Origin of the sequence: Pseudomonas sp. KBS0707, assembly GCF_005937945.2 — a bacterium.
GTDB lineage: Bacteria > Pseudomonadota > Gammaproteobacteria > Pseudomonadales > Pseudomonadaceae > Aquipseudomonas > Aquipseudomonas amygdali.
Genome location: NZ_CP041754.1, coordinates 3,617,672 through 4,079,044, shown reverse-complemented (window position 1 = coordinate 4,079,044; position 461,373 = coordinate 3,617,672). Strand labels below are relative to the sequence as shown.

Here is a 461,373-nt window from a genome sequence, read left to right as displayed (position 1 = left end):
TGCCTTCTTTTTTTGTCGGGCTGCGCTATTCACTGGGTATCTCCTGGCTGGCGCTGGTGTTTGTCGAACAAATCAACACCACCGCGGGAATCGGCTTTCTGGCCAGCGATGCCCGCGACTTCATGCGCACTGATGTGATCGTTATCTGCCTGTTGATCTATAGCGTCCTGGGCCTGGTGATCGACGGCATCATTCGCACGCTGGAGCGCTATGCGCTGGCCTGGCGACCGACCTTCGTGAGGAATTGAGCATGGCGACCCTTGAGTTGCGTAACACTTCATCAGTCACGCCCCCGGTTCAGTTGCGTAACGTGGTTCGCCAGTTTGGCCCACAACGGGTGATTGACGGGCTGGACCTGGACATTGCCGCGGGCGAGTTTGTCGCTTTGCTGGGTGCCAGTGGCTCCGGCAAGACCACCTTGCTGCGCACTCTGGCCGGGCTGGACGACATCGACAGTGGCGAGCTGCGTGTGCCGGTGGCACGTGCCGCGGTGTTTCAGGAACCGCGGCTGATGCCGTGGAAAAGCGCCTGGAAAAACGTGGTTCTCGGCCTGCGCATCAACGATGCCAAGGCTCGGGCTGAAGCAGCATTGACCGAAGTCGGTCTGGCCCATCGGCTGAATGCCTTTCCGGCCACATTATCCGGTGGTGAGGCGCAACGTGTAGCGTTGGCGCGCGGCCTGGTCCGTGAGCCGAAACTGCTGTTGCTCGACGAGCCTTTCGCCGCCCTCGATGCTTTGACCCGCATTCGCATGCACCAGTTGATCATCGACCTGTGGCGCAAGCACACCCCGGCGGTGCTGCTGGTAACGCACGATGTCGATGAGGCGATCCTGCTCGCTGACCGGGTCATCGTTCTGGCCGACGGTAAACTTGCCGATGACATCCGCGTTGACCTGCCACGCCAACGTGACAGCGGGCAGGCCGGGTTTCAGTCAATTCGTAGCCGCTTGCTGGGTTTGCTGGGCGTGAAGACTCAGGCTGCCGATACTGCAACGCAGGAGCCTGCCCGCGACGTGACGCTCAGCGCATTGCGTCGTTTCGCCAATGCTCGTTGATCCTGCGCAGGGTGCGTATCATGGGCGTCTGAATTTCTGGAGGGGACGTCCATGTCTGCCGAAAAGCCCGAAGTCATCATCACCTATTGCATTCAATGCCAGTGGCTATTGCGCGCCGCCTGGCTCGCCCAGGAGCTGTTGAGCACGTTCAGTGACGACCTGGGCAAGGTCTCGTTGCAGCCGGGCACCGGTGGTGTGTTTCGCATTACCTGCGATGGCGTGCAACTCTGGGAACGCAAGGCCGACGGCGGCTTTCCCGAGGCCAAGGTGCTCAAGCAGCGGCTCCGCGACCAGATCGACCCGGCCCGTGATCTGGGCCACAACGACCGTCATACTCCCGCCAGTCCTCAGTAATACAGGCCATTGTCACGACATCGCCACGCACGTGTCACATTCGGTTAACCGGCATGCTCCACTCTCTTGGAAACCCTGCCGGAGGTCATCCCATGACCAGTGCTCAGCTCGCCACACCCAGCCGCAAACAACGCGTGAGCACCTTGTGGATTTCCGACGTTCACCTGGGCACGCGCGATTGCCAGGCCGAGCACTTGTCCGCGTTTCTCAAGCGCTATCAGGCTGACAAGGTGTATCTGGTGGGCGATATCATCGACGGCTGGAAGCTGCGCGGCGGCATGTACTGGCCGCAGGCGCATACCAACGTGATCCGTCGGCTGCTGACCATGAGCAAGCGCGGCACCGAAGTCATTTATGTCACGGGCAACCACGACGAATTCCTGCGTCGTTACTCCAAATTGGTTCTGGGCAACATCCAGCTGGTGGACGAAGCCGAGCACGTGACGGCCGAAGGTCGTCGTCTTCTGGTCATCCACGGCGATCAGTTCGACGTGATCACCCGTTATCACCGCTGGCTGGCCTTTCTCGGCGATTCGGCCTATGAGTTCACCCTGACCCTCAACCGCTGGCTGAACCATTGGCGCGCCAAGTACGGCTATGGTTACTGGTCGCTGTCGGCTTACCTGAAGCACAAGGTCAAGAGTGCGGTGAATTTCATCAGCGATTTCGAGGAAGCCATCGCCCACGAATGCGTGAAGCGCGGCCTGGATGGCGTGGTCTGCGGGCACATCCATCATGCGGAAATCCGCCAGGTGGGCGGCGTGGAATACCTCAATTGCGGCGACTGGGTTGAATCCTGTACCGCCCTGATCGAACACCTGGACGGCACTATCGAACTGTTTCGTCTGGCGGACGCGCACTTGAAAGCAAGCCAGCCGGTGGTTCAGGAGCCGGTCAGCGAAACGGTTGCCTGATTCAACCGGCTAGAACGACACCTTGCCCAACAGCATATCGCGGTACATGACGAAATCGCCGAGCAGGCTGTAGAACGGATGCCTGAACGTGGCCGGCCGGTTTTTCTCGAAGAAGAAATGCCCGGCCCAGGCAAAACCGTAACCCGCGACGGGTAACAACCACAACAACCCCCAGCGACCGCTGCCCACACCGAACGCCAGCAGGATTATCACCAATGAGGTGCCCACAAAGTGCAGGCGCCGACTGGTACTGCTGCTGTGCTCGGCGAGGTAGAAAGGATAGAACTCGGCAAAGCTTGAGAAACGCTTGATGTTATCCACGGCGCGCACCCTCGTATTGGCTCTTCTTGTTATACACAAATTTAGCCGACTGTCGTGCCGATGTGGAGCGTGGGCACGATGGACGTGACTAGCTTGCTGATGTTTACGACTATCGTGCCAATGCTCCGCGTCGACATAAGGCATTACCACGCTGAGCGTGGGAACGAGAATCTGAGCCGAACCTCAATCCACCTGACATCACAGAACCGCCGTGCAGCGCGGAGCACTTCTCGACCCGTCAGCAAAAACGCAACAAAACATGGCACAGTTGCCCTGAAAAATGGCACATTGGCGCGCCTTGGTACGCGTGACACATCTTGTAATCATCCGTCCGGGGAACCTGAAAACCTTTTTACGGATGAATACCCATGGCGACCAGCGCTCAGCCCGTGACGGCGAAGGCCTCGACCCCCCCTCAAGCCAGCCCGCTGGTGATGCGCATTATTGGTGCCGTTGCCCTTGCTCACCTGATCAACGACCTGATTCAGGCCATTCTTCCGTCGATCTACCCGATGCTCAAGGCCAGCTACAACTTGAGCTTCACCCAGATCGGCCTGATTACCCTGACGTTTCAGATCACAGCATCGCTGCTGCAGCCCTGGGTCGGTTATTACACTGACCGCCATCCTAACCCCCTGGTACTGCCTGTAGGGTCGATCTGTACGCTGTCGGCATTGTGATGATGTCGATGGTGGGCAGTTTTCCATTGATTCTGCTGGCTGCCGCCTTGATCGGCATCGGTTCTTCGACATTCCACCCGGAAGCCTCGCGTATCGCGCGACTGGCTTCCGGTGGTCGTTATGGGCTCGCGCAGTCGACCTTTCAGGTGGGCGGCAACACCGGCTCCGCGTTCGGGCCATTGCTGGCGGCGGCGATCATCATCCCGTTCGGCCAGGGCAACGTGGCCTGGATCGGCTTGTTCGCATTGTTCTCGCTGGGTTTGCTGTATGCGATAAGCCGCTGGTATCGCGCGCACCTCAACCTGTTCAAACTCAAGGCAGGTCAGGCGGCCACTCATGGACTGTCCAGAAAACGCGTGATTGCCTCACTGGCAGTGCTGGCATTTCTGGTGTTTTCCAAGTTCTTCTACATGACCAGCCTGACCAGCTATTTCACCTTCTACCTGATCGAGAAATTTGACCTGTCAGTCGCCAGTTCGCAGTTGCACTTGTTTCTGTTTCTGGGCGCAGTGGCGGCAGGGACCTTTTTCGGCGGTCCGATCGGCGACCGCATTGGCCGCAAGGCCGTGATCTGGTTTTCGATCCTTGGCGCTGCACCGTTCACCCTGGCCCTGCCTTATGCAGACCTGTTCTGGACCAGCGTGCTCAGCGTGATCATTGGCTTTGTACTGGCGTCGGCTTTTTCCGCCATCGTGGTCTACGCCCAGGAGCTTGTACCTGGCAACGTGGGCATGATTGCCGGGCTTTTCTTTGGCCTGATGTTCGGCTTCGGCGGCATTGGCGCAGCCTTGCTCGGCTATCTGGCTGACAGCCACGGCATTCTGTTCGTCTACACGTTGTGCTCATACCTGCCGCTGCTTGGCATCCTCGCCATTCTTCTACCCCGGACCAAATAATGCTGATAGCAACGCTGATCTTCCTGTTCACCATTACGCTGGTCATCTGGCAGCCCAAAGGCCTGAGCGTAGGCTGGAGTGCGGTACTCGGGGCGGTTCTGGCGTTGCTGACAGGGGTTGTGCACCTCAGCGACATCGCTGTGGTGTGGGGCATCATCTGGAATGCCACGGCGACGTTCATTTCGCTGATCATTATCACGCTGTTACTGGATGAGGCGGGTTTCTTTGCCTGGGCCGCGCTGCATGTGGCGCGCTGGGGCAAGGGTAAGGGACGTCGTCTGTTCGCCCTGTTCGTGCTGTTCGGTGCGCTGGTATCAGCCTTGTTCGCCAACGACGGTGCCGTGCTGATTCTCACGCCTATCGTCATTGCCATGATGCTGGCGTTGCGCTTCTCCGCTGCGTCGACCCTGGCGTTCGTCATGGCGGCCGGCTTCATTGCCGATACGGCCAGCCTGCCGTTGGTGGTATCGAACCTGGTGAACATCGTTTCGGCGGATTACTTCAAGATCGGTTTCAACCGTTACGCAGCCGTCATGGTGCCGGTGAACCTGGCCAGTGTCGCCGCCACTCTGGCCGTGTTGATGTGGTATTTCCGTCGGGATATTCCCAGCGAGTTCGAGCCCGAACATCTGGACAAGCCCGAAACGGCTATCCATGACCGCGCTACGTTTCTGGCCGGTTGGGCCGTACTGCTGATTTTGTTGGTGGGCTGTTTCGCTCTTGAGCCGCTGGGCATCCCGATCAGTGCGATTTCGTCGGTCTGCGCGTTGCTGCTGCTCGCCATTGCCGCCAAAGGGCATACGATCAAGACGCGCAAGGTGATGAAAGAAGCACCGTGGCACATCGTGGTGTTTTCGCTGGGTATGTATCTGGTGGTTTATGGTCTGCGCAACGCCGGACTCACCGGTTATCTGGCCAGTCTGCTGGACTGGTTTGCCGGCTATGGCATCTGGGGCGCAGCGATGGGCACCGGCGTCATGACGGCGTTTCTGTCTTCGATCATGAACAACATGCCCACCGTGCTCATCGGGCTGCTGTCCATTGATGCAAGCCATGCCAGCGGGGCCATTCAGGAAGCGATGATCTACGCCAACGTGATCGGCAGTGACCTGGGGCCAAAAATTACCCCGATCGGCAGTCTGGCGACGCTGCTCTGGCTGCATGTGCTGGAGCGCAAGGGGATCACCATCAGTTGGGGCTACTACTTCAAGGTCGGCATCGTACTGACCGTGCCGGTGTTGCTGATTACACTGGCTGCGCTGGCACTTCGATTGAGTTGAGCAGGTGGCTGGTGTCGGCCAGATTCGGCCACATGTCCGACACCAGAAACAAGCGCTCGGCTTCTTCCCAGTTGCCCTCGGTATTCTCTTTCAGGCGCACCAGCAATTGCGCCGGAGCCAGCGGGTCGAGTTCGGCCAGCCAGTCGCGCAGTTGCTGATCGCTCCACGCATCGTGGTAAAGCGCTGGTGCCAGCCAGGCATGACGCGGCAGGGGCTGCCAGCGTCCGGGGCTGCTCTGCGCCACAAACGGTTTCCAGTCACGTTGATGCAACCAGCGGCCCTTGAGATGCTGCGGGTGAACACCTGCGGGCGATTCGCATGAGCCTGGCCACGGATACAGCAGATAACCGCCCAGCCACAACTGCGCGCTGAAGGCCTCGACACCCAGCGCTGCCAGGGCGGCGCGGCTTTCCGGACGTGCAGACATCGGCAACTGATGCTGGCTCAGGTGGGCAAGCTTGCGGTCCAGCCGATCCTGGCAGCCAGGCCCCAGCCAGCTGGCCGGGTCGCGGCCGTCTCCGTCCTGCGGCCCTAGGTAGAGCTTGATTGCCAGTTCGACGTGATGCACGCCTTCACGATCACGCAGCAGCATGTCCAGTTCGCCCAGCGTCTGGCTGCCGAGCCGGATCGGCAGGTTGGCGGCAATGATCTCCACCCCCGGCGCGTGCTGCACCGCGAACTGCCAGAGCCGTTCGTAATAGCGGCCCAGCCGGCGTGTGGTTGCCAGCGCCAGCCAGTCTTCCAGCGGGCGACTGTCACGGTCGAGTTGCCAGAGAAAGTCCGCCAGTCGCTGCGGGTCCTGTACCCAGTCACTGCCGGCCAGCGGATGACGCTGTGGCCACGGCGCGACTTCCAGCATGGGCGGCGCGAGGATCACCCAGGCAAGGTCGCGCACTTCGGAGTGCCGTAGTTGGCGGGGGAGGTCGATCAGGCTTGGGAATAGGGTCATGTGCCGAGGATAGCGTGAGTTGAGGTTCAGGTGAGCTGATTGTGAAGGCGAAAAGATGCGGTGCTATTCAACGGGCCTGGCCAGTCCGAGAAAATCAGGGTCTTCACCACCGGGGCAGGGCGAGAATCGCTTGACGTCGATTGCCCCCTTGACGTTCAGGTCGATGCGGCCGTTGGCATCTATGAAGATTGTAGTCTCTGGCCATTGCGGATCTATGTTTACGCAACCGCTGATTCCTGCGTTGTCCCACCATTGGAAATACATGAAGAAATCTTTTTTTTGAAATATATGGCCGCTGTTCCCAGTTGCTCCGCCAGGCCTTATGCCACCTCTGCTTATGCGGTGATCGGTAATCCATGTATAGCTAAGCTTTCCGTCTGCCTTGTCTGAGTAATAGACGCTTACGTAGGGCGTAGCGAAATCCCATAGTGCGAGGATGAGAAAGGTCGCCGTTAACTTCGGCCAGCGGGCTATGGCGTGTATCAGGATTTTTCGTTTCATGCAGTGCCCTCGTTTTCAGTCGCGCTGAAGCATGAGTGCACTCTTACTCCTTTACCCCAACTGCTCTTGGGTATCTGTGGTTCATCTCGTCAGCAATGTAGCGGGTCAGTTCTTCCATTTGATCCGGGTGGTTGCAGGCTGGCGCTATGGCCGTGTTGGAAGTTGCAGATGAGAACAGTGCTTCAGCCGCTTTGGCTTTCTCCTGCAACCCAGGGTCGTTCACAAGCTGATTCAGCTTCGGTTCGTCCAGCGTGCCGTCCTTGCGAAGGATGCCGAGCCTGGAGAAATCGATGGCTGGGCCAGCGGCATCGCCGAAGTCGGAGCCGCCACCCACATCGGGGCTGCCGGAAATGATCGTTCCGCCGTGGCTGGTCGGGCTGCCCAGGTGGGCCATCGGACGACCGGTGATGAGGATTGAGGGAAAGCCGGTGACGATCACCGCGCCGCAGCCGCACATATCGCCTACTCTGGCAGCGGACATGCCGTTGATCAGGGTGTCGGAGGAGGCTGTGACAATCGGGGTGCAACCGTGGCCCGGCAACGGGCAGAGGTGCATGTCGCCCTGGCGGCCTGAGGGAATCATGTGTCGTCCTTAGGTGTATTGAAAACGGACGAAGCTAATGAACATCTTCTGTGGGGTATGTAAGGCAAATCCGGTTTTTTTGCGGGAATTCGCTCATTCGTTCAGAGCCAATCTGCTGATTGAAGCGCTTCGTGATGAGGCGTTTCGCTTGATCTTTACGTGCCGGTTTGCTGCTACCGGGCCGTTTCGCCCATAATCGCTGTTTTAAGTCGTCTCGAAACCGCAGCAGGAGCCTCATGGAGCAATTTCGCAATATCGGCATCATCGGTCGCCTGGGCAGTGTTCAGGTGCTCGATACCGTTCGCCGACTCAAGAGATTCCTGCTGGACCGCCACCTGCACGTCATTCTTGAAGAGACGATTGCCGAAGTCCTGCCCGGTCATGGCCTGCAAACCTCGTCGCGCAAGATGCTCGGTGAAGTCTGTGACATGGTCATCGTGGTCGGTGGCGATGGCAGCCTGTTAGGGGCAGCACGGGCACTGGCCAGGCACAACGTTCCGGTGCTGGGTATCAACCGCGGCAGCCTGGGTTTTCTGACCGACATTCGTCCTGACGAGCTGGAGGTCAAATGCGCTGAAGTGCTCGACGGGCACTATCTGGTCGAAAACCGCTTCCTGCTTCAGGCCGAAGTGCGCCGCCACGGTGAGGCCATTGGTCAGGGCGATGCGCTCAACGACGTTGTGCTTCACCCCGGCAAATCCACGCGCATGATCGAGTTCGAGATCTATATAGATGGTCAGTTTGTGTGCAGTCAGAAGGCCGATGGCCTTATCGTCGCCACGCCGACCGGATCGACAGCCTATGCGCTGTCGGCGGGCGGGCCGATCATGCATCCCAAGCTCGACGCCATCGTCATCGTGCCGATGTACCCGCACACCTTGTCCGGGCGGCCCATCGTGGTCGACGGCAACAGCGAGCTGAAAATCGTGGTGTCCAAGGACATGACCATTTATCCGCAAGTGTCCTGCGATGGCCAGAATCACTTTACCTGCGCACCGGGTGACACCATCACGGTCAGCAAGAAACCGCAGAAGCTGCGTCTGATTCACCCGCTGGATCACAATTATTATGAAGTCTGCCGCACCAAGCTCGGCTGGGGCAGCAAGCTCGGCGGCGGGGGCGATTAATGCTCGATCCGGCGCGTGGCTACGATCTGATCGGTGACGTGCACGGGTGCGCCCATACCCTGGAGCACTTGCTGGAGCTTCTCGGCTACCGTCTGCAGGCTGGCGTCTGGCGTCACCCTGAGCGCGTTGCAATTTTCCTCGGCGACATCATCGACCGTGGCCCGCGTATTCGCGAGTCGCTGCATATCGTCCGCGATATGGTTCAGGCCGGTCATGCCCTGTGCATCATGGGCAATCATGAGTTCAACGCGCTGGGCTGGATGACGCCAGCCTTGCCGGAAAGCGGTCATGAGTTCATGCGTGAGCACACCCCGCGCCATGCCCGGCTGATCGGCGAAACCCTGGCGCAGTTCGAGCGCTACCCGGATGAATGGAGCGAGTTCGTCAACTGGTTCTATGAGCTGCCGCTGTACATGGACGCCGGTCGCTTCAGGGTGGTGCATGCCTGCTGGGATGCGACTCTGATCGATCCGTTGCGCGGCCTGCATGGCACCGGCTGTATCGACAAGCATTTTGTCCAGGCCTCGGCAGTGCCCGGCAGCTTCGCCAGCAATGTCTTCAACCGTCTGCTGCGCGGCACCGACATGCGTTTGCCGCACGGTCTTACCCTGACCGGCGGCGACGGGCTGACCCGCGAGTTCTTTCGTACCAAGTTCTGGGAAGATGACCCGCAGACCTATGGCGACGTGGTATTTCAGCCCGACGCGCTGCCTGAAGGCGTAGCCAAGACCCCGCTGTCCACGTCCGAAAAAAACGCATTGCTGCGTTACGGTATCAATGAGCCGCTGCTGTTTGTCGGTCACTACTGGCGCAGCGGCGTCCCCGCGCCTATCCGGCCTAATCTGGCCTGTCTGGATTACAGCGCCGTGCTCTACGGCAAGCTGGTCGCCTATCGGCTGGACCAGGAAACACAGATCGACCCGGACAAATTCGTCTGGGTCGACGTGCAGCGTCCCGAGGTTTCAGAATGAGTGCTGTTGCAGTCCTGCGGTTGCCGTTGACCACCAACCTGAGCGGGTTTGTCAGCCTGTTGCAGCGCTTGCGGATTCCCCACAGGGTCAGCGAAGAGTCTGGCGAGCAGGTGCTTTGGGTGCCGGATGCGCCGCAACTGGCCGATGAGGTGCGCGACTTGTACACACGCTTCCCTGAAGGGGACGAGCATTTTCAACTGGCGCAAGACGCCCCAAACGTGACGTACAAGCCGCCGGGCCTGATCGAGCAGCTACGCAACAGCCCGGTAACGGCCTTGGTGTTGCTGGTCACCCTGCTGGTGGCGGGCATGACGCTGCTGGGCGACAACCTCGAAGTCATCCGCTGGCTGACCTTTCAGGATTTCCGGATCAGTGGCGAGTACGCGACGTTTCTGCCGTTGTCCGACAGTCTGGCCGCCGGGCAATGGTGGCGGATTGTCTCACCGATGCTGATTCACTTCGGCATCCTGCACCTGGCCATGAACGGCATGTGGTTCTGGGAACTGGGCAGGCGCATCGAAATTCGTCAGGGCAGTCTGTCTTTATTGCTGCTCACGCTGCTGTTTTCAGCTGTTTCAAATTACGTGCAATACCTGTTCAGTGGCCCAAGCCTGTTTGGCGGACTGTCCGGCGTGCTGTATGGCCTGCTCGGGCATTGCTGGATTTTCCAGATGCTGGCGCCCAACCCGGTCTATCGCCTGCCGCGCGGGGTATTGATCATGATGCTCATCTGGCTGGCGCTATGCCTGTCCGGCCTGGTGAGCATGCTCGGTTTCGGCGAGATCGCCAACGGCGCGCATGTCGGCGGTCTGATCATCGGTTGTGCTACCGGCCTGATCGGCGGTGCGATTGCGCGCCGCAAGTCGTAAAATTACCCGCTATTTTCTGGAGTGCGCCATGTCGTCTTTTATAGAAATGATCGAAAACATCACCCCGGATATCTACGAAAGCCTGAAGCTGGCCGTGGAAATCGGCAAATGGTCCGATGGCCGCAAGCTTACTCAGGAACAGCGTGAGCTGTCGTTGCAGGCGCTGATCGCCTGGGAAGTGCAGAACCTGCCGGAAGACCAGCGCACTGGCTACATGGGGCCGCAGGAATGCGCCTCCAAATCAGCGCCAGTGCCCAATATCCTGTTCAAATCGGATGCTATTCATTGATCGAAATTGGTCGCGGAGCAGTCAACAAAATGTCGGCGCGTCAGGATGATGCGTCATGTGTGCAATACGCTTTTCGCCTGGGCGAGACCGAGATTGCGGTCAACCCGCTGATCGGCAAGACGCTGCGTCTGGAGTTTCTTGGTGCCATTCATTGCAGTCATTGCGGGCGCAAGACCAAGTCCAGCTACAGCCAGGGCTACTGCTACCCGTGCATGCTCAAGCTGGCGCAATGCGACATGTGCATCATGAGCCCGGAAAAATGCCATCACGATCAGGGCACCTGTCGCGATCCGGCATGGGGCGAACAGTTCTGCATGACCGATCACATCGTCTACCTGGCCAATTCGTCAGGCGTGAAGGTCGGTATTACCCGGTCCACGCAGTTGCCGACCCGCTGGCTGGATCAGGGCGCAAGTCAGGCGTTGCCGATTCTGCGTGTGGCCACCCGTCAGCAGTCAGGCTTTGTCGAAGACTTGCTGCGCAGTCAGGTGGCTGACCGTACCAACTGGCGTGCGCTGCTCAAAGGTGATGCCCAGCCGGTCGATCTCAAGGCCATTCGCCAGGAATTGTTCGACAGTTGCGGCGCGGGCCTGCTGGGATTGCAAGAACGATTCGGTCTGCAAGCCATCCAATTGCTACATGACGCCGAGCCTGTCGAGTTTCGTTACCCGGTCGAGGCGTATCCGACCAAGATTGTCAGCTTCAATCTGGACAAGAACCCGATTGCCGAAGGCACGCTGCTGGGGATCAAGGGCCAATACCTGATTTTCGATACCGGCGTGATCAATATTCGCAAGTACACGGCCTATCAACTGGCCGTGCATCAGTAGAAGGATTCCAGCATGCGCACCGAGCAACCGAAAATGATTTACCTGAAGGACTATCAGGCTCCCGAGTACCTCATCGATGAGACGAACCTGACCTTCGAACTGTTCGACGACCACTCGCTGGTCCATGCCCAACTGGTCATGCGCCGCAACCCCGAGCGCGGCGCAGGCCTGCCGCCGCTGGTGCTGGACGGTCAGCATCTGGAACTGGTCTCGGTCAAACTGAGCGATGTGGAGCTGAGCGCTGCGGATTATCAACTGACAGAAGATCACCTGACGCTGCATCCGCAAGCCGAAAGCTTCACGGTCGACAGCACCGTGCGCATCCATCCGGAATCCAACACCGCGCTGGAAGGGCTGTACAAGTCCAGCGGCATGTTCTGCACCCAGTGCGAGGCCGAAGGCTTCCGCAAGATCACCTACTACCTCGACCGCCCCGACGTGATGAGCAAGTTCACTACCACGCTCAGCGCCGACAAGCAGAATTTCCCTATTCTGCTCTCCAACGGCAATCCGATTGCCAGTGGTGAAGAAGAGGGCGGACGGCACTGGGCGACGTGGGAAGACCCGTTCATGAAGCCGGCTTACCTGTTCGCGCTGGTGGCCGGTGATCTGTGGTGCATCGAAGACACCTTTACCACCATGAGCCAGCGGGAAGTGACCCTGCGCATCTATGTCGAGCCAGAAAACGTCGACAAGTGCCAGCACGCCATGACCAGCCTGAAGAAATCCATGCGCTGGGATGAAGAAACCTACGGTCGTGAGTATGACCTGGACATCTTCATGATTGTCGCGGTCAACGACTTCAACATGGGCGCGATGGAGAACAAGGGCCTCAACATCTTCAACTCCAGTGCCGTACTGGCACGTGCCGAGACTGCGACCGATGCCGCGCATCAGCGGGTCGAAGCGATCGTTGCCCACGAATACTTCCACAACTGGTCGGGTAACCGCGTGACCTGCCGTGACTGGTTCCAGCTGTCGCTCAAGGAAGGCTTCACGGTGTACCGCGACGCCGGTTTCTCGGCGGACATGAACTCGGCCACGGTCAAGCGTATTCAGGACGTTGCTTACCTGCGAACTCACCAGTTTGCCGAAGACGCAGGCCCGATGGCCCACGCAGTGCGTCCGGACAGCTTCATCGAAATCTCCAACTTCTACACCCTGACCGTTTACGAAAAGGGTTCGGAAGTGGTTGGCATGCTCCACACCCTGCTGGGCGCCGAAGGCTTCCGCAAGGGCAGTGATCTGTATTTTGAACGTCATGACGGCCAGGCCGTGACCTGCGACGACTTCATCAAGGCCATGGAAGACGCCAACGGCGTCGACCTGACCCAGTTCAAGCGCTGGTACAGCCAGGCGGGTACGCCGCGTCTGGCGGTCAGCGAGTCGTATGACGCTGCTGCGAAAACCTACAGCCTGACTTTCCGGCAGAGCTGCCCAAGCACACCAGGCCAGCCTGGCGATCAGAAACAGCCGTTTGTGATTCCGGTCGAACTGGGGCTGCTGGACAGCAAAGGCGGCGAGATTGCTCTGCGTCTGGCGGACGAAACCGCAGCTTCCAGCACCACGCGAGTGCTCTCGGTTACCGGGTCCGAGCAGACCTTCACCTTCGTTGACGTTGCCGAAAAGCCACTGCCGTCACTGCTGCGCGGTTTCTCTGCGCCGGTCAAGCTGAGCTTTCCGTATGACCGTGATCAACTGATGTTCCTGATGCAACACGACAGCGACGGTTTCAACCGCTGGGATGCCGGTCAGCAACTGTCGGTTCAGGTTTTGCAGGAGCTGATCGGTCAGCACCAGCAAGGTCAGGCACTGGTCATGGACCAGCGTTTGATCACTGCGCTGGGCACCGTGCTGGCGGATGAGCGTCTGGATCAGGCGATGGTCGCAGAAATGCTCTCGTTGCCGGGTGAGGCTTATCTCGCCGAGATCAGCGAGGTGGCGGATGTCGATGCCATTCACGCCGCTCGCGAATTTGCTCGCCAACAACTGGCCGATGGCCTGTTTGACAGTCTGCTGACACGCTACAAGGCCAACCGCGAGGTATCCAGGGCCACGCCATACGTCGCCGAGTCCACGCATTTCGCCCGTCGCGCGCTGCAGAACATTGCGCTGTCGTACCTGATGCTTAGCGGCAAACCTGAAGTACTGGCGGCGACCATCGACCAGTTCGATACCAGTGACAACATGACCGAACGCCTGACTGCGCTGGCGGTGCTGGTCAATTCGCCGTTTACGGCCGAGCGCGACAAAGCGCTCGCCGTGTTCGCCGAGAACTTCAAGAGCAACGCGCTGGTCATGGATCAATGGTTCAGCGTACAGGCGGCCAGCACTCAGCCGGGCGGCCTGCAACGCGTGCAGGAACTGATGAAGCATCCTGCATTCAGCATCAAGAACCCGAACAAGGTCCGCGCCCTGATCGGTGCATTTGCCGGGCAGAACCTGATCAATTTCCACGCGGCAGATGGCTCCGGCTATCGCTTCCTCGCGGATCTGGTCATTGAGCTGAATGCCCTGAACCCGCAGATCGCCTCCCGCCAATTGGCACCACTGACCCGCTGGCGCAAATACGACAGCGCCCGTCAGGCGCTGATGAAGGCCGAGCTGGAGCGTATCCTCGCCTCCGGCAAACTGTCGGCGGACGTGTATGAAGTGGTCAGCAAAAGCCTGGCTGAATAAGGGTTGCCCAGTGCCTGACAGGCACTTGTAAGAAAGGCGCTGTCCGCTGATGCGGACAGCGCTTTTTTTTGGAGTGTGCGTCGCCGTGCGTTGTTTTGACTATCGTGCCAATGCTCCGCTTTGGCATGCATCGGGTGACGCTTCGCGTCACAAATCTGCAGTCTGGCGCGGTATCAGGCGCAAAGGAGTCTCAGGCTTTGGTGCTGCCTGTATCTAGGGCCTGATTGAGTGATACACCATGGCTGGAACGAGAATTTTTGGTGTTCATAAAAATCTCACATGTGATGCGTATCTATCTTCAAAAACATCTGATACGTTGCTCACCTGATCCACGGCCAGCAGCAAGGGGGGAAGCGCCAATGCCTCGTAAAACCCAGGGCGATAACGCAGCGGTCCCGGCCAAGGCTTCGAAGAGCTCCACCGATTACATGCGTGAAATGCGTCTGCGACTCAAAGAGGCGGGGCTGGTCAAGCGGGAATTCTGGATCCGGCCCGAGAACGTCGATGCCCTGCGTGGCATTGAAAAAGCCTTAAGACAGCCCTTTTTGGGCGACAGAATAAAACTGGAGGATTTCATGACCGAGAATACCCACTGGACCATCAGCTCTCTGCAGAAGGCACTTTGCGAACTGGAGCTGGTGACGAATGGAAAGATCGAGCTCGATGTAACCGAGGGTGATGCCTCGGGCATCAGGCTGACCATGGCCGAGTATGGCGATCTGCCGATTTATATCGCGGTGGAAGGCGAGCAGATTCTGGCTGACGCGACCTTGATCGAGGTGAACAAGATCAAGAACGTGCAGGCGTTCAACGATGTCGTCCTGCGCAGCCGCGATCTGTTTCCGCTGTCATCGGTCGGTATCGAAAAGCTGGGTGACGGTCAGGAAGTCTACTGCCTGTTTGGCGCGTTGAGCGCAGCATCGTCGCTTACAGTAGTCGTGCAGGAAATCCTTACCCTCGCGGACAACGTGATCCGTGCGGCCGATGCTTTTGAAGATCATTTCATCTACTGAACAGCGCTGTCAGGCGGAGACTATTCATGACTACGAGTATCTGGAAAAAACTGGTGACCGCCGTTCGTGGTGGCGCTTCCGAAGTGGGCGAGTCGATTGCCGATGCCAATGCCATCCGCATTCTGGATCAGGAAATTCGTGACGCCGACAATGCGCTGGTCAAGGCCCGCGACGGGCTGATTACCATCAAGGCCAAGCACAAGCTCTCGGCACAGCGTCTTGAAGAACACGCCACCAGCATCGCCAACTGGGAAGGCCGCGCCATGCAGGCTCTGAACAAGGGTGAAGAAGCGCTGGCTGTGGAGTGCGCGAACAAGATCGCCGAGATCGAGGCCCTGCGTGATCAGGAGCAGGAACTGGCCGATCAGTTCAACAAGCAGGTCAGCCTGCTGCAAGAACAGGTGGTCAAGGCCGAATCGCGAATCAAGAGCCTCAAGCAGCAGGTCGAGATGGCCAAGGCCCGTGAAACCGTGCAAAAAGCTCGCGTTGCAACGGCCACTGCAACCGGTGGTGCCAGCGGCGCAGTCGAAACCGCAGTAGGCTCGCTGGCGCGTCTCAAGCAACGTCAGGATGAACAGGACGCCAAGCTCGAAGCGGCCGAAGAACTGGCCAGCCAGTCCAGCGGCAGCGATCTGGAGCGTCGTCTGCAGGATGCAGGTATTGGTGCCAAAAGTGGCGGTGCGCAAGATGTGCTGGCACGTCTGAAAGCCAAAAACCAGACGCCGGCTCAGTAAGCGACGCCACAGGGCAGACGAGGGTGGTGAATGGAGTTTTCCAAACGACTCAAGGTCATCCTCGCCCTGGCAGCAGTTATGATTGCGGTGCAAGTGCTGAACTCGATCACCGGCAACGGCCTGATTCATTTCGGTATCATTCCGCGCAATGCGACCGGGTTGCGCGGCATTGTGTTTGCGCCTTTTCTGCACGGTTCGATTCAGCACTTGCTCAGCAACCTGCTGCCGTTCATTGTGCTGAGCTGGCTGGTCGCCACCGAGGGTGTCAGGCGTTATGCGTGGGTCGCCGGGCTGGTCTGTCTGCTGGGCGGGCTGCTGGTCTGGAGCTTCGGTCGCAGCAATATCCACGTCGGTGCGAGCGGTCTGATTTTTGGTTTGTGGGCTTACCTGCTCGCGCGGGCATGGTATCAGCGCAGTATCGCCAGCGTGCTGGTCGCGCTGTTGGTACTGGCGGGCTACAGCGGACTGGTTTTCGGCTTTGTCCCGGTAGCTGGCATATCGTTTGAATCACATATTGCCGGCGCACTGGCGGGTATTTGTGTAGCGTGGCTGATGCATTCCAAGGCATTGCTGGCGCAGAAGTGAGCCAGTCTTTTGAACAGTGTGTTTATTCCGGTTAAAGACATGTCCATACCGGCTCCAGTCGACTTCAAGGGAACTGCACTATGAGTTGGTTCAAACGTGCCATGGGGCTGGAAGCACCCAAGGCATCAGGTCGTGATGGCGTGCAATCCGTCAACACGGTCAGCCCGTTAGGGTTGGCGTCCGGTCGCATGTTGTGTCTGGACAGCTCGTTGAAGCTGTTGCTCGACGGGCATTCGCAAGTGGTTGTTTCAGGCGATGAAAAGGTCTGGGCCGTGGGGCGCGTAGATCTGGGCCAGTCGATGGCGTTGCATCGCTTCTACCTGGATAACGAGGACTATTTCCTGCAGGTGGTCAGCAACGGCCTCAATCCGGAAGACGTGCAGGACATCATTCTGTTCGGTTACTACAGCGCCGAGCCGATCACCAGCAAGGATGAGTTGCTGCGCCTGACCGGTCCTTCGTCGAAGATCGGCCTGCCCACCTACGAACACGATGGCGAGGTATTCGAACGGCAATGGGGCACGTCGCCCGGCCAGACCGAGCTGACGCCGCTGGATGAGGATATTGTCAGCCCTGATGCTGCGTATCGCGTCAAACACCTGAGCATGCTGTACGCCCGCGAAACGGGGCTGATCAACCGCCGCGAGTTTCTGCTGTTTTCCGTCGAGGAAGACGAAGAGGGCAGCATTACCCTCACCACGGCCGTTGGCATAACGCTGCAATCCACTGATATCAACGTTCTTTGACAAGGAAATCTTCATGATCGACGCGCTGCGTATGTCGCTCAATGCCCCTGCCGTGATTGGCTTCATCATGTACATTCTGGTAGCGGCCATTCTGTTCGCCCTGTTCCAGTTCATCTACAGCAGGATCACGCCGCACAAGGAATTTGCGCTGATCCGCGAGAACAACAGTGCTGCCGCGTTGGCGTTGGGTGGTTCGCTGATCGGTTTCGCACTGCCAGCCAGCAACATCATCAGTTACAGCATCAGCATTCTGGATGTGATCGTCTGGGTGGTGATTGCAGCCGTTGTGCAACTGCTGGCGTTCGGTGTTACCAGCCTGGTGCTCAAGGGCCTGTCGACACGTATTGCCAAGGGCGAAATGGCTGCCGCCATTTACTCGGCCAGCGTCGCAATCAGCGTGGGTCTTCTCAACGCAGCCTGCATGACCCCTTCGGTCTGACGGCAGCCTTGAACAAGGAGACTCACGATGAGACGCAGTTCAGTAAAGCTGGTACTTGCCAGCACGCTTCCGCTGGCCCTTGCCGGGTGTGGCCCGTCGGAAGACAAGGATACTTTCAACGCGCAGGCCAACTTCAGTTCGGTGCAGGAGTGCGTTGATGCCAAAGTGCCGGTAAATGTCTGTTCGGATGCCTACATGCAGGCGCTGTCCGACCATCGCCGCATAGCGCCGACCTATGATGACAAGGCGTCTTGCGACGCGGACTTTGTACCGGATTATTGCCAGGTCACTTCGGATGGCAAGTACATGCCGAAACTCGGCGGCTTTGAGCTGGGTTTTTCCGGGCGTGTGCCCAAAGAGGCGCTGGACCGGGCCAATCAGGAAGTCGCCCAGTCCGCTCCCGCAGGCATGAGCGGCACCACCGGGCTGATGGCCGGTCTGCTGATAGGTAATCTGCTCAGCAATGGCTTAGGCAACAATCGCTATTACTCGCAACCTATCTACCAGACGCGCGATGACCGCGGCGGTTACTACAGCTCGTCCTTGCCAAGTCAGATTGATCGCGGCAAAACCTTTGGCCGTTCGACCCAGGCGCAATCCAGTCCGGATCGCAGCTATGGCAAGAGCACGCTGGGGCGTAACCTGGGCAGTTCGGGCTCCGGCTCGTCCTCTGTGTCGTCGACTATCTCGCGCGGCGGATTCGGCAGCCAGGCCTCGGCACGCAGTGGCTGGGGCGGCAAGAGCAGCGGTGGCAGCAGCAGTTTCGGAGGCTGACGGTCCGGGCCATGAAAAAGATCAGTATCGAGGAACGCCCGGACTGGCGCGCAACGGCGGAACGTGAAGGGTTCAACTTTCACACCATCGACGGCGAGCGCTATTGGGATGAGCGCGGGTATTATCTGTTCACCGAGCAGCAGATTACCCGCGACCTTGAAGTGCCTACCCAGGAACTTCACCAGATGTGTCTGGACGCAGTAGCGCGGGTGGTGGACAGCGAAGAGTTGTTGCACCGCCTGGCGATTCCGGAAGCGTTCTTTGATGTGATCCGCGCGTCATGGAAACAGGGGCATCCACACCTTTACGGGCGCTTCGACTTTGCCTACGACGGCACGGGCCCGGCAAAGATGTACGAAATCAATGCTGATACGCCCACCAGTCTGATGGAGGCAGGTGCGTTCCAGTTGCTTTGGCTGGACGAGCAGATGGCGCGCGGTGTTCTGCCCGCGCATGCCAGCCAGTTCAATTCGATTGCCGAGGATCTTGTTCGGGCGTTTGCCGAGTTTCCGGGGGCGAGCCCGTTCTACTTTTCGGCGATGTCCGGCTCTGTCGAGGACCGTGGTACTACCGACTTTCTGCGGCGCATGGCTGCGCACGTGGGCATTGATGCCCGGCATATCGATATCGAGGACATCGGGCTCAGTGCCGAGGGGCGTTTTGTCGACCTGGACGGACGCTGGATCGAGCGGCTGTTCAAGCTTCACGCCTGGGAACATATCTTTCACGAGGAGTTTGGCCAGCACGTTCCAGCCAGTGGCACTCAGTTCGTTGAACCTGCCTGGAAGTCGATTCTCAGCAACAAGGGAATTCTGCCGTTGTTGTGGCAGTTCAATGAGGGCCATCCGAACCTGCTGCCTTCGCGCGTCGATCAGGACCCGAGCAGACCGGTTCCCAAGGGCTGGGTACGCAAACCCTACTTTTCCCGTGAAGGTGCCAACATTGAAATGCGCACGCCTGGCGATCAGGTGATTTCAGTCGATGGGCCTTACACTGATGCGCCTTATATTTTGCAGGCGTACTCGCCGCTGCCGCGATTCGGTGACAGCTACACGCTGATCGGCTCCTGGGTCATCGGCGACCTTGCCTCCGGAATCGGCATTCGCGAAGACGACAGTCTGATCACCAAGGACACCAGCCGGTTCCTGCCCCACGTGGTCATCGACTGAACGCTGCTTATTCTCAATAAGTGTTACTTGTCCAATACACGTAACCCCCTCGCTGTTACCGAATGTTTATAGAATCCGCAATGACCGGCATCAAGCGGTTACTATTTTGATGCTATGTCTGACAATCAAACAGGCTGTGCTCGTGTTTTTAATTCTGGCGATACAGAAGGTCCGTTAATGAACTGATCTGTACCGGCTCTCTATGTTGATCTGTATGTTGACGCTTATTGGTATTCGCGTTGCATTACTGCGGACAACTCTGGGTGCCTGCTGTGTCGGTCATCTTGTAAAGTATCGTAAGTTTAGGAAGTTTCCTACAGACTCTTGCCTGACCTCCTCAGTGTTCGCGGGATCAATAATTACATTGACGGGTTCATCCGTTTAATAAGTCTTTATGAACGGGCGGTAAGTTTATTCGTCTCTCACGACACCTCGTATACATCGCAAATACTATCGGCCTGAGTTCGGACACTTGTCCCGGACAGGCCACGCAAGGAGAGCCCACATGCTCATGAAACAACTGCCGGGGTTCGCGCTGGCGATGCTGCTCGCGCTCAACACCAGTCTGGCAGCTGACGCTACGCTGCTCGGAAACCGCCTGACACCGCTGGGAGGCGAGGTGGCGGGTAACGCAGCAGGGACCATCCCGCCATGGCGCGGCGGAATCACTCGGCCTCCGCCTGGATACAAGGGCTCAGGTACGCGGCATGTCGACCCGTATGCCGCAGACAAGCCCTTGTTCACTATTACGCACGCCAATATGCAGCACTATCGCAGCTACCTGACACCTGGGCAGGTGGCGATGTTCGAAACCTGGCCTGATAGTTATCAGATGCCGATATACACCACCCGACGTTCCGGGTCGGCACCGCAATGGGTGTACGATAATACACGGCATAATGCACAAAACGCCCGGTTGATCGGTGGCGGTAACGGTTTTATCGATGCCTATGGCGGCATTCCATTTCCTTTTCCGGAAAAGGGTATTCAGGCTGTGTGGAATCATATTGCCCGCTATCGCGGTCATTACGTGGTGCGAGGGACTTCGGAGGTCGCCATACAGCGTGACGGCAGTTTCAAATTAAACACCTCGCGTCAGAAAGTGCTGTTCCGCTTTTATGACCCCGCGGGCAGTTTTGCCAGTCTGGATAATGTGCTGTTTTATTACCTGTCGTTTATCCAGTGCCCGACCCGCATGGCCGGTTCCGCCGTGCTGGTCCATGAAACACTTGATCAGGTGCAGGAGCCTCGGCAAGCATGGGCTTACAGTGCTGCGCAACGTCGGGTAAGACGGGCACCGAGTCTGGCTTACGATATGCCGATCCCGGCCTCCGAGGGGTTGCGTTCCGCAGATGATACCGACATGTTCAATGGTTCGCCGGACCGTTACGAGTGGACGTTGCTGGGCAAACGCGAAATTTATATTCCTTACAACAACTACCGGATATCCAGCCCTGATATTACCTACCGACAGTTATTGCAGGTCGGCCACCTCAACCCGGCTTATACACGCCATGAGTTGCATCGTGTATGGGTGGTGGAGGGCAGGCTCAAACCTACCGCGCGGCACGTCTACTCCCGGCGCACGCTGTACCTGGATGAAGACAGCTGGCAGGCCGCAGTTGTCGATCAATATGACGGCAGAGGGCAATTGTGGCGGGTCTCCATGGCGTACCTGAAAAACTATTACGAGCTACCGACCACCTGGTCTGCACTGGACGTTTTCCATGACTTGCAGGCACGCCGTTACCACGTACAGAACCTGGACAATCAGGAGCCCGGCACCAGTGATTTCTCCCAGCCTGTGCCCAGCGTAAATGCCTTCAAACCCGCCGCATTGCGTCGCCGGGGTATTCACTGACAGGCGTCTGGGGAAGCTGCGCGATTAACCATCGTGATGATCCATCAATCACATTCGTGCGCTTAACAAAAGATAACGACATGTCGATTGTCAGGCATTTGCAAAGCTGCCTAGGATGAACGGTCTTCCACACAGGTAAAGCCGGACGGCTGTGGACGTCCGGGTCAATACGAGTCGGTTGATACCCGCAGTCGATAGCAGCCACCTGATAATAATAAGAGCGGAGAAGTTCATGCGTGCCCCTTTCCATCGACGCATCCGGTTATACGCGGGCCTGCCCCTGGCGATTTTTACTTCATGTTCTTTTGCCGTCTCTGCAACGGCCGGGTCCGACTCTGCATCGACATCAGTCGCTGCTGCAGACAAGGCTGTTTATGCTGTCGAATCGGCCAGAGCCTCACGCGGTTTGTTGCTGGACGTCGCCCATGCCGGCGCACGGCTGGTCGTGGTGGGTGACCATGGGCATATTCTGTTCTCCGATGATCAAGGCAAGACCTGGAGCCAGGCTCGCGTGCCGACCCGCCAGCTGTTGACGGCTGTGTTTTTCGTGGATGAACAGCATGGCTGGGCGGTGGGTCATGACGCACAGATACTGGCCAGTAACGATGGTGGCAAGAGCTGGAGCAAGCAGTTCGAGGACTTGAAGCGCGAGGCGCCGCTGCTGGACATCTGGTTCAAGGACCTCGACACCGGTTTTGCCGTGGGCGCTTACGGTGCGCTGTTGAGCACCGTTGATGGCGGTCAGCATTGGGAAGATGTCAGCGAGCGGCTGGACAACGAAGACCAGTATCACCTGAACAGCATTGCTCAGGTCAAAGACGCAGGCCTGTTCATTGTCGGCGAGGCGGGCAGCATGTTTCGCTCAAGTGACCAGGGGCAGACCTGGGAGAAACTCGAAGGCCCCTATCAAGGCTCGCTATTCGGCGTGATCGGCACGGCTCAGCCTTCTACGCTGCTGGCTTATGGTTTGCGCGGCAATCTGTTTCGTTCCAGCGATTTTGGTGACAGCTGGCAGCCTATAGAACTGAAGGGCGCACGCGGCCCGGTCGAGTTCGGTCTGGCCAGCGCCACATTGCTGGCCGATGGTTCGCTGGTGCTGGTCGGTAACGGCGGTAGCGTCATGCGCAGCAATGATGATGGCGAAACGTTCGAGGTGTTCAATCGGCCCGATCGCATCTCGCTGGCCGGGGTCACCGGCAACCCTCAAGGCAATCTGATTCTGGTAGGACAAGGCGGCGTGCGCGTCACCTCGCCGACGGGCGCCGATACGACCCAACAATAAGACCTTTCAGGGCGGGGACATTCCGGCATGAGCACTGTTCAACACACGCAACACTCGGACGAAAAGGCAACCTTCCTTGAACGCCTGATTTTCAATCATCGCCCTGCGGTGATTATCCTTTGTCTGCTGGCGAGTATTTTTCTGTTCTGGCAGGCCACGCAGGTTCGGCCTTCCACCAGTTTCGAAAAAATGATCCCCCTGTCTCATCCGTTCATTCAGAACATGATGAAGCACCGCAACGATCTGGCGAACCTGGGCAATACCGTGCGCATCTCTGTCGAGGCGGTGGATGGCGATATTTTCTCCAAAGAGTACATGGAGACCCTGCGCCAGATCAGTGACGAGGTGTTTTACATTCCCGGTGTGGACCGCTCCGGTCTCAAATCGCTCTGGAGCCCCAGCGTGCGCTGGACCGAAGTGACGGAAGAGGGGTTTGCAGGGGGCGAAGTCATACCGCAGAGTTACAACGGCTCGGACGCCAGTCTGGATCAGTTACGCAACAACGTGCTCAAGTCCGGGCAGGTCGGGCGACTGGTCGCCAACGATTTCAGGTCGAGCATCATTGAGGTTCCGCTGCAGGAGTCTTACCCGGATCCGGCAGACCAGGGCACTTTGCTGGCGCTGGACTACCAGCAATTCTCTCATCAGCTTGAAGAGAAGATCCGCGACAAATACCAGGCACAAAACCCCCATATCAAGATTCATATCGTCGGTTTCGCCAAGAAAGTCGGCGACTTGATTGACGGTCTGTTCATGGTGGTGATGTTCTTTGGCATCGCGTTTCTGATCACTCTGGTATTGCTGATCTGGTTCACCCGTTGTATCCGCAGTACCGTGGCGGTTCTGAGCACCACGCTCATTGCGGTGATCTGGCAACTGGGGCTGATGCACGTCGTCGGCTTCGGTATTGACCCGTATTCGATGCTGGTGCCGTTTCTGATTTTTGCTATCGGCATCTCTCACGGCGTGCAGAAAATCAACGGTATCGCCCTGCAATCCAGCGAGGCCGAAAACGCTCTGACTGCTGCGCGTCGCACGTTTCGTCAGCTGTTTCTGCCGGGCATGATCGCCATTCTGGCTGATGCCGTCGGGTTCATCACGTTGCTGATCATCGACATCGGCGTGATCCGCGAACTGGCCATCGGCGCGTCCATAGGCGTTGCGGTGATCGTGTTCACCAATCTGATTCTGTTGCCCGTGGCCATTTCCTACGTGGGTATCAGCAAACGGGCGGTGAGCCGTAGCAAGCAGGATGCGGTCTGCGAGCATCCTTTTTGGCGACTGCTGTCGAACTTTGCCAGTGCCAAAGTCGCGCCGGTGTCGATTGTGTTGGCGTTGCTGGCCTTCGGTGGCGGGCTCTGGTACAGCCAGAACCTGAAGATCGGTGATCTGGACCAGGGCGCCCCTGAGCTGCGCCCCGACTCGCGCTATAACAAGGACAACGCGTTCATCATTAATCACTACTCGACCAGTTCCGATGTGCTGGTGGTCATGGTCAAGACAGCCCCCGAGGGCTGCTCGGCGTATTCGACTATGTCAGCGATCAACGAACTGGCCTGGAAGATGGAAAACACCCAAGGCGTGCAGTCAGCCATTTCGCTGGTGACCGTTTCCAAGCAGGTCATCAAGGGCATGAACGAGGGCAACCTGAAGTGGGAAAGCCTGTCGCGCAACAAAGACGTGCTGAACAACTCCATCGCCCGCGCTGATGGTTTGTACAACACCGACTGTTCCCTGGCCTCGCTACTGGTATTCCTCAACGACCATAAAGCCGAAACCCTGGACCGTGCCGTACATGCCGTCCAGGACTTCGCCAAAGGGAACGACACGCCGGACCTGCAGTTCCTGCTGGCCGCAGGCAATGCCGGGATCGAGGCCGCGACCAACGAGGTCATCAAGCAGTCCGAGCTGGTCATTCTGGTGCTGGTCTACCTCTGCGTGGCAGCCATGTGCATGATCACTTTCCGCTCATGGGCCGCGACCCTGTGCATCGTCCTGCCGCTGGTGCTGACCTCGGTGCTGGGCAACGCGCTGATGGCGTTCATGGGCATCGGCGTCAAGGTCGCGACCCTGCCGGTTGTGGCGCTGGGAGTGGGGATTGGTGTCGATTACGGCATCTACATCTACAGCCGCCTGGAAAGCTTCCTGCGCGCCGGTCTGCCGTTGCAGCAAGCCTATTACGAAACCCTGAAGTCCACCGGCAAGGCCGTGCTGTTTACTGGCCTTTGCCTGGCCATTGGTGTGTGCACCTGGATCTTCTCGGCAATCAAGTTTCAGGCCGACATGGGCCTAATGCTGACCTTCATGCTGCTGTGGAACATGTTCGGCGCACTGTGGCTGCTGCCCGCGCTGGCACGGTTTCTGATCAAGCCGGAGAAGATGGCGGGGAAAGTGGGCAATTCATTTTTCGCATTAAGGCTGTGGCGGCCTTTAACTCCGGGTCCTTTTAACTATCGTGCCAATGCTCCGGCGTTGGCATGCAGTTCGTGACGCTCTGCGTCATTAATTCGTATCGCGTCTCTTACTTGGGACAGGATGCAGAGCGTCCGGAGCGTTGGAACGATCATTTAAAAACGTCCAGCATCGTGATGCTCTCGTTATTGAGGGCTTACTGGAGTAGGGCGGTCACCCAGACAATCAGGGAGATTGGGGCCAATTGAGATCATTCCAGCCGATACCTCACCCGATCCGTCCCCCCAGTCCAGCGGTCCACTCGCTGACGCCAGATCGTAAACCTCTGTCTCTGAAATCAACTCGCCAGTGCGATGATCATAGAGCCGAAAAAACGCAGGGTACTCCCACCAGGGTAGCCACCTTCTTGGCACCTCACTATCTGGGTGTGGCATCGAATGAAACATCATCGGGAGAACCCAGAGTGGTTTGAACAGCTCCACTCCGTAACAGCCTCCAGGGCTTATGTCAGGCTCGCCAGAGCGTTCCGCTAACCCTTTTTCCAACCACTCGGAGGCAGTCCAGAGACTGCCTGCGATGGTTATGTAGGTCAGAAAAAATACCCAGCGTCCCGATGCCGCTTTCATTGAGGCTTTACGCGAGTAGGGCGATCACCCATGCAATCAGGGAGATTGGGGCCGATAGGGATCAGACCTGAATAAATGAAACCCGAGCCTTCTCCCCAGTCCATTCCCCATGCCCCGGATTCACGATCATAAATCTCTGTCTCTAAAATAAGTTTTCCATTTCGATGATCGTAAAGTTTGTAAAAACCGGGACTACCCCACCAAGGAAACCATTTTGGCGATCCAGCTCCGTTAAAGTCCGGTTGTGGGTGGAATATGTTAGGCAGCACCCAAAAGGGTTTGAAAGCTTCCAATCGATAGCAACCGCCGGGACTGATTAGTGGAGAACCTGATCTTTTGGCTAGCGCTTTTTCCCACCATTCGGAGGCCGCCCAGAGACTACCAGCTATAAAAATATATGTTAAAATAAACATTATTCGCTTCGGTGGTATTTTCAAGGACGCACACCTAGATCGATGGTTTGATCAAGTTTTTTTCACAGTATATCCGAATAAATGAAAAAATCTCCGCCGTTACTTACAGTGCTTCTGTATTCGCGGAAATGGCTATTTGTAATTGCAGCGAAAGGCCCGTCCTTCATCCTGATTATTAATTTTCCTTGTGGTGTCATGGCGATAACTGTCTCTGTTTTCGTCAGGGCACGATCCTCTGTCCATGTGCCCAGGTATTGCGATCCATTAAAGTCATAGTGGTCTCGAATATAAAATCCTATCTGATCTATATGAAAGTAATTATGTGCATTTTGTGTGGGGGGTATCTATCTTGCTAAAGGCTTTTCCCGTTACGCCTGTTTTTAATGTCGCCAACCCTAAGAGGGTGTAGACAAAATCATGTAGTGAGTCGGCGCGCGAGTATTCGAGCCTCGGCCAACCAAACCCATGCCTCGCTTACCGCAAAAAGGCGATCATGATGCATGATCAGTCGCCGAGCTCTCTCATTCCAGGCATGAGTTCGCTCCACTACCCATCGCTTGGGCATGACCACAAATCCAGTCTGAACAGGCTCCACGGAAAATAGATCGCCTTGTTCAGAGTGCCATTGCCCTGTTCTTCTGTTATTCGGGCCACGGATCACTTGAACATCGATAGCGTGCAGTTGATGGGTGCGCTGTGCCCATTTTCCTGCGTACGCACTATCAACAAAAAGCGTGCTCAGTGACGGATATTTTTCCTTCGAGTACGCCACCGCATCATCCGCCGCGTCACGATCCTGCACGCTTGCAGCACTGATACTGACAGCCAGCAGCAGGCCCAATGTATCGACAATCAGACTTCGTTTACGCCCCTTCACTTTTTTGCCTGCGTCGTAGCCGCTGTCACCGCCTTGAGGAGAACTGCGGGTCGACTGTGAATCCAGGATCGCTGCTGACGGGCTGTCAGCGCGTTCTTCCCGCTCACGCCATTGAGCTCGCAAGCGATCATGCATTTGCTCGAACTTGCCTTGAGCGCTCCACCGGCGGAACGTTTTGTAGACATTGTCCCAATGAGGAAAATCGCGGGGTAGCATTCGCCATGAGCACCCCGTGCGTACGACATAGCAACAGGCTTCCAGCAACGTGCGCCGAGAGTGAAGCGGTGGCACTCCTCGTCCGCCCTGGCTTTCAAACAGGTCGGCGACCAGTGCCCACTCGGTATCTGTCAAGCAACTCGGATATAGCTGCTCCGGCAGTTGGCGGCGGTGGGTTTCATTGTAGCCATAGGCTTTATTAGGTTCAGGTGACTGAAAACTTCCCTTGGCCCGCTGCTTTACACGCGTAATCCCTGCCATTTTCAACGCTTTTGCAAAGGTGTCGGGATGCGCAGTGATACCGGTTTCGGCGAAGAATACGAGCGCCAATTCGGCCTGGCTGGAATAGGGCTGTGCATGAGCGAGTTTCACCAGCACGGGATAGTGCTCGGCGGCAATCGAGCGAGGACGTCCGGTTTTAGGCATGGCTTGAGGGCTATTCAGACAAGGGAGTGAAAGTTTAATTTATTTTGTCTACACCCTCTAAGGAAACTCTGAAAAAGACTTCCTAATTTGGCAAAATCTCCGGACACCAGTCGCCGAGCTTTTCGATGATGAAACAGATGACCTTCGCCGACGCCGAGTATGCCGGCAAGCGCAAGCAGACCCGTAAGGAATTGTTCCTGATCGAGATGGATCAGGTGGTGCCCTGGAAAGGTTTGATTGCCCTGATTGAGCCCTATTATCCAAAAGGAGAAGGTGGCCGGCCCGCCTACCCACTGATGGCGATGCTGCGTGTTCATCTGATGCAGAACTGGTTCGGCTACAGCGATCCGGCGATGGAAGAAGCGCTGTATGAGACGACTATCCTGCGTCAGTTTTCAGGCCTGAGCCTGGAGCGAATTCCAGACGAAACCACCATTCTCAACTTCCGTCGTCTGCTGGAAAAGCACGAGTTGGCGACCGGGATTCTCGGCGTAATTAATGGTTATCTGGGCGACCGTGGCTTGTCGTTGCGTCAAGGCACCATCGTCGATGCCACGCTGATTCACGCACCCAGTTCGACCAAGAACAAGGATGGCAAACGCGATCCTGAGATGCATCAAACCAAGAAAGGTAACCAGTACTATTTCGGCGCTAAGGCTCACATCGGCGCCGACGACGAGTCAGGCCTGGTGCACAGCGTGGTAGTAACAGCGGCCAATGTGGCAGACGTCACGCAGGTTGCCAAACTGCTGCACGGCGAGGAAAACGTAGTCTGCGCCGACGCAGGTTACACCGGGGTCGAGAAGCGCGAAGAACACGCTGGGCGCAAGGTCATTTGGCAGATTGCCGCCCGCCACAGCACTTACAAAAAGCACGGAAAACGCAGTATTTTGTACAAGGCGATCCGCAAAATCGAGAAGGCCAAGGCCCAGGTTCGCGCCAAGGTCGAGCATCCGTTTCGGGTCATCAAACGCCAGTTTGGCTATGAAAAAGTGCGCTTTCGGGGCTTGGCCAAGAACACCGCGCAGATGGTGACGTTGTTCGCCCTGTCAAACCTGTGGATGGCCCGTCGACATTTGTTGGCGAGCGCAGGAGAGGTGCGCGTGTAATGCAGGAAATGGTTACCGCAAAAGGCTTTGCAGCGGCCGAAAGAGCTAAAAAGCGAAGATAATTGAGCAAATTTCGACATGCATCGTTTTTTGAAAAGTGCTGAGGATTCGGTAGCCGGAAAACATCCGGCTACTTCAGACCTTCCCTAATGCACCGTACATGTCGTCTAATGTATTCCATGCGCTACCGAATCTTATGAAGTTTACTTGAGATAAGGAGTCCATCTGCAATGCGGTCATGGTTGTTGATCCTAGTTGAAATACCCCCGTGCCTCTCCAGCCCGCATTTTCAAGCAGCTTGTTCAAACGAGCTATGGCGTTGACCGTAGTCAGAAGCAACTCAGCCTCCTCAACAGCCTGCCTGCATCGCTCAAACTGCATTGCCCATTCCATCTTCACGATGCTTTCATCGCACTGCGCGGGAGACAGGCTCATTGGGTCAGGCTGTGTTTCCTGCACCTTCCACTCCTCCGGCATCTCCCACGCGGGACTGTCAAACCATCGCTGCATCAGCGCCGCTGCCGTGTTCCAACCCATGTTGCGCATGGCTCCGGGTATGCGGGAGAGGGCCAGGCTTTGGATGATGACTTCTTTGGCCGGGGTGTCTGTCGGGGCGTAGGTGTGTGAGGCTCCTTGGGGCAAGGCGAAGTAAGTGTCGGGCCCCAAGGCGTTGGTACGCTGGAAATCGTTCAGAGACATTGAGGTTACTCCATGACCGGCCAAGGGGCGGTGGTTGCGAGTTGCAGTGCGATGACAGCCGAGACTGTCAGAAATTTTGTGTTCGGGCATAACATGTAGCTAGAGGTGCATGTATGCCGACCAAAAAGAAGTCCGCCAATGCAACAGCGAGGGAGTTGCCCTCGATTCCCCAAGAGCTGATCGAGCAGTTTGTTAAAGGCCCGATGAGCGCCGAAGCCATTCAAGACGCGTCCATGGCGTTCAAGAAGGCTCTGATCGAGCGTGCGCTAGGCGCCGAGCTGGGTCACCACCTTGGTTATCCTCAGGGCGCGGAGCGCCCTGAGGAGTCGACCAATCAGCGCAATGGCAAAAGCAGCAAGACGGTTCTGACCGACGACGGGCCGCTTCGCCTGGATATCCCCAGAGACCGCGATGGTAGCTTCGCCCCGATCCTGATTCCCAAGCACGAACGCCGTTTTACAGGCTTCGACGACAAGATAATTGCCATGTACGCCCGGGGCATGACGGTGCGTGAGATCCGCGCTTTTCTATCTGAGCAGTATGGAACTGACGTGTCCCATGACTTCATCAGCTCAGTCACCGATGCGGTCATGGAAGAGGTGGGCGCTTGGCAGCAACGACCCTTGGAACCGATGTATCCGGTGATCTTCTTCGATGCGTTACGGGTCAAAATCCGGGACGAGGGGTTAGTGTGCAACAAGGCTATTTATCTGGCGCTGGGGGTATTACCTGATGGCACGCGCGACATTCTGGGTATATGGATCGAGAGCACCGAGGGTGCCAAGTTTTGGATGAAGGTGTTCAACGACCTCAAGACTCGTGGCGTTGAAGATGTTCTGATCGCCGTCACGGATGGCCTCAAAGGAATACCGGAGGCGTTGGGGGCGGTTTTTCCTGCCACGACGCTGCAAACCTGCATCGTGCATCTGATCCGCAACAGCTTGGACTATGCCGCTTGGGATAAACGTCGGGCACTGGCCAAAGCACTCAAGCCGATCTACCAGGCGATCAATGCCGATGTGGCTGAGCAAGAGCTTAACGCCTTTGAAGCGGGCCCCTGGGGCAAGCAGTATCCGACTGTAGTTGCTGCATGGCGTCGCGCCTGGGATCGGGTTATACCGTTTTTTGTTTTTCCGGCGGGCATTCGCAAAGTGGTTTACACGACCAATGCCATCGAGAGCATCAATGCCCAGTTACGCAAGATCATCAAGACTCGAGGGCACTTCCCGACCGATGAGGCTGCGACGAAACTGATATGGCTTGGGTTGCGCAACATCACCGCCAACTGGGGTCATGCGGCACACGACTGGAAAGTGGCAATGAATCAATTTGCGATCCTGTACGGAGACCGATTTACCAGACCGAGCTGGTAAAACAAGGGCCTGCCTGACGGCAGGCCCTAACCAGCCCGAACACAAAAAAACTGATACTCCCACAGCCGGGCTTTTATGGCTGCGGCTGTAGCCTTGCAGGTCAAGCGCGCCAACGCAGGTGCAGCGTTGGTCTTGCATCACCACATAGCCCAGATGACCCAGGCTGGAACGCTTTTGATTGAACAGACGAAAACGTTCGTCGCACATGATTGACTCTCGCTGGCCCACCAGCGAATTAACTGAATGCACAACCCGATCCACCACACTTTCGCTGGCCGCCTCCTGATCATTACCAACCGAATGATCGGGCGCAGACTGCACAACACTCGACTGCCTCTCAACCCGAAAGAAACTTTGTTGCCTGGATATCAACCGAGCCCCGCAACTGGTCAGGTCGCCTTCCAGTGCGATGATGTTTCCTTCGATATGAAAGTTGTTTTCTTCTCCGATGATTTTGCTGGCACCATGCAGTGGGCAGATGACGTCACAGCCCCTGTGCGCCACGGGGAAACCATTGATGCGCTTTGTTTGATCGCCGTTGATAACAGACCCTCCGTGGTCTGTTGTATCGCCCTGAACGATAGCCAGAAGTTTCATGCAATGCTCCTTGCACACTTTTTTATCAGCTGCACGAGTCTCTGACGTCTGATAGGTTTAATCGACGTTTATGAACAGGCGCAGCGTTTTAATTAATAGGCAGGGAGAGATATCATTACCTTGTGTTTTCGGAAATGGCGGAGCGTCATTTGCGATAATTAAGGACTGAGCTTACGCTGGGCTTATAACGCTCTTACAAATAGTCTGGATATTTCCCACAGAAATAGAACATTCAGAGGCGGGTACCAGCAATAAGGAGGATTCGCCCTATTTGATCAATAAACACGGCGAATACACAGGCTCAACGAGTTATCGACTCGGTCGAGCCAATCAACCGCCACCCAGCACCACACTCAGCGCATTGCGCGCATCGTCCAGTTGCACCAGCGAAGCGTGGCGTGCGCCCAGTGCGTCGCGGTTCTGGATGGCGGTGAGGATGGCTTTGTGGCGGGGCATGGCCAGTTCGTGCAGGTTGGGGCGTTTGTTGGAATATTTGAGCGCTTCACGCAACGCCAGCGACAGCATGTTGCACAAGTGCGCCAGCAAGTCGTTATGGGTGGCATCGGCTATGCGGCTGTGGAAGTCGAGATCGGGTTGCAGCAGGTCTTCCGGGGTCGGTGCGGCCTCCATGCGCAGGTAGGCTTCGTGAATCGACTCGATTTCTGCGTCCGTGGCATGTTGCGCAGCCAGTGCTGCAACAGCCGGTTCGATGACTGCGCGCACACTGGTCAGCAGGTTGAAGAATTCATTCTGCGGCGAACTTTGCATCACCCAGTGCAGCACATCCGGGTCCAGCAGGTGCCATTCGCGTCGGGCCTTGACCACCGTGCCGACACGCGGTCGCGAGTAGACCAGCCCCTTGGCGACCAGAACCCGTGTGGCTTCGCGCAGTACCGGGCGGCTGACGGCGTACTCTTCACAGAGCAGCGCTTCGGCAGGCAGCTTTTCGTCAGGCTTGAAACGGCCGGATACGATTTGCATGCCCAGTTCCTGGACAATGCGCGCGTGCATGCTTTTTCGGTCGGAAGGCTTTCGATAATCCATGAGAGCGCAATTGGGTCCTGGCAGTGATTGCTGGGCATCATACCATCGCACAACAGTGACGGCGGTCGCCAGAACAAGGGACCGCCGCTTCTTTTAGTGCGAGTGGCGAGGCACTTCTGAACCTCTGCAACCGACCAGAAAGTCGAAGTCACAGCCTTGATCCGCCTGCATCACACGGTCCACATACAGTTGGCGATAGCCACCGAGTAACAGCTGCTGCGGTGCCTGCCAATCGGCGAGGCGTGCGGCCAGTTCGGCTTCCGGGATGTCCAGATGCAGACGTCCGCCAGCGCAGTCCAGCTCGATCCAGTCACCTTCCTTGACCACCGCCAGCGGACCGCCGGCTGCGGCTTCCGGTGCCACATGCAAAACCACTGTGCCGTAGGCCGTGCCGCTCATACGTGCATCGGAAATACGCACCATGTCAGTCACGCCCTGCGCCAGCAGCTTGGCCGGAAGGCCCATGTTGCCGACCTCGGCCATGCCGGGATAACCCTTGGGGCCACAGTTCTTGAGGACCATGACCGACGTGGCGTCGATGTCCAGATCCGGATCGTTGATCCGCGCCTTGTACATTTCAAGGTTCTCGAACACCACCGCCCGGCCCCGATGCTGCATCAGTGCTGGCGTGGCGGCAGACGGTTTGAGCACTGCGCCGAGGGGGGCGAGGTTGCCGCGCAATACGCAGATACCGCCATCGGCGCGAATCGGATTGTCCAGCGCACGGATTACTTGGTCCTCGCCATAGATCGGTGAATTGCAGGTGTTTTCGCCGATGCTTTTACCATTGACCGTAAGTGCGTCCGGGTTGGGCAGCAAATTGGCTTCGTTCATGCGCCGCAGCACGGCAGGCAGGCCACCGGCGTAGTAAAACTCTTCCATCAGGAAGCGCCCTGAGGGTTGCAGGTCGACGATGGTCGGCATACCGCGGCCCATGCGCGACCAGTCGTCCAGGTCCAGGTCGACGCCGATGCGCCCGGCAATCGCCTTCAGGTGAATAACGGCGTTGGTTGAACCGCCGATGGCCGCATTGACCCGGATGGCGTTTTCGAATGCGGCCTTGGTGAGAATCTTTGACAGGCGCAGGTCTTCACGAACCATGTCCACTGCACGCATGCCGGACATGTGGGCCAGCACGTAACGCCGCGAATCCACTGCAGGAATGGCGGCGTTGTGTGGCAATGAAGTGCCCAGCGCTTCGGCCATGCAGGCCATGGTCGAGGCCGTGCCCATTGTGTTGCAGGTGCCTGCCGAGCGAGACATGCCGGCTTCGGCAGAGAGAAACTCATCGAGGCTGATGGTCCCGGCCTTGTAGGACTCATGCATCTGCCAGACGATGGTGCCGGCACCGATGTCCTTGCCCTGATGCTTGCCGTTGAGCATCGGTCCGCCCGTCACGACGATGGCGGGGATGTCGCAACTGGCGGCACCCATCAGCAGGGCAGGCGTGGTTTTGTCACAGCCAGTCAGCAGCACGACGCCATCGATGGGGTTGCCGCGAATCGCTTCTTCAACGTCCATGCTCGCCAGGTTGCGAGTGAACATTGCGGTAGGGCGCAGGTTGGATTCGCCGTTGGAAAACACCGGAAACTCGACCGGCCAGCCGCCTGCTTCGATCACGCCACGTTTGACGTGTTCGGCGATCTGCCGGAAATGCGCGTTGCAGGGGGTCAACTCCGACCAGGTATTGCAAATGCCGATGATCGGTTTGCCCTGGAACTGATGGTCGGCAATACCCTGATTCTTCATCCAGCTACGGTACATGAAGCCATTCTTGTCAGCGGTGCCAAACCACTGGGCAGAACGGAGGGTCGGTTTTTTATCGGAGTCAGACATGATCGGCTCTCTTATTGTAAAACTTAATGGCGATGCTGCTGGCTAAGGTAAGCCTAAAAAACGCGTATTGGAAGAGTTGTCAGTTCAAATAGTATTACTATATAGTCAATCGTAGACGAGGGATCATCCTGGCATATGTGCAGCTTCATTCGGCACCCAGGCACAGAGGTGATCCCCGCAGGTTCCATAACAAAAACAATGGGAGACCGCCTACATGAGCCAGGAACTGCGGCTTATACGCCGCATTACGTTCAAACTGATTCCATTTCTTATCCTGCTTTACCTGATCGCTTATGTGGACCGCTCTGCCGTGGGCTTTGCCAAGCTGCACATGGGCGCCGACATCGGTATCGGCGACGCGGCCTACGGGCTGGGTGCCGGGCTGTTTTTCATCGGCTACTTCCTGTTTGAAATCCCCAGCAACCTGATGCTCGAGCGTTTTGGCGCACGCCGCTGGTTCGCACGAATCATGATCACCTGGGGCGCAATCACCATCGGCATGGCCTTCGTACAAGGGCCACACAGCTTCTATGTGATGCGTTTTCTGCTCGGTGCTGCCGAGGCGGGCTTCTTTCCCGGTGTGCTGTACTACATCACCCAGTGGTTTCCGGTGCGCCATCGCGGCAAGATCCTTGGCCTTTTCATCCTCTCGCAACCCATCGCCATGATGATCACCGGGCCGGTGTCCGGTGGTTTGCTGGGCATGGACGGCATACTCGGCCTGCATGGCTGGCAATGGCTGTTCATCGTCATCGGCACGCCAGCGATTCTGCTGACCTGGCCGGTGCTGCGCTGGTTGCCGGACGGTCCGCAACAGGTCAAATGGATGGACCAGACCGAGAAAGACTGGCTGACCGGTGAGCTGAAAAAGGACCTGGAAGAATACGGCCAGACCCGCCACGGCAATCCGTTGCACGCCTTGAAAGACAAGCGTGTGTTGCTTCTCGCGCTGTTCTATCTGCCAGTGACCTTAAGTATCTACGGTCTGGGCCTGTGGCTGCCGACGCTGATCAAACAGTTCGGTGGCAGTGATCTGACCACCGGCTTTGTGTCTTCGGTGCCGTACATTTTCGGCATCATTGGCCTGCTGATCGTGCCGCGCAGTTCCGACCGTCTCAACGACCGTTACGGGCATCTGGCCGTGCTGTATGTGTTGGGGGCCATCGGCCTGTTCTGCAGTGCCTGGCTGACCCTGCCGGTGGCGCAGCTGGCTGCACTGTGCGTCGTGGCGTTTGCGCTGTTCTCCTGCACGGCGGTGTTCTGGACATTGCCAGGGCGGTTCTTTGCCGGTGCCAGTGCCGCAGCCGGTATCGCGCTGATCAATTCGGTCGGCAACCTGGGCGGCTACATCGGGCCGTTCGTGATCGGTGCGTTGAAGGAAATCACCGGCAGCCTGGCATCGGGCCTCTATTTTCTGTCGGGCGTCATGGTCTTCGGGCTGCTGCTGACCGGCATCGTCTATCACGTGCTGGAGCGCAAGCATGTGCTGCCAGTGTCCGACTTCGCGGCGAGTGCCAAGGCGAGATAGGTTTTCAGCGGCCCATTATCTGGAAGGAGAATTTCATGCGGTTAGTACAGTTTGAATTGAGCGACGGTCAGCGCCGGGTCGGTCTGGTCGACGGTGATCAGGTACGTGAGGTCCAGGGTGTCGAAAGTGTTCGCGAGCTGGCGCTGGCGGCAATCGAGGCGGGTTCGGCTCTGGCGCACCAGGTCGAGCAGCGTGGCGTTGGCGAGACGCACGACTATTCGCAGTTGCTTGAGGAGTTGCGGATCCTGCCGCCGCTCGACCATCCTGATCCGGCGCACCTGCTGGTCAGCGGCACCGGGCTGACCCATCTGGGCAGTGCGTCGGCACGCGACAAGATGCACCAGCAGTCCGGAGACGAAGCTTCGATGACCGACACCATGCGTATTTTCAAATGGGGCGTCGAAGGCGGCAAGCCGGCTGCGGGGCAGGCCGGTGTTCAGCCAGAGTGGTTCTACAAGGGTGATGGCAGCATTGTCGTGCGCCCCGGACATTCGTTTTCGCTGCCGCCCTTTGCCGAAGATGGCGGGGAAGAGCCCGAGCTGAGCGGCCTGTATGTGATCGGTCATGACCGCAAGCCTTATCGTCTGGGCTTCGCCATTGGTAATGAATACTCCGACCATGTCATGGAACGTCGCAACTACCTGTATCTGGCGCATTCGAAACTGCGCGCCTGTTCGTTCGGGCCGGAGTTGCGCGTGGGCGACTTGCCGCAAAGCCTGTCGGGCACCAGTCGGGTCTGGCGCGACGGCAAGGTGCTGTGGGAAAAAGAGTTCCTCAGTGGCGAAGCGAACATGTGCCACAGCCTGGAAAACCTTGAATACCACCACTTCAAGTACGCACAGTTCCTCAGGCCCGGTGACGTGCATGTGCATTTCTTCGGCACCGCGACCCTGTCGTTTGCCGATGGCGTGCGCACCCAGCCGGGCGATCGTTTCGAGATCAGTCAGGCCGAGTTCGGCCAGCCGCTGGTCAACGGTTTGGCACCGAGCGAGCCGGTGTTTCAGCCGGGCGGGATCGGCAAGCTGTAAGCGCAGTTCCTGTTTGATTGCTCACCGTGCCAGCGCTCGGCGCTGGTACGGCTCTACTTGCGCTCCGACTGTATCTACGCCTGCCTTTTGCCCTATCATTCGCGCTTTTGCTGGCCGGATGAATTTCATGACTACCACACCCACCACACTGCTTGCCGCCCTTGAAGCCACTACCATGCTGGAAATCGACGGTCTGCACGCTTGGGATTTCTCTCTGGGCGATGAACTGAACGTCGAATGCATGGACGGCCGCGAGCGCAAGGTATGGCGCTTCAGCAAAGCCCAAGTCGACGCCGCGACCTTTGATGAATCCCTGCAAAGCTGGGTGATCAATGACGGCAATGCCGATCACCGGATCATCTGCCTGGATGCCTTTACACCCTCCGATGAAGATGATTCCGCGCAGGATTGAGTAAATGCGGGCTGGCGCTGTCATAGACCCGACAGTGCCGTAACAGGCATCAATAATTTCGACAAAAAGGGATGCCCCCATGCCCCATAAATTTCTGCCGTGGCTGGCGATTGCCAGTGCCATGAGCGCGTTTACCCTGCAGGCCCAAGCCATGCCCGATACTGAATTGCTGATAGGTTCCTACACACAAGGCAAGAGTGAAGGGATCTATCGTTTTGCCTTCAACAGCGAAACCGGGATGATCGATGCCAAGCCGCTGCAAGTGGTCAAAACCGAAAACCCCTCGTGGCTGACAGTGTCCAGAGACCAGCGTTATCTGTTCGCGGTCAATGAAAACGGCCCAGGGCAAAAAGATGTGGTCGGTAAGGTCAGCAGCTTTGCAATCGACCCGAAAACCCGTCAGATCACGCCGATCAATCAGGTTCAAAGCCGCGGTGAAGAACCGACGCACTCCAGCCTGAGTTATGACGGCCGCTACCTGTTCGTTGCCAACTACGCAGTAAACCCTGAACCGGGCGGCGCGCTGACCGTGGTGCCAGTGGGCAAGGACGGTACGTTGAGCGAGGCCGTTCAGGTCTTGCCGCTGGGGCCCGGAAGCAAGGTCAACAGTGAGCGGCAGATGTCGTCACATGTGCACCTGGCCGTGCCGACCCCGGATGACAAGTACGTAGTGAGCGCTGACTTGGGCGCTGACAAGCTGTTTGTGTATCGCTACGACGCGAGCCAGGCCAAGCCACTGCAGCCAGCCAAGGAGCCGACCGTGCAATTGCCGGATGGCTCCGGACCACGTCACACCCTGTTCAGTGCTGATGGCAAGCATGCCTGGCTGGTGCTGGAAATGACGGCGCAGGTCGCGGTGTTTGACTACCATGACGGCGTCTTCAAGCAGACCCAACTGGTCGACATGAAGAACAAGGGCGTGGAAGAGAAAAACGGTGGTGGCGCCTTGCACACTTCACCGGATGGCAAGTTTCTGTACGTGACCAATCGGGGTGACGCGAATCAGGTCGTGGTATTCCGTATCGATCAGGCCAGCGGCAAGCTGGAAGAAATTCAGCGCCGTTCCCTGGAAGGCAAGGAGCCACGCGAGTTCGCCTTTGACCCGACTGGCAAGTACATGCTGTTCGCCAATCAGAAGAGCAACCAGATCATGACCGTGCGCCGTGATCCGCAGAGCGGGAAGATCGGTGAAACTGTGCAGAAATTTGATGCAGATTCACCTTCTTATCTGCGTTTTCTGACTGACAAGTAAGCCTTTCCAGCTCCAGCCCTCTAGATACAAGGGCTGGAGCCGTTATCATTCTTGATGATATGGGTTAGTGCTACAAAAGATTTCTGCTGAACCACCCTCGGGCGTAAGTTTGAGTCACGGCCAAGACGGCTAACACTTCAAGCAAACGCTAACCGGATAACGAGGGGTGACCGACATGAATTTCAATCTTTTCTCCATCATTGCTGCATCGGCTGTTTCCGCAAGCGTTGCGCTTCCAGCCAGTGCCAGTGTCGATGTAACTGACAAAAAAGCCCACGCTGCTCAGACCTACACCTCGAAATATCTGCAACAGAGCGCTAATTTCTACGCAGCGCTGGATCACAAATCCGCTCAATGATTCATCAGCCGTCACGCTTTCGCGAGCATGTTCGCCAACACAGGTCCCTGCGACTTACTGCCCACTGCGCGGCAGACCATGCACGGAATGTCAGGCGAGCCTGTTCGCGAAAGCATTGACGGCGATGGCGTATTCAAGACCGGACGCAGAGCGTCCAAAACGGCATGCGACGCGGAGCGCCGCACGATAGTTGAAAGCGTCCAGAGCTACGGCACGATAGTTGAGATTATCGTTCCGCACGCTCCAGCGTGGGAATGCCGTTCGTGACGCTCCGCGTCACAGGTCTTTCAGTTACCCACCTCGATTGTGCTCAACCCATTCCCCTGACGACGCACTTTGATCTGCACCGGAATCCGCTCATGCATTTCCTGTACGTGGGAGATCACGCCGACCTTGCGACCCTGTGCCTGCAAGCCGTCCAGTGCGTCCATCGCCAGTTGCAGCGATTCCGGGTCGAGGCTGCCGAAGCCCTCGTCGATGAACAGCGATTCGATACGCAGCGTGCTGGAGGCCATCGACGCCAGTCCCAGCGCCAACGCCAGCGAAACCAGGAAGGTTTCGCCACCCGACAGCGAGTGGACCGAACGTAGTTCGTCGCCCATTTCGGTGTCCATGACCAGCAGGCCGAGCATGCTGCCGCCGCGTTTCAGGCGGTAGCGGCGCACCAGTTGCCGGAGCTGCGCATTGGCGTGATGGACCAGCAGGTCAAGGTTGTAGGCTTGGGCGATCTTGCGGAATTTGTCGCCTTCGGCCGAGCCGATCAGCGATGCCAGGCGTGCCCAGCGCAGGTATTCGTCATTGGCATCGTTGATGCGCGCCTGCAACTCGCTGTTGGCGTTGCGACGGCGCTGATCTTCGCTGAGTTCGGCACGCAGGTCGGCGCATTGCTGCTCGCCGAGCGCGGACTGTTCATGGGCCTGTTGCAGCGCTGCCGCCAGTTGCGTGCTGTCGCTAAGGTCGCTGTGTTGCGCCTGATGCTGTTGCAGGCGCTGATCGCGCTCCTGCAGCAATACTTTTGCCTGCTCCAGCGCTTTGTCGGTAGCGTTCAGTTGCAGACGCAGTTGCTCGACATGCGCGTCATCGTAAGTCAGCAGCGTGTCGAGCGCGGTATCGTCCAGCTCGGGATGCTGGCCGCGCCATTCGCTGATCTGCACATCAAGTTCAGCCAGTTCCTGCTGCAAGGATTGCTGTTGTTGCTGGGCGGACTTGAGTTCGGCAGCCAGCTGGATCAACTGGCTTTGAATCTGCTGCAGAGCCTCGGCGGCCGAGCTTTCGGTTTGCCTGGCTTGCTCGATGGCGTTTTCCAGCGCCTGTTGCCAGTGCTCGGCAGTCGCATGCTCGCCCAGCAAGCCGGTCAGTGCCTGCTGGCTGGCCTGTTGCTGCTCGCCTAGCCGGGCGACTTCCTGCGCCAGTTCGGTCTGGCGGTGCAGGCGAGTCTGCTGCTCGATCTGTTGCTTTTCGATCTTCTGCTGGCGCTCGCTCTGCTCCTGTTGCTCTTCGTGTTGCTGTTCAAGTTGATCCAGACGCTGAGTCACCTGCTGCTCAAGCTGCATCACTGTCGCCGATGCATCGCTGCGCAGCCCTTCAAGCACGTGTGGCGAGACCAGCGGCGTGAATGCGCTCAGTTCTTCGTCCAGCCGCTGCCTGTCGACGTCCAGCTGCTTGAGCTGCTCGGCAACATGGCTCGCCGCAGTCTGACTGGCTTCTGTGGCTGCCTGAAGTTGCTTCTGCAAGCGGGCGGCGTCTTTATGCAGGGTCAGCAACGCTTCCTGGCGTTGCTCGTCACGGGTGATGACTTCGCTCAGGTTATTCAATTGCTGGCTCAACCAGCTGTCACGCTTGCCTGGGTCGTGGTCGAGCAATTGAGCCGCGAGGGGATGAGATTCCAAATCCGGTGCCAGGGCTTGATGACGCAGGGTGAGCTGCTCGTGTTGGCGAAGCAGCTCTTTCTGGCGGGCGATCACGCCGCCAACCTGCTCGCGCAATTGGTTGCGCTGTTCGGTCAGCTGGTCCACCGCCTTCTGCGCACTGGCCTGCTCGTTGTCGTCATGCTGCGTGAGGCTTTCCAGTAACGCTTCCGGCTGATGCCAAGGGTGTTCGATGCTGCCGCAGACCGGGCAGGGCTGGTCGTCCTGCAGCTGGACGCGTAATTCCTCGACGCTGGCGCTGCGGGCCAGGCGTTGACGTTCCAGCAGTTGCCGGGTAACGGTCAGGGTCTGTTCGGCGACGGTCAGTTCATCACGAACGCGAATGCCTTCGCTGTTGAGCTGTTCGCGTTGCTGCTGAGCGCTTTGCTGTTGCTGCGCCAGATCGGCCAGTTGCCGGTCTACGTCCTGCTGGCTAGTCCACAGACGAGCCAGGTCTTCGAACGCGCGTTGCTGCTTGCGATTATCCTGCAGCAGGCTGCCGAGAATCTGTACCTGTTCGGTGACCGCATCCACTTCGCAATCGGCTTCGCGGTACAGCAATTCCAGCGCGTTGCGTTGCTCGGTCAACTGTTGATCGGCCGTGCTGGCACGTTGCTGCAGTGCAGGCAGTTCACTCTGTCCGTGCTTGAGGCGGTTGGCGATCAGCGTGAGGGATTTCAGCCGGTCGCGCCAGGCGCTCCAGGCCTGAGCCAGGGGGGCCAGTTCGCTGCTGTGCTCCAGCTGCCCGGCAATACGTTCAAGGCGCTGCGAAACCAGTTGCTGCTGGTCGAGCAAAATGTGCAGGCTGGCCTGACCCTCAGTACAAAGCTGCCCGGTTTGCAGATGCAAGTCAGACACCTTGGCCAGTTCCTGAGCCAGGTGGTTAAGCGTGTTCTGTGTGTCAAAAGCCTGCTGCAACAGTGGCTTGGCGCTGCTGTGGTTTTGCTGGGCCTCCAGCAGACTGGCCTGCGCCTGGGTGCGGCGGGTCTCCAGTTGTCGCTGCTGATCTTGCAGCGAAGCCTGCTGTTGCTGATGCTGAAGAATCTGTTCCGCCAGCGGGTTGAGCTGGGCGTTCAACGTGACTCGACGCGCGAAACGGTGGCGTTGCGGGCCCAGGCGTTCCAGTTGGCCAAGGGTCTGACGTGCACCGCTCTGGTCGTCCCAGGCCTGTTGAGCACGGGTGATCGCCTCCTGGGCGGCAAGCTGTTCGTCGCGCAGGCGGTGTAGCTCGATCAGCCACTGCTGTTTGATTTCCAGTTGCCTTTGCTGTGCCTGGTGCGCCTTGAGCTGCTGCTGTGCGTCGTTGAGGCGTTGCTCCAGTTCGGCCAGCAGCTCCGGAGCCAGCGGGACGATGTTGCTGGCTTGGGCGGTAAGGGTTTTAAGCGCTTCCTCGGCCTCTTTGCTCTTGCTGTAGGCGCGCCTCCCGAGCTGGCTGTAGATGGCGGTATTGGTCAGCTTCTCCAGCAGTTCGCTGCGTTCCTTATCGTCGGCCTTGAGGAAGGCGCTGAACTCGCTCTGGGCAAGCATCACGGCACGGGTGAACTGCTCGAAGTTGAGCCCCAGACGGTGCTCGATCAGTTGCTCGAATTCACGCTTGCTCTGGTTGCTGAGCACCTGTTCGCTGTCCAGGTCGGTCAGGATCTGGCGACTGGCCTGCAGCTTTTTGGTCGCGTTGTCGCGTGCGCGGTTGGTTTCCCAGCGGGCGCGATAACGGCGCTGATCGATGCCGATAAAGTCCACTTCTGCGTAACCGCTGCCCGTGCCACGCCGCAGCAGGGTGCGCGGGTCGCTGGTGGTGATGTCGCCGTCGATGTCCGGGACCTTGGACTGCCCGATATTACTCAGCCGCGGAATCGCTCCGAACAGCGCCAGGCACAAGGCGTCGAGCAGGGTGCTTTTACCTGCGCCGGTCGGGCCGGTAATGGCGAACAGACCGGCGCTGGCCAGCGGCTCGGCAGTGAAATCGATTTCAAACGGCCCGGCCAGCGAGGCAAGGTTTTTCAGGCGAATGGCAAGGATTTTCATGTCTGTTCGCTCTCCTGCTGGACTTCACGCAGCAGCGTGGCGAAATCGGTCAGCGTCTGTTCGTCGACCTCGCTGCCGAAGTTGTCCTGCCAGGCACGGCTGAACAATTCCTGAGGCGTGAGCTGGTCCAGCTCGATCAGGGCGGCTTCACCCTCGTTGCCTTCGGCACTGCCTTTACCGGCGTATTCAGCACCGATGCGCACCAACCGCACGGCTTTGCCTTGCAGCGCGGTTTCGATCTGGTTGCGCAGGTCCGGTTGCGGTTCATCCAGGCGTACCCGCACTTCCAGCCACGGCTGGCGGTCCGGGTCGGCGAGCAGGTCGATGTCCGACAGTGCCTTGAGCTGTATCAGCAAATCGGCCAAGGGCGCAGGCCCCAGGCGTTGCAGGTTCACAGCACGGGGGATCAGGCACGGCTGGACGCTGGTCAGCGTTTCGCCGTCGCAGTTGATCTCGAGAATCTGGTGCTGGTAGCCGATTTCCGAGAATGACAGTGGAATCGGCGAACCGCTGTAGCGAATGCGCTCTTCGCCGTTGACTCGTTGCGGCTTGTGCAAATGGCCCAGCGCGACATAGGTGATGCTCGGTCCGAACAGACTGGCGGGCAGGGCTTCGGCGTTGCCGATGATCAGGCTGCGCTCGGAGTCTTCCGAGACCGAACCGCCCGCCATGTGCGCGTGGCTGATGGCGATCAGTGCCTGACCTGGCTGGCGCTTGAGGTTGGCTGCTTCGATCAGCAGCTCATGAACCCGACCAATACCGCGCAGGTAGTCGTCACCCAGCGTCGGGCCGGTGACTTCGGCAGGGCGCAGGAAGGGCAGCGCCAGGCACCAGGCTTTGACTTTGCCTTCTGCGTCCGGCAACGGCAGTAGCAGGCGTTCGGCATCCAGCACACCGTCGTCCAGCCACATCACCCTGCCCAGTGCGTGAGTACGCAAGCGGCGCATCAACGGTGCGGGGAGTTCGATACGCGAGCCGGAGTCATGGTTGCCTGCGATCATCACGATGGTCAGCAGCGGCTGCCGTTCATGGGCGTTGACGATGAAGTCGTACAGGCGTTCCTGCGCTTTGACCGGCGGGTTGACGGTGTCGAAGATGTCGCCCGCGATCAACAGTACATCAGGTTTTCGTTCGGCCAGACGGGCCAGCAGCCAGGTCAGAAAGCAGGCGTGTTCGAAATCCCGCTCCTGACCGTGCAGGTTCTGACCCAGATGCCAGTCAGAGGTGTGAAACAGACGCATTGGTTTACCTTGTCGTGTAGAGGTGTTGCCTGAGCTGCATCCTCACTTGGGATACAACGGTGGCAACCCGGCATCGCCTGCCGGGTCCTTGATATGTTCGGCGGCAGGCAGCTTGCGCACGGCGCGCCAGAGGTCTTCACCCAGCCACAGCTTGCCGGTTTCGCTATAAAGCGCGCCGTTCAGACCGTCCAGTGCATCGGACAGCGGCACGAAACGCGCGGCCATTTCGGCCAGGGTTTCCGGCTGCTGGCGTGCCCACGCGTCGAGTGCCTGACGGGTGCCTTGAGGGTCGTTGGCCAGGCAGGCGCGTTTGAGGTCATCCAGGACGGTACGCGGGCTGGGCCCGGTCTGCACGGCCCGGGCGATTGCCGGCTGCCCGCGGGCCCGCCACCACAGGGCGAAACCGTAAAAGGTGGTGCAGGCCAGCAATAGCGTGCTCAGTTGCCACGGCCAGACCGGCGGGCCGATCACCGTCACGCCGCTCATGTCGTTGTTCACCGGCGTGTCCACTGCCAGGCCGGGGTTGCTGCTGATCTGCAGGGTACGTGCGGCCAGGCTGGTGTGTTCCAGGTGATCTTCACGGGTATTCCACCAGGTCACTTCAACCGCAGGCAGGTCGATTGCCCCGGCGCGGGTTGGCACCAGTGCCTCGCGTTCTTCACGGGTACCGATCAGGCCGCGTTCGCTGGGCAGGTTGCGCAGCTGTGGCTGATCCGGATAACGCCGCAGGCCGGGCACTTCGGTGGGCGGCAAGGGTGGCAGTTGCGCACCGGCCAGGCCTTCGGCCTTGAGTATGAGGGTGCGGGTCAGTGAATCGCCGACCTGAGTGGTGCCGGGCTCCGGGCTCCAGTTTTCTTCAAGGCTGATACTGCGCGCCGGCAACCAGGCGACATCAGCCGGGTAGTCGGCGGGTTTGGGTTTGACGGTCAACGGCACTTCGGCGGACTTGACCCGTACCGATCGACCTGGTTGCGGGCCGAACGGGTTGGCCTCCTGGCCTTGCGAGCCTTCGGCAGACGTCTGCACCAGCGTAGCGCTGAACACTTGTGCCGGTATCTTCAGCACGCCGCTTTGCTGCGGATAGATCGCGTAGCGTGTTTCGATCACGCCATGACGCACACCATTGATCAGCTTTTCGTAGGTGCGCGAATCACCCAGTTTTTCGACCCGTGCGTCCAGTACTTGCAAAGTGCTCAGGCTGCTGTCGTCGAACAGCGACACCGAGTGGTAGACGCGCAGGGTCAGCACGGTCTGGGCCTGAACATAGACGCTGTCCTGATCAAGGCTCGCTTCGATGAAGATCGACGCCAGATGGCTGCCTGGGTCCTGGGGCTCGCTTTGCAGAACCTGTAGCGTCAGTGGCTGGCTTTTCAGCTCACCCAGTTGCAACGACGGGATCAACACGCTGCCGGTCTCGCGAGGCAGCAGGGTAACAATCCAGCGAGTGGTGGCCTGACTGCTGCCGTCCAGGGTTTTCAGGCTGTTGAGCTGACGCGTATCGCGCACCTCGAAGCTGCTCTCCAAAGCGCTCATGTCCGGCTTGCCAAACTGGGTGACATCGTCGGTTTCCAGCGTCAACTCGACAGTTTCCCCGGCGTTCAGGCGCGTGCGGTCGACGCTGGCGGTCAGTTGCGCAGCCTGCAATGACAAGCTGATCAGGCTCAGCAGCAGGCCGATCAATAAGGTGTACACGCGACTCATCGGGTCTTTTCCTGATGTTGCTGTTCGTAGCGAAATTTGCGCCGCAGCAGTTCGCCCGGATCATCCGGAATCTGCCTCAGCCACTGTTCCAGTTCCTGACGCCGCTCGCCGGTAATAGGGGTGTCTGCGGCCTGGAGCGGTGGGCGGGTAGTTTGCTCGTCGTCCGCCGATTCGCCTGAGGTGGCCTGACCGCTGACGTCTGGCGGCAGGCTCTCGCTGGCACCGGGCTGATCCGAGCGGGACGGGTTCTGATCGGCTGGCGATGCACTGCTGTTGGGGTCCTGTGACGCTTGCTGGCCTTCTTCGCCCTGATCGGCCTTGTTCTGTTCATCCTCGGCAGGCTTCTGGACATCGGCCTTGTCCAGCAGGCTTTGTACCAGCGCCCGGTTGGTTTGTGCAGCGGGAAACTCCGGCTGGCGGTCCAGGGCCTGTTCGTAGGCATCCAGTGCTGCCGCCAGTTCGCCGCTGCGCGCCAGGGCATTGCCGCGATTGTAATGGTCGGCGGCGCTGTTGCCTTCGGCAAACTGCTGGGCGGCGCTGACGTAGTCTTCCGCCTGGTAAAAGGCCACGCCCTTCCAGCGCGGGTCTTCGAAGCGTTGTGCGGCCTCGGCTGGCCGATGCTGTTCCAGTAGCCGCTGGCCCTGTTGATCGGGACGCAGCCACAGGTCCTGAAACTCGAACGCCTGGCTGTTTTGCGGAAACATGAACAGTAGCGGCAGACAGAACAGCCAGCCGCGCCGACCAGCCAGGGCTGCGATCAACAATAGGGGGAGCAGGAACCAGTGGCCCTGATCGGCCCAGGTATCGAGTTGCACGACCTGCCCGTCGCTGCTCATGTGCTGGGGGCTGGCCAGCAGGCCAAGGCTGCGCAAATCTTCTTCATCGCCTCGTGCCTGACGATAGCTGCCGCCGACCTGATCGGCGAATTCGTTGAGGCTGTTGCTGTCCAGGCGCGACACCAGAATGGCGCCCTGATCGTCCTTGAGTAGGCTGCCGTTTTCCTGCATGACCGGCGCGCCGTCAGCCGTGCCGATGCCAAGGATCAGCAACGGCGGCGATTGCCCGCGCAACGCCGTACGGATGCCCTGACGTTCCTGTTCGCTAAGTGAAGAGGTGATCAGCAGAATTCGCCCTTGGCCCAGTGCACCCTGTTTCAGCAGGTGCAGGGCTTTCTGGACCGCCAGATCGGCACGCTGGCCGGTCATGGGCATGATCGACGGCCTGATGGCTTCCAGCAGGTTATGGCTGGTGACCAGGTCATCGGACAGCGGCACCAGCGTGTGCGCGCTGCCCGCATAGACGACGATGGCGGTCTGCGCATCGCTGCGCTTTTGCAACAGGTCCAGCAGTTTGCGTTTCGCCTGTTCCAGGCGGGTGGGCGCAGTGTCGGTGGCGAGCATCTGCGGGGTGAGTTCAAGTATCACCACCAGCGGATCGACCGGTTTCTGGCTGATCTGTTCGACGCGTTGCCAACTGGGGCCCAGCAACGCGAAAAGCGCCAGCAGCCATGCCAGCCCGAGTGCGACCCACGGCAGTTTGCTGTTGCTGCCGCGCCCACCGTTGAGCAGGACGGCATGAAAGTGGGTCGGCAGAAGCATTTGCCAGCGTCCGGCGCGTTTCTGCCGATGCCAGAGTCGCCAGATCAACAGTGCCAGCAGCGGCAGGATCAGCAGCCACTCGGGGCGAAACCAGTGCGGCCACAGAGAGGCGATCATCGCGACCTCCAGAGGCTTTTGACGCGCTCACGCCAGTTGACGGAACGCACGACAGTCAGCAGGCGTTGCAGCGCATTGTTTGGCCACAGTTCACGCAGCACCAGCAGTACGCTCAACAGCAGGGCTGTCGCCAGCGGCCATTGATAAAGCGTCTGCGCCGGACGTGCCTGGGTGGGTTGCTGGGCAACCGGCTCCAGGCTGTCCAGGGTGGCGCGAATCTTTTCCAATTGGTCGCCGTCGCGAGCACGGAAATACTGGCCGCCACTGAGACTGGCGATTTCCTTGAGCGTCGGCTCGTCCAGATCAAGGCTCGGATTGAGGCCGAGGACGCTTTGTAGCGCGTCCTTGTCGGGGTCCGCGCCAATACCGATAGGGTAGATTTTTACGCCTTCTTCGGCAGCCAGCCGCGCGGCAGTGATCGGATCGATCTGACCGGCGTTATTGGCACCGTCGGTGACCAGCACCAGCACGCGGCTGGTGGCCGGGCGCAAGCGCAGGCGTTTCAGGCCCAGACCGATAGCATCGCCAAGCGCAGTGTTCTTGCCTGCAATACCGATTTTTGCCTCGTCAAGCCAGACCCTTACAGTGCGCCGGTCATAGGTGAGCGGTGCCTGGACAAAAGCCTGAGTGCCAAACAGGATCAAACCAACCCGGTCGCCCTTGCGGCCCTCGAGAAAGTCACCGAGCAACTGTTGCACCAGCACCAGTCGGCTGACTTCATCGCTTTTCCACTGCATGTCCGGGTAGTCCATGGAACCGGACACGTCGACCGCCACCAGCAGGTCGCGCCCGCTGGCAGCCACTGGCAGTGGCTCGCCCAGCCATTGCGGTCGCGCGGTGGCAATCAACAGCAACAGCCAGATCAGCAGAAAGGGCGCACGCTGTCTCCAGACCGGCAGATTGGCCTTGGCGCGGCGTCCACTCAGCTCTTCGAGTTCACTGAGAAAACTGACCTTTAGCGCCGGCTCGCCGCTGTCGGCCATGGGCAGCAGGGCGCGCATCAGCCACGGCAGCGGCAGCAGGGCAAAAACCCAGGGCCAGACGAACTCAAACATGTTTGCGGATCCAGGTATCAACCGCCTGGGTCAGCCCGGTGATGGCCTTGTCGTCCAGCTTGCACTCGGGTTTGTAGGCACCTTCGACCAGAATCATCCAGCGCGTCAGGCCTGCCGCCGGGCAGCGGTTGTCGAGGAACGCCAGCCATTTTCGGCCGTTCAGCGTGTGGCTCTGGCTGTGCGGATAATGGTTGCGGCACAGGCGTTTGAGCAGGCCGTTGATCTGCTGCAGCCAGGCACCTGCCGGGGCGCCATCGTAGGGCTTGGGCAAGCTGGCGAGTTCCGCCAGGGCGGCGAGGCGAACCGGGTCCAGCGGTTGTTCGCTGCGAACCTTGCGCGCCTTGACTGGCAGCAGTACACGCAAACGCCACAGGCCCCAGCCTGCTGCCGGGATCAGCAACAACAGCAGCCACCACCCTGGGGCAAGCGGCCAAAAGCCGACGGCCTCGGGAGCAATCAGCGGCTCGAGCTGATCAAGCGGATTCATTTGCGCTTCACCGGACGCTTTGCGTTGAGGTATTCGCGCAATTGTTCAACGAGTTCCGCCTGGGTGCTCAAGGGCATGAGCAATACCCGCAGTTTCTGCGCGAGCAATTCCCAGCGCGCAGAGCGGTCTTCGCCCTGCTGCCGGTAGGCGCGGCGCAGTTCGGGGTTGAGGGTATCGAGTTCCAGCTGCGCGCCGCGTTCGGCAAAGCGCAGCAGGCCCGCAGCGGGCAGCGCGCGGTCCAGTGGGTCGGACAATGGCAGCAACAGCAGGTCGCTGTGGCGTGACAGCAGGCTCAACTGTTGTTCGGCAGCATCGGAAAGGGCGCGTTCGTCGCACAACACGATGACCAGGCTGCCAGGGCGCAGCACTTCCCGGGCGCGACGCAGCGCAGTGCCGAAGGCATCGCGGTCTGCCGGGATCTCGGTGTGCAGTGACTGATTGACCCGCACCAGTCGGTTGAGCAACTGCAACAGGCTTTGTTTGCTGCGTCGGGGCTTGATCTCGTAGTGCTCGTTATCGCCGAACACCAGCCCGCCGACCCTGTCGTTGTGTTCCAGCGCTGCCCAGCCGATCAGCGCGGCAGCCTGGGCCGCGAGTACCGACTTGAACATCAGGCCGGAGCCGAAGAACAGTCGACGGCTTTGCTCCACCAGAATGAAAATCGGCCGCTCGCGTTCTTCGTGGAACAGCTTGGTGTGCGGCTCCTGAGTGCGTGCGGTCACGCGCCAGTCAATGCTGCGCACGTCGTCACCAGCCTGATAGACCCGCACCTGATCGAAATCCACGCCGCGCCCACGCAGTTTGGAGTGGTGCAGGCCGATCAACGGGCTGCGTTGGCTGGGCGTGGAGAACAGCTGCACTTCCCGCACCCGATGACGCATTTCGATCAGCTCGCTGAGGCTGACGCGGACGCCCGGCTGGGGAATCAGGTAGGGTTGCATGGGCTCAGGCGACGGCCACGACGTCGAGGATGCGCTGAATCACGCGATCCTGATCGATACCGGCAGCTTCGGCTTCGAACGACAGGATGATCCGGTGGCGCAATACATCGAACAGCACTGCCTGAATGTCTTCGGGGCTGACGAAGTCACGTCCGGCCAGCCAGGCATGTGCGCGGGCGCAGCGGTCCAGCGAAATGGAACCACGCGGGCTGGCACCGTAGGCAATCCACTCGGCCAGCTCCGGGTCGAACTTGGCCGGGGTCCGGGTGGCCATGACCAGTTGTACCAGGTACTCCTCGACCGCATCGGCCATGTACAGGCCGAGAATTTCCTTGCGTGCGGCAAAGATCGCCTGCTGGCTGACACGGCGTTCCGGCTTGGTTTCGCCATTCAGGGCTTCGCCACGCGCCTGTTGCAGGATCTTGCGTTCGACGGCGGCATCCGGGAAACCGATCTTGACGTGCATCAGAAAGCGATCGAGCTGGGCTTCGGGCAACGGGTAAGTGCCTTCCTGCTCAATGGGGTTCTGGGTGGCCATGACCAGAAACAGCGGTGACAGGTCGTAGGTGCTGCGGCCCACGCTCACCTGGCGTTCGGCCATGGCTTCGAGCAGCGCTGACTGAACCTTGGCCGGCGCACGGTTGATTTCGTCGGCCAGTACCAGATTGTGGAAGATCGGCCCTTGCTGGAATACGAAACTGCCGGTTTCCGGGCGATAGATTTCCGTACCGGTGATGTCGGCAGGCAGCAGGTCGGGGGTGAACTGAATGCGGTGGAACTGTGCTTCGATGCCTTCTGCCAGTTCCTTGATGGCCTTGGTCTTGGCCAGGCCGGGTGCGCCTTCGACCAGCATGTGACCGTCGGCAAGCAGGGCGATGAGCAGGCGTTCGATCAGCTTTTCCTGGCCAAGGATCTGCGTTGAAAGAAAGGTTCGCAGCGCAATCAGCGCTTCACGATGTTCCATCGGTGACGGTTCCTGGCAGGGTAATCAGCTGTGTCTGGTGACTGCTGAGCTGGGGGCGATACTTTAATCCATCCAGGCAGGTATCGACTAACGACTACCGCGTTTTTTATTGCATTTAGAGACGCATACGTCATTTAACTGGGAATTGCCCTACATGTTCTGCGTATGGGCTTGTAGGACGACAGGGTCAGGCCGTCGAATGCGGCAGGGTTAGAGCCGATAGAATTCAGCTGCGTTATCCCACAACGCCTGACGGGCGCCGCCTTCACCCAATGCGTCGATCAGCAATTCGATATCGTCAGGCTGGAAAGGGCGGGGCGCTCGCGTGGAGGGCAGGTCGGTGCCGAACATCAACGCATTCGGATTGGCGGCATGGATATCCCTGAGTGCTTCGCGCACCGGGAAGTCAACGCGTCCAAAACCACAGGCCTTGACCCGCACACCGCGCTCGGCAAGACGCAGCACCACGGGCAATCCTTCGGCGCTCAATCCCAGGTGATCGATGCTGATCGCTGGCAACTTCAGCAGACGGGTTTCTATTTCCGCCAGTTCTCGGGAGTCGATGTACAGCTCCGAATGCCAGCCTGCGCGTTCACGCACCCGCACGGCCAGTGCTTCCAGCTGGTCGAGCTGCTCCGAGCCGCCACGCTTGAGGTTGAAACGCAGGGCGCGCACGCCTGCGGCATTGAGGGTGTCCAGTTCAGTATCGGTGACACTGGCGGGCAGTTGAGTGACACCGACGAAGCCCGGCCCCAGCAAGCGCAGCGCTTGAAGTAAATAACCCTGATCAAAGCCCTGAAAGGACCCGGACACCACCGCGCCGCCCTGAACGCCCAGCGGCTGGACCGTCGCAAGGTAGTCTCCGACGCCGAACGGGTCCGGCAGGTAGCCGTTATTGGCGATCAGCGGGAATTGCGGGTCGATGATATGGCAGTGGGCGTCGAAAATGCGGTTCATGACGGGCTCCTGTACGGCGAAGTACTCACTCTAGCGGTTTTGCCCGTTAACTGATCGTGCTGGTGTACTCGCCCACGTTTTCAAGAATGATCTGTAACGTGTGGTGAACATCCTGCAGCTCGGCTGCGTCGGTGCCGTGCAGAATTTCATACTGGTGGTGGCCATCGAGCTGCTTCGCGTCCTCCGGGGTGATTTCCACCAACAGGCGCTCGGCACTGAAGCTGACTTTCAGGCTGGACACATTCAGTGACTTTTCATCGCTGACAGTGATTTCCACTTCGTTCTCGTCCGGGAAGCGGGTCAGGGAAAACAGCATGCCGTTCTCTGCGTGGCAGCAAAGCAGCGCCATGTCGTCGTATTCGTCGTCGCACGGGCCAGCGATGAGGCTGGCGGTCTTGATTTGCATGATGGGGCTCCGGGTCTTGGCAACTGAGGCGTGAGGGGGATTTTGCCAGTCCCGAGTAAATTTTGTCGGGGATGTTTGGCACCATCGTGCGGATTTTAACGCGACCTGATGACCGAATATGTCGCAGCCTCGTAAGCAGCACGCCGTCAGCTCTCGTTAAGCTGCATGGCAGACGAGTGGTGTACGGTGTCGGATGCGCTCAGCTTTTTTTATTCCCGCATTCAAATGTGACTACCCTGACACAGCGCGCGTTAGTACTTTAGCTTTACACTCGATCAGGTTATGCCCACGCAAGTGAATGTAAGGGCACACCGGTCGCAACACCTTCTTCAAGCCTCCCCAATAAAAGCCAAAGCGGAGTACCACAGATGGCGTTCTTCACCGCAGCCAGCAAGGCCGACTTCCAGCATCAACTGCAAGCGGCACTGGCTCAGCACATCAGCGAACAGGCACTGCCACAAGTGGCGCTGTTTGCCGAGCAATTCTTCGGCATCATTTCCCTCGACGAACTCACCCAGCGGCGTCTGTCCGACCTGGCAGGCTGCACCTTGTCCGCATGGCGCCTGCTGGAGCGTTTCGAACACGCTCACCCGCAGGTCCGGGTCTACAACCCTGATTACGAGCGCCACGGCTGGCAGTCGACTCATACTGCCGTTGAAGTGCTGCATCACGACCTGCCGTTTCTGGTCGACTCCGTGCGTACCGAGCTGAACCGTCGCGGTTACAGCATCCACACCCTGCAGACCACCGTACTGAGCGTGCGTCGCGGCGCTGCTGGCGAACTGTTGGAGTTGCTGCCCAAGGGCACCACCGGCGAGGACGTGCTGCAGGAATCGCTGATGTACCTGGAGATCGACCGCTGCGCCAACGTCAGCGAGTTGAATGTGCTGGCTCGCGAGCTGGAGCAGGTGCTGGGCGAGGTACGTGCTGCCGTCGAAGACTTCGGGCCGATGAAAGCGCGTCTGCATGAGCTGCTGGCCAGTATCGATGCCAACGAATCCAATACCGACGTCGAAGAGAAGGCCGAGATCAAGGTCTTCCTGCAATGGCTGGTGGATAACCACTTCACCTTTCTGGGTTATGAAGAGTTTGAAGTACGCAACGACGCCGAAGGCGGCCAGTTGGTGTATGACGAGTCGTCTTTCCTGGGGCTGACCCGACTGTTACGCCCCGGTCTGACCCGCGAAGAGCTGCACATCGAAGACTACGCAGTGAAATACCTGCAAGAGCCGGTGCTGCTGTCGTTTGCCAAGGCTGCGCATCCAAGCCGCGTACACCGTCCGGCCTATCCGGATTACGTGTCGATCCGGCAGATAGACGCCTCGGGCAAGGTCATCAAGGAATGTCGCTTCATGGGCCTGTACACCTCGTCGGTGTATGGCGAGAGCGTACGGCAGATCCCGTACATCCGTCGCAAGGTCGCAGAAGTCGAGCGCCGTTCCGGTTTCGACGCCAAGGCGCACCTGGGCAAGGAGCTGGCGCAGGTCGTCGAAGTGCTGCCCCGTGACGACTTGTTCCAGACGCCGGTGGACGAGTTGTTCACCACGGTCATGTCCATCGTGCAGATTCAGGAGCGCAACAAGATTCGCGTGTTCCTGCGCAAGGACCCATATGGCCGTTTCTGCTACTGCCTGGCTTATGTGCCGCGCGACGTGTACTCAACCGAAGTGCGCCAGAAGATCCAGCAGGTATTGATGGATCGCCTGAAAGCCAGCGATTGCGAGTTCTGGACGTTCTTCTCTGAATCCGTGCTGGCGCGTGTGCAGTTGATCCTGCGGGTCGATCCGAAGGTCAATCTGGACATCGACGTCGCCCAGCTGGAAAACGAAGTCATTCAGGCCTGCCGCTCGTGGAAAGACGACTACGCCAGTCTGGTGGTCGAGAGCTTTGGCGAGGCCCACGGCACTAACGTGCTGGCCGATTTCCCGAAAGGTTTCCCGGCCGGCTACCGCGAGCGCTTTGCTGCGCATTCGGCGGTGGTCGACATGCAGCACGTGCTGAGCCTGAGCGAAACCAATCCGCTGGTGATGAGCTTCTATCAGCCACTGGCTGGTGGCTGCCAGCAATTGCATTGCAAGCTGTATCACGCCGACACACCGCTGGCACTGTCCGATGTGTTGCCGATTCTTGAAAACCTCGGTCTGCGTGTGCTGGGCGAGTTCCCGTATCGCCTGCACCACGCCAATGGTCGCGAATTCTGGATTCATGACTTCGCCTTTACCTATGGCGAAGGTCTGAACCTCGATATTCAGCAGCTCAATGACACCTTGCAGGATGCGTTCGTGCATATCGTGCGCGGCGACGCCGAAAACGATGCGTTCAACCGTCTGGTGCTGACTGCCGGTCTGCCTTGGCGCGACGTGGCGCTGCTGCGTGCCTATGCGCGCTATCTGAAGCAGATTCGTCTGGGCTTCGATCTGGGCTACATTGCCAGCACGCTGAACAACCACACCGACATTGCCCGCGAGCTGACGCGTCTGTTCAAGACCCGTTTCTACCTGGCGCGCAAGCTGGGTTCCGACGATCTGGATGACAAGCAGCTGCGTCTGGAACAGGCGATTCTGACTGCCCTGGACGACGTTCAGGTGCTCAACGAAGACCGCATCCTGCGTCGTTATCTGGACCTGATCAAGGCGACCCTGCGGACCAACTTCTATCAGGCTGATGCCAACGGGCAGAGCAAGGGCTATTTCAGCTTCAAGTTCAACCCGCGTCTGATCCCCGAATTGCCAAAGCCGGTGCCCAAGTTTGAAATTTTCGTCTACTCGCCGCGTGTCGAAGGCGTGCACCTGCGCTTCGGCAACGTGGCGCGTGGCGGCCTGCGCTGGTCTGATCGCGAAGAAGACTTCCGTACCGAAGTGCTGGGCCTGGTAAAAGCCCAGCAGGTGAAGAACTCTGTCATCGTGCCGGTCGGCGCGAAGGGCGGTTTTGTGCCGCGCCGTCTGCCGACCACTGGCAACCGTGATGAGGTGCAGGCTGAAGCGATTGCCTGCTACCGCATCTTCATCTCGGGGCTGCTGGACATCACCGACAACCTCAAGGAAGGCGTGCTGGTACCGCCGGTCAATGTGGTGCGTCATGACGACGATGACCCGTATCTGGTAGTCGCAGCCGACAAGGGCACCGCTACCTTTTCCGACATCGCCAACGGCATCGCCATCGACTACGGCTTCTGGCTGGGTGACGCGTTCGCGTCCGGTGGTTCGGCCGGTTATGACCACAAGAAGATGGGCATCACCGCCAAGGGCGCTTGGGTAGGCGTGCAGCGTCACTTCCGTGAGCGCGACATCAATGCCCAGCAGGACAGCATCAGTGTGATCGGCATCGGCGACATGGCCGGTGATGTGTTCGGCAACGGCTTGCTGATGTCCGACAAGCTGCAACTGGTTGCCGCATTCAACCACCTGCACATTTTCATCGATCCGAATCCGGACCCGGCCAGCAGCTTTGTCGAGCGCCAGCGCCTGTTCAATCTGCCGCGCTCGTCCTGGACCGACTACGACACCAGCATCATGTCCGCTGGCGGCGGGATCTTCCCGCGCAGTCTCAAGAGCATCGCCATTACCGAACAGATGAAGGCGCGCTTCGACATCAAGGCTGACAAGCTGACCCCGACCGAATTGCTCCACGCGCTGCTCAAGGCTCCGGTCGATCTGTTGTGGAACGGCGGTATCGGCACCTACGTCAAGTCCAGCGAGGAATCGCACGCCGACGTTGGCGACAAGGCCAACGATGCGCTGCGCGTCGATGGCAACGAGCTGCGCTGCAAGGTGGTGGGCGAGGGCGGCAACCTGGGCATGACCCAGCTGGGCCGTGTCGAGTTCGGCCTCAATGGCGGCGCGACCAACACCGACTTCATCGACAACGCCGGTGGTGTGGACTGCTCCGACCACGAGGTGAACATCAAGATCCTGCTCAACGAGGTGGTGCAGGCCGGTGACATGACCGAGAAGCAGCGCAACCAGCTGCTCGAAAGCATGACCGACGAAGTGGGCCACCTGGTGCTGGGTAACAACTACAAGCAGACTCAGGCACTGTCGCTGGCAGCACGCCGTGCTTACGAGCGGATTGCTGAATACAAGCGTCTGATGAATGACCTGGAGGCCCGTGGCAAGCTCGACCGCGCCATTGAGTTCCTGCCTGCTGAAGAGCAGATCGCCGAGCGGGTGGCGGCCAAACAGGGCTTGAGCCGTGCCGAACTGTCGGTATTGATCTCCTACAGCAAGATCGACCTCAAGGAAGCGTTGCTGGAATCCCGAGTGCCGGATGACGATTATCTGGCGCGCGATATGGAAACTGCATTCCCGCCGTCGCTGGGTGCCAGATTTTCAACGGCCATGCGCAGTCATCGTCTGAAACGCGAAATCGTCAGCACCCAGATTGCCAACGATCTGGTCAACCACATGGGCATCACCTTCGTGCAGCGGCTCAAGGAGTCGACCGGCATGAGTGCTGCGGCTGTGGCTGGTGCTTACGTGATTGTGCGCGACATCTTCCACCTGCCGCACTGGTTCCGCCAGATCGAAGCGCTGGACTACAAGGTTTCCGCCGAGATCCAGCTGGCGCTGATGGATGAACTGATGCGTCTTGGGCGTCGTGCAACGCGCTGGTTCCTGCGCAGTCGTCGCAACGAGCTGGATGCCGGCCGTGACGTGGCACACTTCGGTCCGCACCTCGCCGCACTGGGCCTCAAGCTTGACGAGTTGCTGGAAGACGGGCCTACCCGCGAGATATGGCAGACGCGTTATCAGGCTTATGTCGAAGCCGGTGTGCCGGAACTGCTGGCGCGTATGGTGGCGGGTACGACGCACCTGTACACGCTGCTGCCGATCATCGAAGCCTCCGACGTGACCGGGCAGAACGCTGCCGACGTGGCCAAGGCGTACTTTGCCGTGGGCAGTGCGCTGGACATCACTTGGTACTTGCAACAGATCAGCAGCCTGCCGGTGGAAAACAACTGGCAGGCCCTGGCGCGTGAAGCGTTCCGTGACGATGTCGACTGGCAACAGCGGGCGATCACCGTGTCGGTCCTGCAAATGGCTGACGGTCCTTCGGAAATCGATGCGCGTCTGGCCCTGTGGCTGGAGCAGCACTCGCTGATGGTCGAGCGCTGGCGTGCCATGCTGGTCGAGCTTCGTGCGGCAAGCGGCAGGGATTACGCCATGTACGCCGTTGCCAACCGTGAGCTGCTGGACTTGGCCATGAGTGGGCAGGCCCTGACGGTCTGACCGCTGTCGTAGCAAGGCCGTAAGCAAAAAAACCGCATCGAAAGATGCGGTTTTTTTGTGCGTGGTTACAGGCTTCAGGCTGTCGATCAAGCCGCTGACAGATGCTCGTACAGAATCGTCGCGCCGACGATGATCAATACGATGCCGCCGACGATTTCAGCGCGCTTGCCGACCATGGTGCCGAGCACTCGGCCCAACATCACGCCGATGGTGACCATTACCGTGGTTGCCAAGCCAATCGCCAGGGCGGCAATCACGATATTGACGTCGACAAATGCCAGACCTACGCCGACCGCCAGTGCATCGATGCTGGTGGCGAATGCGGTGACGGCGAGAATCCAGAACGAGTGCTGGCCGGGTTTTTCCTGCTCTTCATCGTCATCGTGTTTGATGCCGTTGTAGATCATGTGCAGGCCCAGCACCAGCAACAAGGTGAAGGCGATCCAGTGGTCCCAGCTTTCAGCAAAGCGGGCGGCGACCTGGCCGATACCCCAACCGATCACCGGGGTGATGGTCTCGATAGCGCCGAATATCAAACCGGTACGCAACGCTTCGATAAAGCGCGGTTTATGCAGGCTTGCTCCTTTACCAAGGGCCGCAGCAAAAGCGTCCGTGGACATGGCAAGCGCGAGAAAGAGGAGGGAAATCGGGTTCACGGTTATATCCAGTCGGGCTATGAGTCAACGACGCAACCACACGCCCGACTTTAGGCATGGATGCATCGTTGGTCTCGCCAACCGGAAGGTGTCCGCACCACGGCATGCAGCCGAGAATGTTGATGCGAACGCTCAGTGACCGGAGTCAAGAGCAGGCTACTCCCCAACAAGGGCCGCCACTATAGCCATCCGAATGTGAAAAATATATGTACGGGGATGATTCAAACCAAAAAAACCCCATCACGAGGATGGGGTTCTTTTAACGCCTGCTTTCGTGCTTACACTTGAACGGCCGGGATGTTGGCGTTCGCAGCAGCTTCACGGAACTCGGCGATCTGATCGAAGCTCAGGTAGCGGTACACGTCCGCTGCCATGGTGTCGATCTGGTTGGCGTAGCCCATGTACTCTTCGACGGTCGGCAGGCGACCCAGAATCGAAGCAACGGACGCCAGCTCGGCGGAGGCCAGGTAGACGTTCGCGCCGTCACCCAGACGGTTCGGAAAGTTACGGGTCGACGTCGACACTACAGTCGAGTTCGGTTCCACGCGTGCCTGGTTACCCATGCACAGCGAGCAGCCCGGCATTTCCATACGCGCGCCAGCCTTACCGTAGATGCCGTAGTAGCCTTCTTCGGTCAGTTGGTGAGCGTCCATCTTGGTCGGCGGCGACAGCCACAGACGCGTTGGCAGCTGGCCCTTGACCTGATCCAGCAACTTGCCCGCAGCGCGGAAGTGGCCGATGTTGGTCATGCAGGAGCCGATGAACACTTCGTCGATCTTCTCGCCCTGTACCGAAGACAGCAGGCGGGCATCGTCCGGGTCGTTCGGCGCGCAGAGCACAGGCTCTTTGACGTCGGCCAGATCGATTTCGATGATTTCGGCGTACTCGGCGTCCTTGTCTGCTTCCAGCAGCTCCGGGTTGGCAACCCAGGCTTCCATCGCCTGAGCACGACGCTCCAGGGTGCGCGGATCACCGTAACCCTGTTCGATCATCCAGCGCAGCAGGGTGATGTTCGAATTCAGGTATTCAATGATCGGCTCTTTCGCCAGCTTGATGGTGCAACCGGCAGCCGAACGCTCGGCAGAGGCGTCGGACAGCTCGAAAGCCTGCTCGATGCTCAGGTTGTCGAGGCCTTCGATTTCCAGGATGCGGCCGGAGAATGCGTTCTTCTTGCCTTTCTTCTCTACGGTCAGCAGGCCAGCCTGAATGGCGTAGTAAGGAATGGCGTGAACCAGGTCGCGCAGGGTGATGCCGGGTTGCATCTTGCCCTTGAAGCGAACCAGGATCGACTCAGGCATGTCCAGCGGCATGACGCCGGTGGCAGCGGCAAACGCCACCAGACCGGAACCGGCCGGGAAGGAGATACCGATCGGGAAGCGGGTGTGCGAGTCGCCACCGGTGCCGACGGTGTCCGGCAGCAGCATGCGGTTCAGCCAGCTGTGGATGATGCCGTCGCCCGGACGCAGGGAAACGCCGCCGCGGGTCATGATGAAGTCAGGCAGCGTGTGGTGCGTCTTGACGTCGATAGGCTTTGGATAGGCTGCAGTGTGGCAGAACGACTGCATGACCAGGTCGGTCGAGAAGCCCAGGCATGCCAGGTCTTTCAGCTCGTCGCGGGTCATCGGGCCAGTGGTGTCCTGGGAACCGACGGTGGTCATCTTCGGCTCGCAGTAGGTGCCAGGACGAACGCCTGCAACGCCGCACGCCTTGCCGACCATCTTCTGCGCCAGGGTGTAACCCTTGGTGCTTTCGGCTGGCTGGTCAGGGGTCTTGAACAGGTCGAACTCAGGCAGGCCCAGTTCGGCGCGCGCCTTGCTGGTCAGGCCGCGACCGATGATCAGCGGAATACGACCGCCTGCGCGAACTTCGTCGAGCAGCACCGGGGTCTTCATTTCGAAGGTGGTAATGACTTCGTCGCTGTCGTGCTTGCACACCTTGCCGGCGTACGGGTAGACGTCGATCACGTCACCCATGTTGATGTTCGAGACATCGAATTCGATTGGCAGGGCGCCAGCATCTTCCATGGTGTTGTAGAAGATCGGGGCAATCTTGCTGCCGAAGCAGAAACCACCGGCACGCTTGTTCGGCACGTAAGGAACGTCGTCGCCGAAGAACCACAGTACCGAGTTGGTTGCCGATTTACGCGAGGAACCGGTACCGACCACGTCGCCGACGTAGGCAATAGGGAAACCCTGACCGCGCATTTCTTCGATCTGTTTCATCGGGCCGATAGAGCCCTGAACGTCTGGAACGATGCCGTCACGGGCCATTTTCAACATGGCAAGGGCGTGCAACGGGATATCCGGACGGGACCAGGCATCAGGTGCCGGGGACAGGTCATCGGTGTTGGTTTCGCCGGTGACCTTGAAGACGCGCAGGCTGATCTTGTCGGCCAGCGTCGGACGCTTCTTGAACCACTCGCCGTCAGCCCAGGACTGCAGGACAGCCTTGGCGTGAACGTTGCCGTTTTTGGCTTTTTCGGCCACGTCGTGGAAGGCATCGAACATCAGCAGGGTGTGCTTGAGCTGTTCGGCGGCGACCGGCGCGAGGGTGGCGTCGTCGAGCAGTTCAACCAGAGTGACGATGTTGTAGCCGCCCTGCATGGTGCCCAACAGTTCGGTTGCACGTTTTTTGTCGATCAGGGGAGAAGTGGCTTCGCCCTTGGCCAGGGCAGACAGGAAACCGGCCTTGACGTAAGCGGCTTCGTCAACGCCTGGCGGAACGCGGTTGGTGATCAGATCGACAAGGAAAGCTTCTTCGCCAGCCGGGGGATTCTTCAGCAGCTCGACCAGGCCTGCAGTTTGTTCGGCGTTAAGCGGCTGGGGCACGATGCCCTGGGCGGCACGCTCTTCGATGTGTTTACGGTAGGCTTCAAGCACAGTATTAACCCTCATCAGTGGTCCCAAATGGGTGTCCGGGACGCTCATCCAGAAATCGTCCGTACCCACGCAAGGCTTATTGAGCCTTGTTGGCAGGGTGTCGGCGATTCCTAACAGAAGCTGTTTTCAAAGTTTTACGCCTGCAGAACGGGGGAAGTGACGGTCGACACGGCCATTCTTGATGAGGGAATGGCCTGTCGACGCCGCAATGCGGGGTTAACCTGACTGTGCTCGTGACGCTTTGAAAACAGCTTCCAACGGACATTGGCGCCTTAAAAGGCTCGCTGATTCTACGCCAAAACTTCGCTAAAGGTAAGTTAGCCCCTACATCTTCGGGGGTGAACTTGCTTAGACAAAGGGCTAACATGAGCCCCTGTTTCGCCTTCCCCTGTCCTGCCTGACATGCCTGATTACATTATCAAAACCCCCTGCGTCGGCCTTTGCTCCACTGTTTACGGGGACCTGGTGTGCCGTGGCTGCAAGCGGTTCCACCACGAGGTCATCCACTGGAACGGCTATAACGAGGATGAAAAAAGAGCGGTATGGCTGCGTCTGGAACAATTGCTGGTCCAGGTGATGACTGCCAAGCTTGAAGTCTTCGATGCCGACAAGCTGCGCGCGCAGCTCACCCAGCGCAAGATCCGTTTCGTGCCGCACCAGTCCGAGTATTGCTGGGCCTACCAGTTGATCGCGCGCGGCGCACGGGTCATTAGTCAGGTTGAGGCCTACGGCTTTGTGCTGCTGCCGGAGTTTCGTGACTGGACGCTGCCGGAATTGCGCGATGCGATCGATCGCGAGTTTTTCCTGCTGTCCGAGGCGCATTATCAGCGTTACATCGCACCGGGCTTTCTGCGCGATGCGTTCGGGGCCTGATCAGGCAGACGTCCTTCACTGCATGCATTTGTATCGCGAGGCATCGTCGCTCCTCGTATAATGCCGGGCTTTGTCTCTCTGTCATTCTGTGAGCTTATGTACCCGATCCCCGAAATCGAAGCCTTCCTGCTTTGCCGCACCCCCGACAGTTGGGTTCAGGCCGCGTTGCGCAACCTGGATATCTTGCTGATCGACCATGCGAACAATGAGAAGAAGGCGGCCGGGGCTGCGTTTCAGTTCATGTTTCAGTACAACGACAAGTTCGACCTGTTGAGCAAGATGTCGCGTCTGGCTCGGGAAGAGCTGCGCCATTTCGAGCAAGTGATCAGCATCATCAGAAAGCGCCAGATCCCTATGGCCAACATCAGCTCGGCGCGTTATGCCGGAGCGCTGCGCAAACTTGTGCGCAATCACAATCCTTACCGACTGACCGACGCGCTGATCGTCGGTGCCATTGTCGAGGCCCGTTCCTGTGAGCGCTTCGCTGCGCTGGTGCCTCACCTGGACGAAGAACTGGCCAAATTCTACGGCGGCCTGCTGAAATCCGAAGCGCGGCATTTTCAGGATTATCTCAAGCTGGCTTACAGCTACGGCGACAAGGCTGATGTCGATGCCAAGATCGAGGAAATCCGTCTGGCCGAGCGTGAGCTGATAGAAAGCCCTGACGAAGAGTTTCGCTTTCACAGTGGTGTGCCCGTCGCCGCCTGATTCCCCGCGCGCACCTTCAAAAACGACCGCCTTGCCAGCGGTCGTTTTTTTATGGGTATTTAGTAAGCAAGCTAATAAATGCTTTGACAACGGCTGCCTAGGCAGTAATATTTTGCAATCACTGCCTAGGCAGCTATCTGGATGATTTCTTGAAACATTTCAGCCCCGACAATTTCGATTCCAGCCTGATCGGGCTGCTGGTCGGTCGTACCAATGCGCTCAAAGACCGCATGCTCGACAAGTACCTGCTGCCTTATGACGTGACGTTCGCGCAGTTCAAGGTGCTGATCATCATTGCCCAGTTCTCGACCGACACCCCTGTGGAATTGTGTCGTCACCTGTCGCTGGACAGCGGTTCGATGACCCGCATGCTCGATCGTCTGGAGCAGAAAGGGCTGGTTGTGCGCCAGCGGTCAGCGACTGATCGTCGCCAGGTGCGCCTGGCGCTGACGGAGCAGGGGCAGGCGCTCTCTGACCTGCTGCCGCAGATTGGTGCGGACGCCATGAATGACACCTTTGCCGCGCTCGACAGTGATGAGGTCGAGACCCTGACAAGGATTCTCACCAAGGTACTGGCGGCCGCCGATGACCACATCACCCTGACTCGTCTGAGCTTCAACCCCAAAGCTAAAAGCTGAGCGGCAGACCTGTCGGCAGGCGTGCGCCTGCCGCTCGTTCCTGTCTCGCCGCTTCGCTGATAAAAAGGTAACTGCCATGGCCACTGCCGCCACTGAAAACACATCTGCCCCGTCCTCACAGCAAACGCCGAAGCCCGGCAAGCGCAAGTTCCTGCTGATCGGGCTCGCCGTCATCGTCGTGATTCTTGGTTTGGCCATCTGGGCCTGGTACGAGTTTTACGGCCAATGGAGCGAAGAGACCGACGACGCCTACGTGAATGGCAATGTGGTCGAAATCACCCTGTTGGTTACCGGAACCGTTATCAGCATTGGTGCCGACGACGGGGATCTGGTGCACGAAGGGCAGGTGTTGCTCAAATTCGACCCGAGCGATGCCGAAGTTTCGCTGCAAAGCGCCGAGGCCAATCTGGGTAAGGTTGTGCGTCAGGTGCGTGGTTTGTACAGCAATGTCGATGGCATGAAGGCACAACTGGCTGCGCAGCGCACCGCCGTGCAGACCGCTCAGGAGAACTACAACCGTCGGCGCAGTCTGGCTGCGGGCGGGGCGATTTCCCAGGAAGAGCTGTCGCATTCCAGAGACAGCCTGACCAGCGCGCAAAGTGAGTTGAACAACATTCAGCAGCAGTTGAGCACCAGCGTGGCGCTGGTCGATGACACAGTTGTTTCTTCACATCCCGACGTCAAGGCTGCTGCCTCCCAGTTGCGTCAGGCCTTTCTGGCCAATGCACGCAGTACGCTGGTAGCGCCGGTCACCGGTTATGTGGCCAAGCGCAGCGTGCAACTGGGCCAGCGCATCCAGCCGGGCACCGCGACCATGGCTGTGATCCCGCTGGATCAGTTGTGGATCGATGCCAACTTCAAGGAAACCCAACTGGGCAAGATGCGCATCGGTCAACCGGTGGAGATCAGCTCCGACCTGTATGGCAGCGATGTGAAGTACAGCGGCACCATCGACAGCCTGGGCGCAGGCACCGGCAGTGCCTTTGCGCTGTTGCCGGCACAGAACGCGACGGGTAACTGGATCAAGATCGTCCAGCGTGTGCCGGTCCGTGTACATATCAACCCTGAAGAGCTGGCGAAGCATCCGTTGCGCATCGGTCTGTCGACCACTGTCGAGGTCAATCTGCATGACCAGAGCGGTCCGGTGCTGGCGCAACAGCCGCGCAAGCAGGCCGCTTTCAGCACTCAGGTTTACGCCGCGCAGCTGGCCGACGCTGATGCGTTGATTGCCCGTCTGATTCACGAGAACAGTGCTTCCAGTGGCAAGACTGCCGTTCAGCGCTGAACCGCCAATCCGTGAACCCCGGCCACTTGGCCGGGGTGTCGCACTCGTCTTCAGGGATTTGCGATGAGCAACAACGCCCCCGCTTCTTTTACCCCGCCAAGCCTGTTGCTGTGCACCATCGGTCTGTCGCTGGCGACCTTCATGCAGGTGCTCGATACCACGATTGCCAACGTGGCGTTGCCGACCATCGCCGGCAACCTGGGGGTCAGCTCCGAGCAGAGTACCTGGGTGATTACCTCGTTCGCAGTCAGCAACGCGATTGCCTTGCCGCTGACCGGCTGGCTCAGTCGCCGCTTTGGTGAGGTGAAGCTGTTTCTGTGGGCAACCATTCTGTTCGTGATGGCGTCGTTTTTGTGTGGCATTTCCCAGTCCATGCCGGAACTGGTGGGGTTCCGGGCGTTGCAGGGCATGGTGGCCGGTCCTCTGTATCCGATGAGCCAGACATTGCTGATCGCCGTATATCCTCCGGCGAAAAGGGGCATGGCGCTGGCATTGCTGGCGATGGTGACGGTGGTTGCGCCTATCGCCGGGCCGATCCTCGGTGGCTGGATCACTGACAGTTACAGTTGGCCGTGGATTTTCTTTATCAACATCCCCATCGGCCTGTTCGCGGTGCTGGTGGTGCGTTCGCAGATGACTAAAAGGTTGGTCAGCACTGCTCATCAACCGCTGGATTACATCGGCTTGCTGGCCTTGATTGTCGGTGTCGGCGCGTTGCAGATAGTGCTCGACAAGGGCAATGATCTGGACTGGTTCGAGTCGAACTTCATCATCTTCGGTTCGCTGATTTCGCTGGTGGCGCTGGTCTTCTTCGTGATTTGGGAAATGACCGACAAGCACCCGATCGTCAACCTGCGGCTGTTTGCTTACCGCAATTTCCGTATCGGTACGCTGGTCATGATCGGCGGCTATTCAGGCTTCTTCGGTATCAACCTGATTCTGCCGCAGTGGTTGCAGACCCAGATGGGCTACACCGCGACCTGGGCGGGGCTGGCCGTCGCGCCGATTGGTATCCTGCCGGTGCTGATGTCGCCCTTTGTCGGCAAGTACGCGCACAAGTTCGACTTGCGTCTGCTGGCCGGGCTGGCGTTTCTGGCGATGGGGCTGAGCTGTTTCATGCGTGCCGGCTTCAATACCGACGTGGACTTCGAGCATGTGGCAATGGTGCAGTTGTTCATGGGCATCGGTGTGGCGCTGTTCTTTATGCCCACCCTGAGCATTCTGTTGTCCGACCTGCCGCCCAATCAGATTGCCGATGGCTCTGGGCTGGCAACCTTCCTGCGCACCCTGGGTGGCAGCTTTGCGGCGTCGCTGACCACCTGGATCTGGATTCGTCGCGCCAACCAGCATCATGCTTACCTGAGTGAAAACATCAGCACCTTCGACCCGACAACCCGGCACGCCCTCGACAGCCTGGGCGGCGCGAGCCCGCAGGCCTACGCCCAGCTGGAACGCACCCTCAACGCGCAGGCCTACATGATGTCCACGGTGGACTACTTCTACCTGCTGGGCTGGGTATTTGCGGGGCTGATTCTGCTGGTCTGGCTGGCCAAACCGCCGTTTGGTGCCAAGGCGGGGCCAGCGGCGGGGGGCGGGCACTAGTTGCTTATGCGCCTGGCTGAACCGTGCCTTGGCCAAATTGCCCCAAGGCGCTTTTCAACCGCGATGGCATTGACGATGCTGAGTGCGACTGCATTACTGCGCGGAGCGTGGGAACGATAAATCAAATGCCGTCTTCGCGAATAAGCGAAGCGTCGTCCGGTCCGCTCCTGCGCCCAGCCAGACCTCAATGCCGCCAGAACGCCGGCACACACAGCACCAGCACGGTAATGATCTCCAGGCGGCCGAGCAGCATGCCGCCGGAGAGAATCCACTTGGCAGCATCGGGCAAGGTAGAGAAGTTGCCCGCAGGCCCAATCACCTCGCCCAGCCCCGGCCCTACACCGGATACGGTGCTGGCAGCCCCGGTCAGTGCGGTCATCCAGTCCAGCCCGAGCAGCGACAACATCAATGCGATCAGGCAGATGGTTATGGTGAAGAAAAACGAAAAGGTCAGAATCGAGCGAACTATTTCGTCGTCCAGTCGATGGCCGTTGTATTTCTGCTTCATCACCGCGCGTGGGTGAATCAGTTGATTAAGGTTGGTCTTGAGCAGGATATAGGCGACCTGAAAGCGGAAGATCTTCACCCCGCCCGCCGTCGAGCCCGAACAGCCGCCGATGAAACCCAGATAGAAGAACAGCATCAGCGAGAAGTTGCCCCACAGGCTGTAGTCACCGAGTGCAAAACCGGTAGTTGTCACCACCGACGTCACGTTAAGGGCCACATGACGCAGCGCCTCGGTCCACGGCAGGTCGGTGGTGTTGGCGTACCAGACAGTCATTACCAGCCAGGTGACCAACAGCAGCCCGATCAGCCCCTGCACCTGCTCATCCTTGATCAACGCCTTGCGATTACCGCGCAGGGTCGCGACATAAAGGGTAAAGGGCAGGCTGCCGAGGATCATCACCACAATCGCGACCCAATGCACCGCAGGCTGCGGCCACTTGGCCAGCGACAGGTCGGAGGTGGAGAACCCGCCCGTGGAAATGGCCGACATCGCATGGTTGATCGCATCGAACAGGCTCATGCCCGCCGCCCAGAAGGCCAGGCTGCCCAGCGCGGTAAAACCGACGTAGGCCAGCACAATGAACTTGGCCACCATGTGCGAGCGGGGCATGACCTTTTCCGAGCGATCCGACGATTCGGTCTGGAACAGGCGCATGCCACCAATGCGCAGCAACGGCAGAATCGCCACGGCCATACCGATAAAGCCGATACCGCCAAGCCAGTGCAGCATCGAACGCCAGATCAGAATACCCGGTGACATGCTGTCCAGATGGCTGAGTACGGTCGAGCCGGTGGCGGTGATGCCTGACATGCTTTCAAAGAACGAATCGGTGTAACTGATGTGCTGGGTCAGCAGAAAGGGCAGGGCGGCGAAAATGCACACCACGATCCAGCTGGAGACGGTCAGCATGTACATGTCCCGCGGGCGCAACTGGACGTTGTCGGGGCGTCCGGGCACCACCAGCGCCAGGCCGGCGATAAAGGTGATGGCGCTGGCCCACAGAAACTCGCGCAGGTCCTCGAAACGGTCGTAGATGACCAGCGTAGCCATAGGCACGATCATGGCGACAGCCAGGGTGATCAGGAAGATGCCGATAATGAAACCGATGATGCGAAAGGTCGGCAACGACATGAATGGCTCGGGCGGGTGTGAGGGAAGGCGCCATTCTACCCGCGCTTGAAGGCATGTAAACCAGTGCAGCCAGGGGCAGGGTTCGACAGAGTGGGTAAGGAATTGTCCGTCGCACTCGTTATTGACGGTAAACAGGCTCTAGAATGCTCGATCACTTTTCAAGGAGACCGCCCATGCAGGCGCTCTACGTTTTGCTCAATCGCGTATCGGTTCCGCGACTGGTCGACCCGGCCCCGGATGCTGCGCAGCGGGAAATCATGTTCGGTGCGGCGCTGCGCTCACCGGATCATGGACAGCTCAAGCCTTATCGTTTCCTGACCGTCGAAGGCCCGGCGCGTGAGCGCATGGGCGAGCTGCTGGTGGAAGCGCTGCAGCAAAGTAGCGGTGAGATTACCCCGCAGGCGCTGGAAAAGGCCCGTCTGGGACCGTTGCGCGCACCCTTGGTCGTGGTGGTGATCGCTCGCTTGCAAGACCATTTCAAGGTTCCGCACTCGGAACAGCGGATCACCGCCGGATGCGCCGCACATGGCGTGTTGTTGGCAGCGTATGCACTGGGTATCGGTGCGGTCTGGAGGACTGGCGAGCTGTCCTATGCGCCGCAGGTGGCCAAGGGCTTCGGCCTTGAAGCCGGCGAAGAAGTGCTCGGCTTTCTGTACCTGGGCACCCCGCTGAACCCGCCGCGCGAAGCGCCGAAAGTCGATGTGGGCGGGTTTGTCAGCGAGTGGCAGGGCTGATCAGACAGACGATAAACTGAGCGGCTCTCTGGGCAGGTCCAGCGTGGCGATAAACCCGCCTTCCGGGTGATTGCCCAGCATCAGGGTGCCGCCATGTCGCTCCGCTGCGCGTTTGGCGATCGCCAGCCCCAGGCCGTGACCGGGCGTGGTCTGGCCGGGGGCGCGGTAAAACGGCTCGCCCAGTTGTGCCAGATGCTCGTCGGCAACCCCCGGGCCATGATCGCGGACGCTCAAACGGACGTGATCGCCGACCTGAGTTGCCTGCAGATCGATGCGCTGACCGGAGGGGTTGAAGCGCAGCGCGTTGCGCAGCAGGTTGTCCAGCGCACGTTCAATCATGTCCGGCCAGCCTTTGAACTGCAGGTTGTCCTGCACCTCGACGCGAATGTTCTGGTCGATACCGTCCAGTTGGGTGTCGTTCTTCAGGCGCTGCAGCAGCGCTTCGAGGTCGACAGGCTCAGGGCCGCGAAGCTCGGCGTCGAGGCGCGCCAGGGCCAGGATCTCGCTGATCAGCGCCTCCAGCCGGTCACACTCACGACCCAACCGTGGCCAGAGCTTTTCACGCTCGGCAGGCTCCGCACGTTCAGCCAGCGCCAGGGCGATGCGCAATCGGGCCAGCGGTGAGCGCAATTCATGAGACACATCGCGCAGCAACTGACGCTGACTGCCAATCAGGCTTTGCAGGCGCGCGCCCATGCGGTTGAAGTCCTTGGCCAGTACGCCGAATTCGTCACGCCGATTGGCCAGTTGGCCGAGGCTGTGCTGTTGATAGCTGGTCTGCCCCAGATCATGCACTGCACCGCGCAGGCGACTCAGCGGTCGTGTAATCGACAGCGTCACGAACAGGCTGAACAGGGTCAGCACCACCAGCGCAATGCCCAGCGCGCTCAGCGGCCACATCAGACTCTGACGGTGCCATTCGTCGAGCTCCGGGTGCGGAACGCGGTAGATGAACAGGTAGGTTTCGCCGGTCTTCGGGCTGCTGTACTCGGTGGCCAGACGGCGCCAGGGCAGTTTGCGGCCCTGACCCTCGTCGGCCTGCTGTCGAGCTTCCAGCGCGGCTGCGCGTGGCGGGAAAGTGCCACGCACCATAGGCTCACCGCTGTCGCTGAGCACTTGTGTGTCGATACGATTGCGACGTTTGATGTCCTGAAGAAATTCCTGAGCGTTATCCGCGCCCTTGTCCTCGAAGCGTTGCGTCCACTGCTCGGGCAACGAGTTGAGCACCGGGTGACGACTGAGGATCCACGCATCCTGATTGAGCATGTGCCCCATGAGCACCGACAGGCCGCCTACCAGAGCGATGGCCAACCAGAAGCTGGCCAGGATTCGCCAGAACAATGAACGCACGGGATTTCCTCGGTCTCAGTAAAAAAGCCCGGCATGCGCGTGCATGCCGGGTTGTGTTCAGCTCATCGGGCCGCGAGGCCTGATGATTACAGCGTTTTTGCTGCTTTTGCCGCTTTCCAGGCCTTGAACTCGGCCCATTCGGCGCGACGCTCATCTTCTTTCTTCTTGATTTCGTCAAACAGCTTCTGCTGGTCAGGCCTCAGCAGTGCACGAACTTCGCTGTCGGTCTTGGAGCGTTTGGCTTCGATTTCGTCGTGCATTGCTTTCTGGTCGGCAGCAGGCATTTTTTCCAGGTAGCTTTGAGTGATTTCGCGGCGCTCGTGCCGTTGCTCGCGCATCAAGCGTTCGATCTGCTGACGCTGTTCACGTGTCAGGTCCAGCTCAGCCATCGGTCCCATCGGGCCAGGGCCGCGATCCATACGTGGGCCAGGGCCGCGGTCATCGCGATCCATGTGCATGGCAGATGCGTCAGCATCCGGGCCACCGGCAGGTGGCGCTGGTGGTGCGGCCATGGCAATGGTCGGCAGGGCAGTGGCGAACATCAAAGCGATCAGGGTCTTGCGCATGGTGTATCTCCTTGTCTCTAGTGCGGCTCGATGCCGATGAGCCCAGTTTAGGGAGATCAAGGTCAAGCGCAGTCAGCGCTTGGTAAAGCTTGTGTAAGGGGGCAGTTGCTTACAAAGCATAATAATAGCCGCGGCTGCGCAGGGCGACGATGCGTGGACGACCGTCAGCGTGAGGGCCGATTTTCTTGCGCAGGTTGCTGACGTGCATGTCCAGGCTGCGGTCGTAGAGCGTCAGTTTGCGGCCCAGCGCCAGTTGCGCCAGCTCTTGCTTGTCCAGTGGTTCGCCGGGCTGGCGCATCAGTGCTTCAAGCAGACGGCTTTCGGAGACGGTGAGGGTCAGTTCCTTTTCGTCGACACTGACCACGCCGCGCATCGGGCTGAAGGTCAGGTCACCCAGTTCCAGTTGCGTAGACGACGCCACCGGGTGACTGCGACGCAGCACGGCGCGCAGTCGGGCGGTGAGCTCACGCGGGTCGCAGGGTTTTGCCAGGTAGTCATCAGCGCCCAGTTCAAGGCCCAGAATGCGGTCCAGCGGTTCGCCGCGTGCCGAGAGCATGACCACCGGCAGGTCCGGGTGGTCATTGCGCAATTGCTTGAGCAGTTCCAGGCCGCTGCCATCAGGCAGCATTACGTCCAGCACCACGGCCGTCGGAGCTGCATCGGCCAGAGCCTGACGCGCACTGGCCCCGTCGTGACAGGCGCGCACCTGAAAGCCTTCCTGGCTCAGCCAACTGCTTAGCAGTTCGCACAGCTCCTGATCATCATCAATTAGTAACAGCTCGCTCATGACTCACTCAATTTAGCCACTGCCGACGTTGCCTACGCCAACCGCTGACCAATATACCGCACAGAAGGGCGAACATCGCAACGCCACCGCCTGCGACGAACCATTGTTGTTGCTCGGTCAGCAAGCGAGGAGGCGCTGCCGACAGTGCTTCTTTGAGCTGCAACTTGAGCTTTTGGTTCTCCTGGCGCAAACGTGTCAACAAGGCGTTGTCGCGTTCCGGATCGACGTTTTGCAACTGCCGTGTCAGCTCGTCGCGCTGACGCTCGCTGTCCTTGAGCCGCAACTGAAGGTCGGCAATCTGATTGGCGGGGCTGGGCAGGTGCAAAGGCTGCACTGCGCCGCTCTCATTGACCGTCTCGGCGTTCACCTGAAACCCCGTCGCCATCAAAACTGCCAACAGACACCACGTACCTGAACGCATCTGAACTCCCTTTTACCGAGCCGTATAAATTCGCACATTGAGCAGGGTATCGGCAGGGTGTCAGGAAGGATGAGCAAGGGGCGGGGTTCAACACGGCTATGCCTCGGTTGAGGCAGAGCCGTAAGGGGGTCAGAGGAGGTGATCAGGGCAGGACGAGCTTGAATGGCTTGACCACGACATTGGCATAGACGCCTGCCGCAACATATGGATCGGCTTCGGCCCACGCCTTGGCGGCGCTTTGCGATTCAAACTCGGCCACGATCAGGCTGCCGCTGAAACCGGCAGCACCCGGGTCGTTGCTGTCGACTGCCGGGTGTGGGCCGGCCAGCACCAGACGGCCTTCATCCTTGAGCGCGTTTAGGCGCTCAAGGTGTGCCGGGCGCACGCTGAGGCGTTTTTCCAGCGAGTTTTCGACGTCGGTGGCGATGATTGCGTAGAGCATGTCAGTCCTCGGATTTGGTCGTATTGGGTGCGGTGTCGTGCAGATGGCGTGACAGGTATATCCCCTGGCCGACCAGGAAGATCAGGGTCATGCCCAGGCTGCCGAATACTTTGAAGTCGACCCAGAATTCCTGATAGGTGAAGGCCACGTACAGGTTGGCCGCGCCGCAGAACAGGAAGAATACGATCCAGGCGATGTTGAGCCGGGTCCAGATCGCCGCTGGCAGGGTCAATGCGTGGCCCATGATGCGCTGGATAATCGGGCGGTCACCGATGAAATGACTGCCGGCGAAAGCCACGGCAAATAGCCAGTTGACCACCGGGGCTTTCCATTTCAGGAAGGTTTCGCTGTGGAAGGCCAGTGTCAGACTGCCAAACACCAGACAGGCGACCAGTGTGAGCCACTGGCTTTTTTCCAGCTTGCGCTGTTTGAGGTAAAGAATGCCGTAGACCACCACCGAACTGATGATCAGCATCGCCGTTGCGCTGAAAATGCCGCCTACCATATAGGTATTGCCGAGGATATCCACGGCACGCGGCTCGGTTTTGTAAACGATGAAAAACAGGAGCAGCGGGATGAAGTCGATGAATTGTTTCACAATGGCAGCCAGAAGCAGGATGTGGCGGCATAATAACAAACATCAATGAACACGAAAGCACCACTATGAATGTTGACCTGCACTGCCACAGCACCGCTTCCGACGGGGCGCTCTCGCCCACGGCACTGGTTGCCCGTGCTCATGAAAACGGCGTGCGCGTCCTTTCGCTGACCGACCACGACACCCTCGAAGGGCTTGAAGAAGCCCGCGCGGCAGCGCATTCATTGGGCATGCAGCTGGTCAACGGGGTGGAGCTGTCCTGCACCTGGGGCGGTGCGACCATCCATATTCTGGGCTATGGATTCGATACCCAGGCCCCGGCGCTGACTGAAGCTATCAGCCGTTTGCATGAGGGACGCTGGCTGCGTGCTGAAGAAATCAGCCGCAAATTGGCGATCAAAGGTATGCCTGGCGCGCTGGAAGGCGCTCGCGCGATCCAGCAGGAGCTGGGTGACAGCGGTAATGCGCCTGCGCGTCCACACTTTGCTGACTTCATGGTGCGCGCAGGTTTCGTCAAGGACCGCGCCGAGGCGTTTCGCAAATGGCTGGGTGCTGGCAAACTGGGCGATGTGAAGCAGCACTGGCCAACGCTGGAAGAAACCGTCGCCACCTTGCGGGCATCGGGTGCATGGGTCAGCCTCGCGCATCCTTCACATTATGACTTTACTCGCAGTAAACGGCGTAAACTGGTCGGCGATTTCGTCCAGGCCGGTGGGCACGCCATAGAAGTGGTCAATGGCATGCAGCCTGCCGATCAGGTTGGGACCCTTGCCATCCTTGCACGCGAGTTCGGTCTGCTGGTTACTGCCGGCAGCGACTTCCACGGTCCTGGCAACTGGGGCGAGATCGGCACTTATCGTCCCGTGCCTGAAGATCTACCGCCTTTGTGGTGCAGATTCAAACATGAACAGCCTACTGCCGCCGTCTGAACAGGAAGTTACCGTGAGTCAATTTTTCCAGGTCCATCCGGAAAACCCGCAGCCGCGCCTGATCAAACAGGCCGCGGAAATCATAAAAGCCGGCGGGCTGGTGGTGTACCCGACAGATTCGTCCTATGCGCTGGGTTGCCAGATCGGTGACAAGAGCGCCATCGAGCGTATCCGCCGTCTGCGTCAGCTGGACGACAAGCACAACTTCACCCTGATGTGCTGCGACCTGTCGCAACTGGGGCTTTTTGCCAAGGTCGACACCGGCGCTTTCCGCGCACTCAAGGCGCACACGCCGGGGCCGTACACCTTTATTCTCAACGCCACCCGCGAGGTGCCGCGCCTGGTGCTGCACCCCAAGCGCCGCACCATCGGCCTGCGCGTGCCGAGCCACCCCATTGCCCAGGCCTTGCTCGAGCAATTGGGCGAGCCGCTGATGAGCGTCAGCCTGATCATGCCGGGTGACACTGTGCCGCTCAGCGATCCCTACGAGATGCGCCAGATTCTCGAGCATCAGGTGGACCTGATCATTGATGGCGGGATCGGCGGTATTTCGGCGTCCACAGTCATCAACCTGGCTGGCGGAGAGCCAGAAGTGGTTCGGGTTGGCTGCGGTGATCCAACGCTGTTCGGTGAACGCGCTTAATGACCGTCGTCGAGTCCGTCGACAGCCAGGCAGACGCCCAGCAGGAGCTGCCGTTCGCGCTGGTCTACGGGCGTGCGGTCACGCAGATGCCGCTGGACCTGTACATCCCGCCCGATGCGCTTGAGGTCTTTCTTGAAGCGTTCGAGGGGCCGCTCGACCTGCTGCTGTACCTGATCCGCAAACAGAACATCGACATCCTCGATATTCCCGTGGCCGAGATCACCAAGCAGTACATGGGTTACGTCGAGTTGATGAAAACCGTGCGCCTGGAGCTGGCGGCCGAATACCTGGTCATGGCCGCCATGCTGGCTGAGATCAAGTCGCGCATGCTGCTGCCGCGCTCGGCGGAAGTCGAAGAGGAAGAAGGCGACCCGCGCGCCGAGCTGATTCGCCGCCTGCAGGAATACGAGCGCTTCAAGGCCGCTGCTGAAGGCATAGATGGCTTGAGCCGGGTCGGCCGCGATGTCATCGTGCCGAAACTGGACGCCCCCGAAGCCCGTGCGCGCAAGTTGCTGCCGGATGTCAGTCTTGAAGAAGTGCTGATGTCGATGGCCGAAGTGCTGCACCGCGGCGACATGTTCGAAAGCCATCAGGTCAGCCGCGAGGCGCTGTCGACGCGTGAGCGCATGAGCGACGTGCTGGAACGTCTCAAGGGCAGCGGTTTTGTACCGTTCGCCGAGCTGTTTACCGCAGAAGAAGGGCGTTTGGGTGTGGTCGTGACATTTATGGCGGTGCTGGAGCTGGTCAAGGAATCCCTTGTCGAGCTGGTCCAAAACGAGCCCTTTGCGGTGATCCATGTCCGGGCGCGAGCCGAGTAGAGCAAGAACACACCCATGAACCTCAACGAACCGCGTGAACTGGCCCCGTTGCTTGAAGCCTTTCTGCTGGCCTCCGGAAAGCCGCAGACACTGGAGCGGCTGTATGAGCTGTTCGAAGAGGGCGAGCGTCCCGAACCGCCGATTTTCAAAAAAGCGCTGGAGGTGCTGCGTAAGTCTTGCGAGGGGCGTGCTTTCGAACTCAAGGAAGTCGCCTCGGGGTATCGCCTGCAGATTCGTGACCGGTTCTCCCCTTGGGTCGGACGGTTGTGGGAAGAACGGCCGCAGCGTTACTCCCGCGCCATGCTGGAAACCCTGGCTTTGATCGCTTATCGCCAGCCGATCACGCGGGGCGAAATTGAAGACGTGCGCGGTGTTGCGGTGAACAGCCACATCGTCAAGACCCTGCTGGAACGCGAGTGGATTCGGGTGGTGGGCTATCGTGACGTGCCCGGTAAGCCGGCGATGTTTGCCACCACCAAGGGTTTTCTGGATCACTTCAACCTCAAAAGCCTGGACGAGCTGCCGCCGCTGGCCGACCTGCGCGAGATGGAAACCGAGCCGGTCCTGGATTTCGAAGACGCCCCCGTACCCGCGCACCTGCAGGCCCTGGCCGACGCCAGCCTCGATCCGGAAGCGGAACCCGAAGCACCTCGCGACGAAACCAGCTTCCGCAGCCTGCTGGTGGAACTGGATTCGATGGAGCAGGGCCTCAAGACCGACTTCGACGACCTGCTGCGGGCGGAGCCAGAGCCTGAAGACGACAAAGGCGACGATGGGGTCTGATTGACTATCGCTCCCACGCTGAAGCGTTCAGCGTGATACACAAGTCTCGTGGGAGCGAGCTTGCTCGCGAAGGCGATGGTGCAGGCTCGCTATTTTCGGATTCTGTAAGGGCCCTTTCGCGAGCAAGCTCGCTCCCACAAGACCTGTATGTAGCCATGAGCGCTCTGCGTCCTCTTGATACCTCGTCCTGGAGCGTGCAGCGCACTTCGGTCGAATTCATACGCCTGACCAGAGTCACATACGATATCCCCCGCCATGAGAACCGCTGCCCATGAGTTCGACCAAGAACCCCTGCATCAGCCTGTGCAAGTTCGATGATGACATCTGCCTGGGCTGTGGCCGCAGCAAGCGTGAAATCAAGGCCTGGAAGAAACTCGACAAGGATGACAAGCGCACGGTACTCGAGGAGTCTGCCAAGCGGCTGGCGAAGCTCAAGACCGCCGGTCGTAAAAAGAAGAAGTGATTCGGGCATTTGCCACTGACGCTGGATGCGTAAACCGGCGCAGGGGCGTATGATGGCAGACCCTCGGCGATCAAGTGTCGCCCGGGCTTTCAAGTATTTCGCCCTGCCGCTATCCACAGCGTGCCGGGCACAGGTCTTGCCGGTTCTCGGCCAGCCCTGATTCGACACACCGGGAGGTGCCCAGATGAGTGAAAAAGACAAGCAGGACAGCCAGGAAATCGGACCCGCAGGCGAAAAGCTGCAGAAGGTTCTGGCGCGCATTGGCGTGGGTTCACGCCGTGACGTAGAAGCCTGGATTACCCAAGGCCGCATCAAGGTCAATGGCAAGGACGCGACCCTCGGTCAACGCGTCGACCTGCATGACGCCATCAGTGTCGATGGTCGCGTCATCAAGCGCGAAGAAGCAGCCGAAACGGTTCGCCGCGTGATCATGTACAACAAGCCCGATGGCGAAATCTGCACCCGTGACGACCCTGAAGGTCGTCCGACCGTGTTCGATCGTCTGCCGCGCCCGAAAGAGGGTCGCTGGATCAACATCGGCCGTCTCGACATCAACACCACCGGTCTGCTGATGTTCACCACTGACGGTGAGCTCGCCAACCGTCTGATGCACCCATCGTTTGAAATGGACCGCGAATATGCGGTTCGTGTACGTGGCGAAGTCGATGACGACATGCTGCTGCGCCTCAAGAATGGTGTGATTCTTGAAGACGGTCCGGCACGTTTCACCGATATCCAGCAGGCACCGGGCGGCGAAGGCTTTAACCACTGGTATCACTGCGTGGTAATGGAAGGTCGTAATCGTGAAGTGCGCCGTCTCTGGGAATCCCAGGGGCTGGTGGTCAGCCGTCTGAAGCGCGTGCGTTACGGGCCGGTGTTCCTCAACTCCGACCTGCCGATGGGCCGCTGGCGCGAAATGAGCCAGTACGAAGTCGACATTCTGGCTGCCGAAGTCGGTCTGCAACCTGTGGCCCAGCCGCAGATGAATGCCAAGACCAAAGACAAGATGGAGCGTCTGCAGCGTCAATCGTCGCGCCCTCTGGGCAAAGGCGAGCGCGTTCGCACCTTGCGTCCGGCTGCTGGCGCTCCGGCGACTGGCGACCGCGCACCGCGTCAGCCGCAAATTACCGGCAGCGAACGTGATCGTCCGCGTGGCGGCGACTCCACGCAGCGTCCTTCGCCGCGCAAGGACTCGGGCAAGCCCGGTTCGCGTGCACCGCGTCCGGCAGACAACAGCCGTGGCACACCGGTCGCCGAGCGTCCGAGCGAGATGAATAAGCGCCCGGCCAAGCCTGGGCCAAAGCGTGTCGGCATCAAGCTGGTCAACGACGATGCGCCGTCAGGCAAGCGTCGCGGTCCACCGGCAGGTTCGGGTCAGCGTCCTGGCTTCGGTCGTCGCAAGCCTGAGTGATCCTGTGGTGTGAATGAATGGCATCGCCAGCCCCCAGGGCTGGCGTTGTCGTTTTTGGCGATGTGAAAAACCTTGTCATACAGCCCCGCTGCATTCATTTCTCTGTTTCAAACCTCAACCTGGATGCAGGTGTACAATGCCGCGCTTTTTTCTGTGAATCATTGCTGCTCAATACTTCGGATCACCCGTCCGGGGTGCTGCAATTCTGTTGCGTCACAAGCGCGGCAGGTCCTTTTCGGTCACAGAACAAGAACAATCAGGTAGCTATCGAATGAGTGAAACAACTGCACCCTCGGGTGAATTGAAGCGCGGTCTGAAGAATCGGCACATTCAGCTGATTGCTCTGGGCGGCGCTATCGGCACTGGCTTGTTTCTCGGGTCGGCGGGCGTGCTGAAATCGGCCGGGCCTTCGATGATTCTCGGTTATGCGATTTGTGGCTTCATCGCTTTCATGATCATGCGCCAGCTTGGCGAGATGATCGTCGAAGAACCCGTCGCCGGGTCGTTCAGCCATTTTGCCCACAATTATTGGGGCGGTTTCGCCGGGTTCCTGTCCGGCTGGAATTGCTGGCTGCTGTACATCCTGGTCGGTATGTCGGAGCTGACTGCTGTCGGCAAGTACATTCATTACTGGCTGCCGGACATCCCGAGCTGGGTTTCAGCGGCTGCGTTCTTCATTCTCATCAATGCCATCAACCTGACCAACGTCAAGGTGTTCGGCGAGACCGAGTTCTGGTTCGCGATCATCAAGGTGGTGGCGATTATCGGCATGATCGCGCTGGGCAGTTACATGCTGGTCAGTGGCAGTGGCGGCCCGCAGGCGTCGGTCAGCAACCTCTGGGAGCATGGCGGATTTTTTCCCAATGGTGTCGGCGGGCTGGTCATGGCGCTGGCAATCATCATGTTCTCGTTCGGCGGTCTGGAAATGCTCGGCTTCACTGCTGCCGAGGCCGAACAGCCGAAGACCGTGATCCCCAAGGCGATCAATCAGGTCATCTACCGCATCCTGATTTTCTACATCGGCGCACTGGTGGTGCTGTTGTCGCTGACACCCTGGGACAGCCTGCTGGCCAGCCTCAATGCCTCGGGTGACTCCTATAGCGGCAGCCCGTTCGTGCAGGTGTTCTCGATGCTGGGTAGCGATGCGGCGGCGCATATCCTGAACTTCGTGGTACTGACTGCAGCGCTGTCGGTCTATAACAGCGGCACTTATTGCAACAGCCGCATGTTGGTAGGCATGGCTGAGCAGGGCGATGCGCCCAGGGCGCTGGCGCAGGTCGACAGGCGCGGGGTGCCGGTCAAGGCTATCTTTGCGTCTGCCGCGGTGACCGTAGTGGCGGTTCTGCTCAATTACTTCGTGCCGCAGCAGGCGCTGGAGCTGTTGATGTCGCTGGTAGTGGCCACCCTGGTCATCAACTGGGCGATGATCAGCTATTCGCATCTGAAATTCCGCCAGCACATGAACCGCACCGCCCAAGTGCCGTTGTTCAAGGCGCTGTGGTATCCCTACGGTAACTACGTGTGTCTGGCGTTTGTGCTGTTTATCCTCGGCATCATGCTGATGATTCCCGGCATCCAGATATCGGTTTATGCGATACCGGTCTGGCTGGCGGTCATGTGGGTGTGTTATCGAGCCAAGAACAGGCGTAGCGTTGTCATGAATGCCGAGACTGGCAAATAACCGTGCCTGGAGCAGAAAAGAAGATGCCCCGATGCTGGTGATTTCCAACAATGTCCATCTGCCGGACGCCGAGATCGAGCTGACGGCCATTCGCGCCCAGGGCGCGGGCGGTCAGAACGTCAACAAGGTCTCCAGCGCCGTGCATTTGCGTTTCGACATCAACGCCTCGTCGCTGCCGCCGTTCTACAAGGAGCGGCTGCTGGCGTTGAGTGACAGTCGCATCACCAGCGATGGTGTGATCGTGCTCAAGGCCCAGCAATACCGCACTCAGGAACAGAACCGCGCCGACGCGTTATTGCGCTTGAGCGAACTGATCGTCAACGCCGCCAAAGTCGAAAAGAAACGCCGCCCGACACGGCCGACCCTGGGTTCCAAGACCCGCCGCCTGGAGTCCAAGAGCAAACGCGGCTCGATCAAGGCCGGACGCGGGAAAGTGGATTTCTGAGTACGGCTGGCCCTTCAAGATCGGACGCAGAGCGTCCAGAACGGCGTTACCACGCGGGAGCGTGGGAACGATCAGCCCGAATATCGTGCGACGCTCTGCGTCGCATGCCTTTCCGGACGCTCTGCGTCCTCTCGGCGACGCAGAGCGTCGAGACCTGCATTCCCACGCTGGAGCGTGCGGAACGATAATCCCAACTATCGTGCGTCGCTCCGCGTCGCATGCCGTTTTGGATCGTGGGAACGATGACCGGAACAGATCATCACTGGCGTACCACCTGCGTCTGCTTGTACAGATAGACGCTTAACGCCAGCCCGGTAAGTGACGCCAGCGCCGCAAACAGGAAGATCGAGACAAAGCCGAAGCCTGCGGCAATCGCGCCTGCCAGTGGGCCGGTGATGCCCAGGGACAGGTCGATGAACAGCGAATAAGCGCCGACCGCAGCGCCCCGGCTGGAGGCAGGGACGAGATTGACGGCTTCCACGCCCAGTGCGGGAAACACCAGCGAGAACCCGAAACCGGTCAACGCCGCGCCAGCCAGTGCCAGCTCCGGAGTGGGGGCCATCCACAGCAGCAACAACCCCAGGCTTTCCACTGACAGGCAGACAATCGCTACCCGAAAGCCGCCCAGACGATTGATCAGGTTGCCGAACAGCAGGCGCGCCGCGATGAAGCTGCCACCGAACAGCGTCAGGCACAGCGCCGCATTCGGCCAGTGGTTGCTCGCGTAATACAGGGTGATAAAGGTGGCGATGGTGCCGAAGCCGATGCCGCCCAGCGCCAGGCCCATGCCGTGTGGAAACACTCGCCCCAGTACGTGCATGAAGGGCAGCCGTTCACCTGGCACAATCGGTGCGGCCTGCTTGTGCCAGGTGAGGTACAGGCCCAGTGCGCAAAGCAGCATGATGCTGACACCTACTGTCCACAACCCGAGTGAGTCAACCATCCAGACACCCAGCGGTGCGCCGATGGCCAGAGCGCCGTAGCTGGCGATACCGTTCCAGGAGATCACTTTGGCAGTGTTCTGCGCGCCGACCCGGCCGATGCCCCAGCCAATCGAGCCCGAACCTACCAGACTTTCCGCGCTGCCGAGAATCACCCGGCCAATCAGCAGAATCACCAGGCTCGCCATCGGCCAGCTATCCAGCCAGACCGGCACCAGCATGAACACACCGCTCAGTCCGCAGCCGGTCAGGCCGATCTGCACGGCTTTCTTGCTGCCTAGATTGTCGATGATACGGCTCGCCCATGGTCGACTGATCAATGTCGCCAGGTACTGCACGCTGATCACCAGGCCTGCGATAACCGCGCCGAAGCCTAAATCGCTGTGGACGTAGCCTGGCAGTACGGCAAGCGGAATACCGATATTCAGGTAGCCGATAAACGTGAACATCACAATGGAAATGACGGTTTGGGTAACAGCCATAGGGGTTTGCGGCGTGGTTTGCTGTGGCTCGGGCATGGGGCAGGCTTTCATTCTGTGCGGGTATGGCGTTCGAGCGGGCAGGGAAAAACCCTTAGCAAGCTCTCGAAGTGCTTATCATACCGACGCATCGCGTCATGCAGGTGCAACGAAGTGAAATAAACGGCGAATGGAGGATTATTTGTTTGCCGGGGCTACAAGCTGTGTGGTCACGAGGGCGGCCAAGGCGTTTTCCTGAGTACCGAAACGGGCGAGCAGGGCGCTCTGTTTTTCCGGGCTGAGGCGTGACCAGATTTCGATCATTTTCTCGGCGGTGCCAATCAGGGCATTGGCTTGCGTTTCAGTGAAGTCGCTCATAAAAATCTGCTGTTTGCCTGTTACTGGTTTTCCAGGCGTATTGAAAATCGGCAGAACCGTTTTTCGATACGCCTGAAAACAATCGCCTTCAGTCTTTGCTTCCGGCTTTCTGGCTGTCTTGAGCCGAGGGTGCTGCTTTCATTGCGACAGGTTGACCAAGCTCCTGTTGAGCCAGGGTCGACTGTTGTGGTTCCTGTTGGCCTGGTGGGAAGTTAGGGATTTCATGCATCGTCGTCGCTCCTCGCAAGGGGTTGCAGATAGAACCGTGCTTTAAAAAAGCCTGCGCAGGATACCCCACTGAAAATGACAATCAGGATATTTTTTTATCCTCATTGGCCCGTCAGCGAAACAAAATCGCATTTTCACTGTCCGGGCCCATGCGTTGCGAGTCGCTGCACGCTTTGGTTTTACTGCGTTATGACTGCATCAGGGCGCAATAGCCCTTATGGACTTTCTCGCCAAAATTATTTGCGGCCTTCGGCGCCACTGGCCACTCCATCGGTGCGTGCGGCCATGATGAAGTCGTTGCGGTGCAGGCCTTTGATCGAGTGGCTCCACCAGGTCACCGTCACTTTGCCCCATTCGGTCAGCAGGCCTGGATGGTGGCCTTCAGCCTCGGCAATCTCGCCGACCGCGTTGGTGAACGCCAAAGCGAATTTGAAGTTCTTGAACAGGAATACTTTTTCCAGCTGCATGACGCCGTCGCGCACTTCAATGTTCCAGTCGGGGATCTGCTTGAGCAGTTCCGGCAGCTCGGCTTCGCTGACTTGTGGGGCGTCTGCTCGGCAGGCTTCGCAATGGGCTTGATTCAAGGTACTCATAAACAGGGTTTCCTTTTCAGATACCTGGCCGCGTTTCAGGCCGCGTGGCTTTTGGTTTTAGGTGGGAATTTCGGGGCGTGCAAGCCCAACTGCATGCCCTGTTCTACCAGCGCCATGATGTCTTCCTGCGCCAGGTCGAACAGGCGCTTGAGGCTTGGCAGAACAAAATACAGCGGTTGCAGAATGTCGATGCGGTACGGCGTGCGCATCGCTTCAAGCGGGTCGAATAGCTGGTGTTCGGGAGCCGGCGACAGGCTGTACACCGCTTCCTTGGGCGAAGAAAGAATACCGCCGCCGTAGATTTTGCGCCCCTGTGGTGTATCGACCAGACCAAATTCGATGGTCATCCAGTACAGCCGGGCCAGATACACACGTTGTTCCTTGCTCGCGCTCAGGCCGAGTTTGCCGTAGGTATGAGTAAATTCGGCAAACCAAGGATTGGTCAGCAGCGGGCAGTGACCAAAGATTTCGTGAAAGATGTCCGGCTCCTGAAGATAATCCAGTTCTTCCTCGGTGCGAATAAACGTCGCCACCGGGAAGCGCTTGCTGGCCAGTAGTTCAAAGAACGTCTGGAACGGGATCAGCGCTGGCACTCGCTCAACCTGCCAGCCGGTGGTTGCACCCAGCACCTTGTTGATTTCACCCAGCTGTGGAATACGCTCATGGGGCAGGCCCAGTTGCTCGATACCGTCCAGATACTCCTGGCAGGCCCGACCTTGAATGATCGTCATCTGCCGGGTAATCAGGGTGTTCCATACCGCATGTTCGGCCGCTGTGTAATCAATGAAGCCCGAAGCGTCCGGCTCGCGTGCCACGTAAAGCGTCTGGGCCATGCTGATGTCCTCGAAAGGCTGCTCTTGTGAACGTATTTTTGTAAAAGCCTGCCTGCAGGAATAACCCGTTTTCGACGATGGGTCTGCCTGTGAAAGCCGTCGCGCTGCCATTCTGCAGCCTAACTTCGTAACGAAAACTTTACGAATAATTCCTGTGGACCAGGAATTCAGCAGATTGGTCTCTCGCGAAGCGTGCGTCTGTAACGTATTGTTGACGGAAAACTTTGCCACTCTCTAAAAAAACCATGCTCACAGGGGCGAATGAATCATGCGCATCAAGGTGCATTGCCAGAACCGGATCGGCATTCTTCGCGACATTCTCGATCTGTTGGTGGCCTACGGCGTCAACGTGGCGCGTGGTGAAGTGGGGGGCGAGCATGGCGACGCTATCTATCTGCATTGCCCGAACCTGATCAATCTGCAGTTTCAGGCCCTGCGCCCGAAGTTTGAGGCGATCACCGGTGTATTCGGCGTCAAGCGCGTCGGGCTGATGCCCAGCGAGCGTCGGCACATGGAGCTCAATGCCTTGCTCGGCGCGCTGGAGTTCCCTGTGCTGTCCATCGATATGGTCGGTGCAATCGTCGCAGCCAATCGTGCAGCCGCGCAGTTGCTGGGCGTGCGGGTCGATGAAGTGCCGGGGATGCCGCTTTCGCGCTATGCGGAGGATTTCGACCTGCCTGAGCTGGTGCGGGCCAGCCAGTCGCGGATCAATGGTCTGCGGGTCAAGGTGCGCGGCGATGTGTTTCTCGCCGACATCGCCCCGTTGCAATCGGAGCACGATGACAGCGAAGCCATGGCCGGGGCTGTATTGACCCTGCACCGCGCTGATCGGGTTGGTGAGCGCATCTACAATGTGCGCAAACAGGAGTTACGCGGCATCTTTCAGAGTTCGAAGGTCATGGCTGCGGTGGTCCGCGAGGCGCGGCGCATGGCACCACTGGATGCACCGCTGCTGATCGAGGGCGAAACCGGCACCGGCAAGGAATTGCTCGCCCGTGCCTGCCACCTTGCCAGCCCGCGTGGCCAGTCACCGCTGATGGCGCTCAACTGTGCCGGGCTGTCGGAGTCCATGGCCGAGATTGAGCTGTTCGGCTACGACCCCGGTGCGTTCGAGGGCGCGCGAGCGGAAGGCCGGCTCGGGTTGCTGGAGCTGACAGCAGGTGGCACGCTGTTCCTTGATGGTGTGGGTGAGCTGAGTGCGCGCATGCAGGCCAAGCTGCTGCGTTTCATTCAGGACGGCAGCTTTCGCCGGGTCGGCAGCGACGAGGACATGTTTCTCGATGTGCGTGTGATGTGTTCGACCCAGGTTGAACTGTCGGAGCTATGCGCCCAAGGGGTCTTCAGGCAGGACCTTTATCATCGCCTCAATGTGCTGTCGCTGCACATACCGCCGTTGCGCGATTGTCTGGACGGTCTTGAGCCGCTGGTGGAGCACTTTCTGGATCACGCCAGCCGCCAGATCGGCTGCCCGTTACCAGGCATTGCGCCGGCTGCCATCAAGCGCCTGAGTCAGTACCACTGGCCCGGCAATGTAAGGCAATTGGAAAATGTATTGTTTCAGGCTGTATCGCTGTGTGACGGCAGCAAGGTACAGGCCGAGCATATTCGTTTGCCGGATTACGGTGTGCGGCCAGGGCTGAGTGACGTGTCTCTGGAAGGGGGGCTGGACGCTATTATCGGGCGTTTCGAAAAATCGGTGCTGGAACATTTATATGCGCAATATCCCAGCAGTCGCCAATTGGGCAAACGCCTGGGGGTGTCACATACAACCATTGCCAACAAGTTGCGTGGCTATGAGTTGGGGCGTGAGTCAGGCCGGCACGCAGCCGATCAACAATCCGCTGATTGACCGCCCGGCAATCAACGCTCGTGTATACGCCCCGCAATCAATATCTGCGAGGCGTCGAGCACGGGTCGCAATAGCGAAAAGCATCAACCGTTACTGCAGCCGTTGCCCATCACCTGGTAGCTCATGGTGTGCCTTGCGCCTTGCGAGTCTTCATAGACCATGCGCGCCGGGACCACTTCGCAGACATTGGGGATCTCGCTGATGGAAATAACCCGGGCGATATCCAGATGAGTGCCATACGTGTATTGCTCGACACGGGCTTGCTGGGCAGCAACTTTGGTCTGCGATTCTTCGGCCATGGCGAAGCTGCTGACACCGCACAGTGCCAATGTCACTAATAAAGCTTTCATTGTGTTTTACCTTTTTGAAAGTGAGCGCGTCCGCATCACGTTTTTAGCGTCATGTACGAACTCTGTTTGATATCAAGAAGCGGGCTGCGTGGGGGCAGCTGATAGTTGCCGTGTTGGCGAGATGAATTCTAGGCCTGTTGCATGGCGACATATATAAAGACTTTGGATAAGCGCTTTTATCAAAACGGTAATAATCCCGGGGGGCGCTTGACGCTCCGGTCCTGCCGGTAATACCAACGTCGAATGGCCCCACCGGGTGGGGCGGGATACAACGGGTGCATAAAACAACAACTATCCACCGAGGTAACCAAGATGAGTGCAGCTTCCCTGTACCCCGTCCGCCCAGAAGTCGCAGCGACTACGCTGACGGATGAAGCGACCTACAAGGCCATGTACCAGCAGTCGGTGGTCAACCCTGATGGTTTCTGGCGTGAACAGGCTCAGCGCCTCGACTGGATCAAACCTTTCAGTGTGGTCAAGCAAACCTCGTTCGACGACCATCGGGTCGATATCAAATGGTTCGCCGACGGTACGCTGAACGTTGCCTATAACTGCCTGGATCGCCATCTGGCAGAGCGCGGCGACACGATTGCGATCATCTGGGAAGGCGATAACCCTTCCGAGCACCGCGAAATCACCTACCGCGAGCTACACGCCGAAGTCTGCAAGTTTGCCAACGCACTGCGCGGCCAGGACGTGCACCGTGGTGACGTCGTCACTATCTATATGCCGATGATCCCCGAGGCTGTGGTCGCCATGCTGGCGTGCGCCCGGATCGGTGCGATTCACTCGGTGGTATTCGGCGGTTTCTCGCCGGAAGCACTGGCTGGCCGGATCATCGATTGCAGCTCCAAAGTGGTCATTACTGCGGATGAAGGCCTGCGCGGTGGCAAGAAGACTGCGCTCAAGGCGAATGTCGACCGTGCGCTGACCAATCCGGAAACCAGCAGCGTGCAGAAGGTCATCGTCTGCAAACGTACCGGTGGCGAAATCGAGTGGAACCGTCATCGTGACATCTGGTACCACTCGCTTCTGGAAGTGGCCTCCAGCACCTGCGCGCCAAAAGAGATGGGGGCCGAAGAGTCGCTGTTCATCCTCTACACTTCGGGCTCGACCGGCAAACCCAAGGGTGTGTTGCACACCACCGCAGGTTATCTGCTTTATGCGGCGCTGACCCACGAGCGTGTGTTTGACTACAAGCCGGGCGAAATCTACTGGTGCACCGCCGACGTCGGCTGGGTCACCGGGCACAGCTACATTGTCTATGGCCCCTTGGCCAATGGTGCAACCACGCTGCTGTTTGAAGGTGTGCCGAACTACCCGGACATCACGCGTGTGTCGAAAATCATCGACAAGCACAAGGTCAATATCCTCTACACCGCGCCGACCGCGATCCGCGCCATGATGGCCGAGGGCACCAAGTCCGTTGAAGGTGCCGACGGGTCCAGTCTGCGTCTGTTGGGTTCGGTGGGCGAGCCGATCAACCCTGAAGCCTGGGGCTGGTACTACAACACGGTCGGCAAGCAGAACTGCCCGATTGTCGATACCTGGTGGCAGACCGAAACCGGCGGCATCCTGATCAGCCCGTTGCCAGGCGCGACCGCCCTGAAGCCGGGCTCGGCGACACGTCCATTCTTCGGCGTGATTCCGGCGCTGGTGGACAACCTGGGCAACCTCATCGAGGGCGCGGCCGAAGGCAATCTGGTGATTCTCGATTCCTGGCCGGGTCAGTCACGCTCGCTGTATGGCGATCACGACCGTTTCGTCGACACCTACTTCAAGACCTTCCGTGGCATGTACTTCACCGGTGACGGTGCCCGTCGCGATGAGGACGGCTATTACTGGATCACCGGGCGCGTAGATGATGTGCTCAACGTTTCCGGCCATCGCATGGGCACCGCAGAGATTGAAAGCGCGATGGTTGCGCACCCGAAAGTCGCCGAAGCCGCAGTGGTCGGTGTGCCGCATGACTTGAAAGGGCAGGGCATCTACGTCTACGTGACCCTCAACGGTGGCGAAGAACCGAGCGATGCTCTGCGCACTGAGTTGCGCAACTGGGTGCGCAAGGAAATCGGTCCGATTGCTTCGCCTGATTTCATCCAGTGGGCGCCTGGATTGCCGAAGACTCGTTCGGGGAAGATCATGCGCCGTATCCTGCGCAAGATTGCCACCGCTGAGTACGATGCGCTGGGTGACATCTCGACGCTGGCCGATCCGGGTGTGGTGCAGCACCTGATTGACACGCACAAGACCATGAACGCTGCCTGACCGCTCATTGACTGAGCGCGCCTCGTCCGGTTAACGCCGGCGGGGCGCTTTTGTTTGTGCAGCCCGGTATCGGAAACGAGATATATATCGGTTTGTTACGGGTTTACACGGCGTTGTCGGACGGTGCTTCATTGTGGGACGTTCTCTGGCTTTCTTGTAGGAAGCTGCGACGCATCAGGGCGTTTCATTCGCCATATGGAACGCTGGGCTTGCCGGATTAGAAGGGTTTGCCAATAATGGGCGCGCTTTTTGCTGTTATGACAGGTTTAGCTGGTTCTGCTGGATCAGCAGAAATATGCTTCGTCAATAGCTGGTAGTGGGTTTTTCATTGCATCTGTAACTAGTTGTCGCATTGAAGAAATATCGACTTCGAGCCTGTCGTTAAAATGCCCGTCATTCGCCGAAGGTCCGTGAGCCACCAGTGCGGTGTCACGCCCCCGGCGTCGCTCTCCCCCCGAGATTGTCCTTTCGCACATTGGGCGCTTGCTCACTTTGCCACTTGTCGTGCTTTACCGATGGAGTCCTGGAAATGAAGAAGCTCATGCTTATTGGCGCGATGGCGTTGTCCGTGCTCGCCCAGCCGATCTTTGCTGATGAAAAACCGCTGAAAATCGGCATCGAAGCGGCTTACCCTCCGTTCGCTTCCAAGGCTCCGGATGGCAGCATCGTCGGTTTTGACTACGACATCGGCAATGCGCTGTGTGAAGAAATGAAGGTCAAGTGCACCTGGGTCGAGCAGGAATTCGACGGTCTTATCCCGGCACTGAAAGTGCGCAAGATCGACGCGATCCTTTCGTCCATGTCGATCACCGACGACCGCAAGAAGTCTGTGGATTTCACCGGCAAGTACTACAATTCCCCGGCCCGTCTGGTCATGAAAGACGGCACCGTGATCAGCGACAGCCTGGCGGAACTCAAGGGCAAGAAAATCGGCGTGCAGCGCGGTTCGATCCATGAGCGTTTCGCCCGTGAAGTTCTTGCTCCCAAGGGTGTGGAAGTGACGCCGTACGGTTCGCAGAACGAAATCTACCTGGACATCGGTGCGGGTCGTCTGGACGGCACCATCGCCGACGCCACCCTGCTGCAGGACGGTTTCCTGAAGACCGACGCAGGCAAGGGTTACGCGTTCACAGGTCCATCGTTTACCGACCCGAAATACTTCGGTGACGGCATCGGCATCGCCGTGCGCAAGGGTGACAAGGCCAACCTTGAGCGCCTGAATGCCGCCATTGCAGCCATCCGTGCCAACGGCAAGTACAAAGCGATTCAGGACAAATATTTCGACTTCGATATCTACGGCAAGTAAGTCGTCATACCGATCCTGATCAATGGCGCAAACAGAATTGCCTGGCTTGCGCCATTTTTATTCCACGTTTGAGGACCGCATATCATGTTGAAAGGTTACGGAGCTGTCATCCTCGAAGGTGCCTGGCTGACGTTGCAGCTGGCCCTGTCGTCGATGGCTCTGGCGATCGTTCTCGGTCTGATCGGCGTGGCGCTTCGTCTGTCGCCGGTACGCTGGATTGCCTGGCTGGGCGATCTATATAGCACGGTAATTCGCGGCATTCCCGATCTGGTCCTGATATTGCTGATTTTCTACGGCGGTCAGGACCTGCTCAACCGCGTTGCGCCGCTGCTGGGTTTTGATGACTACATCGATCTTGACCCCTTGCTGGCCGGGATCTGCACTCTGGGCTTCATTTTTGGTGCCTATCTCTCGGAAACCTTTCGCGGTGCGTTCATGGCCATCCCCAAGGGGCAGGCCGAAGCAGGCATGGCGTATGGCCTGAGCAGCGGCAAGGTGTTCTTCCGCATTCTGGTGCCGCAGATGATTCGTCTGGCCATCCCCGGTTTCACCAATAACTGGCTGGTCCTGACCAAGGCCACTGCACTGATTTCCGTGGTCGGACTGCAGGACATGATGTTCAAGGCCAAGCAGGCGGCCGATGCCACCCGCGAGCCTTTCACCTTCTTTCTGGCGGTTGCGGCGATGTACCTGGTGATTACCAGTGTTTCGCTGCTCGCCTTGCGTTACCTCGAAAAACGCTACTCGGTAGGCGTGAGGGCGGCTGACCTATGATCTTTGACTACAACGTGATCTGGGACAGCCTGCCGCTGTACTTCGGCGGTTTGCTGACCACCCTGAAACTGCTGGCGATTTCGCTCGCATTCGGGCTGCTCGCGGCGTTGCCGCTGGGCCTGATGCGGGTCTCGAAAAACCCTTGGGTCAATATGCCGGCCTGGCTGTACACCTATGTGATCCGCGGCACGCCGATGCTGGTCCAGCTGTTCCTGATCTATTACGGGCTGGCCCAGTTCGACGCGGTGCGCGAAAGCTTTTTATGGCCTTGGCTGTCCAGTGCTACGTTCTGTGCCTGTCTGGCGTTCACTATCAATACCAGCGCCTATACGGCCGAGATCATTGCCGGCAGCCTCAAGGCTACGCCGGCCGGTGAAATCGAGGCTGCGCGGGCCATGGGCATGTCGAAGGCCAAAATGTATCGGCGCATTCTGCTGCCCTCGGCCTTGCGCCGGGCGCTGCCGCAGTACAGCAACGAGGTCATCATGATGCTGCAGACGACCAGTCTGGCCTCCATCGTGACCCTGATCGACATCACCGGCGCTGCCCGCACGGTCAACGCGCAGTTCTACCTGCCGTTCGAGGCTTACGTTACCGCAGGCGTTTTCTATCTGTGCCTGACATTCATTCTGGTGCGGCTGTTCAAAATTGCCGAACGCCGCTGGCTGGGCTATCTGGCCCCACGGAAGGTCTGAAATGCAAAGAATCGATCATGTATTGCCGTGGAGCACCCTCGGCACCGAACGCACGCTGAGTGTCTTTCGCTTCGGCACTGGCGAGCGAAAAGCCTACATTCAGGCCAGTCTGCACGCAGACGAACTGCCCGGCATGCGCACCGCCTGGGAGTTGAAGAAACGCCTGACCGAGCTGGAACAGCAAGGCGCGCTCAAGGGCGTCGTCGAGCTGGTGCCGGTGGCCAACCCGCTGGGGCTGGGGCAGTTACTGCAAGGTGCGCACCAGGGGCGTTTCGAGTTCGGCAGCGGCAAGAATTTCAACCGTGACTTCACCGAGCTGAGCGAGCCGGTCACCGAGTTGCTGGAAGGCCAGTTGGGCGATGACCCGCGCGCCAATACCCAATTGATTCGTCAGGCGATGATGACTGCACTTGAAGGCTTGCCTGCCGCGCAATCGGAGTTGCAAGGCATGCAGCGCATCCTGCTCAAGCATGCCTGCATCGCTGATGTGGTGCTGGATCTGCATTGCGATGCCGATGCCGCGCTGCACATGTACGCCTTGCCACAGCACTGGCCGCAATGGCGCTCGCTGTCGGCGCACCTGAATATTCAGGTGGCACTGCTGGCCGAGGATTCCGGTGGCAGTTCCTTCGATGAAGCCTGTTCGCTGCCGTGGTTGCGTCTGTCACGGACCTTCCCGCAGGCGCAGATCCCGCTGGCGTGTCTGGCGACCACTATCGAGCTGGGTGGTCAGGCCGACACCGGCAAGCCTCAGGCGCAAGCGCACGCCGAAGGCATTCTGGCGTTTCTGGCCGAACAGGGTTTTATCAGCGGTGACTGGCCGCAGCCGGCACATCAAGCCTGCGAAGGTCTGCCATTCGAAGGTACCGAATTGCTCTATGCGCCGCATCCTGGCGTGGTGACATTCCTGCGTGCCGCAGGCGATAAAGTCGAAATCGGCGATGCGCTGTTCGAAGTCATCGACCCGCTGTCCGATCAGGTCAGTACCATTTGTGCGAATACTGCCGGGGTGCTGTTTGCCATCGAGCGGCTTCGTTACGCTCAACCAGGTTTCTGGCTGGCCAAAGTGGCGGGGCGCACCGCGCTGCGTCATGGACGTCTGCTCAGTGATTGACCGTTCTGTGGGAACCCAAAGCATGAACAAACTGGAAGTGCAGGACCTGCACAAGCGCTATGGCAGTCACGAAGTGATCAAGGGTGTGTCCCTGACCGCCAAAGCTGGCGATGTCATCAGCATCATCGGCTCCAGCGGCTCGGGCAAAAGCACCTTTCTGCGCTGCATCAACCTGCTCGAACAGCCCCATGCCGGCAAGATCCTGCTCAACAACGAAGAGTTGAAGCTGGTGCCGAACAAGGACGGCGGTCTGAAAGCTGCCGACGCCAGACAGTTGCAGCGCATGCGCTCACGTCTGTCGATGGTGTTCCAGCACTTCAACCTGTGGTCGCACATGACGGCGCTGCAGAACATCATCGAAGCGCCGGTTCATGTTCTGGGCGTGTCGAAAAAGGAAGCGCTGGAAAAAGCCGAGCACTACCTGGCCAAGGTCGGCGTGTCCCATCGTAAGGACGCTTATCCAGGACACATGTCCGGTGGCGAGCAGCAGCGTGTGGCCATTGCCCGCGCGCTGGCGATGGAACCTGAGGTGATGCTGTTCGACGAGCCTACCTCGGCGCTCGACCCTGAACTGGTTGGCGATGTGCTCAAGGTCATGCAGGGGCTGGCTCAGGAAGGCCGGACCATGGTGGTGGTGACTCACGAAATGGGCTTTGCCCGGGAAGTCTCCAACCAGCTGGTTTTCCTGCACCAGGGTGTGGTTCTGGAGCGTGGTGACCCGCGCGAGGTACTGGCCAACCCGCAGACCGAGCGTCTGCAGCAGTTCCTGTCCGGCAGCCTCAAGTGACGATCGGCATCGCATGGCGATGCCTTTTTACGGCAGAACAGGGCATGCTGCGCGACGCGCGACATGACCTGGATGTTCCAGATCGAGCCATCTTCTGACGCTCGGCTTTTGCGGCAATACGTATCGGATGTCCCAATGACTGCCCATCGAATAGGTTTTCTCGTCTGGCCTGGCACCAAAGCCCTGACTCTGGCACTTGCCGAGGAAGCCTTGCGTGTCGCTCAGCGCGTTCATCCTGAAGTGGTCTACGAATTGTCGTTTCTACAGGCCGAGGCAGGGGAGCCGACAGCGGTTGCCGGAGCCTGGCAATTGCCGGGCGAGCCCTGGACCGGGCGACTGGACGGTTTTCAGAAGCTGTTTCTGCTCGCTGATGAGCCTCCGGCAGCCGTGGCCCCGGCGCTGGGCAGCGCGCTCAAGCAACTGGTGCGTGCCGGCTGTTCGATTGGCGGGCTGTCGGCGGGCGTTTATCCGCTCGCGCAACTGGGCCTGCTGGACGGCTATCGCGCTGCCGTGCACTGGCGCTGGCAGGACGACTTCGCCGAGCGCTTCCCCAAGGTCATCGCCACCAGCCATTTGTTCGATTGGGACCGGGATCGCCTGACTGCCTGCGGTGGCATGTCGGTGCTCGACCTGCTGCTGGCGGTGCTGTCTCGCGATCATGGCGCGGAACTGGCAGGGGCGGTTTCCGAAGAACTGGTTGTCGAACGCATTCGCGAAGGCGGCGAGCGTCAGCGCATTCCGTTGCAGAACCGTCTGGGCTCCAGCCATCCAAAGCTGACCCAGGCTGTACTGTTGATGGAAGCCAACATCGAAGAGCCGTTGACCACTGACGAAATCGCCCAGCACGTGTGTGTGTCGCGCCGTCAGCTGGAGCGAATCTTCAAGCAGTACCTCAACCGTGTACCCAGTCAGTATTACCTGGAGCTGCGCCTGAACAAGGCGCGTCAGATGTTGATGCAGACCAGCAAGTCGATCATTCAGATCGGTCTTTCGTGCGGTTTTTCCTCGGGGCCGCACTTCTCCAGCGCCTACCGCAACTTCTTCGGTGCCACGCCGCGTGAAGACCGCAACCAGCGACGCAGCAGCAGCCCGTTCGAACTTTCGCTGGTGCCTGCCGAACGCGGTTGATTGTCTTGTCACGATAGAAGTGCTGCCGCGACAGCTCTGGTCCAGACAGGCCGGCCTCAATCCGTTTAAACTGCGCCTTTGTGACGCAATATGTCGCATTGCCGAAAACCTTGAAAAAACCCGGTTTTGCGCTGTAACAAGTTGTCGCCTGGCGGCAAGGCCGAACACAATTCAGTCCTTACAATCTTCCCATCGCTCGCCAGTTTCAGGCAGGCGTTCCTCATCAGGAGACTCCGATGTCCGTTGAGCATGCTGCGGTGCAACGCGCCGATTTCGACCAGGTAATGGTCCCCAATTACGCCCCGGCCGGGTTCATTCCCGTGCGCGGTGCGGGTTCCCGGGTCTGGGATCAGGCGGGGCGCGAACTGGTGGATTTCTCGGGCGGGATCGCCGTCAACGTATTGGGCCACTGCCATCCGGCGCTGGTCGGTGCCTTGACCGAGCAGGCCAATAATCTCTGGCATGTGTCCAACGTCTTCACCAACGAGCCAACCCTGCGTCTGGCCAAAAAGCTGGTGGATTCGACCTTCGCCGAGCGCGTGTTCTTCTGTAACTCGGGTGCTGAAGCCAACGAGGCGGCCTTCAAGCTGGCGCGCCGAGTGGCGCACGACCTGCACGGTCCTGAAAAGTACGAAATCATTTCGGCGGTAAACAGTTTCCACGGGCGCACCCTGTTTACCGTCAGCGTCGGTGGCCAGCCGAAATACTCCGATGGTTTCGGGCCGAAAATCACCGGCATCAGCCACGTGCCTTATAACGACCTTGAAGCGTTGAAAGCGGCTGTTACCGACAAGACCTGCGCTGTGGTGCTGGAGCCGATTCAGGGTGAAGGCGGCGTGTTGCCGGGCCAGCTGGAATACCTTCAAGGCGCGCGCAAGCTGTGTGACGAGCACAACGCGTTGCTGGTATTCGATGAAGTGCAGAGCGGCATGGGCCGTAGCGGTCATCTGTTCGCCTACATGCATTACGGCGTGACCCCGGACATCCTTTCCAGCGCTAAAAGCATCGGTGGCGGCTTCCCCCTGGCGGCCATGCTGACCACTGAAAAACTTGCCAAACACTTTGCGGTCGGCGTTCACGGCACCACGTATGGCGGCAACCCACTGGCCTGCGCGGTCGGTGAAGCGGTGATTGATGTCGTCAATACGCCTGAAGTGCTGGCTGGCGTGCAGCGCAAGCATCAGCAATTCAAGACCCGCCTGGAGAGCATCGGCCAGCAATATGGCGTGTTCACCGAAGTGCGCGGCCTGGGCCTGTTGATCGGCTGCGTGCTGTCCGACGCCTGGAAAGGCAAGGCCAAGGACATTTTCAACGCCGCTGAAGCCCAGGATCTGATGATTCTGCAGGCCGGTCCCGACGTGATCCGTTTCGCGCCGAGCCTGGTGATTGAAGACGCAGACATCGAAGAAGGCCTGAACCGCTTCGAACGTGCCATCGCCAAGCTGACTTCCTGATTCATCCGCTTTATCCCGGTGTCTGCCTGATCGGCAAACACCGGACATTTTCCTGTGCTGTGCGGCATGATGCCGTGTGGTGCTTTTACCAGTGCCGGTCGTAAATGCCGGTCGATCTACAAGGAGTGGCACCATGCTGGTGATGCGCCCTGCGCAAATGGCTGATCTGGCCGAGGTTCAACGCCTCGCTGCCGACAGCCCTATCGGTGTCACGTCCTTGCCCGACGATGCTGGCCGCCTGACCGACAAGATCGGCTCGTCGGAGGCATCATTCGCCGCCGAGGTCAGCTTCAACGGCGAAGAAACCTACTTCTTCGTGCTCGAAGACAGCGAAAGCGGCAAGCTGGTGGGCTGCTCGGGCATTGTTGCTTCGGCGGGCTACTCTGAGCCGTTTTACAGTTTTCGCAACGAAACCTTCGTGCATGCTTCCCGCGAACTGAAGATCCATAACAAGATCCATGTTCTGTCCCAGTGTCACGACCTGACCGGTAACAGCCTGCTGACCAGTTTCTACGTGGTCCCGGAGCTGGTCGGCACGGCATGGTCGGAGCTCAATTCGCGCGGCCGTCTGCTGTTTGTCGCCAGTCACCCCGAGCGCTTTGCCGATTCGGTGGTCACCGAGATCGTCGGTTACAGCGACGAACAGGGAGATTCGCCGTTCTGGGATGCCATCGGGCGCAACTTCTTCGATCTCAACTACGCCGCTGCCGAGCGCCTGTGCGGGCTGAAAAGCCGGACTTTCCTCGCCGAGCTGATGCCGCATTACCCGATCTACGTGCCATTGCTGCCTGACGCTGCGCAGGAGGCCATGGGCCAGGTGCATCCGCGTGCGCAGATCACCTTCGACATCCTGATGCGCGAAGGCTTTGAAACCGACCATTACATCGACATCTTCGACGGTGGCCCGACCCTGCATGCCAAGGTATCCGGAATCCGGTCCATCGCGCAGAGCCGTCTGGTGCCGGTCAAGGTCGAAACCGCGCAAAGCAGCGATGTCGGCACAGGCGGGCGTCTTTATCTGGTTGCCAACGGCCTGTTGCAGGATTACCGCGCGGTGCTCCTGGAACTGGACTGGGCACCTGGCAGACCGGTGGTGCTGAGCCTGCAGGCCGCCGAAGCACTGGGCGTTGGTGAAGGTGCCAGTGTGCGGATCGTCGCGGTCTGAGCCAGACGTTCGATAGCCGATTAGCGAGTTTCAAGGCTCTCGATGAGCCGCTGAGGAGATAACATGATCGTTCGTCCTGTACGCAGCAGTGACCTGCCTGCGCTGATTGAGCTGGCGCGCAGCACCGGTGCCGGTCTGACGACCCTGCCCGCCAATGAGCAGCGTCTCGCGCACCGGGTAGGCTGGGCTGAAAAGACCTTTCGCGGAGAAGCCGAGCGCGGCGATGCCGACTATCTGTTCGTGCTTGAAGATGACGATGGTCGGGTGGTCGGTATCTCTGCCATCGCCGGGGCGGTCGGCCTGCGCGAGCCCTGGTACAACTATCGGGTCGGCCTCACGGTCAGTGCGTCGCAGGAACTGAACATCTACCGGGAAATCCCGACCCTGTTCCTGGCCAACGACCTGACCGGCAATTCCGAGCTGTGCTCGCTGTTCCTGCACAGCGATTCACGCAATGGCCTCAATGGCCGCCTGCTGTCCAAGGCGCGCATGCTGTTCATCGCCGAATTTCCGAAGCTGTTCGGTAACAAGATCATTGCCGAGATGCGTGGCATGTCCGACGAGAATGGCCGGTCGCCGTTCTGGGAAAGTCTGGGTCGGCATTTCTTCAAGATGGAATTCAGCCAGGCCGATTACCTGACCGGTGTTGGCAACAAGGCATTCATTGCCGAGTTGATGCCCAAATTTCCGCTTTATAGCTGCTTTCTTTCCGAAGACGCACGCAATGTGATCGGCCGCGTGCATGCCGACACCGAGCCTGCGCTGACCATGCTCAAGGGCGAAGGGTTCTCGTATCAGGGTTACGTCGACATCTTCGATGCGGGACCTGCCATCGAGTGCGAGACCGGCAAGATTCGCGCAATCAAGGACAGCCAGGCGCTGGTACTGGCCATCGGCACGCCAGGTGACGATGCGCCACAGTTTCTGATTTACAACCGCAAGCGTGAAGACTGCCGCATTACGGTAGGCGCTGCGCGTTTCGCCGCTGGCACGCTGGTGGTTGCGCCACAAACCGCCAAGCGGCTGCGCATGAGTGCAGGCGACAACGTGCGCGCCGTGCCTTTGTCTGCGGCGCGGGAGGGCGTTTGATGAGTACCCTCTACATTGCAGGTGCATGGCAGGCCGGGCAGGGCGAGCTGTTCCATTCGTTGAACCCGGTGAGCCAGCAAACGCTCTGGTCCGGGCAGGCTGCTACGCCAGAACAAGTCGATTACGCAGTGCAGGCTGCGCGTCAGGCATTTCCCGGCTGGGCGCAGCGCTCTCTGGATCAGCGCATTGCTGTGCTGGAGGCCTTTGCTGCCAGCCTCAAGGGCCGCGCTGACGAACTGGCGCATTGCATCGGTGAAGAAACCGGCAAGCCTTTGTGGGAGTCGGCGACCGAAGTAACCAGCATGGTCAACAAGATTGCCATCTCAGTGCAGAGCTATCGCGAACGAACCGGCGAAAAGAGCGGGCCGCTGGGCGACGCCACGGCAGTATTGCGCCATAAGCCACATGGTGTGGTCGCGGTGTTCGGGCCGTACAACTTTCCTGGTCATCTGCCTAACGGGCACATCGTTCCGGCCTTGCTGGCGGGCAATACGGTAGTGTTCAAGCCCAGCGAACTGACGCCGAAAGTCGCCGAACTGACCGTCAAGTGCTGGATCGAAGCCGGGTTGCCTGCCGGTGTTCTCAACCTGCTGCAAGGCGGGCGCGAAACCGGTATCGCACTGGCTGCCAACCCAGGCATCGACGGGCTGTTCTTCACCGGCTCAAGCCGCACCGGTGATGCGCTGCACCAACAGTTCGCCGGGCGTCCCGACAAAATTCTCGCGTTGGAAATGGGCGGTAACAATCCACTGATCGTTGATCAGGTTCAGGACATCGAGGCAGCGGTTTACAACATCATTCAGTCGGCGTTCATTTCTGCAGGCCAGCGCTGCACGTGCGCGCGTCGCCTGTTGGTGCCCGAGGGCGACTGGGGCGATGCCTTGCTGGCGCGGCTGGTTGCCGTCAGCGCGACTATCGAGGTGGGGGCGTTCGATCAGCAGCCGTCTCCGTTCATGGGCTCGGTCATTTCACTGGAGGCCGCACACGCCTTGCTCGACGCGCAGCGCAACCTGCTCGCCAACGGCGCAGTGACCTTGCTGGAAATGCGTCAGCCGCAGGCCGGAGCAGCGCTGCTGACGCCGGGCATTATCAATGTCAGCGCGGTCGCCGAGCGGCCTGACGAAGAGCTGTTCGGCCCGCTGTTGCAGGTTATCCGCTACGCCGGTTTCGACGCCGCCATCGCCGAAGCCAACGCCACTCGCTATGGCCTGGCGGCAGGCTTGCTCTCTGACTCCGAAGCGCGCTATCAGCAGTTCTGGCTGCACAGCCGCGCCGGGATCGTCAACTGGAACAAACAGCTGACCGGCGCCGCCAGCAGCGCACCGTTCGGCGGGGTCGGCGCCTCGGGCAACCACCGCGCCAGCGCTTATTACGCAGCCGACTATTGCGCCTATCCGGTGGCTTCGCTGGAGGCGGGCAGCCTGACCCTGCCGTCGACACTGACCCCCGGCATCAGGCTGAGCTGACAGGGTGCGCACGATTGCTTATAAAAACAGATCCACGGAGCCTTGCCGATGAAGTCCTGTGAAGTGAATTTTGACGGTCTGGTCGGGCCAACCCACAACTACGGCGGGTTGTCCTACGGTAATGTCGCCTCCCAGAGTAACAGCCAGCAATGCGCGAACCCGCGTGAAGCAGCGCTGCAAGGCCTGGCGAAAATGAAAGCGCTGATGGACCTAGGCTTTACCCAGGGCGTGCTGGCACCGCAGGAACGCCCTGATGTGGCCGGTTTGCGGCAGCTGGGTTTCATCGGCAGCGATGAACAGGTGATTGAAAAAGCCGCCCGTCAGGATATGCCATTGCTGGTTGCCAGTTGCTCGGCATCGAGCATGTGGGTGGCCAACGCGGCGACGGTCAGCCCCAGTGCCGACACCGCAGATGGGCGCGTGCATTTCACGGCAGCCAACCTCAACTGCAAATACCATCGCAGCATCGAGCACCCGACCACCAGCCGCGTGCTGGGGGCAATGTTTGCCGATGCAAAGCACTTTGCCCATCATCCTGCGTTGCCACCAGTCGCGCAGTTCGGCGACGAAGGCGCGGCCAACCACACCCGTTTCTGTCAGGACTACGGCCAGCCCGGCGTGGAGTTTTTCGTTTTTGGCCGCAGTGCGTTCGATACCCGCTACCCGGCACCGCAAAAGTATCCGGCCCGCCAGACCCTGGAAGCGTCACGAGCTGTTGCGCGTTTGCATGGCTTGAGCGAGGGCGGTGTGGTTTATGCTCAGCAAAACCCGGCTGTCATCGATCAGGGTGTATTTCATAACGATGTGATCGCGGTCGGCAACGGTGAGGTGCTGTTCTATCACGAGGATGCATTCCTCAACACCGAGCCAATGCTTAATGAGCTGCGCGACAAACTCGGCCGTGTCGGCGGGCAGTTGCGGGCGATTTGTGTGCCGCGTGCCGAGGTCTCGGTGCAGGATGCGGTGCGCTCTTATCTGTTCAATAGCCAGTTGTTGTCACGCCCGGACGGCTCAATGCTGCTGATCGTGCCGCAGGAGTGTCAGGCCAATGCGAGCGTCTGGGCTTATCTGCAGCGGTTGATTGCCGATGACAGCCCGGTTGCCCAGGTCAAAGTGTTCGACCTTAAGCAAAGCATGCAGAACGGCGGCGGCCCTGCCTGCCTGCGACTGCGTGTAGCGCTCAAGGAAACCGAGCTGGCTGCGGTGAACCCTGGCGTGATCATGACCGCGCCGCTGTACGACACGCTGACGCAATGGGTCGACAGGCACTACCGTGATCGCATGAGTGAAAACGATCTGGCCGATCCCCGATTGCTCATCCAATGCCGTACGGCATTGGATGAGCTGACGCAAATCCTTAAACTGGGTGCCGTCTATCCGTTTCAACTGAATTGAAACACCCTGCGCGCCGGGCAAATGTCTGGCGCATGATTTCTTTATCTAGAGCATTCCGACTATGAGCGACGCCCTGCAACTGATCCTTGAAGACACCGATGGCACCCAGCTGGAAACCTCTTGCACCCGCGTTGCCATTATCTGGCAGGGCAAGGAGCTGTGGATTCAGCAGGATGGCCGTGGCCAATTGCTGATCGGTGTTGATGTCGAAGAAGACGATACCGAGTACGCCAACCTGCTGCTGCGCCCGTTGGCAACCAACCTGGTCAGCCTGCAACTGGAAATGGAACCGGCCGACGCAGGTGCCGACGAAGACGGTCACGTTCACGGTCCTGACTGCAACCACTAAGGAAGTTGCCCTATGCTCGCCCTCGGCAAATTGCTTGAACTGACCCTGGCTGGACGTGAGCCAGCGGAAAAGACTCAACTGACCGTCGAAGGCGTGCGAATGCGATGGATGGGCGAGGGGGCTCTGGAGGTCCGCCCGCCGCAGGTCCGTGACAATGGCACGGACCTGCTGCTCTCTGCCGGTATTCATGGCAACGAGACTGCACCCATCGAGCTGCTGGATGAACTGATCCGCAGCATCGCGCGCGGCGACCTTAAGCCGCGCGCACGTATTCTGTTTCTGTTTGGCAATCCCGACGCCATGCGGCGCGGTACCCGGTTTGTCGAGCAGGACGTAAATCGGCTGTTCAACGGTCGTCACGAGCAAAGTGGCGGTGCAGAAGCCCTGCGTGCCTGCGAGCTGGAGCACTTGGCCGCCAGCTTTTTCAGCCTGCCGGATCGCTACCGCCTGCATTACGACCTGCACACTGCCATTCGCGGTTCGAAGATCGAGCAGTTCGCGCTGTACCCGTGGAAAGAAGGCCGTCAGCACTCGCGTCTCGAACTGGCCCGGCTGCGTGCTGCGGGGATGAGTGCGGTGTTGTTGCAGAACAAGCCGTCCATTGTGTTCAGTGCCTATACCTACGATCAGCTGGGTGCCGAGGCCTTCACTCTGGAACTGGGCAAGGCCCGGCCGTTCGGCCAGAACCAGCAGGTCAATCTTGCGCCGCTGCGTCTGCGTCTGGAGCAGATCATCGAAGGCCGCGAGCCCGAGCTGGATGAAAATCTTGAGGAGTTGCAGCTGTTCAGCGTGGCACGCGAAGTCATCAAGCGCACCGATGCATTCACGTTCAACCTCGCCGATGCTGTAGAAAACTTCTCACCGCTGGAAAAGGGCTATGTGCTGGCCGAAGACGCGGGCGGTTCACGCTGGGTGGTAGAGGAGGATGGCGCGAGAATCATCTTCCCCAACCCGAAGGTCAAAAACGGCCTGCGGGCGGGGATTCTGATTGTGCCGACTGATGCGGGTAGCCTTGGCTGATCGCTGGGCACCCTCAAGACCGGACGCAGAGCGTTCAGGACGGCATTCCCACGCTGGAGCGTGAGGAACGATAGGTGTCCGGGAGAACACCTACCGATGCTTCGTCTTAGCAGGCCGCTTTCTGCTGTGCGTCCAGACGGCGCAGGCTGCGTACCTTGTTCAAGGTGTCAGCGCAGGTTTTGGCCGCTTCTTCGCCTTTGTGCGAGAAGTGATCAAAGAAGAACTTCTGATGTTCTTCGCCCGCATGGAAGTGGTGCGGTGTCAGGACCACGGAAAACACCGGTACTTCGGTTTCCAGCTGGACCTGCATCAGCGCGCTGACCACTGACTGCGCAACGAATTCATGGCGATAGATGCCGCCGTCCACTACCAGTGCAGCGCCGACGATGCCAGCGTAACGGCCGGTATTGGCCAGCAGTTTTGCATGCAGCGGAATTTCGAAGGCACCGCCCACTTCAAAGATGTCGATGTCACTTTCCGCATAGCCATGATTGGCCATCTCGGCGATAAAACCTTTACGGCTTTGATCGACGATATCCTTGTGCCAGCAGGCCTGGATGAAGGCGACGCGTTCGTTCGGGTGGCTTTTGCTTTTGCTGTCGATTGCAGTAGGTTGCACGTGTTCTGACTCCTGTTTATGGAAAAAACAGGGCGTTTGGATCGAAAGGGATTCAAGTCGCGTAGGAAAGCCTCCTGAACGATGTCGTTCATGATGAGGTTTTGCAGACGTTCTTGCTGACACCAATCCCGCTCTCTCTTCATCCGGACTATGACCGTCGGCCCCGGAATCACACCGGGTCTGCTGACCTTGCCGATCGCCAGCCAAAGCTGCGACCCCCAAGCGCTCGCGGGCTAGACGCATTGCGCGCCATTACCGCCGGTGGGGAATTGCACCCCGCCCTGAGAACGTTGCCGGCACTTTACGTGGCCGGTGCAGGATTTTTATCACAGTTCGCCGGATCATGCATGGACACTTTCGTACGGTGCACCTACCTTTTTCTTATAAGGGCGCAGAGTATCGAGAGTGACGACGCTTGATTATCATGTGCTGTGGCCTCAGTAATGCCTTGTTGCAAGCCAAAGGTTGCATGCATTATCGATCTTCAACTTCAGGGAGTTTTTTTCGTGACTGTCATCGATCTGCGCAGCGACACAGTGACTCTGCCTACGCCCGGTATGCGGGATGCCATGGCGCGTGCGCCCGTCGGCGATGACGTCTATGGTGAGGACCCCACCGTCAACCTGCTCGAAGCGACGCTCGCCGAGCGCCTCGGGTTTGATGCCGCGCTGTTTGTCCCGTCAGGCACCATGAGCAATCTGCTGGCACTGATGGCGCACTGTGAGCGTGGCGATGAATACATCGTTGGCCAGCAGGCCCACACGTATAAGTACGAAGGCGGCGGTGCAGCCGTGCTGGGTTCCATCCAGCCACAGCCACTGGAGGTGCAGGCCGATGGCTCCCTTGACCTGCAGCAGGTGCTCGACGCCATCAAACCCGATGACTTTCACTTCGCCCGCACACGCCTGCTGGCCCTGGAAAACACCATGCAGGGCAAGGTGCTACCGTTGGAATACCTGGCCGCCGCACGCACACTGACGCTGGAAAAAGGCCTCGCCCTTCATCTGGACGGCGCACGGCTGTATAACGCATCGGTCAGGCTGGGCGTCGATGTCCGCGAGATTACCCGGCACTTCGATTCGGTATCGGTGTGCCTTTCCAAGGGCCTGGGCGCACCGATCGGCTCGGTGCTGTGCGGATCGCAGCCGTTGATCGCCAGAGCGCGTCGCTTGCGCAAGATGCTCGGTGGCGGCATGCGTCAGGCCGGAGGGCTGGCTGCCGCAGGGCTCTACGCGCTGGATCATCAGGTCGAGCGGCTGGCGGATGACCATGCCAATGCTGCGTTTCTGGCCGAAGGCCTGAGCGGGCTCGGCTACGCTGTCGAGCCGGTGCAGACCAACATGGTCTACGTGCAGATTGGTGAGCGCGCTGCAGCACTCAAGGCGTTCTGCGCCGAGCGTGGCATCGTGCTCACAGCCGCAGCGCGGCTGCGCATGGTGACCCATCTGAATGTGTCGCGTGCGCAGGTTGAACAGGTCATCGCTGCATTTGCAGCCTTTGAACACTCATGAGATCACGATAATCCAGTTACTTGTTTCTATCGCACAAACACACTGTACCGAGGGCGCAACGCCTATATAATGCGGCCCTTTGCCGTCGCTACGTCATTTGACGTTTTGCACTTGCCTCTGGCCGCAGTCTCCGTGGAAGAACCTATGAAAAGCGCAGAAATCCGTGAAGCCTTCCTTGGCTTCTTCGAAGAGCAAGGCCACACCCGTGTTGCTTCAAGCTCCTTGATTCCGGGCAATGACCCAACCCTGCTGTTCACTAACGCAGGCATGAACCAGTTCAAGGATTGCTTCCTGGGCCAGGAAAAACGCGCCTACACCCGCGCCGTTACCAGTCAGAAATGCGTGCGTGCCGGTGGCAAGCACAACGACCTGGAAAACGTCGGCTATACCGCTCGTCACCACACTTTTTTCGAAATGCTGGGCAACTTCAGCTTCGGTGACTATTTCAAGCGTGATGCCATTACCTACGCCTGGACCTTCCTGACCTCCGAGAAATGGCTGAACCTGCCCAAGGAAAAGCTTTGGGTCACGGTCTACGCGACCGACGACGAAGCCTACGACATCTGGACCAAAGAGATCGGCGTGCCTGCCGAGCGCATGGTTCGTATCGGCGACAACAAAGGCGCGCCTTACGCCTCCGATAACTTCTGGACGATGGGCGATACCGGGCCATGCGGTCCTTGCAGCGAGATTTTCTTCGATCACGGCCCGGAAATCTGGGGCGGCCCGCCAGGCTCGCCGGAAGAAGACGGTGACCGTTACATCGAAATCTGGAACAACGTATTCATGCAGTTCAACCGTACGGCTGATGGCGTGTTGCACCCGCTGCCGGCGCCCTCGGTCGATACCGGTATGGGGCTTGAACGTGTCAGTGCCGTTCTGCAACACGTACATTCCAACTATGAAATCGACCTGTTCCAGAGCCTGCTGGCTGCGTCGGCCAAGGCCATTGGTTGCAGCAATGACAACCAGGCTTCGCTGAAGGTCGTGGCGGACCACATCCGCTCGTGCGGTTTCCTGATCGCGGACGGCGTGCTGCCTTCCAACGAAGGTCGTGGCTATGTGCTGCGCCGCATCATTCGGCGCGCCTGCCGTCACGGCAACAAGCTGGGTGCCAAAGGCAGTTTCTTCTACCAGATCGTTGCTGCGCTGGTGGCCGAAATGGGCTCTGCGTTCCCTGAGCTGGTGCAACAGCAGTCGCATATCGAGCGCGTGCTGAAAGGTGAAGAGGAACAGTTCGCCAAGACCCTTGAACAGGGTCTGAAAATTCTCGAACAGGATCTGGCTGACCTCAAGGGCACCGTGGTGCCGGGTGAAGTCGTGTTCAAGCTGTATGACACCTACGGTTTCCCGATGGACCTGACGGGTGACATCGCCCGCGAGCGCAATCTGACCCTGGACGAAGCCGGCTTCGAGCGTGAAATGGACGCCCAGCGCGTGCGCGCCCGTTCAGCCAGCTCGTTTGGCATGGACTACAACAGCCTGGTCAAGGTCGACGTCGCCACGCAGTTCACCGGTTACTCTGCAACGACTGGCAGCGCCAGCGTTGTGGCGCTGTATAAAGAAGGTCAGTCGGTCACTCACCTGAATGAAGGCGAAGAGGGCGTGGTGATTCTCGACACTACCCCGTTCTATGCCGAATCGGGCGGTCAGATCGGCGACAGTGGTTTCCTGCATGCCGGTGATGTGCGTTTTGATGTCAGTGACACCACCAAGACTGGCGGTGCGTTCCTGCACCACGGTGTTGTGGCCTCCGGCAGCCTGAGCGTCGGCGCACAGGTTGAAACACAGGTGGCCGATGAAGTTCGCGATGCAACCAAATTGAACCATTCGGCCACTCACTTGCTGCACGCCGCATTGCGTCAGGTGCTGGGTGAGCATGTTCAGCAGAAAGGCTCGCTGGTCGACAGTCAGCGCCTGCGCTTTGACTTCAGCCATTTCGAGGCGATCAAGCCCGAGCAACTGCGTGCGCTGGAAGATATAGTCAACGCCGAGATTCGCAAGAACACCGAGGTAATGACCGAAGAAACCGATATCGACACGGCGAAGAAGAAGGGCGCCATGGCGCTGTTCGGCGAAAAGTACGGCGACAGTGTTCGCGTACTGAGCATGGGCGGCGAGTTTTCCGTCGAGCTGTGTGGTGGCATTCACGCCAGCCGCACCGGTGACATCGCGCTGTTCAAGATCGTCAGTGAAGGCGGTGTCGCTGCAGGTGTGCGGCGTATCGAGGCGGTTACCGGTGCTGCTGCGCTGGCCTGGCTGAATGCGGCCGAAGATCAACTCAAGGAAGCCGCGACGCTGGTCAAAGGCAACCGCGACAACCTGCTGGACAAGCTGACGGCTGTGCTTGAGCGCAACCGTCTGCTGGAAAAACAACTGGAACAACTGCAAGCCAAGGCAGCCAGTGCCGCCGGCGACGACCTGTCGGCTGCCGCGCTGGATGTCAAAGGGGTCAAGGTTCTGGCTACGCGCCTGGATGGCCAGGACGGCAAGGCGCTGCTGGCGCTTGTCGACCAGTTGAAGAACAAGCTCGGCCGCGCAGTGATCCTGCTCGGCAGTGTTCATGAGGACAAGGTTGTCTTGGTCGCAGGCGTGACCAAGGACCTGACTGGCCAACTCAAAGCCGGTGATTTGATGAAGCAGGCGGCTGCCGCTGTCGGTGGTAAAGGCGGTGGGCGTCCTGATATGGCTCAAGGCGGTGGTGTCGATGCCGGTGCGCTGGACTCAGCGCTGGCACTGGCCGTTCCTTTTGTAGAGCAGGGTATCTGAGTCGAGTCTGCAGGCCTGTCGATTGCCGACAGGCCTTGCAAGGTTTGAATGGGTTAATGGGTGCTCTTAACGGGTTCTGAGGCGGCTTTGAGATGGCTTTAATCGTACAGAAATTTGGCGGCACCTCGGTGGGCTCTGTAGAGCGCATCGAGCAGGTGGCCGACAAGGTCAAGAAATTCCGTGAGGCTGGAGACGACCTTGTGGTCGTGCTGTCGGCCATGAGCGGCGAAACCAACCGTTTGATCGAGCTGGCCAGGCAGATCAGTGATCAGCCGGTTCCCCGTGAACTGGACGTGATCGTTTCCACTGGCGAGCAGGTCACCATCGCGCTGCTGGCGATGGCGCTGATGAAGCGTGGCGTGCCTGCGGTGTCCTACACCGGCAATCAGGTCCGTATCCTTACCGACAGCGCGCATAACAAGGCGCGCATCCTGCAGATCGACGACCAGAAGATCCGCTCCGACCTGAAAGCCGGTCGTGTGGTGGTGGTCGCCGGCTTCCAGGGCGTCGATGAGCACGGCAACATCACCACCCTCGGCCGTGGTGGCTCGGACACTACCGGTGTTGCGCTGGCCGCAGCGCTGAAAGCTGACGAGTGCCAGATCTACACTGACGTCGATGGTGTGTACACCACCGACCCGCGTGTCGTGTCGCAGGCTCAGCGCCTCGACAAGATCACCTTCGAAGAGATGCTGGAAATGGCCAGCCTCGGGTCCAAGGTGCTGCAGATCCGAGCGGTCGAGTTCGCCGGCAAATACAACGTCCCGCTGCGCGTTTTGCACAGCTTCAAAGAGGGGCCGGGCACCCTCATTACAATCGATGAAGAGGAATCCATGGAACAGCCGATCATTTCCGGCATCGCCTTCAACCGCGATGAAGCCAAGCTGACCATCCGTGGTGTGCCAGACACCCCCGGCGTAGCGTTCAAGATTCTCGGCCCGATCAGCGCGGCCAATATCGAAGTCGACATGATCGTGCAGAATGTTTCGCACGATAACACCACCGATTTCACCTTCACGATCCATCGCAACGACTATCAGGCGGCCTTGCAGGTGCTTGAGTCCACCGCACGTGAGATCAGCGCTCGTGAAGTGTTCGGCGATACCAAGATCGCCAAGGTGTCCATTGTCGGTGTCGGCATGCGCTCGCATGCAGGCGTTGCCAGCCGTATGTTTGAAGCATTGGCCAAGGAAAGTATCAATATACAGATGATCTCCACGTCGGAAATCAAGGTTTCCGTGGTCATCGAAGAGAAGTATCTGGAGTTGGCTGTGCGCGCGTTGCACACGGCTTTTGAGCTGGATGCTCCGCGGCAGGGTGAGTGATCCTGTCGTCGAAGGGCGCGGTCTGACCGCGTCTTTCGGGTGCTGCGCAGAAAGGCTATGGTTTTCTTTGCGTTAGTCGATACACAGGTAAGGGTTGTGGCCTTGTGCTACAGGTCGATGCCTACTGGTTTGCAGACTGTTGTCCCTGAATAAAGGCGTAAGGAGAAAAGTATGCTGATTCTGACTCGTCGGTGCGCGGAAAGCCTGATCATTGGAGACTGTCAGAAATTTTGTGTTCGGGCATAACATGTAGCTAGAGGTGCATGTATGCCGACCAAAAAGAAGTCCGCCAATGCAACAGCGAGGGAGTTGCCCTCGATTCCCCAAGAGCTGATCGAGCAGTTTGTTAAAGGCCCGATGAGCGCCGAAGCCATTCAAGACGCGTCCATGGCGTTCAAGAAGGCTCTGATCGAGCGTGCGCTAGGCGCCGAGCTGGGTCACCACCTTGGTTATCCTCAGGGCGCGGAGCGCCCTGAGGAGTCGACCAATCAGCGCAATGGCAAAAGCAGCAAGACGGTTCTGACCGACGACGGGCCGCTTCGCCTGGATATCCCCAGAGACCGCGATGGTAGCTTCGCCCCGATCCTGATTCCCAAGCACGAACGACGTTTTACAGGCTTCGACGACAAGATAATTGCCATGTACGCCCGGGGCATGACGGTGCGTGAGATCCGCGCTTTTCTATCTGAGCAGTATGGAACTGACGTGTCCCATGACTTCATCAGCTCAGTCACCGATGCGGTCATGGAAGAGGTGGGCGCTTGGCAGCAACGACCCTTGGAACCGATGTATCCGGTGATCTTCTTCGATGCGTTACGGGTCAAAATCCGGGACGAGGGGTTAGTGTGCAACAAGGCTATTTATCTGGCGCTGGGGGTATTACCTGATGGCACGCGCGACATTCTGGGTATATGGATCGAGAGCACCGAGGGTGCCAAGTTTTGGATGAAGGTGTTCAACGACCTCAAGACTCGTGGCGTTGAAGATGTTCTGATCGCCGTCACGGATGGCCTCAAAGGAATACCGGAGGCGTTGGGGGCGGTTTTTCCTGCCACGACGCTGCAAACCTGCATCGTGCATCTGATCCGCAACAGCTTGGACTATGCCGCTTGGGATAAACGTCGGGCACTGGCCAAAGCACTCAAGCCGATCTACCAGGCGATCAATGCCGATGTGGCTGAGCAAGAGCTTAACGCCTTTGAAGCGGGCCCCTGGGGCAAGCAGTATCCGACTGTAGTTGCTGCATGGCGTCGCGCCTGGGATCGGGTTATACCGTTTTTTGTTTTTCCGGCGGGCATTCGCAAAGTGGTTTACACGACCAATGCCATCGAGAGCATCAATGCCCAGTTACGCAAGATCATCAAGACTCGAGGGCACTTCCCGACCGATGAGGCTGCGACGAAACTGATATGGCTTGGGTTGCGCAACATCACCGCCAACTGGGGTCATGCGGCACACGACTGGAAAGTGGCAATGAATCAATTTGCGATCCTGTACGGAGACCGATTTACCAGACCGAGCTGGTAAAACAAGGGCCTGCCTGACGGCAGGCCCTAACCAGCCCGAACACAAAAAAACTGATACTCCCGATCATTGGTGACGGTGAGATTACCGTGACCGTGCTCGGAGTGAAGGGTAATCAGGTGCGTATTGGTGTCAATGCGCCCAAGGAAGTCGCTGTCCATCGTGAAGAGATTTACCTTCGCATCAAGAAAGAGAAGGACGAAGAACCAAGCCATTAATTTTTATTGAATTTTTGGTTTGCAAACGGGGAAAAGGGTGGTTATTATACGCCCCGTGTTGCGGAGAGCTGGCCGAGTGGCCGAAGGCGCTCCCCTGCTAAGGGAGTACACCTCAAAAGGGTGTCGGGGGTTCGAATCCCCCGTTCTCCGCCATTATTTATGTAGTGCGTAAGATTGGGCTTGATCGGTAAGTTGTTGAATTTACTAGAAAAAGTGCTTGACTAAACAATATTACGACCTATAATGCGCGGCACCAACACATGCACTCGTAGCTCAGCTGGATAGAGTACTCGGCTACGAACCGAGCGGTCACAGGTTCGAATCCTGTCGAGTGCACCATTTAAAGTTGTTTGAAGAGTTGTAAGCAATTACAAGGTTTCCGATAACTGGCTTCAACCAGAGGTGATCTGGTCTAAAAACACCAATGCACTCGTAGCTCAGCTGGATAGAGTACTCGGCTACGAACCGAGCGGTCACAGGTTCGAATCCTGTCGAGTGCACCATACAACGAAAAGCCCACATCGAAAGATGTGGGCTTTTTGCTTTCTAGCGTTTTCCTTTAACGCATCCGTTCCCGTCGAATGTCACATTGTTGCTGCGGCCCTTTTTCTGGTTGTACACGTAATGCAATTCGCCATTACGGTTGGTGATTTTGTCCGGACGCCCCAGCAGGCTCTCGACATCACGCATAGTCATGCCGGGAGGTGTGCGCTGGTTGATGATAGCTGCCCGACGCTGTTCGGCGCTCAGGCGGTTGCCGCAACCATCATCGCGCGTGCCGACCACGACCAGTTCCTGGCTCGCGGGCTTCTTGCGTGTTGGCGCTGAAAGGTTTGCGGGCGGGAGTAACCCGATGTTGGTTCCCGGTGGCGCATTGAAGGCCCTTTGCATGCTGGTGCTGTGACCTTCGGGGCAGCCGAGAGTGGTGAACATGATTTTTCCGGAAGCGTCTTCGCAGCGATGAACAGTGCTGGCGGTCGCCGGTGCAGGAGCGCAGAGTAGAGCGCTCCACAGGGATAGATGAACGGCTGTGCGCATGCTCAAGTCCTCCATGACAGGGTGTCGTGCAAGCCTAGCCGCAGCCTCTGGAGGCGGCGAGCAGGTTTTCTTGGCTGAATGTGACGTTGAGGCCGGGCCAGCTCACAGAGTTTTACAGGTTTGTGCTGCAAACGGTTGTTATAGGTCGAATTTCTCGCATGCGCTTCTCTAAAAGCGGTGTATCATTGCGCCCGTCAGCTCCGCCGGGGCTTGTGGAACACCTCCATGGACTTACCCAGTCGTTACTCAATAATGTTTTTCAACAATCATGAATTAATTGATTGATCTCCCGGCGTGCTCCGCTGCTGGGAGTGGAGTTCGCCTATGACCGAAAGAGAAGTAAAAAAAACGCAGGAAAGCTTGCAGGATCGCCTGGCTCAGGTTGTCGATCTGCTGCAGCGCCAGCGTATTGTTGAAGACCTGACCCATCGTCAGGAAGGTCAGCATCAGGACCGTGTAGAAAACCTGGTTCACCGGCAGAACCTCGTCGAGTTGCAACGCAAGCTCGAAGACCTTCACTCTGCCGACGTCGCTTATATCCTCGAAGCCCTGCCTCTGGAAGATCGTCTGACCGTATGGCAGCTGGTCAAGGCTGAGCGCGATGGCGACATTCTTCTTGAAGTATCCGATTCCGTTCGTGAAACCCTGATCGCCGACATGGATGATCACGAGTTGCTCGCGGCGGCACGGGACATGGACGCCGACGAACTGGCTGACCTTGCTCCCGAGTTGCCCCGTGATGTCGTTCACGAGCTTATGGAGGCACTGGATTCACAACAGCGTGAGCGTGTCCGTTCGGCTTTGTCCTATGACGAGGATCAGGTCGGTGCGCTGATGGACTTCGAGATGGTGACGATCCGTGAGGACGTCAGCCTTGAAGTCGTACTGCGCTACCTGCGCAGGTTGAAAGAGCTGCCGGGCCACACCGACAAACTGTTTGTGGTCGACTCCGAAGGCGTGCTCAAGGGCGTGCTGCCGATCAAGCGCCTGCTGGTCAATGATCCGGAGAAGCAGGTTGGCGAAGTCATGGCCAACGACCCGGTCAGCTTTCACCCGGAAGACGATGCCTACGATGCGGCACAGGCCTTCGAGCGTTACGACCTTATCTCTACGCCGGTGGTGGACAAGAACGGCAAGCTGATCGGCCGTCTGACCATCGATGAAATGGTCGACCTGATTCGTGAGGAGAGCGAAAGCGAAGTTCTCAACATGGCGGGTCTGCGCGAAGAAGAAGATATTTTCGCTTCGGTATGGCGTTCCCTGCGCAACCGTTGGGCCTGGCTGGCAGTCAATCTGGTGACGGCATTCCTGGCTTCGCGCGTGATCGGCCTGTTCGAAGGCTCCATCGAGAAGCTGGTGGCGCTCGCTGCGCTGATGCCTATCGTGGCCGGGATTGGTGGCAACTCAGGTAATCAGACCATCACCATGATCGTGCGCGCGATGGCGCTGGATCAGGTCAATACCGGTAATACCGCCCGCTTGCTGCGCAAGGAATTGGCTGTCGGCTTGATCAATGGTTTGCTCTGGGGCGGGGTGATCGGCGTGGTTGCCTACATGCTGTACGGCAGTTGGTCGCTAGGCGTGGTCATGACCGCAGCCATGACGCTCAATCTGCTGCTGGCGGCGCTGATGGGCGTTTCCATCCCTATGGCGCTGGCGCGCCTGGGGCGAGACCCTGCCATGGGGGCAAGCGTCATGATTACGGCGATGACCGACAGCGGCGGTTTCTTCATCTTCCTGGGGTTGGCGACGATCTTTCTGCTCTAAGCTTTCTGTTTCAAGATAGGCTCTTAAAATAAAAAAACCGCCATGATCAGGCGGTTTTTTTATGCCCTGACGAAGTCTTCGGCTTGCCATGTACTGCCACTAGGCCTACGACTACTAACGAAAAAGGCTACAACGAAAAAGGCCAGCTTTCGCTGGCCTTTGTCTGTTACACCAAGTCTCAGGACTCTTCGGAAGCGAGTTCCGTGTCATGAGCAATCAGCGAAACAAGTGCATTCTGTTGACGATGTGAAAGCTGACGAAAACGTTGCAGCAGCTCGCGTTCGTGCAAGGACAGCTCAGGACTGTCAAGACGCAGGCTTGGTTCATCACCAAGTGCGCCTTCCTGAATCAGGCTTTGTTCGAGACGAGCAATGATTTCCGAGTTCATGCTGCGGTGATGATTCTTGGCTACCTCTTGCACGCGATTACGCATGCCGTCTGGTAGGCGAACGACGAACTTGTCAGCCGTGCGGCTGGAATAAGTAGCCTGTTTCATAGGGCTCATATATTTAACCGGTTAGTTCAGGGGAAGCGGTTCTAGCAAGTGGCCGCAAGATTGTCATCGTGAGACAGTCATTTTGGCCAAATGTTCAACCGGGGTTCCAAGGGGCCGACATCATGCCGTAATACGTCGAATCCTTGGCGTCAATTCTGTGACAAATATTGACTCAGGTGGCGGCGTTTGGCCAGCACCAATTATCAGAAATGCGAGCAAATTTGCAAAGTCCTCGCATTTGCCCCTGAATAACCGGGCACGTCACCGAGCTTCTTTTTGCCATCATGGCCATTTGACTCTGAGAGTAGGTCGGAATTCAGCGCAAACGAAGCTACCCGACCAAGGGTTGCGAGGGCGGGGCGAAAGGAGGATTTGGAGGATATGAGCGCGGTGCTCGGCGCGATAAGCGGGTTGAGCGAGAGGGTTTTGAGCTTTTGGTGCTATGCCTTTTAGATTAGCGAAGCACAGGGTCAAATTTGATACGACGGCCGAGAAAAAGCGCTACTACAAAAAGACTGGCGAACACGCCTGCAGCGATGTTGGCAGCGATGCTCAGGGTGTGCGCTTGAACAGGGAGCAACAGGTCAACGATCACAGCCATAATCGCCAGGACCAGAAATGACAACGCGGATTTTGACATGGCTACTCTCTCTATAAAAAATGGCTGGTTCAAACGCTCTCAGAAAATCCAGCGCTGCTCGGCGCGTGGCATCTGAAGTGAATCATCATCGTCATTGGCCAATACCGCTGCGCTAGCAATGCGGTCAGTCATGATGGCCAACTGAGGCGCATGGCTGATCTGGTGATGGACAGGAGCAGGTGCGTTGACCTGCGTGTCACTGGCACCTGAGTCATGAAAATGAAATGCCACCAGAGCCACCAGAGCTGCCGCATTCAACACTGAGAGAGTCTTGTTCATTTTCCAGTACCTATGCCCGACCGTTTGGGAGGAGATGTGTTCACTGATACTGATAATGCAGTCTGCATGCCAATCAGAAAATGATAAAAATTCCTTTTAAATCAATGACATATGAATTAAAAAAAGTCGGGTGCAGTGCGTTTTGCAATGATGGCTTTTTGGGGGATTGCAAATTGCATGATCGGTTTATTCAGCCGTGTTTCGGGGCGACATCGGCTACAGCCCTGAAGGGCAATGACGACATGACAAAAGCGGCACATGCCGCTAAGATGCACGCCGTCCTCGCTGGCACCGATCGGTGTGCTGGCACGCAGTGTCTCAGTAGCTCAATTGGATAGAGCATCCCCCTCCTAAGGGGAAGGTTGGCAGTTCGAACCTGCCCTGGGACACCATAATTATCAAGTGGTTAGCGAGACTTGGTGTTAGCTTTTTCGATTATCCTTGTCGCTAGTCCCCACTTTGGTCCCCACTTCTCTGCACGTTCATTATCGAGAGATCCACCAAGGAACCATGGTTGTTTTGGTCGATTTCCGAAACTGGTGCTAGCTCGTTCTCACTTTCTTTGAATTCCATTCCAATTGAAAAGTCATTTGCGCTGCAGTTGATCTCGATACGTCGGAATTGGCCGGCACGTTTGAGCCGCCCATGTAGGGGCGGCTGACAGAGATAAACCCTTACAGGTCATGTGTGCTTGTGCCCAAATCCCCGAGGCTGAAGAAACATTTTTTCTAGGTCATTTGGGCCAACATCGGAAGCGTCCTTCACCTGCAACGATCTCTTAAGCAGATAGATTCCGTCGATGAATTGCGGTGGTTGCCCAGGCACCATTACAACTGGCATTAAGAGATAAGCACCAGCCTTCTTGTAGTCGTCCAAAAACCTTGTGAGGTTGACGTCATCAGCAGGTTCCATGGTCAGGGAGCGCGACGCCAGCATCGCAACTTGTAGATCCCCTTGATCCCTCGGGATCTTTGAGGTGATGACCATTCCGTAATGCGTCGGATGCTCGATGGAAAACCGGCGAACAATGCCTACGTGGATTTCCTCCTCCTTGTCTACTGTCCCGAATCGCTCTCGCCACCGCTCAAATATTTTTACGGCCGCATCCCTATCCTTAAACATTATCGCAATGAAGGGCGGCGCCATGGGATTAACCACTCCATAAGCTATGTGTAGTGGTCAACTGATCAAAGGCTTCGCACAGCAACTCAACCGATTCACGGGCACTGAGCTGATCAATCAGCGCATGCGCTCGTGCTCTTCCGACATCAAGAGCGCGGTAGCCTTTTTTAAAATGGATTTCTCCCGCTCAAGACGGGCAATCCGGGCTTCCAGCTCCTGAATTTTCTGCTGCTCGGGCGTCAGGGCTTTGCTCTGTGGAGTGACACCGTTGCGCTCCTGTTGAAGCTGGTTAACCCAGCGACGCAGTGCGGACTCGACAACTCCCAGCGAGCGAGAGGCCTCAATGTGGCTATAGCCTTGATCGAGCACGAGGCCTGCGGCCTCGCGTTTGAATTCAGCGGAAAAGGTACGGCGTTGTTTGGTCATCAGACACCTCTATCTGGCGAGCATTCTCGCCTAAATGGGTGTCCGGTTTCATTAGACCACTACAATGCCACACTAAATCCAGCCGAAAAATACGGGCCGCCCGGAATCTTGGTATGCCGCTATGGAACTAAACCCATAATATCGACCACACATATTATATGTGTCATCTACGAATGGGAAAAACATATGAAAACACATTTTGATCGATGGGTGGATGCTCTGATAGCGCGTTACAAGCTACCTACGCCACCCGGAAAGCAGTTCGAGGATGAGGTTTATCGCTTTATGGTCAACGACGATATTCCCGTTAAGATTTATGGGGAACGTGACGGTTGTATTTATTTACATAGCACTCTTGGTGCGTATCAAGATAAGTACGAAGGATTTAGTCGTGAGCTACTTCAAGCTAATGACTTTAGCCTAAAAAAACCCTGCCTGATATTAGGTCTTGATAATCAATATAATCTGATTTTGCATGCTCGGCTGTTGCCAGCGGACATCGAAGGCGCACAGGGGATCGCAAGTTTTGAGCACTTTATCGATAGCAGTAGCGCAATAAAAAACCACTTCAATCTTAAGTGAGGAATCTTCCATGGGCATATGTGCATCATCCAGTCGCAACCAATATAGTCCAGCAGTATCTAATACCTGTTCACCTCAGCATGTCGCGTCGCACGGAAACCTAGCCAGCAGCGGCGGAAATCGTATTACGTCTGTAGACCAGCTAAACTCTACTGAGCGTAAACGGTTTTTAGAACGGCAAGATCCTATGCGCATGTTTAATTTCAAAAAAGATACGCCGGTTTACCGAACGATGTCACCTGAGTTTCTTGTCGACGGCAGGGTAAGCGGTAACCCCATTTCAAGGACATGGGTTCGTGATCATGAGAGTCTGAGGCCAAATCCAAATGGCGGCTTCCCTGAAGGGACCTCAAATGCGTATTGGCCAGTTATTCGTGAGGCTCGTGACCTAGGCCCCTCATTGAACGTAATGACAGGTGGGCCTTCATATAGTCGCGATGGGGATATCAATGTTCGGATGCGGCTAGGTGATTTTATTGATCGAGGCGGGAAAGTTTATCTTGATAATTCTGCTGCCGGGGGAGATAGACAAAAAACGATCCCGTTAGTCATCACTCTACCTGAAGGACAAAGCGTGCCAGCTGAAAAGATTGTAAGCGCCTCATGAACCCCACATTCCAAGCCGGCAATTGAAGCTTGATGCTGTGCTCCCGATTCTTTTCAGGAGCCAGCACCTCATGATGCGACCCGACGCCAAAGTCGAAAAAGTGTACCTCTACCCCACGCCGGTGGACTTTCGAAAGTCCATCGACGGCCTTGCCGCACTGGTTGAGCTGGATATCAAAGTCGCCGTGTTCGACCCCGTGCTTTCTGTTTTTCTGAATCGCTACCGTAACCGGGTGAAAATCCTTTATCGGGAGCGCAACGGCTTCTGCCTTTGGCTCAAGCGTTTGGAGTCCGAGCGGTTCAAAACCTCTCCCGATGAGACGGACGAGGCCATCGTGCTGACGGTCCAGGAACTGAACTGGTTACTTGTAGCGGCTTGCAATCGAAAACCCGCTGGCTCGCGTTTATGAGCCTTTGCTGGCTCACATTAGTTGCGATTATCCGTAGCTGCTGGCTCGGATTATGTGCGACTCAGCTCATGGTATTTGCGACCAGCTCAAATTATCGATCAACCGGCTCACGCTATCTGCAACTGATGAGGTGTTTAGAAACTCGCGGTTTGCCTTTATAACTGGACGTTGAAATATGTGCTCAGTTCTTGGATGCGAGTCGTGGTGCTTGGCGATTAGCCCGTAGAAAGCATGCGAACCGTCCAACAAACCCTCGTTTGATGGACGTGCTAGCCGGTGCTGGTTCAGTTGCAGCTAATGTGAGCCGGAAACGATGGAATGCAAGTCGATGCGGCTGAATGCAAGCTCGCTCGCAATTAATCTGAGCCGAAAAAGGCGCTGAATGCGAGCACTGCTGTTTTCGATTGCAAGCCGCTACAATTAATTACGCCGAGAATTCCGGTCGCCAACTCGTGCTTTTCCAGCAGACGACGGAAGTTGAGAATGGTGGTTTCGTCTGGAAGGTGATCCTTCTCGATCACATCATAGCGCGCCAGTGCTCAGTCTTGTTTTACCGTAAAGAATTAATTACCGCTGCCGAGAACATTACAGGTGAGCAGGTTACAACCCGGCTCACATGATGAGCAGCAAGCCACATGCGCTTTGACTGTAGTGACAGAGAAGCCTTGCAATGCTGAAAAAACTACTGGGTGCCTTGCGCACCCTGATGTCCGTGCCCTCCGATAATCCTCGGCTGCTGCAAGCTCAATACATCGCATTGTCCCGACAACTGCCGCTGATGTACTTCGTGCTGTTGGTCAACACCTGGGCGCTTGCCGTTACCCATTGGGCAACTGCCCCGATGTGGCTGACGTTGCTGGTACCGACAGTCCTCACCATCGGGTGCGGCATTCGCGCGCGCAAATGGCTGCTTACGGTAAACCAGACGCCGCCAGCTTCAAGTAAGATTCTGGCGACGCTGCGCGGCACCAATAGGCTGGTGGGTATCATCTCCGCCGCATTTGCGGCATGGTCTTTGTCGATGTACCCCTATGGCGATGCCTATACCCAGGCGCAAGTGGCGTTTTTCATGGGTATCACCGTGATTGTGTGCATTTTCTGCATGATGCATTTGCAATCTGCCGCCTTGATTACCGCAGTGATCGTCAACACAGCGTTCGTTATTTTCTTCGCCTCAACACACAACATCACGTTTATCGCCACGGCGGCAAGTATCGTGCTGGTATCAATCGGCATGCTGATCATTCTTCGCCATCAGTACCGCGCCTTCACCAGCCTGGTGAACGCCCAGTTCAAGACTGAACAACTGAGCAACGCGAACCTGTTGTTGGCCAATCGGGACAGCCTGACCGGCCTACCTAATCGTCGGCATTTTTTCCAGACACTGGATACGGCGATGAACGAGGCACTGCTACAGCGGAGCGGGCTAGCGGTGGGTGTGCTGGATCTGGACGGGTTCAAGCCTGTCAACGACCTGTATGGCCATAGTGTCGGTGACCGGCTGCTGATGCTGGTCGCTGAACGGCTGATCAGCGCTGTCAGCGATACCGTGCAGGTATCGCGGCTGGGCGGTGACGAGTTTGCACTGCTCGTCAAGGGCGACATCAGTGACGAAGCGTTGCTGATGTTTGGCAAGCACATTTGCACGTTGATACATGAAGGTTTCGAACTCTCGGAAATACCGATCCAGATCGGCGCGACCCTGGGTTTCGCGACGTTTCCGGCTACCGCCGACAATGCCGCCCAACTGTATGAATATGCAGATTACGCCCTTTATCAAGGGAAGAACCACAACCCCGGGTCCACTTGCCTGTTTTCGGCCAGTCACCGTGAACAACTTAATGCCGATGGCGTAACCGAGCAGGCATTGCGTCGGGCGAACCTGGAGACGGAGTTTCACGTCTTGTTTCAGCCGATCATTGAAAGCTGTACACGCGAAACAGTGGCTTTCGAGGCGCTGGCACGCTGGAACAGTCCAGAACTCGGCGCGGTATCGCCTGCGCATTTCATTCCAATTGCTGAGCGGATCGGCATGATCAACGAGCTGACCGCCCCTTTGTTGACGCAGGCACTACAGCGAGCATTGTCCTGGCCGTCGCCGATCAAGCTGTCGTTCAATTTGTCGGCCCATGACTGCGCGACTTGGGAAAGCGTCAAGAAAATTGTCGAGATAATAGAGAACAGTGGTTTTGACGCCTCACGACTTGATCTGGAAATCACTGAAACGGCCGTCATGCAGGACATTGGGCAGGTTCAACAGGCGATTGCCCAGTTTCGCCAGCTAGGTTGCGGTATCTCCCTTGACGATTTTGGCACCGGTTACTCCAGTCTCAGTCAGTTGCACGCCCTAGCGCTGACCAAACTAGCAGCGCTAGACCCTCGAACAGTCCGCAGGTACCGCCTACTTCGACGGCTCCAGCCGGGCGTGAGATGCTTTTGCTACGGTCCACTGAGTTGTCGCGCCGAACAAGAGAGCGGCTCGAGCAGAGCTTTTCGACAGCGGAGGAAGACAAGCAGCAGGCTACTAGCATCGTTCAACGTGGCAGAATGGGGGTCAGGTCAGGGGCTGGTCTTCATCGGTTAGAAATACTTACTCACCAATCTGTGGAACGCGGCTGTTCATCGTCCAAGGCCTTGAGTAGTTCAGATGACGACGTGTCCTCTGCTGAGTCCTCTGAGGCGGATATCGACGCAGTATTTAACTATAGAATTGCAGCGTTGAATAATGCGAACGCTAGTCAATCTTGTATGGGCTTGGCAATCCAATGGCTGCGATTGCGTGATGAGGGGGAGGCGAGTTACAGAGTGGAGGCGCTGGATCTTGACCATGCTTCAGACATCCAGAACCAATACGAAAATGCAGCAGGTTCAGTGAGCGGGTCGCGGGAGCAGCGAGAAGCAGGTCGAATATCGGCGCGCAAAACCCTTTTGCGAAGTCAAGATTTGCAGCCTGTAGGTGAACCCTCGGTATTTCATGCGGATCGGCAATCGACCTCATTGCAAAAATTGCGCGCCATGGTAGCGCCCGCTTGATCAGCTTGTGCTTTGAAAACAATGGAAAGCGTGTAAGGCATGCCATCACTGCTTCCAGCTCCGAAGGCAGTGTGAACCTCTTTGATCCAAACTATGGCGAGTTCTCTACCACTTTACCGGAGTTGCCTTCGATGTTCCAGAATCTAATGACTAGATACCGGACACCGCCCAAGCGCTGATCGACAAGACCAGTCAGCTACTGCCACGCATCAAAATCACCGAGCTGCTGATGGACGTGGACGAGTGGACGGGATTTACCCGTCACTTTACCCACCTGAAGGATAGGGCTCTAGCCAAGGATAAAACCCTGCTACTGTCCGCAATCCTCGGCGATGCAATCAACATCGGACTGACCAAAATGGCCGATTCGAGTCCGGGCATGACTTACGCTAAGTTGTCGTGGCTGCAAGCCTGGCACATCCGCGACGAAACCTACGCGACGGCACTTGCCGAACTGGTCAACAGCCAGTTCAGTCATTCCTTCGCTGCCAACTGGGGAGACGGCACCACCTCATCGTCCGATGGCCAGCGCTTCCGCGCAAGCGGTCGAGGCGAAAGCACCGGGCACGTCAACCCGAAGTACGGCAACGAACCGGGGCGGTTGTTCTATACCCACATCTCCGATCAGTACGCACCGTTCAGCACTCGTGTGGTAAATGTCGGTGTTCGCGATTCAACCTATGTGCTCGATGGATTGCTGTATCACGAGTCAGATCTGCGGATCGAGGAGCACTACACTGATACTGCGGGCTTTACCGATCACGTGTTCGCCCTGATGCACCTGCTGGGCTTTCGTTTTGCCCGCGCATCCGCGACCTTGGAGAAACCAAGCTGTATGTGCCACAGAGCGTGCAGGACTACCCGACACTGCGCCCAATGATCGGCGGCACGCTGAACATCAAGCACGTTCGCGCTCACTGGGACGAGATCCTGCGTCTGGCCGCTTCGATCAAACAGGGCACCATCACCGCCTCGTTGATGTTGCGCAAACTGGGCAGTTACCCACGCCAGAACGGACTAGCCGTGGCTCTGCGGGAGTTGGGCCGGATCGAGCGCACGCTGTTTATCCTGGACTGGCTGCAAAGTGTCGAGCTGCGCCGCCGTGTGCATGCAGGCCTAAACAAAGGCGAGGCGCGCAACGCCTTGGCCAGGGCGGTGTTCTTCAATCGCCTCGGTGAAATCAGGGATCGGAGCTTCGAGCAGCAGCGCTATCGGGCCAGCGGATTGAACCTGGTGACCGTCGCCATCGTGCTGTGGAACACGGTCTACCTGGAGCGGGCCACCCAAGGGCTGACTGACGCCGGAAAGCCGGTGAATACCGATCTGTATCAGTACCTGTCGCCGTTGGGCTGGGAGCACATCAACCTGACCGGCGATTACGTTTGGCGGCAGAGCCGCAAGCTGGAAGACGGTAAATTCAGGCCGTTACGACAGCTCGGAAAACCTTAGCGAATGAAAGGGACTTCCCCGTCCCAAGGGCGCGGCGAAAGTCGCGAATCGGCATCGAAGTGCCATGATGAAGTGTCAAACCTGCATCAAAACCACAGGAGGGGAAGTCCATGCCAATTATTACCGTGGGAATCGATCTAGCCAAGGCCGTATTCGCCGTTCACGGCATCGATGAGGCTGGTAAAGCCACCTTGGTGAAGCCCAAGGTTGCGCGGGATCAACTGGTGCCATTGATCGCCCAGTTGCCCCCGTGCTTGATTGGTATGGAGGCTTGCTCAGGCGCTCATCATTGGGCGAGGGTGTTCGCCGAGCACGGCCATACGGTCAAGTTGATGGCTCCTAAACTCGTTTCGCCTTATCGAATGTCGGGTAAGCGCGGCAAGAACGATGCCGCAGATGCGGCCGCGATCTGTGAGGCAGTGACCCGACCCAGCATGCGGTTTGTCCCTGTTAAAGACGAGCATCAGCAGGCCACTCTTTGCCTTCATCGAACCCGCCAGGGATTCATCGAAGAACGCACCTCTACGTACAACCGACTGCGCGGATTACTTTCTGAATTCGGCGTGGTCCTGCCACAAAGCCCAGAGCGATTGAGAAAAGAGATTGGTCCCTGTCTGGACACCTTGCCTGGCTGGGCAAGACGGTGCATGAGTGAACTGTTGGAGCACACCAGCCATATCGAGGATCGGCTGGTGGAACTTGATCGAGCCATCAATCAGATCGCTCGCGAAGATGATCGTAGCCGTAGGCTGCTGCAATTGCGTGGGGTTGGCTCGACCACTGCAAGTGCTTTAGTGGCCAGTATTGGAGATGGGCACGACTTCAGAAACGGACGCCAAGTGGCTGCCTGGCTCGGTTTGACGCCAGGCCAATACAGTAGCGGCGGCAAGCAGCGCCTGGGGAGTATCACCAAAGCCGGGGATGCCTATTTACGCAGTCTACTGGTGCTTGGAGCTCGATCTGTCATGGCCAACCTGGGCGATAAGCAAGACCCTCTCAGTCGCTGGATCCGCAACCTCATAGAGCGACGGGGTTACTGGCGTGCGGCCGTGGCGATTGCCGCCAAGAATGCGAGGATGGCCTGGGCCGTTCTGCATTACGGCGACACGTTCAAGCCTGAACAGGCAGAACCAACGGGCGCGTAAACACCAGAGGTCATGACTGATCACCTTGTAAGGCGTTAGGGCGAGGATCATGAGCGGATAAAAGGATCAATGTGCACTGCCGTCGTTGATGTGAAGCGGGTTGGACCTGCGTGGGGGATACCTGAAAAATCGTATGGGAAATTCAGTCCCGGTTAGCGAACGAGGCCCTCACGTGCGTCTTTCATCAGGGTCCGAGCGATCAGCTCAAGATGACCGTTTGTAGTACCGCAGTCCTTCACCTTCTTACGTCGATCCGGCATATGCAGCTGAGTCAAACAGCAACTATTGGGCTTGTGCTCAATGGGGAAGCCCTTGTAGTACGATTTTTTCCGTTTTCTCTATTCGCCCCAAATGGAATGCGAGCCGACGCGGCTGAATGCAAGCTCGCTTGCAAATAATGTGAGCCCGACGGCTCCGTCAGTCGCAGTTAATCTGAGCCGAAAAGCGCATTGATTGCGAGCACGGCGTTTTTCAAATGCAAGCCGTTACAGAGAGGTCGCCTATCGCCCCTGATTAGGGGCTGAGGGAATGATCATCGCGATGAAAACCTTACAACTGAAACTTGCTTGTTGCCGCTGATGCAGAATTGACCATGCTACCGAAATTTCGCTGACCCAAGCTTCTATTTCGTAAAGCTTTAGTAGGTCTGACTTTCGGCTAAATACTTATGGGGCAACGCCATGTCGGCAGATAGGTCAATTCTGCATCAGCGATAACAGTTAGTGTGCAACAAGGCTATTTATCTGGCGCTGGGGGTATTACCTGATGGCACGCGCGACATTCTGGGTATATGGATCGAGAGCACCGAGGGTGCCAAGTTTTGGATGAAGGTGTTCAACGACCTCAAGACTCGTGGCGTTGAAGATGTTCTGATCGCCGTCACGGATGGCCTCAAAGGAATACCGGAGGCGTTGGGGGCGGTTTTTCCTGCCACGACGCTGCAAACCTGCATCGTGCATCTGATCCGCAACAGCTTGGACTATGCCGCTTGGGATAAACGTCGGGCACTGGCCAAAGCACTCAAGCCGATCTACCAGGCGATCAATGCCGATGTGGCTGAGCAAGAGCTTAACGCCTTTGAAGCGGGCCCCTGGGGCAAGCAGTATCCGACTGTAGTTGCTGCATGGCGTCGCGCCTGGGATCGGGTTATACCGTTTTTTGTTTTTCCGGCGGGCATTCGCAAAGTGGTTTACACGACCAATGCCATCGAGAGCATCAATGCCCAGTTACGCAAGATCATCAAGACTCGAGGGCACTTCCCGACCGATGAGGCTGCGACGAAACTGATATGGCTTGGGTTGCGCAACATCACCGCCAACTGGGGTCATGCGGCACACGACTGGAAAGTGGCAATGAATCAATTTGCGATCCTGTACGGAGACCGATTTACCAGACCGAGCTGGTAAAACAAGGGCCTGCCTGACGGCAGGCCCTAACCAGCCCGAACACAAAAAAACTGATACTCCCCGGCTACCTTTCTCCTGAATCTAAATTTACCTCTATCCGTGAAGCGGTAGGCCAGACGCTTGCCCACGACCTGCCATGGTTAGCACCAAAGGTGCCACAGGTCTTAATCGATCACTGGATGAATAATTTTCCAACCGCCACAGTACAGATGCCTGGCGCTCTAGGTTTGATTCTAGAGCTAGAAAGCAAGGATATTAAGGTTGGTGTTATTTCTAACGGTGCTGAAAGGTCGCGCAGGCAAACCATAGCCGCATTGCCCTTCGCCGAATCGGTTAGCACGGTAATTAGCTCGGAAGCGTTTGGGATGGCTAAGCCAGCGTCCGATATTTTCCGAGCAGGGGCCGCACAGCTGGGTTTTCCTCCCGAACAGTGTTGGTTTGTAGGCGACCATCCCATAAATGACTACCAAGGTGCAAAAGCAGCGGGAATGTACGCCGTGTGGTTTCAAGGGTTTCATTCATGGCCCGAAGGCATTATGCCAGCGAAGTCTTCTATAACTTCGCTAGACGAACTACCCAATCTAATCTCACAATGGTTCCCTGGATTGGACGCTAAGTTATGTGTCCGCCCTAAGCTCTGGCGGGTTGTCACCAGATGCAATTGCTGACGTTCGCAACTGCTTGCTCATCAAGCTCGAAAGGCCCGACTGCTGCGGTCAGCAGGTCTAAGCGTACGGGGAGTACGCCTTGCGCAGATCAGCTAGGCATCCAGTGATGCGGCAACAGTTGGTCGATTTCACTGGCCTTCTGCGTCGGCAACCGCGTCAGTAAATCCTTGAGATACGCAAACGGATCATGTCCGTTCATTCGTGCAGACTGGATCAAACTCATGATTGCTGCCGCCCGTTTGCCGCTGCGTAAGCGTCTAGTAAAGGCATCTGGCCCGCTAGATTATCCTCTGCCTTCGGTTCTTATGATGTACTACACGCCCCCTGCACTACGAATGCTCGATGACCTTGGACAATAACTCCATGACAGGACTAATCAGGTCTGCGGTCTCAAGCGCTCCATACTGGAAGAAAATGCCCAGATACGACAGTGCGCGAAGGGTGCTTGCAACCTCAGGACCGCCAACCTGGCCGAAGGCCATGCGCGCCTTTGCCATCAGTCATACGGTTCACTTCAGCGACCAGATCCTGCTCCAGCGCTGCAATGACGTGCACAGCGCCGGTTTGCAGAAGTATGTGGCAGCCGCCTGAACGGAGGTGAGTCCTGCTGGCCGCCTCATCCGCTCCGCTCCAGCCCTGAAGTATCACGGGTTCTCTTCTGGCGTCTCTTTCCCGGAGCCCTCATTGATCAACACCATGCTCTGCGGCGCAGACAGCGCTACACCCAGCTCCCTCAGACGCCCCAGGACCGTAAACAACAGGTCGCTCCGTGCGCCACCCACCGAACGCGGGCTGTTTACGTAGCCGCTGGCGCTGATGATCAAACCGGTATTGGTCAGGTCTTTGAAGGTGACTGAAGGTGCAGGCGTGTCGAGTATCGCTTCATGCTCGGTAAAGGCCTGCAACAGCAGCTCGCGTATTTGCAGAACATCTGTTTCCAGGGGCAGGGTAAGCGTGATTCCTACTACCCCCAACGCGTTGCCCATGGTGACGTTGCGCACGTTTTGCGTGATGAACTGCGAGTTCGGCACGATCACTGTCGAGCGGTCGCCCATCTGGATTTCGGTCGCGCGGACGTTGATCCGGCGAATATCGCCTTCGACCCCTGCCAGGCTTACCCAGTCGCCGACTTTGACCGGACGCTCGGTCAGCAGAATCAGGCCGGAGATGAAGTTCTGCACAATGGCTTGCAGGCCGAAACCTATCCCCACCGACAGCGCACTGACCACCCAGGTCAAATTGGTCAGGCTGATCTTGAGCGTGGACATCACCACGGCCACCACCAGCACAAAGCCGATGTAGCCGATCAAGGTCACCAGCGAGGCCTGCATGCCCGCGTCCATGTTGGTCTCGGGCAGAAGGCGTTCTCCGAACCACTCCTTGAGTACCCGCACGCCCAGCAGGCCGACGACCAGGCAAATCAGTGCCATCAGAATATCGCTGGGGACGATGTTCAGGTTGCCCAGGGATTTGGACGTGACGTCCATTTGAGTGAAACTTGCGAGCAGGTCGCCCGGGCTGGAACCCGAAGGCAGGAAAGCCAGCAGCAATGCGGTAAGCAACAGCAGGGTACGGCCTATGCCTGCCAGTACCGTGCTTGCCTGGGCTTGGTGACGGGCGGACAAGCCCAGCGCCGAACCCAACGCCATGCCGCCAGGTTGTTTGGGCGACAGAAGGGTCTCGCAGATGTCACCGAAGCAGGCGATCAGCAGATAAGCAGTGGACGCCACCACGCTCACCCAAAGCAGTTTCACCGCCAGAAAGTACGCCAGCGTCAGGTAGCCGCTCAGCAACGCCAGCAAGCTCAGGCCGACCCATACCGCAACGATAAAGGGAAGCAGTCCGACGAAGCCTGCTGGCCGCTCCAGCTCGAAGCGTCGGCGGGTTCGGCGGTAGCGCACCAGAGCGTAGAAAAACACCAGCGAAACCGCCAGCGCTGTCAGGCCATTGACCGCTACCGTCAGGGCCAGGCTGCTGGCTATGACACTGTTGATGCGCTCCTGCGTGCCGATGATCATGAGTGCCAGCGCCAGGGCTGGCGGGAAGCGGCCCAGTGCCGTGGCGATCTGGTCAGGGATTTGCGGCAGACGCCATGAGGCGTGTGCCCGCATCAACAACGCGCGGCCCAGTCCGACGATGAAAGCGCAGAAAGTGATCAGCGTCTGCACCTGATCGAGCAGGTTGACCACGTCGTTGCTGAGCACCGCATTGCGCACGATTCCCCAGCGCAACAAGGAAGTGGCAACGGTAATGGTGAGAATGGTCGATAGCCCTACAGCCAGTGCCAGGGCGCTGCGGCGCAGGCGGCCTTCGGGTAGCCAGCGAATCATCGACCAGATCAGCAAGCGCTCCAGCAGGCGGCGAACAACGACCCATACGAACAGCGCGGCGACTACGATGCTGATGAATTGCACACGGTTTTCCGGTGCCAGCGTGCTGCTGAGCACTTGGCGGACATCCACCAGAAGTCTGTTCAAGCGTCCCAGGTCGTCATCGGTAGGACGAATCAGCGTGGACCAGAACGCCGAGCTGAGCGGGCTCGCTGTCCGCGTGCTGATCTGCGAATCGAAAAGGCTGCGGCGCAGATTGAATATCTGCGTAGCCAGGTCACGGGCTGACTGGCTTAACGTGTTGGTTTGGCGTTCATCATTGACCAGCGCGTTTTTCTGAGTGGTCAATGTCTTGCGCTGACTGGTCAGACTTGGCGCCTCGTCCGGTTGCGCCGGCCCGAGAATGTTGAGCTGATCATTCAGGTGTTCGATGTCGACAGCTTGTCGGGCAGTCAGATTGTCGGCTTGTTTCTGGACCTGCAAAGCGGCCTGCCGCAGGCTTGAAAGCAGGTCATCGTTGGCACTGCCCGTCACTTTTTGACGGATCTGATCCAGTTGTTCGCTCAAGTCATCCAGGCTCGGTGCATCCACTGCGGGGGATGCGCTACTGGTGCTATCGGTTTGAGGCGCCGGGCTATTCTGGGCCAGGGCTGGCAAGGTCACGCACAGCAAAAGCAAGGCGAGCAGCCCAGTATGAAAACGGTTCAGCGAAGCGTGCTGCATTATTTTCCCTTCTTTGCACTAAGCGGCCTGGCAAGACCTGTGTATTTCAGGCACGGGCCTTGTCTGTCTTGAGCTGCACTCACGAGTCTCTGGAGCGCAGCCAATAGAATATCAAGGACTTCGCGTTTGAGCGCTGAAAACACGGGCCAGCGAAAATAGGGCGCTACGGTCATCAACCTAACAAATGTTAGGTAGGGTATTGACTGGGCTCGGGAGTGTGCTACGGTCTATCTACCTAACAGTTGTTAGGTAGATGCCCACTCCATTTCACAGGCCCGACCATGACCTCCAGATTGCGACTTTTCACATCTCCTTCGGCTTTTCCAAACCCCCAGCGCCTGCGCCTGTTCATCCACGAAAAAGGCATTGCCGATCAGTTCGATGAGACTATTTACGACATGACCCCCGGCGGAGAGCAGCGTGGCTGGCGTCATCTCAATATGAACCCTTGGGGAGAAACGCCCACCCTTGAACTGGCAGACGGCAGCTTCATTTCCGAGACCGCCGCTATCGCTCGCTATCTGGATCAGTCTTATCCGGGCCGCAAGATCATGGGGGAAGGCGCTCTGGAACAAGGCCTTGATAACATGTGGGATAACCGGATCTGGGTGCATATTCTCTACCGGATCGTTGCCGCGTTTCATGTATTGCACACCGGGCTCGGCTTCAAACTTGAACTGACGAAGAACGAAGCATGGGGCGAGCACTGCCGCAAAGAGGCGCTGACACACGCCGCATTGGTCAACCGTCATCTTTCCGATGGCCGCGAGTGGCTGTTGGGCGGCGAGGCGCCGACTTTCGCGGATATCACCCTTGCAACCGCCATTGCCTTCTCCAAGTTTCCGGTCAACGCCACGCCGCTGGATGAGCGTTTCGAGTTCCTGGACTTGTACTGGAAGCGCTGGCAGAAACGCCCGGGTTTCCAGGCCGCCTATGCTGATCGCAGCAGCGGTATACCCGAACTGGACTCGCCGGCCGAGTGACCGACCTGTTGCGCGCGCACATTATCGTCGGGACCGTCATTGCATGGCGTCCTCGACTTCCCCGTGCCTCGCACAACCGTTCTACCTGACAACAGTCAGGTTTTTGAATTAGCATGCGCCCGTTTGCAGAAACCTGTCCGAAGCACAAGGCACCACGATGACCATCAACGCACGAGAGGCCATTCTGCTTGCCGCGAGAAACATCGCTCAGTCTCAGGGTTATAACGGCCTGAACTTTCGCGATCTGGCGGCTCAGGTTGGAATCAAACCAGCCAGTATTTACTACCACTTTCCAAGCAAGGCTGACCTGGGTGTGGCGGTTGCCAGGCGCTACTGGCAGGACGGTGCTGCTGCTCTTGAGGCTATTTCTGAAGAAACACCAGACCCTGTCGAAGCGCTGCACCGTTTCCCGGAAATTTTCCGCCGCTCGCTAGAGGCTGAAAACCGCCTTTGTCTGGGCAGTTTTATCGGCGCTGAAACCGATAAATTGCCGCCAGAGATGACTCAGGAAATTCAGCTTTTTGCCCAGGTCAATATTGCCTGGCTGAGCAAGCTTCTGGTGGCGGCGAATGTTTGTATGCCAGCGGCCAGCGAGGTGCGGGCGCAGGCGATTTTTTCGGCTGTGGCGGGCGCTCAACTCATTGCGAGAAGCCGGTCAGACATTGCCCTTTTTGATACGCTGATCAATACCTATCGTGCCTGCGGGCCGCTGCCGGCTTAAGTAGATGCTGATCAAGCGGGATCAGGATTGCCAGCCAGTTGACCTGTTGCTGACGCCGCTGAACCTGTAAGCGCGCAGACACTATGGAACGCCAGACCTCGAATCACCCGACGGCAAGGGGTGCACTAATGTTTCTAAGCCTTGAAGTTCGCAGCTACAAGACGCAAAGCCCTCAGCACTGCCACGACCATACTCAATTGGTACTGCCGATTCGTGGCCGAATGGAAATTGACGTGGACGGTCGCGGTGGCTTTATTGATCAGTCACTTGCCGCGCTGGTAAAGCCTGGTTCGCGGCACTCGCAGGACACTCACGTCGACAGCCGTTTTCTGGTGCTGGACTGCGCACCGACGACGCTGGAGACAATCCAGATGGGGCGTCTGGCCGAGAAAATATATGTGCCTGTTTCGCCCGCGACCCGTCGCCTTATCGAATTCGCCGAGCTGATCGGTAACCAGCAACTGGCCATTGCTGCCTCACAGCTGGGCCCTCTGCTTCTGTCGTCCCTTGGCTCGGACACCTGCTGTTTTTCGTCCCCGATAGAGCAGTTGATAGCCCGTCTGCGAGCAAATCCTGGGGCACATTGGAGCAATCAGGCCATGGCCCAAGTCGCAAACATGAGCATGAGCCAGCTGCACCAGCGATTCCGGCAATTATTCGCTATGAGTCCTCAAGCCTGGCTGACTGAACTACGCATACAGGAGGCTAAACGGTGGTTGCGTGGCACCTCGCTGCCGATAGCCGAGATTGCCTTGCGTGCGGGCTTTTCCGATCAGGCATCGCTGACGCGCACCATGCAGCGTTTGAGCGCTACGACCCCGGCGGTTTATCGTAAAGCGCAAAAACAGTCCGGGTAAAAAATTCCGCAGTTACCGACAAGACCCTCCAGGCCCGACGCTCCAGACTTCATGCTTTAGGCGTTGGAGCGCAGGTGAAATGTTTGCTGATCGATCATTGCCCAAGGGCATTGTTTATGGCGTTTGCGCCGGTCTGTGCTGGGGCGTGATTTTCCTGGGCCCGCAGCTGACTCCAGGTTTGAGCGGTGTGCAGTTCGCGGTCATAAGATTTCTCTGCTACGGCGCAATTTCTGCGGTCCTGCTGATGCTGCGTTGGCGGCGTGTTTGCGCCAGTCTCACCCTGGCCGACTGGAAGTCACTCTTCTGGCTTAGCCTGATCGGCAACCTCATCTACTATTCGCTAGTGGGCACAGGCGTGCAGTTGGTCGGCATCGCCACAACGTCGTTGATTGTCGGACTTATTCCGGTGCTCGTAACCCTGGCAGGTCGTCATGACGCAAATGCCGTTTCTCTACGCAAGCTCTTCCCCTCACTGTGCTGCGCAGTGGGGGGCGTTGTGCTTATCAGTTGGCACGCGCTGATCAATGACCAAAGGCCCGATACAGCGGCAAATATTGTCGGGATTTTATGCGCGTCAGGTGCGTTGCTGACGTGGAGCTGGTTTGCGGTGAGCAATGCCCGGCGGCTGGTGCAGGTCACCAACGTCTCCGCGCATGACTGGGCGTTGCTTATGGGGGTCATGACGGGCGCTCAATCACTGCTTTTGGCAGCGCCGGTCCTGGGTTCTCAAGTGGGCACCTATGGTATTTCCGAATGGCTGCATTTTCTCGTGGTGGCCGGTGGCGTTGCGCTTTTGTCATCGGTGGTGGGTGGTGCCTGCTGGAATCAGGCGAGCCGACTTCTGTCCTTGGCACTCAGCGGGCAAGTGCTCGTGATTGAAACGCTGGCGGCGCTCGTCTTCGGTTTTTTATGGGAGCGCCGGCTACCCGACGGCTATGAGCTGGCGGCCATTGCCTTGCTGGTCAGCGGTGTGGTCTGGTGTCTGAATTGTCATCGTACGCCCCTGCATTCCCCGGCTGTCCAGCTCAAGCACCGCCCCTGAAGTGACCGCCTCACCTGCATTTCAAACCGGCAAACGAAGCTCCTTGCGCAGGCTCTTGTCAAACACCCCGGCAGGTGCAAAGCGACGCAGCATGCTGATTTGTCGGGCTGTCTTGCCGGCAGTGTAGCGCCGCTTGGGGAGTACATCGCTCGCCGCTTTAAGCACTACAGCCGCCACCACTTCCGGCAAATCGGCTTTCGGCATTACATCGGCGAGCAACGCCTTGAATCCTGCTCGGGCCTGATCGTATTCCTTCAATAACCGGTCCGGCTCAAGGCCGTTTTGATCGAAGACGGTTCGTACAAAAGCCGGCTCAAGGCCGTTTTGATCGAAGACGGTTCGTACAAAAGCCGGCTCAATGACCGAGACGCGAATATTGAAGGCGCGCACTTCGTGATCCAGAGATTCCGAGTAACCTTCCAGCGCATGCTTGACCGCCGAATAATGCGAAGAGTAGGGCGCGGGTATCAAGCCCAGAATCGAACCGATATTGATAATGCGCCCTTGGCCACGTTCGCGCATCGACGGTAATACCGCATTGGTCATGCGGATGACGCCGAACAGATTGACGTCGAACAACGCCTGCACCTGGGGTATCGAGAATTCCTCGGAGCCGCCTATCAGGCCAATACCTGCATTGTTGACCAGCAGGTCGATCCGCCCGGTCTGCGCAAGTACGCTGGAAACGAGCGCGCTGACCGAGTCATCGTCAGTTACGTCACAAGTACGCATGGATACCTGCGTTGCACTTTCGCCAATCTTGCGGCTGGTGCCGAATACGGTATAGCCCGAGCGCACCAGCGCCTCGGCCGTTGCGCGGCCGATACCGGATGATGCACCGGTGACAATGGCCGTTTTTCCGGAAGATGTGCTCATGTAATGCTCCAGTGTTCAAAAGGCTGGGGGCCGACAAGTTGCTTATGTGGGGAATTGAAAACGCGGGTCACCGACACTTACCTGATCTTCACAACTACTTTGCCTTTGGCACGCCCCCGGGCCAGGTACTCAAGTCCTTCTTTGGCCTGCTCAAGCGCAAAGACCCTGTCAATGACGGGTTTGATTTGCCCGCTTTCAAGTAACACGGCAATCTTCTCGAGTTGAGCCCCCTGCGGGCGTACGAACAGGAACGAGTAGGTCACGTGGTGTTTTTTCGCACGGCGCCTGATTGAGTGGCTCATCAGCCCGAAGAGGAAAGTGAAGAAGGCATTCATCCGGCGTGCCTTGGCGAACGCCTTATCCAGTGGCCCGACGAGGGATACGATCAAACCTCCTGACTTGAGGATGCCGACGGCTTTTTTAATCGTGTCTCCTCGCGTTGTACCCAGCACCAGGTCGTAGTCGCGCAATACTTGCTCGAATGCCTGCTTTTTATAGTCCACCACTTCATGTGCACCCAGGCTGCGCACCAGCTCTACATTGCCGGTACTGGTGGTCGTGGCGACGTTGGCCCCCAGGTGTTTAGCCAGTTGAATAGCGAAGGTGCCGATGCCTCCAGCCCCGGCAGGTATGAATACCTTCTGGCCGGGTTGAAGATTGGCGCGTTCTTTCAAGGCTTGCCAGGATGTAAGCCCGACCATTGGAATAGAGGCCGCTTGTACGAAATCCAGATTCGCCGGTTTAAGTGCAGCAGCGCGCTCAGGAACGGCTGCAAATTCGGCGATGCTACCTTTGCCGAGGTCAAAGATACTGGCGAATATGGCGTCACCCGCCTTGAAGCGGGTGACGGCTTTGCCTACCGCGATGACCACGCCGGAAAGATCGCTGCCCATAATGGCGGGTAATTCGTACTTGAGGACGGCCTTGAACGTGCCCGTGGTAATCATGTTGTCGATCGGGTTCAACCCGGCCGCGTGAACTTCCACTAACAGTTCATCAGGCTTGATGGTCGGCAGAGGTACATGCGTTATCGCAATTTCAGGCGACTTGCCATAGCTTTCGAAGGTAAGTGTTTTCATGACGCTAGGTTTCCAGGGTCGTCTGACAGTGATGGGTTGTTTTTAAAAACGATGTGCAGTTGAAGTTCGAACGCTTTATGCAAGGAACTCCAGAGCCGTTGAGACGAAGTCGGCGTGATACTGAAAGACGCAACCGTGGCCTGCGTCTTGATAAACCACCAGTTGCGCCTGCGGGAGACGTTGGCTCATATCGCGACTCAACTCGCTTGCGACCATGACGTCGCTGTCCCCGACGACGATAAGTACAGGCACCCGCAGGCGTGCAAGATCCTGCGCGGGTTGTTTGCCCCAGGCTTTGATTGCTTTGAGTTGGCGAAGCAGCAAGCGGGGCGTTGGCGGCTTGTCGCGGTCGACCGTACGTTCTTTCACCCTGCTCAGATAGTTTCTGGCAGCGCGTCGGCCATTGAGCGTGGAGGTGAAAAACATATCGACCTTGGGGTCTCGCAGCCTCAGCAAGCCTTTGAGAATAAGTGGCCAGGACAGCGCACCTATGCGCTCGATACCGTGTCCGCCTGCCGGTCCGGTGCCTGCCAGAATAACTTTGCGTACCAGATCGGGTGCTTTCAATGCCAGGTCCTGGGCCACGAAACCGCCCATTGAAAAGCCAATCAGATCCACTTGTCTGTAGCCCATTGCCCGCACAAGCTCGAGGGTGTCCCGAGCCATCTCGCCTATCGTCAGCGGCGCGGTGCCGGTCGATAAACCAGCCCCGCGATAGTCGATGGCGATAACGTGATGTCGGGTGGCAAGACCATCAACAATGCGCGGGTCGAAATCGTCCAGTACCGCGCCCCAGTAGTTGAGCAACAAGAGCGGCACGCCACCACGCAAACCTGACTCGCGATAGGCGAAGGCAATGCCTGCGACTGTTGCGATTTTATTAGGCGCCTGGACAAACGACTGCGCCGAATGAGTCTGCAGATTTGAGCTACTCATGATGGGTACTACCCTGGTTTCAGGCTTTGGTCAGATAGCGCTCTGCGGCGTTCGCCTGTCGAATGTCCGACAGCAACCCTTGCCGCGCGCCATCAAGCGCGTCCCAACGACCTGCAACGTGCAGTGGCGGAATGGTCACCAGTTCGCGACGATCGAAGCCCACCAGCGCTGCATCGACCAGTTCTTCAACGTCCATCACCTCGGGGAGGGTGTTGAGGTCGATCCCGGCGCGCTCCCAGATTTCGGTGCGGGTAGCTGTCGGCAGGACCGCCTGGATGTACACGCCCTTGGGTGCCAGTTCCAGGTTCAAGCCTTGAGACAGGAACAGCACATAAGCCTTGGTGGCACCGTAAACGGTCATGCCGAGCTCTGGCGCCAAGCCCACCACCGACCCGAGGTTGACGATTGAACCGGTACCGGACTGCGCGAAGCGAGGGGCCACTGCGGCAGCGAGTCGCGTCAGCGCAACAATGTTGAGGGCGACAAGCTTTTCAATGGCCTCAGCGCTCTGCTCAATGAACCCGCCGGACTGAGCAATACCTGCGTTATTGATAAGGACGCCGATCCGGGCATCGTCGCGCAGGCGAGTTTCAAGCGTTGTGAGGTCGGCAGAGTTGGTCAGGTCGGCCTGAAGCACTTCGACAGCTACGTCATTTTCTTCACTCAGCCTTGCTGCCAGAGCATCGAGGCGTGGCTTGTCACGTGCGACAAGCACCAGGTTGTGGCCGCGACGGGCAAATCGCTCGGCATAAATGGCACCAATACCGCTGGAAGCGCCAGTGATGAGAACAGTGGGGAGAGTAGTCATTGGTGATGTCCTGACAAGTAATGCGATGAGGGCAGCCAGGCGTTTGCGCCTGCGATTGTCGGTCACCCGGCAGGGCCTTCGACGCTGACGCTGAAAGGCCCTGCCAATTGATCCTTGGCGTTATGATTACGATCAAAATCTAAAATGTCAACGTATTGATGTTGGTCGACATCAAAATATGGCGAGGTCGTGTGCGCCTGCATTCATAGGCGAGAGGGGCGAAGAGAAATCTCGCGCGCAGGCGCTTTGGCCGCTCGGGAGATGCGGCGCAGAGGGCGTTTCAGAGGGCGAAGTGGGCGTATAGGCCCGGGCGCTTTTGCGGGGCGCGGAGCGCTATGGTGTAAGCAAAAAAGACGCCATCGGTTTGAGTATCGATTCGGCCGAGACTACAGAGAGTTCATCTAGCTTTCTGTCGATCGCCAATGAGGCATACCCATGCGCAGTGCTCCAGGCGAGGAAGGTGCGTTGCTCAAGCACTGTCGAGTCTGGTTCTGCACAGTTTTTTGCGACCCACGCCGTACGTATCGACTGACGAAGCAGTTGCAGCGTGGCTTCGCCTGAAGTGAGCAATCTGGGTAATGTGCGGTTGACCCCGCCCATTCCGAACATCAACCGGAAATGCTGCGGGTAGTTTTTAGCGAAATTGACATAGCCTATCCCACAGCCCAGCACACAGTCGCCAAGGTCCCGCTGCGCGGCATGGATAGCGTCGACCATCCGTTCATAACCATCGGCCACCACCTCTGCCATCAGGTTTTCCAGAGAGCCGAAATGGTGCGCAGGTGCGGCGTGTGAAACGTTCGCCCGTCTTGCGCATTCACGCAGTGAGAGTCCTCGCATGCCTGCTTCCCCTACGATGTCCCAGGCCGCCTGCCGCAAGACGGTCGGCAAGTTGCCATGGTGGTAAGTACGCGGGGTATCTGAGGTCGACATACGAAGCTCCCTGTCATGAAATAAAAGTTATATAGCCATCGTACAGCCTATCTTGTCAGTGACAAGATAGGCTGCTCTAATTGCTCCAGGTCTTATGGCTGGTGCGGAGAATACCGATGAGCAAACTTACCAACAGGCTTCGATTATTGACGCTGCGGGGCACCTTCATGCTTGCCAGCCGTATTCTACCTGGCCCCACCGGAAGATACCTTGCCCGACGTTTCGTTACACCCCAGGCCGCAGGACGTGCCGAGGCTGCGGCTGCGCTGAGCGCATCGGCGGATGTGCAAACGGGTACTCTGGAACTGAACGGGATCAAGATCTGCACCTATGTGTGGGGAGATCCTTCCAGTCAACCTTATGTGTTGTTCTCCCATGGGTGGTCAAGCTACGCGATGCGTTTTGTCGGCTGGGTGCCGTTGTTACGATCGATGGGCTATGCGGTGGTTGGTTTTGATCAGCCTGCCCATGGATTAAGCTCTGGCGATATCAGCCACATGCCGCAGTTTGTGGAAGTGCTTCAGCAGGTAGGACGCCATTTCGGAAAGCCTGCGGCCGTGATCGCTCATTCGTTGGGCGCTTCGTCAATCATTTTCGCTCAGGAAGAGCAGTGGCGTCCCGACCGGTTTGTGTTGATTGCGCCGTTCCTGGCCCCGGCTGACAACGCGCTTCATCAGTTTGAAACTTTTGGTATCGCGCACAAGGTTTTCGCACCTTTTGAAGGATACTTGCATGCGCTGAGCGGCCGCCGCTTCGCGGATTACGACGCTTCTGCGCGACTGCAGTTGCTTGATCGTCCAGCGCTTATTATTCATGACCGCCGAGATCGCGAAACCCCGTGGGAAAAGGGTGCCCGGTTCGCAAAGCTATGGCCCGGAGCACGTCTTTTTACCACGGAAGGGCTGGGCCATAACCGGCTGATTGATCACCCCTCCGTTACTGCTGAAGTGATGGAGTTTCTGAAGCCGGATAGTCACTTGCCAACGCCGATTGAACCATGACCTGGCTGGAGACGCGGGTCGTGGTTCCTGAAGCTGGAGGTCACTGTGAGCAATCATCATTTTTCCGATGAGCTGGCCGTGCTGGAGATCGTTGACAGCGCCCATTTTTTCCGCCCTGGAAAGATGACGTCTGGTCAGCTGTACCTGAGTTTGATTCGTCTCCAGCCAGCGGTTCCGGCAATAGGGGAATTCATGGAGATGATTGATCATCTCGTGAAAGAAGGCCTGTTGATTTCAGGTGCCGTATTGCCCTGCGACGCTTCGTTTCCCTATGTGCAGCATATTATTTTCGGTCTTACCGAGGTGGGCAAGGCTGTAGTGCAAGCAACAAAGTCTGAGATCGAAAGCGTCAACAGTTGAGTGCATGCCCTCAGCCCGAAGCCCTTCCGCATACATGCTTCTTAAAGCCGTCGTGCAAACGTTCCGTGCGCAATGCTTGCAGATTGTCGACCTTCAAAACTACATTAGCGGGGTTGAGGGCATTACGACATCAGTCGATAAAAACAGGAAGCCCAGACTTCCGCGCCCTTGAGAATGACAACTTCTTTCCCTCTGTTTTTTGCACGACGATTGTGCGATGGCTGCCGCCTACGGTAACTCATTGAAGCAGAAAGAAAATGATCGAACCCGAACGAATTGTGACCCTGTCCCGTGAAGTGGAATCTCTGGCAACTCGTGGCGTCAGCGATATACAACTGATCACCCGCCAGACTCGATTGCTGGCAATAAACGCGCTGATCGAAGCGGCGCATGCAGGTAAAGCCGGTCGGGGTTTTGCGGTGGTGGCCGAGGAGGTGAAGAATATCTCCGAGCAGATTTCAAAGATTGCCAGCGGTCTGACTCAAGACCTGCAAGCATCGGTCAATGAACTGACCGAACTTGGTAAGGGCATGTGTTTTGATGTGCGAGGACAACGGCTGGCAGACCTCGCACTGAACCTGATCGAAATCATTGATCGCAATCTATATGAGCGCACGTGCGATGTTCGCTGGTGGGCGACCGATGCATCGCTGGTTGATGTACTGATGACCCCAACTGCGCAGAGTCGCGCACACTCCAGTGAGCGCCTCGGCGTCATTCTGGACAGTTATACGGTGTATCTGGACATCTGGGTTGCCGATACAACCGGCTGCGTGATTGCGTCCGGTCGGCCCGATACCTTCGACAAGGTTATCGGTGCGAATGTAAATGAGGCGACCTGGTTCAAGCAGGCGGTGCGGCACTCGTCTGGCGATCAATACTTTGCCGGTGAAGTCGCTGTGGAGCCCTTGCTCAACGGCTCGCAAACCTGTGCGTTCAGTGCAGCCGTGCGCAGTAACGCTGGCAAACACTCACCTGTGATCGGCGTCATCGGGATTTTCTTTGACTGGAAGAATCAGTCGGACTCGGTGATCAATGGCGTGCGTCTGAGTGATGAAGAGCGCACCCGCACCCGAGTGATGATGGTCGATGCCAGCCACAGGATAATTGCCAGTTCCGCCCCCCAAAGCCCGTTGGGCCACAGTATCGACTTGCAGACCAGAGCGGGGCAGGCCACCGGTTACAGCACACTGCCCAACAATAGCATTCAAGGGTATTCAATGACCCCGGGCTTTGAGACTTATCCCGGCATGGGGTGGCTGGGGGTGATTGAACAGCAGTTGCCTTAGTTGCGCGTGCTTCCTGGCAGTCGGGATGTAGAGCCGCTGCCAGAAATTCTCTGGCAGCGGCTTGAGCGTTATATACGGAAGCTACCCACCAGCTGCGTCAAGCGGGTGGATTGCTGTTCAAGGTCAGTGCAGGCGCGCAGGGTAGCGTTCAAGTTCTCCACGCCTTGCTGGTTCAGGGTATTGATCTCTGTGATATCCACATTGATCGCTTCCACAACGGCAGTTTGTTCTTCGGTCGCCGTGGCAACCGAATGGTTCATGCCGTCGATTTCGCCAATGCGTTCGGTAACGTGTTCAAGGCTTGCAACGGCCTTGTTGGCAATGCCGACCGTTTCAACACTTTCACGCTGGCTTTCGTTCATGAGCGCAACAGCCTCGCGAGCGCCCGATTGCATCTGCCCGATCATCTCTTGCACCTGGCTCGCCGATTCTTGCGTTCGGTGGGCCAGGCTGCGTACTTCGTCGGCCACCACGGCAAAACCTCGGCCGGCTTCACCCGCGCGTGCCGCCTCGATGGCTGCGTTAAGGGCCAGCAGGTTGGTCTGTTGAGAGATACCGGTAATCACTTCCAGTATCTGGCCGATGTTGGCGGTTTTTGTATTGAGCGTTTCAATCTGTTCACTTGCGTTGCTGATGCGCTTTGACAGGCGGCTCATGGCCGCGATGTTCTGCCCGACCACGTCCTGACCGTCCGAGGCCAGCGTGCGTGCATCGCTTGAATGGCCAGAGGCGCGCGCGGCGTTCTGGGCAATCTCCTGGGTTGCAGCGCCCAGCTCATTGATGGCTGCGGCCACGCTGTTGGTACGGTTGGACTGCTGATCGGAATTGAGCATCGACGAGTTGGAGGCATTCACTACCGGCTGGGCAACTTCATTGAGCTGTACCGTGGAGGAGGCTACTTCACGCATCGAGTCGTGGATTCGTTCTACAAAGAGGTTGAAGCCGTTGCCCAGATACCCGAACTCGTCTTCGCTCTGAATCGTCAAGCGTTTGGTCAGATCACCTTCGCCGGCAGCGATATCGTGCATGGCGCGGCCCATCAGGTTGAGCGGCCGCATCAGTACGCTCAGAAGCATTCCCAGCAGAAGGATGATCAGCACCACCGCAATGACAGTCGCCACGATGGCCGAGTTTCTGAACTCGCCCAGTGATGCATAGGCGATCTCTTTGTCCATCGCCACGCCCACATACCAGTTGACGGAAGGCAGCCCGTCTACATGGGCAAACGTAAGAATCTGAGCTTTTCCGGCATGCTCGCTTTCGCTCAGGTCCTGGGACAATTTCGGCGTATTCGCCGGGTAGACTTCTGCCAGCGTTTTCATTACCAGCGAAGTGTCCGGGTGGACCAGAATGCGGCCATTCGCATCGACCAGAAACGCGTAGCCGTCGCCATGAAGGCGCAGCGAACTGATCATTTTCACCAGTATTTCCAGGCTCAGATCACCGCCAATGACCCCGGATACACCCGATGCACTTTTGACCGGTGTGGCAAGGGTCACGATCAACCCTTTGGTCACAGCATCCAGATACGGTTCGGTGAGGATCGTCTTGCCTGCGCGCACGGCATCGACATACCACGGCCGGGTCCTGGGGTCATAGTCGGCCGGCATGTCATCAGGAGGCTGAGTGACGAAAGAACCATTGCTCTTACCCTGGTAAATACTCATGAAGGTGGCGATAAGTGTGGGTTGGCCGAGGGCAAGATTCTGCGCGTCGGTTGATTGCGGCGAAGACGCATTTTCCGCCAGGTTCTCTACCAGAAGAATTCGCCCTGAAAGCCAGTTGCGGATGTTGCCTGCGGTGCTGTCACCCGTCTGATTCAGGTTCTCCTTCAATTGCAGACGCAGGGCGTTGCGTTGCAGATAGTCGTTGTAAAACGTGAACAGGGTGAATGCGGCGATCACTACGAGAGACGCCGCCAACAGGATTTTATGGCTGAATTTTAGCGATTTTGTCATGCCGATAAGGGCCTTTAGAGGGGGAGTGCCGAGAGGTGAAGTACAGCGAAAGCAATAGCGGTTTATCGGCGGGCGCGCCGATTAAAATGAATGCTGGTTATCATATAAATGCTTCGCGGAGCGTCTATCACAGCGCCTCAGGGGCAAGGCCAGGCCTAATCCGATGATCAAGCGGGGCGGTGAATAGTAATGAATGAGGTTTGCCGCTGTATCGAAGGCGTTTACTTAGTCGATCGTTGTGCTTCTGACACTTCATACCACTGCGCATATGGCGTGTTTTCCACATTGCACCGATTGAAATCCCTGGCCCCGTCAGTCCACCAGACGTCGCCGCGCTCCCCAAGTGCAACCTTGGCCTGGTGAACCCCGGCCCGGGCGGCTTTCAGTGCATCTGAATCCGCGCTTGCCTTGGCTGCCTTGACCTCGCGCCGGGCAGCCATCAACTCATTCACTAATAGCTGACGAACCTCTTCGCTCAGGGACGGATTGGAACATCGCCAGAGTTGTCCCTTGACCACAAAATACCGGCCATCGGGTGTCGTAGGGTGCACGCTATCAATAGCAGCGAGTGGCTGCATCCGCGCCGATCAGGCCTGTCACTCGCCCGGCGAGCGCATCCAGCCCGAACGGCTTGGTCAAAACTTGTGTGCAGGGCCGCAGGTGGCAGTCGTCCAGCACTGAAGTCTTGGCGTAGCCAGTGATAAACAGGGTCGGCAGCCCCGGTCGGCAGTCGCCCGCAGCGTCAGCCATTTCCCGGCCGTTCATGCCGCCCGGCAAACCGATGTCACTGATGAGCAGGTCGATGCGGGTATCTGACTGCAGGATCTGCAAACCTGACTGAGCGTCGCCTGCTTCCAGGCAGTTGTAGCCCAGGCCGGTGATCACCTCGGCGACAAGCATTCTGACCGACGGCTCGTCATCAACGATCAGAACGGTTTCGCCGGTGTGGTGCGCTGGCTCTTCGGTTATTTCGGGCTCGGCAGCGCGTGGAGCATTTTCAGCAATATGGCGTGGCAGGTGCATGACCACGCTGGTGCCCTGACCTTCAACCGACTCGACGCGGATCTGACCGCCGGACTGGCGCACAAAACCGTAGACCATCGACAGGCCCAGGCCGGTCCCGGCGCCAATGGGTTTGGTGGTGAAGAACGGTTCAAACGCCTTGGCGACGGTGTCCGGGCTCATCCCCATGCCAGTATCTGTGACGCGGATGCTCAAGTGCTCGCCGGCAGGAATGCCGTGATCAGGGTCGGTACATTCTTCAATGGACGCATTGGCTGTTTCGATGACGATGCGCCCGCCACTGGGCATTGCATCACGGGCGTTCAGGCACAGGTTCAGCAACGAACTTTCCAACTGGGCATGATCGATCAGTGCAGGCCACAAGTCATCGTGGGCGACGACTTTTATATCTATCTCCGGGCCGACCGTGCGTGCAATAAGTTCTTCCATGTCCTGAATCAACACGTTGACGTTGGTGACTCTCGGGGACAGGTTCTGACGCCGCGAAAACGCCAACAGCCGGTGAGTCAGCGAAGCCGCGCGCCGTACTGCGCCCTGAGCGACCGACACGTACCGGTCTACATCACCGACACGGCCTTGAGCCAGTCGTTTGGTGATCAGTTCAAGGCTGCCGGAAATGCCGGCCAGCAGGTTGTTGAAGTCATGTGCGATGCCGCCTGTCAGTTGTCCGACGGCGTCCATCTTCTGGGAATGGCGCAAGGCGTCTTCGATCTGCTCACGTTCGAAAACGGCTTGTTCGATGCGCTGTTCGAGTGTCTGATTGAGTTCTCTGACCGCTTCTTCGGCTTTTTTTCTGGCGGTGACATCAACAGACGAGCCGATCAGACCGATCACCTCGCCGTTTTCATCGAGCAAGGGCGCTTTGGTCGAGAGCCACGTCGCTGCAGAGCCGTCAGGCAGGTTGACCTGTTCTTCGATCTGTTCGCTGACATTGTTCTGCATGATCCGGCGGTCGGTTTCCATGAGCACCCGTGCCTGTTGCTGATCATCCAGAAACTCCAGGTCCGTCTTGCCGATGAAAAACTCGGGCGGCTTGCCGATCAGTTCAGCGGTGCCACGATTGGCGACCAGCATGCGACCTTCGAGATCCTTGGCGTAGACAACGCCCGGAACGGCAGCCGTGAATATCCTCAGCAATTCGTTGAGCCGGTCGCGCTCGTCTTCAGCTATGCGACGGCTGTCTATATCAAGCAATACGCCCGGACTGCGAACAGGCTTGCCGCGACTATCACGCTCGATTTTTCCGCTGGCTTCAACCCAGCGATAAAGGCCGTCTTTATGCAGAACCCGGTATTCGCATCGGTAGGTTTCGCTGTTCTGAAGCGCGTCCTCGATTGACTTGTCGACTCTGGCCGAATCGTCGGGATGAATGGAGGCTATCACCAGCTCCAGTGGCAAGCCTTTGGCGCACAGCTTCGGGCACAAGCCGAAGGTCCGGGCAAAACGCTCATCGCCGGTCAACTGATCGGCAATGATGTCCCACACCCAAGTGCCGACAACTGCCCCTGAATCAAGGGCGAGTTGTAGCTGCTCGACCGCTTCCTGCTCTGAAGGCGGGAGTGGCTGGGGGGCGAATGGCATGCCGCCGGAAACATCATTGCTCATCACTATCGACCCACTTGAACGCCTGGTTCACAAAGACTCAGTCATAGGGCAGCGCAGCGGCCTGAAAGTTGTACAAATTTTATTCTATTTTGTGCCCCAGGCCTTACAGGCGATCAGTGACACTTCATCATTCCATGGGTTTGGCCTGAGAGTGATATTAAATTAATATCATCTGATAAGTGCAGTATTTTCTACGGAGGCAGTCTGGGCAGTGCTTTCAGGTCATATCGGGCTTGCCGAGCCAGCTGAAAGCGCTGATTTCGCGAGGCGACCGGTGTTTGTGTAACGTGCAGGCGCTGGTCCCGGTCAGGTGCCAGCGCCTCTACAGCAGCTCTTAGTTCTGGCCGACAGGCGCAGGCAGGTTGGCAGTCTGCACGGGCGACCAGCGGGTCATCACATAAAACAGCGCGCCACCCAGGATGCACCCGGTGAACCACGCAAAGTTGGCAATGGGCTTGAACCACTCGACAAAGGTAAAGCACAGGCCCACCAGCGCCGTCAGCACTAGCGCTTTGACCGCAATCCAGTTCACGCCATTGGTGTACCAGTAACGACCGCTTGGCGTGTCATTGAACAGGGCGTCGACATCAATCTGCTGCTTCTTGATCAGGTAGTAATCCACCAGCAGGATGCCGAACAGTGGGCCGATGCAGGCCGCGAGCACGTCCAGGGTGTAATGAATCACTTCAGGGTTGTTGAACAGGTTCCAGGGCGTGATGAAGATCGAAGCTACGGCAGCAATCATGCCGCCTGCACGCCAGCTGATGCGGCTGGGGGCCACGTTGGCAAAGTCGAAGGCCGGGGAAACGAAGTTGGCGACGATGTTGATGCCGACAGTGGCGGTCACGAAAGTAAATGCGCCGAGCAGCACGGCGGTGGTGTTATCGATACGCGCTACGGTGGCAATAGGGTCGTGGATCATTTCACCGAAAATCGGCAGCGTGCCCGAGACAATCACCACCGTCACCAGCGAGAACGCCAGAAAGTTCACCGGCAAGCCCCAGAAATTGCCGCGGCGCACGTCGGCCATGCTGCGGCAATAGCGGCTGAAATCACCGAAGTTCAGCGTCGGGCCGGAGAAGTATGAGACCACCAGCGCGATGGCCATGACCACCTGCCCGAACGCCGCCCAGCCGGATAACTCTTTTTCAGCCAGGGTGAAACTGATGTTATCCCAACCGGCGCGCCAGACAATCCAGCCTGCCAGCGCGAACATCACCGCGTAAACGGCAGGACCGGCCCAGTCGATGAAGCGTCTGATCGATTCCATGCCGGTCCAGAACACAGCAGCCTGGACCACCCACAACGCCAGAAAACCGAACCAGCCAAGCCACGACAACCCGAGAAAGGTCAGGTTCTGATACGCAGCCAGTTCCGGGAAGAAGCGTAGAACCACGATCACCAGTGCGCTGGACGCCAGATAGGTTTGAATGCCGTACCACGCCACTGCAATCAGCCCGCGGATGATTGCAGGAATGTTGGCACCGAATACCCCGAAGGCCAGGCGGCAGATGACCGGGTAGGGCACGGCGGCTTGCTGGCTGGGTTTGGCGACCAGATTGGCAATCACCTGAATGATGCAGATGCCCACCAGCAGCGCAATCAACACTTGCCAGCTGGCCAGGCCGAGCGCGAAGAGGCTGGCGGCGAAAACGTAACCGCCGACGCTGTGCACGTCGCTCATCCAGAACGCCAGAATGTTGTACCAGGTCCACTTCTGCGGCACCGGCCCCAGATCATGGTTGTGCAGGCGCGGGCTGTATCCGGCCGGGCGTTGGTCTGTCATAGCGTTACTCCCTCGATGGATCGTGGCGGGATCGGGGTACGATCGATGATATTTTTGTATATGATCGTGTACGCAAAAGATGTGCCATACGTTTTTTCATAGGCAAAAAGTCAATGCGCGCTATGCCAGCTGGCGTTCCAGTCCAGAAAAGTCAGCACAGTGGGCACGTCCGTCATAGCGTTTAAAGCGCACACTAACGGAGCGCAATGGCCCATTTTCGGTGCTATTTTGCAGGCTGCCCAGCCCAGAGGCGTTGCTTGGCGGCTTAGATAGCGCTATTCATCAAGTGGTACATCGGGCACTATTCCTGTATACGATCTGTACCGAAAAAGTGATCTGAAACCATGACTCGAACTGCCAGCGCTCCCTTGTTCCTGACGCCCGCTGCCGATGAAAAAGGCCGCGACGAGCAAATTTATCAGCACGTACTGGAAGCAATCGTCGAGCACCGGCTTGCGCCAGGCACGCGTTTGCCCGAGGACGCATTGGCTGAAGTGTTCGAGATCAGCCGGACCGGCATTCGCAAGGTCTTGCAGCGTCTGGCCCTGGAACGGCTGGTGACCTTGCGTCCCAAGCGCGGCGCAGAGGTCGCGCAACCGTCGGCGCAGGAAGCGCAGGATGTGCTGGGTGCCAGGCAGTTGATCGAACCCGCGCTGATGGCCGATATCGCCGCACGGGCAGGCGGTCAGCGTCTGGAATCACTGCGTGCGCTCTGTGAACAGGAACATGAGGCGCAACACGCCGGGCGTCACAGCGAAGCTATTCAGTTGTCGGCCAGATTTCATGTGCAATTGAGCGCGTTGGCGGGCAATCAGGTATTGACCGAGCAAGTCGCGCAGCTCACTACGCGTTCTTCGCTGATCGTGGCGGTGTACGGTTCGCGGCGCAGCGTCGGCTGTGAGTGTGGTCAGCACGTTGACTTGCTGACCTTGCTCGAAGCCGGGCAGGGTGAGCAGGCCCGCGAGTGGATGGCCGAGCATCTGCGCCGTATCCGCGCCAGCCTGAATGTAGATGCACCGGTGAGCGAGACAGTAGATTTTCATAGCATTTTCAAACGGCGCTGAAGGAGTTCCGGTGCGTATTCAAGTGATCAACCCCAACACCAGCGAAGCCATGACCCACAAGATTGGCCTCGCGGCGCAAGCCATTGCACGCCCCGGTACGCAGATTCTTGCGTGCAGTCCCGATGATGGCCCGGTGTCTATCGAAGGCCATTTTGACGAAGCGATAGCGACCCTTGGCGTGCTGGAAGAGATACGCAAAGGCCGTGAGCAACAGGTCGACGCGCACATCATCGCCTGTTTCGGCGATCCTGGTCTGCTGGCAGCCCGCGAGTACGCCAGCGCACCTGTGATCGGCATTGCCGAAGCGGCTTTCCACATGGCCAGTCTGATTTCCACCCGCTTCGCAGTGGTCACCACGCTGACCCGAACGCGGATCATCGCCGAGCACCTGTTGCAGCGCTATGGCTTCAGCGAACTGTGTACCTCGGTACGTTGTATCGACCTACCCGTACTGGCGCTGGAAGAGAGCGGGCCCGAACTGATCGAGTGCATGGCCGAACAGGCTCGCCGGGCACGTGATGAAGAGGGGGCAGGTGCCATTGTACTGGGCTGCGGCGGGATGGCGGATTTGGGCAGGCAATTGAGTGAAGCGATTGGTCTGCCGGTGATCGACGGCGTGGCGGCGGCGGTGAAACTGGCAGAGTCGCTGGTGGACCTTGGGCTGAGTACCAGCAAGCACGGCGACCTGGCCGACCCCATCGGCAAACCGTTCAAAGGGCGATTTGCCTACCTGAGCCGATAAAATGTGCGTCCGCAAATGCACTGACACACGCTTTGTGTGATGCTCCGCGGCACAAAGATCGTACGCAGAGCGTCCAGAACGACATCCCCACGCTGGAGCGTAGGGAACGATAGTCTCAACGACCACTATCTTCTGGACGCTCCGCATTCTCTAGCGACGGAGCGTGTGGCGATCGCTCCCACGCTCCGCGTGGTAGCGCACTTCTGGACGCTCTGCGTCCGATCTTGAGCACCAAGGGTGCGCCTCACATGGCTGGCACGCCACCCGCAACCAGCTCTTCTGTCGTGGCGTCTGGCACCACAATGGTGTTGTTGCCCGGAGTCAGAATCACCTTGCGGCAATCCTCTTCCTTCTTGTCGAACAGCTTGTAACCTTTCGCAGCATCTTCCAGCGACATGCGGTGGGTGATGATGGCTTCCGGTTCGAGTCGTCCGGCTTCGATGTGCTCGAGCAGTTCAAGCATGAAGCGATGGACATGGGTCTGGCCCATCTTGAACGTCAGGCCCTTGTCGAACGCATCGCCGAACATGAAACCGTGGATAAACCCTGCGTAAACGCCCGGTACGCTCACTACGCCGCCACGCCTTACCGCTGCGATGCACTGACGCAATGCCTTGCCACTGCTGCCTTCCAGTTTCAGCGTGGCCAGAATGGTTTCGGTGGTGCTGCCCTTGGCTTCGAAACCGACTGCATCGACCACACCGTCCACGCCGCGCATGCCAGCTGTCTGACGGATGATGGTGTCGGCCGGGTCATCGTCGTCATCGAAATTGATCGGGATCACGCCATAGGTTTTCTGCGCGTAGGCCAGGCGATACGGATGGTGATCGACCATGAATATCTTCTCGGCGCCGAGCATTCTCGCGCATGCGGCGCTCATCAGACCCACTGGACCAGCGCCATAGATGGCAACGCTCGAACCTTGGCCGATGCCCGCATTGGTTACCGCCTGCCAGGCAGTGGGCAAGATGTCGGAAAGGAATAGAACCTTCTCGTCAGCCAGTGTGCCCGGCACTTTGAACGGGCCGACATTGGCCTTTGGCACGCGCACGTACTCAGCCTGACCGCCGGGAATGCCGCCATACAGATGACTGAAACCGAACAGTGCTGCCCCTGGCGGAATGGACTTTTTGTTGATGATCGCGCCGCGCCCGGTGTTGGTGGTTTCACAGGCTGCGAACAGGTCGATGTTGCAGAAAAAGCAGCTGCCGCAAGCAATCACAAAAGGGATCACTACACGATCACCTTTCTGCACAGCGGTGACCGCCGGGCCAGTCTCTTCGACAATGCCCATGAACTCATGGCCGAATATGTCGCCGTGTTCCACCGTGGGTATCTTGCCGCGATACAAGTGCAGATCAGAGCCGCAGATTGCGGTCGCGGTGACTTTCAAAATGATGTCGTCAGCTTCTTGTATTTCCGGGTCCGGCACTGTGTCGACCTTCACACTGTTCGCGCCGTGGTAAGTCAAAGCTCTCATGATTAATCCTCGATGGCAGCAGAAGTTCTGATCCGTACTGAAGATGAACCATGAGGATTTTGTTGGTTCAGCGCGATTGGTCGAAGCGGGACTAACGGTAGGTCAATTGCGAAACGCCGTCATGTCCCGCAACAGCATGCCCATCAGGCGGTTGGCACCGACGCTGAGCTGCCGACCCAGACGGCTGATCAAATGCGTCTGCGGGCTGCTGAACACCTCATGCTGCAAGGGCAGGGCGCGCAGTTTTCCGGCCTTTATCTCCTCCTCCACAACAAAGGTCGGCAACAGCGTGACGCCACCCTGCATGGCGAAATGCTTGAGCATGGCGAAGGTGCTGCAGGTCAGTGTCGGCTGCACTGTAATACCCAGTTGATGTTCGGCCTGCAGAAGAATCTGGCGAATACCATAAGACACAGCAGGCAGCGCGACACGGTAGTGTTCCAGTGCCCGCAGCTCTATCGGAGCCTGCTCTTGCGTCAGCGGATGATCGGGTGCGGTGATCACGCACACTGGCTTGCGTTGATGGGCGTGAGAGCGGATTTTCGGGTCGGCAGCGGGTTTGAAGACCAGGCCGATATGCGCTTCGTCCTCCACCACCTGGCGAATCACCTCGTTGCTGCCACAAACGTTCACGAGCAGTTCGATGCGCGGGTACAGCTCGGAAAACCGGGCCAGCGGCTGGGCGAGGCTTTCAAGAAAACCTTCTCCGGATACCAATGTCACCGAGCCGCTGTGCAGGCCCTTCAGCGCCTGGATCGAATCCAGCAGGACCTCCTGCTGCGTCAGTCGCTGGCGGTAGTAGGCCAGCACCTTGTCGCCTGCTTCAGTGGGTTTGACCCCTCGGCGATGGCGCTCGAGCAATGGCGAGCCGAGCTCCTGTTCCAGTTGCGCGATCTGGCGGCTGACCGCCGAGGGCGCGACGTTGAGGAAGTCGGCGGCAGCCCTGACGCTGCCCAGCCGCACGGCTTCGAAGAAATACAGGATGCGTCGATCTTGCACCAGGCTCATAAGGCTCCTGTAGAGACTCTGTGTTGCGCTAAAGGCAACATAAATTCGATTTGAGGATTATTGCTGAGAGGTGAGAGCGCTGTCCATACTCGGATCATCAGCACATTGCTCGCCGACAAGGCTCGCAGCGTCGTTCTCGAATTCGTACAAAACCTTTGACCGGGATGCAGACATGACTTTGAAAGCAGGTGTGATCGGATTGGGCAACATGGGCGGCGGCATGGCTGCCACGCTGGCGGGCAAGGGCTTTGATGTCAGCGGCTTCGACCTGTCGCAGGCTGCGCTGGCCCAGGCTGAAAGCAAAGGCGTCAAGCCGGTTGCCGACCGCAAACAACTGATTCAAGGCGTGGATATTCTGATCCTGTCGCTGCCCAAGGCCGAGCATGTGGAGTCGGTGTGTCTCGGTGCGGGCGGTATCAGCGAGTTCGGTCGCAAGGGCTTGATCGTGGTCGATACCACCACATCAACACCGGAAATGAGCCGTAAGGTCGCCGCCGAACTGGCCAAAACCGGCATTGCCTTTATCGATGCACCTGTCTCGGGCGGCCCGAAAGGCGCAGCTACCGGCACCATGTCGATGGTCATCGGCGCTGAAGATGCCGATCTTGCGCGCGCCATGCCGATTTTGGAAGGAATGAGCGGCACACGCGTGCACGTCGGCCAGTGCGGCGCAGGCAATGTGGCCAAGATCGCCAACAACATGCTCGCCGCCTGCCACCTGATCAGCACTGCCGAAGCCGTGGCTATGGCTGCGCGTGCAGGTGTCGATCCGGAAAAACTTCTGCAGGGCCTGAATGCCGGTTCCGGACGCAGCGGTGCCACGCAAGTGATGTTCCCGACCTGGGTACTCAACAAGGCCTATGACTCGGGTTTTACCATGGGCCTGATGCGCAAGGACGTCGGCCTGGCCAGCGATCTGGCGGACAGCCTCGACATGGACCTGCCGCTGTCGCGCGTCGTCGCGCAATTGTGGCAGGCCAGCAGTGAAACCCTGGCGGACAACGAAGACTTCTGCGCCATCGTGCAACGCACCGATGGCAAACTTTACGGTCATGGAGAATAAGCGATGAGCACTGCAAAAATTCTTGAACTGATGCGTCCTTACTGGGGCGATCGCAGTGTCATTGCCAGCTACGTCGGCGGCCAGTTCATTGAAGGCCACGGCGCGCCGGTTGAAGTGCGCAATGCCCATGACGACAGCCTGTTGCTGAGCTTTCCGGACGCTGACGAGTCGTTGGTCGACATCGCCGACAAGGCGGCCAAGGCTGCGCAGCAGCAATGGTGGGCGCTGACCGCTCAGGCGCGCGGTCGCGCCATGTATCAGGTAGGCAATCTGATTCGTGAAGAACTGGAAAATCTTGCGCAGATCGAATCCCTGACCGCCAACAAGCCGATCCGCGATGCCCGCGTTGAAGTGCTCAAGGTAGCCGAAATGTTCGAGTATTACGCCGGCTGGGCAGACAAGCTGCATGGCGAAATCATCCCGGTGCCGACCACCCACCTCAACTACGTGACCTACGAACCGCTGGGCACGGTGTTGCAGATCACCCCGTGGAACGCGCCGATCTTCACCTGCGGCTGGCAGATCGCCCCGGCGATTGCGGCGGGTAACGCAGTCATCCTCAAACCGTCGGAACTGACACCGCTGAGCTCTTTGATGGTCGGTGTGCTGATTGAGCGCGCGGGCGTACCGAAAGGGCTGGTCAACGTGATTGCCGGTTTCGGCCATTCCATCGGCCAGGCGTTCATTGCCAAGGCTGACATCCGCAAAGTGGTGTTCGTCGGCTCGCCAGCGACCGGTCGGCATATCGCCGTGGCTGCGGCGCAGCGCTGTATTCCCGCGGTGCTGGAGCTGGGTGGCAAGTCAGCCAACATCGTATTCGACGATGCGGATCTGGAAGTGGCCTTGCGTGGCGCTCAGGCGGCGATTTTCTCCGGTGCCGGGCAAAGTTGTGTCTCCGGCTCACGGCTGTTGGTGCAGGAATCGATTTTCGAGAAGTTCACCAACGCGCTGGCGGTGGCGGCGACTCAGTTCAAGGTCGGCGACCCCGGCGACCCGGACACCCAGATCGGCCCGATCAACAATGCCAAGCAGTACAACCATGTGAAGAGCATGGTCGAGCGCGCATTGAAAGACGGCGCAAGACTGGTTGGCGAGCAGGCTGATCCGATCCCGAACAAGCCGGGTTATTACGTCAACCCGACGGTGTTGGCGGGCACCAACGAGCTGAATTGTGCGCAGGAAGAAATCTTCGGCCCGGTGGTGGTAGCGATTCCGTTCAAGGATGAAGAAGACGCGATCCGCATCGCCAACGACAGCCGTTTCGGTCTGGCCGGTGGCGTCTGGACCCGTGATGTCGGGCGCGCCCATCGCGTTGCCAGACAGGTGCGTGCCGGGACGTTCTGGGTCAACGGCTACAAGACTATCCACGTCAGCTCGCCGTTTGGCGGCTATGGTGAAAGTGGTTATGGCCGTTCTTCGGGTCTGGATGCGCTGCGCGAGTACAGCGAAGTGAAAAGCGTCTGGGTCGAAACCGCCGCCAAGCCTGCCGCCAGTTTTGGCTACGGCGCGAGTCTGGAGTAAGTACATGCCTATTTCAAAGACACTGATCGACGAAGCAACTGTCTGGCGCCGCACGATCCACGCTGCGCCGGAGCTGGGGTTTCAGGAGCTGAAAACCTCGGACAAGGTGGCTGATCTGCTGAGTAGCTTCGGCATTCAGGTGCACCGCGGTCTGGGCGGTACTGGCGTGGTCGGCACCCTGCGCAATGGCGACGGCCCGACTATCGGCATTCGCGCCGACATGGACGCCCTGCCTATTCAGGAGCTGGGCGACAGCGTGCACAAGTCGGCCCATAAGGGCTGCATGCATGCCTGCGGACACGATGGCCATACGGCAATTCTGCTGGCCACCGCCCGGCACCTGTCGGAAACCCGCCGGTTTGCCGGCACGGTGCATTTTGTCTTTCAGCCTGCCGAGGAAAACCTCGGCGGCGCGCAACGGATGATCGAAGACGGTCTGTTCGAGCGCTTTCCGATGGAAGCGATCTACGGTTTGCACAACTGGCCGGGCGTGCCTGCTGGCAAGGTGGTCATCAATCCAGGGCCGATGATGGCATCGCTGGACACCTTCGAAATCACCCTGACTGGCAAGGGCAGCCATGCGGCCATGCCGGACAAGGGCAATGACCCGATTGTGGCGGCTGCCGAACTGGTGCTCGGGCTGCAGACCATCGTTTCCCGTCGTCTGTCGCCACTGGATTCTGCGGTGGTCAGCATCACTCAGTTCAACGCCGGTGAAGCCATCAACGTCATTCCGGAAACCGCTGTTTTGCGCGGCACGGTGCGTTGTCTGCAAACGCCGGTGCGCGAGAAGGTTCAGCAGCTGATTGGCGAGTTCGTCGAGCGTTTGCCGACGGCCTTCGGGGTGCGTGGCGAACTGGTCTACAACGTGGGTTATCCGGTGACTGAAAACCACGTCGATGCTGCTGCTACGATCCGCCGCGCAGCGGTCGCCGCGGTGGGGGAGAACAACGTGCAGTGGGGCTGCAACCCGTCGATGGCCTCCGAAGACTTCGCCTTCATGCTGCATGCCTGCCCGGGTGCGTACATCTGGATGGGCGTCGATGGCGAGAAACCGTCGGCGGCGTTGCATAACCCGTATTACGACTTCAACGACCAGGTGATCGAACCGGGTGTGGCGGTCTGGACATCGCTGGTGGAGCAGTGTCTGCCGCTGAGTTGAATGGCTTGCATACTATGCCGTAGGAGTGAGCTTGCTCACGAAGGCAATGGTCCAGACGCCCTTTTTATGGGGTTGTCCGGCTTCTTCGTGAGCAAGTTTACTCCCACCGGGAACGGACTCCTTCAAGGTGCCGCGAGCAACTCCACTGCAATACCGGATATGTCCGGCAGGCAGGTCAGCAGGTGGTCGCGCAGTTCCAGTACTCGCTGGCGCTTGAAGCTGTCCTGCAGCCAGACCAGGTAATAGGCATCTCCGGTGCCAACCGCCGAGTTGAACGGCAGAAAGACCTGACCTTCGTTCAGGTCATCAGCGACCAGAAACAGATCGCCAATCGACACACCGTGACCTCTGACCGCAGCGGTAATGCCCTGATCAAGCGTGTCGAACACCTTGCCTTTGCTCAACGTCACTTGACCGGAGAGGTCCATCCGGTTCAGCCAGCGCCGCCAGTCGCGGCGGTCGCTGGATGGATGGATAAGTTCAGCGGCCTGAAGCCTCTCTGTTCCCCACGGCTGGTCGCCTAACGTGTCTGCCGAGCAGATCGGAATCAGCCATTCATCGAACAGCTTGCAGGTTTCCACCTCGGCACCAAAGTTGCCATTGCCCAGCAGAATCGCGCAGTCGAAAGGCTCCGAATAGAAGTCCACGCTATCAAAGTCCATCCACACGCTGGAGAGCTGCACCGGCAGGGCGGGTGCAGGCTTTTTAAAGGACTCCAGCGCATGCAGCAGCCAGCGCATGGTCAGGGTGAACGGTGATTTGAGACGCAGATTCGCGCCCTGACCCCGGAATGGCTGGCAGGCGTCCTCGATAATCCGGAAGCCGATCTTGAGTTGACTGGACAGCCGCCGGCCCTCGTCACTGAGCGAAAGGCGCGGGCCATTGCGCTCGAACAATCGACAGCCAAGGGTTTCTTCCAGGGTACGAATATGACGACTGATGGCACTCTGGGTAAGGGATAGTTCCTGCGCAGCACGCGTAAATGAACATGATCGAGCCGCGACTTCAAAGGCTCTCAGCGCGTAAAGAGGCGGTATACGTTCAGTCATGTGATAACTAACCATGATTATTTGTCATAGTAGGTTACACCTTTTTCCATTTTTCCGCGCACGCGTCTCCGGTCAGAATCGCCGGCTCGTCCACTGTCGTAAAAATCAAACAATAAGGCGGTGTTCTTATCTGCTGCGTGCGTGAGGGAATATGCTGCCCAAGTCCGAAAAGCTGTTACGCCAATCTGTTGTAAGACATTTGCTGGAAAGTGACACCGCCCTGGAAATGGGCTGGAGGGTTCAGGCTTACAGGCAGTTCGAGCAGGTGCTGAGTGACAAGGGCTTTCCTTGTCTGTTTGGCCGCCGTGCCAACAAGTCCGGAAGCTGTCTGCTGCTGTTCATCCCCTGTGAGAATGAGCAACAAGCGCTACGTGACGGCATGGAAGCGTACGTAAAGTTCGTTAATGACACGCCACTTGAAGATCGCCTGTTCAACCCGCTGATTGTCATTTTCGAGAAAACCGATTTCAACACCTTGGCCGAAGAGCAGGCCTATGCGTGGGCCACCTTGCAGCATTTACATGATGGTGACCGAACGCCCTGGCCGGCCAAAGCCTGCACAGACCCTGAAGTGTTCGAGTGGACCTATCACTCGATGTTCATCAACATGAGCTTTCCCCGTCACAGCGCGATGAAAAGCCGTTCGCTGGGTGGGCACATTGTGTTTGTGGTCAACCCTCGGGAGAACTTTGACGAGGTGGCAAGCGCCGAGACGGAAAGTGGTCGCAAGGTCAGGGAAAAGATTCGCCAGCGAATCGCCGATTAAAACAACGGCGTGGTACCCGACACGCTGGGTTTTTTCGGCGACCGTAGCAGCCTGGAATGGAAGCAATACCAACTGTATGAAGAAGGCGGGCTTTCACTGTCCCGTTGTCCTCTGCATATCAAAGTCGACAAGACTGACCATTTGAACGAGCGTTGAGTACCCATGGATATATCGTTGCTGCTGATCTACATGTTCAGCGTCTTCATGCTGATCATCACCCCTGGTCCGGTGGTGGCACTGATCGTCAATACCAGCCTGGCGTGCGGGCCGAAACGCGCGATGCTGACGGCGCTGGGCACCAACTGGGCATCACTGGTGTTGGTGTTGGTCGCGGCATTGATTCTGACGGGAACGCTGTCGGTGAGCGTAAGCATGCTCAACTGGATCAGCCTGGTGGGCTGTTTCTTCATCGCCTATCTGTCGATGCAGGCGCTGGAGCAGGCATTGCGTTACGCCCCGACGCCGCCTGAAGCAGCGCCAGCGCCGTTGCCTGCGCGTAGCAGGCACAGCGGGCTGGTGACCGGTTTTCTGGTGGGGATTTCCAATCCGAAGGACATCATCTTCTTCGTCTCGTTTTTCCCGCAGTTCATTCACGTCACCGAATCGTTCAAGGGCAGCATTGCCTTGTTGTCGTTGCTGTGGATCATCATTGACCTGTCGATCCTGTTTGCCTACATCTTCCTGATGCGTCAGAAGCTGGCCTTGAAGTACAAGCGCAAGATCGAAGTCGCCTCCAGCGTGACCTTGCTGCTGATCGCGCTGGGCGGAATCTTCTATTCGGGCTCGGCACTGTTGAATCAGTAAACGCCTGAGCCGATCAGCACTCGATCAGATTGACTGCCAGCCCGCCGCGTGAAGTTTCCTTGTATTTATCGTGCATGTCCGCGCCGGTATCGCGCATGGTGCGGATGGCGTGGTCCAGCGAGATGAAGTGCTCGCCGTCGCCGCGCAGCGCCATTTGTGCAGCGTTGATTGCTTTCACGGCAGCAATCGCGTTGCGCTCGATGCAAGGGATTTGCACCAGCCCGCCAACCGGGTCGCAGGTCAGTCCCAGGTTGTGTTCCAGACCAATTTCGGCCGCGTTTTCCACCTGTTCGGGCGTGGCACCGAGAATTTCCGCCAGGCCAGCGGCGGCCATTGCGCAGGCCGATCCTACTTCGCCCTGACAACCCACTTCGGCACCGGAAATGGACGCGTTCTTCTTGCACAGAATGCCGACCGCAGCAGCGCTCAGGAAGAAACGCACCACGTCGTCATCATTGGCCGTAGGCTTGAACTTCATGAAGTAATGCAGCACCGCAGGCACGATACCCGCCGCGCCGTTGGTGGGCGCGGTCACCATGCGCCCGCCCGCGGCGTTTTCCTCGTTGACCGCCAGGGCGAACAGGTTGACCCACTCCATGGCGCTCAGGGTCGAGCCGATCACGTTCGGGTTATCGAGGTTCTGCAGGCTCTGATGCAGGCGGTAGGCGCGACGGCGCACGTTCAACCCGCCGGGCAGGATGCCGGTTTCAAGCAGGCCCTTGTCGACGCAGGCGCGCATCGCGGCCCAGATCACCATTATTTTCTCGCGAATTTCTTCTTCGCTGCGCCAGACCTTCTCGTTGGCCATCATCAGTTCGGAAATGCTCATGCCGTGGGTCTTGCACAGCTTCAGCAGCTGCGCGCCACTGAAAAAATCGTAGGGCAGAACAGTAGTGTCGTTGTCCAGCACGCCGCTGGCTGCCTGTTCGGCATCGATCACAAAGCCGCCACCCACCGAATAGTAGGTTTGCTCGTAAACTTCACCAGTCTTCCCATAGGAGCACAGCGTCATGCCGTTGGGGTGATAGGGCAGGTTTTCATTGAGCAGGCACATGTCCCGCTCCCAGACGAAGGTGATGGCCTGCTCGCCCGCCAGCATCAACTGGTTATCGGCACGCAGCGCGTCGATGCGCTGGTTGACCTGGCCAGGGTCGATCTGGTCCGGCCATTCGCCCATCAAGCCCATGACTGTTGCGCGATCGCTGCCGTGTCCGATGCTGGTGGCCGACAGAGAGCCGTACAATCGCACCTCGATCCGTTCTACGCTGTGCAACCGGTTCTGGTTGCGCAGCTCGGTCACGAACAGTGCCCCGGCGCGCATTGGCCCGACGGTGTGAGAACTGGACGGCCCGATGCCGATTTTGAACATGTCGAAGACGCTGATAGCCATCACGAAGGTCCTTCAGGTGAGATGATGCACGGGAATTTGGTATTCCCCTTTTTCTGTTACTCATCTTTGGCTTCGGCTGTCGAAACGACAAACGATTGTTGCTATGCAACGCTTTAGCGGAACTCTTCAATGAGCAGAATCTTCAACGCACAGATGCACGCCTGGTTACAGGTGTTCGCCTGCGCAGCCCGACATCTTTCCTTCACCCGGTGCGCCGAAGAGCTGCACGTCACTCCCGGCGCGATCAGCCAGCAGATGCGCCAGCTTGAAGAGCGCCTGGGCTTCGCGCTGTTTCACCGGGTCGGGCGCGGGCTGGAGCTGACCGCCGAAGGCCAGCGTCTGGCGGTGGTCGCCAACGAGGTGCAGAGCCGTATCAGTGAAGAGCTGCGTCTGCTGTATTCCGGGCGCATCGGCGGGGTATTCAAGTTGCGCTGCATCCCCTCATTCCTCAGCAAATGGCTGATGCCGCGCCTGCCACGCTTGCAGGAAGCGTTTCCGGACATCCAGTTGCGGATCATCGCCGAAGACAGCAGCGGGTCGTTGCGCGATGACGATTTCGATCTGGCCATCGACCTGAACGACGGCAGCTATCCGGGGCTGTCGACCACGCCGTTGCTGGAAGAAGAGCTGTTTGCGGTCTGTTCGCCAAGCCTGCTGGTGGGCAAGCCGCCACTCGACACGCCCAGCCAACTGGTGCACTTTCCGTTGCTGCATGACATCACCGCCTGGCGAGGCAGCTATGAATACGCTGAGTGGGAGTTTTATCTGACCGCCATCGGCGCTGATGGTATCGACGTGCGCCGTGGTCACACCTTCAACCGCAACCACCTGACCATCGACGCCGCGCGCATGGGCATGGGCGTGGCCATTGCCCGCAAGGCGCTGATTACTGACGAACTGGAGCAAGGCTTGTTGATCGTGCCGTTTGGGCATCCGATCAAGGCCAGGAAGAAATACGTCTTGGCCTATCGTGAGGGTGCGCTCTCTACTCCGGCACGCCGCGCCGTGCATGACTGGCTGGTGAACGAAGCAGTGATCTAGTCCGCTCCAGAATCAATGAAACATCTCTGCAATCAGCACGGCGCCGATAAAGGTACCGAAGTTGGCCAGGAACGATACCAGCACGATTCGCCAGCCCAGACGGCGGAAGGCTGGCAGGTCCTTGGCAATCGACAGGCCGGCAAAGGTCAGCATCGGGGTAATGACCGCCAGCATGTTGATCGAACTGGTCATCCGGGCAATCTCGGCCGCCCAGGGGCAGGCCGGTGAAGTCAGGAACATCGCCACCAGCGACACCATGCACACTGCCGGGATCTTGCGACGGATCAGGTTGCACAGCGCTTCGCCGACGAAGGCACAGAAAATCATGATGCCCATGCCGGTGAAGGCATCGGCTGACAGGGTCTTGTAGCCGACATAGTTGGCAATCAGCGCCAGTGCACCGGCTGCCAGCCACGCACTGATCTTGCCCGCCCAGCCCAGTTCCGGAACTTCCAGTGACACATCGCTGTGGCGCAGGCCTTCATCAGTCATGGACGCCTTGGTGGTGCGGCCGATCAGCGGCTCCAGCACCCGATAGCCCCACACTGCCAGTGGCAGGGAGATAAACAGGGTGAAATAAGTACCGATGGTGGTGTTGATCAGGTTTGATGCCGCCGCCAGCGTCATGACCTCCTTGGCGACTTCCGGCGTTTGCTGCGCGGCAATTGCACCGGCTGCAGCAGCCATCATGCTGCCCGAGCCGATGCCCGAGCCCATTGCCAGCGAATTGGGATGGAAGACCCCCAGGCTGGCGATAAAGCCGGCAACGATGGCAATGAACAGCGCACCGAACAGGGTGCCGGTCAGGTACTCGGCCAGTACGCCGCGGCCTTCCGGGGAGTCCATGCCGTAGCGCTCGCCGATGATTGCCAGACTGGGCTCGCGGCCAACCGAGAACGTCGCGCCGATTGCCTCACGCTTGATGCCCAGCAGCAGCGCGACCGGCAGGCCGAGCACCACGGTGCCGACAAAGTGACCAAACTCCTGAAACACCAGCGCCCATCCCGAGGCGAACACTACCGGCAGCGATCCGCCGACGACGAGACCGAGTTTGGCAATGAAAATCAGCAGGGCGGGTTGCAGGATCGAGGCCGAGCGCAGCTGGATGCCGTGATCGATACCGATGCTGCCTGGCAGGCGGCGACTGGCGATACCCACCATCGCGCCCAGCAACAGCGCCCATACCATCGGTAGCAGCACCACCTTGCCTGGGCCCAGAGGGATACTGATGGCACCGATCATCTCGGCAATGATCAGGATAACGGCGGCCCAGAGATACAGCTTCACCGTCGATGAAACGGCCTGATTGTCGCCCGACACTGCAGCGTGTGAGTTTTGCATGATGATCCCCTTGCCTGCTGAATGGCCTTTTTCAGGCCTTATCAATCGTTATTCTGTTTTTCAGGTCGGCGCGATGAGGCGCCAGGGCAGCGTTGGAAAGTCCATGAAGTCATGGAGGCCGTTATCCGGCCGAGTATTTTTATGAGGTCTGAACGTGATCCGGACCCAGGCTGCTTCGAGCCTTTGCAAGGGGATTACAGGGTGCGTTATTTGAAGGGATGAGCCTTTGAATACGGCACTTTGCTGTCCACACGCAATCGCAGTATGCATAGCGCGAGGTTGCACACCAATATTGCGAATTTTATTTATCGTTGCGTTAAACAGAACACAGAAAGGGCTACACGGCCCTTGAAAGTGACTATCGTGCGACGCTCCGAGCCGCATGCCGTTCCGGACGCTCCGCGTCCTCTTTTTGCGACGCTGAGCGTCGCGAACTGCATTCCCACGCTGGAGCGTAGGGAACGATAACCTCAACTATCGTGCGACACTGCATTCCACTGGAGCGTGAGGAACGATAATTTTACCGACTGAGCCGGCCTCTTCGCGAGCAACGTATTGCATTCAAGATCAGATCAGCCCAGTGCTTTCAGCCCCAACGCCTTGGCGCATTCCTCGAGCGAACGCTGCTGGGTGTCGGCGTACAGCGCCAGTTCATCAAGTGTGCTGCGCCCCAGTGCCCGCTCAAAATCCTGCTGATTCGAATTCGTCGTGTAATGCGCCTGCGCGTTGTCGCCCAGGTTGGACTGGAAGATGCCTGCCGCACTGACTGGCAGAAAGTCTTCATACACCAGCGGCTCGAAACGCACATGACCTGCTTCCACAAGCTGCTCCAGGCTGCAGGATGCACGCTCGGCAATGCCTGATTCAGTCGGAAAATAGCGAAAGTAGGCCAGCCCCTGCGTGCGCATTTCATCATGATTGTCCGGAAAGGCCTGAAATGCCTTTTCCAGCAATTCTGCATAGCGCACGGCGTTGGCTTCGTTGGGAAACTCACCCAGTTCGTCGCGAGCTTCGTTCAACAGCCGGTCATACAGCGCGCGACCTTTGGGCGTCAGGGCTGCGCCGCGCTGTTCGATCTCGCCGAAGCGTGCCGAATGACTGCCCGACTGACTGCCCCCCTGACCAATGAACGTAATGGGTTCTTCAAGCGCCTTGAAGCTGGTCTGGCGCAACAAAATCGGACACTGGCGACGCGGTGGCCCTTCAACCACGGCCTTGGGCGTGATGCCTTTGCCGGGCATGCCGCTTTGCACCGCATCGATATCCAGTGTGCGCGGGGTGAGGTGATTGATGTGCGGGCCACGAAACGCCACCACATCGGCGATCAGGCGATGCTGGACGTTGAGCTTCTGGTACTCGTCAAGCGAGACCGTCGCCGTGTTATGCCAGCGAAAGGTTTCCAGCGCCTGCTGAATGAACTCGGCAGCGTCGGGCTCGCTCAACCCGCCGTCTGTCTCATGCTTGTCGATCAACGCCAGGGCACCGGGCGTGAAGATTCTGCGCTTGGCCAGCACCTGACTGGCAAACTCGCGCAGGCTGTCACTCTCGATCAGTTCCAGGCGCAGCAGTGAGGTGAAAACCCGAAACGGGCTGACCTGCAACGCCTGTTCATGCACGGCACGAAACGCTGTGGAGTGAACCGGCACACCGGCTTCGGTCAGGTCGTAATAACCGACCGGCTGCATGCCCATCACCGCAAACAGGCGGGCGAGGGTGGCCAGTTCCTCAGCCGTACCGACGCGGATCGCGCCGTGGCGTTCCATGTCCAGCCGCTGGATCTCGCCGGTCTGGCGCAGGCTGTTCAGCACCTGGCTGTCGCGGCTCATGACCTGCGCATTGACCTCGCTGACCAGCGCCATCAGCGTGCCGTACAGCGGCACTTCGTGCTGGTACATCTGCGACATGGCGCGAGAAAAGCCCGCGCGGATCTGGTCCGGGTCGGCAAAGCGTGCAGTGCTCATCAGGATGGTTTCTCCGTACGTGTTCAAGCCAGCGCTGCCAGGCAACGCTCGAAAATATCCAGCCCTTCGTGCAGAACATCGGGCTCGATGGTCAGCGGGATCAGCAGGCGGATGATGTGCCGCGACTTGCCGCTGGGCATCAACAACAGGCCAGCGTCCCTCGCTGAGGCCAATAGGTCGGCAAGCTGCCGGGTCCCGGGCTCGCCATCCGCTGTGATCAGTTCGATGCCGCGCATGCAGCCCACGCCGGTCAGCCTGCCCAGGTACGGCGACAGCTTGCCTGCCTGCCAGGCGTTGTAGCGCGAGACAATGGCGTTTTCCTGCTGTTCACCCCAGGTGGATAAATTGGCATCAGTCATTTGTGCCAGCGAGGCCAGGCCCGCAGCGCAGCCAATCGGGTTGCCGGAATAGGTGCCGCCGAGCCAGGTTGTTGAGCAAATGCTTGCGACCGACCACGGCGCCCAGCGGAATGCCGCCTGCGATGCTTTTGCCCAGCAGAATAAGGTCCGGCTCGATGCCCAGGCGGCTGAACGCAAAGCGCTGCCCGGTACGGCCGAAACCGGACTGAATTTCGTCGGCGATCAACACGATGCCATGTTCATCGCAGAACGCTCGCAGCGCCTGAGCAAAATCCGCCTCCATGTCCAGAAAGCCGCCTTCACCCTGCACCGGTTCAAAGATGATGCAGGCGACATCGTTGACATCGATCTCTACGCTGAGCAGTCGCTCCAGTGCCTTTAGCACCTGCTCGGTGGTCACGCCGTTGTCCTTGCTGGGAAACGGAATGTGAAACACCGGGCCGGGCAGCACGCCGACTTTCTGTTTATAGGGCGCCACCTTGCCATTGAGGTTCAGGGTTGCCAGTGTTCGGCCATGAAAGCCGCCATCGAAGGCAATCACAGCCGTGCGGCCCGTCGCGCCACGTACGATCTTCAAGGCGTTTTCCGCCGCTTCCGCACCGCTGTTGGTGAGCATGCCGCTGAGCGGGTAACTCACCGGTACGAACTCCGTCAGTTGCCGCATGAAGCGGATATACGGATCGTGAGGCGTAGCGTTGAAGCAATAGTGGGTCAGCTTTGCCGCCTGATCCTGAATGGCCGTGACCACCTGAGGGTTGCAATGCCCCAGATTGAGCACGCCGATACCGCCGACAAAGTCGATGTAGCGCTTGCCGGTGGTGTCCCATACTTCGGCATTGCGGCCGTGGGACAACGTCATGCTGTGGACAAACGAAATGGATTCGCTGATGTGTTGCTCATCGGCCTGGACCTGACTCCGGGGGATCATGATGGCCTTATCCAAACAAACATCGGGCAACGCTCGCAAACGAAATAAAATCACCGGGTCATTCCAATAATTCCCGATGTCGCGGCTTTCGTTGCTGTTAATGGCAGGCAGTTCATTCCTAAAAGGAATCATGTTTTTCAAAAACGTCGTTTGTGGGCCAGCCCCGAGTGGATCAATACTGGGTTCATCAGTGATTTCCACCGTTTCCATGACAGGAGAATCAACATGGTTGCCGAGTTATTAGCACGTCTGGGCGTGGCGAACAGTGCCCACACACAAGGGGACTATCCGGTTTACACCCCGATTGATGGCAGCCGGATTGCCTCGGTTACGCTTGAAGGCAAGGAGCAGGTCGTGGCGCGTATCGACAGCGCCCACAATGCGTTTCTGAAGTGGCGCACAGTACCGGCACCGCGGCGTGGCGAGCTGGTGCGGATCTTTGGTGAAGTGCTGCGCGAACACAAGGCTGACCTGGGCGAACTGGTGTCGGTCGAAGCAGGCAAGATCACTCAGGAAGGCCTGGGTGAAGTCCAGGAAATGATCGACATCTGCGACTTCGCCGTCGGCCTGTCGCGCCAACTATATGGCCTGACCATCGCCTCCGAACGTCCCGGCCACCACATGCGTGAAGCCTGGCACCCGCTGGGCGTGGTCGGTGTGATCAGCGCGTTCAACTTCCCGGTTGCAGTCTGGGCCTGGAACACCACGCTGGCGCTGGTCTGCGGCAACCCGGTGATCTGGAAGCCTTCGGAAAAGACTCCGCTGACGGCTTTGGCCTGCCAGGCACTGTTCGACAAGGCGCTAAAGATTTTCGGCGACGCGCCCGCAGCGCTCGCGCAGTTGGTGATCGGTGATCGTGACGCCGGTGAAGCGCTGGTCGATGACCCGCGCGTGCCACTGATCAGCGCCACCGGCAGCACCCGTATGGGCCGCGAAGTCGGTCCGCGTGTTGCTGCCCGTTTCGGGCGCAGCATCCTGGAACTGGGCGGCAACAACGCGATGATTCTGGCCCCCAGCGCCGATTTGGACCTGGCCGTGCGCGGCATTCTGTTCAGCGCCGTGGGCACTGCCGGTCAGCGCTGCACCACGCTGCGTCGTCTGATTGTGCATCGCTCAATCAAGGACGAAGTGGTTTCCCGGGTTAAAGCTGCCTACGCCAAGGTGCGTGTCGGTGATCCTCGTGAAGGTAATCTGATCGGTCCGCTGATTGACCAGCAAGCATTTTCGGCCATGCAGAGTGCGCTGACCAAGGCCCGTGACGAGGGCGGTCAGGTGTTCGGTGGCGAGCGTCAGTTGCAGGACCAATACCCGAACGGCTATTACGTCACACCGGCCATCGCCGAAATGCCGGAGCAGAGCGAAGTGGTGCGTCACGAAACCTTCGCGCCGATTCTCTATGTGCTGGCTTACGACGACTTCGAAGAGGCCTTGCGCCTGAACAACGAAGTGCCGCAGGGCCTGTCGTCGTGCATTTTCACTACCGACCTGCGTGAGGCCGAGGCTTTCCAGAGTGCCGCGGGCAGCGATTGCGGTATTGCCAACGTCAATATCGGCACCAGCGGTGCGGAAATCGGCGGGGCATTTGGTGGCGAGAAGGAAACCGGTGGGGGGCGCGAGTCCGGCTCCGATTCGTGGCGCGCCTACATGCGCCGGCAGACTAATACCGTCAACTACTCCCGCGAGTTGCCGCTGGCTCAGGGCATCGTTTTCGACTGATGTGAACCGGGCGCTTATTGCCGACATTGCTGGAGTTTTTCGATGGTGCAGTTTGCTGAAGGCTGTCTGTGGGAACAATTGACTCCGCAACGACCGGTCAGTCCGGCCTTGATTGGGGAACGAAGCGCCGACGTGTGCATCATCGGTGCAGGTTTCACCGGTTTGTCGGCGGCGTTGCGGTTGCTGGAAGGCGGCAAATCGGTGTGCGTGGTCGAAGCTCATCAGGTCGGCCATGGCGGCTCCGGGCGCAACGTCGGTCTGGTGAATGCAGGCACCTGGGTGGCACCCGACGAACTGGACAAGGTATTGGGCAGTGTCGAGGCCAGCCGCCTCAATAGCGCATTGGGCGCGGCTCCGGCGCTGGTGTTTTCGACTATCGACAAGTACCGCATCGAGTGTCAGGACACTCGCACCGGCAACCTGCACATGGCCCACAATGCAAAAGGACTGGCTGATCTGCGCAGCCGTGCCGAGCAGTGGCAGCGGCGCGGTGCCAGGGTCGAACTGCTGACCGGAAAACCCTGTGAAGACGCCTGTGGCACCGACAAGGTCAGCGGTGCGTTGCTCGATCACCGTGCCGGTACGGTGAACCCGATGGCGTATGTGTCAGGCATGGCGCTCAATGTTGTGGCGCTGGGCGGTCAGTTGTTTGGCGAGTCTCCCGTCAACGGGCTGCAACGCACTGCCGATGGCTGGAAAGTGTCCACCGCCGCGGGCAGTGTGCGCGCCGAGAAGGTCATCATTGCGTCCAACGCCTACACCGAAGGTGAGTGGACCGACGTCAAGGATCACATCTTCGCAGGCTACTACTATCAGGTCGCTTCACAGCCGCTCAGCGGCAGCGAGCAGGCGGGCATTCTAAGTGGCGGGCAGGGTTCCTGGGACACGCGCACGGTGCTCAGCAGTATTCGTCGCGATGCCCACGGGCGACTGGTGCTGGGCAGCCTTGGCAACGCTGGCAATTATCCGCTGTGGTTTATTCGTCAGTGGGCTGATCGCATCCAGCAGCACTACTTTCCCCAGTTGGGTCGGGTTGAGTGGCAGAGCACCTGGACTGGCCGCATCGGTTTCACGCCCGACCATTTGCTGCGTCTGTTCGAGCCTGCGCCCGGCTTGCTGGCCGCGACCGGTTTCAATGGCCGCGGCGTAACCACCGGAACGCTGGTGGGCAAGTGCTTTGCTGATTACCTGCTGAGCAACGACGCAACTGCGCTGCCGGTGAGCTTTTCCAGCAGCAAAAAGGTCTCGGCCAATGGTCTGCGTACGCTGGCTTACGACGCCGGTTTCACGCTGTATCACGCTGGCCAGTGCTTACGCGTGGTGCTCTGAGCCGACTGGCTTTCAAGCCATTCTGCTTTTGATTCGCAGCTCCGCACACAGCCCGCCCTGCGCTGAATTGCGCAGGTGCAGGCTGCTTTCCAGTTTGCGCACGATCATGTCGACGATCGCCAGCCCCAGCCCAGCGCCATTGCTGTGGCCCTGACTGTAGAAACGTTCAAAAAGGCGTGCTTTCTGTTTCTCGTCGATACCCGGCCCTGCGTCTTCGACTGACAAATGTGCGCTGCCGTCTTCCTGGCGGTTGAGCATCACGCGAATCTCGCTGGCCGGCGGGGCGAAGTTGAGCGCGTTGGTCAGCAGATTCTGCAGTGCGATGGTGATCGCTGACGGGTCGCTGTGGATCACGCAGTCATCGCCCGCCTCGAACACCAGATCGACACGCTTCTCCAGTGCCAGCGGTGTGAGCTCGGCCATTTCCTCGCGCACCAAAGTGTTCAGTTCAAAGGTTTGTAACTGGCTGACTTCAAGGCGCGGCTCAAGTCGGGCCATCGTCAGCAACTGGCTGGCCAGACGGGCAGCACGGTCGACGCCGTGCACGAGAAAATCCAGTGCCTCCAGACGCTGTTCCGGGGTTTCAGCCTGGCGGGCGTTCTGTGCGTGGATGCGCAGAATGGTCAGCGGTGTACGCAGTTCGTGGGCGGCGTCGGCGATAAACCGCCGCTCGCGCTCCAGCACGCTTTCGATCTGGGTCAGCAGACGGTTGAGCGCGTGTTGCATGGGTTCGAGCTCTTTGGGCAGCGGTGTTACATCGAGCGGCTCAAGGCTTTCGGCATCGCGTTGGCGAATGACCCTGGCCATCGACTGCAACGGGCGCAGGCCCCAGCCGATCGCCAGCCAGATCGCGACCACCAGCAGCGGCACGCCGATCAGCGTCGGCCACAAGGTGTGGCTGACAATGCGCTGAATCAGGTCCTGACGCACATCGTCGCGCTCACCGACCCAGATCAGGAAACCCTGCTGCGGGTCGGCCAGGAGGAAGCCGCACCACTCATGCCCGTTCTCGACCAGATCATGCGAGCCTTCTTCTGCGGGAGGCGCACTGAGCAGCGGCGCTTCGGCCGAACGCACCAAAAGCTCGCCCGACGTGCGCCAGACCTGAAACGTCAGCCGGGTTTCGTACGGATGGGCAACGCCACTGGTGCCGACCCGGCTCATGGCCTGATCGAACGCCTGATAAAGCTTGTCCAGATCCTGCTCACCCGTAGCGCGCTGGCGCAGCACACCCTGCAACAGGCGCGCGCTCTGGGCCAATTGCGCATCGTAGACTTCTTCTATTTCGTGATGGCTGTCGCGCAGCGCGAGCAGGCTGATCGCCAGGTCGCCGAGCAGCAACAGCAACAGGACCGGGACCAGAATGCGCGCGCGTACCGAGGTCATGCCTTGAGCTCCAGCAGGTAGCCGACGCCGCGCACGGTGCGGATCAGTTCGGTGGACAGTTTCTTGCGCAGGTTGTGAATCAGCACTTCCAGAGTGTTGCTTTCGACCTTGTCCTGCCAGCCATACAGGGTATTGGACAAGCGCTCGCGGGTGACCACCTTGCCGGGGCGGATCATCAATTGGTGCAGCAGTTGATATTCCATTGGCGTCATCGGCACTTCGCTGCCCTGAAAACTGACCTGCTGCGAAGCCGGGTCGAGGCTGATGCCGGCGTGTTCCAGCAACGGCTGCGCACGTCCCTGGCTACGCCTGAGCAAAGCCCGGACCCGGGCTTTGAGTTCATCGACGTCGAACGGCTTGATCAGGTAGTCGTCGGCACCGGCGTCCAGGCCGGCAATGCGGTCGGCGGTGCCGTCGCGCGCGGTCAGGATCAGCACCGGCAGGGCAAGCTCTTCGGCGCGCAACTGGCGCAGCAGATCGAAACCATCCATGCGCGGCAGGCCGAGGTCGAGCAGCAACAGGTCGAAGGGTTCGCTGCGCAGGGCGTGCAGCGCGCTCAGCCCGTCTTCCAGCCAGTCCAGCGTGTAGCCCTCGGTGTTAAGGGCCACACGGATGCCTTGGCCAATCGCACGATCATCCTCGACAAGAAGCAGGCGCATAGGGTTGTGACCAATGAATGAGGGTGAGAAGGGCGCCATCATGCCGTCAGCAGGCAGTGTCGCGAAGTGCCGTGTGTCCGGGAAGATGTTACGAGCTGTTGCGTATTAAGCTTTTCCTAAGACTGGTTTCGCACAGTAGCGGCTCCTTAACTGCCTGTGAGTATCTGTCATGCGTAAAGTCCTGCTGGTTTCCCTGTTGCTGGCCAGTCCGCTGGCCCTTGCCGGTCCGCAATGCACCACCGCTGAAAAGTCCCAATGGCAGGATCAGGCCAAATTCCAGGAGCAGCTCAAGGCTCAGGGTTACGAGATCAGCAAGTTCAAAGTGACTGACGGCAACTGCTACGAGATTTACGGCTTCGACAAGGACAAGCGCAAGGTCGAGATCTATCACGATCCGGTCACTGGTAAAGCGGTCAAGACCGAGATCAAGTAATGAACCGGGTTTCCCTGCGCCTGTGGGACTCGCTGGTCAGACTGTTTCATATCTCGATCGCGGGTGTTTTCGTTGCCAATTACTTCTTCAATGAGGCGGGTGATGACTGGCACGTCTGGCTGGGCTATTACGCGGTTGCCTGGCTGGCGGTGCGAGTGGTGTGGGGATTCATCGGACCAGCCAGCGCGCGCTGGAGCGATTTCTGGCCGAGCCCGACTCGCCTGCGTGCGCATGTCCGGTCGCTGATCAACCGGCAGCCGGTACACAGGCTCGGTCATTCTCCGCTCGGTGCGCTGGTCATGGTACTCATGATGGCGCTGATCTTCGGCATGGGCCTGACCGGCTTCCTGATGGAGGAAGTCGATGCCTTGTGGGGTGCTGACTGGCCTTTGCAGGCTCATGAAATTCTCGCCAATACATTGTGTGCCCTGGTAGTGCTGCACATGGCCGCGGCCATCTTCGAAAGCTTTCAAGTGCGTGACAACCTGCCCTTGTCGATGCTGACAGGCAAACGACGTCCGTTACCTGAAGATCGCCATCGCTGAAACCACCTCCTTGCCCTTCATCACAGTGATGCCTCCTGATGCGTGTTATTTCCCAAAACCTGACCGCATGGAGCGCAGGCCTGATTGTTGTAGTGATTTTTCTCAGTGCATGGCTAAGCCATCCACAGCACCGGATATCTGCCTTTGTCGTGAGCACCGCACCGGTCGATGCTGAAAGTGTGGCGCCCAAGGCATCCTACATTTCGCGTTTCGCGTCTTCTGATCTGGACGATTTCGTGCATTCGTCAGCCGTGACGGCATTGCCTGGCGGCGACCTCATGTCGGTATGGTTCGCCGGTTCTCGCGAAGGGGCGGGAGACGTTGAAATACGTACCTCGCGGTTCGATGCGTCCAACGGTGAATGGGGCGGCGAGCAGGTCCTGGCGACCCGGGCGTCCACTCAGTCAGGTACTGGCAAATACATCCGCAAACTGGGCAACCCGGTGATCGCGCTGGCTCCGGACAATCGCCTGTGGCTGTTCTACGTGTCAGTCTCGGTCGGCGGCTGGGCGGGCAGTACCGTCAATGCCATGGTGTCCAGCGATATGGGGGCCAGTTGGTCGCCGCCTTGGCAGCTGGTGACATCGCCGTTTTTGAACATCAGCACGCTGGTACGTGGCGCGCCGGTGTTTCATACCGACGGCTCGATCGGCCTGCCGGTCTATCACGAGTTTCTCGGCAAGTTTGCCGAATACCTGTATCTGAGCGCAGATGGCGAAGTCATCGACAAGTTTCGCATCAGCCGCGGTAAAAATTCCCTGCAGCCCACCGTCGTACCGTTGGACGGCCAACGCGCCGTAGCCTTGCTGCGTTATGCCGGCGAGACGCTTCACCGGGTACTGGCCAGCCGTACCGAAGACGGCGGTCAGACCTGGAGCGAGCCGCAACCGCTGACACCCAGCAACCCCAACTCGTCGCTGGCCGCCGTCGGCGTACCGGGTAAGGGCTTGCTGGTGGCGTTGAATGACCTGCGCGAAGGTCGCTTCAAGCTCAGCCTGTACAGCACCGACGAGCAGATGAAGGTCTGGCGGCCACTGCCGGATCTGGACAAGTCACCCGATCCGCTGGGTACACCGTTTGCCCTGGAAGCCTACAAGGCTGCCATCGGCGAAGGCTTTCGCGCTTCCAGCGGCGCACGTCGCCAACCGATGGAAGCCGAGTTTCTGAGCAATCTGGACCAGCGTGTCTGTTCCGCGCAGGGGTGTGATTTCGAATACGAATACCCGTACTTCATCCGCAGCCCGGACGGCCTGTATCACCTGGTCTACTCGTGGAATAACACCTTCATCAAACATGTCAGCTTCAACGAGGCCTGGCTGGCGGAGCAACTTTTATGATCGCTTTGGGATTGGCTCATCTGGCGTTTGCCTGGACCCTGTTTGTGCTATTGGCTCCGCTGATCGCATCGTTATGGTGGCGCTGTGGCCTGCTGGCAGCGACCTCGCTGTTGAGCGTTATTTCATTCGACGGTTTGTCGATGGCGTCGTACGCTCGCAGCCTGACCGACGATCTGGCAATCAGCAGTCTGGTGGTGCTGGGCTGGCTGACCTTGCAGCGATTGGGTGTGCTCAGACCGATGGCAGTGTCCCGGCGATGGGTGATGCTGCTGGTGTTCGCTGTGCTGGCGCTGACGTTGTATCCGGCCACGCTGGGTCTGACTTACTTCGACCCCTACCGCTGGGGTTACAATCCGCGACCGATGATCATCATTGTCGCCGTTATCGCGTTGGGGCTGGTCTTGATGCGTAATGCGCTGGCTGTAGTGATGCTGGCTGCTGCGACGCTGGCATTCACATTTCGTATCAAACCGTCGGAAAACTATTGGGATTACCTGATTGACCCGCTTCTCGCCCTGTGCTGCTGCGGGGCTTTGCTGAGCCTGGGCATCCGTTTTGTTTATCGCCGGGCAACGGAGTCGCGCCGTTCGGCCACTCTGTCTGCTGGCAATGTCTAGAGGAATGACGATGAGTTGGTTGCAATCGCGACGCCTGCACTATTGGCTGGGCGCGGTCATGTTGGTATTCCTGCTGTCGGCGTTACTGAGGGGGGTGTTTTTCTTCGGATTTTCTGGCGTCGAGCCGGGCGCCCTGTTTACCCATGGCGAGGTTGCGCAGACGCTGGGTATCGGCGTGCGTTTCGACCTGCGTCTGGCGCTGCTGATACTGCTGCCGGTCGCAGTGTTGCTCTGGTTGCCGCGCTGGAACATGGTCAGCCAGCCGGTCTTGCGCTGGCTGGCGCGAGGCTATCTGATTGTTGCGCTGCCTGTTTTGACGATGATTCATATCGTCGACTTCGGCCATTACGCCTATCTCGGGGTCAGGCTCAACGCCAGCGTGCTGCGCTATCTGGAGGATGCGCAGATTTCCCGGGACATGCTTTGGCAGACTTATCCAGTATTCTGGATCACTGTCGGCTGGCTGCTCACTGTCGCAGTGCTCGGCTGGGCATTGATCAGGCTTGAACGTGCCACCCTGGACCGTGAGGCCAGACCGATCAAACGCGGGTCCGTGGTCTGGGGTTCGGCGCTGATGGTCTGTGCAACCTTCCTCGGCCTGCTGGGCCGGGTCGAGAATCTCAATCTGGAAAACCCGGTACCGTTGCGCTGGAGCGATGCGTTCTTCTCAGGCAACAGCCAGATGGCGGCACTGGGGCTTAACCCGGCGCTGTTCCTGTACGACACGCTCAAGGTCTCCCAGTCGAACTTCGACGAACCCGAGGTGCGCAAGCACTATGAGCGGGTCGCGCGTTATCTGGGCGTCCGGCAGCCAGATGTACAGGGATTGAGTTTCAAGCGTCACCAGACCGTGCAGCCCTACCGGCTGCCGGGCGAGCGGCCGCCGAATGTCATGTTCGTCATGCTCGAATCGCTGGGCACCAGTGCTGTCGGTGCCTACGGTAACCCGTTGAACCCGACGCCAAACCTGGACCATCTGGCCACCCAAAGCTGGTTCTTCAAGCACTTTTACGTACCGGTGACCGGCACTGCGAAAACGGTCTGGGCGAGCATCACCGGTGTTCCCGACGTGACACGGCAGGAGACCGCCACGCGCCATCCGCTGCTCACACGGCAAAACACCATCATCAATGACTTCAAGGGGTACGAGAAGCTGTACATGATTGGTGGCAATTCCGGTTGGGCCAACATGAACGCGTTGATCCGCCGCAGTATCGATGACGTGCGCCTTTACGACGAGCGCGACTGGAAGTCGCCGCAGGTGGATGTGTGGGGGATTTCCGACCTGGATCTGTTCAAGGAGAGCGACCGGATTCTGCGCTCGTTGCCAACTGACAAACCGTTCTTTGCCTACGTGCAGACCGCTGGCAATCACCGGCCATTCACCATCCCCAAAGACAACGATGGTTTTCAGGTCAGCGACAAGACACTGGAGCAGGTCCAGGCCGCCGGTTCGCGAAGCGTGGAGCAATACAATGCGGTGCGTCTGCTGGACTTCAATATCGGTCGGTTGATGGAACTGGCCAAGGCGGGCGGTTATTACGGAAACACCATCTTTGTGCTGTTTGGTGATCACAACACACGCATCAGCCAGATCCCGCACATGGCCCCGGCGTTCGAACAACTGGGGCTGGAGAGCAATAACGTTCCGCTGTTGATTCATGCGCCCGGCCTGCTGGGCACCCGGGTAGTCGATGACGCGGTCGGCCTTGCGGATCTACTGCCGACACTGGCGGGAATGACCGGTATGCCATTCACCAGCGGCACGATGGGCCGTGACATTCAGCAGCCCGCCCCCGAAGGCGAACGTGTGGTGCCGTTGGTACTGCGTGAAGGCACGTTCCCGCTGATTGGCGGTGTCACCCGTAACTACCTGCTGCAAATGGAGCACGATGGCAGTTCACCCACGCTTCACGATCTGTCTTCCCCCACGCCGCTGGATAACGTCGCCGAGCAGAACCCGCAAGAGTTCGAGCGGCTGCGTGACCTCACTCGCGGCCTGCATGAAACCTCGCGAATGATGCTGTATCAGAACGTGCGCTGATCACCAGAACCGCGCCAGGCGCAGGATATTGCGCAAGTCTATGGTCAAGGCCGTATGCTTGCGTAATGATGGCATCTGTATTTGATGATGTTAAAGTGCTTGCCAATGTGAACCCTGCACGGATTAAAGACGTACATGGCGCTGTTTTCGACTATCGTCACCAGTCAAGAGCAAGTTCTTCGGGCGGTATAAACAGCTGCCCGAGGCACTGGCTATTTTTCTGGTGGATTATGGTATTTCATCGCTAATACCGGAAAAAACTGTCGGATTTTGCTTCGAATCTGTATTTTGGCGGCCTGTTTTCGCTCGGATGCGTTTTTTGTCTATTGCACACTCAAGAGCCTTCCTGGATGCCGGCAAGTTTTTCATGTGTTACCCCGCCGAAATTGCTTGCTGCACTGCGTGCTGAAACGAGTCAGCTTCACGTTAAGCTCGAAAAACGCATGCCGTTTTTTTCACCCGCGCTGGATCATGCTCTTTACCTTCGCTTGCTTAAGGCTTATTACGGCTTTTATGCACCGCTTGAAGCTGCATTGCACGACAGTGCCTTGATGCCTGCGGAGCTTATCCCGCAAGATCGGGTCAAAACCGCTGTGCTGGTCGAGGACCTGCGTGCTCTGGGTCTGTCTGATGACGACATCAGGCAACTGCCTCGCTGCGAGCAATTGCCAGCAGTGGATACGCCCGGTTCATGCCTGGGAGTCATGTACGTCCTTGAAGGTGCAACGTTGGGCGGGCAGGTGTTACGGCGCGAAATAAACAGGCGACTGGGTCTGGATGAGCAGAGTGGAGCGGCCTTTCTCGATGTTTACGGTGCCGATACCGGGCCGCGCTGGAGGGCGTTTTTGAACCACCTGGATGCAGTGCCGCGAGAAGTTGTTTTTACTGACGCCGCAGCGTTTGCGGCGCAGTCCACATTTGCATGTTTCGAGCAATGGCTCGATGGTCAAGAGGTACTGCTATGAGCCAACTCGACAAGGACGCTTTTGAAGTCCTCCTGGCCAATTGTGCGGATGAGCCTATTCAGTTTCCCGGAGCCATTCAGCCTCACGGTCTGTTGTTTACTCTGGAAGAGCCAAACCTGACGATCCTGCAGGTCAGTGCGAACGTGCAGAGCGTGCTGGGCCATGCACCCGAACACGTTCTCGGTAAAGGCCTCGATCATGTTCTGGGGGCCGGCTGGGCCGAGGTGATCAGAAGCGCCAGCGCTCATGATTCGTTCGTTGATGCGCAACGCTTGCTGATGACGGTCAATGGCATCGAGTTCGAAGCCTTGATGCACCGCAATCAGGGGGTACTGGTTCTGGAACTCGAGATTCAGGACAAGGACGCGCAAGCGGTCAGTTATACCGAGCGCACTGGCAACATGGGCCGTATGTTGCGTCAGTTGCACGCTGCGAGTGATCTGCAAACGCTGTATGAAGTCAGTGTCCGCGAGATCCAGCGTATGACCGGTTACGACCGGGTACTGATTTATCGTTTCGAAGAAGAAGGCCATGGTCAGGTGATCGCTGAAGCGTCTGCGCCCAGCATGGAACTCTTCAACGGCCTGTTCTTTCCGGCGTCGGACATTCCCGAGCAGGCGCGCGAACTGTACCGCCGCAACTGGCTGCGCATTATTCCTGATGCCGATTACACCCCGGTGCCATTGGTGCCTCAATTGCGCCCCGACACTCAGCAGCAACTCGATCTAAGTTTTTCGACGCTGCGAAGTGTTTCGCCGATCCACTGTCAGTACATGAAAAACATGGGCGTGCTGTCGTCCATGAGTGTTTCGCTGATTCAGGGCGGCAAGTTGTGGGGGCTGATCAGTTGCGGGCACCGTACCCCGTTGTACGTGTCCCACGAACTGCGCAGTGCCTGCCAGGCGATAGGTCAGGTGTTGTCGCTGCAGATCAGCGCAATGGAAGCTCTGGAAATAAGCCGTCAGCGCGAGGCGAAAGTCAGAGCGCTTGAGCAACTGCATCAAGCCATGGCCGAGTCCGAAGAAAACGTCTTTGACGGTCTGGCACAGCAGCCACAATTGCTGATGGATCTGGTCGGTGCGACCGGTGTCGCGATCATCGAAGACCGGCAGACGCATTGTTACGGGGCCTGCCCGGAGGTTTCGGATATACGTGCGCTGCACACATGGATGATTGCAGGCGGCGAGCCGGTGTATGCCAGTCATCATCTTTCCAGCGTCTACGCGCCCGGGGAAGCTTACCAGCCAGTCGCCAGTGGTGTATTGGCCATGAACTTGCCCAAACCTGTGGATAACGGCGTGATCTGGTTTCGTTCCGAGGTCAAGGAAAGCGTCCAGTGGAGCGGTGATCCGAACAAACCGCTGAACATGGAAAGCTCGGAAGGCGGTATGCGCCTTCGGCCGCGCACATCGTTTGAAATCTGGAAGGTCGAAATGACCGGGATTGCGCCAAAGTGGAGCCATGGCGACGTGTTTGCAGCGAACGACCTGCGCCGCTCCGCGCTGGAAAACGACCTTGCCAGCCAGGTGCGCAAGGAGCAACAGGCCGTTCGTGCCCGTGACGAACTGGTAGCGGTCGTTTCCCATGACTTGCGCAACCCGATGACGGTCATTTCCATGCTCTGCGGAATGATGCAGAAGTCGTTCAGCTCCGATGGGCCACACACCTCGCGGCGTATTTCCACGGCAATCGACACCATGCAGCAAGCAGCCAGCCGCATGAATGTGTTGCTCGAAGACCTGCTCGACACGTCGAAAATCGAAGCAGGCCGCTACACCATCACACCGCAGCCACTGGAAGTCAGCCAGATTTTCGAAGAGGCCTACACCTTGCTGGCCCCGCTGGCGATGGACAAATCCATCGAGATTTCCTTCAATGCCGAGCCCGACCTCAAGGTCCAGGCCGACCCGGAGCGCCTGTTCCAGGTGCTGTCCAACCTGATCGGCAACGCCATCAAGTTCACCCCGAAACTGGGCAAGATCGGCGTGGCGGCGATGTCCAACGGCACTGAAATCGTGTTCACCGTGCGTGATTCCGGCGAAGGCATCCCTCCCGAGCAATTGCCGCACATCTTCGAACGCTACTGGACCGTCAAGGAAGGCAATCCGACCGGCACCGGTCTGGGTTTATACATCTCCCAAGGCATCATCAAGGCCCACGGCGGAGAACTGGGAGCGCAAAGCCAGTTGGGTGAGGGTAGCGAGTTCCGCTTTACTGTGCCAATTGCAGTTTGATCGCTTTCTCAGGCTTGCAGTGTGTGTGTCGGCTCAAGCCTGAGTTGCGTCAGCCCTGATGCCAGTTAGTGGCTTTTTCGATGTATTGAGCGTTGGCTGGAAGTGCCTTGCGCAGAAACGCGAGGTACTTGGCCATCAATTCCTTACTGGGAAAGCGGGCGGCGAAGCCTGTAGTGACGTCGTCGCAGTGAATGATGACCATCAGGCGCTTGTGATCGACCGTGACAAATTCGTGCAGGTGCCAAGGGGCGGTTTGTCGATGGTGGACGGGGTTTTCCCAATTCAGCAGCTTGACGGCTGCGACAACGGCCATCGCTACCGGGCCGATCAGGAAGAGCAGTGAGCCGGTGAAAAGAGCGATGAAAACGAATATCAGGATGATGGCTATGGCGATGCCCTTAAAGAAACTTGAGGCGAAATCGGGGTAGTGCAGGTAATACTCGACTGTCGCGCCGTCGGTTTTGAGGGTGTAGTTGTAGATGGTTTTTTGGCGGATGAGCAGGCCTATGAAATAGGCAAGATGGCCTCCAAGTGCAAGTATTACGCACACGAGAGAGGATGGGCTGTCTGAAAACATTACCCAGCCTAACCAAATAAAAAGTGAGCTTGCCATCACATGGAAGGCGGCAAACCCAAGCTGCGTGATCATGATCTCTTTAGGTGACCTCGCAAGTGTTTTGATTTTCCAGTTCAGGATGTCCTTACCTTTCGGCAGAGCCAGGGCTTTTTCTTGCTGAGTCATACGGGTGTGCCCTCTGCGACTTCCAGGGTCAGGGCGCCAATTCTGTTTGATGCTTTTACCTCTAGTTCTACAGAAGCCAGGCCGTCAACAGCGGTATCGCCTGTTGTGCCAAGTTCCAACTGAAACAGATAGCTTTTATCGTCTCCTTCAGTCTTTAAAAGACTGGCCGGATACCATATTTGCAGCTCGAGATACGCAGCGTCCTTGTCCAGTGGCACCCAGGTTTCCCAGATGAGGTCTTCACTCGCCTTATACCCAAGCCCATAAGTAACCTTGCCAATATCCTTGGCACTGAAGTCTCCTTCCGGAGTAAGGTTCCGGTAAGTGAGCGCGGTATTGATGAAGTTGAGCATTATCACGCCCAAGGTGATTGATCCGGCAATACATCCCAGTCCATCGATCCAGCGTTTGGCGGTGGTCAGCCAGTCCTTGGCTATGGCTTTGCCGGACTGGAAGTGCAGGCGAATCTCGTCCTGCAACCACTGGTTTATGCAATCGAGCAGCCAGATAAGGTGAATACCAGGGAACTCGTGGTTCGGCCTAAAGTGAGGGCTTATTAAGATCTGCAGCGGGGCTACCATTTCCAGGCTTTTTCCGTGAACTCAGTTGTTGGGGGGAGCACGGTTTGGAGAAACGCGAGGTATTTGTTAAACAGCACCTCATGCTGGAATCGGGCCTCAAAGCCTAGTGTGACATCCGTGCGGTGTGTGACGATCATCAGCCGTTTACGGTCGACGGTCACAAAGTTGTACTCATCCCAGGGCAGGCTTTGTTCATGGTGAATGGGGTTTTCCCAGTTTAGTAGCTTGAGGGCTGCGATACAGGCCATGGCTGCCGGGCCGATCAGGAAGAGCAGTGAGCCGGTGAGGGCGGCTATGAAGACGAATATCAGGATGACGGCTATGGCAATGCCCTTGAAGAAGGACGAGGCGAAGTCGGGGTAATGGAGGTAGTACTCCAAGTGGGCGCAGTTGGTTTTTATGGTGTAGTTGTAGATGGTTTTTTGGCGGACACCTAGGAGAATAAAGTAAACTGCTCCGCCGCTGGTACTCGCTACAATATAAATTGCTTGGAATGGATCTTTTGAATAAAATTCCCAACCTGCCCATAGGCCAAAGCTCAGTATCGTCGCATAGATGAAAACTATTGCCAACTCAGCAAGAAGTATTTCTTTTGGCGGCCTTGCGATGGTTTTTATTGACCACTGCAAGATTTCCTTACCATTTTGATAATGTTTGGATATTCCACAAGCTTCTGATTGACACGTGATGTTGTTGATTTTTTTTGGACTGATCGGGTGGGGTAGTTTCTTTGTCATACCTTATTCCGCTATTTCAAGTATCAAGGCGCGGCTTCGGTCGAGCAATGTTACTCCCGGTTCCGCACTGGCCAAGCCGTCGACCTTGGTATCGCCCTCGCTATTTAGCTCGAGTTGATACAGGTAGCCGATGTCCTGCTGGCTAAATTTAATCAGGCTGTCGGAATACCATATTTGTAGTTCCAGATAGGTAGCTTCTTCCTCAAGGGGAATCCAGGTTTCCCAGATCAAGTCTTCACCTTCCGGGGGCATAAGCGGAAAGGTAAAATCCTCGTAAGCGTTTCGGGCCGCTTGATTGTCAAGTTTTCCAAATTGTCCAGCCTGCTTGAACTGCCCTCGCTCCAAGAATGGCTGCTGCACCGGAGAATCTATTTTTTCCACGGGAAGCACACCCCATGGGCGTTTGCTACTGATGATATTGAAGTGCACTGATTGTCCGCGTACCGCGCTTGGCAAAAGAATCTGCACGCCAGCGCCGTCTTGCACTTGTGTGCTGTAGTAGTCACCTTTGCCAAGATAACGACTTTCAATGCGCGTGGTGGTTTTTACGTGAACCTGAGGGCTTAACTGGATTGTGAGGAGGGCAAGCCTTTCTTCGTGCTGGCCTCCTGCGTCCGTTGAGTATCGGGAGTCAATCGATTTGGACCAGCAGCATCTTCGTAACCACCAACCTATACTATCCTGCTTGAAGTAGCTTAAGGCCGTTGTAGCGAATAGGTAGGGAGTATCAGTTTTTTTGTGTTCGGGCTGGTTAGGGCCTGCCGTCAGGCAGGCCCTTGTTTTACCAGCTCGGTCTGGTAAATCGGTCTCCGTACAGGATCGCAAATTGATTCATTGCCACTTTCCAGTCGTGTGCCGCATGACCCCAGTTGGCGGTGATGTTGCGCAACCCAAGCCATATCAGTTTCGTCGCAGCCTCATCGGTCGGGAAGTGCCCTCGAGTCTTGATGATCTTGCGTAACTGGGCATTGATGCTCTCGATGGCATTGGTCGTGTAAACCACTTTGCGAATGCCCGCCGGAAAAACAAAAAACGGTATAACCCGATCCCAGGCGCGACGCCATGCAGCAACTACAGTCGGATACTGCTTGCCCCAGGGGCCCGCTTCAAAGGCGTTAAGCTCTTGCTCAGCCACATCGGCATTGATCGCCTGGTAGATCGGCTTGAGTGCTTTGGCCAGTGCCCGACGTTTATCCCAAGCGGCATAGTCCAAGCTGTTGCGGATCAGATGCACGATGCAGGTTTGCAGCGTCGTGGCAGGAAAAACCGCCCCCAACGCCTCCGGTATTCCTTTGAGGCCATCCGTGACGGCGATCAGAACATCTTCAACGCCACGAGTCTTGAGGTCGTTGAACACCTTCATCCAAAACTTGGCACCCTCGGTGCTCTCGATCCATATACCCAGAATGTCGCGCGTGCCATCAGGTAATACCCCCAGCGCCAGATAAATAGCCTTGTTGCACACTAACCCCTCGTCCCGGATTTTGACCCGTAACGCATCGAAGAAGATCACCGGATACATCGGTTCCAAGGGTCGTTGCTGCCAAGCGCCCACCTCTTCCATGACCGCATCGGTGACTGAGCTGATGAAGTCATGGGACACGTCAGTTCCATACTGCTCAGATAGAAAAGCGCGGATCTCACGCACCGTCATGCCCCGGGCGTACATGGCAATTATCTTGTCGTCGAAGCCTGTAAAACGTCGTTCGTGCTTGGGAATCAGGATCGGGGCGAAGCTACCATCGCGGTCTCTGGGGATATCCAGGCGAAGCGGCCCGTCGTCGGTCAGAACCGTCTTGCTGCTTTTGCCATTGCGCTGATTGGTCGACTCCTCAGGGCGCTCCGCGCCCTGAGGGTAACCAAGGTGGTGACCCAGCTCGGCGCCTAGCGCACGCTCGATCAGAGCCTTCTTGAACGCCATGGACGCGTCTTGAATGGCTTCGGCGCTCATCGGGCCTTTAACAAACTGCTCGATCAGCTCTTGGGGAATCGAGGGCAACTCCCTCGCTGTTGCATTGGCGGACTTCTTTTTGGTCGGCATACATGCACCTCTAGCTACATGTTATGCCCGAACACAAAATTTCTGACAGTCTCCGCCCAGAGCTGAAAATCACTTTGTGTGTCACGCACCTGTTGCAGCAGTGCGTCTCCGCTCGGCAGATGCTGTTGAAGATACTGACGCGCGCTGGCCAGATCGACTTCGCGCCGCCACTTGTGGCGATCTTTCCAGGCCTGCGCGGCTTCTTCGGTAGGGACGCTGCCGTAACGTGCTTCGATCGATTTGCGCATGTCCAGGCTCTTGAACATGTCCGGCAGCAGTAGAAAATCTCCGGGAACGTTGCTGCTGCTGATCTGTGCTTCTTCAAGGATGCATTGCTCGAAGTACGCTTCGACCTCGCTCAGGTACTGGTGCGTGCGAGCCGTATTGCCGCGCACCGACGCTGGCAGTTTTTGCGGGTCGCTTTCGGCACCACACAGTCCGGAGACAGTCTGGGCGATCTGGATCTTGTGTTCGTGCCTGGCTTGCCAGTCGCGAAAAGCCGCCTGATCAGCGGCGAGTTGCATGCCCAGATCGTTGAAAACGGCCAGTGGGTCATCAAGGGCGATGAGCAGGGAACTGTCCTGATCGTCGACGCTGCCTTGCCAGAAAACGTCAGCACCCAGCGGTGCCCATAACGGATTTGTTTCGGCGTCTTCCGACAGCGGGCGAGCAGTGGGGATCGCCGAGTCAGCGAAACGGCCGTCGTCAGTGACATAGCCCTTATCGATGTCCGCCACCGCCTCGGCGATACGGTTCAATGGCAGGGTGTCCGGCTCGGCCATGGTGATGCAGTAGCTGGCCAGATCCAGCGCTTTCATCCACAGCGCACGGCTTGGGGCGCTGGAGCGCATATGCTCGCAAACTCGCCATGTCCATTGCTGCGGGGAAAAGGCGATGTGCAGTGTGTTACGTCGCGGGTAGAGCAGAAAGGGCTTGCCATCACTGGCGCCACTTCGCTGGTCATTGCCGATCTGCGCGTCCGTCCAGACAATGCGGCTCAGGTGGCCGTTGTTTGCTGAAGCGACATATTCATGCAGCGTCCCGGCCGTTTCGTCGAACACATAGACGTAGCCGTCATACAGCTGGCGAAGGGTGTAGCTGCGTGTTTTCAGTGTCGGCATCAGCGCCCATTTGCCTTGTTTCGGCAATGGTTTCAGCTGCTCCGGCGCGGCGTCGTAGCGGGAGCGATCCAGCGCGTAGCGCACCGGCACGATGGCGACGTTCGGTCCTCTGAAAGGACAAAGGCTGGTGGCCGTCGCCGGAGTCTTGGGGAACAGTGCGGCGCGTCGTTGCTGGTGTGTGCCGTGTTTATCGGTCATGCGGGAAACTCCCTGCGCAGAAACGGGCAATTTCGCCCGCTGTATGCAGAAGTACATTCCAAGATGTGTGCCGACAATTTTTTTATCTATTTAAAACAAATAGATAGCGTTTAAAGGTTTAAAAAAAGCTCAATGGCCAGGCAAAAAATGCGAAATATTGCGCAGGCTTTTGCGCATGTATGCGCAAGCTCGTTTAGGTGCTGGAGGGCTTTGTGTATGGGGCGTGACCAGTTTCAGCGGTCAGGTGATGCGCAAGAATTTGCACATCACGGTTTTATGCCATGAGCGTGAAGTCAGCCGGGCAGGGCAATTTCCACCTGAATGCTCTTACGAGCCCTGAATGGGGCGAGCAGTGACTCGTCATCCACCGGGTTGGTGATCAGCGTCCAGGGCTGGCGCAACGGTGTCCAGTGCTGCTGACGCGCGCGGCCCAGCTTGGTAACGTCGGCCAGTACGAAAACCTGTGCAGCCCGCGCCAGCATGTTTTCCTTGAGGTACGCCTGCTCGGCGCTGGCCTCGCACAGGCCCAGTTCAGCCACCACGCCGTCGGCGCTGATGAACAGTTTGTCGGCGCTCAGGTGCTCCAGCGCTGCCTGCGCCGCCACGCCATAAGTCGACATGCTCGATGCCCGCAGTGTGCCGCCCAGCACGGTAATGCGCCCATCGGGTATCAACGCCAGATCGCTGAGTGCCAACAGGTTATTGGTGATTACATGCAGCCCGCGTCGCTGATTGAGAATGTGCGCCAGCGCGCTGGTGCTGGTGCCGCCTTCAAGAAACAGTGTGTCGTGATCGTTGATATGCGCCAACGCGGCATGGGCGATGTCCATTTTTTCCTGGCTGTGCTGGCGGCTTCGCTCTTCCAGCGAGGTTTCCGGTTCGCGCTGGCCGACATGCGCCGCGCCGCCATAGGTGCGCAGGATCAAGCCGTCTTCGGCCAGGGCTGTGAGGTCGCGGCGTACAGTGGCTTCCGAGACGCCGAGTTGGGCGCACAGCTCGTCCACGTTGGATTTGCCGGAAAGAACCAGTTCGAGTATCGCTTGACGACGGTTGGCGACTTTCATTACAGCCCTTGTGTTAAAGCCTGGAAACGGGATGCAACCTTACAACGACGCACCGCCGCACACCACCAGGCTTTGCCCGGTAATTGCACCCGCGTCGGGGCCAAGCAGAAACGCCGCCAGACCGGCGATTTCATCCGGTTGCACAAAGCGGCCGATGGGCGGCTTTCGCGGTGGCGTGCCACTGCGTCCGGGGGCCAGCAACATGGGCGTTTCGGTGGCACCAGGGGCAATCAGGTTGACGGTGATGCCGCGTGGCGCCAGTTCGATGGCCCAGGAACGAACCATGCCTTGCAGCGCCGCTTTGCTGGCAGCGTACTGACTGCGTCCGGCGGCACCCTGCATGGTCCGGCTGCCGATCATCAGAATCCGCGAACCGGCGCGCAGCCGTGGGTACAGCGCGTTGACCATGTGACTGGCAGCGGCGACATGCAGATGCCACATGGCCTGGCCATCGGCGTCGTTCAGCTCGCCCAGCGGCGCGGTGCGCATGAAGCCTGCCGCATGGATCAGCGCATCGATGTGCGGCGTCTGTTGCAGCGCCTTGTCCAGCGCGGCGAAGTCATTGAGGTCGCACTCGCGCCAGGTGAAGTTCGGGTGTTGCAGGTCCGGCGCACGCCGGCTCAGACAGGTGACCTGCAGGCCCTGTTCCAGCAGGCGCGTGACAATGGCTTTGCCGATGCCGGAGCTGGCACCGGTGACGAGTACGGACTGAATCGGTTCGGGCATGACATGGGTTCCGCAAAGGTGTCGATTGGCAACAGGCCAATCGACGCGGGTGGGTCAGCGGATCGCGTTCAGCGGCAGGTGAACATGCTTGATCTTCTGCCGGAAGTAGGTGAACGCAACGTGCAGGCTGCCATCGGCGGCCTGAATGATGCTGGGGTAGGAGAACTCGCGATTGAGCTTTTCCTGCGAGTTGTTGGTCAGGCAGAAGCCGTCACCCAGCTCCAGATCCAGCCGGGTTGGCCAGCTGTGCCCGCCGTCGCGGGAGATCGCCAGGCTCATCGGTGCGCGGGGGATGCCCCACACCGCTGCCTTGCCGTCCTGACGTGCGCCCGGTGTGACGCGGTCGTCGCCCTCATCCTCGATTTCGTCGTACAGCGAGGCCCGGCGCTGGGCGTGGCCCTCGGCACTGACCGGGTTGTAGACCAGGGCCAGTTCGTCGGTCGCCAGCTTCACGAACTGGATCGACGAATTGTTATTGGGCAGTTCGGTCGGCGTCGGGGCGCTCCAGGAGCGGCCACGGTCGGTTGAGCGGCTGCTGTAGATGAAGTCCGCCCAGCGGCTGCGGAACAGGCCGAGCAGGCTGCCATCCGGCAATTGATGAACATTCATGTGCACGCTGCCAGTGCTGTCCGGCACATCGTGGCGCGTCCAGCTGTGGCCTTGATCGGTGGAGATCATCACCGCGCTGACATCATGGTTGCCGACCCACTTTTCGCCGGGCCCGGTGATGCAGTACCAGACCGGTAGCAACCAGTCGCCGTTATCCAGCACCACTGGCGGCTGGCGCACAAAAGTGCCGGGCTTGTCGAACAGGGTATCAATCGGCCCCCAGCTTTGGCCGTTATCCAGTGACAGACGACGGCGGATGATGGCGGTTTCCTGATTGCCGGAAATCTGTGCTGTCCAGATCAGCCACAACGGGCCACCGGGTGCCTGGAACAGAATCGGGTTCTGTTCCGAGCGGGACGAATCTTCGGACATTTTCTGCGGCTCGCTCCAGACGCCGGTGGCCGGGTCGCGGCGCGAAAGCAGCACGAAGATGTCGGCCATGCCCTCCTGAGTACCGGCGAACCAGGTGCACAGCAGGGTGCCGTCGGCCAGCTCGTGCAGGTTCGCGGCATGGTTCTGCGCGTAAGGCGTTGGCAGGAACGCGTCCTGGCGGGTATCAGCGGTTGGCATGGGGAACCTCGGTTTGAGCAGGTTTGGACGACGCGGACTGCGGTAGCAGGCGCTCGATGGCAATGACGATAGCCAGTGTCACCAGCGCGATATACATGTTGTCGATGCCGTAGGGGTTGTCCAGCAGATACCAGACGCTGGTGGTGATGGCTGAAGCGATCAACCCCAGGGTAGCGCCTCGGCCCGAACCGAAGAACGGCAGGTAGATCGCGATCATGGCGACCACGGCAATCGACAGGCGCAGGGCACGGGTAAAGAACGACAGGTTAAGGATCTCGGGCACGAAGAATACGAAGAACAGCGGCACAAAACCGATCACCAGTGCAATCAGGCGGGTGGTTTTGAACTCCTGATCCACCGACGGCTTGCGCCACGGCACGTAGAAGTCACGGACCACCAGCGAGGCGATGGCCAGCGCCACGGTGCTGACGCTGACGAAAATCGAGGCAACCAGCGAGATGGTCACCACGCCTGCCAATACCGGGCTCATCGATTGCAGGAAGATCGGCAGGGCGTACAGGCTGCTCATTTCCGGGTGCAGGTATTTGGAGGCGACACCGATGAAGCCCTGCGCCAAGGCAATCGGGATGCACAGCAGCGAGGCGTAGAAGGTCGAGCGGCGTGCCGCGTTCTGATTCTGGGTCGAGGAGATGGCCTGAATGATGAACTGCGTGGAGAAGATCGCGCCGACCGTGCCGATGATCCAGGCCATGATTTTCGAGCCGCCGATGGCCCCGTCCCACGTGAAGTAATGCTCGGGCATGTTCTGCACCACGGGGCTGAAGCCGCCGGTCATTTTCAGCGCCACACCCAGCACGATCAACACACCGATGTATTTCACCCCGGTGTGCAGGATGCTCATGTAGGCCACGCTTTTCAGGCCGCCGAACACGTAGTACAGCGTGCTGATGATCGCCGTAATGAACGCCGCGGTGGTCAGGTTTATTTTCAATACCGTGGCAATGGCTGCCGCGCCGCTGACGTAGTTGCCGACGTTCACCAGCAATAGCGCGTAGATCATGATGATCGAGACCGCGAGCTTGGTGGAGGTGCCATATTTTTTGGCGATGAAGCCGGAAATGGTGAACTCAACGGAGCTGTACAGTTTGCGTGCCATCAACAGGCCGAACAGCGGAAAGCCGATAGCCGCGGCAATCACCGACCAGGAGGCGGCGAAACCACTCTCGAATGCGGCCTGTGCCGTACCGACCGTCGACTTTGCACCGATGAACTCGGACATCATCAGCACGCCGACGACGAAGGCGGGCATGGTGCGCGAGGCGACCATGTATTGCTCGCTGGTCTTGCTGCGCAGGCGCATGCTCATCCAGGTGGTTATGACGATATAGACGACCACCATGCCGATGATGATCGAGGTGTCTTGCGCGTTGAAGGTATCCATCAGTCTCGCTCCATTGTTGTTGTTCTGGCGCGTTATGGGTGCCGCTCGGTTAGGCCGCTGCTGTCAGTGCAGTGGCCTCAAACGGCGATGGAATTGCGGGTGTCGCGTTTACGGGTTGCCAGTTCCACGGCCTGACGCATGGCTTCGATAAGGCTGCGTTCGTCGGCAATGCCTTTGCCGGCAATGTCGAAGGCGGTTCCATGGTCCACCGAGGTACGAATGACCGGCAGGCCGATGGTTACGTTGACGCCAGCTTCCAGGCCCATGACCTTGACCGGGCCGTGGCCCTGGTCGTGGTACATCGCAACCACCGCATCGAAGTCGCCGCGTCCGGCGCGGAGAAACAGCGTGTCGGCGGGCAGCGGGCCTTCCACGCGCCAGCCGCGGGCGTGCAGTTCATCAATTGCGGGCTGAATCTTTGTGGCTTCCTCGCCATAACCGAACAGGCCGTTTTCCCCGGCATGCGGGTTGATGCCGCACACCGCGATCAACGGATTTTCGATACCGGCGCGGATCAGGGTTTCCCGGGCGCGCTCAATGGTGCGCTTGACCAGCCCCGGCTCGATCCGCGCAATGGCGTCGATGATGCCGATGTGCGTCGTGACGTGAATCACGCGCAAGGTCGGGGTCATCAACATCATCGAGACTTCTTCGATGCCCAGCAGGTGCGCGAGCATTTCGGTGTGGCCGGGGAAGATATGCCCGCCTGCGTGCAGCGCTTCCTTGTTCAGCGGGGCGGTGCATATGGCGTCCAGCTCTCCGGCCTGAGTCAGTTGCACGGTGCGCTCGATGTAGCGGAAGGCTGCATTGCCGGCCACCGCTGACAGTTTGCCGTAGGGCAGGTCAGCGGGTATCAGGCCCAGATCGATGCAGTCCACGGTGCCCTGGATGAAACGGGCTTCTGCGGGGCTGGCGATGCTTTTGACGCGCAACTGGCTGCCGACGATGCGGTTGGCATCTTCCAGGCGTTGGGCATCGCCGATCACCAGCGGACGGCAGGTGGCGTACACCGAGGCGTGGGTGAGCATTTTCATGATGATTTCCGGTCCCACCCCGGCGGCGTCGCCCATGGTGATACCAATGACGGGACGTTCAGACAGACGCTCAGACATAGGAAGCTTCCTCGTTGAAAGGGGTGCCGGTCGCAGCCGGTGCGTGGAGCATGTGCCAGGTGGTGAGCAAGGTGTCGGGGTTGCCGAACCCCCCGGCTTTGGTCACGACATTGAACGTGTGCTTGCCCAGTCGGGCCTCGGCCAGAACCACGCCGGTGGCCAGTTCGCCAAACAGCGTCAAGCGTTTGATATCCGCTGCAATCAGAATGGCTCTGGCGGTTTCGCCACCGGTGGCTACCACTGAACCGGCATGGGTCAGGGCGGGGGCCAGCCACTGCGCCAGCGCGTTGCTCAATGTGGCCGCCTGCGCCGGGTCGCGTTGTTGTTGATCGAGGCGTAGCCAATGAAGAAGATACCGGCACCGAGGCCATAGACAGTCTCGCTGAAACTCAGGGCGTCGAGCATCTGCAGCTTGGCGAAGCCGACATTCACGCGGTCCAGGTAATTGAACAGGTAGCAGATGAAGATAAACGGGATAAGGCGCAGGGTGATACGACGGTAGACATGATTGCCGTCAGCGTCGCCTGCCTCGTGGGTCGAGGTAGCGGTCATGGCGTGTGTTCCTCTGTGCTTGTTGTTTTTATGCAGCTATGGAGCTGTCAGGTGCACTGCCGATCATAGGGTGGCGTCCATGAAAACGCTTTGGGGTTTTGCACGGCTGTGGAGGGCGTGCGTTGTGTGATTGCACAACGCAGGGCTCTGTGCTGGCGTGCATTGCATGGCTGCGCATCCTCTTGGCGACGCTGCTCAAGACCGGACGCAGAGCTCACTACCGCTATCGTGCGACGCTCGGCGTCGGCATGCTTTTCAGGACGCTCTGTGTCCTCATACGCAATAGGTGAAATACGCTACTCAATCGCCTCATACGGCAAACCCACATAATTTTCTGCAATGGTTCTGCGCCCGGCTTGCGAGCCGACGTAGTAGTCCAGTTCGGTTTGCTGGATGCGCTGGCTGAACGCATCGGTGTCGGGGAAGTTGTGCAGCACCGAGGTCATCCACCAGGAAAAACGCTCGGCCTTCCACACGCGGCGCAGGCAGATCTGTGAATACTTTTCCAGCAGGTCAGTACGGCCCTCGCGGTAGACCTTGAGCAAAATCCGGTACAGCGTGCTGACATCGCTGGCCGCCAGGTTCAGTCCCTTGGCGCCGGTAGGCGGGACAATGTGCGCAGCATCGCCGAGCAGGAACAGACGGCCATACTGCATGGGCTCCACCACGAAGCTGCGCAGCGGCGCGATGCTTTTCTCGATGGACGGGCCGGTCACCAAGCGGTCTGCCAGATGCTCGGGCAGACGGGCTTTGAGTTCGGTCCAGAAGCGATCATCCGACCAGTCTTCGACCTTCTCTTCGGCACTGACCTGCACGTAATAGCGGGTACGGATGGCCGAGCGCATGCTGCACAGTGCAAAGCCGCGCGGGTGATTGGCGTAGACCAGCTCTTCGTTGACCGGCGGCGTGTCGGCCAGTACGCCCAGCCAGCCAAACGGGTAAACGCGCTCGAAGATTTTCAGCGTTTCAGAAGGAATCGATTGCCGCGATACACCATGGAAACCGTCGCAGCCGGCAATGTAGTCGCAGTCCAGGCGCACGGTTTCGCCGTCTTTCACGAACGTGACATAGGGACTGTCGGTTTTTGGATCGTGGATGTTCACGTCAGACGCGTCATAGACAGTCATCGCACCTGCTGCTGCGCGCGCGGCCATCAAGTCGCGGGTGACTTCAGTCTGGCCGTAGACCATCACGGTTCTGCCACCGGTCAGTGTTTTCAGGTCGATACGCTCGCAGCGCCCGTCGAAGGCCAGCTCGAAACCGTCATGAATCAAGCCCTCGGTGTCCATTCGTTCGCTGACGCCTGCTTCACGCAACAGGTCGGTCATGCCTTGCTCAAGCACGCCGGCGCGGATGCGCGAGAGGATGTAATCGGGGTCCTTGCGCTCGACAATCACGTTGTCGATGCCGGCACGCTGCAGCAGTTGGCCCAGCAGCAGCCCTGAAGGGCCTGAACCGATAATTGCAACCTGGGTTTTCATGGCGATGGTCCTGTTTTTGATCCCTGCCAAGTGTCATCAGCGGGATATGATTGTTTTTGTCTCCTGCATTTTTAATGGATGCCATCGAGATAAGAAGGCAATATTCGACGCATTATCTGGACTTTTCGAGGGTCCGGACGGGAGAAGAACACATGGCCAGACCTGCCACTGCAACGATACCAGTGTTCAAGCTTTACGGGGAAACCGCTGCCTGGCCGACCCCGGACCTGATCCATTGCGAGTCGATCCCCGAGCGCAGCAAGATGCACGAATGGGAGATCAAGCCGCATCGCCATGGAGATCTGGTGCAGTTGCTGTATGTGCAGTCCGGCAGGGCGATGCTCAAGGTCGAGGATGTGGTCACCGAGGTCGAGACACCTTCGCTGCAGGTGGTTCCGGCGTTAAGCGTGCACACCTTCAGGTTTGCCGAAGATATTCAGGGGCACATTCTCAGTCTGGCCAAACCCTTGGTGGAGCAGCTTGAGACGGCACTCAACAGCTCGGCAATGCGCACGACACGGTGTTACGAGCTAGGGGCGGACAGCCATTACGTTGATACGCTGTTCAGCGCCATCGCCCGTGAGTACCGGCAGCCCAGAGCTGGCCGCGATCTGATGCTGCATTCATTGATCAACGTGCTGGTGGTCTGGCTCAGTCGGCGCAGCAGCGAGCATGCTGGCGAAGAAATTCACGCCATGGACCGCGGCCGTGAGCATTTGCAGGTGTTCATGCATCAGTTGGAGGCGAGTTTTCGCGAGCACTGGTCCATTCACCAGCATGCGCAGGCCATGGGCATCAGCGCCGCGCATTTGAATTCGCTGTGTCGGCGCCTGTGCAACCAGTCGGCCTTGCAGATCATCAGCCAGCGGCTGTTGCTGGAGGCCAGGCGCAACCTGATCTATACCACCATGACCATCAATCAGGTGTCCGACAGCCTCGGGTTTTCCGAACCCGCTTATTTTTCGCGCTTCTTCAAACGCGCCACCGGGCAGTCGCCCAAAGCGTTTCGTCAGCAGAAATAGAAACGGGGCGCTCAAGGGCGCCACGTTTGCCTGCCGGTTATTGCCGTGGGATCAGGCCACGACCTGATAACACGGCACGTAGGCCGCGCCACCGGGCAACTTCATCCGGTGCTGATCGACAAACGCCTGCAGCAGCTTGTCCAGCGGCCCCATGATCGAAGGATCGCCTTGAATCTGATAAGGACCGTGCTCCTCGATCAGGCGAATGCCCTTGTCCTTGACGTTGCCCGCCACAATCCCGGAAAACGCCCGGCGCAGGTTGGCGGCCAGCTCGTGAGTGGGCACGTCGTGGTTCAGTTGCAGTTTCGACATGTTCTCGTGAGTCGGATCGAAAGGGTGCTGGAAGCTTTCCTCGATCTTCAGCAGCCAGTTGAAGTGAAACGCGTCATTCCGCTCCCGGCGGAACTGCTTCACTTCTTTCAGGCCCTGAGTCATCTGCCGGGCGACGTCTGCCGGGTTGTCGATGATGATCTGGTAATGACGCTGCGCTTCTTCACCCAGCGTGGCACCGACGAACGCGTGCAACTGTTGCAGGTACGGCTCGGTATTTTTCGGACCGGTCAGGATTACCGGGAACGGTACGTCCTTGTTGTCCGGGTGCATCAGAATGCCAAGCAGATAGAGGAACTCTTCAGCCGTGCCGGCGCCACCGGGGAAGATGATGATGCCGTGGCCAACGCGCACGAAGGCTTCGAGACGTTTTTCGATGTCCGGCAGGATCACCAGCTCGTTGACGATCGGGTTGGGTGCTTCGGCCGCAATGATGCCCGGCTCGGTCAGGCCCAGATAGCGCCCGCCGACAATGCGTTGCTTGGCGTGGGCAATAGTCGCGCCCTTCATCGGGCCTTTCATTACGCCAGGGCCGCAGCCGGTGCAGATATCCAGGCTGCGCAGGCCCAGTTCATGGCCGACTTTCTTGGTGTATTTGTATTCTTCAGTGTTGATCGAGTGACCACCCCAGCACACCACCATCTTCGGCTCTACGCCAGCGCGCAGCGTGCGGGCATTGCGCAGCAGGTGGAACACGTAATCGGTGATGCCCTGAGAATTGCTCAGGTCGATGCGCTGGCTGTCCAGTTCGCTTTCGGTGTAAACGATGTCACGCAGGGCGCTGAACAGCATCTCGCGGGTGCTGGCGATCATTTCACCATCGACAAACGCATCGGCCGGAGCGTTGAGCAGCTCCAGGCGCACACCGCGATCCTGCTGATGAATTCGTACTTCAAAGCTTTCGTACGCCTCAAGAATGGTCTTGGCGTTATCGACGTGGGCGCCAGTATTGAGAATGGCCAGGGCGCACTGGCGAAACAGGGTGTAGGTGCTGCCTGAACCGGCCGCGCTGAGTTGTTGCACTTCACGCTGGGACAGGGTTTCAAGGCTGCCTTTCGGGCTTACGGTGGCGTTAATCACTTGTCTTGGGATCATTCTATTTTCCATTAGAGCGATGCAGTCGAGCATCAGGATGGTGAACATTGAGAACATTCACCCCTGTGGAGCCTTTTCTACAGCACTTGGCCGGGAAAGCAAACGCCGGACCGCAGACGTCCCCTGTTTGAGCCTTTGTGCGCCATCGCAGGATTGAATCGGCAAGCGAATTCTTTTGAAAGCAGGCACTTGCCCGGCATGACCGTGCGGCTGAATTTTGACGCGTACAACGGGCAATAGTGAACCTGACCCCGTTAACGGAGTCTGTTAGCTGATGGACTTTCTGGACGGCCTGCACGAAAGGGATCATCAGGTGCTTTTTAAGCGCGCCTGATAGGCAGACATTCCGTCCGGGCAGGAGTTGCAAAACCTTTGATCGCCTGCCGCTCCCATCCTTAGCCGGCCCGTTAAACGAGGCTTTATTTTCATTTCAGATAAAGATAATTATCGCCATGTCTCGTCATTTCTCCGCACTTCTTTCCCGAGCCCCTGGCCTGTTCGCTGTTTCGCGTCGCTTGCTCGGCGCAGGCCTGTTTGGCGCTGCATTGACCGTTGTCGTTCCTGGCAACGCGCAGGCCGCAGGCAGCGATCGCTGGGTCAGCGACAGCCTCACCACCTACGTACGCAGCGGACCAACCGATGATCATCGGATTGTGGGGACGCTGAAATCCGGGCAGAAGGTCGAGCTGCTCAGCTCTTCGGGCAAGTTCAGCCAGGTGCGCGGCGAAGGCGGTTCCACGGTGTGGATCCCCAGCACTGACCTGCAGGAGGTGCCTGGTCAGGCCGAGCGTGTGCCGCAACTGACCCAGCAGGTCACCGAACTGACCGATCAACTGGCAGGCATCGACAATACCTGGAAGACCCGTGTGCAAGGCATGCAAGAGACTCTTGATGCGCGCAAGAAACTGGTCGATGAACTGGAAGCCCGCACCAAGACCCTTAACGATCAACTGGCTGATTCTCAGGCCGAATTGCGTGCCACTCAGGCGCGGCTCGGCGACGAGAACAAGCAGGTGATGATGCGCTACATGGTCTATGGCGGCAGCATTGCCGGTGCAGGCCTGCTGGTGGGCCTGATCCTTCCGGCGTTGACCAAGGGTCGCAAGAAGAACGATGGCTGGGTGTAAACCTGCCCGAAACACCTGTTCATGCCGGCGCTGCGCGCTGGCATGAACGAAAGGTGATGAACCTCCGCTAAAACTCCCTTCCTGCTCCTGCAATTACGATCCAGCTCGCAAAATGTCTGCATGCCTGCCGCCCGGACAATGCGCGAAGTTGATGTTCGTTCTACAGTTTCTGCCCGTGTGGTCGAAAAACTGAGTGTTGCCCTGAACCACGTGGCTTGTTGCGGGGACGGTGGTAACGGCGAACTGTGTTATGGCATGTTGCCATCAGTTATTATGTGCGTCCTGAAAAATGGGCTGCCGAGTCGGGTCTGAGTGGTTTTCAGGCCGTGGGTCTCATATTTTCACCCTCTCCTGTGCAGGAATCCGGATGCTGGCGTACAACCAAAAAAGCTTTCTTATCGTTGATGACTTCTCTGACTTTCGCAGTTCAGTGCGGTCGATGCTGCGTGAACTGGGCGTCAAGGAAGTGGATACCGCCGACACCGGCGAGCAGGCGCTGCGCATGTGCTCGCAAAAGCGTTATGACTTCGTATTGCATGACTTCAATCTGGGTGATGGCCGCAAGAATGGCCAGCAGGTGCTGGAAGACTTGATGGTCGAGCGGCTGCTGAGTTACGAAAGCGTATTCATCATGGTCACTGCCGAAAACAGTCAGGCGATGGTCATGAGTGCGCTTGAGTGGGAGCCGGACGGTTACCTGACCAAGCCGTTCAACCGTGCCGGGCTGGCCCAGCGCCTGGAAAAGCTGGTGCAGCGCAAGACCTTGCTCAAGCCGATTCTGCAGGCCCTCGACCGGCGCAAACCGGCCGAGGTACTGGCCGCGTGCAACAAGCTGATCGAGCAGGACCCGCGTTATGCGCCGTTGTGCTTGCGCTACAAGGCGGATGCCTTGCGTGATTTGAAGCAGAACGAGCCACTGGAAGCTTTTCTCAAGACCATTCTGGCTGATCGTGCCACGCAGTGGGCCTACGGCGCGTTGGGCAGTCTGCTGCTGAAACGCGGCAAGACTGCCGAAGCGCAGGCCGTCTATGAACAGGCAATCAAGGCGTTTCCGGCCATGCCGGCGCTGTTCGACGGCCTGGCTGATGTGCTGGTGGCGCTTGGCGATGCCAAGCGGGCGCAGACGGTTCTGGAAAGCGCTGTGCGCCTGTCGCCTCTGGCAGTCCGTCGACAGAAGCTGCTGGGCAAGCTGGCGCTGGGCAACGAGGATTTTGAAAGTGCCTCCAAAGCTTATCGCCAGGCGGTTTCCCAAGGCCAGCATTCGCGCTTCAAGGACCCGGAAACCAACCTGGGTCTGGCACATGCTCTGATCAGCAAGGGCGGCGAGCAGGGGCTGGATGCGCGCACGCGTGTCGAGATCAACAACGCCCTTGTCGACGTTGCCAAGGAACACACCGACGACGAAGGTCTGCAAGTGCGCACCCGCCTGATGAAGGCTGCCAGCCTGCAGCACTCGGACCCGGAAACCGCAGCCAAGCTCACCGAACAGGCGATGGCCAGGCTCGATGGCATGGAGCAGGTGCTCAGTGCCGATGCCGCCCTGATGGTGGCTGCGCAGCTCAAGAAGCTGGGGCAGGAAGAAGCGGGCGCCAGTGTTCTGAAGAGCTGTGCTGAAGCCTATGGCGATGATCCAGCGGTGATGAAAAGCGTCGCCAGCATGACCGACGATCCCGCGATTCTGGGCGCCAGCAAGGCTGCAATCGATTTCAACCTGCAAGGCGTGCGCAGTTACAAGGCCGGCAACCTCACCGAGGCACAGGCGTTTTTCCGCAGCGCACTGGGCTTGCAGCCGAAGAACATCAGTATTGTGCTGAACATGGTGCAGTCGCTGCTTCATCCGGGGCAGAGCCTCGGGCAGGCCGGCATTGACGAGTGCCGTGCCAGCCTGACCGTGCTGGGCAAGATTCCGGAAAGTGATCCGCGTTATGAGCGTTACCAGAAACTCAGGGAGAGGGCGTTTGGCGCATGAGTGAAGAGACAGAGCAGGGCCTCGACTTTTCCATGGTGATCGCCTCCACCGTACATGACATGAAAAACTCGCTGGCGACCCTGACACAGGCGCACAGCGAGTGGCTGGCGAAGCTTTCCGGTCATCAGCGTGACATGCCGGAACAGGGCGTCATCGACTATGAGTTCGCCAACCTCAACGGCATGCTCGTGCAGTTGCTTGGCCTTTACAAACTCGGTGTCAACCAGTTGCCGTTGCGTCCGGATTACCATGAACTGGACGACTTCATTGAAGCGCAGCTGGCGCACCATCAGGACGTGCTGGCCAGCCGCGGTATCGCCGCGCGCTATGAAATCGATGACATGAGCCCCTTGGGTTTTTTTGACCGTGAACTGGTGGGCTCGGTGGTCGGCAATATCATCGTCAATGCCATCGGCTTTGCCCGCGAGCAGATCGTGATCAGCATCGGTGAAGAAGGCGGTCAGTTGAAGATCACCCTCAATGACGACGGTCCCGGTTACCCGGCGTATCTGATCGAGCGTCAAACCGAATACGTGCAGGGCATCAATCAGGGCAGTGGCAGTACCGGCCTGGGCTTGTACTTTGCTGCGCACATTGCCCGGCTGCATGTGCGCAACGGCATGCGCGGGCGAATCGAAATCGCCAACGGCGGCGTGCTGGGCGGGGCGATGTTCAGCATTTATCTGCCCTGAAACCCGAACTGCAATTGCTGCGAAATATGAGACAGCCGCGCACCAGCATTATATTGACGCGGTGCCGCGCACTTGCGTTATCCCGTTGTCGATAAGCCTGTCATGTTTTTGACTTTCGTGTCCTCAATGCCTGCCTTTTGCCCCTGTCCAGCCCGGCAACAGGGGCTTCCCCGTGTGCTCAATGGCTTGGTTCGATTATTGCTAACGTCCTGTCAGGCGCTGGCTTTGGTCCGCGCAGCGTTTTAATCCAATAGCAGGCTGTCCGGGAGCATCGAGATGGAAGACACAGTACTTAAGCTGATCGAAGAAGCGATGGAAGCAGGCGAAGGCACCTTGAGCAAAGGACAAAGTCTGGATTGGGACTCCATTGCGGTCCTGACCTTCATGTCGCTTGCGAATGAACGGCTGGATAAGAACCTGTCGGCCAACCGTCTCAACGCTTGCAAGAGTGTGGATGACGTCATCGGTCTCGTTACAGAGTCATAAGCGATCAGGGGTTTTCCAGGCGGTGCCGGTCAGCCCTGAAGAGGAACGTTGGGTGGTGAGTAATCCGTTTTCATTAAGCGGCAAATTGATCATGGTCACAGGTGCCTCTTCCGGCATCGGCAGCCAGGTTGCGATATGGCTGAGCCAGCAGGGCGCCCGGGTGGTACTGGTTGCCAGGAACACCGAACGGCTTGAAGCAACAAGGCGCCAGCTTCACGGTGAGAGTCACGGGGTCGAGCCTTTTGACTTGCTTGACGGGCATGCAGTCCCGGCCTGGATGAAAACCCTGGCCAGCACCTACGGGCCTTTCGACGGGCTGGTGCATGCTGCCGGTGTACAGATGCCGCTACCGATTCGAGCCTTGGCAATCGAGCAATGGGAAACGGTATTTGCCACCAACGTGACCTCTGGCTTTTCGCTGATAAAGTCATTCAGGCAGAAAGGGGTCTTCGTTCAAGGGGCCAGTATCGTTCTGCTTTCATCGGTGATGGCTCAGGCCGCCCAGCCTTCTCTGATGGCCTACTGCGCCAGTAAAGGCGCAGTGGAATCGATGGTCCGCGCTGCGGCACTTGAACTGGCCAGAGACGGAATAAGGGTCAATGCCATTGCGCCGGGCATAGTGCGAACCGAAATGACCCGCAAGCTTGAAGATCTGGTCGGTATCGATTCCATGGCTGTGGTTGAGCAGAAGCACCCGCTGGGGTTTGGTGAGCCGCTGGACATAGCCTATGCGGTCAATTACCTGTTGTCTCCGGCGGCTCGCTGGGTGACCGGAACAGCGATGGTTGTGGATGGAGGATACCTGGCGCAATGAATGCCAATAGATTGCTCATCGTAGGTGCCGGCGCTTTCGGCCGTGAAGTGCACGCTTGGCTGACGGATTGGGTGGAGAACAATCCGGGATGGCTCATCGCCGGATTCATCAATGACGGCCCGGGCTCAACCGAGCGCTTCGACCATTATCCGCCTGTCGTTTCGACGGTGGACGGCTACCAGCCAAAGCCCGAAGAGTATCTGGTCTGCGCGATTGGCGACCCGAGCGGCAAGCGCCTGGTCGTGGAAAAACTCCTTGCCAGGGGCGCGCAATTTTTCACCCTCATTCACCCCTCGGTCATCATTGGCGAAAATGTTTCCATTGGCCAGGGTGCGGTGATCTGTCCTTCAACGGTGCTCACGGTCGATCTTCGCATCGGCGCATTTGTAACCCTCAATATTGGCTGTCTGGTGGGGCATGACGCAGACATCGGCGACTTCTCCACCTTGAGCGGGCATTGCGATATCACTGGCGGTGTCGTGCTGGAGGAGGGTGTTTTCATGGGGACGCATGCCAGCGTCCTGCCAAAGGTAAGGATCGGCAAACAGGCTGTGGTCGGAGCGGGTAGCGTTGCAATACGCAATGTCGCCGCTGGCACTACAGTATTCGGTGTACCTGCCACACGCATATCGGGGTAACGCTCATGGGCGCTCATGCCAGGATCGTGAACATAGAATATGAACTGCCTGCTCATTCGCTGGACAATGAAACACTGGCGCGCGAATTTCCCGAATGGGATGTCGAGAAAATCTTCTCGAAGACCGGTATTGGCGAGCGGCGCATCATCGACAAGGATGAAACTGCGTCCGACCTTGCGTACCGCGCCTGCGAGAAGTTGTTTCTCAACGGAGATATTCAGCGCAGCGAAGTAGACGCATTGATTTACTGCACGCAAAGCCCGGATTATGTATTGCCCGCCACCGCCTGCATTCTGCAGCACCGCTTGCAACTTCCCACCCACTGCGCCGCCTTCGATTTCAATCAGGGCTGTTCAGGCTACATTTACGGGCTTGGCATCGCCAAAGGGTTGATCGAGTCAGGGCAATGCCGGAACGTATTGCTGGTGACGGCGGAAACCTACAGTCGCTACATTCATCCGCAGGACAAAAGTGTTCGTACCCTGTTCGGTGACGCCGCGGCTGTGACCCTGCTCAGCGCGACTGAGGGCGGGCCTTTCCTGGAACGTTTTCGTTATGGCAGTGACGGCTCCGGGGCGGAAAACCTGATGGTCCCGATTGGCGGTGCGCGAAGGCCCTCGGCGGAAAACCTTCAGCCTGCCGAGTATCAGGATGACGGTGGCAGTGTGCGTACCGATGCACACCTGTACATGAATGGCCCGGCGATTTTCGAGTTTTCCATGACCCGCGTACCGCAGTTGTTCGCGTCGTTGTTCGATGACGAACTGGGTGTGGCCGATGTCGATCTGTTCGTGTTTCATCAGGCCAACCACTTCATGCTGGATGCCCTGCGTCGGCGTTTGAAGTTGCCGGTCGAGAAGTTCGTTTCTGCCTTCCAGCACTGTGGCAATACGGTGTCGTGCACCATTCCCATTGCGCTGAAGGAATCCTTGAACCGCGGTACGCTGAAACCGGGCGACCGGGTTGCTGCGGTCGGGTTCGGGGTGGGCTATTCGTGGGGGGCGTGCGTCATACGCTGGTAAACATCATCGCTCTGCGTCACCGCCCGGACGCAGAGCTTGTTGTTGGTTTTAATCCTTTCTGATCAGCCCTTCAGCCAGGCGTCGCGCCAGGCTTGCAAGTGATCGGCCTCAAGCATCCAGTTATCAATGACAGCCTGTCTCAAGGCGTCGCCCTTGCGTGCGCACTCATCCAACTGATCAATGTGTCGCTCGATGGCACTGACCCAGGCATTCGTCTCGTTTTCCACCCGAGTGACGGGCAGGTCTTCAGGCACGCTGAGCACATCACTGCAAATGACTGGAAAACCGCAGGCACCGAACTCCAGCAGGGCCACCGGGCTTTTGCTCGTATTGATCAGGTTGGATTCTGCAGGCGCCAACACCAGATCCAGGTTCAGACTGGCCAGCGTCCCGGGGAACAAAGTGCCCTCCACGGGCGAACGCAGTTCATGAATATAAGGGCGTAGCCAGCGCGTGCAGGGTCCCATGATGACCCACTCCACACGGTCTGCCAGCGCCTTGATGACTTCTGACAGAATCAGCAGGTCGCCCGTTTCTGCCGCCGTGCCTACCCAACCTACACGAGGTCTGGGGCGAGTCTGGCGCTGGCTTTGCAGATTGCGCCATGGCTCAGGCGCAAGTCGGGTTTCAATCACCTGAACGTTGGGGTGTGAGCCCTCCAGCAGCTCCGCCAGCGCTGTTGTGGGGACGGTGATCAGATCTGCCCGCGCCAGCCCGTGGCGCAGGGAGGCCTGCACTGTTGCGAGTGGCACAGCGCTCTTGTCGATTTCAGCGTACGCCGGGTAGTGCGGCAGGTCGTAGGCCACCCAGGCATTGGTGTGGTCCTTGATCGCGTTGATGCTGGCAATCAGGCTTTCGTTTACTGGCCCCTGGATAACCACCGTATCCGGGCTGAGTCTGGCAATTTCCACGAATGGAAGCGGCGCATGGCTGATGATGCCGTCTGTCTCGCGCTCGGCGCCCAGGCTTTGCAGCGCGGTGCTGATGCGATTGCCGGCAGCCGCATGATTGCAGGGCAGAGCAAGGACCACCGGCAGTGGACGGTGGGTCAATGGCCGCCAGCTCAGTTGCGGGTTGCTCTGGGCAACGAAACTGTCAGTCAGCGTCAGATTCTTGTTGTACGCAGGGTCCCAGGCCATGTAGTGCAGCCAGCGGTGGTAGAGCGCGCGCGTCGCGAAGTCCAGTGCTTCAACGTCGCTCTGTGCGTCGTCCGGGCGCAGCGCGACGATGGCGTGCGGTGTCCAGACGACCAGATGCCCGGTGCTGCGCGCCTTCAGGCACAGGTCCACATCATTGAAGTGCAGGGGGAACAAGTGTTCGTCCAGGCCTTGCACCTCTTCATGCACGGACTTGCGAATCATCAGGCAGGAGCCGCTGACAGCGCTGTAGTTCTGATCTGTTTCCAGACGTTGCGCATCGCTCGCAGATCCTGCGATGTCGCTGGCAGTGACGGTGGCCGCGGTGCCATTGAGGCCCATGATGATGCCGGCCTGCACGACATTACCATCCGTCGAAATGAGTTTCGCGCCGACAACACCCACTTCAGGGCGCAGTGCGTGGTTGAGCAGGTGGTTGAGCCAGTCCTGCTGGATGATCAGGGCGTGGCTGTCGAGCATCACAAGATAGTCGCCCAGCGCGTGTTCGGCTGCAGAGTTGAGCAGCGCCGACGGGCTCAGTGCCTGTTCGTGGCGAACGATGCGAATCCGCTCCGACTGCATCGAGTCGATGGTCGCCAGCCATTGCGTGGTCTGTGCCGACTGGCTGTTGTTGTCGCAGATCAGAATTTCATAGTGCGGATACGTCGTGTTTTCCAGAATGCTCTCTACGCAGGGCAGCAGCGTTTCGAGCTGATCCTGCGAGGTGACGAGAATGGAGACCAGAGGCTGATCGGCATGGCCGTAATCGATCCGGTAAAGCCCCGATTCCAGCGCATGTACCTTACTGCCTGGGTAGCCACGCACGTGCAGATGCCGTTGCACGGTGCGCGCCTGATCGTAGTTCTCCTGCGCCTGCCATAAGGGCGAGATGATCATCGGCTCGCAAGAGTGCGCAAATTCGGTATAGCCCGAACCCTCAATCATGCGCAGGATCAGGTCGAGTTCAATGGCCTGCGCGTGGGCTGGGTCGAAGCCGCCCACTTCCAGAGCTTTTTCACGATTGAACAGCCAATTGCGGCTGGTTGCCGCCGGGCAGGTCAGCAGGTAATCCAGGCTGAAGTCCGGGCGAAAGGCCAGATGAGCACCTGCCTGCGCATGCAGGGTCACTTCGTCGCCGAACACTGCACAGGCTTCGGGTGTTTCGATCATTTTCATGACAGCGCACAGCAGGCCGCTCGAGGTGAACGTCGTGCCGGCGTCAACCAGGATCCACCACGCTTGGTCGTTTTCCTGCATCAACGCGTTAATGACCGTCGCGCGGTTTTCCATGCTGGCATTCCGCCAGGGCAGTTGCGCTTGCAGCGGCGTCTGCTGTTCCCGGTCGTAGTCGGCAAGGACAAACACCTTGAGCTTGTCGAGCAGCGGCGCATCGGACGCCAGGCTTTGCAGCGTGCTCAGCACGCTCTCGGGCTGCTGATTGAAGTCCGACACGACAATCGCAACCGCAGGGCCGCCGTTGTGTTGTTGCAGGTACTCTTCAAGCAACACATGCTGGGCTGGCGTAGGTCGACGCTGAGCCAGCCAGCCGGCGACACGGGTATTCCGAACAGTGGCTTCGGGCCTTCTGTCGAAGTAGGCCAGCAGGTCCATTTCCTGAATATTGTCGCGTTGTGACAGCGGAGCAACCTTGACCTTGCCATTGAACTCGTCAGGCCTTACCCAGCCCAGCTCTGTGGGAATGCGCCTGAAGTTGGCGTGACCTTCGCGAGGCAGGGTCGGGTCTTTTCTGAATGCCTCGCTGCTCTGCTGATCCGACACCCGGAAATAGGAAAGGGGACGGGCGAGCATCGCCAGGTTGCCATGACGCAAGAGCTTTACGTACATGGCCAAATCACCCAGCCCCCAGATCAGCACCTGTTGCAGAGACATGATGTCCTGCCCGAATACCAGCAGGTCTTCGCGACGACACATGACTGCACTGGGCTCGCCGACGAAGTTGATCGGGTGACTGGCCAGAAAGGACACCAGCTCAGGACCGTTCAGAACGACGTTTTTGCCGAATGGGTAGGCCGTGTAGAGGTTGTCTGCCAGCAGAGCGCCGTTGGCGTCGATCCTCTTTCTGGTCGCTGACACGACTTTGATGTCCGGGCTGTCGTGCATGACATCGAACATCAGGCGCACGCAGTCCGGGAGAAGGATGTCATCGTCGTAGAGAAACTTGATGTACTCACCCTGCGCACGCGCTATGGCGTGTGCGATGTTGTGAGGTTCGCCCAGCGGCGTTGCATTTTTGAAATAGTGAATGGGCCAGCGGCTGTTCGGGCTGAGCTTTTCGACAATAGCCTTGATGCCATCGTCACGGCAGTCGTCGGTGATGATGATCTCGATGTCGTCGTGGTTCTGGCGCAGCGCGCTGGCAAGCGCTGCTTCGAAGAAAGCCGGTTTGTAAGCGGGGATGACAATACTGACCAGGCGTGAAGAACTCATCGCAATACCACTTTTGAAAAAGTTTTAAAAACCAACCGGGCAACGCAGTCGGCGTCCATGATCTGCAGTTGTCGTCAGCTTTTTTGGCCTATATACAAAACCGACTGCTCCGTAATGCCGTGCTGCTTGAAGACGCCTTCACCAAATGCCTGCGAGCCGAGGGCCTTCACGTCGAAACCGGCCTGCGTCAAACGGGACTGGAAGTCTTGTCTGGCGTACATCCGCACATGATCGTCCTGGCCGAAGCGCGCCCAGCGCTCATCGACGCTGGCCTCGTACGGGTCTTCTTCGGTTTCGGTGGCGGTCAGCAGAATCGGCACCATCAGGATGGCAGAGCCGCCTTTGGCCAGTACCCGAAACAGCTCGGACATGGCCTTGCGGTCATCAGGTACGTGCTCAAGTACGTGCGAGCACACGATGAAATCGAAGGACTCGTCGGCATACATGTGCATGTCCATGATGTCGACCACGTCATCAGCCAGCGGCGAGAACAGGTCGGCCGAGCGATATCGGGCGTTGGGCAGGCTGCGCAGAAACTTCGAGAGCACCACTGCCGGTGCGATATCGAGAATGCGCAGCGGTTTGCCCGGCGGGTTGTCGAGCATGTTCATGGCAAACAACGCGTAAAGCCGGTCACGGTCCGACGCCATGCATTCGGGGCAGCTGTATTGCCCGACGTTAAGGGTCTCGAAGTCTTCGATGCAGTAGTGGACGTTCAGGCGGTGGAGGATTTCCAGATGGCTTCTACCCAGCGGATAGAAATTCGGAAAACGACAGGAGCAGACCGGGCACGTTCGCATTAGCAGTTCTCTTTACTGGCTGTGACGATCACATCAATGATGCTGTCGAAGGCTTCATCCGTCAGGCTGTCGTAGATCGGCAGGCACAGGATCTGACTGGACAGACCGGTCGCGACACGCAGGCGATCAGGTTTTGCCGAGTCAAGGCCCCGGTACATCGGGAATGTGGAAATGAGCGGGTAAAAGTAACGGCGCGCCAGGATATTGTGGTCGCGGAACCGCTGATAAAGGTCATCGCGAGAAATCGCGAAGTCTTCGGTGACCAGCACCGGGAAGTACGAGTAATTGTGTTTTTCGGTGCTTTTCCAGAGAATTTTCAGCCCCGGTACCGTTGCCAGCGCATCGCGATAGCGTTCATCGATACGTTGCCGTTTCAAGAGCGCTTCATCGATGTACTTCAACTGAAGCAGACCGAACGCAGCGTTGATTTCACTCATCTTGCCGTTGATTCCCGGCGCGACCACGGTCACTTCGTCAGCAAAGCCGAAGTTCTTCAGGTAATCGATACGTTGCTTGGTCTTGGCATCCGGACTGATGATGGCCCCGCCTTCGAAGGTGTTGAACACCTTGGTGGCGTGAAAGCTCAGCACCGACAGATCCCCGTGATTCAACAGGCTTTGCCCGCGATGCTGGACACCGAACGCATGGGCGGCATCGTAGATGACCTTCAGGCCATAGCGATCGGCGATCTGCTGAATGCGGTCGACGTCACACGGGATGCCGTAGCAGTGTACGGGCATGATCGCCGTGGTAGCCGGGGTGATGGCTTCTTCGATGCGCTCCGGGTCCAGGTTGTAAGTACCCGGGTCGATGTCGACAAACACCGGCGTCAGGCTGTTCCAGAGCAGCGAATGGGCGGTTGCCACGAACGAGTAGGGCGTGGTGATGACTTCGCCCTTGATGCGCAGCGCCTGAATGGCGGTCATCAGTGCCAGCGTGCCATTGGAAAACAGCGAGAGATGCTGCACGCCCAGGTACTCGGCCAGCTCCTTTTCAAGCTGCTGGTGAAACGGACCGCCATTGGTGAGCTGGCGGCTTTCCCATATGTGTTCGAGGTAGGGAATGAACTCCTCCAGAGGCGGTAACAGAGGACGAGTTACTGGAATCGGTGCGCTCATGGAGGGTTCTCTGCTCGTGTTTTATCCGATTGCTGTTCGAAAGGGCATCTGCTTCAAGGGCTTCCGGCAAAGGCGTTGCCATTGACATAAAAATGACAGTCGAACTGTTGTGACCGGGGTACACAGCAAAAACCCGGCCAAGACCGCTTTCGTCGGATCAGGTCGAGGCCGGGTTGTAATCCTTCTCACTAAGTCGTTTCAGTGCTTGATATCCCGAACGCCCGCTGCGTATTTTGTACGGGTTGCCGCCAAGCGGCCTGGCCCATGACAAAGGATTGAACCATGACACGCAATGACCCCCATCCGCTGGCACAGCTGCTGATGGGCATTGATGAAGTGGAGTGTGTGACCCCGGACCTGAACGGCGTGCCTCGCGGCAAGGTGATGACCGCTGCCGGTTTTCTGGAGGGCAGGCGATTGCAGCTTGCGCGGGGTGTGTTGCTGCAATGCATCATGGGCGGGTACCCGCCGTCACGGTTTTACGGTAGCGATGATGGCGACCTCGCGCTGCTCAGCGATCCGCAGCAGGTCCATCGTCTGCCCTGGAGCGAGCAACCGCGCGCCCTGGCCGTCTGCGATGCCGAAGAGTTGAGCGGCGAGCGTTGCATGCTCTCGACGCGCAGCCAGCTAAAGGCCGTCATCGCCCGCTACGCCGCACGGGGGTTGGCACCGGTTGTGGCCACCGAACTGGAGTTCTTTGTCTTTGCGCCTAACCCCGAGCCGCTGTATCCGTTCGTGCCGCCGACAGGGCTGGACGGACGACGCGAGCAGGGGCATTCAGCGTTCAGTGTCAGCTCGAACAATGGCTTGCGGCCTTTTTTCGCCGAGGTATACGCCTGCATGGCGGCGTTGGGTCTGCCGCGTGACACGGTGATGCACGAGATGGGCGTCAGCCAGTTCGAGATCAACCTGCTGCATGGCGACCCGCTGCTGCTCGCCGACCAGACCTTTCTGTTCAAGCACCTGCTCAAGGAGGTCGCGCTCAAGCACGGGCTTATTGTGGTCTGCATGGCCAAGCCGCTCGCTCACACGGCGGGCAGTTCGATGCATCTTCATCAGAGCGTTGTAGCAACAGACTCCAGGGTAAACGTCTTCAGTGGTGCAGATGGCCAACCGACTGACACGTTTCGTCACTTTATCGCGGGTCAGCAGGCCTGCATGGCTGATTTCACAGCGCTGTTCGCGCCCAACGTGAATTCCTATCAGCGCCTGTGCCAACCCTATGCTTCGCCCAATAACGCCTGCTGGTCCTACGACAATCGCGCAGCCGGCCTGCGCATCCCGTCGAGTGCAGCGGCGGCTCGAAGGGTGGAGAACCGTTTGCCAGGCGCCGACGCCAATCCTTATCTGGCCATCGCCGCAAGCCTGGCGGCCGGGCTGCATGGCATCGAGCAAAAGCTGGAACCCACCCCGCCCATGCAAGGCGCGATTGAGGTGCCGGAAGAATTGTCATTGCCGTGTACCCTGCACGCCGCTCTGGAGCGTCTGAAAAGCAGTCAGTTGGCCAAGGAACTGTTTGGTCATGAATTCATCGAAGGCTACATCGCGTCGAAGACCCTAGAACTGACCAGTTTTTTTGACGAGATAACCCCCTGGGAACGGCGCGTTCTGGCTGCTCAGGTTTAAGAATCGCAGTGTTGGGCTCGCCCGGTCGGGCGACTCCCTATTTTTGGAAAGTTGATGCGCCAAATCTGGAAGTCCTTTCGAGCGCTTTATTTTGCCTCGTTGATGATGTTGATCGGTTCAGGTCTGCTGAGCACTTATCTGGCCCTGCGCCTGGCGGCCGATCAGGTCGACAGCCTGTGGGTCGGTGCGCTGATGGCCGCCAACTATTTCGGTCTGGTCCTGGGGGGCAAGATCGGTCACCGTCTGATCGGCCGTGTCGGTCATATTCGGGCCTATGCCACCTGCGCCGGTATCGTTGGTGCTGCGGTGCTAGGGCATGGCCTGATCAGCTGGTTGCCCGCCTGGCTGGTACTGCGGGTGATTGTCGGTCTGGGCATGATGTGCCAATACATGGTCATCGAGAGCTGGCTGAACGAGCAGGCCGCCGCGAAACAGCGCGGCATGGTGTTCAGCGGTTACATGATTGCGTCCTATCTGGGCCTGGTGCTGGGGCAACTGGTACTGGTGGTCCACCCGCAACTGGGGCCTGAGCTGCTGATGCTGGTGGCATTGTGCTTCGCGCTGTGTCTTGTGCCGGTCGCCATGACCCGGGCAATTCACCCCGCACCGTTGCACCCGGCACCGCTGGAGCCGCTCTTCTTCATGAAGCGTGTGCCGCAGTCGCTGACGGCGGTGTTGGGTGCCGGGCTAATCATCGGTTCGTTCTACGGTCTGGCACCGGTTTACGCCGCCGAACAGGGGCTGTCCACCGAGCAGGTCGGTCTGTTCATGGGCTGCTGCATTCTGGCCGGGTTCCTGGTGCAGTGGCCATTGGGTCTACTTTCCGACCGCTATGACCGATCCGTACTGATGCGCATCTTTGCCGCTGCACTGGTGGTGGCGTCATTGCCGCTGGCGGTGTTTCCGAGTGTACCGGTCGAAGTCCTGTTCGGCGTCGGCTTTCTCGCCTCGCTGATGCAGTTCTGCCTCTATCCACTGGCGGTGGCATTTGCCAATGACCACGTCGAGGCCGAACGCCGGGTGTCGCTGACGGCCATGTTACTGATGACCTATGGCATCGGCGCGAGTATCGGCCCGTTGGCTGCCGGCGTGGTCATGAAGCTGTTTGGCGGCCACATGCTGTATGCGTTCGTCTGTGGTGCCGGGGTGATTCTGGTGCTGCTGATCAGACCCAAGGCCGTTACCCATTTGCATCAGGTCGAAAACGCACCGCTGCATCACGTCGCCATGCCGGACAGCATGTCCAGTTCGCCGCTGGTGGTTGCACTGGACCCGCGCGTCGATGAGCAGGTGGTTCAGGAGCAGATGCAGACCACCGTCGAGCCGGAGTCCGAACCTGAGTCTGAAGTGGTGGCCGACGCCGACGCAGAAACCGAGGCACAGGCCGAGCCGGTCGCGGGCACGGAAACAGCCGAAGCTGAAGAGCACGAACGCGAGCGTGAAAGCGAGACCTGGAAGGCTTGAGTGTAGCGGGGGGCAGAGCAGGGGATTACGGTGTGATTGCGGCAGGTTGCCGCAATCACCAGCAAGCAGAAGCGGGGATCAGAAGTCGTCGTCTTTGTCGAAGCGGCGAGCTTCACGCTGCAACTGGTAGACGAAACGCTCAACCTGACGCTGCACAAGCCCACTCATGTTGTGGAAGCGCACGCCGGCAAAGGTGGTGTGAAATCTTTCTTCGAAGTGCAGATAACGCAGCTCTACGGGGGCTGTCATTGCTCCGAATGGCAACTTCGCAATAAAGCGTTCGTATACCTGGCCCAACTGCATGCGCTCGGACACATCGCCTTCAAAGCGCAGTTTGCAACCGGTTGCAGAGATGTCCAGCAGTTTGCCGGTCAGAGGGGATTTCAAACGGTCGCCGCCGATCTCGATGTCGACCAGCTGTGCCAGCTTCAGCGCTGCACGAAATGCGTTGCGCCGCTGGTGGTAAATCACTTCTTCAGGCAGCGGTCCGCGGTACAGGCGCTGCCCGTCGGTATCGACAATCTCCATCTGAGACGAGCTTTCCCAGGCGATACGCACGCCGTCGTGAAAACCTTCGACGCGGAAAGACTCGCCATTACTTAAAAAGCGTTCGCCATCACGGGGGATCATTTCGTCGAGCGCCATGACGTTGCTGTCACGGTCGACTTCAAGCAGGTAGCTCTGAAAGCGTTGGGCACGCTCATGGAAGGTAATGATCAGAGGATCATGACTCTCGAGTAGCAACCGCAGGTTAGCGGCAATTTCCAAAGGTGTGTTGAGGACCTTCGGGGGCTGCGGAGCATCGTCCGCGCTTGAGCCATTCACGTTCTTGAATCTCCAGGCAAAATACTACGGCAACGCAACAACAGGCATTCTGCCACTACGCACGAAACCTTGATACAGGAAGTTACGCCTGACTCAGAGGGCGTGGTTTTGCTCTAAGCGCAGTTGACCCGCGACTGTCATAGAGCGTGGGCGTCTCACCGCCGTTCAGTATGCGAAGTTGATGAGCGGTGCTGATCTGTTGCAGCTGGATCAGACTACCATTCTGCTCGTTCAGCGTCTGGCATTCATTGATCAACGCATTCAGTTCGTCACCGGCCATCAGCAATTGCTCGCCGACATCCGACTGGCTGGCCAGTTGCTGGAGACCACTGCGATTGGCTGGCAGCCCCATGCCCGCAAGCACCTGGCTACGTTTGCGCCCATGTTGATCGAGAAGAATGACCAGCGCCTGTTTCTGCGCCAGCACCTGCTCCATCTCGCCCATGTCGCGGCCGTGAAGAATCAGGGATTCGGCCTGCAGCAGCTCTAGAAGCTGTCGGGCCGAAACCATGTCGTCAGTGATCATCTGCAACAAAGTAGTGTCTTGCATCGCATGCTCTGGTTTTTAAGCGTCCAGAATATCCAGCGCCAGCCTTGGCTTAGCGTTGGGTTTCGAAATTCAACAGCTTGCTGGCGACACGGTTGCTGTCCACTGTGTAACTACCGTCGGCGATGGCCTGCTTGAGCTCGGCAACGCGAGCACTATTGACGGTTGGCAGATCGGTCAGCTTGTCCGTGATTTTCTGCAACTGTTGAGCCTCACTGCTCAAAGAAAAAGTTTCCCCGGTGCTTTTGATACCTGCGGTGGCTGCAGGAGCTGTCGCATCGGTTTTGACGGTGTCTTTACTGGCACTGGTACGTGTTGTACCGGCAACAGACTGTGAATTGTTAAGGCGACTGAAATCTATGACCATGATTGAAAAAACCTCTGGGTGTTTGGACGCTTGCCTTGTTTTCGGCCAACCCCTATCAAACTTTAGGCCGATTGTGAGAAAGCTTCCCAATAGACGCTTTTCACCGTCGGATATTCCCCGCAGTCTAAAAAAAACACACCCTCTGCGCCAGCATCAATGCATTACATGGCCACTTCCACCTGCCCTGGGCCGGTGACATTCGCTTTGATCACCCGCTGGGAATTAAGGTTTTTCACCCGTATCTGTTCGTTGAAACCGCCGTCGGACATCGCTTCGCCGGGCATGCGCACCGCCAGCGAACCGCTGCGGGCGATGATGACCACCTGGTCGCCCTTGTGAATCATTTGTGGCTGTTCCAGCGCCACCGGGGTAACGACCTGGTCGATGACCATTTGTCGGACAACCGTCTGACCGACTGCCTGATCAAGGGAGGCCAGGAATCCCTGGCCCAGGCTGCTCACGTCGCGCTCACGCAGCGCAACGTCTTGCTCAGTAACGATGGCGTCGCGTTTTAACGGGCGTATTACGGTTACGACGTTGCGATATAGCAGCACCTGGGCTGGCACAAACACTGTCCAGGGCGAAGAACCTTCGCAGCGTACCCGCACCGTAACCCGGCCGACCGGGCGCGGGCTTTCCAGTGTGGCTGTCAAATCCTTGTCACAGGCACCCATCCGTAAACGCGGGTCGAGCTGCTTGACCTGTATGTCATGACGCCCGTCAATCTGGTTGGTTGCCAAATAGTCTTCTACTGTGAACTCAAGAAACCCTTGGGTGACGCCGATAAGCTGTTCAGGCAGTGTGAAATTCTCTGCGCGAGCAAGGCTCACCGTGCCACAAAGGCACAGCAGAGCGATTGCGCACAGAAGCCTGCGGGTTTCTAATGCGAGGTGTCGAGAAATTGTCGTCTTTGCGTTCATGAGGTAATAAATAGCAAAGCCCGTGCCGCTTGTTGATCTGGTGTCTGGGCGGCGGTCATTTTGGTAAGGGGGTTCGGCATGGCAGGTGTAATGGATTCGGTAAACCAGCGAACTCAGCTGGTGGGTCAGAATCGCCTGGAGCTGCTCTTGTTCCGTCTCGACGGCAAGCAGCTCTACGGGATCAACGTCTTCAAGGTAAAAGAAGTACTGCAATGCCCGAAACTCACCATCATGCCCAAATCGAGCAAGATCGTCCGGGGTGTGGCCAATATTCGTGGCGGTACGATCCCGATCATGGATCTGGCGATGGCGACGGGTTCCACGGGCATGATTTCGTTGGTCAATTCCTTCGTCATCATTACTGAGTACAACACCAAGGTTCAGGGGTTTCTGGTGCATTCTGTAGAACGCATCGTCAACATGAACTGGGAAGAGATTCATCCACCACCCAAGGGGACCGGGCGCGATCATTACCTGACCGCCGTCACCCGGGTTGATAACCAACTGGTGGAAATCATCGACGTCGAGAAAATTCTCGCCGAAGTCGCGCCAGTGTCCGAAGAAATCTCGGTCGGTGTCATTGACGCCGAGGTTCAGCACAAGGCTGTCTCCATGCGCGTGCTGACGGTCGATGACTCGTCGGTGGCCCGCAAGCAAGTGAGCCGCTGCCTGGAAACCGTCGGGGTGGAGGTGGTCGCGCTCAACGATGGTCGTCAGGCGCTGGACTACCTGCTCAAGATGGTCGCAGAAGGCAAAAAGCCTGAAGAAGAGTTCCTGATGATGATCTCCGACATTGAAATGCCGGAGATGGATGGCTATACCCTTACCGCAGCAATACGTAATGATCCACGCATGCAGAAGATGCACATCACCTTGCATACCTCGTTGTCAGGGGTATTCAACCAGGCGATGGTCAAGAAAGTCGGTGCGGATGACTTTCTCGCGAAATTCCGGCCTGATGATCTGGCGGCCAGGGTCGTTGCGCGGATCAATGCAGCAGAATAACCAGCCGGGGGCGTCGTCCCCGGTGATTCACATGATTTGAGAGGCGGCACCTTGTCTACGGGTAATTTGGATTTTGATCAGTTCCGGGTATTTCTGGAAAAAGCCTGTGGCATCTTGCTTGGGGAAAACAAGCAGTATCTGGTGTCCAGCCGCCTCAACAAACTGATGGAGCAGCAAAGCATCAAGTCGCTTGGCGAGTTGGTTCAGCGCATCCAGACCCAGCCGCGCAGTGGGTTGCGCGAACAGGTTGTCGATGCGATGACCACCAACGAAACCCTGTGGTTTCGCGATACCTATCCGTTCGAAGTGCTGAAGAACAAAGTGCTGCCCGAGCAGATCAAGGCCAGCCCTGGTCAGCGACTGCGCATCTGGTCGGCGGCCTGTTCATCGGGCCAGGAACCGTACTCACTGTCGATGTCAATCGATGAGTTCGAGCGCGCCAATCAGGGCCAGCTCAAATCGGGCGTGCAGATTGTTGCCACCGATTTGTCTGGTGCAATGCTCAACAACTGCAAGACTGGCGAGTACGACAGCCTGGCTATCGGCCGCGGCTTGTCGCCGGATCGTCTGCAGCGTTTCTTTGATGTAAAAAGTCCGGGTCGCTGGGTCGTCAAGACGCCGATCAAGAGCCGTGTGGAGTTCCGCTCGTTCAACCTGCTCGACAGCTACGCTGCGCTGGGCAAGTTCGACATCGTGTTCTGCCGCAACGTACTCATCTACTTCTCCGCCGAAGTGAAGAAAGACATCCTGCTGCGCATCCACGGCACGCTCAAACCAGGTGGCTACCTGTTTCTGGGTGCCTCCGAAGCGCTTAATGGTCTGCCGGATCATTACCAGATGGTTCAGTGCAGCCCGGGGATTATCTACAAAGCCAAGTGACGGTCTGTCAGTTGCTTGCCATGAAAAAAGAGACCTTCGGGTCTCTTTTTTCATGGGCAGACAAAAGCAGTTTTTTCGTCTGCCTATCGGTTTCATGTTTACGTTCAGATATCACTCACCAGTTTGGCAAAAGCGTTGGCGGCGGCGCTCTGGTAGCCGTTTTTACGCCGCAGCAGCGCAACCGTCCGCCCAGGCAGGGCGGGGATCGTCTGAACTTCGCGCAACCCGGGCTGCTCGCGAACGATGGCATCGGGAAGAATGGTTGCCATACGCCCCTGGGCAACAACCTTGAGCAAAATGGCGATCGAGTTCGCCTCCAGGTTGACCGCAGGCTTGAAATTCTGCGTCTGGCACCAGGCATCCAGCAGCTGTCGAGTGGCGAATCCGGGGGCGAGCAAGGCAAAGCGAAGCGTTTGCAGGTCCTCAAGTGTCAGCGCGGTCTGCTTATCGGGGGCAGGTTTGGCCATGACCAGGCACAGTTGTTCATCGAACAGAGGCTGGCTGTCTATCTCGACAGCATGACTTCCGGCAAAACCAATGGCCAGATCGAGCGCGTCATTGATCAATGCCTCGGTAATCTGCTCCAGAGGCAGCTCTGTGAGGATGATTGTTACGCCGGGGTACAGCGCGCTGAAGCGGTCGATCAACGGCGCTATCAGGTATTCACTGAAGGTTGGCGTGACGCCGAGGCGCAATTGTCCGCGTGACAGATCACTGACATCGTTGAGCGCACGCTTCCCGGCCTCCAGCTCAAGCAGGCAGCGACGCGCGTGGTCCAGATACACGCGGCCAGCATCGGTCGGCACGACGCTGCGGCGGGTGCGGTCGAACAGTTGTACACCCAGGCTGCTTTCCAGTTGCCTGATCTGTTGCGATAACGCCGGTTGCGAGACATGCAGGGCCTCGGCCGCCCGGGTGAAATTGCCGTGGTCGGCGACCGCCAGCAAATAACGTATATGGCGTAACAGCACGGCATCACCATAAGGCAGGATTATGGCGATGATCATAAATCAGTCTTGGATCTTATGGTGATAGTTGCTGATCCTGTGATTGATGTGCATTCATTCCGGAGGGTTACCTATGCCGCACAGCAACATTTCCAGAGCGCCGCGCCAGAATCTGACTGAACGTGTGCTGCAGGCCAAGACCGCAAAGAACCTGACGTGGGCAGGGCTTGCAGAGGGTACGGGGTTGAGCGTGGTGTATGTCACGGCTGCATTGCTCGGTCAGCACCCATTGCCGGAAGCGGTGGCCGAGGTGGTCGCCGAGCGTCTCGGGCTGGACAGGGATGCGGTCGCCGAACTGCAAACCATCCCGTTGCGCGGCAATGTCGAAGACGTTTCCAGTGACCCGACTATCTATCGCTTCCACGAAATGGTTCAGGTTTACGGCACTACGCTGAAGGCATTGGTGCATGAGCAGTTCGGCGACGGCATCATCAGCGCAATCAACTTCAAGCTCGACATCAAGAAAGTCGAAGATCCGGAAGGGGGTGAGCGAGCCGTGATAACCCTTGATGGAAAATTTCTGCCCTACAAACCGTTCTGAGGACGCTGAGATGAGTGATAAAGGAAGACCGCCATTTCCACCCTTTACCCTGGAGACGGCTGTCCAGAAAGTCCGTGGCGCCGAGGATGGCTGGAACTCTCGCGATGCAGCGAAAGTTGCGCTGGCCTACACCGAAGACACGTATTGGCGTAACCGCAGCGAGTTCATCAATGGTCGTGCAGAAGCTCAAGCCTTTCTGGAGCGCAAGTGGCGCAAGGAACTGGACTATCGGCTGATCAAGGAGCTCTGGGCATTTACCGATAACCGCATTGCCGTGCGCTATGCCTATGAATGGCATGACGACTCTGGCAACTGGTTCCGTTCGTATGGCAACGAAAACTGGGAGTTCGCTGCAAACGGCCTCATGCAGCGGCGCTTTGCCTGCATCAACGATTTGCCGATCGCCGAGTCCGAGCGCAAATACCATTGGCCACTGGGGCGCCGACCTGATGACCACCCTGGGTTGAGTGAGCTTGGCCTCTGATTCAGTCGTCAAAGAGACCTTCGGGTCTCTTTTTTATTGAGTGTCCGAATGAGCCATTAATGAAGTGCCGCCATTGTCAGGCGGCAAGCCGATATTGGCAAAAAAACGGCACCCCTCTTGCCGCTTTCTTCTCCCACAGCGGAAATGCCTTGCCGCTTTTCTGGCATCGCTGCCTCGCCGCTGGCTGCGGCCCCCGCAATCATTGGCTTTTGCAACATGGCACGCTGATTGCTTTGTCAGTAACAACAGAATCAGGTCAACCGGCAAAGGTTTCCCGAAATGAGCATCAGCTTCGATAAAGCGCTAGGCATACATGAAAAGGCTCTGAACTTCCGGGCTCAGCGTGCAGAGGTGTTGGCCAACAACATCTCCAACGCCGATACCCCGAACTTCAAGGCTCGCGATCTGGACTTCTCGTCGGTGCTGGCTGCCCAAAACGACAAGGTGCAGAACGGTCATTTCGCGCTGAACAAGACCAACAGCCGCCATATCGAAGCCGAAGGCATGGGCAATGATGACGGGACGCTGATGTATCGCACCCCGTCCCAGCCTTCGCTGGACCAGAACACCGTCGATTCCCAGGTCGAGCAGGCCAGCTACACCGAGAACGCCATGGGCTTTCAAGCCAGCTTCACATTGCTCAACAGCAAGTTCAAAGGGCTGGTTGCAGCCCTTCGCGGAGAATAATTCATGTCACTAGCCAATGTGTTCAACATTGCCGGTAGCGCCATGAGTGCCCAGACCACGCGTCTGAACACTACGGCCAGTAACATCGCCAACGCCGAGACCGTGTCTTCGAGCATGGACCAGACCTACCGCGCTCGTCACCCGGTGTTTGCCACCGTGATGCAGGGTCAGCAGTCCACAGGCGGTTCGCTGTTCCAGGATCAGGGCGAAGCCGGGCAGGGCGTTCAGGTCAACGGCATCATCGAAGACAGCTCGAACCTGGAAGCACGTTACGAGCCCAATCATCCTTCCGCTGACAAGGACGGGTATGTCTACTACCCCAACGTCAATGTCGTGGAAGAAATGGCCGACATGATTTCTGCCAGCCGGTCTTTCCAGACCAACGCCGAAATCATGAACACCGCTAAATCCATGATGCAGAAGGTTCTGACCCTCGGTCAGTGATAGAAGGCGAACGTTATGGCCGATAACACCACAGCAAGCAGCGTCTCATCGACGTTCTTGAACACACTGCAGAATCCGACGCCCACCGCGACGAATTCCACCGGTACGCTAGGCAAGGACGCGTTCCTGCAGCTGCTCGTGACGCAGATGAAAAACCAGAACCCGCTGGACCCACAGGACAACACTCAGTTCGTGGCCCAACTGGCGCAGTTCAGCAGCCTTGAAAGCATGCAGAACCTGACGTCGACGGTTGACACGATTGCAACCAGTTACAAGTCGTCTCAGGCGTTGCAGGCATCGTCGCTGGTAGGTCGCTCGGTGATCATCGATTCGAGCTCCACCACCGTGGATACCACCAAGGGTATGACCGGTTCGATCGTTATTCCGAGCGCCACTACGGCGACAAGTATCAAGGTTTACGATTCGCAATCGAACCTGGTCGACACCGTCGAGCTGGGCGCGCAGAAAGTCGGTACCACCAGCTTTTCCTGGGACGGTACGGACAGCGACGGTACAGCGCTTGCGTCGGGCAACTACACCTTCAAGGCTGAAGGCTCGGTTGACGGCAAGAACACACAGCTTTCGACTTACCTGCCTGCCACGGTCAACAGCGTTACGTTGGGTGTGAATGGTGCAGAAACAATGCTCAATCTGGCCAGCGGCAGTGTTGCCCTGTCCAAAGTTCAAACCATCGGATTGTAGAGCCTACCAGGCGCAGGAGTGAAACATGTCTTTCAATATCGGCCTTAGTGGGCTCTATGCTGCAAACAAAAGTCTCGACGTTACCGGCAACAACATTGCCAACGTTGCGACCACTGGCTTCAAATCGTCGCGCGCGGAGTTTGCCGATCAATACGCTCAATCGATTCGCGGCACTTCCGGCCAGACCAATGTGGGCAGCGGCGTAACAACCGCAGCGGTTTCCCAGCAGTTCTCGCAGGGCAACCTGACTACCGGTACTGCCAACAGCCTCGACCTTGCCATCAACGGCAACGGTTTCTTCATGCTCAGCAATAACGGCGAGAAGCTGTACACCCGTGCCGGTGCATTCCACACCGACAAGGAAGGCTACGTCGTCAACAGCGGCGGTATGAAGTTGCAGGGTTACAACGTTGATGCCAACGGCAGTGTGGTAACCGGTGCATTGAGCGACCTGCGGGTGGATTCGTCCAACCTTCAGCCCAAGGCAACCACCGCCATTACCAACGTTGCCAACCTGAATTCGACCACTGCCTTGCCGTCGCTCACTACGTTCGACGCGACTGACACCAAGTCGTACAACATGAAGTACAGCACGCCGACCTATGACACTCAGGGTAACGCGCATACGCTGGATCAGTATTTCGTCAAGACCGGCACCAACACCTGGTCCATGTACTCGCTGATGGACGGTCGCAGCATTTCCGACCCGACCACTACTACGGCCGACAAGAACGACCTGACATTCGACTCCTCGGGTAATCTGGTCGTCGCAGCGCCGGGCACCGTACCGACCGACAGTGCGAACATCAAGTTCAACACTGATGGCACCTTTACTGTCGCCAACTGGGTACCAGGTGTGCAATCCGGCACCGGCACGACCACCAGCTGGGGCGCGAACGGTGCTACGGGTGCCTCCATCAAACTGAACATGGCCGGTATTACCCAGACCGCGTCGGTGTCGGGCCTGATTACTCAGGATCAGGACGGTTACGCCACTGGCCAGCTCAGTGCGATGAGCGTTGATGCAACCGGCAACCTGTTCGCGACCTACACCAACGGCAAATCCCAAGTGATCGGGCAGACCTCGCTGACCAACTTTGCCAACGTGCAAGGCCTGGCGCAGGCAGGTGGCACCAACTGGCGTGAAACCTTCGCTTCGGGCGTACCGGTCAGCGGCACGCCGCAATCGGGCACCCTCGGCTACATCACTGGTCAGGCGCTGGAAGAGTCCAACGTCGATCTGACCATGGAGCTGGTCAACCTGATCAAGGCGCAGAGCAACTACCAGGCGAACGCCAAGACTATCTCCACTCAAAGCACCATCATGCAAACCACTATTCAGATGACTTGATAGTGTAGAGCGTTAAATAAAGCCCCTTTTCGAAGGGGCTTTTTTTTGGTTGTTTTTTACAAAGTGATGCACGCTCGAGTTTAATTAAACTTGCAGAAAGTTCAGTCAATGTACTTGGAAATCTCCTACGCGCGATGATGTGAGAATCAAAACTCCTCTATGAGTTGCCCTTTGGGGTAAAGGAGTTTTCATGTCGTTCAATACTGCGATTAGCGGCATTCATGCCGCGAACAAAAGGCTGGAGGTGGCCGGTAACAATATTGCCAACTCCGGCACTATCGGGTTCAAGTCGTCGCGTGCGCAGTTCTCGGCGCTGTATTCAGCCAGCCAGTTGGGCAGTGGTCGCAATGCTGTAGGTGATGGCGTACGTCTTGCTTCAATGCAGCAAAACTTCAATCAGGGCGAAAGCATGACCACGTCGGGTAATCCGCTCGACATGCGTATTCAGGGCAACGGCTTTTTTGTGGTGAGTGACGGTGGGTCTCTTGCCTATACCCGTGCCGGAGCGTTCCTCAAGGACGCGGCGAACTTCGTTGTCGACAGCGAGGGTGGACGATTGCAAGGCTATGCGGCAAACGAGCAGGGCGAGATAAAGCGGGGATTGCGTACCGACTTGCAGATTGACACGTCGAATGTGTCTGCCAGAGCCACCACGCGGGTTGCCGAGAACATCAACCTGGACGCCTCGCTGCCTTCGCTCGCGCGTTTGCCGGTCTTCGATCCGGCCGATCCTGCGACCTACACGCGGGCCGTTGGCCGTACCATTCAGGACGCGGGGTCTGGAGCGGGGGCTACTGCTGTGCCCGCGTCGGATCATGAGCTCAAGCAGTATTTCGTCAAAACCGGCGACAGTCAGTGGTCCATGTATGTGCTGATCGATGGGCGCAATCCGGTGGATCCGAACAGCGTGGCGCCTTTGCATGTCACCCTTGAGCAAAGACCGAACGGATCGCTTTCATACAGCGGCAATAGCCAGCACCTTCGTAAGGTCTCGGACACCGAATTTGCCCTGCAAGGCTGGCGGCCGGCTGAAGAGGTCGGTGGTGCCTGGGTCAGTAACGGCGCTGCCAATGGCGGCACAGTGTCGCTGCCGTTGAATAATGGATCGATCAGCATGCTTGACCCTGGTGATGCGTTGATGGATCGCCCGGTTCCGGCGTTCGATCCATCGGACCTGAAGACGTACAGCGATATGTTTGCCAATGCGATTTTCGACAGCCAGGGCAATCAGCACGAGCTGAAGCAGTATTTCGTGAAGGACGGCACCAACAGCTGGCGCATTCATGCGCTGATTGATGGCCGCAACCCGCAGATGCCTGATTCCACCGACCCGCTGACGGCAAACATCGTGTTTGATTCTGGCGGCTGGGTACAGTCATTGACCGGCGGCCCTGGTTTTGCGAGTACCCATAGCAACGGTCTGCAACTGACCGGCTGGACACCGGCCATGCCTGCCGAGCGGGTCACAGGGCCAGAAAAATGGGTGCCCAACGGTGCGGCTGGCAGTGCGAAGGGCATTACGATCGACTTCACCAACCTGCTGCAGCACAACGCCGCCAGTTCGCGTTCTTCCACGCATGTTGATGGCCATGCGGCGGGGCAGTTGAGCAGCTTGAGCGTGGGGCGCGATGGCATCCTGCGTGCCGGGTTTACCAATGGCATGAACAAGAATATCGGTCAGGTGATACTCGCCAGCTTCGCCAATCCGCAGGGGTTGCAGGCGCGCAGTGATACGCGCTGGACCGAATCCGCCGACTCTGGCGTTGCCGATTACGATGTGTCGGGCGTCGGCACGCTGGGCAGCCTCATTGGCGACGGGCTGGAGGGGTCCAATGTCGTCCTGGCTGATGAGCTGATTGCTCTCATCCAGGCGCAGACGGCTTATCAGGCCAACTCCAAAGCCATATCGACAGAGGCGACCGTGATGCAGACGCTGATTCAGTCGACCTGATCAGATTGAGCAGTCGGATTTGATGAAGTGACCTTTCAGCCGTGTCCAGCCAGGCCCGGGGCTGGTCTGGGCGCAGACAATCCGGCTGTCGCCCTGCCATTTGTAATAGTGGGCGGGGGCGGCCTGGGCGAGGAGGGCGAGGGTCATCAGGCTCGCGCTGGCGATGCCGGCAATGCATGCACGAAAAAGCATGAGGGTTCCCGTTCAGGGCTGTGGTGTCGGCAAGATTATCACTGTCGATCCGCTTGTCAGCCCATACCAATGAAGTTTTTTTGGCGGTGCTCGCTGCTTGATGATCGGCAGGCGGCAGTCCTCCGCCGCTATTGGGTGGCGCTTTGCCCGAAGGGCATCATCGAATGCCGGTTTTTGCTGGTTAATCAGGCATTTGTATCGAGCCCGACAAGTTGGTTCAAAAATTGCTTTAACCCTTTCAGAACAGCTACAGGCGGCAAGCGTCTGTCGGAGGAGGAAGACTGTGGACAAGTTGCTTTACGTCGCAATGAGCGGTGCATCCGAAAACGCGATCGCGCAGAAGGCTCACGCCAACAACCTGGCAAACGTATCAACCAACGGTTTCATGCGTGACCTTGAACAGGCCCGCTCGATGCCGGTGTTTGGCGAGGTCATGCCGTCGCGTGCCTATGCGATGAGCGAACGTCCGGGGACCGACTTTTCCGCCGGTGCCATGGTCGAGACTGGCCGTGAACTGGACATCGCCGTCAAAGGTGATGGCTGGATTGCAGTGCAGACCCCCGATGGTGGCGAAGCCTACACTCGAAGCTCCGGCATGAACATCGATGCTCTGGGTGTGTTGCGCGACGGCAGCGGTTTGCCGGTAATGGGCAATGGCGGTCCGATTGCCGTGCCGCCTCAGCAGCAGATCGAGATCGGTGCCGACGGCACAATCAGCATTCGCTCACTGGGCGAAAGCCCACAGGTGATGGCGCAGGTCGACCGTATCAAGCTGGTCAAGCCTGACCTCAAGACCATGGAAAAAGGCCCCGATGGCCTGATCCACACCAAGACCGGTCGGCCTGCCGACGCAGATGCCACCGTTCAGGTCGAGTCCGGCTTTTTGCAGGCGAGTAACGTCAATGCGGTCGAGGAAATGACCTCGGTACTGGCCTTGTCCCGTCAATTCGAATTGCACGTCAAGATGATGAAGACCGCCGAAGAAGACGATCAGTCGATGGCTCGCGTCTTGCAACTTGGCTAATCAATGACAGCTTGCGCCGACAAACCGGCGCTTGAGGAGAACACAAATGCTTCCTGCACTATACGTCGCTAAAACCGGTCTTGCCGCTCAGGACACCAACCTGACCACCATCTCCAACAACCTGGCGAACGTTTCGACCACAGGTTTCAAGAGTGACCGTGCCGAGTTTCAGGACCTGCTGTACCAGATCAAACGCCAGCCGGGTGCCCAGTCCACTCAGGACAGCGAGCTGCCATCCGGTCTGCAATTGGGTACCGGTGTGCGCATTGTCGGTACGCAGAAGAACTTCACAGCCGGTAGCCTGCAGACCACCAACAACCCGCTGGACCTGGCGGTCAACGGTCGTGGTTTCTTTCAGGTGACCCAGCCGGACGGCACTGTTGCCTACAGCCGCGACGGTACTTTTCACCTGGACGCCAACGGCCAGATCGTGACTGCCAACGGCTACGCTCTTGAGCCTGCGATTGTCGTTCCACAGAACGCCCAGACCTTCACTGTCGGTCAGGACGGTACTGTTTCCGTCACCCTGGCAGGTGCAACCGCCACACCGCAGATCATCGGCAACATCCAGACCGCTGACTTCATCAACCCGGCCGGCCTGCAGGCCATTGGCGGCAACCTTTATCTGGAAACCGGTTCAAGCGGCGCGCCGCAGATCGGCACGCCTGGCCTCAACGGCCTGGGGCCGACCCTGCAGAACACCCTGGAAAACTCCAACGTCAGCACAGTTGAAGAACTGGTCAACATGATCACCACCCAGCGTGCTTACGAGATGAACTCCAAAGTGATCTCGACCGCCGACCAGATGCTGCAGAACCTGACTCAGAACCTGTAAGTGTTTGATGTTGTTGCTCGTAAAACTGCTCAATCCGATAGGGCGCCTGATAAGCGCCTGTTACACCGCGAGGTTTCAAGTGTCATGAACCGCATTAGTGTTCCGCGTTTTTCAGTGTTGATCGCTTCATTGTGCGGGATCACCCTGCTGTCTGGCTGTGTTGCGCCGACGGCCAAGCCCAATGACCCTTATTACGCTCCGGTGTTGCCGCGTACCCCCATGTCGGCCGCTGCCAACAATGGTGCCATCTATCAGGCCGGTTTCGAGCAGAACCTGTACGGCGACCGCAAGGCTTTCCGTATCGGCGACATCATCACCATCACGCTTTCCGAGCGTATGGCAGCCAGCAAGGCGGCCACTTCGGCGATGACCAAGGACAGCACCAACAGTATTGGTCTTACCTCGCTGTTCGGTTCGGGCCTGACCACCAACAACCCGATTGGTGGCAATGACCTGAGCCTCAACGCAGGCTACAACGGCGCTCGTACTACCAAGGGCGATGGCAAGGCCGCACAGAGCAACAGCCTGACCGGTTCGGTCACTGTGACTGTGGCGGATGTTTTACCCAACGGCATTCTTGCTGTGCGTGGCGAGAAGTGGATGACCCTCAATACCGGTGACGAGCTGGTGCGGATTGCCGGGCTGGTTCGGGCTGATGACATCGCCACCGACAACACCGTGTCGTCCACCCGTATTGCCGATGCACGTATTACCTATTCGGGGACTGGAGCCTTTGCCGATACCAGCCAGCCAGGCTGGTTCGACCGGTTCTTCCTCAGCCCGTTGTTCCCTTTCTGATAGCGGGATAAACATGATCAAGCTCAAGCAACTGATAGCGGCGACCTTGTTGTTGTCCACAGCGTTCGGCGTTCACGCCGAGCGTTTGAAGGACATCGCAAGCATCTCCGGCGTGCGGGCCAACCAGTTGATCGGTTACGGTCTGGTCGTGGGTCTCAATGGTACGGGCGACCAGACCACCCAGACCCCGTTCACCCTGCAGACGTTCAATAACATGCTGTCGCAGTTCGGCATCAAGGTGCCGTCCGGTTCCGGCACTGTGCAGTTGAAAAACGTTGCAGCAGTTGCTGTGTACGCGGATCTGCCAGCGTTCGCCAAGCCGGGTCAGACGGTCGATATCACCGTTTCCTCGATCGGTAACTCCAAGAGCCTGCGCGGTGGTGCGCTGTTGATGACGCCGATGAAGGGTGTCGATGGCAATGTCTACGCCATCGCACAGGGCAATCTGGTGGTCGGCGGTTTTGACGCGGAAGGCCGTGACGGTTCGAAAATCACTGTCAACGTTCCGTCGTCGGGCCGTATTCCCGGTGGTGCGTCGGTCGAGCGCTCGGTGCCGAGCGGCTTCAATCAGGGTAATACCCTGACCCTTAACCTGAACCGGTCCGACTTCACCACTGCCAAGCGGATTGTGGACAAGATCAATGAGCTGCTTGGTCCTGGTGTTGCTCAGGCGCTGGACGGTGGCTCGGTACGTGTGACCGCGCCGCTTGATCCGGGCCAGCGTGTCGACTACCTGTCGATTCTGGAAAACCTGGAAGTCGATCCGGGCCAGACGGCTGCCAAGGTCATCATCAATTCGCGGACCGGCACTATCGTGATCGGTCAGAACGTCAAGGTTTCGCCCGCTGCGGTAACGCACGGCAGCCTGACCGTGACCATTACCGAAGACCCGATTGTCAGCCAGCCGGGCGCATTGTCCGGTGGTCAGACGGCGGTCGTGCCGCGTTCGCGGGTCAATGCCCAGCAGGAACTGCACCCGATGTTCAAATTCGGCCCAGGCACTACGCTGGACGAGATTGTTCGTGCGGTCAATCAGGTGGGCGCTGCGCCCGGTGACCTGATGGCCATTCTCGAAGCCCTTAAGCAGGCCGGCGCGTTGCAAGCCGACCTGATCGTTATCTGAGGACTCGAGCATGGATATGCCCAAGAGCGGAATTTCGTCAGCGGTCGACTCCGGTGCCTACACCGACGTCAACCGTCTGGCAGCGTTGAAGCATGGCGACAAGGACAGCGTGGCCAACCAGAAGAAGGTGGCCCAGGAGTTCGAGTCGCTGTTCGTCAGCCAGATGCTCAAGGCCATGCGCTCGGCCAACGAAGTGCTGGCCAAGGACAACCCGATGAACACCCCGGCGACGCGCCAGTATCAGGACATGTATGACCAGCAATTGGCGGTCACCCTGTCCACCCGTGGCAACGGCATCGGTTTGCAGGACGTGTTGATGCGTCAACTGTCCAAGGACAAGGGTATTCAGCACGCAGCACCGACCGATACGACGGCCACGCCTGCAACGACCACCGATGCAACCCCGGCCAAAACCGGGCTGGCGACCAGTGTCTATCAGCGTCCGCTGTGGGCCACGCGCTCGGCGGCGGCGGATCAGGCGGCTGCGGCAGTTTCGGCATCTGGTGATGGGCGCAATGACATGGCGGCGCTCAACTCGCGTCGTCTGTCGTTGCCAACCAAACTCACCGACCGATTGCTGGCCGGCATCGTGCCTTCCGCTACAGCCGCCGTCAGCAATAGCCCGGTGCCTGCTCGCGCAACGGCCAGCAGCAACGGCAACAACGGTGACTGGACGCTCGACCCCAACCTGGCGCCCGCGCCTGAGTACGTGCGTTCCATGGCCCAGCCACCGCTGGCACCGGCCAAGCGCGCATTCAGCAACGCCGATCAGTTTGTCGAGACCATGCTGCCGCTGGCCAAGGAAGCAGCCGCACGCATCGGCGTCGATCCAGTGATGCTGGTGGCGCAGGCTGCGCTGGAAACCGGCTGGGGCAAGTCGATCATGCGTCAGCAGGATGGCAGCAGCAGTCACAACCTGTTCGGTATCAAGGCAGCGGGTAGCTGGAAAGGCGCTGAAGCGCGCGCCATTACCAGCGAGTTCCGTGACGGCAAGATGGTCAAGGAAACCGCGGATTTCCGTTCCTACGACTCCTACGCCGACAGCTTCCATGACCTGGTCAGCCTGCTGCAGAACAACAATCGGTATAAAGAAGTGGTCAATTCGGCCGATAAACCGGAACAGTTTGTAAAAGAATTGCAGAAGGCCGGTTACGCCACTGACCCGGACTATGCCAGCAAGATTTCGCAGATCGCGAAGCAGATGAAGAGTTACCAGACTTACGCTGCTGCATCGGGCTCTTCCACGACTTTATAAGGTTTTGAATCATGTCGCTGATTTCAATTGGGCTCTCAGGTATCAATGCCAGCAGTGCGGCGATCAACACCATCGGTAACAACACGGCCAACGTGGATACCGCCGGTTACTCGCGTCAGCAGGTAATGACCACGGCTTCGGCACAGATCAATATCGGCCTGGGTGTCGGTTACATAGGCACCGGTACGACGCTGTCCGACGTGCGTCGTATCTACAACAGCTACCTTGATGCCCAATTGCAAACCAGTACTGCCCTGAGCGCCGACGCGGTTGCGTACTCCGGCCAGGCCAGCAAGACCGATACGCTGCTGTCCGATAGCGCCACTGGCGTGTCCACGCAGCTGGCTGACTTTTTCACCAAGATGCAGGGTATTGCCACCAACGCTACTCAGTCGTCGGACCGTTCGGCATTTCTGACTCAGGCTTCTGCGTTGAGCTCACGCTTCAATTCGGTCGCTTCACAGTTGTCGTCGCAGAATGACAACGTCAATGCCCAGCTCACCACCTTCACCAAACAGGTCAACGAGCTGACCACGACCCTGGCAAGCCTGAACAAGCAGATCACTCAGGCAGGGGCTGGTAACACTACGCCCAACTCGCTGCTCGATTCGCGCAATGAGACTGTGCGCCAGCTCAACGGGCTGGTGGGTGTCAAAGTAATCGAGAACAACGGCAACTACGATATCTACACCGGCACAGGCCAATCGCTGGTCAGCGGTGGCACGTCGTACACCATGTCGGCGACCCCGAGCCCTGCCGATCCTCTGCAGTACAACGTACAAATCGCTTACGGCCAGACCAAGACTGACGTCACCTCGGTGATCAGCGGTGGCTCGATTGGCGGTCTGCTGCGCTATCGCTCCGATGTGCTGGTGCCTGCGACCAACGAGCTTGGCCGTGCCGCGATGGTGCTGGCCGATCAGGTCAACAGCCAGATGAGCCAGGGCATCGACAGCAAAGGCAACTTCGGTTCCAGCCTGTATTCCAACATCAACAGTGCCGACGCCATTTCGCAGCGCAGTACCGGCAAGACCACCAACAGTGCCGGTTCCGGCAACCTGGACGTGACCATTGGCGATACCAGCAAACTGACCGCCGACGATTATGAAGTCACCTTCAGCGACGCCTCCAACTTCACGGTTCGTCGCCTGCCCAACGGCGAAAGCGTCGGCACCGGTGCGCTGACTGACAACCCGCCTAAACAGTTCGATGGCTTCAGTGTCAGCCTCAATGGCAATGCGCTGGCTGCTGGCGACGTTTTCAAGGTCACTCCGACACGCAACGGCGCCTCGGGTATCTCGGTGGTGTTGACCGATCCCAAGGACATTGCAGCCGCCGCGCCATTGACCGCTACTGCCGGGGCCAGCAACTCGGGTACAGGTGGCTTCACGCAGCCAGTGCTCAATACCAAATCGGACATCTATAACAGCGTTCAGACGTCTGACCTGCGTAACGCGATCAAAGACTCCGCGCCGATGAAGCTGGTGATGGGCGCGGTCAGCAGTACCGGTGTGCAGAGCTACACGCTGATCAATGCCAGTGGTGCGCCCGTGCTCGACCAGAATGGCAGCGCGGTAAGTGGCACGATCATTCAGGGTCAGAGCAACGCTGTAAAGCTGAGCATCGGTTACACCGACAACACCACCACGCCAGCCGGCAAGACGGCATTCGAAGTGCAGATGACCCTCTCCGGTTCGCCGTTGGTCAATGACACGTTCAGCATCGGCCTGACGGGTGCCGGCTCTTCGGACAACCGCAACGCGCTGGCAGTAGTAGGGTTGCAGACGGCCAAGACTGTCGGCGTCACCAACGGCGGCGTGGGCACCAGCCTGTCCGGCGCTTACGCCGATCTGGTCTCGGTGGTCGGTACGCTGGCAGGGCAGGGCAAGAGCGATGTCACCGCCAGCGCTGCCGTCGTTGCACAGGCCAAATCGGCGCGTGATTCGGTCTCCGGCGTGTCGCTCGATGAAGAAGCGGCCAACCTGATCAAGTATCAGCAGTACTACACCGCCTCTTCGCAGATCATCAAGGCGGCCCAAACCATTTTCAGCACGCTGATCAACAGCCTTTAAGGAGTCGTGAACCATGCGGATCTCAACTACCCAGTTCTACGAATCCACCAACACCAACTATCAGCGTACTTATTCGAATGTGCTCAAGACCAGTGAAGAGGTCTCCAGCGGCATCAAACTCAATACCGCCAGCGATGATCCGGTAGGCGCTGCACGTGTCCTGCAACTGGCTCAGCAGAACTCAATGCTGACCCAGTACGCGTCGAACATCGGCACGATCAATACCAACATCGTCAATTCCGAGACCGCGCTGACCAGCATCGTTGATACGATGCAGACAGCCCGTGAAGTGATCGTGTCGGCAGGCAACGGTGCCTACACCGATTCCGACCGCCTGGCCAAGGCCGCTGAACTCAAGCAGTATCAGAGCCAGCTTCTCGGCTTGATGAACAGCCAGGACTCCAACGGCCAGTATATTTTTGCCGGGTCCAAGTCTTCGGCTCCGCCGTACGCGCAGAATGCCGATGGCACTTACAGCTATAGCGGGGACCAGACCAGCGTCAATCTGGCGATTGGTGATGGCCTGGTTTTACCGAGCAACACCACAGGCTATGAAGCGTTCGAGCAAGCCGTCAACACTACCCGTACGTCCTCGACCCTGCTTTCGCCTGCGACCGACGACGGCAAGGTTGGCCTGACTGGCGGTCAGGTGACGTCCACCAGCGCCTACAACTCGGGCTATCAGGCTGGCGAACCGTACACCATGACGTTCCTCAGTGGCACGCAGTTCAAGATTACCGATGCCAGCGGCACCGATGTCACGACCGATGCGTCAACTGCCGGTAAATTCAGCTATGGCTCGTTCGCTGATCAGACCTTCACCTTCCGCGGTGTCGAGCTGACCATGAACATCAACCTGTCAGCTGCCGAATCTGCCACGCCTGCAACGGCCGCTACTGCACTGACCAATCGCAGCTATGAACTGGCCTCGACGCCAGATACGGTCTCGGCCTCGCGCAGCCCGGGCAACACGTCGGCCGCTACTATCAGCAGTTCGGCAGTGGGCAACACAACGGCTGACCGCACGGCGTTCAACAACACCTTTCCGCCCAATGGTGCGATTCTCAAGTTCACCAGTGCCACTGCCTACGACCTGTATGCGTCGCCCGTGACCAGCAGCAGCAAACCCGTGTCGAGTGGCACGTTGACCGGTTCGACGGCCAATGCGTCGGGCGTCAATTTTACGGTCAGCGGTACGCCAGCAGCTGGTGACCAGTTTGTCGTGGAGTCCGGCACGCACCAGACCGAGAACATCCTCAATACGCTGACCGCAGCGATCAAGGCATTGTCGACGCCCACTGACGGCAATCTGGTTGCCTCGCAAAAGCTTGATGCCGCATTGGGCTCGGCGCTTGGCAACATTGCCAGCAGCATCGACCAGGCGTCCACAGCGCGCTCCGCCGGCGGCGCACGGCAATTGGCGGCGACGGCGCAGGGCACGACCAACGATTTGCTCAAGGGTAACAACACAGTTGAGCAAGGCACCTACGTCAACGCCGATATCGTTGAGGCCACCACCCGATTGACGTTGCAGAAGACTATGCTGGATGCCTCTCAGCAGGTATTTGTCCAGTTGTCCAAGCTGAACCTGTTCAGCCAGCTGTAACCTTGGCATTGAGCATCCGCCGTCTTTATTTCAGCGGTGAGGGAGGTTACTTGACCGGTAACTTCCCGCCGCTCGCGAGTCTGCAATAGTGAATTCAGCCCCCCTCGTCAGTATCGTCATTCCCGCCCTCAATCCCCGGTTCTTCCGCGCCGCGCTACAAAGTGCCTTGAATCAGGTTTACGACAACCTGGAAATCATTGTCTGCGACGATTGCCGCACCGATGAAATCAAGGCCGTTTTCGACGAACTGGTGCCTGCATCCAGCAACCTTGCGCGTTACGTGCGCAACCCTCAGCGGCTGGGGTTCCAGGCCAATCTGCTGAAGTGCCTTGAAGAATCGCGCGGCGAATACATCAAGTTTCTGTGTGACGACGACCGCCTCTTTCCGTACTTCATCGCTAATCAGGCAGGCGTTCTGGATGCCTATGAAGACGTGAGTCTGGTGGTTGGCCGACGACATCTTGTCGACATCGATGACTATGTATTGCCACCCCGTCTGGAAAACGTCGGGCTTGTGCCCTACGACGCCGTGTTCAAAGGCGAGGACATGCTGGCGATTTTCGAGCGTACGCTACGCAATTATCTGGGTGGGTTCAGTGCTGCTCTGATGCGCCGGGCCGATGTTATGGAGTACCTGCCTTCGATTGCCCAGTCGGGACAGGGGTTTATCGCACTGCTGGATTTTGCCCTGTTCATATGCCTCTTGCGCCGTGGCAACCTGGTGGCGCTGCACACTATTCAAAACGTCGAGCGCCGGCACCCGGATCGTTTCAGCGGCCAGCCCGACGTGATTCAAAAGGCCGCCACTGAATGGGGCTGGCTGAGCGAAATGCTCAAGGCACGTAGCGGTGAGCAGGCCCCGGCCCAGGGCTGGGTGCGCTTTTTGCCCTTGCGCAAGGCGCTGGAGCAGCCCCGCGAGTGGGACGAGGTCGGCCTTTACGGGATAATGGCCAGTCGTCAGGGTGTCATGCACAGCAGGGTGGGCAGCAAGAGCGAAACCTACGCCGAGCTCTACACTGAATGGCTGTCGTGTCGGCAATTTACCGCCCCGCAGAGAAAACTGATCGAGAAACGCATCGGACACTGGACATGGCAGCCGCGCATCGTTCCGGTAGTCGTTGACCCGTTTGGCGATGCCGAAGGGCTGGATATCACCCTGCGCAGCATTGCCGAGCAGGATTACGCCGCTGACTCAGTGGTTGTGTTGACCAATGCCGATGTTGACGATCCCCAGGTGCTGCGTTTCTCGTTGCAGCCGGATTGGGCACGCCAACTGAACGAAGTGCTGCCGCTGCTGGAGAACGCCGACTGGGTTTATCTGCTGCGTGCCGGTGACCGGCTGACTCAGCCGTCATTGCTGGTGCTGGCAGAGCGAGTCGCGCAAAGCGAGGGCCTGTTGTGCGTTTACAGCGACGAAGGCGCGCTGGTCGATGGGAAATCCAGCGAGCCGATCTTCAAGCCTGATTTCAACCTGGACCTGATGCGGGCCTATCCTTACGTTGGCCGCACGCTGGCGTTCCAGCGCCGCAATCTGCTGGACACAGGCGGCTTCGACCCTGTGCACGGCGAACTGGCACCACACGATTTCATCTGGCGTCTGGTGGAAAGCGTCGGGCCTCAGGCCGTCGAACACATCGCCGAGGTTCAGGTTGAATCGACCCTGACCTACGCTGAATGGCTTTCGCTGCCTCAGGTGATCGAACACAGCGAGTCGGTCGTATCGGCCCATCTTTCGCGCATTGGCCGAGAGCACGTCATCCACCATGATCAGCTGCCACTGCTGAACCGGATCGAGTACCGGCATGCTACAAGCCCGCTGGTATCGGTGATCATTACCACCCGGGATCAACTGGCAGCACTGGAGCGCTGTGTAGAAAGCCTGCTCAGCAACACGACTTACCCTTATTTTGAAGTGCTGATCGTCGACAACGCCAGCGAGAGCGCCGATACCCGCGCCTGGTTTGCCGCGATGAGTGAGCTGGGCAGCGACAAGCTGCGCATTTATGCGCTGACCGAGCCCGGCAGCGAAGCCAGCGCCCAGAACCTCGCCGCCCGGCACGCCAACGGCGATTATCTGCTCATGCTCAGCCCGCATGCCGTGCTGCATCAGGCTGACTGGCTGCAAGGCCTGCTCAACCATGCTCAGCGCCCCGAAGTCGGTATCGTCGGTCCACGAATCCTCACCCCTCAGGGCAATATTCTCTATGCAGGGATGGTGATGGGCATGGACGGGCTGGCGGGGCGGCCCTTCATCAATTATCCGACAGGCTCAAGCAGCTACATGCAGCGCTTGCAGTTGACACAGAACTGGAGCGCGGTCAGTGGCAATTGCCTGATGGTCCGCAAGGAAGTGTTCGACCACGCAGGCGGCATGGAAGCAGCAACCTTCACTCAGGGGCTGCAGGATCTGGACCTGTGCATGCGGGTCGGGCGTGACGGCTACCTGATTGTCGGCACACCCGATTCGTCTCTGGTATTGGCCGAGCCTGCCGCCGCCGAGCGCTCTGAAACGTCTCGTCAGGCGCTGGATAAAGAGCAGCAATCGTTCTTTGAAAAATGGCTGCCGAAAATGGCTCGGGACCCGGCCTATAACCCCAGTCTTCAGCTCAATGAAGTGCAGGCGTTCGATCTTGACCCAGGTCTGCAAATGGGCTGGGAACCGTTCTGCACCCGCCATCTGCCTTCGATTCTGGGCATGCTGGTCAACTCGTCGGCGGTAGGCCACTACCGTGTCAGCCAACCCTTGCTTGAGTTGATGGCAGCCGGGCGAGTGGTAGGCCGAATGTCCTATGAGTCGACTACGCCCGTCGAGATCGAGCGGCAGCGTCCGGATGTCATCGTCTTTCAAGGACGTTATTCCGAACCCAAGATCAAGGATATCGTTCTGGCCAAGAATTACTCCAGTGCCATGCGCATTTTTGAACTGGATGACTACATCATCGATGTGCCCGAGCGCAACGAGCACAGGCGCAGCATGCCCGACAACATTGCCGAGATGCTGCGCAAGGGCATAGGCCTGTGCGACCGAGTAGTGGTGTCTACCCAGCCACTGGCTCAGGTGCTGTCGAGCATGCACAGCGATATTCGTGTCGTACCGAACATGTTGGCGACGCACTTGTGGAGCAGCCTCAAAAGCCAGCGTCGCACTTCCGGCAAGCCGCGCATCGGCTGGGGCGGCGGGACCAGTCATCGGGGCGACCTGGAATTGATTGTCGATGTCGTGCGTGAACTGGCCGATGAGGTCGAGTGGGTGTTCTTCGGCATGTGCCCGGACTTGCTCAAGCCTTACATTCATGAGTATCACACAGCTGTAAGCCTGCAAACCTACCCGGCCAAACTGGCCAGCCTGAACCTCGATCTGGCCCTGGCACCGCTGGAATTTCATATCTTCAATGACTGCAAGAGCAATCTGCGGCTGCTGGAGTACGGTGCGTGCGGCTACCCGGTCATCTGTTCGGACACCGAGGCGTACCGGGGCCATTTGCCGGCTACGCGGGTCTACACCAACAGCTCCGAAGAATGGTTGCAGGCGATTCGCATGCACCTGTCAGACCCCAATGCGAGCTATCGTATGGGCGACGAATTGCGCGAAACCGTCTTGCGCGATTTCATGTTGCGTGGAGAAAACCTGCAATATTGGGCTAACGGCTGGTTGCCCGACTGACCCGACCTGTTTAATGCGCTCCAGTCACTGATGGCTGGAGCTGTGTTGTTTGCTCTTGCGTTGACCGGGTCTTTTGGTTATCAGGGTTTCTTCTGGTCACCAGGATTAGAGACGCGATCGGCACGCTATCAAGGAAAGCTCATGCAAAGCCATTCTGGAAATGAAACCACCCCGTTGAGCCAGCGTTTGACCCTGCTGTTGCTCACCGAGAATCAGCCGGATTTCCTGCGTCGTGCGCTGAAGTACTACAGCAGTTATCCGTGCAATGTGATTGTGGTCGATGCCTCGCCTGCGCCCGACGCGCAGGTTGCGGAGCGTGCCGGGCTGCAGTACATCCACAACGCCGCCCTCAGTGAAACCGGGCTCAGCGCCAGAATTGCAGAAGGCCTCAAGCAGGTGTCCACGCCCTTTGTGGTGTACGCGCAGGTCGACAGTTTCCTGCTGCCTGACGCACTGACCGAGGCCGTGAGTTTCCTTGAAAGCAACGAGCGTTACGGTACTTGCCAGGGCTATAGCCTGGGTTACCAGGCTTACGTCGATCACGTGGATTATTTCCGCCGCGACCGCAAGGTTCATGAGGACTACGCGTCTGATCAGGCCGACGAGCGGCTTCTGAGCTTCATGGGTCAGAGCGTGTCACTGCTCAACGCCGTGACCCGGACCGGGCTGGCGCGTCAGTGGTTCACGTCAGTGCCTGAGGGCACCGATCGGCACTGGCAGGAAATCGGCCATATGGCCTTTCTGGTTGCGGCTGCTGCCTTGCGCATCCTGCCCATTCCCTATGCGTTGCACGTCAACGCCGGCAAGGAGGCAGAGCATCGCTATGGCGCTGCCATTGCAGGCGCAGTCAAGCATATCGACCCCAAGGCCAAAGCCGAGCGCGAAACGCTTGCGCGCCTGGTTGTTTCGTCGCTCGGCAATAGCCGCGATCTGCAAGGTGAGCAGGGCGAGCACGCTGTACTGGCCGGCCTGGCAGCCATGGCTGAATGCCTCGAAACCCAGCCGTATCAGGGCGGCGAAAAAATCATCAGTTCAGCGTGGAACGTTGCCCTGACGCAGGCAGATGCGCAGTTCGAGCCTCGCCAGTTCGTTGAACTGCCGTTCTACAACCAGCCGTTGTTCGACGAACTGGCGCAAATCGAGTTTCTGATCCATCTCTTGCCGGCAGGGCAGGTGCAGATGGAAGGGCTGGAGTCCGTGCTGGTCAAGCAGGCCGAGCTGTTGCGTGTACAGAGCAACCCGGACGCCGAGTCGCTTTTGAGCCGTCTGTGGCAAGCCTATGCACACTACTCCTTCAGTCACAGCGTCGTGCAACGTCTGGTCGATGAGTTGGGCAAGTCCGAGGACGAGGACGACATCGAGCGCGCCGAGCGCATCGTTGCCTGGGGCCAGCGCCTGCAGTCTGATTCCGCTTTCGATAACAGCCAGCTGTTGCGTGGCATGCCTTCCGGCAAGTTGCTCGACTGGCTCGATGCGCGTGATCCGGCACCGGCACAACTGAAAAAGCTCACCACGCAGCTGACGCGTCGGCCAGCAGGTTCGCAAATCGGTATTTTGCTGCTTGATCTGGACGCCGACGTGTTCAAGCTGCAGGCAACCTTCGACAGCCTTATCAACAGCCATTATCGAGCGTTCAAGGTCGTGGTATTCACCACCGGTGATCTGCCGGCAACCACCAGCCTGAACGACACACTGCACTTCGTCAAAGTCACCGAAAGCAACTATGTCGACAAGATCAATCAGGTCGTCAAACAGGCTTCAAGCGACTGGCTGATGCTGGCGCAGGCGGGTGAAGAGTTCACCCGCAGCGGTCTGCTGCTGGCCAGCGCCGAGCTGATTGACGCCGGGCAGTGCCGAGCCGTTGCTGTGGATGAAATTCACCGTCAAGCCAACGGCACCCTGGCGCCGTTGTTCCGTCCGGGCTTCAACCTCGATCTGCTGCAAAGTGTGCCGACGCTGGCCGCTCGGCACTGGCTGATTCGCCGCGAACTGCTGGTCGAGGCGGGCGGCTATTCGCGAGAGTTTCCCAAGGCGCTGGAATTCGACCTGCTGCTGCGCCTGATCGAGCAAGGCGGCATGAGCGGTCTGGCGCATTTGAGCGAGCCGGTACTGATCTGCGATGCCCCCGAGCTTGAAGAGAATCAGGACGAGCAAAAGGCGCTGACGCGTCATCTGGGGCAGCGGGGTTATCAGGCTGAGGTCAGCTCGGCGCTGCCCGGCACCTACAAGATCGATTATCGCCATGCCCATCGGCCGGTGGTCTCGATTCTGCTGCACAGCCAGGACAATCTGCCGGAACTGCAACGTTGCCTGCACAGTATCCTGCAACGCACCCGCTATCAGCGCTATGAAGTGTTGATCGGTGATAACGCCAGCACATCTGCCGAATTATCGACGTGGCTTGATCAGCAGCAACAGCTGTCCAGCCGGGTACGCGTATTCCGCGCCGAGCAGCGTGTCAGCACGGCCGCCTTGCGCAATCTGGTCAGCCAGGAAGCCAAGGGCGAGTACCTGATTCTGCTGGATGCCGAAAGCCAGATCGTCAATGTCGGCTGGATCGAGTCGCTGCTCAACCAGGCACAACGTCCGGAAGTGGGCGTGGTCGGGGTCCGTCTGGTTGATCGTGAAGGAACCATTACTCAGGCGGGTCTTGTTCTGGGACTTAATGGCGGTGTCGGTTCCGGTTTCGTTGGCGAGCCAAAGACGTCGCGCGGTTATATGCAGCGGCTGGTGGTCGAGCAGAACTACTCCGCGGTGTCATCGGCCTGCCTGATGATTGCCAAAGCGTTGTACGACTCACTGGGCGGGCTGGACGAAGAGGCTTTTGCCGAGTCTCTGGGCGATGTCGACCTGTGCCTGAAGGCGGCGCAGGCGGGCTATCTGACGGTCTGGACCCCGCATGTTCAGGTGGTGCATTCAGGCGTGGTAAATGCTCCCCAACCAGCGCTTGGCGCGCTGGCCGGAAAGTGGGCGGCGCAGTTTGCCCAGGACGAAGCCTATAACGCCAATCTCGATCTCGACGGCAAGGGGTTCACACTGGCAGTTTGAGCTGCATGCATCACGCGATCCGGCTGTTTTACGGCCGGATCGTCGCTCTCCTGCTGCGGCAGCATTTTGTTTTTTCCCTCCGCCAATAATCGCAAAGCGTGCAAACCGGCGTGACCTGCGGGTCATTACGTGCATCTTCACTGTATTGTGTTACAGGGAGCGACACGCGCCTGGCTTGCTTTCACACGCCTTGCGCCCTGAAAATGTCTGCAATCACCCTTATTCGGTAGCGCCCTGATTCTTATCGGGACGAAAAATGACCTGTTTACTCATCGGGAAGCCATGATGATTGGCATTAAAAGCATAGCGAGTTACGTGCCCACTGCTGGCGTGGATAACTACGCTCAAGGTGCCAGTTTCGGCAAGGATGAAGATTTCATCCTCGGGAAAATCGGTTCCACGTTCCTGCCGCGTAAAGACGCTGGCCAGGAAACCTCGGACCTGTGCGTTGAAGCGGCCAATACCCTGTTTGCCAACAACCCGCAGCTCAAGCGCGAAAGTATTGACGTTTTGATCGTCGTCACCCAGAACGGTGACGAAGAGGGGCTGCCGCATACCGCAGCCATCGTTCAGGACAAGCTGGGTCTGTCGACCAATGTCGCTGCGTTCGACATTTCACTGGGCTGTTCCGGCTATGTCTATGGCATCTACGCGATCAAGGGGTTCATGGAGGCAGCAGGGCTGAAAAACGGCCTGCTTATAACCGCTGACCCGTATTCGAAAATCGTCGACCCGCAGGACCGCAACACCACCATGTTGTTTGGCGATGCAGCCACAGCAACCTGGATGGGCGAGGACGCTGCCTGGCAACTGGGCAAGGCAAAATTCGGCACCGATGGTTCGGGTGCGCCGCACTTGAAGGTCAGCAACGGCGTGTTTTTCATGAACGGTCGTCAGGTGTTCAATTTTGCGCTGCTGAAAGTACCGGCGCACCTGCACGAACTGTTGGGAGAGTCAGACCTGACGCCTGACGATATCGATGCATTCTGCATTCATCAGGGCAGCGCTGCTATTGTCGATGCCGTGGCACGCCGCTTTGAAGACAAACCCGAGAAATTTCTCAAGGACATGGTTGAAACGGGTAACACCGTGTCGTCGAGCATTCCATTGCTGATTGAAAAGCACGTACTCAACTCTTCGTGGCATCGAGTAGCACTGAGCGGTTTTGGCGTGGGGCTTTCCTGGGGTTCTGCGATTATCTATAAAGCCTGAATCGCCGCAGGCTAAAAACAGCGCCCGTGACTAGTTCGCCGGGCGCTTTTTTTTGAATAATCGATTCTGGTCACATTTTTGAACTTTTACAGTGGCCTGCTCTTTTTGGGACGTGAAGTTCAGACAACGGGTTTTCTCGCGTCATGTTGGTTTGGTTTCGTCTCAAACCCTTGTTTTATAAGGGGTACAGGCATGATGGCAAAATATTCAAAAAAAACACTCAAGCAACCTGCCATCGCGACGATAACTATTACGAAGGTTCTCTAGGCACACCCGGCGCTTGCAGGGGCCGGAAGCCACGTAGTACCAAACCAACGAGGAATTCATCATGGCTTTAACAGTAAACACCAACGTAGCATCGTTGAACGTCCAGAAGAACCTGGGTCGCGCTTCCGACGCCCTTTCGACCTCGATGACTCGTCTGTCTTCCGGTCTGAAAATCAACAGCGCCAAAGATGACGCTGCCGGCCTGCAAATCGCTACCAAGATCACTTCGCAGATCCGTGGTCAGACAATGGCGATCAAAAACGCCAACGACGGTATGTCCCTGGCGCAGACCGCTGAAGGCGCACTGCAAGAGTCGACCAACATTCTGCAGCGTATGCGTGAACTGGCTGTTCAGTCGCGAAACGACAGCAACAGCTCGACTGACCGTGACGCGCTGAACAAAGAATTCACCGCGATGAGTTCCGAGCTGACCCGTATCGCTCAAAGTACCAACCTGAACGGCAAGAACCTGCTCGACGGTTCCGCCAGCACCATGACTTTCCAGGTTGGCTCCAACTCGGGCGCTTCGAACCAGATCACTCTGACTCTGAGCGCAAGCTTCGACGCCAACACCCTGGGTGTCGGTTCGGCTGTGACCATCGCTGGTTCCGATAGCACCACTGCAGAGACCAACTTCTCTGCCGCTATCGCCGCCATCGACTCGGCTCTGCAGACCATCAACTCCACCCGTGCTGACCTCGGTGCTGCACAAAACCGTCTGACCAGCACCATCTCCAACCTGCAGAACATCAACGAAAACGCCAGTGCTGCACTGGGTCGCGTACAAGATACCGACTTCGCTGCTGAAACTGCACAGCTGACCAAGCAACAGACCCTGCAACAGGCTTCCACCTCTGTTCTGGCTCAGGCTAACCAGCTGCCATCCGCTGTACTGAAACTGCTTCAGTAATATCGGCATGAGTTTTAGCGGGGGAGTGCGTAATAGCGCTCTCTCGCTTTTTTACTTTCGGAGGTGATGGTCATGGATATGAGTGTAAAGCTGAACGTGTCTTATCCGGCCGCTCAACCGGCGAGTCAGGTGCCAGTGCCAGACAAGTCTGTTGACAAGCCTGCCGATACGCCGTCAGTCGAGCGTGTTGCCGCCACGGCGGAAAGTAAAGGCTCAGATCTGCACAAGGATGACTCGCACGACGAGGCGAAAGTCAAAGCCGCGGCAGAAGACATCCAGAAATTTTTTCACTCGGTCAAACGCAATCTCGAGTTTTCGATTGATGAAGCTTCTGGCAAAGTGATCGTCAAGGTCATTGCCAGTGACTCGGGTGAAGTGGTAAGACAAATTCCCAATGCAGAAATCCTGAAACTGGCCGATAGCCTGAGTGATGCGAACAGCTTGTTGTTCCGCGCCAAGGCCTGATTGTCAGTACGGTATTTGTTGCCGTTTTGCGAGACCTGTGAAAAGGCGGTGAAACCGGCGACATTCTTGAAGGGAGAAGCAAATGGCTAGTCCAATTACATCTACAACAGGCCTGGGTTCGGGTCTGGCAATCACGGCCATCGTTGAAGGTCTGGTGGGTGCCGAGAAGGCACCCAAGCAAAACCAGATCGACAAGCAGACCGCCGCTACAACCGCATCGTTGTCGGGTGTGAGTCAGCTGACGTCGGCACTGGCCGCGTTCCAGAAAACCCTGGATACCCTGGGTAGCTCAACGACGCCTGCGTTTCAGGGCTTTGCTGCGACATCTGCCAACGAGGCGGTGGTCAAGGCAACGGCCGGCAACACGGCCGTCAACGGTACTTACGCGATCGGTATCACCCAGCTGGCAACGCCTTCAAAGGTGGCCACAGCCGCGCTGAATTCCACGCAGGCGAGTGCTATTCCGAGTGGTACCCTGAAAATCACTCAGAATGGCACTGACTACAGTGTCGTGATCGACAAGACCTCGACGTTGCAGGAAGTGCGCGACAAGATCAACTCGTCGCTGCAGGGTAAAGGCATTACTGCCAACATCATCAACGACGACAATGGTGCCAGGCTGGTATTCAGCTCGACGACCACCGGCAAGGGCAGTGACATTTCGGTAGTGGGTGCTTCCGGTCAGGAAGCGCTGAATATCGATGGCACCAAGCTGATGAGCGATACCAGCACGGGGACCGATGCCAACGGCAAGGCGATTCCCGGTGCTGGCGCTATTACTGCGACCGCCAAGGATGCTGCTTTCACTGTTGACGGCCTGAGCCTGACCAGCAAGACGAATACAGTCAGTACCGCGATTTCCGGCCTGACCTTCGACCTTGTCGCGCCAACTGCTGCTGGAGCAACCACTACCGTTACGGTGGCCACCAACACCGATGGGTTGAAAGCGTCGCTGCAGTCCTTCGTGGACTCTTACAACACGCTGGCCACCCTGGTGACTTCCCTGACCAAGGGTTCGATCAGCGACAAGGGTGTTTACACGGCGGCCGCCCTTACTGGTGATGCTACGCCGCGCGCGCTGTTGGCGACTATCCGTGATCAGCTGGCGAGTGCCTCTTCAAGTGCCGGCCTCAGTGCTCTTTCGCAGTTGGGCATCAAGACCCAGCAGTCCAACGGTACGTTGTCACTGGACACTGCTACATTCACAGCAGCGCTGAACGATAAAAAACTGGGCAGTCAGATTCAGACGATGTTCACTGGTACGGGTGCAACAAATGCCGACGGTACGGTTGATGGCGGCCTGGTTTCGCGTATGACCAAGGCGCTTCTGCCCTACACAAAGTCTGACGGTGTTCTGGCCAGCAAGACGAGCAGTCTTAATAAAATACAGACTCGTATTGCCAGTGATCAGGACGCACTGGATCGTCGTATTACAAGCTTGACGGCGAGTTTGACCAAGAAATACAACGCGATGGACCTGGTTGTAGGGCAGCTCAAGGCGACCGCTACCAGCATCACGTCGATCTTCGAAGCGATGAACGCGCAGAAAAACGCTTCGTAAATTCGTTTTACAGAAGTATCAAGAACCCGACTCCGTGTCGGGTTTCTGCTTTTGGGCTAAAGTTTCTGCGCCATGCGTCGATAGCTTGAGTATCAGTATTATGGATTTGCGACGAGGTCCCCCTTATGAATCCGATGTTAGCGTTGCGGCAGTATCAGAAGATCGGCTCCCAGGCTCAGACCTCGGAAGCCAGTCCTCACCGTCTGGTTCAAATGTTGATGGAGGGTGGCCTCGACCGTATCGCTCAAGCCAAGGGTGCCATGGCACGCAAGGACGTCGCCAGCAAAGGCGTGTTCATCAGCAAGGCGATCGGCATTGTAGGTGGTCTGCGTGAAGGGCTTGACCTGGACAACGCCCCCAGCGAAGCGCTGGTCAGGCAGGACAGCCTTTATCACTACATGATGACGCGTCTGGCCGAAGCCAACGCACGCAACGATCAGAAGATGCTCGACGAGGTTGCCGGGCTGCTGATCACCGTCAAGGAAGGCTGGGATGCTATCGGTACCGCACAAGCACAACAATAAGTTGCTGCCCTGAGGAGAACAACAAGATGAGTGCTGCGCTCAAGCGTATCGAAGAAACCCGGGAAGCCCTGGTGGGGGCGCTTGCCGAACGCGACTGGGAGGCTATCGTCAAACTTGACCTGGCGTGTCGCGAATGTGTCGATGCGGTGGTCAGCGAAGCGCCTGCTGACGAACCGGCTCTGCGCAGCAATCTTGAGGAGTTGTTGGGGGTCTACAGGCAACTGATTGATGTTGCAACCGGGGAGCGTCAAGCAGTCGTCGATGAAATGACTCAAATCCAGAATGCGAAGAACGCGACGAAGGTATACCATCTGTTCGGTTAATGTTTAATTGTCATTTTTATTGTTCGACAAGAATTTCGCCATAAATTTGACTGTGTTCGTTTTTTTGACTTAACTAGTGATGTTTACTATTTTCTGGCGTCTCAAGGTTTATACAGCTGAGATGCCAAGCTGCCCCCCAATCATGGGCATTGAGTTGACTAGGGAAGTTGCTATTGCATGTGGCGTGAAATCAAGATTCTGCTAATCGATGACGATAGCCAGCGCCGCCGGGATCTGGCGGTTATCCTGAATTTTCTTGGCGAAGAAAACCTCTCCTGTTCAAGCCAGGACTGGCAGCAGGTGGTCGGCTCTCTGGCATCTCCGCGAGAAGTCCTTTGTGTGCTGGTCGGCAGCGTAAACGCGCCGGGCAGCCTTCAAGGGCTTCTTAAGACCATCGCAGCATGGGATGAGTTCCTTCCTGTGCTGCTTATGAGTGAAAATTCTTCTGTCGAGTTGCCGGAGGACCTGCGCAGGCGGGTTCTTTCCGCGCTTGAGATGCCGCCCAGCTACAGCAAGCTGCTCGACTCCCTGCACCGTGCCCAGGTCTATCGCGAGATGTACGACCAGGCCCGCGAGCGTGGACGTCATCGTGAGCCGAACCTGTTCCGCAGTCTGGTGGGAACCAGTCGCGCGATTCAGCATGTGCGGCAGATGATGCAGCAGGTCGCTGACACTGACGCCAGCGTTTTGATTCTCGGTGAGTCGGGGACTGGCAAGGAAGTGGTAGCGCGCAACCTGCACTATCACTCCAAGCGCCGCGATGCACCGTTTGTGCCGGTCAACTGCGGTGCCATTCCGGCCGAGCTGCTCGAAAGCGAGTTGTTCGGGCATGAGAAGGGCGCGTTTACCGGGGCAATCACCAGTCGTGCCGGCCGTTTCGAGCTTGCCAACGGCGGTACGCTGTTCCTTGATGAAATTGGTGACATGCCGCTGCCCATGCAGGTCAAGTTGCTGCGCGTGTTGCAGGAGCGCACTTTCGAGCGCGTGGGCAGCAACAAGACGCAGAGCATCGACGTGCGCATTATTGCCGCGACGCACAAGAATCTCTAAAACATGATCGAGCTTGGCAGCTTCCGCGAAGACCTTTATTACCGTCTCAATGTGTTCCCCATCGAAATGGCACCGTTGCGCGAGCGTGTTGAAGACATTCCGCTGTTGATGAACGAATTGATTTCGCGCATGGAGCATGAAAAGCGCGGCTCGATTCGTTTCAATTCCGCCGCCATCATGTCGCTGTGTCGTCATGCCTGGGCGGGCAACGTTCGCGAGCTGGCCAACCTGGTCGAGCGCATGGCGATCATGCACCCGTACGGCGTGATCGGCGTGGCCGAGCTGCCGAAGAAATTCCGCTATGTCGATGACGAGGACGAGCAGATGGTCGACAGCATGCGCAGCGATATCGAAGAGCGCGTCGCCATCAACAGCAACACGCCGAATTTCGCGTCGGGCGCAATGCTGCCGCCTGAAGGCCTGGACCTGAAAGACTATCTGGGTGGTCTGGAGCAGGGTCTGATTCAGCAGGCGCTCGACGACGCGAACGGTATTGTTGCCCGTGCTGCAGAGCGTTTACGGATTCGTCGCACCACGCTGGTCGAGAAGATGCGCAAGTACGGTATGAGCCGTCGCGAAGGTGATGAACAGGCAGATGATTGACGCCTGTCTGTAGCGCCAAAAATCAAGCCCCTGAATTTTCAGGGGTTTTTTTTCGGCACGAGGATTGCAAAGTCCCTCTCAACACACCGTTTACTGACGGTTCGCCACGAGAGAGATGAACTATGTCCCAGGCCGCCCAACTGACTTCCGCCCTATCTGCTCAGGCTCAATACTCCCCGGAGCTGGAAAGTCGTCAGGGGCTTGAGCAGGCGTTCTCGCTGTTCAATCAAATGTCGGCGCAATTGACCGACTCCTATGGTCTGCTCGAAGCGCGTGTCACTGAACTCAAGGGCGAACTGGCCCACGCCGGTGCTCAGCGTCTACAAGAGCTGGCGGAAAAGGAGCGGCTGGCCAACCGCCTGCAAAACCTGCTTGATCTGCTTCCCGGTGGCGTAATCGTGATTGATGGCATGGGCGTGGTGCGCGAAGCCAATCCTGCGGCAATCGATCTGCTGGGCCAGCCCTTGCTGGGCATGCTCTGGCGTCACGTCATCAGTCGGTGTTTTGCCCCGCGTGAAGACGATGGCCACGAAGTCTCGCTCAAGGACGGCCGCAGGCTTTCCATTGCAACCCGCTCGCTGGACGCTGAACCCGGGCAGTTGGTGCTGCTTAATGACTTGACCGAAACCCGCCATCTCCAGGAGCAACTGGCGCGTCACGAGCGTTTGTCATCGCTGGGTCGGATGGTCGCTTCTCTGGCGCATCAGATTCGTACACCGTTGTCGGCCGCGATGATCTATGCCAGTCATCTGGCCGAGCAGGAATTGCCGGTGGAAACCCAGCAGCGCTTTGCCGCACGGCTCAAGGATCGTCTGCATGAGCTCGAGCATCAGGTTCGCGACATGCTGGTGTTTGCCCGTGGCGAGTTGCCGCTGACGGATCGCCTGACGCCTGTTGCCTTGTTTCAGGCTTTGCAAAACGCTGCGGTCACCCATGTGCAGGGCGTACCGGTGCGTTGGCAGTGCGACAGTATTGAAGGCGAGTTGCTGTGCAATCGCGACACGTTGGTTGGTTCGTTGCTCAACCTGATTGAAAACGCCGTCCAGGCCAGTGCTGGCCGGACACTGCTGAAAGTTCATGTGTACAGCCGCGGCAATGTGCTGCGCGTATGCTTCAGCGATAACGGCAGCGGCATGGACAAGGCTGCGCTGGCGCGTATCGGCGAGCCGTTTTTCACCACCAAGACCACCGGCACCGGGCTTGGTCTGGCTGTGGTGACGGCGGTGTCGCGTGCGCATCAGGGCGGCGTGCATTATCTGTCGCGGGTCGGTCGTGGCACCTGTGCAATTGTCAGCCTGCCATTGATTCCGGCTTCCGGCTCGATGGGTAACAACTGATGTCGATCAACGTGCTGTTGGTCGAGGACGACCGTTCGCTGCGCGAGGCACTTGGGGAAACCCTGGAATTGGCTGGCTATGGATACCAGGCGGTCGGCTCTGCTGAAGAGGCGTTGGTCGCAGCCGAGGCGCAACCGTTCAGTCTGGTGATCAGCGACGTCAACATGCCGGGCATGGACGGTCATCAGTTGCTGAGCCTGTTGCGCAGTCGGCATCCGCAACTGCCGGTACTGCTGATGACTGCCCACGGTGCCGTTGATCGCGCGGTCGATGCCATGCGTCAGGGCGCGGCCGATTATCTGGTCAAGCCTTTCGAGCCCAAGGCCCTGATTGCATTGGTTGCACGACATGCACTGGGTCGTCTGGAGCCTGCCGAGCGCGACGGGCCGATTGCTGTTGAACCCGCCAGTATCCAGTTATTGAACCTGGCCAGCCGTGTGGCGAAGAGCGACTCCACTGTGCTCATCTCCGGTGAGTCCGGCACAGGCAAGGAAGTGCTGGCGCGTTTCATTCATCAAAATTCTCCGCGTGCCGATAAGCCTTTTATTGCGATCAACTGCGCTGCGATTCCGGACAATATGCTGGAAGCGACGCTGTTCGGTCATGAAAAGGGCTCGTTTACCGGCGCCATTGCCGCGCAGGCCGGCAAGTTCGAGCAGGCTGACGGCGGGACAATCCTGCTTGACGAGATTTCCGAAATGCCACTGGGGCTGCAGGCCAAACTGTTGCGTGTGTTGCAGGAGCGGGAAGTCGAGCGCGTGGGTGCGCGCAAGCCGATCATTCTGGATATTCGCGTTGTGGCTACTACCAACCGCGATCTGGCAGGGGAAGTGGCGGCGGGGCGCTTTCGCGAAGATCTGTTTTATCGCCTGTCGGTATTTCCACTGGCCTGGCAGGCGCTGCGTCAAAGGACTGCCGATATTCTGCCACTGGCCGAGCGGCTTCTGGCCAAGCACGTCAATAAAATGAAGCACGCGCCGGTTCGTCTTTCTGCCGAGGCGCAGCAGTGTCTGGTCAGCTACCCTTGGCCTGGCAATGTGCGTGAGCTGGATAACGCCGTGCAGCGAGCCTTGATTCTGCAGCAGGGCGGGGTGATACAGGCGCAGGATTTCTGTCTCTCCGGGCCGGTGACAAGTCTTCCAGCCGCTGCCGTGGTGGAGGCTGTGCCGTCTTTGCCTGTCACATCCTCGCCTGATAATGCAGGTGCTGGTGGCAATGCGGAGTCTGTCGGTGCACTGGGTGATGACCTCAGGCGTCGCGAGTTTCAGATGATTATTGACACGCTGCGTGCGGAGCGCGGTCGTCGCAAGGAGGCCGCCGAGCGCCTGGGTATCAGCCCGCGTACCTTGCGTTACAAGCTGGCGCAGATGCGCGATGCCGGGATGGATGTGGAAGCCTATCTGTTCGCTACCTGAACCGGTGGCGCTGATCGGTGGTTGTGATCACTGGTCACTGAATATTCGTATAAACGGCGCAAGCCGGAAATATCCGGATACCCCCATGAATACGGGAGGTCTGGAGTGATTTCATGTCGGGCAACATGGTATTCCCATTTGGTGTGGCAAATAGCCGCCATCTAGCTGGCACCGTTGTTGCTATGTCTTCTGTACCCGCTGAATCAGTGTCAAAAATTTGCGGGCCTTACGAGAGAAACGTCCATGAGCAAAGGTGTTGAATTTAATCGCTTGATGTTGGATATGCGGGCCATGCAGATGGATGCGATGTCTGCACCCAAGCCCGTGTCCGGCGCGCAGGAAGCCGGCGCCAGCAGCTTTGCCGACATGCTTGGCCAGGCCGTCAACAAGGTCGCGCAGACCCAGCAGGCCTCCAGCCAGTTGGCCAATGCATTTGAAATCGGCAAGAGCGGCGTCGATCTGACCGACGTCATGATTTCGTCGCAGAAAGCCAGCGTGTCTTTTCAGGCGTTGACCCAGGTGCGTAACAAGCTGGTTCAAGCTTATCAAGACATCATGCAGATGCCGGTTTAAGGGACGTACTGAGTCATGGCCGAAGCAACTGCCGATCCCGTTCCAGCAAGAGCGGGCGCTTCCGATAAGAAACCGTTGTTCGGTTTGTCTTTTCTGGAAAACCTTTCCGAAATGACCATGCTGCGTCAGATCGGCCTTATGGTCGGTCTTGCCGCGAGCGTGGCCATCGGCTTTGCCGTGGTGCTCTGGTCCCAGCAGCCTGACTATCGTCCGCTTTATGGCAGCCTGGCGGGCATGGACAGCAAGCAGATCATGGACACCCTGACTGCGGCGAATATCAACTACACCGTCGAACCCAATTCCGGCGCGTTGCTGGTCAAGTCCGATGATGTGCAGCGTGCGCGTATCCAGCTGGCGCAGGCAGGCGTGGTGCAGAACGACGCCAACATCGGTTTCGAAATCCTCGACAAGGATCAGGGCCTGGGGACCAGTCAGTTCATGGAAGCCACGCGTTATCGTCGTGGTCTGGAAGGCGAACTGGCACGTACCATCTCTGCCCTGAACAACGTCAAGGGTGCCCGTGTGCACCTGGCGATTCCGAAGAGTTCGGTGTTTGTCCGTGACGACCGCAAGCCAAGCGCTTCGGTACTGGTCGAGCTGTATGCTGGCCGCTCGCTGGAGCCCAGTCAGGTTATGGCCATTATCAACCTGGTGGCCACCAGTGTTCCCGAGCTGAGCAAGTCGCAGATCACGGTTGTCGACCAGAAGGGCGCTTTGCTGTCCGATCAGGCGGAAAACTCCGAACTGACCATGGCTGGCAAGCAGTTCGACTACAGCCGTCGCATGGAAGGCATGCTGACCCAGCGTGTGCAGAATATTCTGCAGCCGATTCTGGGCAACGATCGCTACAAGGCTGAAGTCTCGGCAGTAGTCGATTTCAGCGCCGTCGAATCGACCGCCGAAAGCTTCAACCCTGACCAGCCTGCCTTGCGCAGCGAGCAGTCGGTCAACGAACAGCGCTCCAGCAGTTCAAGCACGGGCGGCGTTCCGGGCGCGTTGAGCAACCAGCCGCCAGGTCCTGCTACGGCGCCGCAGAATGCAACGGCCGGTGCGGCCGGTGCTGCCGGCCCTATCGCTCCAGGCCAACCGCTGCTGGATGCCAATGGTCAACAGATCATGGACCCGGCGACCGGTCAGCCAGCGTTGGCTCCTTACCCTGCCGACAAACGCGTGCAGTCGACCAAGAATTTCGAGCTGGACCGTTCGATCAGTCACACCAAGCAGCAGCAGGGCCGTCTGACTCGTCTGTCAGTCGCGGTGGTAGTCGACGACATGGTCAAGACCAACGCCGCCAACGGCGAAGTCACCCGTGCTCCGTGGAGCGCGGCGGACCTGGCTCGCTTTACCCGTCTGGTGCAGGATGCCGTCGGTTTCGACGCCAGCCGCGGCGACAGCGTCAGCGTGATCAACGTGCCATTCTCCATCGAGCGCGCTGAAGTGTTGCCAGAGGCGTCGTTCTACTCGCAGCCGTGGTTCTGGGACATCGTCAAACAGGCGGTGGGTGTGATCTTCATCCTGATCCTGGTGTTCGGCGTGTTGCGTCCGGTGTTGACCAACATCACCACCGGCAAGAGCAAGGAGCTGGCCGGTTTCGGTGGCGACGCCGAGCTTGGTGGCATGGGCGGCCTGGATGGTGAGTTGTCCAACGACCGCGTCAGCCTGGGTGGCCCGCAAAGTATTCTGCTGCCTAGCCCGACCGAGGGTTATGACGCACAGCTGAACGCAATCAAGAGCTTGGTGGCCGAAGATCCGGGTCGTGTGGCCCAGGTCGTGAAAGAGTGGATTAACACTGATGAATGATCGAGCCATGGTAGCCAAACTCTCCAAAGTCGAGAAAGCTGCAGTGTTGCTGCTTTCCCTCGGCGAAACCGACGCTGCTCAGGTGCTCCGGCACATGGGGCCCAAGGAAGTCCAGAAAGTGGGCGTAGCGATGGCTCAGATGCGCAATGTGCATCGCGAGCAGGTCGAAGAGGTCATGAGCGAGTTTGTCGACATCGTCGGCGACCAGACCAGCCTTGGCGTCGGTTCCGATGGCTATATCCGCAAGATGCTGACCCAGGCGCTGGGCGAAGACAAGGCCAACGGCCTTATCGACCGGATCCTGCTGGGTGGCAACACCAGCGGTCTGGACAGCCTCAAGTGGATGGAGCCGCGTGCCGTCGCCGACGTGATCCGTTTCGAGCACCCGCAGATTCAGGCCATCGTGGTGGCTTATCTTGACGCCGACCAGGCGGGCGAGGTGCTTGGGCATTTCGATCACAAGGTCCGTCTGGATATCATCCTGCGCGTTTCTTCGCTCAATACGGTGCAGCCAGCAGCGCTCAAAGAGCTTAACCAGATTCTCGAGAAGCAGTTCTCCGGTAACGCCAACACGTCGCGTACTACCCTGGGTGGTATCAAGCGTGCAGCCGACATCATGAACTTCCTCGACAGCTCTATCGAAGGCGCGCTCATGGATTCGATCCGCGAGGTCGACGAAGACCTTTCGGTACAGATCGAAGACCTCATGTTTGTCTTCAACAACCTCTCCGACGTGGACGACCGCGGTATTCAGGCGCTGTTGCGCGAAGTATCCTCGGACGTGCTGGTACTGGCGCTGAAGGGCTCGGACGAGGCGATCAAGGAAAAAATCTTCAAGAACATGTCCAAGCGTGCCGCCGAACTGTTGCGCGACGACCTGGAAGCAAAAGGTCCAGTGCGTGTCAGCGACGTGGAAACCGCCCAGAAAGAAATCCTCACCATTGCGCGTCGTATGGCCGAGGCCGGCGAGATCGTACTCGGTGGCAAGGGTGGCGAGGAAATGATCTAAGGATTCAGCCGACTCATGTCCAGTTCCAATAAAGAATCGGCCAGCGACCTCATTCGCGCCAAGGACGCCGGGTTACTCGATATCTGGTCGTTGCCCAGCTTCGATCCACATGTGGAACCCGAGCCTGAGCCCGAACCGGAACCGGAACCGGTCGATGAACCGGCCGAGATGGAAGAAGTACCGCTGGATGAAGTTCAACCGTTGACCCTGGAGGAGCTGGAAAGCATCCGCCAGGAGGCGTGGAACGAAGGCTTCGCCACCGGTGAAAAGGAAGGCTTTCACAGCACCCAGCTAAAAGTGCGCCAGGAAGCTGAAGTCGTTCTTGCGGCCAAGGTCGCCGGCCTGGAACAACTGATGGGCCACCTGTTGGCACCTATCGCCGAGCAGGACACACAGATCGAAAAGGCCGTCATTCATCTGGTCGAGCACATCGCGCGGCAGGTCATTCAGCGCGAACTGGTCACTGATTCCGGTCAGATCGCCAGCGTGTTGCGCGATGCGCTCAAGCTATTGCCGATGGGTGCGCAGAACCTGCGAATTTCCATCAATCCTCAGGACTTCCTGCTGGTCAAGGCCATGCGCGAGCGTCATGAGGAGTCGTGGAAAATAGTCGAAGACGAAGACTTGCTGCCGGGTGGTTGCCGTATCGAAACCGAGCATAGCCGTATTGATGCCAGTGTCGAAACGCGAATCGCGCTGGCTATTTCCAAAATGCATGACCAGTTGCATGAGCAGGTGACGCATCCGGCTGCGGCGGACCTCAGCGTCGAGCTGGAGGCTGCGCCCGGCAAGGCTTCCAGTGCAGCCGAAGCTGACGCGGACACGCTCGATGCGCCTTGATCGCACCAGTTTCGGCAAGCGCCTCGGCTCCTACGCCGAGTCGATCAGTCTGCCTGCCCAGCCCGTTGTAGAGGGCCGCCTGCTGCGTATGGTTGGTCTGACACTAGAGGCCGAGGGCCTGCGTGCTGCGATGGGCAGCCGTTGTGTGGTCATCAACGATGACAGTCATCACCCGGTCGAAGTCGAAGCCGAAGTGATGGGGTTTTCTGGCGGCAAGGTGTTTCTTATGCCGGTCGGCAGCGTGGCGGGCATTGCGCCCGGTGCGCGGGTCGTGCCACTGGCCGATACCGGTCGCCTGCCAATGGGCATGAGTATGCTGGGCCGTGTGCTTGACGGCGCGGGCCGGCCGCTGGACGGCCGCTCGCCGATCAAGGCTGAAGACTGGGTGCCAATGGATGGCCCGACCATCAACCCGCTCAAGCGTGACCCCATCAGCCAGCCGCTGGATGTCGGCATTCGCTGCATCAACGGTTTATTGACGGTTGGCCGCGGTCAGCGTCTGGGGTTGTTTGCCGGTACCGGTGTGGGCAAGAGTGTGCTGCTGGGCATGATGACGCGCTTCACAGAGGCGGACATCATTGTCGTCGGCCTGATCGGTGAGCGGGGTCGTGAGGTCAAGGAGTTCATCGAGCACATTCTTGGCGAAGAGGGCCTGAAGCGCTCGGTGGTGGTTGCATCGCCAGCCGATGATGCGCCGCTGATGCGGCTGCGCGCTGCCATGTATTGCACGCGGATCGCCGAATACTTTCGTGACAAGGGCAAGAATGTCCTGCTGCTGATGGACTCGCTGACCCGTTTTGCTCAGGCTCAGCGGGAAATCGCCCTGGCCATTGGCGAGCCGCCAGCCACCAAAGGCTACCCGCCCTCTGTGTTCGCCCGGTTGCCCAAGCTGGTGGAGCGCGCAGGCAATGCCGAGGCGGGTGGTGGTTCTATCACGGCCTTTTACACGGTGCTGTCGGAAGGCGATGACCAGCAGGACCCGATTGCCGACTCCGCGCGTGGTGTGCTCGACGGTCACATCGTGCTGTCCCGGCGTCTGGCTGAAGAGGGCCATTACCCGGCCATCGATATCGAAGCCTCCATCAGCCGGGTCATGCCTGCGGTGGTCAGCCCCGAGCACATGGCGCGTGCGCAGCATTTCAAACAGTTGTGGTCGCGCTATCAGCAGACTCGCGACCTTATTAGCGTGGGTGCCTATGTGGCGGGCGGCGATCGCGAGACCGACATGGCGATTGCGTTGCACCCGGTGTTGGTGCGCTATCAGCGCCAGGGCCTGCGAGACAACGAAAGCATGCAAGGCAGTGGCGAGGCGCTGGCGTCTATATTCGCACCGGCACCTGGCGGCTGATAGCTTATGGCTCAGAGTCGAGCGGCGCGTCTTGCGCCAGTGGTCGAGATGGCGGAAGCCGCCGAGCGAACGGCGGCTCAGCGGCTTGGGCATTTTCAGGGGCAGGTCAATCTGGCCAACAACAAGCTGCAGGAGCTTGACCAGTTTCGTCAGGATTATCAGCAGCAATGGTTGCAACGCGGCAGTGCCGGGGTTTCCGGGCAGTGGTTACTGGGTTATCAGCGCTTTCTCAGCCAGCTCGATGTCGCCGTTGCCCAGCAATACAAAAGCCTTGAGTGGCACAAGGCCAATCTCGATAGGGCGCGGAGCGCCTGGCAGGATTGTTACGCGCGGGTCGAAGGCTTGCGTAAGCTGGTGCAGCGTTATATGGATGAAGCACGCAGGCTGGAGGATAAGCGGGAGCAGAAATTGCTCGACGAGTTGTCGCAGCGTCTGCCTCGTCACGAACAATTCTGACGTTTGACCCAATCAGACCCGCGGTGATTTCTCTGGCTGGTCTACGCTATCAATGTCTCGGTGATGAAACACCTCGAGGTTCCCCATGACAGTCACTTCCGAACGCTCTGCCGATGGCCAGACGCTGACCCTTTACATCGAAGGGCGCTTTGATTTTCAATCCCATCAGGCGTTTCGCGCAGCCTACGAGGATTACCCGCAGACGCTGAACTATGTAGTCGACCTGCGGGGCACGCATTACCTGGACAGTTCTGCGCTGGGGATGCTGTTGCTGTTACGCGACCATGCCGGTGGCGATAAAGCGGTGGTGCACCTTGTCAATTGCACGCCTGATGTACTGAAGATTCTGGCTATTTCCAATTTCTCGAAGTTGTTCGAACTGAGCATACCCAGTGCAGTCATCCCCGAAAAAACTGTGCATTCTGATCGCCGATGACAGTGCCAGTGACCGGTTGCTGCTTTCAACCATCGTTGCGCGGCAGGGCCACAGGGTTCTCAGTGCTGGCAATGGTGTCGAGGCTGTGGCCATCTTCAAGGCTGAAAGTCCGCAGTTGATTCTGATGGACGCCATGATGCCGGTCATGGATGGTTTTGAAGCTGCGCGACGGATCAAGGCGATGAGTGGTGAGTCGCTGGTACCGATCATCTTCCTCACCTCGCTGACTGAAGGTGAGGCGCTTGCACGCTGCCTGGACGCCGGTGGCGACGACTTCATGTCCAAGCCTTACAACCCGCTGGTGCTGGCCGCCAAGCTCAATGCCATGAACCGCTTGCGGGTATTGCACGAAACTGTCCGTCAACAACGTGACCAGATCAGCAAACACCACGATTACCTGCTCAACGAGCAGCGTGTCGCCAAGGCGGTGTTCGATCAGATTGCCCATGCCGGTTGCCTGGGGGCCGGCAATATCCGCTACTTGCAGTCTCCTTATGCCTTGTTCAACGGCGACCTGATGCTGGCCGCCTACACGCCGGCCGGGCACATGCAGGTGCTGCTTGGGGATTTCACCGGGCATGGCTTGCCGGCTGCCGTCGGGGCGATGCCGCTCGCCGAGGTGTTCTACGGCATGACGGCCAAGGGCTACGGCCTGGTTGAAATCCTTCGTGAAATGAACGCCAAGCTCAAGCGTATCCTCCCTGTCGACATGTTCTGTTGTGCAACGCTGCTTTGTATCAACCTTGCACAACGGCAGGTCGAGGTCTGGAGCGGTGGCTTGCCGGACGGTTACCTGTTGCGCGGCGCGCAGGGTGAGCATGTGCCGCTGGCTTCCAGTCACTTGCCATTGGGCGTGCTGAGTGTTGATGCTTTCGATGCACGCACCGATGTCTATCCGTTGGCGCCGGGCGATCGCATCTTCCTGTTGTCCGACGGGGTGCTCGACACAAGCAACAGTAATGACGAACTGTTCGGTGCGCAGCGTTTGCGCCAGGTGCTTTCTGCCAACCGCGAGCCGCACTTGCTGATCGAGGAAATTCTCGAAGCGCTCAACGATTTTGGCGGCAAGGCACGTGACGATGTCAGTTTGCTGGAAATCAGTGCCGTCGATGAGCCATTGCAGAGTCTGCCTGCCCTGACCTATTCGGACAGCGGTGCCTCCAGCCCACTGGACTGGTCGGCCAGCTTCGAGTTTCGCGCTTCGACCCTGAGGCGCTTCAACCCGTTGCCGTACGTCTTGCAGTTGCTGCTTGAAGTTCATGGCCTGCGCAATCAGGGTGCTGCATTGCACATGGTGCTCGGCGAGCTTTATAGCAATGCGCTGGAACATGGTGTACTAGGGCTGGATTCGGCGCTAAAGCATGATGCAGCAGGTTTTGCCCTGTATTATCAGCAGCGCGCCGAGCGGCTTGGCATGCTTCAGACCGGGTTTATCCGCGTGACTGTGCGGGTCGAGCCGGTCGCAGCGGGTGGTCGGCTGACCCTCAGCGTGGAGGACAGTGGTCAGGGATTTGATATTGAAAAAGTCCGGATGCAGATACCTGCGGGCAATGAGCTGTATGGTCGCGGGCTCCGCCTGGTGTGTGAATTGAGTCGTGAGGCTCGATGGTCCGCGGATGGCAGGACGGCCTGCGTGGAATTTTCCTGGGAGGGAGTGGCATAATCCCCCCTGGAGTCTTGATCAAGGAGTGAACAAGTGTCGATTCATCTGGATTACAGCGTGCTGAATGCCTTGCAGGAAGTCATGGAGGACGAATATCCGACCTTGCTGGATGTGTTCCTCAAGGATTCCGAGCAGCGTATCGCGCAACTGCGTCTTGCTGTTCAAGTCAGCCATCCTGACTTTCAGGAATTGAGCCTCACCGCGCACAGTTTCAAGGGCAGCAGCGCCAATATGGGTGCCTTGCAACTTTCCGAGTTGTGTCGTCAGTTGGAAGAGCAGTCCCGTCAGCAGTTGTTCACAGGTCTGACAGAGTTGATCGGTAAAATCGACAGCGAATACATGACCATTCGCGGTTTGTTTAACGCTGAGCGGCAGTTGTTTGTCAGCTGATCACTGATTTCCAGATCCCCGATCCTCCTTTATTCGGCAACCTTTGAAGTGGGTGTGGAAGGTTGGCCCGCATATTGCTCAGTGTTCTGGTAAGGCGATAACCAGCAGCTTATGCGGAGACCGAAATGCCCCTCGCTACCAATGCGCTTCTTCAGGCCACAAGCACTGCGACCTCAAGGTCCGGTACGGCCAATAATGCGGTCAAGTCTGCTGACAGCAGCAAAGACGGGGCCTCCAGCTTTTCCAACGTCTATGCCAAACAGGCGAAGGATGCCGTTCCGTCGCGTGATGATGCGCCGGTCAAGCCGGCTCGCGACAAGGCTGCGCCTGACAAGGACAAGGCTGCGCCTGACAAGGACAAGGTTGCCGCCGGCAAGGACAAGCCTGCCAGTGATCAGGCCAATGCCGCTGACACGTCGAGTGTTGCCGATAGCGGCAATGATTTGCCAACCCGATCGACTGCCGCTGAGGATGATGCTGCCAGTGCCGGTTCAAAGCAGGATGATGCACAGGCATCTGCCGACTCTGCATTGACTGAAGGGCTGGCGATTGTCGATCCGGTGCTTGACCCGGCGTTGCAGGCGATGGCTGCTCAAGCGCCTGCGTTGCCGGTCGCCAGACCACAAAGCCCTGACGTCACGGCTGCGCCCGTAGCTACCGTGCTCACGGTCACTCAGGCTGCTCCGCCCGCAGCGACTGAAGAAGCATTCAATCCGGACGCCGATCCGCTTGATGGTCTGGATGCGGTGCAATTGGCGCTGGAGAATGCCAACGCCAAAACGCAGCTGGCTGCGCAGAATACCCATGCTGCCAACAAAGCAACGCCGACCAACGCAGAGGCCGATCCAAACCAGAATCTCGTCAATAACCTGTCGGCCCTGAGCGAGCAGCTTCCCTCGGAGGACAGCAGCACGGAAAGCAGTGACAAGTCGTTCAGCGGCTTGATCGGCGAAGGACTGAAGGATGTCAAAAGCGCCGCGGGCGACACGCGCGTCGACAACTTTGCCGATCGCCTCGCTGCGCTGAGCCAGGCCGCGCAACCGGCCCGTGTTGCGGCAGCGCCTGCCGCAGCGCCGTTGATGAATCAGCCGTTGGCCATGCACCAAAGCGGCTGGACCGAAGGCATTGTCGACCGCGTCATGTACCTGTCGAGCCAGAACCTCAAAACCGCCGATATCAAGCTGGAGCCCGCCGAACTCGGACGTCTGGACATTCGCATCAACATGGCACCTGAGCAGCAGACCCAGGTAACGTTCATGAGCGCCCATATGGGCGTGCGTGACGCACTGGAAAGCCAGATGTCGAGGTTGCGTGAGTCGTTCGTTCAGCAGGGGCTTGGCAACGTCGACGTCAACGTTTCCGACCAGTCGCAACAGCAGGCCCAGCAACAGGCTCAAGAGCAGGCCAGCCGTGCCCAGCGCAACGGTCGTGGCAATGGCGTGAGCTCAGGCGACACTCCGGATGACATTGCAGGCGTCGATGCCGCTGTTCCGGTCAGCCAGCCGGCTGCGCGCGTGATCGGCAGCAGCGAGATCGATTATTACGCATGATGCTCCTTGCCTCACATGGCAGCCGCGACGCGAAGTCATGCCTTGTCTGCTAGTTGTTAAGGCAGAAATGCTTTTCGATCCCGATGGTACAGACGACGCAAATTGCGACCTTAGTGACAGGGCGAAGGAACCCGACGAAGTCGGGCCGGAAACAGGAGCGAGGGGATTTGCCTACTTTGGCCCCATCAAAGTAGGTCGCCGAGGGGCGAAAAGGTAACCTGAGCCTGACACAAACATAACTGACATAGCCGAACCGCTGTGTGACGCAGAGCGTCACGAAAGGCATTACCACGCGGAGCGTGGGGACGATAGTCATCAGCTCCCGGGTCGGGCTGATTCGGCACTGACACAAGCATCACCATCCCTCCGCGCCCAGCCGCGTAACCGGTTGTGTCCAATACATCTCCATCTCGTACAACTCTGGCATAACACTTGCTCTGCCTCTGTCACGTATTGAAGAACCTCTTGAATAGTGACGGATTATTGGCATGGCGAAGAGCGAAGAAGTTAAAGACCCGGCAACCAAAGGCAAACTCAAGCTCATCATCCTCGCCGTTGTGGCGTTGCTGCTGGCGGTAGGTTTGTCGGTGGGCGCGACCTGGTTCCTCATGCACAAGAGCGAAAGCACACCAGACCCGGCTGCTGCCGCTGCTGCAGCTAACGTCAAGCCAGTGGCGGTGTTCGAACCCATGACCCCGGCCTTCGTGGTCAACTTCAACTCCAATGGTCGCCAGCGCTATATGCAGGTCAGTATCACCATGCTGGCGCGCAATGCCGCCGACATGGAAGCGCTGAAGGCGCATATGCCGCTGATCCGCAACAACCTGGTCATGCTGTTTGCAGCGATACCCTTTGAGTCGCTGGCCTCGCCGATCGGCCAGGAAATGCTGCGTCAGAAAGCGACCGCGAGCATTCAGGAAGTGGCACAGAAAGAACTCGGCAAGACTGTGATTGAACAGCTGCTCTTCACTAACTTCGTATTGCAGTAGGACTCTCACATGGCCGTGCAAGACCTGCTCTCCCAGGATGAGATCGACGCGCTGCTGCATGGCGTCGACGACGGGATGGTCCAGACCGACACCGTCAGCGAGCCTGGCAGCGTCAAAAGCTACGACCTGACCAGTCAGGACCGGATTGTCCGCGGGCGCATGCCGACGCTGGAAATGATCAACGAGCGATTCGCCCGCTACACGCGTATCAGCATGTTCAACCTGCTGCGCCGCTCGGCGGACGTGGCGGTGGGTGGCGTTCAGGTCATGAAGTTCGGCGAGTACGTGCATTCTCTGTACGTGCCGACCAGCCTCAACCTGGCCAAGATCAAGCCGCTGCGTGGTACTGCGCTGTTCATCCTTGATGCCAAGCTGGTGTTCAAGCTGGTGGACAACTTTTTCGGTGGCGATGGCCGTCACGCCAAGATCGAAGGCCGTGAGTTCACGCCGACCGAACTTCGCGTCGTGCGCATGGTGCTGGATCAGGCGTTCATCGATCTCAAGGAAGCCTGGCAGGCCATCATGGAAGTGAACTTCGAGTACATCAACTCGGAAGTGAACCCGGCCATGGCCAACATCGTCGGGCCGAGCGAGGCCGTGGTGATTTCCACTTTCCATATCGAACTGGATGGCGGTGGCGGCGATCTGCACGTGACCATGCCGTACTCGATGATCGAGCCGATCCGCGAAATGCTCGATGCCGGTTTTCAGTCGGATCTGGACGATCAGGATGAGCGCTGGATCAACGCGCTCAAGGAAGACGTTCTTGATGTCAATGTGCCGCTCACCACGACCATCGCTCAGCGCCAGTTGCCGTTGCGGGACATCCTGCACATGCGTCCTGGTGACGTTATCCCGGTGGAACTGAGCGAGTCGCTGGTCATGCGTGCCAATGGCGTACCGTCATTCAAGGTCAAGCTTGGCTCGCACAAGGGCAAGATGGCCCTGCAAGTAATCGAACCCATAGCGCGACGCTGACCTGTCTGGTCAACGTCGGAAATTGTTGCGTAACTGAAATACTGCGTGCAGAGGACAACTGATGGCTGATGAAAACGATATGACGTCTGCTGAAGATCAGGCGTTGGCCGACGAGTGGGCTGCTGCATTGGGCGAAGCTGGCGACAGTCAGGCTGATATCGATGCGTTGCTGGCGGCGGATGCGGGGAATTCGGGTAGCCGGATGACCATGGAAGAGTTCGGCAGCGTGCCGAAAAGCACGGGTCCGGTTTCTCTGGACGGTCCCAACCTGGATGTGATTCTCGACATTCCGGTGTCGATCTCCATGGAAGTGGGCAGCACCGATATCAATATTCGTAACTTGTTACAGCTCAACCAGGGCTCGGTGATCGAGCTGGATCGCCTGGCTGGCGAACCGCTGGATGTGCTGGTCAACGGCACGCTCATCGCGCATGGCGAGGTGGTGGTGGTCAACGAGAAGTTCGGCATCCGTCTGACCGACGTGATCAGCCCGAGCGAACGCATCAAGAAGCTGCGCTAAATGAGGCGCTGGCTAAGTGTTCTGCTAACCCTGCCGTCGCTGGCCTGGGCTGCCGAGCCCGCTGCTCAGGCCGCACCTGCGCAGGTAGCCAATACGGTATCCGGCGGTATGGGCGGGCAGGTGGTGCAGCTGCTGTTCGGTCTGATACTGGTGATCGGTCTGATTTTCGTGCTCGCATGGCTGATGCGCCGCGTGCAGCGCGTGGGGCCGAACAATGGTCAGGTCATCGAATTGGTGAGTTCGCGCGCGCTCGGTCCGCGTGATCGGTTGGTGCTGGTGCAGATCGGCAGTGAACAGATCTTGCTGGGTATCACGCCAGGGCGGATCACGCCCCTGCATGTGCTCAAGGAACCGGTACAGGTGCCAGTGCGTGAGCAGGCGACCCCTGAATTCGCTCAGCGCCTGATGGAGCTGATGGGCAAGGATAAGGACAAGAAGTAATGGGCGCGCTGCGTTTCGTGATACTGCTGTTGCTGGTCATGGTGACGCCTGCTGTACTGGCAGCCGATCCGCTATCGATACCGGCGATCACGCTGTCCAATGGTGCGGATGGTCAGCAGGAGTATTCGGTCAGTCTGCAGATCCTGCTGATCATGACTGCGCTGAGCTTCATTCCGGCGTTTGTCATGCTGATGACCAGTTTCACCCGGATCATCATCGTCTTCTCGATTCTGCGTCAGGCCCTCGGTTTGCAGCAGACACCTTCAAACCAGATCCTGACGGGCATGGCGCTGTTTCTGACCATGTTCATCATGGCGCCGGTTTTCGACCGCGTGAATCAGGATGCGCTGCAGCCTTATCTGGCTGAAAAGCTCAGTGCACAGGATGCAGTCGCCAAGGCGCAGGTGCCGATCAAGGATTTCATGCTGGCGCAAACCCGTACCAGTGACCTTGAGCTGTTCATGCGCCTGTCCAAGCGTACCGACATCCCCACCCCGGATGCCGCGCCGCTGACCATTCTGGTTCCAGCGTTCGTGATTTCGGAGCTCAAGACGGCGTTTCAGATCGGCTTCATGATCTTCATTCCGTTTCTGATCATCGATCTGGTGGTGGCCAGTGTGTTGATGGCGATGGGTATGATGATGCTGTCGCCGCTGATCATTTCGCTGCCGTTCAAGATCATGCTGTTCGTGCTGGTGGATGGCTGGGCGCTGATCGTCGGCACCCTGGCTGGCAGTTTTGGTGGCGTATGAGCCGTTTCACTGAGGAGTCTGCCCGATGACGCCGGAAGTAGCTGTGGATCTGTTTCGCGAGGCGCTGTGGCTGACCACCGTGCTGGTCGCGATTCTTGTGGTGCCGAGCCTGTTGTGCGGTCTGCTGGTGGCGATGTTTCAGGCGGCCACGCAGATCAACGAACAGACCCTGAGCTTCCTGCCGCGCCTGTTGGTCATGCTCGTGACGCTGATTGTCATCGGCCCCTGGCTGCTGAAAATTTTCATGGAATACATGCTGTCGTTGTACACCAGTATTCCGACGCTGATCGGCTAGCGCCGCATGCAGCCGATGCTTGCGCTGACCGATATCCAGATCAGTACCTGGGTAGCGAGCTTCATGCTGCCGATGTTTCGTATCGTCGCGTTGCTGATGACCATGCCGGTGATTGGCACCACGCTGGTTCCCCGACGCGTGCGTCTTTACCTCGCATTTGCCATCACTGTGGTGGTCGCTCCAGCGCTGCCAGCCATGCCGCCGGTTCAGGCGCTTGACCTCAGTGGGCTGTTGCTGATCGGCGAGCAGATCATCATCGGTGCCGGCATGGGGCTGTCCCTGCAGATGTTTTTCCATATCTTCGTGATCGCCGGGCAGATCATCTCGACGCAGATGGGCATGGGCTTTGCCTCGATGGTCGACCCTACCAACGGCGTATCTTCGGCTGTTATCGGCCAGTTTTTTACCATGCTGGTCACGCTGTTGTTCTTGTTCATGAACGGCCATCTGGTGGTGTTGGAAGTACTTGTCGAAAGCTTCACCACGATGCCGGTGGGTGGTGGTCTGCTGGTCAATAATTTCTGGGAGCTGGCGAACGGGCTAGGCTGGGCGTTGAGTTCCGGGCTCAGGCTGGTGTTACCTGCTATTACTGCATTGCTGATCATCAACATCGCTTTTGGCGTCATGACCCGTGCAGCGCCGCAACTCAACATCTTCTCGATCGGTTTCCCGCTGACCCTCGTGCTGGGCATGGTCATCCTGTGGATGAGCATGGGCGATATTCTCAATCAGTATCAGCCGATTGCCAGTCAGGCACTGCAATCGTTGCGCGACATGGTGAGGGCTCGTTGAGATGGCAGAAAACGAGAATGGCCAGGACAAGACAGAAGACCCCACGGAAAAAAAGGTCAAGGACTCCAGAGCGGATGGGCAGATTGCGCGCTCCAAGGAGCTGACCACGTTGGTGGTCATGCTGATGGGGGCGGGCGGGTTACTGATGTTCGGCTCAGGCATTGCGCAGATGATGTCCGAGCTGATGCGCGACAATTTTACGATCAGCCGCGAAACGCTCATGGATCAGTCATACATGGGCAAGGCGTTGCTCAGCTCCGGCCTGCACGCGCTGGTCGTGATGCTGCCGTTTCTGATCGCCATGCTGGTGGCGGCGCTGGTGGGGCCGATCATGCTCGGCGGCTGGTTGTTCGCAACCAAATCGCTGATGCCCAAATTCAGCCGGATGAACCCGGCGGCAGGGCTCAAACGCATGTTTTCACCGCATGCGCTGGTCGAGCTGCTCAAATCCTTCGGCAAGTTTTTGATCATCCTCGCCGTTGCGCTGGTGGTCTTGAGCAACGAGCGCAATGATCTGGTGGCCATCGCTCATGAGCCATTGGAACAGGCGATGATACACAGCCTGCTGGTGGTCGGCTGGAGCAGCTTCTGGATGGCCTGTGGTCTGATATTCATTGCTGCTGCCGACGTGCCCTTTGTACTGTATGAGGCGCACAAGAAGTTGCTGATGACCAAGCAGGAAGTGCGCGACGAGCATAAGAACAGCGAGGGCAGCCCCGAGGTTAAGCAGCGTATTCGCCAGTTGCAGCGCGAAATGTCCCAGCGGCGGATGATGGCGTCGATTCCGGAAGCGGATGTCATTATTACCAACCCGACGCACTTTGCCGTAGCCTTGAAATACGATCCCGAGCAGGGCGGGGCGCCGATGTTGCTGGCCAAGGGTACGGACCTGGTGGCGCTGAAGATTCGCGAAATCGGCGCGCATAACCAGATACTGATTTTGGAATCTGCGGCGTTGGCCCGCTCCATCTACTACAGCACCGAGCTGGACCAGGAAATCCCTGCCGGGCTCTATCTGGCCGTGGCCCAGGTGCTGGCCTATGTCTACCAGATCCGCCAATTCCGCGCCGGTCAAGGCAAGCGCCCAGACCCACTGGGTGACATCAAGATCCCGCCCGACCTGCAGCGCGATGCGTAGCCCTTTGCTTTGTCGCCAGCAGACCACCCTCGCGCCCGTGCTCCGCATGGGTATGCGGTTCCTGAAGCTCTGCGTCCGCTCTTGGGCGTGTGGTGCGGCGCAGATTTGTGACGCAGAGCGTCACCCACGGCATTCCCACGCTGGAGCGTGAGGAACGATCATCTCAACTATCGTGCGACGCTCCGCATTGCATGCCGTTCCGGGCGCTCTGCGTCCGCTCTTTGCGATTCCCACGTAGAGCGTGAGGAGCGATCATCTCAACTATCGTGCGACGCTCCGCGTCGCATGCCGTTCCGGGCGCTCTGCGTCCGCTCTGTGCGATTCCCACGCAGAGCGTGAGGAACGATCATCTCAACTATCGTGCGACGCTCCGCATTGCATGCCGTTCCGGACGCTCTGCGTCCGCTCTTGAAGATTTTCTGACTGCGCAAGGTATGCCGGTTTCACATTGCTTCTGCCTTTAAAGCCTTACCAGCACTGGCTTTGTAAAAGTTGGACAGCTTTTTGCAACAGGGTCGATACAGGTCGCCATCGGCGTCAATGTTTTGATCTAGTGCGCAGGTAAACAATCAGTGGATCGTTCTCAGATATTCAGTAGCGCACGCAGCAATATCACTGGCCTGGGCCGTGGTCAGTTGGGCGTTCCGCTGTTGTTGCTGGTCATGATGGCAATGATGATGTTGCCTATGCCGCCGTTCCTGCTGGACGTGTTCTTCACGTTCAACATTGCCCTGTCCATCGTCGTGTTGCTGGTGTGTGTTTACGCTCTGCGGCCGCTGGACTTCTCGGTGTTTCCAACCATTCTGCTGGTCGCCACGCTGTTGCGTCTGGCACTGAACGTTGCTTCCACGCGAGTGGTTATGCTTCACGGTCAGGACGGTCACGCCGCTGCGGGCAAGGTGATTCAGGCCTTCGGTGAGGTGGTGATCGGTGGTAACTATGTTGTCGGTATCGTGGTGTTCGCGATTCTGATGATCATCAACTTCGTAGTAATCACTAAAGGTGCCGGCCGTATTTCCGAGGTCAGCGCGCGTTTCACCCTCGACGCGATGCCAGGCAAACAGATGGCAATCGACGCCGACCTCAACGCCGGTCTCATCGATCAGCCAGAAGCCAAGCGCCGCCGTGCTGAAGTCGCTCAGGAAGCCGAGTTCTACGGTTCCATGGACGGTGCCAGCAAATTCGTGCGCGGCGATGCAATTGCCGGTTTGCTGATTCTGTTCATCAACCTGATCGGCGGCATGCTGGTCGGTATTCTGCAACACAACATGACGTTCGCTGATGCAGGCCGCGTTTATACCCTGCTGACCATCGGTGACGGTTTGGTGGCGCAATTGCCATCACTGCTTCTGTCCACTGCCGCAGCGATCATGGTAACCCGCGCTTCCGGTTCGGAAGAGATGGGCAAGCTGATCAATCGTCAGATGTTCGCCTCGCCCAAGGCACTGGCAGTTTCCGCTGCGATCATGATCGTCATGGGGCTGGTGCCGGGCATGCCGCACTTCTCCTTCATCAGCCTCGGCCTGGTGGCTGCAGGTGGTGCGTATCTGCTCTGGAAGAAAGAGAACCAGGTGAAAGTCGAGGCGCTGGCCGAAGTGCAACGCCAACAGGACCTGCTGCCTTCGCCGACCCGTGTTCAGGACGCCAAGGAGCTGGGTTGGGATGACGTCACCCCTATCGACATCATCGGCCTGGAAGTGGGTTATCGCCTGATTCCGCTGGTGGACCGCAATCAGGGTGGTCAACTGCTGGCGCGTATCAAAGGCGTGCGCAAGAAGCTGTCGCAAGAGCTGGGCTTTCTGATGCCGACCGTACACATCCGTGACAACCTTGATCTGGCACCCAGCGCCTACCGTCTGACGCTGATGGGCGTGATTCTGGCCGAGGCCGAGATTTATCCGGATCGCGAGCTGGCGATCAACCCCGGTCAAGTGTTCGGCACCCTGAACGGCATCACCGCCAGAGACCCGGCGTTTGGTCTGGAGGCCGTTTGGATCGAAATCAGCCAGCGCAGCCAGGCGCAGTCGCTGGGTTATACCGTGGTGGACGCCAGTACTGTGGTGGCAACCCACTTGAACCAGATTCTCTATAAGCACTCTCATGAGCTGATTGGTCACGAAGAAGTCCAGCAGTTGATGCAATTGCTGGCCAAAAGCTCGCCCAAACTGGCTGAAGAGCTGGTCCCTGGTGTGCTGTCCCTGTCCTCGCTGCTCAACGTGCTGCAAGCGCTTCTGGCTGAGCATGTGCCTGTGCGTGATATTCGTAGCATTGCAGAAGCTATCGCCAACAACGCCGGCAAGAGTCAAGATACCGCCGCTTTGGTGGCTGCGGTGCGAGTGGGTCTGAGCCGCGCAATCGTCCAAAGCATTGTAGGTGTTGAGCCGGAGCTGCCTGTTATCACTCTGGAACCAAGGTTGGAACAGATATTGCTCAATAGTTTGCAGAAGGCTGGTCAGGGTCAGGAAGAAGGCGTTCTTCTTGAGCCAAGCATGGCTGAGAAGCTCCAGCGTTCGTTGATTGAGGCCGCCCAGCGTCAGGAGATGCAAGGGTTGCCGGTAATTCTTCTGGTAGCAGGGCCTGTCCGGGCGATGCTGTCACGATTTGGACGATTGGCTGTACCGAACATGCATGTTCTGGCGTATCAGGAAATTCCGGACAACAAGCAAGTAACCATCGTAGCGACTGTCGGGCCGAACGGCTGAGGTAGTGAGTCATGCAAGTTAAGCGATTTTTCGCCGCCGATATGCGTCAAGCCATGAAACTGGTTCGCGATGAGCTGGGCGCCGAGGCGGCCATCATCGGTAACCGGCGCATTGCCGGTGGCGTAGAGCTGACTGCCGCTCTGGATTACAAGCTGTCCGCCCTGGCACCGCGTGTGCCGAACATGGAGCTCGAAGACGAGCTGCGCAAGACCCAGTCGCGCATCGTCTCTGCTCAGGCCGAATTGAACAACCGCAGCGACAGTGACGCGTCGATCAATCTTCAGCTGTTTTCCGGCAAACCGGTCAGCGCTGTCGATACGCACATCGAGCCAACGCTCGAAGAGCCGCCACGACCATTCGCGTACACGCCGCCTGCGCCCGCAGAGCCTGCTGTCGGCCAGCGCGCCTATGATTCGATGCGCTCCGAATTGAACGGCTTGCGCGAGCTGCTGGAAGTTCAGCTTGGCTCCCTGGCCTGGAACCAGCTGCAGGGCAGTCGTCCGCAGCAGGCCAATCTGTGGCGCCGCCTGCAACGTGTCGGTTTGTCCGGCCCGCTGTCGCGCGATCTGCTGTCGATGATCCCGGAGATTGACGAGCCTCGTCAGGCCTGGCGCATGTTGCTGGCCCATTTGGCGCGCATGATTGCCGTCCCGGACATCGAGCCGCTAGAAGAGGGTGGAGTCATTGCCATGGTCGGGCCTGCCGGCATGGGCAAGACCACCACGCTGGCCAAACTGGCGGCACGTTACGTGTTGAAGTACGGTCCGCAGAATATCGCTCTGGTCAGCATGGACAGTTTCCGCATCGGCGCACAGGAGCAGCTCAAGACCCTTGGGCGCATCCTCAACGTGCCGGTTACCCATGTCGATCCTGGCCAGTCGCTGGTCCAGGCGCTGGAGCCGCTGCTGCGCAAGCGCGTGGTGTTGATCGACACCGCCGGGCTGCAAGCCAGCGATCCTGCGCTGCGCATGCAACTGGAAAGCCTGGCAGGGCGTGGCATCAAGTCGCGTAACTACCTGGTACTGGCGACCACCAGCCAGAAGCAGGTGCTGACCGCTGCTTATCACAGTTACAAGCGTTGTGGCCTGGCCGGATGCATTCTGACCAAGCTTGATGAAACAGCCAGCCTTGGCGAAGTCCTGAGCCTGGCGATCAGTCATGAATTACCTGTGGCCTACCTCACGGACGGACCCCGTATTCCTGACGACCTGGACACCCCGCGTCGTCATCAACTGGTGAGCCGTGCGGTGAGTGTGCAGATGCAGGATGAGCCGAGCGAGGAAGCGATGGCTGATATGTTTGCTGACCTCTATCACACCCCTGGCAAGAGAGTGGGTTAAGTGATGGATATTATTGGAATGTCCCTGCGTCAACGGTCTGCCATGCGGTGTTCATTTGCGAACGTGCAGCCCTCGATGTGGTTTCGGTCTACGCAAGACAAGGTAAAGAAATAACATGGGCAGCATGCATCCCGTACAGGTTATCGCGGTGACCGGTGGCAAAGGTGGCGTCGGTAAGACTAACGTGTCAGTGAATCTTTCACTGGCCCTTGCCGAGCTTGGCCGTCGTGTCATGCTGCTGGACGCCGATCTGGGTCTGGCCAATGTCGACGTTCTGCTTGGGCTGACGCCTAAACGTACACTTGCCGATGTGATAGAGGGCCGTTGCGAGTTGCGCGACGTTCTGTTGCAGGGGCCGGGTGGGGTGCGTATCGTGCCTGCCGCCTCTGGCACCCAGAGCATGGTGCATCTGTCCCCGGCCCAGCATGCGGGTCTGATCCAGGCGTTCAGCGAGATTGGCGACAACCTTGATGTGCTGGTGATTGACACGGCTGCCGGTATCGGCGAATCGGTGGTCAGCTTCGTGCGCGCCGCTCAGGAAGTGTTGCTGGTGGTGTGCGACGAGCCCACGTCGATCACCGATGCCTACGCCCTGATCAAACTGCTCAACCGCGACTACGGCATGAACCGCTTCCGGGTGCTGGCCAACATGGCGCAGAGCCCGCAGGAAGGGCGCAACCTGTTCGCCAAACTCACCAAAGTGACGGACCGTTTTCTTGATGTCGCGCTGCAGTATGTAGGTGCCGTGCCGTACGACGAGTGCGTGCGCAAGGCCGTACAGAAACAGCGCGCCGTCTACGAAGCATTCCCGCGATCCAAATGTGCGCTGGCGTTCAAGGCCATTGCCCAGAAGGTTGATACCTGGCCGTTGCCAGCCAATCCGCGGGGTCATCTCGAGTTCTTCGTTGAGCGACTCGTTCACCAGACCAGTGCAGGGCCTGTGCAATGACTGCGAGCGGCTACCAGATGTACAGCAAGGCTTCCCGTAATTCGCAATACGAGTTGATCGAGCGTTATGCGCCATTGGTCAAGCGTATCGCTTATCATCTACTGGCGCGCTTGCCGGCCAGCGTGCAGGTCGAGGATCTGATCCAGGCTGGCATGATCGGTCTGCTTGAAGTCTCCACCAAATATGATTCAACCAAAGGTGCGAGTTTCGAGACCTACGCCGGCATTCGCATTCGTGGTGCGATGCTGGATGAAGTGCGCAAGGGCGACTGGGCACCGCGCTCAGTGCACCGCAATACCCGAATGGTCAGTGACGCAATTCGTGCAATTGAAGCTAAAACAGGCCGTGACGCTAAAGATCACGAGGTTGCGGCCGAACTCCAGTTGAGTCTTGATGATTATTACGGGATTTTGAATGACACCTTGGGCAGCCGCCTCTTCAGTTTCGACGACCTGCTTCAGGACGGCGATCACGAAGGGCTGCATGAGGATGGCGCAAGCGGTTCGCTTGAGCCGTCGCGCGACCTGGAAGACGAGCGCTTCCAGGCAGCGTTGGCCGATGCAATTGCCAATTTGCCAGAGCGTGAGCGTCTGGTCTTGGCGCTGTACTACGACGAAGAGCTGAACCTCAAGGAAATCGGAGAGGTTCTTGGGGTCAGCGAATCTCGGGTCAGTCAGTTACACAGCCAGTGCGCAGCTCGTTTGCGGGGGCGTTTGGGGGAGTGGCGAGCGCGTTGACGGCAGTGCGCGACGTTTGTCGTGCGTTGTCTGCATGCCGGCTGTGCAAAGCGTTACGTGGTAGCAGGATAGACGAGGCAAGGGCCTGTCGGGCAATGTCTCGATGGGCTTTAGTCGCAGTCTTGACTGTCGTTGTGCCAAGCCCGTCGTCGTTTCGTATAGCTGGGGGTGTGCTGTGCCAGTATTGAGTGAACAGCGTGTTCAGGTGCTGAACGCGTTAAAGACTGCTTGGAGGTCGAATTGGACAAGAACATGAAAATCCTCATCGTTGATGACTTCTCAACGATGCGGCGGATCATCAAGAATCTGTTGCGTGATCTGGGATTTACCAACACATCTGAAGCGGATGACGGTCTGACCGCATTGCCGATGCTGCAGAGTGGTGCCTTTGACTTTCTGGTGACGGACTGGAACATGCCTGGCATGACCGGTATCGACTTGTTGCGTCAGGTCCGTGCGGACGAGCGTCTCAAGAGCCTTCCTGTACTGATGGTTACTGCCGAAGCGAAGCGTGAGCAGATCATTGAAGCTGCCCAGGCCGGGGTGAACGGTTATGTAGTCAAGCCATTCACGGCTCAAGCGCTTAAAGAGAAGATCGAAAAGATCTTTGAACGCGTCAATAGCTGATGCATGCCGCGAGGGCGCTATGGATAACAATGATTCGATGGCCGACTTTGAGTCGACCTTAAAGAGACACGCGCAGGAACTCGTCACCAGCCTTGAAAAGGGCCGCTTCGGTGACGCTGTGCAGCTGATCCATGAACTCAACCAGACACGCGACCGCGGCCTTTATCAGGAAGTGGGCAAGCTGACTCGTGAGCTGCACAGTGCAATCGTCAACTTTCATATTGATCCGCACATGCCTCAAGCCGAGGAAGTGTCGCAGATCACCGACGCGACCGAACGCCTGTCGTATGTGGTGAGGCTGACCGAGAATGCGGCCAACCGCACTATGGACCTGGTCGAGGAAAGCACACCGCTCATGAGCGGTCTGAGCTCCGATGCCAAGGCATTGAGTGACGACTGGGGGCGTTTCATGCGCCGCGAAATCGGTGCTGAAGAATTTCGTGAGCTGGCCAAGCGGGTCGATGGTTTTCTGACGCGCACCGAGCAGGAGGCCGATAGGGTTTCCGGGCATCTCAACGATATTTTGCTTGCCCAGGATTACCAGGACCTTACGGGGCAGGTTATCAAGCGCGTGACGCAATTGGTTACGGAAGTCGAGAGCAATCTGCTCAAACTGGTGCTCATGGCCAGCCATGTCGATCGCTTCGCAGGCATCGAACATGACGAAGAATCCATCCTTGCTGAAAAAGATCCTAAAAAACATCTCGCCAAGGGTGAAGGTCCGCAGATTCATGCCGATAAACGTGAAGACGTCGTATCCGGACAGGATGATGTAGACGATCTGCTATCGAGCCTCGGCTTCTAAGATCTGTTGACGGTTAATTTTAGGGAGCACCCCATGAGCTTCGGCGCCGATGAAGAAATCCTTCAGGATTTTCTGGTAGAGGCCGGCGAAATTCTGGAGCAGTTGTCAGAGCAATTGGTCGAGCTGGAAAGCCGACCGGATGATGCTGATCTGCTCAATGCAATTTTTCGCGGTTTTCACACTGTAAAAGGGGGCGCCGGCTTCCTCCAGCTCCATGAGCTGGTGGAGTGCTGCCACATCGCCGAAAACGTGTTCGACATCCTTCGCAAGGGTGAGCGTCGCGTTGATTCCGAACTGATGGATGTGGTCCTGGAAGCTCTGGACACCGTCAACAGCATGTTCGGTCAGGTACGTGAACGGACTGACGTAACTGCGGCGACGCCAGAACTGCTGGCTGCGCTTTCGCGACTGGCCGAGCCACAATCTGCCGACGAAGTCGCAGCGCCCGAGCCCGAGCCGGTGGTTGAAGCCGAGGCTCTGGCTCCGGCTCCGGTTGCCGAGCAAGCGGCCAGCGATGACATTACCGATGATGAGTTCGAGCAACTGCTCGATTCGCTGCACGGCACCAGTCCGGTGTCTGCGGCACCATCAGCGGCACCTGCGGTCGCGCCAGCTGGCGATGAAATTACCGATCAGGAATTTGAATCCCTGCTTGATCAGTTGCATGGCAAGGGCAAGTTTGCGGCCGATGCTGTAGCCGCTCCAGCCCCGGCACCTGCTGCACAGAGCAAGGGTGCAGCGCCTGCCAGCGATGAAATCACCGACGACGAATTCGAAGCCTTGCTTGATCAACTGCATGGCAAGGGCTCGTTTGACGGTGCCATAGCCGCTACGGCTGCACCTGCACCTGCACCTGCGGTCGTTGCTGCCAAGGCACCCTCTGCTGCAGCGGCATCGGACGAAATTACCGATCACGAATTTGAAAGCCTGCTCGACGAACTGCATGGCAAAGGCAAGTTCGAGCCTGATGCGGTCGTTGCCAAGGCACCTGCTCCGGCAGCTGCCGTAGCTGCTGCTCCGCCACCGGCTGCCAAGCCTGCTGCGGCGCCTGCACCTGCGGCAAAGGCCGAGCCCGCCAAGCCTGCTCCAGCACCTGCACGCGCTCCTGCACCCACTGGTGAAAAGCCGGTTGCGACTGAAGCCGAAACCACGGTTCGTGTGGATACCGCCCGACTGGACGAGATCATGAACATGGTCGGTGAGCTGGTGCTGGTACGTAACCGCCTGGTGCGTCTGGGTCTCAACAGCGGCGATGAAGCCATGTCCAAGGCGGTTTCGAACCTGGATGTGGTCACTGCCGACCTGCAGACCGCGGTCATGAAGACCCGTATGCAGCCGATCAAGAAAGTCTTTGGTCGTTTCCCGCGTCTGGTACGTGACCTGGCTCGCCAGCTCAAGAAAGAGATCAATCTGGAACTGGTCGGCGAAGAAACCGACCTCGACAAGAACCTCGTAGAGGCGCTTGCCGACCCGCTGGTCCACTTGGTGCGCAACGCGGTCGACCACGGTATCGAAACGCCGGAAGAACGCGAAGCCTCGGGCAAGTCCCGCGGCGGCAAGGTAATTCTTTCGGCAGAGCAGGAAGGCGACCATATCCTGCTGTCGATTTCCGATGACGGCAAGGGTATGGACCCCAACGTGTTGCGCTCGATTGCGGTCAAACGTGGTGTCATGGACAAGGATGCAGCCGATCGGTTGAGCGACACCGATTGCTACAACCTGATCTTTGCACCGGGCTTCTCGACCAAGACCGAGATTTCCGATGTGTCAGGTCGCGGTGTTGGCATGGACGTGGTTAAAACCAAGATCTCCCAGCTCAACGGCTCGATCAACATCTACTCGACCAAGGGCCAGGGTTCCAAGATTGTCATCAAGGTCCCGTTGACCCTGGCGATCATGCCGACCCTGATGGTGATGCTGGGCAACCAGGCTTTTGCCTTCCCGTTGGTCAACGTCAACGAAATCTTCCACCTGAACCTGTCCACTACCAACGTGGTTGACGGTCAGGAAGTGGTGATCGTACGTGACAAAGCCTTGCCGCTGTTCTATCTCAAGCGCTGGCTGGTCAGTTCGGCGGCTCATGAAGAGCAGCGAGAAGGGCACGTCGTGATCCTGACGGTCGGCACCCAGCGCATCGGCTTCGTTGTCGATCAACTGGTCGGCCAGGAAGAAGTGGTTATCAAACCGCTGGGCAAGATGCTGCAAGGTACGCCAGGCATGTCGGGCGCCACCATCACCGGTGACGGTCGCATCGCCTTGATTCTCGATGTACCCAGCATGCTCAAGCGTTACGCCGCACGGCGTATCTGAACCCGGGGGTGCGGGCAGCCTGGCTGCCTGCAACACCTATTGGAGTGTTTATGGCAGTCAAGGTCCTGGTGGTGGATGATTCCGGTTTTTTCCGCCGCCGTGTTACGGAAATTCTTTCTTCGGACCCCAACATTGTAGTGGTTGGCACCGCCACCAACGGCAAGGAAGCGATTGAGCAGGCGCTGGCGCTCAAACCTGATGTCATCACCATGGACTACGAAATGCCGATGATGGATGGCATTACGGCAGTTCGTCATATCATGCAGCGTATCCCCACCCCGGTATTGATGTTCTCGTCGCTGACGCACGAAGGTGCGCGCGTGACGCTGGATGCTCTGGACGCCGGTGCCGTGGATTTCCTGCCCAAGAATTTCGAAGATATCTCGCGCAACCCGCAGAAGGTCAAACAACTGCTGTGCGAGAAGATCAACAGCATTTCGCGCAGTAATCGCCGTTCGAGCGGGTTTGGTGCGGCCAGCGCTGCATCGGCGGCTGCACCGGCAGCGCCGACGTCGTCCAGCCGTGCACCTGCGCCCACCACCGCGCCAGCCCGTGCCGTGCCGACGCGCACTGCAGCGCCTGCCACGGCCCCTGCGGCTCATGCTCACCATGCTCCGGCACACCCGACCACCTCAGGCACGCCCAAGCGCAAGGCATACAAACTGGTGGCCATCGGCACCTCAACCGGTGGCCCGGTTGCGTTGCAACGGGTACTTACCCAGTTGCCAGCCAGCTTCCCGGCACCGCTGGTGCTGATTCAACACATGCCTGCGGCCTTCACCAAGGCCTTTGCCGAGCGTCTCGACAAGCTGTGCAAGATCAGCGTCAAGGAAGCAGAGGACGGCGACGTTCTGCGCCCTGGTCTGGCGTTGCTGGCACCGGGCGGCAAGCAGATGATGGTGGATGCGCGCGGTACGGTGAAGATTCTGCCGGGTGACGAGCGCCTGAATTACAAACCTTGTGTAGATATCACCTTTGGCTCTGCCGCCAAGTCCTACGGTGACAAGGTGCTGTCGGTGGTATTGACCGGCATGGGTGCCGATGGCCGTGAGGGCGCGCGCCTGCTCAAGCAGGCGGGCAGTACCGTATGGGCGCAGGACGAAGCGAGCTGCGTCATTTACGGCATGCCGATGGCAATCGTCAAGGCTGAGCTTGCAGATGCGATCTACAGTCTGGATGACATAGGTCGCCACCTGGTAGAGGCCTGTCTCTGATGGATGTACTCAGTCTTATCGGCCTGATCCTGGCGTTTGTCGCGATCATTGGCGGCAACTTTCTTGAAGGCGGACACCTAGGTGCGTTGCTCAATGGCCCGGCAGCCCTGATTGTACTGGGCGGCACACTGGGTGCGTCGCTGTTGCAGTCACCGATGAGCGCGTTCATGCGTGCCATGAAAATCATCCGCTGGATCATTTTCCCGCCTCGTATCGATCTGCCCGGTGGTGTCGACCGGGTGATCGGCTGGAGCATGACCGCCCGCAAGGAAGGCTTGCTCGGTCTGGAAACGGTCGCCGATTCCGAACCTGACAGTTATGCCCGCAAAGGCTTGCAACTGTTGGTCGATGGTGCCGAACCTGCAGCGATCCGGAGCATTCTTGAAGTGGATTTCATCACCCAGGAAACCCGCGATATTCAGGCTGCCAAGGTATTCGAAAGCATGGGCGGCTATGCGCCGACCGTGGGCATCATCGGTGCGGTAATGGGTCTGATTCACGTCATGGGCAACCTGGCCGACCCGAGCCAACTGGGCAGTGGGATTGCGGTGGCTTTTGTTGCCACCATTTATGGCGTTGCAATGGCCAACCTGATTCTGCTGCCGGTGGCCAACAAGCTTAAAGGCATTGCCCACCGTCAGTCGCGTTACCGCGAAATGCTGCTTGAAGGCTTGCTGTCCATCGCCGAGGGTGAAAACCCGCGCTCCATCGAACTCAAGCTGCAAGGCTTCATGGAGTAACAGCGCATGGCTCGCCGACGTCAGGCCGAAGAACACGAAAATCATGAGCGCTGGCTGGTGTCGTATGCCGACTTCATTACCCTGCTGTTCGCTTTTTTCGTGGTGATGTACTCGATTTCCTCGGTCAACGAAGGCAAATACAAGATTCTGTCCCAGGCACTGGTTGGCGTATTCAACGATACCGAGCGCACTATGAAACCGATCCCTATTGGTGAGCAGCGCCCGGTCTCGGTAAAGCCCGCCGAGCCGCTGGTCAAGGACAGCGAACAGACCGATGCCGGAATTGGCCAGGCTTCTGATGATCCGCTGCAGACCATCGCTCAGGATGTTCGCGATGCGTTCGGCGACCTGATCAAGTCCGATCAGATGACGGTGCGCGGCAACGAGTTATGGATCGAGATCGAACTCAACTCCAGCCTGTTGTTCGTCAGCGGCGACGCCATACCCAGCGACAAGGCCTTCACGATCATTGAAAAGGTTTCCGGAATCGTCAAACGCTTCGACAATCCCATACACGTTGAAGGCTTCACTGACGACCAGCCGATCAGCACTGCGCAGTTTCCGACCAACTGGGAACTGTCTTCGGCTCGATCTGCCAGCATTGTGCGCATGCTGGCGATGGACGGTGTCAATCCAGCGCGACTGGCCTCTGTGGGCTACGGTGAGTTTCAACCGATCGCGCCCAATACCACTGCCGCCGGACGCGCCAAGAACCGCCGCGTAGTGCTGGTTATCTCGCGAAATCTGGATGTGCGTCGCAGCCTGACCAGTTCAGGGTCGGCCAATGTGCAACCGGATGCTGCACTGAGGCGTGCTGGCACACAAACTGCACCGGTGCCAGCAAAGCCGCCGGTACGTGCGAACGCCGTCAATTCTCCGTCACCTGCCCCCTAACATCGTATCGGTATGGTCGTTGCTGTACGCAAGGAAAAACATCAATGAGAGTCTGGGCAGTAGCCAACCAGAAAGGTGGAGTCGGAAAGACCACCACGACCATCGCCCTGGCCGGCCTGCTGGCCGATGCGGGCAAGCGTGTGGTCGTGGTCGATCTGGACCCCCACGGCTCCATGACCAGCTATTTCGGGCATAACCCGGACGAACTGGAACACAGTGCCTTCGATCTGTTTCTCCACAAGGGTGCGGTTCCGGAGGGGCTTCCGGGCCAATTGCTGCTGCCGACCAGTGACCAGCGTATCTCGCTGATACCCTCCAGCACGGCGCTGGCCACACTGGAGCGTCAATCCCCTGGCCAGAGCGGCCTGGGCCTGGTGATCGCTAAAAGTCTGGCGCAGTTGTGGCAGGATTTTGACTATGCGCTGATCGACAGTCCGCCGCTGCTGGGCGTTCTCATGGTCAATGCGCTGGCGGCTAGCCAGCAGTTGGCGATACCGGTACAGACCGAGTTTCTGGCTGTGAAAGGCCTGGAGCGTATGGTCAATACCCTGACCATGATCAACCGTTCGCGCAAGGTGCCATTGCCTTACACCATCGTGCCGACCTTGTTCGACCGTCGCACTCAGGCGTCGATGGGCACATTGAAATTATTGCGCGACAGTTTTCCCGATCATGTCTGGCAAGCCTACGTGCCGGTCGACACGCGGCTGCGCGATGCCAGCCGCCTGGGGCTGACGCCGTCGCAGAATGACAGTAAGAGTCGCGGTGTGATTGCTTATCGGGCATTGCTCAAGCATATGCTCGCCGAGCAGCTCAATGCTCAGGTGGCCTGACGTGAACGTCCATTCTTTCTACACAGTTTGCTCAAGTGATGCCTCAATGCGGCCGATAACTCTATCAGGTTGCACATGCTCCATTTTTTGTTGGGCCCCGGTATGAACCGCCCTGTAGAAGTAGCAACACGACCCAAGCTGGCGTTGCAGTCCTATCTGGACGCATTGCTGTACGACGCGACTGAAGTGCTTGAAGAGCCTGTCAGCAGCATCGATGAATTTCAAGCGGCTGTGCTCGAAGAGCAAGCCTTTGATGCGCGGATGCAAGCGCAGATCAAACCGCTGGCGGTTGCGGTGGCCGCGCCGGCTCCGGCGGCTGTAGCGGTAAAGGTTGAAGCGCCTGCGCCGGTGATTGAAGTCGCTCCGGTGATTGTTGCCGAAGTGGTGAAGGTTGAAGAAGCAGTTTCGACCGTTGAGCTGGTCGAGCCGGTCGCTGAGTTGAGCACACTGGTGACCCAGCGCACGCCGACGCCGCCTACCAGTGATGGTCGCCCGGCATGGGCCGCCGAGCCGTTCGAATGCCTGTTGTTCGACGTGGCCGGGCTGACGCTGGCAGTGCCGCTGGTATGCCTGGGGTCGATTTACCCGCTGGCAGGGCAGGAGCTGACGCCACTGTTCGGTCAACCGGACTGGTTTCTCGGGATCCTGCCTTGCCAGGCGGGCAACCTGAAAGTATTGGATACCGCGCGCTGGATCATGCCTGATCGATACCGCGACGATTTTCGCCAGGGATTGCAGTACGTGATTTCGGTGCAGGGATACGAGTGGGGACTGGCGGTGCATCAAGTCAGCCGTTCGTTGCGTCTTGATCCGAATGAGATCAAATGGCGCACGCAGCGAGGTCAGCGCCCATGGCTGGCGGGCACGGTTATCGAGCACATGTGCGCGTTGCTGGATGTTGCAGAGTTGGCCGAGCTGATAGCCAGTGGCGCGGTCAAGCAGTTGAATAAGTCGAAATAATCATGGGTCGATGCCAGTGGCATCACCTGCAAAGAACACACGTGAGGGGTTGGGGTTATGAATAAGTCGTCTGCACAAGGTTCCGAAGATCCTATCCTGCAATGGGTTACGTTCCGCCTGGACAACGAGTCCTATGGCATCAACGTGATGCAGGTGCAGGAAGTGCTGCGCTACACTGAAATCGCCCCGGTCCCGGGTGCGCCAAGCTACGTACTGGGCATTATCAACCTGCGCGGTAACGTGGTCACCGTGATCGATACCCGTCAGCGCTTTGGTCTGGCTCCGGTTGAAGTCAGCGACAATACGCGTATCGTGATCATCGAAGCCGACAAGCAAGTGGTCGGGATTCTGGTCGATAGCGTGGCTGAAGTGGTTTACTTGCGTCAGTCTGAAGTCGAAACTGCGCCAAACGTGGGTAACGATGAGTCGGCCAAATTCATTCAGGGCGTTTGCAACAAGAACGGCGAACTGTTGATTCTGGTTGAACTGGACAAAATGATGTCCGAAGAAGAGTGGTCCGAACTGGAGAACATCTGATTGATCTTTGAGGTAGCTGTCGTCTTCCTGGGCATTCTCTGGGTAGTCACCCTGTTTATGTTCCTGGCCCATACCAGGCGTCAGCGCAAGCTCGATGCCGAGCGTGATGAGGCGGCTGCCTTGCGTGATCAGCGGATCAAGGAGTTGGCCAGACGCCTGGACAACTACCAGAACGGCACGGTGCGCATGGGCGAAGCGTTGCACGAGCTGCGTGCTATCGTTGCGCCGTTGCCGGACAAGCTCACTGCACTGGAACAGCGCGATCCCTCCACGCTGTCCTTTGCCCAGGCTGCACGCCTGGTCGGCATGGGTGCCAGCATCGATGAGCTGACCCAGTCCTGCGGCCTGACCCAGGCCGAAGCGCAACTGATGACCAAACTGCACAGCAATACTGCGAGCTAGTTTCTCTTCGGTACACGCCTGCGCTGCCCATTCAAGGTCGGACGCAGAGCGTCCAGAACTGCAACGATAATCTCAACTATCGTGCGACGCTCTGCGTTGCATGCCGTTCTGGACGCTCTGCGTCCGATTTTGAGTATGATTCTCGTGTCAATCACTCTGCATTGGCATGCTCTTCTTAACGCTTGCGTTGCAAATTTCCGGTGCGGCAGAACATCATGCCTTACCTGTTAATGCTGCCATACAGTGCTTTTTTATCGCGATGGTACTGACGACGCAGAGTGCGACGTAAGTGACGGCTGAGTCCTGGCGCTGATCCGGGGGTAGCCTGGCAGGACGCCAGGCTAGCCGCACCGGGCCATGGATGGCCCGTTGCGGCTACCCCCGGATCAGTGACAGGGCGAAGGAACCCGACGAAGTCGGGCCGGAAACAGGAGCGAGGGGGTTTGGTTACTTTGGCCCGTCAAAGTAACTCGCCGAGGGGCGAAAAGGTGACCTGAGTCGAACCCCAATCCATCTGACATCGCAGAACCACCGTGCAAAGCGGAGCCACGGTCAGCGCCGGTCTTACTGCTCGTCCAGCGCAAACTCGGTCAGACAGAACGTCGGGATCTTCAGGTCGTTAAGACGCTTGGAGCCACCCAGTTCCGGCAGGTCGATGATCGCAACGGCTTCATGTACCTCGGCGCCCATGCGGCGGATGAGGTTGGCGGCGGCGATCAGCGTGCCTCCCGTCGCGATCAGGTCATCGAACATGATGACTGAGTCACCTTCGCACAGACTGTCGGCATGCACTTCCAGATACGCTTCGCCGTATTCGGTCTGATAGGCCTCGGAGAGTACGTCGGCAGGCAATTTGCCTTGTTTGCGAAACAGCACCAGCGGCTTGTTGAGTTGATACGCCACCACCGAACCAATCAGAAAACCACGCGCGTCCATGACGCCGATATGGCTGAAATCGGCTTCTATATAGCGCTGCACGAAGCTGTCGATTACCTGACGGGTAGCCTTGGGCGACTGAAAGAGGGGGGTGATGTCGCGAAAGACCACGCCCGGCTTGGGAAAGTCTATGACCGGGCGTATCAGGGACTTGAAGTTCGATTGATCGAAAGTCATCAGGGGGATCCATGGCAGGTTTGGCCGATAGTTTAAGCCGACCCGCCACAGATCGCACGTATCAGCTTTGGATTGCGCCGCCCGCCAGCGCGCACAGCTCGATCGGGGCGAGGATATGAATCTCTTTGCCTTCTGCAGCAATCAACTGGTTTTGCTGGAACCGGGTGAATACCCGCGACACCGTCTCGACGGCCAGGCCCAGGTGATTACCGATTTCGTTGCGCGACATGCTCAGACGAAACTGATTGGCCGAGAAACCTCTGGCCCGGAAGCGCGCAGACAGATTGATCAGAAACGTGGCAATACGCTCATCGGCGGTCTTCTTCGACAGCAACAGCATCATTTGCTGATCTTCGCGGATCTCGCGGCTCATGACGCGCATCAACTGGCGACGCAGTTGCGGTAACTGCACCGACAGCTCATCCAGGCGTTCAAATGGTATTTCGCACACTGAAGTGGTTTCCAGTGCCTGCGCCGAGACCGGGTAAGCCTGGGCGTCCATGCCTGACATTCCGACCAGTTCGCTGGGCAGATGAAAGCCGGTGAGTTGTTCTTCGCCGTTGCCACTGATGTTGAAGGTTTTCAGCGCGCCGGAACGTACTGCATAGACCGACTCGAAGGTATCTCCCTGACGGAATAGAAACTCGCCTTTTTTCAGCGGACGGCCCCGTTTGACGATCTGGTCAAGGCAGTCCATGTCTTCCGTGTTCAACGAGAGGGGCAGGCAGAGTGGAGCGAGACTGCAATCCTTGCAGTGAGCCTGGTTTTGAGCGCGCAACTTTACTGGCTCGGACATCACTTAATTCCTTGTGGGAAAACACACATAAGCCGTAAGGGTACCTCACCCTTGCTTGTCGGGGCCAGCCTACAAAGCCTTCTGTACCCTCAAGGTTCCAGAGCGGCTGCCGATAAGCCTGTATTCCCTCGGATGAACCAGGATGCCTTGGCATGTCAACGACACTTCCGTTGATCAACAGTATTACGATACGTACTGCGACCTCGCAGATTACGTACAGCAGCCAGACCAGCGAAAGCAGCGTCGAGACGCCTGCCGGTGAGGCAAAGGGCGTTGAAGTCAATCTGTCGTCAGCAGGCAAGGCTGCCGCTGCGTCGTCTTCCAGAAATGCCGATATCGAGCAGAGCGGCCTGCCGGCTTCCGTGCAGAAGATCCTCAAGGCTATTCGCGAGCTTCAACGCAGGATCGCGGAAACCATGGAGCAGATCCAGAAGGCTCTGAAGGACCCGAGTCTGAGTCCCGAGGAGCGCCGCACCAAGGCCGCTGCGCTACAGACCGTGCTCACCACATTGCAGGCGCAGGTGAGCAATTCCACGGCCGATTTGTCGTCGCTGATGAACAGCCTGAACTCCAGCGACGCCGACAAGACCAAGGCGGGCATGCTGGTTCTGGCCAAAATGTAGAACCAGGCCGCTGCTCATATCACCCGGGAGAACTGCTGCCTGTTCTGCCGGGTCAGGTACGCATCGAAGACCATGCACACAGCACGCACCAGCAACCGGCCTGCCGGTTTCACTTCAATTCCCGCGGCGCTCAACGCAATCAGTCCGTCCTTCTCCATGCCAAGCAGTTGTGGCCATGCGTCGCTGAAATAGCCTCTGAAATCGATGGAGAATGCTTTTTCAATCTCGGCGAAATCCAGCATGAAGTGGCAGATCAACTGCTGAATGACTGCGCGTCTTATCCGGTCGTCATCGCTGCACATCAGCCCTCGTCTGGTTGCTGGCTGGTCGCTGTCCAGCAGCCTTTGATAGTCGCTCAGGTCGCTGCTGTTCTGACTGTACAGCTCGCCAATCTGGCTGATGGCCGAGACGCCCAGCCCGATCAGATCACAGTGACCATGCGTGGTGTAGCCCTGAAAATTGCGTTGCAGGGTCAGGTCTTCCTGGGCGATAGCCAGCTCATCGTCGGGCAGGGCGAAATGGTCCATGCCGATGTAGCGATAACCGGCGTTGCCCAGTTGCTCGACGGTGCGCTCGAGCATGAGCAGTTTGCTCCGGGCATCCGGCAGTTCGGCCGTGTCGATGCGCCGCTGCGGCATGAAGCGTTCCGGCAGGTGGGCGTAGTTGAACACAGACAACCGGTCGGGCTGTAATTCGATGATTTCATCCACCGTGCGGCTAAAGGCTTGCGCGGTTTGTCTGGGAAGGCCGTAGATCAGGTCGATATTCACAGAGCGAAACTGCAGCGTGCGGGCGGCTTCGACGATGGCGCGGGTTTCCTCCAGGCTTTGCATGCGGTTGATCGCCCGTTGCACGGTCGGGTCCAGGTCCTGCACGCCAAGGCTGACCCGGTTGAAACCCAGCTCGCGCAGCAGGCCCATGGTCGACCAGTCCGCTTCGCGAGGGTCAATCTCGATGCCATAGTCGCCGGAGTCATCCTCCAGCAAATTGAAATGCGCGCGCAGCTGCGCCATCAACCGGCGCAGTTCAGCATGACTCAGGAAGGTCGGCGTGCCGCCGCCCAGGTGCAGTTGCTCCACCACCTGACCGGGTGCCAGGTGGCAGGCGAGCATCTGTATTTCGTGTTCGAGCCGCTGCAGGTAAGCCTGGGCGCGTCCACGGTCCTTGGTGATGACCTTATTGCAGGCACAGTAGTAACAAATGTTCGCGCAGAAGGGCAGATGCACATAGAGCGACAGCGGGCGCAACGCCTTGCGGCTTTCCCGCAGAGCATGCAACAGGTCAAATGCGCCTATTTGTGTGTGAAGTTGCACTGCTGTCGGATAGGACGTATAGCGCGGTCCTGCCACATCATAGCGATGGATCAGGTCTGAATCCCAACGAATGGCGTCAAGCATGCGCACGTTTCCCGGTCAGGCTGGCGATGTCGCGAGCATACGCAGGCGCTCAAGGGCGGGCGTTGACGTGGATCAAGCGGTGTGAGCTGCCCGGCCTCAGTGCCCCATCAGCCAATGCTGATGTGGCCCCGGCAAGGTCCAGAGGCCAAACACGATTACCAGCAACCCTCCGGCCATGCGAACACCTCGTTTGCGCAGCAGGACAGTGGTGCGCTCGGCGGCAAGTCCGGTGGCCAGCAGAACGGGCCAGGTGCCCAGCCCGAAGGCCAGCATCAGCAAGGCGCTATGGAGAGGATTGCCCTGGCTGGCGGCCCAGAGCAGGGCGCTGTAAACCAGCCCGCAGGGCAGCCAGCCCCATAGTGCGCCGAGCAACAAGGCGCGGGGCAGGCTGGACACCGGCAGCAAGCGACTGGCCAGCGGTTGCAGGCATCGCCACAGTCCTCGGCCCAGGCGCTCGATATGCGTCAGCCCGCTCCACCAGCCAGCCAGATACAGCCCCATCACGATCAGCAACACTGCGGCGATGACCCGCATACCCGTTGCCAGCGGACTTTGCGCGACTGCCCAGCCGACCAGCCCGGAACCCAGGCCGGCAACCGTGTAACTGAGAATGCGCCCAAGGTTATAGGCCAGCAGCAGCCGGAATCGACGGCTGCGCTGTTCCTTGGGAATGGCCAGTGTCAGCGCTCCCATGAGGCCGCCACACATCCCCAGGCAATGGCCGCCGCCCAGCAGCCCGAGAATGAACGCCGAGAGCAGCGTCGAAGCAAGTTCAAACATCGTGTTTCTCGTCAGCGCCAGGCCGTTGCTGTTCTGGCCGGGCATGATCCACTGACGGCGGATCATCGAACAATATGCTGTGCGCCGGGCCTTCCATATCGTCGTACTGGCCGCTGTCCACCGCCCAGAAGAACACGTAGATCGCGACACCCACCAGCAGCAGCGCAGCAGGGATCATGATGTAAAGCGCGGGCATGAAACCTCCGGGGCAGGTTGTGACGTCAGGGTACGGCGCGGCATGCGGGTCAGGCGCAAGGCGTTGAGCACTACGGTCAATGAACTGAGCGACATGCCGATGGCCGCCCATACCGGGGTGATCCAGCCCAGTGCCGCGAATGGCAGCATGAGGCCATTGTACAGGCTGGCCCAGAGCAGATTTTCGATAATGACCCTGCGCGTACGTCGGGCCAGATTCAGTGCGTCGATCAGCACCGGCAAACGGTTGCACAGCAGCACGGCGTCAGCGCTGGTTTTTGCAAGGTCGGTGGCTGAGCCCATTGCCACACTGATGTCGGCAGCGGCCATGACCGGGACGTCATTCACCCCGTCACCGATCATCAGCACCTTGCGTCCCTGAGCCTGAAGTTGCCGCAGCACCTCCAGCTTGTCGTCCGGGCGCATACCGCCACGCGCTTCCTCTATCCCCAGCGCCTGCGCGACCATCGGTGAGCTGTCTCCGGACAGCAGCAGCGTTTTCCAGCCTCGTGCCTTGCAGGCTTGTAACAAGGTGCCTGCATCGTCGCGCAGTCGATCGTCGAGTACCAGCCAGGCCAGCGGCCCTTGCGCATCGCCCAGCAATAGCCACTGGCCGGACTCATCGGTGATCACCGGCGGTTCAGTGCCGCTCGGCGCACAGACGAACGGCGCCTGGCCGATGCGCAGCAGTTTCCCGTCAACACGTCCTTCCAGCCCTAGCCCCGGTGTGCTGTGCACCTCTTCGGCGGCCCTTGACGCTCGACCAAAGGCGCGGGCAATAGGGTGCTCGGAACGGTTTTCCAGCGCCGCCGCCAGCTCAAGACAGCGGCTGGCGTCCAGTTCGCGTAGCGGGTGAATGCTGCGCAGCGCCAGACGTCCCTCGGTCAGGGTGCCGGTTTTGTCGAAGATGACTGTGTCGATCTGATTCAGGCCCTCCAGTACATGACCTCGGGTCAGCAACAGACCAAGCTTGTGCAGCGTGCCGGTGGCTGCTGTCAACGCGGTCGGTGTCGCCAACGACAGTGCGCAGGGGCAGGTGGCAACGAGCATTGCCAGGACAATCCAGAATGCACGGGATGCGTCGATTTGCCACCAGACAACGCCGATCAGCGCCGCCGCCATCAGCGAAAACAGTAGAAAGGTCTGTGCAGCCCGGTCGGCGATCTGCGCGAGACGGGGCTTCTGCGCCTGGGCGCGCTCGAGCAGGCGGACAATGGCCGAAAGACGGGTTTCCTGACCCAGCGCCGAAACGGCAATGGTCAGCGGACTCTCGACATTCAACGTTCCTGCGGTGACCGCATCGCCCGCGCTGCGCACTTGTGGCAGGTACTCGCCGGTCAGCAGTGACTCATCGATACTGGAATGACCTTCGAGGATCCTTCCTTCAGCCGGGATCACCGCACCGGGGCGCACCAATATACGATCAGTCAAACGCAGTTCGCTGAGCATGATGCGCTGGCTCCGGCCATCGTCACCAAGGCGCAGGCATGAGGCAGGCAGCAGGTTGACCAGCTGCGCCGTGGCTGCCGCTGTGCGCTCGCGGGCGCGGCGCTCCAGGTAGCGTCCGGCCAGCAGGAATAATGCAAACATGCCTACCGCATCGAAATACAATTCGCCAGCGCTGGTGACCGCAGTCCAGATGCCGGCGACATAAGCCGCGCCTATTGCCAGCGACACCGAGACGTCCATCGTCAGTTGACGGCTGCGCAGGTCGCGCAACGCGCCGCGGAAGAACGGTGCGCAACTGTAAAACACGATCGGAGTGGTCAGAAACAGCGCCACCCAGCGCAGGATGGTGTGCATCTGCGGGCTGAGGTCGATGTTGAACTCCGGCCAGGTGGCCATGGTTGCCATCATTGCCTGAAACCACAGCAGACCAGCGACACCCAGTTGCCGCAACGCCAGACGGTTTTCACTTGCCAGACGTTCGGCGGCGCGATCGGCCTGCCAGGGGTGAGCGACATAACCAATTGCGTGCAGCTCGCTCAGCAACTGACTGAGGGCAAGCTGGTCGCCGCGCCAGCGTACGTGCAGGCGATGGGTGGAGAGGTTCATGCGCGCTTCGGCCATTGCAGGCAAGCGGCTCAGACGTTTTTCGATCAACCAGCCGCAGGCTGCGCAACTGATGCCCTCGACAAGCAAAATGGCTTCTGACAAATCGCCTTCGTGGCGTACGAACGGCGCCTGTACTTCAGGGCGGTCGTAGAGTGCCAGTTCCTCGATCAATTGCGTGGGCAGACTTTCCGGGTTGGCCGAAGCCTCGCTGCGATGGTGGTAGTAGCTTTCCAGACCGCTGGCGACGATGGCCTCGGCCACCGCCTGACAGCCGGGGCAGCACAGCTCCCGGGGTTCACCGAGCACAACCGCCGTGAAACGGCCGCCGGCCGGCACGGGCAGGTCGCAGTGGTAACAGCGCATTGGAGTGGCGGGGGGCAACGTCGCCATATTCAGTCTTTCCGGCGTTGCGCGGCTTGCAGGGGTTCGTCGCCCAGGGTCAGGTCAGCAGCGTCGACCTGCTCTTCTTCGAACAGACGCCAGGTCTGGTCGCCTTGGACACCCAGCAGTTCCACAAAGCGCCGACCCTCGACCCGGTCTTGCAACTGCCCGATGTAACGGCCCGGTTCAGACGGGCTGCGGGTCAGGAACACACGGCGATCACTGGCAGGGCGCGTCGGCGAAATAAGGTTCAACTCCAGACGCTCCGGGTTGCTGTTGCCGCTCAGGCGCAGCTCGACTTCGCCGGTCAACTCGTCCAGATGTACACGGGCGTGCAGTTTGAGGTTTTGCGCAAGCATTTCCCTATTCAGCGAGCGATTGATGCCTTTGCCGGCCTCGTAGTAGTTATCGGTGACCAGCGGGTCAGGGTTGGTCACTGCGATGAACACCATCGACAGGCTCAACGTCACCGAGCAGGTCAGAATGGCGATGATGATCCATGGCCAGAGGTGCCTGTACCAAGGGCTTGCAGCAGTCGCAACGGGCATGACGGTGCTCTTAACGAAGAGGTGGGCCGATGAAACGGCTTTTGGTGTCGACATGTGTGTCGCTGTCGATGTCCTTGAGGGTAAAGGTGACTTCGTTGCTGTGTGCCGGGAGTTTTTCCGGCGCGCTGGACAGCTCCACCGGCAGGCTGACGATCTCGCCTGCCGGGACGCTGATTTCCCGACGGCCCTGCAGTTTCAGGTCGGGCAGGCCGCTGGCCTCCAGCACATAGTCATGATCCACCTGATCCTTGTTCATCACTTTCACGGTGTAGACGTTTTCGATACGGCCTTCGGCGTTTTCCCGAAAAAGCATACGGTCCTTGCTGACCTCCAGACCCACCAGCCCACGCATGCAGAAGGCCGCGATCAGCAGCCCGATCATCAGCAACAGAACCAGTGCATAACCGATCAGGCGCGGGCGCAAGGTGCGGGTGCGCTGCCCGGACAGATTGTGTTCGGTGGTGTAGCGAATCAGGCCGCGAGGGTAGTCCATCTTGTCCATGACTGTATCGCAGGCATCGACGCACGCCGCACAGCTGATGCATTCCACCTGCAGGCCGTCGCGAATGTCGATGCCGGTCGGACAGACCTGCACGCACATCGTGCAGTCGATGCAGTCGCCCAGGCCCTGAGCACGATGATCGGCTTCCTTTTTACGTGGCCCGCGGGTTTCGCCACGATTCGGGTCGTAGGAGATGATCAGCGTGTCCTTGTCGAACATCACGCTCTGGAACCGCGCGTAGGGGCACATATAGATGCACACCTGCTCGCGCAGCCAGCCTGCATTGAGGTAAGTGGCCAGGGTGAAGAAGCCGACCCAGAAATACGCCCAGCCATCCGCTTCGCCTGTGAACAGATCAATGCACAAGTCGCGAATGGGAGAGAAGTAACCCACAAAGGTCATGCCCGTGGCAAAGCCGATCAGCAGCCACAGGCTGTGCTTAGCGAGCTTGCGCGCCAGTTTGCCGGTGCTCATCGGGGCATGGTCAAGCCTGATGCGCTGGTTGCGGTCACCCTCGGTGACTTTCTCGCACCACATGAACATCCAGGTCCAGACGCTTTGCGGGCAGGTGTAGCCGCACCATACCCGTCCGGCATAGACCGTAATGAAGAACAGCCCGAAGGCTGCAACGATCAGAATGCCGGACAACAGGATGAAATCCTGCGGCCAGAACGTCGCGCCGAAGATGTAGAACTTGCGTTGCGGCAGGTCCCACCAGACCGCCTGGTGCCCACCTTTATTGAGCCAGACCGTGCCGAAAAAGATAAGCAGCAACACGGCACCGCCGAGCATCCGCACATTTCGAAACAGACCTTTGAACGCGCGGGTGTGGATTTTTGCGCGCGAGGCATAGAGGTTGATGAATTCGCCGCTTTTTTCGGATGGCGGTGTGATGTCGTGTACTGGAATCTGGTTGCTCATTGATGGGTCCAGCGGCGGTGGAGTAGCCCGGGCCGATACAGGTCAGGCAGGTTTACATCTGCGTTCAACGTGACGCACGTGAATAGACGGCCGCTTCTTCATCCAACTGGCTGACCCAGGGGTTGAGCAGCGCGACCCCGCACGACTGAAAGTCGATTGTGTTGCGTGTGACCACGGTCATGCCATGCACCAGCGCAATAGCCGCGATCAACGCATCGCATTCGCTGCGCGGGTCGGGGACATGCAGTTGGGCGCAGCGCCTTGCGACCTGAGTGTCGACTGTCAGGATACGCCCGGCGAACGCTTTCAATACATGCTGCTCAAGCCACATTCGCAATGCTGCGCCCTGTGTCGGGTCGCGGCGTTCGATACGCAGGATACCTGTTTCGAGCTCAAGAATCGTGATGGACGAGATGAACAGGCTGGACGCCATCTGGGTTCGCGACCAACGGAGCACGTGCGCATCGGCGTTGCGTTTTCTGAGTTCGGACACCACGTCGGTGTCGAGCAGGAACATCAGGACAGGTCAACCGGTCGAGTCGTGATGACAGCCCGTTGCGGCTCGAATTCGATATCGAGGTGCTCCGGCATGATCAACAGGTCAGCGATGCTCGCTGCACTGCCGGTCAGTTGCAGGTACGCCTCGATCGAAAGCAGCACATGGGCAGGGCGGCCTCGGTCGGTAATGAACACCGGGCCTTCATTCGCGGCCTTCTTGGCCCCGCTGGTGTCTTGGTTGAATTCGCGGCTTGAGAGGGTAGTTGTCATGAAAGCGACCTCCGGAATGGGCAGACACATCGATGTCATAATGAGCAATTCTAAGCGTGTAGAGATGTAACTACAATGCGTGCGGTGACGCACATTACTACCGCGCACTGCTTGCCTGGTATCCCGATGCTAAAAATCCACTTGATCTGATGGTTCCTGACGCAGCGTTATGCAGTGCTTATCTGCATGCGCGTCAGTGCGCGTCGTCAGCTTCTCTTGGTATTTCAGATTGCAGAAAGGCGAAATTTATTACCGAAGCCCGTCACGTAGGCGTGGAGTAATAAACAGCCCCTATGACTGGGCTACTTATTAAACGTCGTGCCGTTTGTCACTCAAAGAACTGCCGTCGGTATCTAATAGCCGACCTATCAGTTCTGATAGTAGAGTTTCAGCAGATGTTTGTAATAATGAGTACAGCCGAAATGCTCTGAGTAACGCTCTCTGTCCGCGTTTGGGTTCTGGGGTTTTAGTTTTCATGAGGGTTTTGATATGTCTAACTACAGGCTTTTTCCTTGTGCGTTGTTCAGCACATTGTTATTGATGTGCGGGTGCGTTAGTGATGTGGAAAATGAAAGCCCAGACGCTGTGGTGAGCACGGGCGGGGTCGGGCCTAAGGGCATAATAAGGCATATTATATTTGCTTCTGACCCTCAATACCCTTGGTCAAAGGATAAAAAAAACACAGAGGACAGTCTGGGCGCTTTGCCGCACCGGCAATCGCAGGACGTCCTACTGCAATCCCGCTCCTCGGTTAACGAGGTTAGTACTGAAGACCTCATCAGAAATCAATATTCTGCGATACAAAAATGGCGTGCCGGAGCCATGGGCGGGACCGGCAATAACCCGGTCATCATAAACGGAGACATGACGGCGTTTGGCCATGGCGAGGAAAGGGCATTTTTGTAAGGGACACTGGATTCAATATTATCGACGAATTGGTATTTTGGACTTGGTAATCATGATTACAAGAATAATATAGACGGCTGTGAAAATAATGGCTGCGCCCGAGACAGTATGGAGGACCTTGCAGGCCGGATGGGCGGTAATCGGATGGATTATAGCGTTAATGAAAGCGGACTTATTCATACCACCAAAAAGTATTCAGGAAGCTTTGCGTACTTTAAGGATTTTGGAAGTGTGCGGTACATTCAGCTGAATTTGGATCCTTCGTATACAAACTGGTTTTATTCTTCAGGTGTATGGACAACAAATGAGTTTGATATTTTGTCACCCGTTGAGAATGGCTGGCTGGAGAATCTGCTGATTCAAGCAAGGGATAATGGAAAATTTGTCATTATTGGTATGCATGACGCAGAGGAATGGACCCGGACATCCGATCCACGTACTCAAGCTATCCTCACTAAATTTCGTAAGCTCTTAAAGGAGTATGATGTCTCAGCCATTTTTGCAGGTCACTTTCACACCGCTGCCGGAATATATCCAAGTCCCTATGAAGGTGTGCCCGTTTTGCTGAGTGGTTCGGCAACTGAAGAGACTTTTCTCATCACCGATATTGATGAGAGTTCAAGAAAAATTTCCGTCTGGCTCGTTAGAAATAATACTCCCGAGACCGCGCAACATCTGGGTGTGTTTCCTCTCAAACAATCAGTTAAAACTCCACCAACCGACGAATATGACAATGCGGGGAGTTGGGGAACCTGGGGGCCATCGGCACGGTGTCCAAGTGGACTGTACATAAACGCTTTTGATGTAAAGGGGGAAAAATGGCAAGGCGACGATGACGATACGGCCGTCAATGCGATCGTTATGTACTGCCACGATGATGTCGGCCTGAGAAGCAAAGAAGGAGGATGGGGGACTTTTTCAGGATACAGTAAGTGCCCTGCCGACCAGGCGATCGTTGGATTTCAGTTGAAAATGGAGCCCCGTCAAGAGGACGGAGACGACACAGCAGTGGACTCTGTCAGGTTTGTTTGTGAAGGGGGACAGTCCATAGCCGCAGCCTATGACACAAGTTATGGCGTTTGGAAAAAAACTTACCGCTGTCCTGCCGGAATGGCTGCTATCGGTTTTGAAACACGCGTCGAAGACTATCAGGGGGACGATGATGATAAGTACCACGACGATACGGCTTTGAACGGAATGAGGATGAAGTGCGGTTCCAAGCCTTGATGTGTCGGCAATGGCAGTCGTGAGGGTTTCAGGCCGTCACGACGCCAGGCGCACTGTCTGTAAGAGCCGTATCACTCTTTTTCAGCAGGCTGCTCCTGGCGGGACAGGCTGTAAACATAGGCAGCCAGAATGTGAACCCGGTCATTGCCTTGCAGTACCTGCTGAGCGGGCATCTGGCTCTGGCGGCCATCGCGAATGGTCTGCTGCAACTGCGCGAAGCTGGAACCGTAGATAAACGCGTTGGGATGCGTCAGGTCCGGCGCGCCGAGAATCGGCATTCCCTTGCCTTCTGGCCCGTGACAGGCAACGCAGAGTGTCGCGAAGGTCTTCTGGCCCGCGACCGGGTCAGCTTTGGCACCTTCGGGCAACTGCCGGGCGTCCAGTTGGGTCAGCACGTAGGCCGATACATCACGCACACCCTGTTCGCCCAGCACTTCGCCCAGGGCGGGCATCACGCCCATGCGCCCGGCCATGATCGACGTCTTGATCGCCTGAGCGTCGCCGCCCCAGCGCCAGTCGGCATCGGTCAGATTGGGAAAGCCGTAGGCGCCTTTCGCGTCAGAGCCGTGGCAGACCGAGCAGTTGGAGGCAAACAGGCGAGCACCGATTTTCAGCGCCTGCGGGTCTTTGGCTACCTCCTCGACGGGCATGGCGGCGTATTTGGCGAACAGCGGGCCATAGCGGGCCTCGGCAACGGCCACTTCCCGTTCCCATTCGTGGACACTGCTCCAGCCTTGCTGGCCGTCGGAGAATTGCACTTTGCTGTCCTTGTCCCGATAGTCGTAACCGGGCAGCAAACCCTTCCAGTTGCCCAAGCCTGGGTACAGGACTAGATAACCCAGCGCAAAAACGATGGTCGCTATGAATAGATAGAACCACCATCTGGGTAGTGGGTTGTCGTACTCCTCAATGCCGTCGAACGCATGGCCGACGGTCTCATCTGTCGGTTCGTCGGGCTGACCTTTGCGCGTGGACAGCAGCAGCCAGAGCATGGCGATGATTGTGCCCAGCGTCAGGACCGCGACGTACAGGCTCCAGAACGTACTCATGGTTGATCTTCCCGTTCAGCCCTGGCGCGCTCGACCCTGCCTATGGCCTCGGGGTCATCCGCGAAAGGCAACAGGGTCGCATCGTCGAAGTGCGCCTTGCGGGCAGGGCTGAACACCCACAGCATCAGGCCGATGAACGCAACCATCACGACCAGTGTGCCAAGGCCTCGAATCATTCCGATGTCCATCATGTTCACCGTTTGCTCTTGATGAGCGTGCCGAGGCCTTGCAGATAGGCCACCAGCGCGTCCATTTCAGTCTTGCCCTGCACGGCGGCGGCCTCACCGGCGATGTCCGCGTCGGTGTACGGGGTGCCAAGGGTACGCAGCACTTGCAGCTTTTTTGCCGTCTGCGTGCTGTCGATCTTTTTCTCGGCCAGAAACGGATAGGCGGGCATGATCGACGTTGGGACCACGTCCCGAGGGTTATTCAGGTGCACACGGTGCCACTCATCCGAGTAGCGACCGCCGATCCTGGCCAGGTCCGGCCCGGTGCGTTTGGAACCCCATAGAAACGGATGGTCCCAGACGCTTTCGCCCGCCACCGAGTAATGCCCGTAGCGTTCGGTTTCGGCGCGTAATGGCCGGATCATCTGTGAGTGGCAGCCTACGCAACCATTGGCGATGAATACATCGCGGCCTTCTACCTCCAGCGCGCTGCGTGGTTTCATGCCTTCGATCGGTTGATTGGTCACATCCTGAAAAAACAGCGGGACGATCTGCGTCAGCCCGCCGATGCTCACGGCAATAACCATAAAGAACGCCAGCAGGCCGATGTTTTTTTCGAGCACATCATGTTTCATCAATGCGCTCCCACGACGGCAATGCGCGCAGCGGCCTCGGCCGCCTGCGGGTCAGAGGCTCGCACTGTACGTATCACGTTGTAGGCCATCAACAGCATGCCGCTGGTGAAGATGGCACCGCCGATGGCGCGCACGATGTAGCCGGAGTGACTGGCCTGCATGGTCTCGATGAAGGAATAGGTCAGCGTGCCGTCGTCGTTCACTGCACGCCACATCAGGCCCTGGGTGATGCCATTGACCCACATCGAGGTGATGTACAGCACAGTACCGACGGTCGCGAGCCAGAAATGCGTGTTGATCAGGCCGACACTGTGCATGTGCGGACGGGCGTAGATTTTCGGGATCATGTGATAAACCGACCCGATGGTAATCATCGCCACCCAGCCCAATGCCCCGGCATGTACGTGGCCGATGGTCCAGTCTGTGTAGTGCGACAGCGAGTTGACGGTCTTGATTGCCATCATCGGGCCTTCAAAGGTCGACATGCCATAGAACGCCAGCGAGACCACGAGAAAGCGCAGTATCGAATCGGTCCGCAACTTATGCCATGCACCCGACAGCGTCATCATGCCGTTGATCATCCCGCCCCAGCTGGGTACCAGCAGAATGATCGACATGACCATACCCAGCGACTGTGCCCAGTCTGGCAGGGCGGTGTAGTGCAGATGGTGCGGACCGGCCCAGATATACAGGGTGATCAATGCCCAGAAATGCACGATGGACAAACGATAGGAGTACACCGGGCGCTCGGCCTGTTTGGGCACGAAGTAATACATCATGCCGAGAAAGCCGGTGGTCAGGAAAAAACCTACGGCATTGTGCCCGTACCACCACTGGATCATGGCGTCGGTCGCTCCGGCGTAGGCCGAATAGGACTTGAACAGGCTGACCGGCAGCGAGATGTGGTTGACGATGTGCAGCATGCCGGTCACCACGATGAATGCGCCGTAAAACCAGTTGGCGACATAGATATGCCGGGTCCGGCGTTTGACGATGGTGCCGAAAAACACCGCAGCGTAGGCGGCCCAGACGATCGCCAGCAGAATGGCCACCGGCCATTCAAGTTCGGCATATTCCTTGGTGGTGGTGTAGCCCATCGGCAGCGTCACGATGGCGCCGACAATCACGGCTTGCCAGCCCCAGAAGGTAAACGCCGCGAGGCCATCGGAAACAAGCCGCGTCTGGCAGGTGCGCTGCACCACGTAATAAGAGGTGGCAAACAGCGCGCAGCCGCCGAACGCAAAGATCACCAGGTTGGTGTGCAACGGCCGCAGGCGTCCGAAGGTGGTCCATTCAAGTTCCAGGTTCAGTCCCGGCCAGACCAGCTGCGAAGCGATGAACACGCCCAGGCTCATGCCGATCACGCCCCAGACCACGGTCATGATGGCAAACTGGCGCACCACTGTGTAGTTGTAGGTCGTCGGACTGGTTGTTGTGTTCATTACAGACTTCCACGATTCAGATGTTGACCGCAGACGTAATCGGGCTCGGGCGATGCATCGCTGTAAATGGCATCGAGGCACACGAAAAGGCAGGGGCAGGAACAGACAGGCACATTAGCGAGCGTCAAATGGTTGCAGCAGACGTGTGTCGACGAGTTTAGCTTTGAAAGAAGGGTGTGGGAAGCCGCAGCGCGGAGCGGATAATCTGCGTTGTATTGTCAGCGAGTATTCCGCACCCCGTTGCAGGGTGCGGAGTTCACGCATCGCCGCTGGATTGGAGCAAAGCGGTGGCGACCCTCGCGTACAGACGAGTTGATCAGGACTCGCGCAAAGACTGTCACGCATGTTCAATCGGCGGTTGCATCTGTCATAGCCCAGCAAACTGGCCTGAGCAGGCATATGACTCTGGCGACCGACTCAGCGGTTCTGTTGCAATTGTGCGAGGCCAGTACCGTCAATGAAACCGCCCGGCGGTGTCAGGTTTGGGGCGCTCATCGCCTTGGTACTTTTACCTTGTGCACCTTGGCAGATTAACCGGGCGGACCTGAATGGTGGCTGTCCGGCAGGGCGTCCCTGTCGGTGCGTCCACGCGCTCTGCGCTTGCGCGATTCACGCAGGATTCGCGGTTATAGTAGCGGGCTACTCTGAGATTTATCTGAACGAGGCAAGCATGAGCAAAGGCCCACAGTCCGGCATCGGCAAGGATCAATGGCTGCAACTGATCAACGAAAAAGGCTGGTTATGGACGCCCACCCTGCGCGCAGACGCGCACGAGGCGCCCACCTTGCTGCTGGCACATGGCGCAGGCGCACCGATGGACAGCGATTTCATGAGCCACATGGCCACTGATATTGCGGCGCAAGGCGTCAGCGTCCTGCGCTTCGAGTTTCCTTACATGGCCCTGCGGCGTCATGGCGGCAGCAAGCGTCCGCCCAATCCGCAGGCGCAATTGCTGGAATGCTGGCGAGAGGTCTATGCCTTGGTCAGGCCTTTTGTGGCTGGGCGACTGGCTGTTGGCGGCAAGTCGATGGGCGGGCGAATGGCCAGCCTGATTGCCGATGAGATCGAGGCGGATGCGCTGGTTTGCCTGGGGTATCCGTTCTATGCCGTGGGCAAGCCGGAGAAACCGCGCGTGGCCCATCTGGCTGAATTGAAGACACCTGCTCTGATCGTTCAGGGCGAGCGCGATGCGTTGGGTAATCGCGAAGCAGTGGAGGGTTATGCGTTGTCCAGCGCTATTCAACTGCACTGGTTGCCGACCGCCAATCACGACCTCAAACCATTGAAAGTCGCAGGTATCAGCCATGAACAATGCCTGGTCGAGTCGGCGCAAGTGATTGCCCGCTTTCTGCGCACCTGATTTATCGGCAATGTACGTCGAAAAAGCCGTTGGTCACTTCGAAATTAATCGATGACATGCTGAAACTGAAGCGTCCGCGCAGGCGCAGAGTATAGGGATTGGCTTCCAACAGGCTCAGGGTGCCGTTTTGAAAGTGTGCCGAATGATAGAGGGTGTTCTGCCGGTGCTGCGTCTCGTTGTAAATCACTTTGATCTGGGCATGGCCTGGCAGATTGTGATCACCGGGTTTCAGGTCGTTGTCCAGAAACAGCCCGATAGTCGTTCGTTTTGTGCCCACCTTGCCGTCGACGATCAGCTTCCATACCCACTGATCGGGTGCCTGCTCCAGCTCAGCCCGCAGGGTCAATTGGCCCGCCAGGGCAAGCACCTTGAACGGTCGCTTATTGACGCAGGCCTGAAAGCTGCCTTCACACGACGCGGCACGAACAAAGCGTTTGGCTGGGGATGTGGTGTGGTGCATGGCCTGACTCTGTAGAACGTATGAATAGAAGCAGGGCGTTGCCCTCTCGAGTAACGCCCTGTTTGATGATTACAGGTTCATCAGTTTTCGATCATCTGATGCCAACGCCAAGACTGGAGTTGTGGCTCTTCAACTTGAAGTTTCCGCCAGAGACCATGTTCTTCACGTAGTACCAGTTCCAGCCCCCGATGCCGGCGCTTGAAACAGTGGACGACCAATAATTACCGTTGCCCATCGGCCAGCGATTGCCGTACAGGTTATAGATCTCCACCAGTTCGTGAATGGTCGGAATCCTTGCGCCGTTGTTGCCTGCGTTTTTGCTGATCTGAGAAAAGCTCCCGCTGCCCAGGCCGATGCAATGGATGACGCCGACGACGGTAATCAGGTAGCTTTTACTCGCGCCCGAAGCATCGGTCGCCGTAATGGTGGCCGTGCCGTTGCCTCGAACCGAGGCCAGCCCGTTGCTGTCCACTTTCGCGACCAGCAGGTTGCTCGAGGTGTACTGATAGGGCGCCTGTCCGCCACTGGCCTGACGCTGAAGGGTGGTGTCGGCCGGGAAGTTCGGCAACAGTTCCGGCAAGCCTGGGAGCAGATACACCTTGCCGGCCAGCGTAACCGGCGAAGTGTCCAGCACTAGCTCGGGCTGCCCCATCAGAATCTGCAAGGCCAGTGTGTCGGATACCTGTACCAGACCATTGACGCGATTGACCACATAAGAAACCGCCACCGTCTGCCCGGCGTTTGCCGTTACCAGCGCCGCAGCAAACACTACCTCCAGCGTCTTGCCCGCGTCCGCGCCGGTCAGCGTCTTTTCCCGCGTGTCATTGCCGTTGGGCCCTTGCCATTGCACGATCACCTGATCGCCGGCTTTCAGGTTGGCGGTGGCGTCGATCACCACGGTTGCCCCGGATGGGGCGTTAGCCGGGTCTAGCGTGTTGCCGGCGGCTTCTTTTATGGTTGGGGTGGGCAGGGGCGTTGCTTGCGCGAGTTGCAGCTTCACGTCCACCGCCTCCGAGGCCATGGACAGATTCCCTGCCAGATCTGTAATCGTGTAGTAAACCGGCGCCTCAATGTCGCCGATCAACTCCAGAAACGACCTGGCGAAGTCAACCATTGTTCGTTTAAGACCCACGTCATCACTGCTCACCACCGCCATCGGACCGGGCAGATCATTCCAGTAGGTGCGGACAACATCGCCCTCCTGCATGCCGTTGTAGCTGGCAATCGTCCCTGAAAGCACGTTACCCATGGTTTGCAGTTCTTCTGAGGTCAGACCGTTCTGTACCTGCGTGGGAAAAATGATGGGGGCCAGCAGCGGATCGCCAGGCGGGGTTAGGTCTACGATTACAACTGTCTCGGCAGAAAACTCGACGACCATATTGATCGGGTTTTCGACCGCGTAAGCCACAGAGTGACGGCCTTCGGTCAACAGCTCGGATGGAATGTGCAGCATGAGGTCGTCACCTGGCATCTGCGAAAGCAGGATCTCTTTCTTGAGACCAATAAGCACTCCATCGAAGTACAGCTGATAGGTATAGCCGGGGCGCGCGCCTTGCCAGACGTTCAACAGCACTTCGAGGGGCGTGTTCAAACTGTCGATGGGTAATAGCCCATCGTTCAAGGCGGCTGCGATGACTGGCGCAGTCAGCACGGTTTCTTTTTTTTCAGTCGCAAGGTTATACATGGGTGTTCCTTATAAGTTTAAAAGTTGCGGGCGTTGTGAGCCCGCAACGGTTTAGCGACTCAGACAGGTAAAGTCGGTAGGTTTAAGCATATGCACGATGACGCGAGTGACCGTGGAGTTTGCCGGACTTTGATTGCTGCCTTCGACAGGGTCGACGGTATAACTCGCCTCCGCAAACCCTGTGCAAATAAGCAGTGTGTTGATCTGAGGGACCTTGAATACATGCCCTTGCACAACATCCACTTCATCCAGCTTACGAGTCGTCACATAAGTAGCGGCTTCGATGGGATTATTGAAGTCGTCAAAACCCTTGAACGTGAAGGTGATCTTCTGGCCCTCGGCAATATTGACATAAGGTGAAACTTTTACATCGGCACCGTCCGGATTTTCATTGGGGCCCAGCACTCCGTTGGACGTGAGATTGAACGTGGGCCCGGTCAATCCGTTTTCGCCACCGGGTTGCTCTTCTCGAGACCGTACTGTTACAGGCTGAGTCGGACTCGTCATACTGTTTGGGTTTCCTGTGCGCGTGACTGTGAAGTACACCGGAATGGCCTCGCCGGTGCCTTGCAACTTCATCAGCTCGTTATCAATCGGAATAATCAAGTCTCTTGTCGCTGCAACGTCGCTAGACCGTATTTGATACCACTGCGTTTTTACCTGGTTACCCCAATACAGGTTCAGATCATCATTGATTTCGAACCCTGTATTCCAGAGTACTACTCCTCTGCCGTTCAACTCGTAATCGTCTTCGTCGATGAAGTTGTCCTGGGTGTTCGGGTTTTGTACGCTCGTTCCTTGTACCGTCAAGTTGCTCAAGGGGGTAGGGAAGGGAAGTGTTGTAAAAACGTCTATGTGGGTGTCCAGCGATGTGCCCGTCAGTTCGCCGTTGCGAGACACTTCATAATGAACCGCTGCGTCGCCTTGCGGACCTTGGGTAATGGCCTCGAATGGCAGCTTCAACGTGAGTATGACGGCTTCATTTTCGTCGCCAGGTGCAACGAAGACAGGGGTCAAGGGATTATTGGTGCCCCAGAATAGCTGGATGCTATCAAGCGCCGCTGCGCCCGGATAATGGGGGATGTCGACCAATACTCCGGCCTGAGCTTCCAGATAGTCAATCAGATCGTCTACCGCTTGATCAATCACAGGTGCCGGATAATCAGAAGGCAAGTCTTTCAGCCTTAATTTCACCGCTACAGTGTTCGAGAGGATTGAAGGGTTGCCCGCACGGTCGATGACCTGGTAACACACCTGCTTTTCTTCCTCCCCCAACGTTTGCAGAAACGCTCGTGTAAAAGTGACCGAGACCTTGTCCAGCCCCATATCGGTTTCGTTGACGACAGCAGTAGGGCCTACGATATCTCCCCACCTGGTCAGAATGCGGTCATGCTTGGCCATACCGGTGTAGCCGGCAATCTGTACATCCAGTTGGCCACCCAGTTGATCGAGCTCGGCGGCAGTCAGACCGTTCTGGATCTCGGCTGGGAACTGTATGGCAGCAAGCTCCGGAGCGCCTGGCGCTGTCCGGTCGATCTGAATCCGGAAAATTTCCGATTTCTGTTCTACCTGATTGATCGGATTGACAACGACGTACGCGACATCGTGGAAACCTTCCAGCAACAGTTCGGCCGGGATCTCCAGGTGCAGGGGGTCTCCTGGTGCATGTGAGGGCAGAATCAGTTTTCGGGGACCGGTCGCGATACTGTTGAACAGCAGTTGATAGGTGTAACCAGGAAGTGCGGCTGGCCATACAACGAGATCGACCGTCAACGTTTGGGATGCGTCAGCGACCGGTATGAGCCCTGGCGTATCCTGATCATGAAATGCGACTGCAATATCGGGTGCAGTCAATACAAGATTCAAGTTTCGATGCCTGTTTCCGGAAACTGAAACAGGTGTTGGGAGATAGTTGTTTGAGCAATTTTTCATGTGTAGATGCCTTGTCATTAAAATTTTGTAGGGGATTTCCTACTTTTTCGAACGCGTTTCTGAATAAGGTTTTTTTGGCTGGTACTTGGCGAAAGAGCTAATGATGTTCCCAGTCACAATTGGACGTAATAGGGTTTTAGTGGGTTGGTCAAGTGGTTGCGTGGGAATTATTTAATTAGTTTGCGAATTTTTTGCTTGGCGTCCATTTGGATGCTCGCTGTAAGAAAATTCTTATATTATTTTGGGAATGCTCCTACGTTTTGGGTATTGAACAGGGCCAGAGTTTATGAATTAAGTGAGCTATCTTTCCACTCTCAAAAAAACGAGGAGATGGACGGTGTCTAGTAGAAAAAGTAATGTCGTTAAGTCGCGGGGTGGCGCGTTTCAACTTGCCGTGATTGCCTTTGGTGCTCTAGCTAATGTGCAGGCGTCGGCAGCGGCATCGAGCGATAATAATGGTCTGTCTTTAGACACTGAAGCAGTCACCGGATTGTGGCCGGATGAAGAGTTGCCAGATGAAACCGTTAGACGGGCCGAAATCATTACCGTAGGTCCTGATACTCCCTTCGATTCTTATCATATTGGTGATCAAAGTGTTCTTAATATTGTCGGTGGGCGAGCAGACCAGGTGGTCGTGAGAGACGCTACGGTCAATATTCAGTCCGGCGTGGTTGAGAGCGGTATCAGCCTTTCCGATGCGCTGGGTAATCTCTCCAACGCTACCGTGAAAAACGCGACAGGTAGCGGCATTGTTCTTCATGGAGTGATGGGCTCTATCAACCCTGGCTCCACGGTATCGGCTCATTCAAGCGATGTATCGGGATCGGGCTACGGTATTTCAGTCGGGTTGTGGGGGGCGCTGAGTATTTTCAATACCGATGTGCGCGGGTTTGCGTCGCAAAGCAAAAGTGGCCAGGGGATTTTTGTTTCTGGCGCCAATGTGCTGATCGCCGACAACAGTCATGTGACAGGCGACATGAATGGAATCCATCTGGTAGATGGATCCCAAGCCGGAATACTGGTCGGAAACAAGTCCGTTGCTGTGATTGACCGATCGATAGTCCAGGGTTTGGCCGGGGCCGCTATCAAAGTAAACCAACGCGCTACGTTCGACATCGAGGCCGACATTGCTGTGCAAAACCATTCCGAGCTATGGGCTGGAAATGGCAACCTGCTGGAGGTGGAAGATCACAGCACTGTCAACTTCAACGTCGACAACAGCACCCTCAATGGCAACCTTGTCGCCGATGACACCAGCACCCTGAACATCACGCTGCAAAACGGCGCGCAATTGAACGGCGACATCGTCAATGGCAACCGTCTGGCGATTACCTCGGGCAGTCACTGGCAGATGCAGGGCGACAATGCCGTCAGGTCGCTTTCCCTGCACGGGGGGAGGGTTTCGTTTGTTGGTGAAGGGTTCCATACACTTTCGCTGACTGAGTTGTCAGGGGGCGGCACGTTTGGTTTGCGCGTGGATCTGGACAACGGTGTCGGAGATCTCATCGACGTCAACGGCCAGGCCAGTGGTCAGTTCGGGTTGCGGGTGCGCAACACGGGGGTGGAGGTTGTCTCTGCTGACATGGCACCGCTCAAGGTGGTGCATACCGAAGGTGGTGACGCGCAATTCAGCCTGCTGGGCGGGCGTGTCGACCTCGGCGCCTATTCGTATCTGCTGGAGCAACAGGGCAATGACTGGTTCATCGTCGGTAAAGACAAGGTCATAAGCCCCTCGACCCAGAGCGCGCTTGCGCTTTACAGCGCGGCACCTGCCATCTGGATGAGTGAGCTCTCTACCCTGCGTTCGCGCATGGGCGAGGTTCGCGCAAGCGGCAGGGCGGGCGGCTGGATGCGTGCCTATGGCAACAGGCTTAATGCCACGACCAGTGATGGTGTCGACTATCGGCAGAAGCAAAATGGCCTGTCGCTGGGTGCCGATGCGCCTGTCGAGGTCAGCAGCGGCCAATTGGTGCTGGGTGTGCTGGGAGGGTACAGCACGTCCGGTATCGATTTGAGCCGTGGTACTACGGGAAAAGTCGACAGCTACTATGCAGGTGCCTATGCCACCTGGCTGTCGGACGACGGCTACTACGTTGACGGGGTGCTCAAACTCAACCGCTTTCGCAACAAGGCAGATGTCGCCATGAGCGATGCAAGCAAGGCCAAGGGTGACTACACCAACAACGGGGTAGGGGGCTGGGTAGAGTTTGGCCGCCACATCAAGCTGGCGGACGATTACTTCCTTGAGCCCTTCGCTCAGCTGTCCAGCGTTGTCGTTCAGGGGCAGGAGCTGCGTCTGGATAATGGCATGAAGGCGAAGAACGACCACACCCAGTCGGTACTGGGCAAGGTCGGCACCTCGCTGGGCCGCAGTGTTGCGCTCAAGGACGGCGGGGTGCTGCAGCCTTATGTGCGTGTCGCCATTGCGCAGGAGTTTTCGCGCCATAACGAGGTGAAAGCCAACGATGTTAAATTTGATAACAGCCTGTTCGGTTCTCGCGGCGAACTGGGCGCCGGGGTATCGGTGTCGCTGTCCGAACGTCTGAAACTGCATGCAGACTTTGATTACATGAAAGGTCGGCATATCGAGCAACCCTGGGGGGCGAATGTGGGGCTACGCCTGGCATTCTGATTCTTAAGGCCAGTGCCTGAGCAACACCAGAGCCCCCGGTGAGTGATCACCGGGGGCTCTTCAGTTATTGATCGATAAACCTGCGTTTGCGTTGCCTCTGTCGGGACGTGACAGGCACTGCGTAGTTGACGTTCACCCGCAACACCGGCGATGTGCCGATCAGGCGATGATCGCGATAAAGCTCGTAATACAGGTCAACCAGACCGTACTGAACATAGGGCGTGAAGTTGTAGGAAATACACAGCACACGTACCACGCTGTTTTCGCCTACCCGATGGAAAAGCGTTGTCGATGACAGGTTTTTCCCCCAATAGAAATGGATTTCGTCACCCCAGCACATTTTGACTGACCCGGGGATATGAATGGTAATGCCCGCATGTGCCTGCTCGTGACTGATGGAATCAGGATCGATGTCAGGCAGCACAGGTGCTTTCAGCGTGTTGGAAATATCGGACGGAAGATGGAGGGGTCTCGCCTGTCGGTAGAGGCTCTCGTGGGGTGGGGCTTCTTGAACAGCACTCGCGCTTTTGGGGTTGTTTTTTTCTTTTTGGGTGCGCGCCACTACATCCGTGGATTGTTCTTTATCCATCGTAAACTCTTTTATTGACATTAAGTTGAGTTGTTATGTATATGCCGGCAGTTGTCGGCAGCGGAAATATTACAAGGCACATAAGTGTTCAGGTCAAGTGTCTGCCCATTTCAAAGTCATGCACGGGTTGTGTATGGTTGTGCGGTTACATTTTGTAGCATGTGCGTACTAAATTATTGATCATTAGTGTCAAGGATGCTGTAAATAAAGGGTAAAGCTGGGTGCAGATACTTTTCTTGAACTTTTTCTGCGTGAAATACCTGTAGGACGTTAACTACAGATAAATCTTACAAAAGGTAAAAAACTGCGTTTTGTCTAGATTCCCACTCATGCATAGGAATATTCACTCAACTTTATCATTAGGGTCTCGCACGCATCAGCGTGCGAAACCGTCAAGGTTGTAGGCAAGAAATGTAGGCTGCTGTGCTTAAAGCTGCATTGACAGCGTCACGGAGTGCGAGAGCAGTGACGCATTGTGGAAGGTCTGAAGTAGCCGGATGTTTTCGAGACTGTCAGAAATTTTGTGTTCGGGCATAACATGTAGCTAGAGGTGCATGTATGCCGACCAAAAAGAAGTCCGCCAATGCAACAGCGAGGGAGTTGCCCTCGATTCCCCAAGAGCTGATCGAGCAGTTTGTTAAAGGCCCGATGAGCGCCGAAGCCATTCAAGACGCGTCCATGGCGTTCAAGAAGGCTCTGATCGAGCGTGCGCTAGGCGCCGAGCTGGGTCACCACCTTGGTTACCCTCAGGGCGCGGAGCGCCCTGAGGAGTCGACCAATCAGCGTAATGGCAAAAGCAGCAAGACGGTTCTGACCGACGACGGGCCGCTTCGCCTGGATATCCCCAGAGACCGCGATGGTAGCTTCGCCCCGATCCTGATTCCCAAGCACGAACGACGTTTTACAGGCTTCGACGACAAGATAATTGCCATGTACGCCCGGGGCATGACGGTGCGTGAGATCCGCGCTTTTCTATCTGAGCAGTATGGAACTGACGTGTCCCATGACTTCATCAGCTCAGTCACCGATGCGGTCATGGAAGAGGTGGGCGCTTGGCAGCAACGACCCTTGGAACCGATGTATCCGGTGATCTTCTTCGATGCGTTACGGGTCAAAATCCGGGACGAGGGGTTAGTGTGCAACAAGGCTATTTATCTGGCGCTGGGGGTATTACCTGATGGCACGCGCGACATTCTGGGTATATGGATCGAGAGCACCGAGGGTGCCAAGTTTTGGATGAAGGTGTTCAACGACCTCAAGACTCGTGGCGTTGAAGATGTTCTGATCGCCGTCACGGATGGCCTCAAAGGAATACCGGAGGCGTTGGGGGCGGTTTTTCCTGCCACGACGCTGCAAACCTGCATCGTGCATCTGATCCGCAACAGCTTGGACTATGCCGCTTGGGATAAACGTCGGGCACTGGCCAAAGCACTCAAGCCGATCTACCAGGCGATCAATGCCGATGTGGCTGAGCAAGAGCTTAACGCCTTTGAAGCGGGCCCCTGGGGCAAGCAGTATCCGACTGTAGTTGCTGCATGGCGTCGCGCCTGGGATCGGGTTATACCGTTTTTTGTTTTTCCGGCGGGCATTCGCAAAGTGGTTTACACGACCAATGCCATCGAGAGCATCAATGCCCAGTTACGCAAGATCATCAAGACTCGAGGGCACTTCCCGACCGATGAGGCTGCGACGAAACTGATATGGCTTGGGTTGCGCAACATCACCGCCAACTGGGGTCATGCGGCACACGACTGGAAAGTGGCAATGAATCAATTTGCGATCCTGTACGGAGACCGATTTACCAGACCGAGCTGGTAAAACAAGGGCCTGCCTGACGGCAGGCCCTAACCAGCCCGAACACAAAAAAACTGATACTCCCATGTTTTCCGGCTACCGAGTCCTCAGCACTTTTCAAAAAACGATGCATGTCGAAATTTGCTCAATTATCTTCGCTTTTCAGCTCTTTCGGCCGCTGCAAAGCCTTTTGCGGTAACCATTTCCTGCATTACACGCGCACCTCTCCTGCGCTCGCCAACAAATGTCGGCGGGCCATCCACAGGTTTGACAGGGCGAACAACGTCACCATCTGCGCGGTGTTCTTGGCCAAGCCCCGAAAGCGCACTTTTTCATAGCCAAACTGGCGTTTGATGACCCGAAACGGATGCTCGACCTTGGCGCGAACCTGAGCCTTGGCCTTCTCGATTTTGCGGATCGCCTTGTACAAAACACTGCGTTTTCCGTGCTTTTTGTAAGTGCTGCGGCGGGCGGCAATCTGCCAAATGACCTTGCGCCCAGCATGTTCTTCGCGCTTCTCAACCCCGGTGTAACCTGCGTCGGCGCAGACTACGTTTTCCTCGCCGTGTAGCAGTTTGGCAACCTGCGTGACGTCTGCCACATTGGCCGCTGTTACTACCACGCTGTGCACCAGGCCTGACTCGTCGTCGGCGCCGATGTGAGCCTTGGCGCCGAAATAGTACTGGTTACCTTTCTTGGTTTGATGCATCTCAGGATCGCGTTTGCCATCCTTGTTCTTGGTCGAACTGGGCGCGTGGATCAGCGTGGCATCGACGATGGTGCCTTGACGCAACGACAAGCCACGGTCGCCCAGATAACCATTAATTACGCCGAGAATCCCGGTCGCCAACTCGTGCTTTTCCAGCAGATGACGGAAGTTGAGAATCGTGGTTTCGTCTGGAATGCGCTCCAGGCTCAGGCCTGAAAACTGACGCAGGATGGTCGTCTCATACAGCGCTTCTTCCATCGCCGGATCGCTGTAGCCGAACCAGTTCTGCATCAGATGAACACGCAGCATCGCCATCAGTGGGTAGGCGGGCCGGCCACCTTCTCCTTTTGGATAATAGGGCTCAATCAGGGCAATCAAACCTTTCCAGGGCACCACCTGATCCATCTCGATCAGGAACAATTCCTTACGGGTCTGCTTGCGCTTGCCGGCATACTCGGCGTCGGCGAAGGTCATCTGTTTCATCATCGAAAAGCTCGGCGACTGGTGTCCGGAGATTTTGCCAAAGTTAGGAAGTCTTTTTCAGAGTTTCCTTGTCCGCACAGTCGATGACCTTATAGTTGATCGTGACATGGTCGCTGGCAGGAACCTCTGACTGAAAGCTATCTACAGGGCTTGCTGCTGGAACACGGGTGTGGAAAATTGATAGTACTCGCTGAAATCCCGCAGGTTGTCTCTCCAATTAAAAAGGCAGGCGCCACATGGCGCAGAGCTGAAGTTTTTACTCAAGTGATAAACGATAGTTATAGGGGTAATAAATAACTACCGCACTACTTGAATTTCAACTCATCGGAGTATGAGTGCGCTGTCAAAGGTAAAAAGTGCTACGTTGCTGTCGTCGAACGTGTTAAAGAAATATTCTGCGCAGTCTTCAGATCGCTTCCCGGATTCTGTCAGATTTATATTTAAAGCTAACCGCGCATAACACTGGCACCCCATAAAAAGCCCCGACCAACCGAAGTTTGTCGAGGCGTTGAAAACAGTCTCAAGTCTCAGCGATTAAATCGCTCCACCAACGAATACTGCGAGTTTGCCGTATCGGTCAGTTCACCACTCAACACTGCCGAGCGATGGGCTTCGTCCGATGTCTGGTCAGCCAGGCTGGCGATGGTGGCGATATTGCGGTTGATCTCCTCGGCGACGGCGCTTTGCTCTTCAGTGGCGGTGGCGATCTGGGTGGTCATGTCAGTGATGTTGGCGACGGCCTCGCTGATGCCCACCAGTGCCTGGTCCGCTTCCAGCACCCGGGCCACGCCTTCTTCTGCCTGACGGCGACCGGCGTCCATGGTTTGTACCGCGTCGTTGGCGGTCTGCTGCAGTTTGGCGATCAGACCATGGATCTGCCCTGTGGACTCGGCGGTGCGTTGCGCCAACTGGCGTACTTCATCCGCCACGACCGCAAAGCCGCGGCCCATCTCGCCGGCGCGCGCCGCTTCGATCGCCGCGTTGAGAGCCAGCAGGTTGGTCTGGTCGGCGATGCCTTTGATCACATCGACCACGCCGCCGATTTCATCGCTGTCCTTGGCCAGTCGGGTCACGGTCAGGCCGGTTTCGCCCACCGAGGTGGACAGGCGCTGAATGGCTTCGAGGGTTTCACCGGCGATATCGCGGCCGCGACGCGTCAGTTCATTGGCCTGCTGGGTGGCATCGGCAGCACGGTTTACGTGGCTGGCGACTTCCTGGGTAGTGGCGGCCATCTGATTGATGGCGGCGGCGACCTGCTCGGTTTCCACACGCTGACGCTCCAGCCCGGTCGAACTGGCATTGGCCAGCGAGTTGGACTGACGAGCCTGACTGGTCAAGTGTTCGGCGGTGTCCTGCAAACGCGTAAGACAAGTCTTCAGACGTGCTTCCTGGCTGAGGATCGACATTTCCAGGCGCGCTTGTGGGCCACGGCTGTCGGTATACATCTGTGCGATCAGCGGGTCAGAGGTCGTCTGCTCGGCCAGGCGCAACAAACGTTTGGTGCCGCGCTGCTGCCAGGACAATCCCAGCAGGCCCAGTGGCACTGAAAGCGCCGCCGCCAGGGCAAAGCCCCACTGCGAGTTGAGCCATACGCCGATCAGGAAGCTCAGTTGACTGACCAGAATGAATGGCAGCCAGTCCTGAAGTATCGGCAGCCACTTGTCGCGGCCCGGTATCGCGCTCTTGCCCTTGTTGATCCGGGCATAAAGCGCCTCGGCACGACGGATCTGTTCGGCGGTCGGTTTGATGCGTACCGACTCGAAACCCACCACCTTGCGGTTTTCCAGCATCGGCGTCACGTAGGCGTTGACCCAGTAATGATCGCCGTTCTTGCAGCGATTCTTGACGATGCCCATCCACGGCTGCCCGGTTTTGAGAGTGGTCCACATGTGCTCGAAAACCGCAGGTGGCACGTCCGGGTGACGCACGGTGTTGTGCGCTGCACCGAGCAGTTCCGCCTCGCTGTAACCACTGATGTCGACGAAGGCATCGTTGCAATACGTGATCGTACCGCGGGTGTCGGTGGTGGAGATCAGTCGCTGCTCGGCAGGAAAAGTCCGCTCATGTTGAGTGATGGGCTGGTTGTTGCGCATTGGGTTTCGATCCTTCGATCCGGAAGACTATGGCGTGTTATCGGCCGGCGTATCGATAAATTGAGCGGTGCGTCACAAATGACCGGACGGTCAGCATTACCGGGCAAGCATGGGATAAGTGAAAAGCCCGAAGTGCACCAGATTCAGACCGAAGTGACTGATGATCGCCGCTTGCAAGCCACCAAAACGAAACGCGATGCCGTAACCCACACCTGCCATGCTCGCCAACACTATCCACTCCCAGCCAGCACCTGTGTGAGCGAGCCCGAACAGGCTTGCAGCGAGGGTGATCGACAGTGCGCTCGCAAACCTAGAGCCCTTGAACAGGCGCTGCAGACCGCCTTGCAGATATGCGCGAAAAAACAGTTCTTCGGTCAGGGTCACCAGCAACAGGTTGTTGAGCAGCCATATCAGGCCTTGATCAGGCCATTTGGGTGCCCAGCCGACAACGTTAAGAATGACGGCTGCTGTCATGCAGAACGCTGACGTCACGATCAGCGCCAGAACGCCGGTTTGCAGCGAATGGGTCATGTCGACCCTGGGCATGATCCACGGGCAGGCCAGTATCAGCCAGAAGCCGATCAGAGGCTTGTCCAGATAAAGCGACATGGAAAAAACCTGGGCATCGGCCGTGAATCGGGTGGCCTCGATGACTTGTGCACTATTGAAGCCGGGTGCCAGATGAAAAGCCAACGCGAGGCCCGTCACAATAAACAGCGCATGACCAAAAAGGCGGATGTATTGATGGGAGGGCAACGCTACGCATAACCAGGCGAGGAGCAACGGGCCGAAACTTGCGGCCGCAGAAGGGGCAAGGCTGCCATAGGACAGTGCAAGCGCGTAGCCAGCACTCAGAAGAAAGAGAACCAGCCAGTGCCTCGTACTCATGAGATACATCCTGCTTCAAGAAGCGCAGGATTCTATCCGACGTCCAGCGATGCCGGTTTGAGCTTATACAAATCTTCATACACGAGCCTGACCCCTAAGCTGGGGCAGGCTGCGTGTCAGGCAATGCGTGTCAGGAAGCGATCAGCTGTCGCAACACGTAATGCAGAATGCCCCCCGCCTTGAAGTATTCCACCTCGTTAAGCGTGTCGATGCGGCACAGCACGTCAACGGTTTCCTTGCTGCCGTCCTGGCGGTTGATATGCAGAGTCAGGCTCATGCCCGGTTGCACGTCGGCGTTGGTCAGTCCGGTGATTTTCAGCGTTTCCTTGCCGGTCAGGCCCAGTGTCTTGCGCGTCTGGCCGTTCTTGAACTGCAAAGGCAGCACGCCCATACCGACCAGATTCGAGCGGTGAATCCGTTCGAAGCTTTCGGCGATGACAGCCTTGACGCCTAACAGATTAGTACGCTTGGCCGCCCAGTCGCGACTGGAGCCAGTGCCGTATTCCAGCCCCGCGATGATCACCAGCGGCGTATTTTCTGCCTGGTAGCGCATGGCTGCATCGTATATCGCCAGCTTCTCGCCGGAGGGCACATGCAACGTGTTACCGCCTTCCTCACCGCCGAGCATTTCGTTGCGAATGCGGATATTGGCGAAAGTGCCGCGCATCATCACTTCGTGGTTACCGCGGCGTGAGCCGTAGGAGTTGAAGTCCTGATACTTGACGCCTTTTTCCTGAAGGTAGCGTCCGGCGGGGCTGTCGACCTTGATATTCCCGGCAGGGGAGATGTGGTCGGTGGTCACCGAGTCGCCCAGCAAGGCGAGGATGCGCGCGTTTTCCACGTCTTCGATAACCGGTAATGGACCACCGATGTCTTCGAAGAACGGCGGGTGCTGAATGTACGTGGAGTCGTCCTGCCAGACATAAGTGGCGGCCTGTGGCACTTCAATGGCTTGCCATTGTTCGTCACCGGCAAACACTTCGGCGTATTCCTTGTGGAACATACCGGTGTTGACGCTGGCCACCGCATCGGCAATTTCCTGCTGGCTTGGCCAGATATCGCGCAGGTAAACCGGTTTCCCGTCCGATCCTTCGCCCAGTGGCTCGCTGCTGATGTCGATGCGCACCGAGCCTGCCAGTGCGTAGGCGACCACCAGAGGCGGCGATGCCAGCCAGTTGGTCTTGACCAGCGGATGGACGCGACCCTCGAAGTTGCGGTTGCCCGAGAGCACCGAGGCCACTGTCAGGTCGGATTGCTGAATGGCTTTTTCGATAGGCTCCAGCAGTGGGCCGGAGTTACCGATACAGGTGGTGCAGCCGTAACCCACCAGATCGAAGCCCAGGGCGTCGAGGTATTGGGTCAGACCTGCCGCGTTGTAATAGTCGGTCACGACTTTCGAACCGGGTGCCAGCGAGCTTTTCACCCAGGGCTTGCGCTTCAGGCCTTTCTCGACAGCTTTTTTTGCCACCAGCCCGGCGGCCATCATGACGCTGGGGTTTGAGGTGTTGGTGCAGGAGGTGATCGCCGCGATGACCACGGCACCGTCCTTCAGGTTATAGGTCTGGCCGTTGTACTCATACTGGGTTTCACCGCTGACCTGAGCCTCGTTGCCCACCGCGACACCGCCGCCGCCTTCGCTTTCCAGACGACCTTCGTCGACCTTGGCGGGCTTGACCTGCAAACCGAGAAAGTCGCTGAATGCCTTGGATACATTCGGCAGCGCGACACGGTCTTGAGGACGTTTGGGGCCTGCAAGGCTGGCTTCCACGGTACTCATGTCCAGTTCCAGACTGTCGCTGAACACCGGTTCCTGACCTGCCAGACGCCACAGGCCCTGAGCCTTGCAATACGCCTCGACCAGCTTGACGGTCTCGTCAGGACGACCGGACAGACGCAGGTAGTCCAGCGTCACCTCATCGACCGGGAAGAAACCACAGGTCGCGCCGTATTCCGGTGCCATGTTGGCAATGGTCGCCCGGTCTGCCAGTGGCAGATCAGCCAGGCCGTCGCCGTAGAACTCGACAAACTTGCCGACCACACCTTTCTTGCGCAGCATCTGGGTGACGGTCAGCACCAGATCAGTGGCGGTGATGCCTTCCTTCAATTTGCCGGTCAGCCTGAAACCGATGACTTCCGGGATCAGCATCGACACTGGCTGGCCAAGCATCGCCGCCTCGGCTTCGATCCCCCCCACGCCCCAGCCCAGTACGCCCAAGCCATTGATCATCGTGGTGTGCGAGTCGGTACCGACCAGCGTGTCGGGGAACGCGTAAGTGCGGCCGTCTTCCTCCTTCGTCCACACAGTGCGGCCCAGGTATTCGAGGTTCACCTGATGGCAAATGCCGGTGCCGGGCGGCACTACGCTGAAGTTGTCGAAAGCGCTCTGACCCCAGCGCAGGAACGCGTAGCGCTCACCGTTGCGCTGCATCTCGATGTCGACGTTCTCGCCGAACGCTTCGGCGTTGCCAAACTTGTCGACCATCACCGAGTGGTCGATGACCAGGTCCACCGGGGACAGCGGGTTGATGCGTTGCGGGTCACCGCCAGCCTTGGCCACGGCAGCGCGCATGGCGGCCAGATCGACCACTGCCGGCACACCGGTGAAGTCCTGCATCAGCACGCGGGCAGGGCGGTATTGAATTTCCCGGTCCGAACGGCGCTCGGTCAGCCAGTCGGCAATAGCCTTGAGGTCGTTGCCAGTGACGGTCTTGTTGTCCTCCCAACGCAGCAGGTTTTCCAGCAGCACTTTGAGTGACATGGGCAGCTTGTCGAGGTCGCCAAGGGAGCGGGCAGCTTCCGGCAGGCTGAAATAATGGTAGGTCTTGTTGTCGATTTCGAGCGTTTTCAGGCTCTTCAGGCTATCGAGGGAGGGCATGAATGTCTCCTTTCTGGATTGTTCTCCGAACATCGGTTCACGGGCTCCATGTGCATCAGGTCGGGAGCGCCGCATCAGGCTTCAACTGCTGTGGACTGTTGTGCAGCACCAGTGGTTCCTGGATTGGGCTATCATGCGCGGCTTTCAAGTCTGCGGGGTTACGCCCGAGTGCCCACTGCCCAGGAGTAACCCATGAATACACTGTTTATGCATTGCAGACCCGGTTTTGAAGGTGAAGTCTGCTCGGAGATATCCGATCACGCTGCGTGCCTGGACGTTGCAGGGTATGCCAAGGCACGCCCCGATACAGCCTGTGCCGAATTCATCTGCACCGAGGCGGATGGCGCCGAACGATTGATGAATGGCCAGCGCTTCGACGCGCTGATCTTTCCCCGGCAATGGGCGCGGGGGATGTTTCTCGAGTTGCCGGAAACCGATCGCATCAGTGTGATCCTTGCGCAGCTTTCGGCGTTTCCGGCCTGCGGCAGCCTGTGGCTTGAGGTCGTGGATACCAACGACGGCAAGGAGCTGTCGAATTTCTGCAAGAAGTTCGAGGCACCGCTGCGCAAGGCTCTGATGCAGGCAGGCAAGCTGGTTGACGATCCGCGCAAGCCCCGTCTGTTACTGACCTTCAAGAGTGGCCGTGAAGTGTTTCTCGGTCTGGCCGATGCGGACAACTCTGCCATGTGGCCGATGGGCATCCCGCGCCTCAAGTTTCCCCGCGAGGCGCCTAGCCGTTCCACCTTGAAGCTGGAAGAGGCATGGCACCATTTCATCCCCAGAGACCAGTGGGACGAACGCCTTTCCGGCGACATGACCGGCGTGGACCTTGGCGCCGCACCGGGTGGCTGGACGTATCAACTGGTGCGCCGGGGCATGCTGGTGACGGCCATCGATAACGGGCCGATGGCGGAAAGCCTGATGGATACCGGGCTGGTCCAGCACTTGATGGCTGACGGTTTTACCTACAAACCCCGGCACCCGGTGGACTGGATGGTCTGCGACATCGTCGAGAAGCCTGCGCGCAATGCCGCGTTGCTGGAAACCTGGCTGGGTGAAGGCCTGTGCCGCGAAGCAGTGGTCAACCTCAAACTGCCGATGAAACAGCGCTACGCCGAAGTACGCCGCTTGCTCGACCGTATCGAAGAAGGCTTTCAGGCGCGTGGCGTACGGGTGTCGATCGGCTGCAAACAGCTCTACCACGACCGCGAAGAAGTCACCTGCCACCTGCGCAGGCTTGATGTGGCCAAAGCGGCGACAAAGTAATTTCTCACGCTCGCACCGCATGCTTTAGTGACTATCGTGCCTGCGCTCTGCGTAGGTATGCAGTTCGTGACGCTCTGCGTCACAAATCTTCGATACGAAACAATGTCATGCCTTACACGCAGTCGCTGCCAATGCAGTGCTTTTCATCCGCGATGGCACTGTCGACGCAGAGTGCGACGTTAGTGACGGCTGAGTCCTGGCGCTGATGCGGGGGTAGCCTGGCAGGATGCCAGGCTAGCCGCACCGGGCCATGGATGGCCCGTTGCGGCGACCCCCGGATCAGTGTCAGGGCGAAGGAACCCGACGAAGTCGGGCCGGAAACAGGAGCGAGGGGGTTTGGTTACTTTGCCCCGTCAAAGTAACTCGCCGAGGGGCGAAAAGGTGACCTGAGTCGACCGTCAATCCACCTGAAACCACAGAACCGCTGTGTGACGCAGAGCGTCACGAACTGCATTCCCACGCGGAGCGTTGGAACGATCCTCATCGTAGTCTGAGCCCCATTTTCCGGACTTTCAGCACCAGCGCCACTCAACCAAACCCCACAATAGCCTTGGTCTCCAGATACTCTTCAAAGCCATGCACGCCATACTCGCGGCCATTGCCCGAGCGCTTGTAGCCGCCGAACGGGGCCATCGGGTTCCAGGCGGGGTAGTTCAGATGCACTTGTCCGGCACGAATGCGCGAAGCCACCGAACGGGCCTGCTCAAGATCCTGCCCCTGTACATGCGCGCCCAGACCGTAAACGGTGTCGTTGGCAATCGCCACGGCCTCATCAACCGTGTCGTAGGCAATCAGGCACAGCACCGGACCAAATATTTCTTCCCGGGCGATACGCATGGACGAGTCCACTTCGGAAAATACCGTCGGCCGGGTGTAAAAGCCTTGCTCATGGCCTTGTACACGGCCTGGCCCGCCGCAGACCAGCTTCGCGCCTTCACTCAGCCCGGCATCGATCATCGCCTGTACGCGGTGAAACTGTGCCTCGTTGGCGATCGGCCCCAGCACCGTTTCCTCCCGCTGCGGATCTCCCACAATGATCGCCTTGGCCGTCTCGGCTGCCAGCGCTTCAACTTCCGCCAGTCGGTTCCTGGGCACGATCATGCGGGTCGGCGCGCTGCACGACTGGCCAACGTTGCGGAACGCGGCCATCACGCCGGGCGGCACCGCTTTGGCGAAGTCGGCGTCGGGCAGCAGAATGTTCGGTGATTTACCGCCCAGTTCCTGAGTTACCCGTTTCACAGTCGGTGCGGCGGCCTGCGCCACCAATGCGCCTGCACGGTTGGACCCGGTGATCGAGATCATGTCGATGTCAGGGTGCGCAGCCATCGCGCCGCCCACTTCAGGGCCGCTGCCATTGACCAGGTTGAACACTCCCGGCGGCAGGCCCGCGTCATGCACCAGTTGCGCGAACAGCAATGCGCTCAATGGCGAGAGTTCGCTGGGTTTGAGCACCACCGTGCAGCCAGCGGCAATCGCCGGGGCGACTTTTGCAGTAATTTGATACAGCGGCCAGTTCCACGGCGTGATCAGCCCGCACACACCGATGGGTTCGCGTTCAATCGCGGTGCCGCTTTCGACGCTCTTGAAGCGATAGGTCGCCAGCAGGTCACGCGCAACACGAACGTGCTCCGCGGCAAGTGGCACTTGCATCGCCCGCGCAGAATTGATAGCTGCACCCATTTCCAGCGAGATGGCCTGCGCCAGCTGTTCCTTGCGCTCGAGGATAAGCTCGTGGATGCGCCCGATTATCTCCGCCCGGGCGTGCACAGAGGTGCCGGACCAGCTCGCAAAGGCCGCCCGCGCCGCCGCAACAGCGCGGTCGACGTCAGCGGCCGAGCCACTGGCCACGTGCGCCACCACTTCTTCGGTCGCCGGGTTGATTACCGCAATGCTGGCCGGGTTGAGCGGCGCCGACCAGCGACCATCGATATAGAATTTCTGCGCGGTGTCTGGATCAACGCGATGGCTGTTCAAGGACTGTGAGGTCATCCAGTGGGCTCCCTGGAGCGATAATGGGCGAGGTCAGGCCGTTTGATATCAGGCCGTTATATGCCTATAAGCTAACAAAGCGGTCTGGATAAAAAGCGCCGATCTGCCGGGCTGCAAAGAATAATCTGCTGTATGCAACCCGCTAACATTGCTGACCTGTTCCGGGGCTTTATCCGCGCTGATTTCAGCCTATGGCCTGGGTCACCAGCGCAAACTGCTGCACGTCCTTGCTTGATGGCGGTGGCGTTCCGAGCACCATGCGCGGTGCCCTGTCGACACACGGCAGGCCCAGGCTTTCGAGCCACGGCGCCAGGCCGCAATCAGCCAGAATGTCGAAGCGCACGAACATGCCGGGTATCCGTTGCAGCAGATGGGCAATCAACTGCCGTGCCTGCCCCACGTCACGGGCCACCAGCGGGCCGATGATATGCCCGCGGCCGAAGCGGCGCAGCAGGGCGATGCCTGTCAGGCGCCCTTCATGGTCGATGCCCACCGCCTGTTCTGCATCGCGCGACAACAGGTCATTCAGCACGACGGTGCGATCCAGACCGCTGCCTGAGTTGGCCAGCCTGATCAGTTCGGCATGGTCGGCCGGACCTAGCGTCCGAACCGGCAGACCATCGCTCGGTGTCGCCAGCCCTGACAGGTCAGCAATGCCCTGATGCTGCTGGATCCGCGCAAAATCGACAAAGCCAAGGCTCCGGTACAACGGCGCGCCCAGTTCCGTGGCATTGAGGATCGGTGTGCGCGGTGCGGTTGCGTCAAGGCACAGATGCATCAGGCGGCGACCGATGCCTTTGCCCTGATGTTCATCGCTGACAATCACCAGACCTATGGATGACCAGTCGCCCTGGTGGCAGGTGAATGCCACGCCCACCAGTTGGCCGTCACGTTCGGCGACAAAACCCTCGGAGGTGCGTTGCACCATGGCCCAGTCTTCTTGGCGGTGCGGCCATTTGAGGTGTACCGAGAGGGCATGGGCCGCAGGAATGTCCGCCTCAGTCACCGGGCGATATCGATAGAGGGTATCTGGGGTCGCGTGCATGGAGCCTCCGTGGGTCGTTTCGGCTCATATGAGCTTGCCTGTGCTCATCAGGCTGGACGTGAACGGCATCTCGATGGCCGTCGGGTCAGTAAAGCGGCGGATATCGAATGGGGTGATCAGCGTGCGCGTGCTGCCGGTGCTGATCAGCTCGGCCATGACATCGCCGACGCCGGGGCCGAGCTGAAAGCCGTGGCCGCAGAAGCCAAACGCGTAGAACAGGCCGTCCACCTTGCCACTGCGGCCCATGATCGGCAGCGAATCCGGCGTATAGCTCTCGATGCCGCTCCAGACACGGATGATGTTCAGCTTCTCTGCGCCGGGTAACAGGCGTTTCATCTGCTTCATCTGGTTGATCAGGCTTTCCGGCTTGAAGTAGGCGCGGCGATTGAGCATGTCCGGTTTGTTGCGATTACCACCGCCGATGATGATGTTGCCGTGCGGTATCTGGCGGAGATAGATCACTTCTTCCTTGATTTTGGTGAACACTCCGATCACCGTCGGCAGGGCGTAGGGCACCGGTTCGGTCACTGACATTTGCGGCCCGTTGGGCTCCAGCGGAACCGGCTCGCCGAACTGCTCGGCCAGCCTGGCCGCCCAGGCCCCGGCGGTGATCAGCAATTGCTCGGCGACGAACAATTGGCCGTCGGTGGTGCTGACGTGAAACTCGCCGCCGACCTTCTGCACCTCTGCCACCTCGGTGCGCTCTTCGATTCTTGCCCCGGCGCGAATCGCCGCACGGGCGAAGGCGGGTGCGGCCAGGCGCGGGTTGGCGTGCCCGTCGTGGGGCGCATAAGAGCCGCCTTTGACCTCCGGGCCGAGAAACGGGAAGCGCTCATGCAGCGTCTTGCCCCTGATCACCTGCAAATCCAGCTCGCGGGCTTCGGGTGCGGCGGCATAGGCCTCCAGTTCAGCGATTTCGTCTTCGCGATAACACACGCGCATATGGCCGCTTGGAATGAACTCCAGGTCTTCGCCGATCAGTTCGGGCAGGCGTTTCCACAGCGCCCAGGAGCGATTGGAGAGTTCCAGCTGGCCGAGAAAGCGGCCCTGGCGGCGCACATTGCCGAAGTTGACGCCGCTGGCGTACTGGCCGATCTGGTGGCGCTCCAGCAGAGTTACCGAGCGCCCGTGCTGGCGCAGGAAAAACGCTGATGACGAGCCCATGAAGCCGCCGCCGATAATCAGAACGTCGCTTTTTTGCGGGGTCATGAGGTGCTCCCGATAGTGTTCATCGTACGGTGCGCGCCAGGGCTTCGATCTCGATCAGGTAGCCGTGGTGCAATTCTGGAACCGGCACCACGGCGCGGGCCGGGCGATGGTCGCCCAGATAGCCTGCATAAATGCGATCGAAGGCCTGCCAGTGCTGGATGCCTGCGATGTAAATGGTCACTTTCAGCAGGTCATCGGTCGTGCATCCTGCTGCCTCAAGAATGGCAGCCAGGTTGTCCAGCGCAATAACGGCCTGCACCTCGAATGGCTCGTCGACGCTGTGGCTGCCGTCAGCGCGCACCGGCAGTTGCCCGGAAACATGCAGCGTGCCTTCATGCAACACTGCCTGGGAATAATGCCCGCCCGGCGCGGCGGCCAGGGGTGTGCGAATCAGTTCGATATCACCAGCCATGCAAGCGACTCCAGGTTTGAATTGCGCCTTCGGCATCGCAGGCGTGGTAGTCCGGGAACTGCGCACCGGTAGCACAGGCGTGGTTGGGCAGAATGCGCAGCCGGCTGCCGATGGGGAAGCGCGCAGTAATGTCTGCCTGGCTGCCGGTGGCGAGCGTGATGATGCCATGCTCCTGATTGGCACCCGTCACCCGCGCGCCGTCGATCCACTCGCCGGTTTCGCTGCACACCTGGCCGTAGCCGAAATCCTCACGCTGGCGCTGGGTGCCGCGATCCCGGCTCATGGCCATCCAGCCTGCGTCAACGATGATCCAGCCGTCCTGCTGATGGCCGATGACCGTGGTCAGCACACTCAGGGCCAGTTCGTCGGCGCGGCACACGCCGATGTTGTGCATCACCAGATCGAAGAATACATAGACCCCGGCACGTACTTCGGTCACGCCTTGCAGGCTCTGCGCCGACAGCGCGGTAGGCGTCGAGCCGATGCTGACTTCCGCGCAGGGCAGCCCCGCTTGCCGAATGCGCTCGGCGGCGCTGACGCAAAGCCTGCGCTCCTGCTCGGCGAGGGCTTGCAGCGCTTCGGGGGTGTCGAGGTCGTAACTGGACCCGGCATGGGTCATGACCCCTCGCAGGTGCATGCCGCCCTCGATCAGCGTTCTCGCGACTTCGACGAGCGAAGGGTCGTCGATGGTCAGCCCGGAACGATGGCCGTCGCAATCGATTTCGATCCACACATCAAAGTTCTCATCATGTCGCTGGCCGAAGGCGACAATCGCCTGGGCAGCGACCACGCTGTCGGTCAGGATGCTCAGGCGGCAACCGTTGCGCCGCAGTTTGAGTGCCTGGTCCAGTTTGCCAGGTGCGATGGCGACGGCGTAGAACACGTCGTTGATGCCCTCGGCAAAGCAGTGTTCGGCCTCCTTCAGGGTCGAGACCGTCACGCCGCTGGCACCTGCAGCTATCTGCGCCTGAATCACAGGCAGGCATTTGCTGGTCTTCACGTGCGGACGCAAACGCACACCCAGCTCATTTATGCGGTGTTGCATGCGCTGGATATTGCGCTGCATACGCGGCACATCAAGCAACGCGACAGGCGTATCGAGAGAAGACAAGAGGGCAGACATGGACAGAGCTCGCGTGACTGGGTACGGCTGCCACTCTACTCACGGGTGATGAAGCTGTGGTTCAATGCCTTGTCATCAATCCTTAAGCTGAGCTGAATGATCGCTATCGAAGACCTGCGTCTGGCCGTGGCGCTATCGCGCTGCGAGTCCCTCAGTGCTGCGGCCAGAGTCCTGAATGTCTCGCCGCCCGCGCTGTCGATGCGCTTGCGCAAGCTGGAGACGCAGTTGGGCATTACCCTGGCCAATCGCGACGCCAGACGCCTGAGCCTGACGGCCGATGGCGAGCGTTTCGCAGAGGAAAGCGCGCACCTGCTGGAACAGCTTGAAGCGCTTCCGGAATCGTTCAAGCAGCACGATGAGCGACTGGTCGGCACCCTGCGTCTGGCAGCGCCGTTTGGTTACGGTCGCCAGCGCATTGCGCCTTTGCTGGCGCGCTTTGCCAAACTGCATCCGCAGTTGTGCCTGCACCTGGACCTGCGCGAAACGCCGTGGCCTGATCGGCATGACAGCGACGCAGTGATTCATATCGGCAGCCTCAATGACAGTCTGTGGATCGCCAGACCTCTGGCGCACAACCATCGCTGGCTGTGCGCCAGCCCAGCTTATCTGGAGCAGCACGGCGTGCCTTCGACGCCTGACGAGCTGGCGTGTCATCGCTGCATCTGCATTCGCGAAAACGATGAAGACGTGACCCTCTGGCACCTGAGCAAGGGCCAGGCGAAAAAGACCCTGCGCATCGAGCCTGCGCTGCTCAGCAACGACGGCTCGGTTGCCCGGCGCTGGCCGAGCAGGGGCTGGGCATCGTCTTGCGCTCGCAGTGGGACGTCAGCGACGCCATTGCCAGCGGCAGGCTGGTGAGGGTGTTGGCCGATTGGCAACTGGCCAGCGCGCCGATCAACCTGCTGGTGCCCGTGCGCAAGCACCGCAGCGCCAGGGTGCAGGCACTGACGGAGTTTCTGGAGACGGCGCTGAAGGGTTGATCACATTAATCACGTAGGCGCTGTTGGTCGCAGTATCGAACACCTCAATTGACGCTCACAGCAACGCGCGGGTATAAACCGCGTCTTGTGTTTTTGTCGGATTTTTCTCCATGAGCTTCAGCCCCCTGATTCGCCAGTTGATCGATGCCTTCCGCGTGCTGCCGGGCGTCGGTCAGAAAACCGCTCAACGCATGGCGTTGCAGCTGCTGGAGCGCGACCGCAGCGGCGGCTCACGGCTGGCGCTGGCCTTGGGGCAGGCGATGGATGGCGTTGGTCATTGCCGCTCATGCCGCACCCTCACCGAAGAGGAGCTCTGCCCGCAATGCGCCGACCCGCGCCGTGATGACACGCTGCTGTGTGTGGTGGAAGGGCCGACGGATGTCTACGCGGTGGAGCAGACCGGTTATCGCGGTCGCTACTTTGTGCTCAAGGGCCATCTGTCGCCACTCGACGGCCTGGGACCGGAAGCCATCGGCATTCCGCAACTGATGGAGCGTATCAGCCAGCAGGGCACCTTCACTGAGGTGATCCTCGCCACCAACCCGACGGTGGAAGGCGAAGCGACGGCGCATTACATCGCCCAGTTGCTCCACGAAAAAGGCCTGGTCGCGTCGCGCATTGCTCACGGTGTGCCATTGGGTGGCGAGCTGGATCTGGTCGACGGCGGCACCCTGGCGCACTCGTTTGCAGGGCGCAAGCCGATTGCGTTGTGACCGTGCCGACAGCCTCCTTCACGGTGAGGTCTGGCGTCTGACCAGCTTTCTCATGGCGGATGCCAGGGCAGCGCTGTTGTCGTCCTTCCAAGGGTGATAGCCTGGCAGCAGGTACTGAATCCATACCCAGGCGTTGGAGGAGATCAAGCCTCTGACGCCAAACATCATCTTGAACAACTGCCAGTAGCCGGACAGCGCTTTGTCCGACCGCCTGCTTGCACAGAGTACCCGCAGCAGTGAGATATAAAAGGCACTCCAGAAGGGTGGACTTATAACCAATGTGGTCAGTGTGCGGTACACGTACTGCCGCCATCCTGGCGTGATCACCTGCTGCCAGACCTCAAAGGACACCGACTTGTGTTCGAGCTCCTCGAGTGAATGCCAAGTCAGCATGTCTCGATAGCCTTCGACGCTGCTCTGCAGAATGGCTGGCATTTTCAACAGTTTTGACGAGGCGGCAGCGGTGTGATGTTCGAGCATCATGACCGTCGCCAACCTGAACCATCGGGCAACCCAGCGCTTTTGGGTGATACCGTACAAGGTCTGCCATCCCCGGATGATTTGGTCGACGGGCAGCCCAGCTGCCTCAATCAAGGCGTTGTAGCGTCGGTGCTCACGGCTGTGGATGGCCTCTTGCGCCACCAGACCGTCGATTTTCTCGATCAGCTCCGGATCTTCGATACTCTCGCGATATTCGCGCAGGCTCTCGATGATGTAGCGCTCCGTCAGCGGCGTTACGATGGACATAGTATTGAGCAATACCGTTGTCTGAACGCAGTGGTTGTGCCAGTCGGTAATGCGATCCGCCGGCAGGTCAAACTTCAGGTCTCTGCGCACCGGGATCATGGATATCAGGCCATCCTGGGTGCTCCCGTAATTGAGTTCTGCCGGCACCGGCGCTGTATGACGATTCATCATTAATCCTCCGACGGAGTACTCTTGATTTCAGTAACCACGAAGATTAGATGTTCAGACGTTCAACAATGCCTCTGGCAGACCAACTGCAAGACTATTTCGCGATGGTGCCTGCGCGTTTATCGACGCGGCGTAATATCCCGCTCCACCGGCGGCGCATCCGGGTCCTGACCCACCGGAAACTTGCCTTTCAGGTGCCAGGCAAACGCGATGATTTCGGCAATCGTGCGGTAGAGCGGCTCGGGGATGCTGTCGCCCAGTTCCATGCGTGCCAGCAGTTTGACCAGTTCGGCGTTCTCGTAGATCGGCACTTCATATTCACGGGCAATGGCCAGAATGGCCTCGGCCAGCTGGTCGTCGCCCTTGGCGCTGAGCGTCGGGGCCTGTTGGCCGTCGTAGCTCAGGGCAATAGCCTGGCGCGGGACATGGTCGGGTAGGGACATCAGGCGTTCTCGTCAATCCAGCGTTGTTCAAGGGCGGTGCGCGGGCCGCTGGGCGGTGCGCCGTGGCTGCAGGCCAGTTCGCCCACTGCCAGGCCGCAGGCAATCAGCCGCTCGCGCAAATATCCCAATTCATGTTCAATCAAGACCGCGCTGTCGGGCCGCTCGGCCCACAGCTGACTGGACAGCGTGCCGCGCAACAACTGCGCATGCACCTGCAGCGGCCCCAACGGCTCAAGGTCGAATGCCAGATCGACTTTCCAGAGCTTTTCCCGGGTCTCCTTGACCTCGACATCGTCACGGTCTTCGGCAGCTTCCTGATCCGGCTTGTCTTCACGCTGCACCTTGACCTGCAAGGGCACGATGTCATGCGCGTTACGCATTGGCACTTCCAGTTGCCAGGTGGTCACCTGAGTGCCGTCGGCATTGGTGCGGGTCTGCTCCAGGCCGCCCAACTGGTGGCTTTGCAGGCGCGAAACAGCCGCCGCAGCCAGCTTGAGCAGAATCTCCAGGTCGTCTTCTTTTTCGCCACCGCTGACGTTGCGCGACGGCAGCGGAAAGATGCTCGGTTGGGTGCGTGCGGCAACCAGCCCAAGGGTGCCCAGGGCATTGCGAATCGCATTGGGCATGGCCCGCGCCAGGGTGTTGGAAGCAGCGGCGGCGCTGTAAGTGGTGTTGTCCGGCAACCCCGGCAGAATCTGTGCAATCAGGCGCATCAGGTTGGCTTTCATGTCCGGAACCTGAGCCGGATTGAGCCCGGCAAGCAGCTTTGCTTCCAGAAACACGCCGCTGGCATTGAGGGCCTGGGCTACGCCTTTCGGTGTGCTCATCTGCTGAATGTCGGGCAGGTCGTCCAGCAACTGGCTGATGGCGGCTTGCAGCGGGGCGCTGATCCCAGAGTTGCTGGCAGGGCTGGCACCGGTTGAATTGGCTGACTGCAGGTTTTGCAGGGCGTTGATCAGGTTATCCAGCGAGCCCTGGCGGTTCTGCTGAGCGGCCAGTTGCTGCGCCACGGCCAGTTGATCGAAACGACCGGGCAGGGCGACGAAGTTCAGCGCCTGGTTGCCTTGTACCTGCGCGCTCAGCAGGCTGCCGACCGTTAGCGGCTGGGGGCTTTCGATGGTCAGGCTGGAGCCCGCCAGCGCAGTATTGAGCAGCATCAAGATGGAGCGATAAGTGGGCGTTGCGGCACCCGGGTTTTGCGTGGCCAGTTGATTGACTGCCTGCGCGATCACCTGGCTGGTCATGACCTTGCCCTGCAACAGCGTGCCGACCGGCAATTGTTGCGTATCGATGCTGGTCATCGAGTTTTTCAGTGCGCTGTTGATCTGTTGCAGCGTCAGCGTCAGTTCGTTGGGCGACGCTTGCGCTACTTGCAACAGGCTGCCGGGCGTGAACGGTACGCTGCTGGTGACCTGCAGGTTGGTCAGGCTGCCATTGGCGAGTACCAGCCGCAGCAGCAACTGGAAGTTCTGGTTGACCTGCTTGAGGGTCAGCACTTCGGCGTCGACGGTTTCGCCTTCGGGAATCAGATTATCCGCCGATTGCAGCAGGGTCAGCACCTGCGCAGGGGAGATGCCGGCGCGCAGCAGTGTTGTGGTAGGGATTGTCGCCGGGACGCTGGTGATGTCGCCTGTCATTGAAATATCGACCTGAGGAAATTGCCCCTTTGATAATAGGACTCGCATGTATAATACCGGCCAAAACCGGACCAGCCGCCATTAACTTCTCTTCATGTAACGGCCATATCACCCCCGACTTGAACCGCCTTTTACTGCGTATGTGTCTGTTTTGGTACATTTCGCGACGCTCCAGCACTGGAAACGCCCGATGATCCCAGCCCCCCCATTTTTGCAAGCGACGGCTCTGACGTGTGAGCGGGACGGGCGGATGCTGTTCGAAAACCTTGATCTGCAGGTGCGCACGGGGGACATGCTGCAGGTCAGCGGCCCCAATGGCAGTGGCAAGACCAGCCTGCTGCGCCTGTTGTGCGGGCTGATGCAACCCACGGCCGGGCACGTGCTGCTCAACGGCCAGCCAGCGGGCCGCCAGCCGACAGCGCCGGGGCTCAATCTGTTGTGGGTTGGCCATGCGTCGGCGCTCAAGGACCTGCTGACACCGCTGGAGAATCTTTCCTGGCTCTGTGCGCTTCATCACCCGGCCGATGCCGATGCCATTTTCAATGCGCTCGACGCGGTCGGGCTGGCAGGTTTCGAAGATGTGCCGTGTCACACCTTGTCGGCCGGGCAGCAGCGTCGCGTCGCGCTGGCGCGTCTGTATCTGCCAGGCCCGCCACTCTGGTTGCTCGATGAACCGTTCACCGCGCTGGATCGCCAGGGCATTGCCCAACTGGAAAACCATCTCGCCGGGCACTGTGAAAAGGGCGGCATGATCATCATGACCACTCATCACACCCTGAGCCGCCTGCCTGCGGGCTATCGGGATATCGATCTGGGGCAGTGGGCAGCATGAGCAACGTCTTTGCCCTGCTGATCGCCCGTGAGTTTCGCCTGCTGGCCAGGCGTCCGGCAGAGCTTGCCAACCCGCTGGTGTTCTTTGCGATAGTGGTCGCCTTGTTCCCGCTGGCACTGGGGCCGCAGACGCAATTGTTGCAAGCCTTGTCACCGGGGCTGGTCTGGGTCGCGGCACTGCTGGCCGTGTTGCTGTCGCTGGACGGGCTGTTTCGCAGTGATTTCGAGGATGGCTCGCTGGAGCAGTGGGTCCTTTCGCCGCACCCGCTGGCCCTTCTGGTCTTGAGCAAAGTACTGGCTCACTGGGTTTTTTCCGGGCTGGCACTGGTATTGTTGTCGCCCTTGCTGGCGCTGATGCTGGGGCTGCCGGTGCGGTGCCTGCCGGTGTTGATGGTGTCGCTGCTATTGGGCACGCCAGTGCTCAGTCTGTTGGGGGCAGTGGGTGCGGCGCTGACCGTGGGTTTGAAGCGCGGCGGCCTGTTGCTGGCGTTGTTGATTCTGCCGCTGTACATCCCGGTATTGATTCTGGGCAGCGGTGCGTTGCAAACCGCGCTGCAAGGCATGCCAGCGACTGGCTATCTGCTGTGGCTGGGCTGCCTGAGCGCGCTGGCGATCACCCTGACCCCCTTTGCGATAGCCGCTGGCCTGAAAATCAGCGTCGGTGAATAAATTGAGGTTCCGGGATCGAGAATTCGATGCCGGTCAACACCCTGGATACACCTGATGAAAAGCAACGCCATGAAAAGCAGCATCGGTTGGGCCTGGCTGCACACACTCGGCTCACCGAAAGGGTTTTACCGCGTCAGCGCACGTCTGCTGCCGTGGCTGAGTGTGTCCGCTGCACTGCTGCTCGGCATCGGCATCATCTGGGGGCTGGCGTTTGCGCCGCCGGATTACCAGCAGGGCAACAGCTTCCGGATCATTTATATCCATGTGCCTGCCGCCATGCTCGCCCAGTCCTGCTACGTCATGCTGGCCCTGTGCGGCGTGGTCGGGCTGGTCTGGAAAATCAAACTGGCCGATGTCGCGCTGCAATGCGCTGCACCCATTGGCGCGTGGATGACCGCGCTGGCACTGGCGACGGGCGCGATCTGGGGCAAGCCGACCTGGGGCGCGTGGTGGGTCTGGGACGCGCGCCTGACCTCAATGCTGATTCTGCTGTTTCTGTACTTCGGCCTGATCGCGTTGGGCAATGCCATCAGCAACCGCGCCAGCGCTGCCAAGGCCTGTGCACTGCTGGCCATCGTCGGCGTGGTGAATATCCCGATCATCAAATATTCGGTCGAGTGGTGGAATACCCTGCACCAGGGCGCGACGTTCAGCCTCACGGAAAAACCGGCCATGCCTGCCGAAATGTGGCTGCCGTTGCTGTTCACAGCGTTGGGTTTTTACTGCTTCTTCGGCGTTGTATTGCTTTTGCGTATGCGCCTTGAAGTGCTGCGTCGCGAGTCGCGCACCCAGTGGGCCAAGGCCGAGGTTCTGCGGAGCCTGGGGCAAACGCCAGAACCGTCGGAGGGCAGGTCTTGAACTTCGCGTCATTCAGCGACTTTCTCGCCATGGGCCGCCACGGGCTGTTTGTCTGGTCGGCCTACGGTCTGTGCCTGTTGGTGTTGCTGATCAACGTGGCAATGCCGCTGGTGGCGCGCCAGCGGTTCCTGAAACAACAGGCGCGTCGCCTGAAACGGGAGAATCGTTGGTGAACCCGTTGCGCAAAAAACGTCTGTTGATCATTGCCGCCCTGCTGGCTGGCGTCGGGCTGGCCATGACCCTGGCGCTCGGTGCGCTGAAGGAAAACATCAATCTGTTCTACACTCCAAGCCAGATCGCCAACGGCGAAGCACCGCTGGACACGCGCATTCGTGCTGGCGGCATGGTGGAAAAGGGCTCATTGCAGCGTTCGGCGGACTCGCTGGATGTGCGTTTTGTGGTCACCGATTTCAACAAGTCGGTGACCATCACCTATCGCGGCATTCTTCCCGATCTGTTCCGCGAAGGGCAGGGCATTGTCGCGTTAGGCAAGCTCAATGCGCAGGGTGTGGTGGTGGCCGATGAGGTGCTGGCCAAACATGACGAGAAGTACATGCCGCCCGAAGTCACCAAGGCGCTGCGCGACAGCGGCCAGGCGGCACCGGGCGGCTCTTCCACACCTGCGAAACAGGGCTGATCGATGATTCCCGAACTCGGCCATCTGGCGATGATTCTGGCACTCGGCTTTGCGCTGGTGCAGGCCATTATTCCGCTGATCGGTGCATGGCGCGGCGACCGCCTGTGGATGAGCCTGGCGCGTCCGGCGGCGTGGGGCCAGTTCAGTTTTCTGATCTTTGCCTTCGGTTGCCTGACCTACGCGTTCATGACCGACGACTTTTCCGTTGCCTATGTGGCGCAGAATTCCAACACGGCGCTGCCCTGGTATTACAAATTCAGCGCCGTGTGGGGCGCGCATGAAGGCTCGTTGCTGCTCTGGGCGCTGATTCTCGGCGGCTGGACCTTCGCTGTTTCGGTGTTTTCCCGGCAATTGCCTCAGGTAATGCTGGCGCGGGTGCTCGCCGTGATGGGCATGATCAGCCTGGGCTTTCTGTTGTTTCTGATCCTCACCTCCAACCCGTTCGCCCGTCTTCTGCCGCAAATGCCTGCCAACGGACGCGATCTCAACCCCCTGTTGCAGGATATAGGCCTGATCGTGCATCCGCCGATGCTCTACATGGGCTATGTCGGTTTTTCCGTGGCCTTTGCCTTTGCCATCGCCGCCTTGCTTGGCGGCCGACTCGACGCCGCCTGGGCGCGCTGGTCGCGGCCATGGACGCTGGTGGCCTGGGCCTTTCTCGGTGTCGGGATCAGCCTTGGCTCATGGTGGGCTTATTACGAATTGGGCTGGGGCGGCTGGTGGTTCTGGGACCCAGTGGAAAACGCCTCGTTCATGCCATGGCTGGTGGGCACTGCGCTGATTCACTCGCTGGCGGTCACGGAAAAACGTGGTGTGTTCAAGAGCTGGACGGTGCTGCTGGCGATTGCCGCATTTTCCCTGAGCCTGCTGGGCACGTTTCTGGTGCGTTCCGGGGTGCTGACTTCGGTGCACGCTTTCGCCTCGGACCCGGCACGCGGCGTGTTTATCCTGATGTTCCTGCTGGTCGTGGTGGGCGGCTCGCTGACGTTGTTTGCGATTCGTGCGCCGGTGGTCAAAAGCCATGTCGGCTTCGGCCTGTGGTCGCGGGAAACCCTGTTGCTGGGCAATAACCTGTTACTGGTGACTGCTGCGTCGATGATCCTGCTGGGCACCCTTTATCCGTTGGTGATGGATGCCATGAGTGGAGCCAAGATGTCGGTCGGCCCGCCGTATTTCAATGCGCTGTTCGTACCGTTGATGGGGCTGTTGCTGGTGGTCATGGCGGTCGGCGTGCTGGTGCGCTGGAAGGACACACCGCTGAAATGGCTGCTGGGCATGTTGGCACCGGTACTGGTCGGCAGCGCCGTGCTGGCAGTGCTCGCGGCACTGCTCATGGGCGATTTCCAGTGGGCGGTGCTGGCCACCTTCATGCTCGCCGCCTGGGTGCTGCTGGCCGGGGTTCGCGACCTGTTCGACAAGACCCGTCACAAGGGCCTGCTTCGCGGCGCGCTTGGCCTGACCCGCAGTTATTGGGGCATGCAGCTGGCGCACCTTGGCATTGTGGTGTGCGCGCTGGGCGTGGTGTTGTCCAGCCAGAACAGCGCCGAGCGCGATTTGCGCATGGCCCCTGGCGAGTCCACTGAGCTGGGCGGTTACGTCTTTGTATTCGAGAGCGCGAAGCATTATGAAGGGCCAAACTTCACCTCCGATCGCGGCACCGTTCGCGTCTTGCACAACGGGGCGCAGATCACGGAACTGCACCCGGAAAAACGTCTGTACAGCGTGCAGCAGTCAATGATGACCGAAGCAGGCATTGATGCCGGTTTCAGCCGTGATCTTTACGTAGCATTGGGTGAACCGCTGGGCAATGGCGCATGGGCCGTACGGGTTCACGTCAAACCGTTTGTGCGCTGGATCTGGCTCGGCGGCCTGCTGACCGGTCTGGGCGGTGTGCTGGCGGCGTTTGACCGTCGCTATCGCACGCGGGTCAAAAGCAAGGTGCGCGAGGCGTTGGGCATGTCGGGAGTTGCACTGTGAAGCGCTGGGTCATGCTCCTGCCGCTGGCGTTGTTTCTCGGCGTGGCGGCGTTCCTGTATCGCGGTTTGTATCTGGACCCCGCCGAGCTGCCGTCGGCGCTGATCGGCAAGCCGTTTCCGCAGTTTTCGCTGTCCGAAGTTCAAGGCAGCCGCGTATTGACCCGCGCCGACCTGCTGGGCAAACCCGCGCTGGTCAATGTCTGGGGCACCTGGTGCGTGGCCTGTCGGGTCGAGCATCCTGTGCTGACCCGGCTGGCGCAGCAGGGCGTGCTGATCTACGGCGTTAACTACAAGGACGTCAACGCCGACGCGCTGAAATGGCTCAAGGAATTTCACGATCCTTATCAGCTGAATATCCGTGACGACGACGGCTCGCTGGGGCTGAACCTGGGCGTGTACGGTGCGCCGGAGACCTTCCTGATCGACCGTCAGGGCATTATTCGTTACAAGCATGTCGGGGTCATCGATGAGGCTGTGTGGCGAGAAAAGCTCGCTGCCCGTTACCAGCAATTGGTTGATGAGGCGCAGCCATGAAGCGCTGCCTGATGATTGTACTGCTCAGCGTGCTGTGCTCAGGCATCGCCCACGCTGCCATCGACGCCTACACTTTTCGCGACGATGCCGAGCGTGCCCGCTACAGCGAACTGACCAAGGAACTGCGCTGCCCCAAATGCCAGAATCAGGACATCGCCGATTCCAACGCGCCGATTGCCGCTGACTTGCGCAAGGAAATCTACCGCATGCTGGGTGAAGGGCAGAGCAATCAGCAGATCATCGACTTCATGGTTGATCGCTACGGTGACTTCGTTCGTTACAAACCCAGCCTCAATGCCCGCACCTGGTTGCTCTGGTTCGGCCCGGCCGGTCTGCTGATCGGCGGTCTGGTGGTGATCGGTTTCATCGTCGGGCGGCGTCGCAAGGCGCACTCCGAACAGGCCGATGTGCTTTCCGAGGATGAGCGACAACGCCTCGCCGCTTTGCTGGATGACCACCGCCCATGACCGATTTCTGGATCGCGACCGGGCTTCTCTTGCTCGTGGCGCTGGGGTTTCTGCTGATACCGGTGCTGCGCGGCCATCGTGCGCAACGTGAAGAAGATCGCACAGCCCTGAACGTGGCGTTGTATCAGGAACGGCTGGACGAGTTGCAGGTTCAGCAAGAGCAGGGCGTGTTGTCGGTGACGCAACTGCAAGGCGCTCGTGCCGAAGCTGCGCGCGAGCTGCTCGCCGACACCGAAGGCGCAGAGCCTGCCCGCACATCGCGTCTGGGCAAGCCCTCGCTGGTGCTGGCTGCGGTGCTGGTCCCTGTATTGGGGCTGGCGGGTTATCTGCAACTGGGTGCCAGTGACCGGGTTGAACTGAGCCGCGAATTCGCTCGACCACCGACCTCGCTGGCAGACCTGACCCAGCGTCTGGAGCGCAGCGTGCAGGCTCAGCCGGATTCAGCCGAAAACCTGTATTTTCTGGCGCGCAGCTACATGGCGCAGAACCGCCCCGGTGACGCCGCGCAGATGTTCGAGCGCTCGGTGACACTGGCCGGAAGATCGCCAGAGCTGCTCGGGCAATGGGCGCAGGCGTTGTATTTCGCCAGCGACAAACACTTCACCGCACAGGTGCAGGCGCTGACCGACGAAGCGCTGCAGGCCGACCCCAACGAAGTCACCAGCCTCGGCCTGCTGGGGATTGCCGCGTTCGAAACACAGCGTTATCAGGCAGCGGTGGATTACTGGACCCGCCTGCTGGCGGCGTTGCCCGCGCAGGACGCTTCGCGCTCGGCGCTGGAAGGCGGCATAGCCCGCGCCAGAGAAAACCTTGCCGGGCAGGCCGCGCCGGTCAAGGCCAGGGCGCTCAAGGTGCGTGTCACGCTGGCTGCCTCGCTCAAGGGTAACGTTCAACCGGGTGACAGCGTGTTCATCTTCGCCCGTGCAATCAACGGCCCGGCCGCGCCACTGGCGGTCAAACGCATCACGGTGGCGGACCTGCCTGCCGAGGTTGAACTGAGTGATGCCGATGCAATGATGCCGCAACTGAACCTGTCGAACTTTGCGCAAGTCCAACTGGTTGCGCGAGTGTCTCGCGCAGGGCAGCCAACCACCGGTGAGTGGGTCGGCCGCAGTCAGCCGCTGGCCAGCGACATCGCGGCGCAGCAGTTAGTGACCATCGACAGTCCGGATAACTAGAGAAATTGCTTATGTACCGTACCGCACGCATCACCTTGTTGGGGCTGGTCGTTGGCCTGAGTGCCTGTGCTGTCCAGCATCCGGCACCGCCTCACAGCCAGGATCCGATCCTTAACCTGCCGGGCGGCCAGCAACCCGGCGCACCGCGCCCGAACACGGCGCCTGCCGAGCCTGCCAAAGCGCCAGCCGCAGCGCCGAAGACCTCGGCCAGTTTCGCCCCGCCACCGGGCGGTGGCAGCCATTGGGACCCGCGCCTGGGCGTGTACGTGATGGGCGATCAGCCCAACACCTTCTATCGCCAGCGTACTTACTATCAGTGGAACAACGGCTGGAGCTGGGCAACCAACCCTAACGGTCCGTGGCAGGCGACCGACGCCAGCGGCGTTCCGTCTGGGCTGGGTAAGCAGTTCAGTAACTGATTCAAGCCTGCAAATGAAAACGGCGACCTGATGGGTCGCCGTTTTGCGTTTCGGGGGACTTATTTGCCCGGATAGATCTGGTCGAACACACCACCGTCAATGAAGTGGGTCTTCTGCACTGTGCGCCAGTCACCGAAGGTTTTCTCGACCGACAGGAAGTCCACTTTCGGGAAGCGGTCGGTGTATTTGGCCAAGACCTGCGGGTCACGTGGGCGCAGGTAGTTTTTCGCCGCGATTTCCTGACCTTCCGGTGACCACAGGTATTTCAGGTAATCTTCGGCCAAGGCGCGGGACTGTTTCTTGTCCACGACCGTGTCGACCACACTCACTGGCGGCTCGGCTTCTGCCGACACGGACGGGTAGACCACTTCAAACTGGTCGCGACCGAATTCACGAGCGATCATTTCCGCTTCGTTTTCGAAGGTCACCAGCACGTCGCCGATCTGGTTGGTCATGAACGTGGTGGTCGCGCCTCGACCACCTGTGTCGAGCACGGGCACATGGCGGAACAGTTCGCCGACGAATTTCTTCGCGGCCGCTTCATCGCCACCTTTTTTCAGGGTGTAGCCCCAGGCCGACAGGTACGTGTAGCGGCCGTTACCCGAGGTTTTCGGGTTAGGCACGATGACTTCCACGCCATCCTTGATCAGGTCCGGCCAGTCTTTCAGGGCTTTCGGGTTGCCCTTGCGCACGATAAACACAGTGGCCGAGGTGAACGGCGCACTGTTATTCGGCAGGCGGCTGACCCAGTCTTTCGGCACCAGCTCGCCATTGTCGGCCAGCGCGTTGATATCGGTCGCCATGTTCATGGTGATGACGTCAGCCGGCAGCCCGTCGATGACCGAGCGCGCCTGCTTGCTCGAACCGCCAAATGACATCTGCACGGTCACGTCTTCATTTTTCTCGGCTTTCCAATGCTTCTGGAAGGCGCTGTTGTAGTCCTTGTAGAAATCACGCATCACGTCGTAGGAGACGTTGAGCAGCGTCGGGGCTGCCTGGGCAGCGCTGGCAAAGGCCAGGCCAGCGGCCAGTAGCGAGGCGGCGAAGAGTTTATTCACTGCAGGGTCCTTGAGATGAAGAGTCGTGTGTAAAGCCTGATGGCGTAATGCCGCGACACTATCAGTATCGCGCCTGCTGTTTAAAGACTGAAAAGGTCTTTGCTTATGCCTTGGACTCTACTTTTGCAAACAATTGATTACCGCAGCGTGAGCAGAACGCCGCGCCGTGTTCGTGGAAGTTCTTTGAGCACACCGGGCAATCGTGTTTCAACTGTTCGCCGCGCATGGCGTTGGCCAGTTCGGCGGTGAATATACCGGTGGGCACGGCGATGATCGAGTAGCCGATGATCATCACCAGCGACGAGAGCATCTGCCCGACCGGCGTCTTCGGCACGATATCGCCAAAGCCCACGGTGGTCAGGGTCACGATAGCCCAGTAAATGCCTTTGGGGATGCTGGTGAAGCCGTGCTCCGGGCCTTCGATCACGTACATCAGCGTGCCGAACACCGTGACCAGAGTGGAAACGGTGACCAGAAACACGATGATCTTCTGCTTGCTGCCACGCAGCGCAGCCAGCAAGTAGTTGGCCTGGCGCAGGTAAGTGCCGAGTTTGAGCACGCGGAAAATCCGCAGCATACGGATGATCCGCACAATCAGCAGGTACTGCGCGTCGCTGTAATAGATCGACAGAACCCCCGGCACGATAGCCAGCAGGTCGACCAGCCCGTAGAAACTGAACGCGTACTTCAGCGGTCGGGGCGAGCAGTACAGGCGCAGGATGTATTCGATCGCGAACAGCAGCGTAAAGCCCCATTCGATCCAGGCGAACAGCATGGCGTAATCGCGGTGAATGCTCTCGATGCTGTCAATGACCGTGACCAGCAGGCTGAGCAGAATCGCGACCAGCACAATCTTGTCAAACGTTCTGCCGGCAGGCGTATTCGCCTCGAAAATAACGATATGCAATCGCTCGCGGCGGCTGAGAGAGGTGTCCATGGTGCTTCCCGAAGCAAAGATCGGCAGAGCCTAGGAGCATTGGGCAGGTGAGTGCAAGCACACAACACCTGCGGGAGCGAGTCGTGCGACGCTTCGCCTGCTCGCGAAGAGGTCGTTATAGCCCGCGTAAACAGGGTGTTTGGAGCAACGTCTTCGTGAGTAAGCTCACACCCACAGAAGTCTTTATTCACAGTTCGACAGGCGGCAGCTCCCGCTTTTCGGGTTCTTGTAACACCTACGTAGACAGATCGGCGCTGGAGCGTAAGGAACGACAGCCTCAATTATCGTGCGACGCTCTGCGTCGCATACCGTTCTGGACGCTCCGCGTCCTCTTGTGGCGCAGAGCGTCCAGTGCTGGAATCATCAGGGCTGCTTATAACAAGCCAGGTGGTGAGCGTCGGTAATGGCTGACGCGGGAGGATGCATGCAGTATTCAGGTGAGGGCTTTTCGATCAGAGTATTGGCGTTTGATGATTGCGAGTTGATCAACCGGTACGAAAAGGCCAATCGCAAGCATCTGCAGCCTTGGGAACCGTTCAGGGACGATGACTATTTCATTCTCGAAAACGCCAGATCCAGGGTTCAGCAGCAGTGGGAAAGCATGCAGTCCGGCAGCGCGGTTTTCTTCCTCGTCATCGACTCAGACGGCGGCGAATTGCTGGGGCGGTGCAGTTACACGAATATCGTGAGGGGCGTTTTTCAGGCCTGCAACCTCGGCTTCTCGCTGGCAGAGACTGCTCAGGGGCGTGGCTTGATGCAAAGGGCGCTTGAGGTGAGCAATCGCTATTGTTTCGAACAGATGGGGCTGCATCGAATCATGGCCAGCCACATGCCAGCCAATGTACGCAGCGAGCGACTTCTGCAATCACTCGGCTTCGAAAAGGAAGGGTACGCGCGCGCCTACCTGAAAATTGCCGGAGTTTGGGAAGACCATGTCCTGAGGGCACTGATCAATCCGAACGAGGCCTGATGGCGAGGCGAGCGCCTTTCCTACTTCTGCGCCACGTCATCCTTCTCCCAGCCGCCGCCGAGCGCCAGAAACAGGTTGATCTGTCCCATGGCCACCTGGGTGTTGGCTTCGGCCATTTGTGCGCGCACGTCGGTGTAAGTGCGTGTGGCTTGCAGGTCAGCGAGGAACGAGGCGCGTCCGGCCTGATAGAAACGGTGAGTCTGGTCAGCCGCTTCCTTGGCCGATTGCTCGGCTTCCTTGAGAGCATCGCGGCGGTCGAGCAGGGCGGTGTATTGCGCCAGACCGGTCTGGGTTTCACGGATGGCGTTGAGCACTACACCGTCAAAGCGCGCCAGAGCAGCTTGCACCGAAGCTTCGGCCTGATGGATGCGTGCGCGTGAGCCGTTGGACGGGATGGTCCAGTTCAGCAGCGGCCCGAAGCCCCAGCGGTTGGCGGCCGGTTTGCCGAGGTTCTCGATCAGGCCGGTAGTGCCGATGCTCGCGCCGATGCTGATGTCCGGATACAACTCGCCGGTGGCAACACCGATCTGCGCAGTCGACATCGCCAGATGACGTTCAGCCTGACGCACATCCGGGCGGCGTTTGAGCAGTGTTGCGCCGTCGCCTACCGGCATGACCTGCGCAATGTGCGGCAGCGCATTGCAGCTGCTGACCCCGGCGGGCAGTTGCTCTACAGGTTTGGCCAGCAGCATCGACAGGCGGAACATCGCCGCCTGACGCCGCGCTTCGTAACGGGGCATTTCGGCTCGCAGTGACTTGAACTGCGTCTGCGAGCGAGTGACCTGGGTTTCATCGCCTCGCCCGGCATCGCGAAGACGCTGGTTGAGGGTTACGCTCTGTTGCTGCAGGTCCAGCGATTCGCGGGCGATGTCGAGTTCTTCGTTGGCAGCGCAAATCTGCGTGTAGGCGCGCACCACATCGGCGACTACGGTGATACGTGCCGTATCCACCGCCGCCTGATTGGCATCGACATTGGCCTGCGCTGCTTCGATGCCGCGCTGCAAGGTGCCGAACAGATCGAACTGATACGACGTAGTCAGACCCACATCCCCGACGTTGGCGACCGGCACCTTGTCGGTCAGCAGAAACGCTTCGCCCGATTCCTGCACGCGCTGTGCGCCGATTTTCGCGCCGTTGGTAAATCCGCCCGCCGCCTCGGCCTCCGAGGTCTGGTAGCGGGCGCGCTGCAGGTTGGCGGCGGCGATGCGCAGGTCGGTATTAGAGGCAATGGCCTGGCGCACCAGTTCATCCAGACGCGCATCCTGATACAGCCGCCACCAGTGCGCAGGCACCGGGGCCGATACCGTATTGACAGAGCGCCCGGCCAGTTCGCCCTGTAAATCCGGACGATTGATCGCGCCATCCTTGGGCGGTTGGTAATCCGGCCCGACTACCTGACAGGCCGACAACACGGCAGTAAAACCGAGTGCGGCCACGCGTAAGGCACGTTTCATCGTGTGCCCTCCTGCGTATCGTCGATGATCGACACCGTTGCAGTACGCCCGGCGATCATCCGGAAGTCGGCAGGTACGTCATCGAAGGCAATGCGTACCGGAATGCGCTGTGCCAGACGCACCCAACTGAAGGCCGGGTTGACGTTGGGCAGCAGGTTCGAGCCACTGCTGCGGTCGCGGTCTTCGATGCCGGCAACGATGCTCACCACATGGCCGGTCAGCCGTGCGTTGTCACCGATGACACGAATGTCGACGCCCTGGCCGACATGAATGCCGTCCAGTTTGGTTTCTTCGAAATAGCCGTCGATATGGAACGATGCGGCATCGACCACCGATAACACCGGACGCCCGGCGGTGACAAATTCATGGTCGCGGGGCGCGCGGTCGTTAAGGTAGCCGTCCACCGGGCTGCGGATCACCGAACGATCCAGATTCAGCTGCGCGGCATCCACTGCGACCTTTGATTCACCGAGCGCAGAAAGGGCACGCGCTTCGCGGGACTGGCTTTCTTCCAGTTGCTCACGCGCCACCAGGTTGCCCAGGCCACGGTTACGCTTGTTCTCGCGGCGTGCCTGCTCCCAGGTTTCCTGGCGCTCGGCGACTGTCGCCTGCGCCTGACGCAAGGCCAGGCGGAAGCGGTCCTGATCGATGGTGAACAGCACCTGGCCCTTGTGCACGGGCTGATTGTCGGTGACATCGACCTTCTGGATCAGCCCGGACACGTCCGGCGCGATCTGCACGATATCGGCGCGAATATGCCCATCGCGGGTCCACGGCGCGTACATGTAATACATCACCATGCGCCATACAACGACGGCAGCCAGAGTGACAACCAGCAGGGTCAGGACCACGCGGCCCAGTGTCAGTATCGGTTTTTTCATGTCATCAGGTATCGACTTAGAGTATCCACGGCGCCGAGCAACAAAGCGTATAGACCTACGTTGAACAAAGCCCGGTGCCAGACCAGACGGTAGAAGTGGGCACGCGACAGCAGCGCGTGCACGGCGAGAAACAGCAGATAGGCGATGCCCATCATCGCCAGGAACGTGGGGATGAAGATCCCGCTGATATCCAGATCACCGATCACAGGGGCGCTCCATCGATGTTATGCGGCAGTTGCTCGGTCAGTTCGCCGCCCACGGTGACAATCTCGACCCCCGGCAACAAGGCCAGACGCAGGCCGCTGAGGGCGTGCAACAGATGCAACCGGGCCGGGTTGTCGCCCATCTCCTGAGCCGTCAACGAACGGCGTGCGCGGTCCATGGCCATCAGCAGGCCGCGGGGCGCGGGCAGCCTTTCACCGGCCTTGCGACAGTGTTTGAAATAGCCGCTGACTTCATCGATCACCTGACGCAACAGCACCTGGGCCGCAGGCGTGGCGCGTCGGGTGTAGGCCAGCAGGTCGAGCATGTTCAGCGCGACCCGCAGTTCACGCAGGGCAATCCCGGTGTCTTGCGCGGTGAGCGTCAAACGCGGCAGTTGCTGCATCAGGCGGTCGAGCATTTGCACGCCCATGCGCCGGTGTTCGGCCAGAGACGAGTCTTCACTGAGGCTGGCGATGTCACGCCAGCTGAAACGGGTCAGACGCTTGACCGCCAGTTCAACCCCGAACGGGCGGAACACCAGCGTCCAGATAAAGGCGAACAACAGCCCGGCAGGTCCGGCCAGGTTGGAGTTGAGAAAGTTCATGAAGTCCGCGTCGTAGGCGCTCTGAATGCTGATGAACGACGAGGTGTTGACGATGGTCAGCAGCGTGCCGAGAAAGAAGCGCGGTTGCACAGTCAGGGTGCCGACGCAGATGAAGGGCACCGCAAAGGCCAGCACCAGCATCGGAAAGTCGTGCAGGTTAGGCAGCACCACGAACAGGTACAGGCTGGCGAACACTACCGAGAGCAGGGTCCAGAAAAAGAACCGGTAGATTTGCGGAGCAGGGTCGTCCATGGCAGCGAAGAAGCTGCACGACACCGCTGCCAGTGCCACGGCACTTGCGCCGTCTTTCCAGCCGAGCAGAATCCATAACACCGACGCAGCAATGATCGCCAGTACTGTCGAAGTCACCGAATAGAGCATCAGGCCGCGGTCGAGAAACGGGGTCAGCCGGCCCAGGCGCCAGTGGCGATAGACCGCTCTCCATGGCGATTGATCGTCTGTCTTGATCGCATATTGCAGGGTCCGGCAATCCAGCCACAGGTCAATCCACTCGCCGAGCCTGAAAAGCGTGTTGGAGAGCAGCAAATGATCGCGGTCGTCCAGTTGCGTAGAGTTCGGCTGAAGGCGTTCCAGCTCATCATGCAACTGTTGCCATTGCTCCCGTTGCGGGCCGTCGGCAGTGCTTTCAAGCCAGTCGCAAGCCTTTTGCAGCACGGGTTTCAGGCTGGCCAACAGCTCAGGCGTGCGTCGCTCCAGCGCCCATAATGCGTCATCCAGTGCATCGATGACCGGCAATAGATGGATCATCCGGCCGCGCAGCTCATTGGCGTTGCGTACGGTTTGCTTGCGTGCGCCCTCGTGGCTCAACTGGCCGATCATCATTTCCAGAGAGTTGAAGCTGCCAACCATCGAATTGCGCAGTGCGCCGATTTCCTCGGGCTGACAGGTGCGGCTGATAAAGCGCTGGCTGTAGGTCGAGGCGTCACTGAACCATTTTTCCGTGGTGGCCTGAAATACCGGTGCCAGACGTCTTGGCCAGAACATTGCACCCACGACGGCGGCGCAGATGATGCCGAGGAAAATCTCTTCGGTACGCGACACGGCGATGTCGAACACGGCCTGCGGGTTGTCGACCACCGGCAGGGAAATCAGCGGCATGGTGTAACCCGCCAGCATCAGTGCGTAGCTGTTGGCCGTGCGCAAGTGCAGGGAAAGGAACAACAGGGTGCCGGTCCACAGTCCGACCACGATGGCCAGTAGCAAGGGCGTCTGTACGAACATCGGTACCAGCAGCACCGACGCCGCTGCACCGGCCAGGGTGCCGGCGGCCCTGTACAGGGCTTTGGAGCTAGTCGGGCCGACAAAGGGGCTGGAGACAATGTACACCGTGGCCATGGCCCAATAGGGGCGAGGCATTTCCATCAACAGCGCGATGTACAGCGCCAGCATCGACGCGCCGAAGGTACGCACGCCGTAGAACCAGTCGCGTGCCGGTGGGACGCTGGAGAAAAATCCGTTCAAACCTGCCCCCCGTGCTCACCTTGTGCAGCCTCGGCGAAGGCCTGAAATACCCGCAAGGTGGCTTCGAGATCGGCAGGTTGAAGGCCCTGAAGCACATCCGCCCGCAGACGCGTCAGCTCCTGTTCTATCGAGCCTGCCAGCGCACGACCCTTGTCCGTAAGGCTGAGGGCCTTGGCGCGGCGATCATTGGGGTCTTCGCTGCGGCAGACGATGCCGGCGTTGCACAGCTGGTCGAGCAGGCGCACCAGTGTCGGGCTTTCCATGCCGGCCGCCTGCGCGACTTTTACCTGATGCACGCCGTCACCCAGGCGCGCAATGGCCAGCAGTGGCCCGGCACATGCTTCAGAAATTTCATAGGTGACCAGTGTGTTCTGGCAAATGCGTCGCCATTGGCGAGAGGCGGCTACCAGGCCGCTACTGACAGCGCGATGCAGTGGGTCGACAAGCATGAATCACCGGGGGCTGAGTCGTGAACAATTTAGTTAGGAACAATATTGTTAGGGAGGATATTAGTAGTATGCTAACTAATATCTCGTAACAAGTTCTTACAGTCAACCCGTAACTGCCCAGTGGGGCTTTTTGGGTTGCAGGGACGCCCGAAAGGGTTTTTTGAGGGGGCGTAGAGGCGATGAACGGCTGTTTGCGTCCGCTTTTAGCGGGGAAAGTTCATTGTTTCAAAAAATAATTGCTACCGTTCGTCGGTAATAAGCCCAAAAATCCCGTGCATCTACGCAGCACCATTCAAAAAAATGGCGCGGCACCCGATAGGAGGGTCCTGATGAATCACCGTCTGCAGCAAATGGATGGCAATCTGCCTTGTGTCGTGATCTGGCATCAAAGTAATGGCATTGGTCTTTTTGTGGCGGTTTATTGGCGTCATTGCGTTGTCGTTGCTGTTTAAAAAATAAACGATTGAGCCGATAGTCTGGTTGACCACAACGGGCCAGCACGCCCGTTCCAGAGCCATTCTGTCGGTGCGCAATGCGTACCTTGCGAGCTACTCCATGATCGACCTTGCCACCTGGAATCTTTCCGTCCCTGTCGGAAGTCCCGCGACCATCATCGAAACCCCCAAGTTGGTTAAGGGTTATCGGGATGGCTATTTTCAATCCGGGGATACGCTGTTTTTCTGGGCACCGGTGACCGGTTCCACCACAGAGAACGCCAAGTACCCGCGCTCCGAATTACGCGAGACGACGTCCGATGGCAGGGTCTTCAACTGGGCCTACTCAAGCGCTGACAATTTTCTGCGCGCGACGCTGGAGGTCGATCAAGTGCCTTCCACGGGCAAAATCGTGATCGGTCAGATTCACTGCTACCAGAGCACCGAGCCGCTGCTGAAGGTGGAGTACCAGTACAAGGAGAAGCTGCAGACCGGCAATATCGTCGCCAAGTTTCGTCGTACGCCAGACTCGGAAATCGAGGTCATTACCATTGCGCAGGGCGTGCCGCTCAACAAGCAGTTCAACTACACCATCAACCTGTCGCCCAGCGGCGACCTGACGGTCAATGCCTTCGACGCAGTCTGGTACGCCAAGCTGGATTCAGCCTGGGCCAGTAAACTGTTCTACTTCAAGGCAGGGGTCTATACCCAGGACAATACCGGTTACACCACTGAAGGCGGTTCGGCCACTTTCTACAAGCTGGCCATTGCCCACGAGAAAAAGAATTGATCGTTACGGTCTGGAAGATTCAGACCGCTGGAAATATCAGACTGAAGCAGATTCTGCCGGCGGCGGGTTGAGCCACTTCGACCCGCCCGCCATGCAGGTGCATGATTGCTGTAACAATGGCCAGCCCCAGGCCGTTGGAGTCCGAGCGCTCATGGCGCGAGGCGTCACCCCGATAGAAGCGGTCGAACAGTCGCGCGAGCGTGGCTTGTGGTAATACCGGGCCCTGATTTTCTACCTCGATTCGCCACTGACGATCAACTGCCGCAACACGAATCAGGATTTCGCTATCTTCATTCGCATAGCGAATTGCGTTGGCGACCAGATTGCTCAGTGCACGGCGCAGCAGGATCGGGTCGGCCAGCAACGTGCCTTGTCCGCTGTGGCTCAGCCGCAGATTACGCTCTTCAGCCAGCCCTTCGAAATAACCAGCCACGCGTTGCAATTCATCGTGCAGGTCCAGCGGCTGGCGTTCCAGCGCAGCCTGGGCTTCGTCCGCTCGAGCCAGAAACAGGATGCTTTCCACCAGCCTTGAGATACGTTCCAGCTCTTCCAGATTGGAAGCCAGCAGGACCTGATATTCGTCGGCGCTACGGTTCTGGCGCAAGGCAACCTGGCAGTGGCCCATCAGCGAACCGACCGGCGTACGAATCTCGTGGGCCAGATCGGCGGAGAACTGCATCAGGCGTCGATAGCCATCGTCCAGACGGTCAAGCATGGCATTGAAGGCATCGCTCAATTGTTGCAGCTCGACAGGCGTGTCGTGGCTGTCGAGCCGCTTGTGCAGGCTGGCCGGGGTTATTGCGGCAGCGTGGGCGGCCATTCTGCGCAGTGGGCGCAAGCCGCGTCGCAGCAATATGTAACCCAGCACGGCGGTAATCAGGAACGCCAGCGCAACGGCGATATAAATGCTCTGCCGGAAGCTGGCGAGCATGGCCATCTCCTTGACCATCAGGTGCGCGGCCTGCAAACGCACTGCAACGCCATTGGACATTACTTGCACTGCCGCGGCACGCAACGGCACGCCTTGCAGGCTCAGGCCGCTGCGCAGGTCATCGACTCGTAAAGGCTGATCCTGCGCCACGGTCGGTAGCTCTGGCAGTGGCGCGCGTTGCGGGTTGACCGATATCACCGGTGGCTTGCCCGGTTCGCCGATGATGAAAATATCTTCCTCGCTGTCGAGCATGTTCTCGAACAGTTGCGGGCTGCCTTTGAGGTTGTCCATCGTCAGGTCATAGCGCAACAGCTTGCGGAAATGATCGAGCCGCGCCAGTACCGCGTGATCGCTGCGTTGCATGACCGTTTCTTCTATGGACTGGTACAGATAAAGCCCCGCGCCGCTGACCGTAAGCATTGCCACCAGCGCGAAGGCGAGGGTAGAACGCAGGGTCAGGGAAGGCTGGCGTCGCATGGCCGCACCTCGCACACATAACCGATACCGCGCACGGTGTGGATGAGCTTGACCGGGTAGGGCAGGTCGACCTTGCTGCGCAGGCGCTTGATGGCGACGTCCACAACATTGGTGTCACTGTCGAAATTCATGTCCCAGACTTCCGAGGCAATCTGTGCCCGTGACAGCACGTCGCCTTCGCGGCGCAATAACAGGTGTAGCAGGGCAAACTCCTTGTTGGTCAGCACGATGACCTGCTGCTGACGCGTCACGCGGCGGCGCAGCAGGTCCAGTTCAAGGTCGGCCAGATGAAAATGGTCTGCCTCGCGCACCACGCCCCGGCGCAGGATGGTGCGGATGCGCAGCAGCAGTTCAGTGAAGGAAAACGGTTTGACCAGATAATCGTCAGCGCCGAGCTCCAGCCCGCGAATCCGGTCCTGCAACTGGTCGCGAGCGGTCAGGAATAGCACCGGCACGTCCTGCCGGGCGCGCAGCACTTCGATGATCTGCCAGCCATCGATGCCTGGCAGCATCACATCCAGCACGATCAGGTCGTAGCGGTTTTCCAGTGCCAGGTGCAGGCCGTCGGCCCCGTGCTGGGTCCAGTCGACCTTGTAGCCGGATTCACCCAGGCCCTTCTTCAGGTATTCACCGGTTTTGGTGTCGTCTTCAATCAGCAGGATATGCATCGTTTTGTCCGCTACGCTTTTGCCTGCACCCATGGTGCGCCGATGCCGGAGTCTAACCAGTTGCCGACGAGGTGTCCGGCGAATGACAAAAATGTCATTGCCCGGTCATTCTGCGGTGCCGGTAACGGTGCAAGGATGGGTTTCAGATATCAACTGCCAAGGAAGTACCGATGAAGACTGCACTCTCTACTACGTTCGGCCTGCTGTTGCTCAGCGCTGCTGTCATGACTCAGGCTGCTGACATGAAGGTAGTCAAACCCATGCGCGGGACCGTCGACAGCGTAAGCGCCGACACACTTGACTTCACCACCCGTGCGGGCCAGCACCAGAGCATCAAACTGACTGAAAAGACCGGTATTCGTCTTGTATCCGAAGCCGATTTCAAGCAGATCAAAGGTGACAGCTTCGTGGGTTCGGCTGCCATTCCCCAGGCTGATGGCACGTTGAAAGCGCTGGAAGTTACCGTGTTTGAAGCGAGCCTTAAAGGCAGCGGCGAAGGCCATTATGGTTGGGAAAACGCGGATGGCAGCACGGGCACCATGACCAATGGCACCGTCGGCACGCTGGCCGGAGCTGATGGTCGCACGCTGACCGTCAAATACGAGGGTGGCGAGAAGAAGCTGGTGGTGCCGCAGGATGTGCCTATCGCCTACGTCGAGCCAGGCAAGGTTGATCAGTTGACCAAGGGCGCCAAGGTCGTGGTGTTCCCGGCTGACGACGGCAAGTCGGCACGTGGTGTCGCAGTCGGCAAGGACGGTTTTACCCCGCCGATGTAATCGCAGCCGAGGCTGTCAGTGGCAGGCTGCTGCTGACATCCTCGGTTACACCTGATCTAGAGGGATCTGCGCATGAAAACCCGCCCTATCCACCCGTGGCCGGTGCGCCTGACGCATTGGGTCAATGCCGTGGGCATGGTCTGCATGTTCATGAGCGGTTGGGCTATTTATAACGCGTCGCCACTGATGCCATTCACCTTTCCCAAATTCCTGACACTCGGCGGCTGGCTGGGCGGCTCGATCGCCTGGCACTTCGCGGTGATGTGGCTGTTGGTGATCAACGGCCTGCTGTATGTGCTGTATGGCGTATTCAGCCGCCACTTCAAACGCGATCTGCTGCCGGTTCGACCGTCTGAAGTGAAGCGTGACATGAGTGATGCGCTGCATTTTCGCCTGGCCCACGTCAAAGGCCGTTACAACGCGGTGCAACGGCTGATGTACTGGCTGGTGTTGATCATGGGCGTGCTGGTGGTGGTGTCCGGGCTGGCTATCTGGAAACCGGTGCAGTTTCAGGGCCTGGTTGCCCTGCTGGGCGGGTTCGATTTTGCCCGCTGGGTGCATTTTGGCGCGATGACGGCCATCGGCGCGTTTGTTGTTGTTCATCTGGTGCTGGTCGTGCTGGTGCCCAGTACCTTGTTACCCATGATTACCGGCGGCCGCCAGCCGAACGAAGACGGAACTGCGCAACCATGAACGAACCTCGTAAACGCATCACCCAGCGCATTCGTCTGGAGCCTGCGCAGCAGAGCCAGCTGGTCGATATTCAGCGCCGTTCGTTTCTGCGCGCCGGGCTGACCGTGGGGGCGATGTCGATGCTCACCGGCTGCAACCTGCAGGATGGCGATCAGGTCGACAAAGTGTTGTGGGCCATGTCGCGCTGGAATGACCGGGTTCAGGCCTGGCTGTTCAACGGCCAGAAACTGGCCCCGACCTACAGCAAGGCGCAGTTGACCAACCCGTTCCCGTTCAATGCGTTCTACCCGGAATACAACGTGCCGGAGGTGGAGCTTTCCGACTATCGGCTGGCGGTGTCCGGGCTGGTGCGTGACAAGCAGCCGTGGACGCTGGATGCACTGCGCAAATTGCCGCAACGCACCGACATCACGCGGTTGATCTGCATTGAGGGTTGGAGTGCGATAGGACAATGGGGCGGTGTGCCGCTGAAGACGTTTCTGGAGTACATCGGTGCCGATACCACGGCACGTTTCGTCGGCTTCAAGTGCGCCGATCGCTATTATTCAAGCCTGGATATGCCTACTGCGCTGCATCCGCAGACATTGCTGGCGCTGGACTTCGGTGAAGTCGCCCTGCCACCGGATTACGGTTACCCGCTGCGGGTGCGAGTGCCGACCAAGCTGGGCTTCAAGAACCCCAAGCACATCGTCGAGATCTTCGTCAGCAACGAGAATCCTGGCGGGTATTGGGAGGATCAGGGCTACAACTGGTTCAGCGGGATCTAGGCGCGGACGCAGAGCGTCCAGAAGGGCATTCGACGCAGAGCGTCGCACGATGGCGGTAGTGAGACTATCGTTCCTCACGCTCCGCGTGGGAATGCCGTTCGTGACGCTCTGCGTCACATGGCGGTTTTTTCTTTGTCAGGTGGATTGAGGTTCGGCTCAGGCCACCTTTTCGCCCCTCGGCGAGTTACTTTGATGAGGCCAAAGTAACCAAATCCTTTCGCTCCTGTTTCCGGCCCGACTTCGTCGGGTTCCTTCGTCCTGTCACTGATCCGGGGGTCGCCGCAACGGGCCATCCATGGCCCGGTGCGGCTAGCCTGGCGTCCTGCCAGGCTACCCCCGGATCAGCGCCAGGACTCAGCCGTCACTTACGTCGCACTCTGCGTCGTCAGTGCCATCGTGGTTGAAAAGCATTTCGTGGTAGTTAATGCGATTTTGACTATCGTTCCTCACGCTCCGCGTGGGAACGCCGTTCGTGACGCTCTGCGTCACACAGCGGTTCTGTGGTGTCAGGTGGATGTAGGCTCGACTCAAGTCACCTTTTCGCCCCTCGGCGAGTTACTTTGATGAGGCCAAAGTAACCAAAGCCTTTTGCTCCTGTTTCCGGCCCGACTTCGTCGGGTTCCTTCGTCTTGGCACTGATCCGGGGGTCGCCGCAACGGGCCATCCATGGCCCGGTGCGGGTAGCCTGGCGTCCTGCCAGGCTACCCCCGGATCAGCGCCAGGACTCAGCCGTCACTAACGTCGCACTCTGCGTCGTCAGTGCCATCGTGGTTGAAAAGCATTTCGGTGGTAGTTAATGCGATTTTGACTATCGTTCCTCACGCTCGGCGTGGGAATGCCGTTCGTGACGCTCTGCGTCACACAGCGGTTCTGTGGTGTCAGGTGGATGTAGGCTCGACTCAGGTCACCTTTTCGCCCCTCGGCGAGTTACTTTGATGAGGCCAAAGTAACCAAAGCCTTTCGCTCCTGTTTCCGGCCCGACTTCGTCGGGTTCCTTCGTCCTGTCACTGATCCGGGGGTCGCCGCAACGGGCCATCCATGGCCCGGTGCGGCTAGCCTGGCGTCCTGCCAGGCTACCCCCGGATCAGCGCCAGGATTCAGCCGTCACTGACGTCGCACTCTGCGTCGTCAGTGCCATCGCGGTAAAAAAGCGCTTTCAGGTGCAGTAACCGCTGGTACGGCAAAAAGCCGCACTTCGAACAGGCGCGGCGCTTCGGATCAATTCAGGCCCAGTTTGCCGCGCAGGGTCGAGAGGTCTTCGGCCAGGGTGTTGACCGGGCCGACCAGGGCTTTGCGGTCGTTCTCTTTGACTTTGTCGTAGGTTTCAAAGCCACCGTCCCTGGTCTTGTACTTGGCCAGAATCTTGTCCACGGTGGCGAAGTTCTTGTCGACTTTGCTGGAGAAGGCTTTGTCCTGCTGCTCGATCTGCGGGCGGAACAGGTCGACGATTTTCTTCGCGCCGTCGATGTTGCCCTGGAAGTCGTACAGGTCGGTGTGGCTGTAACGGTCTTCTTCGCCGGAGATCTTGGTCGCCGCCACTTCTTCCAGCAAGGCGGCTGCGCCACCGACGACTTTTTCAGGCGGGAAGGTCAGGTCGGCTACGCGCTTTTCCAGGTCCTTGACGTCGCTCATCAGCTTGTCGGCGATAGGGCCCTGGTCCTTGGTGGTGTTCTGCGAGAACAGCGCGTACTCCAGACGATGGAAACCGGTGAAGTCTTCTGCCGTGACGCCTTGTTCGTGGTCGTCGACGCGTGAGTCGATGGACGCGTCCAGGTCACTGAACAGTTCGGCAATCGGCTCTACCGACTCGTAGTACACGCGGGTAGGGGCATACAGCTTTTTGGCCGTCGCGATGTCGCCCTTCTTAACGGCATCGGTGAACTTCTGAGTGTGGCTGACCAGTTCTTCGATGTTTTCGGTCACGTAAATCTTGTAGTCCGAAACCGGACCTACCAGGTCCAGCGGCGCGGTGGCGGCAAAGGCAGCCAGTGGCGTCTGGAGCAGGCCAAGGGTCAAGAGCAAAGCCAGGGGCGTCTTTTTCATGGGTGTCTTCCGGGTCTGGAGTGGGTAGGTCATGCGGTTTTAGTGGGCGAAGCAGCTGCCAGCAGCGAGCGGCCGATGAAATCCTGGTCACCGGTTACCCCCGGCAGGGTGAAGAAATAACCACCACCGACCGGCTTGAGGTATTCCTCCAGCGGCTCGCCGTTGAGGCGGCTCTGAACGGTGATGAAGCCTTTTTCCAGGTCAGCCTGATAGCAGATGAACAGCAGGCCCATGTCCAGCTGACCGTTCTTGTTCACCCCGTTGGAGTAATTGAACGGGCGGCGCAGGATCAGGTTGCGCTGGCTTTCGGCGGTACGCGGGTTGGCCAGGCGGATGTGCGAATCCAGTCGGGTTTTCTTGCCTTCCGGGTCGGCGGCATAGTTGGGTACGTCGGTCTCGACCTTGCCGTCCATAGGCGCACCGGTGCTTTTGCTGCGGCCGAAAATCGATTCCTGCTCCTGCAATGGCGTACGGTCCCAGCGTTCCACGAAGTTACGGATGATTCGCACGGCCTGATAGCTGCCGTTGGCGGCCCACGCTGGCTCATCGCTGCCGGTCTGCACCCAGACCAGCTCGTTCATGGTCTTCTGATTGTTGGAATCCGGGTTTGCCGAGCCATCCCGGAAACCGAGGAAATTGCGTGCGCTTTCCGGCGGCTGGCCAGGCTTCTTCGGTGCCTGGGGCGGCACGGTGCCTTCCTGTTTCCAGCGCACCAGCAGCAGGTCAGGCAGGTTCTTGACGATATCGCGCAGGGCGTGAATGTTGCTGTCGGCGGTGTTGGCGCAGAACTGAATACTCAGGTCGCCGTGGCAACTGGCCGGATCCAGCGCGTCGTTGGGGAAGCCGGTCATGCGGATCAGGCGTTTGGGTTTGACCGGGGTCAGGCCAAAGCGCTCATCGAACAGCGATTCGCCTACCGACACGGTAATGGTCAGGTTGTCCGGGGTGACCACCGGGCCAAGAATGCCGGAATCAGGCGGTGGCAGTTTCGGATCAATCTCCGGCACCGGGCCGCCGGTCATCAGGAACGCGATGCGCTCATTGAGCGTGCGGAACAGGCGCTCGAGGTCTGCGCGGTCGGCGGCCAGCACGTCGAACGCGACCAGCATGCCTGCGGCCGGACGCGGGTTGACGATGCCGGTCTGATGCAGGCCGTGAAACTCGTTGTGGTCCTGGGTCTTTTCGCTGTTGGGCGCTTCGGTGACTTGCGCCGGCGTTGCGGCCAGTACGTTGCCGCTCAGGCTGCTGCCAGCCAGCGCGGCACCGGCAGCACCGAGACCCATCAGGACACGGCGACGCTGTATTGAAGCGGGGGCGTTAGTGGCTTCTGGACTGTTGTCTGGGTTTTTCATCGTAGTGTGCTGTGCTCCAGTGAATCAAAGGTCAGAAAGGCCAAGTGCCGCGTCGATGCCGTTGAGTGCGTCAGCCAGCGCGCCAGCCTTGGCGGCGATTTGCCGACGCTGCGTCTCGTCCACCTGGTCATAGGGGCGCATGCCTCCCTCAGTGGTGCTCAACGCATCAAGTGTGGTGTCCAGATCAGCCATGGCCGCATCGATCTTCTGCAGCAGATCGGCAGCACTGCGGGTCAACAACGGACGCAACAGATCGACGATTTTGCGGGTTCCGTCCAGGTTGGCGGCAAAGCCGTTGAGGTCGCTGTGGCTGTAGCGTTCTTCTTCGCCGTTGCTGCGTACGTCAGCCAGGCTGCGCATCGTGCGGGTGGCGATGGCGGCCAGTTGTTCGGGGGCCAGCGATTGCGCCATCAACTGCTGTTTGAGCTGAGTGACATCGTTTTGCAGGCGCTGCGCGACGGGCGACAGGCCCTCGACGCTGTGCTGATCGAACAATGCGTATTCAATGCGATGGAAGCCGGTAAAGCCCGGATCCTGTTCACGCTTCTCGTAGTAATCGGCTCGGGCGTTGATGGCGTTGTCCAGTTCCGAGAGGCGCTGAGCAGCCGGAGCAATACGCTGATACGCGGTGCGGGCGGGCAGGTAGGCCGCCTGAGCGGCGCTCAGGTCGCCAGCTTCAATGGCTTGTTGCAGAGCCGTCACGGCCTTGATCAGCGCCGAACCTTGCAGGCTCAGGTACACCCGGTATTCGGAAAGAGGGCCGATGAAGGCGGTCATCGACGGGCGCGCCTTGGCTTTTGCATCGGACTCGGCGGTCGGGGTGACGTGCAAGGTGCCGCGCGGGTTGCTGAGCAGGCCGCAGGTGATCGCGTAATCGCCGGGTGCCAGGTTGGCATTGATCACCTGGCTCAACCCCGGCGCAATGTTTTCCCGCTCTTCAACCACCAGCACGCCATCGAGAATTTCCCATTCGACGGCGCGTTCCGAGCGGTTGACGATGCGGAAGGCATTCTTGCCCGCCGCCACTGTCAGCACATTCGGCTCACAGTTGCGGGCGTGAATATTGACCACGGTTTCAGTGCCGGCATTGGCCGCGCGCTTTTTTGCGGCGACCTGCGAGGCGTAATAGAACAGCCCGCCTGCGGCAATCATCAGGATCACCGAACCGGCGACAGCCAATTGCAGGACACGGGGCGGCCGGGCGTTCTCGGAAGGCCCTAGGGTACGGATAGACATGGGTGCCCTTATTCGTTCGTCACAGAAGATGTTTTCGGCTGTAGGGTCTTGCCGGACGCCGGGGTGTGCGGCATGAAGAACAGCAGCAGCGCCCCGATCAGGTAAATCAGGTAGACGCTCAAGGTGCTGACGGTCGGAGCGTCCTGGTAACCGAACATGCCAGCCAGTACCGAGCCGGCAGGCCCGTCCATCGGCAACAGTGCGCTGATGTCGAAAACCACTTCCTGCAGATGATTCCAGACTCCGGCTTCATGCAGCGCCTGAACGGAATTAGCGAGAATGCCCGCGGCCACCACCAGAATAAACAGCCCGGTCCAGCGGAAAAACAGGCTCAGGTTCAGACGCATGCTGCCGCTGTAAATGGCCACGCCGAAGCCCACGGCCAGCAACAGCCCGAGCAGGGCACCCAGCGGCGCGCCCGAGCCTTCACTCTGCTGGAATACTGCGAGCAGAAAGAATACGGTCTCCAGCCCTTCGCGGGCCACGGCGAAAAACACCATGGCGATCAACGCGTAGGTCTGGTTTTTCGAACCGGTGAGGGCAGCGTCCAGAGACTCATGCAGCGCGTGCTTGATCGAGCGGGCGACCTTGCGCATCCAGAACACCATCGAGCTTAAAATGCCCACGGCGATCAGGCCGACAATGCCTTCGAACAACTCCTGTTGCTTCTGCGGGAACTCGGCGCTCATCAACTCAAGCCCGCCACCGACGAACAGCGACAGCGCGGCAGCGAGGAACACGCCGATCCACACCGCAGGCATCCACTCGCCGCGGCCGGTCTGCTTCAGGTAACTGGCGATAATGCCAACAATCAGCGCGGCTTCGATGCCTTCGCGCAGCATGATCAAAAACGGAACGAGCATATCTCACCGGGTCAAAACTGTAGGCTGAACGTGCTTCAGCGAGCTATAAGCCGGAAACACTGCGTAACATAATGATACTCATTCTTGACTGCGGGTAGTTGTTTTTTATCTGCATCCCGGTTTTGGCAGGTTGTTCAGGTCAGGTTCAGCTGGGCTGGCTTGAGCGTAATAAATACCGGGGCGGCCCACTGTGTGGTCTGACCTGCCTATTTCAATTTGGGAAAACACGATGTCATCAGAATCAGACGCACCTGGTAGCGAGTGCGTATCGCCACGTGACGCGAACGCTGCTGCACATGCAGAGGCGGTCGAAATGCTCAAAGCCATCGACAGGCGATGGGAATTACTGATCAATCACGTCGGCCCCTGCCTGCACCCGGTCACTGCCGCGCAGGATCCATTTCAGGCGCTGATCAAGGCCGTCGCCTATCAGCAACTGCATGCCAAAGCGGGTGACGCTATGGTGATGAGGCTGCGCGCCCTGTTTCCAGACGCAACCTTTCCGGCCGCGCAGGCATTGATCGATCTGGATGAGCAAACACTGCGCTCCTGCGGTTTCTCGGCGTCCAAATGTCGAGCGATCAAAGCCATTGCCGCAGCACGGGTCGATGGTCTTTTCCCCGATGTCAGCGCTGCATTGGCCATGAGCAATGAAGCGCTTGTCGAACGCCTCATCCAGTTGCCGGGCGTAGGTCGCTGGACGGTTGAGATGATGCTCATTTACGGTCTGGGCCAGATGGACGTAATGCCCGCCAGCGACTATGGCGTGTGCGAAGGCTATCGACGGCTGTATGCTCTCGAACTCAAACCGGGTCATAGGGAAATGGCCAGAATTGGCGAACGGTTCGGCCCTTACAGGACGATTGCCGCCTGGTATTTGTGGCGAGTACCGGCCAACTTCAGCGACATCGATTTATCTCGAATTTGAGAGCAAGACTCGGAGTGCCTGTGTGTTGCGACAGGGATAGGCTCATCGAAACCCAAGACAGGCCATCAGCATGGAAAACATGAAAGGCACGTTGAAAACGCGTGCGCCACGAACCGAAGAGGACCCGCGCTGGGAGATCCTGCTCAATCGTCGTTCAGGCGCGGGCGCTGACTTCGTCTACGGTGTGCTGACAACCGGTATCTATTGCAAGCCCGGCAGCCCTAGCAAACTTCCAAGGCCGGAAAACGTCGTGTTCTTTTCTTCGGCGAGCGAGGCTGAAGCTGCCGGGTTTCGCCTGTCGCGGCGCAGTGGCAGTGATCAGCAAAGCGTGGACCTCAAGCATGCTTCGGCCGTTTCCGAAGCCTGCAGGCTGATAGACGCCTGCGACTCGATGCCCAATCTCGCTGCGCTTGCAGAAAAGGTCGGGATGAGCAGTTTTCATTTTCATCGCACTTTCAAGAAACTCACCGGGTTGACGCCCAAAGCCTACAGCGTCGCGTCCTTGCGCTCGCGAGTGAAAGTCCAGCTTTCCCACGATGTGACCATCACCAGTGCGCTGTATGAAGCAGGTTTCAACTCCAACAGCCGATTCTATGAGGCTTCGCAAAAAATGCTGGGCATGAAACCTTCTGAGTACCGGGCAGGCGGGGCCAATGTCGACATCAGGTTTGCACTGGGTGAAAGCTCGCTGGGCTCGATTCTGGTGGCCAGAAGCCCCAAGGGTATCTGCGCCATTTCACTCGGAGACGACCCCAATGTGCTGGTCGAAAAGTTTCAGGATCAGTACCCCAATGCCAACCTGATCGGCGGGGATGAAGAGTTTGAACAACTTGTCGCCAGGGTCGTGGGCTTTGTCGAGTCGCCTGCGACCGGACTCGCGCTGCCGCTGGACATCCGCGGCACGGTTTTTCAGGAGCGGGTATGGCAGGCGCTCAGGGATATACCTGCCGGATCGACCGCAACCTATACCGATATCGCCACGCGTATCGGTATGCCCAGCGCAGTTCGCGCAGTGGCGAATGCGTGCGGCGCCAACACGCTGGCAGTTGCCATTCCCTGTCATCGGGTCGTGCGCAGCGACGGGTCATTATCCGGTTATCGCTGGGGTGTCGAGCGCAAGCGCAAGCTGCTTGAAATCGAAGCTGCCGAGGGAGCAGGGCTTTTTTCAGGGCTTTGAACAGCAGCCTGACTCGCCGAGAATCCGGTAGGCCAGCCTTACCCGTTCTTCATTCGGATAGTTCTTGTTGGCCAGAATCACGATGCCGAGCTGTTTTTCCGGTATGAACGCGACATAGCCACCGAAACCGTTGGTTGATCCGGTCTTGTTGACCCAGACCGCAGATTGCTCTGCCTGCGGCGGCTCGATCACTTCGGTTTTGAGCGTGTTCAGCATGGCACTGGCGTTGCCTTCAAGCAGCTGCCCCAAGCCAACCGGCATCGGATACTGCTCCCAGATCAGGTCCTGAGTCATGCCGCCGATTTTGAAATAGCTGATCCGTGTGTCACTGAGCGCGCGTTGCAGCGGCGCGTCGTACTGACCAGGCCCAAGGTTTTCCTCGACAAAACGGATCATGTCCCGCGCACTCGATTTCACGCCGTAGGCTTCACTCGCCAGAGGACCTGGGTTAACCCTGACCGGTTCGTCGAGTTTGTTGTAGCCCTGCGCATAAAGCTTCTGCTTTTCGTCGGGCACGTTCACGTAGGTGTTGCTCAGGTTCAGCGCCGGAAACAGGCGCTGCTGGAGGGCTTTTTCGTACGGCAGCTTCATGCTGCGCGCCGCAACCATGCCGAGCAGGCCCACACTGGGGTTGGCATAAGTGCGGTGGGTGCCGGGCAGGTAATCGGGCTGCCAGGCCTTGAAATAGTCCATCAATTGGCGAGTGTTCTGCACCTTGTCGGGCACTTGAAGGGGGAAACCGCCTGCTGTGTGGGTGCCGAGGTGAAAGACCGGTATTTTGCCCAGGCGTGTGTCATTCAATTGCGGCAGGTAGGTGTCGATGCTGTCGGTCAGCGACAACTGCCCATTGGCCTGCGCCCAGGTGGCCAGTGTGGCAGTGAAGGTTTTGCTGATCGAGCCCAGTTCGAACAACGTATCGCTGGACACCGGCTGGCCGGTTGTTTTTGAGGCGACGCCGTAGTTATAGAACTGTTGTGTACCGTTGCGGGTGATGGCGATGGACATGCCTGCAATGTTGTTTTCCTGCATCACCTGCTGCGCCGCTTGCTGCACAACGGCATCAAGGTCAGGTGCCGGGTCTTGAGCGCAGGCAAGGGAAGCGTTCAGCACAAGCGCCGCGCATAACAGTGTCTTATTCCATGGCATCACATTATTCCTTGTTGTTTTGGGTCGCCGCCGATCATCGAAGAACGCTGTTTTGAAGCCTTGCTGCGGTGGTCGGTGGCGGCGGGTTTGCGTAATATGCCTCCTTTTTTGCGCTTCCTCCATGGGGCGCGGTTCAGGTAACCCATGAAATCAATCCGTATACGCGCCGAAGTCCTGGCCGGGCTCACGACATCTTTTGCCTTGGTGCCCGAGTGCATTGCCTTTGCACTGGTGGCCCATCTCAACCCGCTGATGGGGCTCTACGGGGCGTTCATCATTTGTACGCTGACAGCACTGTTCGGGGGGCGTCCGGGCATGGTTTCCGGCGCGGCCGGTTCGATGGCGGTGGTGATCGTCGCGCTGGTGGTGCAGCACGGCGTGCAATATTTGCTGGCGACTGTATTGCTGGGCGGTTTGATCATGATCCTGTTCGGGCTGCTGCGGCTCGGCAAACTGGTGCGGCTGGTGCCTTATCCGGTGATGCTGGGCTTCGTCAACGGCCTGGCGATTGTCATCGCGATGGCGCAATTGGAGCACTTCAAGGTGGGTGAGTCATGGCTCAGCGGTACGCCGCTGTACGTGATGCTCGGTCTGGTGGCGTTGACCATGGCTATTGTCTATCTGTTGCCACGCCTGACCCGCATTGCGCCGCCAGCGCTGGTGGCGATCCTCAGCGTCGGGCTGGCGGTCTACCTGCTCGGCCTGCCGACCCGCACCCTGGGCGACATGGCGCACATTGCCGGTGGCCTGCCGGTATTCGCCATGCCGGACATTCCGTGGAACCTGGACACTCTGCGCATCATCGCCCCATACGCCATCCTGATGGCGCTGGTAGGCCTGTTGGAAACCCTGCTGACCCTGAACCTGACCGACGAGATCACCGAAACCCGTGGCTATCCGGATCGTGAGTGCGTAGCGCTGGGCGCTGCCAACGTGGTCTCCGGTGCCTTCGGCGGCATGGGCGGTTGCGCGATGATCGGCCAGACGGTGATCAACCTCAGTTCCGGCGGCCGCGGTCGTGTGTCGGGCGTGGTGGCGGGTTTGATGATACTGATGTTCGTGCTGTTTCTGTCGCCGCTGATCGAGCGCATTCCATTGGCGGCGCTGGTCGGGGTGATGTTTGTGGTTGCCCAGCAGACTTTCGCCTGGGCATCGTTGCGTGTGCTGCGCAAGGTGCCGGTCAATGACGTACTGGCGATCATTGCTGTGACCGTGGTCACGGTGCTCACCGATCTGGCCACTGCGGTGCTGTTCGGGATCATTATCGCGGCGATCAACTTCGCTTGGCAGCAGGCTCGTGAGCTGTACGCCGACAGCCATGTCGAAGCCGACGGCAGCAAGGTCTACCACCTGCACGGCACGCTGTTCTTCGCCTCGACCACGCCGTTTCTCGACCAGTTCAACCCGGCCGAGGACCCGGCGCAGGTGACACTGGATTGCCGCCACCTGAGTTTCGTCGATTACTCGGCCATTGCTGCGCTCAAGACCTTGCGCGAGCGCTATGTCAAAGCGGGCAAGCATTTGCGAGTGGTGCATCTGTCCGAGCGCTGCAAGCGGCTGCTCAAGCGCGCCGGCGTGCAGCACGCATGAGCCGTTTTTAGACCGTATGTCTTTTCTCTGATACCGAAGGTGTGTGCCTGATGGATGCCGTTTCCCCGCTGCAAGCCTACGAACGTGCCGTCCAGCGTGGTTTTCAGCCTGATCAGGCGCAGTTGCAGGCTGCCCGACAGTTGCAGGCGTGCTATGAGGCCCTGGCCGATGCGCGGGGTCGGGCACAGGGCGTCTATTTGTGGGGGCCGGTCGGGCGCGGCAAGACCTGGTTGATGGACCGCTTTTTCGAAAGCCTGAGCGTGCCGGCCCGGCGTCAGCATTTTCATCACTTCATGCGCTGGGTGCACAAGCGCATGTTCGAGCTGATGGGCACGCCTCAGCCGCTGACCGTGGTCGCCAAAGAGCTGGCGCGGGAAGTGCGGGTGATGTGTTTCGATGAGTTGTTCGTGACTGACATCGGCGACGCAGTGATTCTCGGTGGGCTGCTGCAAGTGATGTTTGAAGAGGGCGTAGTGCTGGTCTGTACGTCCAATCAGCCACCGGAAAAGTTGTACAGCCACGGCCATAATCGTGAGCGCTTCCTGCCAGCGGTCGCCGCGATCCTGAAATACATGAATGTGGTGGCGGTCGACGGCGGCGAGGATCATCGCCTGCACCCCGGACAGTTGCACCAGCGTTACTGGGTTGCACAGGCCGGTCAGCCAAGTGCATTGAAGGGGATATTCGAAGCGCTGAGCGCTGGCCAGCCGGTTCACGACTCGCAGGTCATGCTCGGCTATCGCAGCATCAATGTGGTTCAGCATTCCGATACGGCAGTGTGGTGCCGCTATCGCGACCTGTGTGAACAACCGCTGGCGGCGATGGATTTTATCGCGTTATGTGATCGTTTCTCGGTGATTCTGCTCAGCGAAGTGCCGCCCCTCAGTGCCGCCCAGCGCGAGGCGAAGATTGCCCGTGGCACCGAGGATGGCGTGGAGCAGGTGACGGCAGGCGACCGCGAGCTGCCGCAGTTATCGCCCAACGACGACGGCGTGCGACGTTTCATTGCGCTGGTGGACGAATGTTACGACCGGCGCATTCCGCTGTATGTCGAAGCGCCTGTGCCGATGGACGAACTGTACACCCAGGGTTATCTGTCGTTTGCCTTTCGGCGCACCCTGAGTCGGCTTCAGGAAATGCAACTGGAGCGTTTCACCGAGACCTGAGCTTCAGGCTGCATCCCGACGGCGCTGGGTCAGCACGTGTTTGGCACCTTCGATCATCAGCACCACGACGGCCAGCCAGATCGGCAGGTAAGTCAGCCATTCATCGCGGCCGATGCTCTCGCCCAGCAACAGGGCGACGCCGACCAGCAGCACCGGCTCGACATAACTGAGCAAGCCAAACAGGCTGAACGGCAGCAAACGGCTGGCAACGATGTAACTGACCAGTGCCGAGGCACTGATGACCCCGAGCACGGGAATCAGCAGGTACGCTGGATGGCTTGTGGATGACCGTTGGCGATAAACCACAGGCCAATGGGTAGCATCAGCAGCATGTCGAACCAGAGCCCGCCGAGGTGGTCTGTCTTGAGCTTGCGTCGCAGCACGAAGTACAGCGGATAACCGCCCGCGACCAATAGCGTCTCCCAGGAAAAGCTGCCCAGCCGCCATAGCTCATGGCCAACACCGATCATGGCAAATACCGCCGCGACCTTTTGCAGATACGAAAGGTGCTCGCCGTACACGATGCGGCCGGTGAGAATCATGCTCAGCGGCAGCAGGAAATAACCCAGCGATACCTCCAGACTGCGCCCGTGCAGCGGTGCCCACATGAAGATCAGCAACTGCGCGCCGAGCAGCACCGAAGACAGCAGCAGCGCGAAGATCAGCAACGGTTGCCGCCTGAGCCGGACAGTCACTTCGCGGACTCGCCGCCAGTCTCCGCTGACCAGCATGAACAGCGTCGCGCATGGCACGGTGAGCAGCATGCGCCAGCCGAAGATCTCTTCACCGTCGAGCGGGGTCATCAGTGACGTATAGAAATACATGACTCCGAACAGCGTTGACGCCAGGATCGACAGCACTACACCTTTGTACACGACGGCCTCCGCGACAGCTGATTGGACAGATTGCGCACCTGTCTGGTGCGCGTGGTCGTCAGTCTACTGGCCTGAGGTGCAAAAAGCTGCAAATCGGACGGCCCTTGCACGACGATGGAACGAGCCCCATGCAAGTGCATCAGAGGTTTTGGCTAATCGATCAGCTTTGTTAGGCTGTCGCGCTGGCCGGTGTGACCGTACTCGGCAAATTACAAGGAGCATGCATGACCTCTTTCAGCACCGCAGCCCAGGATGCCAAGGCTCGGGCGGAGCAGTCTTCGACGCGTATCGCGTTTTTCATTGCCGGTTTCAGTGTCGCCTCTTGGGCGCCGCTGGTGCCTTACGTCAAACAGCGGATGGGCCTTGATGAGGGCACGCTCGGGCTTTTGTTGCTGTGCCTCGGCGTAGGCTCGATTCTCTCGATGCCGTTGGCCGGTGCGCTGGCAGCGCGGTTTGGCTGTCGGCGGTTGCTGGTCTGCTCGACGGTGTTGATCTGTCTGTGTCTACCGCTATTGGCGACGATATCCAGTCTGCCGCTACTCATAGCGACGCTGTTCCTGTTTGGCGCGAGCATGGGGGGTGTGGATTGCACGGCCAACGTTCAGGCGGTGATTGTCGAGCGTGCCAGCGGCAAGACCATGATGTCGGGATTCCACGGCCTGTTCAGCCTCGGTGGGATTGTCGGTGCCGCGGGTGTCGCCGGCTTGCTCAGTCCGGGCATCTCGCCGTTCACGGCGATGCTGATCGTGGTATTTCTGACGTTGGTTGCGCTGGCCAAAGCGGCGCCGAATCTGTTGCCTTACGGCAGTCCGGCCGATGGGCCAGCCTTTGCCATCCCGCGTGGCGTGGTGCTGTTCATCGGCCTGCTGTGCTTCACCGTATTTCTGGCCGAAGGCGCAATGCTTGACTGGAGCGCGGTATTCCTGACCTCGTTGCGTGGTGTCGAAGCGTCGTATGCCGGACTGGGCTATGCGGTATTCGCCGCGACCATGACCCTGGGGCGGTTGTTTGGCGATGCGGTGGTAAAACGGGTGGGCTCCAATCGAGTGATCATTCTTGGCGGGCTGTGTGCCGCAGCGGGGCTGGCCGTCGCGACATTGATCCCGGTCTGGCAGGCGGCGCTGCTGGGGTATGCATTGGTAGGCGCGGGTTGCTCGAACATCGTACCGGTCTGCTACAGCGCAGTCGGTCGGCAGAAGACCATGCCGGAAAGCGTGGCGATTCCGGCGATCACCACGGTTGGTTACGCCGGGATTCTGATCGGTCCTGCGGCAATCGGTTTCATCGCCCATGTCAGCAGCCTTGAGCTGGCGTTCATGATCGTTGCCGTGATGCTCTTGGGCGTGGCTATCGGCGGCAGCAAGCTCAGGACCTGATTCTGACTACAACGTGCGCGCCATCCCCGACACCCGGATCGAACTCCCGGGCTGCTCGGGGATTTCCGCGCGCAGACGTGATGGGCTGCCCATGTCCTCGGCCTGAATAATGTCTATCAGGCCACCGTGCGGCCAGCCTATATCGCGCAGATAACCACCCAGGGCCGCCGTGGCCGCACCGGTAGCCGGGTCTTCATAAACGCCGCCGAAGGCAAACGGGTTGCGAGTGTGGAACAGCTGTTCGGTTTCGGCCCATACCAGCAAAATAGTCGCCCAGCCTTCGCGTACCATCAGCTCTCGACCGGCCTGCTGGTCATAGTGCATAGCCTTGAGCTGTGCCCGGCTGTTCAGCGCGAGCACAAGGTGCCCGGCACCGCCGTTGATATGCGCTGGCTTGATGCGATCATCCAGATCGTTGTGCGTATAGCCGAATAGCGCCAGGGCCTCTTCCAGCAACTGCGCGCTGATCGGCTTGCTGAAGGTCGGTGGCGATTGCAGTGCTGCCGAAGTCAGGGAGCCTTGCGCATGACCCTCGACAGTGATCTGCGCCTGATTGAGCGTCAGGTTGAACACGCCGTCGCCTTGCCGTGCCGCCAGCGCTGCGCCCAAAGCGATGGTCGCGTGTCCGCAGAACGGGACCTCTGCCAGCGGCGAGAAATAACGTACACGCCAGCAACCTTCCACAGGAGCGGCAAACACGGTTTCGGAAAAGCCGACCTCGGCGGCAAGCTGCTGCATGACGAGGTCATCGGGCAGCGCATCGCCAATCCAGACGCCTGCCGGGTTTCCACCGCGATCGCCATCGCTGAATGCCGCCAGTTTGAGTATTTCAGTTGTCATTGAAGGGTGTCCTTGCCGTGGTCATTGGGCGACAGTGTGCAACGGGGCTGATTTGATAATCCAGTGAGAAGAACTGATGCGGTGCATCTATATAGCTGATGCCTGAGCGCCCGCGCAGACCTCTCCTCTCAAGGCACCTCACACCTGGCCATACGCCGCTGCACTACACGTTCACGCAGTGCGTCGTAGGCCCAATTGAACAGCATGGTGTAAGGCAGAAACATCAGCAGCAGACCGATATCCAGCCAGAATGCTTCCATCAGGCTGATCGTCAGCCACCATGCGGCCAGTGGCACGACGGCCAGAATCAGTCCGGCTTCGAAACCTGTTGCGTGCAGCACGCGAGTGGTCAGGCTCATGGCAAACCCGTACCTGTTGCGCAGTCTGTCGAACAGGGCGTTGTAGAGCATGTTCCAGAGCATGGCGATGGTGGAGATCATCACTGTCATGGCGCCCAGATTGCCGCGCTGGGTTCGTTCAGTGCAGCTGCACGCCGTCTGGGCAAGAGTCAGTCGACGATCAGTGAAGCAATTGCGCGCCTGGAAATCGATTTTGGGCTGGAGCTGTTCGATCGCTCTTCCAGGCAGCCGGTTTTGACCGAAGCCGGGCGGGTCATGCTTGGCCGTGTCGATGATCTGTTGTGCGCCTCGGACCGACTGCGCCGGGCTGCTGCAAGGCTTGCGGCGGGCGTCGAGCCAAGGCTGACGCTGGTGCTGTCGGACGCCAACCAGTTCGCTGATTTCGAACGGCTGATGACCGAGCTGGATCAGCGCTTTCCAGAGCTGGAGATGGAATGCGTGTTCGCCGAGCACGGTGATGCCATCAGCCTGGTGCAGTCGGGCAGGGCATCATTGGGGCTGCTGTCGGCGCAAGCCAGCTACCCACCGGAGATCGGTCACGCGACCATCGACGAAAGTGCCGATTTCGGTCTGTTCGTCTCGCATAAACATCCGCTTGCCGCGCTGGAACGGGTCGATTATCAGCAACTGGCGGGTTACCGCGCATTGCGCCTCAACACGCTGGTCGAGCACAGCATCCCCACCGACGACCTGCCCACCAGCGGCCATCGTCATTGGTCAGCGCCCAATTACCTGCTGTTGATGGACATGGCTGCCTTCGGTTTTGGCTGGTCGGCGTTGCCGCGCTGGCTGGTGTCGCGCTATTCGGGCGGGCTGCTCAAAGAGCTGAAAGTATCTGGCTGGCCGCGTCGCTCGGCGGTCGATGTCATCTGGTCATTCCAGCGCAGCCTGGGGCCAGCAGGTGCATGGCTGCTGGAGTCGTTGGTGCCGTTTGCCGGAGAGTAAGCGGATCGGCTCTCATAACCGGCAGTCAGCAGTCGCGGGGCTTGCTGATTTCCAGCTATAAAGCACAGACTTTCAACACTGTCGGGTAGGGTAACGCATGACATTCGACTGGCACTCCGATCCTGTTACACGTGATACCCCGGTGGACGACCGCTACCGAAATACGCAGAACGTGAGGCGCTTCATGACCGGACAATGCGGGCCGTCGTTCAGGTTCGACCGACCATTCATGGCGTGGATCACTAATGGCGAGCCCAAAAACATGGGCCAGGTCGTGGATGAATGGTTGCGTCTGCGAACAGCAGGATCGGAATGAGCTGACGTTGTGGCTGTTGGAGGGCTGCCCGCCCGGGCTCGCTCTGTCTGTATCAAGAAGCACATACCGCTCTGACTTTTCGAAAATCATCGATTTTCGAGTGCAAAATGCCATTATTTTTGCAACCGAGCGTTTTTTCTCGTAGCGTGCTCGTGCCGCCCTGCCTGAAGGGAACGCGGCGCAACCCACACCGCAGGTGCCTCCGCCGTGACCCCGACAGATCTACAACATCTCCATAGCCGATTATCGGCTCTGGAGCAGGAAAACGCCTCGCTTAAAGATCGCCTGAGCGTCAGTGGTCAGGAGGCCGAAAACGCCCTGGCGCACTCTCAGGAGCGTTATCGTTTTCTGTTCAACGCGATGGATGAAGGCTTTTGCATCATCGAGTTCTTTGACGGCCCGCATGGCCCGATGAGTGATTACATTCATATTGAAGCCAACCCGGCTTACGAGTATCACGCGGGTATTCCCAATGTGGTGGGCAAGAAGCTGCGCGAGATGGTTCGCGAAGAGGCGGATGGCTGGGTCGAGTTCTACGGCAAGGTATTGCGCACCGGTGAGCCGGTCCGCTTCGAGCGCGAGCTGGTGGCGACCGGACGCTACCTGGCACTGACCGCGTTCCGCATCGAGCCGGCCAGCCGCAAGCAGGTAGCGGTGTTGTTTCAAGACATCACCGAACGCAAGCGCGCAGAGCTGGCGTTACAGCAGATGAATGAAACGCTGGAGGCTCGTATTGTCGAGGCCGTCGCCGAGCGCAATGTGCTCGCCGATGTCGTCAATGGCACCAATGCATTCATCCATGTCATCGACGCCAATTACCGCTGGATGGCCATCAATGGCTCAGCGCTACGCGAGTTCGAGCGTCTTTTTGGCGTCCGTCCTCAGGTAGGCGACAATATGCTCGACCTGCTGGACGACTGTCCGCAGAGCAAAGCGGGCCTTAAGCAGCGCTGGACGCGGGCGTTGGCAGGCGAGGAGTTTGCCGAAAGCGTCAGCTTCAGCGATTCGAAGGATCCGGCCAGCCACTTCGAAATGCGTTACAGCACGCTTCGCGATGCACAAGGCCAGGCCATTGGCGCGTATCTGTTTGCCTACGATGTCAGCGAACGGTTGCGAGAGCAGGAACGCCTGGCTCAGGCTGAGGATGCCTTGCGCCAGTCGCAGAAGATGGAAGCGGTTGGTCAGTTGACTGGCGGTATCGCCCACGACTTCAACAACCTGCTGACCGGTATCACCGGCTCGCTGGAACTGCTCAAGACGCGCATGAGCCAGGGCCGTTTCACTGAAATAGATCGCTACATAGGGGCTGCGCAGGATGCATCCAAGCGTGCAGCGTCGCTGACTCACCGGCTGCTGGCGTTTTCACGTCGACAAACGCTTGACCCCAAGCCGGTCGACATCAACCGGCTGGTGATCGGGATGGAAGAGCTGATTCGACGTACGGTCGGACCTCACATCACGCTGGAAGTCGTGACCTCAGCCGGGTTATGGTCGACGTTCATTGACGCCCCGCAACTGGAAAATGCGCTGTTGAACCTGTGTATCAATGCCAGGGATGCCATGCCGCGAGGCGGGCGAATCACCATCGAAACCGCTAACCGGTGGATTGACGAGCGCGGCTCCCAGAGCCGGGACCTGACACCGGGGCAATACCTGTCGCTGTGTGTCAGTGACACCGGTACCGGCATGTCGCCTGAGGTTATCAACCGCGCGTTCGACCCGTTTTTCACCACCAAGCCACTCGGGCAGGGCACGGGTCTGGGATTGTCGATGGTGTACGGTTTTGTGCGCCAGTCCGGTGGGCAGGTGCGTATCTACTCTGAACCTGAGCAGGGCACGACCATGTGCCTGTACCTGCCGCGTCATTACCTTGGGGCTCCGGAAGAGGTCGAGGCTGTCGAGACTTGCGAATCGGCGCCTGCGCAGACCGAGCGTACGGTGATGATTGTCGACGATGAGCCGACCATCCGCATGCTGGTGGCCGAAGTACTGGAGGATCAGGGGTATATCCCGATCGAGGCGGGCGAGGGCGCGTCTGCGCTGAAGATGCTGGAGTCCGATATGCGTATCGACCTGCTGGTAACCGACGTCGGGTTGCCTGGCGGCATGAACGGTCGGCAACTGGCGGATGCTGCGCGCATCATTCGACCAGACCTTAAAGTGCTGTTCATCACCGGTTATGCTGAGAACGCCATCATTGGTAACGGCCATCTGGATCCGGGGATGTGGGTGCTCACCAAGCCGTTCACCATGGACGCGTTCGCCAGCCGGATCTACGAAATGATCGAACGCAAGGATTGAGTCCAAAAAACGTCAGCGGGCAGGCAGTGTCTGGAATTCGCCTTTCGACAAGCCCTGCACGTCGTTGCCCATGCTGTCACGGATGGTCAGGTCGGCACCTTGGTCGGTCAACGCCTTGAGCACTTCAGTGCGTTTGAACAGCGCCGCGTACATGGCCGCCGTCTGCCCGGCATTGTTGGTCAGGTTTGGGCCGCAATCGGCCTGAACCAGGCGCTTGGCGATGCTCAATTCACCCTTGAAAATTGCGCCCATCAGTGCAGTGTTGCCGCGATTGTCCTTGGCGCAAGGGTCAGCACCGGCATTGATCAGGCGTTCCACCGAATCTTCATGGCCGTGATAGGCGGCCAGAATAAGGCCGGTATAGCCCTGTTCGTCACGCACGTTGAGGTCGTAATGGGCTTCGATGAAGGTGTCCAGCATCGGGTTGTTGCCTTCACGGGACGCGTCGAAAAACAGCGTGCGCAACTGGCTGGCGGTCTGTTCAGCGGTCAGTTCGGAAGCGGGTACAGGGGCGGGTGGGGTTGCGTTTGCGGCTGCAGCAAACAGCAGCAAGGCATAGATCAGATTTTTCACAGGCGTTCTCCTGGCTGGAACCGCCCCGGCGTCGTAAACGCCGGAGCGGGACATCAGATCATCAGTCTTTGAGGCTTGCAGCCAGCGACTTGACCTTGCTCAGATCGCCCTTGGCGACTTCGGTTACCCGAGTGCCGTAGTCCGGATCTGCCTTGTACAGGAACGACAGCATAATGTTCTTGCTTTCGGTGTCGGTGTCAGCCAGCGACTCGCCAAAACTCTGTACCAGGTCGGTCTTCTCTTTAGGGCTGTAGGAGCGATACAGATCACCCGCCTGCTTGAAGTTCTGCTCACGCGTGATCTTCGCCTGCTGGGTGGTGCCGCTGATCGGCAGTTCGCTGTAGCGCGCTTTTTCGTCGGCTGGACGTGGCTCCAGACGGCTCGGCTCATAGTTGACGCCGCTGGTGGTGTGACCGGTATTCAGAGCACCGTCCTGATTACCATTGTTCACCGCAACCTTGGGCTGGTTGACCGGCAGGCTCAGACCATTCGCGCCCAGGCGATACATCTGGGTGTCGGCGTAGGAGAACACACGGCCTTGCAGCAGACGGTCCTCGGAAGGCTCGATACCAGGAACCAGGTTAGCCGGGGCCATGGCGACCTGTTCGGTTTCCTGGAAGAAGTTGTCGACGTTCTTGTTCAAGACCATCTGACCGATTTTCTTCTCAGGGACATCAGGCCAGATCTTGGTGGCGTCCAGAGGGTCGAAGTCGAATTTCGACAGCTCTTCAGGCTTCAGGACCTGAACGTACAAGTCCCATTTCGGGAAGTCGCCTTTTTTGATGGCACCGACCAGATCGTTGGTCAGATGGCTGTAGTCCTTGGACTGGACCTGAGCGACTTCTTTCGGATCAAGGTTCTTGATGCCTTGCAGGGTCTTCCAGTGGAACTTGACGTAGTGCACTTCGCCTTTGGCATTCACCAGTTTGTAGGCGTGTACGCCGTTGCCGTCCATGAAGCGATAGCCTGCAGGTGTACCCTCATTTGAATACAGCAGTGTCAGCGTACGTGTGGCTTCTGGAACATGCGAGAAGAAGTCAAAGCGACGCGAATCGTTGTCCAGGTTGGTACGCGGGTCAGGCTTGAAGGCGTGGACCATGTCCGGGAACTTGATGGCGTCACGGATGAAGAAGGTTGGAAAGTTGTTGCCTACCAGGTCCCAGTTACCGTCTGCCGTGTAGAACTTGGTGGCGAAGCCGTGTGGGTCGCGCAGGGCTTCAGGCGAGTGGTTGCCATGGACAACGGAGGAAAAGCGCACGAAGACCGGGGTTTTTTCGCCCGATTTGAACACCGTGGCCTTGCTCAGATCGCTGATATCGGCCGATGCGGTGAACTCACCTTTGACACCCGTGCCGCGAGCGTGGACCACGCGCTCCGGAATACGCTCGCGATCAAAGCGCTGCAGCTTTTGCAACAGCTGCACATCTTGCAGCAGGACAGGCCCTTGGGCGCCTGCAGTCTGAGAGTTCTGATTGTCGCCGACGACGGCACCATTGTCGCGGGTCAGGGTGTCTGCTGCATAGGCGGTCGGAACCGTAACGAGACCGACTGCAGTCAAACACACCATGTGTCTGGACCAGTTTAATAACGGCATTTTGAATCCCTCATATTTTTAGTAGGCCGGTTTATCTTAGGCGCGTGAGGGCAGGGCGGTGATTATAAAAATATATCGGGGTGATTAAGATAAATACTGAGAGGGGAGAGGAACCGAGTAAAAACTTTCACAATTAGTTGAATAATTTCCTTGGATATGAGGAAGGCGGGCTACAGGTGAACGTATAAAAAATCATGGTTTTAGTTATGCATAACCATGAAAATAAAGGAATTTTTATTAAATGTTGGTATTAATCAAAGGCACGTTTAATCACGCCGTCTAGAGTTAATAGTAATCATTATCATTTTTAGGGTTCGTCAATAATAAAGTGCTGGCGTCCCGGTGTGGAACGATCGTGCAACTAAATAATGTGACATTCAAGATTGCTGGCTTTTTGATATTGTCTTCTGAGGTCGTCGTATAAGTTACAACTAAGTTATCCCGCGGCAAAGTGACATTATCGGTTTTGAAAGCGTTGACGCGCTATCATGTGGCCACACCTTGTGCAGCCACACCCCGTTCAATGGAGCCCCTCGTCTCATGCCCACCATCATGTTGCTACAAACCCCGCCACCGGAGTTCATCCGTAGCCAGATCCAGCAGATGGTCGTGGACTACGTGACCGACATCAGCATGGTAGCCATTGCGCCGAGCAATCCGCTGTACAACTTGTATCAGTATGGCGTGGGGTATGAGGTGCATCTCTACCTGAACGCCATGGACGGCTCGCAAAACCTGACGGTCGAGCTGATCGTCGCGCTGGACGATGAGGACCCGGAAACCGTATTGGGGTTTTTACTGTACCTGCCTGTGCAGGATGATCCACAGGCTTGTGCCGTGGCCTATATGGCGGTGCGCGAAAGCCATCGTCGCCAGGGCATTGCACGCTCGATGCTGAATAAGATGGTCGGCCGCTACCCGCACGCAGAACTGTATTGCGTGGTGGGCAAAGTGGCGTATTTCGAAGCGCTGGGCTTCCAGGTCCTGGGCGCACGCGGCCCGCAGGTCATCATGAACACGTTGGATCACGGAACGGATGGCCTGCTTGCGGTCATGGACATCGCTCCGATCTACAGCTCGGAGGAAGTGCGTCAGATTCATGCGTACCTGCTCAAACAGCACGGCAAGAGAGCGATGGTCGATGCAGAGAAGCAGCGTGACCGTCATCTCGACCGTATGACCCGGGATGCCAGGGCGTTCGCCGAGCAGCGTCTTGAAAACCCTGGCGTGCCGGAAGGTGTTGCGCAAGCGTCAAGGCTGCACTGACAGCCAGGGTGTCGCGCAGGCAGACCTGTATTGATAGACGGAAGTAGTTGCACAAGCGCTATCTATCAAAAAAGTGGGGAGTGCGTTGGAACGATCCAAATGGAGTGAAGTCATTATGACATCGCGACTATTTGGTCACTCTCAAGCACGGATGTCGTCCCTCATTCAGCAACAGGTAAGCCCCATGAATTTCCTGCGTCAGTCCAAGTTTTCGACCAAGCTTCTTTCAGCATTCATTGTTTGTGCACTGATCACACTGGCCGTTGGCGGCCTGGGCATGGTCGGGGTTACCCGCTTGGGCAACGCGCTTGAGCTTACCTTTTCCAACAACCTTGTTTCTGTCAGCAACACTAATGAAACGCTGACCAGCCTCACCGCTCACAACCGTGGACTGTACCGTTTGCTGGATGCGCAGGATGGCGGTGTTCCTGAAGCCGACAAGGAACGTGTTCGACAGGCGTTGAGCGAAGATCTGGCTCGCGCACAGAGGGTATTCGCGATTTACCGTGCCACGCCGCTGGAAGATGACGAGCGTGCCGCCGGTGACCAGTTTGAGCTGATGATGCCCGGCTACGTTGCCGGAGCCCAGCAGGTTGTCGATCTGATCAAGGCCGGTGATTACGACGCTGCCCGCACCCGACTGAACACACTGTCTTCGGAAGGCTTTACCAAGGTGCGCAGCTATTTGCGCATTATGATTGATTCCAACAACCGTCAGATCAAAGAGGGTGCTGCGGCTGCTGCCGATCTGCGGAATTCTTCGGTGATGATGCTTGAAATCGGCGTAGTCATCGCCTTTCTGGTGGCAATCATGTTGGGGCTGTTGATCACCCGCATGATTACCCGGCCGTTGGCGGTCGCGGTAGCAAGTGCTCAGCGCATTGCCGGTGGCGACCTGACCCAACCGATTGTTTCTGATCGTGGCGATGAGGCCGGACAACTGCTGGACGCACTGTCCGACATGCAGACCGGTCTGAAAAATACCATTCAACAAATTGCCAGTGCTTCAGACCAGTTAGCCTCTGCTGCCGAAGAATTGAGCGCCGTTACTGATGAAAGCACCCGCGGACTGACTCGCCAGAACGACGAAATCCAGCAGGCTGCGACTGCCGTGAATCAGATGACTGCTGCCGTGGAAGAAGTGGCGCGTAATGCGGTGTCGACGTCCGAGGCGTCGAAGGCTGCAACCGATGATGCAGTCGATGGACGTGGTCAGGTGGATCACACGGTCAAGGGCATCACCACCATGGTGCACGAGATCACCGAGTCCACTGGCGCTGTGTCAGAACTGGCCGGGCATGTGCGGGAGATCAGCAAGGTGCTGGACGTGATTCGCAGTATCGCCGAACAGACCAACCTGCTTGCGTTGAATGCCGCCATCGAAGCCGCGCGTGCCGGCGAACAGGGTCGTGGTTTTGCGGTGGTGGCTGATGAGGTTCGTGCCCTGGCACACCGTACCCAGGCCTCGACAGTGGAAATCGAAGGCATGATCAGCACCGTGCAGTCCGGAGCCGATGGCGCCGTTGCTGCGATGGGCAAGAGCCTGTCTCTGGCCACCAATACTCAGGAGCTGGCGCTGCGTGCCGGTGCCGCGCTGGAAAAAATCACCCAGGGTGTGGCGACCATCAACGAGCGTAACCTGGTCATTGCTTCGGCTTCCGAAGAGCAGGCCCAGGTCGCACGCGAGGTGGACCGCAACCTGATCAACATTCAGGACCTTTCGACCCAGAGCGCCGCAGGTGCCAACCAGACCAGCGCTTCAAGTCAGGAACTGTCGCGACTGGCCACCTCGTTCAATTCGCTGGTCGCCAACTTCAAGCTTTGAGCCGTTTCAACACGGTACTGTCTGGCGCACGTCTTTGCCTTTTCGGTGGCTAATTTCCGCACTGACATGAAAAAGGCGTTGCGCCCGACCGGGTCATTTCGCGCATCATAGGCGGACTCAGCCCGAGAGAGACTTTTCATGCCTGTCATTTTCAACACCCTGCGCCTGTCGCTCCCGAGAGTATCGTTATTATTTGTGGCCCTGCTGTACTCTGCAATCTTTGCCAGTGCTGCGTTGGCCAGCGACGATACGCAACTGATCGAATCCATCAACGCCTATCGTGGTCAGGCACAGCGCTGTGGCGAGCAGGTATCCATGGAGCTGCCGCCACTGACCAGTGATGCACGTCTGGTGCTGCCCGCCAGTGGCAATCTGGACCTGCAACAGGCGCTGACGCGTGCCTCCTATCCAATGGTCACTGTGCAGGCGATCAGTCTGTCCGGCCCAAATGACGCTGACTCGGCACTTAAAGCGGTGCTGGAGAGTTTTTGCCGGGTAGTGCTGGACCCGCAATTTGTCGACATCGGGGTTAGCCGGCAGGGGCGAGACTGGCGCATTGTCCTGGCACGCTCGTTGGTGGCTTCGCGTCTTGACGATTGGCAGGTAGAAGGGCAAAAAATTCTGGAAATGGTCAATAACGCCCGTACCCAGGCGCGTCAGTGCGGAACGCAATCCTTCGCTGCTACCACGTCACTGGTCTGGAACGCTGTTCTGGGCACTGCCGCACAACGTCATTCGCAGGCAATGGCCAATCAGAACTTTTTTGACCACAAGGATCGCGACGGCCGTACGCCTGGCGATCGGGCCGAACTTGCTGGCTATATAGGCCAGCAGGTCGGTGAGAACATCGCTGCAGGCCAGGACAGCGCGCGCAAGGTGGTGGATGGCTGGCTGCTGAGCCCCGGCCACTGCGCCAACCTGATGAGTCCTGATTTCCGCGAGTTGGGAGCAGCCTACGCGATGGACCCGAAAAGTGACGCAGGGATTTACTGGACGACGATGTTCGGCACGCAGCAGTAGCGCCTGCTGCTGCCTTGAACCGGTGGATTTAGAAGCGGAATGCCTGACGGCCGATGAGCAGCCATTGGCCATTCTGCTTTTGCCAGATCTCGAAGTTCTCGATTTCGGTCGGCACAACCTTGCCGCTGTTCACTGCCTGTGCCGAGAAATGATTGCGCACCAGGGCGGTATCGCCGGAAAGAATGATTTTCTGATTGAGCATCTTCAGTTCGTTAAAGGCGCTCTTGCCGGTCTCGATGTCTGCGATGAACGCTTTCTTGTCCTGAATGGTGCCGCTGGAGTGTCCATACGTGAGGTTGTCGGCGGTCAGCGCATTGAGTTGCTTTATGTCCTTGTGCCACATGGCTTGCGTGAGCTTGTCTACCGCCTTGGCAACATCAGTCTCGTCAGAAGTCGCCGCAGCGGCGTAGCCGGTAAACAGGCACAGAAACGCCATTAGCAGTGTCAGCTTTTTCATGTTCATCCCTTTTTCTTGTCGTTATTGAATGTGAGCGAAGCCCGCGCAGATGAGTAATTCATCTGTCGTCGTACAACTTAGATCAGGGCAGGCCATTCGACAAGGGGAGATGCCGGGAAGCGCGCTTCCCGGCGATAGAGCTTAAACGCGGAACTGCTTGGTAAGACGGTTCAGGCCTGACGCCAGCGTCGACAACTCGGCAGTGGCGATGGCGGTCTGATTGGAGCCCTCGGACGTCTGACTGGACAGGTCACGAATGCTGACCAGGCTCCTGTCGACCTCACGAGCAACCTGGGCCTGTTCTTCGGCAGCGGTAGCGATCATCAGATTGCGTTCGTTGATCTGGCTGATGGAGTCGGTAATTTCGAGTAGCGCCTTGCCGGCGCCATTGGCCATCTCCAGGGTCTTGTGTGCCTGAACGCTGGTCTGCTCCATGGCAGTGACAGCGTTGCCGGTGCCGGTCTGAATAGAGCCGACCATCTGTTCGATTTCGCGGGTCGATTGCTGGGTGCGGTGTGCCAATGCGCGTACTTCGTCCGCGACCACGGCAAAACCTCGCCCTGCTTCGCCTGCACGGGCCGCCTCGATCGCAGCGTTGAGTGCCAGCAGGTTGGTTTGTTCGGCGATGGCGCGGATCACATCCAGCACCTTGCTGATGTCCGTTGCCATGACCGCCAGGCCCTGCACCTCGGTTGAGGTGATCTGCACTTTGGAGACCATCAGGTTGATCGCCGTGACAGTCTCATCGACCTGCGCACGTCCGGCCATGGCTGCGGTGCTCGATTGAGACGTCACTTCCGATGCCGATGCGGCGTTGCTGGCCACTTCCTCTACCGCCGCGCTCATCTGGTTGACGGCCGTAGCTGCCATTTCGATCTCGTTGCTCTGACGCTGAATGGTGCGCGATGCATCTTCGGTGACTGCGTGCATCTCTTCGGAAGTAGCGGCCAGTTGAGTGGACGAGTCGCCGATGAGAGTCAGGGCACTGCGCAGGTTGGCTTGCATCAACGCCAGTGCGGCGATCAGTCTGGCCGCTTCATCACTGCCGTCTTGTGGAATGTCTTTGCTCAGGTCATTGGCCGCAATGCGTTGCGCAATGTTCAGCGACTCACCGATCGGTTGAGTCAGGCTGCGGGTGTACATCCAGGCCAGAAGCAGGGTAGTAATCACGCCGACCGCGATAAAAATACCCACCATCAACAAGGTTTGCTGATAAGCAGATTCGGCTTGATCACCCGCTTTTTCCGCTTTGCTGTCGTTGATGCCGATGAGTTTTTTCAGCGTGTTTTCGACCTGATCCGCCGCAACTTTCATGTCGCCATTGGAAATGGCAACTGCCCCTTCCAGATTGCCCGCTGCAACAGAGGCCAGGTAGCGATCCTGGGCTGTTTGATAGTCGGCGTTGGCTTTGCGGAGCTCGTCGAATGCCTGACGCCCTTGAGGGGTAACGATCAGTTTGCTGAGAGAGTCCGAAAGACCGGCAATCAGCGAGCGGGCCTGCTGAATGTCGCTAAGTGCCTTGGTCCTGCGATCCTGCGGCTCAAGGGGGTTACGAAGTCGGGCGTTATTGCCCCTGATACCGACAAACTCCCTGTCCAGAGAGCCGAGCAGTTTTACGCTGGGTAGCACGTTGGTTTCGATGAATTTTTCTGCTGTGTTGAGAAGTGCTGCCTGACGCAAAGCCAGCAGGCCCAGTGCAACGATCATCAGGCAAAAAATACCGAAGCATAAAGCCGAACGCGGTGCAAGATTGAGTTTTCGCAGTATCATTATTATTTCTCCGAAGTGGGCAATAGGCTATCGCCTGCCTTCGGGTTTTCTTGACGAGCTATACGGGCCCGGAATCGAGGTTTGAATCAGGTTGTCCGGATAAATGGTAAGCAAATATGTCACGGCCTGGCAGCTTTACATTTTAACCAGCATTTAAAGAGGGCTACCTGTCGCAGCCCGGTGAATCAGCGCTTTTCCATGCCCAGCATAAAAGTATCAATTGCTCGTTTGACCATGCTTTGAATCTGCTCGACGCTCAAGCGTGCGGGTGTTTGTTGATAGACGCGAATGTCGGTTTCCGCGGTCAGCAGCGAGGTGAGTTGCAGCGCTGCGATATGCGGATCAGTGGTACGTAGCTGGCCACGTTGCATGGCCGCATTCATCAGCGTCGTCACCGTTTGCAGGAATTCCCTGGGGCCTGAGTCATAGAACATTGTGCCGATGTCGGAGTGCCCGGATTCGGCCACTACCATGCGGTACACCGCCAACGCGCTTTCATCATTGATGAGTACCATCAACATTCGCTCCCCGAAGCGCGTGAACAGCGTTCGCAGGTCTAATTCTGCATCTGTGTCCTTGTCGACAGAGATCGCCAGTTCCGAAACGGCCTCGGCAAGATGAGCGGTTGCAACCCTGTTGACCACGGCGATGAACAGCTCCTCCTTGGAGGGGAAGTAGCTGTAGATCGTTGCTTTGGAGCCGCCCATCCGTTTGGTGACTTCATTCATCGACGCACGTTCGTAGCCCATTTCAAGGAAGACACTTGCTGCGGCATCGATGATGGCTTCGCGGCGTGCTTCAGTACGCACCTTCATTTATATCCTCAATCCCTTAGTGAACCGGGTAGTACAGTAAATGCAAAATTCTCTAGACTGGAACTGAACCGTTCGGTACGATTTCAGCCGGTTTCAAGGAGCTTACTGGAAAAGACAGCGCAGATAAATGCCGACGGATCGAGGCGCTCTATATTTTGCAAATCCGATGGCTGGGCCCAGCCATCCATTGCCCGAATTCATTCAACGATGGAGTGAACAGGTCCATGAACATCATCGATTTCAAGAAACCCGTCAAACGCTCTTTTCGTGGTAATACGGCAGTGGTGCCTCAGCTTGAGAAAGTGCTCACCGTCATTCTGAAGACCGACGTTCCTGTGCTTATGGGCATATGCAGCGATGGACTGCGTAGCAGCAGGATTCTGGGCGGAGAGTTCCATGCCGAATACTTCAGCGGCTTGGTGCAGGCTGGCGGCAGCAGTATGCAGGTTGAATTGTCATCCGAGCTTGCCTTTCTGGACACTCGTTTCACTCTGGTCACGCAATTGGGTGAATTGATCAGCGTTGAAAGCCAGGGTGTCCTGCTCATGGACGAAGTGGGTCAGCAGGAATTGCAGAACGGGGTCTGGCCGATCAGTGACGGCCATTACCAATGCACATGCACGCCGCGCTTCAAGGTTTCCCTTGGGCCTAATGAATGGCTGGAAAAGAGCGCCTTCATTGGCAAGACCGAATACATTCAAGACAATGAAACGCTGATCAGTTTTTATCGGATGAAGTCCTGATTCGTCCCATTGGTTAGGCGTGGAGCGGGCCGTTGCAGGCCTGCTCCGTTGTAACTGGTTAAAAAGTGACACTTGCGCTCAGGCGCGCGGTGCGCGGCTCGCCAACGTTGACCTGCAACTGGCTGCCTGTACTGGACGGGTAGTACTGCTTGTCGAACAGGTTATCGACGTTCAGTTGCAGGCGCGTCTTGTAACTGGCCATCGGCACATCCCAGCGTAGAAACGCATCGGCTACGGTGTAGCTGCTCATATAGAAGGTATTGGCATCATCACCAGCGCGCTCGCCCACATAGCGTGCGCCGCCACCTGCATGCCAGTCGCCCAGACCGGACGGGACTTGCAGATGGTGGGTGAGGTACAGGCTGGCTGTATGCTTGGGTGCCTGGCTAAGACGATTGCCCTTGTTGCTTGGATCATCCAGCACTTCGGTGTGGGTGTAAGCGTAAGTGCCGATCATGTCCCAGCGCTCGGCTATGCGCCCGGTCACGTCCAGCTCCATACCTTGTGAGCCGACCTTGCCAGCTGCTTCGCTGACGCCGGTCACGCCAGTGGGGGTGACGACGTTTTTCTTCTCGATGTCGAACACCGCGAGGTTGAGGTTTAGCGCCGGTGCCAGTGCATATTTGGCACCTACTTCGTAACTGCGGCCTTCTTCCGGGTCGAAGGTCGTGCCGTCATCGTTCACATCGTCGTTGGGCACGAACGAACGGCTGTAGTTACCGTACAGCGAGAGGTCTTCATTGACCTTGAATACCAGACCGGCCATTGGCAGAAATACATCGTCATTCTTGTCCAGATTGGTGACTCGGCTAGCACCAAGGCCTTGTTTGATGTACTGGTCATAATGCTGATAGCGACCACCCAGGACCAGAATCCAGCGGTCATCGAGGTGCCAGTTGTCCTTGAGGTAAATGGACGACGAGGTCAGTTGATTGCTCAGGTTGCTGGTGGTCGTACTGACGACACTGGGTTCAGCCAAGCTGCCGTAGCTGGGCGAAAAGATATTGAAGCCGTTTTGAGCCGTGTTGCGGTAGGTCTTGCCACGATACTTGTCGGAGTCTTCCTGCTCGGCACCGATCAACAGATCATGTTGCTGGCCAAGAATCTCTTGCTTGCCGATGAAGTCCCAGCTGGCATAACGCGTTTCATAATCATAGTGGCCGCCATTGGCCTGACGACGCAGCACACCACTGCTGGACAATGTGCTTGGCTGGGCAATCGAGAGGCTGTAGCGGTCGTTGTTCCAGCCGTAGGTCAGACGGGTTTTCCAGTCATCGCTGAGCTGATACTCGAAGCGCGCGGTTGCGGTTTCGCTGATGCCCACGGTATTGGCCCACTTTTCGTCGAGCCGCTTGTCATAGCTGATATCGGCCGGATGACCACCTGTGAACACCGTGCCGCGGTCGAACGGGCTGATGTAGTCGTTGTATTCGTAGGCGAGCGTCAGGCTGGCGCGTTCTCCGGTCCAGGACAACGAGGGCGCGATCAGGGTGTGCTGATCGACGCCATAGTTACGCCAATAGTCCTCGCTCTGACGCTCTGCCACCAGTCGGTAGGCCAGCCCGGAATCGCCCAGCGGTCCGGTGGTGTCGATGTCGAAACTGCCACCGCCTTCGCTGTAGGCCGAGCCACTGAGCGTGGTGCTTTGCACATATTGCGGTTGTTTGCTGATCACGTTGATCACGCCACCCGGCTCCATCGCGCCGTACAGCAGCGATGCCGGACCTTTGAGTACTTCAACGCGCTCGGTGGTGGCACCGAAGTTTTTCGATACCACCGAGCGTACGCCATCGCGCAGGATCGAGCCGTCGTCGTTGGTACCGAAGCCACGCTTGATCACCGAGTCCTTGGTGTTGCCCAGTGTGTTGCCCTGGCTGACGCCGCTGACAAACTTCATGGCATCGTCCAGTGAGCGCACGTTGTAGTCGGCGATGGTCTGCGGCGTTACCACATTGACCGACTGTGCCTCCTCCTTGATCGGTACATCACTTTTGCTCGCGGTACTGGTGCTTTCGGCGCTGTAGCCTTCCCGGCCTTCGGTAGCGGCGGCGGATACCTGGGTGGCAGGCAAGGTTGCGGTTTCAGCAGCATGCACTGCGCCGCTGGCGCACATCGTCAGTGAAAGTGCGGACAGCAAAAAAGGGCCGGGACGGCGAGGGCATTGGGAGGAGGTGCTCAAGGGAAATGCTCAGCAAGGACGTTAATAGCAATAATTGTAATTTGATACTGATTCTCATGTAAATAAATGATTAAGCCCGGTGCTCTGCAAACAGGGGCCTTTTCAGGTTATCAATGACTATCGACGTTGGCGTCAATCCGCTTGCCCATGCTGATGATGGGCTCGGGCGTGTACCCCAATGTTTGATAAAAAGCCTGCACACTTTCGTTGAACGTATAAATCTGCAGATTGATCTTGACGCAGCCAAGGTCCGTAAGAGCCTGTTCTGCGTGCCTGACCAGTGCTGTTCCCAGTCCTTTGCCACGCTGGTGCGGGGCAACTGCAACCGAATACAGCCAGCCGCGATGGCCGTCGTAACCGGCAAGAATGGTCCCGGTCACGCGGGCGTCCATGACGGCGACGAAAAACAGCCGGTCCCCGACAGCCAGTTCCTTGTCGATCGACAACTCCGGACGGTTATGCGGCATGGGGTCATTGAAGACGGTCTTCCACAGCTCGATGACGGCAAGGCGGTGATGCGGGTCTGAATACTCGACAATGCAGTTCATTGCGCGGTCTCTGAGTGATGAGCCCAGAGACTACTGCGTCGTGTCCGGCCATGTCTAACCGGCGTTCTTTGACGGCTGGTCCTGTGTTGTGACCCTGGGCAGTGATGCCGGTGTATCGAGTAACGTACGGATGGCCCGACTATAAGCGGGCTGTCCGATCTGCATGCTGTTGTTGTGTGTACCGCCAGGCACCAGTATCAGCTTCTTGGGTTCCTGCGCTGCTTCGAACAGCTGCTCGCTGAAGCGTGCCGGTACGTAGCGATCCTCGGTGCCGTGTACGATCAGCACTGGCATGTGGATGTCTGCAATCTTGTCCAGAGAGTCGAACTTCTGCGACAGCAACCAGCGCACAGGCAGCGAGGTATTGGCCAGCGCTGTGGCCACATCGGCCAGGTTGGTGAAGGTGGATTCTATTATCAGCCCGCGGGCCTGAATCGGCGCGTTGTCCTTTTCTGCGTCATTGCCCAGTTCGGCTGCCAGATCCACCGCAACTGCCCCGCCCAGCGAGTGCCCATATATAAGTTTGCGTTGCGGATCGGGCTGCAGTTGTTTCAGGCGTGCCCAGGCGATGCGTGCATCTTCGTACACCGACTTCTCGGATGGCAGCTGGCCCATGCTCTGACCGAAACCCCGATAATCGATTGCCAGTATCGAGTAGCCCTGCGCCTTGAGTTGCTGGATACGGAACAACTGGCCGGTGAGGTTCCATCTTGAGCCATGCAGGTACAGCACGGCCGGGGCGTTCTTGTCCGATGCGGGCCACCACCAGGCGTGGATATTCTGCGATGGTCCAAATGACGGTGTGCTGAGTTCGATCTCCTGCACATCGGCGGGCAGGCCGCTGTACCAGCTTGCGGTGCCGGGCTCAATGCGAAACACCAGCTCGCGTTCCTTGTGCTCAAGCACTGCACAGCCGACCGGGAGGCCAATAATGATGGCTAACATGCAGACCCATTTGATCGGACGAGCCTTGAAGCGAGCCAGGGGCGAAATCGGCATAAGACGCATGATCCAGTCAACAAAGTGAAATAAATGCCGGTTCTGCGTCAGGGTTGCAAGACGAACCACCAAACATGGGTTACAGAATATTGCACAGCGGGGTTCCGGGTATGTTTTCAAGCTGAGCAATCATGGTGTACACACAAACCCCTACGCTTCAATACGTTGCGCCAAGAGGTCCGAATGCAGCGTCAACAAAGGCGCTCAATAGCACAATTCGTTATTGAGGTGCCCTTTTCGATAGCCGGGGATTATGCTGTGAAGGGACAGGCGCTGTATTTTTGTCACCAGCTGTTGCCCAAATCGCCGATCTGCTTAACGTTTACTCGCGCTTTCTTCAATTTCTTCAAGAGGTTACCGCTCATGTTCCATCACCGCCCCCTGGAAGAAAAAGACATCCCCACAATTTGCGAACTGCCGCAGAATGCCGACGAACTGTTCTACATGTTCCCCAGAGCGACTTACCCGCTGACTGCCTCGCAACTCAGCGAAGCACTGGAGACCCGACACGACTCGACCGTCATCGAGATGGATGGCGAAGTTGTCGGTTTTGCCAATTTCTCTCAATGCAAATTTCGCGGCCGTTGCTCGCTGGGTAATGTGATCATCGCTCCGAAGGCCCGCTCCAAAGGGGTAGGGCGTTACATGATTACCAGTATGATGGGGATCGCATTTGACAAGCACGAAGCGACCGAGCTGATTGCATCCTGCTACAACCATAACGTCCCCGGGTTGCTGTTTTACCCGCGGATGGGCTTTCGCCCTTATGCCATCGAAGAGAAACGCGATAAACAAGGTGCCCGGGTGGCGCTGATCCATCTGCGTCTGTCTGGCTCGGAACAGTAAGTTTTTCATGCGGGGGCACGCACGGCCATTATTGCATCGGCCCGGGCGTGCCTTTTATCTTCAACCCGTTTTTCAAGCGACTCGATAACAGTGTCTGGTTATTTTTTCAGATAACGCCGCCCCGGCAGTCGACCGTTCGTCAGTATTTATGCTGTTTTCTAGTGTGACTTCTGTACGCCGTGATTCACGTCAGGCCGTAGTACGCTGGAAATCATTACGGTGAATCGTTTTTTCTGTTGATTCTTCAATAAGGGACAGCATTAAAAGGAGCAAGGATATTCGGTTGTGGAAGTTGCTAGAGGGGCTGCGAGAGGTGTATAACTCGTTTAAGCATAACGCGAATGACGACAGATAATTGGCGGGCTGGTCTGGGCCGTTTTTTAAAAGAGTCATCAACAATAAAAATTGTCAAAATTTGTCATGGTCGGGACATGCTTACACCCATAAGGAGATAAAGAGATGATTACGAGTGGACTGTCTGAGTTAGAACTCAGGAGTATCGTTGAACGTGCATTCCTGCCGTTGCGTTGCACCTGCACCATTGCCAACGATCAGATGACGGTGCAAATAAGCGATCCGGTGTCCGGGCGTACCCATCGTCAGACGAGCCTCCCGCTCAGCCGTATCAAGACTGTCCGGGATATCTCTGCACTGGTAGCCGGGTTGCGTGAAGAACCGGCAAAAGCCAAGGCGTCACAAGCGCATTACAGCGCTGCCTGATACTGCTTCATCCCTCTGATGCCCAGGCATCACGCAGCAGGGCCTCGATCAGTGTTGATCGGGGCCTTGTCGTTTGTGCGGTTACCGGTTCTACTTTTTCGGGCAAAACTCGCTGCCCGGTCGCACGTCAATTTAACAGCGTCGGAGTCATGCTGTTTCGGAGATGGGCGATAAAAAATAATAGAAATTCATGAAACTTTTTAACCGTCTTGAACCATGCGCACTTCAAGGTTTTAAAAAGGTACAAGCGCCGTGAAATCATCAGCTTATCGCGCACTATTGAACGGGTTGCTCAACGCTTTGCCTATTTGACACTTTTGCGTTTCTTTGCAACTATCCGATTGCCTCCTGAATGCGTAACGCATTGTCACGCTTTTCCACTTGATAAAAACGCCGCCTTAAAAACGGGCGGTAGCATTGAGCGGTTTTTTACTGCCCACTCCGTTACTTCAAGGTCCCGCCTGTTTTACCTGTTGTAACTTTCTGTAAAAAAAACACTGTTTCATGACGACTCATCACTTCAGTGAATGAGCTTTTTTCGGTGTTCGGTTGTATGTGTTTCGCCTCGAATCGTGCAGGGACGCTGGTTCGCCTGATCAGCCAGGCACTCGATCATCCAGAACTTCTGTGCTGCACCAACGTATGAAATGACGATGGAGCATCATCATGTTTGATAACGGTATGGAAACAACCTGCGGCTGCGTCGTCGGAGGGGCCGGTCTCGCCGGCATGGGTTTTTTGTTCAATGTCCTGAAGACCGGCGCAATGCCAAGAATTGCCGCGAAAGGATTGGTCGTCATTGATGCAAGCGACCGGCCCGGAGCAGGCGTGCTGGGGGAGTATCGGATTACCGCCAATTCTGTGGGCGATGTATTCATCGATTGCCTGCGCGATCCGGCCTTACGTGAGGTATTCGAGCCTTTGGAAAACTCGGCAGCGTATTGGCGTATCAAAGCGCAGGCGCAAAGCGCGCCGCAGCTGTCTGATGCCGGTCTGCTCATGGCCGAGGCCGCCAGGCTGGTACTGGACCACATCGTGCAACGCTACGGAGTAAAAGTCTGGTCCGGTACGACCATTAATGAAGTGGTCAGTGACGGCGACACATTTTGCCTGCACGTTGACGGTCCGTACGGCAAAAGACGTGTGCGCTGCCGGGCGCTGGTACTCAATCTGGGTGGGCGTCAGGACCCACAGCGTCTGATTGACGCTCTCGCCGGGCAGGGGCTGGCGCTGCCAGGCAATGTGAGTATTCAGAGCGCGGACAGGTTGCTGCGTATGAATGCGGTGCAATTACGCGAAGTGTTCGGTCCCGCGCTGGCCGGTAAAGGGCGAATCACGATTGTGGGTGGATCACACAGTGCCTTTTCAATGCTGGAAAATCTGGCAGATGCACTGGAGTTCGCGGGCTTGCAGAAACTGACGCTTATTCATCGAAGCCGCATCAGGCTGTTTTACGAAAGTGTCGAACAAGCACAGGCAGCTGGTTACCTTTTCGACGCCCAACACGATGTGTGTCCGGTATCAGGCCGGGTCAACCGCTCCGGCGGCTTGCGTTATAGAGCGCTGGATATTGGGCGCGAGGCGCTGTGTAGCGGCCGTGTCGGCAAGACGGGCGTGCGGGTGCAGATGTTTCAAACGCTGGGCGGGCGACCTGATGACCACGAGCCGGCCCGACTCGCGCTTGCCGACTCGGCGGTGATCGTGCAGTGCTCTGGCTATCAACCTGTGCTGCCGACGCTAAAAGATGCCGAAGGCAACTTCATCAGCCTGCGCGAGACAAAGGGCGGTCTTGAGTCCGACGCTTGCGGCTGTCCGTTGGACCAGCAGGGTCGTCGAATGAAGGGCCTGTATCTTTTTGGTCTGGGGGCCGGGCTTGGCGTCGATCCGCATCTGGGCAGTGAACCCGCCTTCGATGGACGTATCTACGGCGTCTGGCAGTTTCACCATGATGCAAGCCGAGCAGTGGTTGAGGCCGTCACCAGCAGGCTGTCCTGTCCAGCTGCTGTTCCCGAGATGATCGGTATGGACTTATTCATGCAGGCAGCGCTTCACATTCAGGCGGGTTAGGCAGCAATTACAGGTAAACAGCACCATAAAAAACGGCGCCCCAGGGACGCCGTACGGCTGTCTGCCAGTAAATGGCAAATCAACATTGAATAAGGGGTACTGCAGGAATTATTGTGGGTCCTGGTTCGGAGCCAGTTCTGCCTGGATACGTTTGTAGATTTCTTCACGATGCACTGAAACATTTTTTGGTGCATTGATGCCCAGGCGGACCTGAAGCCCTTGAACGCCAAGAATCGTGACAGTGATCTCGTCACCGATGTTTATGCTTTCGCCTACTTTGCGAGTGAGTATCAACATAATCTTTTCCTTGATGGCCTCTTGAAAACGCCTCTCTCAAGAGGCTGGCGTTTGCCTTTGCGTGGTGATTGTTGCCGAGTGCATCCAAATGCATCCGTCTTATGACGTCACATGGGTGAATTAAATTCCCTCGGTTCATTTTCTTGTCATCGAGATTTGCATCTGCGATACGACGAGCGCGCCAATTCTGCCCGTTTCGACGTGAAAATGCCCGTATTTACTGGCGTCATGTAAAAAGTATCGTGAACTGCTGCACGCTGTGAGGTCGTCATCGTCTCACTCGACGAGGCGGGATAAGCTCATCTCGGCATGAGTGTAAGCGTAGGCATGACTTTGCGAGATTGCTCGGACTTTCTGAAAATTCAGTTGAAAGTGTCGAACGAGGATGTAGGAAAGGGCTGCCGGGTCGCCATCGCTACTACGCTCAGGCTTGTTGACGCTATCAGGGACACTGGGTGGCCGATCCGGAGTGCGCGCTGTGGCGCAGAGATGCGATGTACAGCAAGGCGTTGGCCTTCGCGGGTTTCATTGCCCGCAAAGGCCCTGCCGGAATGGGCTTAAAGCGCGATCGACAGCAACATGATGAAGATCAGGCCGACCACCGAAAGGATGGTTTCCATCACCGTCCAGGTCTTGAAGGTTTCGGCAACCGTCATGTTGAAGTACTGCTTCACCAGCCAGAAACCGGCATCGTTGACGTGCGAGAGGATCAACGAGCCGGCACCGGTTGCCAGCACCAGCAGCTCGCGGTTGACGCCAGGAATCAGGCCGACCACGGGTGCCACGATCCCTGCGCCGGTGATGGTTGCCACGGTAGCCGAACCGGTTGCAATACGGATGACGGCAGCCACCAGCCAGGCCAGCATGATCGGGTTGATCTGAGCCTGCACAGCCATGTGTCCGATCACGTCGCCCACGCCGCTGGCGACCAGCATTTGCTTGAAGCCACCGCCTGCACCCACGATCAGAACGATTGCGGCAACCGGTGCCAGGCTCTGGTCCAGTAGTTTCATGATTTTTGTACGGTCAAAGCCACGCGCCGCACCAAAGGTGTAAAACGCCAGCAAAAGCGCTGCGAGGAGGGCGCTGATCGGGTGACCGATCAGGTCCATCCAGATGCGGAACATGTTGTTTTCCGGCAACACCACGTCGGCAAAGGTCTTGAGCAGCATCAGGAAGACCGGCAGCAGAATGGTCACCAGCGTGATACCGAAGCCTGGCAGGTTCTCAGTGCTCGACTCTTTGGCAATCTGATCCATCAGTTCCTTTGAAGGAGTGCCAGGGATGCTTTTTGAAATCCAGCTACCGAAGATCGGGCCAGCGATGATGGCCGTCGGCAGTGCAACGATCAGTCCGTAGAAAATGGTCTTGCCAATGTCAGCACCGAAAATGCCGATGGCCAGCAACGGACCCGGATGTGGCGGAACCAGGCCGTGCACGGCTGACAGGCCTGCCAGCAATGGAATGCCGATCTTGACGATGGATACGCCGGTACGACGGGCAACAATGAACACCAACGGGATCAGCAACACAAAGCCGATCTCGAAGAACAGCGGGATGCCCACCAGAAAGGCCGAGAACATCATTGCCCAGTGCACTTTCTGCTTGCCGAAGGTGCGTATCAACGTTTGCGCAATCTGGTCCGCGCCGCCCGAGTCCGCCATCAGCTTGCCGAGCATGGTGCCCAGGCCGAGGATGATACCGACGAACCCCAGTACGCCGCCGAAGCCGTCCTGAAACGATTTCATGACTTTTTCAACCGGCATTCCCGAGGTCAGGCCAAGAAAGCCTGCCGCCAGGGTCAGCGCGACGAAAGGGTGTACCTTGAAGGTGGTGATCAACAGTACAAGGCCGACGATGGTCACCAGCGCATCGACGAGCAGGAACGTCTCATGGGTCATACCGAACATGGGTGTTTCTCCGGTTTATTGTTTTAAGGAGCTGTTAACAGCGCCGACGTTAATATCGTGTGTACGCAAGACAGCGCTGTCTTCTGCGCTCACGCCTTTATCAGGCGTGGGAGTCTTTCCACCATGCTGCGGCTTGTTTACCGATGACATCGATAGGCTGCGATGCGTCGACGATCAACGTCAGCGGCTCGCCGTAAGGCGGCTCGAGGGTTGCGAACTGGCTGTCCACCAGACTGGCGGGCATGAAATGCCCCGGCCGGTGCGAGCAACGTTCGGCGGCAAGTTCCTTGGTAAGTTCCAGGAAAACAAAACCCAGGCCGGGTACGGCATCGCGCAGACGCTGGCGATAGATAAGCTTGAGTGAGGAGCAGGTCAGCACAGGGTGCTCACCGTTTGCCAGGGCAGCAGCCATCTCTTCGCCCAGGCGGGTCAGCCAGCCGGCCCGGTCGTCATCATTGAGAGGGGTTCCGGCGCTCATTTTTTCGATATTGGCGGGAGGGTGGAACGCATCGCCTTCGATCAGGCGACCGCCGCTGTTGCGGGCGATCTCGGCACCGACGGCGCTTTTGCCGCAGCCAGAGACACCCATTACCACAAGGGCGGAAATAGCAGTATTCGCAGTTGTCACAGTAGGCACCTCATCTGGAGACAGCGCTGTCTTTGTCCGGTGGACATCAGGCTCAGCCCGGGCTGTTCCAGTTTTTGTCGTTGTTTTGGGCTCATCAATAAGCATTGGAGGCTGTTCTCCGCGGCGACCCTGACCGGGCGACCCATGTGAAACCAGCGATAAAGCATTGTCACCTTCCATGAGACAGCGCTACCTTATGGGGCATTCGACACATTTGGCAACCCCTATGTTAGTTGGCAACGCATGATCCGCATTGGTTCCCGCTCTACTGGTCGCCCTACGCTCAATGAGGTGGCGAGGCTTGCTGCCGTGTCGCCGATCACGGCCTCCCGGGCGCTGCGCGGCGTTACCACTGTTGCGCCGGAGCTGGCGGAAAAGGTCCGCGCTGCGGCACAGACCCTGGGCTATGTCGCAAATTCTGCAGCCAGGGCGCTGGCCTCTTCCTGCAGCCAGACCGTCGTTGTGCTGGTGCCTTCACTTTCCAACCAGTTGTTTATCGAGACGCTGGAGGCCATTCAGGACGTGTTGCGCATCCGTGGTCTGGACGTGGTGATCGGCAACTATCACTACTCACCCGATGAGGAAGAGAAACTGCTGCGCAACCATCTGGTTAATCGTCCGCGCGGTATTCTGCTGACCGGTTTCGATCACACCGCAGCGTCGCGCCAGATGCTTGAGACCAGCGGCGTACCTTGCGTACACATGATGGAGCTCGATACGCGACTGGGTACCTATTGCGTCGGCTTCTCGCAACAGCAGGCCGGGGCAGAAGCCGCACGCCATCTGCTGGGGCGTGGGCGTCGTCGATTGGCTTACATGGCCGCTCAGCTCGACCCTCGCGTATTGCAGCGCGGGGCCGGGTTTCGCCAAGTGCTGGAAGACGCCGGGCTGTTCGACCCCGAGCTGCAGGTCTCGACGCCTCAGTCGTCCTCGATTGGCCTGGGTGGTGAGTTGTTTGCCCGCCTGCTGGAGCAACATCCGGATGTCGACGGAGTTTTCTTCTGCAATGACGACCTGGCGCAGGGCGCTGCCCTTGAGGCTTTGCGTCTGGGCGTCGCCATTCCCGAACGCGTATCGCTGGTGGGCTTTAACGACCTGCCCGGTTCTGCCCACATGGTGCCGCGCCTGACCTCGATACGCACGCCCAGGGAGGAAGTCGGGCAGCGTGCTGCACAGGTGCTGCTGGGCCTGCTCGACGGGGTCACGCAGCATTCGCAGGTGGATCTGGGGTTTGAGCTGGTGGTACGGGAAAGCTCCTGAGTATTGAGTAAGGCCATCCCTGCATGCTTCCTCCCTGGCCATCACGCTGACCAGTGGTCGTTGCGCTCCGGGCTTTCCCGGCGCTGGGCTGGAGTGCCCGACGGCCCTGTCCTGCAACGCTGCTGATACCCTCATTCGGACGGTTTCGGTGCGTCTGGACTGTTATTTCTGACAGTACCCATCCCCTCGTGTTGAGTATTCAATGACCTTACGTTTTTGGATCGGAGCGGCATAAGTGTCTTGGCCGCATCGTTGGATGACGGGGATATATCTTCTTATCTATTCCCCGTCCTGGCGGTCTTACAAGACCTATTGAAGGGTGAGAGAAATGCAAAAAAAAGCATCTCAAAACGTTAGAGCTCTGACTCACATCGCAGACCCGGTCGGTTCAGGAGTCCCTCTGGACATCGCATGGTTGACTGGCATTATCCCGCTGGGCTTTGTACCCGCTGAGATCGTTATCAGTCCCGATGAAACTACGCTGTATGTCGCTCATGAGAGCGGCCGCGAAGTCAGCGTGGTCGACATCGCCAGTGCAAGCGTGGTCGGCAGTATCAAGCGGGCAGGCGCGGGTGCGATTACCCTGAGCCCCGATGGGAAACGGCTTTACACCATTGGTCAGAAGAGGTGCTACGTGGTGGACACGCGCTTGCGCGAGGTCATCAGGATACTTCCGGCTGCCAACGTCAACCGCATCCTGTGCAGCCCGGATGGCCGGTTTATCTGCCTGTCCTTTCAGAATGCGCTTGGCGGGCTGATCCGCCTGATCGAGACCGAGAACTACACGGTCGAAAACGAGTTTGATCTGGGTGCCCTGACCAATGCGTCGCTGGCCCTCGGGATCAGCCCCCTGAATGACCGGTTTTACGCAACGATGCTGGTCGACCGGACGGCACCCACCGATGTTCTTGCAATCAGCAGGGTGGATTACCTGCAGCATGATATTCCCGGGTTTTCAGATCCGCGGTCGATGGCCTTCAGTTCCGATGGCGCCTGGCTGTATGTGGGCGGAATCGACGAGGTGTACATTATCGATGCCGCCACCAACAAAATGTTTTATCGGGAGAAGATAGGTACCCAGGGCTATCCGGTAAAAGTCATAGGCGTCACGCCGGATGAGCGCTATGTGTATGCGATCTACACCTGCAATTACGACGTCTACCGGATCGACACTGTGAAGGGAATCGCCACCTGTATCGCCTATTTTCCTTCGGTGGGCGGCGCAGTACTCAACAGGACCGGTACGTATATCTACTCCTCCCACCCGGACATGAGCTGGATTTCGATCTACAGGCTGTAGTTGCGCCTGCCAAACCTGCCACGGCGGATGACGCAGGCGCAGTGGCCGGTTGTATATAGTCATCGGCGGCTTGCGCTGTCAGTCGGCATTCAGCGCCGCGATGCCGGCCTTGGCCACTTGTGCATCCTGCTCGGCCTTGACGCCGGAAACACCCACCGCGCCAATCACCTGACCGTCGACGATGACCGGAACGCCGCCTTCCAGCGAGGTCAACAGCGGGGCGCTGAGAAATGCCGTACGCCCGCCGTTGACCATTTCTTCGTAACCTTTGGACTCACGTTTGCCGAGTGCCGAGGTACGGGCTTTTTCGATCGAGATATAGCTGCTGATCGGCGACGCGTCGTCCAGTCGTTCGAATGCGAGCAGATGGCCGCCGTCATCAACGACCGCGATGGCCACAGCCCAGCCATTGGCCTGGGCCTCGTCGCGTGCGGCACCGAGCATCAGGCTCACTTCGGTTTGGGTAAGGACGGCTTTGATTTTCATGGGTTGCTCCGGAGCAGTGGTTATTGGATAGGAGTTCAGCGAGATTCTGGAGTGCCAAGCGCTTCATCAATCAGCTCGATCCAGTGCCGTACCGAAGTTCGGTTGGCGCTGGCCAGGTGAGTCTGACAACCGATATTGGCGGTGGCGATGACCTGAGGTTTGCCGCTTTCCAGCGCGTTCATGCGGTTGTCGCGCAATTGACGGGCCAAGGCCGGCTGAGTGATTGAATAGGTCCCGGCAGAGCCGCAGCATAAATGGCCGTCCGGCACCTGGGTCAGGTTGAAGCCTAGACGAGTCAGTACGCGTTCCACTTCACCACCGAGTTTCTGTGCGTGCTGCAAGGTGCATGGGCAGTGGAACGCCAGTCGCGTGTCGACCTTGATGCCCAGGGTTTCCAGCGGCTCGTCACGCAGTACTTCGACCAGATCCTTTGTGCACGCACTGATGCGCTCGGCCTTGTCTGCATAGGCTGGGTCGTGGCGCAGCAAATGGCCGTAGTCCTTGACGAATGCACCGCAACCGCTGGCCGTCTGGATGAGGGTTTCGGCACCGCCTTCGAGCGCGGTCCACCAGACGTCGATGTTGCGCCGCGCCCGTTTCAGACCTGCCTCCTGTGCATTCAGATGGTAATCCACGGCGCCGCAGCATCCGGCCTTGCTGACCGCAGTAATACCGATGCCCAGACGATCAAGCACGCGTGCCGTGGCAGCGTTGGTATTAGGTGACAGACCTGGCTGCACGCAGCCATCAAGCAGCAGCGCCTGACGCGCATGACGAGTGGTCGGCCGCAGCCCGGCAGCATGGACTGTTGCAGGCAGTTTGGTTGCCAGTGTCTGCGGCAACAAGGGCCTGAACTTCATGCCCATTCCGGTCAGCAAACGGAACAATCCGGCATTGGGAATTACCTGGCGCAGGCCTTCACGCAGCAACCGCTGGCCAAGCGGGCGGGGCACCAGGGCCTCAACCGCTGCACGGCCGATGTCCAGCAGGTTGTGATAATCCACGCCGGACGGGCAGGTGGTTTCGCAGTTGCGGCAGCTCAGGCAGCGGTCCAGGTGCAAGCGGGTTTTTTCGGTGACTTGCTGGCCTTCGAGCACCTGTTTGATCAGGTAGATCCTGCCGCGCGGGCCGTCCAGCTCATCACCCAACAGTTGATAGGTCGGGCAGGTGGCATTGCAGAAACCGCAATGCACGCAACTGCGCAGGATGTGTTCGGCCTCTTCGGCGCGGGGCAGGGTTCTGGCGTGTTCACTCAATGTGGTCTGCATGCTTAAAACTCCGCGTACAGTCGGCCGGGGTTGAAAATGCCCTGCGGGTCGAGCCGGGCCTTGAGGGCCTGGTGGTAACGCAGTACAGGTGCGGTCAGCGGCTGGAACGGGTTGTCGACAACGCCCTGGCTGTAGCAGGTTGCATGCCCGCCAGCCGCCGTGGTGATCGCTCGAATGGTTTCGCCGTCTGCGTCGGATTTCAGCCAGCGTTGTGCGCCGCCCCAGTCGAGCAGTTGCTCGCCTGGCAGTTCCAGTACGGCGCTTTGGGCAGGTACGCAGAGCCGCCATAAAGGTCGCGGGTCCAGAAAAAAGGGCAGACGCTGCTCATTCAACTGCTGCCAGTAAGCGCCATCGAACACTTCGCCACCAAGCCTCTCATGGGCTGCTGCCACCGAGCCTTCGCCGCCCTCAAGACGCAGGCGCAGCACTTGACCGTCGTGGCTGGCTGCGCTGATGGGCATAGGTTGCTGACCCCATTCAGCGAGGCGGGCCAAGGCTTGCGAGCTGTCCATCTGCAACGCGATGCTGCTGCACAGACGCGGTTTGGGCAGCACCTTGAGCGACACCTCGGTCAGCACCCCAAGGCAGCCGAAACTGCCTGCCATCAGGCGTGAAACGTCATAGCCTGCAACGTTTTTCATGACTTCGCCGCCAAAGCGCAGATGCTTGCCGAGGCCGGTGATGACCCGGGTGCCCAGCACGAAATCACGCACCGACCCGCTCCAGGGGCGGCGCGGGCCCGACAGTCCTGCGGCGACCATGCCGCCGAGCGTTGCGCAGCCAAAATCGGGCGGTTCACAGGGCAGCATCTGGCCTGCGGCGTCCAGCACCTGCATCAGCTCGCTCAGCGGCGTACCGGCGCGGACGGTGATCACCAGTTCTGTCGGGTCGTAACTGACGATGCCACGGTGTTCGCGGGTATCGAGCACCTCACCTGTTGTCTCACGTCCAAGCAAGGCCTTGCTGTTGCCACCCTGAATACGCAACGGCGTGCTCTCCCGTAGCGCTTGATCGACCCGTTCGAGCAGAGCCTGGCTGACGTCTTTGTCCATCTCGCTCATCAGAAGCGCTCCAGTTCGGGAAACGGCAATTGCCCGGCATGAATATGCATGGCACCGAATTCCGCGCAGCGATGCAGGGTCGGGATGTTCTTGCCGGGATTGAGCAGGCCGCTGGCGTCGAATGCGGCCTTGATGGCATGGAAAAAAGTCAGTTCGTCACTGTTGAACTGCGCGCACATCTGGTTGATCTTCTCGCGACCGACACCGTGCTCGCCGGTGATGCTGCCGCCGACCTCGACGCACAGCTCAAGGATCTTGCCGCCCAGCGCCTCGGCGCGCTCCAGCTCACCCGGCTGATTGGCATCGAACAGGATCAGCGGGTGCATGTTGCCATCGCCAGCATGGAACACATTTGCCACGCGCAGGCCGTACTGAGCTGACAACTCCTTGATGCTGCGCAATACCCCTGGCAACTCGCGTCGCGGGATAGTGCCGTCCATGCAGTAGTAATCCGGTGACAGACGGCCCACGGCGGGGAAGGCGTTCTTGCGCCCAGCCCAGAAGCGCACCCGTTCGGCCTCGTCTTTCGCCTGACGCACTTCGGTTGCGCCAGCCAGTGTCAATACCTCGCGAACCCGTTCGCAATCGGCATGTACATCGGCTTCGACCCCGTCCAGCTCGCAAAGCAGGATGGCTTCTGCATCAACCGGATAGCCTGCGTGAATGAAATCCTCGGCGGCACGAATCGCCAGATTGTCCATCATCTCCAGCCCGCCGGGGATGATGCCTGCGGCAATGATATCGGCCACCGCACCGCCGGCTTTTTCCACGGAATCGAACGCCGCCAGCAGCACTTTGGCCACTTGCGGCCTGGGCAACAGCTTGACCGTGACTTCGGTAATGACACCGAGCATGCCTTCGGAGCCGGTAAACAGTGCCAGCAAGTCGAAGCCCGGTGAGTCCAGCGTGTCGCTGCCCAGGGTCATTGGCTCGCCTTCGACGGTCAGTATCTCAACCTTGAGCAGGTTGTGTACGGTCAGTCCGTATTTGAGGCAATGCACGCCGCCTGCATTTTCTGCCACGTTGCCGCCGATGGAACAGGCGATTTGCGAGGAAGGGTCGGGTGCGTAATACAGACCGTGGGGTGCTGCTGCCTGGGAAATGGCCAGGTTGCGTACGCCGGGCTGGACCCGCGCCAGACGAGCAGCCGGATCAATAGCGAGGATCTGATTGAAGCGCGCCATCACCAGCAGCACGCCTTTCTCCAGTGGCAGTGCGCCACCCGACAACCCGGTGCCCGCGCCGCGAGCGACCACCGGCACGCGATGCGCATGGCACAGTTTGAGCAGCGTCTGCACTTCTTCGACATGGCGTGGCAGCACCACCAGCATCGGCGTGGTGCGATAGGCCGATAACCCGTCGCACTCGTAGGGCCGAAGCTCTTCGGCGCGGTGCAGAATGTCCAGGTCGGGCAGTTGGCGTCGTAGCTCGTGCAGCAATTGTTGCTTGTCGACTGCGGGCAGCGCGCTGTCGATGCGTTCGTCATAAAGAATATTCATGCAGGCACCCAGCGTTGTTTTTATCGGGTTAATGCATCCTAGCTCATTCAGCACAAGGCTTGAGTTGACAGCGTCAGGCGGATCGCGCAATTTACGCATTACGTAATGTTGTTACGAAAATAATAAACACAGCACCCGTGCGTCAGGCAGGCGACTTCCTTGGACCTATTCAGTTACTACCGCTCGACTTCAAGTTACCGTGTGCGTATTGCGCTGGCCCTCAAAGGGCTGGATTACACCGCGATCCCGGTCAACCTGCTGCTTGATGGCGGCGAGCAGCGCACACCCGGCTACAAGGCGGTCAACCCTCAGGGCAGGGTGCCTGCATTGAGGCTGGACGATGGCGTGGTCATCACCCAGTCACTGGCGATCATTGAATACCTGGAAGAGTGCTACCCGCAGCCTGCGTTACTGGCGCAGGATGCTGTTCTGCGTGCGCGCCAGCGGGCCGTTGCGGCGCTGGTCGGCTGTGACATTCACCCCTTGCACAACGTTTCGGTGCTCAACCGGTTACGCGGTCTGGGTCACGACGAACCCGCTATTCTGAGCTGGATCGAGCACTGGATCGGCGAAGGTTTGCAGGCCGTCGAGCAGTTGATCGAAAAGGATGGTTTCTGTTTTGGTACGAGCCCCGGCCTTGCGGACATTTACCTGTTACCACAGCTGTATGCAGCCCATCGCTACAACGTCCAACTGAGTGCATACCCGCGTATCCAGCGGGTCGAGCGTCTGGCCATGCAACATCCGGCCTTTCAACAGGCACACCCTGATGCACAATCGGACAAGCCGGAGTAGGCTGCCCTCATGAAGATTCTTGGTCTGCAACTGATATTCGGTGATTTTCTCGCGCGCAGCGTGCGAGGGATCCCGTGTGCGCCGCCCGCAGGACAGTGATTGCGCTGGTTTAACCACTCTCACTTTTCCTGCAAGGAGCCAGTCATGGCTGATCTCTACGAAAACCCCATGGGCCTGATGGGCTTTGAATTCATCGAATTCGCGTCACCGACCCCCAACAGCCTGGAGCCTGTGTTTCAGATGATGGGTTTCACCAAAGTCGCAACCCATCGCTCCAAGGACGTGACCCTGTATCGTCAGGGCGCGATCAACCTGATCCTCAACAACGAGCCGCACAGTCTGGCCTCATACTTTGCCGCCGAACATGGCCCTTCGGTGTGCGGCATGGCGTTCCGCGTGAAAGACGCGCAAAAGGCCTACAACCGGGCACTTGAACTGGGCGCACAACCGCTGGAAATCGCCACCGGCCCCATGGAATTGCGCTTGCCCGCCATCAAGGGCATCGGTGGCGCGCCGCTGTACCTGATCGACCGTTTCGGTGAAGGCACCTCGATTTACGACATCGACTTCAACTTCATCGAAGGCGTTGATCGCCACCCGGTCGGTGCCGGCCTTAAATTCATCGATCACCTGACCCACAACGTGTATCGCGGGCGCATGGCGTACTGGGCAGGGTTCTATGAAAAGCTGTTCAACTTCCGCGAGCTGCGCTATTTCGACATCAAGGGCGAATACACCGGTCTGACCTCAAAGGCCATGACCGCCCCGGATGGCATGATCCGCATTCCCCTGAACGAAGAGTCGTCCAAGGGCGCCGGGCAGATCGAAGAGTTTCTGATGCAGTTCAACGGCGAAGGCATTCAGCATGTAGCGTTCTTTACCGATGACCTGATCAAGACCTGGGACGCGCTGAAGACAACCGGCATGCGTTTCATGACGGCGCCGCCGGATACTTACTACGAAATGCTTCAGGGAAGACTGCCCGATCACGGTGAGCCGGAGGCCGAGCTCAAGTCACGCGGTATTCTGCTCGATGGCTTTTCCGAAGGCGGCGAGCGTCGCTTGCTGTTGCAGATATTCTCCGCAACGCTGATGGGCCCGGTGTTTTTCGAATTCATTCAGCGCAAGGGCGACGACGGGTTTGGCGAAGGCAACTTCAAGGCGCTGTTCGAATCCATCGAGCGTGACCAGATACAGCGTGGCGTACTGACGCCGGATTGAGCGATAACCGGAAGTGTCCGCCTTGCGATCAGACGAGCCTGCTCAGGCTCGTTCTGAGTCATTTGTGCTTGAGCACGTCAGCCTGCCGATTGAGAGACGAGATATAACGCTCGGTAAATTCATGCGCTGGCATGGGACGACCATACAAATAGCCCTGACCCTCGTCGCACACATAATGGCGCATCAGACTTTCCTGCTCGCGGGTTTCTATGCCTTCTGCCGTGACCTGGAGATTGAAGCCGTTCGCCAGCCTGATAACGGCCTCAATGATGACTTCGTCTTTCTTGCTGCGCTCCACGCCACTTACGAATGAGCGGTCAATTTTCAGCCGTGTCACCGGATAGTCTTTCAGCAGGCTCAGGGACGCATAGCCGGTACCGAAATCGTCGAATGCAATGCCCACACCCAATGAGCGAAGGTGGCGCAACGGTTCCATAATGCGTTGTTCGTTTCGCAGGATGATGTTTTCCGTGATCTCCAGCTCGAGTGAGTGTGCCGGCAAGGAAAAGTCTTCAAGCGCACTTTCAACCATTTCGGCAAAGTCACGCATGCGAAACTGAGCGGCGAACAGATTGACGCCGATGCGAAATTCGTCACAGCCGGTGTTTCGCCATTGCGCTGCCTGCTCACAAGCTGAGCGCAGGATCCATTCGCCCACCGGTACCGCGAGAAGACCCGCTTCCAGTGCAGGTAGAAAAACCGCCGGAGACACCACACCCAGTGTCGGATGGTTCCAGCGTATAAGGGCTTCGGCTCCGGTAATACGACCGTCCGCAAGTCGTACCTGAGGCTGGTAGTACAGCTCGAACTCTTTGTTGGCCCACGCCTGACGCATCGATGAGCTGAGCGCGCCTCTTCTTGACGCGGTCTGTCGATGCTCGGAGGTGAAGGTGCGAACAAGGGAGCGTCCGTCAGACTTGGCCTGGTAGAGCGCCAGATCCGCATTGCCGAGCATTTGCTCCTCGTCGTAGTCGGAGCCGGACCTTACGGAGACGCCGATGCTGGCACCGATATAGATTGAATTGTCTTCAAACTCAATCGGTTCCTCGATGACCGCTATGAGCGCCAGGCCCAGCCTGGTTGCGTTGTCAGGGTCTGCCGTGTCTGACAGGAACACGACAAACTCATCGCCGCCCAGACGGGCGACCATATGGCAGGCCGGTACGTGTTCGCGAAGACGCTGAGAGGTCACCTTGAGCACAAAATCACCCGCAGCGTGGCCCAGCGTGTCGTTGACGTCCTTGAAACCGTCCAGATCGATCAGCAGGATAGCTGCTGGCAGCTGCGCATCGCACGCCTCCTTGATCCGCCTTTTGAGTGTCGATCGATTGGCAAGCCCGGTCAGATGATCGTATTCAGCCGCATGCTTGAGTAATTTGTCCGCCTCGACACGCTGGGTGACGTCACGAATGATCGCCCCGAATTGTGGCTCGCCGGCATACGTCCATTGTGAGAGCGAAAGCTCGATCGGGATTGTATGACCGTCGCGATGTATGGCCGTCAGGTTAATGGATTTTCCGATAATGAATGTAGGGCCGCCTGACGCCACCCTCGACAAACCTGCATGATGCCTGGAGCGCATTTCGGGCGGAATAATAATGTCGAGAGGCTTTCCCATGGCGTCCTCGGATCGATGCCCGAAAATGAGCTCGGCCGAGTTGTTCCATGAGATGATCCGGTTTTTGCTGTCCGAGCAGATAATCGCGTCGGGTGAAGTCGAGGTGATATTCATGAAGCGGGCGTGGCTGTCTTCATTCTCAAGCGCAAGCCGACGCAACTCCATTCTTTCGATGACTATGACCGCCAGATCCTGAAGAACCAATTGATCTCGCTGCGAGAAAGTCTCCCGAGGTTTATTGTCGATCAGGCACAGGCTGCCCAGCACATGACCGCTGGCGGTTATCAGCGGCGCCCCGGCATAAAAGCGAATATAGGGAGCGCCTACTACCAAGGCATTTGAGCTGAACCTCTCATCCTGCAATGCATCAGGCACCAGAAAAACGTTACGGCCCATGAGCGCAAAATTACAGAATGAGACGTCACGGCCCGTTTCGCAGACATCGAGGCCGATACGCGCCTTGAAGAATTGCCGATCGCGATGAACCAGCGAAATCAGCACAATGGGCACATCGAAAATCCGCGATGCCATTTGCACGATCTGATCGTATTCGTGCTCAGGTGGGGTATCCATCAACGAAAAAGCATTCAAAATCCGAATACGCTCTTCGTCGTCATCGCCGACTGGGTAAGTACTCATTTGAGGTCATCGCTATAAGCTGATCGCGCCTGAAACGCGAAGCGATCGATGTACAATGCCGCTGTGCCGGCATCGGTGAAAACACCCTGCCAACACGCGCTTGCGCCATGCCGGAAAAGCAAAGTTCGATACATTGCAGCACCTCTCACAGTAGTGTATCGGTAGCTGTCTCTAGCAGCCTAGAAGCTGTATCGTCAAAAAACCGAATACTTGTAATGACTTCTTGAGCAACTAGCCTGCGGGGCATTCATTCAACTAAGCCCCGCGTGACCTCGGTGTAACAACGTGTTCGGGTTAGTGGCGCTAAGGTATGGAAACTGCATGCCGGGGTTCACTGCCAATTTGATGACAACCCTATGAAACGGCTTTCCTTTATTTCGACGAGGCTTACACCTTCGGCGCTCAGCAAAGCGTTGATCGGCTTCATTGCCCTGGTTTGTCTATCGCTGGCCCTGGCTACCGTCTGGCAGATGAACCAGTCGAAGCTCGAGCGCGCGGCCACCGCCAGGATTGCGGTGTCCAATATCGTGCTTGCCGCTGAGCAGCAGGCTCAGGACACCCTGCAACAGGCTGACAATACGCTGCGTGACCTTGTCGAGCGTGTGGAACAGGACGGGGTCGCAGGCCAGCAGCAAAGCCGCTTGACCAGGCTGATGGCTCAAGACCTGATAAACGTCAAAGGGCTTCAGGGGTTGTTCATCTACGATGCTCAGGGCAACTGGGTCGCCAATTCCTTTGCCAACGGCGTGCACACCAGAAACAACGAAGACCGCGATTACTTCATTTACCATCGCGATAACCCTGACCCGTCCATTCATGTAGGGTCTATCGTAGAAAGCCGTAATACCGGGGATATGGTCATCCCGGTCAGTCGGCGTATCAATGCTGCGGATGGCAGTTTTGCTGGCGTTGCACTGGCCACCGTACCGGTGGCTTATTTCCAGGCTTTTTTCCAGCGCATGGATGTAGACGACAAGGGGGTGATCTTTCTCGCTCTGAACAATGGCGACCTGCTGGCGCGGCGCCCCACATTAACCGCACTGATGACCACCAATGTCGCCAAGGGCGATATCTTCACTCGCTATCTGCCCTACAGCGACAGCGGCACCGCGTTGATCAACTCCGTGGTGGACGGGGTGGAAAGGATCTACGCCTATCGGCGGGTGTCCGGGTTGCCGATCGTCGCCGCTGCAGGCGTCTCCTGTCAGCATGTGTTCGCGCCCTGGTGGGCCTACGCACGCCGGTCCATGACCATCACCGGCATTATTATCCTTGCGCTGGTTTTGCTTGGCGTCCTGCTGTACCGGCAAATCCAGCAGTTGATCAATGCGGAAGGTGAACTGAACATCGCCAGGAACGAGCTGGAGATCATCGCTCACACGGACAGCCTCACGCACCTGGCCAATCGACGCTGCTTCGATGCGGCCTTGCAGCAGGAGTGGGGGCGGGCGAGCCGGAATACTGCAACTATCGCAATCATTCTGCTGGATATTGACTGGTTCAAACAATACAACGACACCTACGGTCATCTGCAGGGAGACGACTGCCTGAAGCAAGTGGCTGGGCTCATAGGCAACAGTCTTGACCGGGCTGGGGATATCGCGGCACGTTACGGCGGCGAAGAGTTTGTCATTCTGCTGCCTGAAACCGACCTGGCAGGGGCGCTGAAGATCGCGGAAAAAATCAGATCATCCGTTGAAACCAATCGTATAGAGCACTCGGCCAGCCCGCTGGGCAAACTGACCATCAGCTCGGGCGTGGTGTCGATCAACGCAGCAGAGAAGGATGGACATACCGCCGCGTTGGCGGAAGGGGATCGGCTGCTTTACCTGGCCAAAACCAGAGGGCGTAACCGCGTCGAAGGTCGGCTGATTCACGGCTGGCATGGAGTGAGCCATTTTGCCTGGGTATCAACCGCCTCTTCCTGAGTCAGTTTGACGGACGGCTACCGCCCATACGCTCGCTGATGGCCTGCGCCGTTTGCAAAAGCCGCCTGGCCGCCAGATTCTGCGTCTCGTCGTTCAACACCGATCCCGGCCCGACCACGGTGATCACGCCTACCAGCTTGTTGCCCATGGCGAACAGCGGCGAAGAGGCGGCGTTTATGCCCGGCATCAGCAAGCCCTGAATCTGGTGGACGCCCGTCGTACGGATCTGCTCGATATGCAGCTTGACGTCGCGCAACTGGTCAGCACTCAGCAAAGGCACTTCCTGCTCGCGAAGCGCAGCGGTTTCGCGCTCGTTCAGAAAGCTGTCGAATACCAGGCCGGTAGACGAGCCGAGCAACGGCAGCACCGAGCCGATTTGCGTCACCAGCGTCACTGCGCCCATCGACGCTTCGACATACACCACGGTCGGCCCTTTGTTGCCCCATACCGCCAGGAAGCACGTCTGGTTCAGTTCATCACGCAGGCTGGCCAGCCACGGCGCCGATACTTTCAGCACGTCCAGTTTGCCGAGTGAGGCCAGCCCGACCAGCAACGCTTCGCGCCCCAGCCCGTAGTGATTGTTGACAGCATCCTGCTCGGCAAAGCCACTGGCAATCAGCGCTTGTAGATAACGATGAACCTTGCTGGCAGGCATGCCCAGATGCTCGGCCAGTTTCGACAGGGAAGTGGAGGGCGACAGATCGGCCAGCGCCTTGAGCACGCCCAGCCCAACTTCGGCGGCCTGAACCTTTTGCTGACGTCCGCCTGTCGGGCTTTCGATGTCCTGAGTCATGGGTGCTGTGCGCCGATCGGGAAAGGCAGCTTTATAGCTTGACCGGCTGGCAAACTCAAATTACGTTATGCGTAATCGTTTCACGTTAAATGATGTTTCACTCGTCTCTGCCCGACCCCATAACAACAAGAGGTCCAGATGGCTATCCACTCCCGTTCCGACGCATTGGCTTATCAGTCGGGCTTTGGCAACCAGTTCAGCAGCGAGGCGCTGCCCGGAGCATTGCCGATTGGCCAGAACTCTCCGCAGAAGCACCCGCTGGGGCTTTATGCCGAGCAGTTCTCGGGTACTGCCTTCACGGTCGCGCGCAGCGAAGCCCGGCGTACCTGGTTGTATCGCATCAAACCTTCGGCGGCCCATCCGCGTTACCAACGCATGGGTCGGCAGATCGCCGGTCAGGAGCAGGGCCCGATCAACCCCAACCGGCTGCGCTGGAACGCCTTCGATATCCCCGCAGAGCCTGTCGATTTCATTGACGGCCTGATCCCTTTGGCGAGTACCTCGGCGGCGGATCAGGCAGACGGTGTGAGCGTCTACGTATACGCAGCCAACACTTCGATGCAGCGTGCGTTTTTCAGCGCCGATGGCGAATGGTTGATTGTGCCGCAACAGGGGCGACTCAGAATCATCACCGAATTAGGTCTGCTGGACATCGAGCCGCTGGAAATCGCCGTCTTGCCGCGAGGCATGAAGTTTCGCGTGCAACTGCTCGACAGCAGCGCCCGCGGTTACATCTGCGAGAACCACGGTTGCGCCTTGCGCCTTCCTGAGCTTGGTCCGATCGGCAGTAACGGGCTGGCCAATCCACGTGATTTTCTGACGCCAGTGGCCTGGTTTGAAGACAATCAGCAACCGGTGGAGCTGGTGCAGAAGTTCCTTGGTGAACTGTGGTCGACACACCTGGAGCATTCACCCTTTGATGTGGTGGGCTGGCACGGTAACAACGTTGCGTACAAGTATGATCTGCGGCGTTTCAACACCATCGGTACGGTCAGTTACGATCACCCGGACCCATCGATTTTCACTGTGTTGACTTCACCAGGTGCCGCCCACGGCCAGGCCAATATCGATTTCGTTATATTCCCGCCGCGCTGGATGGTGGCGGAAAATACCTTTCGCCCGCCGTGGTTCCACCGCAACCTGATGAACGAATTCATGGGCCTGATCGATGGCGCTTACGACGCCAAGGCTGAAGGCTTCATGCCCGGGGGCGCCTCGCTGCACAACTGCATGAGCGCGCACGGCCCGGATAATGTCACGGCAGAAAAGGCCATTGCTGCCGAGCTGAAACCGCACAAAATCGAAAACACCATGGCCTTCATGTTCGAGACCGGCAAGGTATTGCGTCCCAGCCGCCACGCGCTCGGCTGCCCGCAACTGCAAGCCGATTACGATGCCTGCTGGAACGACATGACCAGGACATTCAACAAGGAACCGCGCCGATGACTGGCTCTCTCAATCGTCGTAGCTGGGTGGCATCGGCCAACGAGCACGCTGATTTTCCGTTGCAGAACCTGCCGCTGGGTGTGTTCAGCCATGGCACTACCGGCCCGCGTGGTGGCGTGGCGATTGGCGATCTGATTGTCGATCTGCGCGCAGCAACAGCCGCGGGGGTTTTTCACGGGCAGGCCGCTGAAGCTGCCGAAGTGGCCAGCCGTGACCAGCTCAACGATTTCTTTGCACTGGGCGCTCCAGCACGTCAGGCATTGCGCAGCGCATTGCTGCAACTGCTGGATGCGGACAACCCGCAACGTGACAGTATGCAGGCCGTTGCAGGTTTGCTGCTGCCGATGAGCGAGTGCAGCCTGCACATGCCGGCGCGGGTAGGTGATTATTCTGACTTCTACGTTGGTATTCACCATGCGCTGAACGTCGGAAAGCTGTTCCGTCCGGACAATCCGCTGCTGCCCAACTACAAATATGTGCCGATTGGCTACCACGGCCGGGCATCGACCCTCTGTACATCCGGTACGCCGGTCCGGCGGCCCAATGGGCAGACCCTTGCGCCGGGTCAGGACGTTCCCGTTTTCGGTCCCTGCAAACGCCTGGATTACGAACTGGAGCTGGGTGTGTGGATCGGGCCGGGGAATGCGCAGGGCGATGCCATCGCGATTGACCGCGCCGCGGAGCACATCGCCGGTTTTTGCCTGCTCAACGACTGGTCGGCGCGTGACATTCAAGCGTGGGAGTACCAGCCGCTGGGACCGTTTCTGTCCAAGAGCTTTGCCACGACGATCTCGCCCTGGGTGGTAACCGCCGAAGCGCTGATACCCTTCCGCAGCGCTCAGCCAGCACGTCCGGAGGGCGATCCTCAGCCGCTGCCGTACTTGCTTGATCAGAATGATCAGCAGGGTGGCGCGCTGGACATCGAGCTGGAAGTGCTGCTGCTGACCGCGCAGATGAAGGCCGAGGGGCTGGAGCCTTTCCGGTTGGGTCTGAGCAACTCGCTGAACATGTACTGGACCGTGGCGCAGATGGTCGCGCACCACAGCGTCAACGGTTGCAAGCTGCAACCGGGCGACCTGCTTGGCACCGGTACGCTGTCCGGCCCTCAGACAGGTCAGTACGGCAGCCTGCTGGAGATGACCGCAGGCGGCAAGCAGTCAGTGGCGTTACCCAACGGTGAAAAACGCATATTCCTGGAAGCTGGCGACGAGGTCATCCTGCGTGCCCGTTGTCATCGGGAAGGGCAGGTGTCGATTGGCTTTGGCGAGTGCCGGGGCGTAGTACTCGACTGAAAAACCGGATCAGAAGCCTCAGGGAGTCACTTCGTACCAGCCCAGAAACATGTTCAACGCCGACTCGATCACATCACTTTGCTCCTGAGAGTTGAGCAGTGCGGCATTGAAGGTTACCTGTGGCCAGAATGCGAACGACTTGAGCAACGCGTGCATCTGCGTCGCTGCAAAACCGGGGTCGACAGGCTTCAGGCGACCGCCTTTCTGGGCCGCCCGGATCCACGCGCTGAAGGTTTCTTCGCGCTCATTGATACGGGCCATCCACACTTGAGCACGCTCGGGCGAGTGAATGGTCGCGCCCACCACGACACGCGCCAGATCGAGAAAGTTACTGTTGGTGAGGTTGCGCATCTTGCCCCACAGCAGGTCTCGAAGTTGCTCGCGCAGACTGACATTGGGGTGATAAATCACTTCCGATTGCGGCGGGGCACAGCTCCACAGACGCTGCAGCATCTCGGCGAACAGCTCTTCCTTGCTGGGGAAATGGTTGTAGACCGTGCGTTTGGACACCTCGGCCCGAGCAGCGATGCGGTCCATGCTGGTGACCTCGAAACCACGATCGCCAAATTCGGCAATAGCTGCCTGGACGATGGATTCGCGTTTCTGATCGGTGAGGCGCATGGGTGCGGTCATAGGTTCGCTTCAAACGGACGTTTAGAGAAAGTTACACTCAGCAGTTTACTTGTTGCCAAGAATCATGCAAGCTTAAAACTACACCGTGTAGTGTAAAACACTGTTACATATCTTTCATCGAGCATCCTGCAACGGGATCACGTACAAAGTATGCACGGCTGGAGCCTCAACCTGTTCCCAGGAGTCAGCAAACCATGGCCTCGACACATCAGAAAAAGGATGCTTCTTCACTGCCTGTCCTGTCCCGTCATGAGGGGCGATATCGGAATCACGCGACGATGAAACCGGCGAGTCTGCTGCGAACGCTCCGCATTTTCTGGGATCAGGCATTCAATAAGCCCAAGGACACGCGCCCCGCAGGCGAAATTCCGGTGCAGCCGCTGTCGCGTCAGCAGTTGCTGGCAGCGCCCAACAACACGGTGTATCGCCTCGGGCATTCGACGGTCCTGCTCAAATTACGCGACCAGTTCTGGCTGACTGATCCCGTGTTTGCCGAGCGCGCGTCGCCGGTGCAGTGGGCGGGGCCGCAGCGCTTTCATCAGCCGCCGATCAGCCTCGAAGATTTGCCACCGATCAAGGCAGTGATTCTTTCGCACAACCACTACGACCATCTGGATCGTATGGCGATCAAGGCGCTGACCGACAAGACCGAGCATTTTCTGGCACCACTTGGTGTAGGCGATACGCTGATTGAATGGGGCGTACCCGCGCACAAGGTCCGCCAACTGGACTGGTGGCAGTCCACCGAAGTGGCGGGCATCGAGTTCGTCGCTACGCCTTCGCAGCATTTTTCCGGGCGTACGCTGCTCGACAGCAACCGTACCCTGTGGGCGTCCTGGGTGATAATCGACGGCGATCAGCGGATCTTTTTCAGTGGCGACAGCGGCTATTTCGATGGCTTCAAGACCATCGGCGAGCAATACGGACCGTTTGACCTGACACTGATGGAAACCGGGGCCTATAACGTCGAATGGCCGCATGTGCACATGCAACCCGAGCAGACGCTGCAGGCGCATCTGGACCTGCGTGGTCGCTGGTTGCTGCCGATTCACAACGGCACCTTCGACCTGTCGATGCACGCCTGGCACGAACCGTTCGATCGCATCCTGGCGCTGGCCTGGGAGCAGAATGTTTCGATCACCACGCCGGTGATGGGCCAGCCGTTCTATGTGCAATACCCGTGTCGCGGTTTGACATGGTGGCTGGGCGTCGATGAAGTTGCCGAGCCTGAACCCGAGCCCGAGCCCGAGCAGCACGGCCGAGTAACGAACTGCAAATGTCCTCGGCAGAATGCCTGAAACTGCCCGCGCCATTGCTGAACTGATTTTTAAATAGCAGCACCCAGATTTTGATTTGTCATATGAGCACGCGCCCGGCCTAATCCTGATCATCGAAAGTAATGGTGACGGTATGCAGGTGCGTAGCTCGGCGGTTCGGAATATGGGGTTGATGGTCAGTATCGTACTGGTGGCGCTCAACCTGCGCCCATCGATGGCGGCGGTCGGTCCGTTGCTTGCGGCGATTCGCCTGGAGGTGCCGCTGGGCTTCGGGATGGCGTCATTGCTGACCATGCTGCCGATCATGGCCATGGGGCTGGCGATGTTTTTCGGCATCGGCATCGCGCGTTACCTGGGGACGCATCGCAGCATCCTGCTTTCACTGGTGCTTATCGGCCTGGCAACCCTGGCGCGTCTGGTTCTCGATTCTGCTGTCGAACTGATTTTCAGTGCTGTGCTGGCAGGTCTTGGCATTGCCTTGATTCAGGCGCTGATGCCCGCATTGATCAAATCGCGTTTCAAGGCCAACGTCTCATTGTGCATGGGCCTGTACGTAACCGCGATCATGGGCGGCGCGGCCCTTGCCGCATCATTCAGCCCATTGGTGATGAGCAGCAGCGGCAGTTGGCGCGCTGGTCTGGCGGTGTGGTCGCTTCTGGCACTGTTGGCAGTGTGCGTCTGGTTCGCCCAGCGGCGCGTGTTACAGGTCGACACTTCAAACGCTGCCGGGCCCCGGCAGGCTTTTTTCCGTATACCTCGGGCCTGGATGCTGGGAGTTTTCTTCGGCCTCGGTACTGCGTCCTATACCTGCGTACTGGCCTGGCTTGCGCCTTATTACCTGGAGAACGGCTGGAGCGAGCAGGATGCCGGTCTGTTGCTGGGCTTTCTGACCCTGATGGAGGTCGTATCGGGTCTGCTGGTTCCGGCGCTGGCTAACCGCAGTCGCGATAAACGCGTAGCGCTGGCGGTGCTGCTGGTGTTGATGATGATCGGTTTTGCCGGGCTGATTCTGCTGCCGCAGCGGCTGGGCCTGCTGTGGACCTGTTTGCTGGGGTTGGGGATCGGCGGTTTGTTTCCGATGAGCCTGATTGTGTCTATGGACCATGCCGATGATCCTCGACAGGCAGGCGGCCTGACCGCATTCGTGCAGGGCGTGGGTTATCTGATTGCCAGCCTGTCGCCGCTGTTTGCCGGAATAATCCGCGACCTGACGGGCAGCTTTGCAGGCGCATGGTGGTCACTAATTGCGTTGGTCGCGATCATGCTGTTGATGGTGGTGCGACTCGATCCCCGATGCTATGCTGAGCACCTGCGCAGCGCCGGCGTCAAACCGGTCATTATTGGCGAGGGGGCGGCATGATTGCATTTTGATGCTATCTTGTCCGCGTGGACCTGATCGTCCGGTCGCAGCGCCAGCGAGATGCCTCAATGCTCAACAGTAATGCCCTGAGAAAGCTGGACATGCAGGACCTGATGGTCTTTGTCTCGGTGTATGAACAGCGCAACCTGACCCTGGTCGCAGATGCGCTGCATGTCAGTCAGTCAACGGTTAGCTACTGCCTGAAAAAGCTGCGCGCCAACTTCGAAGACGATCTGTTTATCTGCACCCGCAATGGCATGCGTCCGACCCGCAAGGCATTGGCCATGCACGCCCATGTGCAGCAGATTCTCGAGTCGGCCAATTTGTGTCACGACGGCCTGGGCCTGTTTGATCCGATCCACAGGCAAACCACCTTCACGGTATGTGCCCCCGAGTATTTCGAGCTACTGGTATTGCCGCACCTGATGCGCGACTTTGTCGCCGCTGGCTTTTCGGTAACGGTCAATGTGCAGAAGCTTGAGAAGCAGTTACCCGCCGAGCAATTGAACGATGGTCGTTTTGACCTCGCCCTGTGCTTCGGACCGGGCTTTCACCGAGTCCCGGACAGCCTGGTTTCACAAGTGTTGCTCGAAGATGACCTGGTCTGCGTCATGGACGCCCGATTCGCGCCGCTCAGCGCCCTGATCGACATTCAGACCTTCATCGGGCATCGCCATGTGTACCCGACGCCATGGACGTCCGGCACCAACATGGTCGATGGCTGGCTGCAACGTCAGGGGCTGGAGCGCAACATTGTCGCGCGCGCGAACAGTTACCGCGCGGCGTTGCAATTGCTCGAGGGAACAGATTTCATTCTGGTGCTGCCAAGGCGCATTCAGACCCTGCTGGGCAATGAGCCATGGATTGCCGTGTTCGAGCTGCCGCCGGATCTGCCTGGTTTCAGTCTGGACATGCTGTGGAGCGCCCAGGCCGATCAGGACGAGGCCAGTGGCTGGCTGCGTGAGCAAGTCGTGAAGGTCTGCGCCGAGCGCGGTCTGCTCTGACGCGTGGTCAGTTGCCAGACTTGTCTTTCTGCGGATCTGGCGAAGTACCAGGCCGCGGTTGCTCGCCCTGTTGATTGAGCTGTTTGTTCTTCTCGCCCACCTTGCCGGCGTTTTCCGGTTTGTGCTCGAGGTCTTCGCGTTTGGATTCATCTGCCATGACCGTATTCCTTTTTGTCGGGGGATGTGGTTATTGGTCAGTGTGGCGGGTGCAAGATTCGATTTAAATGACGCGCGGTTCATTGTCCGGTGCTGTTAGTGTCGGACGCTGAACCGCGCACATCGATCAGCTCAACAGAGTGATCAGGTCTTTGGCCGCCTGCGCAGAGCTGGCCGGGTTCTGGCCAGTCACCAGCTTGCCATCGGTCAGCACGTAGACGCCCCAGTCCTCGCCCTTGGAGTAGTCACCGCCTAGTTCCTTGAGCGTGTCTTCAACCAGGAAAGGCACGACATTGGTCAGGCCAACGGCCTCTTCTTCGCCATTGGTGAAGCCGGTGACGCGGCGGCCCTTGACCAGCGGTTGACCGTCCGACGCTTTTACGTGACGCAATACGCCGGGTGCGTGGCAGACCATTCCATGCGGCTTGTCTGCCTTGGCAAAGGCCTCGATCAGCGCGATGGAGTCCTTGTCTTCAGCCAGGTCCCACAGCGGGCCGTGACCGCCCGGGTAGAACACGGCATCGAAATCGGCCGCATTGACGCCAGACAGAAGGCCCGTATTGGCGAGCGCTTTCTGCGCATCGGCATCTTTGGAGAAGCGCTTGGTGTCGTCGGTCTGAGCGTCAGGCTCATCGCTTTTCGGGTCCAGCGGTGGTTGACCGCCTTTCGGAGAGACCAGCGTAACGTCGGCCCCGGCCTCTTTGAATGCGTAATACGGAGCGACGAACTCTTCGAGCCAGAAACCGGTTTTCTTGCCGGTGTCGCCCAGTTGGTCATGGGATGTCAAAACCATCAGGATTTTCATGTGCATGCTCGTCTTCGAAGGGTGAGAGGGTGTAGACAGGCGAAACCCTCAAGTGTTGTGAGAATTTTTTACCTCAGGAACAAGCAGGGCCGGATGTCGACACAATGGCTTGCGTCGACATCCGGCCCTGTTTCACCGCTGCGTTTAAAACGTCGGATGAGGATCATTGCTCCTTGGTCAGATCCACCAGCGGCTCTTTGCGCACCTCAGTCTCGCGACCGTCCTGAATGCTCTTGACCTGGCCAAGCGCCTTGTCGACCGCGCCCTTGTCAGCCAGCAGGCTGTAGCTGATCTGGAACTGACGTTGCTCTTTGGGCGCTATGGTCGGTACCAGATTCAGCGGGCGCTGGAAACGGCGGTTGTACGAGAAGCTGGTGCCCGGTTCCAGCCCGGTCACGTAACCCTGACCTTTGGTGTCAGTGTTTTTCCACAGTGAGAACACCGGCAACTGCCTGGTATTGAAACCGACCGACACACCCAGGTTGCCCGCCTTGTTGTGCAGCACGGTCAGCGTATCGCCCTTGGCATCGCCATAAGGCACGACGTTGTAGACCGTTTCGTCGTAATCCGGCGTCGGCGCACGGTAGGTCTGCCAATCGCCCAGATCACCCTTGGCTTTCTCGTTGAACGGTGAAACCTGCTTGACCGGTGCTTCGAAGCGCGCCCCTTGCTCAAGGAACGGTGTGCTGAAGTTACTGTGGTACAGCGCCTGGTATTCTTTCTGATAATCGCCATTGTTGGTCAGCGTATCGTTGAGCGAAAAGCTCGTGCTGCCTGGCTCGGTGACCAGTTCGGTTTGCACTGAAAAGTCGACCTTCTTGAACGCCTGCTCCTTCAATTCACCCTTTAGGCGGATCGCGTAAGGCGGCTTTTCGTCGATCTGCAGCGTCACTTTGCTGGCCGGAATGTTGGCAGCGCGACCGTGCAGGGTCAGCAGTTCGCCATTGTCCATGCCCGGGTGGCCCACCCACTCGTATCCGCAACGGGTCACCAGTTCGTTGAAACCCTCCAGCCAGCCCAGCCCGCCGCGGCCATTGAGTTCGATAAACGCCGGATTGACCACATCCTTGACTGGCGAATCCCAACCCATGCGTACATCACCCACCGACGCCTGCAGCACGTTCATGCCGCGGGTAGGCACCACTGAAATCTTCATTGTGCCGTTATCGATATCAATGATGCTCACGCCTTCCTGACGACCGCCGTGCAGGGTTCGCATCGTGACAGTGAACGGCTTGTCGGTCTTGACGCCCAGTTGCTGACTGGTGATCTGCTGATTCTGCGCAGCCTTGTCGGTATCGAGCAGCACGTAATCCCAGGCAAACACACTGGAAGCGGCTGTGAGGGCACCGAGGCCCACGAGCAGGGGAAGGGATTTCATGGTGGTGGTCCTTCTGTAATTATTGGAATTATGGTGCTGCATATCGTTTGAACAGCTATTTAACGCCTAGTTAATTGATTCAGCAATGGGCCGAGTCCAGGCAAAGCGCTTTTCAATCACGATGGCACTGACGACGCAGAGTGCGACGTTAGTGACGGCTGAGTCCTGGCGCTGATCCGGGGGTAGCCTGGCAGGACGCCAGGCTAGCCGCACCGGGCCATGGATGGCCCGTTGCGGCGACCCCCGGATCAGTGACAGGGCGAAGGAACCCGACGAAGTCGGGCCGGAAACAGGAGCGGGGACTTTGCCTACTTTGGTCCCTCAAAGTAAGGCGCCGTAAGGGCGCAAAGGTGACCTGAGCCGAACCTCAATCCACCTGAAATAACAGAACCGCCGTATGACGCAGAGCGTCACGAACTGCATTCCCAAACGGTGCGTGAGGAACGAGGGGTACCTCTGCCAAACTGTCGTGACTCAAGTGCGCATAGGCATGCCCGACGCCCGTTTTCGAACCTGCGGTACTCAGCCATTAATAACGGATGCGTTGCAGGAACTGTCATTGAGGCTCAGGTGACTGCCCCCGGACCTGATCGGCCGCCTCACCCAACAACCGCTCGATCTGCGAATGCTCCCAGCCACTGAGCAAACTGACCGGGTCGGTGCGCAGCCAGCTTGCGAACGAGCCCTCCCGGCCTTGCGGACAGCAGCACGACCGACAGCGCGTCGGGCTGCCATCGGTTATTTCCAGCGTCAGCAGCCAGCCGTCGATATCGACCTTTTGCAGCCCGAAGCCGGAGGTTGTGCCGATAAGCCTCAACGACCGTGTGCCCATCGCAGCATCCCGCAGTTGCTGATACACCTCACGAGTCGTCAGAGCTTTCACAGGCGTCACCCGATTCCATTTTTTTGAGTAAAGCACGATTTCGAAGCGTGCAGGATGAGATAACTGTCAGCTCAAAAGCCCTTCAGGGCGCCGCGCCAAACAGGCGCTCGATCTCGGGCCGGGTCTGATTGATCGCACCCAGTTGGCGGATCAGCTCGGCCTGTCTGCTGCCACGTATGCCTGCGGTGGTCATGACCGCGTCGCGCACGTAGGTATAGACACCGCTGACGCCAAACGGCGTGATGTAACGCACGTGCTCGCTGATACCTTGAGTGATGGCCTTGAAGTGCTCGCTGGCGTAATAGGTTCGACGGGCCCAGGCCGATTCGAACACCAGTTCCATCATGATGATGTTCAGGCGTGACGCCTCGACCTTGTGATCAACGTCGGGCGCAGGCGGTGCCGGCTGCGCGTTGTCGTAGGGTTGCGCGAGGTGCAGGCGCAGTTTGAGTACGGCATCGGCACCGGCCATTTCATTCGCGAGCTTTTCAATAGCCTTGCGGGCGGCGGGCAGCTCATCGCTGGCGAGATGGAAATGCAGGTGCATTTTGTCCAGCGTCGCCGTTTCGTTGGGAATCGGATCGGGCAGGCGATCCACCAGTGTGCTGGAGCCATCCGGCACGTCGTAAGCAATGGTTTGCTCAAACATGTTCTGCTCGTCGGAGAACAGCAGAGCGCTGGCGTCCTTGAATTGTTGCTGACTTTCGGCGGATAGAAAGCCGATCTCCACACCGCCATCCAGCACGTAGCCCGGCAGTGGTGTGACGCCTTCGATCAGCGGCCACAAATGACCATCCTTTTCACGCGTCAAGTGATGCTGCACATACCAGCCAAGGCCCTCAAGCCTCGCGCACAGAGGGCCGTGGACATCGCGCCAGTAGGTGGCGAATAAGTCATGGGGAACGCCGTTCCTGCGCAACACCGTGGTATACGAATTGATAACGATGTTTTCATCGCGAGCGCCGTAGTTACCGGAAAATTCTGAGATATGCATGAGTGCTCTTTGTCCTGAAGATGTTTCTCTCAGGCGCTTCGTCCGCGAGGTAAGTTCAAGGGAAATTACCGGCGGACACATTGGCTCGAAGCGATGCAGGGCGAGACGAACAGATGTCCCCGGTAGGCGCCTGCCAGAGTACGTGCCGACACCACAGACCACATCAGTGCCAGCAGCGCGACGAGCCCGGTACCAAACACGTCGAAAAAGCTCAGGTGCAGGCTAGCGCCGAGTTTGAGCGTCGCCAGCGCATACACGCCGAGCGGGAAGGTAAATGCCCACCAGCCCAGATTGAATTCGATACCCTGCTTGAAGTAACGCGCGGTGATCAATACAGCCAGCGCCAACCACCATAGCCCCAGCCCCCAGAACAGCGTACCGACCATCACACCGATGCCAGCCACCACCGTGCCGAGCGACGCCAGGCCGTGGGCGGCAAAGATGACCGGGGCCTCGTTGCTCATCACCAGCATGCCCAATGCGCCTGTGCCGATAGGGCCAAGTGCCAGCCAGCTCGACGCCGCCATGCTTTCATGAGGCAGTTTGTGCAATGCCAGACGCAACAGCAGAATCACCAGAATGCTCAATGCCACCGGTACCGAGTAGGCCCACAACACGTAGCTGGTGATCAGCACGGTGAACTGCGAATCAGCGGCTGCGAGGTGCGGGGTCAGCAGTCCGCCGCAGGCTGCTGCAACTTCTGCTGCCACCACGGGCAACAGCCAGACAGCGGTCATCTTCTCGATACTGTGTTCCTGACGGGTAAACATCATGAACGGAATCAACACGCCACACGCCAGGGCCATTGCTACATCCAGCCACCACAATGCTTCGGCCAGCGGCACGATGGCAGTGCCCCAGCGCGCCGGACCATACACCAGCAGGCCGCTGATGACAGTCGCCAGCCCCATGGGAATGGTGCCGAAGAACATCGACACGGTGGAGTGCCCGAACACCTGACGCGCCTCGTCGAAAAACAGCAGCCAGCGGCTGGCATACATGACGCTGAAGAGGGCGAACAGGCCTATGTTCAGGAGCCATAACGCTTCACCCAGCGTGCGCAATGCAGCAATGTCCCCCGGCAGTTGCGCCAGCGCCAGTGACAAAATTCCGGTGCCCATGGTCACTGCGAACCAATTGGGGGTGAATTGTCGAACGGCCTCCAGCGGGCTCGTCAGCGCTGCAAGAGGCGCGTTGCCCTTGTTGATAATAGCGAACCTGCTCATGGCCGTATCCGGCTGCTAAATGGGGAACAGGTTTCAGTCTACGCAGTCACAGAAAATCTTCTAAACGGGTAATCTATCTTCTTGTTACCTGATTTTCAGGTAGGTTTGCCCGAGACTGTCAGAAATTTTGTGTTCGGGCATAACATGTAGCTAGAGGTGCATGTATGCCGACCAAAAAGAAGTCCGCCAATGCAACAGCGAGGGAGTTGCCCTCGATTCCCCAAGAGCTGATCGAGCAGTTTGTTAAAGGCCCGATGAGCGCCGAAGCCATTCAAGACGCGTCCATGGCGTTCAAGAAGGCTCTGATCGAGCGTGCGCTAGGCGCCGAGCTGGGTCACCACCTTGGTTATCCTCAGGGCGCGGAGCGCCCTGAGGAGTCGACCAATCAGCGCAATGGCAAAAGCAGCAAGACGGTTCTGACCGACGACGGGCCGCTTCGCCTGGATATCCCCAGAGACCGCGATGGTAGCTTCGCCCCGATCCTGATTCCCAAGCACGAACGACGTTTTACAGGCTTCGACGACAAGATAATTGCCATGTACGCCCGGGGCATGACGGTGCGTGAGATCCGCGCTTTTCTATCTGAGCAGTATGGAACTGACGTGTCCCATGACTTCATCAGCTCAGTCACCGATGCGGTCATGGAAGAGGTGGGCGCTTGGCAGCAACGACCCTTGGAACCGATGTATCCGGTGATCTTCTTCGATGCGTTACGGGTCAAAATCCGGGACGAGGGGTTAGTGTGCAACAAGGCTATTTATCTGGCGCTGGGGGTATTACCTGATGGCACGCGCGACATTCTGGGTATATGGATCGAGAGCACCGAGGGTGCCAAGTTTTGGATGAAGGTGTTCAACGACCTCAAGACTCGTGGCGTTGAAGATGTTCTGATCGCCGTCACGGATGGCCTCAAAGGAATACCGGAGGCGTTGGGGGCGGTTTTTCCTGCCACGACGCTGCAAACCTGCATCGTGCATCTGATCCGCAACAGCTTGGACTATGCCGCTTGGGATAAACGTCGGGCACTGGCCAAAGCACTCAAGCCGATCTACCAGGCGATCAATGCCGATGTGGCTGAGCAAGAGCTTAACGCCTTTGAAGCGGGCCCCTGGGGCAAGCAGTATCCGACTGTAGTTGCTGCATGGCGTCGCGCCTGGGATCGGGTTATACCGTTTTTTGTTTTTCCGGCGGGCATTCGCAAAGTGGTTTACACGACCAATGCCATCGAGAGCATCAATGCCCAGTTACGCAAGATCATCAAGACTCGAGGGCACTTCCCGACCGATGAGGCTGCGACGAAACTGATATGGCTTGGGTTGCGCAACATCACCGCCAACTGGGGTCATGCGGCACACGACTGGAAAGTGGCAATGAATCAATTTGCGATCCTGTACGGAGACCGATTTACCAGACCGAGCTGGTAAAACAAGGGCCTGCCTGACGGCAGGCCCTAACCAGCCCGAACACAAAAAAACTGATACTCCCTGTTTGCCCGGCTACGGAGTTCAGTCTTGAGACTCAACCTGCGTCAACTACAGATTTTTTGCGCAATCACCCGCTGTGGCAGTACCACCAGCGCGGGTCATGCCTTGTCTTTGTCCCAGTCGGCTACCAGTGCGGCATTGAACGAGTTGGAAAGTGCGCTGGGCACCCGGCTGTTCGATCGGGTGGGCAAGCGGCTGGTCCTCAACGATAACGGCCAGGCATTGCTGCCACGTGCCATGCAGATGCTGGAAAACGCCCAGCAGATCGAAGACAGCTTTCTATTGCCGGGCGCGACCTTGAATGCTCGCCTGCGAATCGGCAGTAGCAGCACCATTGGCAATTACGTCGTGCCGCAGATAGTCGGCGCACTGCGCAGTTCGACGCCTCTGCTGCGAGTCGATGTGGACATTGGCAACAGCACACTGATTGCTCGCAAGGTCGCGCAGTTTGAAATCGATATGGGCCTGATCGAGGCACCGTGCCATCTGCCGGAGCTGATCGCCGAGCCATGGCTGATCGATGAAATGGTCATTGTTGCCGGCAGCGCTCATCCGTTGGCGCGGCAACAGCAGGTTTCACTGGGGGAGCTGCAGAACGCTGAATGGCTGTTGCGTGAGCAGGGTTCGGGGACCCCGGAGGAGGTCGAGCACTTGTTGCTCAGGCATTTGCACGATCTGCAGGACATGCGCCAGGTAGGCAGTTCTGAAGCGATAATGCGCACCCTTGCTCAAGGCATTGGCATCAGTTGTCTGTCCCGGCGTATCGTCGCCGATCTGCTGCTGAGCGGGCAGTTGCGCACACTCGCCAGCCCGCTGCCGCCGCTCAATCGTCGGTTCTTCATGATCACTCACCGCGACAAGTTCGTCTCACCGAGCCTGGAGCGGTTCAGGGAGGCCTGTCGGCAGTCTGCCGATCAGGCAGGCACGTTGCGCCATGGTTTGAGCCACAACGCCAGCCCGAGCAGCAGCAAAGCGCCGTAAACACAGCTCAGGCCTAATTGCAGCCAAGTGTCGTGAAGCGGGTGCAGGAGCAGGGCGGCGAAGATCATCAGCAGGCTGGCCAGCAGCCAGTGACTGCGCCACGGTAAAACGCCGAGCAACGCCTGACGGCGCATTAGCAGCACGCCTGTGACCAGCGCGCCGCCCAGCGCCGCGATGGCGATACCGGTCAGGCCGAAGGCAAAGGGCAGCGTCGCCAGCAGCAGCGCGTTACACAGGCTGCCGATCAACTCGCAGTTGAGCGGCAGGCGCGTGTCACCGGCGGCGTAGGCGTAGCGCGCCAGCAAGGCGTTCCAGGCACCAAACATCAGCGGCACGGCAAACCAGGCCAACAGCTCAGGCAACGGACCTTCATGGCTCTGATTGGGCAGCAACAGGGTCACCAGCGCACCAGCCGCGCCGATCAGCCCGGCTACTGCCGGCAGGGTCAGTAATGTGGCGCTGCCCAGCCCGCGTCTGAGTAGCGACAAACGCTGCTCGCCCGCGCTGCCGCTCATCAGCCCGAGCAGTACCTGGTTCAGGCTCATCAATGCAATGAGCGGCAGGTTGATCAGTTTGCGCGCCAGATTGACCCAGGTTACCGCGCCTTCACCGAGCAACGACGCGACCATTCGCTCAAGCAAGGCGAGGCCCTGGCTGGCCAGGTTGCTGCTCAGCAGTGGACCGATGCGTTGCAGCAGTTCGCGCACGGCGCCGGCTTCTGATTGCCACTGCCAGGGTCGCCATCCCGAACGATAAAGGGCAGGCAACAACACGCCCGGCATCAGCACGCTGCCCATTACGCACGCGCTGGCCAACCCGGTCGATGTTGCGGCGTGGCTGAACGTGGCGAGGTAGATAACGGGTGGCAGGTTGAACAGCAGCGAGCCGAGCCCGGCCAGTACGAAGCGCGAACGGGCCTGCAAAGGTACGCAGAACAGCGCGTGAAGCATGAAGCCGGGTGCGCACCAGGCCAGCCAGCGCAGGCCGCTGGCTGCCTGTGCATAGCCGTCGGCGTCCAGCCCCGGACCGATAAGACGCACCAGAAACCCGGCACCGATCGCCAGCACTGCGCTCAATGCCACCCCGGTCAATAACAAACGCGGTGCCATGCCGCCCAGCCAGCGTTGTTGCCGGTCAGCCGGACGCTGCTGATAAAGGGGCAGGGCGGCAGCGCTGAGCAGCCCTGCGGCCAGTGACATGCGTAGCGCTTCGGGCAAAAACATCGAGACCAGAAAGGCATCGCTCTGACTGCCGGCACCCCAGGCTGCTACCAACAGCCATTCACGGGCAAAACCGGCTGCCAGGCCGGTGAGGGTGGCCAGCGTCAGCCAAAGTGTCGAGCCCAGCATCGCGCGCCCTGCCGATCAGTGAAACAGGGTGAACAGGCCTTTGCCGCCCACCTTGTACTTGAGGCCGCGAGCGCGTTCACCCTTGACCTCGGCATTCGGCCCGCTGACGATCGCATACGGCGCGACAGGTTTGGACACCACACTGTTGCCGCCCACTACCGCGCCTTCGCCGATGTCTGCACCGAACGAGAGCAGCGCGCGGCTGCAGATCCATGCGTAGTCGCCGATGAACACCGGCCCGCCGACCGCCCAGAATTCGGGCTCGGCGAGGTCGTGTCCACCCGCGATAATCAGCACGTGTGAAGCGATGGTGACGTGATCGCCAATCACCAGCCCGCCACGGGCGTCAAGCTGGCAATGCCAGCCCACGGTGGTGTCGTTGCCGATGCGCAGGCTGTCGACGCCCAGCACCTCGGTATTGCGCCACACAGTCGAACCCTTGCCGATTTTCGCACCACCGATGCGCAACCACAGCAGGCGCAGGGTATGGCTGGGGATCTTGCAGATCAGGATGTTGTAAGCCTGTTCCCAGGTCCGCAACATGCGGTCACGCAGGGTCGGCCAGTTGATTCCGTACAAAGGAATCAGCGCACCCAGGGTTTCGCTGGACAGCAGCTTGTAGAAGCGCCGCGCCAGCGGGTTTTCGATTCTTGGTTCGATATTCAGGTAGCAGATGAACGACAGGGTTCGATCCTTGATACGTGTTTCAAAGCACACTTCGTTGTCCAGCATCCACTGGTAGGCGGCTTCCAGCTCTTCGAGCGGCACCGCCATCTTGCGCGCGTAGTCGGGCAGTGCCTCTCTGAGATTATGAGAATGCATCATGCGGTGTTTCATGAGGAGGCTCCCGGCTCGGGTGAGGCGTCAGGGTGTTGAGGAGTCGTTTCGGCCTTGGCGCGCAGGCGTCTGGTTTCGTGCAGGCTGATGCCGACAAATAGCCAGAACAAGGCAACCAGCACGCTGGTGAAACTGAAGTAGTGGTCAAACAGGCCGCTGAATAAAGCAGAGAGCACGCCCGTGGTGCAGCCCAGCGCAATGGCGTTTTCCCGAGTCAGCACTACCCTGTCGCTGCCTGGGCGAACTTCTTTCCACCAACTGATGGTCACGGCGATGAACAGCAACATGCCCGGCAGGCCGATCTTGTAGATGAAGTTCAGCCACAGGTTGGAAATACCGAATTTTGTATAGCCCAGTACCGGCGGGTCGACCTTGAAGCCGATGCCGAACGGGAAGGTGGCGACTGCGTCGGGAAAATGACTGTATTCCAGGAAGCGAATCGCGGTACTGGCGTCGTCGGAGGTGAACAACCCCATCAGTCGGTCCTGCAGCGGCGGGTAGAATGCCAGCAGGAAAATACCGGCGACCAGCCCGCCCATCAACAGCCGTCCCAGATGCGGAATGCGTCGCCGGGCCATCAACAGCATCACGGCGATCAGGCTCAACAGCGCCCCGCGTGAGCCGGTCAGCAATAGACCGATGGCACCCAGTGCCGCCACCGTCAGGCCCAGCCTGCGCGCCGAGCCGGTGCGCGTCATGCCGAAGCAGAACGCCAGCGGCAGCAACATGGCCAGGGCACCGCCTGCCACGTTGGGGTGCATCCACGGCGAGCCCATGCGGCTGGCAAGCGAAAGCAGGCTCTCGCTCAAGATGTCTGCACCGCTGTAGCCCAGGCTGCCGAGGATCGGAATGATGGCAGTTGCCGAGCCTTTGGTCACATACACCGAGATCGACAGCACCAAAAGCAGCAAAGTCCCGCCGAGCAGCGCCATGACCGCCTTTTCCAGGGTCTTGAGGTAGGTCAGCAAGCGCGGCACCAGAAACAGGATAGACAGGTTGAACAGCCAGCGAACCCAGTTGATCGGGCCGTTGCCGTCGGCGACGACGGTCAACTGGCCGACCAGAAACGGGAACGCACTGAACAGCATCAATGCCACCAGCAGTTTTTCGGTGCTCAGCATTTTGGGCACAGTGTTGCGTTCCTGAAAGACTGCATGCAGCAGGTAGCTGGCCCAGGTCAGCATGATCAGCGCTTCGGACACCGTGGTACGAACGCCAATCTGAATTGTAGAGTAGGGCAGGAAGGTCCCGATCAGGCAGAACAGCACGAGCCCACGGACCGGGCGGCGAATGATCGTGGCCGCCGCTGCCAGACCGATTGCTGCCGCCACGACGAACGGTGCAGGCAGCATGCAGATCATCACACCGAATATCAGGCTGAACATCAGCCCCAGGGGTAAGGCCAGTGGCATCAGCGCAATTCCTCCAGCGTCGCGTGCACGCGTTCGCAAAAGGCTTTCAACTGGTAGCGCTCTGTCCATTCTCTGGCAACTGCGGGGTCCTCTTCGGGCGCATGCGACAACGTGCCCATCAGCCTGATCAGGTTGCCACTGTCGACAGGTGAAAAGCGCGGACTGTCGGGCGGGGCTATTTCGTCCAGCGAAGAGCCGGTGGCCACGGCAACCGGCGTACCTGTGTTCAGTGCCTCGATCACCGGCAGCCCGAAACCTTCGCTTATGGATGGCTGCCAGAGTCGCTCGGCATTTTTGTAGACCGCATGCAGTTCGGCATCGCTCAGGCCGCTGAGCACGTGCAGGCCCGGTAACTGGCGCTGGGCTTCGGTCAGCGGATCGTCGCCACCGACCAGTACCAGTTCCGGGGTGTCGACAAATTGCATGCGTGCGGTCTGCCAGGCATCCACGAACCACTTGATGTTCTTGCGCGGTTCGCGTGTGCCCACGCATAGCCAGTAACGCAGGGGCATTCGCAGTTGGCTGATATCAGCCGGCTCACCCTTGAAACCTTCTACCAGCAATGGCACCACGCGCAGCTTGCCTTTGACCCTGGGAAACAGGCGCGCGACTTCGTTGGCAGTGAATTGCGACGGCACCCAGATCTGGTCGGCCACTTTCAGCGACCAGGCAATCGACAGGTAGTCGGTCAGCCGGTAAATCCTGGCTTTCAGTCGTGAGCCGTGACTGTTGTGCTGAGTGATCTGAAACAGATCGTGCAGCTGTAATACGTAGCGCATGTCAGCCGGTTTGCGCCCCAGCGGCAGGCCCATGTTGATGTTGGCGAAGTAGATCTGCACCCCGGCATCACGCAGGGCGCCCGGCAGGAACATGCCTTCGAAGCGCAAGCGATCCGGCAGGCGATGCACCGAGTCCAGTGGTGCCGCCCAGCGTGGGGTGTGCATCAAACGGCGTACCGGATGATCGTAGGGGGCCACGCAGAACAGCTGCAATTGCACGTCCGGATGTTCACGAAACGCCTGTTCCAGCGCGAAATTCTGGCGACCGATGCCGCTGATGGGGTAACCGGCTGCCGCGCGGTAGTCGAGTCCTATACGCATGAGCGCGATCCTTGCTTGGGGAGCGAAAAGCGGGTGTAGATCACTTCCAGCTGGGCGGCCGAAACGGACCAGTCGTGCCGGGCACGCACATAAACGCGGCCGGCTTCGCCAATCTGGTCGAGCCGTAACGGTTTATCGGTGTATTCAACGATCAGGGTTGCCAGCCCGGACGCGTCTTCGCTGCCCAGGTAATGTTCGCCATTGGTGACCGACAACCCGGAAACGCCTTGCGCGGTAGTGACTACCGGCAGTCCGGCGGCCATGGCTTCCAGCGTCTTGAGCTTGGAGCCGCCGCCCTGGCGCAGGGGCGCGAAGAACATTGAGGCACTGGCCTGCAAGACGCGCAGGTCAGGTACGAAACCCAGCCATTCGATACGCGGGTCAGGCCAGCGTTCACGCCAGGCTTCAGGCAGCCCGAAGCCGCCGATGGCAAAGCGCACAGCAGGTGCCTGAGCCCAGACCAGCGGCATGATTTCGTCCAGCGCCCATTCGATGGCATCGATATTGGGGCCATATTCGTAGTTGCCGATGAACAGCAGGCGATGGCTGTTTCGGTCCGCATGAACGCTGGCGTAGTAAGCGCAGTCGACGCTGTTGACGACATAAGACGTGGCCCTGCCGCTCAAGCGCGACAGCACCTTGGCGTCGTCTTCGGTGACCGCGATCAACTCGCCGGTCTGGCGAAATACCCGGGTTTCCCAACGCCGGTAGCGCCAGCGGTCATACACGGCGAAGGCATTGGCCCAGCGTGGCAGGCGGTCGTAACTGGCGGCGCCAAGGTCTGATTCAACATTGTGTTCGGTCAGCACGAACGGTTTGCCCGAACGCTTGAGTACGCGTTCGAATGGCTGAAAGAAATAGGTGTGCTGCAACTGGATGATGTCCCAGTCCTCTTCAAGCAGTTGCTCGAAGACTTTTTCCAGTTTCGGGGCGTAGCCGTTGACGCTGGCGAGCATCGGCGCAGGTGCAAACGCCACGGCCAGCAACGTGCGCAGGCTTAACAGCGGGCGTCGATCGATCACGATCAAGCGCTCCAGCCAGGGTTCCAGTGCCGAACGAGCGCTATCGTCCAGCGCGTTCTTGGACTGCACCAGCAGGGTGATGCGATGGCCGCGCGCTGCCAGATTGCGCAGCAAATGGTATTCCCGGGTTTTGCCGCCGCTGGTGGTAGGCCAGGGCAGGTAAGGGAGCGTCCATAGAATTCGCATACTCAGGGCTTCCATTCCAGAATTTGCAGAGTCGGCTTCAGCAGCAGAGTGACACCCTGGCTTGCGGACAATGGAGTGCGGCTGCCGCTCAGCGGGTCATGCACGACCGCGTCGGTGATGTTCGGGAAATTCAGCGAGGTGCCGGTCGCACTCCAGAACATCAGTAGATGAGTGCCATCGTCACGGGTCCACGGCACTGCGTACAGATCGTCCGGTACACGGCTCACTGCGGGCGGCTCGGCGGGTTGCAGGCGCGGGCCGGTGATCTTGAGAAAATTCTGCAGTGCGGTGTAGACCGGTTTGGGGCTGGCTTGCAGGTCAAGCAGGCCGTAACCCTGATCGCGGGCCGAGGCGCGCTCATCCAGATCACTGAGATTGAACAGGAAGATGCGCTGAAAATCCATCGCACTCATCAGTGCCAGACGGCGCAGGGTGTAGTCGGCCTGACCTGAAGTGCCAATCAAATGTTGCATCTCCACTGGGCCTGCATAGCTCGACCAGCCCCATTCAGTGGCCCACACCTGCTTGACGCCATTGCTGTGCAGCAACTGGTTCATGGCATTGGCGCGCACCAGAAAATCGCGGTCCGGTAGCGAATCGCCTTCGGGGTACTCGGAGTACGGATGGTATGCCGCCACGATGTTCTGCTGGCCCAGGCCATTATCGAGCAGGGCCTGCATCATGTAGCCAGAGGTACTGTGCATCTGACTGTAATAAGCCATGCCCGCAGTGACGATGGTCTTGTCCGGCAGGGCGGCGCGAATCGCGCTGGCAGTGGTGGTCAGCAGGCGTCCATAGGCGGTCGGGTCCTCCTTGGGCAGCCAGACAATGTTCGGCTCGTTCCAGACCTGCCAGTTGTTCACCTGTGGATAGCGCTGGGCCAGGGCGGTCATGCGTGCGGCAAATACGTTGAAATCCGTGGGCGGATACTGATCGCGGCTTTTCGCACCGGCCGGTGCGCTGCTGGCGAAAGGTGCCGAGCCCACCAGATAAGCCACCGTGTTGTAGCTGTGCGCCTTGATTGCGGCCATGGCGGCATCCAGCTCGGTCAGTGCGTAGTGATCCTTTTGCGGCTCTATCACCGGCCAGTGAATGGTCAGGCGCACCCAGTTGAGGCCCAGTTCGTCCAGGCGGCTCATCTGTTGTTGATAGATATCAGGCGCAAAATACTGAAACTGCACGTTGACGCCCAGAAAGTCCGCCCATACCACCTCGCGAGGTGCCTTGAGGACCGTTGCTGCCTGGGTAGCGCTGCACATTGCTGCGCTGAGCAGTGCGCTCGCGACGATTTGCCGGAATCTGGATGGACGCTGCATGTCACTTCTCCTCGCATGCCTGGCGGAATACATCCCGAAAATGCTCTGCGGTGTGGCTCCAGACTCTGGCCTTGCCCATGTGCGAGGCGTTTTCGGCCCATTTTTTGACCAGCTCCGGATCCGCGCAAGCTTGCGTCAGAGCCTTTGCCAGTCCGTCCACATCGCCTTGCGGATAGATCATGCCGTTGCCGTGCGAGACTTCTTCGGCAAATGAGCGTGCATCAGAAGTAATCACGCCCCTGCCACACGCCACCGCCCATGACAGCGCGCCGCTGGTGCCGCGCAGTTTGCCCAGAAGCTTCAGTTTGCTCGATTCGCGATAAGGCAGGACCATCACGTGATGGGCCTGGATTACCTGCGGGATCTGCTCGGCAGGCAGGTCCAGTTGCCAGTCGATCAGATCGACAAGGCCCAGTTGGCGGATACGCAGGCGCAGTTGCTCCAGGTAGCTGCCGGACGGGCCGAAGGCCATTTCCGGCTCGCTGCCGCCTGCCAGGGTCAGGCGTACGGTCGACCTTAACGCAGGCTGTGCGGTGAAAACGCTGGCCAGCGCATCAAGCAGGTCTTCGATTCCCTTGCCGCGATAAATGAAGCCGAAATACAGCAGGCGCAATGGCTTCAGAGGTGGTAGCGGGGCGGGAGCGATGGCGACGTTGCCGTGACTGATCACCGCCATCTGTGCGGTTTTCAGCCCCATGCGCTGACGCAGGCTCTGGCTGCCAGCCTGGGTCAGTGTCACCAGACGGGTCATGTGCTGCGCCAATTGCCGTTCTTCACGCAGGCACAGCGGGTCGGCCAGCACCGTCGCCATTTCCGGCAGCGGTGAGCGCATGCCGCTGGCGATCGATAAGGGCCACGGCAGTTTTTCGCGCCGCCACACCAGCCGCTCGGGATCGTGCACTGTCGCGGTCAACGGCAGCTTCGGGAAGCGTCGACGCAAGGCACGCAGGGCCTGAAACTCTGCCAGCCGTCCGCCGCCCAGTTCGGCATGGACCAGATCGATTTCGCTCCAGTCCGTTTCGGCCACGCGCCGTTCTGCGGCACGTGGATCGTTGCCGACACCCAGCAGCGGTGTACTGACCTGCAGGCCGAGGCTTTCGAGCGCATGCCGCAGGTGACCGGCATAATCGGCGATGCCGTTCTGCTCGGGTGGCAGCGGCGCAAGCAGGGCAATGCGCATCAGCCTCGGCTCCCGATCCGTTTGAGGAAGTTAAGTACCTGCTCCGGTACCTCGAAACGACGGCGGTTGATAATGATGCCGTCGACTTTCTTGAATGCGGTGTTGAGGTTATTCAAGGTGTCTTCCAGCATCGGCACGGTGGTGTCTTCGGCACGCACCACCAACACGATCAGGTCAGCCTTGCGTAGCAGCACAAAAGCATCCTGATTGGCGGAAAGTGCCGAAGCGTTGATCAACACGATTTCGCCAGGACTGGCCGGCCCGCGGCCTTCGGTGCGGACCTGATGACCCTGTTCGATCAGCAAGGTGCTGAGCCGCTCGATCACGAACGACACGCCCGCGCCGGACTTGACCGAGGTGAAGCCGATGGTCAGGCCGCGCTCGTCTACCTGATCGAGCGGCAGAATGCCGTATATCCGGTGCAAATTGGAGGTGAAGGCTGCACTGCGTTCCTGAGCGCGTTCCAGGTCGGGCAGGCTGGTCCAGACCGGGACGCCGAAGCTGCTCTCGATCTTGTCGCCGTCGTGGATGCGCTGGTCCAGCAGGTAGAAGAAGTACAGCGCCACGGCACCAACCACAATACTCAGCGGGAATGCCAGAAACAGCATCAGCAGGCTTTTCGGGAACACCCGGCTGGGGTTGAAGGTGGCGTCTTCGATGGTCGCGATATTGCTGATCTGGCTGTTGTCCAGCTCACGGTCAATACGCGATTTTTCCAGGCTGTCCTTGTACAGCGCATAGCTTTTCTCGGCCGCATCCAGTTCGTTCTGCAGGCGCGAAAGCTCCGGCTCCAGATTCAGTGCCTGCTGGCGGTCGCTTTCCAGCTGCGCGATCTGCGCATTTTGCTGAACGAGCTGGGTTTGCAGGCGCGCGTAGCTGGTCTGCTGATCGGCGTACACGTTCTGCATGCGGTTGTAGATGGGGTTGGGAGTGATGCTTTCAGAGCGCTGGACGGTGGCTTCCTGTTCCTTGAGCAGCTTTTTGAGGTTGTTGACCTCCTCATTGATCGCCCGGATTGGCGGCGCCTCTTCCTTGAACGAGCGGAGCATTTCCTGACGCTCCACTTCCTTGCCATTGATGCGGTTCTGCAAGTCCTGGCGATTGGGGTTCAACGCCAGTTCGCGACCTGCCGAGACTGTCTTGGGTTGCTCTGCCAACTGCTTTTTCAGCAGGTCCAGGCCGGCCTTGGTAGACGCAATGGAACGGGTTGTGTTGTTGCGCTCGGTACGCAGATCGTTGAGCCCCTGCGAGGTATCCGCCAGGCGCTGGGAAATGCTCACTGCGCTCAACTGGTTCAGGTAATTCTGGATTTGCTTCTTGTACTCGATGATGTTCGCGCCGGTCGTTTTCACTTCCGATTCATAGAACGCGTACAGGCTGACCCGGCCCAGTGTCTTTGTGCGTTGCAACTGGTACTCGGTGATCCAGGTCCTGAGCACGGTCTGTGCGATGTCCGGGTCGTTCCAGGTAAATCTCAGCTCCATCACCGACGAGCCCGGTTCGTGGCTGACCTTGAAGTTTTTCTCCAGATCCTCGGCCAGGCGTTCGGCCTGCGAGCGATGCTCCGCCAGACCGATAAATTGCAGAACGTTGCGTACGCCGTTGACGACTGCCCCGACGACTGCCTTGAGGCCGTTTTTCACCGACGCCAGAACGCCGGTTTCAGGCGGCACCATAGACAGCTCGGCGAGGTATTTTTCGGACACGGCACGCATGATCGGCCGCCCGCTGAGCATGCGCTCTTCGTCGAGCAGCGGATCACGCAGGCCGCTCGGTATAACGATAGCCTGACGGTCGGACAGCTCGATAGGTACAGTGCTGCTGTCACGGCCGGGCTTGACCAGCAGCAAAGCTGTGGACTCGTAGCGGTTGGGGAGCAGAAACGCGCCCAGAAGGATGATGACGAAGGTCGCCAGCACGGTGATCCTGACTTCGCGCTTGAAAATGAACAGCAGGCGCAGCAGGTCGCGGAATGAGCGGATGTTGATCATGTCTGTTTCCCTGACAATTAATTGTTGTTGCGCAGCTCGTAGTTCATGCCCAGTCCGATCGACTTCGCGAAGGGGATCAGCTGGTTGAAATACAGGGATACGCCGTCAACCTTGTTGCCGACCGATGATTTGGGAACGAACACGATATCGCCACGTTTCAGCAGTACCGGCGCTGTAGGGCCACCCGCACCACCCGCCCAGAGAAACTTGCTGTAATCAAAGAAGTAGGTCTTGTAGAGCCCGTTTTCTTCCTGACGCAGCAGCGCGACCTGGCCGGCATCGGCATCAAGCGCTACACCGCCCGCGCCGACAATCGCCTGATCGAGATTGGTGGCGACATTGACCGGTAATGTCACCGAGTTGCGCACGGCACCGCCGACAAACACGGTATTGCCCGGTGACTGGGAAATGTTGATGGTCAGTGCCGTCTCGCGGTAGACATTCTGCAGCTTGCTTTCCAGCAGGTCATTCAACTGCTGGAGTGTCAGGCCCGCAGCCTTGACAGTGCCGATGTAAGGGTAGGAAAAGGTGCCGTCGTTGAGCACCTGAAACAGGGTCAGCTCGTAGATGGAGTTGGCGGTAAACGCCGAAATCGACGGTGCCTCGCCACTGTTGCGCACGATTCGCAGGGTATCGCCAGGACGGATTCTTTCCGGCGGCAGCGGTTTGCCCGCCAGTGCGCGACCTGCCGCCTGACCGGCTTCAATTTGCGCACGGTCATCCGGTAAGCCCACCCTGGACGGTGTGTTACATGCACTCAATAGCAATAAGCTTGCGATCAGCATCATGCTTTTCATTGGTCCTGAACTCCTGTCGAGAACAAATACGGCTCCCTTGCGGGTAATAAATTCATGTTGGCGGGTACTGCCTGTTCCGGTTGCTATCAATTGAAAACCGAGTGAATCAAGCGGCGTTTGCCGCTCGTGGATCAGCTCTTCACAGTCTTGTCGGGAACACGTCCGTAAATATCGGTGAAACGCACGATATCGTCTTCGCCCAGGTACTCACCGCTCTGCACCTCGATCATCACCAGGTCGATGACACCCGGATTGACCAGCCGGTGCGTGAACCCCGGTTTGATGAACGTCGACTCGTTGGTATCAAGCATGAATTCACGCTCGCCGTTGGTGACGGTGGCTATGCCGCTGACCACGATCCAGTGCTCGCTGCGGTGATGGTGCATCTGCAATGAGAGTGATGCCTGCGGGCGAACCACAATGCGCTTGATCTTGAAACGCTTACCTTCTTCGAGCACCGTGTAGGTGCCCCACGGACGCGTGACGGTGCGGTGCAGACGGTAGGCATCATGGCCCTGGCGCTTGAGCTCCTGAGCGATGACCTTGACGTCCTGACTGCGGCGTCCGTCTGCGATCAGCAAGGCGTCGGGGGTGTCGATGATGATCAGGTTGTCGAGGCCAATAGCGCCCACCAGACGTTTGGGTGAGTCGATGTAGCAATTGCTGACGTCATGCAGCACGGCTTCGCCATTGCAGTAATTGCCTTGAGCGTCGACGGGAGACAGCTCACGCACGGCCTGCCAGGAACCGATATCACTCCAGCCGAGCTGGCAGGGCACTACGGCGACCTTTTCGGAGCGCTCCATCAGCGCGTAGTCGATGGAAATGTCCGGGGTCAGGGCAAACGATTCGCTGTCCAGCTCGACTTGCAGTTCACGATTGCCTTCCTTGCGCGGGCTCGATGCCAGGCAACTGCTGACCGCATTCAGCACGTCAGGCGCGTGAGTACGCAGCTCTTGAAGCACGGCATCGGCACGCATGCAGAACATCCCGGCATTCCAGAAATGCAGACCACCGTCCACATAGCCCTGGGCGGTGACTGCATCGGGTTTTTCGACAAAACGGGCGACCTGACAGGCATCGGCGTCAAGTGCCGGGCCTTTTTCGATATAGCCGAAACCGGTTTCCGCTGCGGTCGGCACGATGCCGAACGTCACCATCCAACCCTCAGTGGCCAGCTTCTGCGCGGCCGTCACTGCTCTGGAGAATTCCTCGACATTGGTAATCAGGTGATCAGCAGGCAAAACCAGCAACTGCGCGTCATCGCCATACAGCTGGCTGACATGCAGTGCAGCGGCAGCGACCGCCGCTGCGGTATTACGCCCGAAGGGCTCGAGGATGAAATCCAGACGCGCATTGCCTTTGTTCAACTGGCGGTAGTCGTCCACCGTGCGGAAGTACACCTCCCGGTTGGTAACCGTCAGCAGGCGGTCGACTCCGGGCAGGCCGACCGCCCGCAGGAAGGTCTTCTGCAGCAGGCTCTGGCCGTCGGGAAGGCGCATGAACGGCTTGGGCATGGCTTCTCGCGAGACCGGCCACAGACGGGTGCCGGAGCCACCGGCGATGATGCAGGGAATAAGCGTGCTCATCAGTAAGCCTCGCGAGTGAATAGCACTGCAGGCACAGTGCGCATAAGGATGTACAGGTCGAACCAGACAGACCAGTTTTCGATGTACTCGAGATCGAACTCGACGCGTTTTTCGATTTTTTCCACGGTGTCGGTTTCACCACGATAGCCGTTAATCTGCGCCAGCCCGGTGATCCCCGGTTTGACGCGATGCCGCGACGTGTATTCTTTCACCGCCTGCTCGAACAAAATCCCTGCAGCCTTGGTGGCCGTCGCATGTGGGCGTGGCCCGACCATTGACATGCTGCCTGCCGCTACATTGAACAGCTGTGGCAGTTCATCCAGGCTGGTCTTGCGAATGAAGCGCCCGACCCGCGTGATTCTGGCATCTCCACGGGTGGTCTGGCGCTCGGCCGTTGCATCGGCCTGGTGCTGATGCATGGAGCGGAACTTGAATACTTCGATCAGGCGATTGTTGTAACCGTAGCGCTTCTGGCGGAAAAACACCGGGCCTGGGGAGTCGAGCTTGATCGCCAGCGCAACCAGCAGCATTACCGGTGACAACACCAGCAAAGCGAGCGACGACAGAACGATATCTTCGGCGCGCTTGATGAATGGAGACCAGCCACTGAGCGGCAGATCCGACGCATTGAACATCGGCAGCCGGGCCACTTCGGTAATGCGGTTGTGGGTATGCCGGAAGGCAATCATGTCCGGCACCAGTAACACGTTGACCGGTAGCCTGCGCAGTTCGCGAATGATGTAATCCATGCGGTTTTCCGCCGTCCAGGGCAGGGCGACCAGTACCTGAGTCACTTTCTCTTCGCGAATCAGCCGTTCCAGGTCGCTGGTATTGCCCAGCAGGGGCAGGTTGGCCACGGTCTTGGGCATGCGACCGATCCGGTCGTCGATAAAGCCGGTGACACCCGAACGGATGTCCTGATGCTCAAGCAGGTACTCGGCCAGGCGCAGGCCATTTTCCGTCGCGCCCAGAATCACAGCGTGTTGCAGGAATACACCCTTGCGCATCTGCCGCTTGAACAGCATCAACAGCAGCAGGCGAATGATGCCGAACAGCGCCAGGCTGGTCAGGTACCAGATCAGCGATTCTTCGGGAGAGAGATAGCCGAACAGCCCCATTGCCTGTTGCATGAACAGCAATAGCCCGAAGGCTGCGGTCCAGGCAACTGCCAGCGCGCCCATGCGCAGATCGTTGCTGAACAACGCTTCGGAATAGACGCCCATGGCCTGAAACACCAACACGCCGACAAAGCCGAAAAACAGCAGCATGGTCATATAACCCTGCTGTGTTTCCGGGCCGTCATGCTTGATAAGCATCATGATTGCAAGGCCGGGCAGAATGCAGGCAATGCCATGGGCCAGCCGAATACCGAAAAGAAAGTATTCGACCAGACTGGTGCGGGTGAGCGAAAGACTGTCGACCGGCTGCAACCTCATAGAACTCCCTTACTCCCTGTATGCGTCTGGATCCTGCTGATCCTGGGCGTTTTGCGATGACGCTTTTGCAGCTTCAAATAGGCATCTGTTCACAGATGGTTTCCAAGCGTAGCCAGTTACGTGTCGAGGTCATTACGAATCCGGACTGTCTTTTGTGAATATCACTTTATATATGTCGTCCTGTTCCGAATTTTATTTAAGACTTTTCAACCATTTGTAGATGAAACTTCCCTCAAGTGAGGGGCCTGCTGTCAGTAAAGCTCATGAAACAAATAGCGTCAGTACAAAAGTGTGCCAACTCTGATGCAATCGTTGCTCCAGAGCTTCTGCTTCCGGGTTTTGCCCAGTATTGGCGGGGGTTGATCTGTTCTTGATGACGTGAAAAAAATTTCTGTGACGGGTGGGCCTTTTTGACATGTGCGGGGTCACAGTCATGCGTCGTGCGAAATGTATGCGGGCGCTGATTACAGAAAGAGCGTCGCTCGCAGGCTTCAATTCGTAGGGTTCGTCAGAGGAGGTGTCATGACACAACGCAGGGCAATGCTCATTCTTCACGGTAAACAGGCGCTCAACGAAGACGTACGTGATGCCGTTGCAGACAAGCGCAAGCAGGGCTGGGAGCTGGACGTGAGGCTTACCTGGGAAGCTGGCGATGCCCGGCGCCTGGTTGGCGAAGCGCTGGCCGCCGGGCATCGGCATATCGTGGCGGGCGGTGGTGACGGTACCTTGCGAGATATCGCCGAGGCCCTGGCGTTGGCTGAAACACAAGCCAGCCTGACTATTTTGCCGCTGGGCACTGCCAACGATTTTGCCCGCGCAGCCGGGGTGCCTCTTGAGGTCTCCAAGGCTCTGCAACTGATGGACGTAGCACCGCGTGCCGTCGATCTGGGTGAAGTCGGCGGCAAACTGTTCCTCAACATGGCTACCGGCGGCTTTGGCAGTCAGGTAACGGCCAACACATCCGAAGACCTGAAAAAGGTATTGGGCGGCGCGGCCTATCTGTTTACCGGCCTGACAAGGTTCAGCGAATTGCATGCTGCCCACGGCGAACTCACCGGGCCGGATTTCCACTGGCGCGGCGATCTTCTTGCCTTGGGTATCGGTAACGGCCGGCAGGCTGGCGGTGGACACGAGCTGTGCCCGACCGCGTTGGCTGATGATGGCCTGCTCGACATCAGTATCCTGCCAGCGCCTCAGGAAGTGGTCGGCACGCTGAGAAGTCTGCTGGAAGGCGGACTGGGCATCGACAACATGTTCATCCGCACGCGTCTGCCCTGGGTAGAACTCAAGTCGGCCCAGGGGCTGGATATCAACCTCGATGGCGAGCCGTTATCTGGCGAGGACCTGCGCTTCGAGGCGCGACCGGGCGCGCTACAGGTGCATTTGCCGGCCGATTCACCGGTGCTGAGCCGTGCACCGATGCTCAATCGTCCAGACTGATGATCCGTTCGCGAACGCAAAACAGGACCAGCCCGGCGACATCGAATATCTGCAGCCGCTTCATGACCTGGGAGCGGTGGGTCTCGATAGTCTTGATGCTCAGCCCCAGGCCGTCGGCGATCTCACGCGTGGACTTGCCACGCACGATCAGGCGCAGGATTTCCAGTTGGCGAGCGGTCAGGTGATATCGCTCCTTGGCTGCCCGGGCCCTGTCCGAGCGTGTTCCGCGCAGGGCGCGCTCGATAACGGTATGAGCGATGGCCGGGCTCAGATAGCGTTCGTTGTTGCGCAGCGCTTCCAGTGCCTGTTCCAGTTCGGTAGCTGTGGTGTCCTTGAGCAGATAGCCGCGAGCCCCGATGTCGAGCGCACGCATGATCATGTCCGGGTCGGTGTGCATCGACAGGATCAATACCTTGCAATGTGGCTGTACTTTCAACAAGTGTTCGAGCGCCTCAAGGCCGTCGACGCTCTTCATCCAGATATCGAGCAGGATGATGTCGGGCTTGAGTCGCTGCGCCAGGCTCGACAACTGCGCGCCGTCCGCCGTTTCACCGATAATGGCGTAGCCCGGCATTTCTGCAACCAGCGCTCGCACGCCGGCTCTGATCAGGGAGTGGTCGTCGACCAGTAACAGATTGCAGGTCATTGTGGCTTCTTGTGTAAATGGGACCGCCGAGACGTGCTTTCAGTCCCTGGTCAACCTTTAAGACGATTTGAAAGCAGTGAAGACAATAGGACGGAAAACCCTGACGTGACAACATCACTTCAATGACATTGCGTGTGTGATGCTCGACAGTCGAGCGTTATCGTTGGGTTGCATCCTTCACCGCTGCCGATTGCGAGGAAGCGCTGGCCAGCTTTTCCAACAGCTCCAGCTGTTCGTTGTTGTCCATCGTCAACTCACCCGTCTGCGGATCGAGAAGCTCGACCTGCCAGGACATCAGCATCAGGCAGTTTTTGACGGTCAGCAGGGTTTCCTGTGAGAGTTCGTTGGCCTGGTCGCCGCTTTTCAATAATTGACACAGCTGACGTGAAAACTCGGCAATACAAGGCACAGGCGCGGCTTCCGCCTCCTGGGCCAGCGTGCGCAGGGTGGTCAGAAGGCAGCCGGTGGCGTCCTCGTCGTTGGGGATCAACTCCAGGTGCGAAAGACATTCTTCCGACTTGTACAGAAGTGCCTGAGAGGTGCTCAGGAACTGGTCGTGCTTATGCTGCCAATCGTTGTTGCTCAGCATCCTTTGTCTCCACTGATCATGGATAGCGAACTTCCGCCCGCGGCGAATGGCTGACAGTTAATGTCGATTTCAAACAAAAGTATGTAGGGCATTTCTGAATGTTGCCAGCGCCGCTTGATTACAAGGTTTGAAAAGCGGACACGAACCTGACGCCATTCTTGTATTGAGAATGGCGTCACAATAGTGGCAATTAGATGTCGATCATATCAGGTTATCCCCGATTGACTTTTTGTGCTTCTTTGATTTTTACCTTGAGCGACTGGGTATGTTCAGGCTTTTCCAGAACGCGCTCATCGTCGTATTTGTCTGGCAGGAAAGCGACACCAGTAAATCATGATGGTAAAGTGACATCAATACTGAGAATGGCCTTTCATCGCCATTAAGGTCCGGCTGGTTTCAGCCGATACAGGCTCAACAGACTCATCGTGACCATTGCTTCAGGAGCTAATAATGGCAGGCATTCTCGACACAGTAGATCAGCGCACACAACTGGTGGGCGAGAATCGCCTGGAAATCCTCATGTTTCGCCTTGCCGGTCGGCAATTGTTTGCGATCAACGTGTTCAAGGTCCAGGAAGTATTGCAGCTACCCAAGCTTACCCTCATGCCGCAACGTCACTCGTTCGTCTGTGGCGTGGTCAACCTGCGTGGCCAGACCCTGCCGGTGATCGACCTTTCCCAGGCCATTGGTATGCGGCCGCTGGTGCCGGGGCCTGGCAGCACGATCATCGTCACCGAGTACAATCGCTCGGTTCAGGCCTTCCTGGTCGGTGGTGTGGATCGCATCGTCAACATGAACTGGGACGCGATCATGCCGCCGCCGGCCAGCGCCGGTCGTCAGCATTACCTGACGGCGATCAGCAAAGTCGATGACCAACTGGTAGAAATCATCGACGTCGAAAAAGTACTTGCCGAGATCGTGCCTTACAACGCCAAGGTGTCCCGTGAGAAGCTCGAAGACCCGGTACTGGAAAATGCCCGTGGTCGTGAGGTGTTGCTGGTCGATGACTCCAAGGTGGCACTGGCGCAGTTGCGCGACACGCTGTCTCAATTGGGCCTCAAGCTGCACGTGGCCAGTGATGGTCTCAAAGCGTTGAACATGCTCAAGGGTTGGGCGGACGCGGGCGAGAACGTCCATGAAAAGCTGCTGATGGTATTCACCGATGCCGAAATGCCGGAAATGGACGGTTATCGCCTGACCACCGAGATTCGCAACGATCCGCGTTTGCGCAGTCTTTACATCGTTCTGCACACCTCGTTGTCCGGCAGCTTCAACGAATCGATGGTCAAGAAGGTCGGTTGTGACAACTTCCTCTCCAAATTCCAGCCCGACAAGCTGGTCGAAGTAGTGCGCGAACGTCTTTTGATGATTGGCTGATACCTTGCGCGATTGTTGATCGCGGATGCCTGCCGCTCCGGCTTCGGATAAGCTTCGATGTCTTCGTCAAAGCTTATCCCGCCATCAAAGGAACCGGCTCTCATGTTGCGTCTCAGCTCTCTCTATCGTTTCCCTCTCAAATCCTGCAAGGCGGAGACGCTGCAACGCGCGTCGTTCGACCAGTTGGGGTTGGCGGGGGACCGACGCTGGATGCTGGTCGACGAAAGCAACGGTCGGTTCTTCACCCAGCGCGCCCTGTCGCACATGTCCCAACTGACGGTGTTGTGGAATGCCAGCGGCGGTGTAACCCTTTCGGCACCCGGTTTCGAGCCTCTGGACGTCGCGGTTCCGCTGGATATCGAGTCAAACCTGCGCGGTGTGACAGTCTGGCGTGATTCGTTGCAGGTGCCGGACGCTGGCGACGTGGCAGCCGAATGGGTCAGCCGGTTTATTGGCAAGCCCACCCGCATGGTTTATCTGCCGGCAGAGCGTGCGCGCTGGCTGCCCGGGGGCTACCAGACGATTAACGACCGGGTGAGTTTTGCCGATGGCTTCCCGTTGCTGCTGATTGGTCAGGGCTCGCTCGATGACCTGTCGTTCCGCCTGGGCAGGCCATTGGAAATGCTGCGCTTCAGGCCCAATCTGGTGGTTGAAGGGGCTGAGGCCTTTGCCGAGGATGGCTGGAAGCGTATCCGTATCGGCGACATCGAATTCCAGCTGCTCAAGCCTTGCGCGCGCTGCATTCTCACCACTGTCGACCCGGCTACCGGCGAGCGCAGCGCGGATCGCGAGCCCTTCGCCACACTCAAGACCTATCGGGAGGTGGAGGGTAACGTGCTGTTTGGCCAGAACGTCGTCAACGAGGGGTTTGGCGAGCTTGAGGTGGGTATGCAGGTCGAAGTGCTGGAATAGGTGTTGCGTGGCGGCAGGAGTGCTCTGAGAAGCACTCCTGCCGACCGGTCACTGATCGTCGAAAAACCGCTCGTGCCAGTCAACCAGCGGCTGAGGCGAGTTGAGCTTCTGGCCGTAGATCACCGAATAGGACAACACGTTCTGTACGTACTGGCGGGTTTCATCGAACGGTATGCTCTCTACCCAGACATCGAAGGCCAGGTGATTGGCACCTTTCAGCCATTGGCGTACGCGGCCTGGCCCGGCGTTGTAGGCGGCTGAAGCAAGCACGCGATTGCCGTTGAACTGGGCATGCACCGAACTCAGGTAGGCGGCGCCCAACTGAATGTTGGTGTCCGGGTCCAACACCTGCTGCGGCGAGGCCAGCGGAATGCTGAACTTGCGGGCAGTTTCCTTGGCGGTGGCGGGCATCAACTGCATCAGGCCGCTGGCGCCGACGCCCGAGCGAGCGTCATCCATGAAGGCGCTCTCCTGGCGCGTAATGGCGAATACCCAGCTTGAGTGCAGCCCACGCACCTTGGCTTCGCGTACCAGTGTGTCGCGATGGGCCATCGGGAAGCGGATGTCCAGATCATCCCAGTATTGCGCCTGGCTGATCGTGCGAATGGCCGGGAAATACCATTTCAGGTCGTAGGCCAGTTTGGCTTGGGCAACCATTTCGTCACGGTTGAACTGGCGGCTGACGTGATACCACTCGCGTCGTCCATCGACGATTTCGCCGCGATCATGAAACTCCAGCGCACGCCGCACCCCAGGTGTGTTGCGTACCTTGTTGATCAGCGCCTGGCTAAGCACCAGGGGCTTGTTATTGAGCTGATAGGGGCTTTGTGTGCGATCGGCCGCCAGAAAACCGTAGAAGTCGCGCTCTTTGGCCACGTCCTTGTACAGAGCGGCAATCAGCGGGCTGTTGGGCTGCGCCAGTTCCAGAGAGCGGGCTTCCCAGTAACGCCAGCGATTGGTTGCAGCAAGGTCTTTGGGCAGTCGACGTGCCAGTTCGTAGGCATCTTCCCAGCGACCCAGCCGCAGCAGCAGACGCATACGCCACTCGGTAACCGTATTGTCGCGCAGCTCCGGGTCGTACCGGGTCATGACCTCCAGGGCGCGGTCGTCGTAGCGACGTGCCAGGGTCAGGCCGATTTCCTTGGCAATTTCCACCTGCTCTTCACGGGAGAAGTGCATGGTTGCCGCGTAGCCATCGAGCATCGACAGGGCTTTCTGCGGATCCTCCTTGGCCAGTCTGCGCAGGCCAAGGCCGACCACATCGGACATGGCTTCATCCACCGGCGCGAACTGCGCGGGGTTGTTGACCATTTCCGGCTTCTGGGCGACGGCCAGCAGCAGGCGTCCTTGCGGGGCCAGGGAGTTGAGACTGTTGACCAGGGTGTTGGCCAGGCTGTAATTGCGTGCCTGAGCGGCCAGTTTGGCCCGTTGCCAGCGTTTCTGCTCTGTCAATTGGCCTGCGGCTGCCCATTGCGCGAAAAAGCCGTCACAGGCGGCTGGCAGTGTCTTGCCGGTCATCCACAGTTTTTCTGCACTGGCATAGCCTTCGGCACGCTTGTTGTTGCTCAACTGGTATTGGCCGTACAGGCAATCCAGTTCGACGAAATTCATTTTCGGGTCGTAGTACTTGACGAACGGTTGCCAGTCACCGCGTTCCGCCAGCCAGCGCAACCAGCGCAACTTCATCCAGTTGGCCTGCGGCAGGTCTCCATGCTCGGCAAGAAACTTCTCGATTTCCGCGTTGCTGGCAGTCTTCAGGCGCGCCGTCAGCTCGTCGTATTCGAGGTAGGGCTCCAGCGGATAATCGGCCAGCGCCGTGCTGTACATCTGATACGGGCCTGAATCGCCCTTGGCCAGCGCACGCTTGGCTTCGTCGTAATACTTGCGTTGTTGGTTGAGGTCTACCGCATGAGCAGTCTGGATGGCGGTGGTGGAGAGGAGCAGGCACGATAAAAAGCTGAACAAACGACTGCGCATGAGACTTCCGAGCAGATGAGTCGTGAAAAGTATTGCTAGCTTAGCCTTTTGCCAGCTCATGGTGAAAGCATTGCCGACGAGCTTGTCTCATATGGAAATAATTGTCGGTTATGAAGGGTATGTGGAAGTTGTCACGGGTGCCACGATTCCCGACATCCGCCGGTTATCTCAGGTAGAATGCGCGCCCGGTTTTTGGAGAAGCTCATGACCCTGCTCAAATTCAGCGATGTGTCCCTTGCTTTCGGCGCCATGCCGTTATTGGACAAGGTGTCCTGGCAGATCGCCCGTGGTGAGCGGGTGTGCATCATCGGCCGTAACGGCACAGGCAAATCCAGCATGTTGAAGCTGGTAAAAGGCGTTCAGAAGCCTGATGACGGGGCTGTCTGGCGTGCGCCCGGCCTCAAGATCGGCGAATTGCCCCAGGAATTGCCGGTAGCCGACGGACGGACTGTCTTCGACGTGGTGGCCGAAGGTCTGGATGGCGTCGGTGCCTTGCTCGCCGAATACCACCATCTGGCGCAGAACTGCGTCACCGAGGAAGACCTGAACAAGCTGATGCATGTTCAGCAGGACCTCGAAGCCCGTGATGGCTGGCGCCTGCAGCAACTGGTCGAGAGCACTCTCAGCCGCTTGCAGTTGCCTGCCGACAAGACCCTGGCCGAGTTGTCAGGTGGCTGGCGTCGCCGTGTTCTGCTGGCTCAGGCGCTGGTTTCCGAGCCGGATCTGCTGCTGCTCGACGAGCCGACCAACCACCTGGATATTGGCGCTATCGCCTGGCTTGAAGAAGCCCTCAAGGATTTCCAGGGTGCGGTGCTGTTCATCACGCACGACCGGGCATTCCTGCAAAACCTTGCGACCCGTATTCTTGAGCTGGACCGCGGTGGCCTGATCGACTGGGACGGCGATTACGCCAGTTTTCTGGTCCACAAGGAAGCCGCACTGGCAGCCGAAGAGACTGCCAACGCACTGTTCGACAAGCGTCTGGCCCAGGAAGAGGTCTGGATCCGGCAGGGCATCAAGGCTCGTCGTACTCGTAACGAAGGCCGCGTGCGTGCTCTGAAGGAGCTGCGTGTAGAGCGTAGCGAGCGCCGTGAGCGTACCGGCAAGGCCAATATCCAGCTCGATACTGCCGAAAAGTCCGGCAAGCAGGTCATGGTTCTCGACAACGTCAGCTTTGCCCATCCGGGTGGCCCGATGTTGATCAAGGATTTCTCCATGGTCCTGCAGCGCGAAGACCGTATCGGTCTGCTCGGCGCGAACGGCACCGGCAAGACCACATTGCTCAAGCTGATGCTCGACAACCTGCAGCCGACCGGTGGCAAGGTTGAAGTCGGTACGCGTCTCGATGTGGCCTATTTCGACCAGTTGCGTCACCAGCTCGACCTGGAAAAGACCGTGATCGACAACGTTGCCGAGGGGCGTGACTTCATCGACATCGATGGCCAGAGCCGTCATGTCCTGAGTTACCTGGGTGACTTCCTGTTCAGCCCGCAACGTGCCCGCACGCCAGTCAAGGCGCTGTCCGGTGGCGAGCGTGCCCGTCTGTTGCTGGCCAAGCTGTTCAGCAAGCCTGCCAACCTGCTGGTGCTCGACGAACCGACCAACGACCTGGACGTCGAAACTCTGGAGCTGCTCGAAGAGGTCTTGCTGACCTTTAAGGGCACCGTGCTGATGGTCAGTCACGACCGGGCATTCCTCGACAACGTCGTCACCAGCACGCTGGTGTTCGAAGGTGAAGGCAAGGTTCGCGAATACGTCGGTGGTTATCAGGACTGGCTGCGTCAGGGCGGTTCGCCGCGTCTTCTGGGTGTCGCCGACACCAAGTCGGGCAAGGCCGAACTGGCCAGCGCTGTGGTGCAGGCCGCACCGGTTGCCGCGCAGGACATGCCGGTCGCCAAGAAGAAGCTCAGCTACAAACTTCAGCGCGAGCTGGAGGCGCTGCCTGCACAGATCGATGAGGTTGAAGGCAAGATGGCCGTCCTGACTGCAGAAATGGCCGAGCCGGGCTTTTACCAGCGTTCTGCGGAACAGACTGCTGCCGTGCTCGCGCAGCTGGAAAACCTGCAGGCCGAGCTGGACAAGCTGCTGGAGCGCTGGGCCGAACTGGACGAGTGATCGCTGACGCGTTCGTGTGATGCAGAAAAGCCCGGGTAACCGGGCTTTTCGCTGTAGCAGGCCAGATTACTCGGGCTTTTTAAGGCTCACTGCCAGCACGTCACATGGTGCGCCGTGCAGGACGTCGTTGGCAGTGGAGCCAAGCAACAAGGCCAGGCCGTGGCGGCCATGGCTGCCGACGACGATCATGTCACAAGCCTTGCTCTTGGCGAGTTTGTGGATTTCCTGCCGTGGCTGACCAATCACTATGTGGTTTTCGCTGGTTTTCAGCTGCGGGTACTTGAGTTTGAGCTTTTCGAGCTTCTCCTGGGCCTGATCCATCTGTTGCTGTTGCAATTGCGAAAGGTCCATCGGGACGTCACCGCCGAACGCCATGGCGATTGGTTCGACGATGTGCACGACCGACAGTTTTGCTTCGCTGGCCTTGGCCAGCAAGCTGGCGCGACGGATGACCGGGTCACACTCATCGGTGAGGTCAATAGCAACCAGAATGTGTTCGTATGGCATGAGGGTGTCCTCCGGGAACATTGCGATGGTGGGAGTATGGCTCTTTCGTTCGCATCTGGGCAGACCCTTGTGCAAGCCATTGTTTTCAAAAATGTTGTGAGAAGTCCGAGATCGGGTGGGGGGCAAGAAATATGACGGTCTGGATAGTCCTGTCAATCATTGGTGTGATGCTGAGCCCGCTTGTGTGGTTGCGCCCGTCGCGTCATCAGAGCGGCAGGATGGCATTGCGCATGGAGGCGCGCCGTCTGGGAATGGGTATGCAGCTTGCCCCGCAAGAGTGGCCGCACTGGCTGACGAAAGAGCCGCCAAGCCCTTGCGCACAGTACCATCGCCCGCGGCTGAGCTCGCATGCAGATGCCTGGGTTTACTGGCAGAGCGAGCCGGGCGTCTGGCGCAACCGCTGGCGTGAGGTCTGCGAAGATCCAAAGCTGCTGCCTCATTTGCAGACGTTACCCGCAGATGCCTACAAGGTCGAGGCTGACGGGCAGATGGTTGCCGTGTACTGGGCGGAGCGGGGCGAGGCAGAAGTGTTGCAGCGTATTGATAAGCTGCTCAGGGAATTGGCCTGAGCCTGACTCAAAGGCATTAAATCGCAGGCATTAAAAAGCCCGATAACAACATCGGGCCGGGGTTGGCCAGGCAGGCCGATAATTCGTCGCGTGCCGACAGGCTTTCGCCGCCATGTCGGCCTTCGCTGTTGCGCACCCGCAAATCAGCTGCATTGCGAGCCTCTTGTGGCGCAGTGTTGCGACTCTAGCCCTTTTGCTCCATTTTGTCGCGATTCCTGCAAATATTTTTTGTATGTGCCCTCAGGCGGTGCGTCCGCGCCTGATTTTCCTGGCCTACAACTGTCTCGTGTCACGCTCTCTAGGTCAGGCTACAGCACCTGAGTTCGGCTACTATCACGCTGGCGAATGATGGCGGATCGCACACAGGCGTGGGCATTATGGAGTGCCTGCATATTCCCGCGAAAACGAATATTTTCGAGTGTTTAGTCGAATTGACAATCTCTCGGTTATGCCTGATGGTGTGCGTACCCAAATCAAACGGGCGTATGAAATGATCGTTTGGTCGTCAGAAGGCTCTGACAGAATCCTGGCTACCACGTCGCGGCGGGTAAACGTGTGATTTGGCGAGTTCATCGACGGCGACGTCGTAGCCCCGTCGGACATTAATGTCCGGCGGGTATTGTTCAGCTTCCATATTGTGGAGATCAGTTGATGATTTACGAAGGTAAAGCCATCACGGTTAAGGCTCTTGAAAGTGGCATCGTCGAATTGAATTTCGATCTCAAGGGTGAGTCCGTCAACAAGTTCAACCGCCTCACCCTCAATGAATTGCGTCAGGCAGTCGATGCAATCAAGGCCGATGCCTCGGTCAAGGGCGTGATCGTCAGCAGTGGCAAGGACGTGTTCATCGTCGGTGCCGACATCACCGAGTTCGTCGACAACTTCAAGTTGCCCGAAGCCGAACTGGTTGCGGGCAATCTGCAAGCCAACAGGATTTTCAGCGATTTCGAAGATCTGGGCGTCCCCACCGTTGTCGCTATTAACGGCATTGCGCTGGGCGGCGGTCTGGAAATGTGCCTGGCCGCAGACTATCGGGTCATCTCCAGCAGTGCTCGCATCGGTCTGCCCGAAGTCAAGCTGGGCCTATACCCTGGTTTCGGCGGTACTGTGCGTTTGCCGCGCATCATCGGTGCTGACAACGCAATCGAATGGATCGCGTCAGGCAAGGAAAGCTCCGCAGAGGATGCTCTGAAGGTTGGTGCCGTTGATGCGGTAGTTGCACCCGAGAAGCTTCAGGCCGCGGCCCTTGACCTGATTCAGCGCGCCATTTCCGGCGAGTTCGACTACAAGGCCAAGCGCCAGCCCAAGCTGGACAAGCTCAAGCTCAATGCCATCGAGCAAATGATGGCATTCGAAACCGCCAAAGGTTTTGTCGCAGGTCAGGCCGGACCGAACTATCCGGCACCGGTCGAGGCGATCAAGACCATCCAGAAAGCCGCCAATTTCGGTCGTGACAAGGCGCTGGAAATCGAAGCCGCCGGTTTCGTGAAAATGGCCAAGACATCTGCTGCGCAGAGCCTTATCGGCCTGTTTCTGAACGATCAGGAACTGAAAAAGAAAGCCAAGGGCTACGACGCAGTCGCCAAGGACGTGAAACAGGCCGCCGTACTGGGCGCCGGGATCATGGGCGGCGGCATTGCCTATCAGTCGGCAGTCAAGGGCACGCCGATCCTGATGAAGGATATCCGCGAAGAAGCCATTCAACTGGGTCTGAACGAAGCCTCCAAACTGCTTGGTGGTCGCCTGGAAAAAGGCCGTCTGACTGCGGCGAAGATGGCCGAAGCGCTTAACGCGATTCGTCCTACGCTTTCCTACGGCGATTTCGGCAACGTCGACCTGGTGGTCGAAGCGGTTGTCGAAAACCCGAAGGTCAAGCAGGCGGTACTGGCGGAAGTCGAAGCCAACGTGGGTGAGCACACCATTCTGGCGTCCAACACTTCGACCATCTCGATCAGCTTGCTGGCCAAGGCCCTCAAGCGTCCGGAAAACTTCGTCGGCATGCACTTCTTCAACCCGGTGCACATGATGCCGCTGGTGGAAGTGATCCGTGGCGAGAAGTCCAGCGAAGAAGCGGTTGCCACGACCGTTGCCTACGCCAGGAAAATGGGCAAGAACCCGATTGTGGTCAACGACTGCCCGGGCTTTCTGGTCAACCGCGTACTGTTTCCGTACTTCGGCGGTTTTGCCAGGCTGGTCAGCGCAGGCGTGGATTTCGTGCGCATCGACAAGGTCATGGAGAAATTCGGCTGGCCGATGGGGCCTGCCTACCTGATGGACGTTGTCGGTATCGACACCGGCCACCATGGCCGTGATGTCATGGCCGAAGGTTTCCCTGACCGGATGAAGGATGATCGCCGCTCTGTGGTTGACGCGCTGTATGAAGCCAAACGTCTGGGACAGAAGAACGGCAAGGGCTTCTATGCCTACGAGACCGACAAGAAGGGCAAGCCCAAGAAGGTCAATGACCCGGCTGTGCTGGATGTGCTCAAGCCGATCGTTTACGAACAGCGTGAAGTGAGCGATGAAGACATCATCAACTGGATGATGATCCCGTTGTGCCTGGAAACGGTTCGCTGCCTGGAAGACGGCATCGTCGAAACCGCTGCCGAAGCCGACATGGGCCTGATCTACGGTATTGGTTTCCCTCCATTCCGTGGCGGTGCGCTGCGCTACATCGACTCCATCGGTGTTGCCGAATTCGTTGCCCTGGCTGACCAATACGCCGAGCTGGGTGCCCTGTATCAACCGACCGCGAAGCTGCGTGAAATGGCCAGTAAAGGCCAGAGCTTCTTCGGTCAAGCGTCTTCCGAGGAATGAACGAATGAGCCTTAATCCAAGAGACGTCGTGATTGTCGACTTCGGTCGTACCCCGATGGGTCGCTCCAAGGGCGGCATGCACCGCAACACCCGCGCTGAAGACATGTCCGCGCATTTGATCAGCAAATTGCTCGAGCGCAACAACAAGGTTGATCCGGCTGAAGTCGAGGACGTGATCTGGGGCTGTGTCAACCAGACCCTGGAGCAGGGCTGGAACATCGCGCGCATGGCGTCATTGCTGACCCAGATCCCGCACACTTCGGCTGCGCAGACAGTAAGCCGTCTGTGTGGTTCGTCCATGAGCGCGCTGCACACCGCTGCGCAGGCGATCATGACCAACAACGGTGACGTGTTCGTCATCGGTGGTGTGGAGCACATGGGCCACGTCAGCATGATGCATGGCGTGGACCCGAACCCGCACATGTCCCTGCACGCTGCCAAAGCCTCCGGAATGATGGGCCTGACCGCTGAAATGCTCGGCAAAATGCATGGCATTACCCGCGAGCAGCAGGATGCCTTCGGCCTGCGTTCCCACCAGTTGGCCCACAAGGCGACGCTGGAAGGCAAGTTCAAGGATGAGATCATCCCGATGCAGGGGTATGACGAGAACGGCTTCCTCAAGGTCTTTGACTACGATGAGACCATTCGTCCGGACACCACCCTGGAAAGTCTCGCCGCGCTCAAGCCGGCGTTCAATCCAAAAGGTGGCACCGTGACTGCCGGTACGTCCTCGCAGATCACTGACGGTGCGTCGTGCATGATTGTCATGTCGGCGCAGCGCGCCCAGGACCTCGGTATCCAGCCTCTGGCGGTGATTCGCTCGATGGCCGTGGCCGGTGTCGACCCAGCGATCATGGGCTATGGTCCGGTTCCGGCAACTCAGAAAGCGCTCAAGCGTGCAGGTCTGACGATCGCCGATATCGACTTTATCGAGCTCAACGAAGCCTTCGCTGCACAGGCCTTGCCGGTGTTGAAAGATTTGAAAGTGCTCGACAAGATGAACGAGAAGGTTAACCTGCACGGCGGCGCCATCGCTCTGGGTCATCCGTTTGGGTGTTCCGGCGCGCGCATCTCCGGCACCTTGCTCAATGTCATGAAGCAAAATGGCGGCACCTTCGGTGTGTCTACCATGTGTATTGGTCTGGGGCAGGGCATCGCGACCGTTTTCGAACGCGTCTGATTCCTGTGTGTGATGCGAGCCGGGGCTTGGTGCCCCGGCTTTTGTTTTTTGAAAAAAAGGTTTCTTCAGCCAAATTTTTTGAACGTGTTACAAGAGGACCGCAGCATGCAACTGCAACCAGGGCTCTATCGCCATTACAAAGGCCCGCAGTACCGGGTTTTCAGTGTTGCCAGGCATTCCGAAACCGAAGAGGAAGTCGTGTTCTATCAGGCCCTGTACGGCGATTTCGGGATGTGGGTGCGTCCCTTGAGCATGTTTCTGGAGTCGGTCGAGGTTGACGGCGAGCACGTCCCGCGCTTTGCTCTGGTTGAGGCTGAACCCAGCCTGTTTTCACCAACGTGAGAAGGAATTGCACAACAGGCTGTGCTTGACCTCACCTTGTAGCCACTATATATAGCGTGGCCTTTACAAGCTCCTCACTGTCTTTCATCTAGTTATTCAGGAATTTTCTGATCCATGGGCAAATCGCTGGTCATCGTGGAATCCCCGGCTAAGGCCAAGACCATCAACAAGTATTTGGGCAACCAGTACGTGGTGAAGTCGAGTATCGGCCATATCCGAGACCTGCCCACCAGCGGTTCGGCTAGTGCCGCCAAAGACCCTGCCGCCAAGCGTGGCAAGGCTGCTGCGGGCGAGGGCCCGGTACTGACGCCTAAAGAAAAGGCGCAGCGCCAGCTGGTCTCGCGCATGGGAGTCGATCCGGAACATGGCTGGAAGGCCAAGTACGAGATCCTTCCTGGCAAGGAAAAGGTCATTGAAGAGCTGCGCAAGCTCGCCAAGGATGCCGACATCATCTATCTTGCGACGGACTTGGACCGCGAAGGGGAAGCCATTGCCTGGCACCTGCGCGAAGCCATCGGCGGGGATGACAGCCGCTACAAGCGCGTGGTGTTCAACGAGATCACCAAGAAAGCCATTCAGGAAGCGTTTTCCAAGCCAGGCGAGCTGGACATTGCCCGGGTCAACGCTCAGCAGGCGCGTCGTTTCCTTGACCGCGTCGTAGGCTACATGGTCTCGCCGCTGCTCTGGCAGAAAGTGGCCCGTGGTTTGTCTGCCGGTCGTGTGCAGTCGGTTGCGGTGAAGCTGGTGGTGGAGCGTGAGCGCGAAATTCGCGCGTTCAACCCTGAAGAATACTGGGAAATCCACGTCGATCTGGGCACCGCCAAGGGTGCCAATGTGCGGTTCGAAGTGGCGCGTGAAAACGGCGAAGCGTTCAAGCCGCTGAACGAAACCCAGGCCATGGCGGCCCTTGAAAAGCTCAAGGCGTCCAGCTACAGCATCGTCAAGCGTGAAGACAAGCCGACCAGCAGCAAGCCATCGGCGCCGTTCATCACCTCGACCCTGCAGCAGGCGGCGAGCAATCGCCTGGGCTTCGGCGTCAAGAAGACCATGATGATGGCACAGCGCTTGTATGAGGCTGGCTACATCACTTATATGCGTACCGACTCGACCAACCTGTCGGCCGACGCGGTAAGCATGGCGCGTGACTACATCGAAACCGAGTTCGGCAAGAAGTACCTGCCGGAATCGCCTAACGTCTACAGCAGCAAGGAAGGCGCGCAAGAGGCTCACGAAGCGATTCGACCTTCCGACGTCAACACCCACCCGAGCAAACTTGCCGGGATGGAGCGTGACGCCGAGCGCCTTTACGAGTTGATCTGGCGTCAGTTCGTGGCTTGCCAGATGCTGCCTGCACAATACCTGTCGACCACCGTCACGGTCGCCGCAAGCGACTTCGAGCTGCGCGCCAAGGGCCGCATCCTCAAGTTCGACGGCTATACCCGTGCGTTGCCACAGATGGCCAAGCCGGGCGATGACGACGTTCTGCCGGACATGGCGCAGGGCGAAGCGCTGAAGCTGAACAAGCTCGACCCCAGCCAGCACTTCACCAAGCCGCCAGCGCGTTATTCCGAAGCCAGTCTGGTCAAGGAAATGGAAAAGCGCGGTATCGGTCGCCCGTCGACCTACGCCGCGATTATTTCGACCATTCAGGACCGTGGCTACGTGGCGCTGCACAATCGCCGCTTCTACTCGGAAAAAATGGGCGACATCGTCACCGGACGTCTGTCCGAAAGCTTTTCCAACCTGATGGACTATGGCTTTACCGCCGGGATGGAAGAAAACCTCGACGACGTGGCTCAGGGTGAGCGCGACTGGAAAAACGTCCTGGACGAGTTCTACGGTGATTTCCGTAAAAAGCTCGACGTGGCCGAGGCCGCTGATGGCGGCATGCGTGCCAACCAGCCGGTGATGACCGATATCCCGTGCAAGGTATGCGGCCGCCCGATGCAGATTCGCACCGCCTCGACTGGTGTGTTTCTGGGTTGCTCCGGCTACAGCCTGCCGCCCAAGGAACGCTGCAAGGCGACTGTCAATCTGACCCCCGGCGACGAAATTGCCGACGATGACGAGGGCGAGTCCGAGTCGCGGGTTCTGCGCGGCAAACATCGCTGCCCGATCTGTAGCACGGCGATGGACGCGTATCTGCTCGACGAAAAGCACAAACTGCACATTTGCGGCAACAACCCCGATTGCACAGGTTACGAGATCGAGGAAGGTACTTACCGGATCAAAGGCTACGAAGGCCCGAGTCTGGAATGCGACAAGTGCGGCAGCGAAATGCAGCTCAAGACCGGTCGTTTCGGCAAGTTCTTCGGCTGTACCAATCCGGAGTGCAAGAACACCCGCAAACTGCTGAAAAGCGGCGACGCAGCACCACCGAAGATGGACCCGGTGAAGATGCCGGAGCTCAAGTGCGACAAGGTCGACGACACCTACATTCTGCGTGACGGCGCTTCGGGCCTGTTCCTGGCTGCCAGCCAGTTCCCGAAAAACCGTGAAACCCGTGCCCCGCTGGTTATCGAGATCGCGCCGCACAAGGACGAAATCGATCCCAAGTACCACTTCCTTTGCGAAGCGCCGAAGAAGGATCCGGACGGTCGTCCAGCAGTGATCCGTTACAGTCGCAAGACCAAAGAGCAGTATGTCCAGACCGAAGTAGAGGGCAAGCCTACGGGCTGGCGTGCGTTCTACGATGGCAGCGCCTGGAAGGTTGAAGACAAGCGTTGATCGCAAGCGCCCGACGCAAACGTGTCGGGCGCTGTTTTCGACAGGCACGGCCTGCGGTGCCAGACTGATCCGGCGCCACAGGCTATGCTGTTCTCTATCCCATTGTTATGGAGAGTCTCGCCATGGCTCATGAGCTCTATACCCGTACCAACCAGAAGATCTATTTCGCAGGGCTTGCGCTCGAAGCGTTGGGGAAGGCGGAGAAGGGGCAGGCGGTGAACGCGCCTGCATTGTTGCAGGCCGAGCGTGAGTCCGCCTTGTTTCATCTGTATGGCGCGCTGCTCGGCTTGTGCCACGAGATCGCGGGGTTCTACCGACTGCCGCAGGCCGGCTCGCGTCGTGCGGAGGACTTGTTGACTCAGGAAGTGCTGAACGCCATAGCAATTCCCGAAATGGCCGAGTTGGTTGAGCTTGCCCAGAACCGCCAGACATGGCTGGCTCAGTTGCTGACGGCCTATAACGCGTTGTATGAGCCGCCGCGTGCACCGAAAAAGCTCAAGGGTGACGTCACACAGACGATGATACAGGCTGTGAACCTGGACGCTGAGCCGGAGTCTGAACTGACACGTGAAGAGCTCGAAAACTGGCGTCAGCAACTCAAAGGGTTGGCCATCCGTTTTCGTGAAGGCCTGAGCGAGTGCTGAAAACCAATGAAGTGCAGGCTGGCAGGCTGTTACAATGCCCGCCTCTTGCGGAGTAACTGTAATGCCTACCTCTTTCCTGGAAATTGTCGAACTGCCTGACGGACGTATTGAACTGCGTCGTGCCGATGACGAGGGTTCTCTGGTGACGCTTGATTTCTCTGCGGATGCCAAAGCGTTCATGCAAGGTCAGCATGTTGAAGTCGCCAAGGCCATGTTGAGTGTGGGCGTACAGATGGCTGGCCGTCTGGCTGAGGGCGAAGTCGAGAAGGATGACGTGCCCCACGTCCTGCACTGATCGACGACCGGGCTTTTTAGCCCAGCCGGATGTTCAGGCTCTGTGCTTCCCCGATTTTTGCAGCACTGATCAATTGCTGACGCGCTGCGGTGCCAAGTGGATTGATCCAGCTCACAACCGTATGGCTACGGCCAAGTCTGAGTGCTTCGCGAGTCAGCTCCAGTACACTTTGTGTGCCGCGCGGCTGCAGTAGCAGAATCCGTTCCCTGTTGAGTCCTGCATCGCGCAACCAGGTCTGGGTCAGGCTTGAGGGTGGCGCAATCAGCGTCAGCCAGCGTGCGTCGATTTCTTCGCTCAGTTCCCGAAGGATAGGGGCCAGAAGGTTCAGGCAGTTCCCGGCGGCGCCGCGCAAAGACAGTTCACTGAAGAGTTCTGGCTCGTTGCCCCAGGGTGTTTCGACTGCATCGGCAAGCAGCGGGGCGATGGGCTGAGCCAGAAACGCCTCGAACAGTGGCAATTGTGAATGCGGTGCTTGATGGAACTGCATAACGCCTCCTTAGCGGCGAATGACGCCGACGCTCAAACCTTCGATCACCAGCTCCTGATCCTTGAGATCGACCTCGATAGGGGCAAAATCAGGGTTTTCAGCCAGCAGCCAGACTTTGCTGCCTTCACGCTTGAAACGCTTGACGGTGACTTCGTCGCCGATCCGGGCAACTACGATCTGGCCGTTACGTGCCTCGCGAGTGGTGTGCACCGCCAACAGGTCGCCATCCAGAATCCCGACGTCCTTCATACTCATGCCGTGAACGCGCAGCAGGTAGTTGGCGCTGGGGTGGAAAAAGGAAGGGTTGATGTTGCAGGACTCTTCGATATGTTGCTGAGCCAGAATCGGCGCGCCAGCTGCTACGCGACCAATGACCGGCAGGCTGCTTTCATCCGGCCGTGCTTCAAAGCCGGGAATGCGGATGCCGCGTGAGGCACCAGGGGTCATTTCGATGGCGCCTTTGCGAGCCAATGCCTTAAGGTGTTCTTCCGCTGCGTTGGGCGATTTGAAACCCAGCTCCTGGGCGATTTCCGCACGTGTAGGTGGAAAGCCGTTGTCTTCCAGGCAGCGTTTGATGAAGCCCAGGATTTCAGCCTGGCGTGGCGTCAGTTTGATCATGATGGGCGCTCTGGCTTTTTATACAGTGACTGGGATTATATACAGTGAACGCGCGTTGGCAATCATCCTTTTTACTTTCGCCGCCAGGCGGTGCGGTGGGGGGTTGCGAAGCCTTGCGTCAAAAAGCGCTGCATAAGCTGTCTATTGTCATTTAACATCCAGTTTCGTGACTGTTCAGCCACAAAATGAACGGGGCCGCTTGACAAACTGGGCGCCTGATACGTATGTTTCAAACGTTCGTTTGTTAGGCAGAGAGCCATGGCCCAGTCGGAAACCGTTGAACGCATTCTTGATGCTGCCGAGCAGTTGTTCGCAGAAAAGGGGTTTGCTGAAACCTCCTTGCGTCTCATCACCAGCAAGGCTTCGGTCAATCTGGCTGCTGTGAACTACCACTTCGGCTCGAAAAAGGCGCTGATTCAGGCGGTGTTCTCACGTTTTCTCGGCCCGTTCTGCATCAGTCTCGATCGCGAGCTGGAGCGTCGCCAGGCAAAACCCGAACACAAGCCGAGCCTGGAAGAACTCCTGGAGATCCTCGTCGAGCAGGCGCTTGTCGTGCAACCGCGAAGCGGTAACGACCTGTCGATCTTCATGCGTCTTTTAGGGCTTGCCTTCAGTCAGAGTCAGGGCCACCTGCGCCGTTATCTTGAAGACATGTACGGTAAGGTGTTCCGTCGTTACATGACACTGGTCAACGAAGCCGCCCCCCGTATTCCGCCTATCGAGCTGTTCTGGCGCGTGCACTTCATGCTTGGTGCCGCCGCATTCAGCATGTCCGGCATCAAGGCCTTGCGTGCGATTGCCGAAACCGATTTTGGCGTCAATACCTCCATCGAGCAGGTCATGCGCCTGATGGTGCCGTTTCTGGCCGCAGGCATGCGTGCCGACACCGGCGTCAGTGACCCGACCATGATCGCCGCTCAACTCAGGCCGCGTAGCAAGAGCAGCACCGGCACGCCTGCGGTAGCCAAGGCCTGACCCGCAAAGCCTTAATGTACCGGCGCATCGCATTGCGTCAGGCTTCAGGATCAAGCACCATGCCCGGATTGCAAATGGGCACTGGTGTGTAAGGGTTTTTTCTATGAGTTCTGGCCTGCAAGGCTCCCTGATGGTCGATGTCGCCGGCACCTGGCTGACCAGCGAAGACCGTCATTTTCTGCGTCAGCCCGAAGTGGGCGGTTTGATTATCTTTGCCCGAAACATCGAGCATCCCCGTCAGGTTCGTGAACTGAGTGCGGCAATTCGCGCCGTTCGCCCGGACTTGCTGCTGGCAGTGGATCAGGAGGGCGGCAGGGTCCAGCGCCTGCGGCAGGGGTTCGTGCGTCTACCGCCGATGCGCGCCATTGCCGACAAGCCAGATGCTGTGCTGCTGGCCGAGCATTGCGGCTGGCTGATGGCCACCGAAGTATTGGCTGTCGGCCTGGACCTGAGTTTTGCTCCGGTGCTGGACCTGGACTACCAGCGCAGCGCGGTCGTCGGGACGCGTTCGTTTGAGGGCGACCCGGAGCGTGCGGCGCTGCTGGCAGGGGCGTTTATTCGTGGCATGAACGCGGCTGGCATGGCTGCGACCGGCAAGCATTTCCCTGGCCACGGCTGGGCTGAAGCCGACTCTCACGTGGCTATCCCGAATGACGAGCGCAGTCTGGAACAGATTCGCGCCAGCGATCTGGTGCCGTTCGCACGCCTGAGCCGACAGCTCGCTGCAGTGATGCCTGCTCATGTCATTTACCCGAAAGTCGATTCGCAGCCTGCCGGTTTCTCCAAGCGCTGGCTGCAAGACATCCTGCGCGACGAACTGAAATTTGACGGTGTTATTTTCAGCGATGATCTGTCGATGGCCGGTGCCCATGTGGTCGGTGATGCCGCCAGCCGTATCGAGGCTGCGCTGACGGCGGGTTGCGACATGGGGCTGGTATGTAATGACCGCGCTGCGGCAGAGCTGGCCCTAGGTGCGGCCCAGCGCCTGAAAGTCAGGCCTTCGCCGCGCATCGTGCGTATGCGCGGTCAGGCATCAGCCAGTACTGATTATCGGCAACACCCGCGCTGGCAGGCCGCGCTTCAGGCCCTGCGCGCTGCTCAACTGATCGATTAAGGATTTGCGATGACTGTTTACGCGATTATTGGTGGGACTGGCCTGACCCAGCTGGAAGGCCTGAACATTCGGCAGTCCTTGTCGATGAACACGCCTTATGGCGCACCTTCCGGCGAAATCCAGATCGGCGATTATGCTGGTCGCGAAGTGATGTTTTTGGCGCGGCATGGTCATCCGCACCGTTTGCCACCGCATCAGGTCAACTACCGGGCCAACATCTGGGCCTTGAAGCAGGCTGGTGCCGAAGCGATTCTGGCGGTCAATGCGGTAGGTGGCATACATCCAGCGATGGGCACCGGGCACTTTTGCGTGCCGCATGATCTGGTCGACTACACCAGCGGTCGCCAGCATACGTTCTTTGCCGATGATCTGGAAGATGTCACGCACATCGACTTCAGCTATCCCTACAGCGAAGCGTTACGGGCGCGGCTGGTTGCAGCACTGGCCGCTGAAGGGTGCGAGTTCTCTGATCGGGGTGTCTATGCCTGTACTCAGGGGCCGCGCCTGGAGACGGTCGCCGAAATCATCCGCCTTGAGCGTGATGGCTGCGACATCATCGGCATGACTGGTATGCCCGAGGCCGCTCTGGCCCGTGAGCTGGAGCTGGAATACGCCTGCCTGGCGCTGGTGGTCAATCCGGCAGCGGGCAAGTCGACCACTGTCATAACCATGGCAGAAATCGAACAGGCCCTGCGCGATGGTATGGGCAAGGTAAAAGCCACGCTCGCCCGGGTTCTGTCAGCCTCCTGACTTACAGCATGCGCTTGAGGGTATTGTCCTTGCGCACAAGGTGATGCCAGAGCGCGGCGACTACGTGCAGGGCGATGACGTAATAGAAGATCGAGCCCAGCAGCTTGTGCACATCTTCGAACGTTTCGGCCCTGCGATCCGAGGTCGGCAGGGGCCAGGGTATCTGCAGGTCGGTGAGGGGAATGGGTAACGCGCCTTTTTCCACCATCACCGTCAGCAGACCCAATAAAGGCTGAGCGAACAGGAACGCATACAGCGCGTAATGCGTAAGTGTCGCGGCTAAGCGCAACGCGCCTTCAAGCGGCGGCGTTATGCCGGGCGGACGATGCCGTCGACGCTCGGCGACGCGGAAAAACGCCATGGCCAGAATCACAATCCCCACCCAGAAATGGCTCTGCACGACCAGTGTGCGGTATTCAGAACCCTTGCCAAACTGACTGCGGCTCAGAATCAGGGTATACGCCAGCACAATCAGTATGGCCATGACCCAGTGCAGCCATCTGGCTCGTGCGGTGTAGCGTTGAGAAGTCGGTGCATCCACGGTTGGATTCCTTGTCGCTTTTTTACAGGTCCGGTAAGCAGTTTAGGCAGTTGCCGGGATCCTGCGTTTCATTTGTACGCGTTTTTTTCAGCGTCAGATCAGTGCCATTGAATATGCCCGACTGAATATGGCAAATACGCAGCACAGGCGACACGGGACGGAACCTGTGCCGATGGGTGGCTTCATATGACGTGAATATTCACCCGGGAGCGAGTCTTGACCAGTGCCAATCCGCCTGTCGGCCCAGCAACGCCAGTGTCCGCCAGTGTTTCATTGAATGTACTGACCATGAACATGCACATGGGCTTTGGCATTTTCAATCGCCGCTTCATTTTGCCGGAGTTGCGTGAGGCTGTGCGTACTGTATCGGCCGATATCGTGTTTCTTCAGGAAGTGCACGGCGAGCACCAGAGCCATGCGCGCAGCGTCAAGGACTGGCCGACGATTTCCCAGTACGAGTTCCTCGCCGACAGCATGTGGAACGACTTTGCCTATGGTCGTAATGCGGTGTACCCGGATGGCGATCACGGTAACGCGCTGCTGTCCAAGTACCCGATCATCCAGCACGAGAACCTCGACATTTCCATTCATGGCACCGAGCAGCGCGGTTTGCTGCACTGCATCCTGGAGGTGCCATACGCCGGTCGGGTGCATGCGGTGTGTGTTCACTTGGGCTTGCGTGAAAGTCATCGGCGTCAGCAGCTCAACCTGCTCGCCGAGCTGATGGAGCGTCTTCCCGAGGGTGAGCCGGTGATCGTTGCCGGTGATTTCAATGACTGGCGTCAGCGCGCCGATGCTTTGCTGGAGGGCACCGGGTTGCACGAGGTTTTTGTCGAGCGCTTCGGCGCGCCGGCCAAAAGCTTTCCGGCCCGCTGGCCGTTGCTCCGGCTGGACCGGATTTATGTCCGCAACGCGACTTCCCACAGGCCGAAAGTATTGTCCAGCCGCCCGTGGTCTCATCTTTCCGATCATGCACCGCTGGCGGTGGAGTTGACCTTATGAGTAATACGACAGGGCAGTGGTGTGATGGCAACTCGGTAGAGCTGCTGATCAACGGTGAAGACTTCTACGCCCGGGTGTTCGAGTGCATACGGGCCGCGCGCAAAGAGGTGTTGATCGAGACTTTCATCATCTTTGAAGACCGGATTGGCGAGGGCTTGCAACAGGCGTTGCTCCAAGCTGCGGCCAACGGCGCGAAAGTGGTTGTCACGGTAGATGACTACGGGACATCGGACCTGAGTTCGGTGTTTGTCAAAACCATGATCGATGCCGGTATTCAGATTCAGCTGTTCGACCCGCGTCCGCGATTCATGGGTATGCGCACCAACCTGTTCCGCCGTCTGCACCGCAAGGTGGTCGTCATTGATGGCGAACTGGGCTTTATCGGCGGCATCAACTACAGCGTCGATCACATGACTGACACGGGGGTGACGGCCAAACAGGACTATGCCGTTCTGGTCCGTGGCCCGATTGTTGGCGATATTCACCACAGCGCGTTGAATATGCTCAGCAAGGTCGTTCGTGACAAATTGCCGCCCATTGCACTGAAGCTGGACCGCGCCGGTGACGCCAGCATGCTGCTCGCCGAGCGCGACAATGACGAGCACAGTACCGATATCGAAGAGCAGTACCTTGAGGCGATTCGCGCTGCGAAGCAACGGATCACCCTGGCCAACGCGTATTTTTATCCCAGCTACCGCTTTCTGCGTGAGCTGCGCAATGCATCACGGCGGGGCGTCAAGGTCACCCTGATTTTGCAAGGTCAGCCCGATATGCCGTTCGTGCGGGTCTGCTCGCGGCTGACCTACACCTACCTGCTGCGCGACGGAGTGGTCATTCACGAGTACAAGCAACGTGCATTGCACGGCAAGGTCGCGCTGATCGATCAGGACTGGTCCACCGTGGGCTCCAGCAATCTAGACCCGCTGAGCTTGGCGCTGAACCTGGAGGCCAATCTGTTCATCCGTGATCGCGGGCTCAATGAGCATCTGCAAAACCATCTGATGGAGCTTGCCGCTGCGCACAGTAAGCAGATGAGCCTCAAGGGCGCGGCGCGCGGCCAGTGGTGGCGTGCGCCGATGATCGTTTTAAGCTTCTTTTTCCTGCGGCGTTTTCCGGCCATTGCCGGCCTGTTCCCGGTTCACGGTGTGCGCCTCAAGCCGTTACGGGCCGGTGACGTGGTGCCGGAAGCGAAAGTCATCGAACAGCAACAGAACAACCACGAGATGGACCAGGAGAAAACTTCATGACTCAGGCCGCAAATGCAGCGCCGCGAAGTGCGCAGGGAGCCAAATGGAAATGGGCAAAGCGGATATTCAATCTGTTTTTCTTCATTGCTGTCCCGGTCCTGTTGTTTCTGCTGGTCAAGAACCTTGACTGGCAAGAGGTCAAGCAGGCGCTGTCGTCCTACAAGGCCAGCACTCTGGCCATTGCCGCCGTTGTGGCCTTTGCCAGTTACGCAACCTATTGCGGCTTTGACGTACTGGCGCGGTATTACACCCGCCACACATTGTCGATCAAACAGATCGTGCCTGTGACCTTTGTCTGCTACGCATTCAACCTCAATCTCAGTTCATGGGTTGGCGGCATCGCCTTGCGTTACCGGTTGTATTCCCGGTTGGGGCTGGACGTGTCGACCATCACCCGGATTCTGAGCCTCAGCCTGATTACCAACTGGCTGGGCTACATGCTGCTGGCCGGTTTCGTGTTTTCGATGCGTTTTCTGGAGTTGCCAGAGGAATGGTCGATCGGCACCACGACCCTGCAATTGATCGGTTTCGGACTATTGGCCGTGTGTTTTGCCTACCTGTTGGCCTGCCGGTTTTCCAAAAAGCGCTCATGGACCGTTCGTGATCAGGAATTCAATCTACCGTCAATGAAGCAGGCCTTGATGCAGGCCAGCCTGGGGGCTCTGAACTGGTCGCTGATGGCTGCGGTGATTTACACGCTGCTGCCCGACAAGGCGTTTTACCCGGCGATTCTCGGTGTGTTGCTGATCAGCAGCATCGCGGGTGTCATTACTCACATTCCAGCCGGGTTGGGCGTGCTTGAGACTGTATTCATTACCTTGCTGGCTCACCAGTTCTCCAAGGGCAGTCTGCTGGCAGCTCTGATCGGCTACCGCGCCATTTACTTCCTGCTGCCGCTTTTGATTGCATTGGTGGTGTATCTGGTGCTGGAAAAACGCGCGAAGAAAATGGGCCAGAAGAACCAGCAGCGAATGGGGCAGGAAGCGAAGACCTGAGGGCCGGGAATCTCAGCCCTCAATCATCAAACCCGACCTGCTCGTGGATCTCGTCGACTTTCAGCTCCAGCCGATACGCCACTGCGATGAATAGTGCCTGGCACAGGCACAGGGTGGCGCTCAGCGAGCGGAAGGCGAACGAGCTGCCTTCATTGACCAGCAACACCGAGTTAGCACGCTTGGCCAGCGGCGACAGATTGCTGTCGGTGATGATCAGCGTCTTGGCCTGATGATGCTGGGCGATGCGCAGGCAATGCTGGGTTTCCTTGCCGTAGGGCGTGAAGCTGATGGCAATCACCAGATCGTTGGCACGCACGCTGCGCATCTGCTCTCGATAGCTGCCCCCCAGGCCCGATATCAAGTGAATACGCTTGTTGGTGTGTTGCAGGTTGTAGACCAGATAATCCGCCACGGCAAATGAGCGGCGCACACCCACCACGTAGATATTGTCGGCGTTGACCACCAGATCTACAGCCTTTTCGAACTCATCGTCGTCCAGCTCTGCACTCAAACGCTCCAGCCCGGAGAGCGTTGCGCTCACGCATTCGCGTGCCAGATCACCCGAGTGGGCCTTCTGAGACTTATTGGCGATCATGCTGCGGATGCGTTGCTGGTAGTTCTGCACCGGCGTGGTCTTGTGCGTGTAAGCCTCGCGAAACAACGCCTGCATCTCACTGAAGCCGCTAAACCCGAAACGCTGGGAAAAGCGCACGATGGCCGACGGGTGGACTTCGCACTCGCGGGCAATGTCACTGATCCGGTCAACCATGATCCGGTCGCTCTGCTGGCTCATATAGCTGGCGATGCGCTTGAGCTGGCGCGGTAAACCGTCGTACTCATCAGTGATCAGCCTTAGCAGGCCTTCGGCATTGGTCGGCGGCATGTCGACGCTCGTCTCGGGCAGAGTGGGCTGATCGGCGCGGGTCATATTCAAATCCTTTCTACCTGTTCTTTCAGGGCAATTTCTTACAGAGCAACATCTTTCAAGGTAACGCAGTTGTGTGCCCGACGATGGAGGCTGCCTTGGGCCGGGACGACTATAGCTTACCCGTCTGTGCATTGTGCCAGCACTTGAATAGCGGTATGGAAAAAATATTCCACTAAAAATAATTATAGAATAAATATTGATTGATGAGGCTCGACGTTTTACGCTGCATTCACAAAGCAGCGTGTACACATGATGCAGGCGCTGCAGGCTGATAAAAATAACAGGAGCCACCATGGGCCAGACACGCTTTGCCACTGGGCGTCAGTTGGATCTGATCTGCCTCGGACGCCTGGGCGTCGATCTTTATGCGCAACAAGTAGGTGCGCGGCTGGAAGACGTTTCCAGTTTCGCCAAATACCTGGGCGGCTCATCGGCCAATATCGCATTCGGTACTGCCAGGCTGGGGCTCAGGTCGGCCATGCTGAGCAGGGTAGGTGATGACCATATGGGTCGCTTCCTGGTCGAGTCGCTGGCCCGCGAAGGCTGTGATGTCAGCGCTATCAAGCGCGATCCCGAGCGCCTGACCGCCATGGTGCTGCTGGGGCTGAAAGACCGTGAAACGTTCCCCTGGTGTTCTACCGCGAAAATTGCGCCGACATGGCTTTGCGCGCCGAGGACATCGACGAACAGCAGATCGCGTCGAGCAAGGCGCTGCTGATCACCGGCACGCATTTTTCTACCGATCAAGTGTTCAAGGCCAGCAGCCAGGCGCTCGACTACGCCGAAAAGCACGACGTCAAACGCGTGCTGGATATCGATTATCGCCCGGTGCTCTGGGGCCTGGCGGCCAAGGCTGATGGCGAGACACGGTTTGTTGCCGATCAGAAGGTCAGTCAGCATGTGCAGCGCATCCTGCCGCGTTTTGAGCTGATTGTCGGTACTGAAGAAGAATTTCAGATTGCCGGCGGCTCTACCGATTTGCTCACTGCCCTGCGTACCGTGCGCGAACTGACGGCCGCGACGCTTGTGGTCAAGCTCGGCCCGCAAGGTTGCACAGTGATTCACGGTGCGATTCCTGCGCGGCTTGAAGACGGCGCAATCTACCCCGGCGTGCGGGTTGAAGTGCTCAACGTGCTGGGCGCTGGCGATGCGTTCATGTCCGGTTTTCTCAGCGGCTGGCTCAAGGATGCCAGCGACGAGCGCTGCTGCCAGCTGGCCAATGCCTGTGGCGGGCTGGTGGTATCGCGCCATGCCCGCGCGCCTGCGATGCCGACGCCTGCCGAACTGGATTACCTGTTCAGCAGCCCGCACCCCATTACCCGGCCTGATCAGGATGTTGTCCTGCAACGGCTGCATCAGGTCAGCGTGCCACGCAAGCTGTGGCGGCAGTTGTTCATCTTCGCCTTCGATCATCGCGGCCAACTGGTCGAGCTGGCCCAACAGGCCGGGCGCGACCTGAGCAGCATCAGCCAGCTCAAGCAACTGTTCGTGCAGGCGGTTGAGCGGGTCGAAGCCGGCCTGCGCCAGCGTGGCATCGAAGCCGATGTCGGGCTGCTTGCCGATCAGCGCTTCGGTCAAGATTCACTTAACGCTGCGACCGGTCGCGGTTGGTGGGTGGCGCGTCCGGTGGAAGTGCAGGGTTCAAGACCCCTGGCGTTCGAGCATGGCCGCTCCATCGGCAGCAATCTGCTCGCCTGGCCGCAAGAGCAGATCATCAAGTGCCTGGTGCAATATCACCCCGATGACGAGCCCATGCTGCGTCTGGAACAGGAAGTGCAGATCAAGGCGCTCTACGACGCGTCGAAAGTCAGTGGTCACGAACTGCTGCTGGAAATCATTCCACCCAAGGATCACCCCTCGTCTCATCCTGACGTGATGGTCAGGTCGCTGAAGCGTTTGTACAACCTGGGCATCTACCCGGCGTGGTGGAAGATCGAGGCGCAGAGCGCGCAGGTCTGGCAGCAGCTGGACGAGTTGATCCAGCAGCGCGATCCGTATTGCCGTGGCGTGGTACTGCTCGGGCTCAATGCGCCTGTCGAAGACCTCGCTGCCGGTTTTGCCGAAGCACGACACAGCCGCGTCTGCCAGGGTTTTGCCGTCGGCCGGACCATATTTCGCGAGCCAAGCCGGGCCTGGATGGCCGGGGAAATAGACGATGCGGCGCTGGTCAGTCGGGTGCAGAGCACCTTCAACTGGTTGATCGAGTCCTGGCGCGAAAGCCGCGCCTGACTCTTTCTTGATCTGACGTCGCGATAACAACAAAAAAGGTGCAGCCATGCCCGTTTCTATTTCCACACCCAGGATCCGCATCGGCATCAACCCGATCTCCTGGAGCAACGATGACTTGCCGGCCCTCGGCGGAGAGACGCCACTGAGCACAGCCTTGAGCGAAGGCAAAGCCATTGGTTACGAGGGCTTCGAGCTCAACGGCAAATTTCCGAAAGATGCCAAGGGCGTCGGCGATGTGCTGCGGCCCTATGATCTGGCGCTGGTTTCCGGCTGGTATTCAAGCCATTTGGCGCGGCGCTCGGTGGCCGAAGAAATCGAAGCCATTACCCCCGCATGTGCAATTGCTCGCCGAGAATGGCGCTTCGGTACTGGTGTACGGTGAAGTGGCTGACTCGATTCAGGGGCAGCGCATTCCGTTGGTTGAACGACCGCGTTTTCACACCGATGCAGCCTGGCTTGAATATGCCGAAAAACTCACCGAACTGGCGCGTTTCACCCTGTCCCGAGGGGTACGCCTGGCGTATCACCACCACATGGGCGCTTACGTCGAGTCGCCACAGGATATTGATCGGCTGATGACACTGACCGGCAAGGAAGTCGGACTGCTGTTCGATTCGGGGCATTGTTACATGGGCGGCGGCGAGCCTTTGCAGGTGCTGAGCAAGCACATCGAGCGTGTTTGCCATGTGCATTTCAAGGATGTGCGCAAACCTGTGGTGCAACTGGCGCGCAACAATCTCTGGAGCTTTCCGGACTGCATCATCAATGGCACGTTCACGGTGCCAGGCGACGGTGATATCGACTTTTCTGCGCTGCTCAAGGTGTTGTTGCAAGCCAGCTACAGCGGCTGGCTGGTGGTCGAGGCCGAACAGGACCCAGCGGTAGCGCCGAGTTATGTGTATGCCAAAAAGGGCTATGACACCTTGCGCCAACTGCTGGCCGATGCGCAATAAGGAGGATTGAACCATGAATCTGCTGACCAAGAGCAAACCCCAGGGCCGTGACATCGTGGCGCTGGCGCCCGGCTCGCTCGAGTACGTGAACTTTGCCGCCTACCGACTGGAGGGCGGTGAGCGCCTGCCTCTCGCTGCAGAAGAAAACGAACTGTGCGTGGTCTTGCTGGCCGGGCACGCCAGCGTGAATGGCGAAGCACCGGGGCAGGGCGCTTTCAGTTGGGAAAACATCGGCGACCGGCAATCGGTGTTCGAGGAAAAATCGCCGTTTGCGGTCTACCTGCCACCGCATAGTCAGGCAGAGTTCGTTGCGCGTGGTCCGCTGCATCTGGCCGTATGCACGGCGCCGGGCGATGCGGGCAAACAGCTTGCGGCGCGGCTGATCATGCCGGGCAGCATGAAACGCAGCGTACGCGGCAAAGGGGCAAACACCCGTTACGTGTGCGACATTCTGCCGGACAGTGAACCGGCGCATTCGCTGCTGGTGGTCGAGGTACGGACTCCTTCGGGACATTCGTCCAGCTACCCGCCGCACAAGCACGACCGGGACAATCTGCCCCACGAGAGCTTTCTCGAAGAGACCTACTACCACCTGGTCAACCCGCCGCAGGGTTTCGTTTTCCAGCGGGTTTACACCGACGACCGCAGTATCGATCAGGCCATGGCCGTGGAAAACAATGATCTGGTGACAGTGCCCAAAGGCTATCACCCGGTGTCTGTGCCCTACGGTTACGAATCGTATTACCTGAACGTGATGGCCGGTCCGACACGCGCCTGGCAGTTCCACAACGACCCGCAGCACAGCTGGCTGCTGGATCTTTGATTTCCCCTTTTTACTCTGGAGGCATGAGATGAACGAGTCACCGGTAATCGGCCATTACATCAACGGACACCTGAATGACGGCGATGGTGAGCGTTACAGCGATGTCTTCAACCCGGCAATCGGCACTGTTCAAGCGCGCGTTGCGCTGGCCAGCGTGAAAACCGTGGATGAAGCGGTCGCTTCGGCCAAGGCTGCTTTTCCCGGCTGGGCCGATCAGTCCTCGCTGCGCCGGGCGCGGGTCATGTTCAAGTTCAAGGAATTGCTGGACCGGCACCACGACGAGCTGGCGCAGATCATTTGCCGCGAGCACGGCAAGGTGCTGTCCGATGCGCGTGGTGAAGTGGTGCGCGGTATCGAGATTGTCGAATTTGCCTGCGGTGCGCCCAGCCTGCTGAAAAGTGATTTCAGCGACAACATTGGCGGTGGTATCGATAACTGGAACCTGCGTCAGCCACTGGGCGTCTGCGCCGGGGTCACGCCGTTCAACTTTCCGGTCATGGTGCCACTGTGGATGATCCCTATGGCATTGGTGACCGGCAACTGCTTCATCCTCAAACCTTCCGAGCGTGATCCGTCGGCCAGCCTGCTGATGGCGCGCCTGCTCAAGGAGGCCGGTCTGCCTGATGGCGTATTCAACGTGGTGCAGGGCGACAAGGTCGCGGTCGATGCCTTGCTGCAGCACCCTGACATCGAGGCCATTTCGTTCGTCGGTTCGACGCCGATTGCCGAGTACATCCACCAGCAGGGCACGGCCCATGGCAAGCGCGTGCAGGCGCTGGGCGGGGCCAAGAATCACATGATCGTGATGCCCGATGCGGACCTGGATCAAGCCGCCGATGCCTTGATCGGGGCGGCGTATGGTTCGGCGGGTGAGCGCTGCATGGCGATTTCCATTGCAGTGGTGGTAGGCGATGTCGGCCAGCAACTGATCGACAAGCTGCTGCCGCGCATCGATCAGCTCAAGGTCGGCAATGGCATGCAGGCCGATTCGGACATGGGGCCGTTGGTCACCGCCGTGCACAAAGCCAAGGTAGAGGGTTTCATCGATCAGGGCGTCAAAGAGGGGGCGAAGCTGATTGTCGATGGTCGCCACTTCAAGGTGCCGGGTGCCGAGCAGGGCTTTTTCGTCGGGGCGACGCTGTTCGACCACGTCACGCCGCAGATGCAGATATACAAGGAAGAAATCTTCGGCCCGGTGCTGGGCATCGTCCACGTCGCGGATTTCGCCAGTGCCGTCGAGCTGATCAACGCACACGAATTCGGCAACGGTGTGTCGTGCTTTACCAGCGATGGTGGTGTGGCCCGTGCGTTCGCGCGGACCATCAAGGTCGGCATGGTCGGTATCAACGTGCCTATCCCGGTGCCCATGGCCTGGCATTCGTTTGGCGGCTGGAAACGTTCACTGTTTGGCGATCACCACGCGTATGGCGAAGAAGGCCTGCGCTTTTACAGTCGCTACAAGAGTGTCATGCAGCGCTGGCCGGACAGCATCGCCAAAGGCCCCGAGTTCAGTATGCCGACTGCCAAATAGCCTTCATCAATGGAATGTTGCGGAGAACAAGAACAATGAACCAACCTCTGCGTTTCGCCCTTAATCGAATGGTCGCGCCGCGCCTGTCTCTGGAAGGTTTCGTCGATCTGGCGGTGAAGCTGGGTGCCGATGCCATCGAGATTCGCAACGACCTCAAGGGTATCGAGATCGAGGACGGCACTGCACCCCAGGTCGTTCGTGACCTTTGCGCTGCCCGGGGGGTAAAGGTGCTGTCCATCAACGCCCTGTACCCATTCGATGTCTGGAATGAAGAGCGCGCAGCCCAGGCGACGAAGCTGGCGCAGTACGCTCGCGACTGCGGTGCGCGCGGTCTGGTGCTATGTCCGCTCAATGACCGTGCAGATCCGCGTAACGGCGCGCAGCGCGCTTCGGGGTTGCGCACCGCGTTGACAGCGTTGGCACCGATTCTTCGTGAGCACGGCATTCTCGGCTTCGTCGAACCGCTGGGCTTCGAGGAGTGCTCGTTGCGCCTCAAACGTCAGGCGGTGGACGCAATCAGGGCGGTGGGTGGGCTGGACGTTTATCGGCTGGTTCATGACACCTTTCACCACCACCTGGCCGGTGAGGTCGAGCTGTTTCCAGAGTTGACCGGGCTGGTGCATATCTCCGGTGTCGAGGATGCGCAGGCACCGCTCAACAGCATTCGCGATGGCCATCGCGTGCTGGTCGGCGAAGCTGACATTCTGGGTAATGCATCGCAGATCGAGCGTTTGCTGGACAGCGGCTATGAGGGCCATCTGTCGTTCGACCCATTCGCCGAAAGCGTCCATGCGCTGGCCGACATCCCTCAGGCGATAGCGGCGAGCATGACGCACTTGTCACGAGCCGTTTCGCAGCGTCACTGACGTCAGCCGTCAGGCCGCCTCAAACCCTGGCCACCTCAAACAACAACAAGGTGCGAACATGAGTACAACCCGACTGACCATGGCCCAGGCCCTGGTGAAGTTTCTCGATAATCAGTACGTCGAAGTCGACGGCGTGCAGAGCAAATTCGTCGCTGGCATCTTCACCATTTTCGGGCATGGCAACGTGCTGGGTCTTGGGCAGGCGCTGGAACAGGACAGCGGCGACCTGGTGGTTCATCAAGGCCGTAACGAGCAGGGCATGTGCCACGCCGCCATCGGTTTTGCCAAGCAGCACCTGCGGCGCAAGATCTACGCGTGCAGCTCTTCGGTCGGGCCAGGCGCGGCGAACATGATCACCGCCGCCGCAACCGCCTCGGCCAACCGCATTCCGTTGCTGCTGTTGCCGGGGGACGTCTACGCCAGCCGCCAGCCTGACCCGGTGCTGCAACAGATCGAGCAGTTTCACGACCTGAGCATCAGCACCAACGATGCGTTCAAGGCGGTGAGCAAATACTGGGACCGTATCAACCGTCCCGAGCAGTTGATGAGCGCAGCGCTCAATGCCATGCGCGTACTGACCGACCCGGCTGATACCGGTGCCGTCACGCTGGCGCTGCCTCAGGATGTGCAGGCCGAGGCCTACGATTATCCGGACAGCTTCCTGCAAAAACGTGTGCACCGTATCGACCGCCGCCCGCCCAGCAAGGCCATGCTTGACGACGCGTTGAAGCTGCTGGCCGGCACGCGCAAACCGCTGCTGATCTGCGGTGGTGGCGTGCGTTATTCCGGCGCAGCCGATGCCTTGCAAGCCTTTGCCGAGCGCTTCGATATCCCGTTCGCCGAAACCCAGGCAGGCAAGAGTGCCATCGTTTCGGCGGACCCGCTGAACATGGGCGGCATCGGCGAAACCGGCACGTTGGCGGCCAATCGGTTGGCGAAAGAGGCGGACCTGATCATCGGCGTCGGCACCCGCTATAGCGATTTCACCACCGCGTCGAAATGGCTGTTCCAGAACCCGGATGTGCAGTTTCTCAACCTCAATGTTGGTGCCTTCGATGTGCAGAAGCTGGATGGCGTGCAGGTCCTGGCTGATGCGCAGGTGGCATTGCAGGCACTGACCGAAAGCCTGCGAGCCAGCGGTTACCATGCTGCCTGGGACGATGCGCCGCAGACAGCCCGTGCGCAGCTGGATGCCGAGGTTGATCGCCTGTATGCGGTCGAGTACCAGAGCGAGGATTTCGTCCCGGAAATCAACGATCACCTGGATCCGGCCGTGCTGCGCGAGTTCATCGAGCTGACCGGCTCGTGTCTGACCCAGAGCGGCGTACTGGGCATCCTTAACCAGAACCTGCCTGCTGACGCAGTGATCGTTGCGGCGGCGGGCAGTTTGCCGGGCGACCTGCAGCGTGCCTGGCGCAGCACCGGGGTCGACACCTATCACGTCGAATACGGCTATTCATGCATGGGCTATGAGGTCAATGCCGCACTGGGCGTCAAGCTCGCTGCGCCGCACCGCGAGGTTTTCGCGCTGGTCGGTGATGGCTCTTACATGATGCTCCATTCAGAGCTGGCGACCTCGATTCAGGAGCGGCGCAAGATCAACGTGGTGTTGCTGGACAACATGACCTTCGGTTGCATCAACAACCTGCAGATGGAGCACGGCATGGACAGTTTCGGCACCGAGTTCCGCTTTCGCAATCCCGACACAGGCAAGCTCGACGGCGACTTTGTACCGGTGGATTTCGCCATGAGCGCTGCCGCCTATGGCTGCAAGACCTATAAGGTCAGCACCGCCGAACAACTGCGTCAGGCGCTCGTCGATGCGCAACGTCAGACGGTCTCGACGCTGATCGACATCAAGGTCCTGCCCAAGACCATGATTCACAAATACCTGTCGTGGTGGCGTGTCGGCGTTGCCGAAGTATCAACGACCGGCACCACGGCCCAGGTGTACGAAAAACTCAACCGCGAACTGGCCAAGGCTCGACAGTACTGATCACTGTTTATCGTTCAGCGCCCGTGACCCGTTCACGGCAACATCCAATAAAAAAAGGAACATGAAAATGGCATTGAAACTCGGCGTGATCGGTACAGGCGCAATCGGTCAGGATCATATCCGGCGTTGCAGCAAAACGCTGGTTGGCAGTCAGGTGGTAGCGGTCACCGACATCAACCTGGAGCAGGCAGCCAAAGTGGTGCGCGAGCTGGACATCGGCGCCGAAGTGTATGCCGATGGCCACGCGCTGATTGCCGCGCCCGACGTCGAGGCGGTGCTGGTCTGTTCCTGGGGCCCCAGCCATGAAGAGTACGTGCTGGCGGCCATTGCCGCAGGCAAGCCGGTGTTCTGCGAAAAGCCTTTGGCCGTTACCGCCGAGGGTTGCCGGCACATTGTCGAGGCCGAGATCGCCAGCGGCAGGCGTCTGGTTCAAGTGGGCTTCATGCGCCCCTATGATCAGGGCTATCGCGCCCTGAAATCGGTGATCGACAGCGGCCGTATCGGCGAACCGCTGATGCTTCACTGTGCGCACCGCAACCCTCGGGTCGGCGAGAACTACAAGACCGACATGGCGATCACCGACACGCTGATTCATGAGCTCAATGTGCTGCGCTGGCTGCTCAACGATGACTATGTGTCGGTACAGGTGGTGTTCCCGCGCAAGACCAGCAAGGCCCTTGCGCACATGAAAGATCCGCAGATCGTGATGCTGGAAACGGCCAGAGGCACGCGCATCGACGTCGAAGTGTTCGTCAACTGCCAGTACGGCTACGACATCCAGTGTGAAGTGGTCGGCGAGAGCGGCATTGCCAAACTGCCTGAGCCTTCTCAGGTGCAGTTGCGTAGCGAAGCGAAATTGTCCAACGCGATCCTGATGGACTGGAAAGACCGGTTCATTGCCGCCTATGACGTCGAGTTGCAGGACTTCATCGATGGCGTTAACGCCGGCACGATTTACGGACCTTCTGCCTGGGATGGCTATGCCGCTGCGGTGGCCGCCGATGCCTGTGTGCAAGCGCAGAACAGTGGAGCGGTCGTGCCGATTGCCCTGGAGATGCGTCCCGCGTTTTATGACTGACAGAGGTGTCTGGAATCAGGCTGTCTTTCAAACAGTAAAAGGGAGGGCATCATGCGCATCGCACTGGATCCTTATATGTATCGCCACCTGTCGCTGGGTGCGATGGTCGATAAGACGGCGGAACTGGGCTACGACTATGTAGAGCTTTCACCGCGCGAAGATTTCATGCCGTTCTACAAGTACCCGCGCGTGGATCGTGCGCGAATCAGGGAGTTTCGCAAAGCCCTGAGCGATGCTGGTGTGAAACTCTCCTCGCTGTTGCCGCTGTACCATTGGGCTGCGCCGGATGAGGACTTGCGTATTGCAGCGGTGCGCAACTGGAAGCGCGCCATTCAGGTGGCCGTGGAAATGGACTGCGACCTTATGAATACCGAGTTCAGCGGACAATCCGATCATGCACTGGTGTGCGAAAACCAGTTCATGAAATCCATGGATGAACTGATGCCGTACTTCGAGCGAGAAGGCATCCGGCTCGATATCCAGGCGCATCCTTATGACTTCTGCGAACGTAACAACGAGTCAGTCGACATCATTCGCGGTCTGGACCGGGACTGGATCAATTACCTGTATGCCGCGCCACACACCTTTTTCTACGATGATGGCGTGGGGGACATTGCCTCCATGCTGCGGTACGCAGGTGACAAGCTCACCCACCTGATCATTGCCGACACCTATAATCACCGGGCTTCGTCCAACCTGCGCTACATCGTCAACCCGCCTGGCGTCACGGCAACGGTGCATCAGCATCTGGACATCGGGCAGGGCGAGGTGGACTGGGACGCGTTCTTCTCGACATTGCGGGACATTGATTTCGACGGTATTGCCACAGTGGCCGTATTTGCCTGGGAGGAGCGTGCAGATGAATCGAGCCGATTCATGCTGGAGCGGGTCAAAAGCGAGCTGCTTCGTTGAAACGGTGGCATCCAATACACGACCGATGGCTGCGGCCATGAGGTTCATGGACTACAGGAGATATCCATGCGAGCAGGGCTGGTGGGCTACGGCAAAGGCGGGCGTTACTTTCATGCAACGCTGATTTCGAGTTTGCCCGGTGCCACATTTGCAGGCGTTGTCACCCGTTCACCCGAGCGAAAACAGGAAGTGGTCAACGATCATCCCGGCGTGGCAACCTTCGACACGCTGGCTGAGCTGGTCGCTGCCGGGGTAGATGTGGTGGTGATTTCCACGCCCCTGGCTTCGCGCCGAGCGTTGATCCTTGAAGCGATAGAGCTGGGCGTCGGGGTGGTCAGCGACAAACCCTTTGCCAGCGACGCCGCCCAGGCGCGCGAGCTGGTGGAAGCGGCCGAACGGCGTGGCGTCCTGCTTAGTGTTTATCAGAATCGGCGCTGGGATTCCGACTTCCTCACCGTACGCAAGTTGATCGACAACAAGGCGCTGGGGCAGATCAGCCGGTTCGAGTCCAGTATCGAGCGCTATTCGCCACGCTCGGCAGGCAAGGCCAGCGGTGGTGGCATGCTGTGTGATCTGGGCAGTCATCTGGTGGATCAGGCACTGGTACTGTTCGGGCCGGTCGAGCGGGTGTATGCAGAATTGCAGTTCGCTACGCCGCAAGACGAACTGGACCACACGTTCTTCGTGTCCTTGAGGCATGCCAGCGGTGTGACTTCGCACCTGTCAGGCAGTTGTCTGCAAAATACCCCCAAGCCGCGTTTCAGGGTCAGTGGATCAAAGGGCTGTTACAGCGTCGAAGGGCTGGACGGTCAGGAGGAGGCTGCGTTTGCCGGCCTCACGCCACGGTCCGAGGGCGAGCGCTGGGGTGTCGAAGAGCATCGGCGCTGGGGCTGGTTCGAGCAGGGCGACCATCGCGAGCGTGTGCCTTCGGAGCGCGGTTGCTGGCTTGAGTTCTACCGCCTGTTGCAGAGCGCCGTTGAGGAGCAGGGCGGTAATCCGGTTGATCCTCATGATGCTATCGCATCGGCACAGGTCATGGATGCAGCTCGCTTGAGCGCCAGTGAAGGGCGGGTTGTGGTGTTGTAATCATCGCGTGCCACGCTGCACATTCAAGCCTGCCATCGGACAAAGCCCGACGCCTGACAAGCGTCGGGCTTTGTCGTATGTGCAGCCGAATAAAAATGAAATGGAATAAAATTCTAAAATAAGTTGAATTGGAAAATATCTTCCAATAGAGTCTTTTTCAGGTTACCGACTATCGAATCACTCGGGCTTTGAAGGTCTTTCAAGTCACGAGATGCACACCAACAAAAACAAAAGATAGGTACTGTCGATGAAAACCCCTACCTCTGGCCTCACCGCCAAGCGTTCTGCCACCTCTTCATTCTGGATTCGGACCATGGAGCGATTTCTCACAACCGTTGCCCGTGGCATGTGCGTGCAACACAAGGACGCGCAACTGTTCTGCATTCCCGGAGCGACCGGGATCCGCCTGTCACGCTGATTCGCTGCATCCGAACAACAATAATTTGGAGACAGATCCTCATGAAGACCAAGATTGCTTTGACCTCATTGGCCATGGCGCTGATGTTGGGCAGCGGTGCAGCTTTGGCCGATATCAAGATCGGTGTGGCCATGTCGCAGTTCGATGACACCTGGCTGACCTACCTGCGTGACGACATGAATGCCAAGGCCAAAGCCATGTCCACGACCGAGAAAGTGGACCTGCAGTTCGTCGATGCCCGCGCGGACGTCAACAAACAGCTCGACCAGGTCAAGGACCTG

403 protein-coding genes, 4 tRNA genes, 24 pseudogenes and 1 riboswitch (2 of these 432 only partly in view) are annotated in these 461,373 nt (G+C 58.5%); of the genes and pseudogenes, 250 read left to right on the top strand and 181 right to left on the bottom strand.

Going from position 1 to position 461,373, the window contains the following annotated elements; all coding sequences use genetic code 11:
• The 4 genes from FFH21_RS19235 to FFH21_RS19220 form a co-directional block, all read left to right on the top strand.
• A protein-coding gene (locus FFH21_RS19235) for an ABC transporter permease (RefSeq protein ID WP_011169195.1) crosses the window boundary here: on the top strand, positions 1-248 show its end. The gene continues 610 nt to the left of window position 1, outside the view; the window shows 248 of its 858 coding nt (coding positions 611-858); the start codon falls outside the window, past its left edge; it ends in the stop codon at positions 246-248.
• A 2-nt stretch (positions 249-250) separates the two neighbouring features.
• On the top strand, positions 251-1,057 hold the full coding sequence (locus tag FFH21_RS19230; protein ID WP_004657395.1) for an ABC transporter ATP-binding protein: 807 nt from the start codon (positions 251-253) through the stop codon (positions 1,055-1,057).
• Positions 1,058-1,108: 51 nt separating this feature from the next.
• The gene (locus tag FFH21_RS19225; protein ID WP_002554513.1) at positions 1,109-1,411 is read left to right on the top strand and encodes a SelT/SelW/SelH family protein; all 303 of its coding nucleotides are present in this window, start codon (positions 1,109-1,111) and stop codon (positions 1,409-1,411) included.
• Positions 1,412-1,503: 92 nt separating this feature from the next.
• A complete protein-coding gene (locus FFH21_RS19220; protein ID WP_011169194.1) occupies positions 1,504-2,325 on the top strand; it encodes a UDP-2,3-diacylglucosamine diphosphatase in 822 nt (273 codons plus the stop codon).
• Between the two features lie 9 nt (positions 2,326-2,334).
• Here FFH21_RS19220 and FFH21_RS19215 read toward each other — a convergent pair whose 3' ends face one another.
• Positions 2,335-2,646 carry a DUF962 domain-containing protein gene (locus FFH21_RS19215; RefSeq protein WP_011169193.1) on the bottom strand — a complete coding sequence of 104 codons (312 nt, stop codon included), beginning with the start codon at positions 2,644-2,646 and terminating at the stop codon, positions 2,335-2,337.
• 368 nt (positions 2,647-3,014) lie between these two features.
• Between FFH21_RS19215 and FFH21_RS19210 the strand changes: the two are divergent.
• Positions 3,015-4,222, top strand: a pseudogene (locus tag FFH21_RS19210) (MFS transporter).
• The gene (locus FFH21_RS19205) at positions 4,222-5,502 is read left to right on the top strand and encodes an arsenic transporter (protein WP_004665931.1); all 1,281 of its coding nucleotides are present in this window, start codon (positions 4,222-4,224) and stop codon (positions 5,500-5,502) included. The pseudogene FFH21_RS19210 and the gene FFH21_RS19205 overlap by 1 nt, the downstream one beginning before the upstream one ends.
• Here FFH21_RS19205 and FFH21_RS19200 read toward each other — a convergent pair.
• The 3 genes and pseudogenes from FFH21_RS19200 to FFH21_RS19190 form a co-directional block, all read right to left on the bottom strand.
• Positions 5,468-6,451 (bottom strand): DUF1853 family protein, encoded by a 984-nt coding sequence (locus FFH21_RS19200; protein ID WP_011169192.1) that lies wholly within the window; start codon positions 6,449-6,451, stop codon positions 5,468-5,470. The genes FFH21_RS19205 and FFH21_RS19200 overlap by 35 nt on opposite strands.
• Before the next feature lie 63 nt (positions 6,452-6,514).
• Positions 6,515-6,952 carry a hypothetical protein gene (locus FFH21_RS19195; protein ID WP_041924602.1) on the bottom strand — a complete coding sequence of 146 codons (438 nt, stop codon included), beginning with the start codon at positions 6,950-6,952 and terminating at the stop codon, positions 6,515-6,517.
• A gap of 79 nt (positions 6,953-7,031) precedes the next feature.
• A pseudogene (locus FFH21_RS19190) lies at positions 7,032-7,535 on the bottom strand (PAAR domain-containing protein); the annotation flags it as partial.
• Between the two features lie 236 nt (positions 7,536-7,771).
• On the opposite strand from FFH21_RS19190, the gene FFH21_RS19185 reads away from it, so the two are divergent.
• From FFH21_RS19185 to FFH21_RS19105, 16 genes are all read left to right on the top strand, one after another.
• Positions 7,772-8,662, top strand: coding sequence for an NAD(+) kinase (locus tag FFH21_RS19185; protein ID WP_002554505.1), 891 nt, complete (start codon positions 7,772-7,774; stop codon positions 8,660-8,662).
• Entirely contained in the window at positions 8,662-9,633 is a 972-nt protein-coding gene (locus FFH21_RS19180; RefSeq protein ID WP_011169190.1) for a metallophosphoesterase, read from the top strand. The genes FFH21_RS19185 and FFH21_RS19180 overlap by 1 nt, the downstream gene beginning before the upstream one ends.
• A complete protein-coding gene (locus FFH21_RS19175; RefSeq protein ID WP_004657419.1) occupies positions 9,630-10,502 on the top strand; it encodes a rhomboid family intramembrane serine protease in 873 nt (290 codons plus the stop codon). Before FFH21_RS19180 ends, FFH21_RS19175 begins: the two co-directional genes overlap by 4 nt.
• Before the next feature lie 28 nt (positions 10,503-10,530).
• Complete coding sequence (locus tag FFH21_RS19170; protein ID WP_002554502.1) at positions 10,531-10,791, top strand: YeaC family protein; 261 nt, start codon at positions 10,531-10,533, stop codon at positions 10,789-10,791.
• Positions 10,788-11,621, top strand: coding sequence for a DUF2797 domain-containing protein (locus FFH21_RS19165; RefSeq protein ID WP_004665926.1), 834 nt, complete (start codon positions 10,788-10,790; stop codon positions 11,619-11,621). Before FFH21_RS19170 ends, FFH21_RS19165 begins: the two co-directional genes overlap by 4 nt.
• A gap of 12 nt (positions 11,622-11,633) precedes the next feature.
• Entirely contained in the window at positions 11,634-14,300 is a 2,667-nt protein-coding gene (pepN, locus tag FFH21_RS19160) for an aminopeptidase N (protein WP_004665925.1), read from the top strand.
• Positions 14,301-14,659: 359 nt separating this feature from the next.
• On the top strand, positions 14,660-15,313 hold the full coding sequence (locus tag FFH21_RS19150) for a YjfI family protein (protein WP_004665924.1): 654 nt from the start codon (positions 14,660-14,662) through the stop codon (positions 15,311-15,313).
• Positions 15,314-15,339: 26 nt separating this feature from the next.
• On the top strand, positions 15,340-16,047 hold the full coding sequence (locus FFH21_RS19145) for a PspA/IM30 family protein (protein WP_002554498.1): 708 nt from the start codon (positions 15,340-15,342) through the stop codon (positions 16,045-16,047).
• A gap of 30 nt (positions 16,048-16,077) precedes the next feature.
• Positions 16,078-16,632, top strand: coding sequence for a rhomboid family intramembrane serine protease (locus FFH21_RS19140; protein ID WP_002554497.1), 555 nt, complete (start codon positions 16,078-16,080; stop codon positions 16,630-16,632).
• 80 nt (positions 16,633-16,712) lie between these two features.
• Entirely contained in the window at positions 16,713-17,378 is a 666-nt protein-coding gene (locus tag FFH21_RS19135; RefSeq protein WP_004657433.1) for a DUF2491 family protein, read from the top strand.
• Between the two features lie 13 nt (positions 17,379-17,391).
• Positions 17,392-17,817, top strand: a complete 426-nt coding sequence (locus FFH21_RS19130; protein ID WP_004657435.1) for a DUF350 domain-containing protein — start codon at positions 17,392-17,394, stop codon at positions 17,815-17,817.
• A 27-nt stretch (positions 17,818-17,844) separates the two neighbouring features.
• Positions 17,845-18,591 (top strand): DUF1190 domain-containing protein, encoded by a 747-nt coding sequence (locus FFH21_RS19125; RefSeq protein WP_004657437.1) that lies wholly within the window; start codon positions 17,845-17,847, stop codon positions 18,589-18,591.
• 11 nt (positions 18,592-18,602) lie between these two features.
• A complete protein-coding gene (locus tag FFH21_RS19120; RefSeq protein WP_002554493.1) occupies positions 18,603-19,760 on the top strand; it encodes a glutathionylspermidine synthase family protein in 1,158 nt (385 codons plus the stop codon).
• 505 nt (positions 19,761-20,265) lie between these two features.
• On the top strand, positions 20,266-21,621 hold the full coding sequence (locus FFH21_RS19115; RefSeq protein WP_011169189.1) for a DUF1329 domain-containing protein: 1,356 nt from the start codon (positions 20,266-20,268) through the stop codon (positions 21,619-21,621).
• A 232-nt stretch (positions 21,622-21,853) separates the two neighbouring features.
• Positions 21,854-22,903, top strand: coding sequence for a YCF48-related protein (locus tag FFH21_RS19110; RefSeq protein WP_004665923.1), 1,050 nt, complete (start codon positions 21,854-21,856; stop codon positions 22,901-22,903).
• A gap of 27 nt (positions 22,904-22,930) precedes the next feature.
• Positions 22,931-25,393 (top strand): RND family transporter, encoded by a 2,463-nt coding sequence (locus tag FFH21_RS19105; protein ID WP_011169188.1) that lies wholly within the window; start codon positions 22,931-22,933, stop codon positions 25,391-25,393.
• Positions 25,394-25,500: 107 nt separating this feature from the next.
• Here FFH21_RS19105 and FFH21_RS31150 read toward each other — a convergent pair whose 3' ends face one another.
• The 4 genes and pseudogenes from FFH21_RS31150 to FFH21_RS19080 all read right to left on the bottom strand — a co-directional run bounded on the left by FFH21_RS31150 (position 25,501) and on the right by FFH21_RS19080 (position 27,873).
• A complete protein-coding gene (locus FFH21_RS31150) occupies positions 25,501-25,941 on the bottom strand; it encodes a hypothetical protein (RefSeq protein ID WP_011169187.1) in 441 nt (146 codons plus the stop codon).
• Positions 25,938-26,378, bottom strand: a complete 441-nt coding sequence (locus FFH21_RS19090) for a hypothetical protein (RefSeq protein ID WP_004660793.1) — start codon at positions 26,376-26,378, stop codon at positions 25,938-25,940. The genes FFH21_RS31150 and FFH21_RS19090 overlap by 4 nt, the downstream gene beginning before the upstream one ends.
• A gap of 38 nt (positions 26,379-26,416) precedes the next feature.
• Positions 26,417-26,771: pseudogene (locus tag FFH21_RS30645) on the bottom strand (DUF6402 family protein); the annotation flags it as partial.
• Complete coding sequence (locus FFH21_RS19080; RefSeq protein ID WP_004663854.1) at positions 26,770-27,873, bottom strand: IS5-like element ISPsy19 family transposase; 1,104 nt, start codon at positions 27,871-27,873, stop codon at positions 26,770-26,772. The pseudogene FFH21_RS30645 and the gene FFH21_RS19080, both read right to left, overlap by 2 nt.
• A 128-nt stretch (positions 27,874-28,001) precedes the next feature.
• Between FFH21_RS19080 and FFH21_RS19075 the strand changes: the two genes are divergently transcribed.
• On the top strand, positions 28,002-28,982 hold the full coding sequence (locus FFH21_RS19075; protein WP_010207043.1) for an IS5-like element ISPsy2 family transposase: 981 nt from the start codon (positions 28,002-28,004) through the stop codon (positions 28,980-28,982).
• Between the two features lie 141 nt (positions 28,983-29,123).
• Here the strand turns inward: FFH21_RS19075 and FFH21_RS30030 are convergent.
• Positions 29,124-29,681 (bottom strand): annotated as a pseudogene (locus tag FFH21_RS30030) (DUF6402 family protein); the annotation flags it as partial.
• Positions 29,682-29,794: 113 nt separating this feature from the next.
• On the opposite strand from FFH21_RS30030, the gene FFH21_RS19065 reads away from it, so the two are divergent.
• Positions 29,795-31,054 (top strand): IS256-like element ISPsy17 family transposase, encoded by a 1,260-nt coding sequence (locus FFH21_RS19065; protein ID WP_004666928.1) that lies wholly within the window; start codon positions 29,795-29,797, stop codon positions 31,052-31,054.
• 60 nt (positions 31,055-31,114) lie between these two features.
• Here FFH21_RS19065 and FFH21_RS19055 read toward each other — a convergent pair.
• The 3 genes and pseudogenes from FFH21_RS19055 to FFH21_RS19045 all read right to left on the bottom strand — a co-directional run.
• Positions 31,115-31,651: pseudogene (locus FFH21_RS19055) on the bottom strand (PAAR domain-containing protein); the annotation flags it as partial.
• Positions 31,652-31,981: 330 nt separating this feature from the next.
• Complete coding sequence (locus FFH21_RS19050) at positions 31,982-32,695, bottom strand: FadR/GntR family transcriptional regulator (protein ID WP_002554489.1); 714 nt, start codon at positions 32,693-32,695, stop codon at positions 31,982-31,984.
• A gap of 93 nt (positions 32,696-32,788) precedes the next feature.
• Positions 32,789-34,531 (bottom strand): IlvD/Edd family dehydratase, encoded by a 1,743-nt coding sequence (locus FFH21_RS19045; protein WP_004665920.1) that lies wholly within the window; start codon positions 34,529-34,531, stop codon positions 32,789-32,791.
• A 214-nt stretch (positions 34,532-34,745) separates the two neighbouring features.
• Between FFH21_RS19045 and FFH21_RS19040 the strand changes: the two genes are divergently transcribed.
• The 5 genes from FFH21_RS19040 to FFH21_RS19020 all read left to right on the top strand — a co-directional run bounded on the left by FFH21_RS19040 (position 34,746) and on the right by FFH21_RS19020 (position 39,109).
• Positions 34,746-36,059, top strand: a complete 1,314-nt coding sequence (locus FFH21_RS19040; RefSeq protein WP_002554487.1) for an MFS transporter — start codon at positions 34,746-34,748, stop codon at positions 36,057-36,059.
• Between the two features lie 35 nt (positions 36,060-36,094).
• Complete coding sequence (gene araD1, locus FFH21_RS19035) at positions 36,095-37,087, top strand: AraD1 family protein (protein ID WP_004665919.1); 993 nt, start codon at positions 36,095-36,097, stop codon at positions 37,085-37,087.
• 127 nt (positions 37,088-37,214) lie between these two features.
• A complete protein-coding gene (locus tag FFH21_RS19030; protein WP_004665918.1) occupies positions 37,215-37,499 on the top strand; it encodes a DUF5629 family protein in 285 nt (94 codons plus the stop codon).
• A 79-nt stretch (positions 37,500-37,578) separates the two neighbouring features.
• Complete coding sequence (locus FFH21_RS19025) at positions 37,579-38,751, top strand: lactonase family protein (RefSeq protein WP_004667449.1); 1,173 nt, start codon at positions 37,579-37,581, stop codon at positions 38,749-38,751.
• A 175-nt stretch (positions 38,752-38,926) separates the two neighbouring features.
• Entirely contained in the window at positions 38,927-39,109 is a 183-nt protein-coding gene (locus tag FFH21_RS19020) for a hypothetical protein (RefSeq protein WP_011169181.1), read from the top strand.
• Positions 39,110-39,396: 287 nt separating this feature from the next.
• Here the strand turns inward: FFH21_RS19020 and FFH21_RS19010 are convergent, their stop codons facing one another.
• From FFH21_RS19010 to FFH21_RS18965, 10 genes are all read right to left on the bottom strand, one after another.
• A complete protein-coding gene (locus tag FFH21_RS19010) occupies positions 39,397-43,041 on the bottom strand; it encodes an AAA family ATPase (RefSeq protein ID WP_011169180.1) in 3,645 nt (1,214 codons plus the stop codon).
• Positions 43,038-44,282: an exonuclease SbcCD subunit D C-terminal domain-containing protein gene (locus FFH21_RS19005; RefSeq protein ID WP_004665914.1), complete on the bottom strand. Its 1,245-nt coding sequence runs from the start codon at positions 44,280-44,282 to the stop codon at positions 43,038-43,040. The genes FFH21_RS19010 and FFH21_RS19005 overlap by 4 nt, the downstream gene beginning before the upstream one ends.
• A 42-nt stretch (positions 44,283-44,324) precedes the next feature.
• A complete protein-coding gene (locus FFH21_RS19000) occupies positions 44,325-45,983 on the bottom strand; it encodes a BatD family protein (RefSeq protein WP_004660773.1) in 1,659 nt (552 codons plus the stop codon).
• Positions 45,980-47,698 (bottom strand): VWA domain-containing protein, encoded by a 1,719-nt coding sequence (locus tag FFH21_RS18995; RefSeq protein ID WP_004665913.1) that lies wholly within the window; start codon positions 47,696-47,698, stop codon positions 45,980-45,982. Before FFH21_RS18995 ends, FFH21_RS19000 begins: the two co-directional genes overlap by 4 nt.
• Positions 47,695-48,753, bottom strand: coding sequence for a VWA domain-containing protein (locus FFH21_RS18990; RefSeq protein ID WP_004660771.1), 1,059 nt, complete (start codon positions 48,751-48,753; stop codon positions 47,695-47,697). The genes FFH21_RS18995 and FFH21_RS18990 overlap by 4 nt, the downstream gene beginning before the upstream one ends.
• Complete coding sequence (locus FFH21_RS18985) at positions 48,746-49,240, bottom strand: DUF4381 domain-containing protein (RefSeq protein WP_004660770.1); 495 nt, start codon at positions 49,238-49,240, stop codon at positions 48,746-48,748. Before FFH21_RS18985 ends, FFH21_RS18990 begins: the two co-directional genes overlap by 8 nt.
• Entirely contained in the window at positions 49,237-50,181 is a 945-nt protein-coding gene (locus tag FFH21_RS18980; RefSeq protein ID WP_011169179.1) for a DUF58 domain-containing protein, read from the bottom strand. The genes FFH21_RS18985 and FFH21_RS18980 overlap by 4 nt, the downstream gene beginning before the upstream one ends.
• A 4-nt stretch (positions 50,182-50,185) precedes the next feature.
• On the bottom strand, positions 50,186-51,145 hold the full coding sequence (locus FFH21_RS18975) for a MoxR family ATPase (RefSeq protein ID WP_002554476.1): 960 nt from the start codon (positions 51,143-51,145) through the stop codon (positions 50,186-50,188).
• A gap of 210 nt (positions 51,146-51,355) precedes the next feature.
• Complete coding sequence (locus tag FFH21_RS18970) at positions 51,356-52,102, bottom strand: amidohydrolase (protein ID WP_004665911.1); 747 nt, start codon at positions 52,100-52,102, stop codon at positions 51,356-51,358.
• A gap of 46 nt (positions 52,103-52,148) precedes the next feature.
• Positions 52,149-52,508, bottom strand: coding sequence for a hypothetical protein (locus tag FFH21_RS18965; protein WP_011169178.1), 360 nt, complete (start codon positions 52,506-52,508; stop codon positions 52,149-52,151).
• Positions 52,509-52,876: 368 nt separating this feature from the next.
• Between FFH21_RS18965 and FFH21_RS18960 the strand changes: the two genes are divergently transcribed.
• Positions 52,877-57,736 carry an NAD-glutamate dehydrogenase gene (locus tag FFH21_RS18960; RefSeq protein ID WP_011169177.1) on the top strand — a complete coding sequence of 1,620 codons (4,860 nt, stop codon included), beginning with the start codon at positions 52,877-52,879 and terminating at the stop codon, positions 57,734-57,736.
• Positions 57,737-57,822: 86 nt separating this feature from the next.
• On the opposite strand, the gene mntP is transcribed toward FFH21_RS18960, so the two are convergent.
• Both mntP and acnB read right to left on the bottom strand, forming a co-directional pair.
• Complete coding sequence (gene mntP / locus FFH21_RS18955) at positions 57,823-58,392, bottom strand: manganese efflux pump MntP (RefSeq protein ID WP_002554472.1); 570 nt, start codon at positions 58,390-58,392, stop codon at positions 57,823-57,825.
• A gap of 278 nt (positions 58,393-58,670) precedes the next feature.
• Positions 58,671-61,271: a bifunctional aconitate hydratase 2/2-methylisocitrate dehydratase gene (gene acnB, locus FFH21_RS18950; protein WP_004665908.1), complete on the bottom strand. Its 2,601-nt coding sequence runs from the start codon at positions 61,269-61,271 to the stop codon at positions 58,671-58,673.
• 402 nt (positions 61,272-61,673) lie between these two features.
• On the opposite strand from acnB, the gene FFH21_RS18945 reads away from it, so the two are divergent.
• The 5 genes from FFH21_RS18945 to FFH21_RS18925 all read left to right on the top strand — a co-directional run bounded on the left by FFH21_RS18945 (position 61,674) and on the right by FFH21_RS18925 (position 66,377).
• Positions 61,674-62,144 carry a DUF1289 domain-containing protein gene (locus FFH21_RS18945; RefSeq protein WP_002554470.1) on the top strand — a complete coding sequence of 157 codons (471 nt, stop codon included), beginning with the start codon at positions 61,674-61,676 and terminating at the stop codon, positions 62,142-62,144.
• A 96-nt stretch (positions 62,145-62,240) separates the two neighbouring features.
• The gene (locus tag FFH21_RS18940; protein ID WP_003368536.1) at positions 62,241-62,852 is read left to right on the top strand and encodes a tRNA-(ms[2]io[6]A)-hydroxylase; all 612 of its coding nucleotides are present in this window, start codon (positions 62,241-62,243) and stop codon (positions 62,850-62,852) included.
• Between the two features lie 149 nt (positions 62,853-63,001).
• Positions 63,002-63,490 (top strand): MarR family winged helix-turn-helix transcriptional regulator, encoded by a 489-nt coding sequence (locus FFH21_RS18935; protein WP_011169176.1) that lies wholly within the window; start codon positions 63,002-63,004, stop codon positions 63,488-63,490.
• A gap of 76 nt (positions 63,491-63,566) precedes the next feature.
• On the top strand, positions 63,567-64,775 hold the full coding sequence (locus FFH21_RS18930) for an HlyD family efflux transporter periplasmic adaptor subunit (protein WP_011169175.1): 1,209 nt from the start codon (positions 63,567-63,569) through the stop codon (positions 64,773-64,775).
• Positions 64,776-64,838: 63 nt separating this feature from the next.
• Positions 64,839-66,377: a DHA2 family efflux MFS transporter permease subunit gene (locus FFH21_RS18925; protein ID WP_011169174.1), complete on the top strand. Its 1,539-nt coding sequence runs from the start codon at positions 64,839-64,841 to the stop codon at positions 66,375-66,377.
• Positions 66,378-66,561: 184 nt separating this feature from the next.
• On the opposite strand, the gene FFH21_RS18920 is transcribed toward FFH21_RS18925, so the two are convergent.
• Positions 66,562-68,016 carry a TrkH family potassium uptake protein gene (locus FFH21_RS18920; RefSeq protein ID WP_004665905.1) on the bottom strand — a complete coding sequence of 485 codons (1,455 nt, stop codon included), beginning with the start codon at positions 68,014-68,016 and terminating at the stop codon, positions 66,562-66,564.
• Positions 68,017-68,189: 173 nt separating this feature from the next.
• Between FFH21_RS18920 and FFH21_RS18915 the strand changes: the two genes are divergently transcribed.
• Positions 68,190-68,750 (top strand): nitroreductase family protein, encoded by a 561-nt coding sequence (locus tag FFH21_RS18915; RefSeq protein WP_011169173.1) that lies wholly within the window; start codon positions 68,190-68,192, stop codon positions 68,748-68,750.
• Here the strand turns inward: FFH21_RS18915 and FFH21_RS18910 are convergent, their stop codons facing one another.
• The 6 genes from FFH21_RS18910 to FFH21_RS18885 form a co-directional block, all read right to left on the bottom strand.
• The gene (locus tag FFH21_RS18910; RefSeq protein ID WP_041924600.1) at positions 68,751-70,100 is read right to left on the bottom strand and encodes a sensor histidine kinase KdpD; all 1,350 of its coding nucleotides are present in this window, start codon (positions 70,098-70,100) and stop codon (positions 68,751-68,753) included.
• 86 nt (positions 70,101-70,186) lie between these two features.
• Positions 70,187-70,666 (bottom strand): hypothetical protein, encoded by a 480-nt coding sequence (locus FFH21_RS18905; protein WP_004665902.1) that lies wholly within the window; start codon positions 70,664-70,666, stop codon positions 70,187-70,189.
• Between the two features lie 109 nt (positions 70,667-70,775).
• A complete protein-coding gene (locus tag FFH21_RS18900) occupies positions 70,776-71,453 on the bottom strand; it encodes a response regulator transcription factor (RefSeq protein ID WP_011169170.1) in 678 nt (225 codons plus the stop codon).
• A 7-nt stretch (positions 71,454-71,460) separates the two neighbouring features.
• Entirely contained in the window at positions 71,461-71,874 is a 414-nt protein-coding gene (locus FFH21_RS18895; protein WP_004659681.1) for a translation initiation factor 2, read from the bottom strand.
• A 142-nt stretch (positions 71,875-72,016) separates the two neighbouring features.
• Positions 72,017-72,316 carry a YciI family protein gene (locus FFH21_RS18890; protein WP_002554459.1) on the bottom strand — a complete coding sequence of 100 codons (300 nt, stop codon included), beginning with the start codon at positions 72,314-72,316 and terminating at the stop codon, positions 72,017-72,019.
• A 1-nt stretch (position 72,317) separates the two neighbouring features.
• Positions 72,318-72,914 carry a septation protein A gene (locus FFH21_RS18885; RefSeq protein WP_011169169.1) on the bottom strand — a complete coding sequence of 199 codons (597 nt, stop codon included), beginning with the start codon at positions 72,912-72,914 and terminating at the stop codon, positions 72,318-72,320.
• Between the two features lie 65 nt (positions 72,915-72,979).
• Between FFH21_RS18885 and FFH21_RS18880 the strand changes: the two genes are divergently transcribed.
• The 8 genes from FFH21_RS18880 to arfB all read left to right on the top strand — a co-directional run bounded on the left by FFH21_RS18880 (position 72,980) and on the right by arfB (position 80,087).
• Positions 72,980-73,843 (top strand): PHP domain-containing protein, encoded by an 864-nt coding sequence (locus FFH21_RS18880; protein ID WP_004659686.1) that lies wholly within the window; start codon positions 72,980-72,982, stop codon positions 73,841-73,843.
• 13 nt (positions 73,844-73,856) lie between these two features.
• Positions 73,857-74,486, top strand: a complete 630-nt coding sequence (locus FFH21_RS18875; protein WP_011169168.1) for an L-threonylcarbamoyladenylate synthase — start codon at positions 73,857-73,859, stop codon at positions 74,484-74,486.
• Positions 74,486-75,304 (top strand): ScpA family protein, encoded by an 819-nt coding sequence (locus tag FFH21_RS18870; protein ID WP_002554455.1) that lies wholly within the window; start codon positions 74,486-74,488, stop codon positions 75,302-75,304. The genes FFH21_RS18875 and FFH21_RS18870 overlap by 1 nt, the downstream gene beginning before the upstream one ends.
• Positions 75,305-75,319: 15 nt before the next feature.
• Positions 75,320-76,087 (top strand): SMC-Scp complex subunit ScpB, encoded by a 768-nt coding sequence (gene scpB / locus FFH21_RS18865; protein ID WP_004659691.1) that lies wholly within the window; start codon positions 75,320-75,322, stop codon positions 76,085-76,087.
• Between the two features lie 271 nt (positions 76,088-76,358).
• Positions 76,359-76,550, top strand: coding sequence for a DUF1289 domain-containing protein (locus FFH21_RS18860; protein WP_002554453.1), 192 nt, complete (start codon positions 76,359-76,361; stop codon positions 76,548-76,550).
• A gap of 184 nt (positions 76,551-76,734) precedes the next feature.
• On the top strand, positions 76,735-77,961 hold the full coding sequence (gene rluB / locus FFH21_RS18855; protein WP_005781848.1) for a 23S rRNA pseudouridine(2605) synthase RluB: 1,227 nt from the start codon (positions 76,735-76,737) through the stop codon (positions 77,959-77,961).
• A 271-nt stretch (positions 77,962-78,232) separates the two neighbouring features.
• Positions 78,233-79,642, top strand: a complete 1,410-nt coding sequence (locus tag FFH21_RS18845) for an amino acid permease (RefSeq protein ID WP_004659696.1) — start codon at positions 78,233-78,235, stop codon at positions 79,640-79,642.
• Between the two features lie 31 nt (positions 79,643-79,673).
• Complete coding sequence (gene arfB, locus FFH21_RS18840; protein WP_003314723.1) at positions 79,674-80,087, top strand: alternative ribosome rescue aminoacyl-tRNA hydrolase ArfB; 414 nt, start codon at positions 79,674-79,676, stop codon at positions 80,085-80,087.
• Between the two features lie 259 nt (positions 80,088-80,346).
• Here the strand turns inward: arfB and FFH21_RS18830 are convergent, their stop codons facing one another.
• The 4 genes from FFH21_RS18830 to phhA all read right to left on the bottom strand — a co-directional run bounded on the left by FFH21_RS18830 (position 80,347) and on the right by phhA (position 83,518).
• Positions 80,347-81,546: an MFS transporter gene (locus tag FFH21_RS18830; protein WP_011169164.1), complete on the bottom strand. Its 1,200-nt coding sequence runs from the start codon at positions 81,544-81,546 to the stop codon at positions 80,347-80,349.
• Positions 81,547-81,684: 138 nt separating this feature from the next.
• Complete coding sequence (locus tag FFH21_RS18825; RefSeq protein ID WP_002554448.1) at positions 81,685-81,864, bottom strand: hypothetical protein; 180 nt, start codon at positions 81,862-81,864, stop codon at positions 81,685-81,687.
• Between the two features lie 464 nt (positions 81,865-82,328).
• On the bottom strand, positions 82,329-82,685 hold the full coding sequence (locus tag FFH21_RS18820) for a 4a-hydroxytetrahydrobiopterin dehydratase (RefSeq protein WP_004659699.1): 357 nt from the start codon (positions 82,683-82,685) through the stop codon (positions 82,329-82,331).
• A 35-nt stretch (positions 82,686-82,720) separates the two neighbouring features.
• Entirely contained in the window at positions 82,721-83,518 is a 798-nt protein-coding gene (gene phhA, locus FFH21_RS18815) for a phenylalanine 4-monooxygenase (protein ID WP_011169163.1), read from the bottom strand.
• A gap of 268 nt (positions 83,519-83,786) precedes the next feature.
• On the opposite strand from phhA, the gene FFH21_RS18810 reads away from it, so the two are divergent.
• A complete protein-coding gene (locus FFH21_RS18810; protein ID WP_011169162.1) occupies positions 83,787-85,367 on the top strand; it encodes a sigma-54-dependent phenylalanine hydroxylase transcriptional regulator PhhR in 1,581 nt (526 codons plus the stop codon).
• An 83-nt stretch (positions 85,368-85,450) separates the two neighbouring features.
• Here FFH21_RS18810 and FFH21_RS18805 read toward each other — a convergent pair whose 3' ends face one another.
• Positions 85,451-85,717, bottom strand: coding sequence for a DUF2790 domain-containing protein (locus tag FFH21_RS18805; protein WP_011169161.1), 267 nt, complete (start codon positions 85,715-85,717; stop codon positions 85,451-85,453).
• A gap of 312 nt (positions 85,718-86,029) precedes the next feature.
• Between FFH21_RS18805 and acs the strand changes: the two genes are divergently transcribed.
• The 14 genes from acs to astE all read left to right on the top strand — a co-directional run bounded on the left by acs (position 86,030) and on the right by astE (position 101,727).
• Positions 86,030-87,985: an acetate--CoA ligase gene (gene acs, locus FFH21_RS18800; protein ID WP_011169160.1), complete on the top strand. Its 1,956-nt coding sequence runs from the start codon at positions 86,030-86,032 to the stop codon at positions 87,983-87,985.
• Between the two features lie 529 nt (positions 87,986-88,514).
• On the top strand, positions 88,515-89,291 hold the full coding sequence (locus tag FFH21_RS18795) for an ABC transporter substrate-binding protein (protein ID WP_002554443.1): 777 nt from the start codon (positions 88,515-88,517) through the stop codon (positions 89,289-89,291).
• Positions 89,292-89,375: 84 nt separating this feature from the next.
• Positions 89,376-90,065: an ABC transporter permease gene (locus FFH21_RS18790; protein WP_002554442.1), complete on the top strand. Its 690-nt coding sequence runs from the start codon at positions 89,376-89,378 to the stop codon at positions 90,063-90,065.
• On the top strand, positions 90,062-90,760 hold the full coding sequence (locus tag FFH21_RS18785; protein ID WP_002554441.1) for an ABC transporter permease: 699 nt from the start codon (positions 90,062-90,064) through the stop codon (positions 90,758-90,760). Before FFH21_RS18790 ends, FFH21_RS18785 begins: the two co-directional genes overlap by 4 nt.
• A gap of 1 nt (position 90,761) precedes the next feature.
• Complete coding sequence (locus FFH21_RS18780; RefSeq protein ID WP_004665896.1) at positions 90,762-91,874, top strand: succinylglutamate desuccinylase/aspartoacylase family protein; 1,113 nt, start codon at positions 90,762-90,764, stop codon at positions 91,872-91,874.
• Positions 91,875-91,896: 22 nt separating this feature from the next.
• The gene (locus tag FFH21_RS18775; RefSeq protein ID WP_002554439.1) at positions 91,897-92,661 is read left to right on the top strand and encodes an ABC transporter ATP-binding protein; all 765 of its coding nucleotides are present in this window, start codon (positions 91,897-91,899) and stop codon (positions 92,659-92,661) included.
• 135 nt (positions 92,662-92,796) lie between these two features.
• Entirely contained in the window at positions 92,797-93,789 is a 993-nt protein-coding gene (gene argR, locus FFH21_RS18770) for a transcriptional regulator ArgR (RefSeq protein ID WP_041924598.1), read from the top strand.
• A gap of 236 nt (positions 93,790-94,025) precedes the next feature.
• On the top strand, positions 94,026-95,243 hold the full coding sequence (locus tag FFH21_RS18760) for an aspartate aminotransferase family protein (protein ID WP_004665894.1): 1,218 nt from the start codon (positions 94,026-94,028) through the stop codon (positions 95,241-95,243).
• Between the two features lie 133 nt (positions 95,244-95,376).
• Positions 95,377-96,408 (top strand): arginine/ornithine succinyltransferase subunit alpha, encoded by a 1,032-nt coding sequence (aruF, locus tag FFH21_RS18755; protein ID WP_002554436.1) that lies wholly within the window; start codon positions 95,377-95,379, stop codon positions 96,406-96,408.
• Between the two features lie 63 nt (positions 96,409-96,471).
• Positions 96,472-97,497 carry an arginine N-succinyltransferase gene (gene astA / locus FFH21_RS18750; RefSeq protein ID WP_004659722.1) on the top strand — a complete coding sequence of 342 codons (1,026 nt, stop codon included), beginning with the start codon at positions 96,472-96,474 and terminating at the stop codon, positions 97,495-97,497.
• Positions 97,494-98,963 carry a succinylglutamate-semialdehyde dehydrogenase gene (gene astD / locus FFH21_RS18745; RefSeq protein WP_162885689.1) on the top strand — a complete coding sequence of 490 codons (1,470 nt, stop codon included), beginning with the start codon at positions 97,494-97,496 and terminating at the stop codon, positions 98,961-98,963. Before astA ends, astD begins: the two co-directional genes overlap by 4 nt.
• A gap of 48 nt (positions 98,964-99,011) precedes the next feature.
• Entirely contained in the window at positions 99,012-100,358 is a 1,347-nt protein-coding gene (astB, locus tag FFH21_RS18740; protein ID WP_011169157.1) for an N-succinylarginine dihydrolase, read from the top strand.
• Positions 100,359-100,419: 61 nt separating this feature from the next.
• A complete protein-coding gene (locus FFH21_RS18735; protein ID WP_011169156.1) occupies positions 100,420-100,707 on the top strand; it encodes a hypothetical protein in 288 nt (95 codons plus the stop codon).
• Positions 100,708-100,719: 12 nt separating this feature from the next.
• Positions 100,720-101,727 (top strand): succinylglutamate desuccinylase, encoded by a 1,008-nt coding sequence (astE, locus tag FFH21_RS18730; protein ID WP_004659735.1) that lies wholly within the window; start codon positions 100,720-100,722, stop codon positions 101,725-101,727.
• 106 nt (positions 101,728-101,833) lie between these two features.
• On the opposite strand, the gene FFH21_RS18720 is transcribed toward astE, so the two are convergent.
• Positions 101,834-102,346 carry a 6,7-dimethyl-8-ribityllumazine synthase gene (locus FFH21_RS18720; RefSeq protein ID WP_005746300.1) on the bottom strand — a complete coding sequence of 171 codons (513 nt, stop codon included), beginning with the start codon at positions 102,344-102,346 and terminating at the stop codon, positions 101,834-101,836.
• Positions 102,347-102,472: 126 nt separating this feature from the next.
• Positions 102,473-102,639, bottom strand: a riboswitch (FMN riboswitch).
• A gap of 213 nt (positions 102,640-102,852) precedes the next feature.
• Between FFH21_RS18720 and ltaE the strand changes: the two genes are divergently transcribed.
• From ltaE to FFH21_RS18675, 8 genes are all read left to right on the top strand, one after another.
• Positions 102,853-103,857 carry a low-specificity L-threonine aldolase gene (ltaE, locus tag FFH21_RS18715; protein ID WP_004665892.1) on the top strand — a complete coding sequence of 335 codons (1,005 nt, stop codon included), beginning with the start codon at positions 102,853-102,855 and terminating at the stop codon, positions 103,855-103,857.
• 144 nt (positions 103,858-104,001) lie between these two features.
• Complete coding sequence (gene alaS, locus FFH21_RS18710; RefSeq protein WP_011169155.1) at positions 104,002-106,626, top strand: alanine--tRNA ligase; 2,625 nt, start codon at positions 104,002-104,004, stop codon at positions 106,624-106,626.
• 92 nt (positions 106,627-106,718) lie between these two features.
• Positions 106,719-107,951 carry an aspartate kinase gene (locus FFH21_RS18705; RefSeq protein WP_011169154.1) on the top strand — a complete coding sequence of 411 codons (1,233 nt, stop codon included), beginning with the start codon at positions 106,719-106,721 and terminating at the stop codon, positions 107,949-107,951.
• 267 nt (positions 107,952-108,218) lie between these two features.
• Positions 108,219-109,478: an IS256-like element ISPsy17 family transposase gene (locus FFH21_RS18700; RefSeq protein ID WP_004666928.1), complete on the top strand. Its 1,260-nt coding sequence runs from the start codon at positions 108,219-108,221 to the stop codon at positions 109,476-109,478.
• A 50-nt stretch (positions 109,479-109,528) separates the two neighbouring features.
• A complete protein-coding gene (gene csrA, locus FFH21_RS18690; protein ID WP_054088553.1) occupies positions 109,529-109,693 on the top strand; it encodes a carbon storage regulator CsrA in 165 nt (54 codons plus the stop codon).
• Between the two features lie 62 nt (positions 109,694-109,755).
• Positions 109,756-109,846 (top strand) — tRNA-Ser (locus tag FFH21_RS18685).
• Positions 109,847-109,955: 109 nt separating this feature from the next.
• Positions 109,956-110,032, top strand: a tRNA-Arg gene (locus FFH21_RS18680).
• A gap of 87 nt (positions 110,033-110,119) precedes the next feature.
• Positions 110,120-110,196: transfer RNA gene (locus tag FFH21_RS18675), tRNA-Arg, on the top strand.
• A 43-nt stretch (positions 110,197-110,239) separates the two neighbouring features.
• On the opposite strand, the gene bamE is transcribed toward FFH21_RS18675, so the two are convergent.
• Entirely contained in the window at positions 110,240-110,731 is a 492-nt protein-coding gene (gene bamE, locus FFH21_RS18670; protein WP_004659748.1) for an outer membrane protein assembly factor BamE, read from the bottom strand.
• 324 nt (positions 110,732-111,055) lie between these two features.
• Between bamE and mgtE the strand changes: the two genes are divergently transcribed.
• Positions 111,056-112,498 carry a magnesium transporter gene (gene mgtE / locus FFH21_RS18665; protein ID WP_002554424.1) on the top strand — a complete coding sequence of 481 codons (1,443 nt, stop codon included), beginning with the start codon at positions 111,056-111,058 and terminating at the stop codon, positions 112,496-112,498.
• A 178-nt stretch (positions 112,499-112,676) separates the two neighbouring features.
• Here the strand turns inward: mgtE and FFH21_RS18660 are convergent, their stop codons facing one another.
• The 3 genes from FFH21_RS18660 to FFH21_RS18645 form a co-directional block, all read right to left on the bottom strand.
• Positions 112,677-113,003, bottom strand: a complete 327-nt coding sequence (locus tag FFH21_RS18660; protein ID WP_002554423.1) for an Arc family DNA-binding protein — start codon at positions 113,001-113,003, stop codon at positions 112,677-112,679.
• Between the two features lie 445 nt (positions 113,004-113,448).
• Positions 113,449-113,634, bottom strand: coding sequence for a PA3371 family protein (locus tag FFH21_RS18650; protein ID WP_002554422.1), 186 nt, complete (start codon positions 113,632-113,634; stop codon positions 113,449-113,451).
• Positions 113,635-113,673: 39 nt separating this feature from the next.
• Complete coding sequence (locus tag FFH21_RS18645) at positions 113,674-113,913, bottom strand: hypothetical protein (RefSeq protein WP_004659754.1); 240 nt, start codon at positions 113,911-113,913, stop codon at positions 113,674-113,676.
• A gap of 315 nt (positions 113,914-114,228) precedes the next feature.
• Here FFH21_RS18645 and FFH21_RS18635 point away from each other — a divergent pair.
• Positions 114,229-114,305, top strand: a tRNA-Arg gene (locus FFH21_RS18635).
• A 289-nt stretch (positions 114,306-114,594) separates the two neighbouring features.
• Here the strand turns inward: FFH21_RS18635 and FFH21_RS18630 are convergent.
• Positions 114,595-115,059, bottom strand: a complete 465-nt coding sequence (locus FFH21_RS18630) for a hypothetical protein (RefSeq protein WP_041924597.1) — start codon at positions 115,057-115,059, stop codon at positions 114,595-114,597.
• Between the two features lie 40 nt (positions 115,060-115,099).
• Positions 115,100-115,461 (bottom strand): annotated as a pseudogene (locus FFH21_RS18625) (transposase); the annotation flags it as partial.
• Between the two features lie 186 nt (positions 115,462-115,647).
• Here FFH21_RS18625 and FFH21_RS18620 point away from each other — a divergent pair.
• The 3 genes from FFH21_RS18620 (at position 115,648) to tnpB (ending at position 117,059) form a co-directional block, all read left to right on the top strand.
• Positions 115,648-116,043 carry a CesT family type III secretion system chaperone gene (locus tag FFH21_RS18620; RefSeq protein WP_011169152.1) on the top strand — a complete coding sequence of 132 codons (396 nt, stop codon included), beginning with the start codon at positions 115,648-115,650 and terminating at the stop codon, positions 116,041-116,043.
• A 10-nt stretch (positions 116,044-116,053) separates the two neighbouring features.
• On the top strand, positions 116,054-116,650 hold the full coding sequence (locus tag FFH21_RS18615; protein ID WP_011169151.1) for an AvrPphF family type III effector: 597 nt from the start codon (positions 116,054-116,056) through the stop codon (positions 116,648-116,650).
• Positions 116,651-116,720: 70 nt separating this feature from the next.
• A complete protein-coding gene (gene tnpB / locus FFH21_RS18610; RefSeq protein ID WP_011169150.1) occupies positions 116,721-117,059 on the top strand; it encodes an IS66 family insertion sequence element accessory protein TnpB in 339 nt (112 codons plus the stop codon).
• A gap of 356 nt (positions 117,060-117,415) precedes the next feature.
• Here the strand turns inward: tnpB and FFH21_RS30250 are convergent, their stop codons facing one another.
• Positions 117,416-117,580 carry a transposase gene (locus FFH21_RS30250; protein ID WP_111779210.1) on the bottom strand — a complete coding sequence of 55 codons (165 nt, stop codon included), beginning with the start codon at positions 117,578-117,580 and terminating at the stop codon, positions 117,416-117,418.
• A 149-nt stretch (positions 117,581-117,729) separates the two neighbouring features.
• Here FFH21_RS30250 and FFH21_RS18600 point away from each other — a divergent pair.
• The 7 genes and pseudogenes from FFH21_RS18600 to FFH21_RS18570 form a co-directional block, all read left to right on the top strand.
• Positions 117,730-119,361 (top strand): annotated as a pseudogene (locus FFH21_RS18600) (putative bifunctional diguanylate cyclase/phosphodiesterase); the annotation flags it as partial.
• Complete coding sequence (locus FFH21_RS31145; protein WP_371217836.1) at positions 119,360-119,410, top strand: hypothetical protein; 51 nt, start codon at positions 119,360-119,362, stop codon at positions 119,408-119,410. The pseudogene FFH21_RS18600 and the gene FFH21_RS31145, both read left to right, overlap by 2 nt.
• A gap of 196 nt (positions 119,411-119,606) precedes the next feature.
• Positions 119,607-120,271 (top strand): annotated as a pseudogene (locus tag FFH21_RS30640) (YopT-type cysteine protease domain-containing protein).
• Positions 120,247-121,541: pseudogene (locus tag FFH21_RS18590) on the top strand (Tn3 family transposase); the annotation flags it as partial. The pseudogenes FFH21_RS30640 and FFH21_RS18590, both read left to right, overlap by 25 nt.
• A 110-nt stretch (positions 121,542-121,651) precedes the next feature.
• Positions 121,652-122,686: an IS110-like element ISPsy16 family transposase gene (locus tag FFH21_RS18585; protein WP_011168770.1), complete on the top strand. Its 1,035-nt coding sequence runs from the start codon at positions 121,652-121,654 to the stop codon at positions 122,684-122,686.
• Between the two features lie 719 nt (positions 122,687-123,405).
• A pseudogene (locus FFH21_RS18580) lies at positions 123,406-124,092 on the top strand (IS256-like element ISPsy17 family transposase); the annotation flags it as partial.
• A 50-nt stretch (positions 124,093-124,142) separates the two neighbouring features.
• Complete coding sequence (locus FFH21_RS18570) at positions 124,143-124,760, top strand: HAD family hydrolase (protein ID WP_273544631.1); 618 nt, start codon at positions 124,143-124,145, stop codon at positions 124,758-124,760.
• An 88-nt stretch (positions 124,761-124,848) separates the two neighbouring features.
• On the opposite strand, the pseudogene FFH21_RS18565 reads toward FFH21_RS18570, so the two are convergent.
• A pseudogene (locus FFH21_RS18565) lies at positions 124,849-125,025 on the bottom strand (transposase domain-containing protein); the annotation flags it as partial.
• 379 nt (positions 125,026-125,404) lie between these two features.
• On the bottom strand, positions 125,405-127,813 hold the full coding sequence (locus FFH21_RS18560; protein ID WP_011169144.1) for a DUF3772 domain-containing protein: 2,409 nt from the start codon (positions 127,811-127,813) through the stop codon (positions 125,405-125,407).
• Between the two features lie 281 nt (positions 127,814-128,094).
• Between FFH21_RS18560 and FFH21_RS18555 the strand changes: the two genes are divergently transcribed.
• The 4 genes from FFH21_RS18555 to FFH21_RS18535 all read left to right on the top strand — a co-directional run bounded on the left by FFH21_RS18555 (position 128,095) and on the right by FFH21_RS18535 (position 131,416).
• The gene (locus tag FFH21_RS18555; RefSeq protein WP_041924595.1) at positions 128,095-128,796 is read left to right on the top strand and encodes a glutathione S-transferase family protein; all 702 of its coding nucleotides are present in this window, start codon (positions 128,095-128,097) and stop codon (positions 128,794-128,796) included.
• 157 nt (positions 128,797-128,953) lie between these two features.
• Positions 128,954-129,517 (top strand): TetR/AcrR family transcriptional regulator, encoded by a 564-nt coding sequence (locus tag FFH21_RS18545; RefSeq protein WP_004665881.1) that lies wholly within the window; start codon positions 128,954-128,956, stop codon positions 129,515-129,517.
• A gap of 128 nt (positions 129,518-129,645) precedes the next feature.
• Entirely contained in the window at positions 129,646-130,374 is a 729-nt protein-coding gene (locus tag FFH21_RS18540) for an AraC family transcriptional regulator (RefSeq protein WP_004661271.1), read from the top strand.
• A gap of 79 nt (positions 130,375-130,453) precedes the next feature.
• Positions 130,454-131,416: a DMT family transporter gene (locus FFH21_RS18535; protein ID WP_011169142.1), complete on the top strand. Its 963-nt coding sequence runs from the start codon at positions 130,454-130,456 to the stop codon at positions 131,414-131,416.
• A gap of 21 nt (positions 131,417-131,437) precedes the next feature.
• Here FFH21_RS18535 and FFH21_RS18530 read toward each other — a convergent pair whose 3' ends face one another.
• The 5 genes from FFH21_RS18530 to FFH21_RS18510 all read right to left on the bottom strand — a co-directional run bounded on the left by FFH21_RS18530 (position 131,438) and on the right by FFH21_RS18510 (position 136,048).
• A complete protein-coding gene (locus tag FFH21_RS18530; protein WP_011169141.1) occupies positions 131,438-132,292 on the bottom strand; it encodes an oxidoreductase in 855 nt (284 codons plus the stop codon).
• A 77-nt stretch (positions 132,293-132,369) separates the two neighbouring features.
• Entirely contained in the window at positions 132,370-133,371 is a 1,002-nt protein-coding gene (locus FFH21_RS18525) for an NADP-dependent oxidoreductase (protein ID WP_011169140.1), read from the bottom strand.
• A gap of 75 nt (positions 133,372-133,446) precedes the next feature.
• Positions 133,447-134,307 carry an alpha/beta fold hydrolase gene (locus FFH21_RS18520; protein ID WP_004665878.1) on the bottom strand — a complete coding sequence of 287 codons (861 nt, stop codon included), beginning with the start codon at positions 134,305-134,307 and terminating at the stop codon, positions 133,447-133,449.
• A gap of 19 nt (positions 134,308-134,326) precedes the next feature.
• Positions 134,327-135,115, bottom strand: coding sequence for an SDR family oxidoreductase (locus FFH21_RS18515; RefSeq protein WP_011169139.1), 789 nt, complete (start codon positions 135,113-135,115; stop codon positions 134,327-134,329).
• Between the two features lie 333 nt (positions 135,116-135,448).
• On the bottom strand, positions 135,449-136,048 hold the full coding sequence (locus FFH21_RS18510) for a TetR/AcrR family transcriptional regulator (protein WP_011169137.1): 600 nt from the start codon (positions 136,046-136,048) through the stop codon (positions 135,449-135,451).
• 116 nt (positions 136,049-136,164) lie between these two features.
• Here FFH21_RS18510 and FFH21_RS18505 point away from each other — a divergent pair, with 116 nt between their 5' ends.
• The 3 genes from FFH21_RS18505 to FFH21_RS30860 all read left to right on the top strand — a co-directional run bounded on the left by FFH21_RS18505 (position 136,165) and on the right by FFH21_RS30860 (position 138,698).
• The gene (locus tag FFH21_RS18505; protein ID WP_004661280.1) at positions 136,165-137,049 is read left to right on the top strand and encodes an alpha/beta hydrolase; all 885 of its coding nucleotides are present in this window, start codon (positions 136,165-136,167) and stop codon (positions 137,047-137,049) included.
• Positions 137,050-137,094: 45 nt separating this feature from the next.
• The gene (locus FFH21_RS18500; protein WP_011169136.1) at positions 137,095-137,409 is read left to right on the top strand and encodes a hypothetical protein; all 315 of its coding nucleotides are present in this window, start codon (positions 137,095-137,097) and stop codon (positions 137,407-137,409) included.
• Positions 137,410-137,666: 257 nt separating this feature from the next.
• Positions 137,667-138,698 (top strand): methyl-accepting chemotaxis protein, encoded by a 1,032-nt coding sequence (locus tag FFH21_RS30860; protein ID WP_011169135.1) that lies wholly within the window; start codon positions 137,667-137,669, stop codon positions 138,696-138,698.
• A 68-nt stretch (positions 138,699-138,766) separates the two neighbouring features.
• Here the strand turns inward: FFH21_RS30860 and FFH21_RS31140 are convergent, their stop codons facing one another.
• The 5 genes and pseudogenes from FFH21_RS31140 to FFH21_RS18475 all read right to left on the bottom strand — a co-directional run bounded on the left by FFH21_RS31140 (position 138,767) and on the right by FFH21_RS18475 (position 145,070).
• Complete coding sequence (locus tag FFH21_RS31140) at positions 138,767-139,531, bottom strand: methyl-accepting chemotaxis protein (protein ID WP_371217834.1); 765 nt, start codon at positions 139,529-139,531, stop codon at positions 138,767-138,769.
• 90 nt (positions 139,532-139,621) lie between these two features.
• Positions 139,622-140,656: pseudogene (locus tag FFH21_RS31135) on the bottom strand (cache domain-containing protein); the annotation flags it as partial.
• 221 nt (positions 140,657-140,877) lie between these two features.
• Complete coding sequence (locus tag FFH21_RS30630) at positions 140,878-141,207, bottom strand: hypothetical protein (protein ID WP_041924831.1); 330 nt, start codon at positions 141,205-141,207, stop codon at positions 140,878-140,880.
• Positions 141,208-141,211: 4 nt separating this feature from the next.
• The gene (locus FFH21_RS18480) at positions 141,212-143,284 is read right to left on the bottom strand and encodes a PAS domain-containing sensor histidine kinase (RefSeq protein WP_011169132.1); all 2,073 of its coding nucleotides are present in this window, start codon (positions 143,282-143,284) and stop codon (positions 141,212-141,214) included.
• A 334-nt stretch (positions 143,285-143,618) separates the two neighbouring features.
• Positions 143,619-145,070: an NCS1 family nucleobase:cation symporter-1 gene (locus FFH21_RS18475; RefSeq protein ID WP_004664387.1), complete on the bottom strand. Its 1,452-nt coding sequence runs from the start codon at positions 145,068-145,070 to the stop codon at positions 143,619-143,621.
• Between the two features lie 344 nt (positions 145,071-145,414).
• Here FFH21_RS18475 and FFH21_RS18470 point away from each other — a divergent pair, with 344 nt between their 5' ends.
• Positions 145,415-146,134 (top strand): GntR family transcriptional regulator, encoded by a 720-nt coding sequence (locus tag FFH21_RS18470; RefSeq protein WP_004664388.1) that lies wholly within the window; start codon positions 145,415-145,417, stop codon positions 146,132-146,134.
• A gap of 10 nt (positions 146,135-146,144) precedes the next feature.
• Positions 146,145-146,876 (top strand): aspartate/glutamate racemase family protein, encoded by a 732-nt coding sequence (locus FFH21_RS18465; RefSeq protein WP_002554379.1) that lies wholly within the window; start codon positions 146,145-146,147, stop codon positions 146,874-146,876.
• Positions 146,877-147,120: 244 nt separating this feature from the next.
• Here the strand turns inward: FFH21_RS18465 and FFH21_RS18450 are convergent, their stop codons facing one another.
• Entirely contained in the window at positions 147,121-148,356 is a 1,236-nt protein-coding gene (locus tag FFH21_RS18450) for a zinc-dependent alcohol dehydrogenase (RefSeq protein ID WP_011169131.1), read from the bottom strand.
• Positions 148,357-148,458: 102 nt separating this feature from the next.
• Entirely contained in the window at positions 148,459-149,364 is a 906-nt protein-coding gene (locus tag FFH21_RS18445) for a LysR family transcriptional regulator (protein ID WP_011169130.1), read from the bottom strand.
• A 172-nt stretch (positions 149,365-149,536) separates the two neighbouring features.
• On the opposite strand from FFH21_RS18445, the gene FFH21_RS18440 reads away from it, so the two are divergent.
• The 3 genes from FFH21_RS18440 to FFH21_RS18430 are packed head-to-tail and all read left to right on the top strand — an operon-like array spanning position 149,537 to position 153,110.
• Positions 149,537-150,427, top strand: coding sequence for an NAD(P)-dependent oxidoreductase (locus FFH21_RS18440; protein WP_004660684.1), 891 nt, complete (start codon positions 149,537-149,539; stop codon positions 150,425-150,427).
• 3 nt (positions 150,428-150,430) lie between these two features.
• Positions 150,431-151,948, top strand: a complete 1,518-nt coding sequence (locus tag FFH21_RS18435) for an aldehyde dehydrogenase family protein (protein WP_004667776.1) — start codon at positions 150,431-150,433, stop codon at positions 151,946-151,948.
• A 4-nt stretch (positions 151,949-151,952) separates the two neighbouring features.
• Positions 151,953-153,110: a M20 aminoacylase family protein gene (locus FFH21_RS18430; protein ID WP_004664392.1), complete on the top strand. Its 1,158-nt coding sequence runs from the start codon at positions 151,953-151,955 to the stop codon at positions 153,108-153,110.
• Positions 153,111-153,232: 122 nt separating this feature from the next.
• Here FFH21_RS18430 and FFH21_RS18425 read toward each other — a convergent pair whose 3' ends face one another.
• Positions 153,233-154,159, bottom strand: a complete 927-nt coding sequence (locus FFH21_RS18425; RefSeq protein ID WP_011169128.1) for a LysR family transcriptional regulator — start codon at positions 154,157-154,159, stop codon at positions 153,233-153,235.
• A 151-nt stretch (positions 154,160-154,310) separates the two neighbouring features.
• On the opposite strand from FFH21_RS18425, the pseudogene FFH21_RS18420 reads away from it, so the two are divergent.
• Together FFH21_RS18420 and FFH21_RS18415 are read left to right on the top strand one after the other, a co-directional pair.
• Positions 154,311-155,081: pseudogene (locus FFH21_RS18420) on the top strand (YqcI/YcgG family protein).
• Between the two features lie 6 nt (positions 155,082-155,087).
• On the top strand, positions 155,088-155,729 hold the full coding sequence (locus FFH21_RS18415) for a LysE family translocator (RefSeq protein ID WP_005781925.1): 642 nt from the start codon (positions 155,088-155,090) through the stop codon (positions 155,727-155,729).
• A 13-nt stretch (positions 155,730-155,742) separates the two neighbouring features.
• Here the strand turns inward: FFH21_RS18415 and FFH21_RS18410 are convergent, their stop codons facing one another.
• Positions 155,743-157,119: an L-serine ammonia-lyase gene (locus FFH21_RS18410; RefSeq protein ID WP_054072920.1), complete on the bottom strand. Its 1,377-nt coding sequence runs from the start codon at positions 157,117-157,119 to the stop codon at positions 155,743-155,745.
• 129 nt (positions 157,120-157,248) lie between these two features.
• On the opposite strand from FFH21_RS18410, the gene FFH21_RS18405 reads away from it, so the two are divergent.
• Positions 157,249-158,160: a LysR substrate-binding domain-containing protein gene (locus FFH21_RS18405; protein WP_002554369.1), complete on the top strand. Its 912-nt coding sequence runs from the start codon at positions 157,249-157,251 to the stop codon at positions 158,158-158,160.
• A 12-nt stretch (positions 158,161-158,172) separates the two neighbouring features.
• Here FFH21_RS18405 and FFH21_RS18400 read toward each other — a convergent pair whose 3' ends face one another.
• The 3 genes and pseudogenes from FFH21_RS18400 to FFH21_RS18385 form a co-directional block, all read right to left on the bottom strand.
• Positions 158,173-159,501 carry a DUF3100 domain-containing protein gene (locus FFH21_RS18400; RefSeq protein WP_011169126.1) on the bottom strand — a complete coding sequence of 443 codons (1,329 nt, stop codon included), beginning with the start codon at positions 159,499-159,501 and terminating at the stop codon, positions 158,173-158,175.
• 572 nt (positions 159,502-160,073) lie between these two features.
• Positions 160,074-161,462, bottom strand: coding sequence for a VOC family protein (locus tag FFH21_RS18390; protein WP_011169125.1), 1,389 nt, complete (start codon positions 161,460-161,462; stop codon positions 160,074-160,076).
• Between the two features lie 23 nt (positions 161,463-161,485).
• Positions 161,486-162,680: pseudogene (locus FFH21_RS18385) on the bottom strand (aspartate aminotransferase family protein).
• Positions 162,681-162,974: 294 nt separating this feature from the next.
• Here FFH21_RS18385 and FFH21_RS18380 point away from each other — a divergent pair.
• Together FFH21_RS18380 and FFH21_RS18375 are read left to right on the top strand one after the other, a co-directional pair.
• Positions 162,975-164,465, top strand: a complete 1,491-nt coding sequence (locus tag FFH21_RS18380) for an aldehyde dehydrogenase family protein (RefSeq protein WP_011169124.1) — start codon at positions 162,975-162,977, stop codon at positions 164,463-164,465.
• 42 nt (positions 164,466-164,507) lie between these two features.
• The gene (locus FFH21_RS18375; protein WP_004660671.1) at positions 164,508-165,794 is read left to right on the top strand and encodes an FAD-binding oxidoreductase; all 1,287 of its coding nucleotides are present in this window, start codon (positions 164,508-164,510) and stop codon (positions 165,792-165,794) included.
• Between the two features lie 12 nt (positions 165,795-165,806).
• Here FFH21_RS18375 and FFH21_RS18370 read toward each other — a convergent pair whose 3' ends face one another.
• Together FFH21_RS18370 and FFH21_RS18365 are read right to left on the bottom strand one after the other, a co-directional pair.
• Positions 165,807-167,180, bottom strand: coding sequence for a sensor histidine kinase (locus FFH21_RS18370; protein ID WP_011169123.1), 1,374 nt, complete (start codon positions 167,178-167,180; stop codon positions 165,807-165,809).
• Positions 167,177-167,839 carry a response regulator gene (locus tag FFH21_RS18365; RefSeq protein WP_002554362.1) on the bottom strand — a complete coding sequence of 221 codons (663 nt, stop codon included), beginning with the start codon at positions 167,837-167,839 and terminating at the stop codon, positions 167,177-167,179. Before FFH21_RS18365 ends, FFH21_RS18370 begins: the two co-directional genes overlap by 4 nt.
• Before the next feature lie 169 nt (positions 167,840-168,008).
• On the opposite strand from FFH21_RS18365, the gene FFH21_RS18360 reads away from it, so the two are divergent.
• The 7 genes from FFH21_RS18360 (at position 168,009) to FFH21_RS18330 (ending at position 176,014) form a co-directional block, all read left to right on the top strand.
• Positions 168,009-168,272 (top strand): PepSY domain-containing protein, encoded by a 264-nt coding sequence (locus FFH21_RS18360; protein ID WP_002554361.1) that lies wholly within the window; start codon positions 168,009-168,011, stop codon positions 168,270-168,272.
• Positions 168,272-168,817, top strand: a complete 546-nt coding sequence (locus FFH21_RS18355; RefSeq protein WP_011169122.1) for a cytochrome b/b6 domain-containing protein — start codon at positions 168,272-168,274, stop codon at positions 168,815-168,817. The genes FFH21_RS18360 and FFH21_RS18355 overlap by 1 nt, the downstream gene beginning before the upstream one ends.
• 38 nt (positions 168,818-168,855) lie before the next feature.
• A complete protein-coding gene (locus FFH21_RS18350; RefSeq protein WP_011169121.1) occupies positions 168,856-170,154 on the top strand; it encodes an exo-alpha-sialidase in 1,299 nt (432 codons plus the stop codon).
• A complete protein-coding gene (locus FFH21_RS18345) occupies positions 170,151-170,771 on the top strand; it encodes a hypothetical protein (RefSeq protein ID WP_011169120.1) in 621 nt (206 codons plus the stop codon). Before FFH21_RS18350 ends, FFH21_RS18345 begins: the two co-directional genes overlap by 4 nt.
• 10 nt (positions 170,772-170,781) lie before the next feature.
• Entirely contained in the window at positions 170,782-172,815 is a 2,034-nt protein-coding gene (locus FFH21_RS18340; RefSeq protein WP_041924594.1) for an LTA synthase family protein, read from the top strand.
• Between the two features lie 350 nt (positions 172,816-173,165).
• Entirely contained in the window at positions 173,166-173,780 is a 615-nt protein-coding gene (locus FFH21_RS18335; protein ID WP_004664401.1) for a biliverdin-producing heme oxygenase, read from the top strand.
• The gene (locus FFH21_RS18330; RefSeq protein WP_011169118.1) at positions 173,777-176,014 is read left to right on the top strand and encodes an ATP-binding protein; all 2,238 of its coding nucleotides are present in this window, start codon (positions 173,777-173,779) and stop codon (positions 176,012-176,014) included. The genes FFH21_RS18335 and FFH21_RS18330 overlap by 4 nt, the downstream gene beginning before the upstream one ends.
• Positions 176,015-176,063: 49 nt before the next feature.
• Here FFH21_RS18330 and FFH21_RS18325 read toward each other — a convergent pair whose 3' ends face one another.
• The 14 genes and pseudogenes from FFH21_RS18325 to pobA form a co-directional block, all read right to left on the bottom strand.
• On the bottom strand, positions 176,064-176,756 hold the full coding sequence (locus tag FFH21_RS18325; RefSeq protein ID WP_011169117.1) for a hypothetical protein: 693 nt from the start codon (positions 176,754-176,756) through the stop codon (positions 176,064-176,066).
• Positions 176,753-177,235: pseudogene (locus FFH21_RS18320) on the bottom strand (hypothetical protein); the annotation flags it as partial. The gene FFH21_RS18325 and the pseudogene FFH21_RS18320, both read right to left, overlap by 4 nt.
• A gap of 95 nt (positions 177,236-177,330) precedes the next feature.
• Positions 177,331-178,074, bottom strand: coding sequence for a hypothetical protein (locus FFH21_RS18315; protein WP_011169115.1), 744 nt, complete (start codon positions 178,072-178,074; stop codon positions 177,331-177,333).
• 3 nt (positions 178,075-178,077) lie between these two features.
• Positions 178,078-178,794: pseudogene (locus FFH21_RS18310) on the bottom strand (hypothetical protein); the annotation flags it as partial.
• Between the two features lie 61 nt (positions 178,795-178,855).
• Positions 178,856-180,115, bottom strand: a complete 1,260-nt coding sequence (locus FFH21_RS18300) for an IS256-like element ISPsy17 family transposase (protein ID WP_004666928.1) — start codon at positions 180,113-180,115, stop codon at positions 178,856-178,858.
• A 53-nt stretch (positions 180,116-180,168) separates the two neighbouring features.
• Positions 180,169-181,434: pseudogene (locus FFH21_RS18295) on the bottom strand (toxin VasX); the annotation flags it as partial.
• A 293-nt stretch (positions 181,435-181,727) separates the two neighbouring features.
• Positions 181,728-182,498, bottom strand: coding sequence for a DeoR/GlpR family DNA-binding transcription regulator (locus FFH21_RS18290; protein ID WP_004664405.1), 771 nt, complete (start codon positions 182,496-182,498; stop codon positions 181,728-181,730).
• A gap of 39 nt (positions 182,499-182,537) precedes the next feature.
• A complete protein-coding gene (locus FFH21_RS18285; protein WP_011169114.1) occupies positions 182,538-183,224 on the bottom strand; it encodes an SDR family NAD(P)-dependent oxidoreductase in 687 nt (228 codons plus the stop codon).
• A 54-nt stretch (positions 183,225-183,278) separates the two neighbouring features.
• Complete coding sequence (locus FFH21_RS18280) at positions 183,279-184,403, bottom strand: exo-alpha-sialidase (RefSeq protein WP_050772270.1); 1,125 nt, start codon at positions 184,401-184,403, stop codon at positions 183,279-183,281.
• Positions 184,390-185,805, bottom strand: a complete 1,416-nt coding sequence (locus FFH21_RS18275; RefSeq protein ID WP_011169112.1) for a sodium:solute symporter family protein — start codon at positions 185,803-185,805, stop codon at positions 184,390-184,392. Before FFH21_RS18275 ends, FFH21_RS18280 begins: the two co-directional genes overlap by 14 nt.
• 77 nt (positions 185,806-185,882) lie before the next feature.
• Positions 185,883-186,917 carry a 4-hydroxythreonine-4-phosphate dehydrogenase PdxA gene (gene pdxA, locus FFH21_RS18270; RefSeq protein ID WP_011169111.1) on the bottom strand — a complete coding sequence of 345 codons (1,035 nt, stop codon included), beginning with the start codon at positions 186,915-186,917 and terminating at the stop codon, positions 185,883-185,885.
• Positions 186,910-187,257: pseudogene (locus FFH21_RS18265) on the bottom strand (nucleotide-binding domain containing protein); the annotation flags it as partial. The pseudogene FFH21_RS18265 and the gene pdxA, both read right to left, overlap by 8 nt.
• Positions 187,254-187,469: pseudogene (locus FFH21_RS18260) on the bottom strand (MFS transporter); the annotation flags it as partial. The pseudogenes FFH21_RS18260 and FFH21_RS18265, both read right to left, overlap by 4 nt.
• 296 nt (positions 187,470-187,765) lie before the next feature.
• Positions 187,766-188,950 carry a 4-hydroxybenzoate 3-monooxygenase gene (pobA, locus tag FFH21_RS18255; protein WP_011169108.1) on the bottom strand — a complete coding sequence of 395 codons (1,185 nt, stop codon included), beginning with the start codon at positions 188,948-188,950 and terminating at the stop codon, positions 187,766-187,768.
• Between the two features lie 152 nt (positions 188,951-189,102).
• Here pobA and FFH21_RS18250 point away from each other — a divergent pair, with 152 nt between their 5' ends.
• A complete protein-coding gene (locus tag FFH21_RS18250) occupies positions 189,103-189,972 on the top strand; it encodes a helix-turn-helix domain-containing protein (RefSeq protein WP_004658691.1) in 870 nt (289 codons plus the stop codon).
• A gap of 51 nt (positions 189,973-190,023) precedes the next feature.
• On the opposite strand, the gene ppnN is transcribed toward FFH21_RS18250, so the two are convergent.
• The gene (gene ppnN, locus FFH21_RS18245) at positions 190,024-191,397 is read right to left on the bottom strand and encodes a nucleotide 5'-monophosphate nucleosidase PpnN (RefSeq protein ID WP_002554339.1); all 1,374 of its coding nucleotides are present in this window, start codon (positions 191,395-191,397) and stop codon (positions 190,024-190,026) included.
• A 452-nt stretch (positions 191,398-191,849) separates the two neighbouring features.
• On the opposite strand from ppnN, the gene FFH21_RS18240 reads away from it, so the two are divergent.
• From FFH21_RS18240 to FFH21_RS18210, 7 genes are all read left to right on the top strand, one after another.
• Positions 191,850-192,524, top strand: a complete 675-nt coding sequence (locus FFH21_RS18240) for a TIGR04211 family SH3 domain-containing protein (protein WP_005731537.1) — start codon at positions 191,850-191,852, stop codon at positions 192,522-192,524.
• 367 nt (positions 192,525-192,891) lie between these two features.
• On the top strand, positions 192,892-194,493 hold the full coding sequence (locus FFH21_RS18235; RefSeq protein ID WP_011169106.1) for a tetratricopeptide repeat-containing response regulator: 1,602 nt from the start codon (positions 192,892-192,894) through the stop codon (positions 194,491-194,493).
• Positions 194,490-195,185 (top strand): sensor histidine kinase KdpD, encoded by a 696-nt coding sequence (locus FFH21_RS18230; protein WP_011169105.1) that lies wholly within the window; start codon positions 194,490-194,492, stop codon positions 195,183-195,185. The genes FFH21_RS18235 and FFH21_RS18230 overlap by 4 nt, the downstream gene beginning before the upstream one ends.
• 276 nt (positions 195,186-195,461) lie before the next feature.
• The gene (locus FFH21_RS18225) at positions 195,462-195,671 is read left to right on the top strand and encodes a hypothetical protein (protein WP_004658696.1); all 210 of its coding nucleotides are present in this window, start codon (positions 195,462-195,464) and stop codon (positions 195,669-195,671) included.
• A 52-nt stretch (positions 195,672-195,723) separates the two neighbouring features.
• On the top strand, positions 195,724-196,485 hold the full coding sequence (locus FFH21_RS18220; protein WP_011169104.1) for an SDR family NAD(P)-dependent oxidoreductase: 762 nt from the start codon (positions 195,724-195,726) through the stop codon (positions 196,483-196,485).
• Positions 196,482-197,123, top strand: coding sequence for a dTDP-4-amino-4,6-dideoxy-D-glucose acetyltransferase VioB (gene vioB / locus FFH21_RS18215; protein WP_002554333.1), 642 nt, complete (start codon positions 196,482-196,484; stop codon positions 197,121-197,123). Before FFH21_RS18220 ends, vioB begins: the two co-directional genes overlap by 4 nt.
• Positions 197,124-197,128: 5 nt before the next feature.
• A complete protein-coding gene (locus FFH21_RS18210; protein ID WP_004658699.1) occupies positions 197,129-198,145 on the top strand; it encodes a ketoacyl-ACP synthase III in 1,017 nt (338 codons plus the stop codon).
• Between the two features lie 62 nt (positions 198,146-198,207).
• Here the strand turns inward: FFH21_RS18210 and FFH21_RS18205 are convergent, their stop codons facing one another.
• From FFH21_RS18205 to vioA, 3 genes are all read right to left on the bottom strand, one after another.
• The gene (locus tag FFH21_RS18205) at positions 198,208-201,729 is read right to left on the bottom strand and encodes a glycosyltransferase (protein ID WP_011169103.1); all 3,522 of its coding nucleotides are present in this window, start codon (positions 201,727-201,729) and stop codon (positions 198,208-198,210) included.
• A gap of 74 nt (positions 201,730-201,803) precedes the next feature.
• A complete protein-coding gene (locus FFH21_RS18200; RefSeq protein WP_004664420.1) occupies positions 201,804-202,529 on the bottom strand; it encodes a class I SAM-dependent methyltransferase in 726 nt (241 codons plus the stop codon).
• Positions 202,529-203,647, bottom strand: a complete 1,119-nt coding sequence (gene vioA, locus FFH21_RS18195; protein WP_002554329.1) for a dTDP-4-amino-4,6-dideoxy-D-glucose aminotransferase VioA — start codon at positions 203,645-203,647, stop codon at positions 202,529-202,531. The genes FFH21_RS18200 and vioA overlap by 1 nt, the downstream gene beginning before the upstream one ends.
• Before the next feature lie 384 nt (positions 203,648-204,031).
• Between vioA and FFH21_RS18190 the strand changes: the two genes are divergently transcribed.
• Together FFH21_RS18190 and FFH21_RS18185 are read left to right on the top strand one after the other, a co-directional pair.
• Complete coding sequence (locus FFH21_RS18190; protein WP_162885676.1) at positions 204,032-205,273, top strand: glutamine synthetase family protein; 1,242 nt, start codon at positions 204,032-204,034, stop codon at positions 205,271-205,273.
• A 54-nt stretch (positions 205,274-205,327) separates the two neighbouring features.
• On the top strand, positions 205,328-206,737 hold the full coding sequence (locus FFH21_RS18185; RefSeq protein WP_004664422.1) for an MFS transporter: 1,410 nt from the start codon (positions 205,328-205,330) through the stop codon (positions 206,735-206,737).
• A gap of 78 nt (positions 206,738-206,815) precedes the next feature.
• Here the strand turns inward: FFH21_RS18185 and FFH21_RS18180 are convergent, their stop codons facing one another.
• The 4 genes from FFH21_RS18180 to flgA all read right to left on the bottom strand — a co-directional run bounded on the left by FFH21_RS18180 (position 206,816) and on the right by flgA (position 209,396).
• Entirely contained in the window at positions 206,816-207,562 is a 747-nt protein-coding gene (locus FFH21_RS18180; RefSeq protein ID WP_004658708.1) for a flagellar brake protein, read from the bottom strand.
• A gap of 82 nt (positions 207,563-207,644) precedes the next feature.
• On the bottom strand, positions 207,645-208,112 hold the full coding sequence (locus FFH21_RS18175) for a flagella synthesis protein FlgN (RefSeq protein ID WP_002554325.1): 468 nt from the start codon (positions 208,110-208,112) through the stop codon (positions 207,645-207,647).
• Between the two features lie 49 nt (positions 208,113-208,161).
• Positions 208,162-208,476, bottom strand: a complete 315-nt coding sequence (gene flgM / locus FFH21_RS18170) for a flagellar biosynthesis anti-sigma factor FlgM (RefSeq protein ID WP_004664423.1) — start codon at positions 208,474-208,476, stop codon at positions 208,162-208,164.
• A 161-nt stretch (positions 208,477-208,637) separates the two neighbouring features.
• A complete protein-coding gene (gene flgA / locus FFH21_RS18165; protein ID WP_011169101.1) occupies positions 208,638-209,396 on the bottom strand; it encodes a flagellar basal body P-ring formation chaperone FlgA in 759 nt (252 codons plus the stop codon).
• A 78-nt stretch (positions 209,397-209,474) separates the two neighbouring features.
• Here flgA and FFH21_RS18160 point away from each other — a divergent pair, with 78 nt between their 5' ends.
• A complete protein-coding gene (locus FFH21_RS18160; RefSeq protein WP_004658711.1) occupies positions 209,475-210,401 on the top strand; it encodes a chemotaxis protein CheV in 927 nt (308 codons plus the stop codon).
• A 51-nt stretch (positions 210,402-210,452) separates the two neighbouring features.
• Positions 210,453-211,280 (top strand): protein-glutamate O-methyltransferase CheR, encoded by an 828-nt coding sequence (gene cheR, locus FFH21_RS18155; RefSeq protein WP_004658712.1) that lies wholly within the window; start codon positions 210,453-210,455, stop codon positions 211,278-211,280.
• A gap of 104 nt (positions 211,281-211,384) precedes the next feature.
• Here the strand turns inward: cheR and cynR are convergent, their stop codons facing one another.
• Positions 211,385-212,287 (bottom strand): transcriptional regulator CynR, encoded by a 903-nt coding sequence (gene cynR / locus FFH21_RS18150; protein ID WP_004658713.1) that lies wholly within the window; start codon positions 212,285-212,287, stop codon positions 211,385-211,387.
• A gap of 73 nt (positions 212,288-212,360) precedes the next feature.
• Here cynR and cynS point away from each other — a divergent pair, with 73 nt between their 5' ends.
• The 7 genes from cynS to FFH21_RS18115 all read left to right on the top strand — a co-directional run bounded on the left by cynS (position 212,361) and on the right by FFH21_RS18115 (position 218,447).
• Positions 212,361-212,828: a cyanase gene (gene cynS, locus FFH21_RS18145; RefSeq protein WP_004658714.1), complete on the top strand. Its 468-nt coding sequence runs from the start codon at positions 212,361-212,363 to the stop codon at positions 212,826-212,828.
• 10 nt (positions 212,829-212,838) lie between these two features.
• Positions 212,839-213,312, top strand: a complete 474-nt coding sequence (locus FFH21_RS18140; protein WP_003370064.1) for a nuclear transport factor 2 family protein — start codon at positions 212,839-212,841, stop codon at positions 213,310-213,312.
• A gap of 279 nt (positions 213,313-213,591) precedes the next feature.
• On the top strand, positions 213,592-213,999 hold the full coding sequence (gene flgB / locus FFH21_RS18135; RefSeq protein WP_011169099.1) for a flagellar basal body rod protein FlgB: 408 nt from the start codon (positions 213,592-213,594) through the stop codon (positions 213,997-213,999).
• Between the two features lie 3 nt (positions 214,000-214,002).
• Positions 214,003-214,443 carry a flagellar basal body rod protein FlgC gene (gene flgC / locus FFH21_RS18130; RefSeq protein ID WP_002554316.1) on the top strand — a complete coding sequence of 147 codons (441 nt, stop codon included), beginning with the start codon at positions 214,003-214,005 and terminating at the stop codon, positions 214,441-214,443.
• A 15-nt stretch (positions 214,444-214,458) separates the two neighbouring features.
• Complete coding sequence (gene flgD, locus FFH21_RS18125) at positions 214,459-215,145, top strand: flagellar hook assembly protein FlgD (protein WP_002554315.1); 687 nt, start codon at positions 214,459-214,461, stop codon at positions 215,143-215,145.
• A gap of 25 nt (positions 215,146-215,170) precedes the next feature.
• Positions 215,171-216,496: a flagellar hook protein FlgE gene (flgE, locus tag FFH21_RS18120; RefSeq protein WP_004664434.1), complete on the top strand. Its 1,326-nt coding sequence runs from the start codon at positions 215,171-215,173 to the stop codon at positions 216,494-216,496.
• A 190-nt stretch (positions 216,497-216,686) separates the two neighbouring features.
• Positions 216,687-218,447 carry a flagellar hook-basal body complex protein gene (locus tag FFH21_RS18115; protein WP_011169098.1) on the top strand — a complete coding sequence of 587 codons (1,761 nt, stop codon included), beginning with the start codon at positions 216,687-216,689 and terminating at the stop codon, positions 218,445-218,447.
• On the opposite strand, the gene FFH21_RS18110 is transcribed toward FFH21_RS18115, so the two are convergent.
• Entirely contained in the window at positions 218,448-218,639 is a 192-nt protein-coding gene (locus tag FFH21_RS18110) for a hypothetical protein (RefSeq protein ID WP_005754776.1), read from the bottom strand.
• 283 nt (positions 218,640-218,922) lie between these two features.
• On the opposite strand from FFH21_RS18110, the gene FFH21_RS18105 reads away from it, so the two are divergent.
• From FFH21_RS18105 to FFH21_RS17850, 50 genes and pseudogenes are all read left to right on the top strand, one after another.
• A complete protein-coding gene (locus FFH21_RS18105; protein WP_004658719.1) occupies positions 218,923-219,663 on the top strand; it encodes a flagellar basal body rod protein FlgF in 741 nt (246 codons plus the stop codon).
• A 46-nt stretch (positions 219,664-219,709) separates the two neighbouring features.
• Positions 219,710-220,498 carry a flagellar basal-body rod protein FlgG gene (flgG, locus tag FFH21_RS18100; protein WP_002554310.1) on the top strand — a complete coding sequence of 263 codons (789 nt, stop codon included), beginning with the start codon at positions 219,710-219,712 and terminating at the stop codon, positions 220,496-220,498.
• A gap of 84 nt (positions 220,499-220,582) precedes the next feature.
• Complete coding sequence (gene flgH, locus FFH21_RS18095) at positions 220,583-221,296, top strand: flagellar basal body L-ring protein FlgH (protein WP_004658720.1); 714 nt, start codon at positions 220,583-220,585, stop codon at positions 221,294-221,296.
• A gap of 13 nt (positions 221,297-221,309) precedes the next feature.
• Positions 221,310-222,419: a flagellar basal body P-ring protein FlgI gene (locus tag FFH21_RS18090; protein ID WP_003404340.1), complete on the top strand. Its 1,110-nt coding sequence runs from the start codon at positions 221,310-221,312 to the stop codon at positions 222,417-222,419.
• 10 nt (positions 222,420-222,429) lie between these two features.
• Positions 222,430-223,674: a flagellar assembly peptidoglycan hydrolase FlgJ gene (flgJ, locus tag FFH21_RS18085; RefSeq protein WP_004658721.1), complete on the top strand. Its 1,245-nt coding sequence runs from the start codon at positions 222,430-222,432 to the stop codon at positions 223,672-223,674.
• Positions 223,675-223,685: 11 nt separating this feature from the next.
• Entirely contained in the window at positions 223,686-225,746 is a 2,061-nt protein-coding gene (flgK, locus tag FFH21_RS18080) for a flagellar hook-associated protein FlgK (RefSeq protein WP_002554306.1), read from the top strand.
• A gap of 13 nt (positions 225,747-225,759) precedes the next feature.
• The gene (locus FFH21_RS18075; RefSeq protein ID WP_002554305.1) at positions 225,760-227,352 is read left to right on the top strand and encodes a flagellar hook-associated protein 3; all 1,593 of its coding nucleotides are present in this window, start codon (positions 225,760-225,762) and stop codon (positions 227,350-227,352) included.
• An 88-nt stretch (positions 227,353-227,440) separates the two neighbouring features.
• Complete coding sequence (locus FFH21_RS18070; protein ID WP_011169096.1) at positions 227,441-231,016, top strand: glycosyltransferase; 3,576 nt, start codon at positions 227,441-227,443, stop codon at positions 231,014-231,016.
• A 141-nt stretch (positions 231,017-231,157) separates the two neighbouring features.
• Positions 231,158-234,064: a glycosyltransferase gene (locus FFH21_RS18065; RefSeq protein WP_011169095.1), complete on the top strand. Its 2,907-nt coding sequence runs from the start codon at positions 231,158-231,160 to the stop codon at positions 234,062-234,064.
• A 285-nt stretch (positions 234,065-234,349) separates the two neighbouring features.
• Positions 234,350-235,276, top strand: a complete 927-nt coding sequence (locus tag FFH21_RS18060; RefSeq protein ID WP_002554302.1) for a ketoacyl-ACP synthase III — start codon at positions 234,350-234,352, stop codon at positions 235,274-235,276.
• A gap of 328 nt (positions 235,277-235,604) precedes the next feature.
• The gene (locus FFH21_RS18055; protein ID WP_002554301.1) at positions 235,605-236,453 is read left to right on the top strand and encodes a flagellin domain-containing protein; all 849 of its coding nucleotides are present in this window, start codon (positions 235,605-235,607) and stop codon (positions 236,451-236,453) included.
• A 72-nt stretch (positions 236,454-236,525) separates the two neighbouring features.
• Positions 236,526-236,918 carry a flagellar protein FlaG gene (locus tag FFH21_RS18050; RefSeq protein WP_004664444.1) on the top strand — a complete coding sequence of 131 codons (393 nt, stop codon included), beginning with the start codon at positions 236,526-236,528 and terminating at the stop codon, positions 236,916-236,918.
• An 82-nt stretch (positions 236,919-237,000) separates the two neighbouring features.
• Positions 237,001-238,479 carry a flagellar filament capping protein FliD gene (fliD, locus tag FFH21_RS18045; RefSeq protein ID WP_004664447.1) on the top strand — a complete coding sequence of 493 codons (1,479 nt, stop codon included), beginning with the start codon at positions 237,001-237,003 and terminating at the stop codon, positions 238,477-238,479.
• Positions 238,480-238,604: 125 nt separating this feature from the next.
• The gene (gene fliS / locus FFH21_RS18040) at positions 238,605-239,003 is read left to right on the top strand and encodes a flagellar export chaperone FliS (protein WP_002554298.1); all 399 of its coding nucleotides are present in this window, start codon (positions 238,605-238,607) and stop codon (positions 239,001-239,003) included.
• A gap of 26 nt (positions 239,004-239,029) precedes the next feature.
• Positions 239,030-239,326 carry a flagellar protein FliT gene (fliT, locus tag FFH21_RS18035; RefSeq protein ID WP_002554297.1) on the top strand — a complete coding sequence of 99 codons (297 nt, stop codon included), beginning with the start codon at positions 239,030-239,032 and terminating at the stop codon, positions 239,324-239,326.
• Positions 239,327-239,503: 177 nt separating this feature from the next.
• Positions 239,504-240,979, top strand: a pseudogene (gene fleQ / locus FFH21_RS18030) (transcriptional regulator FleQ).
• 122 nt (positions 240,980-241,101) lie between these two features.
• Positions 241,102-242,316 (top strand): PAS domain-containing sensor histidine kinase, encoded by a 1,215-nt coding sequence (locus FFH21_RS18025; RefSeq protein ID WP_011169093.1) that lies wholly within the window; start codon positions 241,102-241,104, stop codon positions 242,314-242,316.
• Positions 242,316-243,731: a sigma-54 dependent transcriptional regulator gene (locus FFH21_RS18020; RefSeq protein ID WP_004664453.1), complete on the top strand. Its 1,416-nt coding sequence runs from the start codon at positions 242,316-242,318 to the stop codon at positions 243,729-243,731. The genes FFH21_RS18025 and FFH21_RS18020 overlap by 1 nt, the downstream gene beginning before the upstream one ends.
• A gap of 243 nt (positions 243,732-243,974) precedes the next feature.
• Positions 243,975-244,304, top strand: coding sequence for a flagellar hook-basal body complex protein FliE (gene fliE, locus FFH21_RS18015; protein WP_004658736.1), 330 nt, complete (start codon positions 243,975-243,977; stop codon positions 244,302-244,304).
• A gap of 15 nt (positions 244,305-244,319) precedes the next feature.
• Positions 244,320-246,104, top strand: a complete 1,785-nt coding sequence (gene fliF / locus FFH21_RS18010; protein WP_011169092.1) for a flagellar basal-body MS-ring/collar protein FliF — start codon at positions 244,320-244,322, stop codon at positions 246,102-246,104.
• Positions 246,097-247,113, top strand: a complete 1,017-nt coding sequence (gene fliG / locus FFH21_RS18005; RefSeq protein WP_002554291.1) for a flagellar motor switch protein FliG — start codon at positions 246,097-246,099, stop codon at positions 247,111-247,113. The genes fliF and fliG overlap by 8 nt, the downstream gene beginning before the upstream one ends.
• A 15-nt stretch (positions 247,114-247,128) precedes the next feature.
• On the top strand, positions 247,129-247,953 hold the full coding sequence (gene fliH / locus FFH21_RS18000) for a flagellar assembly protein FliH (RefSeq protein WP_011169091.1): 825 nt from the start codon (positions 247,129-247,131) through the stop codon (positions 247,951-247,953).
• Positions 247,943-249,301: a flagellar protein export ATPase FliI gene (gene fliI / locus FFH21_RS17995; RefSeq protein WP_004664459.1), complete on the top strand. Its 1,359-nt coding sequence runs from the start codon at positions 247,943-247,945 to the stop codon at positions 249,299-249,301. The genes fliH and fliI overlap by 11 nt, the downstream gene beginning before the upstream one ends.
• A gap of 6 nt (positions 249,302-249,307) precedes the next feature.
• A complete protein-coding gene (gene fliJ / locus FFH21_RS17990) occupies positions 249,308-249,757 on the top strand; it encodes a flagellar export protein FliJ (RefSeq protein WP_002554288.1) in 450 nt (149 codons plus the stop codon).
• 85 nt (positions 249,758-249,842) lie between these two features.
• On the top strand, positions 249,843-250,193 hold the full coding sequence (locus FFH21_RS17985; protein WP_002554287.1) for an STAS domain-containing protein: 351 nt from the start codon (positions 249,843-249,845) through the stop codon (positions 250,191-250,193).
• The gene (locus FFH21_RS17980) at positions 250,150-251,856 is read left to right on the top strand and encodes a fused response regulator/phosphatase (protein WP_004664462.1); all 1,707 of its coding nucleotides are present in this window, start codon (positions 250,150-250,152) and stop codon (positions 251,854-251,856) included. Before FFH21_RS17985 ends, FFH21_RS17980 begins: the two co-directional genes overlap by 44 nt.
• A 33-nt stretch (positions 251,857-251,889) precedes the next feature.
• Positions 251,890-252,246, top strand: coding sequence for an Hpt domain-containing protein (locus FFH21_RS17975; protein WP_005731569.1), 357 nt, complete (start codon positions 251,890-251,892; stop codon positions 252,244-252,246).
• Positions 252,247-252,371: 125 nt separating this feature from the next.
• Positions 252,372-253,796, top strand: coding sequence for a flagellar hook-length control protein FliK (locus FFH21_RS17970; RefSeq protein WP_011169090.1), 1,425 nt, complete (start codon positions 252,372-252,374; stop codon positions 253,794-253,796).
• 488 nt (positions 253,797-254,284) lie between these two features.
• On the top strand, positions 254,285-254,785 hold the full coding sequence (gene fliL, locus FFH21_RS17960; protein ID WP_002554282.1) for a flagellar basal body-associated protein FliL: 501 nt from the start codon (positions 254,285-254,287) through the stop codon (positions 254,783-254,785).
• A gap of 9 nt (positions 254,786-254,794) precedes the next feature.
• Positions 254,795-255,763 carry a flagellar motor switch protein FliM gene (gene fliM / locus FFH21_RS17955; protein ID WP_002554281.1) on the top strand — a complete coding sequence of 323 codons (969 nt, stop codon included), beginning with the start codon at positions 254,795-254,797 and terminating at the stop codon, positions 255,761-255,763.
• 61 nt (positions 255,764-255,824) lie between these two features.
• On the top strand, positions 255,825-256,283 hold the full coding sequence (fliN, locus tag FFH21_RS17950) for a flagellar motor switch protein FliN (RefSeq protein ID WP_002554280.1): 459 nt from the start codon (positions 255,825-255,827) through the stop codon (positions 256,281-256,283).
• The gene (gene fliO, locus FFH21_RS17945; RefSeq protein ID WP_004664467.1) at positions 256,284-256,724 is read left to right on the top strand and encodes a flagellar biosynthetic protein FliO; all 441 of its coding nucleotides are present in this window, start codon (positions 256,284-256,286) and stop codon (positions 256,722-256,724) included. It begins immediately after the preceding gene.
• On the top strand, positions 256,724-257,476 hold the full coding sequence (fliP, locus tag FFH21_RS17940; RefSeq protein WP_004664470.1) for a flagellar type III secretion system pore protein FliP: 753 nt from the start codon (positions 256,724-256,726) through the stop codon (positions 257,474-257,476). The genes fliO and fliP overlap by 1 nt, the downstream gene beginning before the upstream one ends.
• 25 nt (positions 257,477-257,501) lie before the next feature.
• Positions 257,502-257,771 (top strand): flagellar biosynthetic protein FliQ, encoded by a 270-nt coding sequence (locus FFH21_RS17935; protein WP_002554277.1) that lies wholly within the window; start codon positions 257,502-257,504, stop codon positions 257,769-257,771.
• A 6-nt stretch (positions 257,772-257,777) separates the two neighbouring features.
• On the top strand, positions 257,778-258,563 hold the full coding sequence (gene fliR / locus FFH21_RS17930; protein WP_041924593.1) for a flagellar biosynthetic protein FliR: 786 nt from the start codon (positions 257,778-257,780) through the stop codon (positions 258,561-258,563).
• 1 nt (position 258,564) lies between these two features.
• The gene (gene flhB / locus FFH21_RS17925; RefSeq protein ID WP_002554275.1) at positions 258,565-259,701 is read left to right on the top strand and encodes a flagellar biosynthesis protein FlhB; all 1,137 of its coding nucleotides are present in this window, start codon (positions 258,565-258,567) and stop codon (positions 259,699-259,701) included.
• Positions 259,702-260,273: 572 nt separating this feature from the next.
• Positions 260,274-262,403, top strand: a complete 2,130-nt coding sequence (flhA, locus tag FFH21_RS17915) for a flagellar biosynthesis protein FlhA (protein ID WP_002554274.1) — start codon at positions 260,274-260,276, stop codon at positions 262,401-262,403.
• A gap of 11 nt (positions 262,404-262,414) precedes the next feature.
• Entirely contained in the window at positions 262,415-263,743 is a 1,329-nt protein-coding gene (gene flhF / locus FFH21_RS17910) for a flagellar biosynthesis protein FlhF (protein WP_011169088.1), read from the top strand.
• 115 nt (positions 263,744-263,858) lie between these two features.
• Entirely contained in the window at positions 263,859-264,692 is an 834-nt protein-coding gene (gene fleN / locus FFH21_RS17905; protein WP_003412391.1) for a flagellar synthesis regulator FleN, read from the top strand.
• Complete coding sequence (fliA, locus tag FFH21_RS17900; RefSeq protein WP_002554271.1) at positions 264,689-265,429, top strand: RNA polymerase sigma factor FliA; 741 nt, start codon at positions 264,689-264,691, stop codon at positions 265,427-265,429. Before fleN ends, fliA begins: the two co-directional genes overlap by 4 nt.
• 252 nt (positions 265,430-265,681) lie before the next feature.
• A complete protein-coding gene (locus tag FFH21_RS17895; RefSeq protein WP_011169086.1) occupies positions 265,682-266,056 on the top strand; it encodes a chemotaxis response regulator CheY in 375 nt (124 codons plus the stop codon).
• A 19-nt stretch (positions 266,057-266,075) separates the two neighbouring features.
• A complete protein-coding gene (locus FFH21_RS17890; RefSeq protein ID WP_002554269.1) occupies positions 266,076-266,861 on the top strand; it encodes a protein phosphatase CheZ in 786 nt (261 codons plus the stop codon).
• A gap of 33 nt (positions 266,862-266,894) precedes the next feature.
• On the top strand, positions 266,895-269,171 hold the full coding sequence (locus FFH21_RS17885; RefSeq protein ID WP_011169084.1) for a chemotaxis protein CheA: 2,277 nt from the start codon (positions 266,895-266,897) through the stop codon (positions 269,169-269,171).
• 50 nt (positions 269,172-269,221) lie between these two features.
• A complete protein-coding gene (locus FFH21_RS17880; protein ID WP_002554267.1) occupies positions 269,222-270,385 on the top strand; it encodes a chemotaxis response regulator protein-glutamate methylesterase in 1,164 nt (387 codons plus the stop codon).
• Entirely contained in the window at positions 270,385-271,125 is a 741-nt protein-coding gene (locus tag FFH21_RS17875; RefSeq protein ID WP_002554266.1) for a flagellar motor protein, read from the top strand. Before FFH21_RS17880 ends, FFH21_RS17875 begins: the two co-directional genes overlap by 1 nt.
• Positions 271,126-271,131: 6 nt before the next feature.
• The gene (motD, locus tag FFH21_RS17870) at positions 271,132-272,019 is read left to right on the top strand and encodes a flagellar motor protein MotD (RefSeq protein WP_004664478.1); all 888 of its coding nucleotides are present in this window, start codon (positions 271,132-271,134) and stop codon (positions 272,017-272,019) included.
• Positions 272,020-272,063: 44 nt separating this feature from the next.
• On the top strand, positions 272,064-272,852 hold the full coding sequence (locus FFH21_RS17865) for a ParA family protein (RefSeq protein ID WP_002554264.1): 789 nt from the start codon (positions 272,064-272,066) through the stop codon (positions 272,850-272,852).
• 75 nt (positions 272,853-272,927) lie between these two features.
• The gene (locus FFH21_RS17860) at positions 272,928-273,812 is read left to right on the top strand and encodes a CheW domain-containing protein (protein WP_004658760.1); all 885 of its coding nucleotides are present in this window, start codon (positions 272,928-272,930) and stop codon (positions 273,810-273,812) included.
• Between the two features lie 57 nt (positions 273,813-273,869).
• Positions 273,870-274,349: a chemotaxis protein CheW gene (locus tag FFH21_RS17855; protein WP_003370201.1), complete on the top strand. Its 480-nt coding sequence runs from the start codon at positions 273,870-273,872 to the stop codon at positions 274,347-274,349.
• A complete protein-coding gene (locus FFH21_RS17850; RefSeq protein ID WP_004644274.1) occupies positions 274,350-274,751 on the top strand; it encodes a DUF2802 domain-containing protein in 402 nt (133 codons plus the stop codon).
• Between the two features lie 564 nt (positions 274,752-275,315).
• Here FFH21_RS17850 and FFH21_RS17840 read toward each other — a convergent pair.
• Together FFH21_RS17840 and fnr are read right to left on the bottom strand one after the other, a co-directional pair.
• Positions 275,316-275,864 (bottom strand): adenine phosphoribosyltransferase, encoded by a 549-nt coding sequence (locus FFH21_RS17840; RefSeq protein ID WP_011169082.1) that lies wholly within the window; start codon positions 275,862-275,864, stop codon positions 275,316-275,318.
• A 61-nt stretch (positions 275,865-275,925) separates the two neighbouring features.
• Positions 275,926-276,660: a fumarate/nitrate reduction transcriptional regulator Fnr gene (gene fnr, locus FFH21_RS17835; protein ID WP_011169081.1), complete on the bottom strand. Its 735-nt coding sequence runs from the start codon at positions 276,658-276,660 to the stop codon at positions 275,926-275,928.
• Positions 276,661-276,812: 152 nt separating this feature from the next.
• Between fnr and FFH21_RS17830 the strand changes: the two genes are divergently transcribed.
• On the top strand, positions 276,813-277,283 hold the full coding sequence (locus tag FFH21_RS17830) for a hypothetical protein (RefSeq protein ID WP_004658764.1): 471 nt from the start codon (positions 276,813-276,815) through the stop codon (positions 277,281-277,283).
• Positions 277,284-277,297: 14 nt separating this feature from the next.
• Here the strand turns inward: FFH21_RS17830 and hemN are convergent, their stop codons facing one another.
• The 8 genes from hemN to FFH21_RS17790 form a co-directional block, all read right to left on the bottom strand.
• Positions 277,298-278,680 (bottom strand): oxygen-independent coproporphyrinogen III oxidase, encoded by a 1,383-nt coding sequence (gene hemN / locus FFH21_RS17825; RefSeq protein WP_004658765.1) that lies wholly within the window; start codon positions 278,678-278,680, stop codon positions 277,298-277,300.
• Between the two features lie 96 nt (positions 278,681-278,776).
• Positions 278,777-279,460: a sulfite exporter TauE/SafE family protein gene (locus tag FFH21_RS17820; protein WP_011169080.1), complete on the bottom strand. Its 684-nt coding sequence runs from the start codon at positions 279,458-279,460 to the stop codon at positions 278,777-278,779.
• Positions 279,453-279,656, bottom strand: coding sequence for a cbb3-type cytochrome oxidase assembly protein CcoS (gene ccoS / locus FFH21_RS17815; RefSeq protein WP_002554255.1), 204 nt, complete (start codon positions 279,654-279,656; stop codon positions 279,453-279,455). Before ccoS ends, FFH21_RS17820 begins: the two co-directional genes overlap by 8 nt.
• The gene (locus tag FFH21_RS17810; protein ID WP_011169079.1) at positions 279,635-282,100 is read right to left on the bottom strand and encodes a heavy metal translocating P-type ATPase; all 2,466 of its coding nucleotides are present in this window, start codon (positions 282,098-282,100) and stop codon (positions 279,635-279,637) included. The genes ccoS and FFH21_RS17810 overlap by 22 nt, the downstream gene beginning before the upstream one ends.
• Before the next feature lie 2 nt (positions 282,101-282,102).
• A complete protein-coding gene (locus FFH21_RS17805; protein ID WP_004661434.1) occupies positions 282,103-282,639 on the bottom strand; it encodes a FixH family protein in 537 nt (178 codons plus the stop codon).
• 10 nt (positions 282,640-282,649) lie between these two features.
• Complete coding sequence (gene ccoG / locus FFH21_RS17800) at positions 282,650-284,062, bottom strand: cytochrome c oxidase accessory protein CcoG (protein WP_011169078.1); 1,413 nt, start codon at positions 284,060-284,062, stop codon at positions 282,650-282,652.
• Between the two features lie 64 nt (positions 284,063-284,126).
• Positions 284,127-284,579 (bottom strand): type II toxin-antitoxin system VapC family toxin, encoded by a 453-nt coding sequence (locus FFH21_RS17795; protein ID WP_011169077.1) that lies wholly within the window; start codon positions 284,577-284,579, stop codon positions 284,127-284,129.
• The gene (locus FFH21_RS17790) at positions 284,579-284,830 is read right to left on the bottom strand and encodes a type II toxin-antitoxin system Phd/YefM family antitoxin (RefSeq protein WP_004664491.1); all 252 of its coding nucleotides are present in this window, start codon (positions 284,828-284,830) and stop codon (positions 284,579-284,581) included. The genes FFH21_RS17795 and FFH21_RS17790 overlap by 1 nt, the downstream gene beginning before the upstream one ends.
• A gap of 912 nt (positions 284,831-285,742) precedes the next feature.
• Here FFH21_RS17790 and FFH21_RS17785 point away from each other — a divergent pair.
• Positions 285,743-286,963 (top strand): metallophosphoesterase, encoded by a 1,221-nt coding sequence (locus tag FFH21_RS17785; protein ID WP_234937034.1) that lies wholly within the window; start codon positions 285,743-285,745, stop codon positions 286,961-286,963.
• Positions 286,964-287,034: 71 nt separating this feature from the next.
• On the opposite strand, the gene ccoP is transcribed toward FFH21_RS17785, so the two are convergent.
• Genes ccoP through ccoN form a run of 4 tightly spaced genes read right to left on the bottom strand, consistent with a single transcriptional unit; the run spans position 287,035 to position 290,256 of the window.
• A complete protein-coding gene (ccoP, locus tag FFH21_RS17780; protein ID WP_004664495.1) occupies positions 287,035-288,012 on the bottom strand; it encodes a cytochrome-c oxidase, cbb3-type subunit III in 978 nt (325 codons plus the stop codon).
• Positions 288,009-288,200, bottom strand: coding sequence for a CcoQ/FixQ family Cbb3-type cytochrome c oxidase assembly chaperone (locus FFH21_RS17775; protein WP_002554248.1), 192 nt, complete (start codon positions 288,198-288,200; stop codon positions 288,009-288,011). The genes ccoP and FFH21_RS17775 overlap by 4 nt, the downstream gene beginning before the upstream one ends.
• A gap of 5 nt (positions 288,201-288,205) precedes the next feature.
• A complete protein-coding gene (gene ccoO / locus FFH21_RS17770; RefSeq protein WP_011169074.1) occupies positions 288,206-288,814 on the bottom strand; it encodes a cytochrome-c oxidase, cbb3-type subunit II in 609 nt (202 codons plus the stop codon).
• Positions 288,814-290,256 carry a cytochrome-c oxidase, cbb3-type subunit I gene (gene ccoN, locus FFH21_RS17765; RefSeq protein WP_011169073.1) on the bottom strand — a complete coding sequence of 481 codons (1,443 nt, stop codon included), beginning with the start codon at positions 290,254-290,256 and terminating at the stop codon, positions 288,814-288,816. The genes ccoO and ccoN overlap by 1 nt, the downstream gene beginning before the upstream one ends.
• A gap of 670 nt (positions 290,257-290,926) precedes the next feature.
• Here ccoN and FFH21_RS17760 point away from each other — a divergent pair.
• The gene (locus FFH21_RS17760; protein WP_004664499.1) at positions 290,927-291,616 is read left to right on the top strand and encodes an alpha/beta family hydrolase; all 690 of its coding nucleotides are present in this window, start codon (positions 290,927-290,929) and stop codon (positions 291,614-291,616) included.
• Position 291,617: 1 nt separating this feature from the next.
• Here the strand turns inward: FFH21_RS17760 and FFH21_RS17755 are convergent, their stop codons facing one another.
• The 3 genes from FFH21_RS17755 to FFH21_RS17745 form a co-directional block, all read right to left on the bottom strand.
• The gene (locus FFH21_RS17755; protein WP_011169071.1) at positions 291,618-292,076 is read right to left on the bottom strand and encodes a hypothetical protein; all 459 of its coding nucleotides are present in this window, start codon (positions 292,074-292,076) and stop codon (positions 291,618-291,620) included.
• A 91-nt stretch (positions 292,077-292,167) separates the two neighbouring features.
• Entirely contained in the window at positions 292,168-293,760 is a 1,593-nt protein-coding gene (locus FFH21_RS17750; RefSeq protein ID WP_011169070.1) for a hypothetical protein, read from the bottom strand.
• Positions 293,761-293,811: 51 nt separating this feature from the next.
• On the bottom strand, positions 293,812-295,692 hold the full coding sequence (locus tag FFH21_RS17745) for a hypothetical protein (protein ID WP_011169069.1): 1,881 nt from the start codon (positions 295,690-295,692) through the stop codon (positions 293,812-293,814).
• A 766-nt stretch (positions 295,693-296,458) separates the two neighbouring features.
• Between FFH21_RS17745 and FFH21_RS17735 the strand changes: the two genes are divergently transcribed.
• Complete coding sequence (locus tag FFH21_RS17735; protein WP_019742167.1) at positions 296,459-298,324, top strand: autotransporter outer membrane beta-barrel domain-containing protein; 1,866 nt, start codon at positions 296,459-296,461, stop codon at positions 298,322-298,324.
• Between the two features lie 64 nt (positions 298,325-298,388).
• Here FFH21_RS17735 and FFH21_RS17730 read toward each other — a convergent pair whose 3' ends face one another.
• Complete coding sequence (locus tag FFH21_RS17730; RefSeq protein WP_004665827.1) at positions 298,389-298,913, bottom strand: hypothetical protein; 525 nt, start codon at positions 298,911-298,913, stop codon at positions 298,389-298,391.
• Between the two features lie 558 nt (positions 298,914-299,471).
• Between FFH21_RS17730 and FFH21_RS17725 the strand changes: the two genes are divergently transcribed.
• Positions 299,472-300,731, top strand: coding sequence for an IS256-like element ISPsy17 family transposase (locus FFH21_RS17725; protein WP_004666928.1), 1,260 nt, complete (start codon positions 299,472-299,474; stop codon positions 300,729-300,731).
• 187 nt (positions 300,732-300,918) lie between these two features.
• Here FFH21_RS17725 and FFH21_RS17715 read toward each other — a convergent pair whose 3' ends face one another.
• The 4 genes from FFH21_RS17715 to acnA all read right to left on the bottom strand — a co-directional run bounded on the left by FFH21_RS17715 (position 300,919) and on the right by acnA (position 307,755).
• Positions 300,919-301,899 carry an IS5-like element ISPsy2 family transposase gene (locus tag FFH21_RS17715; protein WP_004665467.1) on the bottom strand — a complete coding sequence of 327 codons (981 nt, stop codon included), beginning with the start codon at positions 301,897-301,899 and terminating at the stop codon, positions 300,919-300,921.
• Between the two features lie 527 nt (positions 301,900-302,426).
• On the bottom strand, positions 302,427-303,992 hold the full coding sequence (locus FFH21_RS17710; RefSeq protein ID WP_011169067.1) for a PAS domain-containing methyl-accepting chemotaxis protein: 1,566 nt from the start codon (positions 303,990-303,992) through the stop codon (positions 302,427-302,429).
• Positions 303,993-304,088: 96 nt separating this feature from the next.
• The gene (locus FFH21_RS17705) at positions 304,089-304,880 is read right to left on the bottom strand and encodes a CPBP family intramembrane glutamic endopeptidase (protein ID WP_011169066.1); all 792 of its coding nucleotides are present in this window, start codon (positions 304,878-304,880) and stop codon (positions 304,089-304,091) included.
• Between the two features lie 130 nt (positions 304,881-305,010).
• Positions 305,011-307,755, bottom strand: coding sequence for an aconitate hydratase AcnA (gene acnA, locus FFH21_RS17700; protein WP_011169065.1), 2,745 nt, complete (start codon positions 307,753-307,755; stop codon positions 305,011-305,013).
• Positions 307,756-307,947: 192 nt separating this feature from the next.
• On the opposite strand from acnA, the gene rlmM reads away from it, so the two are divergent.
• A complete protein-coding gene (rlmM, locus tag FFH21_RS17695; RefSeq protein WP_011169064.1) occupies positions 307,948-309,021 on the top strand; it encodes a 23S rRNA (cytidine(2498)-2'-O)-methyltransferase RlmM in 1,074 nt (357 codons plus the stop codon).
• 528 nt (positions 309,022-309,549) lie between these two features.
• Here the strand turns inward: rlmM and FFH21_RS17685 are convergent.
• The 5 genes from FFH21_RS17685 to FFH21_RS17665 form a co-directional block, all read right to left on the bottom strand.
• Entirely contained in the window at positions 309,550-311,010 is a 1,461-nt protein-coding gene (locus FFH21_RS17685) for an aldehyde dehydrogenase family protein (RefSeq protein ID WP_011169063.1), read from the bottom strand.
• A gap of 184 nt (positions 311,011-311,194) precedes the next feature.
• On the bottom strand, positions 311,195-312,055 hold the full coding sequence (locus FFH21_RS17680; protein ID WP_004665821.1) for a GNAT family N-acetyltransferase: 861 nt from the start codon (positions 312,053-312,055) through the stop codon (positions 311,195-311,197).
• Positions 312,056-312,079: 24 nt separating this feature from the next.
• Complete coding sequence (locus FFH21_RS17675; protein WP_011169062.1) at positions 312,080-313,264, bottom strand: FAD-binding oxidoreductase; 1,185 nt, start codon at positions 313,262-313,264, stop codon at positions 312,080-312,082.
• Between the two features lie 19 nt (positions 313,265-313,283).
• Positions 313,284-313,676 (bottom strand): RidA family protein, encoded by a 393-nt coding sequence (locus tag FFH21_RS17670; protein WP_004657118.1) that lies wholly within the window; start codon positions 313,674-313,676, stop codon positions 313,284-313,286.
• Positions 313,666-314,799: a DSD1 family PLP-dependent enzyme gene (locus FFH21_RS17665; protein ID WP_011169061.1), complete on the bottom strand. Its 1,134-nt coding sequence runs from the start codon at positions 314,797-314,799 to the stop codon at positions 313,666-313,668. Before FFH21_RS17665 ends, FFH21_RS17670 begins: the two co-directional genes overlap by 11 nt.
• 96 nt (positions 314,800-314,895) lie before the next feature.
• Here FFH21_RS17665 and FFH21_RS17660 point away from each other — a divergent pair.
• Positions 314,896-315,779 (top strand): annotated as a pseudogene (locus FFH21_RS17660) (LysR family transcriptional regulator).
• 110 nt (positions 315,780-315,889) lie between these two features.
• Positions 315,890-316,492, top strand: a complete 603-nt coding sequence (recR, locus tag FFH21_RS17655; RefSeq protein WP_002554228.1) for a recombination mediator RecR — start codon at positions 315,890-315,892, stop codon at positions 316,490-316,492.
• Between the two features lie 18 nt (positions 316,493-316,510).
• On the opposite strand, the gene FFH21_RS17650 is transcribed toward recR, so the two are convergent.
• From FFH21_RS17650 to FFH21_RS17640, 3 genes are all read right to left on the bottom strand, one after another.
• Positions 316,511-317,338, bottom strand: a complete 828-nt coding sequence (locus FFH21_RS17650; protein WP_041924827.1) for a metal-dependent hydrolase — start codon at positions 317,336-317,338, stop codon at positions 316,511-316,513.
• Positions 317,339-317,526: 188 nt separating this feature from the next.
• Positions 317,527-317,850: an EscU/YscU/HrcU family type III secretion system export apparatus switch protein gene (locus FFH21_RS17645; protein ID WP_002554226.1), complete on the bottom strand. Its 324-nt coding sequence runs from the start codon at positions 317,848-317,850 to the stop codon at positions 317,527-317,529.
• On the bottom strand, positions 317,850-319,487 hold the full coding sequence (locus FFH21_RS17640; RefSeq protein ID WP_011169059.1) for a flagellar hook-length control protein FliK: 1,638 nt from the start codon (positions 319,485-319,487) through the stop codon (positions 317,850-317,852). The genes FFH21_RS17645 and FFH21_RS17640 overlap by 1 nt, the downstream gene beginning before the upstream one ends.
• A 190-nt stretch (positions 319,488-319,677) precedes the next feature.
• Here FFH21_RS17640 and ccmA point away from each other — a divergent pair, with 190 nt between their 5' ends.
• From ccmA to FFH21_RS17590, 10 genes are read left to right on the top strand one after another with little or no spacing between them, the layout of a single operon-like run.
• The gene (ccmA, locus tag FFH21_RS17635) at positions 319,678-320,319 is read left to right on the top strand and encodes a cytochrome c biogenesis heme-transporting ATPase CcmA (RefSeq protein ID WP_011169058.1); all 642 of its coding nucleotides are present in this window, start codon (positions 319,678-319,680) and stop codon (positions 320,317-320,319) included.
• On the top strand, positions 320,316-320,987 hold the full coding sequence (gene ccmB, locus FFH21_RS17630; protein WP_004657100.1) for a heme exporter protein CcmB: 672 nt from the start codon (positions 320,316-320,318) through the stop codon (positions 320,985-320,987). Before ccmA ends, ccmB begins: the two co-directional genes overlap by 4 nt.
• Before the next feature lie 54 nt (positions 320,988-321,041).
• On the top strand, positions 321,042-321,845 hold the full coding sequence (locus FFH21_RS17625) for a heme ABC transporter permease (protein ID WP_004657098.1): 804 nt from the start codon (positions 321,042-321,044) through the stop codon (positions 321,843-321,845).
• Entirely contained in the window at positions 321,842-322,018 is a 177-nt protein-coding gene (gene ccmD / locus FFH21_RS17620) for a heme exporter protein CcmD (protein WP_002554222.1), read from the top strand. The genes FFH21_RS17625 and ccmD overlap by 4 nt, the downstream gene beginning before the upstream one ends.
• A complete protein-coding gene (ccmE, locus tag FFH21_RS17615) occupies positions 322,015-322,482 on the top strand; it encodes a cytochrome c maturation protein CcmE (RefSeq protein ID WP_004665810.1) in 468 nt (155 codons plus the stop codon). The genes ccmD and ccmE overlap by 4 nt, the downstream gene beginning before the upstream one ends.
• Positions 322,483-322,485: 3 nt before the next feature.
• Positions 322,486-324,459: a heme lyase CcmF/NrfE family subunit gene (locus tag FFH21_RS17610; RefSeq protein ID WP_011169056.1), complete on the top strand. Its 1,974-nt coding sequence runs from the start codon at positions 322,486-322,488 to the stop codon at positions 324,457-324,459.
• Positions 324,456-324,992 (top strand): DsbE family thiol:disulfide interchange protein, encoded by a 537-nt coding sequence (locus FFH21_RS17605; protein WP_004665808.1) that lies wholly within the window; start codon positions 324,456-324,458, stop codon positions 324,990-324,992. The genes FFH21_RS17610 and FFH21_RS17605 overlap by 4 nt, the downstream gene beginning before the upstream one ends.
• A complete protein-coding gene (locus FFH21_RS17600) occupies positions 324,989-325,459 on the top strand; it encodes a cytochrome c-type biogenesis protein (RefSeq protein ID WP_004665807.1) in 471 nt (156 codons plus the stop codon). Before FFH21_RS17605 ends, FFH21_RS17600 begins: the two co-directional genes overlap by 4 nt.
• Positions 325,456-326,637 carry a c-type cytochrome biogenesis protein CcmI gene (gene ccmI / locus FFH21_RS17595; RefSeq protein WP_004657085.1) on the top strand — a complete coding sequence of 394 codons (1,182 nt, stop codon included), beginning with the start codon at positions 325,456-325,458 and terminating at the stop codon, positions 326,635-326,637. The genes FFH21_RS17600 and ccmI overlap by 4 nt, the downstream gene beginning before the upstream one ends.
• 11 nt (positions 326,638-326,648) lie before the next feature.
• Positions 326,649-327,056, top strand: a complete 408-nt coding sequence (locus FFH21_RS17590; RefSeq protein ID WP_004657082.1) for a hypothetical protein — start codon at positions 326,649-326,651, stop codon at positions 327,054-327,056.
• A gap of 59 nt (positions 327,057-327,115) precedes the next feature.
• On the opposite strand, the gene FFH21_RS17585 is transcribed toward FFH21_RS17590, so the two are convergent.
• A complete protein-coding gene (locus FFH21_RS17585) occupies positions 327,116-328,114 on the bottom strand; it encodes a sulfate ABC transporter substrate-binding protein (protein WP_004665806.1) in 999 nt (332 codons plus the stop codon).
• Positions 328,115-328,217: 103 nt separating this feature from the next.
• Complete coding sequence (locus FFH21_RS17580; RefSeq protein WP_002554214.1) at positions 328,218-329,051, bottom strand: ion transporter; 834 nt, start codon at positions 329,049-329,051, stop codon at positions 328,218-328,220.
• A gap of 424 nt (positions 329,052-329,475) precedes the next feature.
• Between FFH21_RS17580 and FFH21_RS17575 the strand changes: the two genes are divergently transcribed.
• Positions 329,476-330,021, top strand: coding sequence for a GNAT family N-acetyltransferase (locus FFH21_RS17575; RefSeq protein ID WP_004657079.1), 546 nt, complete (start codon positions 329,476-329,478; stop codon positions 330,019-330,021).
• 20 nt (positions 330,022-330,041) lie between these two features.
• Here the strand turns inward: FFH21_RS17575 and FFH21_RS17570 are convergent, their stop codons facing one another.
• The 6 genes from FFH21_RS17570 to FFH21_RS17545 all read right to left on the bottom strand — a co-directional run bounded on the left by FFH21_RS17570 (position 330,042) and on the right by FFH21_RS17545 (position 335,613).
• Positions 330,042-331,475, bottom strand: coding sequence for an efflux transporter outer membrane subunit (locus FFH21_RS17570; RefSeq protein ID WP_011169054.1), 1,434 nt, complete (start codon positions 331,473-331,475; stop codon positions 330,042-330,044).
• Positions 331,472-332,356: an HlyD family secretion protein gene (locus FFH21_RS17565; protein ID WP_011169053.1), complete on the bottom strand. Its 885-nt coding sequence runs from the start codon at positions 332,354-332,356 to the stop codon at positions 331,472-331,474. The genes FFH21_RS17570 and FFH21_RS17565 overlap by 4 nt, the downstream gene beginning before the upstream one ends.
• Entirely contained in the window at positions 332,353-332,562 is a 210-nt protein-coding gene (locus tag FFH21_RS17560; protein WP_005744635.1) for a DUF1656 domain-containing protein, read from the bottom strand. The genes FFH21_RS17565 and FFH21_RS17560 overlap by 4 nt, the downstream gene beginning before the upstream one ends.
• Positions 332,559-334,646, bottom strand: a complete 2,088-nt coding sequence (locus FFH21_RS17555) for an FUSC family protein (RefSeq protein ID WP_011169052.1) — start codon at positions 334,644-334,646, stop codon at positions 332,559-332,561. The genes FFH21_RS17560 and FFH21_RS17555 overlap by 4 nt, the downstream gene beginning before the upstream one ends.
• On the bottom strand, positions 334,643-335,095 hold the full coding sequence (locus tag FFH21_RS17550; protein WP_011169051.1) for a MarR family winged helix-turn-helix transcriptional regulator: 453 nt from the start codon (positions 335,093-335,095) through the stop codon (positions 334,643-334,645). Before FFH21_RS17550 ends, FFH21_RS17555 begins: the two co-directional genes overlap by 4 nt.
• A 278-nt stretch (positions 335,096-335,373) precedes the next feature.
• Positions 335,374-335,613, bottom strand: a complete 240-nt coding sequence (locus tag FFH21_RS17545) for a hypothetical protein (protein ID WP_004665801.1) — start codon at positions 335,611-335,613, stop codon at positions 335,374-335,376.
• A 37-nt stretch (positions 335,614-335,650) separates the two neighbouring features.
• Here FFH21_RS17545 and FFH21_RS17540 point away from each other — a divergent pair, with 37 nt between their 5' ends.
• Positions 335,651-336,319, top strand: coding sequence for a polysaccharide lyase family 7 protein (locus FFH21_RS17540; protein ID WP_005733740.1), 669 nt, complete (start codon positions 335,651-335,653; stop codon positions 336,317-336,319).
• A gap of 19 nt (positions 336,320-336,338) precedes the next feature.
• Here FFH21_RS17540 and FFH21_RS17535 read toward each other — a convergent pair whose 3' ends face one another.
• Together FFH21_RS17535 and FFH21_RS17530 are read right to left on the bottom strand one after the other, a co-directional pair.
• A complete protein-coding gene (locus FFH21_RS17535; protein WP_004665799.1) occupies positions 336,339-337,727 on the bottom strand; it encodes a heavy metal sensor histidine kinase in 1,389 nt (462 codons plus the stop codon).
• The gene (locus FFH21_RS17530; protein WP_002554192.1) at positions 337,706-338,395 is read right to left on the bottom strand and encodes a heavy metal response regulator transcription factor; all 690 of its coding nucleotides are present in this window, start codon (positions 338,393-338,395) and stop codon (positions 337,706-337,708) included. Before FFH21_RS17530 ends, FFH21_RS17535 begins: the two co-directional genes overlap by 22 nt.
• A 170-nt stretch (positions 338,396-338,565) precedes the next feature.
• On the opposite strand from FFH21_RS17530, the gene FFH21_RS17525 reads away from it, so the two are divergent.
• From FFH21_RS17525 to FFH21_RS17515, 3 genes are all read left to right on the top strand, one after another.
• Positions 338,566-339,171, top strand: coding sequence for a hypothetical protein (locus tag FFH21_RS17525; protein WP_004657065.1), 606 nt, complete (start codon positions 338,566-338,568; stop codon positions 339,169-339,171).
• A 72-nt stretch (positions 339,172-339,243) separates the two neighbouring features.
• The gene (locus tag FFH21_RS17520; protein ID WP_004657063.1) at positions 339,244-339,864 is read left to right on the top strand and encodes a cytochrome b/b6 domain-containing protein; all 621 of its coding nucleotides are present in this window, start codon (positions 339,244-339,246) and stop codon (positions 339,862-339,864) included.
• Positions 339,861-340,631, top strand: a complete 771-nt coding sequence (locus tag FFH21_RS17515; RefSeq protein ID WP_002554189.1) for a molybdopterin-dependent oxidoreductase — start codon at positions 339,861-339,863, stop codon at positions 340,629-340,631. Before FFH21_RS17520 ends, FFH21_RS17515 begins: the two co-directional genes overlap by 4 nt.
• 1,218 nt (positions 340,632-341,849) lie before the next feature.
• On the opposite strand, the gene efeO (FFH21_RS17500) is transcribed toward FFH21_RS17515, so the two are convergent.
• From efeO (FFH21_RS17500) to efeU, 4 genes are read right to left on the bottom strand one after another with little or no spacing between them, the layout of a single operon-like run.
• The gene (gene efeO / locus FFH21_RS17500; protein ID WP_011169049.1) at positions 341,850-342,674 is read right to left on the bottom strand and encodes an iron uptake system protein EfeO; all 825 of its coding nucleotides are present in this window, start codon (positions 342,672-342,674) and stop codon (positions 341,850-341,852) included.
• A 29-nt stretch (positions 342,675-342,703) separates the two neighbouring features.
• On the bottom strand, positions 342,704-344,026 hold the full coding sequence (gene efeB, locus FFH21_RS17495; RefSeq protein WP_004657059.1) for an iron uptake transporter deferrochelatase/peroxidase subunit: 1,323 nt from the start codon (positions 344,024-344,026) through the stop codon (positions 342,704-342,706).
• A 24-nt stretch (positions 344,027-344,050) separates the two neighbouring features.
• Positions 344,051-345,262, bottom strand: coding sequence for an iron uptake system protein EfeO (gene efeO / locus FFH21_RS17490; protein WP_011169048.1), 1,212 nt, complete (start codon positions 345,260-345,262; stop codon positions 344,051-344,053).
• A gap of 8 nt (positions 345,263-345,270) precedes the next feature.
• On the bottom strand, positions 345,271-346,125 hold the full coding sequence (gene efeU, locus FFH21_RS17485) for an iron uptake transporter permease EfeU (protein WP_004667764.1): 855 nt from the start codon (positions 346,123-346,125) through the stop codon (positions 345,271-345,273).
• 313 nt (positions 346,126-346,438) lie between these two features.
• On the opposite strand from efeU, the gene FFH21_RS17480 reads away from it, so the two are divergent.
• A complete protein-coding gene (locus FFH21_RS17480) occupies positions 346,439-347,053 on the top strand; it encodes a DNA-3-methyladenine glycosylase (RefSeq protein WP_011169047.1) in 615 nt (204 codons plus the stop codon).
• A gap of 70 nt (positions 347,054-347,123) precedes the next feature.
• Positions 347,124-348,230, top strand: a complete 1,107-nt coding sequence (ada, locus tag FFH21_RS17475) for a bifunctional DNA-binding transcriptional regulator/O6-methylguanine-DNA methyltransferase Ada (protein WP_004665793.1) — start codon at positions 347,124-347,126, stop codon at positions 348,228-348,230.
• On the opposite strand, the gene ampC is transcribed toward ada, so the two are convergent.
• Together ampC and FFH21_RS30020 are read right to left on the bottom strand one after the other, a co-directional pair.
• Complete coding sequence (gene ampC, locus FFH21_RS17470) at positions 348,219-349,376, bottom strand: class C beta-lactamase (RefSeq protein ID WP_011169046.1); 1,158 nt, start codon at positions 349,374-349,376, stop codon at positions 348,219-348,221. The two genes, ada and ampC, sit on opposite strands and share 12 nt — an antisense overlap.
• Complete coding sequence (locus FFH21_RS30020) at positions 349,376-349,522, bottom strand: hypothetical protein (protein ID WP_005744526.1); 147 nt, start codon at positions 349,520-349,522, stop codon at positions 349,376-349,378. The genes ampC and FFH21_RS30020 overlap by 1 nt, the downstream gene beginning before the upstream one ends.
• Here FFH21_RS30020 and FFH21_RS17465 point away from each other — a divergent pair.
• Together FFH21_RS17465 and zapE are read left to right on the top strand one after the other, a co-directional pair.
• Complete coding sequence (locus FFH21_RS17465) at positions 349,521-350,966, top strand: SulP family inorganic anion transporter (protein WP_004665792.1); 1,446 nt, start codon at positions 349,521-349,523, stop codon at positions 350,964-350,966. The two genes, FFH21_RS30020 and FFH21_RS17465, sit on opposite strands and share 2 nt — an antisense overlap.
• Before the next feature lie 50 nt (positions 350,967-351,016).
• Entirely contained in the window at positions 351,017-352,132 is a 1,116-nt protein-coding gene (gene zapE / locus FFH21_RS17460; RefSeq protein ID WP_004665791.1) for a cell division protein ZapE, read from the top strand.
• Between the two features lie 3 nt (positions 352,133-352,135).
• Here the strand turns inward: zapE and rarD are convergent.
• A pseudogene (gene rarD / locus FFH21_RS17455) lies at positions 352,136-353,007 on the bottom strand (EamA family transporter RarD).
• Between the two features lie 224 nt (positions 353,008-353,231).
• On the opposite strand from rarD, the gene FFH21_RS17450 reads away from it, so the two are divergent.
• Positions 353,232-354,383, top strand: a complete 1,152-nt coding sequence (locus FFH21_RS17450) for an MFS transporter (RefSeq protein ID WP_011169045.1) — start codon at positions 353,232-353,234, stop codon at positions 354,381-354,383.
• Between the two features lie 6 nt (positions 354,384-354,389).
• Here FFH21_RS17450 and FFH21_RS17445 read toward each other — a convergent pair whose 3' ends face one another.
• Both FFH21_RS17445 and FFH21_RS17440 read right to left on the bottom strand, forming a co-directional pair.
• Positions 354,390-355,223, bottom strand: coding sequence for a PhzF family phenazine biosynthesis protein (locus FFH21_RS17445; protein WP_011169044.1), 834 nt, complete (start codon positions 355,221-355,223; stop codon positions 354,390-354,392).
• 128 nt (positions 355,224-355,351) lie between these two features.
• Positions 355,352-355,663 (bottom strand): PACE efflux transporter, encoded by a 312-nt coding sequence (locus FFH21_RS17440; protein ID WP_230383657.1) that lies wholly within the window; start codon positions 355,661-355,663, stop codon positions 355,352-355,354.
• Positions 355,664-355,681: 18 nt separating this feature from the next.
• On the opposite strand from FFH21_RS17440, the gene FFH21_RS17435 reads away from it, so the two are divergent.
• The 3 genes from FFH21_RS17435 (at position 355,682) to FFH21_RS17425 (ending at position 359,144) form a co-directional block, all read left to right on the top strand.
• Positions 355,682-356,527 carry a LysR family transcriptional regulator gene (locus FFH21_RS17435; RefSeq protein ID WP_050772295.1) on the top strand — a complete coding sequence of 282 codons (846 nt, stop codon included), beginning with the start codon at positions 355,682-355,684 and terminating at the stop codon, positions 356,525-356,527.
• A 97-nt stretch (positions 356,528-356,624) separates the two neighbouring features.
• Complete coding sequence (locus tag FFH21_RS17430; protein ID WP_011169042.1) at positions 356,625-356,843, top strand: DUF6434 domain-containing protein; 219 nt, start codon at positions 356,625-356,627, stop codon at positions 356,841-356,843.
• A 207-nt stretch (positions 356,844-357,050) separates the two neighbouring features.
• Positions 357,051-359,144, top strand: a complete 2,094-nt coding sequence (locus FFH21_RS17425; RefSeq protein WP_011169041.1) for a PAS domain-containing sensor histidine kinase — start codon at positions 357,051-357,053, stop codon at positions 359,142-359,144.
• Between the two features lie 12 nt (positions 359,145-359,156).
• On the opposite strand, the gene FFH21_RS17420 is transcribed toward FFH21_RS17425, so the two are convergent.
• Both FFH21_RS17420 and katB read right to left on the bottom strand, forming a co-directional pair.
• Positions 359,157-359,717: an ankyrin repeat domain-containing protein gene (locus tag FFH21_RS17420; protein WP_011169040.1), complete on the bottom strand. Its 561-nt coding sequence runs from the start codon at positions 359,715-359,717 to the stop codon at positions 359,157-359,159.
• A gap of 61 nt (positions 359,718-359,778) precedes the next feature.
• The gene (gene katB / locus FFH21_RS17415) at positions 359,779-361,284 is read right to left on the bottom strand and encodes a catalase KatB (RefSeq protein WP_041924592.1); all 1,506 of its coding nucleotides are present in this window, start codon (positions 361,282-361,284) and stop codon (positions 359,779-359,781) included.
• A 567-nt stretch (positions 361,285-361,851) separates the two neighbouring features.
• Between katB and FFH21_RS17410 the strand changes: the two genes are divergently transcribed.
• The 3 genes from FFH21_RS17410 to FFH21_RS17400 all read left to right on the top strand — a co-directional run bounded on the left by FFH21_RS17410 (position 361,852) and on the right by FFH21_RS17400 (position 365,422).
• Positions 361,852-362,577 (top strand): GNAT family N-acetyltransferase, encoded by a 726-nt coding sequence (locus FFH21_RS17410; protein WP_011169038.1) that lies wholly within the window; start codon positions 361,852-361,854, stop codon positions 362,575-362,577.
• 184 nt (positions 362,578-362,761) lie between these two features.
• Complete coding sequence (locus FFH21_RS17405; protein ID WP_004657015.1) at positions 362,762-364,402, top strand: methyl-accepting chemotaxis protein; 1,641 nt, start codon at positions 362,762-362,764, stop codon at positions 364,400-364,402.
• A gap of 138 nt (positions 364,403-364,540) precedes the next feature.
• The gene (locus FFH21_RS17400) at positions 364,541-365,422 is read left to right on the top strand and encodes a CAP domain-containing protein (protein WP_011169037.1); all 882 of its coding nucleotides are present in this window, start codon (positions 364,541-364,543) and stop codon (positions 365,420-365,422) included.
• 28 nt (positions 365,423-365,450) lie between these two features.
• On the opposite strand, the gene FFH21_RS17395 is transcribed toward FFH21_RS17400, so the two are convergent.
• The 3 genes from FFH21_RS17395 to FFH21_RS17385 form a co-directional block, all read right to left on the bottom strand.
• On the bottom strand, positions 365,451-365,879 hold the full coding sequence (locus FFH21_RS17395; RefSeq protein WP_011169036.1) for a nuclear transport factor 2 family protein: 429 nt from the start codon (positions 365,877-365,879) through the stop codon (positions 365,451-365,453).
• A gap of 141 nt (positions 365,880-366,020) precedes the next feature.
• Positions 366,021-367,649 carry a methyl-accepting chemotaxis protein gene (locus FFH21_RS17390; RefSeq protein WP_005744511.1) on the bottom strand — a complete coding sequence of 543 codons (1,629 nt, stop codon included), beginning with the start codon at positions 367,647-367,649 and terminating at the stop codon, positions 366,021-366,023.
• A gap of 185 nt (positions 367,650-367,834) precedes the next feature.
• Positions 367,835-368,464 (bottom strand): TetR/AcrR family transcriptional regulator, encoded by a 630-nt coding sequence (locus FFH21_RS17385; protein ID WP_011169035.1) that lies wholly within the window; start codon positions 368,462-368,464, stop codon positions 367,835-367,837.
• A 224-nt stretch (positions 368,465-368,688) separates the two neighbouring features.
• On the opposite strand from FFH21_RS17385, the gene FFH21_RS17380 reads away from it, so the two are divergent.
• Positions 368,689-369,207: a DUF3237 domain-containing protein gene (locus FFH21_RS17380; RefSeq protein WP_019741579.1), complete on the top strand. Its 519-nt coding sequence runs from the start codon at positions 368,689-368,691 to the stop codon at positions 369,205-369,207.
• 58 nt (positions 369,208-369,265) lie between these two features.
• Here FFH21_RS17380 and FFH21_RS17375 read toward each other — a convergent pair whose 3' ends face one another.
• From FFH21_RS17375 to FFH21_RS17365, 3 genes are all read right to left on the bottom strand, one after another.
• Positions 369,266-371,386 (bottom strand): TonB-dependent siderophore receptor, encoded by a 2,121-nt coding sequence (locus tag FFH21_RS17375; protein ID WP_081002699.1) that lies wholly within the window; start codon positions 371,384-371,386, stop codon positions 369,266-369,268.
• A gap of 110 nt (positions 371,387-371,496) precedes the next feature.
• On the bottom strand, positions 371,497-371,934 hold the full coding sequence (locus FFH21_RS17370; RefSeq protein WP_011169032.1) for a GNAT family acetyltransferase: 438 nt from the start codon (positions 371,932-371,934) through the stop codon (positions 371,497-371,499).
• A 54-nt stretch (positions 371,935-371,988) separates the two neighbouring features.
• Positions 371,989-372,933, bottom strand: a complete 945-nt coding sequence (locus tag FFH21_RS17365; RefSeq protein WP_041924591.1) for an alpha/beta hydrolase — start codon at positions 372,931-372,933, stop codon at positions 371,989-371,991.
• Between the two features lie 363 nt (positions 372,934-373,296).
• Here FFH21_RS17365 and FFH21_RS17360 point away from each other — a divergent pair, with 363 nt between their 5' ends.
• The 3 genes from FFH21_RS17360 to FFH21_RS17350 all read left to right on the top strand — a co-directional run bounded on the left by FFH21_RS17360 (position 373,297) and on the right by FFH21_RS17350 (position 376,566).
• Positions 373,297-373,779 carry a GNAT family N-acetyltransferase gene (locus FFH21_RS17360; RefSeq protein ID WP_002554160.1) on the top strand — a complete coding sequence of 161 codons (483 nt, stop codon included), beginning with the start codon at positions 373,297-373,299 and terminating at the stop codon, positions 373,777-373,779.
• A 459-nt stretch (positions 373,780-374,238) separates the two neighbouring features.
• Positions 374,239-374,499 (top strand): DUF1652 domain-containing protein, encoded by a 261-nt coding sequence (locus tag FFH21_RS17355; RefSeq protein WP_002554159.1) that lies wholly within the window; start codon positions 374,239-374,241, stop codon positions 374,497-374,499.
• Positions 374,500-375,165: 666 nt separating this feature from the next.
• Complete coding sequence (locus FFH21_RS17350; protein WP_011169030.1) at positions 375,166-376,566, top strand: hypothetical protein; 1,401 nt, start codon at positions 375,166-375,168, stop codon at positions 376,564-376,566.
• 108 nt (positions 376,567-376,674) lie between these two features.
• Here the strand turns inward: FFH21_RS17350 and csrA (FFH21_RS17345) are convergent, their stop codons facing one another.
• The 3 genes from csrA (FFH21_RS17345) to FFH21_RS17335 form a co-directional block, all read right to left on the bottom strand.
• The gene (gene csrA / locus FFH21_RS17345) at positions 376,675-376,863 is read right to left on the bottom strand and encodes a carbon storage regulator CsrA (protein WP_002554157.1); all 189 of its coding nucleotides are present in this window, start codon (positions 376,861-376,863) and stop codon (positions 376,675-376,677) included.
• 557 nt (positions 376,864-377,420) lie between these two features.
• Positions 377,421-378,773 carry a GntP family permease gene (locus FFH21_RS17340; RefSeq protein WP_011169029.1) on the bottom strand — a complete coding sequence of 451 codons (1,353 nt, stop codon included), beginning with the start codon at positions 378,771-378,773 and terminating at the stop codon, positions 377,421-377,423.
• A 100-nt stretch (positions 378,774-378,873) separates the two neighbouring features.
• Positions 378,874-379,362, bottom strand: coding sequence for a gluconokinase (locus tag FFH21_RS17335; protein ID WP_004656996.1), 489 nt, complete (start codon positions 379,360-379,362; stop codon positions 378,874-378,876).
• 282 nt (positions 379,363-379,644) lie between these two features.
• Between FFH21_RS17335 and FFH21_RS17330 the strand changes: the two genes are divergently transcribed.
• A complete protein-coding gene (locus FFH21_RS17330; RefSeq protein ID WP_004665777.1) occupies positions 379,645-380,661 on the top strand; it encodes a LacI family DNA-binding transcriptional regulator in 1,017 nt (338 codons plus the stop codon).
• 328 nt (positions 380,662-380,989) lie between these two features.
• Complete coding sequence (locus FFH21_RS17325) at positions 380,990-381,961, top strand: WD40 repeat domain-containing protein (RefSeq protein WP_002554154.1); 972 nt, start codon at positions 380,990-380,992, stop codon at positions 381,959-381,961.
• 78 nt (positions 381,962-382,039) lie between these two features.
• On the opposite strand, the gene FFH21_RS17320 is transcribed toward FFH21_RS17325, so the two are convergent.
• From FFH21_RS17320 to glcD, 4 genes are read right to left on the bottom strand one after another with little or no spacing between them, the layout of a single operon-like run.
• Positions 382,040-382,447: a heme-binding protein gene (locus tag FFH21_RS17320; protein ID WP_002554153.1), complete on the bottom strand. Its 408-nt coding sequence runs from the start codon at positions 382,445-382,447 to the stop codon at positions 382,040-382,042.
• A 35-nt stretch (positions 382,448-382,482) separates the two neighbouring features.
• Positions 382,483-383,715: a glycolate oxidase subunit GlcF gene (gene glcF, locus FFH21_RS17315; RefSeq protein ID WP_011169028.1), complete on the bottom strand. Its 1,233-nt coding sequence runs from the start codon at positions 383,713-383,715 to the stop codon at positions 382,483-382,485.
• A gap of 2 nt (positions 383,716-383,717) precedes the next feature.
• Positions 383,718-384,776, bottom strand: a complete 1,059-nt coding sequence (gene glcE / locus FFH21_RS17310) for a glycolate oxidase subunit GlcE (RefSeq protein WP_011169027.1) — start codon at positions 384,774-384,776, stop codon at positions 383,718-383,720.
• Positions 384,776-386,275: a glycolate oxidase subunit GlcD gene (gene glcD / locus FFH21_RS17305; RefSeq protein WP_011169026.1), complete on the bottom strand. Its 1,500-nt coding sequence runs from the start codon at positions 386,273-386,275 to the stop codon at positions 384,776-384,778. Before glcD ends, glcE begins: the two co-directional genes overlap by 1 nt.
• Before the next feature lie 159 nt (positions 386,276-386,434).
• On the opposite strand from glcD, the gene maiA reads away from it, so the two are divergent.
• Entirely contained in the window at positions 386,435-387,070 is a 636-nt protein-coding gene (maiA, locus tag FFH21_RS17300; protein ID WP_004656982.1) for a maleylacetoacetate isomerase, read from the top strand.
• Between the two features lie 144 nt (positions 387,071-387,214).
• Positions 387,215-388,291 carry a 4-hydroxyphenylpyruvate dioxygenase gene (gene hppD, locus FFH21_RS17295; protein ID WP_004656979.1) on the top strand — a complete coding sequence of 359 codons (1,077 nt, stop codon included), beginning with the start codon at positions 387,215-387,217 and terminating at the stop codon, positions 388,289-388,291.
• A 58-nt stretch (positions 388,292-388,349) separates the two neighbouring features.
• Here the strand turns inward: hppD and FFH21_RS17290 are convergent, their stop codons facing one another.
• A complete protein-coding gene (locus tag FFH21_RS17290; protein ID WP_011169025.1) occupies positions 388,350-390,548 on the bottom strand; it encodes a bifunctional diguanylate cyclase/phosphodiesterase in 2,199 nt (732 codons plus the stop codon).
• Between the two features lie 356 nt (positions 390,549-390,904).
• Between FFH21_RS17290 and FFH21_RS17285 the strand changes: the two genes are divergently transcribed.
• Positions 390,905-392,476, top strand: coding sequence for a sensor domain-containing diguanylate cyclase (locus FFH21_RS17285; protein ID WP_011169024.1), 1,572 nt, complete (start codon positions 390,905-390,907; stop codon positions 392,474-392,476).
• A 1-nt stretch (position 392,477) separates the two neighbouring features.
• Here FFH21_RS17285 and FFH21_RS17280 read toward each other — a convergent pair whose 3' ends face one another.
• Entirely contained in the window at positions 392,478-393,269 is a 792-nt protein-coding gene (locus FFH21_RS17280) for an IclR family transcriptional regulator (protein ID WP_004656974.1), read from the bottom strand.
• A gap of 138 nt (positions 393,270-393,407) precedes the next feature.
• Here FFH21_RS17280 and hmgA point away from each other — a divergent pair, with 138 nt between their 5' ends.
• Positions 393,408-394,715 (top strand): homogentisate 1,2-dioxygenase, encoded by a 1,308-nt coding sequence (gene hmgA, locus FFH21_RS17275; protein ID WP_004665771.1) that lies wholly within the window; start codon positions 393,408-393,410, stop codon positions 394,713-394,715.
• Positions 394,712-396,007 carry a fumarylacetoacetase gene (gene fahA / locus FFH21_RS17270; RefSeq protein WP_004656969.1) on the top strand — a complete coding sequence of 432 codons (1,296 nt, stop codon included), beginning with the start codon at positions 394,712-394,714 and terminating at the stop codon, positions 396,005-396,007. The genes hmgA and fahA overlap by 4 nt, the downstream gene beginning before the upstream one ends.
• A gap of 18 nt (positions 396,008-396,025) precedes the next feature.
• On the opposite strand, the gene FFH21_RS17265 is transcribed toward fahA, so the two are convergent.
• Entirely contained in the window at positions 396,026-396,640 is a 615-nt protein-coding gene (locus FFH21_RS17265) for a TetR/AcrR family transcriptional regulator (RefSeq protein ID WP_004656967.1), read from the bottom strand.
• Between the two features lie 194 nt (positions 396,641-396,834).
• Here FFH21_RS17265 and FFH21_RS17260 point away from each other — a divergent pair, with 194 nt between their 5' ends.
• The 3 genes from FFH21_RS17260 to FFH21_RS17250 all read left to right on the top strand — a co-directional run bounded on the left by FFH21_RS17260 (position 396,835) and on the right by FFH21_RS17250 (position 400,281).
• Positions 396,835-397,938 (top strand): MBL fold metallo-hydrolase, encoded by a 1,104-nt coding sequence (locus tag FFH21_RS17260; protein WP_011169023.1) that lies wholly within the window; start codon positions 396,835-396,837, stop codon positions 397,936-397,938.
• Positions 397,939-398,050: 112 nt separating this feature from the next.
• Positions 398,051-399,277 (top strand): cyanate transporter, encoded by a 1,227-nt coding sequence (locus FFH21_RS17255; protein ID WP_011169022.1) that lies wholly within the window; start codon positions 398,051-398,053, stop codon positions 399,275-399,277.
• A gap of 68 nt (positions 399,278-399,345) precedes the next feature.
• Positions 399,346-400,281, top strand: a complete 936-nt coding sequence (locus FFH21_RS17250) for a LysR family transcriptional regulator (protein ID WP_011169021.1) — start codon at positions 399,346-399,348, stop codon at positions 400,279-400,281.
• Between the two features lie 7 nt (positions 400,282-400,288).
• Here FFH21_RS17250 and FFH21_RS17245 read toward each other — a convergent pair whose 3' ends face one another.
• From FFH21_RS17245 to FFH21_RS17220, 6 genes are all read right to left on the bottom strand, one after another.
• Positions 400,289-400,438 carry a hypothetical protein gene (locus FFH21_RS17245; protein ID WP_004656957.1) on the bottom strand — a complete coding sequence of 50 codons (150 nt, stop codon included), beginning with the start codon at positions 400,436-400,438 and terminating at the stop codon, positions 400,289-400,291.
• Between the two features lie 126 nt (positions 400,439-400,564).
• Positions 400,565-401,242: a type 1 glutamine amidotransferase domain-containing protein gene (locus tag FFH21_RS17240; protein WP_004656955.1), complete on the bottom strand. Its 678-nt coding sequence runs from the start codon at positions 401,240-401,242 to the stop codon at positions 400,565-400,567.
• A gap of 163 nt (positions 401,243-401,405) precedes the next feature.
• A complete protein-coding gene (locus FFH21_RS17235) occupies positions 401,406-402,623 on the bottom strand; it encodes an aldose 1-epimerase family protein (RefSeq protein WP_011169020.1) in 1,218 nt (405 codons plus the stop codon).
• 556 nt (positions 402,624-403,179) lie between these two features.
• The gene (locus tag FFH21_RS17230; RefSeq protein ID WP_011169019.1) at positions 403,180-403,506 is read right to left on the bottom strand and encodes a hypothetical protein; all 327 of its coding nucleotides are present in this window, start codon (positions 403,504-403,506) and stop codon (positions 403,180-403,182) included.
• A gap of 82 nt (positions 403,507-403,588) precedes the next feature.
• Positions 403,589-404,500, bottom strand: a complete 912-nt coding sequence (locus tag FFH21_RS17225; protein ID WP_004665765.1) for a hypothetical protein — start codon at positions 404,498-404,500, stop codon at positions 403,589-403,591.
• 65 nt (positions 404,501-404,565) lie between these two features.
• Positions 404,566-405,726 carry a TDT family transporter gene (locus tag FFH21_RS17220; protein WP_004656950.1) on the bottom strand — a complete coding sequence of 387 codons (1,161 nt, stop codon included), beginning with the start codon at positions 405,724-405,726 and terminating at the stop codon, positions 404,566-404,568.
• Positions 405,727-405,890: 164 nt separating this feature from the next.
• Here FFH21_RS17220 and FFH21_RS17215 point away from each other — a divergent pair, with 164 nt between their 5' ends.
• Together FFH21_RS17215 and FFH21_RS17205 are read left to right on the top strand one after the other, a co-directional pair.
• Entirely contained in the window at positions 405,891-407,150 is a 1,260-nt protein-coding gene (locus tag FFH21_RS17215; protein ID WP_004666928.1) for an IS256-like element ISPsy17 family transposase, read from the top strand.
• An 87-nt stretch (positions 407,151-407,237) separates the two neighbouring features.
• Positions 407,238-408,191, top strand: a complete 954-nt coding sequence (locus FFH21_RS17205) for a LysR family transcriptional regulator (protein WP_011169016.1) — start codon at positions 407,238-407,240, stop codon at positions 408,189-408,191.
• Here FFH21_RS17205 and FFH21_RS17200 read toward each other — a convergent pair.
• The 11 genes from FFH21_RS17200 to FFH21_RS17150 form a co-directional block, all read right to left on the bottom strand.
• Positions 408,125-409,540, bottom strand: a complete 1,416-nt coding sequence (locus FFH21_RS17200) for a lipid II flippase MurJ (RefSeq protein ID WP_004665763.1) — start codon at positions 409,538-409,540, stop codon at positions 408,125-408,127. The genes FFH21_RS17205 and FFH21_RS17200 overlap by 67 nt on opposite strands.
• Positions 409,541-409,555: 15 nt before the next feature.
• On the bottom strand, positions 409,556-410,377 hold the full coding sequence (locus FFH21_RS17195; protein WP_004665762.1) for an acyltransferase: 822 nt from the start codon (positions 410,375-410,377) through the stop codon (positions 409,556-409,558).
• Entirely contained in the window at positions 410,374-411,789 is a 1,416-nt protein-coding gene (locus FFH21_RS17190; RefSeq protein WP_011169015.1) for an O-antigen ligase, read from the bottom strand. Before FFH21_RS17190 ends, FFH21_RS17195 begins: the two co-directional genes overlap by 4 nt.
• Complete coding sequence (locus FFH21_RS17185; protein WP_011169014.1) at positions 411,789-412,889, bottom strand: glycosyltransferase family 1 protein; 1,101 nt, start codon at positions 412,887-412,889, stop codon at positions 411,789-411,791. Before FFH21_RS17185 ends, FFH21_RS17190 begins: the two co-directional genes overlap by 1 nt.
• On the bottom strand, positions 412,880-414,097 hold the full coding sequence (locus FFH21_RS17180) for a glycosyltransferase family 4 protein (protein ID WP_005780622.1): 1,218 nt from the start codon (positions 414,095-414,097) through the stop codon (positions 412,880-412,882). Before FFH21_RS17180 ends, FFH21_RS17185 begins: the two co-directional genes overlap by 10 nt.
• Before the next feature lie 2 nt (positions 414,098-414,099).
• Positions 414,100-415,413 carry a cellulase family glycosylhydrolase gene (locus FFH21_RS17175; protein WP_004665758.1) on the bottom strand — a complete coding sequence of 438 codons (1,314 nt, stop codon included), beginning with the start codon at positions 415,411-415,413 and terminating at the stop codon, positions 414,100-414,102.
• 1 nt (position 415,414) lies between these two features.
• The gene (locus FFH21_RS17170) at positions 415,415-416,593 is read right to left on the bottom strand and encodes a glycosyltransferase (RefSeq protein WP_004656925.1); all 1,179 of its coding nucleotides are present in this window, start codon (positions 416,591-416,593) and stop codon (positions 415,415-415,417) included.
• A complete protein-coding gene (locus tag FFH21_RS17165) occupies positions 416,593-418,584 on the bottom strand; it encodes an exopolysaccharide transport family protein (RefSeq protein WP_004656924.1) in 1,992 nt (663 codons plus the stop codon). The genes FFH21_RS17170 and FFH21_RS17165 overlap by 1 nt, the downstream gene beginning before the upstream one ends.
• Positions 418,585-418,601: 17 nt before the next feature.
• The gene (locus FFH21_RS17160; protein ID WP_004656922.1) at positions 418,602-419,381 is read right to left on the bottom strand and encodes a polysaccharide biosynthesis/export family protein; all 780 of its coding nucleotides are present in this window, start codon (positions 419,379-419,381) and stop codon (positions 418,602-418,604) included.
• A gap of 131 nt (positions 419,382-419,512) precedes the next feature.
• Positions 419,513-420,970 (bottom strand): mannose-1-phosphate guanylyltransferase/mannose-6-phosphate isomerase, encoded by a 1,458-nt coding sequence (locus FFH21_RS17155; protein ID WP_004665756.1) that lies wholly within the window; start codon positions 420,968-420,970, stop codon positions 419,513-419,515.
• Positions 420,970-422,406 (bottom strand): undecaprenyl-phosphate glucose phosphotransferase, encoded by a 1,437-nt coding sequence (locus tag FFH21_RS17150; protein WP_004665755.1) that lies wholly within the window; start codon positions 422,404-422,406, stop codon positions 420,970-420,972. Before FFH21_RS17150 ends, FFH21_RS17155 begins: the two co-directional genes overlap by 1 nt.
• A 522-nt stretch (positions 422,407-422,928) precedes the next feature.
• On the opposite strand from FFH21_RS17150, the gene yegS reads away from it, so the two are divergent.
• Positions 422,929-423,846: a lipid kinase YegS gene (gene yegS, locus FFH21_RS17140; protein ID WP_011169013.1), complete on the top strand. Its 918-nt coding sequence runs from the start codon at positions 422,929-422,931 to the stop codon at positions 423,844-423,846.
• Here yegS and FFH21_RS17135 read toward each other — a convergent pair.
• Both FFH21_RS17135 and FFH21_RS17130 read right to left on the bottom strand, forming a co-directional pair.
• Complete coding sequence (locus tag FFH21_RS17135; RefSeq protein ID WP_004656916.1) at positions 423,830-424,492, bottom strand: response regulator transcription factor; 663 nt, start codon at positions 424,490-424,492, stop codon at positions 423,830-423,832. The genes yegS and FFH21_RS17135 overlap by 17 nt on opposite strands.
• Before the next feature lie 157 nt (positions 424,493-424,649).
• The gene (locus FFH21_RS17130) at positions 424,650-425,081 is read right to left on the bottom strand and encodes a hypothetical protein (protein WP_002554116.1); all 432 of its coding nucleotides are present in this window, start codon (positions 425,079-425,081) and stop codon (positions 424,650-424,652) included.
• Positions 425,082-425,531: 450 nt separating this feature from the next.
• Between FFH21_RS17130 and FFH21_RS17125 the strand changes: the two genes are divergently transcribed.
• Together FFH21_RS17125 and FFH21_RS17120 are read left to right on the top strand one after the other, a co-directional pair.
• A complete protein-coding gene (locus tag FFH21_RS17125) occupies positions 425,532-426,458 on the top strand; it encodes a chemotaxis protein CheV (RefSeq protein ID WP_002554114.1) in 927 nt (308 codons plus the stop codon).
• A gap of 102 nt (positions 426,459-426,560) precedes the next feature.
• On the top strand, positions 426,561-427,370 hold the full coding sequence (locus tag FFH21_RS17120) for an MOSC domain-containing protein (protein WP_004656911.1): 810 nt from the start codon (positions 426,561-426,563) through the stop codon (positions 427,368-427,370).
• Between the two features lie 48 nt (positions 427,371-427,418).
• Here FFH21_RS17120 and FFH21_RS17115 read toward each other — a convergent pair whose 3' ends face one another.
• On the bottom strand, positions 427,419-429,347 hold the full coding sequence (locus FFH21_RS17115) for a transglycosylase SLT domain-containing protein (protein WP_002554112.1): 1,929 nt from the start codon (positions 429,345-429,347) through the stop codon (positions 427,419-427,421).
• 204 nt (positions 429,348-429,551) lie between these two features.
• Here FFH21_RS17115 and FFH21_RS17110 point away from each other — a divergent pair, with 204 nt between their 5' ends.
• The gene (locus FFH21_RS17110) at positions 429,552-431,462 is read left to right on the top strand and encodes an ATP-binding cassette domain-containing protein (RefSeq protein ID WP_002554111.1); all 1,911 of its coding nucleotides are present in this window, start codon (positions 429,552-429,554) and stop codon (positions 431,460-431,462) included.
• 66 nt (positions 431,463-431,528) lie between these two features.
• On the opposite strand, the gene FFH21_RS17105 is transcribed toward FFH21_RS17110, so the two are convergent.
• Positions 431,529-431,969, bottom strand: a complete 441-nt coding sequence (locus FFH21_RS17105; RefSeq protein WP_004665751.1) for a universal stress protein — start codon at positions 431,967-431,969, stop codon at positions 431,529-431,531.
• Positions 431,970-432,100: 131 nt separating this feature from the next.
• Between FFH21_RS17105 and FFH21_RS17100 the strand changes: the two genes are divergently transcribed.
• The 7 genes from FFH21_RS17100 (at position 432,101) to FFH21_RS17055 (ending at position 440,543) form a co-directional block, all read left to right on the top strand.
• Entirely contained in the window at positions 432,101-432,538 is a 438-nt protein-coding gene (locus FFH21_RS17100; RefSeq protein WP_004656900.1) for a hypothetical protein, read from the top strand.
• A 651-nt stretch (positions 432,539-433,189) separates the two neighbouring features.
• On the top strand, positions 433,190-435,355 hold the full coding sequence (gene fadB / locus FFH21_RS17080; protein ID WP_004665750.1) for a fatty acid oxidation complex subunit alpha FadB: 2,166 nt from the start codon (positions 433,190-433,192) through the stop codon (positions 435,353-435,355).
• A gap of 4 nt (positions 435,356-435,359) precedes the next feature.
• Complete coding sequence (gene fadA, locus FFH21_RS17075) at positions 435,360-436,535, top strand: acetyl-CoA C-acyltransferase FadA (RefSeq protein WP_004656895.1); 1,176 nt, start codon at positions 435,360-435,362, stop codon at positions 436,533-436,535.
• A 105-nt stretch (positions 436,536-436,640) separates the two neighbouring features.
• Positions 436,641-436,877 (top strand): DUF1653 domain-containing protein, encoded by a 237-nt coding sequence (locus tag FFH21_RS17070; RefSeq protein WP_004656893.1) that lies wholly within the window; start codon positions 436,641-436,643, stop codon positions 436,875-436,877.
• Positions 436,878-436,991: 114 nt separating this feature from the next.
• Entirely contained in the window at positions 436,992-439,604 is a 2,613-nt protein-coding gene (topA, locus tag FFH21_RS17065) for a type I DNA topoisomerase (protein ID WP_004656891.1), read from the top strand.
• A 122-nt stretch (positions 439,605-439,726) separates the two neighbouring features.
• Positions 439,727-440,248, top strand: coding sequence for a DUF6586 family protein (locus FFH21_RS17060; RefSeq protein WP_011169008.1), 522 nt, complete (start codon positions 439,727-439,729; stop codon positions 440,246-440,248).
• A gap of 61 nt (positions 440,249-440,309) precedes the next feature.
• Positions 440,310-440,543, top strand: coding sequence for a hypothetical protein (locus FFH21_RS17055; protein ID WP_002554102.1), 234 nt, complete (start codon positions 440,310-440,312; stop codon positions 440,541-440,543).
• Between the two features lie 16 nt (positions 440,544-440,559).
• Here the strand turns inward: FFH21_RS17055 and sulA are convergent, their stop codons facing one another.
• Both sulA and lexA read right to left on the bottom strand, forming a co-directional pair.
• Complete coding sequence (gene sulA, locus FFH21_RS17050) at positions 440,560-441,030, bottom strand: SOS-induced cell division inhibitor SulA (RefSeq protein WP_004656886.1); 471 nt, start codon at positions 441,028-441,030, stop codon at positions 440,560-440,562.
• A gap of 9 nt (positions 441,031-441,039) precedes the next feature.
• A complete protein-coding gene (gene lexA, locus FFH21_RS17045; RefSeq protein ID WP_002554100.1) occupies positions 441,040-441,648 on the bottom strand; it encodes a transcriptional repressor LexA in 609 nt (202 codons plus the stop codon).
• A gap of 258 nt (positions 441,649-441,906) precedes the next feature.
• Between lexA and psrA the strand changes: the two genes are divergently transcribed.
• The 3 genes from psrA (at position 441,907) to FFH21_RS17030 (ending at position 444,487) form a co-directional block, all read left to right on the top strand.
• Entirely contained in the window at positions 441,907-442,623 is a 717-nt protein-coding gene (gene psrA, locus FFH21_RS17040; RefSeq protein ID WP_004665746.1) for a transcriptional regulator PsrA, read from the top strand.
• Positions 442,624-442,726: 103 nt separating this feature from the next.
• Positions 442,727-443,737 carry a beta-N-acetylhexosaminidase gene (gene nagZ / locus FFH21_RS17035; protein ID WP_011169007.1) on the top strand — a complete coding sequence of 337 codons (1,011 nt, stop codon included), beginning with the start codon at positions 442,727-442,729 and terminating at the stop codon, positions 443,735-443,737.
• Positions 443,738-443,746: 9 nt separating this feature from the next.
• Positions 443,747-444,487, top strand: coding sequence for an S-methyl-5'-thioinosine phosphorylase (locus FFH21_RS17030; protein WP_011169006.1), 741 nt, complete (start codon positions 443,747-443,749; stop codon positions 444,485-444,487).
• A gap of 1 nt (position 444,488) precedes the next feature.
• Here the strand turns inward: FFH21_RS17030 and FFH21_RS17025 are convergent, their stop codons facing one another.
• A complete protein-coding gene (locus tag FFH21_RS17025) occupies positions 444,489-445,028 on the bottom strand; it encodes a cytochrome b (RefSeq protein WP_004656874.1) in 540 nt (179 codons plus the stop codon).
• 216 nt (positions 445,029-445,244) lie between these two features.
• On the opposite strand from FFH21_RS17025, the gene FFH21_RS17020 reads away from it, so the two are divergent.
• Genes FFH21_RS17020 through FFH21_RS17010 form a run of 3 tightly spaced genes read left to right on the top strand, consistent with a single transcriptional unit; the run spans position 445,245 to position 448,272 of the window.
• Entirely contained in the window at positions 445,245-446,030 is a 786-nt protein-coding gene (locus FFH21_RS17020) for an endonuclease/exonuclease/phosphatase family protein (RefSeq protein ID WP_002554095.1), read from the top strand.
• Positions 446,027-447,277 carry a cardiolipin synthase ClsB gene (gene clsB, locus FFH21_RS17015; RefSeq protein WP_002554094.1) on the top strand — a complete coding sequence of 417 codons (1,251 nt, stop codon included), beginning with the start codon at positions 446,027-446,029 and terminating at the stop codon, positions 447,275-447,277. The genes FFH21_RS17020 and clsB overlap by 4 nt, the downstream gene beginning before the upstream one ends.
• On the top strand, positions 447,274-448,272 hold the full coding sequence (locus tag FFH21_RS17010; RefSeq protein WP_004665741.1) for a lysylphosphatidylglycerol synthase domain-containing protein: 999 nt from the start codon (positions 447,274-447,276) through the stop codon (positions 448,270-448,272). Before clsB ends, FFH21_RS17010 begins: the two co-directional genes overlap by 4 nt.
• Positions 448,273-448,291: 19 nt before the next feature.
• Here the strand turns inward: FFH21_RS17010 and FFH21_RS17005 are convergent, their stop codons facing one another.
• Positions 448,292-449,200 carry a MurR/RpiR family transcriptional regulator gene (locus tag FFH21_RS17005; protein ID WP_002554092.1) on the bottom strand — a complete coding sequence of 303 codons (909 nt, stop codon included), beginning with the start codon at positions 449,198-449,200 and terminating at the stop codon, positions 448,292-448,294.
• A 292-nt stretch (positions 449,201-449,492) separates the two neighbouring features.
• On the opposite strand from FFH21_RS17005, the pseudogene iolC reads away from it, so the two are divergent.
• The 11 genes and pseudogenes from iolC to FFH21_RS16955 all read left to right on the top strand — a co-directional run.
• Positions 449,493-451,429, top strand: a pseudogene (iolC, locus tag FFH21_RS17000) (5-dehydro-2-deoxygluconokinase).
• Between the two features lie 46 nt (positions 451,430-451,475).
• A pseudogene (iolE, locus tag FFH21_RS16995) lies at positions 451,476-452,382 on the top strand (myo-inosose-2 dehydratase).
• A gap of 13 nt (positions 452,383-452,395) precedes the next feature.
• A complete protein-coding gene (gene iolB / locus FFH21_RS16990; protein ID WP_011169004.1) occupies positions 452,396-453,205 on the top strand; it encodes a 5-deoxy-glucuronate isomerase in 810 nt (269 codons plus the stop codon).
• 28 nt (positions 453,206-453,233) lie between these two features.
• Positions 453,234-454,736, top strand: coding sequence for a CoA-acylating methylmalonate-semialdehyde dehydrogenase (locus tag FFH21_RS16985; protein ID WP_004665737.1), 1,503 nt, complete (start codon positions 453,234-453,236; stop codon positions 454,734-454,736).
• Between the two features lie 35 nt (positions 454,737-454,771).
• Positions 454,772-455,602, top strand: a complete 831-nt coding sequence (locus FFH21_RS16980; RefSeq protein WP_011169003.1) for a TIM barrel protein — start codon at positions 454,772-454,774, stop codon at positions 455,600-455,602.
• A 58-nt stretch (positions 455,603-455,660) separates the two neighbouring features.
• Positions 455,661-457,598 carry a 3D-(3,5/4)-trihydroxycyclohexane-1,2-dione acylhydrolase (decyclizing) gene (iolD, locus tag FFH21_RS16975; RefSeq protein WP_011169002.1) on the top strand — a complete coding sequence of 646 codons (1,938 nt, stop codon included), beginning with the start codon at positions 455,661-455,663 and terminating at the stop codon, positions 457,596-457,598.
• Positions 457,599-457,665: 67 nt separating this feature from the next.
• Complete coding sequence (locus tag FFH21_RS16970; RefSeq protein ID WP_002554084.1) at positions 457,666-458,676, top strand: Gfo/Idh/MocA family protein; 1,011 nt, start codon at positions 457,666-457,668, stop codon at positions 458,674-458,676.
• A 51-nt stretch (positions 458,677-458,727) separates the two neighbouring features.
• Positions 458,728-459,588: a sugar phosphate isomerase/epimerase family protein gene (locus FFH21_RS16965; protein WP_011169000.1), complete on the top strand. Its 861-nt coding sequence runs from the start codon at positions 458,728-458,730 to the stop codon at positions 459,586-459,588.
• Positions 459,589-459,654: 66 nt separating this feature from the next.
• On the top strand, positions 459,655-460,674 hold the full coding sequence (locus FFH21_RS16960; RefSeq protein ID WP_011168999.1) for a Gfo/Idh/MocA family protein: 1,020 nt from the start codon (positions 459,655-459,657) through the stop codon (positions 460,672-460,674).
• 247 nt (positions 460,675-460,921) lie between these two features.
• Positions 460,922-461,092 carry a hypothetical protein gene (locus FFH21_RS30015; RefSeq protein WP_155007526.1) on the top strand — a complete coding sequence of 57 codons (171 nt, stop codon included), beginning with the start codon at positions 460,922-460,924 and terminating at the stop codon, positions 461,090-461,092.
• Positions 461,093-461,133: 41 nt separating this feature from the next.
• On the top strand, positions 461,134-461,373 hold the start of the coding sequence (locus tag FFH21_RS16955; protein WP_011168998.1) for a sugar ABC transporter substrate-binding protein. Its footprint extends 702 nt past the window's final position; 240 of the gene's 942 nt are visible here — the first part of the coding sequence; it begins with the start codon at positions 461,134-461,136; the stop codon falls past the right edge of the window.

Bases quoted from the DNA above. Each gene is read 5' to 3' on its own strand.
- FFH21_RS17380 (WP_019741579.1), top strand. From the start codon at position 368,689: ATGAACATCATCGATTTCAAGAAACCCGTCAAACGCTCTTTTCGTGGT.
- scpB (WP_004659691.1), top strand. From the start codon at position 75,320: ATGAACCTCAACGAACCGCGTGAACTGGCCCCGTTGCTTGAAGCCTTT.
- FFH21_RS17970 (WP_011169090.1), top strand. From the start codon at position 252,372: ATGCCCCTCGCTACCAATGCGCTTCTTCAGGCCACAAGCACTGCGACC.
- FFH21_RS18055 (WP_002554301.1), top strand. From the start codon at position 235,605: ATGGCTTTAACAGTAAACACCAACGTAGCATCGTTGAACGTCCAGAAG.
- phhA (WP_011169163.1), bottom strand. From the start codon at position 83,518: ATGGCCCAGACGCTTTACGTGGCACGCGAGCCGGACGCTTCGGGCTTC.
- fliS (WP_002554298.1), top strand. From the start codon at position 238,605: ATGAATCCGATGTTAGCGTTGCGGCAGTATCAGAAGATCGGCTCCCAG.
- FFH21_RS17440 (WP_230383657.1), bottom strand. From the start codon at position 355,663: ATGATCTCCACCATCGCCATGCTCTGGAACATGCTCTACAACGCCCTG.
- FFH21_RS19110 (WP_004665923.1), top strand. From the start codon at position 21,854: ATGCGTGCCCCTTTCCATCGACGCATCCGGTTATACGCGGGCCTGCCC.
- FFH21_RS17860 (WP_004658760.1), top strand. From the start codon at position 272,928: ATGCTCCATTTTTTGTTGGGCCCCGGTATGAACCGCCCTGTAGAAGTA.
- FFH21_RS17575 (WP_004657079.1), top strand. From the start codon at position 329,476: ATGCAGTATTCAGGTGAGGGCTTTTCGATCAGAGTATTGGCGTTTGAT.
- FFH21_RS19170 (WP_002554502.1), top strand. From the start codon at position 10,531: ATGTCGTCTTTTATAGAAATGATCGAAAACATCACCCCGGATATCTAC.
- flgA (WP_011169101.1), bottom strand. From the start codon at position 209,396: ATGAACGCAAAGACGACAATTTCTCGACACCTCGCATTAGAAACCCGC.
- FFH21_RS18370 (WP_011169123.1), bottom strand. From the start codon at position 167,180: ATGACCTCGGTACGCGCGCGCATTCTGGTCCCGGTCCTGTTGCTGTTG.
- FFH21_RS16960 (WP_011168999.1), top strand. From the start codon at position 459,655: ATGCGAGCAGGGCTGGTGGGCTACGGCAAAGGCGGGCGTTACTTTCAT.
- fliM (WP_002554281.1), top strand. From the start codon at position 254,795: ATGGCCGTGCAAGACCTGCTCTCCCAGGATGAGATCGACGCGCTGCTG.
- tnpB (WP_011169150.1), top strand. From the start codon at position 116,721: ATGATGCGACCCGACGCCAAAGTCGAAAAAGTGTACCTCTACCCCACG.
- FFH21_RS18440 (WP_004660684.1), top strand. From the start codon at position 149,537: ATGACTTTGAAAGCAGGTGTGATCGGATTGGGCAACATGGGCGGCGGC.
- rluB (WP_005781848.1), top strand. From the start codon at position 76,735: ATGAGTGAAAAAGACAAGCAGGACAGCCAGGAAATCGGACCCGCAGGC.
- FFH21_RS19025 (WP_004667449.1), top strand. From the start codon at position 37,579: ATGCCCCATAAATTTCTGCCGTGGCTGGCGATTGCCAGTGCCATGAGC.
- FFH21_RS19010 (WP_011169180.1), bottom strand. From the start codon at position 43,041: ATGAAAATCCTTGCCATTCGCCTGAAAAACCTTGCCTCGCTGGCCGGG.
- FFH21_RS18335 (WP_004664401.1), top strand. From the start codon at position 173,166: ATGCCGGCAAGTTTTTCATGTGTTACCCCGCCGAAATTGCTTGCTGCA.
- FFH21_RS17180 (WP_005780622.1), bottom strand. From the start codon at position 414,097: ATGCGAATTCTATGGACGCTCCCTTACCTGCCCTGGCCTACCACCAGC.
- FFH21_RS18300 (WP_004666928.1), bottom strand. From the start codon at position 180,115: ATGCCGACCAAAAAGAAGTCCGCCAATGCAACAGCGAGGGAGTTGCCC.
- FFH21_RS17520 (WP_004657063.1), top strand. From the start codon at position 339,244: ATGAAAACCCGCCCTATCCACCCGTGGCCGGTGCGCCTGACGCATTGG.
- FFH21_RS18895 (WP_004659681.1), bottom strand. From the start codon at position 71,874: ATGCGTTCAGGTACGTGGTGTCTGTTGGCAGTTTTGATGGCGACGGGG.
- ada (WP_004665793.1), top strand. From the start codon at position 347,124: ATGGAAAACATGAAAGGCACGTTGAAAACGCGTGCGCCACGAACCGAA.
- vioB (WP_002554333.1), top strand. From the start codon at position 196,482: ATGAATGCCAATAGATTGCTCATCGTAGGTGCCGGCGCTTTCGGCCGT.
- FFH21_RS18705 (WP_011169154.1), top strand. From the start codon at position 106,719: ATGGCTTTAATCGTACAGAAATTTGGCGGCACCTCGGTGGGCTCTGTA.
- FFH21_RS18900 (WP_011169170.1), bottom strand. From the start codon at position 71,453: ATGAGCGAGCTGTTACTAATTGATGATGATCAGGAGCTGTGCGAACTG.
- fliE (WP_004658736.1), top strand. From the start codon at position 243,975: ATGAGCAAAGGTGTTGAATTTAATCGCTTGATGTTGGATATGCGGGCC.
- FFH21_RS19075 (WP_010207043.1), top strand. From the start codon at position 28,002: ATGAAACAGATGACCTTCGCCGACGCCGAGTATGCCGGCAAGCGCAAG.
- arfB (WP_003314723.1), top strand. From the start codon at position 79,674: ATGCTGGTGATTTCCAACAATGTCCATCTGCCGGACGCCGAGATCGAG.
- acnA (WP_011169065.1), bottom strand. From the start codon at position 307,755: ATGCCCTCCCTCGATAGCCTGAAGAGCCTGAAAACGCTCGAAATCGAC.
- cynR (WP_004658713.1), bottom strand. From the start codon at position 212,287: ATGATCATCGCCATAATCCTGCCTTATGGTGATGCCGTGCTGTTACGC.
- FFH21_RS18645 (WP_004659754.1), bottom strand. From the start codon at position 113,913: ATGAACAAGACTCTCTCAGTGTTGAATGCGGCAGCTCTGGTGGCTCTG.
- flgG (WP_002554310.1), top strand. From the start codon at position 219,710: ATGCTTCCTGCACTATACGTCGCTAAAACCGGTCTTGCCGCTCAGGAC.
- FFH21_RS19220 (WP_011169194.1), top strand. From the start codon at position 1,504: ATGACCAGTGCTCAGCTCGCCACACCCAGCCGCAAACAACGCGTGAGC.
- FFH21_RS18930 (WP_011169175.1), top strand. From the start codon at position 63,567: ATGGCCACTGCCGCCACTGAAAACACATCTGCCCCGTCCTCACAGCAA.
- FFH21_RS18560 (WP_011169144.1), bottom strand. From the start codon at position 127,813: ATGCAGCACGCTTCGCTGAACCGTTTTCATACTGGGCTGCTCGCCTTG.
- csrA (WP_002554157.1), bottom strand. From the start codon at position 376,863: ATGTTGATACTCACTCGCAAAGTAGGCGAAAGCATAAACATCGGTGAC.
- FFH21_RS18405 (WP_002554369.1), top strand. From the start codon at position 157,249: ATGAGCAGAATCTTCAACGCACAGATGCACGCCTGGTTACAGGTGTTC.
- FFH21_RS18340 (WP_041924594.1), top strand. From the start codon at position 170,782: ATGAGTTGGTTGCAATCGCGACGCCTGCACTATTGGCTGGGCGCGGTC.
- astB (WP_011169157.1), top strand. From the start codon at position 99,012: ATGAAGTCCTGTGAAGTGAATTTTGACGGTCTGGTCGGGCCAACCCAC.
- fliI (WP_004664459.1), top strand. From the start codon at position 247,943: ATGCGCCTTGATCGCACCAGTTTCGGCAAGCGCCTCGGCTCCTACGCC.
- FFH21_RS18390 (WP_011169125.1), bottom strand. From the start codon at position 161,462: ATGAGCACTGCACGCTTTGCCGACCCGGACCAGATCCGCGCGGGCTTT.
- FFH21_RS17725 (WP_004666928.1), top strand. From the start codon at position 299,472: ATGCCGACCAAAAAGAAGTCCGCCAATGCAACAGCGAGGGAGTTGCCC.
- FFH21_RS18375 (WP_004660671.1), top strand. From the start codon at position 164,508: ATGGTGCAGTTTGCTGAAGGCTGTCTGTGGGAACAATTGACTCCGCAA.
- FFH21_RS17600 (WP_004665807.1), top strand. From the start codon at position 324,989: ATGAAGCGCTGCCTGATGATTGTACTGCTCAGCGTGCTGTGCTCAGGC.
- FFH21_RS17190 (WP_011169015.1), bottom strand. From the start codon at position 411,789: ATGCCACTGGCCTTACCCCTGGGGCTGATGTTCAGCCTGATATTCGGT.
- FFH21_RS17290 (WP_011169025.1), bottom strand. From the start codon at position 390,548: ATGAGTACTTACCCAGTCGGCGATGACGACGAAGAGCGTATTCGGATT.
- FFH21_RS17710 (WP_011169067.1), bottom strand. From the start codon at position 303,992: ATGCGCAACAACCAGCCCATCACTCAACATGAGCGGACTTTTCCTGCC.
- FFH21_RS17790 (WP_004664491.1), bottom strand. From the start codon at position 284,830: ATGACAACTACCCTCTCAAGCCGCGAATTCAACCAAGACACCAGCGGG.
- ccoN (WP_011169073.1), bottom strand. From the start codon at position 290,256: ATGAACACAACAACCAGTCCGACGACCTACAACTACACAGTGGTGCGC.
- flgE (WP_004664434.1), top strand. From the start codon at position 215,171: ATGTCTTTCAATATCGGCCTTAGTGGGCTCTATGCTGCAAACAAAAGT.
- FFH21_RS17640 (WP_011169059.1), bottom strand. From the start codon at position 319,487: ATGACAGGCGACATCACCAGCGTCCCGGCGACAATCCCTACCACAACA.
- FFH21_RS17775 (WP_002554248.1), bottom strand. From the start codon at position 288,200: ATGGACATCGGAATGATTCGAGGCCTTGGCACACTGGTCGTGATGGTT.
- FFH21_RS17855 (WP_003370201.1), top strand. From the start codon at position 273,870: ATGAATAAGTCGTCTGCACAAGGTTCCGAAGATCCTATCCTGCAATGG.
- FFH21_RS18250 (WP_004658691.1), top strand. From the start codon at position 189,103: ATGGCCAGACCTGCCACTGCAACGATACCAGTGTTCAAGCTTTACGGG.
- FFH21_RS17755 (WP_011169071.1), bottom strand. From the start codon at position 292,076: ATGCACCACACCACATCCCCAGCCAAACGCTTTGTTCGTGCCGCGTCG.
- FFH21_RS18345 (WP_011169120.1), top strand. From the start codon at position 170,151: ATGATCGCTTTGGGATTGGCTCATCTGGCGTTTGCCTGGACCCTGTTT.
- FFH21_RS18445 (WP_011169130.1), bottom strand. From the start codon at position 149,364: ATGAGCCTGGTGCAAGATCGACGCATCCTGTATTTCTTCGAAGCCGTG.
- iolD (WP_011169002.1), top strand. From the start codon at position 455,661: ATGAGTACAACCCGACTGACCATGGCCCAGGCCCTGGTGAAGTTTCTC.
- FFH21_RS17335 (WP_004656996.1), bottom strand. From the start codon at position 379,362: ATGGGTGTCTCTGGCTGCGGCAAAAGCGCCGTCGGTGCCGAGATCGCC.
- FFH21_RS17805 (WP_004661434.1), bottom strand. From the start codon at position 282,639: ATGCCCGTTGCGACTGCTGCAAGCCCTTGGTACAGGCACCTCTGGCCA.
- fliG (WP_002554291.1), top strand. From the start codon at position 246,097: ATGAATGATCGAGCCATGGTAGCCAAACTCTCCAAAGTCGAGAAAGCT.
- FFH21_RS17195 (WP_004665762.1), bottom strand. From the start codon at position 410,377: ATGAAACACCGCATGATGCATTCTCATAATCTCAGAGAGGCACTGCCC.
- FFH21_RS18890 (WP_002554459.1), bottom strand. From the start codon at position 72,316: ATGCTCTACGCAATCATCGCCACCGACGTCGAAAACTCGCTGGAAAAA.
- FFH21_RS18350 (WP_011169121.1), top strand. From the start codon at position 168,856: ATGCGTGTTATTTCCCAAAACCTGACCGCATGGAGCGCAGGCCTGATT.
- FFH21_RS17200 (WP_004665763.1), bottom strand. From the start codon at position 409,540: ATGCTGGGCTCGACACTTTGGCTGACGCTGGCCACCCTCACCGGCCTG.
- pepN (WP_004665925.1), top strand. From the start codon at position 11,634: ATGCGCACCGAGCAACCGAAAATGATTTACCTGAAGGACTATCAGGCT.
- FFH21_RS18480 (WP_011169132.1), bottom strand. From the start codon at position 143,284: ATGAGCAATGATGTTTCCGGCGGCATGCCATTCGCCCCCCAGCCACTC.
- FFH21_RS17580 (WP_002554214.1), bottom strand. From the start codon at position 329,051: ATGGACACCTCTCTCAGCCGCCGCGAGCGATTGCATATCGTTATTTTC.
- recR (WP_002554228.1), top strand. From the start codon at position 315,890: ATGAGCTTCAGCCCCCTGATTCGCCAGTTGATCGATGCCTTCCGCGTG.
- ccoS (WP_002554255.1), bottom strand. From the start codon at position 279,656: ATGCCCGCGCTTTACATCATGATCCCTGCTGCGCTGCTGCTGGTGGGT.
- FFH21_RS18285 (WP_011169114.1), bottom strand. From the start codon at position 183,224: ATGCCCGAACCGATTCAGTCCGTACTCGTCACCGGTGCCAGCTCCGGC.
- FFH21_RS17165 (WP_004656924.1), bottom strand. From the start codon at position 418,584: ATGATCAACATCCGCTCATTCCGCGACCTGCTGCGCCTGCTGTTCATT.
- pobA (WP_011169108.1), bottom strand. From the start codon at position 188,950: ATGAAAACCCAGGTTGCAATTATCGGTTCAGGCCCTTCAGGGCTGCTG.
- fliR (WP_041924593.1), top strand. From the start codon at position 257,778: ATGCAGCCGATGCTTGCGCTGACCGATATCCAGATCAGTACCTGGGTA.
- FFH21_RS17665 (WP_011169061.1), bottom strand. From the start codon at position 314,799: ATGTCTGCCCTCTTGTCTTCTCTCGATACGCCTGTCGCGTTGCTTGAT.
- FFH21_RS19065 (WP_004666928.1), top strand. From the start codon at position 29,795: ATGCCGACCAAAAAGAAGTCCGCCAATGCAACAGCGAGGGAGTTGCCC.
- FFH21_RS19175 (WP_004657419.1), top strand. From the start codon at position 9,630: ATGAGTGCTGTTGCAGTCCTGCGGTTGCCGTTGACCACCAACCTGAGC.
- lexA (WP_002554100.1), bottom strand. From the start codon at position 441,648: ATGATCAAACTGACGCCACGCCAGGCTGAAATCCTGGGCTTCATCAAA.
- FFH21_RS17150 (WP_004665755.1), bottom strand. From the start codon at position 422,406: ATGAGGTTGCAGCCGGTCGACAGTCTTTCGCTCACCCGCACCAGTCTG.
- fahA (WP_004656969.1), top strand. From the start codon at position 394,712: ATGACTGGCTCTCTCAATCGTCGTAGCTGGGTGGCATCGGCCAACGAG.
- FFH21_RS17055 (WP_002554102.1), top strand. From the start codon at position 440,310: ATGCCTACCTCTTTCCTGGAAATTGTCGAACTGCCTGACGGACGTATT.
- FFH21_RS17410 (WP_011169038.1), top strand. From the start codon at position 361,852: ATGCCCACCATCATGTTGCTACAAACCCCGCCACCGGAGTTCATCCGT.
- FFH21_RS17820 (WP_011169080.1), bottom strand. From the start codon at position 279,460: ATGTTTGAACTTGCTTCGACGCTGCTCTCGGCGTTCATTCTCGGGCTG.
- FFH21_RS18470 (WP_004664388.1), top strand. From the start codon at position 145,415: ATGACTCGAACTGCCAGCGCTCCCTTGTTCCTGACGCCCGCTGCCGAT.
- FFH21_RS19145 (WP_002554498.1), top strand. From the start codon at position 15,340: ATGACTACGAGTATCTGGAAAAAACTGGTGACCGCCGTTCGTGGTGGC.
- argR (WP_041924598.1), top strand. From the start codon at position 92,797: ATGACTGCCCATCGAATAGGTTTTCTCGTCTGGCCTGGCACCAAAGCC.
- clsB (WP_002554094.1), top strand. From the start codon at position 446,027: ATGAGTAATACGACAGGGCAGTGGTGTGATGGCAACTCGGTAGAGCTG.
- FFH21_RS19200 (WP_011169192.1), bottom strand. From the start codon at position 6,451: ATGACCCTATTCCCAAGCCTGATCGACCTCCCCCGCCAACTACGGCAC.
- flgK (WP_002554306.1), top strand. From the start codon at position 223,686: ATGTCGCTGATTTCAATTGGGCTCTCAGGTATCAATGCCAGCAGTGCG.
- psrA (WP_004665746.1), top strand. From the start codon at position 441,907: ATGGCCCAGTCGGAAACCGTTGAACGCATTCTTGATGCTGCCGAGCAG.
- FFH21_RS19005 (WP_004665914.1), bottom strand. From the start codon at position 44,282: ATGCGTCTGTTTCACACCTCTGACTGGCATCTGGGTCAGAACCTGCAC.
- FFH21_RS18280 (WP_050772270.1), bottom strand. From the start codon at position 184,403: ATGCCAACCGCTGATACCCGCCAGGACGCGTTCCTGCCAACGCCTTAC.
- FFH21_RS18620 (WP_011169152.1), top strand. From the start codon at position 115,648: ATGAAAACACATTTTGATCGATGGGTGGATGCTCTGATAGCGCGTTAC.
- topA (WP_004656891.1), top strand. From the start codon at position 436,992: ATGGGCAAATCGCTGGTCATCGTGGAATCCCCGGCTAAGGCCAAGACC.
- FFH21_RS17840 (WP_011169082.1), bottom strand. From the start codon at position 275,864: ATGACTTTCGATCAATCGAACTTCAAGTCCCTGATACGCCCGGTCATA.
- FFH21_RS17515 (WP_002554189.1), top strand. From the start codon at position 339,861: ATGAACGAACCTCGTAAACGCATCACCCAGCGCATTCGTCTGGAGCCT.
- FFH21_RS18400 (WP_011169126.1), bottom strand. From the start codon at position 159,501: ATGCAAAACTCACACGCTGCAGTGTCGGGCGACAATCAGGCCGTTTCA.
- bamE (WP_004659748.1), bottom strand. From the start codon at position 110,731: ATGCGCACAGCCGTTCATCTATCCCTGTGGAGCGCTCTACTCTGCGCT.
- FFH21_RS18860 (WP_002554453.1), top strand. From the start codon at position 76,359: ATGAGTTCGACCAAGAACCCCTGCATCAGCCTGTGCAAGTTCGATGAT.
- FFH21_RS18785 (WP_002554441.1), top strand. From the start codon at position 90,062: ATGATCTTTGACTACAACGTGATCTGGGACAGCCTGCCGCTGTACTTC.
- FFH21_RS17830 (WP_004658764.1), top strand. From the start codon at position 276,813: ATGTCAACGACACTTCCGTTGATCAACAGTATTACGATACGTACTGCG.
- FFH21_RS18235 (WP_011169106.1), top strand. From the start codon at position 192,892: ATGCTGGCGTACAACCAAAAAAGCTTTCTTATCGTTGATGACTTCTCT.
- FFH21_RS17865 (WP_002554264.1), top strand. From the start codon at position 272,064: ATGAGAGTCTGGGCAGTAGCCAACCAGAAAGGTGGAGTCGGAAAGACC.
- FFH21_RS18210 (WP_004658699.1), top strand. From the start codon at position 197,129: ATGGGCGCTCATGCCAGGATCGTGAACATAGAATATGAACTGCCTGCT.
- araD1 (WP_004665919.1), top strand. From the start codon at position 36,095: ATGCGGTTAGTACAGTTTGAATTGAGCGACGGTCAGCGCCGGGTCGGT.
- FFH21_RS18830 (WP_011169164.1), bottom strand. From the start codon at position 81,546: ATGCCCGAGCCACAGCAAACCACGCCGCAAACCCCTATGGCTGTTACC.
- FFH21_RS19080 (WP_004663854.1), bottom strand. From the start codon at position 27,873: ATGCCTAAAACCGGACGTCCTCGCTCGATTGCCGCCGAGCACTATCCC.
- FFH21_RS17545 (WP_004665801.1), bottom strand. From the start codon at position 335,613: ATGGCTCTGGAACGGGCGTGCTGGCCCGTTGTGGTCAACCAGACTATC.
- FFH21_RS17935 (WP_002554277.1), top strand. From the start codon at position 257,502: ATGACGCCGGAAGTAGCTGTGGATCTGTTTCGCGAGGCGCTGTGGCTG.
- FFH21_RS17735 (WP_019742167.1), top strand. From the start codon at position 296,459: ATGGGCTCTATCAACCCTGGCTCCACGGTATCGGCTCATTCAAGCGAT.
- motD (WP_004664478.1), top strand. From the start codon at position 271,132: ATGGCTCGCCGACGTCAGGCCGAAGAACACGAAAATCATGAGCGCTGG.
- FFH21_RS18325 (WP_011169117.1), bottom strand. From the start codon at position 176,756: ATGACTCAGCAAGAAAAAGCCCTGGCTCTGCCGAAAGGTAAGGACATC.
- flgJ (WP_004658721.1), top strand. From the start codon at position 222,430: ATGGATATGCCCAAGAGCGGAATTTCGTCAGCGGTCGACTCCGGTGCC.
- flgD (WP_002554315.1), top strand. From the start codon at position 214,459: ATGGCCGATAACACCACAGCAAGCAGCGTCTCATCGACGTTCTTGAAC.
- FFH21_RS19020 (WP_011169181.1), top strand. From the start codon at position 38,927: ATGAATTTCAATCTTTTCTCCATCATTGCTGCATCGGCTGTTTCCGCA.
- FFH21_RS18075 (WP_002554305.1), top strand. From the start codon at position 225,760: ATGCGGATCTCAACTACCCAGTTCTACGAATCCACCAACACCAACTAT.
- iolB (WP_011169004.1), top strand. From the start codon at position 452,396: ATGAATCTGCTGACCAAGAGCAAACCCCAGGGCCGTGACATCGTGGCG.
- FFH21_RS17530 (WP_002554192.1), bottom strand. From the start codon at position 338,395: ATGCATATCCTGCTGATTGAAGACGACACCAAAACCGGTGAATACCTG.
- FFH21_RS18315 (WP_011169115.1), bottom strand. From the start codon at position 178,074: ATGACAAAGAAACTACCCCACCCGATCAGTCCAAAAAAAATCAACAAC.
- FFH21_RS17985 (WP_002554287.1), top strand. From the start codon at position 249,843: ATGACAGTCACTTCCGAACGCTCTGCCGATGGCCAGACGCTGACCCTT.
- FFH21_RS19045 (WP_004665920.1), bottom strand. From the start codon at position 34,531: ATGTCTGACTCCGATAAAAAACCGACCCTCCGTTCTGCCCAGTGGTTT.
- FFH21_RS17745 (WP_011169069.1), bottom strand. From the start codon at position 295,692: ATGAAAAATTGCTCAAACAACTATCTCCCAACACCTGTTTCAGTTTCC.
- FFH21_RS17320 (WP_002554153.1), bottom strand. From the start codon at position 382,447: ATGAAAATCAAAGCCGTCCTTACCCAAACCGAAGTGAGCCTGATGCTC.
- FFH21_RS17010 (WP_004665741.1), top strand. From the start codon at position 447,274: ATGACTCAGGCCGCAAATGCAGCGCCGCGAAGTGCGCAGGGAGCCAAA.
- FFH21_RS18660 (WP_002554423.1), bottom strand. From the start codon at position 113,003: ATGAGCCCTATGAAACAGGCTACTTATTCCAGCCGCACGGCTGACAAG.
- FFH21_RS17030 (WP_011169006.1), top strand. From the start codon at position 443,747: ATGACTGTTTACGCGATTATTGGTGGGACTGGCCTGACCCAGCTGGAA.
- FFH21_RS18915 (WP_011169173.1), top strand. From the start codon at position 68,190: ATGCAGGCGCTCTACGTTTTGCTCAATCGCGTATCGGTTCCGCGACTG.
- FFH21_RS19115 (WP_011169189.1), top strand. From the start codon at position 20,266: ATGCTCATGAAACAACTGCCGGGGTTCGCGCTGGCGATGCTGCTCGCG.
- FFH21_RS17535 (WP_004665799.1), bottom strand. From the start codon at position 337,727: ATGCGACGCCAGCCTTCCCTGACCCTGCGTTCTACCCTCGCCTTCGCG.
- FFH21_RS18025 (WP_011169093.1), top strand. From the start codon at position 241,102: ATGTCCCAGGCCGCCCAACTGACTTCCGCCCTATCTGCTCAGGCTCAA.
- FFH21_RS19125 (WP_004657437.1), top strand. From the start codon at position 17,845: ATGAGACGCAGTTCAGTAAAGCTGGTACTTGCCAGCACGCTTCCGCTG.
- FFH21_RS18110 (WP_005754776.1), bottom strand. From the start codon at position 218,639: ATGCTTTTTCGTGCATGCATTGCCGGCATCGCCAGCGCGAGCCTGATG.
- FFH21_RS17565 (WP_011169053.1), bottom strand. From the start codon at position 332,356: ATGAAAAAACCGATACTGACACTGGGCCGCGTGGTCCTGACCCTGCTG.
- FFH21_RS17430 (WP_011169042.1), top strand. From the start codon at position 356,625: ATGACATTCGACTGGCACTCCGATCCTGTTACACGTGATACCCCGGTG.
- ampC (WP_011169046.1), bottom strand. From the start codon at position 349,376: ATGCCATGGAATAAGACACTGTTATGCGCGGCGCTTGTGCTGAACGCT.
- FFH21_RS18060 (WP_002554302.1), top strand. From the start codon at position 234,350: ATGATTGGCATTAAAAGCATAGCGAGTTACGTGCCCACTGCTGGCGTG.
- fliF (WP_011169092.1), top strand. From the start codon at position 244,320: ATGGCCGAAGCAACTGCCGATCCCGTTCCAGCAAGAGCGGGCGCTTCC.
- flgM (WP_004664423.1), bottom strand. From the start codon at position 208,476: ATGGTCATAGATTTCAGTCGCCTTAACAATTCACAGTCTGTTGCCGGT.
- FFH21_RS17240 (WP_004656955.1), bottom strand. From the start codon at position 401,242: ATGAAAATCCTGATGGTTTTGACATCCCATGACCAACTGGGCGACACC.
- FFH21_RS19150 (WP_004665924.1), top strand. From the start codon at position 14,660: ATGCCTCGTAAAACCCAGGGCGATAACGCAGCGGTCCCGGCCAAGGCT.
- FFH21_RS16985 (WP_004665737.1), top strand. From the start codon at position 453,234: ATGAACGAGTCACCGGTAATCGGCCATTACATCAACGGACACCTGAAT.
- FFH21_RS17265 (WP_004656967.1), bottom strand. From the start codon at position 396,640: ATGACCGCACCCATGCGCCTCACCGATCAGAAACGCGAATCCATCGTC.
- fliN (WP_002554280.1), top strand. From the start codon at position 255,825: ATGGCTGATGAAAACGATATGACGTCTGCTGAAGATCAGGCGTTGGCC.
- acs (WP_011169160.1), top strand. From the start codon at position 86,030: ATGAGTGCAGCTTCCCTGTACCCCGTCCGCCCAGAAGTCGCAGCGACT.
- hemN (WP_004658765.1), bottom strand. From the start codon at position 278,680: ATGCTTGACGCCATTCGTTGGGATTCAGACCTGATCCATCGCTATGAT.
- FFH21_RS18650 (WP_002554422.1), bottom strand. From the start codon at position 113,634: ATGTCAAAATCCGCGTTGTCATTTCTGGTCCTGGCGATTATGGCTGTG.
- fliO (WP_004664467.1), top strand. From the start codon at position 256,284: ATGAGGCGCTGGCTAAGTGTTCTGCTAACCCTGCCGTCGCTGGCCTGG.
- FFH21_RS18555 (WP_041924595.1), top strand. From the start codon at position 128,095: ATGACCTCCAGATTGCGACTTTTCACATCTCCTTCGGCTTTTCCAAAC.
- FFH21_RS18700 (WP_004666928.1), top strand. From the start codon at position 108,219: ATGCCGACCAAAAAGAAGTCCGCCAATGCAACAGCGAGGGAGTTGCCC.
- FFH21_RS17650 (WP_041924827.1), bottom strand. From the start codon at position 317,338: ATGATCCCGGTGCGCAGAGACCTGAAGTTTGACCTGCCGGCGGATCGC.
- efeO (WP_011169048.1), bottom strand. From the start codon at position 345,262: ATGTCTATCCGTACCCTAGGGCCTTCCGAGAACGCCCGGCCGCCCCGT.
- FFH21_RS17525 (WP_004657065.1), top strand. From the start codon at position 338,566: ATGAAGACTGCACTCTCTACTACGTTCGGCCTGCTGTTGCTCAGCGCT.
- FFH21_RS17480 (WP_011169047.1), top strand. From the start codon at position 346,439: ATGCTCAAAGCCATCGACAGGCGATGGGAATTACTGATCAATCACGTC.
- FFH21_RS19105 (WP_011169188.1), top strand. From the start codon at position 22,931: ATGAGCACTGTTCAACACACGCAACACTCGGACGAAAAGGCAACCTTC.
- FFH21_RS17730 (WP_004665827.1), bottom strand. From the start codon at position 298,913: ATGGATAAAGAACAATCCACGGATGTAGTGGCGCGCACCCAAAAAGAA.
- FFH21_RS18945 (WP_002554470.1), top strand. From the start codon at position 61,674: ATGCCTGATTACATTATCAAAACCCCCTGCGTCGGCCTTTGCTCCACT.
- FFH21_RS19225 (WP_002554513.1), top strand. From the start codon at position 1,109: ATGTCTGCCGAAAAGCCCGAAGTCATCATCACCTATTGCATTCAATGC.
- ccmI (WP_004657085.1), top strand. From the start codon at position 325,456: ATGACCGATTTCTGGATCGCGACCGGGCTTCTCTTGCTCGTGGCGCTG.
- FFH21_RS18290 (WP_004664405.1), bottom strand. From the start codon at position 182,498: ATGAAAGTCGCCAACCGTCGTCAAGCGATACTCGAACTGGTTCTTTCC.
- fnr (WP_011169081.1), bottom strand. From the start codon at position 276,660: ATGTCCGAGCCAGTAAAGTTGCGCGCTCAAAACCAGGCTCACTGCAAG.
- FFH21_RS18585 (WP_011168770.1), top strand. From the start codon at position 121,652: ATGCCAATTATTACCGTGGGAATCGATCTAGCCAAGGCCGTATTCGCC.
- FFH21_RS18845 (WP_004659696.1), top strand. From the start codon at position 78,233: ATGAGTGAAACAACTGCACCCTCGGGTGAATTGAAGCGCGGTCTGAAG.
- FFH21_RS18430 (WP_004664392.1), top strand. From the start codon at position 151,953: ATGCCTATTTCAAAGACACTGATCGACGAAGCAACTGTCTGGCGCCGC.
- FFH21_RS18090 (WP_003404340.1), top strand. From the start codon at position 221,310: ATGATCAAGCTCAAGCAACTGATAGCGGCGACCTTGTTGTTGTCCACA.
- FFH21_RS17070 (WP_004656893.1), top strand. From the start codon at position 436,641: ATGCAACTGCAACCAGGGCTCTATCGCCATTACAAAGGCCCGCAGTAC.
- rlmM (WP_011169064.1), top strand. From the start codon at position 307,948: ATGAATACACTGTTTATGCATTGCAGACCCGGTTTTGAAGGTGAAGTC.
- FFH21_RS18140 (WP_003370064.1), top strand. From the start codon at position 212,839: ATGAGTGATAAAGGAAGACCGCCATTTCCACCCTTTACCCTGGAGACG.
- FFH21_RS17450 (WP_011169045.1), top strand. From the start codon at position 353,232: ATGACCTCTTTCAGCACCGCAGCCCAGGATGCCAAGGCTCGGGCGGAG.
- FFH21_RS18540 (WP_004661271.1), top strand. From the start codon at position 129,646: ATGTTTCTAAGCCTTGAAGTTCGCAGCTACAAGACGCAAAGCCCTCAG.
- fliD (WP_004664447.1), top strand. From the start codon at position 237,001: ATGGCTAGTCCAATTACATCTACAACAGGCCTGGGTTCGGGTCTGGCA.
- FFH21_RS17705 (WP_011169066.1), bottom strand. From the start codon at position 304,880: ATGAGTACGAGGCACTGGCTGGTTCTCTTTCTTCTGAGTGCTGGCTAC.
- FFH21_RS18435 (WP_004667776.1), top strand. From the start codon at position 150,431: ATGAGCACTGCAAAAATTCTTGAACTGATGCGTCCTTACTGGGGCGAT.
- FFH21_RS18415 (WP_005781925.1), top strand. From the start codon at position 155,088: ATGGATATATCGTTGCTGCTGATCTACATGTTCAGCGTCTTCATGCTG.
- FFH21_RS18920 (WP_004665905.1), bottom strand. From the start codon at position 68,016: ATGTCGTTGCCGACCTTTCGCATCATCGGTTTCATTATCGGCATCTTC.
- FFH21_RS17645 (WP_002554226.1), bottom strand. From the start codon at position 317,850: ATGTCCCTACCCGACCATGTCCCGCGCCAGGCTATTGCCCTGAGCTAC.
- FFH21_RS17120 (WP_004656911.1), top strand. From the start codon at position 426,561: ATGTTGCGTCTCAGCTCTCTCTATCGTTTCCCTCTCAAATCCTGCAAG.
- FFH21_RS18545 (WP_004665881.1), top strand. From the start codon at position 128,954: ATGACCATCAACGCACGAGAGGCCATTCTGCTTGCCGCGAGAAACATC.
- FFH21_RS17385 (WP_011169035.1), bottom strand. From the start codon at position 368,464: ATGAAGGTGCGTACTGAAGCACGCCGCGAAGCCATCATCGATGCCGCA.
- fliT (WP_002554297.1), top strand. From the start codon at position 239,030: ATGAGTGCTGCGCTCAAGCGTATCGAAGAAACCCGGGAAGCCCTGGTG.
- FFH21_RS17185 (WP_011169014.1), bottom strand. From the start codon at position 412,889: ATGCGTATAGGACTCGACTACCGCGCGGCAGCCGGTTACCCCATCAGC.
- FFH21_RS18225 (WP_004658696.1), top strand. From the start codon at position 195,462: ATGGAAGACACAGTACTTAAGCTGATCGAAGAAGCGATGGAAGCAGGC.
- ccoG (WP_011169078.1), bottom strand. From the start codon at position 284,062: ATGAGCAACCAGATTCCAGTACACGACATCACACCGCCATCCGAAAAA.
- FFH21_RS17175 (WP_004665758.1), bottom strand. From the start codon at position 415,413: ATGCAGCGTCCATCCAGATTCCGGCAAATCGTCGCGAGCGCACTGCTC.
- FFH21_RS17325 (WP_002554154.1), top strand. From the start codon at position 380,990: ATGCAAAAAAAAGCATCTCAAAACGTTAGAGCTCTGACTCACATCGCA.
- nagZ (WP_011169007.1), top strand. From the start codon at position 442,727: ATGAGTTCTGGCCTGCAAGGCTCCCTGATGGTCGATGTCGCCGGCACC.
- glcF (WP_011169028.1), bottom strand. From the start codon at position 383,715: ATGCAGACCACATTGAGTGAACACGCCAGAACCCTGCCCCGCGCCGAA.
- FFH21_RS18615 (WP_011169151.1), top strand. From the start codon at position 116,054: ATGGGCATATGTGCATCATCCAGTCGCAACCAATATAGTCCAGCAGTA.
- FFH21_RS17885 (WP_011169084.1), top strand. From the start codon at position 266,895: ATGAGCTTCGGCGCCGATGAAGAAATCCTTCAGGATTTTCTGGTAGAG.
- FFH21_RS17250 (WP_011169021.1), top strand. From the start codon at position 399,346: ATGCTCAACAGTAATGCCCTGAGAAAGCTGGACATGCAGGACCTGATG.
- FFH21_RS17280 (WP_004656974.1), bottom strand. From the start codon at position 393,269: ATGACTCAGGACATCGAAAGCCCGACAGGCGGACGTCAGCAAAAGGTT.
- FFH21_RS18525 (WP_011169140.1), bottom strand. From the start codon at position 133,371: ATGAAAACACTTACCTTCGAAAGCTATGGCAAGTCGCCTGAAATTGCG.
- FFH21_RS18200 (WP_004664420.1), bottom strand. From the start codon at position 202,529: ATGCGAACGTGCCCGGTCTGCTCCTGTCGTTTTCCGAATTTCTATCCG.
- FFH21_RS18175 (WP_002554325.1), bottom strand. From the start codon at position 208,112: ATGCAAGACACTACTTTGTTGCAGATGATCACTGACGACATGGTTTCG.
- FFH21_RS17155 (WP_004665756.1), bottom strand. From the start codon at position 420,970: ATGAGCACGCTTATTCCCTGCATCATCGCCGGTGGCTCCGGCACCCGT.
- FFH21_RS18425 (WP_011169128.1), bottom strand. From the start codon at position 154,159: ATGACTGAACGTATACCGCCTCTTTACGCGCTGAGAGCCTTTGAAGTC.
- FFH21_RS19120 (WP_002554493.1), top strand. From the start codon at position 18,603: ATGAAAAAGATCAGTATCGAGGAACGCCCGGACTGGCGCGCAACGGCG.
- FFH21_RS18735 (WP_011169156.1), top strand. From the start codon at position 100,420: ATGAGCGACGCCCTGCAACTGATCCTTGAAGACACCGATGGCACCCAG.
- FFH21_RS17370 (WP_011169032.1), bottom strand. From the start codon at position 371,934: ATGAACTGCATTGTCGAGTATTCAGACCCGCATCACCGCCTTGCCGTC.
- FFH21_RS17285 (WP_011169024.1), top strand. From the start codon at position 390,905: ATGAAACGGCTTTCCTTTATTTCGACGAGGCTTACACCTTCGGCGCTC.
- FFH21_RS19000 (WP_004660773.1), bottom strand. From the start codon at position 45,983: ATGAGTCGCGTGTACACCTTATTGATCGGCCTGCTGCTGAGCCTGATC.
- pdxA (WP_011169111.1), bottom strand. From the start codon at position 186,917: ATGTCTGAGCGTCTGTCTGAACGTCCCGTCATTGGTATCACCATGGGC.
- FFH21_RS17395 (WP_011169036.1), bottom strand. From the start codon at position 365,879: ATGAAAAAGCTGACACTGCTAATGGCGTTTCTGTGCCTGTTTACCGGC.
- FFH21_RS31140 (WP_371217834.1), bottom strand. From the start codon at position 139,531: ATGCTCAATTCCGATCAGCAGTCCAACCGTACCAACAGCGTGGCCGCA.
- FFH21_RS18360 (WP_002554361.1), top strand. From the start codon at position 168,009: ATGCGTAAAGTCCTGCTGGTTTCCCTGTTGCTGGCCAGTCCGCTGGCC.
- FFH21_RS17875 (WP_002554266.1), top strand. From the start codon at position 270,385: ATGGATGTACTCAGTCTTATCGGCCTGATCCTGGCGTTTGTCGCGATC.
- FFH21_RS17215 (WP_004666928.1), top strand. From the start codon at position 405,891: ATGCCGACCAAAAAGAAGTCCGCCAATGCAACAGCGAGGGAGTTGCCC.
- FFH21_RS18365 (WP_002554362.1), bottom strand. From the start codon at position 167,839: ATGCGCCTGCTTCTTGTCGAGGATGATCGTGCGATTGGCCAAGGCATC.
- FFH21_RS17590 (WP_004657082.1), top strand. From the start codon at position 326,649: ATGTACCGTACCGCACGCATCACCTTGTTGGGGCTGGTCGTTGGCCTG.
- sulA (WP_004656886.1), bottom strand. From the start codon at position 441,030: ATGCAGTTCCATCAAGCACCGCATTCACAATTGCCACTGTTCGAGGCG.
- flgC (WP_002554316.1), top strand. From the start codon at position 214,003: ATGTCACTAGCCAATGTGTTCAACATTGCCGGTAGCGCCATGAGTGCC.
- FFH21_RS17540 (WP_005733740.1), top strand. From the start codon at position 335,651: ATGATCGACCTTGCCACCTGGAATCTTTCCGTCCCTGTCGGAAGTCCC.
- FFH21_RS18990 (WP_004660771.1), bottom strand. From the start codon at position 48,753: ATGTTTGAGTTCGTCTGGCCCTGGGTTTTTGCCCTGCTGCCGCTGCCG.
- FFH21_RS17895 (WP_011169086.1), top strand. From the start codon at position 265,682: ATGAAAATCCTCATCGTTGATGACTTCTCAACGATGCGGCGGATCATC.
- ppnN (WP_002554339.1), bottom strand. From the start codon at position 191,397: ATGATCCCAAGACAAGTGATTAACGCCACCGTAAGCCCGAAAGGCAGC.
- FFH21_RS17100 (WP_004656900.1), top strand. From the start codon at position 432,101: ATGACGGTCTGGATAGTCCTGTCAATCATTGGTGTGATGCTGAGCCCG.
- FFH21_RS18355 (WP_011169122.1), top strand. From the start codon at position 168,272: ATGAACCGGGTTTCCCTGCGCCTGTGGGACTCGCTGGTCAGACTGTTT.
- FFH21_RS19040 (WP_002554487.1), top strand. From the start codon at position 34,746: ATGAGCCAGGAACTGCGGCTTATACGCCGCATTACGTTCAAACTGATT.
- FFH21_RS17365 (WP_041924591.1), bottom strand. From the start codon at position 372,933: ATGCCGATTTCGCCCCTGGCTCGCTTCAAGGCTCGTCCGATCAAATGG.
- fliH (WP_011169091.1), top strand. From the start codon at position 247,129: ATGTCCAGTTCCAATAAAGAATCGGCCAGCGACCTCATTCGCGCCAAG.
- FFH21_RS17005 (WP_002554092.1), bottom strand. From the start codon at position 449,200: ATGACCCGCGCCGATCAGCCCACTCTGCCCGAGACGAGCGTCGACATG.
- FFH21_RS17795 (WP_011169077.1), bottom strand. From the start codon at position 284,579: ATGTTCCTGCTCGACACCGACGTGGTGTCCGAACTCAGAAAACGCAAC.
- FFH21_RS17880 (WP_002554267.1), top strand. From the start codon at position 269,222: ATGGCAGTCAAGGTCCTGGTGGTGGATGATTCCGGTTTTTTCCGCCGC.
- FFH21_RS18475 (WP_004664387.1), bottom strand. From the start codon at position 145,070: ATGACAGACCAACGCCCGGCCGGATACAGCCCGCGCCTGCACAACCAT.
- FFH21_RS17360 (WP_002554160.1), top strand. From the start codon at position 373,297: ATGTTCCATCACCGCCCCCTGGAAGAAAAAGACATCCCCACAATTTGC.
- FFH21_RS17715 (WP_004665467.1), bottom strand. From the start codon at position 301,899: ATGAAACAGATGACCTTCGCCGACGCCGAGTATGCCGGCAAGCGCAAG.
- FFH21_RS18450 (WP_011169131.1), bottom strand. From the start codon at position 148,356: ATGAGAGCTTTGACTTACCACGGCGCGAACAGTGTGAAGGTCGACACA.
- FFH21_RS18050 (WP_004664444.1), top strand. From the start codon at position 236,526: ATGGATATGAGTGTAAAGCTGAACGTGTCTTATCCGGCCGCTCAACCG.
- FFH21_RS31150 (WP_011169187.1), bottom strand. From the start codon at position 25,941: ATGAAAGCGGCATCGGGACGCTGGGTATTTTTTCTGACCTACATAACC.
- hmgA (WP_004665771.1), top strand. From the start codon at position 393,408: ATGGCTATCCACTCCCGTTCCGACGCATTGGCTTATCAGTCGGGCTTT.
- FFH21_RS17235 (WP_011169020.1), bottom strand. From the start codon at position 402,623: ATGAAATCCCTTCCCCTGCTCGTGGGCCTCGGTGCCCTCACAGCCGCT.
- cynS (WP_004658714.1), top strand. From the start codon at position 212,361: ATGCCGCACAGCAACATTTCCAGAGCGCCGCGCCAGAATCTGACTGAA.
- FFH21_RS17680 (WP_004665821.1), bottom strand. From the start codon at position 312,055: ATGCACGCGACCCCAGATACCCTCTATCGATATCGCCCGGTGACTGAG.
- FFH21_RS17570 (WP_011169054.1), bottom strand. From the start codon at position 331,475: ATGAAACGTGCCTTACGCGTGGCCGCACTCGGTTTTACTGCCGTGTTG.
- ccmB (WP_004657100.1), top strand. From the start codon at position 320,316: ATGAGCAACGTCTTTGCCCTGCTGATCGCCCGTGAGTTTCGCCTGCTG.
- FFH21_RS17355 (WP_002554159.1), top strand. From the start codon at position 374,239: ATGATTACGAGTGGACTGTCTGAGTTAGAACTCAGGAGTATCGTTGAA.
- FFH21_RS18970 (WP_004665911.1), bottom strand. From the start codon at position 52,102: ATGAACCGCATTTTCGACGCCCACTGCCATATCATCGACCCGCAATTC.
- vioA (WP_002554329.1), bottom strand. From the start codon at position 203,647: ATGAGCGCACCGATTCCAGTAACTCGTCCTCTGTTACCGCCTCTGGAG.
- FFH21_RS18520 (WP_004665878.1), bottom strand. From the start codon at position 134,307: ATGAGTAGCTCAAATCTGCAGACTCATTCGGCGCAGTCGTTTGTCCAG.
- FFH21_RS19050 (WP_002554489.1), bottom strand. From the start codon at position 32,695: ATGGATTATCGAAAGCCTTCCGACCGAAAAAGCATGCACGCGCGCATT.
- FFH21_RS19030 (WP_004665918.1), top strand. From the start codon at position 37,215: ATGACTACCACACCCACCACACTGCTTGCCGCCCTTGAAGCCACTACC.
- FFH21_RS17760 (WP_004664499.1), top strand. From the start codon at position 290,927: ATGAGCAAAGGCCCACAGTCCGGCATCGGCAAGGATCAATGGCTGCAA.
- FFH21_RS18775 (WP_002554439.1), top strand. From the start codon at position 91,897: ATGAACAAACTGGAAGTGCAGGACCTGCACAAGCGCTATGGCAGTCAC.
- fliP (WP_004664470.1), top strand. From the start codon at position 256,724: ATGGGCGCGCTGCGTTTCGTGATACTGCTGTTGCTGGTCATGGTGACG.
- FFH21_RS18240 (WP_005731537.1), top strand. From the start codon at position 191,850: ATGTCTCGTCATTTCTCCGCACTTCTTTCCCGAGCCCCTGGCCTGTTC.
- FFH21_RS17625 (WP_004657098.1), top strand. From the start codon at position 321,042: ATGAAAAGCAACGCCATGAAAAGCAGCATCGGTTGGGCCTGGCTGCAC.
- FFH21_RS18960 (WP_011169177.1), top strand. From the start codon at position 52,877: ATGGCGTTCTTCACCGCAGCCAGCAAGGCCGACTTCCAGCATCAACTG.
- FFH21_RS17465 (WP_004665792.1), top strand. From the start codon at position 349,521: ATGAAATCAATCCGTATACGCGCCGAAGTCCTGGCCGGGCTCACGACA.
- FFH21_RS17390 (WP_005744511.1), bottom strand. From the start codon at position 367,649: ATGATACTGCGAAAACTCAATCTTGCACCGCGTTCGGCTTTATGCTTC.
- FFH21_RS18185 (WP_004664422.1), top strand. From the start codon at position 205,328: ATGCGCCAAATCTGGAAGTCCTTTCGAGCGCTTTATTTTGCCTCGTTG.
- FFH21_RS19135 (WP_004657433.1), top strand. From the start codon at position 16,713: ATGAGTTGGTTCAAACGTGCCATGGGGCTGGAAGCACCCAAGGCATCA.
- FFH21_RS18505 (WP_004661280.1), top strand. From the start codon at position 136,165: ATGAGCAAACTTACCAACAGGCTTCGATTATTGACGCTGCGGGGCACC.
- FFH21_RS18870 (WP_002554455.1), top strand. From the start codon at position 74,486: ATGACCGTCGTCGAGTCCGTCGACAGCCAGGCAGACGCCCAGCAGGAG.
- flhF (WP_011169088.1), top strand. From the start codon at position 262,415: ATGCAAGTTAAGCGATTTTTCGCCGCCGATATGCGTCAAGCCATGAAA.
- FFH21_RS17685 (WP_011169063.1), bottom strand. From the start codon at position 311,010: ATGACCTCACAGTCCTTGAACAGCCATCGCGTTGATCCAGACACCGCG.
- FFH21_RS18330 (WP_011169118.1), top strand. From the start codon at position 173,777: ATGAGCCAACTCGACAAGGACGCTTTTGAAGTCCTCCTGGCCAATTGT.
- FFH21_RS18160 (WP_004658711.1), top strand. From the start codon at position 209,475: ATGGCAGGTGTAATGGATTCGGTAAACCAGCGAACTCAGCTGGTGGGT.
- FFH21_RS17060 (WP_011169008.1), top strand. From the start codon at position 439,727: ATGGCTCATGAGCTCTATACCCGTACCAACCAGAAGATCTATTTCGCA.
- FFH21_RS17445 (WP_011169044.1), bottom strand. From the start codon at position 355,223: ATGACAACTGAAATACTCAAACTGGCGGCATTCAGCGATGGCGATCGC.
- FFH21_RS18205 (WP_011169103.1), bottom strand. From the start codon at position 201,729: ATGAGTTCTTCACGCCTGGTCAGTATTGTCATCCCCGCTTACAAACCG.
- katB (WP_041924592.1), bottom strand. From the start codon at position 361,284: ATGGTGTGTTTGACTGCAGTCGGTCTCGTTACGGTTCCGACCGCCTAT.
- FFH21_RS18880 (WP_004659686.1), top strand. From the start codon at position 72,980: ATGAATGTTGACCTGCACTGCCACAGCACCGCTTCCGACGGGGCGCTC.
- efeB (WP_004657059.1), bottom strand. From the start codon at position 344,026: ATGAAAAACCCAGACAACAGTCCAGAAGCCACTAACGCCCCCGCTTCA.
- FFH21_RS19230 (WP_004657395.1), top strand. From the start codon at position 251: ATGGCGACCCTTGAGTTGCGTAACACTTCATCAGTCACGCCCCCGGTT.
- FFH21_RS17125 (WP_002554114.1), top strand. From the start codon at position 425,532: ATGGCAGGCATTCTCGACACAGTAGATCAGCGCACACAACTGGTGGGC.
- FFH21_RS17750 (WP_011169070.1), bottom strand. From the start codon at position 293,760: ATGTATAACCTTGCGACTGAAAAAAAAGAAACCGTGCTGACTGCGCCA.
- FFH21_RS18230 (WP_011169105.1), top strand. From the start codon at position 194,490: ATGAGTGAAGAGACAGAGCAGGGCCTCGACTTTTCCATGGTGATCGCC.
- FFH21_RS17225 (WP_004665765.1), bottom strand. From the start codon at position 404,500: ATGCATATCTCAGAATTTTCCGGTAACTACGGCGCTCGCGATGAAAAC.
- glcE (WP_011169027.1), bottom strand. From the start codon at position 384,776: ATGAGCGAGATGGACAAAGACGTCAGCCAGGCTCTGCTCGAACGGGTC.
- FFH21_RS17260 (WP_011169023.1), top strand. From the start codon at position 396,835: ATGGCCTCGACACATCAGAAAAAGGATGCTTCTTCACTGCCTGTCCTG.
- FFH21_RS17810 (WP_011169079.1), bottom strand. From the start codon at position 282,100: ATGGCGACGTTGCCCCCCGCCACTCCAATGCGCTGTTACCACTGCGAC.
- FFH21_RS18925 (WP_011169174.1), top strand. From the start codon at position 64,839: ATGAGCAACAACGCCCCCGCTTCTTTTACCCCGCCAAGCCTGTTGCTG.
- FFH21_RS17135 (WP_004656916.1), bottom strand. From the start codon at position 424,492: ATGACCTGCAATCTGTTACTGGTCGACGACCACTCCCTGATCAGAGCC.
- flgB (WP_011169099.1), top strand. From the start codon at position 213,592: ATGAGCATCAGCTTCGATAAAGCGCTAGGCATACATGAAAAGGCTCTG.
- FFH21_RS17105 (WP_004665751.1), bottom strand. From the start codon at position 431,969: ATGCCATACGAACACATTCTGGTTGCTATTGACCTCACCGATGAGTGT.
- FFH21_RS16980 (WP_011169003.1), top strand. From the start codon at position 454,772: ATGAACCAACCTCTGCGTTTCGCCCTTAATCGAATGGTCGCGCCGCGC.
- fliA (WP_002554271.1), top strand. From the start codon at position 264,689: ATGACTGCGAGCGGCTACCAGATGTACAGCAAGGCTTCCCGTAATTCG.
- FFH21_RS18515 (WP_011169139.1), bottom strand. From the start codon at position 135,115: ATGACTACTCTCCCCACTGTTCTCATCACTGGCGCTTCCAGCGGTATT.
- FFH21_RS17610 (WP_011169056.1), top strand. From the start codon at position 322,486: ATGATTCCCGAACTCGGCCATCTGGCGATGATTCTGGCACTCGGCTTT.
- FFH21_RS18760 (WP_004665894.1), top strand. From the start codon at position 94,026: ATGTCCGTTGAGCATGCTGCGGTGCAACGCGCCGATTTCGACCAGGTA.
- FFH21_RS18530 (WP_011169141.1), bottom strand. From the start codon at position 132,292: ATGAGCACATCTTCCGGAAAAACGGCCATTGTCACCGGTGCATCATCC.
- astA (WP_004659722.1), top strand. From the start codon at position 96,472: ATGATCGTTCGTCCTGTACGCAGCAGTGACCTGCCTGCGCTGATTGAG.
- FFH21_RS18275 (WP_011169112.1), bottom strand. From the start codon at position 185,805: ATGGATACCTTCAACGCGCAAGACACCTCGATCATCATCGGCATGGTG.
- efeO (WP_011169049.1), bottom strand. From the start codon at position 342,674: ATGAAAAAGACGCCCCTGGCTTTGCTCTTGACCCTTGGCCTGCTCCAG.
- alaS (WP_011169155.1), top strand. From the start codon at position 104,002: ATGAAAAGCGCAGAAATCCGTGAAGCCTTCCTTGGCTTCTTCGAAGAG.
- FFH21_RS17890 (WP_002554269.1), top strand. From the start codon at position 266,076: ATGGATAACAATGATTCGATGGCCGACTTTGAGTCGACCTTAAAGAGA.
- FFH21_RS30015 (WP_155007526.1), top strand. From the start codon at position 460,922: ATGAAAACCCCTACCTCTGGCCTCACCGCCAAGCGTTCTGCCACCTCT.
- FFH21_RS17400 (WP_011169037.1), top strand. From the start codon at position 364,541: ATGCCTGTCATTTTCAACACCCTGCGCCTGTCGCTCCCGAGAGTATCG.
- FFH21_RS19130 (WP_004657435.1), top strand. From the start codon at position 17,392: ATGATCGACGCGCTGCGTATGTCGCTCAATGCCCCTGCCGTGATTGGC.
- flhB (WP_002554275.1), top strand. From the start codon at position 258,565: ATGGCAGAAAACGAGAATGGCCAGGACAAGACAGAAGACCCCACGGAA.
- FFH21_RS17330 (WP_004665777.1), top strand. From the start codon at position 379,645: ATGATCCGCATTGGTTCCCGCTCTACTGGTCGCCCTACGCTCAATGAG.
- efeU (WP_004667764.1), bottom strand. From the start codon at position 346,125: ATGCTCGTTCCGTTTTTGATCATGCTGCGCGAAGGCATCGAAGCCGCG.
- FFH21_RS18795 (WP_002554443.1), top strand. From the start codon at position 88,515: ATGAAGAAGCTCATGCTTATTGGCGCGATGGCGTTGTCCGTGCTCGCC.
- FFH21_RS18115 (WP_011169098.1), top strand. From the start codon at position 216,687: ATGTCGTTCAATACTGCGATTAGCGGCATTCATGCCGCGAACAAAAGG.
- flgH (WP_004658720.1), top strand. From the start codon at position 220,583: ATGAACCGCATTAGTGTTCCGCGTTTTTCAGTGTTGATCGCTTCATTG.
- FFH21_RS18380 (WP_011169124.1), top strand. From the start codon at position 162,975: ATGGTTGCCGAGTTATTAGCACGTCTGGGCGTGGCGAACAGTGCCCAC.
- FFH21_RS19195 (WP_041924602.1), bottom strand. From the start codon at position 6,952: ATGAAACGAAAAATCCTGATACACGCCATAGCCCGCTGGCCGAAGTTA.
- FFH21_RS18190 (WP_162885676.1), top strand. From the start codon at position 204,032: ATGACCGCTGCCGGTTTTCTGGAGGGCAGGCGATTGCAGCTTGCGCGG.
- FFH21_RS19180 (WP_011169190.1), top strand. From the start codon at position 8,662: ATGCTCGATCCGGCGCGTGGCTACGATCTGATCGGTGACGTGCACGGG.
- FFH21_RS19140 (WP_002554497.1), top strand. From the start codon at position 16,078: ATGGAGTTTTCCAAACGACTCAAGGTCATCCTCGCCCTGGCAGCAGTT.
- astE (WP_004659735.1), top strand. From the start codon at position 100,720: ATGCTCGCCCTCGGCAAATTGCTTGAACTGACCCTGGCTGGACGTGAG.
- FFH21_RS17110 (WP_002554111.1), top strand. From the start codon at position 429,552: ATGACCCTGCTCAAATTCAGCGATGTGTCCCTTGCTTTCGGCGCCATG.
- FFH21_RS18825 (WP_002554448.1), bottom strand. From the start codon at position 81,864: ATGAGCGACTTCACTGAAACGCAAGCCAATGCCCTGATTGGCACCGCC.
- aruF (WP_002554436.1), top strand. From the start codon at position 95,377: ATGCTGGTGATGCGCCCTGCGCAAATGGCTGATCTGGCCGAGGTTCAA.
- mgtE (WP_002554424.1), top strand. From the start codon at position 111,056: ATGACCGAAAGAGAAGTAAAAAAAACGCAGGAAAGCTTGCAGGATCGC.
- fliL (WP_002554282.1), top strand. From the start codon at position 254,285: ATGGCGAAGAGCGAAGAAGTTAAAGACCCGGCAACCAAAGGCAAACTC.
- FFH21_RS18975 (WP_002554476.1), bottom strand. From the start codon at position 51,145: ATGGAACATCGTGAAGCGCTGATTGCGCTGCGAACCTTTCTTTCAACG.
- yegS (WP_011169013.1), top strand. From the start codon at position 422,929: ATGACACAACGCAGGGCAATGCTCATTCTTCACGGTAAACAGGCGCTC.
- FFH21_RS16970 (WP_002554084.1), top strand. From the start codon at position 457,666: ATGGCATTGAAACTCGGCGTGATCGGTACAGGCGCAATCGGTCAGGAT.
- FFH21_RS19185 (WP_002554505.1), top strand. From the start codon at position 7,772: ATGGAGCAATTTCGCAATATCGGCATCATCGGTCGCCTGGGCAGTGTT.
- FFH21_RS18980 (WP_011169179.1), bottom strand. From the start codon at position 50,181: ATGCAACCCTACCTGATTCCCCAGCCGGGCGTCCGCGTCAGCCTCAGC.
- FFH21_RS17350 (WP_011169030.1), top strand. From the start codon at position 375,166: ATGTTTGATAACGGTATGGAAACAACCTGCGGCTGCGTCGTCGGAGGG.
- FFH21_RS17245 (WP_004656957.1), bottom strand. From the start codon at position 400,438: ATGGCAGATGAATCCAAACGCGAAGACCTCGAGCACAAACCGGAAAAC.
- FFH21_RS16965 (WP_011169000.1), top strand. From the start codon at position 458,728: ATGCGCATCGCACTGGATCCTTATATGTATCGCCACCTGTCGCTGGGT.
- FFH21_RS17670 (WP_004657118.1), bottom strand. From the start codon at position 313,676: ATGGCTGGTGATATCGAACTGATTCGCACACCCCTGGCCGCCGCGCCG.
- FFH21_RS18985 (WP_004660770.1), bottom strand. From the start codon at position 49,240: ATGAATCCGCTTGATCAGCTCGAGCCGCTGATTGCTCCCGAGGCCGTC.
- FFH21_RS17115 (WP_002554112.1), bottom strand. From the start codon at position 429,347: ATGCGCAGTCGTTTGTTCAGCTTTTTATCGTGCCTGCTCCTCTCCACC.
- FFH21_RS18790 (WP_002554442.1), top strand. From the start codon at position 89,376: ATGTTGAAAGGTTACGGAGCTGTCATCCTCGAAGGTGCCTGGCTGACG.
- fliJ (WP_002554288.1), top strand. From the start codon at position 249,308: ATGGCTCAGAGTCGAGCGGCGCGTCTTGCGCCAGTGGTCGAGATGGCG.
- hppD (WP_004656979.1), top strand. From the start codon at position 387,215: ATGGCTGATCTCTACGAAAACCCCATGGGCCTGATGGGCTTTGAATTC.
- FFH21_RS19205 (WP_004665931.1), top strand. From the start codon at position 4,222: ATGCTGATAGCAACGCTGATCTTCCTGTTCACCATTACGCTGGTCATC.
- FFH21_RS18065 (WP_011169095.1), top strand. From the start codon at position 231,158: ATGCAAAGCCATTCTGGAAATGAAACCACCCCGTTGAGCCAGCGTTTG.
- FFH21_RS17405 (WP_004657015.1), top strand. From the start codon at position 362,762: ATGAATTTCCTGCGTCAGTCCAAGTTTTCGACCAAGCTTCTTTCAGCA.
- ccoP (WP_004664495.1), bottom strand. From the start codon at position 288,012: ATGAGTACGTTCTGGAGCCTGTACGTCGCGGTCCTGACGCTGGGCACA.
- FFH21_RS18905 (WP_004665902.1), bottom strand. From the start codon at position 70,666: ATGCGCAAGACCCTGATCGCTTTGATGTTCGCCACTGCCCTGCCGACC.
- FFH21_RS17255 (WP_011169022.1), top strand. From the start codon at position 398,051: ATGCAGGTGCGTAGCTCGGCGGTTCGGAATATGGGGTTGATGGTCAGT.
- FFH21_RS17340 (WP_011169029.1), bottom strand. From the start codon at position 378,773: ATGTTCGGTATGACCCATGAGACGTTCCTGCTCGTCGATGCGCTGGTG.
- FFH21_RS30860 (WP_011169135.1), top strand. From the start codon at position 137,667: ATGATCGAACCCGAACGAATTGTGACCCTGTCCCGTGAAGTGGAATCT.
- FFH21_RS17170 (WP_004656925.1), bottom strand. From the start codon at position 416,593: ATGCGCATTGCCCTGCTTGCGCCGCTGCCACCCGAGCAGAACGGCATC.
- FFH21_RS18020 (WP_004664453.1), top strand. From the start codon at position 242,316: ATGTCGATCAACGTGCTGTTGGTCGAGGACGACCGTTCGCTGCGCGAG.
- FFH21_RS17220 (WP_004656950.1), bottom strand. From the start codon at position 405,726: ATGAGCAGGTTCGCTATTATCAACAAGGGCAACGCGCCTCTTGCAGCG.
- ccoO (WP_011169074.1), bottom strand. From the start codon at position 288,814: ATGAAACATGATGTGCTCGAAAAAAACATCGGCCTGCTGGCGTTCTTT.
- FFH21_RS18805 (WP_011169161.1), bottom strand. From the start codon at position 85,717: ATGAAAGCTTTATTAGTGACATTGGCACTGTGCGGTGTCAGCAGCTTC.
- ccmA (WP_011169058.1), top strand. From the start codon at position 319,678: ATGATCCCAGCCCCCCCATTTTTGCAAGCGACGGCTCTGACGTGTGAG.
- glcD (WP_011169026.1), bottom strand. From the start codon at position 386,275: ATGAATATTCTTTATGACGAACGCATCGACAGCGCGCTGCCCGCAGTC.
- FFH21_RS18820 (WP_004659699.1), bottom strand. From the start codon at position 82,685: ATGAGTACCTTGAATCAAGCCCATTGCGAAGCCTGCCGAGCAGACGCC.
- FFH21_RS17130 (WP_002554116.1), bottom strand. From the start codon at position 425,081: ATGCTGAGCAACAACGATTGGCAGCATAAGCACGACCAGTTCCTGAGC.
- FFH21_RS18630 (WP_041924597.1), bottom strand. From the start codon at position 115,059: ATGGCGCCGCCCTTCATTGCGATAATGTTTAAGGATAGGGATGCGGCC.
- FFH21_RS18940 (WP_003368536.1), top strand. From the start codon at position 62,241: ATGTACCCGATCCCCGAAATCGAAGCCTTCCTGCTTTGCCGCACCCCC.
- fadB (WP_004665750.1), top strand. From the start codon at position 433,190: ATGATTTACGAAGGTAAAGCCATCACGGTTAAGGCTCTTGAAAGTGGC.
- FFH21_RS17675 (WP_011169062.1), bottom strand. From the start codon at position 313,264: ATGACCCCGCAAAAAAGCGACGTTCTGATTATCGGCGGCGGCTTCATG.
- FFH21_RS18410 (WP_054072920.1), bottom strand. From the start codon at position 157,119: ATGGCTATCAGCGTCTTCGACATGTTCAAAATCGGCATCGGGCCGTCC.
- FFH21_RS18995 (WP_004665913.1), bottom strand. From the start codon at position 47,698: ATGATCGCCTCTCTGTGGCCGCACTGGTTTCGCCCCGAGTGGCTGCTG.
- fadA (WP_004656895.1), top strand. From the start codon at position 435,360: ATGAGCCTTAATCCAAGAGACGTCGTGATTGTCGACTTCGGTCGTACC.
- zapE (WP_004665791.1), top strand. From the start codon at position 351,017: ATGGATGCCGTTTCCCCGCTGCAAGCCTACGAACGTGCCGTCCAGCGT.
- FFH21_RS17160 (WP_004656922.1), bottom strand. From the start codon at position 419,381: ATGAAAAGCATGATGCTGATCGCAAGCTTATTGCTATTGAGTGCATGT.
- FFH21_RS18780 (WP_004665896.1), top strand. From the start codon at position 90,762: ATGCAAAGAATCGATCATGTATTGCCGTGGAGCACCCTCGGCACCGAA.
- FFH21_RS18810 (WP_011169162.1), top strand. From the start codon at position 83,787: ATGCGCATCAAGGTGCATTGCCAGAACCGGATCGGCATTCTTCGCGAC.
- FFH21_RS18535 (WP_011169142.1), top strand. From the start codon at position 130,454: ATGTTTGCTGATCGATCATTGCCCAAGGGCATTGTTTATGGCGTTTGC.
- FFH21_RS30020 (WP_005744526.1), bottom strand. From the start codon at position 349,522: ATGGGTTACCTGAACCGCGCCCCATGGAGGAAGCGCAAAAAAGGAGGC.
- FFH21_RS18965 (WP_011169178.1), bottom strand. From the start codon at position 52,508: ATGCAAATCAAGACCGCCAGCCTCATCGCTGGCCCGTGCGACGACGAA.
- FFH21_RS18510 (WP_011169137.1), bottom strand. From the start codon at position 136,048: ATGTCGACCTCAGATACCCCGCGTACTTACCACCATGGCAACTTGCCG.
- fleN (WP_003412391.1), top strand. From the start codon at position 263,859: ATGGGCAGCATGCATCCCGTACAGGTTATCGCGGTGACCGGTGGCAAA.
- FFH21_RS17550 (WP_011169051.1), bottom strand. From the start codon at position 335,095: ATGCTTGTCGACCCACTGCATCGCGCTGTCAGTAGCGGCCTGGTAGCC.